The 443669-nt window shown below is 61.7% G+C and carries 451 protein-coding genes, 10 tRNA genes, 1 other RNA gene, 5 pseudogenes and 1 riboswitch (2 of these 468 only partly in view); of the genes and pseudogenes, 253 read left to right on the top strand and 214 right to left on the bottom strand.

Annotation, left to right across the window (positions count from 1 at the left end; genetic code table 11):
• Positions 1-1486 carry the 3' portion of an alpha/beta fold hydrolase gene (locus AC4GYV_RS07690; RefSeq protein WP_491100062.1) on the top strand. 344 nt of this gene lie to the left of the window's left edge, so 1486 of the gene's 1830 nt are visible here — the last part of the coding sequence; its start codon lies off the left edge, out of view; the stop codon is at positions 1484-1486.
• Positions 1487-1546: 60 nt separating this feature from the next.
• On the opposite strand, the gene AC4GYV_RS07685 is transcribed toward AC4GYV_RS07690, so the two are convergent.
• From AC4GYV_RS07685 to AC4GYV_RS07670, 4 genes are all read right to left on the bottom strand, one after another.
• Positions 1547-1738 carry a hypothetical protein gene (locus AC4GYV_RS07685; protein ID WP_491100061.1) on the bottom strand — a complete coding sequence of 64 codons (192 nt, stop codon included), beginning with the start codon at positions 1736-1738 and terminating at the stop codon, positions 1547-1549.
• 2 nt (positions 1739-1740) lie between these two features.
• Positions 1741-2577 carry a methyltransferase domain-containing protein gene (locus AC4GYV_RS07680; RefSeq protein WP_491100060.1) on the bottom strand — a complete coding sequence of 279 codons (837 nt, stop codon included), beginning with the start codon at positions 2575-2577 and terminating at the stop codon, positions 1741-1743.
• Positions 2578-2656: 79 nt separating this feature from the next.
• A complete protein-coding gene (locus AC4GYV_RS07675) occupies positions 2657-3217 on the bottom strand; it encodes an OsmC family protein (RefSeq protein ID WP_491100059.1) in 561 nt (186 codons plus the stop codon).
• A 26-nt stretch (positions 3218-3243) separates the two neighbouring features.
• Positions 3244-4149: a diiron oxygenase gene (locus AC4GYV_RS07670; RefSeq protein ID WP_491100058.1), complete on the bottom strand. Its 906-nt coding sequence runs from the start codon at positions 4147-4149 to the stop codon at positions 3244-3246.
• Between the two features lie 303 nt (positions 4150-4452).
• On the opposite strand from AC4GYV_RS07670, the pseudogene AC4GYV_RS07665 reads away from it, so the two are divergent.
• Positions 4453-7005, top strand: a pseudogene (locus tag AC4GYV_RS07665) (alpha/beta fold hydrolase); the annotation flags it as partial.
• Positions 7006-7026: 21 nt separating this feature from the next.
• Here the strand turns inward: AC4GYV_RS07665 and AC4GYV_RS07660 are convergent.
• Both AC4GYV_RS07660 and AC4GYV_RS07655 read right to left on the bottom strand, forming a co-directional pair.
• Positions 7027-8151, bottom strand: a complete 1125-nt coding sequence (locus tag AC4GYV_RS07660) for a phytanoyl-CoA dioxygenase family protein (RefSeq protein ID WP_491100057.1) — start codon at positions 8149-8151, stop codon at positions 7027-7029.
• A 60-nt stretch (positions 8152-8211) separates the two neighbouring features.
• Positions 8212-8871 carry a GcrA family cell cycle regulator gene (locus tag AC4GYV_RS07655; RefSeq protein ID WP_491100056.1) on the bottom strand — a complete coding sequence of 220 codons (660 nt, stop codon included), beginning with the start codon at positions 8869-8871 and terminating at the stop codon, positions 8212-8214.
• A 138-nt stretch (positions 8872-9009) separates the two neighbouring features.
• On the opposite strand from AC4GYV_RS07655, the gene AC4GYV_RS07650 reads away from it, so the two are divergent.
• From AC4GYV_RS07650 to queE, 8 genes are all read left to right on the top strand, one after another.
• Positions 9010-9804 (top strand): ABC transporter permease, encoded by a 795-nt coding sequence (locus tag AC4GYV_RS07650; RefSeq protein WP_491100407.1) that lies wholly within the window; start codon positions 9010-9012, stop codon positions 9802-9804.
• Between the two features lie 119 nt (positions 9805-9923).
• The gene (locus tag AC4GYV_RS07645) at positions 9924-10337 is read left to right on the top strand and encodes a hypothetical protein (RefSeq protein ID WP_491100055.1); all 414 of its coding nucleotides are present in this window, start codon (positions 9924-9926) and stop codon (positions 10335-10337) included.
• 176 nt (positions 10338-10513) lie between these two features.
• The gene (locus AC4GYV_RS07640) at positions 10514-11704 is read left to right on the top strand and encodes an aspartate aminotransferase family protein (protein ID WP_491100054.1); all 1191 of its coding nucleotides are present in this window, start codon (positions 10514-10516) and stop codon (positions 11702-11704) included.
• Positions 11705-11743: 39 nt separating this feature from the next.
• Positions 11744-12646: an Hsp33 family molecular chaperone HslO gene (hslO, locus tag AC4GYV_RS07635; RefSeq protein ID WP_491100053.1), complete on the top strand. Its 903-nt coding sequence runs from the start codon at positions 11744-11746 to the stop codon at positions 12644-12646.
• A gap of 51 nt (positions 12647-12697) precedes the next feature.
• Positions 12698-13114, top strand: coding sequence for a DUF3617 domain-containing protein (locus AC4GYV_RS07630; RefSeq protein WP_491100052.1), 417 nt, complete (start codon positions 12698-12700; stop codon positions 13112-13114).
• Positions 13115-13268: 154 nt separating this feature from the next.
• The gene (locus AC4GYV_RS07625) at positions 13269-13619 is read left to right on the top strand and encodes a DUF3147 family protein (RefSeq protein WP_491100051.1); all 351 of its coding nucleotides are present in this window, start codon (positions 13269-13271) and stop codon (positions 13617-13619) included.
• Positions 13616-14281: a 7-cyano-7-deazaguanine synthase QueC gene (queC, locus tag AC4GYV_RS07620; protein WP_491100050.1), complete on the top strand. Its 666-nt coding sequence runs from the start codon at positions 13616-13618 to the stop codon at positions 14279-14281. The genes AC4GYV_RS07625 and queC overlap by 4 nt, the downstream gene beginning before the upstream one ends.
• Positions 14278-14910, top strand: coding sequence for a 7-carboxy-7-deazaguanine synthase (gene queE, locus AC4GYV_RS07615; protein WP_491100049.1), 633 nt, complete (start codon positions 14278-14280; stop codon positions 14908-14910). Before queC ends, queE begins: the two co-directional genes overlap by 4 nt.
• 1 nt (position 14911) lies before the next feature.
• Here the strand turns inward: queE and AC4GYV_RS07610 are convergent, their stop codons facing one another.
• The 3 genes from AC4GYV_RS07610 to lipB form a co-directional block, all read right to left on the bottom strand.
• Positions 14912-15274, bottom strand: coding sequence for a hypothetical protein (locus AC4GYV_RS07610; protein ID WP_491100048.1), 363 nt, complete (start codon positions 15272-15274; stop codon positions 14912-14914).
• Between the two features lie 95 nt (positions 15275-15369).
• On the bottom strand, positions 15370-15645 hold the full coding sequence (locus AC4GYV_RS07605; RefSeq protein WP_491100047.1) for a hypothetical protein: 276 nt from the start codon (positions 15643-15645) through the stop codon (positions 15370-15372).
• Between the two features lie 85 nt (positions 15646-15730).
• On the bottom strand, positions 15731-16393 hold the full coding sequence (lipB, locus tag AC4GYV_RS07600; protein WP_491100046.1) for a lipoyl(octanoyl) transferase LipB: 663 nt from the start codon (positions 16391-16393) through the stop codon (positions 15731-15733).
• A 101-nt stretch (positions 16394-16494) separates the two neighbouring features.
• Here lipB and AC4GYV_RS07595 point away from each other — a divergent pair, with 101 nt between their 5' ends.
• Positions 16495-17316, top strand: coding sequence for a DUF7847 domain-containing protein (locus AC4GYV_RS07595; RefSeq protein ID WP_491100045.1), 822 nt, complete (start codon positions 16495-16497; stop codon positions 17314-17316).
• Here AC4GYV_RS07595 and AC4GYV_RS07590 read toward each other — a convergent pair.
• Positions 17262-17876 carry a GNAT family N-acetyltransferase gene (locus AC4GYV_RS07590; RefSeq protein ID WP_491100044.1) on the bottom strand — a complete coding sequence of 205 codons (615 nt, stop codon included), beginning with the start codon at positions 17874-17876 and terminating at the stop codon, positions 17262-17264. The two genes, AC4GYV_RS07595 and AC4GYV_RS07590, sit on opposite strands and share 55 nt — an antisense overlap.
• On the bottom strand, positions 17873-18715 hold the full coding sequence (gene hemF / locus AC4GYV_RS07585; RefSeq protein WP_491100043.1) for an oxygen-dependent coproporphyrinogen oxidase: 843 nt from the start codon (positions 18713-18715) through the stop codon (positions 17873-17875). The genes AC4GYV_RS07590 and hemF overlap by 4 nt, the downstream gene beginning before the upstream one ends.
• A gap of 140 nt (positions 18716-18855) precedes the next feature.
• On the opposite strand from hemF, the gene AC4GYV_RS07580 reads away from it, so the two are divergent.
• On the top strand, positions 18856-19275 hold the full coding sequence (locus AC4GYV_RS07580) for an EF-hand domain-containing protein (protein ID WP_491100042.1): 420 nt from the start codon (positions 18856-18858) through the stop codon (positions 19273-19275).
• Positions 19276-19281: 6 nt separating this feature from the next.
• Here AC4GYV_RS07580 and AC4GYV_RS07575 read toward each other — a convergent pair whose 3' ends face one another.
• Positions 19282-19497 carry a transcriptional regulator gene (locus AC4GYV_RS07575; protein WP_491100041.1) on the bottom strand — a complete coding sequence of 72 codons (216 nt, stop codon included), beginning with the start codon at positions 19495-19497 and terminating at the stop codon, positions 19282-19284.
• Positions 19498-19836, bottom strand: a complete 339-nt coding sequence (locus AC4GYV_RS07570) for a P-II family nitrogen regulator (protein WP_491100040.1) — start codon at positions 19834-19836, stop codon at positions 19498-19500.
• Between the two features lie 74 nt (positions 19837-19910).
• Between AC4GYV_RS07570 and AC4GYV_RS07565 the strand changes: the two genes are divergently transcribed.
• Complete coding sequence (locus AC4GYV_RS07565; RefSeq protein WP_491100039.1) at positions 19911-20657, top strand: phosphocholine cytidylyltransferase family protein; 747 nt, start codon at positions 19911-19913, stop codon at positions 20655-20657.
• Positions 20658-20661: 4 nt separating this feature from the next.
• Here AC4GYV_RS07565 and AC4GYV_RS07560 read toward each other — a convergent pair whose 3' ends face one another.
• The gene (locus AC4GYV_RS07560; protein WP_491100038.1) at positions 20662-21207 is read right to left on the bottom strand and encodes a lipid-binding SYLF domain-containing protein; all 546 of its coding nucleotides are present in this window, start codon (positions 21205-21207) and stop codon (positions 20662-20664) included.
• 89 nt (positions 21208-21296) lie between these two features.
• Positions 21297-21686, bottom strand: a complete 390-nt coding sequence (locus tag AC4GYV_RS07555; RefSeq protein WP_491100037.1) for an acyl-CoA thioesterase — start codon at positions 21684-21686, stop codon at positions 21297-21299.
• A 158-nt stretch (positions 21687-21844) separates the two neighbouring features.
• On the opposite strand from AC4GYV_RS07555, the gene AC4GYV_RS07550 reads away from it, so the two are divergent.
• Entirely contained in the window at positions 21845-22525 is a 681-nt protein-coding gene (locus AC4GYV_RS07550; RefSeq protein ID WP_491100036.1) for a hypothetical protein, read from the top strand.
• Here the strand turns inward: AC4GYV_RS07550 and map are convergent.
• Positions 22516-23346 (bottom strand): type I methionyl aminopeptidase, encoded by an 831-nt coding sequence (gene map, locus AC4GYV_RS07545; protein WP_491100035.1) that lies wholly within the window; start codon positions 23344-23346, stop codon positions 22516-22518. The two genes, AC4GYV_RS07550 and map, sit on opposite strands and share 10 nt — an antisense overlap.
• A 48-nt stretch (positions 23347-23394) precedes the next feature.
• On the opposite strand from map, the gene AC4GYV_RS07540 reads away from it, so the two are divergent.
• On the top strand, positions 23395-24156 hold the full coding sequence (locus AC4GYV_RS07540) for a competence/damage-inducible protein A (protein ID WP_491100034.1): 762 nt from the start codon (positions 23395-23397) through the stop codon (positions 24154-24156).
• On the opposite strand, the gene AC4GYV_RS07535 is transcribed toward AC4GYV_RS07540, so the two are convergent.
• The gene (locus AC4GYV_RS07535; protein WP_491100033.1) at positions 24056-26137 is read right to left on the bottom strand and encodes a TIR domain-containing protein; all 2082 of its coding nucleotides are present in this window, start codon (positions 26135-26137) and stop codon (positions 24056-24058) included. The genes AC4GYV_RS07540 and AC4GYV_RS07535 overlap by 101 nt on opposite strands.
• A gap of 123 nt (positions 26138-26260) precedes the next feature.
• Positions 26261-26334: transfer RNA gene (locus AC4GYV_RS07530), tRNA-Gly, on the bottom strand.
• 125 nt (positions 26335-26459) lie between these two features.
• On the opposite strand from AC4GYV_RS07530, the gene AC4GYV_RS07525 reads away from it, so the two are divergent.
• From AC4GYV_RS07525 to AC4GYV_RS07505, 5 genes are read left to right on the top strand one after another with little or no spacing between them, the layout of a single operon-like run.
• Positions 26460-26903: a MarR family winged helix-turn-helix transcriptional regulator gene (locus AC4GYV_RS07525; RefSeq protein WP_491100032.1), complete on the top strand. Its 444-nt coding sequence runs from the start codon at positions 26460-26462 to the stop codon at positions 26901-26903.
• Entirely contained in the window at positions 26900-27979 is a 1080-nt protein-coding gene (locus AC4GYV_RS07520) for an HlyD family secretion protein (RefSeq protein WP_491100031.1), read from the top strand. The genes AC4GYV_RS07525 and AC4GYV_RS07520 overlap by 4 nt, the downstream gene beginning before the upstream one ends.
• Before the next feature lie 7 nt (positions 27980-27986).
• Entirely contained in the window at positions 27987-29537 is a 1551-nt protein-coding gene (locus tag AC4GYV_RS07515) for a DHA2 family efflux MFS transporter permease subunit (protein WP_491100030.1), read from the top strand.
• A gap of 4 nt (positions 29538-29541) precedes the next feature.
• Positions 29542-29808 (top strand): DUF167 domain-containing protein, encoded by a 267-nt coding sequence (locus tag AC4GYV_RS07510; RefSeq protein WP_491100029.1) that lies wholly within the window; start codon positions 29542-29544, stop codon positions 29806-29808.
• 16 nt (positions 29809-29824) lie between these two features.
• Entirely contained in the window at positions 29825-30820 is a 996-nt protein-coding gene (locus AC4GYV_RS07505) for an aldo/keto reductase (protein ID WP_491100028.1), read from the top strand.
• On the opposite strand, the gene AC4GYV_RS07500 is transcribed toward AC4GYV_RS07505, so the two are convergent.
• From AC4GYV_RS07500 to AC4GYV_RS07485, 4 genes are all read right to left on the bottom strand, one after another.
• Positions 30817-31806, bottom strand: a complete 990-nt coding sequence (locus AC4GYV_RS07500; protein WP_491100027.1) for an alpha/beta hydrolase — start codon at positions 31804-31806, stop codon at positions 30817-30819. The genes AC4GYV_RS07505 and AC4GYV_RS07500 overlap by 4 nt on opposite strands.
• A 19-nt stretch (positions 31807-31825) precedes the next feature.
• Positions 31826-33100 (bottom strand): metal-dependent hydrolase family protein, encoded by a 1275-nt coding sequence (locus tag AC4GYV_RS07495; protein WP_491100026.1) that lies wholly within the window; start codon positions 33098-33100, stop codon positions 31826-31828.
• Positions 33101-33213: 113 nt separating this feature from the next.
• Complete coding sequence (locus AC4GYV_RS07490) at positions 33214-33954, bottom strand: ThuA domain-containing protein (protein ID WP_491100025.1); 741 nt, start codon at positions 33952-33954, stop codon at positions 33214-33216.
• Between the two features lie 45 nt (positions 33955-33999).
• Entirely contained in the window at positions 34000-34785 is a 786-nt protein-coding gene (locus AC4GYV_RS07485) for an SDR family NAD(P)-dependent oxidoreductase (RefSeq protein ID WP_491100024.1), read from the bottom strand.
• A 134-nt stretch (positions 34786-34919) separates the two neighbouring features.
• On the opposite strand from AC4GYV_RS07485, the gene AC4GYV_RS07480 reads away from it, so the two are divergent.
• Together AC4GYV_RS07480 and AC4GYV_RS07475 are read left to right on the top strand one after the other, a co-directional pair.
• On the top strand, positions 34920-35276 hold the full coding sequence (locus AC4GYV_RS07480; protein WP_491100023.1) for an ArsR/SmtB family transcription factor: 357 nt from the start codon (positions 34920-34922) through the stop codon (positions 35274-35276).
• Complete coding sequence (locus AC4GYV_RS07475) at positions 35257-35757, top strand: SRPBCC domain-containing protein (RefSeq protein ID WP_491100022.1); 501 nt, start codon at positions 35257-35259, stop codon at positions 35755-35757. The genes AC4GYV_RS07480 and AC4GYV_RS07475 overlap by 20 nt, the downstream gene beginning before the upstream one ends.
• A gap of 71 nt (positions 35758-35828) precedes the next feature.
• Here AC4GYV_RS07475 and rpsI read toward each other — a convergent pair whose 3' ends face one another.
• The 3 genes from rpsI to AC4GYV_RS07460 all read right to left on the bottom strand — a co-directional run bounded on the left by rpsI (position 35829) and on the right by AC4GYV_RS07460 (position 37531).
• Positions 35829-36365 carry a 30S ribosomal protein S9 gene (gene rpsI / locus AC4GYV_RS07470; protein ID WP_491100021.1) on the bottom strand — a complete coding sequence of 179 codons (537 nt, stop codon included), beginning with the start codon at positions 36363-36365 and terminating at the stop codon, positions 35829-35831.
• Complete coding sequence (gene rplM / locus AC4GYV_RS07465; RefSeq protein WP_491100020.1) at positions 36365-36844, bottom strand: 50S ribosomal protein L13; 480 nt, start codon at positions 36842-36844, stop codon at positions 36365-36367. The genes rpsI and rplM overlap by 1 nt, the downstream gene beginning before the upstream one ends.
• Positions 36845-37123: 279 nt before the next feature.
• Complete coding sequence (locus AC4GYV_RS07460; RefSeq protein WP_491100019.1) at positions 37124-37531, bottom strand: response regulator; 408 nt, start codon at positions 37529-37531, stop codon at positions 37124-37126.
• Between the two features lie 60 nt (positions 37532-37591).
• Between AC4GYV_RS07460 and AC4GYV_RS07455 the strand changes: the two genes are divergently transcribed.
• From AC4GYV_RS07455 to AC4GYV_RS07445, 3 genes are all read left to right on the top strand, one after another.
• A complete protein-coding gene (locus tag AC4GYV_RS07455; RefSeq protein WP_491100018.1) occupies positions 37592-38368 on the top strand; it encodes a Crp/Fnr family transcriptional regulator in 777 nt (258 codons plus the stop codon).
• Between the two features lie 127 nt (positions 38369-38495).
• A complete protein-coding gene (locus AC4GYV_RS07450) occupies positions 38496-40004 on the top strand; it encodes a sensor histidine kinase (RefSeq protein ID WP_491100017.1) in 1509 nt (502 codons plus the stop codon).
• Between the two features lie 147 nt (positions 40005-40151).
• Positions 40152-40436, top strand: a complete 285-nt coding sequence (locus AC4GYV_RS07445) for a hypothetical protein (RefSeq protein ID WP_491100016.1) — start codon at positions 40152-40154, stop codon at positions 40434-40436.
• A 7-nt stretch (positions 40437-40443) separates the two neighbouring features.
• Here AC4GYV_RS07445 and AC4GYV_RS07440 read toward each other — a convergent pair whose 3' ends face one another.
• Positions 40444-40893, bottom strand: a complete 450-nt coding sequence (locus AC4GYV_RS07440) for an NUDIX hydrolase (protein ID WP_491100015.1) — start codon at positions 40891-40893, stop codon at positions 40444-40446.
• A gap of 92 nt (positions 40894-40985) precedes the next feature.
• Here AC4GYV_RS07440 and AC4GYV_RS07435 point away from each other — a divergent pair, with 92 nt between their 5' ends.
• A complete protein-coding gene (locus tag AC4GYV_RS07435) occupies positions 40986-42410 on the top strand; it encodes a CYTH and CHAD domain-containing protein (protein WP_491100014.1) in 1425 nt (474 codons plus the stop codon).
• Here the strand turns inward: AC4GYV_RS07435 and AC4GYV_RS07430 are convergent.
• Positions 42407-42592 (bottom strand): hypothetical protein, encoded by a 186-nt coding sequence (locus AC4GYV_RS07430; RefSeq protein WP_491100013.1) that lies wholly within the window; start codon positions 42590-42592, stop codon positions 42407-42409. The two genes, AC4GYV_RS07435 and AC4GYV_RS07430, sit on opposite strands and share 4 nt — an antisense overlap.
• A gap of 175 nt (positions 42593-42767) precedes the next feature.
• On the opposite strand from AC4GYV_RS07430, the gene AC4GYV_RS07425 reads away from it, so the two are divergent.
• On the top strand, positions 42768-43487 hold the full coding sequence (locus AC4GYV_RS07425) for a Crp/Fnr family transcriptional regulator (protein ID WP_491100012.1): 720 nt from the start codon (positions 42768-42770) through the stop codon (positions 43485-43487).
• Here the strand turns inward: AC4GYV_RS07425 and cutA are convergent.
• Positions 43484-43798 carry a divalent-cation tolerance protein CutA gene (gene cutA / locus AC4GYV_RS07420; protein WP_491100011.1) on the bottom strand — a complete coding sequence of 105 codons (315 nt, stop codon included), beginning with the start codon at positions 43796-43798 and terminating at the stop codon, positions 43484-43486. The two genes, AC4GYV_RS07425 and cutA, sit on opposite strands and share 4 nt — an antisense overlap.
• Positions 43795-44856, bottom strand: coding sequence for a COX15/CtaA family protein (locus AC4GYV_RS07415; protein WP_491100010.1), 1062 nt, complete (start codon positions 44854-44856; stop codon positions 43795-43797). The genes cutA and AC4GYV_RS07415 overlap by 4 nt, the downstream gene beginning before the upstream one ends.
• A gap of 234 nt (positions 44857-45090) precedes the next feature.
• Here AC4GYV_RS07415 and AC4GYV_RS07410 point away from each other — a divergent pair, with 234 nt between their 5' ends.
• From AC4GYV_RS07410 to AC4GYV_RS07360, 11 genes are all read left to right on the top strand, one after another.
• The gene (locus tag AC4GYV_RS07410) at positions 45091-45456 is read left to right on the top strand and encodes a hypothetical protein (protein ID WP_491100009.1); all 366 of its coding nucleotides are present in this window, start codon (positions 45091-45093) and stop codon (positions 45454-45456) included.
• Between the two features lie 101 nt (positions 45457-45557).
• On the top strand, positions 45558-45935 hold the full coding sequence (locus tag AC4GYV_RS07405; RefSeq protein WP_491100008.1) for a MerC domain-containing protein: 378 nt from the start codon (positions 45558-45560) through the stop codon (positions 45933-45935).
• Between the two features lie 41 nt (positions 45936-45976).
• Complete coding sequence (locus AC4GYV_RS07400; protein ID WP_491100007.1) at positions 45977-46441, top strand: Fur family transcriptional regulator; 465 nt, start codon at positions 45977-45979, stop codon at positions 46439-46441.
• 107 nt (positions 46442-46548) lie between these two features.
• Positions 46549-48471, top strand: a complete 1923-nt coding sequence (dxs, locus tag AC4GYV_RS07395; protein WP_491100006.1) for a 1-deoxy-D-xylulose-5-phosphate synthase — start codon at positions 46549-46551, stop codon at positions 48469-48471.
• Positions 48472-48476: 5 nt separating this feature from the next.
• Positions 48477-49205, top strand: coding sequence for a TlyA family RNA methyltransferase (locus AC4GYV_RS07390; RefSeq protein WP_491100406.1), 729 nt, complete (start codon positions 48477-48479; stop codon positions 49203-49205).
• Positions 49198-49716: a TspO/MBR family protein gene (locus tag AC4GYV_RS07385; protein WP_491100005.1), complete on the top strand. Its 519-nt coding sequence runs from the start codon at positions 49198-49200 to the stop codon at positions 49714-49716. Before AC4GYV_RS07390 ends, AC4GYV_RS07385 begins: the two co-directional genes overlap by 8 nt.
• A 109-nt stretch (positions 49717-49825) precedes the next feature.
• The gene (locus AC4GYV_RS07380) at positions 49826-50137 is read left to right on the top strand and encodes an accessory factor UbiK family protein (protein WP_491100004.1); all 312 of its coding nucleotides are present in this window, start codon (positions 49826-49828) and stop codon (positions 50135-50137) included.
• Between the two features lie 2 nt (positions 50138-50139).
• Positions 50140-50649, top strand: coding sequence for a type III secretion system chaperone family protein (locus AC4GYV_RS07375; protein WP_491100405.1), 510 nt, complete (start codon positions 50140-50142; stop codon positions 50647-50649).
• The gene (locus tag AC4GYV_RS07370) at positions 50646-51485 is read left to right on the top strand and encodes a pyrroline-5-carboxylate reductase family protein (RefSeq protein ID WP_491100003.1); all 840 of its coding nucleotides are present in this window, start codon (positions 50646-50648) and stop codon (positions 51483-51485) included. The genes AC4GYV_RS07375 and AC4GYV_RS07370 overlap by 4 nt, the downstream gene beginning before the upstream one ends.
• Positions 51486-51510: 25 nt before the next feature.
• On the top strand, positions 51511-52620 hold the full coding sequence (locus tag AC4GYV_RS07365; RefSeq protein WP_491100002.1) for a branched-chain amino acid aminotransferase: 1110 nt from the start codon (positions 51511-51513) through the stop codon (positions 52618-52620).
• A gap of 96 nt (positions 52621-52716) precedes the next feature.
• A tRNA-Gln gene (locus AC4GYV_RS07360) sits at positions 52717-52791 on the top strand.
• 105 nt (positions 52792-52896) lie between these two features.
• On the opposite strand, the gene AC4GYV_RS07355 is transcribed toward AC4GYV_RS07360, so the two are convergent.
• The 3 genes from AC4GYV_RS07355 to AC4GYV_RS07345 all read right to left on the bottom strand — a co-directional run bounded on the left by AC4GYV_RS07355 (position 52897) and on the right by AC4GYV_RS07345 (position 55610).
• Positions 52897-53658 carry an outer membrane protein gene (locus AC4GYV_RS07355; RefSeq protein ID WP_491100001.1) on the bottom strand — a complete coding sequence of 254 codons (762 nt, stop codon included), beginning with the start codon at positions 53656-53658 and terminating at the stop codon, positions 52897-52899.
• A 191-nt stretch (positions 53659-53849) separates the two neighbouring features.
• A complete protein-coding gene (kdsA, locus tag AC4GYV_RS07350; protein ID WP_491100000.1) occupies positions 53850-54692 on the bottom strand; it encodes a 3-deoxy-8-phosphooctulonate synthase in 843 nt (280 codons plus the stop codon).
• A 144-nt stretch (positions 54693-54836) separates the two neighbouring features.
• Complete coding sequence (locus AC4GYV_RS07345) at positions 54837-55610, bottom strand: outer membrane protein (protein ID WP_491099999.1); 774 nt, start codon at positions 55608-55610, stop codon at positions 54837-54839.
• A 534-nt stretch (positions 55611-56144) separates the two neighbouring features.
• Here AC4GYV_RS07345 and AC4GYV_RS07340 point away from each other — a divergent pair.
• The 14 genes from AC4GYV_RS07340 to AC4GYV_RS07275 all read left to right on the top strand — a co-directional run bounded on the left by AC4GYV_RS07340 (position 56145) and on the right by AC4GYV_RS07275 (position 75002).
• On the top strand, positions 56145-57299 hold the full coding sequence (locus AC4GYV_RS07340) for a mannose-1-phosphate guanylyltransferase (protein WP_491099998.1): 1155 nt from the start codon (positions 56145-56147) through the stop codon (positions 57297-57299).
• 59 nt (positions 57300-57358) lie between these two features.
• The gene (locus AC4GYV_RS07335) at positions 57359-58501 is read left to right on the top strand and encodes a KpsE/RkpR family capsule polysaccharide export protein (RefSeq protein WP_491099997.1); all 1143 of its coding nucleotides are present in this window, start codon (positions 57359-57361) and stop codon (positions 58499-58501) included.
• Positions 58498-59307: an ABC transporter permease gene (locus tag AC4GYV_RS07330; protein ID WP_491099996.1), complete on the top strand. Its 810-nt coding sequence runs from the start codon at positions 58498-58500 to the stop codon at positions 59305-59307. The genes AC4GYV_RS07335 and AC4GYV_RS07330 overlap by 4 nt, the downstream gene beginning before the upstream one ends.
• Positions 59304-59966 carry an ABC transporter ATP-binding protein gene (locus tag AC4GYV_RS07325; RefSeq protein ID WP_491099995.1) on the top strand — a complete coding sequence of 221 codons (663 nt, stop codon included), beginning with the start codon at positions 59304-59306 and terminating at the stop codon, positions 59964-59966. Before AC4GYV_RS07330 ends, AC4GYV_RS07325 begins: the two co-directional genes overlap by 4 nt.
• Positions 59963-61246 (top strand): glycosyltransferase family 4 protein, encoded by a 1284-nt coding sequence (locus AC4GYV_RS07320; RefSeq protein WP_491099994.1) that lies wholly within the window; start codon positions 59963-59965, stop codon positions 61244-61246. The genes AC4GYV_RS07325 and AC4GYV_RS07320 overlap by 4 nt, the downstream gene beginning before the upstream one ends.
• Positions 61243-63345, top strand: a complete 2103-nt coding sequence (locus AC4GYV_RS07315; RefSeq protein ID WP_491099993.1) for an FkbM family methyltransferase — start codon at positions 61243-61245, stop codon at positions 63343-63345. Before AC4GYV_RS07320 ends, AC4GYV_RS07315 begins: the two co-directional genes overlap by 4 nt.
• Positions 63346-63360: 15 nt before the next feature.
• Positions 63361-66297, top strand: a complete 2937-nt coding sequence (locus tag AC4GYV_RS07310) for a glycosyltransferase (protein ID WP_491099992.1) — start codon at positions 63361-63363, stop codon at positions 66295-66297.
• Positions 66275-67348, top strand: coding sequence for a methyltransferase domain-containing protein (locus tag AC4GYV_RS07305; protein ID WP_491099991.1), 1074 nt, complete (start codon positions 66275-66277; stop codon positions 67346-67348). The genes AC4GYV_RS07310 and AC4GYV_RS07305 overlap by 23 nt, the downstream gene beginning before the upstream one ends.
• 65 nt (positions 67349-67413) lie before the next feature.
• Positions 67414-68664: a Wzt carbohydrate-binding domain-containing protein gene (locus AC4GYV_RS07300; protein ID WP_491099990.1), complete on the top strand. Its 1251-nt coding sequence runs from the start codon at positions 67414-67416 to the stop codon at positions 68662-68664.
• 125 nt (positions 68665-68789) lie between these two features.
• Entirely contained in the window at positions 68790-69824 is a 1035-nt protein-coding gene (gene gmd, locus AC4GYV_RS07295) for a GDP-mannose 4,6-dehydratase (RefSeq protein ID WP_491099989.1), read from the top strand.
• A 36-nt stretch (positions 69825-69860) separates the two neighbouring features.
• Positions 69861-70757, top strand: a complete 897-nt coding sequence (locus tag AC4GYV_RS07290) for a GDP-mannose 4,6-dehydratase (protein WP_491099988.1) — start codon at positions 69861-69863, stop codon at positions 70755-70757.
• The gene (locus tag AC4GYV_RS07285; protein WP_491099987.1) at positions 70758-71855 is read left to right on the top strand and encodes a glycosyltransferase family 4 protein; all 1098 of its coding nucleotides are present in this window, start codon (positions 70758-70760) and stop codon (positions 71853-71855) included.
• A gap of 319 nt (positions 71856-72174) precedes the next feature.
• The gene (locus AC4GYV_RS07280) at positions 72175-73674 is read left to right on the top strand and encodes a capsular polysaccharide export protein, LipB/KpsS family (protein WP_491099986.1); all 1500 of its coding nucleotides are present in this window, start codon (positions 72175-72177) and stop codon (positions 73672-73674) included.
• Complete coding sequence (locus tag AC4GYV_RS07275; protein WP_491099985.1) at positions 73671-75002, top strand: capsule polysaccharide biogenesis protein; 1332 nt, start codon at positions 73671-73673, stop codon at positions 75000-75002. Before AC4GYV_RS07280 ends, AC4GYV_RS07275 begins: the two co-directional genes overlap by 4 nt.
• On the opposite strand, the gene AC4GYV_RS07270 is transcribed toward AC4GYV_RS07275, so the two are convergent.
• Positions 74963-75871, bottom strand: a complete 909-nt coding sequence (locus tag AC4GYV_RS07270) for a glycosyltransferase family 4 protein (protein WP_491099984.1) — start codon at positions 75869-75871, stop codon at positions 74963-74965. The two genes, AC4GYV_RS07275 and AC4GYV_RS07270, sit on opposite strands and share 40 nt — an antisense overlap.
• Before the next feature lie 102 nt (positions 75872-75973).
• On the opposite strand from AC4GYV_RS07270, the gene AC4GYV_RS07265 reads away from it, so the two are divergent.
• Positions 75974-76126, top strand: coding sequence for a hypothetical protein (locus AC4GYV_RS07265; protein WP_491099983.1), 153 nt, complete (start codon positions 75974-75976; stop codon positions 76124-76126).
• Here AC4GYV_RS07265 and AC4GYV_RS07260 read toward each other — a convergent pair whose 3' ends face one another.
• A complete protein-coding gene (locus tag AC4GYV_RS07260) occupies positions 76127-77158 on the bottom strand; it encodes a polysaccharide biosynthesis/export family protein (RefSeq protein ID WP_491099982.1) in 1032 nt (343 codons plus the stop codon).
• A gap of 474 nt (positions 77159-77632) precedes the next feature.
• Here AC4GYV_RS07260 and AC4GYV_RS07255 point away from each other — a divergent pair, with 474 nt between their 5' ends.
• On the top strand, positions 77633-78976 hold the full coding sequence (locus tag AC4GYV_RS07255) for an FG-GAP repeat domain-containing protein (protein WP_491099981.1): 1344 nt from the start codon (positions 77633-77635) through the stop codon (positions 78974-78976).
• A gap of 151 nt (positions 78977-79127) precedes the next feature.
• Positions 79128-80204, top strand: coding sequence for a hypothetical protein (locus AC4GYV_RS07250; protein WP_491099980.1), 1077 nt, complete (start codon positions 79128-79130; stop codon positions 80202-80204).
• 6 nt (positions 80205-80210) lie between these two features.
• Here the strand turns inward: AC4GYV_RS07250 and AC4GYV_RS07245 are convergent, their stop codons facing one another.
• The 3 genes from AC4GYV_RS07245 to AC4GYV_RS07235 all read right to left on the bottom strand — a co-directional run bounded on the left by AC4GYV_RS07245 (position 80211) and on the right by AC4GYV_RS07235 (position 84009).
• Positions 80211-82784 carry an FG-GAP-like repeat-containing protein gene (locus tag AC4GYV_RS07245; RefSeq protein ID WP_491099979.1) on the bottom strand — a complete coding sequence of 858 codons (2574 nt, stop codon included), beginning with the start codon at positions 82782-82784 and terminating at the stop codon, positions 80211-80213.
• Between the two features lie 70 nt (positions 82785-82854).
• Complete coding sequence (locus AC4GYV_RS07240) at positions 82855-83166, bottom strand: hypothetical protein (RefSeq protein WP_491099978.1); 312 nt, start codon at positions 83164-83166, stop codon at positions 82855-82857.
• Positions 83167-83334: 168 nt separating this feature from the next.
• Positions 83335-84009, bottom strand: coding sequence for a queuosine precursor transporter (locus AC4GYV_RS07235; RefSeq protein ID WP_491099977.1), 675 nt, complete (start codon positions 84007-84009; stop codon positions 83335-83337).
• Between the two features lie 77 nt (positions 84010-84086).
• Between AC4GYV_RS07235 and AC4GYV_RS07230 the strand changes: the two genes are divergently transcribed.
• The 5 genes from AC4GYV_RS07230 to AC4GYV_RS07210 are packed head-to-tail and all read left to right on the top strand — an operon-like array spanning position 84087 to position 88441.
• Complete coding sequence (locus tag AC4GYV_RS07230) at positions 84087-85070, top strand: adenosine kinase (protein ID WP_491099976.1); 984 nt, start codon at positions 84087-84089, stop codon at positions 85068-85070.
• The gene (locus AC4GYV_RS07225) at positions 85070-85648 is read left to right on the top strand and encodes an LOG family protein (RefSeq protein ID WP_491099975.1); all 579 of its coding nucleotides are present in this window, start codon (positions 85070-85072) and stop codon (positions 85646-85648) included. Before AC4GYV_RS07230 ends, AC4GYV_RS07225 begins: the two co-directional genes overlap by 1 nt.
• A 28-nt stretch (positions 85649-85676) precedes the next feature.
• A complete protein-coding gene (locus tag AC4GYV_RS07220; RefSeq protein ID WP_491099974.1) occupies positions 85677-86921 on the top strand; it encodes a NupC/NupG family nucleoside CNT transporter in 1245 nt (414 codons plus the stop codon).
• A 17-nt stretch (positions 86922-86938) separates the two neighbouring features.
• The gene (locus AC4GYV_RS07215; protein ID WP_491099973.1) at positions 86939-87886 is read left to right on the top strand and encodes an isopenicillin N synthase family dioxygenase; all 948 of its coding nucleotides are present in this window, start codon (positions 86939-86941) and stop codon (positions 87884-87886) included.
• A gap of 39 nt (positions 87887-87925) precedes the next feature.
• Positions 87926-88441 (top strand): hemerythrin domain-containing protein, encoded by a 516-nt coding sequence (locus AC4GYV_RS07210; RefSeq protein WP_491099972.1) that lies wholly within the window; start codon positions 87926-87928, stop codon positions 88439-88441.
• Here AC4GYV_RS07210 and cdd read toward each other — a convergent pair.
• Entirely contained in the window at positions 88438-88860 is a 423-nt protein-coding gene (gene cdd, locus AC4GYV_RS07205; RefSeq protein ID WP_491099971.1) for a cytidine deaminase, read from the bottom strand. The two genes, AC4GYV_RS07210 and cdd, sit on opposite strands and share 4 nt — an antisense overlap.
• Before the next feature lie 64 nt (positions 88861-88924).
• Between cdd and AC4GYV_RS07200 the strand changes: the two genes are divergently transcribed.
• Entirely contained in the window at positions 88925-89764 is an 840-nt protein-coding gene (locus AC4GYV_RS07200) for a S1/P1 nuclease (RefSeq protein ID WP_491099970.1), read from the top strand.
• Here AC4GYV_RS07200 and AC4GYV_RS07195 read toward each other — a convergent pair.
• Positions 89761-91212 carry an AMP nucleosidase gene (locus tag AC4GYV_RS07195; protein WP_491099969.1) on the bottom strand — a complete coding sequence of 484 codons (1452 nt, stop codon included), beginning with the start codon at positions 91210-91212 and terminating at the stop codon, positions 89761-89763. The genes AC4GYV_RS07200 and AC4GYV_RS07195 overlap by 4 nt on opposite strands.
• Before the next feature lie 70 nt (positions 91213-91282).
• Between AC4GYV_RS07195 and AC4GYV_RS07190 the strand changes: the two genes are divergently transcribed.
• Positions 91283-91573 (top strand): YciI family protein, encoded by a 291-nt coding sequence (locus tag AC4GYV_RS07190; RefSeq protein ID WP_491099968.1) that lies wholly within the window; start codon positions 91283-91285, stop codon positions 91571-91573.
• 154 nt (positions 91574-91727) lie between these two features.
• Here the strand turns inward: AC4GYV_RS07190 and AC4GYV_RS07185 are convergent, their stop codons facing one another.
• Positions 91728-91988 (bottom strand): glutaredoxin domain-containing protein, encoded by a 261-nt coding sequence (locus AC4GYV_RS07185; protein ID WP_491099967.1) that lies wholly within the window; start codon positions 91986-91988, stop codon positions 91728-91730.
• A 132-nt stretch (positions 91989-92120) separates the two neighbouring features.
• Here AC4GYV_RS07185 and AC4GYV_RS07180 point away from each other — a divergent pair, with 132 nt between their 5' ends.
• Together AC4GYV_RS07180 and amaB are read left to right on the top strand one after the other, a co-directional pair.
• Positions 92121-93254: an aminotransferase gene (locus AC4GYV_RS07180; protein ID WP_491099966.1), complete on the top strand. Its 1134-nt coding sequence runs from the start codon at positions 92121-92123 to the stop codon at positions 93252-93254.
• Positions 93251-94714 carry an L-piperidine-6-carboxylate dehydrogenase gene (amaB, locus tag AC4GYV_RS07175; RefSeq protein WP_491099965.1) on the top strand — a complete coding sequence of 488 codons (1464 nt, stop codon included), beginning with the start codon at positions 93251-93253 and terminating at the stop codon, positions 94712-94714. Before AC4GYV_RS07180 ends, amaB begins: the two co-directional genes overlap by 4 nt.
• On the opposite strand, the gene AC4GYV_RS07170 is transcribed toward amaB, so the two are convergent.
• Together AC4GYV_RS07170 and AC4GYV_RS07165 are read right to left on the bottom strand one after the other, a co-directional pair.
• Entirely contained in the window at positions 94667-95527 is an 861-nt protein-coding gene (locus AC4GYV_RS07170) for an EAL domain-containing protein (RefSeq protein WP_491099964.1), read from the bottom strand. The two genes, amaB and AC4GYV_RS07170, sit on opposite strands and share 48 nt — an antisense overlap.
• On the bottom strand, positions 95524-95913 hold the full coding sequence (locus AC4GYV_RS07165; protein ID WP_491099963.1) for a response regulator: 390 nt from the start codon (positions 95911-95913) through the stop codon (positions 95524-95526). Before AC4GYV_RS07165 ends, AC4GYV_RS07170 begins: the two co-directional genes overlap by 4 nt.
• A 135-nt stretch (positions 95914-96048) precedes the next feature.
• Here AC4GYV_RS07165 and AC4GYV_RS07160 point away from each other — a divergent pair, with 135 nt between their 5' ends.
• Both AC4GYV_RS07160 and msrA read left to right on the top strand, forming a co-directional pair.
• Positions 96049-96756 carry a PilZ domain-containing protein gene (locus tag AC4GYV_RS07160; protein ID WP_491099962.1) on the top strand — a complete coding sequence of 236 codons (708 nt, stop codon included), beginning with the start codon at positions 96049-96051 and terminating at the stop codon, positions 96754-96756.
• Positions 96757-96798: 42 nt separating this feature from the next.
• On the top strand, positions 96799-97347 hold the full coding sequence (msrA, locus tag AC4GYV_RS07155; protein ID WP_491099961.1) for a peptide-methionine (S)-S-oxide reductase MsrA: 549 nt from the start codon (positions 96799-96801) through the stop codon (positions 97345-97347).
• On the opposite strand, the gene AC4GYV_RS07150 is transcribed toward msrA, so the two are convergent.
• From AC4GYV_RS07150 to AC4GYV_RS07140, 3 genes are read right to left on the bottom strand one after another with little or no spacing between them, the layout of a single operon-like run.
• Positions 97344-98249: an L-threonylcarbamoyladenylate synthase gene (locus tag AC4GYV_RS07150; protein WP_491099960.1), complete on the bottom strand. Its 906-nt coding sequence runs from the start codon at positions 98247-98249 to the stop codon at positions 97344-97346. The genes msrA and AC4GYV_RS07150 overlap by 4 nt on opposite strands.
• Positions 98250-98287: 38 nt before the next feature.
• A complete protein-coding gene (locus tag AC4GYV_RS07145) occupies positions 98288-98644 on the bottom strand; it encodes a GntR family transcriptional regulator (protein ID WP_491099959.1) in 357 nt (118 codons plus the stop codon).
• Positions 98645-98686: 42 nt separating this feature from the next.
• On the bottom strand, positions 98687-99274 hold the full coding sequence (locus tag AC4GYV_RS07140; RefSeq protein WP_491099958.1) for a nitroreductase family protein: 588 nt from the start codon (positions 99272-99274) through the stop codon (positions 98687-98689).
• Between the two features lie 112 nt (positions 99275-99386).
• Between AC4GYV_RS07140 and AC4GYV_RS07135 the strand changes: the two genes are divergently transcribed.
• From AC4GYV_RS07135 to folP, 6 genes and pseudogenes are all read left to right on the top strand, one after another.
• Complete coding sequence (locus AC4GYV_RS07135; protein WP_491099957.1) at positions 99387-101198, top strand: peptide MFS transporter; 1812 nt, start codon at positions 99387-99389, stop codon at positions 101196-101198.
• A gap of 48 nt (positions 101199-101246) precedes the next feature.
• Positions 101247-102584 (top strand): phosphoglucosamine mutase, encoded by a 1338-nt coding sequence (gene glmM / locus AC4GYV_RS07130; RefSeq protein ID WP_491099956.1) that lies wholly within the window; start codon positions 101247-101249, stop codon positions 102582-102584.
• 43 nt (positions 102585-102627) lie between these two features.
• Positions 102628-103851, top strand: a complete 1224-nt coding sequence (thiD, locus tag AC4GYV_RS07125; RefSeq protein ID WP_491099955.1) for a bifunctional hydroxymethylpyrimidine kinase/phosphomethylpyrimidine kinase — start codon at positions 102628-102630, stop codon at positions 103849-103851.
• A gap of 69 nt (positions 103852-103920) precedes the next feature.
• Positions 103921-104511, top strand: a pseudogene (rnhB, locus tag AC4GYV_RS07120) (ribonuclease HII); the annotation flags it as partial.
• A 236-nt stretch (positions 104512-104747) separates the two neighbouring features.
• The gene (locus AC4GYV_RS07115) at positions 104748-105881 is read left to right on the top strand and encodes a site-specific DNA-methyltransferase (RefSeq protein WP_491099954.1); all 1134 of its coding nucleotides are present in this window, start codon (positions 104748-104750) and stop codon (positions 105879-105881) included.
• 9 nt (positions 105882-105890) lie between these two features.
• Positions 105891-106961, top strand: coding sequence for a dihydropteroate synthase (folP, locus tag AC4GYV_RS07110; RefSeq protein WP_491099953.1), 1071 nt, complete (start codon positions 105891-105893; stop codon positions 106959-106961).
• Here folP and AC4GYV_RS07105 read toward each other — a convergent pair.
• On the bottom strand, positions 106958-108394 hold the full coding sequence (locus AC4GYV_RS07105; protein WP_491099952.1) for a sigma-54-dependent transcriptional regulator: 1437 nt from the start codon (positions 108392-108394) through the stop codon (positions 106958-106960). The genes folP and AC4GYV_RS07105 overlap by 4 nt on opposite strands.
• A gap of 138 nt (positions 108395-108532) precedes the next feature.
• Here AC4GYV_RS07105 and AC4GYV_RS07100 point away from each other — a divergent pair, with 138 nt between their 5' ends.
• Genes AC4GYV_RS07100 through AC4GYV_RS07090 form a run of 3 tightly spaced genes read left to right on the top strand, consistent with a single transcriptional unit; the run spans position 108533 to position 110956 of the window.
• The gene (locus AC4GYV_RS07100) at positions 108533-108688 is read left to right on the top strand and encodes a hypothetical protein (protein ID WP_491099951.1); all 156 of its coding nucleotides are present in this window, start codon (positions 108533-108535) and stop codon (positions 108686-108688) included.
• 10 nt (positions 108689-108698) lie between these two features.
• Complete coding sequence (locus AC4GYV_RS07095) at positions 108699-109829, top strand: Re/Si-specific NAD(P)(+) transhydrogenase subunit alpha (RefSeq protein ID WP_491099950.1); 1131 nt, start codon at positions 108699-108701, stop codon at positions 109827-109829.
• Between the two features lie 2 nt (positions 109830-109831).
• Positions 109832-110956, top strand: coding sequence for an NAD(P)/FAD-dependent oxidoreductase (locus tag AC4GYV_RS07090; RefSeq protein WP_491099949.1), 1125 nt, complete (start codon positions 109832-109834; stop codon positions 110954-110956).
• Here the strand turns inward: AC4GYV_RS07090 and AC4GYV_RS07085 are convergent.
• From AC4GYV_RS07085 to AC4GYV_RS07075, 3 genes are all read right to left on the bottom strand, one after another.
• Entirely contained in the window at positions 110921-111403 is a 483-nt protein-coding gene (locus AC4GYV_RS07085; RefSeq protein WP_491099948.1) for a YbaK/EbsC family protein, read from the bottom strand. The two genes, AC4GYV_RS07090 and AC4GYV_RS07085, sit on opposite strands and share 36 nt — an antisense overlap.
• Positions 111400-111819, bottom strand: a complete 420-nt coding sequence (locus tag AC4GYV_RS07080) for a secondary thiamine-phosphate synthase enzyme YjbQ (RefSeq protein ID WP_491099947.1) — start codon at positions 111817-111819, stop codon at positions 111400-111402. The genes AC4GYV_RS07085 and AC4GYV_RS07080 overlap by 4 nt, the downstream gene beginning before the upstream one ends.
• A 625-nt stretch (positions 111820-112444) precedes the next feature.
• Entirely contained in the window at positions 112445-114730 is a 2286-nt protein-coding gene (locus AC4GYV_RS07075; protein ID WP_491099946.1) for an EAL domain-containing protein, read from the bottom strand.
• 269 nt (positions 114731-114999) lie between these two features.
• Here AC4GYV_RS07075 and AC4GYV_RS07070 point away from each other — a divergent pair, with 269 nt between their 5' ends.
• The 17 genes from AC4GYV_RS07070 (at position 115000) to AC4GYV_RS06990 (ending at position 133823) form a co-directional block, all read left to right on the top strand.
• Positions 115000-115290 (top strand): NAD(P) transhydrogenase subunit alpha part 2, encoded by a 291-nt coding sequence (locus AC4GYV_RS07070; protein ID WP_491099945.1) that lies wholly within the window; start codon positions 115000-115002, stop codon positions 115288-115290.
• The gene (locus AC4GYV_RS07065) at positions 115283-116719 is read left to right on the top strand and encodes an NAD(P)(+) transhydrogenase (Re/Si-specific) subunit beta (RefSeq protein ID WP_491099944.1); all 1437 of its coding nucleotides are present in this window, start codon (positions 115283-115285) and stop codon (positions 116717-116719) included. Before AC4GYV_RS07070 ends, AC4GYV_RS07065 begins: the two co-directional genes overlap by 8 nt.
• A gap of 169 nt (positions 116720-116888) precedes the next feature.
• Positions 116889-117605 carry an aspartate/glutamate racemase family protein gene (locus AC4GYV_RS07060; protein WP_491099943.1) on the top strand — a complete coding sequence of 239 codons (717 nt, stop codon included), beginning with the start codon at positions 116889-116891 and terminating at the stop codon, positions 117603-117605.
• Positions 117606-117660: 55 nt separating this feature from the next.
• A complete protein-coding gene (locus tag AC4GYV_RS07055; protein WP_491099942.1) occupies positions 117661-119190 on the top strand; it encodes a hypothetical protein in 1530 nt (509 codons plus the stop codon).
• A gap of 38 nt (positions 119191-119228) precedes the next feature.
• Entirely contained in the window at positions 119229-121178 is a 1950-nt protein-coding gene (gene uvrC / locus AC4GYV_RS07050) for an excinuclease ABC subunit UvrC (protein WP_491099941.1), read from the top strand.
• Positions 121175-121912 (top strand): DNA repair protein RecO, encoded by a 738-nt coding sequence (recO, locus tag AC4GYV_RS07045; RefSeq protein ID WP_491099940.1) that lies wholly within the window; start codon positions 121175-121177, stop codon positions 121910-121912. Before uvrC ends, recO begins: the two co-directional genes overlap by 4 nt.
• Before the next feature lie 30 nt (positions 121913-121942).
• The gene (gene apaG / locus AC4GYV_RS07040; RefSeq protein ID WP_491100404.1) at positions 121943-122323 is read left to right on the top strand and encodes a Co2+/Mg2+ efflux protein ApaG; all 381 of its coding nucleotides are present in this window, start codon (positions 121943-121945) and stop codon (positions 122321-122323) included.
• A gap of 26 nt (positions 122324-122349) precedes the next feature.
• A complete protein-coding gene (locus AC4GYV_RS07035) occupies positions 122350-123120 on the top strand; it encodes a metallophosphoesterase family protein (RefSeq protein ID WP_491099939.1) in 771 nt (256 codons plus the stop codon).
• Between the two features lie 111 nt (positions 123121-123231).
• Positions 123232-123909, top strand: a complete 678-nt coding sequence (locus AC4GYV_RS07030; protein ID WP_491099938.1) for a polysaccharide biosynthesis/export family protein — start codon at positions 123232-123234, stop codon at positions 123907-123909.
• Positions 123910-123933: 24 nt separating this feature from the next.
• Positions 123934-126150 carry a GumC family protein gene (locus AC4GYV_RS07025; RefSeq protein WP_491099937.1) on the top strand — a complete coding sequence of 739 codons (2217 nt, stop codon included), beginning with the start codon at positions 123934-123936 and terminating at the stop codon, positions 126148-126150.
• A 28-nt stretch (positions 126151-126178) separates the two neighbouring features.
• On the top strand, positions 126179-127354 hold the full coding sequence (locus tag AC4GYV_RS07020; protein WP_491099936.1) for a tetratricopeptide repeat protein: 1176 nt from the start codon (positions 126179-126181) through the stop codon (positions 127352-127354).
• On the top strand, positions 127347-128708 hold the full coding sequence (locus AC4GYV_RS07015) for an O-antigen ligase family protein (protein WP_491099935.1): 1362 nt from the start codon (positions 127347-127349) through the stop codon (positions 128706-128708). The genes AC4GYV_RS07020 and AC4GYV_RS07015 overlap by 8 nt, the downstream gene beginning before the upstream one ends.
• Before the next feature lie 7 nt (positions 128709-128715).
• Positions 128716-129486, top strand: coding sequence for an NRDE family protein (locus AC4GYV_RS07010; RefSeq protein WP_491099934.1), 771 nt, complete (start codon positions 128716-128718; stop codon positions 129484-129486).
• 83 nt (positions 129487-129569) lie between these two features.
• Complete coding sequence (locus tag AC4GYV_RS07005; RefSeq protein WP_491099933.1) at positions 129570-131240, top strand: MFS transporter; 1671 nt, start codon at positions 129570-129572, stop codon at positions 131238-131240.
• A 212-nt stretch (positions 131241-131452) separates the two neighbouring features.
• Positions 131453-132445, top strand: coding sequence for an HlyD family secretion protein (locus tag AC4GYV_RS07000; protein ID WP_491099932.1), 993 nt, complete (start codon positions 131453-131455; stop codon positions 132443-132445).
• Positions 132446-132925, top strand: a complete 480-nt coding sequence (locus AC4GYV_RS06995; RefSeq protein ID WP_491099931.1) for a hypothetical protein — start codon at positions 132446-132448, stop codon at positions 132923-132925.
• A 202-nt stretch (positions 132926-133127) separates the two neighbouring features.
• Positions 133128-133823, top strand: coding sequence for a TorF family putative porin (locus AC4GYV_RS06990; protein WP_491099930.1), 696 nt, complete (start codon positions 133128-133130; stop codon positions 133821-133823).
• A 92-nt stretch (positions 133824-133915) separates the two neighbouring features.
• Here AC4GYV_RS06990 and AC4GYV_RS06985 read toward each other — a convergent pair whose 3' ends face one another.
• Complete coding sequence (locus tag AC4GYV_RS06985) at positions 133916-136273, bottom strand: FG-GAP-like repeat-containing protein (protein WP_491099929.1); 2358 nt, start codon at positions 136271-136273, stop codon at positions 133916-133918.
• Between the two features lie 167 nt (positions 136274-136440).
• On the opposite strand from AC4GYV_RS06985, the gene AC4GYV_RS06980 reads away from it, so the two are divergent.
• The 4 genes from AC4GYV_RS06980 (at position 136441) to AC4GYV_RS06965 (ending at position 142404) form a co-directional block, all read left to right on the top strand.
• Positions 136441-137499 carry a TIGR03032 family protein gene (locus AC4GYV_RS06980; protein ID WP_491099928.1) on the top strand — a complete coding sequence of 353 codons (1059 nt, stop codon included), beginning with the start codon at positions 136441-136443 and terminating at the stop codon, positions 137497-137499.
• Between the two features lie 338 nt (positions 137500-137837).
• On the top strand, positions 137838-139031 hold the full coding sequence (locus tag AC4GYV_RS06975) for a tyrosine-type recombinase/integrase (protein ID WP_491099927.1): 1194 nt from the start codon (positions 137838-137840) through the stop codon (positions 139029-139031).
• 106 nt (positions 139032-139137) lie between these two features.
• The gene (locus AC4GYV_RS06970; protein WP_491099926.1) at positions 139138-139317 is read left to right on the top strand and encodes a helix-turn-helix transcriptional regulator; all 180 of its coding nucleotides are present in this window, start codon (positions 139138-139140) and stop codon (positions 139315-139317) included.
• 870 nt (positions 139318-140187) lie between these two features.
• A complete protein-coding gene (locus tag AC4GYV_RS06965) occupies positions 140188-142404 on the top strand; it encodes a tetratricopeptide repeat protein (RefSeq protein WP_491099925.1) in 2217 nt (738 codons plus the stop codon).
• 977 nt (positions 142405-143381) lie between these two features.
• On the opposite strand, the gene AC4GYV_RS06960 is transcribed toward AC4GYV_RS06965, so the two are convergent.
• From AC4GYV_RS06960 to AC4GYV_RS06945, 4 genes are all read right to left on the bottom strand, one after another.
• Positions 143382-143639 carry a DUF2501 domain-containing protein gene (locus tag AC4GYV_RS06960; protein ID WP_491099924.1) on the bottom strand — a complete coding sequence of 86 codons (258 nt, stop codon included), beginning with the start codon at positions 143637-143639 and terminating at the stop codon, positions 143382-143384.
• A 130-nt stretch (positions 143640-143769) separates the two neighbouring features.
• Positions 143770-144639 carry an alpha/beta hydrolase gene (locus AC4GYV_RS06955; protein WP_491099923.1) on the bottom strand — a complete coding sequence of 290 codons (870 nt, stop codon included), beginning with the start codon at positions 144637-144639 and terminating at the stop codon, positions 143770-143772.
• Positions 144640-144816: 177 nt separating this feature from the next.
• Positions 144817-145041 carry a GDCCVxC domain-containing (seleno)protein gene (locus AC4GYV_RS06950; RefSeq protein WP_491099922.1) on the bottom strand — a complete coding sequence of 75 codons (225 nt, stop codon included), beginning with the start codon at positions 145039-145041 and terminating at the stop codon, positions 144817-144819.
• Positions 145042-145090: 49 nt separating this feature from the next.
• Positions 145091-145363: a DUF4242 domain-containing protein gene (locus AC4GYV_RS06945; RefSeq protein WP_491099921.1), complete on the bottom strand. Its 273-nt coding sequence runs from the start codon at positions 145361-145363 to the stop codon at positions 145091-145093.
• A 272-nt stretch (positions 145364-145635) separates the two neighbouring features.
• Here AC4GYV_RS06945 and AC4GYV_RS06940 point away from each other — a divergent pair, with 272 nt between their 5' ends.
• Entirely contained in the window at positions 145636-145974 is a 339-nt protein-coding gene (locus AC4GYV_RS06940; RefSeq protein WP_491099920.1) for a Rap1a/Tai family immunity protein, read from the top strand.
• A gap of 58 nt (positions 145975-146032) precedes the next feature.
• Here the strand turns inward: AC4GYV_RS06940 and AC4GYV_RS06935 are convergent, their stop codons facing one another.
• Positions 146033-146509 carry a hypothetical protein gene (locus AC4GYV_RS06935; protein WP_491099919.1) on the bottom strand — a complete coding sequence of 159 codons (477 nt, stop codon included), beginning with the start codon at positions 146507-146509 and terminating at the stop codon, positions 146033-146035.
• A gap of 158 nt (positions 146510-146667) precedes the next feature.
• Between AC4GYV_RS06935 and AC4GYV_RS06930 the strand changes: the two genes are divergently transcribed.
• Positions 146668-146910 (top strand): hypothetical protein, encoded by a 243-nt coding sequence (locus tag AC4GYV_RS06930; RefSeq protein ID WP_491099918.1) that lies wholly within the window; start codon positions 146668-146670, stop codon positions 146908-146910.
• 36 nt (positions 146911-146946) lie between these two features.
• Here AC4GYV_RS06930 and AC4GYV_RS06925 read toward each other — a convergent pair whose 3' ends face one another.
• Positions 146947-147090 (bottom strand): hypothetical protein, encoded by a 144-nt coding sequence (locus AC4GYV_RS06925; RefSeq protein ID WP_491099917.1) that lies wholly within the window; start codon positions 147088-147090, stop codon positions 146947-146949.
• A gap of 1039 nt (positions 147091-148129) precedes the next feature.
• Between AC4GYV_RS06925 and adhP the strand changes: the two genes are divergently transcribed.
• From adhP to AC4GYV_RS06910, 3 genes are read left to right on the top strand one after another with little or no spacing between them, the layout of a single operon-like run.
• Positions 148130-149161: an alcohol dehydrogenase AdhP gene (gene adhP / locus AC4GYV_RS06920; protein WP_491099916.1), complete on the top strand. Its 1032-nt coding sequence runs from the start codon at positions 148130-148132 to the stop codon at positions 149159-149161.
• A gap of 26 nt (positions 149162-149187) precedes the next feature.
• On the top strand, positions 149188-149925 hold the full coding sequence (locus AC4GYV_RS06915) for an LOG family protein (protein ID WP_491099915.1): 738 nt from the start codon (positions 149188-149190) through the stop codon (positions 149923-149925).
• On the top strand, positions 149922-150362 hold the full coding sequence (locus AC4GYV_RS06910) for a DUF2165 family protein (protein WP_491099914.1): 441 nt from the start codon (positions 149922-149924) through the stop codon (positions 150360-150362). The genes AC4GYV_RS06915 and AC4GYV_RS06910 overlap by 4 nt, the downstream gene beginning before the upstream one ends.
• 22 nt (positions 150363-150384) lie before the next feature.
• Here AC4GYV_RS06910 and AC4GYV_RS06905 read toward each other — a convergent pair whose 3' ends face one another.
• Positions 150385-151422, bottom strand: coding sequence for a potassium channel family protein (locus AC4GYV_RS06905; RefSeq protein ID WP_491099913.1), 1038 nt, complete (start codon positions 151420-151422; stop codon positions 150385-150387).
• A gap of 244 nt (positions 151423-151666) precedes the next feature.
• Between AC4GYV_RS06905 and AC4GYV_RS06900 the strand changes: the two genes are divergently transcribed.
• Positions 151667-151897, top strand: coding sequence for a hypothetical protein (locus tag AC4GYV_RS06900; protein ID WP_491099912.1), 231 nt, complete (start codon positions 151667-151669; stop codon positions 151895-151897).
• Between the two features lie 1327 nt (positions 151898-153224).
• Here AC4GYV_RS06900 and AC4GYV_RS06895 read toward each other — a convergent pair.
• Complete coding sequence (locus tag AC4GYV_RS06895; RefSeq protein WP_491099911.1) at positions 153225-153479, bottom strand: hypothetical protein; 255 nt, start codon at positions 153477-153479, stop codon at positions 153225-153227.
• Between the two features lie 174 nt (positions 153480-153653).
• Here AC4GYV_RS06895 and AC4GYV_RS06890 point away from each other — a divergent pair, with 174 nt between their 5' ends.
• From AC4GYV_RS06890 to AC4GYV_RS06875, 4 genes are all read left to right on the top strand, one after another.
• Positions 153654-153875: a hypothetical protein gene (locus AC4GYV_RS06890; RefSeq protein WP_491099910.1), complete on the top strand. Its 222-nt coding sequence runs from the start codon at positions 153654-153656 to the stop codon at positions 153873-153875.
• 387 nt (positions 153876-154262) lie between these two features.
• On the top strand, positions 154263-154703 hold the full coding sequence (locus tag AC4GYV_RS06885) for a hypothetical protein (protein WP_491099909.1): 441 nt from the start codon (positions 154263-154265) through the stop codon (positions 154701-154703).
• Positions 154704-154945: 242 nt separating this feature from the next.
• A complete protein-coding gene (locus tag AC4GYV_RS06880) occupies positions 154946-155179 on the top strand; it encodes a hypothetical protein (RefSeq protein WP_491099908.1) in 234 nt (77 codons plus the stop codon).
• Between the two features lie 21 nt (positions 155180-155200).
• Entirely contained in the window at positions 155201-155689 is a 489-nt protein-coding gene (locus AC4GYV_RS06875; protein ID WP_491099907.1) for a hypothetical protein, read from the top strand.
• A gap of 157 nt (positions 155690-155846) precedes the next feature.
• Here the strand turns inward: AC4GYV_RS06875 and AC4GYV_RS06870 are convergent, their stop codons facing one another.
• Positions 155847-156458, bottom strand: coding sequence for a cytochrome b (locus tag AC4GYV_RS06870; protein WP_491099906.1), 612 nt, complete (start codon positions 156456-156458; stop codon positions 155847-155849).
• Between the two features lie 119 nt (positions 156459-156577).
• On the bottom strand, positions 156578-157150 hold the full coding sequence (locus AC4GYV_RS06865) for a hypothetical protein (protein WP_491099905.1): 573 nt from the start codon (positions 157148-157150) through the stop codon (positions 156578-156580).
• A 235-nt stretch (positions 157151-157385) separates the two neighbouring features.
• Here AC4GYV_RS06865 and AC4GYV_RS06860 point away from each other — a divergent pair, with 235 nt between their 5' ends.
• Positions 157386-158855, top strand: a complete 1470-nt coding sequence (locus AC4GYV_RS06860) for a sensor histidine kinase (RefSeq protein ID WP_491099904.1) — start codon at positions 157386-157388, stop codon at positions 158853-158855.
• The gene (locus tag AC4GYV_RS06855) at positions 158855-159208 is read left to right on the top strand and encodes a response regulator (RefSeq protein ID WP_491099903.1); all 354 of its coding nucleotides are present in this window, start codon (positions 158855-158857) and stop codon (positions 159206-159208) included. The genes AC4GYV_RS06860 and AC4GYV_RS06855 overlap by 1 nt, the downstream gene beginning before the upstream one ends.
• A 139-nt stretch (positions 159209-159347) precedes the next feature.
• On the opposite strand, the gene AC4GYV_RS06850 is transcribed toward AC4GYV_RS06855, so the two are convergent.
• Together AC4GYV_RS06850 and AC4GYV_RS06845 are read right to left on the bottom strand one after the other, a co-directional pair.
• Positions 159348-160037, bottom strand: coding sequence for an alternative oxidase (locus tag AC4GYV_RS06850; protein WP_491099902.1), 690 nt, complete (start codon positions 160035-160037; stop codon positions 159348-159350).
• A 127-nt stretch (positions 160038-160164) separates the two neighbouring features.
• The gene (locus tag AC4GYV_RS06845) at positions 160165-160347 is read right to left on the bottom strand and encodes a hypothetical protein (protein WP_491099901.1); all 183 of its coding nucleotides are present in this window, start codon (positions 160345-160347) and stop codon (positions 160165-160167) included.
• Positions 160348-160457: 110 nt separating this feature from the next.
• On the opposite strand from AC4GYV_RS06845, the gene AC4GYV_RS06840 reads away from it, so the two are divergent.
• From AC4GYV_RS06840 to AC4GYV_RS06820, 5 genes are all read left to right on the top strand, one after another.
• A complete protein-coding gene (locus AC4GYV_RS06840) occupies positions 160458-161597 on the top strand; it encodes a PAS domain-containing sensor histidine kinase (RefSeq protein ID WP_491099900.1) in 1140 nt (379 codons plus the stop codon).
• Complete coding sequence (locus tag AC4GYV_RS06835; protein WP_491099899.1) at positions 161590-162210, top strand: response regulator transcription factor; 621 nt, start codon at positions 161590-161592, stop codon at positions 162208-162210. Before AC4GYV_RS06840 ends, AC4GYV_RS06835 begins: the two co-directional genes overlap by 8 nt.
• 85 nt (positions 162211-162295) lie before the next feature.
• Positions 162296-162718: a hypothetical protein gene (locus AC4GYV_RS06830; RefSeq protein ID WP_491099898.1), complete on the top strand. Its 423-nt coding sequence runs from the start codon at positions 162296-162298 to the stop codon at positions 162716-162718.
• 92 nt (positions 162719-162810) lie between these two features.
• Positions 162811-165225, top strand: a complete 2415-nt coding sequence (locus tag AC4GYV_RS06825; RefSeq protein ID WP_491099897.1) for a nitric-oxide reductase large subunit — start codon at positions 162811-162813, stop codon at positions 165223-165225.
• 60 nt (positions 165226-165285) lie between these two features.
• A complete protein-coding gene (locus tag AC4GYV_RS06820) occupies positions 165286-166470 on the top strand; it encodes an NnrS family protein (protein ID WP_491099896.1) in 1185 nt (394 codons plus the stop codon).
• 280 nt (positions 166471-166750) lie between these two features.
• Here AC4GYV_RS06820 and AC4GYV_RS06815 read toward each other — a convergent pair whose 3' ends face one another.
• Entirely contained in the window at positions 166751-167842 is a 1092-nt protein-coding gene (locus AC4GYV_RS06815; RefSeq protein ID WP_491099895.1) for a helix-turn-helix transcriptional regulator, read from the bottom strand.
• A gap of 56 nt (positions 167843-167898) precedes the next feature.
• On the opposite strand from AC4GYV_RS06815, the gene AC4GYV_RS06810 reads away from it, so the two are divergent.
• The gene (locus AC4GYV_RS06810) at positions 167899-168189 is read left to right on the top strand and encodes a hypothetical protein (protein ID WP_491099894.1); all 291 of its coding nucleotides are present in this window, start codon (positions 167899-167901) and stop codon (positions 168187-168189) included.
• Between the two features lie 783 nt (positions 168190-168972).
• On the opposite strand, the gene AC4GYV_RS06805 is transcribed toward AC4GYV_RS06810, so the two are convergent.
• The 12 genes and pseudogenes from AC4GYV_RS06805 to folK all read right to left on the bottom strand — a co-directional run bounded on the left by AC4GYV_RS06805 (position 168973) and on the right by folK (position 176328).
• Positions 168973-169608 carry a TMEM175 family protein gene (locus tag AC4GYV_RS06805; protein WP_491099893.1) on the bottom strand — a complete coding sequence of 212 codons (636 nt, stop codon included), beginning with the start codon at positions 169606-169608 and terminating at the stop codon, positions 168973-168975.
• A gap of 61 nt (positions 169609-169669) precedes the next feature.
• Positions 169670-170965: an epoxide hydrolase family protein gene (locus AC4GYV_RS06800; protein WP_491099892.1), complete on the bottom strand. Its 1296-nt coding sequence runs from the start codon at positions 170963-170965 to the stop codon at positions 169670-169672.
• 256 nt (positions 170966-171221) lie between these two features.
• Positions 171222-171395 carry a hypothetical protein gene (locus AC4GYV_RS06795; RefSeq protein WP_491099891.1) on the bottom strand — a complete coding sequence of 58 codons (174 nt, stop codon included), beginning with the start codon at positions 171393-171395 and terminating at the stop codon, positions 171222-171224.
• A complete protein-coding gene (locus tag AC4GYV_RS06790; protein ID WP_491099890.1) occupies positions 171392-171604 on the bottom strand; it encodes a hypothetical protein in 213 nt (70 codons plus the stop codon). Before AC4GYV_RS06790 ends, AC4GYV_RS06795 begins: the two co-directional genes overlap by 4 nt.
• Positions 171597-171731, bottom strand: coding sequence for a hypothetical protein (locus tag AC4GYV_RS06785; RefSeq protein WP_491099889.1), 135 nt, complete (start codon positions 171729-171731; stop codon positions 171597-171599). Before AC4GYV_RS06785 ends, AC4GYV_RS06790 begins: the two co-directional genes overlap by 8 nt.
• A 300-nt stretch (positions 171732-172031) precedes the next feature.
• Positions 172032-172136 (bottom strand): annotated as a pseudogene (locus AC4GYV_RS06780) (PEPxxWA-CTERM sorting domain-containing protein); the annotation flags it as partial.
• Positions 172137-172222: 86 nt separating this feature from the next.
• Entirely contained in the window at positions 172223-172762 is a 540-nt protein-coding gene (locus tag AC4GYV_RS06775; RefSeq protein ID WP_491099888.1) for a hypothetical protein, read from the bottom strand.
• Positions 172763-172913: 151 nt separating this feature from the next.
• Complete coding sequence (locus tag AC4GYV_RS06770; RefSeq protein WP_491099887.1) at positions 172914-173414, bottom strand: hypothetical protein; 501 nt, start codon at positions 173412-173414, stop codon at positions 172914-172916.
• Positions 173415-173596: 182 nt separating this feature from the next.
• Positions 173597-174274, bottom strand: coding sequence for a CHRD domain-containing protein (locus tag AC4GYV_RS06765; RefSeq protein WP_491099886.1), 678 nt, complete (start codon positions 174272-174274; stop codon positions 173597-173599).
• A 304-nt stretch (positions 174275-174578) separates the two neighbouring features.
• The gene (locus tag AC4GYV_RS06760) at positions 174579-175439 is read right to left on the bottom strand and encodes a PEPxxWA-CTERM sorting domain-containing protein (RefSeq protein WP_491099885.1); all 861 of its coding nucleotides are present in this window, start codon (positions 175437-175439) and stop codon (positions 174579-174581) included.
• A gap of 305 nt (positions 175440-175744) precedes the next feature.
• Positions 175745-175820: transfer RNA gene (locus tag AC4GYV_RS06755), tRNA-Lys, on the bottom strand.
• 16 nt (positions 175821-175836) lie between these two features.
• Entirely contained in the window at positions 175837-176328 is a 492-nt protein-coding gene (folK, locus tag AC4GYV_RS06750) for a 2-amino-4-hydroxy-6-hydroxymethyldihydropteridine diphosphokinase (protein WP_491099884.1), read from the bottom strand.
• A 220-nt stretch (positions 176329-176548) separates the two neighbouring features.
• Between folK and AC4GYV_RS06745 the strand changes: the two genes are divergently transcribed.
• From AC4GYV_RS06745 to AC4GYV_RS06730, 4 genes are all read left to right on the top strand, one after another.
• Complete coding sequence (locus tag AC4GYV_RS06745; protein WP_491099883.1) at positions 176549-178324, top strand: pyrroloquinoline quinone-dependent dehydrogenase; 1776 nt, start codon at positions 176549-176551, stop codon at positions 178322-178324.
• A gap of 54 nt (positions 178325-178378) precedes the next feature.
• The gene (locus AC4GYV_RS06740; RefSeq protein WP_491099882.1) at positions 178379-179782 is read left to right on the top strand and encodes a cytochrome ubiquinol oxidase subunit I; all 1404 of its coding nucleotides are present in this window, start codon (positions 178379-178381) and stop codon (positions 179780-179782) included.
• A gap of 5 nt (positions 179783-179787) precedes the next feature.
• The gene (gene cydB / locus AC4GYV_RS06735) at positions 179788-180789 is read left to right on the top strand and encodes a cytochrome d ubiquinol oxidase subunit II (protein ID WP_491099881.1); all 1002 of its coding nucleotides are present in this window, start codon (positions 179788-179790) and stop codon (positions 180787-180789) included.
• 71 nt (positions 180790-180860) lie between these two features.
• The gene (locus AC4GYV_RS06730; RefSeq protein WP_491099880.1) at positions 180861-181535 is read left to right on the top strand and encodes a uracil-DNA glycosylase; all 675 of its coding nucleotides are present in this window, start codon (positions 180861-180863) and stop codon (positions 181533-181535) included.
• Here the strand turns inward: AC4GYV_RS06730 and aguB are convergent.
• A complete protein-coding gene (aguB, locus tag AC4GYV_RS06725) occupies positions 181519-182370 on the bottom strand; it encodes an N-carbamoylputrescine amidase (protein ID WP_491099879.1) in 852 nt (283 codons plus the stop codon). The genes AC4GYV_RS06730 and aguB overlap by 17 nt on opposite strands.
• Positions 182367-183341: an agmatine deiminase family protein gene (locus AC4GYV_RS06720; RefSeq protein WP_491099878.1), complete on the bottom strand. Its 975-nt coding sequence runs from the start codon at positions 183339-183341 to the stop codon at positions 182367-182369. The genes aguB and AC4GYV_RS06720 overlap by 4 nt, the downstream gene beginning before the upstream one ends.
• Positions 183342-183452: 111 nt before the next feature.
• Here AC4GYV_RS06720 and AC4GYV_RS06715 point away from each other — a divergent pair, with 111 nt between their 5' ends.
• On the top strand, positions 183453-185441 hold the full coding sequence (locus AC4GYV_RS06715; RefSeq protein ID WP_491099877.1) for an alpha/beta hydrolase family protein: 1989 nt from the start codon (positions 183453-183455) through the stop codon (positions 185439-185441).
• Positions 185442-185495: 54 nt separating this feature from the next.
• Here AC4GYV_RS06715 and rpsD read toward each other — a convergent pair whose 3' ends face one another.
• The 5 genes from rpsD to rpiB all read right to left on the bottom strand — a co-directional run bounded on the left by rpsD (position 185496) and on the right by rpiB (position 189245).
• Positions 185496-186110 (bottom strand): 30S ribosomal protein S4, encoded by a 615-nt coding sequence (rpsD, locus tag AC4GYV_RS06710; RefSeq protein WP_491099876.1) that lies wholly within the window; start codon positions 186108-186110, stop codon positions 185496-185498.
• Between the two features lie 135 nt (positions 186111-186245).
• Positions 186246-186980: an RNA methyltransferase gene (locus tag AC4GYV_RS06705; protein ID WP_491099875.1), complete on the bottom strand. Its 735-nt coding sequence runs from the start codon at positions 186978-186980 to the stop codon at positions 186246-186248.
• Positions 186977-187456: a transcriptional regulator NrdR gene (gene nrdR, locus AC4GYV_RS06700; protein ID WP_491099874.1), complete on the bottom strand. Its 480-nt coding sequence runs from the start codon at positions 187454-187456 to the stop codon at positions 186977-186979. The genes AC4GYV_RS06705 and nrdR overlap by 4 nt, the downstream gene beginning before the upstream one ends.
• A 14-nt stretch (positions 187457-187470) precedes the next feature.
• Complete coding sequence (gene glyA / locus AC4GYV_RS06695) at positions 187471-188799, bottom strand: serine hydroxymethyltransferase (RefSeq protein WP_491099873.1); 1329 nt, start codon at positions 188797-188799, stop codon at positions 187471-187473.
• A complete protein-coding gene (rpiB, locus tag AC4GYV_RS06690; RefSeq protein ID WP_491099872.1) occupies positions 188799-189245 on the bottom strand; it encodes a ribose 5-phosphate isomerase B in 447 nt (148 codons plus the stop codon). Before rpiB ends, glyA begins: the two co-directional genes overlap by 1 nt.
• Before the next feature lie 99 nt (positions 189246-189344).
• On the opposite strand from rpiB, the gene AC4GYV_RS06685 reads away from it, so the two are divergent.
• The gene (locus AC4GYV_RS06685) at positions 189345-190880 is read left to right on the top strand and encodes a hypothetical protein (protein ID WP_491099871.1); all 1536 of its coding nucleotides are present in this window, start codon (positions 189345-189347) and stop codon (positions 190878-190880) included.
• A gap of 8 nt (positions 190881-190888) precedes the next feature.
• Here AC4GYV_RS06685 and hemA read toward each other — a convergent pair whose 3' ends face one another.
• The 3 genes from hemA to murI all read right to left on the bottom strand — a co-directional run bounded on the left by hemA (position 190889) and on the right by murI (position 194713).
• Positions 190889-192100 carry a 5-aminolevulinate synthase gene (gene hemA / locus AC4GYV_RS06680; RefSeq protein WP_491099870.1) on the bottom strand — a complete coding sequence of 404 codons (1212 nt, stop codon included), beginning with the start codon at positions 192098-192100 and terminating at the stop codon, positions 190889-190891.
• An 86-nt stretch (positions 192101-192186) separates the two neighbouring features.
• Complete coding sequence (locus AC4GYV_RS06675; protein ID WP_491099869.1) at positions 192187-193860, bottom strand: hypothetical protein; 1674 nt, start codon at positions 193858-193860, stop codon at positions 192187-192189.
• A gap of 58 nt (positions 193861-193918) precedes the next feature.
• A complete protein-coding gene (gene murI, locus AC4GYV_RS06670; RefSeq protein ID WP_491099868.1) occupies positions 193919-194713 on the bottom strand; it encodes a glutamate racemase in 795 nt (264 codons plus the stop codon).
• Positions 194714-194779: 66 nt separating this feature from the next.
• Here murI and plsY point away from each other — a divergent pair, with 66 nt between their 5' ends.
• On the top strand, positions 194780-195370 hold the full coding sequence (gene plsY / locus AC4GYV_RS06665) for a glycerol-3-phosphate 1-O-acyltransferase PlsY (protein WP_491099867.1): 591 nt from the start codon (positions 194780-194782) through the stop codon (positions 195368-195370).
• Positions 195367-196455, top strand: a complete 1089-nt coding sequence (dprA, locus tag AC4GYV_RS06660; protein WP_491099866.1) for a DNA-processing protein DprA — start codon at positions 195367-195369, stop codon at positions 196453-196455. The genes plsY and dprA overlap by 4 nt, the downstream gene beginning before the upstream one ends.
• Here dprA and AC4GYV_RS06655 read toward each other — a convergent pair.
• Positions 196439-196903 (bottom strand): hypothetical protein, encoded by a 465-nt coding sequence (locus AC4GYV_RS06655; RefSeq protein WP_491099865.1) that lies wholly within the window; start codon positions 196901-196903, stop codon positions 196439-196441. The two genes, dprA and AC4GYV_RS06655, sit on opposite strands and share 17 nt — an antisense overlap.
• Before the next feature lie 116 nt (positions 196904-197019).
• On the opposite strand from AC4GYV_RS06655, the gene topA reads away from it, so the two are divergent.
• From topA to AC4GYV_RS06640, 3 genes are read left to right on the top strand one after another with little or no spacing between them, the layout of a single operon-like run.
• Positions 197020-199494 (top strand): type I DNA topoisomerase, encoded by a 2475-nt coding sequence (topA, locus tag AC4GYV_RS06650; protein WP_491099864.1) that lies wholly within the window; start codon positions 197020-197022, stop codon positions 199492-199494.
• Entirely contained in the window at positions 199491-199928 is a 438-nt protein-coding gene (gene dut / locus AC4GYV_RS06645; protein ID WP_491099863.1) for a dUTP diphosphatase, read from the top strand. Before topA ends, dut begins: the two co-directional genes overlap by 4 nt.
• Positions 199925-200671 carry a HesA/MoeB/ThiF family protein gene (locus AC4GYV_RS06640; RefSeq protein ID WP_491099862.1) on the top strand — a complete coding sequence of 249 codons (747 nt, stop codon included), beginning with the start codon at positions 199925-199927 and terminating at the stop codon, positions 200669-200671. The genes dut and AC4GYV_RS06640 overlap by 4 nt, the downstream gene beginning before the upstream one ends.
• Here AC4GYV_RS06640 and coaBC read toward each other — a convergent pair.
• The 3 genes and pseudogenes from coaBC to AC4GYV_RS06625 form a co-directional block, all read right to left on the bottom strand.
• A pseudogene (coaBC, locus tag AC4GYV_RS06635) lies at positions 200663-201828 on the bottom strand (bifunctional phosphopantothenoylcysteine decarboxylase/phosphopantothenate--cysteine ligase CoaBC). The gene AC4GYV_RS06640 and the pseudogene coaBC sit on opposite strands and share 9 nt — an antisense overlap.
• Positions 201829-201832: 4 nt before the next feature.
• Entirely contained in the window at positions 201833-203365 is a 1533-nt protein-coding gene (gene ubiB, locus AC4GYV_RS06630) for a 2-polyprenylphenol 6-hydroxylase (RefSeq protein ID WP_491099861.1), read from the bottom strand.
• The gene (locus AC4GYV_RS06625) at positions 203362-204093 is read right to left on the bottom strand and encodes a class I SAM-dependent methyltransferase (RefSeq protein ID WP_491099860.1); all 732 of its coding nucleotides are present in this window, start codon (positions 204091-204093) and stop codon (positions 203362-203364) included. Before AC4GYV_RS06625 ends, ubiB begins: the two co-directional genes overlap by 4 nt.
• Before the next feature lie 49 nt (positions 204094-204142).
• On the opposite strand from AC4GYV_RS06625, the gene mutM reads away from it, so the two are divergent.
• The 3 genes from mutM to dnaA all read left to right on the top strand — a co-directional run bounded on the left by mutM (position 204143) and on the right by dnaA (position 207089).
• A complete protein-coding gene (gene mutM / locus AC4GYV_RS06620; protein ID WP_491099859.1) occupies positions 204143-204949 on the top strand; it encodes a bifunctional DNA-formamidopyrimidine glycosylase/DNA-(apurinic or apyrimidinic site) lyase in 807 nt (268 codons plus the stop codon).
• A 98-nt stretch (positions 204950-205047) separates the two neighbouring features.
• A complete protein-coding gene (gene rpsT, locus AC4GYV_RS06615) occupies positions 205048-205311 on the top strand; it encodes a 30S ribosomal protein S20 (protein WP_491099858.1) in 264 nt (87 codons plus the stop codon).
• Positions 205312-205694: 383 nt separating this feature from the next.
• Entirely contained in the window at positions 205695-207089 is a 1395-nt protein-coding gene (gene dnaA, locus AC4GYV_RS06610) for a chromosomal replication initiator protein DnaA (RefSeq protein WP_491099857.1), read from the top strand.
• 81 nt (positions 207090-207170) lie between these two features.
• Here the strand turns inward: dnaA and AC4GYV_RS06605 are convergent, their stop codons facing one another.
• From AC4GYV_RS06605 to secB, 4 genes are read right to left on the bottom strand one after another with little or no spacing between them, the layout of a single operon-like run.
• Positions 207171-207815 (bottom strand): exopolysaccharide biosynthesis protein, encoded by a 645-nt coding sequence (locus AC4GYV_RS06605; RefSeq protein WP_491099856.1) that lies wholly within the window; start codon positions 207813-207815, stop codon positions 207171-207173.
• A 2-nt stretch (positions 207816-207817) separates the two neighbouring features.
• Entirely contained in the window at positions 207818-208807 is a 990-nt protein-coding gene (gene trpS / locus AC4GYV_RS06600; protein WP_491100403.1) for a tryptophan--tRNA ligase, read from the bottom strand.
• A gap of 14 nt (positions 208808-208821) precedes the next feature.
• Positions 208822-210414 (bottom strand): murein biosynthesis integral membrane protein MurJ, encoded by a 1593-nt coding sequence (gene murJ / locus AC4GYV_RS06595; protein WP_491099855.1) that lies wholly within the window; start codon positions 210412-210414, stop codon positions 208822-208824.
• A gap of 30 nt (positions 210415-210444) precedes the next feature.
• Positions 210445-210972, bottom strand: a complete 528-nt coding sequence (gene secB / locus AC4GYV_RS06590) for a protein-export chaperone SecB (RefSeq protein ID WP_491099854.1) — start codon at positions 210970-210972, stop codon at positions 210445-210447.
• A gap of 181 nt (positions 210973-211153) precedes the next feature.
• Here secB and AC4GYV_RS06585 point away from each other — a divergent pair, with 181 nt between their 5' ends.
• From AC4GYV_RS06585 to AC4GYV_RS06570, 4 genes are all read left to right on the top strand, one after another.
• The gene (locus AC4GYV_RS06585) at positions 211154-211807 is read left to right on the top strand and encodes a Tim44/TimA family putative adaptor protein (RefSeq protein ID WP_491099853.1); all 654 of its coding nucleotides are present in this window, start codon (positions 211154-211156) and stop codon (positions 211805-211807) included.
• Positions 211804-212991, top strand: a complete 1188-nt coding sequence (gene mltA / locus AC4GYV_RS06580; protein ID WP_491099852.1) for a murein transglycosylase A — start codon at positions 211804-211806, stop codon at positions 212989-212991. The genes AC4GYV_RS06585 and mltA overlap by 4 nt, the downstream gene beginning before the upstream one ends.
• Before the next feature lie 256 nt (positions 212992-213247).
• Positions 213248-213505 (top strand): Smr/MutS family protein, encoded by a 258-nt coding sequence (locus AC4GYV_RS06575; protein ID WP_491100402.1) that lies wholly within the window; start codon positions 213248-213250, stop codon positions 213503-213505.
• A gap of 86 nt (positions 213506-213591) precedes the next feature.
• Positions 213592-215274, top strand: a complete 1683-nt coding sequence (locus AC4GYV_RS06570; protein WP_491099851.1) for a putative bifunctional diguanylate cyclase/phosphodiesterase — start codon at positions 213592-213594, stop codon at positions 215272-215274.
• A 9-nt stretch (positions 215275-215283) separates the two neighbouring features.
• On the opposite strand, the gene AC4GYV_RS06565 is transcribed toward AC4GYV_RS06570, so the two are convergent.
• The 4 genes from AC4GYV_RS06565 to AC4GYV_RS06550 are packed head-to-tail and all read right to left on the bottom strand — an operon-like array spanning position 215284 to position 218143.
• Positions 215284-215619 carry a DMT family protein gene (locus tag AC4GYV_RS06565; RefSeq protein WP_491099850.1) on the bottom strand — a complete coding sequence of 112 codons (336 nt, stop codon included), beginning with the start codon at positions 215617-215619 and terminating at the stop codon, positions 215284-215286.
• A gap of 30 nt (positions 215620-215649) precedes the next feature.
• Positions 215650-216780 (bottom strand): succinyl-diaminopimelate desuccinylase, encoded by a 1131-nt coding sequence (gene dapE, locus AC4GYV_RS06560; protein ID WP_491099849.1) that lies wholly within the window; start codon positions 216778-216780, stop codon positions 215650-215652.
• Complete coding sequence (locus AC4GYV_RS06555) at positions 216770-217027, bottom strand: hypothetical protein (protein WP_491099848.1); 258 nt, start codon at positions 217025-217027, stop codon at positions 216770-216772. The genes dapE and AC4GYV_RS06555 overlap by 11 nt, the downstream gene beginning before the upstream one ends.
• A 60-nt stretch (positions 217028-217087) precedes the next feature.
• Positions 217088-218143 (bottom strand): glycosyltransferase, encoded by a 1056-nt coding sequence (locus AC4GYV_RS06550; protein ID WP_491099847.1) that lies wholly within the window; start codon positions 218141-218143, stop codon positions 217088-217090.
• 51 nt (positions 218144-218194) lie between these two features.
• Here AC4GYV_RS06550 and AC4GYV_RS06545 point away from each other — a divergent pair, with 51 nt between their 5' ends.
• The 4 genes from AC4GYV_RS06545 to AC4GYV_RS06530 are packed head-to-tail and all read left to right on the top strand — an operon-like array spanning position 218195 to position 222849.
• Positions 218195-219310: an EpsG family protein gene (locus AC4GYV_RS06545; RefSeq protein WP_491099846.1), complete on the top strand. Its 1116-nt coding sequence runs from the start codon at positions 218195-218197 to the stop codon at positions 219308-219310.
• 13 nt (positions 219311-219323) lie between these two features.
• Entirely contained in the window at positions 219324-220274 is a 951-nt protein-coding gene (locus AC4GYV_RS06540; RefSeq protein ID WP_491099845.1) for a glycosyltransferase family 2 protein, read from the top strand.
• Between the two features lie 13 nt (positions 220275-220287).
• The gene (locus tag AC4GYV_RS06535; protein WP_491099844.1) at positions 220288-221385 is read left to right on the top strand and encodes an FkbM family methyltransferase; all 1098 of its coding nucleotides are present in this window, start codon (positions 220288-220290) and stop codon (positions 221383-221385) included.
• 45 nt (positions 221386-221430) lie between these two features.
• The gene (locus tag AC4GYV_RS06530) at positions 221431-222849 is read left to right on the top strand and encodes an MFS transporter (RefSeq protein WP_491099843.1); all 1419 of its coding nucleotides are present in this window, start codon (positions 221431-221433) and stop codon (positions 222847-222849) included.
• Here the strand turns inward: AC4GYV_RS06530 and AC4GYV_RS06525 are convergent.
• The 3 genes from AC4GYV_RS06525 to AC4GYV_RS06515 form a co-directional block, all read right to left on the bottom strand.
• On the bottom strand, positions 222846-224621 hold the full coding sequence (locus AC4GYV_RS06525; RefSeq protein ID WP_491100401.1) for a DUF885 domain-containing protein: 1776 nt from the start codon (positions 224619-224621) through the stop codon (positions 222846-222848). The two genes, AC4GYV_RS06530 and AC4GYV_RS06525, sit on opposite strands and share 4 nt — an antisense overlap.
• 79 nt (positions 224622-224700) lie before the next feature.
• Positions 224701-225153, bottom strand: coding sequence for an NfeD family protein (locus AC4GYV_RS06520; RefSeq protein ID WP_491099842.1), 453 nt, complete (start codon positions 225151-225153; stop codon positions 224701-224703).
• Positions 225153-226160: an SPFH domain-containing protein gene (locus AC4GYV_RS06515; RefSeq protein WP_491099841.1), complete on the bottom strand. Its 1008-nt coding sequence runs from the start codon at positions 226158-226160 to the stop codon at positions 225153-225155. The genes AC4GYV_RS06520 and AC4GYV_RS06515 overlap by 1 nt, the downstream gene beginning before the upstream one ends.
• Before the next feature lie 44 nt (positions 226161-226204).
• Here AC4GYV_RS06515 and AC4GYV_RS06510 point away from each other — a divergent pair, with 44 nt between their 5' ends.
• Genes AC4GYV_RS06510 through AC4GYV_RS06490 form a run of 5 tightly spaced genes read left to right on the top strand, consistent with a single transcriptional unit; the run spans position 226205 to position 231103 of the window.
• On the top strand, positions 226205-227038 hold the full coding sequence (locus AC4GYV_RS06510) for an HpcH/HpaI aldolase/citrate lyase family protein (protein ID WP_491099840.1): 834 nt from the start codon (positions 226205-226207) through the stop codon (positions 227036-227038).
• A gap of 21 nt (positions 227039-227059) precedes the next feature.
• Positions 227060-227878 carry a bestrophin-like domain gene (locus AC4GYV_RS06505; protein ID WP_491099839.1) on the top strand — a complete coding sequence of 273 codons (819 nt, stop codon included), beginning with the start codon at positions 227060-227062 and terminating at the stop codon, positions 227876-227878.
• A gap of 48 nt (positions 227879-227926) precedes the next feature.
• A complete protein-coding gene (gene guaB / locus AC4GYV_RS06500) occupies positions 227927-229399 on the top strand; it encodes an IMP dehydrogenase (RefSeq protein ID WP_491100400.1) in 1473 nt (490 codons plus the stop codon).
• A 3-nt stretch (positions 229400-229402) separates the two neighbouring features.
• Positions 229403-230578, top strand: coding sequence for an RsmB/NOP family class I SAM-dependent RNA methyltransferase (locus tag AC4GYV_RS06495; protein ID WP_491099838.1), 1176 nt, complete (start codon positions 229403-229405; stop codon positions 230576-230578).
• Positions 230579-230605: 27 nt separating this feature from the next.
• On the top strand, positions 230606-231103 hold the full coding sequence (locus AC4GYV_RS06490; RefSeq protein WP_491099837.1) for a tetratricopeptide repeat protein: 498 nt from the start codon (positions 230606-230608) through the stop codon (positions 231101-231103).
• Here AC4GYV_RS06490 and rsmA read toward each other — a convergent pair.
• From rsmA to AC4GYV_RS06470, 4 genes are all read right to left on the bottom strand, one after another.
• Positions 231100-231918 carry a 16S rRNA (adenine(1518)-N(6)/adenine(1519)-N(6))-dimethyltransferase RsmA gene (gene rsmA / locus AC4GYV_RS06485; protein ID WP_491099836.1) on the bottom strand — a complete coding sequence of 273 codons (819 nt, stop codon included), beginning with the start codon at positions 231916-231918 and terminating at the stop codon, positions 231100-231102. The two genes, AC4GYV_RS06490 and rsmA, sit on opposite strands and share 4 nt — an antisense overlap.
• Positions 231915-232919, bottom strand: coding sequence for a 4-hydroxythreonine-4-phosphate dehydrogenase PdxA (gene pdxA, locus AC4GYV_RS06480; RefSeq protein WP_491099835.1), 1005 nt, complete (start codon positions 232917-232919; stop codon positions 231915-231917). Before pdxA ends, rsmA begins: the two co-directional genes overlap by 4 nt.
• Before the next feature lie 27 nt (positions 232920-232946).
• On the bottom strand, positions 232947-234296 hold the full coding sequence (locus AC4GYV_RS06475) for a peptidylprolyl isomerase (protein WP_491099834.1): 1350 nt from the start codon (positions 234294-234296) through the stop codon (positions 232947-232949).
• 90 nt (positions 234297-234386) lie between these two features.
• Entirely contained in the window at positions 234387-236603 is a 2217-nt protein-coding gene (locus AC4GYV_RS06470; RefSeq protein WP_491099833.1) for an LPS-assembly protein LptD, read from the bottom strand.
• A 150-nt stretch (positions 236604-236753) separates the two neighbouring features.
• Here AC4GYV_RS06470 and AC4GYV_RS06465 point away from each other — a divergent pair, with 150 nt between their 5' ends.
• The 3 genes from AC4GYV_RS06465 (at position 236754) to ndk (ending at position 239175) form a co-directional block, all read left to right on the top strand.
• Positions 236754-238226 carry a leucyl aminopeptidase gene (locus AC4GYV_RS06465; RefSeq protein WP_491099832.1) on the top strand — a complete coding sequence of 491 codons (1473 nt, stop codon included), beginning with the start codon at positions 236754-236756 and terminating at the stop codon, positions 238224-238226.
• Between the two features lie 12 nt (positions 238227-238238).
• Entirely contained in the window at positions 238239-238676 is a 438-nt protein-coding gene (locus AC4GYV_RS06460; RefSeq protein ID WP_491099831.1) for a DNA polymerase III subunit chi, read from the top strand.
• Between the two features lie 76 nt (positions 238677-238752).
• Positions 238753-239175 (top strand): nucleoside-diphosphate kinase, encoded by a 423-nt coding sequence (ndk, locus tag AC4GYV_RS06455; protein WP_491099830.1) that lies wholly within the window; start codon positions 238753-238755, stop codon positions 239173-239175.
• Here ndk and AC4GYV_RS06450 read toward each other — a convergent pair.
• The 6 genes from AC4GYV_RS06450 to purM all read right to left on the bottom strand — a co-directional run bounded on the left by AC4GYV_RS06450 (position 239172) and on the right by purM (position 243574).
• A complete protein-coding gene (locus tag AC4GYV_RS06450; protein WP_491099829.1) occupies positions 239172-239603 on the bottom strand; it encodes a DUF6265 family protein in 432 nt (143 codons plus the stop codon). The genes ndk and AC4GYV_RS06450 overlap by 4 nt on opposite strands.
• 28 nt (positions 239604-239631) lie before the next feature.
• Entirely contained in the window at positions 239632-241005 is a 1374-nt protein-coding gene (gene cls / locus AC4GYV_RS06445) for a cardiolipin synthase (RefSeq protein ID WP_491100399.1), read from the bottom strand.
• Between the two features lie 71 nt (positions 241006-241076).
• Complete coding sequence (locus AC4GYV_RS06440; protein WP_491099828.1) at positions 241077-241580, bottom strand: hypothetical protein; 504 nt, start codon at positions 241578-241580, stop codon at positions 241077-241079.
• Positions 241577-241933 (bottom strand): MmcQ/YjbR family DNA-binding protein, encoded by a 357-nt coding sequence (locus AC4GYV_RS06435; RefSeq protein ID WP_491099827.1) that lies wholly within the window; start codon positions 241931-241933, stop codon positions 241577-241579. The genes AC4GYV_RS06440 and AC4GYV_RS06435 overlap by 4 nt, the downstream gene beginning before the upstream one ends.
• A complete protein-coding gene (gene purN, locus AC4GYV_RS06430) occupies positions 241930-242490 on the bottom strand; it encodes a phosphoribosylglycinamide formyltransferase (protein WP_491099826.1) in 561 nt (186 codons plus the stop codon). The genes AC4GYV_RS06435 and purN overlap by 4 nt, the downstream gene beginning before the upstream one ends.
• The gene (purM, locus tag AC4GYV_RS06425) at positions 242483-243574 is read right to left on the bottom strand and encodes a phosphoribosylformylglycinamidine cyclo-ligase (RefSeq protein ID WP_491099825.1); all 1092 of its coding nucleotides are present in this window, start codon (positions 243572-243574) and stop codon (positions 242483-242485) included. The genes purN and purM overlap by 8 nt, the downstream gene beginning before the upstream one ends.
• 65 nt (positions 243575-243639) lie before the next feature.
• On the opposite strand from purM, the gene AC4GYV_RS06420 reads away from it, so the two are divergent.
• Both AC4GYV_RS06420 and AC4GYV_RS06415 read left to right on the top strand, forming a co-directional pair.
• On the top strand, positions 243640-244953 hold the full coding sequence (locus tag AC4GYV_RS06420) for a heavy-metal-associated domain-containing protein (protein ID WP_491099824.1): 1314 nt from the start codon (positions 243640-243642) through the stop codon (positions 244951-244953).
• Positions 244953-245576 (top strand): P-loop NTPase family protein, encoded by a 624-nt coding sequence (locus AC4GYV_RS06415; protein ID WP_491099823.1) that lies wholly within the window; start codon positions 244953-244955, stop codon positions 245574-245576. The genes AC4GYV_RS06420 and AC4GYV_RS06415 overlap by 1 nt, the downstream gene beginning before the upstream one ends.
• On the opposite strand, the gene AC4GYV_RS06410 is transcribed toward AC4GYV_RS06415, so the two are convergent.
• Positions 245573-245848, bottom strand: coding sequence for an I78 family peptidase inhibitor (locus AC4GYV_RS06410; RefSeq protein ID WP_491099822.1), 276 nt, complete (start codon positions 245846-245848; stop codon positions 245573-245575). The two genes, AC4GYV_RS06415 and AC4GYV_RS06410, sit on opposite strands and share 4 nt — an antisense overlap.
• Positions 245841-247028: a ribonuclease D gene (gene rnd / locus AC4GYV_RS06405; RefSeq protein WP_491099821.1), complete on the bottom strand. Its 1188-nt coding sequence runs from the start codon at positions 247026-247028 to the stop codon at positions 245841-245843. The genes AC4GYV_RS06410 and rnd overlap by 8 nt, the downstream gene beginning before the upstream one ends.
• Before the next feature lie 109 nt (positions 247029-247137).
• Between rnd and aspS the strand changes: the two genes are divergently transcribed.
• Both aspS and AC4GYV_RS06395 read left to right on the top strand, forming a co-directional pair.
• Positions 247138-248913 carry an aspartate--tRNA ligase gene (aspS, locus tag AC4GYV_RS06400; RefSeq protein ID WP_491099820.1) on the top strand — a complete coding sequence of 592 codons (1776 nt, stop codon included), beginning with the start codon at positions 247138-247140 and terminating at the stop codon, positions 248911-248913.
• A gap of 31 nt (positions 248914-248944) precedes the next feature.
• A complete protein-coding gene (locus AC4GYV_RS06395; RefSeq protein ID WP_491099819.1) occupies positions 248945-249733 on the top strand; it encodes a polyphosphate kinase 2 family protein in 789 nt (262 codons plus the stop codon).
• Here AC4GYV_RS06395 and greB read toward each other — a convergent pair.
• Both greB and AC4GYV_RS06385 read right to left on the bottom strand, forming a co-directional pair.
• Positions 249730-250212: a transcription elongation factor GreB gene (gene greB, locus AC4GYV_RS06390; RefSeq protein WP_491099818.1), complete on the bottom strand. Its 483-nt coding sequence runs from the start codon at positions 250210-250212 to the stop codon at positions 249730-249732. The two genes, AC4GYV_RS06395 and greB, sit on opposite strands and share 4 nt — an antisense overlap.
• 11 nt (positions 250213-250223) lie before the next feature.
• A complete protein-coding gene (locus tag AC4GYV_RS06385) occupies positions 250224-252191 on the bottom strand; it encodes a lytic transglycosylase domain-containing protein (protein WP_491099817.1) in 1968 nt (655 codons plus the stop codon).
• Positions 252192-252272: 81 nt separating this feature from the next.
• On the opposite strand from AC4GYV_RS06385, the gene dapA reads away from it, so the two are divergent.
• From dapA to clpX, 7 genes are all read left to right on the top strand, one after another.
• Positions 252273-253148, top strand: coding sequence for a 4-hydroxy-tetrahydrodipicolinate synthase (dapA, locus tag AC4GYV_RS06380; RefSeq protein WP_491099816.1), 876 nt, complete (start codon positions 252273-252275; stop codon positions 253146-253148).
• A gap of 5 nt (positions 253149-253153) precedes the next feature.
• Entirely contained in the window at positions 253154-253636 is a 483-nt protein-coding gene (smpB, locus tag AC4GYV_RS06375) for an SsrA-binding protein SmpB (protein WP_491099815.1), read from the top strand.
• The gene (locus AC4GYV_RS06370; RefSeq protein ID WP_491099814.1) at positions 253629-254192 is read left to right on the top strand and encodes a DUF2062 domain-containing protein; all 564 of its coding nucleotides are present in this window, start codon (positions 253629-253631) and stop codon (positions 254190-254192) included. The genes smpB and AC4GYV_RS06370 overlap by 8 nt, the downstream gene beginning before the upstream one ends.
• Positions 254193-254241: 49 nt before the next feature.
• Positions 254242-256626, top strand: coding sequence for a hybrid sensor histidine kinase/response regulator (locus tag AC4GYV_RS06365; RefSeq protein WP_491099813.1), 2385 nt, complete (start codon positions 254242-254244; stop codon positions 256624-256626).
• Between the two features lie 57 nt (positions 256627-256683).
• Positions 256684-257040 carry a response regulator gene (locus AC4GYV_RS06360; protein ID WP_491099812.1) on the top strand — a complete coding sequence of 119 codons (357 nt, stop codon included), beginning with the start codon at positions 256684-256686 and terminating at the stop codon, positions 257038-257040.
• A gap of 25 nt (positions 257041-257065) precedes the next feature.
• Positions 257066-257809, top strand: a complete 744-nt coding sequence (locus AC4GYV_RS06355) for an alpha/beta hydrolase (RefSeq protein ID WP_491099811.1) — start codon at positions 257066-257068, stop codon at positions 257807-257809.
• Positions 257810-258013: 204 nt separating this feature from the next.
• Entirely contained in the window at positions 258014-259282 is a 1269-nt protein-coding gene (gene clpX / locus AC4GYV_RS06350) for an ATP-dependent Clp protease ATP-binding subunit ClpX (RefSeq protein ID WP_491099810.1), read from the top strand.
• A 144-nt stretch (positions 259283-259426) separates the two neighbouring features.
• Here the strand turns inward: clpX and AC4GYV_RS06345 are convergent, their stop codons facing one another.
• The gene (locus AC4GYV_RS06345) at positions 259427-260860 is read right to left on the bottom strand and encodes a L,D-transpeptidase family protein (RefSeq protein WP_491099809.1); all 1434 of its coding nucleotides are present in this window, start codon (positions 260858-260860) and stop codon (positions 259427-259429) included.
• A gap of 69 nt (positions 260861-260929) precedes the next feature.
• On the bottom strand, positions 260930-261142 hold the full coding sequence (locus AC4GYV_RS06340; protein WP_491099808.1) for a hypothetical protein: 213 nt from the start codon (positions 261140-261142) through the stop codon (positions 260930-260932).
• Positions 261143-261233: 91 nt separating this feature from the next.
• Between AC4GYV_RS06340 and lon the strand changes: the two genes are divergently transcribed.
• The 3 genes from lon (at position 261234) to AC4GYV_RS06325 (ending at position 264119) form a co-directional block, all read left to right on the top strand.
• Positions 261234-263633, top strand: coding sequence for an endopeptidase La (gene lon / locus AC4GYV_RS06335; protein ID WP_491099807.1), 2400 nt, complete (start codon positions 261234-261236; stop codon positions 263631-263633).
• Between the two features lie 83 nt (positions 263634-263716).
• On the top strand, positions 263717-263989 hold the full coding sequence (locus AC4GYV_RS06330) for an HU family DNA-binding protein (protein WP_249832029.1): 273 nt from the start codon (positions 263717-263719) through the stop codon (positions 263987-263989).
• Between the two features lie 55 nt (positions 263990-264044).
• Positions 264045-264119, top strand: a tRNA-Val gene (locus AC4GYV_RS06325).
• Positions 264120-264141: 22 nt separating this feature from the next.
• Here AC4GYV_RS06325 and AC4GYV_RS06320 read toward each other — a convergent pair.
• Positions 264142-264852 carry a Crp/Fnr family transcriptional regulator gene (locus tag AC4GYV_RS06320; RefSeq protein ID WP_491099806.1) on the bottom strand — a complete coding sequence of 237 codons (711 nt, stop codon included), beginning with the start codon at positions 264850-264852 and terminating at the stop codon, positions 264142-264144.
• An 82-nt stretch (positions 264853-264934) separates the two neighbouring features.
• The gene (locus AC4GYV_RS06315) at positions 264935-265363 is read right to left on the bottom strand and encodes an HIT family protein (protein ID WP_491099805.1); all 429 of its coding nucleotides are present in this window, start codon (positions 265361-265363) and stop codon (positions 264935-264937) included.
• An 86-nt stretch (positions 265364-265449) separates the two neighbouring features.
• Between AC4GYV_RS06315 and AC4GYV_RS06310 the strand changes: the two genes are divergently transcribed.
• The 9 genes from AC4GYV_RS06310 to AC4GYV_RS06270 all read left to right on the top strand — a co-directional run bounded on the left by AC4GYV_RS06310 (position 265450) and on the right by AC4GYV_RS06270 (position 271383).
• Positions 265450-265526: transfer RNA gene (locus AC4GYV_RS06310), tRNA-His, on the top strand.
• A 32-nt stretch (positions 265527-265558) separates the two neighbouring features.
• Positions 265559-266608 (top strand): Glu/Leu/Phe/Val family dehydrogenase, encoded by a 1050-nt coding sequence (locus AC4GYV_RS06305; RefSeq protein ID WP_491099804.1) that lies wholly within the window; start codon positions 265559-265561, stop codon positions 266606-266608.
• 11 nt (positions 266609-266619) lie between these two features.
• Positions 266620-267336 carry a heme ABC transporter permease CcmC gene (gene ccmC / locus AC4GYV_RS06300; protein WP_491099803.1) on the top strand — a complete coding sequence of 239 codons (717 nt, stop codon included), beginning with the start codon at positions 266620-266622 and terminating at the stop codon, positions 267334-267336.
• Positions 267333-267461, top strand: coding sequence for a hypothetical protein (locus tag AC4GYV_RS06295; protein ID WP_491099802.1), 129 nt, complete (start codon positions 267333-267335; stop codon positions 267459-267461). The genes ccmC and AC4GYV_RS06295 overlap by 4 nt, the downstream gene beginning before the upstream one ends.
• Positions 267458-267898 carry a cytochrome c maturation protein CcmE gene (gene ccmE, locus AC4GYV_RS06290; RefSeq protein ID WP_491099801.1) on the top strand — a complete coding sequence of 147 codons (441 nt, stop codon included), beginning with the start codon at positions 267458-267460 and terminating at the stop codon, positions 267896-267898. Before AC4GYV_RS06295 ends, ccmE begins: the two co-directional genes overlap by 4 nt.
• Positions 267895-269820 carry a heme lyase CcmF/NrfE family subunit gene (locus AC4GYV_RS06285; protein WP_491099800.1) on the top strand — a complete coding sequence of 642 codons (1926 nt, stop codon included), beginning with the start codon at positions 267895-267897 and terminating at the stop codon, positions 269818-269820. Before ccmE ends, AC4GYV_RS06285 begins: the two co-directional genes overlap by 4 nt.
• A complete protein-coding gene (locus AC4GYV_RS06280) occupies positions 269817-270344 on the top strand; it encodes a DsbE family thiol:disulfide interchange protein (RefSeq protein WP_491099799.1) in 528 nt (175 codons plus the stop codon). The genes AC4GYV_RS06285 and AC4GYV_RS06280 overlap by 4 nt, the downstream gene beginning before the upstream one ends.
• A gap of 14 nt (positions 270345-270358) precedes the next feature.
• On the top strand, positions 270359-270751 hold the full coding sequence (locus AC4GYV_RS06275) for a cytochrome c-type biogenesis protein (protein ID WP_491099798.1): 393 nt from the start codon (positions 270359-270361) through the stop codon (positions 270749-270751).
• On the top strand, positions 270751-271383 hold the full coding sequence (locus AC4GYV_RS06270; protein WP_491099797.1) for a tetratricopeptide repeat protein: 633 nt from the start codon (positions 270751-270753) through the stop codon (positions 271381-271383). Before AC4GYV_RS06275 ends, AC4GYV_RS06270 begins: the two co-directional genes overlap by 1 nt.
• Here the strand turns inward: AC4GYV_RS06270 and ald are convergent.
• The gene (ald, locus tag AC4GYV_RS06265; protein WP_491099796.1) at positions 271362-272468 is read right to left on the bottom strand and encodes an alanine dehydrogenase; all 1107 of its coding nucleotides are present in this window, start codon (positions 272466-272468) and stop codon (positions 271362-271364) included. The genes AC4GYV_RS06270 and ald overlap by 22 nt on opposite strands.
• Before the next feature lie 153 nt (positions 272469-272621).
• Here ald and AC4GYV_RS06260 point away from each other — a divergent pair, with 153 nt between their 5' ends.
• Genes AC4GYV_RS06260 through AC4GYV_RS06250 form a run of 3 tightly spaced genes read left to right on the top strand, consistent with a single transcriptional unit; the run spans position 272622 to position 275649 of the window.
• Positions 272622-274562 (top strand): potassium transporter Kup, encoded by a 1941-nt coding sequence (locus AC4GYV_RS06260; protein ID WP_491099795.1) that lies wholly within the window; start codon positions 272622-272624, stop codon positions 274560-274562.
• 32 nt (positions 274563-274594) lie between these two features.
• Positions 274595-275158, top strand: coding sequence for a PRC-barrel domain containing protein (locus AC4GYV_RS06255; RefSeq protein WP_491099794.1), 564 nt, complete (start codon positions 274595-274597; stop codon positions 275156-275158).
• Entirely contained in the window at positions 275143-275649 is a 507-nt protein-coding gene (locus tag AC4GYV_RS06250; RefSeq protein WP_491099793.1) for a 2'-5' RNA ligase family protein, read from the top strand. The genes AC4GYV_RS06255 and AC4GYV_RS06250 overlap by 16 nt, the downstream gene beginning before the upstream one ends.
• Here the strand turns inward: AC4GYV_RS06250 and AC4GYV_RS06245 are convergent.
• Positions 275646-276071 carry a DUF3775 domain-containing protein gene (locus AC4GYV_RS06245; RefSeq protein ID WP_491099792.1) on the bottom strand — a complete coding sequence of 142 codons (426 nt, stop codon included), beginning with the start codon at positions 276069-276071 and terminating at the stop codon, positions 275646-275648. The two genes, AC4GYV_RS06250 and AC4GYV_RS06245, sit on opposite strands and share 4 nt — an antisense overlap.
• 128 nt (positions 276072-276199) lie before the next feature.
• Between AC4GYV_RS06245 and AC4GYV_RS06240 the strand changes: the two genes are divergently transcribed.
• Positions 276200-276276, top strand: a tRNA-Met gene (locus tag AC4GYV_RS06240).
• Positions 276277-276549: 273 nt separating this feature from the next.
• Here AC4GYV_RS06240 and AC4GYV_RS06235 read toward each other — a convergent pair.
• From AC4GYV_RS06235 to AC4GYV_RS06220, 4 genes are all read right to left on the bottom strand, one after another.
• Positions 276550-276900 carry a hypothetical protein gene (locus AC4GYV_RS06235; protein ID WP_491099791.1) on the bottom strand — a complete coding sequence of 117 codons (351 nt, stop codon included), beginning with the start codon at positions 276898-276900 and terminating at the stop codon, positions 276550-276552.
• A gap of 97 nt (positions 276901-276997) precedes the next feature.
• The gene (gene metC, locus AC4GYV_RS06230) at positions 276998-278152 is read right to left on the bottom strand and encodes a cystathionine beta-lyase (RefSeq protein ID WP_491099790.1); all 1155 of its coding nucleotides are present in this window, start codon (positions 278150-278152) and stop codon (positions 276998-277000) included.
• A gap of 67 nt (positions 278153-278219) precedes the next feature.
• A complete protein-coding gene (locus tag AC4GYV_RS06225; RefSeq protein WP_491099789.1) occupies positions 278220-278507 on the bottom strand; it encodes a hypothetical protein in 288 nt (95 codons plus the stop codon).
• Between the two features lie 40 nt (positions 278508-278547).
• Entirely contained in the window at positions 278548-278778 is a 231-nt protein-coding gene (locus AC4GYV_RS06220) for a WGxxGxxG family protein (RefSeq protein WP_491099788.1), read from the bottom strand.
• A gap of 476 nt (positions 278779-279254) precedes the next feature.
• Here AC4GYV_RS06220 and proS point away from each other — a divergent pair, with 476 nt between their 5' ends.
• The 5 genes from proS to dnaE all read left to right on the top strand — a co-directional run bounded on the left by proS (position 279255) and on the right by dnaE (position 286931).
• Positions 279255-280580 carry a proline--tRNA ligase gene (proS, locus tag AC4GYV_RS06215; protein ID WP_491099787.1) on the top strand — a complete coding sequence of 442 codons (1326 nt, stop codon included), beginning with the start codon at positions 279255-279257 and terminating at the stop codon, positions 280578-280580.
• Positions 280577-281827 carry a lipoprotein-releasing ABC transporter permease subunit gene (locus AC4GYV_RS06210; RefSeq protein ID WP_491099786.1) on the top strand — a complete coding sequence of 417 codons (1251 nt, stop codon included), beginning with the start codon at positions 280577-280579 and terminating at the stop codon, positions 281825-281827. Before proS ends, AC4GYV_RS06210 begins: the two co-directional genes overlap by 4 nt.
• Entirely contained in the window at positions 281820-282494 is a 675-nt protein-coding gene (locus AC4GYV_RS06205) for an ABC transporter ATP-binding protein (protein WP_491099785.1), read from the top strand. The genes AC4GYV_RS06210 and AC4GYV_RS06205 overlap by 8 nt, the downstream gene beginning before the upstream one ends.
• On the top strand, positions 282494-283426 hold the full coding sequence (locus AC4GYV_RS06200; RefSeq protein WP_491099784.1) for a lysozyme inhibitor LprI family protein: 933 nt from the start codon (positions 282494-282496) through the stop codon (positions 283424-283426). Before AC4GYV_RS06205 ends, AC4GYV_RS06200 begins: the two co-directional genes overlap by 1 nt.
• 67 nt (positions 283427-283493) lie before the next feature.
• Positions 283494-286931 (top strand): DNA polymerase III subunit alpha, encoded by a 3438-nt coding sequence (gene dnaE, locus AC4GYV_RS06195; protein ID WP_491100398.1) that lies wholly within the window; start codon positions 283494-283496, stop codon positions 286929-286931.
• A 3-nt stretch (positions 286932-286934) separates the two neighbouring features.
• On the opposite strand, the gene AC4GYV_RS06190 is transcribed toward dnaE, so the two are convergent.
• Entirely contained in the window at positions 286935-287618 is a 684-nt protein-coding gene (locus tag AC4GYV_RS06190) for a hemerythrin domain-containing protein (protein ID WP_491099783.1), read from the bottom strand.
• A gap of 341 nt (positions 287619-287959) precedes the next feature.
• Positions 287960-288694, bottom strand: a pseudogene (gene mtgA / locus AC4GYV_RS06185) (monofunctional biosynthetic peptidoglycan transglycosylase); the annotation flags it as partial.
• Between the two features lie 80 nt (positions 288695-288774).
• On the opposite strand from mtgA, the gene alaS reads away from it, so the two are divergent.
• On the top strand, positions 288775-291432 hold the full coding sequence (alaS, locus tag AC4GYV_RS06180) for an alanine--tRNA ligase (RefSeq protein WP_491099782.1): 2658 nt from the start codon (positions 288775-288777) through the stop codon (positions 291430-291432).
• Between the two features lie 138 nt (positions 291433-291570).
• Here the strand turns inward: alaS and AC4GYV_RS06175 are convergent, their stop codons facing one another.
• On the bottom strand, positions 291571-293358 hold the full coding sequence (locus AC4GYV_RS06175) for a cation:proton antiporter domain-containing protein (protein WP_491099781.1): 1788 nt from the start codon (positions 293356-293358) through the stop codon (positions 291571-291573).
• A gap of 68 nt (positions 293359-293426) precedes the next feature.
• Between AC4GYV_RS06175 and AC4GYV_RS06170 the strand changes: the two genes are divergently transcribed.
• A complete protein-coding gene (locus AC4GYV_RS06170) occupies positions 293427-293633 on the top strand; it encodes a hypervirulence associated TUDOR domain-containing protein (RefSeq protein ID WP_491099780.1) in 207 nt (68 codons plus the stop codon).
• 31 nt (positions 293634-293664) lie between these two features.
• Positions 293665-294885 carry an FAD-dependent oxidoreductase gene (locus AC4GYV_RS06165; RefSeq protein WP_491099779.1) on the top strand — a complete coding sequence of 407 codons (1221 nt, stop codon included), beginning with the start codon at positions 293665-293667 and terminating at the stop codon, positions 294883-294885.
• Here the strand turns inward: AC4GYV_RS06165 and AC4GYV_RS06160 are convergent.
• A complete protein-coding gene (locus AC4GYV_RS06160; protein ID WP_491099778.1) occupies positions 294842-296086 on the bottom strand; it encodes an NADP-dependent isocitrate dehydrogenase in 1245 nt (414 codons plus the stop codon). The two genes, AC4GYV_RS06165 and AC4GYV_RS06160, sit on opposite strands and share 44 nt — an antisense overlap.
• Positions 296087-296191: 105 nt before the next feature.
• Here AC4GYV_RS06160 and AC4GYV_RS06155 point away from each other — a divergent pair, with 105 nt between their 5' ends.
• A complete protein-coding gene (locus tag AC4GYV_RS06155; protein WP_491099777.1) occupies positions 296192-296932 on the top strand; it encodes a phosphatidylserine decarboxylase in 741 nt (246 codons plus the stop codon).
• A 47-nt stretch (positions 296933-296979) separates the two neighbouring features.
• Entirely contained in the window at positions 296980-297714 is a 735-nt protein-coding gene (locus AC4GYV_RS06150) for a CDP-alcohol phosphatidyltransferase family protein (RefSeq protein WP_491100397.1), read from the top strand.
• Here AC4GYV_RS06150 and AC4GYV_RS06145 read toward each other — a convergent pair.
• A complete protein-coding gene (locus tag AC4GYV_RS06145) occupies positions 297686-297901 on the bottom strand; it encodes a hypothetical protein (protein ID WP_491099776.1) in 216 nt (71 codons plus the stop codon). The genes AC4GYV_RS06150 and AC4GYV_RS06145 overlap by 29 nt on opposite strands.
• Before the next feature lie 263 nt (positions 297902-298164).
• Between AC4GYV_RS06145 and rpsB the strand changes: the two genes are divergently transcribed.
• From rpsB to fabZ, 11 genes are all read left to right on the top strand, one after another.
• The gene (gene rpsB / locus AC4GYV_RS06140) at positions 298165-298920 is read left to right on the top strand and encodes a 30S ribosomal protein S2 (RefSeq protein ID WP_491099775.1); all 756 of its coding nucleotides are present in this window, start codon (positions 298165-298167) and stop codon (positions 298918-298920) included.
• Positions 298921-299010: 90 nt separating this feature from the next.
• Positions 299011-299955, top strand: coding sequence for a translation elongation factor Ts (tsf, locus tag AC4GYV_RS06135; RefSeq protein ID WP_491099774.1), 945 nt, complete (start codon positions 299011-299013; stop codon positions 299953-299955).
• Between the two features lie 94 nt (positions 299956-300049).
• Positions 300050-300772: a UMP kinase gene (pyrH, locus tag AC4GYV_RS06130; protein ID WP_491099773.1), complete on the top strand. Its 723-nt coding sequence runs from the start codon at positions 300050-300052 to the stop codon at positions 300770-300772.
• Between the two features lie 3 nt (positions 300773-300775).
• Positions 300776-301336, top strand: a complete 561-nt coding sequence (gene frr, locus AC4GYV_RS06125; RefSeq protein WP_491099772.1) for a ribosome recycling factor — start codon at positions 300776-300778, stop codon at positions 301334-301336.
• A gap of 32 nt (positions 301337-301368) precedes the next feature.
• Positions 301369-302085, top strand: a complete 717-nt coding sequence (uppS, locus tag AC4GYV_RS06120) for a polyprenyl diphosphate synthase (protein ID WP_491099771.1) — start codon at positions 301369-301371, stop codon at positions 302083-302085.
• A complete protein-coding gene (locus tag AC4GYV_RS06115) occupies positions 302082-302714 on the top strand; it encodes a phosphatidate cytidylyltransferase (RefSeq protein WP_491099770.1) in 633 nt (210 codons plus the stop codon). The genes uppS and AC4GYV_RS06115 overlap by 4 nt, the downstream gene beginning before the upstream one ends.
• On the top strand, positions 302711-303871 hold the full coding sequence (locus AC4GYV_RS06110; protein ID WP_491099769.1) for a 1-deoxy-D-xylulose-5-phosphate reductoisomerase: 1161 nt from the start codon (positions 302711-302713) through the stop codon (positions 303869-303871). The genes AC4GYV_RS06115 and AC4GYV_RS06110 overlap by 4 nt, the downstream gene beginning before the upstream one ends.
• The gene (locus tag AC4GYV_RS06105) at positions 303871-304995 is read left to right on the top strand and encodes a M50 family metallopeptidase (RefSeq protein ID WP_491099768.1); all 1125 of its coding nucleotides are present in this window, start codon (positions 303871-303873) and stop codon (positions 304993-304995) included. The genes AC4GYV_RS06110 and AC4GYV_RS06105 overlap by 1 nt, the downstream gene beginning before the upstream one ends.
• A gap of 126 nt (positions 304996-305121) precedes the next feature.
• Entirely contained in the window at positions 305122-307740 is a 2619-nt protein-coding gene (bamA, locus tag AC4GYV_RS06100) for an outer membrane protein assembly factor BamA (RefSeq protein ID WP_491099767.1), read from the top strand.
• Positions 307740-308321, top strand: a complete 582-nt coding sequence (locus tag AC4GYV_RS06095) for an OmpH/Skp family outer membrane protein (protein WP_491099766.1) — start codon at positions 307740-307742, stop codon at positions 308319-308321. Before bamA ends, AC4GYV_RS06095 begins: the two co-directional genes overlap by 1 nt.
• A 6-nt stretch (positions 308322-308327) precedes the next feature.
• Entirely contained in the window at positions 308328-308804 is a 477-nt protein-coding gene (gene fabZ / locus AC4GYV_RS06090) for a 3-hydroxyacyl-ACP dehydratase FabZ (RefSeq protein WP_491099765.1), read from the top strand.
• Here fabZ and AC4GYV_RS06085 read toward each other — a convergent pair.
• The 4 genes from AC4GYV_RS06085 to AC4GYV_RS06070 are packed head-to-tail and all read right to left on the bottom strand — an operon-like array spanning position 308770 to position 313019.
• Entirely contained in the window at positions 308770-309498 is a 729-nt protein-coding gene (locus AC4GYV_RS06085) for an ABC transporter ATP-binding protein (RefSeq protein WP_491099764.1), read from the bottom strand. The two genes, fabZ and AC4GYV_RS06085, sit on opposite strands and share 35 nt — an antisense overlap.
• Positions 309495-310454, bottom strand: coding sequence for a FecCD family ABC transporter permease (locus AC4GYV_RS06080; protein ID WP_491099763.1), 960 nt, complete (start codon positions 310452-310454; stop codon positions 309495-309497). Before AC4GYV_RS06080 ends, AC4GYV_RS06085 begins: the two co-directional genes overlap by 4 nt.
• Positions 310451-311206: an ABC transporter substrate-binding protein gene (locus AC4GYV_RS06075; protein ID WP_491099762.1), complete on the bottom strand. Its 756-nt coding sequence runs from the start codon at positions 311204-311206 to the stop codon at positions 310451-310453. Before AC4GYV_RS06075 ends, AC4GYV_RS06080 begins: the two co-directional genes overlap by 4 nt.
• Entirely contained in the window at positions 311175-313019 is a 1845-nt protein-coding gene (locus AC4GYV_RS06070; RefSeq protein WP_491099761.1) for a TonB-dependent receptor plug domain-containing protein, read from the bottom strand. Before AC4GYV_RS06070 ends, AC4GYV_RS06075 begins: the two co-directional genes overlap by 32 nt.
• A 73-nt stretch (positions 313020-313092) precedes the next feature.
• A riboswitch (cobalamin riboswitch) is annotated at positions 313093-313233 on the bottom strand.
• A gap of 106 nt (positions 313234-313339) precedes the next feature.
• On the opposite strand from AC4GYV_RS06070, the gene rpmE reads away from it, so the two are divergent.
• On the top strand, positions 313340-313570 hold the full coding sequence (gene rpmE, locus AC4GYV_RS06065) for a 50S ribosomal protein L31 (RefSeq protein WP_491099760.1): 231 nt from the start codon (positions 313340-313342) through the stop codon (positions 313568-313570).
• Positions 313571-313580: 10 nt separating this feature from the next.
• Positions 313581-314141: a GNAT family N-acetyltransferase gene (locus tag AC4GYV_RS06060; RefSeq protein WP_491099759.1), complete on the top strand. Its 561-nt coding sequence runs from the start codon at positions 313581-313583 to the stop codon at positions 314139-314141.
• Here the strand turns inward: AC4GYV_RS06060 and AC4GYV_RS06055 are convergent, their stop codons facing one another.
• From AC4GYV_RS06055 to AC4GYV_RS06020, 8 genes are all read right to left on the bottom strand, one after another.
• Positions 314142-316040: a DUF2207 domain-containing protein gene (locus tag AC4GYV_RS06055; RefSeq protein WP_491099758.1), complete on the bottom strand. Its 1899-nt coding sequence runs from the start codon at positions 316038-316040 to the stop codon at positions 314142-314144.
• Position 316041: 1 nt separating this feature from the next.
• Positions 316042-316614, bottom strand: coding sequence for a LemA family protein (locus AC4GYV_RS06050; protein ID WP_491099757.1), 573 nt, complete (start codon positions 316612-316614; stop codon positions 316042-316044).
• 53 nt (positions 316615-316667) lie between these two features.
• On the bottom strand, positions 316668-317858 hold the full coding sequence (locus tag AC4GYV_RS06045; protein ID WP_491099756.1) for an acyl-CoA dehydrogenase: 1191 nt from the start codon (positions 317856-317858) through the stop codon (positions 316668-316670).
• A gap of 79 nt (positions 317859-317937) precedes the next feature.
• The gene (locus AC4GYV_RS06040) at positions 317938-318132 is read right to left on the bottom strand and encodes a hypothetical protein (protein WP_491099755.1); all 195 of its coding nucleotides are present in this window, start codon (positions 318130-318132) and stop codon (positions 317938-317940) included.
• A 24-nt stretch (positions 318133-318156) separates the two neighbouring features.
• Complete coding sequence (locus AC4GYV_RS06035) at positions 318157-319122, bottom strand: hypothetical protein (RefSeq protein ID WP_491099754.1); 966 nt, start codon at positions 319120-319122, stop codon at positions 318157-318159.
• A 125-nt stretch (positions 319123-319247) separates the two neighbouring features.
• Positions 319248-321047, bottom strand: a complete 1800-nt coding sequence (locus tag AC4GYV_RS06030) for a M56 family metallopeptidase (protein WP_491099753.1) — start codon at positions 321045-321047, stop codon at positions 319248-319250.
• Positions 321047-321427 carry a BlaI/MecI/CopY family transcriptional regulator gene (locus AC4GYV_RS06025; protein ID WP_491099752.1) on the bottom strand — a complete coding sequence of 127 codons (381 nt, stop codon included), beginning with the start codon at positions 321425-321427 and terminating at the stop codon, positions 321047-321049. The genes AC4GYV_RS06030 and AC4GYV_RS06025 overlap by 1 nt, the downstream gene beginning before the upstream one ends.
• Positions 321428-321507: 80 nt before the next feature.
• A tRNA-Ser gene (locus tag AC4GYV_RS06020) sits at positions 321508-321597 on the bottom strand.
• 115 nt (positions 321598-321712) lie between these two features.
• On the opposite strand from AC4GYV_RS06020, the gene AC4GYV_RS06015 reads away from it, so the two are divergent.
• The 9 genes from AC4GYV_RS06015 to mazG all read left to right on the top strand — a co-directional run bounded on the left by AC4GYV_RS06015 (position 321713) and on the right by mazG (position 330110).
• Positions 321713-322795 carry a lytic murein transglycosylase gene (locus AC4GYV_RS06015; protein WP_491099751.1) on the top strand — a complete coding sequence of 361 codons (1083 nt, stop codon included), beginning with the start codon at positions 321713-321715 and terminating at the stop codon, positions 322793-322795.
• A gap of 42 nt (positions 322796-322837) precedes the next feature.
• Entirely contained in the window at positions 322838-324022 is a 1185-nt protein-coding gene (locus AC4GYV_RS06010; RefSeq protein WP_491099750.1) for a D-alanyl-D-alanine carboxypeptidase family protein, read from the top strand.
• Positions 324019-324645: a dTMP kinase gene (tmk, locus tag AC4GYV_RS06005; protein ID WP_491099749.1), complete on the top strand. Its 627-nt coding sequence runs from the start codon at positions 324019-324021 to the stop codon at positions 324643-324645. The genes AC4GYV_RS06010 and tmk overlap by 4 nt, the downstream gene beginning before the upstream one ends.
• Positions 324642-325622, top strand: coding sequence for a DNA polymerase III subunit delta' (locus AC4GYV_RS06000; RefSeq protein WP_491099748.1), 981 nt, complete (start codon positions 324642-324644; stop codon positions 325620-325622). Before tmk ends, AC4GYV_RS06000 begins: the two co-directional genes overlap by 4 nt.
• A gap of 28 nt (positions 325623-325650) precedes the next feature.
• Complete coding sequence (metG, locus tag AC4GYV_RS05995) at positions 325651-327162, top strand: methionine--tRNA ligase (RefSeq protein WP_491099747.1); 1512 nt, start codon at positions 325651-325653, stop codon at positions 327160-327162.
• Positions 327159-327944 (top strand): TatD family hydrolase, encoded by a 786-nt coding sequence (locus tag AC4GYV_RS05990; RefSeq protein WP_491099746.1) that lies wholly within the window; start codon positions 327159-327161, stop codon positions 327942-327944. The genes metG and AC4GYV_RS05990 overlap by 4 nt, the downstream gene beginning before the upstream one ends.
• A complete protein-coding gene (locus AC4GYV_RS05985) occupies positions 327934-328698 on the top strand; it encodes an MBL fold metallo-hydrolase (protein ID WP_491099745.1) in 765 nt (254 codons plus the stop codon). The genes AC4GYV_RS05990 and AC4GYV_RS05985 overlap by 11 nt, the downstream gene beginning before the upstream one ends.
• Positions 328695-329282, top strand: coding sequence for a retropepsin-like aspartic protease family protein (locus tag AC4GYV_RS05980; RefSeq protein ID WP_491099744.1), 588 nt, complete (start codon positions 328695-328697; stop codon positions 329280-329282). Before AC4GYV_RS05985 ends, AC4GYV_RS05980 begins: the two co-directional genes overlap by 4 nt.
• A gap of 75 nt (positions 329283-329357) precedes the next feature.
• Positions 329358-330110 (top strand): nucleoside triphosphate pyrophosphohydrolase, encoded by a 753-nt coding sequence (mazG, locus tag AC4GYV_RS05975; RefSeq protein ID WP_491099743.1) that lies wholly within the window; start codon positions 329358-329360, stop codon positions 330108-330110.
• On the opposite strand, the gene hflX is transcribed toward mazG, so the two are convergent.
• The 5 genes from hflX to dusB all read right to left on the bottom strand — a co-directional run bounded on the left by hflX (position 330089) and on the right by dusB (position 336585).
• Complete coding sequence (gene hflX, locus AC4GYV_RS05970; RefSeq protein WP_491100396.1) at positions 330089-331396, bottom strand: GTPase HflX; 1308 nt, start codon at positions 331394-331396, stop codon at positions 330089-330091. The genes mazG and hflX overlap by 22 nt on opposite strands.
• Positions 331393-331884, bottom strand: a complete 492-nt coding sequence (gene hfq / locus AC4GYV_RS05965; protein WP_491099742.1) for an RNA chaperone Hfq — start codon at positions 331882-331884, stop codon at positions 331393-331395. The genes hflX and hfq overlap by 4 nt, the downstream gene beginning before the upstream one ends.
• A 9-nt stretch (positions 331885-331893) precedes the next feature.
• Entirely contained in the window at positions 331894-333273 is a 1380-nt protein-coding gene (gene ntrX / locus AC4GYV_RS05960) for a nitrogen assimilation response regulator NtrX (protein ID WP_491099741.1), read from the bottom strand.
• The gene (locus tag AC4GYV_RS05955; RefSeq protein ID WP_491099740.1) at positions 333273-335498 is read right to left on the bottom strand and encodes a sensor histidine kinase NtrY-like; all 2226 of its coding nucleotides are present in this window, start codon (positions 335496-335498) and stop codon (positions 333273-333275) included. The genes ntrX and AC4GYV_RS05955 overlap by 1 nt, the downstream gene beginning before the upstream one ends.
• Positions 335499-335586: 88 nt before the next feature.
• Complete coding sequence (gene dusB / locus AC4GYV_RS05950) at positions 335587-336585, bottom strand: tRNA dihydrouridine synthase DusB (protein WP_491099739.1); 999 nt, start codon at positions 336583-336585, stop codon at positions 335587-335589.
• Positions 336586-336650: 65 nt separating this feature from the next.
• Between dusB and AC4GYV_RS05945 the strand changes: the two genes are divergently transcribed.
• The 3 genes from AC4GYV_RS05945 to AC4GYV_RS05935 are packed head-to-tail and all read left to right on the top strand — an operon-like array spanning position 336651 to position 338852.
• Positions 336651-337784, top strand: coding sequence for a bifunctional 2-C-methyl-D-erythritol 4-phosphate cytidylyltransferase/2-C-methyl-D-erythritol 2,4-cyclodiphosphate synthase (locus AC4GYV_RS05945; RefSeq protein ID WP_491099737.1), 1134 nt, complete (start codon positions 336651-336653; stop codon positions 337782-337784).
• Between the two features lie 35 nt (positions 337785-337819).
• Complete coding sequence (locus AC4GYV_RS05940; RefSeq protein WP_491099736.1) at positions 337820-338335, top strand: hypothetical protein; 516 nt, start codon at positions 337820-337822, stop codon at positions 338333-338335.
• Between the two features lie 13 nt (positions 338336-338348).
• On the top strand, positions 338349-338852 hold the full coding sequence (locus AC4GYV_RS05935) for a CinA family protein (protein ID WP_491099735.1): 504 nt from the start codon (positions 338349-338351) through the stop codon (positions 338850-338852).
• Here the strand turns inward: AC4GYV_RS05935 and AC4GYV_RS05930 are convergent.
• Together AC4GYV_RS05930 and lipA are read right to left on the bottom strand one after the other, a co-directional pair.
• On the bottom strand, positions 338813-339274 hold the full coding sequence (locus tag AC4GYV_RS05930; protein ID WP_491099734.1) for a type II toxin-antitoxin system RatA family toxin: 462 nt from the start codon (positions 339272-339274) through the stop codon (positions 338813-338815). The two genes, AC4GYV_RS05935 and AC4GYV_RS05930, sit on opposite strands and share 40 nt — an antisense overlap.
• Complete coding sequence (gene lipA, locus AC4GYV_RS05925) at positions 339261-340190, bottom strand: lipoyl synthase (RefSeq protein WP_491099733.1); 930 nt, start codon at positions 340188-340190, stop codon at positions 339261-339263. The genes AC4GYV_RS05930 and lipA overlap by 14 nt, the downstream gene beginning before the upstream one ends.
• A 65-nt stretch (positions 340191-340255) precedes the next feature.
• Here lipA and AC4GYV_RS05920 point away from each other — a divergent pair, with 65 nt between their 5' ends.
• Complete coding sequence (locus AC4GYV_RS05920) at positions 340256-340891, top strand: carbonic anhydrase (protein WP_491099732.1); 636 nt, start codon at positions 340256-340258, stop codon at positions 340889-340891.
• A 35-nt stretch (positions 340892-340926) separates the two neighbouring features.
• Here AC4GYV_RS05920 and AC4GYV_RS05915 read toward each other — a convergent pair whose 3' ends face one another.
• Both AC4GYV_RS05915 and AC4GYV_RS05910 read right to left on the bottom strand, forming a co-directional pair.
• Positions 340927-341235, bottom strand: coding sequence for a YMGG-like glycine zipper-containing protein (locus AC4GYV_RS05915; RefSeq protein ID WP_491099731.1), 309 nt, complete (start codon positions 341233-341235; stop codon positions 340927-340929).
• Between the two features lie 182 nt (positions 341236-341417).
• Positions 341418-341792, bottom strand: a complete 375-nt coding sequence (locus AC4GYV_RS05910) for a hypothetical protein (protein WP_491099730.1) — start codon at positions 341790-341792, stop codon at positions 341418-341420.
• A gap of 162 nt (positions 341793-341954) precedes the next feature.
• On the opposite strand from AC4GYV_RS05910, the gene AC4GYV_RS05905 reads away from it, so the two are divergent.
• Positions 341955-342680, top strand: coding sequence for an NYN domain-containing protein (locus AC4GYV_RS05905; RefSeq protein ID WP_491099729.1), 726 nt, complete (start codon positions 341955-341957; stop codon positions 342678-342680).
• A 9-nt stretch (positions 342681-342689) separates the two neighbouring features.
• Here the strand turns inward: AC4GYV_RS05905 and AC4GYV_RS05900 are convergent, their stop codons facing one another.
• The 6 genes from AC4GYV_RS05900 to ffs form a co-directional block, all read right to left on the bottom strand.
• A complete protein-coding gene (locus AC4GYV_RS05900; protein WP_491099728.1) occupies positions 342690-342977 on the bottom strand; it encodes a DUF1905 domain-containing protein in 288 nt (95 codons plus the stop codon).
• Positions 342974-343555, bottom strand: coding sequence for a YdeI/OmpD-associated family protein (locus AC4GYV_RS05895; RefSeq protein WP_491099727.1), 582 nt, complete (start codon positions 343553-343555; stop codon positions 342974-342976). The genes AC4GYV_RS05900 and AC4GYV_RS05895 overlap by 4 nt, the downstream gene beginning before the upstream one ends.
• Before the next feature lie 6 nt (positions 343556-343561).
• On the bottom strand, positions 343562-345241 hold the full coding sequence (ettA, locus tag AC4GYV_RS05890; protein WP_491099726.1) for an energy-dependent translational throttle protein EttA: 1680 nt from the start codon (positions 345239-345241) through the stop codon (positions 343562-343564).
• 117 nt (positions 345242-345358) lie between these two features.
• Positions 345359-345682: a YbaB/EbfC family nucleoid-associated protein gene (locus tag AC4GYV_RS05885; protein WP_491100395.1), complete on the bottom strand. Its 324-nt coding sequence runs from the start codon at positions 345680-345682 to the stop codon at positions 345359-345361.
• A 10-nt stretch (positions 345683-345692) separates the two neighbouring features.
• The gene (locus AC4GYV_RS05880; protein ID WP_491099725.1) at positions 345693-347321 is read right to left on the bottom strand and encodes a DNA polymerase III subunit gamma/tau; all 1629 of its coding nucleotides are present in this window, start codon (positions 347319-347321) and stop codon (positions 345693-345695) included.
• A 35-nt stretch (positions 347322-347356) separates the two neighbouring features.
• An RNA gene (ffs, locus tag AC4GYV_RS05875) (signal recognition particle sRNA small type) lies at positions 347357-347451 on the bottom strand.
• A gap of 76 nt (positions 347452-347527) precedes the next feature.
• Here ffs and AC4GYV_RS05870 point away from each other — a divergent pair.
• Both AC4GYV_RS05870 and AC4GYV_RS05865 read left to right on the top strand, forming a co-directional pair.
• On the top strand, positions 347528-348307 hold the full coding sequence (locus AC4GYV_RS05870; protein WP_491099724.1) for an EF-hand domain-containing protein: 780 nt from the start codon (positions 347528-347530) through the stop codon (positions 348305-348307).
• 82 nt (positions 348308-348389) lie between these two features.
• Positions 348390-349031, top strand: coding sequence for an EF-hand domain-containing protein (locus AC4GYV_RS05865; RefSeq protein WP_491099723.1), 642 nt, complete (start codon positions 348390-348392; stop codon positions 349029-349031).
• 4 nt (positions 349032-349035) lie between these two features.
• Here the strand turns inward: AC4GYV_RS05865 and AC4GYV_RS05860 are convergent, their stop codons facing one another.
• The 3 genes from AC4GYV_RS05860 to AC4GYV_RS05850 are packed head-to-tail and all read right to left on the bottom strand — an operon-like array spanning position 349036 to position 351604.
• Positions 349036-349371 (bottom strand): 2Fe-2S iron-sulfur cluster-binding protein, encoded by a 336-nt coding sequence (locus tag AC4GYV_RS05860; protein WP_491099722.1) that lies wholly within the window; start codon positions 349369-349371, stop codon positions 349036-349038.
• On the bottom strand, positions 349368-350498 hold the full coding sequence (locus tag AC4GYV_RS05855; RefSeq protein WP_491099721.1) for a cysteine desulfurase family protein: 1131 nt from the start codon (positions 350496-350498) through the stop codon (positions 349368-349370). Before AC4GYV_RS05855 ends, AC4GYV_RS05860 begins: the two co-directional genes overlap by 4 nt.
• Positions 350495-351604 (bottom strand): cysteine desulfurase family protein, encoded by a 1110-nt coding sequence (locus AC4GYV_RS05850; RefSeq protein ID WP_491099720.1) that lies wholly within the window; start codon positions 351602-351604, stop codon positions 350495-350497. The genes AC4GYV_RS05855 and AC4GYV_RS05850 overlap by 4 nt, the downstream gene beginning before the upstream one ends.
• 78 nt (positions 351605-351682) lie before the next feature.
• On the opposite strand from AC4GYV_RS05850, the gene AC4GYV_RS05845 reads away from it, so the two are divergent.
• The gene (locus tag AC4GYV_RS05845) at positions 351683-352366 is read left to right on the top strand and encodes an alpha/beta hydrolase (protein ID WP_491099719.1); all 684 of its coding nucleotides are present in this window, start codon (positions 351683-351685) and stop codon (positions 352364-352366) included.
• Here the strand turns inward: AC4GYV_RS05845 and AC4GYV_RS05840 are convergent.
• On the bottom strand, positions 352338-352505 hold the full coding sequence (locus AC4GYV_RS05840; RefSeq protein WP_491099718.1) for a hypothetical protein: 168 nt from the start codon (positions 352503-352505) through the stop codon (positions 352338-352340). The genes AC4GYV_RS05845 and AC4GYV_RS05840 overlap by 29 nt on opposite strands.
• 54 nt (positions 352506-352559) lie before the next feature.
• Between AC4GYV_RS05840 and AC4GYV_RS05835 the strand changes: the two genes are divergently transcribed.
• The gene (locus AC4GYV_RS05835; protein ID WP_491099717.1) at positions 352560-352814 is read left to right on the top strand and encodes a hypothetical protein; all 255 of its coding nucleotides are present in this window, start codon (positions 352560-352562) and stop codon (positions 352812-352814) included.
• Here the strand turns inward: AC4GYV_RS05835 and AC4GYV_RS05830 are convergent.
• On the bottom strand, positions 352811-353785 hold the full coding sequence (locus AC4GYV_RS05830; protein WP_491099716.1) for a threonine ammonia-lyase: 975 nt from the start codon (positions 353783-353785) through the stop codon (positions 352811-352813). The genes AC4GYV_RS05835 and AC4GYV_RS05830 overlap by 4 nt on opposite strands.
• A gap of 181 nt (positions 353786-353966) precedes the next feature.
• Here AC4GYV_RS05830 and AC4GYV_RS05825 point away from each other — a divergent pair, with 181 nt between their 5' ends.
• Together AC4GYV_RS05825 and AC4GYV_RS05820 are read left to right on the top strand one after the other, a co-directional pair.
• Positions 353967-355196: a type III PLP-dependent enzyme gene (locus AC4GYV_RS05825; RefSeq protein ID WP_491099715.1), complete on the top strand. Its 1230-nt coding sequence runs from the start codon at positions 353967-353969 to the stop codon at positions 355194-355196.
• Positions 355197-355330: 134 nt separating this feature from the next.
• Positions 355331-356413, top strand: a complete 1083-nt coding sequence (locus AC4GYV_RS05820) for a 1,9-bis(guanidino)-5-aza-nonane synthase (RefSeq protein ID WP_491099714.1) — start codon at positions 355331-355333, stop codon at positions 356411-356413.
• Between the two features lie 34 nt (positions 356414-356447).
• On the opposite strand, the gene AC4GYV_RS05815 is transcribed toward AC4GYV_RS05820, so the two are convergent.
• Entirely contained in the window at positions 356448-357236 is a 789-nt protein-coding gene (locus AC4GYV_RS05815) for an SDR family oxidoreductase (protein WP_491099713.1), read from the bottom strand.
• Between the two features lie 119 nt (positions 357237-357355).
• On the opposite strand from AC4GYV_RS05815, the gene AC4GYV_RS05810 reads away from it, so the two are divergent.
• The gene (locus AC4GYV_RS05810) at positions 357356-357793 is read left to right on the top strand and encodes an MAPEG family protein (RefSeq protein WP_491099712.1); all 438 of its coding nucleotides are present in this window, start codon (positions 357356-357358) and stop codon (positions 357791-357793) included.
• Here AC4GYV_RS05810 and AC4GYV_RS05805 read toward each other — a convergent pair.
• The 5 genes from AC4GYV_RS05805 to AC4GYV_RS05785 all read right to left on the bottom strand — a co-directional run bounded on the left by AC4GYV_RS05805 (position 357777) and on the right by AC4GYV_RS05785 (position 364440).
• The gene (locus AC4GYV_RS05805; RefSeq protein WP_491099711.1) at positions 357777-358952 is read right to left on the bottom strand and encodes a class I SAM-dependent RNA methyltransferase; all 1176 of its coding nucleotides are present in this window, start codon (positions 358950-358952) and stop codon (positions 357777-357779) included. The two genes, AC4GYV_RS05810 and AC4GYV_RS05805, sit on opposite strands and share 17 nt — an antisense overlap.
• On the bottom strand, positions 358949-360313 hold the full coding sequence (locus AC4GYV_RS05800) for an NAD(P)H-hydrate dehydratase (protein ID WP_491099710.1): 1365 nt from the start codon (positions 360311-360313) through the stop codon (positions 358949-358951). The genes AC4GYV_RS05805 and AC4GYV_RS05800 overlap by 4 nt, the downstream gene beginning before the upstream one ends.
• Positions 360314-360324: 11 nt before the next feature.
• Entirely contained in the window at positions 360325-361146 is an 822-nt protein-coding gene (locus AC4GYV_RS05795; RefSeq protein ID WP_491099709.1) for a 4-(cytidine 5'-diphospho)-2-C-methyl-D-erythritol kinase, read from the bottom strand.
• On the bottom strand, positions 361143-362726 hold the full coding sequence (locus AC4GYV_RS05790) for a tetratricopeptide repeat protein (protein ID WP_491099708.1): 1584 nt from the start codon (positions 362724-362726) through the stop codon (positions 361143-361145). The genes AC4GYV_RS05795 and AC4GYV_RS05790 overlap by 4 nt, the downstream gene beginning before the upstream one ends.
• Before the next feature lie 64 nt (positions 362727-362790).
• Positions 362791-364440, bottom strand: coding sequence for an electron transfer flavoprotein-ubiquinone oxidoreductase (locus AC4GYV_RS05785; protein WP_491099707.1), 1650 nt, complete (start codon positions 364438-364440; stop codon positions 362791-362793).
• 127 nt (positions 364441-364567) lie between these two features.
• Here AC4GYV_RS05785 and AC4GYV_RS05780 point away from each other — a divergent pair, with 127 nt between their 5' ends.
• From AC4GYV_RS05780 to AC4GYV_RS05760, 5 genes are all read left to right on the top strand, one after another.
• Positions 364568-365260 (top strand): uracil-DNA glycosylase family protein, encoded by a 693-nt coding sequence (locus AC4GYV_RS05780; RefSeq protein ID WP_491099706.1) that lies wholly within the window; start codon positions 364568-364570, stop codon positions 365258-365260.
• A gap of 155 nt (positions 365261-365415) precedes the next feature.
• Positions 365416-367104, top strand: coding sequence for a lytic transglycosylase domain-containing protein (locus AC4GYV_RS05775; protein WP_491099705.1), 1689 nt, complete (start codon positions 365416-365418; stop codon positions 367102-367104).
• Positions 367105-367147: 43 nt separating this feature from the next.
• Positions 367148-368218 carry a PA0069 family radical SAM protein gene (locus AC4GYV_RS05770; protein ID WP_491099704.1) on the top strand — a complete coding sequence of 357 codons (1071 nt, stop codon included), beginning with the start codon at positions 367148-367150 and terminating at the stop codon, positions 368216-368218.
• Between the two features lie 71 nt (positions 368219-368289).
• Complete coding sequence (locus AC4GYV_RS05765) at positions 368290-369681, top strand: M28 family peptidase (protein ID WP_491099703.1); 1392 nt, start codon at positions 368290-368292, stop codon at positions 369679-369681.
• A gap of 26 nt (positions 369682-369707) precedes the next feature.
• Positions 369708-369983: a hypothetical protein gene (locus tag AC4GYV_RS05760; protein ID WP_491099702.1), complete on the top strand. Its 276-nt coding sequence runs from the start codon at positions 369708-369710 to the stop codon at positions 369981-369983.
• Positions 369984-370032: 49 nt separating this feature from the next.
• On the opposite strand, the gene AC4GYV_RS05755 is transcribed toward AC4GYV_RS05760, so the two are convergent.
• Positions 370033-370109 (bottom strand) — tRNA-Pro (locus AC4GYV_RS05755).
• 287 nt (positions 370110-370396) lie between these two features.
• Here AC4GYV_RS05755 and AC4GYV_RS05750 point away from each other — a divergent pair.
• Positions 370397-370987, top strand: coding sequence for a hypothetical protein (locus tag AC4GYV_RS05750; RefSeq protein ID WP_491099701.1), 591 nt, complete (start codon positions 370397-370399; stop codon positions 370985-370987).
• A 31-nt stretch (positions 370988-371018) separates the two neighbouring features.
• Here AC4GYV_RS05750 and AC4GYV_RS05745 read toward each other — a convergent pair whose 3' ends face one another.
• From AC4GYV_RS05745 to AC4GYV_RS05730, 4 genes are all read right to left on the bottom strand, one after another.
• On the bottom strand, positions 371019-371336 hold the full coding sequence (locus AC4GYV_RS05745; RefSeq protein WP_491099700.1) for a hypothetical protein: 318 nt from the start codon (positions 371334-371336) through the stop codon (positions 371019-371021).
• Positions 371337-371415: 79 nt separating this feature from the next.
• Positions 371416-371490, bottom strand: a tRNA-Ile gene (locus AC4GYV_RS05740).
• Positions 371491-371529: 39 nt separating this feature from the next.
• Complete coding sequence (locus AC4GYV_RS05735) at positions 371530-373062, bottom strand: sensor histidine kinase (protein ID WP_491099699.1); 1533 nt, start codon at positions 373060-373062, stop codon at positions 371530-371532.
• Positions 373063-373225: 163 nt separating this feature from the next.
• Positions 373226-374476 (bottom strand): tetratricopeptide repeat protein, encoded by a 1251-nt coding sequence (locus AC4GYV_RS05730; RefSeq protein ID WP_491099698.1) that lies wholly within the window; start codon positions 374474-374476, stop codon positions 373226-373228.
• 237 nt (positions 374477-374713) lie between these two features.
• On the opposite strand from AC4GYV_RS05730, the gene gyrA reads away from it, so the two are divergent.
• Together gyrA and AC4GYV_RS05720 are read left to right on the top strand one after the other, a co-directional pair.
• On the top strand, positions 374714-377539 hold the full coding sequence (gene gyrA / locus AC4GYV_RS05725; protein ID WP_491099697.1) for a DNA gyrase subunit A: 2826 nt from the start codon (positions 374714-374716) through the stop codon (positions 377537-377539).
• 93 nt (positions 377540-377632) lie between these two features.
• Positions 377633-378100: a host attachment family protein gene (locus tag AC4GYV_RS05720; protein ID WP_491099696.1), complete on the top strand. Its 468-nt coding sequence runs from the start codon at positions 377633-377635 to the stop codon at positions 378098-378100.
• Positions 378101-378107: 7 nt separating this feature from the next.
• On the opposite strand, the gene AC4GYV_RS05715 is transcribed toward AC4GYV_RS05720, so the two are convergent.
• From AC4GYV_RS05715 to AC4GYV_RS05705, 3 genes are read right to left on the bottom strand one after another with little or no spacing between them, the layout of a single operon-like run.
• Complete coding sequence (locus AC4GYV_RS05715; RefSeq protein ID WP_491099695.1) at positions 378108-378539, bottom strand: DUF488 domain-containing protein; 432 nt, start codon at positions 378537-378539, stop codon at positions 378108-378110.
• A 5-nt stretch (positions 378540-378544) separates the two neighbouring features.
• A complete protein-coding gene (locus AC4GYV_RS05710; protein ID WP_491099694.1) occupies positions 378545-379399 on the bottom strand; it encodes a glycoside hydrolase family 16 protein in 855 nt (284 codons plus the stop codon).
• A 41-nt stretch (positions 379400-379440) separates the two neighbouring features.
• Complete coding sequence (locus AC4GYV_RS05705; protein ID WP_491099693.1) at positions 379441-379830, bottom strand: VOC family protein; 390 nt, start codon at positions 379828-379830, stop codon at positions 379441-379443.
• A 39-nt stretch (positions 379831-379869) separates the two neighbouring features.
• Between AC4GYV_RS05705 and trmFO the strand changes: the two genes are divergently transcribed.
• Positions 379870-381201: a methylenetetrahydrofolate--tRNA-(uracil(54)-C(5))-methyltransferase (FADH(2)-oxidizing) TrmFO gene (gene trmFO, locus AC4GYV_RS05700; protein WP_491099692.1), complete on the top strand. Its 1332-nt coding sequence runs from the start codon at positions 379870-379872 to the stop codon at positions 381199-381201.
• Here trmFO and AC4GYV_RS05695 read toward each other — a convergent pair.
• The 7 genes from AC4GYV_RS05695 to AC4GYV_RS05665 form a co-directional block, all read right to left on the bottom strand.
• Positions 381198-381611, bottom strand: coding sequence for a BLUF domain-containing protein (locus AC4GYV_RS05695; protein WP_491099691.1), 414 nt, complete (start codon positions 381609-381611; stop codon positions 381198-381200). The genes trmFO and AC4GYV_RS05695 overlap by 4 nt on opposite strands.
• Positions 381612-381714: 103 nt before the next feature.
• Positions 381715-382155: an EF-hand domain-containing protein gene (locus tag AC4GYV_RS05690; RefSeq protein ID WP_491099690.1), complete on the bottom strand. Its 441-nt coding sequence runs from the start codon at positions 382153-382155 to the stop codon at positions 381715-381717.
• A gap of 62 nt (positions 382156-382217) precedes the next feature.
• Positions 382218-382787: a hypothetical protein gene (locus AC4GYV_RS05685; RefSeq protein ID WP_491099689.1), complete on the bottom strand. Its 570-nt coding sequence runs from the start codon at positions 382785-382787 to the stop codon at positions 382218-382220.
• A gap of 82 nt (positions 382788-382869) precedes the next feature.
• Positions 382870-384297 carry a pyruvate dehydrogenase complex E1 component subunit beta gene (locus tag AC4GYV_RS05680; protein ID WP_491099688.1) on the bottom strand — a complete coding sequence of 476 codons (1428 nt, stop codon included), beginning with the start codon at positions 384295-384297 and terminating at the stop codon, positions 382870-382872.
• Complete coding sequence (gene pdhA, locus AC4GYV_RS05675) at positions 384297-385346, bottom strand: pyruvate dehydrogenase (acetyl-transferring) E1 component subunit alpha (RefSeq protein WP_491099687.1); 1050 nt, start codon at positions 385344-385346, stop codon at positions 384297-384299. The genes AC4GYV_RS05680 and pdhA overlap by 1 nt, the downstream gene beginning before the upstream one ends.
• A 61-nt stretch (positions 385347-385407) precedes the next feature.
• Positions 385408-386049 carry an SH3 domain-containing protein gene (locus tag AC4GYV_RS05670; protein WP_491099686.1) on the bottom strand — a complete coding sequence of 214 codons (642 nt, stop codon included), beginning with the start codon at positions 386047-386049 and terminating at the stop codon, positions 385408-385410.
• A gap of 3 nt (positions 386050-386052) precedes the next feature.
• On the bottom strand, positions 386053-386364 hold the full coding sequence (locus AC4GYV_RS05665) for an FtsB family cell division protein (protein WP_491099685.1): 312 nt from the start codon (positions 386362-386364) through the stop codon (positions 386053-386055).
• Between the two features lie 148 nt (positions 386365-386512).
• On the opposite strand from AC4GYV_RS05665, the gene AC4GYV_RS05660 reads away from it, so the two are divergent.
• A complete protein-coding gene (locus AC4GYV_RS05660; RefSeq protein WP_491099684.1) occupies positions 386513-387457 on the top strand; it encodes a hypothetical protein in 945 nt (314 codons plus the stop codon).
• Here the strand turns inward: AC4GYV_RS05660 and eno are convergent.
• Complete coding sequence (eno, locus tag AC4GYV_RS05655) at positions 387432-388724, bottom strand: phosphopyruvate hydratase (protein WP_491099683.1); 1293 nt, start codon at positions 388722-388724, stop codon at positions 387432-387434. The two genes, AC4GYV_RS05660 and eno, sit on opposite strands and share 26 nt — an antisense overlap.
• Before the next feature lie 142 nt (positions 388725-388866).
• On the opposite strand from eno, the gene AC4GYV_RS05650 reads away from it, so the two are divergent.
• Genes AC4GYV_RS05650 through AC4GYV_RS05630 form a run of 5 tightly spaced genes read left to right on the top strand, consistent with a single transcriptional unit; the run spans position 388867 to position 390792 of the window.
• Entirely contained in the window at positions 388867-389418 is a 552-nt protein-coding gene (locus AC4GYV_RS05650; protein ID WP_491099682.1) for a hypothetical protein, read from the top strand.
• Positions 389418-389762, top strand: coding sequence for a phage holin family protein (locus AC4GYV_RS05645; protein WP_491099681.1), 345 nt, complete (start codon positions 389418-389420; stop codon positions 389760-389762). Before AC4GYV_RS05650 ends, AC4GYV_RS05645 begins: the two co-directional genes overlap by 1 nt.
• On the top strand, positions 389759-390112 hold the full coding sequence (locus AC4GYV_RS05640) for a DUF3618 domain-containing protein (RefSeq protein ID WP_491099680.1): 354 nt from the start codon (positions 389759-389761) through the stop codon (positions 390110-390112). Before AC4GYV_RS05645 ends, AC4GYV_RS05640 begins: the two co-directional genes overlap by 4 nt.
• Complete coding sequence (locus AC4GYV_RS05635; RefSeq protein WP_491099679.1) at positions 390112-390516, top strand: hypothetical protein; 405 nt, start codon at positions 390112-390114, stop codon at positions 390514-390516. The genes AC4GYV_RS05640 and AC4GYV_RS05635 overlap by 1 nt, the downstream gene beginning before the upstream one ends.
• A 33-nt stretch (positions 390517-390549) precedes the next feature.
• Positions 390550-390792 carry a DUF4170 domain-containing protein gene (locus AC4GYV_RS05630; RefSeq protein ID WP_491099678.1) on the top strand — a complete coding sequence of 81 codons (243 nt, stop codon included), beginning with the start codon at positions 390550-390552 and terminating at the stop codon, positions 390790-390792.
• Here the strand turns inward: AC4GYV_RS05630 and AC4GYV_RS05625 are convergent.
• From AC4GYV_RS05625 to carA, 6 genes are all read right to left on the bottom strand, one after another.
• Positions 390789-391418, bottom strand: coding sequence for a rhomboid family intramembrane serine protease (locus AC4GYV_RS05625; protein ID WP_491099677.1), 630 nt, complete (start codon positions 391416-391418; stop codon positions 390789-390791). The genes AC4GYV_RS05630 and AC4GYV_RS05625 overlap by 4 nt on opposite strands.
• A gap of 8 nt (positions 391419-391426) precedes the next feature.
• Positions 391427-391906 carry a transcription elongation factor GreA gene (greA, locus tag AC4GYV_RS05620; protein WP_491099676.1) on the bottom strand — a complete coding sequence of 160 codons (480 nt, stop codon included), beginning with the start codon at positions 391904-391906 and terminating at the stop codon, positions 391427-391429.
• 83 nt (positions 391907-391989) lie between these two features.
• Positions 391990-395343, bottom strand: coding sequence for a carbamoyl-phosphate synthase large subunit (gene carB / locus AC4GYV_RS05615; protein ID WP_491099675.1), 3354 nt, complete (start codon positions 395341-395343; stop codon positions 391990-391992).
• On the bottom strand, positions 395343-395633 hold the full coding sequence (locus tag AC4GYV_RS05610; protein WP_491099674.1) for a hypothetical protein: 291 nt from the start codon (positions 395631-395633) through the stop codon (positions 395343-395345). The genes carB and AC4GYV_RS05610 overlap by 1 nt, the downstream gene beginning before the upstream one ends.
• 299 nt (positions 395634-395932) lie before the next feature.
• A complete protein-coding gene (locus tag AC4GYV_RS05605; protein WP_491099673.1) occupies positions 395933-396388 on the bottom strand; it encodes a hypothetical protein in 456 nt (151 codons plus the stop codon).
• A gap of 1 nt (position 396389) precedes the next feature.
• On the bottom strand, positions 396390-397568 hold the full coding sequence (carA, locus tag AC4GYV_RS05600; protein WP_491099672.1) for a glutamine-hydrolyzing carbamoyl-phosphate synthase small subunit: 1179 nt from the start codon (positions 397566-397568) through the stop codon (positions 396390-396392).
• Between the two features lie 140 nt (positions 397569-397708).
• On the opposite strand from carA, the gene AC4GYV_RS05595 reads away from it, so the two are divergent.
• Positions 397709-398161 carry a GatB/YqeY domain-containing protein gene (locus tag AC4GYV_RS05595; protein ID WP_491099671.1) on the top strand — a complete coding sequence of 151 codons (453 nt, stop codon included), beginning with the start codon at positions 397709-397711 and terminating at the stop codon, positions 398159-398161.
• 12 nt (positions 398162-398173) lie between these two features.
• Here AC4GYV_RS05595 and AC4GYV_RS05590 read toward each other — a convergent pair whose 3' ends face one another.
• Complete coding sequence (locus AC4GYV_RS05590; protein WP_491099670.1) at positions 398174-398662, bottom strand: YybH family protein; 489 nt, start codon at positions 398660-398662, stop codon at positions 398174-398176.
• 157 nt (positions 398663-398819) lie between these two features.
• On the bottom strand, positions 398820-399197 hold the full coding sequence (locus AC4GYV_RS05585) for a hypothetical protein (protein ID WP_491099669.1): 378 nt from the start codon (positions 399195-399197) through the stop codon (positions 398820-398822).
• Between the two features lie 223 nt (positions 399198-399420).
• Between AC4GYV_RS05585 and dnaG the strand changes: the two genes are divergently transcribed.
• Together dnaG and rpoD are read left to right on the top strand one after the other, a co-directional pair.
• Complete coding sequence (gene dnaG, locus AC4GYV_RS05580; RefSeq protein WP_491099668.1) at positions 399421-401265, top strand: DNA primase; 1845 nt, start codon at positions 399421-399423, stop codon at positions 401263-401265.
• A 13-nt stretch (positions 401266-401278) separates the two neighbouring features.
• Entirely contained in the window at positions 401279-403330 is a 2052-nt protein-coding gene (rpoD, locus tag AC4GYV_RS05575; RefSeq protein ID WP_491099667.1) for an RNA polymerase sigma factor RpoD, read from the top strand.
• A 31-nt stretch (positions 403331-403361) separates the two neighbouring features.
• On the opposite strand, the gene AC4GYV_RS05570 is transcribed toward rpoD, so the two are convergent.
• Positions 403362-403673 carry a GIY-YIG nuclease family protein gene (locus AC4GYV_RS05570; RefSeq protein WP_491099666.1) on the bottom strand — a complete coding sequence of 104 codons (312 nt, stop codon included), beginning with the start codon at positions 403671-403673 and terminating at the stop codon, positions 403362-403364.
• A gap of 175 nt (positions 403674-403848) precedes the next feature.
• On the opposite strand from AC4GYV_RS05570, the gene AC4GYV_RS05565 reads away from it, so the two are divergent.
• A complete protein-coding gene (locus tag AC4GYV_RS05565) occupies positions 403849-404433 on the top strand; it encodes a DUF2059 domain-containing protein (protein WP_491099665.1) in 585 nt (194 codons plus the stop codon).
• Positions 404434-404517: 84 nt separating this feature from the next.
• On the opposite strand, the gene AC4GYV_RS05560 is transcribed toward AC4GYV_RS05565, so the two are convergent.
• The 3 genes from AC4GYV_RS05560 to AC4GYV_RS05550 all read right to left on the bottom strand — a co-directional run bounded on the left by AC4GYV_RS05560 (position 404518) and on the right by AC4GYV_RS05550 (position 406963).
• Positions 404518-405492 (bottom strand): HAD family hydrolase, encoded by a 975-nt coding sequence (locus AC4GYV_RS05560; protein ID WP_491099664.1) that lies wholly within the window; start codon positions 405490-405492, stop codon positions 404518-404520.
• A gap of 19 nt (positions 405493-405511) precedes the next feature.
• On the bottom strand, positions 405512-406267 hold the full coding sequence (locus tag AC4GYV_RS05555) for a 2'-5' RNA ligase family protein (RefSeq protein ID WP_491099663.1): 756 nt from the start codon (positions 406265-406267) through the stop codon (positions 405512-405514).
• Between the two features lie 369 nt (positions 406268-406636).
• Positions 406637-406963: a nuclear transport factor 2 family protein gene (locus AC4GYV_RS05550; protein ID WP_491099662.1), complete on the bottom strand. Its 327-nt coding sequence runs from the start codon at positions 406961-406963 to the stop codon at positions 406637-406639.
• Between the two features lie 322 nt (positions 406964-407285).
• On the opposite strand from AC4GYV_RS05550, the gene AC4GYV_RS05545 reads away from it, so the two are divergent.
• The 6 genes from AC4GYV_RS05545 (at position 407286) to AC4GYV_RS05520 (ending at position 410278) form a co-directional block, all read left to right on the top strand.
• Positions 407286-407627, top strand: a complete 342-nt coding sequence (locus tag AC4GYV_RS05545; RefSeq protein ID WP_491099661.1) for an ArsR/SmtB family transcription factor — start codon at positions 407286-407288, stop codon at positions 407625-407627.
• A complete protein-coding gene (locus AC4GYV_RS05540) occupies positions 407624-408100 on the top strand; it encodes an ArsI/CadI family heavy metal resistance metalloenzyme (protein WP_491099660.1) in 477 nt (158 codons plus the stop codon). Before AC4GYV_RS05545 ends, AC4GYV_RS05540 begins: the two co-directional genes overlap by 4 nt.
• Complete coding sequence (locus tag AC4GYV_RS05535) at positions 408097-408603, top strand: arsenate reductase ArsC (RefSeq protein WP_491099659.1); 507 nt, start codon at positions 408097-408099, stop codon at positions 408601-408603. Before AC4GYV_RS05540 ends, AC4GYV_RS05535 begins: the two co-directional genes overlap by 4 nt.
• The gene (locus AC4GYV_RS05530) at positions 408593-409285 is read left to right on the top strand and encodes an aquaporin (protein ID WP_491100394.1); all 693 of its coding nucleotides are present in this window, start codon (positions 408593-408595) and stop codon (positions 409283-409285) included. Before AC4GYV_RS05535 ends, AC4GYV_RS05530 begins: the two co-directional genes overlap by 11 nt.
• A 120-nt stretch (positions 409286-409405) precedes the next feature.
• Positions 409406-409834 (top strand): hypothetical protein, encoded by a 429-nt coding sequence (locus AC4GYV_RS05525; RefSeq protein WP_491099658.1) that lies wholly within the window; start codon positions 409406-409408, stop codon positions 409832-409834.
• Between the two features lie 267 nt (positions 409835-410101).
• Positions 410102-410278 carry a hypothetical protein gene (locus AC4GYV_RS05520; RefSeq protein WP_491099657.1) on the top strand — a complete coding sequence of 59 codons (177 nt, stop codon included), beginning with the start codon at positions 410102-410104 and terminating at the stop codon, positions 410276-410278.
• 31 nt (positions 410279-410309) lie between these two features.
• On the opposite strand, the gene AC4GYV_RS05515 is transcribed toward AC4GYV_RS05520, so the two are convergent.
• Positions 410310-410915 (bottom strand): DUF4142 domain-containing protein, encoded by a 606-nt coding sequence (locus AC4GYV_RS05515; protein WP_491099656.1) that lies wholly within the window; start codon positions 410913-410915, stop codon positions 410310-410312.
• 114 nt (positions 410916-411029) lie between these two features.
• On the opposite strand from AC4GYV_RS05515, the gene AC4GYV_RS05510 reads away from it, so the two are divergent.
• The 3 genes from AC4GYV_RS05510 to AC4GYV_RS05500 all read left to right on the top strand — a co-directional run bounded on the left by AC4GYV_RS05510 (position 411030) and on the right by AC4GYV_RS05500 (position 412136).
• A complete protein-coding gene (locus AC4GYV_RS05510; RefSeq protein WP_491099655.1) occupies positions 411030-411440 on the top strand; it encodes a DUF3597 domain-containing protein in 411 nt (136 codons plus the stop codon).
• Between the two features lie 201 nt (positions 411441-411641).
• Positions 411642-411884, top strand: a complete 243-nt coding sequence (locus tag AC4GYV_RS05505) for a YgaP family membrane protein (RefSeq protein WP_491099654.1) — start codon at positions 411642-411644, stop codon at positions 411882-411884.
• A gap of 75 nt (positions 411885-411959) precedes the next feature.
• On the top strand, positions 411960-412136 hold the full coding sequence (locus tag AC4GYV_RS05500; RefSeq protein WP_491099653.1) for a hypothetical protein: 177 nt from the start codon (positions 411960-411962) through the stop codon (positions 412134-412136).
• Between the two features lie 7 nt (positions 412137-412143).
• On the opposite strand, the gene AC4GYV_RS05495 is transcribed toward AC4GYV_RS05500, so the two are convergent.
• The gene (locus AC4GYV_RS05495) at positions 412144-412665 is read right to left on the bottom strand and encodes a hypothetical protein (RefSeq protein ID WP_491099652.1); all 522 of its coding nucleotides are present in this window, start codon (positions 412663-412665) and stop codon (positions 412144-412146) included.
• 121 nt (positions 412666-412786) lie between these two features.
• Between AC4GYV_RS05495 and AC4GYV_RS05490 the strand changes: the two genes are divergently transcribed.
• Positions 412787-413413, top strand: coding sequence for a YidH family protein (locus AC4GYV_RS05490; protein ID WP_491099651.1), 627 nt, complete (start codon positions 412787-412789; stop codon positions 413411-413413).
• Here the strand turns inward: AC4GYV_RS05490 and AC4GYV_RS05485 are convergent, their stop codons facing one another.
• Together AC4GYV_RS05485 and AC4GYV_RS05480 are read right to left on the bottom strand one after the other, a co-directional pair.
• Positions 413414-413971: a hypothetical protein gene (locus tag AC4GYV_RS05485; RefSeq protein WP_491099650.1), complete on the bottom strand. Its 558-nt coding sequence runs from the start codon at positions 413969-413971 to the stop codon at positions 413414-413416. It abuts the gene before it with no gap.
• A 219-nt stretch (positions 413972-414190) separates the two neighbouring features.
• Entirely contained in the window at positions 414191-414712 is a 522-nt protein-coding gene (locus AC4GYV_RS05480; RefSeq protein ID WP_491099649.1) for a GNAT family N-acetyltransferase, read from the bottom strand.
• 123 nt (positions 414713-414835) lie between these two features.
• Between AC4GYV_RS05480 and AC4GYV_RS05475 the strand changes: the two genes are divergently transcribed.
• Positions 414836-415585, top strand: a complete 750-nt coding sequence (locus AC4GYV_RS05475; protein WP_491099648.1) for a hypothetical protein — start codon at positions 414836-414838, stop codon at positions 415583-415585.
• Here the strand turns inward: AC4GYV_RS05475 and msrB are convergent.
• Positions 415582-416073 carry a peptide-methionine (R)-S-oxide reductase MsrB gene (msrB, locus tag AC4GYV_RS05470; RefSeq protein WP_491099647.1) on the bottom strand — a complete coding sequence of 164 codons (492 nt, stop codon included), beginning with the start codon at positions 416071-416073 and terminating at the stop codon, positions 415582-415584. The two genes, AC4GYV_RS05475 and msrB, sit on opposite strands and share 4 nt — an antisense overlap.
• A 30-nt stretch (positions 416074-416103) precedes the next feature.
• A complete protein-coding gene (locus AC4GYV_RS05465) occupies positions 416104-416952 on the bottom strand; it encodes a trypsin-like peptidase domain-containing protein (RefSeq protein WP_491099646.1) in 849 nt (282 codons plus the stop codon).
• A gap of 50 nt (positions 416953-417002) precedes the next feature.
• Between AC4GYV_RS05465 and AC4GYV_RS05460 the strand changes: the two genes are divergently transcribed.
• Positions 417003-418202 (top strand): chymotrypsin family serine protease, encoded by a 1200-nt coding sequence (locus AC4GYV_RS05460; protein ID WP_491099645.1) that lies wholly within the window; start codon positions 417003-417005, stop codon positions 418200-418202.
• Between the two features lie 28 nt (positions 418203-418230).
• On the opposite strand, the gene panD is transcribed toward AC4GYV_RS05460, so the two are convergent.
• Positions 418231-418638 (bottom strand): aspartate 1-decarboxylase, encoded by a 408-nt coding sequence (panD, locus tag AC4GYV_RS05455; protein WP_491099644.1) that lies wholly within the window; start codon positions 418636-418638, stop codon positions 418231-418233.
• Positions 418639-418910: 272 nt separating this feature from the next.
• Here panD and AC4GYV_RS05450 point away from each other — a divergent pair, with 272 nt between their 5' ends.
• Positions 418911-419207 carry a PspC domain-containing protein gene (locus tag AC4GYV_RS05450; RefSeq protein ID WP_491099643.1) on the top strand — a complete coding sequence of 99 codons (297 nt, stop codon included), beginning with the start codon at positions 418911-418913 and terminating at the stop codon, positions 419205-419207.
• A gap of 5 nt (positions 419208-419212) precedes the next feature.
• Here AC4GYV_RS05450 and AC4GYV_RS05445 read toward each other — a convergent pair whose 3' ends face one another.
• From AC4GYV_RS05445 to AC4GYV_RS05425, 5 genes are all read right to left on the bottom strand, one after another.
• Entirely contained in the window at positions 419213-419884 is a 672-nt protein-coding gene (locus AC4GYV_RS05445; RefSeq protein WP_491099642.1) for a DUF6975 family protein, read from the bottom strand.
• A 131-nt stretch (positions 419885-420015) separates the two neighbouring features.
• Entirely contained in the window at positions 420016-421413 is a 1398-nt protein-coding gene (locus AC4GYV_RS05440; RefSeq protein WP_491099641.1) for a methyl-accepting chemotaxis protein, read from the bottom strand.
• An 80-nt stretch (positions 421414-421493) separates the two neighbouring features.
• On the bottom strand, positions 421494-422255 hold the full coding sequence (locus AC4GYV_RS05435) for a hypothetical protein (protein WP_491099640.1): 762 nt from the start codon (positions 422253-422255) through the stop codon (positions 421494-421496).
• Between the two features lie 113 nt (positions 422256-422368).
• Entirely contained in the window at positions 422369-423568 is a 1200-nt protein-coding gene (locus tag AC4GYV_RS05430; RefSeq protein WP_491099639.1) for an exo-beta-N-acetylmuramidase NamZ family protein, read from the bottom strand.
• Positions 423569-423577: 9 nt separating this feature from the next.
• Positions 423578-424114 (bottom strand): DOMON-like domain-containing protein, encoded by a 537-nt coding sequence (locus AC4GYV_RS05425; RefSeq protein ID WP_491099638.1) that lies wholly within the window; start codon positions 424112-424114, stop codon positions 423578-423580.
• A gap of 45 nt (positions 424115-424159) precedes the next feature.
• On the opposite strand from AC4GYV_RS05425, the gene AC4GYV_RS05420 reads away from it, so the two are divergent.
• Complete coding sequence (locus AC4GYV_RS05420) at positions 424160-425311, top strand: glycoside hydrolase family 5 protein (protein WP_491099637.1); 1152 nt, start codon at positions 424160-424162, stop codon at positions 425309-425311.
• Positions 425312-425350: 39 nt separating this feature from the next.
• Entirely contained in the window at positions 425351-426574 is a 1224-nt protein-coding gene (tyrS, locus tag AC4GYV_RS05415; protein ID WP_491099636.1) for a tyrosine--tRNA ligase, read from the top strand.
• Here the strand turns inward: tyrS and recG are convergent.
• Positions 426571-428631: an ATP-dependent DNA helicase RecG gene (gene recG / locus AC4GYV_RS05410; protein ID WP_491099635.1), complete on the bottom strand. Its 2061-nt coding sequence runs from the start codon at positions 428629-428631 to the stop codon at positions 426571-426573. The two genes, tyrS and recG, sit on opposite strands and share 4 nt — an antisense overlap.
• Positions 428632-428666: 35 nt before the next feature.
• Between recG and AC4GYV_RS05405 the strand changes: the two genes are divergently transcribed.
• Both AC4GYV_RS05405 and mfd read left to right on the top strand, forming a co-directional pair.
• Positions 428667-428963, top strand: a complete 297-nt coding sequence (locus AC4GYV_RS05405) for an FAD assembly factor SdhE (protein WP_491099634.1) — start codon at positions 428667-428669, stop codon at positions 428961-428963.
• Complete coding sequence (gene mfd, locus AC4GYV_RS05400) at positions 428960-432460, top strand: transcription-repair coupling factor (RefSeq protein WP_491099633.1); 3501 nt, start codon at positions 428960-428962, stop codon at positions 432458-432460. The genes AC4GYV_RS05405 and mfd overlap by 4 nt, the downstream gene beginning before the upstream one ends.
• On the opposite strand, the gene AC4GYV_RS05395 is transcribed toward mfd, so the two are convergent.
• Entirely contained in the window at positions 432457-433221 is a 765-nt protein-coding gene (locus AC4GYV_RS05395) for a class I SAM-dependent methyltransferase (protein WP_491099632.1), read from the bottom strand. The genes mfd and AC4GYV_RS05395 overlap by 4 nt on opposite strands.
• Before the next feature lie 69 nt (positions 433222-433290).
• Complete coding sequence (locus AC4GYV_RS05390) at positions 433291-434124, bottom strand: EAL domain-containing protein (RefSeq protein ID WP_491099631.1); 834 nt, start codon at positions 434122-434124, stop codon at positions 433291-433293.
• Between the two features lie 173 nt (positions 434125-434297).
• Here AC4GYV_RS05390 and AC4GYV_RS05385 point away from each other — a divergent pair, with 173 nt between their 5' ends.
• Positions 434298-435077: an NAD kinase gene (locus tag AC4GYV_RS05385; protein ID WP_491100393.1), complete on the top strand. Its 780-nt coding sequence runs from the start codon at positions 434298-434300 to the stop codon at positions 435075-435077.
• Between the two features lie 90 nt (positions 435078-435167).
• Positions 435168-435242 (top strand) — tRNA-Asn (locus AC4GYV_RS05380).
• A 9-nt stretch (positions 435243-435251) separates the two neighbouring features.
• Here AC4GYV_RS05380 and AC4GYV_RS05375 read toward each other — a convergent pair.
• The 4 genes from AC4GYV_RS05375 to secA form a co-directional block, all read right to left on the bottom strand.
• Positions 435252-436595, bottom strand: coding sequence for an HlyD family type I secretion periplasmic adaptor subunit (locus AC4GYV_RS05375; protein WP_491099630.1), 1344 nt, complete (start codon positions 436593-436595; stop codon positions 435252-435254).
• Positions 436592-438307, bottom strand: a complete 1716-nt coding sequence (locus AC4GYV_RS05370) for a type I secretion system permease/ATPase (protein ID WP_491099629.1) — start codon at positions 438305-438307, stop codon at positions 436592-436594. Before AC4GYV_RS05370 ends, AC4GYV_RS05375 begins: the two co-directional genes overlap by 4 nt.
• Positions 438308-438476: 169 nt before the next feature.
• Entirely contained in the window at positions 438477-441626 is a 3150-nt protein-coding gene (putA, locus tag AC4GYV_RS05365) for a bifunctional proline dehydrogenase/L-glutamate gamma-semialdehyde dehydrogenase PutA (protein WP_491099628.1), read from the bottom strand.
• Positions 441605-443669, bottom strand: the 3' portion of a protein-coding gene (gene secA, locus AC4GYV_RS05360; RefSeq protein WP_491099627.1) for a preprotein translocase subunit SecA. Its footprint extends 668 nt past the window's final position; 2065 of the gene's 2733 nt are visible here — the last part of the coding sequence; its start codon lies off the right edge, out of view; it ends in the stop codon at positions 441605-441607. The genes putA and secA overlap by 22 nt, the downstream gene beginning before the upstream one ends.

The following is a 443669-nucleotide window of genomic DNA, read 5'->3' as shown; positions in this document are numbered from 1 at the left end:
CACGGAAGGTCCCGAAGCAGAGTTCCTGTCGGGCTTTCTCGGCGTGGGGAATCCGGGGCATCCGGTCCTGGAAGCGCTGCCGCCACTGCTGATCATCGATGTTACGCAGGCTCAGGACGAGTGGCTCTACAGCACGATCAAGCTGCTGAAGGGCACGCGACAGGCGCCGGAGACGGTTGCTCAGGTCGCTGAGGAATCCTTCCATCATGCCGTGAAGTCATACGCAGCCGGACTGCGGTCGAGCGACGGAGGATGGCTTGCCGGATCCAAGGATCCCGCGATCAGCAAGGCGTTGAGCGTCATCCACGCCCGCTTCGCCGAAGAGCTCGACCTTGAGGTTCTCGCCCGGGAGTCGGGCGTTTCGCGAAGCGTGCTTGGCGAGCGGTTCGTGGAGCTGCTGGGCGAATCCCCGATGCGCTACTGCGCCAAGTGGCGGATGCGCATTGCCGCTAACATGCTACGCGATGGAGAGGACAGCAGCGCCAACGTAGCTTACGCCGTCGGCTTCAATAGCGAGGCGGCATTCAACCGCGCGTTCAAACGCGAATATGGCGTGCCTCCGATCACGTGGAAGCGACGCATCGCCGAGCGGACGAGCCCGGCGCGCGTTAGGCCATCGCAGGAGGAGGAGCCCGAAGCGAGGCTCGCCGGAGCGATGCGCCACGAGCGGACGGACACGTGCTTGTCGAAGGACGGAACGCGGATCGGCTTCTCCGAGATCGGCGACGGTCCGCTACTCCTGATGCCGGCGGTCTGGTACCATCGGGTGCCGGATGACTGGTCAAGCCCCGGCTGGAAGCATTGGATCATGGAGGTCCTCAGGACCCACCGGCTGGTGCGATCGGACATTCGCGGTTCAGGCCTGTCGGAGCGCAAGCCAACGCGCTGGACGTTCGATGCGCTCTATGAGGACTTCGAAGCCGTCGCGGATCAGTTCGGCAGCGAGCGGTTCGACATCCTCGGTTTTTCCCACTCGGCGAACATCGGCTTGGCTTATGCAGCGCGGCATCCCGAAAGGGTTGGCAAGATCGCGCTCGTGGGCGGTTACGCACGCGGATATATGGCTCGGGGGGATGAGACAGAGATCAAGCGCCGCGAGAGCCTGATCGAATTCGCGCGCAACTATCAGACCGGTGACGGCGGTGTGTTCGCGCAGATGCTGGGATCGCTCTACTGGCCGGGTGCTCGCAACGAGACCGTCGATTGGTTTGGCGAACGCCTGACCACGATCCTCGACCTCGACGAGTCCTTCATGGACGTCTTTCGAAACGCCGACGTCAGCCGGGATCTTCCGTCCGTTCGAGCCCAAACGCTTCTGATGCACAGCAAAGGCGATCGGATCATCGGTTTCGGCTGCTCGGAAGAAATCGCGAACGGCGTAGCGAATTCGAGGTTGGTGCCGCTCGAGAGCGACAATCACGTCATCATCGAAGGCGAAGCGGCCTGGCTGACGGCGAAGCAGGAGCTTCGGGCCTTTCTCGCTTGACGAAAAAGGCCCCGGAGGGCGTGCGTCTCCGAGGCCTTCCCCTTTATTATCGAAGACCCGCTACCAGAGCCGGTTTTCGGCAACCTCTATTCTGCCCGCCTCGATGACGAGGACGTTGGCAATCTCTTCCGCGGAATGTGCATTTCCGAGCGCAATCAGGAACTGCGGGTCGAACTCCTGCTGGAGCTTGGCGTCCTCGCCGCCGCTGACGATGCAAATCTTGGCGGTGTCTTTGATCGTCTGATGTTTCATTTTCAGGAATCCGTGGTGACAGTGACCTTCAGGAAGGTCGCCGGAATGTCGGTGTTCGGACCGCCGTAATTCTGGCTTTCGAACAAGGCCGTGAGCTCCGCAGCGAGCTCATCCGCCCGGCCATCTTTCTGGGCAGCATCGAACGCGTTCATGGCGGGACCGTAGTAGCGCCGGAATGCATGGAGCAGTTCTGATGGAGGACCTGGCCGGCGGAAATGCCAGCTGATGCGCTCGAACCGGAAATTGCCGGGCTCGATGCCGGCTTGTTCGAACCGCTCGCGCACAACCGCCTCATCTCCCCAGGTCATAGGGCTGACGAAACCGGCGGGAGGCGCGGGGGTATAGGCCGAACTGATCCTGAGAATCTGGGCGACAAGCGTAGGGTCGCCCGGGATCCAATTTCCCATAACGATGCGCCCGCCGGGCTTGGTCACGCGGACCATCTCCTTGGCGACGTCGTCGGGGCGCGGTGCGAACATCGCGCCGAATACGCTGACGACGAGGTCGAAGCTGTTGTCCGCCAGCTGCGACAGATCGGAAGCGTCGCCTTCCTCGAACCGCAGGTTGGCGAGACCGGCGGCCTGCGCTCTGGCGTTGCCCGCCGCGACCAGGTTGGCCGCGATGTCGACGCCGAGAACATCGGCTCCGCGCTCGGCCGCGGGCAGTGCAGTTGTACCGTCGCCGCAGCCAAGGTCGAGGACCTTGAGACCGGGCACAATGCCTAGGTTGGCGACGAACTCTTCGCCGCTCTCACGCATCGTTTCTGCAATGCGCGTGAAGTCGCCCTTTTCCCAAAGCGCTTTGTTCGGGTTGATCGTCTGGATGCCGAGGTCGGCCACTTTTCTGTCTCCTATGGGGGGTATCCCGGGCGCGGCTGCAGGGGATGGGGAGGGGGATGAGCGCGCCCGGGAAGAGGGTTCAGCCGACCTGAAGCGTTCCGTTCATGCGGATCGGACGGTTCAGGTTGAAGTAGTTCGGCGAGGTCTTCATCACCGTCTCGTGGATCTCCTCGAACTGCTCCGGAGTGCCATTGCCGGCGATGCTCACCTCATAATCGATGGCGTCGTATCCCGGGGGAACGCTGTCATCGAGGCCGAGGAAGCCGCGCAGGTCGAGGGTGCCCTTGGTGCGGATCTCGAGTTTGTCCAACTTGATGCCCTTCAGCGCCGCGCCAGCGACGTAGCCAACGGTCATGCAAGCATTCGCCGCAGCCATCAGCAGTTCCTGCGGATTAGGTGCCCCGTCGCTGCCCAACAGTTCAAACGGTTCGTCCGCGACGATCTTGTGGCTGCGGTCGACGCGCTCGCCACCGATTGTGTAGCCGTCAACGGTGGACTCGCTGCGGGTTTGGCCTTGCCACTTGGTCGTGACGTTGAAGCTGACGAGAGCTTTCGACTTGTCCTTCTGGATCTCCTCGACGACTTCGCCGAGTGCGTTGAGGTCAAGTCCGTTGACGTTGCTTTTGACTGTATCGAGCATTGTTGTTCTCCGTAGTTGAGTGAGTGTTAGGCAAAGAGCGGGGCTGCATCGGCGATGCGCTGTGCAGCCTGCGGTGAGAGGGTCTGGAGCGCCGCTTTGAAGCGCTCGTGGACCATGCCCGAGCCGACGTAGGTCCAGCGGGCAGCCTGGTGCTGCTGGGCGATGACATCTTCCCGATATTCGATCTTCCGACCGATCGCTCTTTCGAGCGCGTCGAGGTTGAAGCCGGCCTGCTGCTGCAGTCCCTGGTCGAGGAAGGCGCCGATCTCGAAGAACTCATCCAGAGCCTTCTGGATCTGATCCTCGCTGCGTCCTTCCGCGAGTGCTTCCACGATCAACGTGTCGAGCTTCGCGTGCTGCGCCTCTTCCATCCAGTGATGCTTCATCAGGCTCTTGAAGAGCGGATCGATGTCACCGTTGTCGCGGATGGAGCCGAGGTAGTGCTGCTGGGTCATCCACTCGATCATCAGGATCACGAGGCCCACCGCGAGCGGGTCGTGGCTGAGGATCTTCGCGCCAATGGCTTCGGACGGGCCGATCACCTGGCACTCGACGGGGAAGCCCCGAACGAATGCGGTGTGGAAGCGCTTGAACAAATGGATGTGCTTGGCTTCCTCGCCGGCGAAATTGATGATCGCACGGACGCGCCAGTCGTCACCGCGAAGAGCGGGCCGCGCATGATCGAACAGGAAGGGGAGAATGAACTCCTCGACCACGCCGAAAATGCTCAGATACTGATGCGCGCTGATCTGGTTCAGCGTGCGCTGCTCGAGCGGGCTAAGCTGCTCCAGCACCGCGGTACGCGAGAGGCTCTCGGGCATGAAGTTGCGCGAGAAGTCGAGTTCCTGGTCCGAACGCAGCACGTCGTCGAGCTGCCACTGGGCGCGCAAGGATGATGCCAGCGTCGCCTCATAGTTGAAGTCGTGATACATCTGTCGTCCCCTTTTGTTTCGTCGTTAGTTCTGAATCAGAAACGGTAGAAACGCTGCCGCCAATGCAGTCATGCTCGAAAGAGCAGTGAAGAACATGATGGCTGCGCCTCCAGATCGGAGTGCTTTCTGTTCGTCGCTCATTGACTCATTCCCTTTTTTATTCGGGCGAGTTCGTCCGCCGCCGGAATTTGATCTTCCAGCGTCTTTGTTCTCATCCCGAGTGGACGGTCAGCATCTAGTCGAACGGGCGATTTGCCAAAATGACTGGTCTGCCGGATAATTTGACCGAAACGCCGCATACGTATGCTGAGCCCGGGGCCAACGATGGACGTTCTCGACGAGATCCTGAGTTCACTTCGCCTCAGCGGAGGCGTCGTAGTCGACGGCGAGTTCAGCGGAGATTTCTGCGTCGCCGCTGAATTTACGCCGGGCCATTTCACGCCCTTCTTCGACGTTCCGGACAAGCTGATGAGCTACCATTACGTTCGCTCGGGCAAGTTGATTGTCGAAGTCGACGGAATGACTCCGGTGACTTTGGAAGCCGGATCTGTCGCCATTCTTCCGCGCAACGATCCTCATCGACTCGCCAACCGCATCGGCATTCCGCCGGCGGATGCGAACGACATCAGCCGCATCACGGCCGAAGGCGTCCACCGGGTTTCGACGGGCACCGACGGTCCGAAGGCGGAGGTGTGGTGCGGCTTCCTCGAGACAGCGAAGACCAGCGATCATCCACTACTGGATGCGCTGCCGCCCTTGCTGACCCTGAAGGTCGTCGGCGGCGAAGCGGAGTGGCTGGATAGCTCGATGCGCTTCCTTGCCGAGCAGCAACCGTCATCGGAGGTGGTCGCCAAGCTGGCCGAGTTGTTCGTCACCCAGGCAGTACGCGAATATGTCGACCACCTGCCGGCTGGAACTAGCGGTTGGCTGCGCGGCCTGACCGATCCCGCGGTCACCAAGGCACTCTCGATCATCCACACGCGCTACGCAGAGGATCTCGACGTAGAAGGACTCGCGCGCGAGGCGGGCGTGTCGCGCACGGTTCTGGGCGAGAAGTTTGCTGAGCTGATCGGCGAGCCGCCGATGCGCTATTGTGCGGGATGGCGGATGCGCGTCGCCGCGAACATGCTTCGCGACGGGAAGCAAACCACCGCGAACATCGCTTATTCGGTCGGTTTTAATAGTGAGGCTGCGTTCAATCGCGCCTTCAAGCGCGAATATGGCGTGCCGCCAGCGGCGTGGCGTCGTCGCGCCGAAGCCGAGGATCTGGCGCGCAGCAAGCCGAGAGAAGCGCTGCCAAAGCAGAAGGTGCGCTATTGCACGGCGAAGGACGGCACCCGCCTCGCTTATTCCGTGACCGGTGAGGGCCCGCCACTGGTGAAGACCGCCAATTGGCTCAACCATATCGAATATGACTGGGACAGCCCGTTGTGGCGGCATTGGATCCAGGAGTTCACCGAGGGCCGATCGCTGATCCGTTATGACGAACGCGGCAACGGATTGTCCGACTGGGACACGCCTGAGCTATCGCTCGATGCCTTCGTCGACGATCTGGAGTCCGTCACCGACTGCCTTGAACTGCAGCGCTTCGATCTGCTGGCGATCAGCCAGGGCGCTGCGGTCGCTGTGGCGTTTGCGGTGCGGCATCCCGAGCGCGTGCGGCGGCTCGTGATCATTAACGGCTATGCCGCGGGTTGGGCCACCCGTGCTGATCCGGCGGAGGTCGCTAAGCGAGAAGCGATGCTGACGCTGAGTGAGATCGGGTGGGGCGCCGACAATCCTGCTTACCGTCAGCTCTTCACCAATATCTACATCCCGGACGCCTCGTCGCAGCAGATGGGCTGGTTCAACGAGATGCAGCGCATGTCTGCCTCGCCCGAGAACGCCGTGCGGCTAATGCGAGTGCTGGCGAACATCGATGTTCGGGAACTGCTGCCGAAAGTGCGGACGCCTACGCTCATCTTTCATTCGCTGAATGATCAGGCGGTACCGTTTGCTCAAGGAGAGGAACTCTCGGCAGGCATCCCCGGTGCGACGTTCGTGCCGCTCGACAGCCTCGATCATATCTTGCTGGAGACCGAGCCGGCGTGGCAGCAATTTGTCGACAAGACCCACGCCTTCCTCGACCACGACATCACTGAGCTCGTTGCTGCCGTAGATGTGCCAGCCAAGCCTGTCGAAGCGGCTGATGACATCAGAACCTGCGAAGGTCCGGGCCAAACGAAGATCGCTTATGCAGTGAGCGGCTCCGGTTTCCCGCTGGTGAAGGCGCAGAACTGGATCACCAATCTTCAAACCGACCGGACGAACCCGACCTACCGGCATTGGATCGCGGAGGGTTCGCGGTCGAACGAGTTCATTCGATCCGACATGCGCGGTTTCGGTTTGTCGGAGCTCGAACCTGCGAAGTTCGATTTTAACTCGATGGTCGGCGACCTCGCAGCAGTGATCGACGATGCCGCAATCGAGCAGTGCGACTTGTTGGGCGTCGCCCATGGAGCGCCGATTGCGATTGCCTATGCCGCTCGTCATCCGGAGCGCGTTCGCAAGCTAGTGCTGGTCAACAGCTTCGCAGCGGGCTGGCGCGTTCGTGCCGATCCGGAGGAGATCGCGTGGCGCAACTCCTTGATGGAGCTGAATCAGCGGGAGTGGGCGTTCCGCCGCAGCCTGTTGGGCGAGATGTTCCTGACGCTCTATTTCCCAACAGCCGATACCGAGGTGATCGAATGGCACAACCGCCATTTCGATGAGCTGGGACCAGTGCCACGTCTGCTCGAGATGATCGAGCTCGCTGCAGATATTGACGTTCGGACTGACTTGGCCGGGATTAAGGCGCCGACCCTAGTCTGCCACGCCAAGCAGGACGGAAATGCGCCGCTACTGGCCGGGCGGGCGGTCGCCGACGGCATCAAGAACTCGCGGTTCGTCGAGCTCGAAAGCCCGAACCACATCATCCTCGGTAATGAGCCCGCCTGGCCCGCCTTGGTCCGGGAGATGCGGGCGTTCCTCGCTGCCGACTAGCGGCTCGAGCGGGCTGCACAGCCCGGCCTTGGTCCAATGCTGCTTTTTCCAGCCGAGGCGGTCTAGGCCGTCGATGGCTTTCGTCAGCCAAACTGCGCGCCGAATTGCCAAGGGTCCCCATGAGAGCGGGTCGAGTCCGGCCCACGGCAGGAACGGCGTTCGCCGGCTGAAGGCCCAGATTTCAGCCCTTAGCGCTGGCCCGTTCGAAGCTCCGCGCGCATGAAAACCGCAGGTGTCGATCACGATCAGCGTATTGGCAGGTACGCTAAATGAGGTGGGTTCCGGGAGCGAAAGTGCGGGAAGTTCTTCGGCGGTGATTCGCAAAGAGCCACGTTGCGAAAGCCGGTCGGCATTGCCGATATCCACGCTCTTGGCTTTCTCCCAGGCAAGCCGTTCGGCTGTGAGCAGGTGGGAACCGGCCACATAGTTCAGCGGGGCTTTGTCTGCCTCGACGTCGGTCAGGAAGAGCCACGCCTTCATCGAGGGATGGAAGGTGTCCGCATGGAGCTGGAGCTGCGGATCTGGTGGCGCTTCCCGCACGCCAGTCAGGATCGTCTGGGCGTAGTAGAGTGGTGCGCTGGTTGTCCCTGCAATGTAGGCAAGCAGGGACTTCCAGCGTTGATCGCCTAACAAGGCCTTGAGGCTCCGACTCCGGGCGTACAGATCAGGCCCCACAGCAACGCGGTGTGTGATCGCATCGCCTTGCTGTTGCTCTCTCGTCTCAAACTGGCCCGTGAGAAGGTCGTCTCGGAGGCGCGCAAACTCTGCTTCCGGAAGAAAGCTTGGGATTGCGACGAAGCCGTCGCGGTCGAATTGCTCGCGCCATTCGACCGGAACTTGGGCGGCCAAACGACGGCGCCTCGCCCACGCCAGCCGATGCGCCAGCTTCAGCCGGGCAACGTGCAGGCCCCGCCGGTTGAGACGGCGCGAGCCAAGAATCGGATTATCGACAAAACTCTTCGCGCCGGTGGCGAGCGCCAATACCCAGAACGGCGCTCTCCACCAACGCAACACCCCTGTACGCAAGCATCCCTCGGTGGATTAGCGGACGCGCGGACCCCCGAACGGAAGCGGCGGAGGCGGGCGGCGGTCGCGGCGCGGGAGCTGTGCCTGATAGGCGACGCCGCAGTGCGACACGCAATAAGGGAAGCCTGGGTTCGCTTGCTCACCACAGAAATGGAAGTCGGGCTCACCCGGGTGGCCGATCGGCCACTTGCAGATGCGGTCGTTGAGATCGAGCAGGCTCGTCTTGTCGGCGACCTCAGGGCTCGGCTTGGCGGGGACCAGGCGGCGCGGCGGTGCCGGCGGGATCGGCGCCTGCTGCTCACCGGGACCCTGGCGGATGAACCCGCCGGGACCGATCGAGCGGTACTGCATTTCCGGAGCGCTGCGCGACGGCGTCGTCGGCTGAGCCGTTGTCGGAGCTGCTGCGACCGGAGCGGCCGGAGCAGCCTTCGGCGCTTCCGCCTTGGGCGCAGCAGGCTTGGGCGCCGCAGTTGCTGGAGCCGCAGCCGGCTTCTTCGCTTCCTTTTCCTCGCCAGGCTTCACCGGAGACGGGCGCTGCTCGAGCCCGAGGCGGTGCGCCTTACCGATCACGGCGTTGCGGCTGACGCCGCCAAGTTCATCCGCAATCTGGCTGGCAGTGGCGCCGTTCGCCCACATCTTTTTCAGGCGGTCGATTCGCTCGTCGGTCCAGGACATTAAACTTCAGCTCCGCTTCAAATCCTTGAGTGGTTGCCTTGCCCAGCCGTGCGGCGGGCGATAGGCGCGTCACTCGTGAACGACACATCCCCAAATTCCCAGGCAACGCAATGGCTGCGCGGCGCACCGGGCGAGCCGATGCTGAAGGGCGTCAATTGGGGAGGCCTCAAGACCCTCTATATCAAGGAGGTACGCCGGTTCTTCAAGGTCCAGCTGCAGACGGTGTGGGCACCGGCAGTAACGACCTTGCTGTATCTGGCGATCTTCACCGTCGCACTGGGCCGTAGCGGGCGTACGGTAAGCGTCGCCCCCAACGTCGAAGTCCACTTCGCGACGTTCATCGCGCCTGGGCTAATTGTCATGGCGATGATGCAGAACGCCTTCGCCAATTCGAGCTTCTCGCTGCTCGTCGGCAAGATTCAGGGGAATATCGTCGATTATCTCATGCCGCCGCTTTCGACGGGAGAGCTGATGGCTGGCCTGGTCGGTGCCGCGGTGACCCGGGCCATCCTTGTTGGTTTCGCGGTTTGGCTTGCAATGCTGCTGTGGCCGGGTGTGTCGGTCGCTGTGCATCGGCCCGAGCTGGTCATCTGGTTCGGGCTGATGGGGTCGCTGCTCCTGGCGTTCCTTGGCCTCCTGACCTCATTGTGGGCGGACAAGTTCGACCACGCCGCGGCAGTCACGAATTTCGTGGTGACGCCGCTCTCACTTCTGTCCGGCACCTTTTACTCCGTCCACCAGCTCGCGCCGGCGTTCCAGAAGGTGAGCCACGCCAATCCCTTCTTCTACGTGATCTCAGGCTTCCGCGCCGGCTTCCTCGGGGTCAGCGATTCGCCGCTGTGGATCGGTGGAGTAGGACTCCTCATCCTGAACATCGTCCTCTGGGCGGTCTGTTATTCGCTCCTGAAAAGCGGGTGGAAAATCAAGAACTGATCCGTTTCAATGCTTTAACGAATTAAGCATTTTGAACGCCGGATAACATTCGCGTTCAGCATCTCCTCAAGGCGGATCGGGGAAAACCCCGACATCAAACGCTCATAGGGAGAGCCGATATGCGTAAGTTGATTCTATCTTTAGTCGCCGCCGGAACAGTAGTTGCCGCCGCGACGCCCGCCGCCGCTCAGTATTATGGCGGACCGGGATATGGCGCTCCTGGCTATGGCGATCGCTATGGCAACTACGGGCAGGCCCGCGCGCTCCAGGTTCGGATCGACGCCGTTGAGCGCCAGATCCGCATGCTCGATCGCCGCAATGTGGTCCGTGACGATCGCGCTGACCGCCTGCGCGGCGAGGCCAATGAAATCGAACGTCGCCTGCATCGCATGGGCCGCAACGGGCTGAACCCGCGCGAGGCCAACGAGATCAACGTTCGCATCGCTCGCCTCGAGCAGCGCGTCCAGTACGCGGTCGCGAACAGCAATCGCTACGGTTACGGTTACGGCAACGGTCGCGACCGCCGCTGGTAACGGAATGACATTGCCGGCGGCTCCTCCAAGCCCCTCAACCGCCGGTGTGTACAGGCGTCGCGGACCCCCGTCCGCGGCGCCTTTTTTCTGGTCCGGGGCTGGGCTTTGCCCTTTCAGGCGCCGCTGGCTATAGCGCCGAGCATCTCATCACTGCCGTAACGAGGAGCCTTCTTCCCATGGCTATCACGCCGCTTATGCCCGTTTACCCACGGTCGCCGGTACGCCCGGTGCGGGGCGAGGGGGTCTACCTCTACGGTGAGCAGGGTGAGCGGTATCTGGACTTCGCAGCGGGCATTGCGGTGAACCTGCTGGGCCACGGCCATCCTTATTTGACGCAGAAGCTCCAGGAGCAGGTCGCGACGCTGATGCACGTGTCGAACCTCTATGGATCGCCGCAGGGCGAAGCCTTCGCGCAGCGGCTCGTGGACCTGACCTTCGCCGACACGGTCTTCTTTACCAACTCGGGGGCCGAAGCCGTCGAGTGCGCAATCAAGACCGCCCGCCGCTATCATTTCGCCAAGGGCAACGCGCACAAGCACAACCTCATCACTTTTTCGAACGCCTTTCACGGCCGTACGATGGCGACGATCAGCGCTACGGATCAGGCGAAGCTGCGCGACGGCTTCGCGCCGCTACTGACCGGCTTCACGGTGGTCGAGTTCAACGACCTCGATGCGGCGCTAGCGGCGATCGACGAAAATACGGCGGGTTTCCTCCTGGAGCCGATCCAGGGCGAAGGCGGTATTCGTCCGGCGACGCAGGAATTTCTGTCGGGGCTTCGCGCAGCGTGCGACGAGCAAGACCTGATGCTGGTTTTCGACGAGGTTCAGTGCGGCGTAGCGCGCACGGGTACGCTTTATGCGTACGAACAATATGGCGTGACGCCGGATATCATGGCTTCGGCTAAGGGCATCGGCGGCGGATTCCCGCTGGGCGCCTGCCTGGCGACCGAGAAGGCTGCGGCGGGGATGGTGGTCGGCACGCATGGGTCGACCTACGGCGGCAACCCGCTTGCGATGGCGGCGGGGCAGGCGGTGTTCGATGTCGTCGCGAACGACGAGTTCCTCGCCGGTGTTCGCGCCAAGGGTGAGCGGCTTCGCGCCGCGCTGGAGCAGATGATTCCGAACCACGACCATCTGTTCGAGAGCGTGCGTGGCACCGGCCTGATGCTTGGCATCAAGATGAAGACGGACAGCCGCGCCTTCGTGACTTACCTGCGCTCGAAGGGCCTGCTGACCGTCAGCGCTGGCGATAATGTGATGCGCGTGCTGCCTCCCCTCACCATCGAGGAAGAACATATCCGCGAGTTCGTCGACACGCTGTCGGCGGCTTCCGCGGAATATGAGGTTCCGGCCGCCGCAGCCTAGACGGTTGAGGGAGCGCAACGCGCACCCTATCTTCCGTCCATGCCCACAACCGAGCTTAGTACAGACGTCGTCCTTGGCGTCGCCATCCCGTCTCGCAATGCGCGGGGGCGCATCGTCCGTCTCGGCCCCGTCGTCGATTCGATCCTTGCTGCCCACGAGTATCCGGCGGCGATCGAGAAGTTGCTTGCAGAGGCGCTGACGCTGACGGCGCTCCTCGGCTCGCTGCTTAAGGAGCCGCAGGGCCAGCTGACGCTGCAGGCGCAGACGGAGGGTGGCATCATCGACTTGCTCGTCTGCGATTATCTCGGCGGTGAGCTGCGCGGTTACGTGCGCCACGATCGAGAGAAAGCCGAGGCCGCGTCAGAGGCGCCCACGCTGCAGGAACTCTTTGGGAAGGGCTATCTGGCGATCACGTTCGATCAGCCGGCCGCCAACGAACGCTACCAGGGAATCGTGCCGCTGGAGGGCAAGAATCTTGCAGAAGCGGCACAGAGCTATTTCGCGCAGTCCGAGCAGATCCCCAGCCTCGTTCGGCTCGCGGTGGCAAAGCGCGATGGGCATTGGTTCACTGGAGGCCTGCTGCTCCAGCACCTGCCGGAAGGCGAGGAAGGGCGCGAGCGCCTGCATACCCGCCTCGATCATCCCGACTGGCCGCACATTGCGATCATCGGTGGATCGGTGAAGGTAGAGGAACTCACTGACCCACAGCTCCCGCTGGATGACCTGATCTGGCGTCTTTTCCACGAAGAGGATGAGGTCAGGACACTAGAGTCCGTGCGACTCAGCCGCGGTTGCCGTTGCGACCCCGACTACGTACGATCGGTCATCGCACGCTTTCCGGAGGACGAGCGAGCAGACATGATCGGAGACGATGGCTTGATCCGCGTGGATTGCGCCTTCTGCTCATCAAGCTTCGCAATTGAGCCCGATAAGATCGCGTAACCTTTCTTTTAATTTCGGACCGTTAACGAGCTCTGCTAAAAGGCGCGGATTATGGCTCGGTGGAAATTCCTGGCATTTGCGGGAGCGATGGTCGGCGGCGCGTCGATGCTGATCGCTGCCCAGCCTACGGGGCTCTCGCAGACCCAGGCCGGCCTGTGGGAAATCAGCGGCGCGCCGGGGGCGAAAGCGCCCGTTCGGCAGTGCGTCACCAACCTCGCGACCCTCGCGGAGTTCGAGCACCGCGGGAAGCCGTGCAAGCTCAGGATCATCAGCAACAGCGCTCGCTCGAGCCTGATGGAATATAGCTGCGGCTCGGCCGGATTTGGGCGGAGTCAGATGGACATGGTGACGCCCCGGTCTCTCCGAATTGAAACTCAGGGCATCTCGAACCAGGCGCCGTTCAACTATGTCCTGCAGGCACGTCGCGTCGGAGATTGCCCGGGCGCGGGCCCGGCTCCTGGCCATTAAGGCGACGTTTAACCATCTCATTGTAAAGAGGAGTCGTGCCGGATTCGGCACGCTTTCCTCCCAATCGGGCAGAGATGTCCGATACCTTGGGCCGCCCCTCTCCGGATGGGCGGCCCTTCTTTCATCTGGCAGTTCGACAGCCTAGATCGCCGCCATGTTCTATTTGTTCGTGAAAGCAGCACTGTCCGGCGCGATCGTCGCCGCTGTGTCCGAGGTAGCCCGGCGCTATCCGGGCTGGGGCGGGCTGCTCGCGTCCCTGCCGTTGACCTCGCTGCTGGCGATGATCTGGCTATGGCGGGATGTCCATGATCCCCAGCGCGTCGCAGAGCTGTCTTCGAGCACCTTCTGGTTCATCTTGCCTTCGCTGCCGATGTTCCTGGCGCTTCCGGCGCTGCTGCGGTCGGGCATCGGATTCTGGCCCAGCCTCGCGGCGAGCATCGTGGGCACGCTGGCCCTCTATACACTGTGGTTCTGGATGGCGCCTCGCCTGGGGATCAAGATTTGAAAAGCGCTGTCGTCCTTCTTTCGGGCGGTCTCGACTCGATGGTTTGCGCTGGCCTGGCGCGTGAAGCTGGCTTCACGGTGGTCGCACTCACGATCGATTATGGGCAGCGGCATCGTGTTGAGCTCGATGCGGCTCGAGCAGTGGCGTCGCGTCTTGCCGACAAGCATATCGTGCTCCCGCTCGATCTGCGCGCATTCGGCGGCTCAGCGCTGACCAGCGACATCGATGTCCCGAAAGATGGCGTGGGTGAGGGCATCCCAGTTACCTACGTTCCGGCCCGCAACACGATCTTCCTGAGCCTCGCTCTTGGGCTGGCGGAGGCCAGCAACGCGCGCGACATCTTCATCGGCGTCAACGCGCTCGACTATTCAGGCTACCCGGACTGCCGGCCCGAGTTCGTCGAGGAATTCCAGCGGCTCGCCAACGTCGCGACAAAGGCAGGCGTCGAGGGTGAGGGCTTCAATATCCATACGCCGCTGCTTCACCTCACTAAGGCCGACATTGCGCGCGAAGCCCAGCGGCTCGGACTGGATGCCGGGCTTAGCCACAGCTGCTACGATCCTGCGCCGGACGGCCGCGCTTGCGGTGAGTGCGACGCATGCCGGCTGCGCGCCAAAGGCTTTGCCGATGCGGGCCTCGAGGATCCGACGGTCTACGCATGACCTACGCCGTCAAGGAATGTTTCCTGACCCTCCAGGGCGAGGGCGTTCAGTCCGGTAGCCGCGCCGTGTTTCTGCGGTTTGCGGGCTGCAACTTGTGGTCTGGCCGCGAGCAGGATCGCGCGACGGCGGACTGCCGTTTCTGCGACACAGACTTCGTCGGCACTGATGGCGAGGGTGGGGGCAAGTTTCGCGGCGCGGACGACCTTGCTGGGCATGTCGAGAGGATGTGGGACGGAAGTGACGAGCACCGCCTGGTGGTGATTACCGGTGGAGAGCCGATGCTGCAGCTTGATGAGCGCCTAATCGACGCTCTGCACGCTCGCAGCTTCCGCGTTGCGGTGGAGAGTAACGGTACGCTGCAGGCAACACCCGGCATCGACTGGCTGTGTATCAGCCCGAAGGCCGGCACCAACGTCGTGCAACGCCAGGGAGACGAGCTAAAGCTGGTCTGGCCTCAGCCGGAAATCGAGCCTGCGGAGCTGGAAAGCTGGGCGTTCGACCATTTTCTCGTCCAACCAATGGACTGCGAGCAGCGCGAATCCGCCGTGCAGGCGGCGATACGATTGGCGATGGAGCGGCCTCGGTGGCGGCTCTCGCTCCAGTCGCACAAGCTGGTGGGGCTGCCCTAGGCTATTCGGTCCCGTTCGTGGTCGCGGCCGCGGGTGCTGAGGTGTTGGTCGTCGCCGGCGCCTGTGACCGTGGCTTGGATGACGCGGGGGCGGGCTTGGGGCGCGGCTTGGACGCCGTTGGCGCAGAAGCGTTGCCGCCCACCTCGTTGTCGAGCTCATTCGGCATCTCGGTGTAGTTCACATCGGCCGCCATGTTGGCGGCATCGCCGGTGACCGCGTCGATCGCCGTGACGTCGTTGGAGACGATGCTCTCCGCCGTCAGGTTCTCGTCGACGTTCGTGGTGTTGTCGTGCTGATCGTTATTGCGGCACGCGGCAAGCGACAGCGTAGTTGCGAGGGCGGCGGCGAGAAGAGACAGGCGCATTTGGAACTCCGGAATCGCTGCGGGCAAAAAAAAGAGGCTGCCGGAATAACCGGCAGCCTCTCCAAACGCCAACGCCTCCTTGCGGAGGCGTCGAATTACATCGCGTTGTTGGTCGTCGCAGCAGCGGCGCTGTTGGCGGCGTCCGCAGCGCTGTTCGCGGCAGTCGCAGCGCTGTTGGCGGCGTCAGCAGCGTTCATCGACATGTTCGCGTCGGTGGCGTTCATGTCAGTGGTAGCGTTGAGGTCGGTTGTCGCATTCATGTCCGTCGTGGCGAGGTTCTCGTCGACGTTCATGGTGTTGTTGGCGTTGTCCTTGCTGCTGCAAGCAGCAACCGCCAGGGCCGCACCAGCGACCAGGATAAGAGCACGCATTCAAGACTCCCTAATTATTGCGATCTGCGGGCGGGAAACCCGCTTCGCAAATCGCGCGGACAATAGTCTGAAGCGCTCGGCTTCATCAAGAGACTTTGCACGGGCGTTCCAAGCCATTGAGAAACGCAGAGAAATTGCGCTTCAAGGCGCCATCAACTCGCATCATGGGAATTTGTTTCCCAAGCGTTTCGAGGCTGGTGACGCCAAATTCGGCTATGCCGCAGGGAACGATGCCGCCGAAATGCGACAGCTCCGGCGACACGTTCAGCGCAAAACCGTGAAGTGTAACCCAGCGCTTTACGCGGACGCCAAGCGCACCAATTTTTGCCTCGCCGGGACCTTCTCCAACCCAGATTCCGATGCGCCCGGGAGCGCGGTGAGCGGACACATCGAACTCGGCCAACGTGTCGATCATCCAGCCTTCGAGCCGATTGACGAAACGGCGGATGTCCTTTCCGCGCTTTTCGAGGTCGATCATCACATAACCCACCCGCTGGCCCGGTCCATGATACGTGTACCGCCCCCCGCGCCCGGCGTCGTAGACGGGAAACGACATCGGATTGAACAGTTCGGCCGGATCCGCGCTGGTGCCCGCAGTGAACAAAGGCGGATGCTCGAGCAGCCACACGCACTCGCGCTCAGTGCCCTCGCGAATGGCGGCGGCTCGCGCCTCCATGAAGGCTAGTGCCTCTTCGTAAGGCACCGGCGCATCGCTTACCCGCCACTCGATGTCGTCGATGATTTCCATCTTACGGCTGCAGATGGCGTCGCAGTGCCGGGGGAGCAAGGACGATTGCGTGGGCGTTAGGACCCACGCATAACAGCTGCTCGTAGGGTAAAGGGGTTTAGATGCGCGGATTGTCGATTTCACGAGCATGGGACGAGACCAAGATGATCCTCGCTCGCGACGGCAAGCTGTACGTCAGCCTCGCACTCGCGCTCGTCGCATTTCCGACGTTGGTCTCGGGCATCGTCAACCCGCGTGGAGTGGAGCCCGGAACGACACCTTTGTGGGTCAGCATCGTGGCGCTGATCGCTTCGTTGGTGGCGCTCGCTGGGCAGCTTGCGCTCATTAAACTGGCGCTTGGGCCATCGATTACAGTTGCTAACGCGATCAATCACGGTCTTAGGCGTCTGCCGATTTACTTCCTGGCAGGCTTCCTGGTCGTCCTCGGCCTGTTCATCTTCGCCATCCCCTTCGCGATGGTCCTGACTGCGATGGGTGTTCAGATCACTAACGGCCGCTTGCCGGCGACGCCGCCGGTCTACTTGGCGGTGATCGTCTACGTCGTGGTCGTCATATTCGTCGGCGTGCGCATGGCCATGAGCGCTCCGGTGGCGAGTGCCGAGCAAGTGGGACCTATCGCAATCCTGAGGCGAAGTTGGGACCTGACCGCGGGCCACACCTGGAGGATTTTGGGCTTCCTCGCGCTATACTTCATCGGAGCGATGATACTGCTTTACGCTGTGAGCATGTCCGTTGGTGTTGCCGTTGGGCTCGCACTAGGGCCGATCGAGCCCATGTCCGTCAGTGCACTTGTGGTGGCGCTGGTTCATTCAATCCTCAACGCGGCCCTGACCGCGGTTCTCGCCGTGATGCTCGCCCGGATCTACGTTCAGCTTGCCGGTCGTGGCGAAACGGAATCAGGGCTCCCGATTACGGGGATCTGAGGTGCGCAATCGCGCGGCAGGACGCCTAGCAAACGCGGGTCGGGAAAGCGCTCGATCGCGCGCTTGAACGGAGTGAAGCCGGCGCGCCGATAAGCATTCAACGCTGCCGGATGGTCGAGCGAGCAGGTGTGGACGTGGACCCGCGTGATGCCCTCACGCCAGGCACGATGCAGCGCCTCCGCCAGCAACCAGCGTCCGTGACCGAGCCCAGACAGAGGGGGGATTAGCCCTATGAAGGCCAGTTCGCATTCGTGCGGCTCACGGAAGTCGAGCTCGAGTATGCCCACCTCGCGCTCGCCGTCATCCTGCACTGCGTACAGCTCGACCTTCGGGTGCTGGATGATCGATGCGAGGTGCGCATCATCCATGATCAGCCGCGAAAACCACAGCCAAGGCGCGCCGACGCGGCGGAATAGCCCGCGATAATGCTCGGGCTCGGGGACAGCGATGTGCTTCAGGGCTAGCGGTGAGTCCGGAACGGTCACGAACGGCCGCTCGCGGATTTCGAGGAAGGTGACGACTGCAGCGAGCTGGCCCTCGGCGACCGGATCGTAGCTCATTTCCACCTCGCGAGCGGTGGGAGGCTCATCAGGATGGCGTCGATATTGCCGCCGGTCTTGAGCCCGAACAATGTGCCCCGATCGTAGAGCAGGTTGAACTCGACATAGCGGCCCCGGAACTCGAGCAGCCGCTCCATATCTTCATCGGCGAAGCGCGTGTCCCGACGTTTGCGGACGATCTGAGGAAAGATGTCGAGGAACGCTTCGCCGACATCGCGCGTGAACGCGAAATGCGCGTCGAAATGACCTTCTAGATGGTCGTAGAAAATGCCGCCGACGCCGCGCGGGACATTGCGGTGAGGAATCCAGAAATATTCCTCAGCCCACTTCGAGAAGCGCGGATAGAAGGTCGGATCGTGGGCAGCACAGGCAGCGCGCAGGCGGGCGTGAAACGCTTCCGTGTCTTCCTTGTTCGGGATCGCCGGGTTGAGGTCGGCGCCGCCGCCGAACCACCTTTTTGTCGTCGTGAGGAAGCGCGTGTTCATATGAACTGCGGGCACATGTGGATTCGCCATGTGCGCGACAAGGCTGATGCCCGTGGCGAAGAAGCTGGGGTCTTCATCGGCGCCTGGAATGCTCTTGGCGAATTCCGGCGCGAATTGTCCGCCCACGGTTGAGACGTTGACCCCGACCTTTTCGAATACCTTGCCAGTCATCTGGCCGCGGACTCCGCCGCCGCCCGCCTCTCCGCTATGATCGGTCCGGTCCCAGGGCGTGTAGGTGAAGCTCGCGTCGGAGCCCGCCTCTCGCTCGATCTCCTCGAAGGCGTAGCAGACGCGGTCGCGAAGGGATTCGAACCAATTACGGGCGGCTTGCTGTTGGTCGTCGAGGGCCTGCATGGCCGCGTCATTGCGATCACAGGCGAGCCGACGCAACCCGCCGTATGACCTAGATTTAATCTGTGAATACAGCTGCGGTTAAGCGGTCGACCGCCAGTTCCGCGTCTCGCAGGGGCCACGAATTCGAGGATCAAGCAGGCATGAAGAAGTTGCTTGTCAGCGTCGCACTCGGCGCAACCGTCGTTTCAAGCCAGGCGTTCGCGCAAGATCGCGGCGGCTGGATGCAGGATATGACCCGCCAGCAGGCGCAGGCGATGGCCGAGAGCATGTTTCAGCGCTTCGATCTCAATCACGACGGCGTGGTGACGCGGCAAGAGGCCGATCAGGCAGCAGCACAGTTTGGCGGAGATCGCGCGCAAAGGATGGTCGACCGCGTGTTCGGTTCAGCGCAGTCGCTGACACTCCAGCAGTTCGAGTCTCAGCAGCTCGCGCGGTTCGACCGAGACGATATCAACCACGATGGCACCGTAACCGGCGCGGAGCGTCAGCAGGCTCGTGCGGCGCTGAAGGCCGAGCGCGCTGCTCAGGCTCCGCAGCAGCCGGCGCCTCCTAGCAGGTAAGCGGCGTCAGTAAACGCGGCGCTGCGCCGCGACGAGCATCCTCAACAGCATTGCGACGGGGCGGGGGACACCGACCTTGCCTTCGAGCCAGAGACTGACCGCTGAACGCGATACGCCGATAGCGGTGGCAAGGTCGTTCTGGGTCCGGTAGCCGAGGCTACGCATTGCGGAGCGCAGTTCGTCGGGCGACATCGAAGCCAGCATTTCGCGGGTATCGGTCATCTAGATCGCGTCGACTCCGCGGTCGCCGGTTCGGATCCGAATCGCTTGCTCCACATCGAGCACGAAGATCTTGCCGTCGCCGATGCGGCCGGTGCGGGCGGCGTTTTCAATGGCTTCGATGACATTGTCGGCGAGACTGTCCTCGACCACGACCTCGACCTTCACCTTGGGCAGGAAGTCGATGACATATTCGGCACCGCGGTAGAGCTCCGTATGGCCTTTCTGACGGCCGAAGCCCTTCACTTCGGTGACGGTTATGCCCGACACGCCGACGTCGTGGAGCGCGTCTTTGACGTCGTCCAGCTTGAACGGCTTGATGATCGCCTCGATTTTCTTCACGCGGCCCTCGCTAGCGGTTCTTCGGGCCTAATGCCCAATCGCCGCCGCATTTGGAAGGCAGGTGCGCGCCCAAGATGAAGGCAATCATTCTTTCTGCCGGCCAGGGATCCCGTCTCGGCCATCTGGTCGACGATCGCCCCAAGTGCCTGATCGACTTTAACGGACGCAGCCTGCTCGACCGTCAGCTCGATACGTTGGAGGCCAATGGCGTTCATGAAGCTGTCGTTGTCACGGGCTTCCACGATGAGCTGGTCCGGCAGGCGGTGGCTCGGCGTAGCGGTGGCCCGAATGTCCGAACGATCTTCAATCCCTTCTTCAAGGTCGCTGACAACACCGGCTCGCTCTTCATGGCTCGCGAGGAATTGATAAGCGATTGCCTCGTCTGGAACGGCGATACTTTGGTATCGCGGGGGTTGATGCGGCGGGTGGTTGGCAATGACCAATCCGGCATCTGCGTGACCATCGACCGCAAGGACTCGTACGACGACGACGACATGAAGGTCGTCGAAGAAGGAGGGAAGCTGAAGGCGATCGGCAAGCGGCTCGCGCTGGACACGGTCAACGCAGAGTCGATCGGCCTACTCGCATTCCGGTCGGGCGGAGCTGAGCAATTCCGCGAAGCGATCGAGCGGGCAATGCGCACGCCCGAGGGAACGACCATTTGGTACCTTCGTGTGATCAATCACATCGCCCAGGGCGCCGATGTCTGGACGCTGGACATCAAAGGCGAAGAGTGGGGTGAAGTCGACTTCCCGCAGGATGTAGAGGCCGCACGCGAGCTTACCGCCCGCTGGGATGAAAGGGACAAGGCCGCGGCCTGAGTCCTTATCTCCGGATCGGCGTGATCTTCGATCCTTCGAGACCCAGGCCCGCCATCAGCCCCTTTTGGCCGAAGGGGAAGGCGTAGACGTCGTTCGCGAGGGTCGTTGACGTCGTGCTCATCGCCGCACCTTTGTCGACCACCACCACGCTCGGTCCCGAACCGATCGCCCATCCATCGCTCTTCTTGAGATAGTTCAGCGCTTTGTCGTTCATGAAGAATAAGGCGTAGCTGAACGACTGCGCGCCGGCCTGTAGTCCGAAAGACCCGGCGCCAATCTTATAGTAGCCCACTGGCCTGCCGCGTTCGAAGAGGACGCCTTCTCCGCCTTGGCCCCCGATCACGAAACCGGCTTTCACGATCTTTGGAAACACGAGGATCGCTCGCGCGTCCCGGGAATAGCGGCGCGCGCGGTCCGACTTGGCATAGAGCTGACTCAGGGCCGCTTTGCCGCTGGCGTTCAACTCGGCAGCCGTTGCGGCGAAAGCCGCTTCTGAGAAACCCACAAGAATGAGGCTCAGTGCGATGAGCCAACCTCTAACCGTGTGCATCATCCCATCCCCTTCGAAGCTGTGCCTCGACGGAATGGCTGACGAGACCCGCTTCAACCATCAGGGATTCGACTGACGTTTGTCGACGCTCAGGCTTCGGGCGGGAGGAAGCGGCTGGCTATGTCTCGCGCCAGGCGGGCAGGGCGCTGGGTCACCGCATCGAGGCAGCACCAGCAGCTCCTGACCTCGCTCAGAACGTCCTGTCCGCGGCGCACAACTGTCGTAAAATATGCTCGGGCGCCATCGACCTTCTCGGCGATGACCTCAGCGACGACATTGTCGGTCAGGAAGGTCGGCTTGCGGTAGGAAATCTCATGCTTGAGCGCGACCCAGAGGTGGCGGGCGACGGCATCAGGTGGAGCGACGCTTCGCCAATAGTCGACTACCGCATCCTGCACCCATTTCAGGTACACGGCATTATTCACATGGCCCATGTGGTCGATGTCTGCCGGTTCGATCGCAACGGGGTGGCGGAACATGGCCTCGGATTTCTTTAGATAAAGCCAGTCGAGCCTCTCACTCGCTTACAGGTGTGTCAATAAGGCCTGATCAGGAATTTTGTTCCGATCCGGACCATGGCGTGTTAATATCATAATACGGTAATACGCGTCGCGCCTCTTAAGGCAGGAGAAAGCCAATGATGGTCGGCCTCTATCTGCTACTGAATTTAGCAGTGCTGTGGATTGTCGCGCGAGCATCCGCCGCGACCGGGTGGCGCCTCATCCTGATGCTGTTCCTGGCCGGCTTCGTCGTCGGCTCCGCCAACAACCTGCTGGAGGCGTTGTTCTTCCAGGTGCTCACCTTGCGGGAAGTTGTTGCCGCAGCCGTTCCCGCCTTCATCATCTTCGCTGTTCTGTCGCCGCTTGCCGTCCTGCTCGCCGGCAGAATCAAGGAAGGGGCCGAAGCGCCGATCGAGCCCGGAGGATTCACGCCTGTTAGCCTCCTCGCCGTCGTGATCGCTTACGAGCTGCTCTACTGGAGCGCAGGCTTGGTCGTATTCCCCTACGTCTCGCACTTCTATTCGGGTCATGCGCTCCCGCCGGGATATGCCGTGGCCGGCATGCAGGTGGTTCGCGGCTTGATCTTCGTCGGTGCGGTCTATCCGCTGCTCAAGAGCGGACTGCGGAGCGCGCCGCTGGTGCTTGCGTTGATCTACGCGATCATCGGCGGGATCGCTCCGCTGCTTCCGGAAAATCCGTACATGCCAGCCGACATTCGCTTCTACCACGGCATCGAAGTGACAGTCTCGAACACCCTTTTCGGTTTGGTCGTAGGCCTGCTGTTCAACCGCCGCAGAGCGATACCGGCTCAGGCGTAAGGAGGGCGGTCCAGCCCCTTGGGGCTCTTCGTGAAGATCTCGCAGCCATCGTCGGTGATGCCGATCGAATGCTCGAACTGCGCCGACAAAGAGCGGTCGCGGGTCACGGCGGTCCAGCCATCGTCGAGGACCTTCACGTCGGGGCGGCCGATGTTGATCATCGGCTCGACGGTGAAAATCATGCCCGGCTTGAGCTCTGGCCCAGTGCCGGGACGGCCAGCGTGAATGACTTCCGGGCTGTCGTGGAACAGGCGTCCAACGCCATGGCCGCAGAAGTCTCGGACCACGCTGTAGCGCTGGCCTTCAGCATGCCGCTGAATGGCATTGGCAATGTCGCCGAGATGATTGCCGGGCTTGGCTTGCTCTAGTCCGAGCATCAGGCATTCGTAGGTCACGTCGACCAGCTTGCGCGGTTTGATGCCGACGTCGCCGACCAGGTACATGCGGCTGGTGTCGCCATGCCAGCCGCCGACGATCGGCGTGACGTCGATGTTGACGATGTCGCCGTCCTTCAGCGCGCGATCGCCTGGAATGCCGTGGCAAACGACATGGTTCACCGAGATGCAGCAGCTTTTCGTGTAGCCGCGATAGCCGAGGGTCGCTGGAACACCTCCGCCTTCGAGCGTCATGCGATAGACGATCTCGTCCAGCTCCTGCGTCAAAACGCCGGGCACCACGTGCGGGGCGAGCGCATCTAGGATTTCCGCGGCAAGCCTTCCGGCACGGCGCATGCCCTCAAACGCTTCGGGGCCGTGCAGCTTAATGACGCCATTGCGGGCTTCGAGCCGGTCGTCCGGAGAGACGGTGATGTATTGAGTCATCGCGCCAAGATATGCATTCGGGCGCTCAAAGTCACCGGAGGCCGCGTGGTGGATGTATCAAAAACCTGGACTGCGGCTCTCGTGGTGATCGGCGACGAGATCCTGTCGGGGCGGACTCAGGACAAGAATGTCGCCCAAGTCGCCACTTGGCTGAACGAGCAAGGCATCCGATTGGCGGAGGTTCGGATCGTACCGGACGTAACGGAGCGCATCGCCGAGACGGTCAACGCGGTGCGTGGCCAACACGATTATGTGTTTACGACGGGCGGTATTGGCCCGACGCACGACGATATCACGGTGGACGCGATAGCCGTCGCGTTCGGCGTTCCCGTCATCGTTCATCCAAAGGCGCGCGCCATCCTCGAGGACTATTACCGCGACCGGCCAGGCGGACTGACCGACGCGCGCCTGCGCATGGCTCGAGTGCCGGAGGGTGCGGAACTGATCGAAAACCCGACTTCGGGTGCACCAGGCGTCCGGATTGAAAACGTCTTCATCCTGGCCGGTGTGCCCCACATTGCAGCGAGCATGCTCGAGGGCCTGACCGGTAGGCTGGAGGGCGGACGTCCCGTTTTATCGGTGACGATCGGCGCGCGAGCTCCCGAGAGCGATGTCGCCGATCTTCTTCGGGAGACCGAAGCGGCGCATCCGGGCGCCGCGATTGGCAGCTATCCCTTTTTCAAGGACGGTCGCTACGGCGCAAACTTCGTCATCCGTTCGGAGTTTGTGGAGGTGGCGCGGGAGACGGGGGAGGACTTGGCGGTGCGCCTTCGCGCTGCTGGCTTCGAACCGGTTGAAGGCGGGATTTAGCCGTTGCGGGGCTCGCGGTTGCTGCGATGCCCCGCGAGCAAGCGGAAAGATTCCCACGGGTGCAATAGTCGGGCCAGCGGCCGGTCGAGCGCCAAAAATCGGCGAGGCCGTAGCGCTGTATCAGCGCCGGGAAGCGGGGATCGTTGCGCATCGATTTCGTTTGCGGGAAGAATAGGAAGTTCGTGATCCCCGTCATCGGATATCCAGGCTTGAAACCCTGGGCGAGTCTGAATGCGCCGTCGGTGTCTCCGATAGAGGCCAGCATCTCGATGATGAATGGGATCACGATCGGATTGTTGGTCGGCAGCTTCGCCGCGATCTGTTTGGCTTTGTTGCGGTCCTCGGCGGTTCCCGAAATCAGCGCCTTTTCCACCGCCTGACGGAGCGCATCAGTGCTGACTGTGCCGGGTGGAACCGGCTTTTCGAGCAAACGCGCTTCGTTGATCTGACCGGCTTCCAGCAGGCACGTCCTGAGCGCCCAAGTCAGATTCGCATCGTCCGGAGAGACCGACAAGCGCTGCCGTAAATCGGCGATGACGGAGTCCGTCGCACCGCCGTCACAAGCGAGGGCCGAGCCGGCCGGCGTCCAATCGATCTGCAGGTCTGCTGCGGCGGCGCGCTGGGCGTAGATGGCCGCTTCCCTCATCCGTCCGGTTTCCGTGAGGAACATCGCGAGGAAGCCGTTGCTGTGAGGCCACTTCGGATTGACCGACACGGCCTTGCGCAGGAGCTCCTCACGCTGCGCCCATTGGGTGGGTGGAAGCGCCATCGCCCGCGCCAGCCATGCATCCGATGATTGCGGGTCCAACTCCAGAGCTCGCTTCGACTCTCGTTCGGATTCTGCACGGGCACTCGCGGCCTGATCCGGCGTCATGAGCGGCGCGAGATAGGCCGAGAATTTTGCAAGGTCCGAATGGGCGGGCGCGAAGTTTGGCGCCTTGCTGGTGATCAGCCGCAGATCGTCCAGCAACTCGAACGTAGACTTGGCATCCTGCGCATCGTCATGGTTCACGAAGAGGTCGCACACGCGAAGATAGCGCGAGAGCAACTCAGTGTCCGTGAGGCCGCCTGGGCCGAGGGCCCGATAGGCGCAGCTAATTACCCCGGCGACGGAGCGTGCGACCTGGTAGTTGAGTTGGGCTGGTTGATCCGACGGGCCGCTCGCCTGATAGCTCCAAAGGCTCGCATGCCGAATGCGATCGTCGAGATGCAGTCGCGCCAGGAGCGTTTTGCCGGAAGTCTCAATCGTGCCGTCCAGCGTGTAGCCGACACCCAGATTCTTGATTTGGCGGTCAGCATTGGCTCCTTCCAGGCTGTCACTGTCGCCTGCGCTGACCGATGGAATGTGGCTATCGTTCAGCGCCGTCCTGATCTGGTCCGTGAGGCCGTCCCCGATGGCCGAGCTGCCGCCAATGGCCTTGATGGGTTGGACGGCAACGCGGCTCGCCGCCTCGGCCGGTGAGCGGGTCCACCACCATCCCGCGGCGAGGAGGACCGCTAACAAGGCCAATCCGACGGCGATGGTCCTGGGCTGAACGCGGACGAGCTTGGCCGTTGCCGGACGAACACTTTCCGTCGGCTCAGAGGAGATCACCTCCCGCAGGGCGTCCCTGACACGCAGAAAGGAGAGGTCACGGACCGAGCCACTCCACCCGCTGAGATCGATGCCCTGCCTTTCTCCGAAGAAGAGTGGCGGCTCACAAGGTTCGAGGAAGACTTGGACGAGCCGGCCGCGGGTGCGGGCTACTCGGGCCTCGGAACGGACATTTTCGCTGGCAACCGAAGTGGGGGACCAGCCCACGACTACCGCCTCGGCGTCTGCGAGGGCCTTCTCGATCGTCTGCTCCCAGCTCGCGCCAGCCGGGATATCGTCATCCCACCAGACGTCGAATCCTGCACTGCGGAGCGCAGTCACGAGCTTAGTCACCCGTCTTTTGTCAGGTCTCGCGTAGGAAACGAAAACTTGAGGCAAGCCGGGCACCCGCTCGTTTCAGCTCCGGTTCCATTATCCGGAAAGGTGCGGGGGCGATAGGCGGGGGGAGAGGGTCGCCCCTTGCTTCGCTCGTGCGCTCCAAGGCCCGAACATCCTCCGGACGTTTGGCTTTGGAGCGGGTAGCGGGAATCGAACCCGCGCGTTCAGCTTGGGAAGCTGACAGGCTACCATTACATCATACCCGCCCAGCAGCCTTGAGTTAGGTCGCACGCTCACCCCCGTCAACGCGAGATGAAATGTTCGTCATGGGGGAACGTGCGCCCCGGATGAGCGTTGCATATAATAAGCATACTTACTATATCCGTCTCCAATGGAAACTATCCCGTTCGAAATCGGCGAAACAGCGCATGCGCTGCGCAAGGCCTTCGATCGCCTGGCCGTCGGCATGGGCGTGACCCGTGCGCAGTGGAAAGTGCTGTTCAAGCTGACACGGCAGCCGGGTCTCCGACAGGTCGAGCTCGCAGATATGCTCGATCTTGAACCCATCACGCTCTGCCGCATCGTGGATCGGCTGGAGGAAGGTGGCTTGGTCGAGCGCAGCCGCGATCCTGAGGATCGCCGCGCGTGGCGCCTTCACGTCACCGCAAAGGCGCAGCCGCTCATCGACAAACTTCAGGGCGTCGGCGCCGAGCTTGTCGACCATGCGTTTGCCGGGATCGACCCGGAAGAAATTGAAATCACCCGGAAAGTATTGGCCCGCGTGCGCGAAAACGCCGGCCGGACCGGGGCAGTCAACAGGGCGTCTAATCAATGAACAAGATGGCAACTGAACCCATGACCGGCTCCGCAGCGGCGCTTGAGGCTCCGGAAGCGGATCGCCCGCGGCGGAAGATTGCGGGCAAGTTCTCACTGAAGACGGTCATCATGCTGATCGTCCCGGCGATCCTGCTGCTCGGCGGCGCCTATTATTGGCTAACCAGTGGCGGCAGCGTGTCGACAGACGATGCTCAGGTGAAGCAGGATATCGTTTCGGTCAGCCCGCAGGTGAACGGTCAGGTTGTCGAGGTGCTCGTCCGTAATGGCGCGCGCGTGAAGCGCGGCGACCTGCTCTTCCGCATCGATCCGCAGCCCTATCGTGTCGCCCTGGAGAATGCCGAGGCGCAACTCGCGACCGCGAGGCTGCAGACGCAGGTGCTCCGCACCACGGCGGCGGGCACGAGCGGCGACATCACTGGCGCGCGGGCAAATCTCGCGATCAAGCAGAACGCGCTCGCACGCCAACAGGCGTTGCTGAAGCAGGGCTTCACCACGCGTAGCGACTATGAGGACGCGCTCAACGAAGTGCGCAGTGCGGAAACGCAGCTTGCGGACGCCCAGGCGCGTGCAGCCAATGCGCATGCGGCTGTCGCCCCCGGCGGCGACCAGCCCCAGATCGCTCAGGCGCAGGCGGCCGTCGACAAGGCGCGGCTTGACCTCGAGCGCACGGATGTGCGCGCCACAATGGATGGCGTAATCGAGAATGCGGACAAGCTGCAGGTCGGCACGATGGCTGTCGAGGGTGTCGGCATGGTCTCGCTCGTCCACAGTGCGAACGCATGGGTTGAGGCGAACTTCAAGGAGAAGGATCTCGCCCGCATGAGGCCCGGGCAGCATGCGACCATCAAGGTGGACGCTTATGGCGGCGAGAAGTTCGAAGGCCACGTGCAGAGCATCGGCGCGGGGACGGGCAGCGAGTTCTCACTGCTCCCGGCGCAGAATGCGAACGGCAACTGGGTCAAGGTGACGCAGCGGGTGCCGGTGCGGATCGCCTTTGATGGAACGCCTTCGCGGCCGATGATCGCGGGTCTGTCGGTGACGGCAACGGTCGATCTCGACAGCAAGAAGAAGTAATCCGCCGATGGCCGATAATTCGGCGTCCGTAGCAACGCATCCACTGCCATCGGGTGAGCGGCTCATCGTCACGATCGGCGTGATGATGGCAGTGCTGCTGCAGGTGCTGGACACGACGATCGCCAACGTCGCCCTGCCGCACATGCAGGCCGACCTCAGCGCGTCGCAGGATCAGATCAACTGGGTGCTGACGAGCTACATCGTCGCCTCGGCGATTGCGCTGCCGATCAGCGGCTGGCTCGCGGATCGCGTGGGTCGCAAGCGACTGCTGCTGATCTCGGTCGTCTGCTTCACGATCGCGTCGGTCCTGTGCGCAACGGCTACATCGCTGACCGAGATGGTCGTCTTCCGCGCTTTCCAGGGGATAAGCGGCGCGTTCATCGTTCCTCTCGCTCAGGCGACTCTGTTCGACATCAACCCGAAGGAAAAGCACGGACAGGCGATGGCTTTGTTCGGCGGCGGCGTGATGATCGGTCCGATCCTCGGACCGGTGCTCGGCGGATGGCTGACCGACAATTACAATTGGCGCTGGGTGTTCCTGGTGAACCTTCCGGTCGGCGTGCTCTGCACGCTGCTGATGATGCGCTACATGCCGAAGACGGAGACGCACCGGCGCCACTTCGATATGTTCGGATTCATCCTGCTGGCGGTCGCGCTAGCAGGGTTGCAGCTATTCCTCGATCGCGGCGAACAGGCAGATTGGCTATCGAGCTGGGAAATCCGGATCGAGCTCGGTCTGGCGATCGGCGCGTCCTGGATGTTCATCGTCCACATGGCGACGTCGAAGCACCCGCTGTTTGAGCGCGCGATGTTCACCGACCGCAACTTCGCCACGAGCCTTGTGTTCATGGCGGCTACGGGCGTGCTGCTGCTCGCAGGCCTCGCACTTCTCCCGCCCCTGTTGCAGAACATGTATGGCTATTCGGTGCTGCAGTCGGGATTCCTGACCGCACCCCGCGGTGTAGGCACGCTGATCTCTATGCTGATTGCGGGACGAGCGACCGGCAAGATCGATCCAAGACTCCTGGTCGGCCTCGGCGTCGTCCTCATGGGCACATCTCTCTTCATGATGACTGGCTTTGCCATCGAGCAGCCCGCGCGTCCGGTGATCGTCAGCGGCGTGGTGCAGGGACTTGGGCTCGGCCTGATCTTCGTTCCTCTGCAGACCCTCGCGTTCCAGACGCTTGCTCCGCGGATGAGGACGACCGGAGCGGCCTTGCTGAACCTGTCGCGAAACATCGGTGGTTCGATCGGCATCTCGGTCGTCAGCACGCAGCTCGTCCGGATGACTCAGGTCAGCCACGCCGATCTTGCCACGAGCATTACGCAGCAAACTATCCCGACGGCCGATCCGACGATCCTGCAGACCGCTATTCCGGTCGCGGGGCCAGCGGCGCTCGCTTACATCAACGCGATGATCAACAAGCAGGCGCTGTTCATCGCCTATCTGGACGACTTCAAGCTGATGATGATCGTCACCTTCGCCGTGCTCCCGCTTCTGCTCTTCATGAAAAAGGGCCAGCAGGTCGGTGGCGGCGGTCCTCCGATCATGGATTGATGAGTTGCTGCCGATCCGAGTGACGCCGCGTTCGGCGAAGCCCGGTATCGGCGGCTGGCGCATGGGCGCTGACGGTCGTCAGGAGCTCGAAGTCCGGGTCGCCGAAGCTCCAGCGGACGGCGTCGCGAACGAGGCGGTGATCAGGCTGCTTGCAAAGGCGCTTGGGATCAGCCGTTCCGAACTGTCGATCATCTCCGGCCAGACCGCTCGCCACAAGCGGATCGCGATCCCATTTGACATTGAAGAAGCGCGCCGGCGCCTCGGCGGCTGAAAAAGGGAGAATAGTCATGTTCCAGGTCGGCAAGCGGCGGCTCGGCCGCAACGGCCCCGAAGTATCTGCCATCGGGCTAGGATGCATGGGCATGAGCGAATTCTACGGCTCCGGTAGCGAGCAGGAATCGATCGCAACCATCCATCACGCACTCGATCGGGGCGTGAACTTCCTGGACACTGCCGACATGTACGGCGTCGGCAAGAATGAGGAGCTGGTCGGACGGGCGATCCGCGATCGCCGGGACGAGGTCTTCCTCGCGACGAAGTTCGGCAACGTCCGCGGGCCCAACGGCGAGTTTCTCGGCGTGAGGGGCGATCCCGAATATGTTCGCTCGGCTTGCGAGGCGAGCCTTAAGCGGCTCGGCGTCGATGTGATCGATCTCTATTATCAGCATCGCGTCGATCCGAACGTGCCGATCGAGGATACGGTCGGCGAGATGTCGCGCCTCCAGCAGGAGGGGAAGGTCCGTTACCTCGGACTCTCCGAAGCAGCGCCGCGGACGATCCGCGCGGCTTACGCGACCTCTCCGATCACCGCTGTACAGACCGAGCTGTCGCTGTGGAGCCGTGATGCGGAGGCGGAAGTGTTGCCGACGGTGCGTGAGCTCGGCATCGGCTTCGTGGCTTATTCGCCACTCGGGCGCGGGTTCCTGACGGGGCAGATCAAGTCGCCTGACGATTTCCCGGAGGACGACTTCCGCAGGTTCCATCCGCGCTTCACCGGCGAGAATTTCCAGAAGAACATCCAGCTGGTCCGCGAGGTCGAGGACATGGCGCGGGAGAAGGGCTGCACGACCGCGCAGCTTGCACTCGCGTGGGTCCTGGCGAAGGGTGACGATATCGTGCCGATCCCGGGCACCAAGCATGTGAAATATCTCGACGAAAATATCGGGGCACTCGAAGTGAAGCTAAGCGCGGAGGACCTCGCGCGGCTGGACGAGATCCTGCCGCCCGGCGCGGCCGCTGGCGACCGCTACCACGAGCGCGGGATGGCGGCTGTGAACCTCTAGCCGCCGTGCCTACGCAACCAGAGCGCGAACAGATCAGGCCAAAGAGCACCTGATTCATTCTTCGGAATGTGGAGCCCGAAACCGTGCTCCGCGTCCGAAAAAACATGAAGCTCAGCGGGAACGCCAGCGTTCCAGCAAGCCTCAGCCCAGCTGATGCTATGCCTCACTGGCACCAAGCCGTCCTTCGCTCCGTGCACGAGGAAGGTCGGGGGCGTGTCCTTGTCGACATGAAGCGCGGGCGAGCGCTTCTCCGCCATGCCCTGCGGTGGTGAGGCGCCGAGGAGGGTGTTCATCGAGGTGCTCGATTGCCCCGGGTTGATGAGAGTCGTCACCGGGTAAATGAGCGCGAGGTAGGCAGGGCGTGCAGAGAGTTTATCGGCGGCATCGACAGGTCGATAAACCTGCTCGGCGTGCGATACCGCGAGATCGCCTGCGAGATGCCCGCCTGCCGAGAAGCCTATTACGCCCAGCCGGGCCGGATCGATCCTGAACTCGCCGGCGCGGCTACGGATCAGTCGCATCGCACGTTGTGCGTCTGCTAACGGTACCAGCCATTTGTCGGCCCATCCTTCCCCAGGCAGCCGGTAGGTCAGGACAAAGACCGTGGTTCGCTCGGCGTTGAATCGCTCTGCCACATCGATGCCTTCGTTCTGCACCGACAGGAACTGGTAGCCCCCGCCGGGCAGCGAGAGGAGCGCGGAGCCGTCGGGCTTGGCGGCGCGGAAGACATGCACCTCAGGGAAGGGCACGCCCCGCACCCAGAGCTCGCGGTTGGGCGCCGGGTTGTTCATCGTCCAGTTGGGCTGGATCTTCTGCTTCGGCGCACCTGGTGGGGTCCCGGGCCACAAGGGAAAGCGCTCTTTCGGCGGCCAGAAGGGAGCCGCAGGATCTCCGGCAAAGGGCGTGGGACCTGATTGGGCCTGTGCTGTCGTGGCCGCCAGCGCAGCCACGCTTCCACCGATGAACGTCCTCCGTCCGATGTCCATGATTTCCCCTCTGTTACGACTACTGCCGAACGATCTGCCCGTTCTTCATGACGAACCGCACATGCTCGACCGCGGAGACATCGCGGGTCGGGTCCCCTTCGACAGCGACGAGATCGGCGAGCAATCCGGGCTTTACTTCACCGCGATCGCTCAGCCGCAGGATGCGCGCATTGCGCGAGGTCGCCGAGATCAGGACCTGCGGCGGTGACATTCCCGCGCGCTGCATCGCCTCCATCTCGAGATAGTTCTGGCCATGCGTGTAGACGCCGACATCGCCGCCCATGCAGATCGGCACGCCATCCTTCATCGCAAGCTGGAAAGAGCGGCGGTTCTCCTGAACGCTTTCGGGCGCAGGCTCCTGGCCGTTCCAATGCTCGAAGTAGCGGGCGTAGGCTTCAGACGCCGCAATGGTGGGGCAGAGCGCGATGCCCTTGGCAGCCATCGCCTTGAAGACGGCGTCCGTGCCATTGTACCCGTGCTCGATCGTGTCCGCGCCGGCGTGGATCGCACGCATCAGGCCTTCGGGCGTCGTGGAATGGACCGCCACCAGCCGGCCCGCGTCATGCGCGGCAGCGACACCGGCGTCGAGCTCAGCTTGGGACAGCGTGGTGCGGCTCGGCTCACCTTTGCCCCAGTGATAGTCGGCGTAGAACTTGATGATCGTGGCGCCGCCGGCGATCTGATCGCGGACTGCGCGGATCGTCTCGTCCACGCCGGCGACTTCCTGTGCACCCTGAGGGACTGCAACGCCCGGTTCGAAGCCCTTCGGGCCGTACGCCCCGCGTGCAACGATCGCTTTGGTCGAGACGAGCAGGCGAGGGCCGGGGACGATACCCTGGTCGATCGCTTGCTTGAGGCCGACGTCGGCGAAGCCCGCGCCTTCGGTGCCGAGGTCGCGCTCGGTCGTGAAACCAGCCTCCAGCGTCTTCCGGGCGTGGACGACTGCGCGCGCGGTTCGAAGCGCGAGCGGCTCGTGCAGAACCTGATCGTCCCACAGCGTCTCATTGTACGGATGCAGGAAGAGGTGCGAGTGTCCCTCGATCATACCTGGCATCAGAGTGGTGCCCGGAAGGTCGATGACCTTGGCGCCCGCGGGGGCGGTGACATTCGGACCGACGGCGGCAATCCGGTTGCCGTCGACGAGGACCGACCAACCGTCATGCGGGGCAGGGTTGACGCCGTCGAACACACGAGCGGGTCGGAGCAGGTAGGTTTCCGCACTCGCTGCGGAGGCTGGCGAGAGCGCCAGGAGGATCGCCCAGAGTGTACAGAAAGTCGCAAAAGTCGCACTCACACAAGTGCGAGGCTTTTCCTTCGAATGCTGGCGATTGCCACGGTGGTTCGGAATGAGATCCAGAAGCATTCGTGCTGTGGAACACAGAAACGGCGCCGTAGGAAAGGGGGCTTTCATCTTCCCTTCAGCACCCAATCGAGTCCGTTGGAGAGTTGCCGGACGAACCACGGGTCGGAATAGCTTTCCTTGGTGTGCCCCATCGCGGTGTAGAAGACGCGGCCGCCATCGACGGTCCGAGTCCAGGTCATGGGATTTGGATTGACGTCCTTCTCGCCGATCGACGTTGGATCGAGCGTTACCAACAGGCGCGACGTCGGATCGTAGTCGTCGAAATAATACCATTCGTCCACGCGGCTCTTGCCTGCACCCAGCCCGGCGGTGACTGAGCCCTGACCCGGCACTACGTGCACTTCGCCCTGCGGCGTGCCGCTAGGGTGACGGGCGAAGTGGCCGCCGATCATCTTGCCGTACCACGGCCAGTTGTAGTGCGAGTCCGCAGCGGCATGGATTGCGAGGATTCCACCGCCGTGGCGCAGGAAGTTCTGCAGTGCCTCGCGCCGGCTGCCTACCAGCCACTCGGATGCCGGGTTCTTCGGATCTGTCGTGCAGCTCAGAAGCACGATCGCGCGGAAGTGCTTGAGGCCGTCAGCCGTGAAGACGGACGGGTCTTCGCTCGTATGGACTTTCAGCCCGTCTTTCTTCGCGATTGCGCTGACGGCCTCGATGCCAGCTGGAATGGAGTCATGGCGATAGCCGGTCGTCCCGGAGTAGATCAGGATCGCTCCGTTGGGTTGTGCGACAGCCGCTGCTTCAAGTCCGAACGCGAGGATGATCAGCAGCAACAGGCGACGCATTCGCTCAGCCTAGATCAGGACTTCTCGCTCGGAAAGTGCGCGCGGTCAGCCCGCGACGTAACCGCCGTCGGCGACATAGATCCCGCCGTTGCAATAGGAAGCGGCATCGCTCGCAAGGAAGGCGATCAGCTCCGCGATCTCCTCATTCTTGCCGTAGCGCCGCATGGGAACGCGGCTGTTTATCATGTTCCGGAATGCCGCCGTGTCGCCGCCGCCGAGCTGGTCACCGAGCGATTGCATCATCCGGTTGTCGATGGGCCCAGGGGCGACCGCGTTCACCCGGATGTTCGAGGATGCGAGTTCCATGGCTGCGGTTTTCACCAGGCCGCAGACCGCATGCTTGCTCGCGACATAGGCCGCGGCTCCCGGGAAACCGATGATTCCTGCGATCGATGCGGTCGCCACGATCGCGCCGCCACCCTTCTTCATCGCAGGTACCGCGTGTTTAATCGCCAGCCAAACCCCCGTGACATTGACGCGCAGGACTTGCTCGAAGTCTTCAACGGACAGTTGATCGACAGGCCCGAGGACGCCTTCGGTCCCGGCATTCGCGATGAGGATGTCCAATTGTCCGAAGCGCTCGATGGCTGCTGCGACGACTCTCCCGGTGGCGGCTTCGTCGGCACAGTCTGCCGCTTTACTGGCGCAGCGCCCCGCATCGCCGAGTGCTGCTCGTATCTCGTCCAGCTTGGCGTCATCGCGGTCGGTGAGCATCACCTTCGCGCCGAGATCGAGGAAGAGCCGTGCCGTTGCCGCGCCGATACCGCCGGCCGCGCCGGTGACGATCGCAACTTTGCCGTCGAGGCGTTGCGCATTGGAGGGTTCTGGCATCGCCGCCTCCATCCCGTGATCTCTGACAATTTAGCATAGTCGACGAGGCACCAACAAAGCCCGGCCTGCCGGTAGCCAAGGGCCATTACGAAGCTCTTGCGCTCGGATCACAAACAATCTAAACACTGAACCACATGGTTCAGTATGCGAGTCCCACTCTGGATTTGTCGTTCGCCGCGATCTCGGACGTGACGCGGCGCGGCGTGCTGGAACAGCTCGCGCGCGCGGACGCCTCGATCACGAGCCTCGCCGAGAAGTTCCAGATGACGCTCACCGGCATGAAGAAGCACGTCGCCGTTCTTGAGCGCGCGGGGCTCGTCGTGACGGAGAAGGTCGGTCGGGTGAGGACATGCAGGCTTGGGCAACGCGACCTCGCAGCAGAGGCCCAATGGATCGAAGCGCACCGCAAGCTCTTCGAGGCGCGGTTCGACGCGCTCGATCAGGTCATTCTGAAGATGAAGGAGGAAGAAGATGGATCAGCAAGTGAGTAGCCATCCGGTGGCGCGGAACGCCACGTCGGTAGAGCGGAAGGGAGACCGCGAGCTGGTCGTTACCCGCACTTTCGATGCACCGCCAGGGATTGTCTTCAAGGTGTGGAGCGATCCGGACCTGTTCCGCATGTGGTGGGTGCCCAAGGGCGCGCCGATGGAGCTCTTGGCTTGCGACATGGATGTTCGCACCGGTGGAAAATACCGTCTCCAGTTCGCTGCCGGCGGACAGACGATGGAGTTTTTCGGCAAGTATCTCGACGTCGTGCCCGATGAGCGGATCGTCTGGACCAACGACGAAGGCGAGGAAGAGGGCGCCGTGACCACGGTCACCTTCCAGGACCAGGGCGGGAAGACGCTGCTGACCTTCCACGAGATCTATCCGACGGCGGAAGCGCTCGAGGAGGCGATGACCGGCTCCGCGGAAGGCCTGCCGATCCAGCTCGATCAGCTGGAAGAGCTGCTCTCGACTATCAGCGAGTAATTCAGTTCAAATACGAAAAGGGCGGCTGGGAATGTCCCAGCCGCCCTTCGCGTAATCCGTTGATCTGACGCTTAGCGCTTCGAGAACTGGAAGCTGCGGCGTGCCTTGGCGCGGCCGTACTTCTTACGCTCGACGACGCGCGGGTCGCGGGTCAGGAAGCCTGCCTGCTTCACCGCGGTGCGCAGCGCCGGCTCGAACCTGCTGAGTGCCTGAGCAATGCCGTGCTTGACCGCACCGGCCTGGCCCGAAAGGCCGCCGCCCTTGACGGTGGCTTCGACGTCATACTGACCTTCGCGGTCGGCAACGCCGAACGGCTGGTTGATGACGAGGCGCAGCGACGGGCGAGCGAAGTAAACTTCCTGCTCGCGGCCGTTGATGACGATCTTGCCCGAGCCCGGCTTCAGCCAGACGCGTGCAACGGCGTCCTTGCGGCGGCCGGTCGCGTAAGCGCGGCCATACTTGTCGAGCTGCTGCTCACGGAGCGGCGTGGCGTCCTGAGCCGGCGGCGGAGCGACAGGCGCTTCGGCAGCCGGAGCTTCCGGAGCGGGCGCAGCCGGGGCCGGAGTTGCGCCGAGCTGGTCGGCGATCGATTCACGAGTGTCGGACATTATGCGCCCACCTTGTTCTTGCGGTTCATCGACGCGACGTCGAGGACTTGCGGATCCTGGCCGCCGTGCGGATGCTCGGTGCCGTTGTAGAGGTGCAGTGCACGCATCTGGTCACGGCCGAGCGGGCCGCGCGGGATCATGCGCTCAACTGCCTTCTCCAGGACACGCTCCGGGAAGCGGCTGTCGAGCACCTTGCCCGCGGTGATCTCCTTCAAGCCGCCCGGATAGCCGGTGTGCTTGTAGTAGGTCTTCTGCTCCAGCTTGCGGCCGGTGAAGCGGACCTTGTCGGCGTTGATGACGACGACGTGGTCGCCGCAGTCGACGTGCGGCGTGAAGCTCGGCTTGTGCTTGCCGCGCAGGATGTTGGCGATGATCGTCGCGACGCGGCCGACAACGAGGCCGTCGGCGTCGATCAGGTGCCATTTCTTCTCGACCTCGGCCGGCTTGGCCGACTTGGTCGTCTTCATCAGCGCCCGCATGGCGTTGATCCTTTCGTTTTGAATGCGAAAGGCGCAGCCACAAGGCCGCGCCGTCGGATGCGCTATTTGCGGGTGAGGGCCGGAAAGTCAAGCAAATCCGGTATTTTGCCGACGGGTAAAATAATACCTCAGCACTGATCGGCTCGCCGGCGAAACGACTGGAACGGCGGCAGGGTGCCCATCGTTTCAGCAGCAAAACCAAACATGGGAGCGAGTTATGTATATCGGACTTGGCGGACTTCTCGTCCTGATCCTGATTCTCTGGCTTCTCGGAGTAATCTAACGTGCGTTGGACGGTTCAGTACGTCTGAGCCGTCCGACGATATCTACGATAAGTGACGGGTCGAACGGCTTTTCGACCCTCATTACCTCACGCAAATGTTCGGGGACGGCCGGGCTGCCGTATCCCGTTGCGATCGCGACTGGTATACGATTGTCCAGGAGGTGCTCGGCTATCGAAACCGCGCTCTCACCACGCAGATTGAGGTCGAGGATCGCGCAGTCGAAGCTTCGCGACTGTACCGCTTCTTCGGCCTTCGAAACGGAAGCGAGCGGCCCGATCACGGTTGCGCCTGCGCCGGTAAGCGCCCGATTCAGGTCGTCGGCGATGTAAAACTCGTCTTCGACCACGAGTACTCGCGTTCCGGTCAGAACCGTCTGATCCCGTTGGTTATTCTCGGTGGCCATGACCATGTTCATCCAGCCTCCCAGTCATGCGTCAAATAACATAAGTGAGGGTGAAGCGCGATGACGCTGCTTACGGTTCCACCTGCGTTTCAGTTCAGTCCGGGACTTGCGGTGGCGACCAAGCTTGATGCCTTCACGAAATTGTCGAGCGAAGATCGCGCCGCCCTCGCCAAGGTTGCCCAGAACACGCGCTTCGTCGATGCACGCCGGGACCTCATCGCAGAGGGCGACAAACCGCGATACGTGCATCTTGTGCTCGACGGCTGGGGTGCCCGTTACAAAAGTTTGCCCGACGGCAAGCGGCAGATCGTGAGCCTTTTCATCCCGGGCGATTTTTGTGATCTCAACATCTACATCCTCAAGCAGATGGACCACAGCATTGGAGCGATCACGCGGCTGAAGGTCGCGTTGATCTCTCCGGACGATATGAATGCGCTGACCGAGGGCCGCCCCAGGATCACGCAGGCCCTGTGGTGGCACGAGCTGGTAACAACGGCGATCCAGCGCGAGTGGACGCTCAACTTGGGGCAGAGAAGCGCCTATGAGCGACTCGGCCACCTTCTCGTGGAGCTCTACCTTCGACTCCGTACCGTAGGCAGGGCGAGGGAAGGACGTTGCGACTTCCCCCTGACCCAGAACGACCTCGCCGACGCAACTGGGCTGACAGCGGTGCACGTCAACCGCACCCTGCAGGAGCTACGCCGCGACGGCCTTATCGAGCTGGAACGCAAACAGCTGCACATTTTGGACCTCGAACGCCTGATGGACGTTTCGATGTTCAATACGAATTACCTGCATCTGGACCACGAAGGGCGACATCTCGACGCCAACGAATGAAGGCGCCTCTCCGAACGCATTCGAAAGGGGCAAGCCCGGCACGGCCGAACGCTCTGAGGCTGAGTCGGCTATCGAGGCTCTGCGCCAGCGCGGCGGGGTCTTCGTAGAGGCGGTACGTTCCACGCGCATGCCGATGGCGCTGACGGACCCGAACCTTCCAGGCAATCCGATCGTCTTCGCCAATGAGGCGTTCCTGAAGCTCTCCGGCTACAGCATGGACGACGTGCTGGGCCAAGAGCCGCACTTCATGAACGGCCGGAATACCGACCCGAAGGACAAGGCTCGCTTCTCCGAGGCTATTCGCAGCGACCAAGACGACATCATCGAGACGGTTCAGTACCGCAAGAATGGCACGCGCTTTGTCGCGACCGTGCTGATCAGTGCCTTCAAGGACGACGAGGGGCGTGTCCTGAACCACTTCATGTCGTGGCTCGATGTCACGCGGCGGGTCGACGCGGAGGATGAGCTGTCTGATGTCCGCGCGGCCGAGGCGGTGCTGAGCGATGACCTTCGAATCACCAAGATTCTCCATGATCTTGGCGCCCGCCTGGTCTCGGAAGACAATCTTCAGACGATCTATGAGGAGATATTGTCGGCGGCGATCGATATTACCCAGTCGAAGGCTGGAACGGTGCAGATGCTGGACCCCGCAACGGACGAGCTCGTGGTGATAGCCAAGCAGGGCTTTAGCCAAGAAGCCGAGGACTATTTCCGGCGAATCGATGCCCGGTCGAACACGTCCTGCGGGGCTGCCCTTCGGCTCGGCGAGCGTGCATATTTCAATTTCGACCCGGCGAGCACGGATGAGTCAGCCCGATTGCATGTACAGGACGGCATTCTTTCCGCGCAGTCGACACCCCTGATATCCCGGTCCGGCGAGCCGATCGGAATGGTCTCAACACATTGGGGCGAGTTGAACCACCGGGCTTCGGATCGTCAGTTGCGTTTCCTGGATCTACTTGCCCGGCAGGCTGCCGACCTGCTGGAGCACCGGGCGTACGTGGAAGCTCTCAGTGATAGTGAGCGGCACGCCAACACGTTGCTTGCCGAGCTGCAGCACCGGGTTCGTAATACGCTTGCAGTCGTTCGGTCGATCGCGCGGCGGACCGCCGAAACAACTGGCAGCTCGGAGGAGATGCTCTCCCACTTCCAGGGGCGGCTGGACGCTTTTTCCCGTGTTCAGGCGGCGGTGACCCGCAGCGCGGACGGCACCGTCGACCTCAAATCGCTGATCGAGGATGAGCTGATCGCGCATGCCACGCGCGAAGGCGACCAGGTACGCATCTTCGGTGATGACGTAGCTCTGCAGGCGAAAGCGGCCGAGCGGATCAGCCTTGCCGTTCACGAACTGGCAACGAACGCAGTGAAGCACGGCGCGCTGATAGACGGTACGGGCCGACTCGATATCCACTGGGCCAGGGAGGAGCTGCGCGGGTCGGAGTTCCTCAAGTTGAAATGGAGCGAGAGCGGGGTCGATCTCCAGAACACGAAGATCACGCGCGAGGGTTTCGGCATGGACCTGCTTCGGCGAACCCTGGCTTACGATCTTGATGCTGAGACGCGGCTGGAACTCCTGTCGGACGGCCTGAAGTTTGAGCTTCTGATGCCCATGAGGGCCTTGGCCGAGACCTCTTAGGCGCCCGAACCCGTTGGAGGGGCAGGCCGCCGCTGAACGCGACAATAAGGTTATATTCACGCGTTGCCCCTTATCTGGCTGCGCTTTAAAAGTGCTGCGTGTGGTGCTGCGGCACACGATTCCCCTTTGAATGGAGCTAGTTCGGCTGTGCCGAGACGCGTCAAAGATTTCATCGATATCAGCGAATATACTTCGCTCGACGACCTGATCCGTTACCTGGAGACGATCCGCGACAATCTGCCGGCGGACTGCGAGGCGGAAATGAAGATCCGCGGTGACGAGGTTTTCGGCAGGAGGCTGCAGATCACCTATTTCCGTGAGCAGACCGCCGACGAAGCGGAACTCGAGGCTAAATACGGCAGTCCGGAGAACGCCGAGATCGACGACCTGCAGCGGAAGCTCGACAAGGTACCGTTTTCCGCCCGGCGGTAGCGGCTAACTAGCTTTTTAGCTGCTTTCCGAACTGGACGATCAGCGCGCGAAGCTCGACGGAGTCGACCTTTGCCGCTGCCTCTTCGAGCTTGAACCATTTGCGCAGCCGCTCACCGCGCTCCGGCCAGTCCTTGAGCTCGCGCTCGACGGTCAGCGAATGGACGTGGATGTCCACTTCGACCGTTCCGAAAAGCAGGTGCTGCTTTGTGTGGCGGAAACGGCCGATGGGCTCCTGGTCGACCCTTCCCTTGATCCCTGCTTCCTCGAACGCCTCCTGAGCAGCCGCGTCGGCCAGTGACTTGCCTGCCATCGGCCAGCCCTTCGGGATCATCCAACGCCCTGACCGGCGCCCGGTGACGAGCAGCACCTCTGCCTTCTCATTCTTTTTCCCGCGCTTCAGCCGCCACGGCAAAGCACCGGTCTGGATGGCGACGGCTGTTTCTCCCGCGCGACTCATGGCGTGATCATATAGCCAGCGACTGATATTGGTGAGAAAGTTCATCTGACACTGATCGGGGAACGCGCGGGCATGGGACTTGTTCGCCTGATATGAGCCGCGAGATCGAACTGAAGCTGGAGGTCACGCCCGAGGCCATCGAGCATCTGCTGGATCAGCCTTGGGTCAAGCGCGCCGTCCGATCGTCCGAACGCCAGGTTTCCACCTATTACGATACATCGGACAACGAACTGCGGAGGCGCGGTTACACGTTGCGGGTACGATCGACGGGGCAGGGCTTCGTTCAGACCGTTAAATCGATGGGCGAGGGCGCGGGCCTCTTCGACCGCGGCGAGTGGGAATATCAGATCGACGGCCCTGGTCCTGATCCGGAAAAGCTTGCCCATACGCCGCTGGCGGGTCTCGATATTGCCTCCGTAGAGCCCGTTATCCGTTCGGACGTGGTGCGTACGGCATGCCGGCTGAAGCATGACGGTGCTGAGATCCAGCTCGACGTGGATCTCGGCAACATCTCGGCTGGCGGCAATGACGAACCCGTGTCGGAGGTCGAACTCGAACTGGTGTGTGGGGACGCGAAGGCGGTTGTCGACGCGGCCTGCCACGTGGCCCGGGACGTGCCGGTCAAGCTGGGAGTCATGACCAAGGCGGAGCGCGGCTTTGCGCTAGCCGATGGGCAGCTCCGCACAGTGACCAAGGCGGAGCCGGTTCGGATCGACCGCGAGATGACGGTCGCGCAAGCGTTCGAGGCGATCGTCCATGGCTGCCTTCGCCACTTCCGCCTGAACGAGGCGACGGTGATTGAGCGGCGGACGCCTGAAGCCCTGCACCAGGCGCGGGTGGCGATGCGCCGCCTGCGGGCAGGGCTCAGCCTGTTCAGGACGGCGATTACGGATGATGAGTTCCCGCGCATTCGTGGCGAACTTCGCTGGTTCACCGGCGAGCTAGGCGACGCGCGCAACCTCGACGTCTTCCTGCAGCGGGAGCTTCCCGACGATCAGCGGCGTGAGCTGAGCGAGAAGCGGGAGGAGGCATATGACCGGGTCATCGCGGCCATGGAATCGAAGCGTTTCCGTAAGCTGATGCTCGACCTCGTATCCTGGACTGCGTTGGGTCGCTGGCGGGAGAGCGCCAATGCCGTCATGCCCGTCGAGGCCTATGCCAGCCGCCGCATCGACCGGCTGTGGCACAAGATTAGGATGTCGGATCACATCCTGCGCATGGACGACCATGAGCGCCATGAGCTTCGCATCCTGATCAAGAAGCTGCGCTATGCGCTGGAATTCGTGCAGGGGCTCCATGCGCACGAGAGCATGCGTCAGAAGAAATTCGGCCGGGCGCTCGAGGACCTTCAGGAATCGCTTGGGTTGCTCAACGACGTGGCAGTTGGGCGCACGATGGTGACTGCCGATGCCTGGCCGATCCTTCCGGAAGAACCGAGCGAGGAGGAGATGGGGTTCCTAAGAGAGGCGGACCTGGCGCTTGAGCGGTTGCACAAGGTAGGGCCTTACTGGCGCTAGATCTGCGATTGGCTTGGGCGATAGCGCTCCACGAGCCGCTTCTTGTCCCACAGTTCGAAGCTTCCCGACTGGGCGCGAGTGCGCGCCTCGATGAGCGCATCGTCGTCGGACGATGCTTCGACCCATTCTGCGCCCGTGATCTTCCCCGCCCCATCGAGCCGGTACAGCCTATAGTTCGGCAACTTCAAACCCCCGCCTGAGGGCGCAGGATTAGCATGACGGTCGCGCAAACTGATTCACTTGAGTTACAGGGCCGGTGCGCTTTCCAGTTGTAATCGCAAGCTTTTTTGAAATGATACACAGGTGTAATCTAGGTTAAGCGCGATTTGGCCTTGAGCGTTGCAGAAGGCTTCGGAGATGATCAGCGTACATTTGAAGAAGTTGCGTAAACGTACCGAGATCAGTCCCGACGAAGAGCGGGCGATCCGTAATGTTGTCGCTGAAACTCGCCGCCTTGCCGCGGACCAGATCGTTATCCGGTCGGGCGAGGAACTCAATTCGAGCATGTTGCTCCTCGACGGCTGGATGGCCCGGAGCAAGGACCTGCCAAGCGGAGAGCGGCAGGTGACCGAGCTGCACATCGCGGGGGATTTCGCCGACCTTCATTCATTCGCGCTCAAGCGGCTGGATCATGACGTGGTTACGCTGACCGAGTGCAACGTCGCGATCGTGCCGCATGACCGGTTGCAGGAGCTGACGGAGCGATTTCCGCACCTAGGGCGTGTCTATTGGTTCTCGACCAACGTCGATGCCGCAATTCACCGCGAGCTCGCCCTTTCGCTCGGGCAGCGTTCGGCGATTTCGCGCATGGCTCACTTGTTTTGCGAGCTTTACGTGCGGCTCGACGTCGTCGGCCGGACGAGGGGCAATGCCTGCGAATTGCCGCTGACGCAGCGGGAGCTGGCGGAGTGCCTCGGACTCACGGTTGTCCACGCCAATCGGACGTTGCAGGAGCTTCGGCGGCGGGGGCTGGTGGAAGTGGAAGGCCGCCAGCTGACGATCGTCGATCGGCGCGGCCTTGAAGGCGTTGCGGAGTTCGACCCGGCCTATCTCTATCTCGAACGCCGCACTCTCTAGCCGACGTTATCCTCGACCCAGTCAGCGTAGCTGCCGAGGACCTTGTCGATGGGCCAGGTCACGACGCAGGGCACGTCATAGCTGTGCAGGCCGGCGATGCGGGTTATCAGCGCGTCGACGGTGACGTTTGCGGTCTTGAAGATTGCGGCCACTTCGTTGGCAGTCTCGACCGCGCCTTCCCAGCGGTAGATCGATCGGATTGGCCCAAGAATGTTGATGCAGGCGGCGAGCCGTTCCTCGATAACCGCCCTGCCGATGCGCTCGGCTTCCTCAGCGTTCGCGAAGACAGCGTAGACGGAGACGATGCTCACCGTTGGCGACCCAGTTCGTGCGCGCCCCAGACGGTTGCTGCGAGGAGTAGCGCGCCCGTCGCCTGGTGGAGCACGGCAAGCGAGATCGCGATGCTCGACAACACGGTCAGGATGCCAAGCAGGATCTGCGTTCCAAACGCCGAGTGGATTGCAATCGAGGCCGCACGAGCGCCCTTAGCCCTCTTAACCTTGCGGGCGAATAGCACGAGGACGGCAACGACGACCCAGGCCCACCAGCGGTGCATGAAGTGAAGCAGGTAAGGATCATGGGTGATCGCGAACGCCGCTCCGCTCGCCCAATCGATCCCTTCGGGCACAAATCGACCGTTCATGTCCGGCCAGGTGTTGGAAACATAGCCGGCGCGGAAGCCTGCCACCCAAGCGCCGAGTAGCAGCTGGATGCTGAGTACGCCGAGCGCGAGCGCACCCCAGCCGGTGAGACGCGCAGGTCGGGCATTCGGGTCAACGCTCAGGCGCCGCAAGTCGAGCGCAGTCCAGATCAGCGCCGCCATCAGGAAGAGAGCGAAGAGCAGGTGTGCGGAAAGTCGGTAGGGGCTGACTTCCGTTCGACCCTCAAGACCAGACATGACCATGAACCAGCCGACCGCTCCCTGTGCCCCACCGAGGACAAACAAAGCGGCTAGGCGCCAGCCAAAGCCTTTGGGGATTGCGCGCTTCCAAGCGAACCACACAACGGGCACGAAGAAGACGAGCCCGATCAAACGGCCGAGCAGCCGGTGCACCCACTCCCAGAAAAAGATCGACTTGAAGCCCGATAGGGTCATTCCCGCTGGCCCCGCGACCTCTCGATATTGTGGGGTCTGCTTGTAGAGCGCAAAAGCCTGCTCCCAATCCGCTTGGTTGAGCGGCGGGATTGCCCCGGTGATCGGCTTCCATTCGGTGATCGAGAGGCCGCTTTCCGTCAGTCGGGTGATGCCCCCGACGACGACCATGGCGAAAACCATCGCGGCGACGAGGAACAATAGGTTTGAGAGCGCGCGCGGCTGCGCTGAGTTGAGCGCGCGGTTGCGCGTTCCAGAATCGATCGCAGAGTCCATTGGAGGAAGGCTTATTCGCTCGTGCCGAGCCAAGGGGCAAGAGCATGCGAGCATGTTACATTGTATCTTGGACGATTTCGCGTTATCGAGTTGGCCGGTTGACCGATCGCGGAGGCCGATATGAAGAGGTTCTTACCAGCCGTTCTTTTGGTGGCCGCACTGGCTGTTACCCCTGCAGCAGGCGCACCTAACACATCTCCGCTGATTGGCCGGTGGGGACTTAAAGTGTCCCGCATGACCATTCCGGAAAACCAGCGGCCGAAAAGCGTGACCATCTCCTTCAGTGAGGCGGGAAATGCGCGTTGGACTACTGGCGTGGAAATCGTGGGCGGCGAGGGACAGATGTTGCGCGGTTCGTCCACGGTGCCCCTGGACGGTTCGCCGACATTGCTGACCACGACCATGCCGGAGGCGGACAAGATCGCCGCAATGTCTCCCGACCCGAATGTCCTTGTCATGATGATGATCAAAGATGGAAAGGTTCGTTCGACGCGAACCTACACGGTGGCACCGGACGGCAAGAGCATGTCGGAAACGGCGACATACTTAAGCGACGCCGTTCCAAGCATGATGATCCATCACTTCAGGCGGATCCCCTGAGCCGAGCGGCCGCTACGATGCGTCGAGTTGCATGACATCGCGACGCTTTCGACGGATGTTATGTTGTAACTTATTGGGCGGCACAGTATATCACCGCAGCCATGGCAATTTTTGCGACTGCAACGCGTCGGCTCGACCGGATCGCGGTGGGGCTTTCAGGGCTCTGCCTCGTGCATTGCGTGGCGACTGCCGTTCTTCTCGGGATGCTTGCCTCGGTCGGGGGCTTCCTGGGCAAGCCCATCATTCATGAAGTTGGTTTGACGCTCGCCATGATCCTGGGCGCCATCGCGCTGGGTCGAGGCGTGCGTAATCACGGCTTCTTCCTTCCGGTGGGCGTCGGGCTGACCGGGCTTTCGGTAATGGCTTATGCGCTGACGCTCCATGAGACGGCGTTCGAGCCCGTCTTCACCATGGCCGGCGTGATGATCCTAGCGCTGGGGCATCGGCTCAACATCATGGCTGGCGAGCACAGCTTCTGATTGCTTGCCCGCATCTCAAGGCGGGACTAACTTGAATGTTCATGGCCCGACACGACCATAAGCTGCACGAAGGCGAAGCGTTGAAGGACGCGGCGCGCGAGCGACTGACGCGCGAGGGCGAGCAGTGGACGGATATGCGCGCGGCCGTCTTCGACTCGCTTGCGAGCTTCGAAAGGCCCGCAAGTGCTTATGACATCGCAGAAGCGGTGTCGAAGGCGCAGGGCCGTCGCGTTGCCGCGAACAGCGTCTATCGAATCCTCGACCTGTTCGTGAATTCGAACCTGGCGCGCCGGGTGGAGAGCGCCAACGCCTACGTCGCCAATGCACATCCCGAGTGCCTGCATGACTGCATCTTTCTGATCTGCGACGAGTGCGGTCAGACCGTGCACATCGATGACGACAGCTTGACCGGCGGCGTTCGCCAGGCGGCGAAAAGCGCCGGGTTCAGCGCACCGCGGCCCGTCATCGAAGTTCGCGGCAAGTGCGGCGATTGCGAGGACCAATAGTCCAGTCGTGTGCGCCGTCTGGCTGTTGCTGAGCAATTCGTGAGGAATCGCTGAAATCGCTGCATGTTGGTGACATTCCAGCATGTTGCGGATAAGCCCGTTTCCGCATGAGTGACCGTCCCGAAACACCGCTGCTCGACACGGTTGAGTACCCCGCGGACCTTAGGAAGCTGAGCAAGGATCAGCTTCCGCAGCTTGCTGACGAGCTTCGTCAGGAGACCATTTCTGCCGTCTCAGTGACCGGCGGGCACCTCGGCGCCGGACTCGGCGTTGTCGAGCTTACCATTGCGGTCCACTATGTGTTCGACACTCCCAACGACAAATTGATCTGGGACGTCGGCCACCAGGCCTATCCGCACAAGATCGTCACCGGCCGCCGCGACCGTATCCGCACGCTTCGGCAAGGCGGGGGATTGAGCGGTTTCACCCGGCGTTCCGAGAGCGACTACGATCCGTTCGGCGCGGCGCACAGCTCCACCTCCATTTCGGCAGCTTTGGGCTTCGCGATTGCCAATAAGCTATCGGGCGATCCTGGCCGCGCTGTTGCAGTGATCGGCGACGGGGCACTTTCCGCAGGCATGGCCTACGAGGCCATGAACAATGCTGCGGCGGCTGGAAACCGGCTGATCGTGATCCTGAACGACAATGACATGTCGATCGCACCGCCGGTCGGGTCGCTCAGGAACTCGCTCGCGCGACTGGTATCTTCGGGGAAATATCTGGCGCCCCGCAAGCTGGCCCAGAAACTGGCGCGCGCGATGCCGGAGCCGTTGCACACGGCCGCTCGCAAGATGGAGGAATATGCCCGCGGCATGTTCACCGGCGGCACGCTCTTCGATGAACTCGGCTTCTACTATGTTGGGCCAATCGACGGGCATGACGTGCGTGCGCTGGTTGAGGTGCTCGAGAACGTCCGCGACGCGGAAATGGGGCCGATGCTGGTCCACGTCGTGACGCAGAAGGGCAAGGGCTACGCTCCGGCGGAGAACAGCGCCGACAAGTACCACGGCGTGGTGAAATTCGATGTGGTGTCGGGCGTGCAAGCCAAAGCGGCTCCGAGCGCCCCGGCTTACCAGAATGTATTTGGCCAGGCGCTCGCGAAGCTGGCGGAAACCGATCCAAAGATTTGCGCGATCACAGCGGCGATGCCCTCAGGTACCGGCGTCGACAAATTTGCTGCCGCGCACCCCGAGCGGGCGTTTGATGTCGGCATTGCCGAGCAACATGCGGTGACCTTCGCTGCCGGTCTGGCCGCTCAGGGCATGCGCCCGTTCGTCGCGATCTACTCGACGTTCCTGCAGCGCGCTTACGATCAGGTCGTGCACGATGTTGCGATCCAGAACCTGCCGGTGCGCTTCGCGATGGACCGCGCGGGCCTAGTTGGAGCAGATGGTGCGACCCACGCGGGCAGCTTCGACCTCGCTTATTTATGTACGTTGCCGAACTTCGTCGTCATGGCGCCGTCCGACGAGGCTGAGCTGGTGCATATGGTTTCTACTATGGCGCAGCATGACAACGGTCCGATCGCGGTGCGTTATCCGAGAGGCGAGGGGACCGGCGTTCCGCTTCCTGCTGAGCCGCGAGCGCTGGCGATCGGTAAGGGTCGGGTGGTCCGCGAAGGCAAGAAGGTGGCGATCCTGTCGCTCGGCACGCGATTGGCTGAGGCCGAGAAGGCTGCTGATCAACTCGACGCGATGGGCCTTTCGACCACCGTCGCGGACCTGCGCTTCGCGAAGCCGCTGGACAGTGAGCTGATCCGCCGGCTGCTGGCGACGCATGAGGTCGCTGTGACTGTCGAGGAAGCTGCAATTGGCGGTCTCGGCGCGCACGTCCTGACGCTGGCCAGCGACGAAGGTCTTGTCGACGCCGGCCTCAAGATCCGCACGATGCGTCTGCCGGATGCTTTCCAGGAACACGACAAGCCAGAAAAGCAGTATGATGAAGCACGCCTCAACGCGCCTCACATCGTCGAAACGGTGCTCAAGGCCTTGCGCGTGAACAGCGCTGGCGTCGAAGAGGTGCGCGCGTAGCCAAGATTCGGGCAGATCAGTTGCTGGTGAGCCGAGGCCTCGCTGAGAGCCGGACGCGCGCTCAGGCACTGATCATGGCTGGCGCGGTCTACTCGGGTGAGAAGAAGCTGGCGAAGGCTGGCGACATGCTTGCCGAGGACGCTCCATTAGAAGTGCGTGGCAAGGATCATCCGTGGGTTTCTCGCGGAGGCATCAAGCTCGATCATGGGCTGACGCACTTCGGCTTCGATGTGACGGGCGTTGTGGCCTTGGACGTCGGGAGCTCGACCGGCGGGTTCACTGACGTGTTGCTGTCGCGTGGGGCGGCGAAGGTCTATGCCGTGGACGTGGGCACCAACCAGCTCGCGTGGAAGCTGCGTCAGGATCCGCGGGTTGTGGTTCACGAGCAGACGAATGCGCGCAACTTGGACGACAGCATCGTCCCCGAATCAGTGGACATCCTCGTTTGCGATGCGAGCTTCATCTCGCTTGCGAAGGTGCTCGAAGCGCCGCTGAAGCTTGCGAGGGCCGGCGCAAAGCTGGTGGCGCTCATCAAGCCGCAATTCGAGGCGGGCAGGACTGAAGTTGGGAAGGGCGGCGTTGTCCGTGATCCAACTGTCCACGAGCGCGTTTGCGCTGAGGCAAAGGACTGGGTTCAAGGGCAAGGCTGGACTGTGATCGGCATCGTTCCGAGCCCGATTACGGGCCCTGAAGGCAATGTCGAATTCCTGCTGGGAGCGGAGAAAGATGGCTGAAGTTGCTGAAGAACGTCCGTGGAGCAGGATTGCGCTGATCACTTGCCCACTGATCCTGCTGCTCGGGTGGGCTAGCGGCTGGGTGTCGAACTCGGGCTATGGAAATGCCTGGTTCGACGGGCTGGAGAAGCCGTTCTTCATGCCTCCCGCCTGGGCCTTCCCGGTGGCATGGACGATCCTCTACCTCCTGTTGGGTGTGGCCGTGGCGATGATCCTGGCGCTGCCTCCGTCGCGGGAACGTAAGTCAGCGCTTGTCTTGTTCTTCGTCCAGTTAGCACTGAACCTGGCTTGGTCGCCGATCTTCTTCGGGCTCCACAACATTACGCTCGCCAAGTGGGTGATTTTCGTAATGACCGCACTCGCGGCCTTGGCAGCGGGGCGGTTCATGCGCCTGAGGAAGCCTGCTGGGCTTCTCCTCATTCCCTATCTCGCCTGGCTGGTGTTCGCGACGATGCTCAACTCGACCATCGAGTCCCTGAATCCTGGCGCTGGAGCATCGCTGTTCGGCTGAGTTCCCAGAAAATCTGGGGATAGTTCAGGCAGCTGGGGATAGGTTCCAGCCTCAGGGTGGCGGAACGAACCGCAAACTCCTATTTCCGCGGCGAAAGGGAGGAGTTCCTATGCAGTCCGAGAACAGGATGTTCGACGACTTCGTGAAGATGGTGAACGGCTTTGCCGGGACCATGGCTGGAATGGGCCGCGAGGCCGAATCCGGCGCACGTGAGAAGTTCAAGGAATGGATGGGCGGCACGGATTTCGTCGGTCGCGACGAGTTCGAGGCCGTCAAGGCCATGGCCGCTGCTGCTCGGGACGAGAATGAAGTCCTGAAGGCACGGATCGCGACGCTTGAGGCAAAGCTCGCGGGTCCTGTGACTGGGACGACCGGGGCCAAGCGCGGTGGCGGCAAGCCCAAAGCGAACCCTGGAGCGTGAATCTGAGCGAAGAAGAAATCCAGGACGAGCGCGACGACGGCGCGCCGATCGAGGTCCTCGAGCAATATTTCGAGGCTCGTGGCTGGGCGTGTGAGCGTACCGGCGACGGCGAGATCGTTGCATCGGCGACGGGAAGCTGGGCTCAGTACGAGCTTCGCGGCGTATGGCGCCCCGAAGACCAGGTCCTGCAATTCTTGGCCTTTCCCGACATCAAGGTGGGGCCGGACAAGAAGGCTGCGATCTATGAGGCGTTGAGCCTCATCAACGAGCAGCTTTGGCTGGGCCACTTCGAGATGTGGTCGGGATCGGGTCTCGTGCTCTTTCGCCATTCGACCATTCTAGACGCGCGCGAAGACGAGGGGCTGACGCTGGAGCAAGCTGAAGCGATTGCCGAAGCGGCTGTCGAGGAGTGCGAGCGCTTCTATCCTGTCTTCCAGTTCGTGCTGTGGGGCGGGAAGTCACCAGGCGAGGCAATCGCCGCAGCACTTATCGATACGCACGGAGAAGCATGATTACACGACCGACACTGCCGATGCCGACATGGTTTGTCGGCTGCGGGAACATGGGCGGAGCCATCGTTGATGGTTGGCGCTCCGCCGGGATCAACCTTTCGGAACTGGTGGTGATCCGCCCGAGCGGCACACCTGTGCCCGGCGCAAAGACTGTGCCGAACCTATCGAACGCGGGTCCGGCGCCGAAGCTCGTCGTGTTGGCGTTCAAGCCGCAGAAGCTGGACGAGATTGCGCCCGAGCTACGGCAGTATCTCAGCGCGAACACGATCGTCGTTTCGCTCCTTGCCGGCGTCAACGTCGCCAGCCTTCGTGAACGCTTCCCGGGCATTGCCGCAATCGTGCGGGCAATGCCGAACCTGCCGGTCGCAATCCGCCGCGGCGTGATTGCGCTGTATAGCGAAGATGCCGACGATCTCATGAAGCGACAGCTTGCAGAGATCTTTGCCCCTCTCGGTTTTGCGCCGTGGATGGCGGACGAGGCGAAGTTCGCCTCCGTGGGCGCGATCGCGGGTGCGGGGCCGGCCTATGTCGCGCGCTTCATTGCAGCCTTGACGACGGCGGGCGAGAAGCGCGGGCTCAGCACCGAGATTGCTTCCACCATCGCGCTCGAAACGGTGCTTGGAACTGCGTGGCTCGCCGCTACAAATAGCGAGGACATGAATTCGATCGCGCGTCGCGTCGCCAGTCCGGGCGGGACGACCGAGGCCGGTCTTGCGATCCTCGACCGCGACAATGTGCTCGAGCAATTGATCGGTGTTACGATCGAGGCAGCTGGACAGCGCTCGGAGGAGCTTGCGGAGGCTGCTCAGCTTGCCGAGGCGCCGCGCCTGCACTAGGCGCTGGCCCTGAAAGGGCCTGACCATGATCGGCGAAGTTTTCGAGGCAGAGAAAAAGGGTATCGCCTTCGAGCCCGCGTCGGAGCCTGTTCCGGTCGAAGAGCGCGCGCGCCTGCTGGTCGACCCGGGTTTCGGCCGCGTTTTCACCGATCACATGGCCATCATAGAATATGACGAGCGGAAGGGCTGGCACGACGCCCGCATCACGGCGCGTCACCCGTTCACGATGGATCCCGCGTCGCCTGTGTTGCACTACGCGCAGGAGATCTTCGAGGGGATGAAGGCGTACCGCCGGCCCAACGGTGGCGCCGCTCTCTTCCGCCCGGAAGCGAATGCGAGGCGGTTCGCGAAGTCGGCGATCCGCATGGCGATGCCGCCGCTACCGGAAGACATGTTTCTGGAGTCGGTCCGCGAGCTGGTTCGGGCCGATCGCGAGTGGATTCCGGACACCGAAGACGGATCGCTTTACCTGCGGCCGTTCATGATCGCCAACGGCTCGTTCCTCGGTATGAGGCCGTCCACGCAGTTCATCTATGCGGTAATCGCTTCTTCCGTCGGCTCCTACTTCAAGGGAAACGCGCCGACGGTCTCCCTCTGGGTGACGCGCGAATATGTCCGAGCCGCTCCGGGCGGGACAGGCGAGGCTAAGTGCGGCGGCAATTACGCCGCGAGCCTAATCGCCCAGGCGCAGGCAATCCGCGAAGGCTGCGACCAGGTGGTCTTCCTCGATGCGATCGAGCGCCGCTGGGTGGAAGAGCTCGGCGGCATGAATGTCTTCTTTGTGTTCGATGACGGCTCGATCCAGACTCCGCCTTTGGATGGCACCATCCTTCACGGCGTGACGCGCGATTCGTTGCTTCGCCTGGCTCGCGACATGGGGTTCGCCGTTCGCGAGGAGCCCTACTCGATCGATCAGTGGAAAGCAGATGCGGAAAGCGGACGCCTCAAGGAGGCTTTCGCGTGCGGGACCGCGGCCGTGGTGACGCCGATCGGCCGCGTCAAGGAGGTCGACGGCGAGTTCCTGATCGGCGGACAGCAGACTGGCCCGGTGACCCTTCGGTTGCGGTCGGCTTTGGTCGATATTCAACGCGGCGCTGCTCCAGATCCGTACGGCTGGGTTCAACAGGTCGACTGACCTCCCCGATCTTAGCCAGGCAGAGCAACTCGCCTCTTTCCAGAGCGGATCGGCTCGCTATAAGCGCCGCTTCCCCGCAAAAAGCGGACGGCCTGCTGGGGCGTCGCCAAGTGGTAAGGCACCGGTTTTTGGTACCGGCATTCGCAGGTTCGAATCCTGCCGCCCCAGCCAGTTTTCATAGCCAGAAAGGCCGTCGGGCCTCGGACCTTTGCGTCGATCAAAGAAAAAGGGGCCGGCCCGAAAGCCGACCCCTCAATTTGAACACGCTACTCGCGCTTAGCCGCGTTCACCGGTCGCCGGAGGCGGCGGAGGAGGCGGAGGCGGCGGGCAAGCGTCCGTCGCCGGGATCACGCTGCCATCCGGACACGTCTGCGTTGCAGGCGGCGGGGGCGGCGGAGGCGGGGGTGGCGGAGGCGGCGGAGCCGCTTCTACCGTGGGGCCGCCGAACAGGACGCCCAGGCCGAGCAGGCCGACCAGGCGATGCGTTCCGCCCAGGTCCTTGTCGTTCCGGTAGTCCGAATAACGGCCTTCCGCGCTTACGTAGAGGTTGGGGTTGAGCATCTGGTTGACGCCCAGGCCCCATTGCCAACCCTGCGTGTGGAAGGTCGTGTCGTAACCCGGTCCCGACGTCGGCGTCACGGTCGGCGTGAAACGCTTCCGCTGCTTGTTGTCGACGACACCGACCTTGCCGAAGACTAGCGTGTTGCCGAACTGATAACCAACGCGGACGGCACCGGTGTACTCGCCGCGCGACCAGCGCTCTGCGACGCCGGGCCCATCTTCTGTCGTGTTCTTGTTGTGCGAGCGCCAGAAGGTGGCTTCCGGTCCGATGATGAAACCGCCGCCAAGGTTGAAGTCGACGCCTAGAGCGCCGCCAAATGCGAGGCGGTTATGGCTATCGCCCTCGGAGTGGAAATTGTCGATACCGCTCTGAACTTCCGCGCGGAACCCGCGGATGCTTTGCGCGTCCGCCGATGTCGCGACGAGACATGTCGTCGCCGCGAGCACCGTAAGAACGCCCTTATGTAAACTCTTCATATTGACCCCTTTCATGAGAATTGCTTGTTTTCAGCAGTAAAAATTCTCTTAAACGAAGTTGTTCGTTTTCATTTCTAAACTAATGCCATGTATCCATACCAATCAGGTGTGCATCCCAAAAGGGGGGTGGACACCTCCGCCGTCAGGTGTTGCTAAGTTGTAACACACTGGAATTCCGGAAAGGTCTGAACTCAGCTAGTTCTGAAGGTGCCGAAGGACTTCACCAACCGGTCGATGGCGAGCATTTGCTCAAGGTAGGCGCGCAATGCAGACAATGGCAGTGCGCTAGGACCGTCACAGAGGGCTTGATCCGGATGCGGATGAGCTTCGACGAAAAGCCCTGCGATCCCTAATGCCATTCCGCAGCGCGCCAGAGCGGCCGCCTGCGCGCGCCGGCCGCCGGCGCTATCATCGCGTCCACCAGGTTGCTGCAGTGCGTGGGTTGCGTCGAACACCACGGGCGCCATGGATTTCATCAGGTCCATACCGAGCATGTCGACGACGAGATTGTTATAGCCGAAGCTGGAGCCGCGTTCGCAGAGTATGACGCGATCGTTACCTGCTTCGCGGCATTTGTTGATAATGTGGCGCATCTCCGCCGGCGCCAGGAATTGCGGCTTCTTCACGTTGATCGCAGCACCGGTTTGAGCGATCGCCACGACTAGATCCGTCTGCCGAGCGAGGAACGCCGGCAGTTGAAGGATGTCGGCTACCTGGGCCGCGGGTGCGGCCTGGCGCGGCTCATGCACGTCGGTCAGTATGGGGACGCCGAACTGCTCCTTTACCTCGGCTAGAACCTGCAGCCCTTCTTCGAGCCCGGGGCCGCGGAAGGAGTTTATGGATGAGCGGTTCGCCTTATCGAACGACGCCTTAAAGACGTAGGGAATACCAAGTTCGCGCGTTATCTCGACGAATGATCCGGCGACCTCCATCACCAGATCTTTGCTTTCGATCACATTCATTCCGCCGATCAGCACGAACGGCCGGTCGTTCGCAAAGCTAATGCCGCCGGCAAGTGAAACGCTTTCAGGCAATCCTTAAGTCCTGTTCAAGTTGAACGACGATGCGGTCTCGCGCTGCTGTCACCGGCCCAGTGGCACAAGGTCGGCGGATTGACTAGCCAACGAAAAAGGGCCGGCCCGAAAGCCGACCCTTTCCCGATTTACCCGACGCGTAGTTTAGCCGCGTTCACCACGCTCCACCGGCGGCGGAGGAGGAGGCGGAGGCGGCGGAGCCGGGCAATTGTCGGTCGCCGGGATCACAGAGCCGTCCGGGCACGTCTGCGTTGCAGGCGGTGGAGGCGGCGGCGGCGGGGGCGGCGGCGGCGGAGCGGCCGCAACCGTACCGAACTTGTAGCCCAATCCGACGAGGCCGACGAGGCGGTGCGTTCCGCCAAGGCCGTTCTTGTTCTTGTAGTCGGAGTAACGGCCCTCGAGGCTGGCATAGAAGCCGCCGCTGATCATCTGGTTGACGCCGAGGCCCCACTGCCAACCACTCGTCGTGAAGTGATCGTAGTAGTAGCCGGGAGCGGCCGAATCAAGGTTGCCAGTGATCGGGTCGATCGGCGTGAAGCGCTTACGCTGCTCGTTACGAACGTAGCCAACCTTACCGTAGATGAGAGTGCTCGGCGTCACATTCACACCGCCGCGGAGCGCGAGACCCCACTCCTGGAATGACTTGCGCGCTGCCAAGCCGCCGCCCTCGACGGTCTTGTTTTCATTCGGAGCCCACCAGTAAGTGACTTCCGGACCCAGTACGAATCCGCCCAAGTCGAAATCGACACCGGCGGCCCCACCGAATCCCACCTTAGTATGATGATTGCCCTCTGAGTTGAACTGGTCGACACCGACCTGCGCTTCTACTCGGGGCATCACTGCCTGCGCATTTGACTGCTGCGCAGCCACCATCGAACCCAGCGCTACCATCGTGAGCATACTTGTACGTAACAACATTTACATCCCCTTATTATATGACCGACGTTTCCCGGTTCTTGTTAATTCGTTAAATTCAACTAGACTCATTATCCGATAAACGTCGTTCGTTCGCCTGAGAACATCTATTCGGTTACCAACCCGTTACGATCGTTCCAAGTAGATGTACTCCCGAAGTGACTAAACAGTAGCAGCCAGACGCTAAAAGCTCCAAGGAGTTCCGCGAGTGCTACGCAATTCCTGCTATGTTGCGCCAGCGCAACATCTCTAGTGGCTTCGGATGTTCAATCAAACTGGTCTATGCCAGGGCTTGACTGAGCCTCTCAGTTCGGCAATTCGGAGCCTAACGCATTGGGAATTTAGAGACTTTACGCAAATTGTGTTAAGTCGGTGTAAATCGCCAATCTAATAGCCAATCTTTAATGGACACTCGGTGCTCTGCGGCGTGTCAGGTTTGGTACAGCTATGATGGGGCTTTGATGTCAGGCGGTGCCGGGTCACTGAAGATCTAGTCGAGTTTTTCGATAAGTGGGCTCGTACGAGTTGGGGTGGGGTATGGAGCTGAATCTTGGACGCGCCTCTTCGGCGCATGCGGAACTGACTTTTACTGAAATTGTTAGCGAAGATGCCGGCGGGCTAATGCCTGTTTCGCCGCAAAGGAAAATTGTTCCTGTAATTCTTAGTGGTGGTGGGGGTAGCCGCCTTTGGCCGCTGTCGACGAAAGAGACTCCAAAGCAGTTCTTGTCTTTGACGGGAAGCACGACGTTATTCGCAGACGCTTTAGATCGGGTTCGCGACCGCTCAACCTTCGCTGCTCCGATAGTGGTGACCAGCACCAACTACGGGGACCTGTGTCAGACGCACCTTAGCGACGCTGACGATGCCGCCAGACTCGTGCTTGAGTCATGCCCTCGGAATACGGCTCCGGCCATTTTGATGGCAGCAGCTGTAGCTCAAAAGGTTCACGGTGCCGGGGCCTTGATCCTCGTGATGCCTAGTGATCACGTAATCGAGGACGTTGATGCATTCCACCAGGCAGTGGAGACTGCCCGGATCGCTGCAAATAGCGGGTTGCTTGTGACCTTTGGTGTCAGCCCAACCAGTGCTGAGACGGGCTACGGTTACATCCAAGTTGGAGACGAAATTGCCGATGTTCCCGGATCCAAAAGAGTTGCGCGTTTCGTCGAGAAGCCGCCGCTCGATCTAGCCGAAGCAATGGTCGCTAGCGGTGACCATTTGTGGAATGCGGGTATCTTTCTTTTTCCGGTTGAGGCTCTGCTGGAGGAGGCTTCAGCCGCCTGCCCATCGATTGCAGAGGTCGCGCGTAAGGCAATTGAATCCGCGAAGGTCGACGGAATCCGCATTGTTGCGGATCCCGATGTGCTCGAAGCAAGCTCGGCCGAGTCCATCGACTACGCCATTCTCGAGGTTTCTTCTCGCGTCGCCGTGGTGCCAATGGCCCCAGGGTGGTCCGACGTGGGCTCTTGGGATGCCGTAGCGACAATCATTGGAAGCAACGAGCCGAACGGGCTGGTTACGGCAGTCGATTGCAACGACTGCTATATACGCAGTGACGAAATCGAGGTCGCTGCTCTGGGCTTGGAAGATCTTATCGTCGTTGCATCAGGCAAAAGGGTGTTGATTCTTCCGCGGGGGCGTTCGCAGGACGTCAAGAGGCTACTCGCCGCAATGGACTTGAGGATCGCTTAACCATAGTGCGGCAAAGGGGGGCGCCGCCTTTCACTGGTACGAAGGACAGCGCAATAAACGTGTATCAGGAATCGATTTCTAGATGGTCGGTCTCAGTGATGAGAGCGAGGACCAAGCTTCGCAGGATCAACTTCCTGTTCCTCCTAACCGTGGTCATCCCGACATTCCTCGCCTGCATCTATTTCGGGGTCATTGCGTCGGACGTATACGTGTCCGAATCGCGATTTGTCGTCCGAAGCCCAGACAAGCCAACGATGTCTGGCTTGGGGGTTTTACTCAAGTCAGCTGCCTTTTCTAACGCGGGCGACGAAATCTATACCGCCGACAACTATATTCAGTCGCGAGACGCATTGCGTGCTCTAAACCGCGGCGGCGCCGTCGCGCGTGCATACTCAAGCAACGGCGTCTCGATCTTCGATCGATTCAACCCGTTTGGAATCCACGGTTCCTTCGAGCATCTCTACGACTACTTCGAAAAGAAGGTGCGCGTCGACTACGACACGACCTCTTCGATCACCACGTTGACTGTCCGCGCGTACACGCCCGCTGACGCGCGTCTTTTCAACGAACAGCTGCTCGGCCTGGCTGAAGACACGGTGAATCGGCTTAATCGCCGGGGCAGGGCGGACGTCGTTCAACTGGCGGAGCAAGAGGTACAGAGTGCCCAGGAAGCCGAGAGCCGGGCGGCTTTATCCCTCGCTCAATTTCGGAATGCCAGCGGCGTTCTCGATCCTGAAAAACAAGCCGCCGTACAAATCCAGATGATTTCAAAGCTTCAGGATGAGTTGATCGGTTCTCGGATGCAGTTACTTCAGTTGAGCTCAATAGCTCCTGAAAACCCTCAAGTTCCGATTCTGAAAACGCGCGTGGCGGGTCTCAGCCGTGAGATAGACCGGCAGCTCGGAGTTGTTGCGGGGAACCGCCGCTCCCTTTCCGTGAGCGCCATTCGCTACACTCGGCTGCAACTCGAACGCGATTTTGCTGAAAAGCGCTTGGCGGCGGCATTAACCGCTTTGCAAGACGCTCGCGCGGAGGCACGTCGCAAGCAAGCTTATGTTGAGCGGATCGTACAGCCCAGCCTGCCGGATTATGCGCAAGAGCCGCGGCGGATTCGGGGTATATTCGCGACCTTCGTGCTCGGTCTTGTGGCTTGTGGAATTCTCACGATGCTGCTGGCTGGGGTGCGGGAGCATCACGGGTGACGCCATTCGAGCAACATAGCACGGGGGTCAGCCTGATTGACTCCTGGCGGGTCGAAAGACGCGTCCTCTGGGCGCTGGTTTTGCGTGAAATGATGACCCGCTACGGCCGTCACAATATCGGATTTCTATGGGTCTTCTTTGAACCCATGTTGTTTACGTTGGGCGTAACAGCCCTGTGGACGGCGACGAAGTCGTTCCATGGCTCAAACCTGCCCATCGTCGCCTTCGCCGTCACAGGTTATTCGAGCGTTCTGTTGTGGCGAAATATGCCAGCGCGATGCATCGGCGCGCTCACACCAAATCTCTCGTTGCTATACCATCGAAACGTTCGACCTTTGGACATTTACTTATCGCGCTTGTTGTTGGAAGCTTCGGGCGCGACGATGTCGTTCGTTTTTCTCACATTGTTCTTCAACTTCATTGGATGGCTCGACTTGCCAGAAGACGTTCTGGAAGTTGCACTGGCGTGGTGCATGATCGCGTGGTTTGGAATGGCTTTAGCTCTTTTCCTTGGGGCTCTTTCCGAAAGCTATGAGACGGTCGAGAAATTCTGGCACCCATCGGCCTATATTTTGTTTCCGCTTTCTGGCGCTGCGTTCCTGGTTGACGCTCTTCCGACGGCTGCTCAGCACTTCGTTCTGTTCCTTCCGATGGTTCACGGCGTGGAACTCCTGCGCGAGGGGTTCTTCGGATCCCGGATCGTTGCGCACTATGACATAGGCTACATGGCGCTCTGCAATACGGCGCTTACGGCGTTGGGGCTTGCCCAAGTTCGTAAAGTCGGTCGAGTTGTGGTGCCCGAATGATCAGGCTCAACGGCGTCAGCAAAGCCTATCCCACGCGGAGTGGACCTGTAAGCGTGCTTCGCGACGTCAACCTTGCTGTTCAGCGCGGCGAACGCGTTGGGATCCTGGGACGAAACGGGGCGGGCAAGTCGACGCTTATTCGGTTAGTCAGCGGCGCCGAACTGCCGATGAGTGGGACAGTCGAAAGGCACATGAGCGTATCGTGGCCTCTGGCATTTGGCGGCGCATTCCAAGGATCGCTCTCGGGCCTCGACAATCTTCGATTCATTTGTCGGATTTACGGGGTCGACCCAGCCGATAAGGTCGCTTTCGTTGAGGATTTTTCGGAACTCGGGCTCTACCTCCGGGAGCCCGTGAAATCATATTCTTCAGGAATGCGCGCGCGGCTCGCCTTTGCGATTTCAATGGTCATCGATTTCGACTGCTTCCTGATCGACGAAATCGTCGCTGTCGGAGACGCTCGTTTCCATGAAAAGTGCAGTCATGAACTGTTCGTCAAGCGCGGCGACAGGGCCATGATCATCGTCTCGCACCATGCATCCTACATTCGTGAGCACTGCACGCGGGCAGCCGTGTTGAAGGACGGCAGGCTTCACCATCATCGCGACCTCGACGAGGCGTTCGCTTTCTACCACGACGAGGCGGCGCTGGCCGCATGAAAAGGCGCCGCGCATTCGGAACTCAGCTGGAGAAAGCGGCGGGCGCGGGCGCCAGGCAGGCCTGGCTTTGGCGCCATGGGCGGGGCTTCGGCGGTCGAACGCCGCTCCAGTTGCCGCGCCTGCTCGTGGACGTGTCCACAATCATCCGGCATGATGCACAGACCGGCATCCAGCGAGTTGTTCGCGCGGTGTGGTCGGAGCTCAGCAGACGGAACGGCGAGGGGTTTGATCTCCGCGCAGTCTATGCCTCGAACTCGCACGGTTATTGCTACGCGCCGCAGGATTTCCTGACGCGCGATAAACCGGACCTTTCGCCGGAACCCGTCTCCGTGGCTCCCGGGGACAAGTTCCTTGGCCTCGACCTGTCGGCGCACTTGCTGCCAAAATATCGCCGGCAAATCAGAGCCTGGCGCGCGCACGGCGCGACGGTGCATCTTATTGTGTACGACCTGTTGCCGCTAAAGCGGCCGGCGTGGTTCACGGAATCGGCGGTCAGCAACTTCCGCAAATGGTTTTGCGTGCTCGCGGAAGAAGCCGACCAAGCCGTCTGCATTTCCGATCACGTGGCTGACCAACTCACTCGGCGGCTCGCGACCATCCGTGCAAGCCGCCGTCCGACGATCGGTCGGCTGCATATGGGCGCGGACATTGCAGCGTCTGTGCCTTCGACCGGCGTATGCGATGATGTCAAAGCCATCCTCGAGCATCTCCGCTTCCGGCCCGCGATCCTGACCGTCGGCACGATCGAGCCGCGAAAAGGCTATGAAACAGCGATCGCCGCCTTCGATCACCTGTGGCGCACACGGCCGACAAGCTCTCCCGACCTGGTCATGGTTGGAAAGCCCGGGTGGAAGACGGCGGAACTTCAAAGAACGATCCGGAGTCATGCGGAATTCGGGCGTCGCCTTCACTGGTTCGACAACATGAGCGACGAGGGCCTCTGCCTACTATACGACGCGTGCCGGGGCCTTCTCATGGCGTCGCGGGGAGAGGGATGGGGCCTTCCACTGATCGAGGCAGCCATCCATCGCCGCCATGTGCTTGCGCGGGACCTGCCGGTGTTTCGCGAGCACGACCTCCCTGGCGTTTCCTATTTCTCGGACGATTGTCCCGAGGCCCTTGGTGAGGGACTTCTCGAACTCGCGAATGTCGGACGAAATCCCGCTCCGGCGGTCGCGCTGCCGACTTGGTCCGATAGCGTCGACGGGCTTCTAAGAGTCATTGGGTTCGGTCGTGCTCAGCAAACAAGCGCTGAGCCCCCGCTGCGGATAGCGTCGTGAGCTTCGTGTCCTTCGCCCAGAATTTCGAAGACGTGGTGCTTTGGCGCGCGCTGCACGAAGTCGAGCGTGGCCGTTATCTCGACATCGGCGCGCAAGACCCCAATTTCGATTCCGTTAGCCTGGCCTTCTACAAAGCAGGCTGGCGCGGACTTCATGTCGAACCGACACCATTTTATGCCGCGCAGCTGCGCGAAGCCCGCCCGGATGAGACGGTCGTTGAAGCCGTCGTAACCGACGCTTCAGGTCCGTTCCCATTCTTTGAGATACCGCAAACGGGGATCTCGACGGGACGTTCCGACATTGCGGAACACCATTCCGAGCGGGGCTACTCCTCCCGCCAGATCTTCGTTCCGACGGTTCGCTTGGACAATCTGTTTGGGATCGCCGGCGGTGACCTTCACTGGATGAAGATCGACGTGGAGGGGATGGAAGCGGACGTGTTGCGCAGTTGGGGAGACTCAGCGGTGCGCCCATGGATCGTAGTGATCGAGGCCACCTTCCCGAGTACGCAAGAACAGACGCAACATCTCTGGATCGAAGAGGTTCTGAAGCGCGGCTACCAGCAGGTCCTGTTCGATGGGCTGAGCTGTTACTTCGTTCATGAGGATCATCAAGAACTTGCCGCGAGGTTCGCGGCTCCCGCGAATGTTTTCGACGGCTTCCGTGTTAGCCGACAACATTTTGCCGCCGAAGAATTGCGGAAGGAGATGGAGGGTGTCGAGCAGGAGCTGTCGGAAGAGCGGACGACCTCCGCGACAATCAAGGCCCAGCTCAACGAAATCACGCAGTCGCGGGATCTAGGCCAACAGGAGCAGAAGCGGACGCTCGAAGCCATGGCCGCGGCGGAACAGACGCACCGCGACCGGGAAGCGCAACTCTCGACCGAACTTGGCCACGCTCGCGATGAGCAGAAGCGGACGCTCGATGTCTTGACCGCGACGCAAACGGAGCATCGCAACCGCGAAGCACAGCTCGTAGCCGAACTCGGCCAGACTCGCGAAGCTTGGAATAGGGTGCAGCAAGAGCTCAAGCAGGCACTGGAACGGCGGATCGCAGCCGAGCAAGATTATCGAACGGCGCTCGCTGCCGAAGCTCACGAACGGCAGCTTGTCGAGAAGGCGCATGACGCCAGGCAGGAAGCGTTGCTCCAGAAACTTAGCGAGAAGGAAGCTGCGGCTGCGGCATCCAGTGCCGAAGTGGCCCGGCTCGAGCAATGGACCGTGGGGCTTCAGACGCGGCTGGATGAATCAACTGAAGAGTCCGGCGTGCTTTCAGCGCGGTTGGCGCAATCCGAACAGGCTGCTTGGGAACTGCGCTTCGAGATCGAGCGGCTCAAGACCACGATGGCTCATGCCCAGACATTGATCTGCCATGTCGCGGCGAGACCGACGAGCCGCTGGGTGCGGTTCGGTGAAGCACTCGGTTTTCGGCGCTCGCCTGACGCTGTGGGAGTACTCGCCAAACTTCTCGATCCTCACAAAAGCAGCGACAAGCCACCACAAACATTCACGGAAGCCGAAACGGCAGGAACCCCTTCGATCATGCAGTTACCAATGCCTACCAATGCCGGAAATCCGTACCTTCGAGCCGATTCCTTGCCGGAACTCCTGGCGTGGCACGATATGGACTTCGTCCGCTGTGCTTTCGTGACTATTCTCGGCCGACAGCCCGACGCGGGTGGCGAGGCCTACTACTTGAATCGGGTTCGTGCCGGTCACTCCAAGCTAGAGGTTCTGTGGCAATTGCGCAGATCGTCGGAAGGCCGGCTTCACGATCCGGGTATCGCGGGCCTGGATCGATCGCTAAAGCGCGCCGCGCTCGGTCGGAAGCCGATCATTGGCGATCTCGTGCGACTGTTCACGAAAACGGAAGCGGACGACATGGGTTCGCGTAGGTGGCGGAGCCTCTCGAACAGCATTGAATATCTTCGCGTGACGCAGGAGAGGCAGTTCGCGCTGTTGAACAGAAGATTGGAATCAGTTTCCACGTCTTCGCCATCGCATCAGCCGAAAGAGGAGCTATCGACCCGGGCGCGGCCTCCCGTGGCACTGTCAGAGCGGGCACGCGACATCTTCGCCGCCATGGCCGACGTCCGATAGACTAAATCAGACACCATGCGCATTCTGATCGATCTCCAAGGCGCCCAGACCACTGGCTCGCGCCATCGCGGCATCGGCCGTTATTCACTGTCACTTGCGGAAGGGATTATTCGCGAGCGGGAAGAGCATGACGTTCACGTTCTGCTGAACGGCGCTTTTCCGGAGTCCATTCCCGACATTCGCGCACGGCTGTCGGGGCTCCTGGGCGACGAATGTTTCCACATTTTCCACCCGATCGCGCCGACCCGACAGGCCGTCCGGGAAAATGCGGGACGTCGCCGCGCATCGGAGCTCATTCGCGAAGCGATCATTGCGAGTATCGATCCCGACGTGGTCCATCTTACCAGTCACTTCGAGGGCTATGGAGACAGCTTTGTCTCGAGCTTTCATGAGCTGCGATCGAACGCGATTCAGTCGGTCACGTTGTACGACCTGATCCCGCTCATCAATCAGGACACCTATCTCTCGCATCCGGTTCCGCGACGGTGGTACGAGGAGCGGCTGCTGCAGCTCCGCCGCGCCGACCTGTTGCTCGCAATTTCTGAATCGTCGGCGCTTGAAGCCATCGATCACCTGGGGTTTCCGGGAGACAGCGTGCTTAGCGTCGGTACCGCTGCCGACCCCCATTTCGTAGCGCGGAAGATATCCGAAGCCCGGTCAGCGGATCTTCGGGAAAAATACGGTCTATCAAGTCGCTTCGTCATGTACACGGGCGGCATCGATCATCGGAAGAATATCGAGCGACTGATTTCCGCGTTCGCGAATCTGAGTGCTTCTCGAATTGGCGTATCGCTCGCGATCGTTTGCTCTTGCAGCGACGACCATCGTGAAAGGCTGGAGCGCCTCACTGAGGAAGCGGGGCTCGACTCAAAAGATGTCGTCCTGACCGGGTTCGTACCGGAAGACGATCTTCTCGACCTCTACAACCTGTGCGAGCTGTTCGTTTTCCCGTCATGGCATGAAGGTTTCGGGCTGCCCGTGCTTGAGGCCATGCATTGTGGCGCGCCCGTTATTGCGAGCGACCGATCGAGCCTGCCGGAAGTCGTGGGCATGGAGGAAGCACTCTTCGACCCGTTCGACGAAAAGGCGATCAGCGAGAAGATCGAACTTGCGCTCACCAATAAAGCTTTCCGCTCGAAGCTGCTCAGCAATTCGCGGCGGCAAGCCAAGAAGTTTTCGTGGAAACTCACTGCGCAGAAGGCGATCGCAGCATTCGAGCGTGCTTATCAAGAAAGGCAGGTGACGCCGAAGCGAGCCACGAGGTCCGAAAGACCGAGGCTGGCTTACATCTCTCCCATCCCGCCTGCCAGGAGCGGCATCGCTGATTTTGGCGCCGAGCTGCTTCCCGAACTTAGTCGACACTATCAGATCGACCTGATCGTTCCGTCCACATCGCAAGTCGAGCAGACGGATGAAAAGCTGCGAAACGAATTTCGGGTTCGCGACTCTCTGTCGTTCCTCGACGACGCTGCGTCCTATGACCGGGTGCTCTACCATTTCGGCAACTCGGACCATCACGGCCATATGCTGGAGATGCTGAAGATCGCGCCGGGCGTGGTCGTTCTGCATGATTTCTACCTCAGCGGAATGCTCAATTGCCTTCAAAATGACTATCGGCTCGGGCCGATTTTCACGGAGGCGCTGTTCGAGTCACACGGCTTTCAGCCACTGATAGATCTGACCCGCGATCCGCGCTTCGAGCCGGTGATCTGGAATTATCCCGCGAACCGCCAGGTCGTTGAGCGCGCGCTGGGCGTCATCGTTCACTCCGAATATGCAAGACGGCTCGCCGCTGAATGGCTTGGCCGCGACTCGGAACGCTACTGGTCTGTCGTCCCGCTGCTGCGCGCGCGCGCTGCTTCGAGCGATCGGGCTGCCGCGCGGGAGAGGCTGGGGATCGCCGACGAGTTTCTCGTCTGCAGCTTCGGCGGTGTCGGCGAGACCAAGGACAGCGATCGGCTCATCGAAGCCTACCTCAACTCCAATGCCTTTCGCTCCGGTCGGTCGAGGCTCGTCATGGTCGGTGCAATGCCTCACAACGAATTTGGCGATCGCCTCGAAGAGCGGCTCGCAAAGGTCGAGCCGCGCTCGGCCATAGCCATAACTGGTTGGGTCAGCGGCGAAGATTATAAAAGCTATCTGCAAGCTGCGGACGCCGCCATACAATTACGGAGCATGAACCGGGGTGAGACATCGGCGGCGGCTCTGGATTGCCTGAACTACGGGATTCCGACCATCGCTAACGCAAACGGGTCACTTGCGGACTTGCCGGCAGATGCGGTGATTAAACTGGATGATCGGTATGAACAGGTGGAGTTGAGTCGCGCCATCGACCGACTTTTTCAGAACGAATTGGTGGCGGCCGGCTTGCGGACGAACGGACAGGCCTACGTCCAGCATCACCATAATCCACGCCACTGCGCAGATGAATATCGCCGCGCGATAGAGAACGCTTATGACAGTGCGGCCACGTCTCCGCTCGTAGTGGCAAAGGAGATTCGAGCAGCGGTCGACGATGTCGACACAGAAAACCTTGCCGAAGCAGCAAAGCTTCTCGAGCCGCTCTTTGCGCAGCGGACGTCCCGCCCGATCTACCTTGACATTGGTAGGGTCGAAGACAGCATCGGACCGGGCGCATTGGATGCGGCTATCCGGCAAGCTGCCCAGCCCCTTCTGGACTCAAGAAAACGCTTTGAAGTCGTGGCTGTGAAAGAAGGCGGCACTTATACGACGCGGCGCAAGGAGGCTTTGCGTGCCTTGGGCGTCAAGCAGTTTACGCTTTCGGAGCACTCGGGTCGCCTCAGCTCGCGGGACCGTGTGATGGTCCTTTCAGTTCGGCCTCCGGACGAGGGATTCCTGACGGAACTTTCGAATCTGTTCATCGAAGCTGACGTCGTGATTACCCAGAACGCGAGCAGTGAAGAGCCAAATGCAATTCCAGAATTTCAATGAGATGATACATGCCGAGCGAGGCAAGCTGCTCCGGCGGCTTCCCGCGGGCGCGAAGACCATCTGTTCGGCCGGCTGCGCCGGTCGCTGGTACTTCGACTGGATCGCCAGTGAGTACGGGCCCGTCGACCTGCACATCGGCGTAGAGCTTTACAGCAACAAGCCGGCGGACTTGCCGGACAACGTTCGTTGGATAGAAAATTCCGTATCGAACATGTTGGACGTCAAGTCAGGGTCGGTCGATTTGCTGATCTCCGGCCAGAATATCGAACATCTTTATTACGATGATCTCCTTGGCTTCCTTAACGAAGCAAATCGGGTTGTGAGGGACGGGGGCTATCTGTGCATCGACTCCCCGAACCGGATGGTCACGCAGGATCTGGGATACACCCAGCGTCAGCATGTGCTGGAGCTTTCGGTCCCCGAGGCAATCGAGCTGGTCGAGGCTGCGGGCTTTTCCATTATCGACGTGAACGGGATTTGGAACTGCACGGATGGTAACAAGCGCTTCAGCGATCCGTTCGAAGTTTCGGAGAACGCGGAGACACGCTGCAAATCTGCCGAGAACGACCCCCACTCGTCCTTCATCTGGTGGATCGTCGCTTCCAAGACTGGCCCCGTCCGGCCAGACTTGACCGCGGTTGTCGAAACGATCGTCGCTCGCTCCTTCAGGCCCTTTACCGCCTCCCGTTTCCGCAAGGGCATTGGCAGGATCGGGTCGATGGACGGAACGGAAACGATCATCGAAGTCGTCGACCACGAACACGGGAATGTCTTCCACGGACCCTACGTTCCACTTCGTGCGGGCCGCTATCGCGCGGAATTCGATGCCAAGTTTCTGTCTAGTGACGGTGCTCTGGCGTTCGATGTGACCGGGCTTTGCGGAGCTTCCAAGATCGGAGCTACGCGAATGGACGCGAACGGGAGTGGAGAGTGGTCAAAAGCTCAGATCGACTTCACGCTCGATGGTTATACCGAAGGCGTAGAGGCTAGGGCCTTCTCCCTTGGCGCCAATGCGCAGATTCGCTTCGGTGCGGAGATCATGCGCCTCTGAGTTCGGCCTGTCTCTTTGGACAAGACGGATGAAGGTTTTAAATTTTGGAGGCAATCGAAGGGAAAGTGATCAGAAAGCAGGGGGAGCCGTATAACGGTCGATTGATATTCGACCATTTTCCGAAGACGGCCGGACAAGCGATCAACAAATGGCTGACCGACGCGCTGGGTAGCGGGACGGTCAGTCCGAACCTGATCAGTACGCACCGCGATCTACTTTCTCGCGGCGGGACTTTTCCGGTTCTTACAGGACACATCTATTTCGCCGATGGGGAGGGCTTGGATCCTCGGTACTGTTACGCGACGATCCTTCGCGAGCCGGTTGACCGCACACTCTCCTCCGTCTTCTTCATTACGAAGAATCATGCGCGTGAAGACATGCCGGGTCTCTATGATCAGTGCGAGGCATTCATCACTTCGGAAGGCGAAGTGATCGGCCATGAACTCGGTCTATCGATCGTCAATCCGATGGTCACCCACTTTGCGCAAATCCTGGGCGAGCGTGGGCTGACTGGCGATGCATTGGTCGATCGGGCGTTCGAGGCCGTCGAAGCCTACGACTGCGTGGGTGTCTACGAGCGCTTGAATGAGTTCGTTACCTCGCTCGCCGCACTGATCGGAATACCCGCTCCGACGTCACTGACTCGAGTCAATGCTACTCATGCTCGGTCCGACGCAGCGCAGCTAAGCGAAAAATTTCGCGAAAGGCTGCTTTCGATCACGGATCTGGACCGCAAATTGTATGGACGAGTATCCAGTCTCATCGACGAGAGATCGGCGGCGAAACCGCCGCGACCACCCAAGAAGTCCCGTTGGAAGCATTATGTTCGCAAGGAGCCGCCGGCAAAGGAAAGCTCGTCCCTGACGTTGCATCGCGTTCGCATGCCGACGCGCGCACTCGTGAAGGTTGGCGCACTCATGCGGATTGAACTCGAGTTTGAGTTGCACGAACCGGTGGGCCGATTGGAGGCGGGCCTTCACATCTTTGACGATCAGAAGCGTTGGGCCTTTGGCGTGAACAACCTCCTCCTCAACCAACCGTTCGAAGACCTCTCGGCCGGTCGCCACCGTCTCGGGCTGACGCTGACCGCGGATCTTCCCGCGGGGAAATATACAATCGGCTTCTCGTTTGCAGATGTCACCGAACAGAATAAGCACGACCTCTTCTGGCAAGACGAGACGCTGCAGTTCGAGGTTTCTCCACCGCTCGGCTCCGTCGGTGTCGGTTATTCGCAATGCTACGCGCAGATGGCACTAGAACGGGATGAGGCGGTCGCTCCTGAATCTAAGATCGACGTCTCGCAGGTAGCCGCCTAGGCAAGCGATCGGTCTTTTCTCGTCTAATTGTCTGGGTTACGGCGTCGCCGGCTCGGAAGGAGCCGGACCGACTGGATGTTTGACGGTCTGGCCAGCCGCTCATCAGAGCATCACCTGGAGTAACGATGAAAACTGCGATTGTAACTGGCATTACCGGACAGGATGGCGCGTATCTGGCCGAACTGCTCCTTTCGAAGGGCTACAAGGTTTACGGAACTTATCGACGCTCAAGCTCGGTCAATTTCTGGCGCATCGAAGAACTGGGAATTCAGTCTCACGAGAACCTCGAACTGGTCGAATACGACCTGACCGATTTGGCGTCGTCCATCCGGCTGCTTCATCAGACTCGCCCCCACGAGGTCTACAACCTCGCAGCGCAGAGCTTTGTCGGCGTGTCATTCGACCAGCCGATCACTACGGCCGAAATCACAGGCGTGGGCGCTCTGAATCTGTTGGAAGCGATCCGCATCGTCGATCCGAATATCCGCTTCTATCAGGCCAGCACGTCCGAAATGTTCGGAAAGGTCCAGGCGGTGCCGCAGAATGAGGCGACGCCTTTCTACCCTCGCAGCCCGTACGGCGTCGCGAAGTTGTATGCCCACTGGATGACGATCAACTACCGTGAAAGCTATGGTATATTCGGAGCCAGCGGAATCCTGTTCAATCACGAGAGTCCCCTTCGTGCCCGCGAGTTCGTAACCCGCAAGATCACGGACGGCGTTGCGAAGATCAAACTTGGCAAGCTGGACTGCCTCGCCCTTGGTAATCTCGACGCCAAGCGCGACTGGGGTTTCGCGAAGGAATATGTCGAAGGCATGTGGCGGATGCTGCAGGCCGACGAGCCGGACACGTATGTACTGGCGACGAATCGCACGGAAACCGTTCGCGATTTCGTCAGCATGGCATTTCAAGCCGCTGGCATCGAGATTGAGTTTTCAGGCACGGAAGACAACGAAATTGCCCTCTGCAAGAAGAGCGGCAATTTGGTGGTGCGCGTCGACGAGCGCTTCTATCGTCCGGCCGAAGTTGATCTTTTGATCGGCGACCCCGCCAAGGCCCGCGAGAAGCTTGGCTGGAAGCCGACGACGACGTTGGAAGAACTATGCCGCATGATGGTGAAGGCGGACCTGCGCCGGAACAAGGATGGTTTTTCATTCTGACCGGGAGGGCGTCGGTATGAAGAGTAGGCGCCTCCGATGAAACGGACGCTGGTCACGGGCGTTGCGGGGTTCACCGGCCGATACGTAGCTAAGGCTCTGTCCGAACGTGGCCACGAAGTTCATGGTATTGTCCATGGACGTGAGGCAGACATTCCTGGCGTTGAGCGCACCTATGAGGCGGATCTTGTAGATCTGCCGACCATCGAGCGTGTCGTTAATGCGGTTCACCCCGACCACGTCGTTCATCTCGCCGGCATTGCATTCGTCGGCCACGCCAACGCGGAACAGATATATCGTTCGAATGTGATTGGAACGCGCCAACTGCTGGAGGCTCTCGTAGGCCTACCTAAAGCGCCTCAGTCCGTGCTTTTGGCGAGTAGTGCAAACGTCTACGGAAATGCTCAAGGAGGCGTGCTCGACGAGAGCACAAACTTTGCGCCGGCGAACGATTATGCTGCCAGCAAGGTAGCCATGGAATTCGTAGCGTCGCTCTATACGCCGCGCCTGCCGCTGATCATCGCTCGGCCGTTTAACTATACCGGTCGAGGCCAGAGTTCCCAATTCATCATTCCGAAGATCGTCGATCATGCGCGCGAGCGTGCGCCGCAGATCGAACTCGGCAATCTCGATGTCGCCCGCGACTTCTCGGACGTTCGGATGATCGCTGACAGCTACCGGAGATTGATCGAGGAGCCTGCCGCAATCGGTGAAACCTTCAACGTTTGCTCGGGTGAGGCTGTCACTCTCCAGCAGGTGCTAGATCTCGTCTCGGAACTTTCGGGACACCACATGGGCGTTCGAGTGAATCCTGCGTTCGTGCGCTCGAACGAAGTGCGAGTGTTACGAGGCTCGAACGCCAAGTTGCAAAGCGTGATCGGTCCCCTGGCGACGGTTCCCTTTGAAGAGACGTTGCTCTGGATGCTCACCGCCTAGATGCGTGTAACTTTATGCGTTGATGCGCTGCAGTCGCAGTTGAGTGGCATTGGACGATATACGTGGGAACTGTGCAAGGGGCTGCCCAGGCGCGACGACATCCAATCCTTGTATTTCTATTCGCGCGGATCGCTCATCGAGAAACCGTCAGCGCTACTTTCCGACACGAGCCCTCGCCGCAAGCATCGCCTGTTTCGCTGGATCGATAACCGGAAAGCCAAAGTGACACTCGGCTCGACTGTCGTTCACGGACCGAACTATTTCCTCCCAGCACAGGCCGATCAGGGCATCATCACCGTCCATGATCTGTCGGTCCTTCTTTATCCGGAGACCCATCCAGCCGAGCGAGTGAAAAGCTTCGAGCGACTCTTTGCCTCGTCGCTTGACCGCTCCGCTCACATCATCACCGACAGCCGGACCGTTCGCGACGAGTTGATCGAAATGTTTTCGGTCCCTGCTGAACGAGTTTCAGCCGTTCCCTTGGGCGTCGGGCCGAGCTTTCGTCAGCGCGACGATAGCGAAATCGAGACAAGCCTTCGCCAGTGGGAACTCGTCCCAGGTACTTATGGCCTTAGTGTAGCGGCTTTTGAGCCTCGCAAGCAGATCGCGGAACTTATAGCTGCGTGGCGCCGCCTGCCGGACAAGCTTCGGCAAGCGCATCCGTTAGTCCTCGCGGGAGTCTCTGGCTGGCGGAATGAGCAGTTGCATCACGAAATTATCAAGGCGCAAGCGGAAGGGTGGCTCAAGAATCTGGGATTCGTGCACGAGACGCAGTTGCCGGAACTTTACTCCGGCGCCCGGCTGTTCATCTATCCGTCAATCTATGAGGGGTTCGGTCTTCCGCCCGTCGAAGCGATGGCCAGTGGTACGCCAGTGATTGCCGCCAACCGTTCCTGCCTACCTGAGGTGTGCGGAGACGCCGCGCGTTACATCGATCCGGCCGACGGAGATGCGTTTACGTTGGCGATCGAGGAAGGCCTTTCCGACGAAAAATGGAGGTCCGAGATCAGACTGCGCGGCCTGAATCGCGCAAGCCTGTACACCTGGGATCGTTGCACCGCGGACACAGTGACCATTTATAAAAGATTCGGGGGCTAGATCGGCGGCTCCGCTGCCCGGAAGCTAGCGATGAACCTTGACTGGCCAGGCATGGTCGATAGACATTCTGTGGGCTCGATCGGGGGTGTAAGTGGACGGTCGCGCCGTCTCTATCGCGTTGTTGGAAAAGAATAATCCTGGAGGACTATCGATCTCTGGGGGTGTAAGCGCGCAACCCGCCGACAACCTTGTTCTGGGAGGTGCCGCGCCGCCAAGAGCACATGCTCCGTTCTTGAGAATTCCCCCGTTTCCGGGGGCGCGGATTCACTACTTTAGCCACGACTCCGGTCGACGACCGATTAGTCCGCAGCTGCTAGCAATGATCCGGCATTTAAAGGTCGGCGGCTCTTACTGGGGTGCGCAGCCCCAGCTTCCCGATCGTTACGTGCTTGTTCGTGGTCGGTCGTCTGTGACGACCACCCTGAAGTTGACCCAGCCGACAGTACTCTGGACAGACGTGCCCGCTCCGCTGGCGGACGCGGTGACACTGCGCGTTAACGGTCAGTGTGATCCGTGGCACATGCTCAAGGGCGCGAGCGTAGTCGTTACGGATAAGATCGACGAGCTGTGCCTGATCGCGGCGATCATGGGAGTCCCAGTTGAGGTGATGAGCCCCGCCAGCCGCGCGGGGACGCCTTACGTCGCCGACGTCCAATCGATGTTGGCTGATGCACTGGCTCAAGAGTTCCACAATCCGTTCACCGGCGAGCCGATGAGTGCCGAGGAAGCCATCGAGCTTTGCGCATTCTGGCGACGTTTGATCGACAGTAACCGCGACATTGCAGGTGGGTTGGGATTTGCGTTCTGGAAGCGAGATCATGTCGCGCCGCTCCTGTGGGGCGGGGCGGGTCCTTTCGCATTCCTGCGCCGGGCCCAGGATGCCAAATCCAGCAGCCCGGTAGCGGTTTGGCGAGCCAAGAGTCCGGTTGACGAGATCTCTCGGCTCGATGACCGTCAGATCCCGATCATCGAGGTGGAGGACGGATTCCTTCGTTCGCACGGACTCGGCGCCGACTGCGTACCCCCGCTGTCGATCACCGTAGATCGCCTCTGCGCGCATTTCGATCCGGCCCGCTCAAGCGAACTGGAGCTCCTTTTGCAGACGGGCGAATTCGATGATCAGTTGATCGCGAGGGGGCAGCATCTGCGGCGGCTGATCGTCAGGGCTGGCCTCGGCAAATATGATTGCGGGACGGGCGACGCTCTCAAACGCCCTGCCGGCAGGCGGCGGCACATTCTTGTTCCGGGTCAGGTCGAGGATGATCGCGCAGTTACGCGCGGTGGCTGTGGATTGACGTCAAACTTGGAACTGCTGGCCAGGGTGCGGGCTCGAGCACCTGACTCTTATATCATCTACAAGCCGCATCCGGACGTCGTTGCAGGTCATCGGCGAGGTGCGGTCGCGGAAACAGATTGCTTGTTGCATGCCGATGAAATCGTCAAAGGCGCAGGTATCTCGCGCGTCATCGAAATGGTTGACGAGGTTCACGTCAACACGTCGCTAGCGGGATTTGAAGCCTTGCTTCGCGAAAAACCAGTCACGACGTACGGCGTTCCTTTCTATGCAGGTTGGGGCCTCACAGACGACCTCGGGCCGGTGCCAAGTCGCCGGTCTGCGCGCCGATCGCTGGACGAACTCGTCGCGGCGGCTCTTCTTATCTATCCGCGGTATCTCGATCCCGTCACGGGCCTTCCGTGCCCCGCCGAAACAATCGTTGAACGACTGACAAGTGGCGCTCGCAACCGGTCTGGCATCCTTGTGCTGATGCGTAAATTACAAGGCCGGATAACACGCTCCCTAAGGGGCGTCTTGCGATGAATAAACCCGCGCACTTCCTCCTTCCTTCGGATGGCATCGCCGACGCTTACGAATTCAGGTCAACGCCGAGACCGACCGACGGGTCGACGCCTGAGTGTCGAACTTTTTTGTTTCTCCAAGGTCCGCCCGGGCCACTGTTCCGGCGTCTTGGCGAACGGATCGGAAAACTTGGCCACGCCGTTTATCGCATCAATCTGAACGGTGGCGACTTGCGTGACTGGCCGGATGCGGCCGTGAACTTTCGCGGACGTTTTTCGGAGTGGCCCGTCTTCTTCGATAAGTTCCTGCGCGAACATCGGATCACCGACATCGTCCTATTCGGAGATTGCCGCCCATATCACGTGTCCGCTCATGGGGTCGCGCGGATGCGGCAAGTAAGAACACACGTTCTTGAAGAAGGCTATCTTCGCCCGCACTGGATGACGCTTGAGCGCGAAGGAGTAAACGCTCGATCAAGTCTCAGGCGCGACCGGACCTGGATTCGCCAAGAGGCTCGGCGGCTTTCTTCCGAGCCTATCTTGCCGCCAGTTACGTCGAGCTTCCGGCGCCGCGCTCGCGACTCTTATTGGCACTATCATTGTGTCGTGACGGGCCTAATTCGCTTTCCCCACTACCGGTCGCATCGTGGGAATTTGATTATTCTCGAGGGCTTCGGCTGGTTATGGAAATTCCTCCGGGAGAAACGCGCGCGTCGTCGCGCTGAAGCGACGCTCCAGTCTGTTGCTGGGAAGCCATTATTCGTGCTTCCCTTACAGCTCTCCCGTGACTTTCAGATCCGCGCCCATTCTCCGTTCCCGGACATGCAAAGCGCGGCAAGCTATGTCGTGGAAAGTTTTGCCGCTCACGCGCCAACTGATGTGCACCTACTCCTCAAGGTGCATCCCTTGGATTGCAGCTTCTTCGATTGGAGTGGGTTTGCGGCGAAACATGCGCGCGCTCTTGGCCTCAAAGGCAGACTGCATTGTGTCGACGGAGGCGATCTCGACGGGATGCTCTCTGGGGCACGGGGTCTGGTTTGCGTGAATAGCACGTCGGCGACCCTGGCGCTTGCCAAGGATAAGCCTGTTTGCGCGATTGGGGAGGCGATTTACGACATGCCCGGCCTGACGCATCAGGGGCATCTCGATACGTTTTGGAGTCGCCCCACAAAGCCCGAACCCGGATTGTATCACGACTTTCGCCGAGTCCTTGTCGATCGGTGTCTTGTTCGCGGCGGCCTTGCCAGCGAATCCGCAGTCTCAACTTTGCTTGAGGGAATGGTCCAGAGGTTGTGCGCGTCCTCCATCGTTCAAAGCGTCGACATCCAAGAATCCACCGCGGCGAAGTGATCTGCCCAAGTAGGCGCGCCAAAGTTGGCGAGGCGCTGAAGCTGCTGTTTGCGGGCGAGGCTGTTCCGGTCGATGTAAGATAGGATAGTTCGTTCCCATTCTCGTACATCGAGAGGATCGACATAATCGGGGACGTCCCCCGCGATCTCGCGAAAAACCCGCAAGTCGCTGGCGATGACCGGCACGCCTGCGCCTAATGCTTCGACGAGGGGCAGGCCGTAACCTTCGACCAAGCTGGGGAAGAGCAATGCGCGGGCGCCTGCTAGATGCTCGGCAAGGGCTGTGTCGTCGCAGCGATTGATTTCAATCACTGCGGTTTTCAGTTCTTCGTTATTGTCGAGCAGTGCGAAGGTTTCCTGGCATTCCCACCCACGATGCCCGATGATCAACAGTCGGGGCGCGGTCGCTCCCATTCTTTCGATCAGCTTCGACCAGAGCTGAAGAAGCATCATATGATTCTTGCGCGCTTCGATGGTGCCGAGGATCACGAACGTTGCCGGCTGTAGATCCGGAATTTTCGAAGTGACCGGAAACGCATCGCTTCCAAGTTGGGCCGCGAGGGTCGGTGGCTCTGCATAACCATCCTGACGGGCGAAATCGGAAAGGTCGTCGAGCGTCGCTTCGCTATTGGCTATGACGCCACAGGCCGTGGTCAAGACCGTCCGCATCCGATCTCGGTGCTTTTCCTGCTCGCCGGGGCGGCAGAACTGAGAATGTGTGATCGGAATGAGGTCGTGGACGAAATAGACAGGACGGACCTTCGTGCGACGGAGCCAAATGCGAAGATTCTCATCGTTCAACCCAGTGTGACCGATGTTCAGATAGACGCGGCCTCGACCTTCGTCGCCTGCGCGCAGCGCAAAGCGCATCGCCAAAGCCGCAAATCTTCGACGAAAGGCATCTTCAGAAGACGAGAGCAAATTGAATAGGGCGACGGATGATTCTGGATCCAAAATCCGCCGGACCCGCCGGTGCTGCACGACAGCCTGTGCATTCGCGCCGAAATGATCGACGTACGCGAGACAGACCCGGTCGATGCCGGTTGGCTGACGCCCTACCCAGCGCCGCCAAATAAGACGCGTGGCATCGACCAGGTAAGGTGCACTGCCATCCAGCACGTCTGATCAGCGCGTGATGGTTCGCGCGGTCGCCACAGGCACAATCGACGAACTGATCAAGCCAAGAAAACGCTGCAGTTCCGAGGCTTTTGAGTTTGACACATACATGACGTCCCCATCGCGCATGCGAAAATGCTGTACCGCGAGATAGGTCCCGGGTTGCTTTAGATCCGCTTGATAAATTACCGGCACCCGCCCTTGGGCGTTTTTCTGTAATCCCTCAGCAAGTGGGCCAAGCAATGCCGGGTTTTCCCACCGGAACAGGAATACGCCTCTGGGATCCGCTCGCATATCTTGCAGACCACCCACCCGGCCAAGGGCCTGAGCGAGGGTTAGTCCAACGCCTTCGAAACGAATCTCGTCGTTCTTTCCCGCGGCACCGATCGCGGTGAAGCTGTATGGTTGGTAAAGGGCCGTGACGACGTCGTCAGTCTTCATGACTACGTTCTGGCCGGGTTGGGCTACCAGATCGCGCGCAGCCATGCGCTGAGCAATTCCTCCACGAGTGACCTCGATTGTCATTCGGTCGAGGGGTTCGCTGGTGCCGCCCGCTTCAGCAATCACATCGAGGAGTCGCTCGCCCTTTGGGGTGAGTGGAACACGCTTCGGGCTCCTGACGTCCCCAAGCACCGTAACATTGGCGGTCGCATTCTGACCGACACGTACCATTACCTGAGGGAGATGGGCGCGTCCCTGAAGCCGTCGCACGATCTCCTGTTCGATTTCGCGGAGGGTGCGACCGGCGGCAGGGATCCGACCCGCGAAGGGAATTTCGATTGTGCCGGACGGACCGACGAGAATACCCGGAAGCGTGTTGGGCCTGCTGGTCGCAATGTTCGATCCGATTCCCGTATCAATGGTGGCGGTGCCGAAGAGTGCGGCGGGGGCGGCTTCCCAAATGGTGACCTCGAGCGTGTCGCCGACCCCCACTGTCGTCCCGACAGGGACTGCGTTACCGATGCGGCCGGCAAAATCGCCTGGAAGTTCGGCTACATTAACCTGCTGCGCGAGATCGTCAGTGATCTCGACGATGCGCAATCCGCCGGCGGTTGCATTTGCACTCGCATGCTCGACCTGTGAGGTGGTGGGCCCCACGGCTGTGCAGCTGGCAAGCGCCGCAACGTGCAAAGCGATGAACAGTCGGCGAAACAGGGTGCCGGCAAGAGCCTCGCGACCGCCTTCGCGTGACAAGGCAGTGCATTCTAAGATGTTGAGCAAAACAGCTAATCCCGCCCGAAATTGGATGCTGTGGCCTTAGCTTTTGCATGTCCGAGCAACAAGTGATTGAAATGATCCGCGGCAGCTGCACTGGCCCTCGTGTCAGATTGTCCCTGTTCGGGACGCGAAACGCACTCGGACTGTGACATAAGTAGCGCAATTCGTTCAATTTTCTCTTACTGCTACTCAATGCGCGGATATTTTTCGGACCGACTCGGTTGGAGCAGCCAGCGGGCGAGCTTTCGCAAGCCAACGTCAGTCTAGGCCGGGGCCTTGTTTGGAAGGGTGTAATTGATGCCGACGATCACGCTTACTGAAAACAGCGACATTTTCATCGACAGTAACACGACCGACGACACCATTCTCGGGCTCGGCGGAAACGATTCCATCACCGGTGGCAGTGGCAACGATACGATCGACGGCGGGGCCGGGAACGATTTCCTTAGCGGTGGAGCGGGCTTGGACACGCTCATCGGCGGGATCGGAACGGATGTCTTTCGCGACACGATGGCCGGATTGAATGGCGATCACATTCAAGATTTCATGATCGGCGATCACATCCAGATCACGGACCTTGCAAATGCCTCCAGCATCGGCGTGACGGCGAACTCCATCACGTTCGGCAATAATCAGCAGGTCTTCATCGACAACCTCGGCCCAGGCAGGCTGTTGGTGACGGCAATGCAGGGTGGCGGATTCGACATTCGTCTTGCTCAGTCTGCGCATAACGATTTCAACGGCGACGGAATTAGCGACGTTTTGTGGCGCAGTGACGCCGGCAACGTGCAGGAATGGCTGGGCAAACCTGACGGCAGCTACATGTTCAACACGACGATGGGCGTGGTATCGATGCCGCTTACGCAGCACGTCGTGTCGATCCAGGACTTCAGCGGTGACGGCCGGGCCGATGTGCTGTGGCGCAACGACAGCGGGACGCTCAGCACTTGGGTCGGCCAGCAGAACGGCACTTTCGTGACGTCAGCCGCAACCTACCAGATGGCGACCAACTGGCATGTCGCGATCACAGGTGATTTTAACAGCGATGGACGCGGTGACATCATCTGGAAGAGCGACGCCGGCGGAGTTATCGAATGGCTTGGCAATGCCAACGGCAGCTTCACCTACAATTCCGCGGCCAACCGCTCGGTCACCGCGGGGTGGACGGCATCCGTGAACGGCGACTTCAACGGCGACGGTCACGACGACATCCTCTGGACCAATTCCACTTCGGGCGCGACGATGACTTGGCTCAGCCAGTCGGATGGTACGTTCACGACTGCATCCGCCACCTACACCATGCCGACCACGTGGCATGCGGTTGGAGCGGGCGACTTCAACGGCGACGGTCGGATGGACGCGCTGTGGCGTAACGATTCGACGGGCAGCACCATCGAATGGCTGGGCCAATCGAATGGCACCTTCGCGTTCAACTCGGCGGCCAATAGCAACCTCGATCCGACATGGCACGTCGCTGAGGTGGGCGACTTCAACGGGGACGGCCGCGACGACATCATGTGGCGCAATGACTCTGGATCGGCGACCGCATGGATCGGCCAACTTGACGGCAGCTTCTCTCATAGCTGGGCGAGCTATGCGATGCCGACCAATTGGCACCTTCAGGACCATATGTACTTCTAAGCGCTGTCGTGCCGAGGCAGCGCTCTCTGCCGGGTGAAGTCCCGCCTCGGACCTTTGTGATATGAGCAGCCTTGCTCGAACCTGCGCGTTGCTCGCGTGGCTCGTCCTGTTGGGTTGCTCGTTCGCGTCACCGACTTCTGCGCAGGTCTCGTTGGACGATTTGTGGGCAGGCAAGGCGCATTTGGCGCAGGTTGGCGAACTTAAGTTCGGCAACTCCGGACGCGGCGGCGCTGCCGAGTCCTCCAGCTGGTTCGCGGCACGCGGCGGGGTATGGTACGCGTTTAACAGGGTCACCGTGGGTCCCGCCTCGTCTGTCTGCCCACATAATCACACCCGCGTCGTCGTTCGGGAAAGCCGGGACAAAGGCAAAAGCTGGTCCTCCGCGGCGGTCGCTGTGGAACCTGGCACCAGCAGTCGCGGCGACGGCTGTGCCGTGCTCGACGGAAGCGCCTTCTACGACGCTCGCAACAACAGCTGGCACATGCTCACGCAATGTCTCGATCGCAACGAAATCGGCGGATGGGCGCTTTGCCATTACGCTCGAAAGGGTGATTCTCCCTTCGGCCCTTTCGCACCAGACCCGCTAAATCCGGTCGTTCACGGCGGGCAGCTATGGTCACATATCTGTGCAGGTGACGGCAAGGCCTGCTCGATTAGCGTGGTGGACGAGGGGACGCCCGACATCGTCTCCATCGAGAACGGTCTCTTTATTGTGACTTTCCACGGCTATGATCGGAAAAGCCGCCGCGGGTTCAGGGGCGTCGCTGGCACCAGCGATTTCCACACCTGGCACGTGTCCGGAGCGGGACTGCCAGACGATGCCACCCTCGGTCCGGATGACTGCCGGGCGCTGCTAGCCGGATGCGTCGGCGTAGGGGAGGCGGCGACGATCGCGTCCGGCACGCACCGGTACATGATTGCCGAGATGATGGACCGAGGCCTGATGTGCGTCCCCAACCAGCAATGGGTATTCGCGCTGTTTCGCTCCCCTCTGGGCGTGTGGCCGCGTTCCGGAGACGGCCAATGGACGCCGCTCCACGAGAGGGCCTTGCTCAGCAGAAGCTGGCCGGACACGAACACTCCGTGCGCACTGACCTACGCGCGCTGGCTTCTGGACGGAGCCGATACCTATCTCATCTACGAAGACTGGGAGCCCAATCATGCATTTCTGCACCGGCGACTGCTCAAGCTGGTCGCCGGTGCTGGAGACGTGGTCCGACTGAATTAGCCGGACTTAGAAGAACATGTGGTCCTGGAGATGCCAATTGTTCGGCATCGCGTAGCTTGCTCCGCTCGGCGAGAAGCTGCCGTCGAGCTGCCCGATCCAGGAGGTCGCGGAGCCGGAGTCGTTGCGCCACATGATGTCGTCACGCCCATCTCCATTGAAGTCGCCCACTTCAGCAACATGCCATGAAGGGTCTAGATTGCTGTTTGCTGCCGAGTTGAAGGCGAAGCTTCCGTTCGACTGGCCGAGCCATTCGATCGTGCCCCCGGTGCTGTCGTTCCGCCACAAGGCATCGACCAGGCCGTCGCCATTGAAGTCGCCGGTCCCGACAGCGTGCCAGGCGCTCGGCATTTGATATGTCGCAGCCGCATTGACGAAGGTCCCATTTGTCTGGCCGAGCCAGGTTATGGTCGCGCCGGAATCGTTGCTCCAGAGCACGTCGGCCCGTCCGTCCCCATTGAAGTCTCCACTTTCGACCGCGTGCCAGCCGCTCGTCACCGAACGATTCGCGAGTGAATTGGGGGTGAGGCTCCCGTCGGATTGACCGAGCCATTCGGCGATCGCCCCATTGTTGTCTTGCCAGAGCACGTCGGCCCGTCCGTCACCGTTGAAGTCACCGGCGATGGCGAAATGCGTGCTGGTGGCGACCTGATAGGTTGCGCTGGAGGTCGTAAAGCTGCCGTTGGCCTGAGCGATCCACTCGCTTACCGTTCCTGCATCGCTCCGCCATAGGACATCGCTACGTCCGTCGCCGTTGAAGTCGTCGGTCGCAACAATGTGCTGGCTGGTCGGCATTGATACGACACCAAGCGTCGCGTTGTACGAGTAGCTGCCGTTCCGGTTGCCGAGCCATTCCTGCATCGCGCCCGTGTCGCTTCGCCACAGCACGTCGCTGATGCCGTCCCCGTTGAAGTCATTGTTGACCTCGTGCGCGGTCCGCATGATCAGCCGAACGCCACCGCCCGCAGCCGCCGCGGCTGTGATCGGCAGGGTCGGCGCGGAGCCGAGCTTCAGCGAGTAGCTGCCATATGTGAGAGTGTTGCCCGATACGTTGAACGTGAAGTTCGTCAGGCTGGCGTCGCTGAATACGATCGAGTCGCCGACGCCGAAATCGCTTAGTGTGTCGCCGGCGAGACTCCCCATCGTGTCACGGAAGGTATCGTTGCCAGCCCCGCCCGTCAGGGTGTCGGCTCCCGAGCCTCCGTACAGGAAGTCGTCACCGCCGCCGCCGTTCAGCACGTCATTGCCGGCGCCGCCTTTGAGCGTATTGGCGACCGAGTTGCCGATGAGGGTGTCGTTGCCGGTTCCTCCGATCGCGTTCTCGATCACCGTCCCGCGCGATATCATGACATTGCCGACGGCCGAACCGATGTTCGAAAATGTCTCAGGATTCAGGTTGATCGTCTGGTTCTGGTTGAACCCCGAATAATCCAGCGTGTCGTTCCCGCCGCTGTCGAAGATCGTGTAGGCGGCGTCGTTAATGACGCTGGCGTTATACACACTGCTACCGGCGTTCGAATTGAACCCGTAAGTCGTGTCCCCGGGACGCGTGGTTGTCGGGACCCCATACAAGCGTTGAATGGCAACGATGTCAGCGTCCATCGGAGTTAGAGCGTAGGCGAAGCTGAACCCCTGGTTCCCGAAGTAGCTGTTATCCTGCTGGCTGAAATAGGACATGATCGATGTCGACCAGGCATCGTTCGCGAACAGCGCGTCGGACACGTAGTCGGCGGTGCCGTTGTAATCGCCGGCATGGCCCAGGCCGAGCGCGTGTCCAATTTCGTGGACATATGTCTGGAAGCTGTAGGTATCGAGCCCGGTGCCATAGCCTTGGGCTCCGCTTACCCAGGCGGTCGTGATCGTCACGTCAGACTTGGTGATGATGCCGTTCGACACGGATGAATCGGTGAAGGCCTGAAGCGCGTCGCCAGACGAGACCGTATCGTGGAACACGATCTGCCCGCCCGTGGTGACAGGAGTAAAGGTAATGCCAGTCACATCCGACCATTCGGCGAGGGCTGCCGTGGCAAGACTAACTTCCCCGGGACCCGTCAGCTCGGTGACGTTGTACGTAATCGTCCCGCCGGCTCTGACGTTGAAATGCCGAGCTGTGTCGCCGAACGCGCTCCAGTAGCCGTTTACAAGCTGATCGGCGATCGTGTCGTAGCTGGCGGACGGAGGCGCCGTGTAGGGCTGCACGGAAAGCGTGTAGGTCCCGGTATACTTGGTGGGGGGGTAATCCGGATTCCAATCGTCGGAGGTGGAGTCCCACGAACCGACGTCGATGTAATAGGTGCCGCTCGTCGTAGCAGTGAACACGATCTTCGAGACGTCGATCTGTCCGCCGCTATCGTCGTTGAACTTCAGAATTGAGCCGGTCGAGCTGCGCAGGCGCAGGTAGGTGTCGGGGACTGGGTCGACCGTTCCAACGCTTGACAAGGTGATCGCAACGGACTGGCCTGCTGTCAGGTTGATCCGGTACCAGTCGTGGTCCGGGATCGTCGCTGGATCCAGCACACCGTTCACAATTCCGCCGACGGAAATGCTTGCCGTGGTGCTCGTACTAGCAGGAATATCAGGCATTACTTACTCCCTCGAACTCACCGACATTCACGCGTACGGCGAGTTTCCCCACGGTCGTGGACCGCGACCCTTAAGACGGTTTCCGCTTCGCCACCTCGATCGCGAGCGACTGCGCAAAACGTTTTATCGAGTCAGGATTGAGATTGCGGTCCATCACGCTGAAGTGCTGCTTCGCGAGCGAAGTCCCACCACGATAAACTGTCGCGACCATCGCTGACTTCGACAGAACTTTAAGTTCGAGCTTGTCGTACGGAACTCCGGCAGCGTCGGCGGACAAGGCGCTTTCAAAGGTCGCGCAAACCGCGCTCGCATCCCCGGCTTCCTTTGGGAGGTTCGTACCGTCGATTATTTTGCAGCGTCCGGAATCCACCGGCGAGCTCATCGCGCACGCACTCGCCGCAGGCACGCAAGCAGCCGAGAAAGCAAGGGTCCATCCGAGATGAGTCCGACGCATGTCATGGGGGCTACCTCGCTAATGGTTAACGATAGCTGACGGATTCGAAGATTCTCCGCTATTCCAGCAGGTTACAACGGCAATTGAAAAATCGCGTCAGGCTTGCCGATCGAGGTTGCGCCCGAAGGCAACGAATGCATAGACCAGAGGCGGGACCAACACGGCGGAAAGCACTACTTTCGCGATCATCTGGCCCAGGATCAGTTCGCCGATCGGAAAGACGCCGTAGAAGGCGACGCAGATAAAGATGATCGTGTCGACGATCTGGCTCAGCACGCTTGCGACTGCGGCACGCAACCAAAGCAGGTTCGAACCCTCACTCGCCTTGAGGCGACTGAAGATCGTGACGTTCAAGAAGGTCGAGATCCCGTACGCCAGGATACCACCTAGCCAGATACGCGGGGTTCCTCCCATGATGGTCTCGAACGAGGAAAGCCGGGCCGGGTCCATCTGGGGTGAGGCGGGCAGCGCAAGTACGATGATGCTGAGCGCCAGCGACACCAGCAAAGGCACGAAACCGAACAGCACAAGCCGGTTCGCCGTCGAGCGGCCGTGAAGCTCCGCGACCGAACTCGACGTCACGACGAGCAGCAGAAAAGCGAAGATGCCGGCCTCAACTGCAAGCGGCCCAAGCGCCACCTGCTTGTTTCCGAGCACGCCGGCGATGCAGACCATGCCTCCGTAGAAGACGGAGAGTGCAAGGAGCGAACGCGGGTAGGTTGCCGCTGCGGCTTCGGATGTGCGGCCGGCGGCCTGAACTTCGGATGTCATGGGCGGAGACCTAAAGGCTTATCCCCGCAGCGCAATGGCGTTGACCGCTCGCGCTCGCGGCGGCTAGCGGCGCGCTCGTGATTCCATCCGGGTTAGACATTGTCGCGATCGGCGACGCGATCGTCGACGTGATCGCGACGTGCGACGATTCATTTCTTGAAGAGCATCGCCTGCCGAAGGGTTCGATGCAGCTTCTCTCGACGGCCGAAGCAGACGCCCTTTACGCGGCGATGGGCCCGGCGCGGGAGATCAGCGGCGGCTCTGCAGCGAACAGCATGGCGGGTGCCGCAGCGCTTGGGATGCGCGCCGGGTTCGTGGGCCAGGTCGCCAATGACCAGCTTGGCGCGATCTTCGCGCACGACATGCGATCGTTGGGCGTCCGGTTCGAGACCGAGCCGCTCGCCGTAGGGCCGCCTACCGGACGCTGCCTCATCCTTGTCACTCCCGATGCGCAGCGCACCATGAACACCTGTCCGGGTGCGAGCCACGAGCTGACGACCGATGCGCTCGACCCGGAGCTGATCCGATCAGCGACGATCACGTTCCTTGAGGGCTATTTATGGGGGCCCGAGCGACCGCGCGTCGCGATGCTCGATGCAGCACGTATCGCCCGTGAAGCGGGACGGACCGTGGCATTCACCCTTTCGGAGAGTCTTTGCATCGGCGATCGCCGAGAAGGGGTGCTGGGCATGATCAATTCAGGCCTGGTCGATATCCTTTTTGGCAACGAAGACGAAGTTCGGCACCTGACCGGGTGCGAGGGACTTCGCGAATGTCTCGACGCACTGGCTCCCAAGGTCGCGACTTTGGTCGTCACTCGAGGGGCGGCGGGCTCGATCGCAGTGCAGAATGGCGAGCGCGTGGAAATCGCCGCAGCGCCCGTTGAGCGGGTCATCGATACGACTGGGGCAGGGGACCTCTTCGCGGCAGGCTTCCTCGCCGGCCGTTGCAGGAACCGCGAGCTGAAAGCCTGTCTCGAAACAGGGGCGAGGGCGGCGGCGGAAGTGATCTCGCATTTCGGCGCGCGGCCGGAGCAGGATTTGAGAGAGTTGGTAGGCTAGTGAACAATGTGAAGCGTCTCGCCGTCTATTGCGGATCCGCGCCCGGCAACAAGCCGGTCTTCGCTGAAGCGACGCGCGTCACCGCGAAAGCAATGGTCAGCCGCGACGTCGACCTCGTTTACGGCGGCGGACGGCTCGGGCTGATGGGATTGATCGCCGACAGCGTGCTCGATCTTGGTGGCGAGGTATACGGCGTCATTCCTGCCGCTCTGATCGAACTCGAGGTTGCCCATGAGGGCGTGACCGAGCTCTACCGCGTCGAAACGATGCATGAGCGCAAGGCGAAGATGACCGAGCTTGCGGACGCATTCCTGGCGCTGCCGGGCGGTATCGGCACGCTCGACGAATTGTTCGAGGCGTGGAGCTGGAACGCTCTCGGCTATCACGCCAAGCCCTTTTGCCTGCTCAACGTCGAAGGCTTTTGGGACGGCATGATCGAGTTCATGGATCACGCGACGGCCAATGGCTTCTTGTCGAAGCAGCGCCGTGGCCAGCTTCTCGTCGCATCGACTCCCGATGAAGCATTGGAATTGCTGGACGAAGCGGTCGCAGCCGCTACGCAGGGCATGGTCTGGTAAGGCACCTCGGGGAGGGGACTAAGCGTACATGAATAGCAAGTTGCTCGGCGTCGCCGGGATCATCGTCATTCTCGGCATCGCCTTTGCGCTTTCGACCAACCGCAAGGCCATTCGCCTGCGGGTCGTCGGCTCGGCCTTTGCGCTGCAGGCGTTCATTGCATGGCTCGTTCTCTACACGAGTTGGGGAAGGGCAGGGATCGAGGGCCTCTCCGGCGGTGTCTCCGATCTTCTCGGCTATGCGAACAAGGGGACCGAGTTTCTGTTCGGCCCAAGTGAGTCCAATCCGCTGGCGCACACTTTCGCGATCGCCGCGCTGCCGGTGATCATCTTCTTCGCGAGCCTCGTTGCGATCCTCTATTATCTTGGGATCATGCAGCGGATCGTCCGCTGGGTCGGCGGCGCAATTGGCTGGGTCACCGGCATCAGTCGCGTCGAGGCGCTTTCCGCCGCCGCCAATATCTTCGTTGGTCAATCGGAATCGCCGCTCGCTGTTCGTCCGTATCTTGCGGCCCTTCCGCCGTCGCGGCTCTTCACCGTCATGTGCGTCGGCATGGCGGGTGTCGCTGGAACGATCCTCGCCGCCTATGCCAGCCTCCTCGGGCCGCAATATCTTCCCTACCTGCTCGCTGCCGCTTTCATGTCGGCGCCCGGCGGCATCCTCATGGCCAAGATGATCATGCCTGACGATCCCGCAGACACCGACGCGATCGAAGACGCCAAAGTCGATGTCGCGGAGACCTTCGAAGAAGGCGTTCAGCCGGCGAATATCATCATGGCGGCAGCGCAGGGCGCCCAGACCGGCGTGAAGCTGGCGGTCGCCGTCGGCGCGATGGTGCTCGCATTCGTCGCGCTGGTCGCACTAGCGAACGGTTTGCTCGGCGGCCTCGGCAACATGGTCGGGATTCCCGACCTCAGCTTCCAGCGATTGGTTGGCTACGTCTTCGCCCCGGTCATGTACCTGATCGGCGTGCCGTGGAACGAGGCGGGCACCGCCGGTGGACTGTTCGGCACCAAGCTTGTGCTCAACGAATTCGTCGCCTTCATCGACCTCGGCAAGATGGGCACCGCCGTTTTGTCCGACCGTAGTCGGGCGATCATCACCTTCGCGTTGTGCGGCTTCGCGAACTTCAGCTCGATCGCAATCCAGATGGCTGTGACTGGTGGATTGGCGCCCAATCAGCGACCGGTAATTGCCCGGCTCGGCATCCGGGCGCTGCTTGCCGGTTCCCTGGCGAATCTCATGTCCGCGGCGCTGGCGGGATTGCTGATTTAGCCTTAGAGGCCAGCGCCATGGCTACGATGACCGCCGACGAAATTGCATCTGTTTCACTGAATGATGCCGACCGCGATCCGGAAGCTTTTGCGCAAAAGCTGGGTCACAGCTTCGAGGGATACGGCTTCGCGATCATCGCCGACCACGGAATTCCGGACGAGCTGATCCATCGCGCCGAGGACAAGGCGAAGGCCTTCTTCGCGCTGCCCGAAGATGTGAAACGCAAATACCTGATCCCCGGCGGTGGCGGAGCTCGCGGTTACACGCCCTTCGGTATCGAGACAGCGAAGGGCCACAAGGCGCACGACCTCAAGGAATTCTGGCACGTCGGCCGCGATCTTCCGGAGGGCCACAAGTTCCGGGACCACATGCCCGACAATCTTTGGCCGTCGGAAGTGCCGAGCTTCAAGGACACGTTCCAGGAGCTGTTCGCGACGTTCGACCGCACGGGCGTCAAGATCCTCAAGGCCGTCGCACGTTACCTGAAGATCGACGAGAACTATTTCGAAGACGCGGTCCGCGACGGCAACTCAGTGCTCCGGGCTCTGCACTACCCGCCGCAACGTGAGCCGACCGGCGAGCATATTCGCGCGGGTGCGCACGAGGACATCAACGCGATCACTTTGCTCCTCGGAGCAGAGGAAGCGGGCCTCGAGCTGCTGACCCAGGACGGCCGCTGGATCCCGGTCTCACCCAAGGCGGGCGAATTGGTCATCAACATCGGCGACATGCTGCAGCGTCTCACTAACGGGCGGCTTCGCTCGACCTCGCACCGCGTGGTCAATCCGACGCCGGACCGCGCGAGCCACGCCCGCTATTCCATGCCCTTCTTCCTGCACTTCCGCTCGGACTTTCTGATCGAGGCGTTGCCGCAGACGGTGCCCGCCGGGGAGCAGCCGAAGTGGGCGCCGATCACCGCCAATGATTATCTCCAGGAGCGTTTGCGGGAGATCAAACTGGTCTGACTTGTGGCGTAAGTTCGGGTGCAATCGAGGAGGCATGGCATGGATATCACGCAGCTTATCGTCGACGATCACACAGAGCAGCGTCGCCTGTTCGCGCTCATCGAAGAATTGTCGCCGAGCGACACGGCTGCGTTGACAGCCGTCTGGACCCGCCTGCGCGTACTCCTCGACACGCATGCGCTGGCTGAAGAACGCTTCTTTTATCCCGAGCTGCTGAAAGTGGGCCGCGGTGCCGACGATGAAAGCCCGGCAGAAGAGACACGCGATACTATCAAGGACCACAACGAAATCCGCGACACGGCCACGAACGTCGATCACGAGCAGGTTGGCTCTGACGACTGGTTCAAGGCGGTCGCGGCCTGCAACAAAGCCAATAGCGATCACATGGGCGAGGAAGAGCGGCAGGGCCTCACCGACTTTCGCGAGCACATCAGCCTGGACGATCGCCACAAACTCGGCGTGCAGTTTCTCCAATTTGAGTCCGAGCATCTGACCGGCGACGGCGTGAAGCCGGTGGACCGCAACGTCGACGCTTACATTCTCGAAAACAGCTAGGCGGGCGGCTCCAGGTTCGCCGGGCCGAACCCGAAGGGCATCAGCTCGCCGATCCTATGGCGATCCATTGCTGAGCCGTCGCCGCTCGAGCATAGGATCTCAATGTCCCTGCCGCCGAGCTGGGCTGCTTCGAGGATCGCTTGGCGGCACCCACCGCAGGGCGTGCAGACAATGGGACCGGTCCCTCCCGTCACGGCTATGCGTGCGACGTTCTTGAGGCCGAACGCGTGCTGAGCCGCAGTGAGAGCGCTTTGCTCCGCGCAGATCCCTAACCGGTAGCAGGCATTTTCCATGTTGGCGCCGGTGACGACCATGCCGTCAACGGACTCTATTGCGCAGCCGACCTGGAAGCCGGAGTAGGGCGCGTAGGCCTTGCGTGCCGCGTCCCTTGCCAGCGTGACTAATTCTTCATCCGTCATACTCTTGTCCTTAAGCGGCTGCACGGGGCATGCGCTAGTCGTCCGAATCTCACGAGTATCTTCAATGAAGCCATGGTTGTTGGTTGCCGCTGCGGCGGCGTGTCTGCTTCCGACTCCTGCCCTTGCGTGGGGCAAGACCGGTCACCGCGTCGTGGCGGCCATCGCGGATACTCAATTGTCAGGTCTGGCGCGGGCGCACATCCGGGAAATCCTCGGCGGCGCCGAAAGCCTCGACGAGGCCGCCAACTGGCCCGACGAGATGCGCTCGGCCCCTGGCGAGTTTTGGCAGAAAACCGCGACGCCGTGGCATTATGTGACGCTGAATGGGATCATCTACGACCATGCGCCGAAGGAAGGCGACGCACTTGAGGCGCTCAACCATTATCGCGCCGTGCTGCTGGATCCGAAGGCAAGCCAGTCGGACAAGCAAACTGCGCTACGCTTCATCGTGCATCTAGTTGGCGACCTTCATCAGCCGCTTCATGTCGGTAAGTGCTGCGACAAGGGCGGCAATGATGTGAAGGTCACCTGGTTCGGCAAGCCGACGAACCTTCATGCAGTCTGGGATTCGCAGTTGGTGGATGAGGAGCAGCTGTCGTTCACCGAACTTACGGCCAAGCTCGTACGGCATACGAGCCCGCAGGATGTGATAGCCTGGTGGGACATCAACCCGCGCGATTGGATCAGCGAGAGCGGGGAGATCCGAGACACGCTTTATCCGGCAGCGGGGACCAAGCCGAAGAAGGGCGCGAAAGGCAAGGACGCCAAGGTGCCCGAGCTCTCGTACGGTTACGTGTACAAGTTCACGCCGGTGATGGAGCGCAGGTTGCAGCAGGGCGGAATTCGCCTTGCGGCTTACCTCAACGCCATCTTTGCGGAGCCCGCGGCACCGGCGGCGAACTAGCGCAGCGGCGGCTCGTCGAAGCTGCGCAGCTTGCGGCTATGCAGGTCGTCGCCTTCGCGCTGCAGCAGATTGAGCGTCTCGATCCCGATCCGTAGGTGCTGGCTGATCGCCCGCTCGTAGAAGGCGTTGGCCTGCCCCGGCAGCTTGAGCTCGCCATGAAGCGGCTTGTCCGAAACGCACAGCAAGGTCCCGTAGGGCACGCGGAACCGGTAGCCCTGCGCTGCGACCGTCGCCGATTCCATGTCGATCCCGACAGCCCGGCTTTGATTGAAGCGCAGCGCTGACGCGGCGTAGCGGAGCTCCCAGTTACGGTCGTCCGTGGTGACCACCGTGCCGGTGCGAAGGCGCTGCTTCACGCTATCCTCGTCCTCGCCCGTGATGGTGGTGGTCGCTTCGAAGAGCGCCTGCTGAACTTCCGCGATAGCCGGCAGCGGGACTTCGGGCGGGAGCACGTCGTCGAGCACGTGGTCGTCGCGCAGATAAGCGTGAGCAAGGACATAGTCGCCGATCTTCTGGCTGGGCCGGAGACCACCACAGTGGCCAATCATCAGCCATACGTGCGGACGAAGGACCGCAACGTGATCGCAGATCGTCTTCGCGTTGGAAGGACCCACGCCGATGTTGACGAGTGTGATCCCGGTGCCGCCTTCCGCCATTAGGTGATAGGCAGGCATTTGGTGGCGCCGCCACGGCCCTGCCGCGACCTGCGCTTCCGCGTCGACCAATTCGCCGCGCTCATAAACACCCCCCGGGACGGATAGAGAGGTGAATCGGCCGTCCTTGCGGCGCAGTTCATCTATCGCAACGCCAACGAATTCATCGACATAGCGAACGTAGTTGGTGAACAGCACGAAGTGCTGGAAGTGCTCGGCCGGCGTTCCTGTGTAGTGTTTCAGGCGAGCGAGGCTGAAGTCGGTCCGAGGCCCGTCGAACAAGGCAAGCGGCCGCGCCGCCTGGGGCATCACGTTCCAGACGCCGTCCACTATTTCGTCGCCGATATGGATCAGTTCGTTCGATGGGAAGAAGCGCGAAAGTTCGGCCGTGCTGATGTCGCCGACCTCAATCCCGCTGTTCTCGATCACGTAGGCGTATGGAATCTCGCTCGTCGAGCGTCCCACTGAAATGGTGACGTCATAGTCTCGATTCAGATGCTCGAGCTGGTCGACGAGATAGTCTCGAAACAGCTCGGGCCGAGCCACACTCGTCGCATAATCACCGGCCTGATTGAGCCGCGCGAAAGACCGTGAGACCTGCGGCCGCGACAGTGAGCCCGGATAGCTGATCCGAAGCTCCGGGTAGGCGAAGCAGCCTTTTGCGCGCTCGTCAGGATCCGGCGGCGTGCGGTCCCGTACGTAGTTGGACAAAGCGGCCCTCAGATTGGCCACCGACTCTTCGTAAATGGCGGCCAACTGATCGACGATGCCGCCCGTCTCGAATCCCTTGTTCATGATGTCGGGTTGGAGTGCTTGAACGTGCTATGCAAGCGGGGTCTCGGCTCGAGTCTAAGGCAGGTGGCCAATGCACTATCTCGTTGCAGGTATTTTCAAGGAGGGCGCTGAAGATCAGGCGATCAAGTTCCACGACGAGTTCAACGATCATCTGGGACAGGCGTCCGAGAACATCAACTTGTTCGGCCTGCTTCGGAACAAGGCGGGAAAGCGTGCCGGCTATCTCGCTATCATCGAGGCCGACGGTTTCGACCAGGCAGAGGCTTTCCTGACGCAGAGCCCGTTCTACGAGAACGACCTATACGACCGAGTGGAAGTCGCGGAATTCATACCGGAGGTCGGAAAGCTCGAAAAAGCGTGAGAATTCATCCGCTTCGGATAAATACTTAAGGCTACACTCGAGTGTAGCCTTAGCCCGGCGGCATGCGGCACAGATTGGGGGCATTTCCCTTGGTCGAGCGAGCGCTTGCCGAGCCTCTGGTCTCCGTTTCGCGAGCGCTGAACGGCTGAAGTCTTCAACTTTCGGCTTCTGCTTCCTCCAGGAAGCGCGCCAGTTCCTCGCTGCCGCCAATCCGCTCGCCGTCGACAAACACCTGTGGGGTAGTCGCGACGCCATGCTCGGCTTTGAAGGCCTCGACTTCCTCGCGTGAACGTAGCAGCCGATCGTCGAAGGGGAGGCCCGCATCTTCGAGCATGCGTTTCGCGAGCAGCCCGAAAGGACAGACGTGGTCCGGAAGCACCATCCGGTACAGAACGATCTCATGCTGCTTGGCCATAAACCTCTCGTAAGTTTCTGATTCATCCGGCGAATGCGCCAAGCGACGGAAAGTTGCTTCACCAGCGGCGGCGAAGGGCTATTGCGAGCCAAACAGCGTGCGGCGGGCCCTTTGAATCCACTTTACGAGCAGATGAAGACCAGTGTCTTCGAGCGCATGTCGTTGCTGGCGGCGAAACATGGCGCAGTGAATCTGGGCCAGGGCTTTCCGGATTTCGGGTGGCCGGATGAGATTCTCGACGTGGCTGCCCGGGCGTTGAAGGAAGGCTCGAACCAATATGCGCCGTCGCGGGGCCTGCCGGCTTTGCGAGAAGCTGTGGCCAACCATTATGGGCGTCATCAGCGCCTGGACCTCAGTCCCGAAAACATCTGCGTCACCAGCGGAGCTACCGAGGCACTTGGCGCCGCAATTCTTGCGACCGTCGAGCCGGGCGATGAGGTCGTGATTTTCACGCCCGCCTACGACAGCTACGCACCCATGATCCGCCGGGCAGGGGCGGTGCCGCGAGAAATTGCTTTGCGACCACCCAAATGGCGCATCGACGCTGAGCCATTGGAAGCTGCGATCACCTCGAAGACGCGCGCGATCATCCTCACCAATCCGCACAATCCTACCGGACGGCTGTTCGGCCGTGACGAGCTGGAGATCATCGCAAGGATCGCTCGTGAGCGTGATTTGGTCGTGATCAGCGATGAGGTCTGGGAGCATGTGCTTCTGGACGGTCAGCAGTTCACCTCGATCCTGTCGCTTCCGGGCATGGGTGAGCGTGCGATCAAGATCGGATCGGCCGGCAAAATCTTTTCACTGACGGGCTGGAAAGCCGGCTGGATGGTTGCAGCGCCGGAGCTCACCAGCCTTGTCGCGCGAGCTCATCAATTCCTGACATTCTCTACCCCGCCCAACCTTCAGGCGGCGGTCGCCTATGGCTTGACCGATGGAGACGCTTGGCTCGAGCCGATGCGGCGCCGGTTCACGCGATCGCGCGACCGCATGGCCGCAGGCCTTGGGGCAGCGGGTTACGAGGTGCTTGAGTCGGCGGGTACCTATTTCTTGTGCGTCGACCTAGGAGCATCCGGGATTGCGCTCGACGCTGAAAGCTTCGCAATCGCCGCCGTAGAGCGGGCCGGCTTAGCGGTCGTTCCATTATCCGCGTTCGCTGAGCAGGACCCGCCGCGCGACTTCGTGAGGCTGTGCTTCGGTAAGAAGGACGAAACCATCGACGCCGGCGTTGCCGCAATGGCCCGGGCAAGGGAGATGCTCTCATGACCCCAGCTGAAGAAGCCGAACAGATCTTCCACCTCGCAGGCATTTCGTCCGCAGGAAAGCTGGTGAGTTCCTCACCCATCGACGGAAAACCGATCGGCCGGGTTACACGAGGCGATCCCGAGCTGGCCTGCGAACGAGCGGCTGCGGCCTTCGAGGTGTGGAGGAACGTGCCGGCGCCACGTCGCGGAGAGCTGGTCCGCATCCTGGGCGACTGGCTTCGTGAAGCGAAGCCGGTGCTCGCGAAGCTGATCACGCTGGAGAGCGGCAAGATCCTCCAGGAAAGCCTGGGCGAAGTTCAGGAGATGATCGACATCTGCGACTATGCTGTCGGTCTATCTCGCCAGCTTTATGGCCTGACCATCGCAAGCGAACGCCCCAACCATCGCATGATGGAGCAATGGCATCCGCTCGGCCCTGTCCTCGTCATCAGTGCCTTCAACTTCCCTGTCGCGGTCTGGGCATGGAATGCGGCGCTCGCGCTGGTGTGCGGAAATCCGGTCATCTGGAAGCCGAGCGAGAAGACGCCGCTATGCGCCGAGGTTGTCATGGCGATTGTACGCCGAGCGCTGGATCGATTCGGACCGGTGCCTGAAGGCCTCATTCAGGTCGTCCAGGGCGAGCGGGATATTGGAGAAGCGCTGGTCGATGATCCTCGGATCGCACTAGTCTCGGCGACGGGCTCGACCGCAATGGGTCGCGAAGTCGCGCCCCGCGTCGCCAAGCGCTTCGGCAAAGTGCTGCTGGAGCTTGGTGGGAATAATGCGGCAATCGTCTGCCCTAGTGCCGACCTGGAGCTGGCTGCCCGAGCCATCTTGTTCTCGGCTGCCGGAACGGCGGGACAGCGCTGCACGACGCTGCGCCGGCTAATCGTTCACGAGAGCATCGCCGACGATTTCGTCGAGCGCCTCAAGGGGCTGTTCGAACAAGTCAAAGTCGGCGACCCGCGTCAGTCAGACACGTTGATCGGCCCTCTGATCGACGAGTCTGCGTTCGAGGCCATGAAGAAGGTGCTCGGAAACAAAATCGAGCGAGTCGAAGCAGTTGCCGGTGGTTTCTACGTCAGGCCGAAGATCGTCGAGGTGAAGGTGCAGAGCGGCAGCGTGCTCCAGGAGACCTTTGCTCCGATCCTTTACGTCATGCGTTACAGCAATCTCGAGGATGCGATCGCGCTCAACAACTCGGTCTCGCAAGGATTGTCGTCGTCAATCTTCACCACCGACCTGCGCGAAGCTGAGCTGTTCGTTTCGGCGCGCGGCTCTGACTGCGGCATCGCCAATGTGAATATCGGCCCGTCAGGTGCCGAGATCGGCGGCGCGTTCGGCGGTGAAAAGGAAACGGGCGGTGGTCGCGAAAGCGGTTCGGACTCGTGGCGCGCCTACATGCGGCGGCAGACCAACACCATCAATTACGGGTCAGATCTGCCACTCGCTCAGGGGATCCGCTTCGACGTCGCTCCATAAAGCGAGCTCCTCATGGCCGAGCATCGACGGCCACCGTCGCCGGAAATCGTCGCGCCAAGCTTTGAGCTTCGATGGCTCGAGAGGCTGCGAGATAAGATAGCCCTGCACCAGGTCGCAGCCGAGTTCGTGCACGACACGCAGCTGGTCGATCGTCTCAACGCCTTCGGCGGTAGCTGTCATTCCCAGGCCATGCGCGAGGTCGACGATGGTCTTAACGATCAGCCGCGCATCGCCGGATTGATCGACGTCCGCCACGAACGCCTTGTCGATCTTCACCTCGGTGAAGGGCAGCTGACGCAGCTGCATGAGGGAGGAATAGCCAGTCCCGAAGTCGTCGATGGCAAGGCCGATGCCCTTGATCCGAAATCGGGTCAGTGTGTCCATCAGCTTGACCAGCGGCTGCGTTGCACCCTCCGTAAGTTCGAGAACCAGTGAATCCGTCGGAACATCCAGCGCGCGGCACATCCGCTCCACGAGGTCAGGGAAGTCTAGGTGCTGCAGGCTCAGCGCCGAGATGTTGAAGGCGAGGTGCGTCTCCACTCCTTCTTCGCGCCATTCGAGCCACTGCTTGAGAATCGTCCGGAGACCCCAATGGGTCAGCTCGTCGATCAGTCCATGCTCTTCGGCGAGCGGGACGAAGCGCGACGGCTCAATCGGTCCAAGCTCGGGATCATCCCATCGGACGAGCGCCTCAACCCGGGTAAGGCTCCCCTCCCGCATGCCAACCTTGGGCTGGTAGACCATGTTCAGTCGCTGCTCTTCGAGAGCGCGCCTAAAACCGGCGAGCAATTGCGAGTTTGCCTTTCGGCTCATGTCACGAGCGTTGCGCGAAGCTTGCTTAAGACTTGCTCAAGAGCCTCGAGCCGCACCGGCTTTTCAACCGGACCCGCCATATTGAGTCCAAGCGCTTCTCCGAGGCGGAAGGCGGATTCGAGGACTCGGCGGTCAAAACCACTGACGATCAGGACGGGAGAGCGATAGCCCTGCTCGGCGAGGAAACGCAGGAGCTCGACTCCGTCCATTCCCGGCATGCCGAGATCAAGCGCGACCATGTCAGGCGGCTCGGAAATGAAAGTCTCACGAAATTGCTCATCATCGGACGTAATAACGGGCTCGAACCCGCATTCGCGAGACGCGTTCGCGAGAAAGTCGGCAAGTGCCGGCTCATCATCGATTAGCAGCAAGCGTGGCTGCGCCAAATCGATCTCCTCTCTCCCCACAAGGCGCGGTGCACGGCAACGGCACGCAAGGTCAAGCGGAAGAAACGCCTTTTTAACCGCACTGTCCATAAAGTCCCATTTTGGCGCGAATTAGAGCGTCCGGAGGCTTAACCAATGTTCTCATCGCTGATCCGTAGGAAGTCTGACGTCCGTCAGGATCCGGATAGCGAAATAGAATTCGATTCCACGACGGTCTCGCTGTCGACCGCCGTTCCGCGTCCCGTGGAGCGCCGTGGTGACGAGCGCATGTCGGCGATGCTTCGGGTTGCGAAGCTCACCGGTCCATCGGGCGCTCAGCAGCTCATCCGAGTGAAGAACCTCTCCGCAGGCGGCCTGATGGCCATTGTGCCCAACGTTCCGGAGGTCGGCGAGCAGATGCACGTCGAGTTGTCGTCGCAGAAGCTTCCGGCAACGGTCGTCTGGATTCGCGAAGACCTCGTCGGTCTGAAATTCGACCAGAACCTCGATCTTGGCGAGTTGCTGGCGGGTCGCAAGCCGCGCCACGGCTTCCGTCCTCGCCCCCCGCGTCTTGAGATTGCCTGCAAGGCATCTGTGCGCGTCGGCAAGCTTTATTACAGCGTCGACGTCCACGACATCTCGCTCGGCGGGATGAAGGTCGAGCCGATCGAGGAATATTGCGTCGGCAAGAAAGTGATAGTGGTCGTGGAGAGCCTGCGCCCGATTAAGGGCGAGGTTCGCTGGTATTCCGATCGCAAGGCCGGCATCGTCTTCGACAAACCACTCAATTTCGACGAGCTCAGCGAGTGGGTCGGCAAGCGGCTCGAGCTCGCAAGCCTCAAGGCGTCTTACAAAGCAAGCTAAGCAGCACTATTTCGGCCGCTCCAATCAGCAAGGAGCGAACGGATGGCTGATCAAGTCGCAGTCCTGGCAGGCGGATGCTTTTGGTGCACCGAAGCCGTCTTTCTCGATGTTGTCGGGGTGAAGTCGGTTGAGAGCGGGTACACTGGCGGTGCAGTCGCCAATCCGACCTACAAGCAGGTTTGCGGCGGAGATACCGGCCATGCGGAGGCGATTCGCGTCACCTTCGATCCCGAGCAGATCAGCTATGACGATTTGCTCGACATCTTCTTCGCTACGCATGACCCGACGCAGCTGAACCGCCAGGGCAACGACATCGGCACGCAGTATCGCTCCGCCATTTTCCCGCAGGACGAAGAGCAGGAGCGACAGGCCCGTGCGGCCATCGAGCGAGCTAATCAGGAGAATAACGGCCGTGTCGTCACGACAATCGAGCCGAAGAGCGAATGGTATCCGGCCGAAGATTACCACCAGGACTATTGGTCAGGTGAAGGACAGCGGAATCCCTACTGCATCGCGGTGATTCCGCCGAAGCTGCAGAAGCTTCGCAAGAGCTTCCAGGCTCGCACCAAGAGCGCGAGCGCTACCGCCTAAGCTGCGGCGCGTCGCAGGCGGTCGTTGATGGCCGCGCCCAAGCCTTGATCGGGGATCGGTGCGACCGCGATGCGCGGCTTCGCTGAAGCGTCAGCCTCGTGAAGCCGGTCGAACAAGCGAGCCGCTGCCTCGACGAGGTCGCCTGAAGGGCTGAGGTTCGCGTCTCCGCTTGCGCTACCAAAGCCGATCACGAACTCGTCGGCGTCTGCCGACGTCACATCGAGTCTCAGGGGCTTCGATGGTGCATAATGGCTCGCGAGCTGGCCTGGGGCTTCGATCTTCGCCTTGGAACTCGGTTCAGCATCTACTTCGATCGGCCCGGGCCGCAGCAATCGCAGCGGTCCACCCCCGGCTGCCACGATTGTCGACTCAATGCCTCGTTCGGTCGGCCCAGCATCGACGATAAACGGAATGCGACCTCCGAGACTCTTCAGCACATGCTCCGCGCGAGTGGGGCTGATGGAGCCGCTAGCGTTGGCTGACGGAGCGGCGAGGGGGCGACCGACGGCGCGGAGGAGGGCCTGCATCGCCGGATGAGCGGGGACGCGGATTCCAATGGTCGGCAGGCCGGCGGTTACGATGGACGCGATGTCCGAGCCTTCGCGGAGCGGCACGACCAGGGTCAGCGGGCCCGGCCAGTGCTCGTCCGCAAGCGTCCGCGCCTCGTTCGAGAATTCCCCGATGCGCTGCGCGGCTTCGAAGTCCGGCACGTGCACGATAAGCGGATTGAAGCTGGGACGTCCTTTTGCCTCGTAGATGCGTGCGACGGCTTGAGCATTCGTCGCATCTGCAGCGAGGCCGTAAACGGTCTCGGTGGCGACCGCGACAGGCTGGCCCGCAATGATCAGCTGCGCAGCATTGGCGATAACATGATCAGTGAAGGGGCAAACGTGCATCTCCATGCGGACGCCGCTAGAGGATTCCGGACTTGAGCGGAATATCAGGCGCGTTCGCGCTCGATCAGCTCGCCTGCGTCGATGCCGAGCCGCTTCATGCGCGCGCGAATCTCGGGCCATTCCTCCTTGAGGAAGCGATTGCGCTCGGAATCACGCAGGCGCCCACGGGCCCCGGGAGCGACGAACATCCCGACGCCGCGCTTCACGACGATCAGGCCCTCATCCTGGAAGCCTTGATAAGCCTTAGCCACAGTCAGGGGATTTGCCTGCTCCTCGGCGGCGAGCGCCCGGACCGACGGCAACGGATCACCATCGCCATATTTTCCGGCGAGGATCGCATCGGCGATCGTCTCACGGAGGCGAACGTAAACCGGCTTGTCGTGCTGAGTGCGGAGCGTCATGGTGTAATAATACAGCTAATCGCATTTATTACAATGAAAAAATCAGAGTTCCGGCGGCTGCCACGGCGTCCACACCTCTGACAGTTCCGGTCGTTGGCGCTCCTCCAGCTCCCGCGAAGGCTGCCCGATGAAGATGAACCCCGCGATCCGTTCACCCGATTCACAGAAGGCTTCGCGAATTCGATCCGAATAGGTGTACCAGCCGGTCACCCACCCGGCGACATAGCCCAGCGCATGGGCCGCGAGCAGCAGGTTCATACCAACGGCGCCGCAGGACAGCTGCTGCTCCCAAACTGGAATCTTGTGATTTTCGACGGGTGCCGAAACAAGGACGACGAGCTGCCCTGCATAGTGAGCGAACAGGTCGGCTGCCTCATGCTTCGCGATCGGCGCGCAATCGTCTTCATCGGCCAGCGCCTGCCGGAAAATCGCGCCGAGAACGTCGCGTTGGTCGTCGGATACCGTCACGAAACGCCATGGGTGGAGCTTGCCGTGATCTGGGACTCGAGCAGCCATGGTCAGGATGCGCTGCATCTCTTCGGCGGACGGGCCCGGCCCTACGAGTTCGCGCGGTTTCCCTGAGCGTCGGGTCTCCAGGAACGACAAGATGGATGAGCGGTCATTGAGCATTCATCAGGGCAGATAGAGAGCCGAGCGCAAGCCAACAATCCGCTTCACAAGCGGAATTTGCTCGTTACGGTCGCGCGCATCGGCGCGGGCTGCGCCAGGGGAGAGATACCGGATGGTCGATACGCCAGCCGTCGAAGAACCGTTTTCACCTGCTTCGGGAAAGACAAATCCAGCCGACAAAGGAACTTGGTTCGGGCATCCGCGCCAGCTTGCGCGCCTGTTCACCACGGAGATGTGGGAGCGGTTCGGCTACTACGGCATGCGTGCGCTGCTCACGCTGTACCTGACCAAGCACTTCCTGTTTTCGGACCAGCAGGCGACCGGCCTTTACGGCGGTTACACGGCACTCGTTTACCTGACGCCACTCGTCGGTGGCCTCCTTGCTGACCAATTCCTCGGGTCCAAGCGAGCGGTGAAGTTCGGCGCCATCATCATGGCGATCGGATACTTCACGCTGGCATTCGGTGGATCACCTGCCAAGCCTTACGCGACCATCGACGGTCAACGATACGAGGTCGTCGTCGACAATTTTGTCGACCGGCCGACAAGCGATCCGAACGAAACGCGCTACATTGTCGACCAGGGCAAGAAGCTTCAGATCCGTGGCAATGAGGACGGATCGATCTCGCTTCTCGACAACGGCGCCGAGGCAAAACGCCTCCCCAAAGGCTCAATGGAAGCTGGCGGCGAGCGCAATCCCCTAACCCTTGCGGTCATGCTGATTGCCCTGTCGCTCATCTCGGTCGGCAACGGCTTCTTCAAGCCCAACATCTCGACAATCGTCGGAACGCTCTACGACCAGGGTGACCGCCGCAGGGATAGCGGCTTCACAATCTTCTACATGGGCATCAACATGGGCTCGATCCTGGGTCAGCTGTTCTGTCCCTTGCTCGCAGATTTGTTCGGCTGGTGGGCCGGCCTGAGCCTCGCGGGCGTCGGCATGCTGATCAGCTATGCCCTGATCCAGTTCGATGGCGGGCGTCTCGCGGGATATGGTGAGCGACCGCAGAATGCGCCCAACAGGGACATTGCGATCTACATCGGCGCGCTGATCGCGGTGCCAGTTGTCGTGTTCCTCTTCAGCAACCTGATGAACGCCGCTCCGCCGGCGGAAGGCTCGGGCTTCCTCGGCTACATCATGTCGCTGCCGCTGATGGGCAAGCTGCTGTTCGGCACCTTCATCATCAGCGTGCCGGCTATTCTGATCTGGTCCTACACGAAGGGCAGCCGCACCGAAGCGCAGATGATGACAGCCGCAATGGTGCTGATCATCTTCAACGTCTTTTTCTGGACGCTGTTCGAGCAAGCGGGGTCGTCGCTGACGCTCTTCGCGGACCGCAATACCGACCGCAGCGTGTTCGGCCTGTTCACCATGTCGGCGCCGCAGACGCAGAACTTCAATCCGATCAGCATCGTCCTGTTCGCGCCGATCATGAGCATCCTCTGGACGCAGCTGGCAAAGCGCGGCCTTGAGCCGTCAATTCCGGTGAAGTTCTCCATCGCGCTGATTGGCGTGGGGCTTGGCTTCCTGTTCCTGGTGTTCGGTTCGACTTTCGCCGGACCGGGCAACAACTTCCAGGTTGGCCTGTGGTGGCTTGCCGGCCTCTACCTCATCCACTCGCTGGCCGAACTCTGCATCTCGCCGGTGGGCCTCAGCATGATTACCAAGCTGTCCATCGCTCGGGTGGTCGGCTTGATGATGGGCGTGTGGTTTCTGTCGATCTCCGTCGCGCAATATGTGGCAGGCGTTGTTGCGCAGTTCGCGAGTGTCGAGACGGTGGGCGGCCAGGTGACGAACCTGAAGGTGAGCCTGGAGACTTACACTTCGACATTCACCACCATCGCGTGGATCGCGATCGGTGCGGGCGTCGTGCTGTTCCTCCTGTCATGGCCGCTTCAGAAGTGGATGCACGGCGTCAAGTAAGACTGAGCCCGTAGCGCCCGATCGCCTAAACGCGCTAAAGCGTTCGCAATGACACGTAAATTCTTCGGAACCGATGGGATTCGCGGGACGACGAACCGCGACCCGATGACCGCGCAGATGGCGCTTGCGGTCGGCATGGCGGCCGGAGCGCACTTCCTTCGCGGCGATCACCGCCATCGCGTGGTGATCGGCAAGGATACGCGCCTCAGCGGCTACATGATGGAATCGGCGATGGTCGCTGGCTTCACCAGCGTCGGCATGGACGTCGTCTTGCTGGGCCCGATGCCGACGCCCGCGGTAGCGATGTTGACCCGGTCGATGCGGGCCGACCTCGGCGTGATGATCTCCGCCTCTCACAATCCGTTCGCCGACAACGGCATCAAGCTGTTCGGGCCCGACGGCTACAAGCTCTCCGACGAGGACGAGCATGCGATCGAACGGCGGCTCGAAGAAGGTCCGAAGCTCGCCAAATCAGAACTGATCGGGCGAGCCCGGCGCATCGATGACGCGCGCGGCCGATACATTCACTTCGCCAAGTCGACTTTCCCGGAGCACCTACGTCTGGACGGCCTAAAGGTCGTGATCGATTGCGCTAATGGAGCGGCTTATCATGTGGCGCCCGAGGCGCTGTGGGAGCTTGGTGCGGAAGTCGTTCCGCTCGGCGTCTCGCCAAACGGCCTCAATATCAACGACGGCGTCGGCTCGACTCATCCGCAGCTGCTGCAGGAGACCGTGGTCGCCAATGGAGCAGACATCGGCCTGGCGCTGGATGGTGATGCCGACCGGCTGATCGTGGTCGACGAGAAGGGCCAGATGGTCGACGGCGACCAGCTGATGGCGCTGATTGCACTCGGACTGAAGAGCCGCGGTGAGCTGAAGGGGGATGCCGTAGTTGCCACTGTCATGTCCAACCTCGGCCTTGAGCGGAAGCTCGGCGACGCTGGACTGAAGCTCCTGAGGACCGCCGTTGGGGACCGCTACGTGCTCGAGCAGATGCGGAAGACCGGCTGCAACATCGGCGGTGAGCAGTCCGGCCACATCATTCTCGCGGACCATTCGACGACGGGCGACGGCCTGGTTGCCGGACTCCAAGTGCTTGCAGCCCTCGTCGAAGCGAAGGCCCCCGCCAGCGAGCTGCTCCGGCAGTTCGAACCCCTGCCACAGCTTCTGAAGAACGTTCGGTTCAATGGTGGTGCCCCGCTCGAAGCAGACAGCGTGCGCAAACGGATCGCGGCCGCCGAGGCAGAGCTGGAAGGAAAGGGCCGTCTGGTCATTCGCAAATCCGGCACCGAGCCCCTGATACGCGTCATGGCCGAGGGTGACGATCCTGCGCTCGTCCAGCGCGTCGTCGACGACATTTGCGAGGCCGTGCAGTCGGCGGCGTGAACGCTTTGTTCGTATTTGTCCGCCAAACGACGTTTCCGTGCACATGGAAAATTTCGCTCCGGGGAGCGGATCGAAGGCGGCAAAGGTGACGAAGCCGGCCCGCGTCCTCATCATCGCCGGCTCGGACTCGGGCGGCGGCGCGGGCATTCAGGCGGACATCAAGACCGTCACGATGCTCGGCGGCCATGCTATGACCGCTGTGACGGCGATCACGGCCCAGAACACCACGGGCGTAAGCGCAGTCCACCCGGTGCCGACTGAGACGGTGCTTGCGCAGATCGACGCTGTAGTGGACGATATCGGCATCGATGCGGTGAAGATCGGCATGATCGGCAGCGCCTTCGCCGCACAACAAGTCGCAGGTCGTCTCGAGCGATTGAAAGCAGAGCAGCCGGGTCTGCCGATCGTCTTCGATCCGGTGATGGTCGCCACTAGCGGGGCTGCACTTGCTGATGACGCGACGATCGCCGCCTTCGGTCGTCTTATGGACGTGGCGACCATCGCCACCCCGAACTTGCCCGAACTCAAGCGGCTGACTTCCGAGGAGGATCCGGTGGCCGGCGCCTTGCACTTGGTTGGCGCTCATGGCTGCGCGGTGCTGATCAAGGGCGGTCACGAAGAGGGCGATGCACTCGCCGACGCCTTGATCGAAGAAGACAATATGACGAGCTGGCAGGGCCAGCGGATCGATACAACGAGCACGCATGGCACGGGCTGTACGCTTGCGAGCGCAATCGCCTTCTTCCTCGCCGACGGGTCGTCGCTATCCGACGCAGTGGCGCGGGCACGCGAGTTCGTTCGTGTGGCGCTCCATGATGCGCCTGGCTTGGGGGAGGGCTCTGGCCCAATCGGCCAGGCCCGTGTCCGTCTGGACGTCGGGACGGGGCCGCGGCTCAATCAGGTCACCGTTACTGGCACCAATTACCAGCGTTCGGTCGATTTCTATAAGAAGCTTGGCTTGAAGCAGATCGTCGACAATCCGCCCGATTATGCGCGGTTTGAGACTGCGGGCGGCGCAACCTTCTCGGTGCAGATCGACCCGGAAGAAAAGATCATCGCGACGACCGCAATCTATTTGGAGTGCGACGATCTCGACGACCGCGTCGAGCAATTGGCTCGCAGCGGGCTGGCGTTCGAGCACGGCCCGCGCAACCAGCCGTGGATGTGGCGCGAGGCCCGCCTGCGCGATCCCGACGGCAACATCATCTTCCTCTACAAGGCAGGCGAAGCGCGCCGCTTCCCGCCATGGCGCATGCAAGAAGACTGAAGTTTTCCACAAATTCAGTCGTCTGGCGGTCTAGACCGCGCGGTTTAGCGGGGTGCACAAGGCGACTCGATGCCTCGGCGGTGCTCCTTCAAGCTGGAACTCGAATTTCCGCAGCCACTCGCGGGCGTTGACGAGGCGGGGTGCGCGCCGTTGGCAGGCCCTGTCGTGGCCGCAGCCTGCATCCTGGACCGGGACAAATTTCCGCGCGGAATCGACGATTCCAAGAACCTGCCGCTCGAAAAGCGTGAGGCGCTTTACGGCAGGCTGGTGAAATGCGCCTCCTGGGGTGTCGGCATCGCGACGGTCGAAGAGATCGATCAGATCAACATCTATTGGGCGCGCATGCTCGCCATGACGCGCGCGGTTGAGGCACTCGGTCTCGAACCTGCCTGGGTATTGGTTGACGGGAACGCCTGCCCGAAATGGCAGCGACCATCGAAGGCGATCGTCGATGGGGACGCCAAGTGTCGGTCGATCGCAGCGGCATCGATCATCGCCAAGGTGACGCGCGACCGCATGATGGTGGAATATGCGCGCGAATATCCTGGCTACGGATGGGAGCGTAACCGGGGCTATCCGACGCCGGACCATCGCCGTGCTTTGCGCGAGTTGGGGGCGACGCCGCTCCACCGCCGCAGCTTCGGACTCGTTCGCGAAATCGTGACCGCTGCCGATCAGCCGGAGCTCGTGTTCGAACAAATCGGAGCCAGCGAGTCTTTCGAGTCACACCCACCACAGATTGAGTCCGCGCCCGAAGCTCTGACTCAACATATTGTGGAGCAGCCGCGTTCGGCCGCATAATTCTGGAACGTATCAGCGCGGGCGTTAACGCTTGATCGCTTGACGGCGAGTCCCGGCTGACTCACCCTTTTTGAGAAGAAGGGGGCCGTACGCATATGAACCTGATCGCCCGCATTGCGGAGGCGCCGACCTCCTATCGCCCGGCGCGCCCGGCGAAGCGCGAGCTTCCGATCGACCAGATCCTGGAAGGCGACTGCATCGCTCAGATGGCGCGTCTGCCGGACAAGAGCGTCGACATGATTTTCGCGGACCCGCCCTACAATTTGCAGCTGGGTGGAGATCTGTTCCGTCCCGAAGGCAGCCGTGTCGATGCGGTCGACGACGATTGGGACAAGTTCGACAGCCTCGCCGCCTATGACGATTTTACGCGCGAGTGGCTTGAGCAGGCTCGGCGGATCCTCAAGGATAACGGCACAATCTGGGTGATCGGCAGCTATCACAACATCTACCGCGTCGGCTCGCTGCTCCAGGACGCCGAGTTCTGGATCCTCAACGACATCGTCTGGCGCAAGTCGAACCCGATGCCGAACTTCCGCGGTACGCGCTTCACCAACGCGCATGAGACCTTGCTGTGGTGCGCCAAGGACGAGCGCGCGCGTTACACCTTTAATTACCGCGCAATGAAGGCGTTGAACGACGATCTTCAGATGCGATCTGATTGGCTGCTGCCGATTTGCAGCGGATCCGAGCGGGTGAAAGGGGACGACGGATCCAAGGCGCATCCGACGCAAAAGCCAGAGGCGTTGCTCTACCGAATCCTGCTTGCCTGCACGAAGCCTGGCGACGTGGTGCTTGACCCATTCTTCGGGACGGGAACGACGGGCGCGGTGGCTCGGCGGTTGGGACGCCGCTGGATCGGGATCGAGCGCGAACCTTCGTACATTAAGGTCGCGCGTGAGCGCATCACGTCCACACTGCCGCTCGACGAAAGCGCGATGCAGACGGTGCCGGATAAGCGCGAACAGCCGCGAGTGGCGTTTGGGGTGCTCGTGGAAAGCGGATTGGTTCCCGCGGGAACACGGATCATCGACGCCAAGCGCCGCTGGTCGGCAGAAGTTCGGGCCGACGGCTCCATCGCTTGCGAGGCGCATGCTGGTTCTATCCATAAGGTCGGCGCGGCTCTTCAGGGCGCGCCGTCGTGCAACGGCTGGACCTTCTGGCATGTCGAGAAGGGCAGCGGGCTCCAGCCGCTGGATGCCTTGCGCCAGCAGCATCTGTCCGCGCTATAGCGCGGCTGCATGCGCACGCTTCTTCGCCCCACCGGGTTCGTCGATTCTCCTTTTGGTCATGACGGAAAGGTCGCGCGGCTCGCCGGCGGCCTCAACTGGTTCTCGGCCGTCGAACTGCTGAGTGTTGAAGGCAACCGGCGCGTCCGGACTGAACTGGTGCCTGTCGAGGGTATCGAGAGCCGCTTCGACGATGACATGGCAGCGCAGTGGAAGGCGCTGACGGCCGCGCGCGCGCCCCTCCACCTCGGCGAGCGGACGATCCGTTTGGATCAGCCGCAAGTAATGGGAATCATCAACGCGACGCCCGATAGCTTCTCCGATGGCGGTCAATTCGCTGATGCCTCTGCAGCCGCTGAAGCCGGCACGGACATGTCGAGCCAGGGCGCTGCGATCATCGACGTCGGTGGAGAATCCACTCGACCTGGCGCGAAACCGGTCTGGGAAGGCGACGAAGTCGAACGCATAGCACCGATCATCCGCCAGCTTTCGCTGGGTGGCACTGCCGTCTCGGTCGACACGCGCAAGGCTGACGTCATGACGGCAGCGCTCGAAGCCGGCGCGCGGATGATCAACGACGTGTCCGCTCTGACTTACGACGCGCGATCGCCCGGGATTGTCGCGGCTTCATCCGTCCCCGTTGTTCTGATGCACCATCAGGGTGCCCCTGAGACGATGCAGGATGACCCGCGGTACGACGACGTTCTGATCGAAGTCTATGACTGGCTAGCGGAACGGGTCGCGGCCGCCGAACAGGCAGGCATTTCTCGCGATCGCATCCTGATCGACCCCGGCTTCGGCTTTGGGAAGAACGTCGGCCACAATCTCGAGATCATGAACGGCCTGGCGCTGTTCCATTCGCTGGGCTGTGCGTTGGTCGTGGGTGCGAGCCGCAAGCGCACGATCGGTGCGCTGTCGGCCGAAGCGGCCGCGGACAAGAGACTGGGGGGAAGTATCGCCTTCGCGTTGAAGGCCGTCGAGCAGGGCGCCCAGCTTCTGCGCGTGCACGACGTCTACGATACGGTGCAGGCGCTTCGTGTCTGGAGAGGCCTACGCGATCAGGCGCTGACCCCGCGCCTTTAGGCAGCGGTGTCGATTCCGAGGTCGCCGAGCTTGCGATAGAGCGTGGAGCGTCCGATCCCGAGACGCCGCGCGACTTCGGTCATGCGCCCGCGATAGTGACCGATGGCGAGGCGGATGATGTCCGCTTCGATTTCCTCGAGTGGGCGAAGATGGCCCTCGCTCGTGTAGAGCGTGACTGCGGGAGCACCGGCGATCGCTTCCTCACTGCGAGCTTCGCTGAGCGTCGGCGCGAAATCGGTGCGGCGAGCCGAGTAGCGCGACTGGATCGCGATGTGCGGGAAGTGCTCGGCGGTGAGCGATTGGCCGTCGCACTGTAAAGCTGCGCGGAAAAGCACGCTGGCGAGCTGCCGAACGTTTCCGGGCCAGCCGTAGCGGATCAATATTGCGAGGGCGTCGTTGCCGATCGACAGCGGGCGTAGCCCCGTTTGATCGGAGAGACGATTCAGGAAATGGCGCGCTAGTGACGGGATATCGCCGCTCCGTTCACGGAGCGGAGGCAGGGTGACAGTCGTGGAACCGATGCGTTCAGCGAGGCCCGGATGGAAATCCTCAGGCAGCGGATGGCTGCTCGTGGCGATGATGCGGACGTCGACCGACTGGCTTCCGTTGAGGCCCACCGGGCGAACCTCTCCGGTCGCGAGAACACGGTCCAGGCGTTCCTGCGTCTCCGCGGGAAGTGCGCCGATCTCGTCGAGAAGCAGCGTCCCCGTGTCCGCGAGCACAAGCTTGCCAGTCTTCGGGGTGAATGCGCCTGGGAAGGCGCCTTTCTCATGGCCGAACAGCTCGCTGTCGATAATGTTCGCCGCGATCGCCTTGCAGTCCAGCGACAGGAGCGGACCCTTGGCGCGAAGGCTCGCGGCGTGAATGGCGCGGGCGACGGTTTCCTTGCCGGTGCCCGGCTCACCGATGATCAGGATCGGCAGGCGGTTGCGGGCACCCTTGGCGGCCACGGCAAGCGCAGCGCGGAATTCGGGGGCCGCGCCCACGAGTTGCTCCAGTGCCAACTCGGGAGCGAGCTTCTCCGAGACGGGCGCAAGCTCACCGGCTGCCTTGCGGCGATCCGAATTCGCGGCGAGTGCCTCGAGCAGACGCTCTGGAGCCACAGGGCGAACGAGAAAGTCTGAAGCACCGGCACGCATGGCTTCGACTGCCACCGAGACAGTGTCGCCGTGCGAGAGCACGATAACCGGGAGCTTCTCGCGCTTCTGCCGAACAGCCTCGATCAGTTGAGGCCCTTTTTCGGCGTTCCAGGAACCGAGCAGCGCGGCGCGAATGTCACGCCCATGCTGGCCCTGAAGCAAGGCCGTTGCAGCCTCCTCGTCGGAAGCACCGACCACGCTCCAGCCGGCGCGCGCCGCGATCGCAGAGATCAAACGGCGTTCGTCGACATCAGTGTCGAGCAGCAACAGGCAACGTGTCGGTTCTTCGCGCATGGGTACCCTTCGCCCCGCAACCTATCGGCAAAGGGGTAAATGCGAGCTTAAGGCTTGGATGGGTTGTGTTCAGGTCTTGGGCAGGGCGCCCGGCGTTGTTATGGACGGTCTGAACGCCAATCCGAAAAAGGGGAATTCATGGCCCACGACGAAGAGCCGCTGCTGGCAAATCCACCCACACATGAGGTTGCGGTCCACGTCCGCGACTATGAGCGCTTCACCAAGCTGCTCAAATGGGGCGCGATCGTCTGCCTCATCATCGGTTTCATCGTTCTGCTGATTCTCGGCCGATAGTTCGCCCCGCATGAAGATCGCGGTTCTCAAGGAAGCGGCCGGGGAAACCCGCTGCGCCGCGATCCCCGAAACGGTGAAGAAGTTCGTCGCGCTCGGTGCCGAAGTCGTCGTTGAAAAAGGTGCGGGCGAGACCGCGTCTGTTCCCGATAGCGAGTTCGAAGCTGCGGGCGCGACAACCGCAGGTCGCGCCGATGTGCTGAAGGACGCCGGTATCATCCTCTGCGTGAGCGGTCCGGAGCCGGACACATTGAAGGGCGCCGAAAAGGGTGCGCTGCTAGTCGGAGGGCTCGACCCGTTGAGACGTTGCGCAGCCATCGACGCTTACGCTGCCGCCGGACTTGAAGCGCTGGCGATGGAGTGGATGCCGCGTATCACCAGGGCACAGTCGATGGATGTGCTTTCGTCGCAGTCGAACCTCGCCGGTTACAAAGCCGTGGTCGATGGCGCGGCGACGTACGGCCGCGCTTTCCCGATGATGATGACCGCAGCAGGTACCATCAGCCCTGCCAAGGTGTTCGTTATGGGTGTCGGCGTGGCGGGTCTCCAGGCTATCGCGACGGCCAGGCGCCTGGGGGCGCAGGTCAGCGCGACAGACGTTCGCTCGGCGACAAAGGAGCAGATCCAGTCGCTCGGCGCGAAGCCGATATTCGTTGAGAATGTCGCTGGCATCGAAGGCGAGGGTGCCGGCGGCTATGCGACGGAAATGTCTCCGGAATATCAAAAGGCGCAGGCCGAGCTGGTGTCTGGGCATATCGCCAAGCAGGACATCGTCATCACTACCGCGCTCATTCCAGGCAAGCCCGCGCCGCGGCTGATCAGCGATGCGCAGATTGCAACGATGCGTCCTGGGAGCGTGATAGTCGACATGGCGGCGGATGCCGGCGGCAACGTCGAAGGTACCGTAGCGGGAGAAAGCGTCACCAAGCACGGCGTGACGATCATCGGCGCTGCGAATCTGGCGAAGACGTTGGCGGCGGACTCGTCCGCTTTGTTTGCCCGCAACCTCTACAATTTCCTGAGTGCGTTCTGGGACAAGGAGCACGACCGGCCCGTGCTTCCGGACGACGATGAGATCGTGAAGGGCATTCGGCTCACGAAGGATGGCAGGGTCGTTAGCGAGCGGCTCGCGCCCGCCGCCTGAGCGTGGCGAACACAAGCGACATTCTCGTCATCGGCGGCGGCATCGCCGGACTTTCCGCGGCTGCGGAGTTGTCGAAAAGCGCCAGCGTGACCGTGCTCGAAGCGGAATCGCAGGTCGGATTTCACTCTTCGGGTCGAAGCGCGACGATGGTTCATTACGCGCTCGGCGATCGCCTCATCCGAGAACTGACGCACGCCAGCAGGCCCTTCTTCGATCAGCAGCCCGAGGGCTTCAGTGATGTACCGCTGGGCAAACAGATGCCGGTGCTTATTCACGGCCGCGAGGATGAGCGTGAAGCGCTGGATTCGCTGCTCACGGCGTTGACGCCCTTTGCGAAGCTCGATCGCCTGGACGCCCGGGGAGTGCATGAACTTTGCCCGCTGCTCAGGGATGACGCTTGTTGCGGCCTCGCCGATCCCGACGGCCTCCGCCTTGATCCGCACGCGCTGTTGCAAGGCAATCTCGGCGTGCTTCGAGCCAATCGTGGTGACCTGCGCACCGAATCCCGCGTCGCCTCGATCAGGCGCATGGGGGATAGCTGGGACGTCGGTGTTGAGAGCGGTGCGCATTATTCGGCTGCAACCCTCGTGAACGCCGCGGGATCGTGGGCCGATGAAGTAGCGGAGCTTGCAGGCGTGCAGCCCCTTGGTTTGCAACCCCTGCGCCGCACGATCATCACCTTCGACGCACCTCCAGGGAGCGATCTCGATCACCTGCCATTCGCGAAGACGGTACGGGACGAACTCTATTTCGCTCCTGAAAGCGGACGCCTGTTTGCTTCTCCGATGGACGAGGTCCCGAGTGCACCATGCGATGCACAGCCCGACGAGCTGGAGGTCGCGCTTGCTGCCCACCGCATGGAAGAGCGGACGAGGGTGAAGGTTGAGCGGATCCACAGCCGCTGGGCGGGTCTGAGGACCTTCACACGGGACAGGCATCCGGCCGCAGGGTTCGCAGCAGAATCCGAGGGTTTCTTTTGGCTGGCAGGGCAGGGCGGGTTCGGCCTTCAGACCTCTCCTGCAATGGCCCAGATCACCGCGGCGCTAGTCTTCAACGAATCCTGGCCAGTCGAGGGCGTGACGCCGGCCGAACTAAGCCCCGGGCGATTCCTCCGGCAGCCGGCATAGGTCGACCCAGCGTTCAGCAACCAGCTCGAAAAGCCTCTCGGTCGGCACCTCGACCGACGTGTTGAGCGAGCCGCCCGCAGGATAGACCACGTCGTAGTCCTGAAGGGAAACGTCCAGGTAGACGGGCAGGGGGGTTTTGAGGCCGAACGGGTTGACGCCTCCGACGGGATGGCCCGTGAGCTCAAGCGTCTCGTCCGCCGGCAGCATTCGCGGACGGGCGCTGAATTCATCCTTGCACTTGCGGTTGTCGAGCCGCGAGTCGCCGCGCGCGACCAGCAGGAACAAATGATCGCCTGCACGGACCGCCAGCGTCTTCGCGATGCGTCCCGGTTCGACGCCGAGTGCCTTTGCCGCAGTCTCGACCGTGGCCGTCGTGTCCTCGACCTCGATCAGGCGCAGATCGGGCGCTTTATCCTGAAGCCAGGCGCGAACGGACTCGAGGCTCATTCGCCGATCACGTGGAGTGCGATTTCACGCGCAGGAGTGGCTCGGCGGTGCTCGAACAAGAATATGCCTTGCCAGGTGCCGAGCAGCAGGCGACCGTCGCGGATGGGAATCGAGAGCTGAGTCTGGGTCAGCGCCGTCCGCAAATGAGCGGGCATATCGTCAGGTCCTTCATCGTCGTGCTCATAAGGGCCGCCTTCAGGTGCGAGGCGAGCAAAATATGCTTCGAGGTCGCGCCTCACGGCGGGCGCCGCATTCTCCTGGATGACCAAGGACGCGGAAGTATGGCGGCAGAAGAGAGTCAACAGTCCTTCCCGGATGCCGATGCCGTCGAGCCAATCGGTTACTTCGGAAGTGATTTCGCACAGGCCCGGGCGACTCGCGCGAATCGGGAGCGTGTGACTTTCCTGGCGAAGCATGACGATGGCTTAGCCAGCGCAAACCGCCTTCGCCAGCCGCGGTGATAGTTGCCAAAACGAAAACGCCCGCTCGGAAGCGGGCGTTTGGTAACTCTTTGATTTCGTAGGACCGATCAGGCCTAGCCGTTGGCTCCACCGCCACACCAGCCGCCGCCAAGCAGCCAGGTCCAAATCCCACGACGTGAATCGATCTTCTTCATTGCAATGCCCCTCTTCAGAGACTGTTGATCCGGCAATCGAGGAGCATATTAACCTTAATCGACATGGTTAGCAAACCGTTAACCTTTATTAACGATTAAGACTTCTTACCGCTTCCCTAAGTGATGAGCTCAAAACAAAAGCGCCCGCTGAAAAGCGGGCGCTTTCTTCATGCTTTTACCTGAACTTATTCAGGCGAAACTGGGTTAGCCGTTGGCGCCGCCGCCGGCCCAACCGCCGCCGAGGAGCCAAGTCCAGATGCCGCGACGCGGATCGATCTTCTTCATGTCCCAAACCCCTATTCTCAACTGCGATTCGACAGCAGAGACATATCAACCTTAATTCTTAAGGTTAGTAAATGGGTAACCATGTTTCTATTTCGGGCACAATTGTCCCGTGATGGGAAGTTCAGCGGTTTGAGGTTTAGTTAGGCGGCGCCGCGCTTGCGGTCGGCGGAGAGGCGCTTCGTCAGGCTCTCAAGGCTCATGGGCCGGCCGATGGCAAAGCCCTGCGCGATATCGCAGCCCATCTCGACAAGTATGTCGAGGATATCACGATGCTCGACGCCTTCGGCGACGACCTTGCGGCCGAGGGAGTGCGCAAGACCAATCGTCGATTGGACCATCAGGCGGTCGCTTCGATTATCGACCACGCCCTTCACGAAACTTTGGTCGATTTTGATCTCGTTGGCCGGAATCTTCTTTAGATAGTCCAGCGTCGACAGGCCGGTGCCGTAATCGTCGATCGCGATGTTGACGCCGAGATCTCGCAGCCGCGAGATCATGTCGAGGCCTTCGCCACCGGTCAGCGCCGCAGTCTCAGTCAGCTCGAGCGTCAGGCGATCGGGCTGCAGCCGATGACGCGCCAGGAGGGCCGACAGTCTCAGGGTGAAGCCCTTGTCCGTGAGAAGACGCGCCGAGAGATTCACGGCGATCTCGAAGTCGGTCCCACGCTTGTTGATTTGCGCGGCCGCGGCGACCGCCTGCTCGAGGACGAAGTCGGTGAGCTTGCCGATGCGGTTATTCTGTTCAGCCGCGGCAACGAACTCGGAGGCAGCGACCGGCCCCTTCTCGGGGTGAGTCCAGCGCGCCAGCGCTTCGGCGCCGACAATCCGCCGTGTGCTCAGCTCTAGCTTGGGCTGATAAGCGACCCACACTTCACCGCGGTCGATGGACTCGTCGAGCTGGCTGAGCATCGATAGCTTCCACGATGCATTCTCGAGGCTTTCGGGGTCGTGATACTTCCACTTGAGCCCATCGTGAGCGGCTTCTTCGGCGGCAACTAACGCGCTCGCGAGCCGGTTGGTGATCGACCGGCCGCTCCCGACTTCCACACCGAACGAAATGGAGAGGTCGATCGACATGCCGGCAATGCGGGCAGGGTTGCGGAAGAGTGCGTAAAGCGCCTCTAGGTGGTTGCCGAAAGGCTCCCGCGGTTCCGCGAACCACGCGAAAATGCCCGCGTCGCCCTGATAGAGCGTGCGGCCGGGCGATCCGACCGTCAGGCGAGCGACGATCTGCTCGACGAGTTGCTTCTCGCTCTGCGGTGGAAGCGTCGCCGCGATCTCCTCATAATTCAGGATGCGGGCGGCGATGAGTGCCTTCTCGCGACCCTGCCGGTTTCCTCGCAGCGCGTTGAGGTTAGGCAGGTTGGAAATCGGGTTGACGAGTCCGCGTGCTACGTAATGCCTCCACCCGAGCACGCTCATGATCGTCAAAATGACAAACAGCGCCGGTGTGATGTCGAGCGAGACGAGATAAGCTTCCGGGAGAGCTGGGCCGAAGAGAAACGCCACGGCGCCTACGACCAGAATGGCGGCCTGCTTCCTTCCATCACGGAGCGTCAGAGCCAGTCCGCTGATGACCAACGCTGCCAGGAAAAGCGGAACCCAACCCAGGAATGAGGGAGTGCCATTCCTGAGAGTTTCAGCCCCGATGATGTGGACATAAGCCCCGGCCATGCGTCCCGTGCCAGGCACGAAGAACTGATCGCCGATGTTTTCGCTGGCCGCGCCTACAACGACGTCCTTGCCTGCGATGAGGCGACGGTCGAACTTCTCATCGAGGACGGCGGCGGCCGAGACGCTCGGGATCGACTTCGGATCGACGGAATAGTCAGGAGCGAAGGTCGCGTTGGCCGGGCCCTGACGACCTGAAAGAATCGCGGAGAAGGAGGGGACCGTTTGATTACCGAGCTTCCCGGAATAGGGGATGCGAATGACGGCCTGCTGGAAATTATATACCCAGCTAATCGTGCCGAGGCCCTTCGCGGCGTCTGCCCAGGACGGTAGCGGCGTTCCTTCTTCGGTGCCGTCCCGCGGTCCTGACCGGGTCCGCGTCGCAAGAACCACCCGGCCTGAGCGCTTCAGGGCGTCAACCATTGCGCGATCATTGGCGCGGTCGGTGCTGCCGAAGAAGGCGACATCGAAAAGGATCCGCTTCGCGCCCGCCTGTGTCAGGCTGTCGATTAGCTCCGCATGGTAACGGCGGGGCCAGGGCCACCGACCGACCTTCCGAAGTGCTTCATCGTCGATTTTGACGAGCACGACCTGGCCGCTGGCCTTGTGCCAATGCAGGCTGTTTCGGGCCGTGCGTAGCGGATCCTCGGCAATCTCGCCCATGCCGATCAAGCCGAAGATCAACCCGGCAAAGGCCGTCCACATCAGCAGCTTCCACTGCTTGCGCGGCTCTCCGGTTTTACTCCGCTTCGACACTTGCCCGAGCTTCCTTCCAATAGGCCGCCCGTGCATGCGCGTGAAAAGGTTAGAAAATTGATAACCGAGTCACGATTAACAACGAAATCGGACAGTTTCAGACGAGAGCGATTCCATCTGTCCTACCGCCCTGCAAATGTGCAATGTCCAACGCATGAAGCGGGAAGGGCGGGGAACGAAACAACAATTCGACACTTCGCGTACGCACAGCCGCTGCACATCCCTGCCTCGGTGCGAAGATCAGTGAAGATTGGCTTGAAGGAGGCCTGATGGACTTCATTTCCATCCTGTTGATTTTCGTGCTGGCCTGTTTCGTGGGCTATTACGTCGTTTGGTCGGTTACACCGGCACTCCATACGCCGTTGATGAGCGTCACCAACGCGATCTCGTCTGTCATCGTGGTGGGCGCGCTGATTGCCTCAGCTGCGGCAGGAAGCGTGTCGTCGAAGTGGCTGGGCCTCGTTGCGGTTGCCTTGGCGAGCGTGAACATCTTCGGCGGCTTCGCCGTCACCCAGCGAATGCTCTCCATGTACAAGAAGAAGGAGCGCAAGGATGGCTGAGGCGGCACACGCGCAGTCCGCCTGGATCCTGCTTGCTTACCTTATTGCCGGTGTCTGCTTCATCCTCGCACTGAGAGGGCTTTCGAGCCCGGAGAGCAGCCGTCGTGGCAATTTCACCGGCATGGTGGGCATGGCCATCGCCATCGGCACCACGCTTTGGACCCATTCACTTGCATCCTTGCCTGCGATCGCGGGGGCGATTCTGATCGGTGGCGGAATCGGCTTGGTCACGGCTCGCAAGATCCAGATGACTGCGATGCCGCAACTGGTAGCGGCGTTCCACAGCCTCGTGGGAATGGCGGCGGTGCTGGTTGGCGCGGCGGCCTACCTGAACCCAGAAGCATTCGGAATCGGCGTTCGCCTTACTCCGATCGCGACGCCGTCGTTCATCAGCATCTTTCCGCAGAGCCGGATCGAGATGGGCCTCGGTGTCGCCATCGGTGCGATCACCTTCTCGGGATCGGTGATCGCGTTCCTGAAGCTCAACGGCAACATGTCGGGCAAGCCGATCCTGCTGCCAGGGCGGCACATCATCAACTTCGGTACCTTGGCCGCTATCCTCGGGCTGATCGCCTACTTCCTGCAGGACCAGTCCCCGTGGGTCTTCTTCACCATCATGGGGCTGAGCTTCGCCATCGGCTTCCTTTTGATCATCCCGATCGGCGGCGCGGACATGCCGGTCGTGATCTCGATGCTGAACAGTTATTCCGGCTGGGCCGCGGCTGCTATGGGCTTCACGCTGCACAACAGCGCGATGATCATCACCGGCGCGCTCGTCGGAAGCTCAGGCGCAATCCTCAGCTACATCATGTGCCGCGCGATGAATCGCAGCTTTCTCTCCGTCATTTCCGGAGGTTTTGGGGCGGTGGCGAGCAGCGGCGATGCGGCCGCCATCGATCGGCCCTACAAGCGCGGCTCGGCCGAAGACGCCGCATTCCTGATGAAGCAAGCGGAGCAGGTGATCATCGTGCCTGGCTACGGCATGGCGGTCGCCCAGGCGCAGCATGCTGTTCGCGAGATGGCCGACCTCCTCAAGAAGGAGGGCGTGAAGGTCAAATATGCGATCCACCCCGTGGCGGGCCGAATGCCCGGCCACATGAACGTCCTGCTGGCCGAGGCCAATGTGCCCTATGACGAGGTGTTCGAACTGGAGGACATCAACAGCGAGTTCGCCCAGACGGACGTCGCTTACGTCATCGGTGCGAACGACGTGACCAACCCTGCAGCGAAAAGCGACAAGAGCTCACCCATCTACGGCATGCCGGTGCTAGACGTAGAGAAGGCGCGCACTGTTCTGTTTGTGAAGCGGTCGATGGGTGGCGTCGGCTACGCCGGCATCGATAACGACCTCTTCTACCGGGACAACACGATGATGCTTCTCGGCGACGCGAAGAAGATGACGGAAGAGATCGTGAAGGCGCTGGGCTAGGCGCTCTTTTCAACAGGTCGTCGCAAGCGAGTTAAATTTGCGCTAAATCAGATATTTACGACTTGTCGCCCGAGCAAAGTTGCTGGACAATTCAGCCCGAGCCGATTCAATCGGCAGAAGTTGAATAGGGGCGCGGTTAAGTATTCGCGCGGACAGAAGGGGGCGCGGCTTGCGCAAGCTTGGGATCATTGGCGGGACGAGTTGGTCGTCCACAGCGCTCTATTACGAGCACATCAACCGGCTGGTGGCCCAGCGGCTTGGGGGGCTGAACAGCGCTTCTCTTGCGATTGAAAGCCTGAACCTCGCGCCGTTCGCCGAGATGGAACTCTCGGGCGACTGGGACGGAGTTGCGCGTGTATCGCTGGAAGCTGCGAAGCGTCTCGAGGCATCCGGCGCCGAGGCCGTAATCATCACCTCGAACACGGGCCACAAGGTCTTCGACGCGGTCGCAGCCAACATCCGCGTTCCCATGCTCCACATCGGCGATGCCACCGCAAACCAGCTTGTTGCGGACCGGCGGTCGCGCGTGGCTCTGCTTGGCACGCGCTTCACGATGACCGAGCCGCACGTGCGGAGCCGCTTGGAATCGCGCGGGGTTGAGCTGGTCTCGGTCGATCCGATGTGGATCAAGGAAGTCGACCGAATCATCTTCGAGGAACTCGCCGCCGGTCGCGTCGTCCGCGACAGCCAGCGCAAGCTCAAGACGCTGATCACTGAACTCGCCAAGCAGAAGGTGCAGGCCGTCGTTCTCGGCTGCACAGAGCTGGTCATGGCAGTCGACGTGCGGGCTAACGTCATTCCGGTCTACGACACGACGGCGATCCACGCTCGCGCTTGCGTCGAGTGGATGCTCGCCGAAGAGGAAGAGGCGAGGGCAGCCGCCTGATCTTGGCGAAAGCTGCCTGAGACTGATACGCTGCGCCCCGATAAGGGGGTGCTGCATGGGGAGAGTTGCAGGTTTCCTGAGCGCAGTGGCGCTCACCTTGCCCGTCGCCGCGATCAGCCAGGTTCCGGATCGCCCGCACGGCCAGATGCCGGTCGGCGACCAGCTCGGCGAGATCGATTTTCCGAACAGCGGCAACGCCGCGGCTCAGGCTCCATTTCTCCGCGGAGTGAAGCTGCTTCACAATTTCGAATATCCGCAGGCGGTGAAGAGCTTCCAGGAAGCCGAAGCCGCGGATCCGAACTTCGCGCTCGCTTACTGGGGCGAGGCAATGGCTCATAATTACACCTTGTGGGCCGAGCAGCATACTGATGAGGCGCGCGCGATCCTCGCGAAGCTGGGCCCCACGCCCGAAGCGCGAGCGGCCAAAGCCAAGACGCCGAAGGAGAAAGCTTGGCTCGCAGCTGTAGAAACCCTCTATGGGCCGGGCACGAAGTTCGAGCGGGACGTAGCCTATGCCGACAGAATGAATGTGCTCGCGAAAGATTATCCTGACGACGTCGAGGTTCAGGCCTTCGATGCGCTTGCAACCCTGGGCCGCTCACACGGAACTCGCAACGAGGCCAATTACCTGAAATCCGGGGCAATCTTAGAGAAGCAGTTCCCGACGCACCAGCATCACCCCGGCGTGGTTCATTACATGATCCATTCCTACGACGATCCCGCCCATGCGAAGCTCGGGCTCAAGGCGGCCGTGCTCTACGACAAGATCGCGCCGGAATCGCCGCATGCGCTCCACATGACGTCACACATTTTCCTGGCGCTCGGCATGTGGCCGGAAACGGTAGCGGCCAATCAACGCGCGATCGCTCTCGCGAACCAGAAGATGGCGGCGCATCACATGAGCATGGATTGCGGTCACGGCCCGATCTGGCTGGTTTATGCACAGTTCCAGGAGGGCAAGGATCCCGTCGAGGACATCGAGCGCTGCCGGAAGACCGCGCTCGATCCGGCGAAGCTTGCCAAGGACAAGACCATCATCGGTGGCGAGGAAGACGATGTCGGTTCGCTTGCCGACATGGTTGTTCGTCGCGGTGTCGAGGCGGGCAAGTGGGAAAAGCCTACCACCTTGCCACCCGGCCATCACGAATATGCGAGATTCGTTTTCGCCAACGGCCGAGTGCTCGCGTCGCGCAATGATCCAAAGGCTGCCGCTGAGGCAGCCGCCGAAATGCGAGCGTCACGCAATGCGATCGCCGGTGCACTGCCTAAGGAGCTTCCGGACGAAGACCAGCTGCTCCCTTGGATCGACCGGGCGGTCGCGCAGGGTGACGCCATCATTCTGCTTGCTGGAGGTCAGCGCGACAACGGGTTGAAGGCCCTTCGGGCTGCGGCGGAAGCAGAAGAAGCGCTCCCGGTCGTCTTCGGTCCACCGCTCATGCAAAAGCTGAGCTGGGAGATGCTGGGCGACGAGCTTCTGGCGTCCGGCGACAAGAGCGGCGCAGCGGCTGCTTACCGTAAGGCGCTCGCGATGGCGCCGGGCCGGAGACTCTCGACGTTGGGATTGGCCAAGGCGGAGGCTCACTAGCTCTCGCAAGGCGGCTACGGAGCCACTAAGTCGGTCATATGGACCGAACCCCGGCCGACCGTCCGCATCATCCCCGAGCCGCCGAGCGCTTCAATGAAGAGCAGGCGACCTATGCCGTGCGTGGGTCGGACCAGCCGGACTTGGACAAGGGCGTAGCGGCCATCCGAGAAGTCCTGAAGACGCTGCCTGTGCGGCCTGGCGTCTATCGCATGCAAGATGCGCGCGGCGACGTGCTCTACGTCGGCAAGGCGCGGAGCTTGAAGAACCGCGTCACCAATTACACCCAAGTCGCGAAGCTGCCGAAGCGCCTTCAGCGGATGGTCGCGCAGACCCGCTCGATGACCATTGTCACTACGCGGACAGAGGCGGAGGCGCTGCTGCTGGAAGCGCAGCTCATCAAGCGCTTCCGACCCCCGTACAACGTCCTTCTCCGCGACGATAAGAGCTTCCCGTTCATCCTGTTACGTGAGGATCATGACTTTCCCCGCGTGCAGAAGCATCGCGGCGCAAGGCGGATCAAAGGGCAATATTATGGGCCCTTCGCCAGCGCGGGATCCGTCACTCGGACGCTTAATGCCCTTCAGAAGCTCTTCCTTCTAAGAAGCTGTTCCGACAGCTTTTTCGAAAATCGATCTCGGCCTTGCCTACTTTACCAGATCAAGCGCTGTTCGGCGCCCTGTGTGGGACGGATCAGCGAGGAAGATTATGATGAGCTGGTCGATGAAGCGAAGGAGTTTCTGAGCGGCAAGTCGACGGGTGTGCAGGCGCGCCTGAGCAAGCAGATGGCGATTGCAGCGGAGAAGCAGGATTATGAGCTTGCCGCCGTCTACCGCGACCGGCTTCGCGCCCTGACCTACATTCAGGGAAGCCAAACAGTGCATGCTGAGGGCCTCGGCGATGCCGACGTGTTCGCGCTCGCCTGCAAGGCCGGGACGATGTCGATCCAGGCCTTTTTCATCCGTGGAGGGCAGAATTGGGGTCACCGTGCCTTCTTCCCGGCGCATACGAGCGAAGTCCCGGAAGTCGAGGTTTTCTCTAGCTTTCTCGTTCAGTTCTACGAGGATGTGCCGCCGCCCCGGCGCATTTTGGTCGATCGCGATCTGCCGGACCAAGCGCTGCTTGAAGAGGCGCTGTCAGAGCGGGCCGAACGCAAGGTCGTCATCGAGCGTCCGCATCGTGGCGCACGTCGTAAGCTGCTCGAGCAGGCGCAGCGCAATGCGGAAGAGGCCCTCGACCGACGGCTGGCGGAAACCACTACGCAGGGGAAGATTCTGCGTGAGCTGGCCGACACCTTTGAATTGCCAGACGTGCCCAAGCGTATCGAAGTCTACGACAACAGCCACATCATGGGCACGAACGCGACGGGTGCCATGATCGTCGCCGGGCCGGAAGGATTCCGGAAGAACAGCTACCGCAAGTTCAACATCAAGCGGAAGGAGACGCAGCCGGGCGACGACTTTGCGATGATGCGGGAAGTGCTCGAGCGCCGCTTTGCCCGTCTCGAGAAAGAAGATCCTGACCGTGCGAGCGGCGAGTGGCCAGACCTGATCCTGATCGACGGTGGTAAAGGCCAGCTGTCCTCGGTCTGCGAAGTCATGGAAGATGCCGGCGTGCACGACGTGCCCGTGGTCGGCGTCGCGAAGGGCCCGCACCACGGACGAGAGGGCCGCGAGGTTTTCCATCTTCCAGGTGGACGCGAAATCACGCTGCCGCCGAATTCGGCTTTGCTCTTCTATTTGCAGCGCCTTCGGGACGAGGCTCATCGCTTTGCCATCGGCACGCATCGGGCCAAGCGCGCCAAGAGCCTGACGACGTCGACGCTGGACGAGGTTCCCGGCATCGGTCCGAACCGCAAGCGCGCCTTGCTCATGCATTTCGGCACGGCGAGAGCGGTGAAGGGCGCAGCGCTGGAAGACCTCGAAAAGGCCCCTGGCATTAGCAAGGCGATGGCGCGCCAGCTCTACGATTATTTTCACCCCCGCGGATGAGGATCGAGACGAAGGCCATCGTCTGTGCCCTGCGGAGTCACGGTGAACACGGTGCGGTGGTCCGCCTGATGACGCCGGACGATGGGCTTCAGGCGGCTTATATCCGGGGCGCTCGCGGCCGAAGGATGCGCCCGGTGCTGATCGCCGGGAATGTGGTTGAGACTCAGCTATCCGCGCGGACGGAAACGCAGTTGCCCCAGGCTACGGTCGAGCTCGCTCACAGCCGCGGCCCACTGCTATCCGAACCGCTTCCGGCTGCGGCCATCGAATGGGTGGCTGCGCTTACAGCAACGGCGCTGCCGGAAGGCCAACCTTACCCCAGACTCTATTCCGCTCTGGAAGGCTTGCTCCACGCGATTGAAGCTGCACCGTCGGCGAGCGGGTGGGGCGCAGCACTCGTGCGTTACGAGCTGCTCCTTCTGGCTGAATTGGGTTTCGGCCTTGATCTCGATCGCTGCGCGGTGACTGGCGGCAACGATAATCTCGTCGCGGTCAGTCCGAAGTCGGGCCGCGCCGTAAGCGCTGCCGAAGCGGAACCTTATCACGGCAGGTTGCTCCCGCTTCCAGGGTTCGTGCGTGAAGGCGGCCGCGCAAGCTGGAGCGAAATTGCCGAGGGGCTCGAGCTGACCGGCCATTTCCTTTTGCGCGACGTTCTGACGGATCGCTCACGGTCCATCGCAGAAGCGCGCAGGCGTCTCGTCGACCGGTTGCGCCGCGCCGGTGGTCTCGCTTAGGCTGTATCCGTGACCGTCGACGCTTTGGCCATGCTTTTTCCCAATGTCGCAGTGACCCGCGGGATCGCGGTGCGCGTCGCCGTTAGTTTTCTTGCTGAGCAGTCTGACCCGTCGTCAAACCGCTGGTTCTGGTCCTATCATGTGCGGATCGAGAATGGCTCGGATCGCGCGGTGCAACTCCTCTCGCGAAGCTGGAGCATCGTTGACGGACGCGGAGCCGTCCATGAGGTTGTGGGCGAGGGGGTGGTCGGCGAAATGCCATTGATCGCTCCTGGCGCGAGTTTCGATTACGTCTCCGGCTGTCCCTTGGACACGCCCTCCGGGTCGATGAGCGGAAGCTATCGCATGGTCGACGAAGATGGTTCGGCGTTCGACGTCGCCATCCCGCGTTTCCAACTTCTTGGCGCTTGATAGGATTCGCGCCTATCCGGTGATTGGTGACGAAACTCGGTCTCAAACGCAGCCGGGAGGCTTGGCCGAAAGGCCCAAAAGGCTATCGCGCCTATGTCGTCGGTGACGTTCACGGCCGACTCGATCTGCTTGAGCAATTGCTCGCCCGCATTGCCTGGGAACGGGCACAACGACCGCCGCGCAAGACACTGCTGGTCTTCTTGGGAGATTTGATCGATCGCGGGCCCGACAGCGCGCAAGTAATCGAACGCCTGCGAACCTATCGGCCAGAAGGCGTTAAAACGGTCCACCTCCTCGGCAATCATGAAGAAGTATTGCTGCGGCTACTCGGGGGCGACCTTTCGCTGCTGCAGAGCTGGCTGCAATTCGGTGGCGCTCAATGTCTTAAAAGCTACGGCGTCGATCTTCGCCAGATCCAGGGCGACAGCGACGTAGCCCTAGCTACTCTGCGTCGTGCTGTTCCTTCGAAGCATGTCGAGTTCCTGAAGAGCTTCGTCGATACCTGCCGGTTCGGCGATTACCTCTTCGTCCATGCGGGAATCCGCCCTGGGGTGCCATTGGAAGATCAGGTGCAGTCGGATCTTCGCTGGATCCGTGAGCCGTTCCTGCTCGATGACACCGACCATGGCTGCGTCGTTGTGCATGGTCACACGATCAGTCTGGAGGTTGAAGAGCGGTCGAATCGCATTGGCATCGATACCGGCGCCTATCGGTCCGGCTTGCTGACGGCGCTGGCGATCGAAGGCGGCGAGCACTGGTACGTGGACACCGGCCCCGCCCATTCGACGTCGCATTGAATTGATCGATTTAGGCGACTAACCCTGTCCGCAAGGAACCTAACTTGGCTGCCAAAAACAGCGGCTATCTTGCGGGGAACGTTCGTGTTTGGTGATCTAGTCACACGTAAAGTGCGTTCCGGCGTCTTGCTAGCTGCAATTGTCCTTCTAGCCGCCTGTTCCGACAGTCGTGGCGGCCCCATTCCCTACGATCAGCCCTTTGCGGCGCCCGACACGCAGGCGGTCGTCGCCCTCGAGTCCAATTACAAAATCCTTCCGATGGATAAGCTCGCTATCAAGGTCTTCAAATCCGAGGACCTCTCCGGCGATTATGATGTGGACCTTGCGGGGCACATCTCGTTGCCGCTGATCGGCGAGGTAGAAGCCGCTAACCTGACGACCGCGGAGCTCGACCAGAAGCTGACCGATAAGCTCGGTGCGAAGTATCTGGAACATCCCGACGTTAGCGTTGCGATTAAGCAATCGGCGGGTCGTGTCGTCACCGTTGACGGCGCGGTGAAGGACTCCGGCTCGTTCCCCGTGCTTGGCAATCTTTCGCTGATGCAGGCGGTGGCGCTCGCAAAGGGTACTAGCGATGACGCCAATCCCCATCGGGTGGCTATCTTCCGCACCATCAACGGGAAGCGCCAGGCCGCTGCATTCGACCTTGTGTCGATCAGGCGAGGGGAAGCGCAAGATCCGCGGGTCTATCCGGGCGATATCGTGGTGGTTGACGGGTCGTCGGTGAAGGCGATGGAGAAGCGTCTCCTGCAGACGATACCGCTGCTCGCTATCTTCGGGCCGATCTGAGATGCATAAACGGGGCGACCAATTATGAACAACAGCCTGGCTGTCCCGAACGATGGGTCCTGGCCCGTCGCGCCATATGGCCAACCTGCCCCGCCGGTAGCGGGGAACCGTACTTACTCGGCTAGCAGCATCCTGGATTTCCCAACGCTGCTGAAGATCATCCAGCACTGGCGTTGGCTGGTGCTGGGAGCAGTCGGTGCCGGTTTGATCGGCGCGATCCTGATCACGCTGCTTACAACGCCCATCTACCGCTCCTGGGTGACACTGGAAGCAAACCCGCCGAGCTTCGCCGTTAGCGAGTCACAGTCTCGGGAACGGGACGACGCAACCGCGAACACCTACGATTTTGTCGCGACGCAGGTCGGGCTTCTGTCGAGCAAGAGCGTTGCGGAGCGCACCGCGCAGGAACTGAACCTTGCCAACAATCCGGCCATTGTCGCGCAGACGGGAGACGCCTCCCAGCGCTTGCGCAGCGCCGCTGGCGCCGTTTCCGCCGGGCTGCATGTGATTACTCCGCAGGAAGGCCAACTGATCAAGTTCAGCTTTGACTCGACGTCGCCGCAACTGTCGGCGCTGGTCGCGAACGGTATCGCCGACAGCTTCATCAATACTGCCCTCCAACGCCGCTACGAAGCATCAGCCTACGCGCGAAACTTCCTGGAGCGGCAAATCGCCAAGACCCGCGGCGACCTTGAGCGATCCGAGCGTGCGCTCGTGGGCTACGCGCAAGCGCAAGGCATCATCAACACTGGGTCCACCCCAGACGGTAAGGCGCCGGCAGGCGATACGAATTCGCTTCAGGGCGAGTCTCTTGTCACGCTGAACAAGGCGCTTGCCGACGCGACCGCACGGCGCGTGGCTGCGGAAGGCGCCTATCGCCAGGCGCTAGCAACCGGCCCAACCAGCGACGTCACCGCGAGTACCCAGACGCTCCGCCAGCAGAAGGCGACCCTGGAAGCTGAGTATCAACAGAAGCGTCAGTTCATGAAACCTGAGCATCCGGAGATGCTTAGCCTTCGCTCCCAGATTGACGAGCTGGATCGGCAAATCTCGGCAGCGGCTGCGCAGATGTCGTCGGGCCGCAATAACTCGCTTCTCGCGGAATTCCGCGCTGCGGCTCAGGCGGAGAGGGCGCTTCAGGCGCGCGTGGCCGGACTGAAAGGCGCTGTCCTCAATCTCCGCGGCCGGAGCATCCAGTACAACATCCTGCAACGCGAGGTGGACACCAACCGCAGCCTCTACGACGCGCTACTGCAGCGCTACAAAGAGATTGGCGTCGCGGGTGGCGTGGGAACCGCTCCAGTGTCGATCGTCGATCGGGCGGATACGCCGATGCTGCCTTACAAGCCTAACCTTATGCTCAACCTCCTGTTCGGGTTGGGCGCAGGCTTGCTGGCAGGCGTGGCGGGAGCGGTTGGGCTCGAGTTCCTGACCGATACCATCAAAACGCGCGACGATGTGCGGAAGAAGCTCGGCATCCCATGCCTTGGCGCCGTTCCAAAGACGGCGGCTCGCGAAGCGTTTGTGGACGATCTGAAGAACCCGACTTCGGCTGTCTCGGAGGCCTATTCGGCGATTGTTGCCGCCTTGCGGTTCAGCACCGAGGCGGGAATGCCGAAGGTGTTGCTGCTCACCAGCACGCAGTCTGCCGAGGGCAAATCGTCCAGCGCACTCGCGCTCGCCCAGAATTTTGCGCGGCGCGAGAAGTCTGTGCTTCTGATCGACGCGGACCTGCGTAAGCCGGCCTTCAAAGGCGCGACGGATCATGTTGGGCTCAGCAAGCTGCTTACCACGGACGATTCCATCCGCGCTCACATCCTCGACACCCAGCATGCCAACCTGCGGCTCCTGCCGAGCGGACCGGTTCCGCCAAATCCTGCGGACCTTCTCGCTACGGGGCGGATCCGGAAGATCATTGCGGAAGCTGAAGAGCAGTTCGACCTCATCATCGTCGATGGTCCGCCGGCCCTCGGACTCGCCGATGCACCATTGCTCGCAGCTGCCGCGGGCAACGTGCTCTTTGTGGTCGAAAGCGGAACCACGCGGACTCGGGCGGGCATCGAGGCTCTCAATCGACTTGAAGCAACCGGTGCACACATCCTTGGAGCAGCGCTGACGAAGGCGTCGGCGGAAGAGGGTTACGGCTATGGCCGCTACGGTTACGGATACGCTTACGGCCAGCGCTCTGTGGACAAGAAGCGGACCGAAATCCTAATGATCCCTCAGGGGACCGAAAGCTGAAGTCACTTCCAGCGGCACGAACTTGACCATGGGGCGGGGGCTCCTCGTGATCGCGGCCGCACTGCTGCTCGCGGTTCAGGTCGTCAGGAACGCGGCCGTGGCTGCTCTTGCGGAGCGGTCTCCGGACCAGGCGGCGCGCGTCTGGCGCAACCATCCCGATTCCGAAATTGCGCTCGGGATGACCCAAATCGGGCGAGCTGCACGGGATCGACGAGCCGTATCCAACTCGGTCTTCGCCTTGATCAACGATGCATCGTTGAAAGCCCCCTTGGCACCCGAGCCATTCCTCGTACGCGGCGTGCAAGCGCAGATGTCCGGCAAGGTCGAACTGTCGGTCCAAGCCTTCCTCGCGGCAGAGCAGAGGGATCCACGCTCACTTCCAGCACGCTTCTTCCTGGCAGAGCATTATTTTCATGCGGGGGACTCTCGAGAAGGTCTTCAGCAAGCCGCCGCGCTTGCGCGGCTCGCGCCAGGCGGCGTTGCAAGCGCTGCTCCGTATGTTGCCGCGTACGCAAAGGACCGGCGGAACTGGCCGCAGCTGCGCGAAGTCCTGGCTGAGAATTCCGATCTCGGTTTCGCGACGTTGGGGGAGATGGCTCATGATGCTGGAAATGCTGACGCGGTGATGGCGCTCGACGACCAGGAGCACCGCGCGCCAACGGCCGCGTGGGTTCCGACCATGCTGAACAGTCTGGTTCAGGCTGGCCAATATGCAAAGGCGCGCGCGCTCTGGTCGGAGATTTCAGGCGCCCACCTGACGCGCGGGCAGACCGTTTATGATGCTACTTTCGCGGATACGAAAGCGCCGCCGCCCTTCAATTGGGAGCTGATGTCATCCGCTGTGGGTCTGGCGGAACGTCAGTCCGGCGGCCGGTTGCATGTCATCTTCTACGGCCAGCAGGACGGGCAACTCGCCCGGCAGTTGCTCGTGCTTCAACCCGGTCAATACCGCATGATGGCGGCCGTGTCGGGAAGTCCCGGACGAGCCCGCTCGCTGACCTGGTCTCTGCGTTGCGACCGTGCGCAGTCGCCCTTCACGGCGATCTCGCTCGATGTGTTGGCAAAGCGCCCCTGGACTTTCACGGTGCCCGCTGACTGCGGCGCGCAGTGGCTGGAGCTTTCAGGCGTATCTTCCGAAATCCCGCAGCAATCGGATTTCACCATTTCTGCGATGAAGGTGATTGCGGAGCAGCCCAATGGCTAACCGCGCGCGCCAAGCTATCGCCCCTCTCTATCTGTTCCTCTGCCTCGTTCTGGGCGGGAGCGCTCAGGGCATCTGGGCAAACATGGTCCTCCAACTGCTTGCCGTTGCCATCCTGGCCTGGGCGGCCGTTGCACGTGGGGACGAACAAGTGCCGCCCCCGGCAAGGCAGTTGTTGCTGCTGGCAGCCGTGAGCGTCGCCCTTGTTGCCGTTCAAATGCTTCCATTACCGCCAGCAATCTGGGAGCATCTGGGGGGTCGCGAGCGGCTTGCACAAGGCTATCAAATCCTCGGTCTTGGGACGCCTTGGTTGTCGCTCTCGCTCACGCCGTACAGGACGTTCGATTCGTTAATGGGCCTGCTCCCGCCTTTAGCATTGTTCTGCGCAATCGTCCGGCTGAGCGCTTACCGCCCAAGCTGGCTAGTCGGCGCGCTTCTCTCCGGAACGGTTGCAGGCATTCTGTTAGGAGTGCTGCAAGTTTCGAGCGCCGGGCCAAATGGCACTGCCTGGTATATGTATCCGGAATCGAGCTTTGGCATCGCCTCAGGCTTCTTCGCGAATGGCAATCACATGGGGACGCTGCTCGTCACGACGCTTCCATTCCTCGCAGCCCTTTACGTGTCGGCCCGTGGACCCAGCAGGCAACGCAACTCCGCATTGCTCGTGCTCGTCGCAGGCGCTGCGCTCGTCATTTTCGTTGGCATCCTGCTCAATCGCTCGCTTGCCGCTTATGGACTTACCTTACCGGTGCTCGCGGCAAGCGCCCTGATCCTGATCGGTCCGAAGAGTAAATGGCGCCGATTGACGGCCGTCATTGCGGGCCTGCTCCTCGCCGGTGCCGTCGTTGCCTTGGCAACTAGCTCGATCCGTGGCTCGGCGTTCAGGTCGGACGCGGCGACGTCCGTTCAAACCCGACAGGAGATGCTGACGACGACCGCCGAGGCATTACGGGACTTCATGCCGTGGGGTTCCGGCCTTGGCTCCTTCCAGAGCGTCTATCAGCTTTATGAAGACCCGACCCGCGTCACGAGCACGTACGTTGTCCACGCGCACAACGATTATATCGAGCTCGCTCTTGAACTGGGCGTCGCTGGCGTTGTGCTGATCGCGCTTTTCCTCGCATGGTGGTTGCGGGCGAGCTGGCGCGCATGGCTGTCGGAAGGTGGCCCTTATGCTCGGGCGGCTTCGATCGCTTCCGCCGCCATACTGGTGCACAGCCTGGTCGATTTCCCACTCCGCACGGCGGCTATCGCATCGGTCTTTGCGATGTGCCTGGCGCTTCTGTCCGAGCAGCGCGCACCCCCGGTTCGGACCAAATCCGACCTATGGCCTACACGCCATGTTGTTGTGAGATGATTGGAAGATGTGCGTTCTTGCATTCGCATGGCGTGCGCATCCGAAATGGCCGATGGTCGTCGCGGGCAATCGCGATGAATTGCACGCCCGCCCCGCAGCGCCGCTGACTCGCTGGGCGGAGCCAAATCACCTGATCGCCGGCCGTGACCTGCAATCGGGCGGCACATGGCTCGGCGTTTCCGAAGAGGGGCGTTTCGCCGTGGTCACCAACCTACGCGGCTTCGGTCCGCCGGAGCCCGGCCGTGCTTCGCGCGGACAACTCGTGACCGACCTGTTGTCTGGTGAGGGACGCTACTCCGATCTCGAGGGGGCCGACGTCTCTGACTTCAACCCGTTCAATCTGATTGTTGCGGATCGCCAGGAAGCACACTTCCTTACCAACCGCCCGAAAGACGTTCGCAGCCTTCTCGCGCCCGGAATCTACGGCCTATCCAATGGCGCGCTCGATGAGCCCTGGCCGAAGACGATGCGGCTGAAGGAGATCCTTCTAGAGTGGATCGTGGGCTCGACCGGAGACCTCGAGGTGCTCCTCGATGGGCTTCACGAAGAGAGACTGCCCGCCGTCGGGATCAGTTCTGCGCTGCCTTCCGACGTGCCGGAGGAGCCTACGCAATCGGCAATCTTCATTCGAAATCCGGTTTACGGAACGCGATGCAGCACACTCGTGGTTGTGGACGATCAAGGCCAAGGCATCATTATCGAGCGCCGCTTCGACTCTCGCGGACTGGACGTTGGCAAGACCAGCCTGAGCTTCTCTTGGGCTTCATCGACGCCGTAGCAAGCGGTTTGGGACGATGTTAAGACGATGAGGCCGATCGGCCTGTTCAAGCGTCAGCAGCCCCCTGTGAATGGGCAGTGCGCATGACCCTGGCTTACCAATTCAAGCCGCATGAACGGCCGATCATACCCGGTTCGCCGTTCAATCCGGAGCACCCAACAGCGCGGATGTGGGCCTATGGCGCGATCGGTGCGCTTGCGGGGCTGACAGGCGGGCTTGGGAACGCGCTGGTCACCGCGAACATATCCTATTTCCAGGGAACCCTCGGCCTAACCGCGGAAGAGGCCGCGTGGATTCCGGCGGCATATGCCACCACCTACATTTGCTCGAACCTCGTGCTCGTGAAGTTCAGGCAGCAGTTCGGGCTTCAGCTCTTCCTGAAGCTCGTTCTCGTCGGCTACATCCTAACGACGCTCATGCACCTGTTCATCCACGACTTCTGGTCGGCGATGCTGGTGCGCGCGGTGAGCGGGCTCGCCGCGGCCGGCTTGTCGACCTTGGGCGTGCTGACTTGGTTCCAGGCCATGCCCGCTCCGAAGCGCATCCACGGTGTGATGATTGGCGTCAGCGTTCCGCAACTGGCAACACCACTGGCGCGTGTGATCGCCCCTTCGTTGCTGCTGTGGGGCGACTGGCGCATGGCTTACATATTCGAACTTGGACTGGCGCTACTCACCCTTGCCGCAGTGCTGGCGCTTCCTCTGCCGCCGAGCGAACGCGACAAGGTCTTCGAGCGAACCGATTTCGTCACCATCGCTCTGATGGTCCCGGGTGTTGGTCTGCTCTGTTCCGTCCTCGCACTCGGGCGGACAGAGTGGTGGTTTGCGAAATCCTGGCTTGGCTGGGCGCTCATCGGTGCGATCATCCTGATCGGGGCGGCCGTCGCGATTGAGCATCGGCGAAAGATGCCGCTGCTGATGACTCGCTTCCTAGGTCAGCGGCCGATCATGCGGATCGTCGCGGTCGCGTTTTGCGTCAGGGTCGTCCTTTCCGAGCAGACCTATGCATCGGTCGGGCTACTGTCGGCACTAGGTTATGGCACGGAGCAGTTCCGCACCCTGTACATCATTGTCACGTTAGCATCTCTGGCAGGACTGCTCGCAGCCATCTTCCTGACCCGACCGCAGAGTCCGGCACGGCCAATCCAGATCGCCTGCTTGCTGATTGCGATTGCTGCCTTCGTAGACTCGCGAGCCACCAATCTCACCGGGCCTGCCAATGTCTACGTCACCCAGGCGATCGTCGGCTTTGCTGGCCTACTGTTCGTGGGTCCCGCGATGATCATCGGGCTCTCACGAACGCTTCTGCAAGGTCCGCAATATTTCATAAGCTGGCTCGTCGTTTTCCTCGCGTCGCAGAATCTGGGCGGCCTCGTAGGCTCGGCACTGTTCGGAACGTTTCAGATACTGCGGGAGAAGTTCCACTCGAACATCCTGGTGCAGCAGATAATATTGAGCGACCCCACCGATGCAGGTCGGATATCCGGAAGTGCCCAGCAGGTCAGCGGGGTCATCCTAGATCCGGTTCTCCGCAATGCCGAAGGTGCTGCGCTGCTGAGCCAGCGCGTAACGCGGGAAGCCAACATACTGGCGTTCAATGATGTGTTTCTCGTCATTGGCCTTTGCGCACTGCTCTTGTTCGTCTGGGGCGTCGCGATCGAGCTCAAGATGCGACGGGAGGGGGAGGTTTCCCCGATTGTGCGGTTTGCGCAAGCTGCGATGGCTCAGCTGGCCGTGCTCAAGAAGGAAGGATGAGCTTAATTATGAAGTCGGCTGACACGTCCGAGCTCCCTCCAGCGACGCACTCGACGGCACGAGCATCCGAGCCGGCCCCTATTGCTCCAGCTCCAGAGCCTGAGGTCGCGAGCCCCGCGGTTGAAGCAAGCCCCGAAACAGTTGAGGTGGCACCCTCGCGCTGGAGTCCTCCGCGTAGGTCGGCCTTCGCCACGACCCTTATCCTTCTGCTCGTGCTCAGCGCCATCGGGGCCATTGCATACGCCTGGCGCCTACCGCCGTTCGGCGGGCGCTATGAACAGACCGACGATGCTTACGTGCGAGGGCAGACCACCGTCATCAGCCCGCAGGTATCAGGCTATGTCTCTCAAGTCCCCGTAAAGGACTTTCAGGACGTAAAGGCCGGTGAGGTGCTCGTCCGCATCGAGGACAGCATTTACAGCGCCAAGGTGGCGCAGGCGAAAGCGAATGTGCTTACTCAAATCTCGAACCTGAAGAATTCCGATCAAGCCCAGCGATCGAAGGAAGTTAGTACGCTTGCCCAGGACGCCGGGATTGCGACCGCCCAGGCGCAACTGGCGCGCGCACAGGCAGATTGGAACCGCCTTGAAACCTTGGTGAAGAATGGCTGGGCGACCCGAGCGGAGGAAGATCAACTGCGCGCGTCGCTGCTCGCTGCTCGGGCACAACTCGATCAGGCGAACGCAGCACGACAGATCGGAACACAAGACGTCCGCACGGTGATCGTCGGTCGGTCAGGACTCAACGCTAATGTCGAAGCCGCCAGAGCCCAGGTCCGGTTGGCTGAAGTCGATCTTGGCCATACGGTTATACGGGCGCCGCTCGCGGGTCAGTTGAGCGAGGTTTCAGTGCGCCAGGGCCAATATGTCACAGCCGGTACGCAGCTCATGTATCTCGTGCCCAGGACGTTCTGGGTCACCGCCAATTACAAGGAAGCGCAGACCCACAATATGCGCGTCGGCGACGAAGCGAGCTTCACCGTCGATGCCCTAGGAAGCCAGCGGCTGAAAGGCCATGTCGAAAGCCTGGCTCCTGCGGCGGGTTCGGAGTTCGCAGTGCTCCGGCCGGACAATGCGACTGGAAACTTTGTGAAGGTGGCCCAGCGCATCGCCGTCCGAATACGGATTGATCCGGACCAACCGCTAGCGGCGCGGCTTCGTCCCGGCATGTCGGTAGTCGCTCGAATCAGGACGGATAATCGCTAGATGGACGCAACGCTCGCAGCACTTCTCGGCGCAACGATCGGCGGAATTCTGTCCGTCTTCGCATCGTGGATCGCGCAACGCGTTCAATCCAGGTCCCAATGGATCGTCCAGGAAATCAAACAGAGGCAGAACCTCTATAGCGATTTCATTCAAGGGAGCGCGCGTTGCTATGCTGATGCCTTGCAGGAAAACGATCCGGATCCCGGAAGGATCGCGTCCCTATACGGCGAGATCGGACAGATGCGCCTTCACTCGTCTGAACAGGTCGTCAGGGAGGCTCGCGTGATCGCTCATGCAATCTTGAAGGCCTATCGAGAGTCCAATCGAAGCAAGGATGAGATCAGGGACTTGCTTGAAAATGACTCGGTAGATCTCTTCTCCAGGTTTGGTGACGCATGTCGGGCTGAACTGGCGAGCCTGAGCCCTATCAAGCTAGCCCAGATGGGGCGTTCCATGTCGGACTTGGTTCGACCTAGCTAAGAATCATCCACCCACTCACAGACTCTCAGTCGCAGACGGAGCACGTCATCCATCGGCGGATTGTGACGAAGAGTTTGGAAATACGATTTCTTGCCATCGCGCCTGCGATGAGAAAAGTTGCAGCGGTGTCCCTAATGCATGTGCCGGGGGAGCGGGTCAGGTTCGACAACGGCTGATCTCTATACGCTTTGGGCGCCGTGACGTGCGTGGGGTGTTCACCGCGCTTGCAATTCTGCTCGGCTGCGTGGTCGCCGAACCGGCCGCAGCTCAGGTGGGCGGATCGGTTGCGATAGACTCGGATTATCGGCTGCGCGGCTATTCATTGACTGGCGACAATCCGGCCATGTCCGTTCAACTGACTTACGATCATCAATCGGGCCTGTACTTTGACCTTTCTGCGTTGACCGAGCTCGGCGAAGATATCCGTTTCCTAGGGGTTGTCGGCAACGTTGGGTATGCTAGGCGTGTGAGCAATAACGCCACGCTCGACGCAGGCGTGCTCAGGTCGCAAATCCGGTCCGCGGGAAAGGGCTACCGCAATTTCAAATACACGGAGATCTACGCGGGTGCCTATGTCGGCCGCGTCGCCGGCAGGATCTATTACTCGCCGGACTATCGTTACCCTGGACAGTCGACGCTTTACGGAGAAATCGAGACAGGGTTCGAACCGGCGGCGAACTGGCGCATCAGCGGTCATGTCGGGATGCTCGTCTACCTAAATTCACCTTCGGTCTACGATGCAGGCGCCACGCATCGCGACTGGCGAGTCAGCGTGTCGCGGGAATCCCGGAACCTGGAAATTCATGCAGCTCTCTCGGGCGGTGGCCCCAGTCGATACGAGGGCTATCGCGTACACAAGGGCACGGCACTAACGGCAGGGGCCAGCTTGAGCTTTTGAACTATTGGTCGCGACCGACCGAACCTTTTTTCCACATGACGGATGCAGGACTTACTGTGGCCTCACCCCAGTCAGTATGAGTAGATGAGGGCTCAAGCTAATATGTCGGTCGGAGATTGCACGTGCCAGTTTGTCGGCATGGAGTAGGCCGTTCCGCTGGGATCGAAGCTGCCATCCGCTTGGCCAAGCCAACCGGTCACCGTGCCCGAATCGCTCCGTAAGAGTATGTCGCCGCGGTGGTCGCCGTCGAAATCGCCCGTCTGGGCGACGTGCCAGCTGGCCCCTAGATTAGTGGTTGCGGCAGCGTTGAAGGCGAATCCGCCATTGGCTTGACCAAGCCATTCAATGAGACCGCCGGCATCGCTGCGCCATAGAATGTCCCCGCGCTGATCGCCGTTGAAGTCGCCGGCGCCGGCCACGGTCCAATTACCGGGCATATGATAGCTCGCCGTCGCGTTGACGAAGCTGCCGTCAGCCTGTCCGAGCCCGGTCATGGTCTCGCCCGAATTCTTCGTCCACAGAATGTCGTCGCGCCCATCGCCGTTGAAGTCGCCGGTTGCGGAGGCGGCCCAGCCGGTTGCGAGTTGAGCGTTCGCTGCCGCGTTGAAGGCGAATTGGCCGTTCGACTGGCCGAGCCATTCGATGACCGAGCCGGTGTCATTGCGCCAAATGAGGTCGGAGCGGCCGTCACCGTTGAAATCGCCGGTGATCGCCACGTTCCAACTAGTGGGCATCTGATAGGTCGCTGGCGAGGTCGCGAAGGTGTGGTTCGAGCGGGCGATCCATTCGCTCATCATTCCCGTGTCGCTGCGCAACAGGACGTCGGCTCGGGAGTCACCGTTGAAGTCTCCGGTACCGACGATGTGCTGGCTCGCCGGGACCTGGACGACGCGCAGCGCCGAATTGAAAGCGAAAGAGCCGTTGCGCCCTGCTATCCAGTCCTGCAGCGCGCCGCTGTCGCTTCGCCACAGGATGTCGCTGTGGCCATCGCCGCTGAAGTCGCTGGCCACGTGATGCACCGGTCCGGTCCCGTAGACGGCGTAGACCGCACCCGAGGAACTGCCGCCGCCATCCGCATTTGGAGCCCCGATCAAAATGTCATTGCGGCCGTCGCCATTGATGTCCCCGGCTGAGGACACGGTCGACCCCGCGTGGTCGCCGGCTGCACCGCCCTGGAGGATAAAGCCGGCGGAATCGGCAAGTTGCGTCAGATCGACGGTGCCGAAGCTGCCGGCATGACCGTAGATCACATAGGCCAGACCAGTGATAAGGTCTCCGCCGACATTGTAGGCGTTCGGAGCGCCAACGATGATGTCGTCGAATCCGTCGCCGTTGATGTCGCCGGCCGCCGAAACTGCTCCCCCGTTGGAAGATCCAGGGAGACCCCCTTCGATCTTGAATCCGGCGGCCGGGTTGAGATTGGCGAGATCGACATCGGCGAAGCCGCCGCCATGGCCGAATATGACATAGGCAGCGCCTGCCCCGTTCCCGTCCTTCGTCGCGCCGAGAACGATGTCTGCGAAGCCGTCGCCGTTGACGTCGCCCGCGGCAGAGGCCTTCAAGGTGGCTCCCCCGTAGGCATAGTTGCCGTTGATGACGAACCCGTCGGACGCAGGGAGATTACTCAAGTCGATGTCAGGAAGGCCGCTCTGCTTTCCGAAGATGACATAAGCGTGGGGCGTCGAGCCGTAATGATAGTAGCCGCTGGTTTCCGCCGTGATGATGATGTCGCCGAAACCGTCACCGTTGATATCCCCGACGGACGCGACGCTTTCACCGATGTGGAACAGCTCGGTGTTGCCGGTGACCGTGGCCTGAGCGTGTCCCGAGCCGGGAGGAGCACCGAAGACCACGTAGGCCGCTCCGGCGCCACCGCGATCGTACTGCGAGCCAAGGATGATGTCTCCGAAGCCGTCGCCGTTGATGTCGCCGGCGGAAGCGACGCTGCCGGTATATCCCGTCCCGATACCGCTCAAGGTAGTAAAACCGTCATTCGGAGAAAGGTGCGTCAGGTCGATCCCGGTGGGCTTCGCGGCACGGCCAAAGATGACGTATGCGGCAAGGTTGAACCCATAACCAAGCATGCCGTGTGCGGCCGAGCCGACGACGATATCGTCGAAGCCGTCACCATTGACGTCTCCGGCGGCGGCGACGCTTAGTCCGGCGTTGGCCTCTGACCGCTCGGGGGCGAGTCTAAAACCTTGCGAGGTCTGCAGATTGTCCAAATCGATGGCGGGCAATCCACCGACCTGCCCGTAGATGAGATATGCGGCTCCAGAATTTGCGTCCCCGCTGTCGTTGCCGGGCGCGCCGATGATGAAATCGTCGATACCATCGCCGTTGAAATCCCCTGCTCTGGAGACGCTGACGCCCGCGTCGTCGCCGGCCGCGGCGCCTCGCGCAATGAATCCGCTAGAGCCCAAGGCTCCCAAGTCGACCACTGTGGACATGCGAATTGTCCTTGAAGTGGAATTTAGACTCGCTGACTCCGGGGGTGCGCGAATTATTAGCATTTTGTGCAGCCGATTGCGAATCAACTTGGGCATGTACAGGGGTTGACTCGGCACGCCCGCGGCTACCTTCTATGGCGTTTCAAACGGGTCTTGAGGCGCGGAGCGTGACCCCAAAAGAGCAGCCCGACGAGAAATTTGCGCTTACTTGTTCGCGGAACTTTGGCGAATGGCTGGCTGAGTCAGGCAACGCCATCGCTTTCACGACTTACCAGGCGGGCAAGACTTTCCTTCTCGGCTCTAGCACCAACGGACGGATTTCGGTTTTCGAGCGGACTTTCGCGCGTAGTATGGGCCTTGCTGTCAGCGAAGACGGACAGACGCTCGCGCTTGGCACCCAATATCACATCCAGCGGTTCGATAACGTCATGGCGCGGGGGCACGCGAGCTCCGAGGGATATGACGCGGTTTATGCGCCTCATGCGGCTTGGGTCACCGGCGATCTCGACACCCACGATGTCGCGTTCGGCGTTGACCAGCGACCACTGTTCGTCAACACGCTCTTCTCCTGCATAGCATCAGTAAGCGACGGCCACAGCTTCCGCCCTGTCTGGAAACCGGCGTTCATTTCGCGTCTTGCAGCGGAAGACCGCTGTCACTTGAACGGGTTGGCCGTTGAAGCGGGCGAGCCGCGCTTTGCGACGGCAGTATCGCGCTCCGATGTCGCGGATGGCTGGCGTGATCGGCGCGCCGACGGCGGAGTCGTAATCGACATATGTACGAACGAGATCGTGATCGCCGGGCTTTCGATGCCTCATTCTCCCCGGCTGCACGAAGGCCGCCTGTGGCTGCTTAACTCGGGTCGCGGGGAACTGGGTTTTATCGATCTCGCGACCGGCAAATTCGAAGCCGTTGCATTTTGCCCCGGCTATGCGCGTGGGCTCGCATTTTCGAAACGTCAGGCCGTGATCGGGCTATCTCTCCCGCGGGAGAACCGCACCTTTTCAGGTCTGCCCCTGGAGGAGGCCCTTAGCGCCCGAGACACTGACGCACGGTGCGGGCTCGCCGTGATTGATCTCGACCGAGGCGATATCCTCGCGTGGGTGCGGATCGAGGGCGTGGTACGCGAACTATACGATGTCGCCGTGCTACCTAGCGTCCGGCGGCCATCGCTCATTGGTTTCAAAAGCGATGAAGTTCGGTTCTTGATCTCGATCGACGGATGAGGGTCGCTGCTGGCGACGACATCGAGGTCGAAGACTTGTACGGACGGAGCCCAGGCATTCTGGAATGCGATCCGTGAACTTCGCCTTTTCCGTTTCGGGACAGAGCGGCACGGTTGAATTTAACCAAGTTATTGAAAAGCTGGTGAGCCCAGCTGGATTCGAACCAGCGACCTACTGATTAAAAGAAATTTCCTGCGGATTTTCTCGGATTTCCTTGGATTGGAAAGCCTTGCATTTCTCAGGTTTTTGACGCTTCCATGATCCCACTAGGTCCTAGGGTATCCAATCCCACGCGTTACCTAAGGTATCGTAAGCAGGACCCGCTGAGGGAGGATCAGATGGTCGGCAACTTGGGGCTCACCGATGCCAAGATCAGGGGTTTGAAGGCGCCAGAGAGAGGTCAGGCGGAATATGCCGACACCCTCGTCCCTGGATTGAGACTCCGCGTCGGATCCAGTGGGGCGAAGACCTTCATACTGCGTAAGCGAGTAGGGGGCCGCGCCCGCAACTTGACCCTCAACCGGTATCACGAACGTCGGTTCACGCTTGCCGACGCCCGCAAGAAGGCGCGGGCCCTGATCAGCGATATCGAAGCCGGTGCCGAACCAAGTCCGGCGACCGCCCGGCGAACGAGCGACGCAACTGTCGGAACGGTCAAGGCGCTTTTTGAGGACTACAAGAAGGCAAAGGCCAGCTTGCGCAGTATCCGAGAGGTAAAGCGCATCTTCGAGAAGTACGTACTTCCCGAGATTGGGGGGCGTCTCGCTGATAGCATCACTCGGGCGGACGTTACGCGCTTAATCGATGGGATCTCAGCGCAGACGATGGCGCGAGCCGTGGGGGCGCAGCTCAGTGCCTTTTACTCCTGGGCCATGCCCAGGCTCGACCGGCTTGAATCAAATCCGTGTCGAGACGCATGGAAGCCACCCAAGCCTGCCGCCCGCGATCGAGTTCTCTCGGATGAGGAGATCAAGGCGGTGTGGAAGGCGGTAGCCGACGAGCCGCTCCCGTTCGGGGCTGGCATAAGACTCTTGCTACTCACGCTGCAGCGGCGAGACGAAGTTTTTAGTGCCGATGTTTCCGAGTTCGATTTGGATAAGTCCATTTGGACCATCCCGGCTTCAAGAGCGAAGAACGGCGTCGTACACATAGTGCCACTGTCCGCGCCGGCATTGGCCGAGATCAAGCAGATCGCCGGTAAGCGCAAGAATGGAAGGCTTTTTCCGGCACGGGGCAACTCGAAGAATAGCGCGAGTGGTTTGTCTAAGCCGTGGGAAAGGGTTCGTGCCGCGGTCACCAAGGAGCTTAATCGGCCAATCGAGCGGTTCACGATGCACGATCTTCGTCGAACGGGAGCAACCGGATTGCAGCGGTTGGGTGTGCGGCTCGAGGTCACTGAGGCAGTCCTCAATCACGTGAGCGGTACCCGAGGCGGTATTGTCGGCGTTTACCAGCGGCATCATTTCACTGACGAGAAGCGAGTTGCCCTGGAGAAGTGGGCAGCCGAGCTTGAGCGCGTGCTTAATACCTAAATATCAAGTGCAAAGTTTTCACTTAAGTGAAAACTTGCCTCGCGCAATGCAGGAAAGATGTGTGTAGTTACGAGGTCGTCCAAAGAACACCGAGGGCGGCTTGTAGATGTCAAAATTGCTTCGTCTTTCTTCCGTGAAGGACCTTACGGGACTCTCGCGGTCTGCGATCTATGCGGCACCTGATTTTCCGAGGCCGGTAAAAATCGGCCCTCGATCGGTTGCGTGGGTCGAAGAAGAAGTTGGTGCGTGGATCACCTCTCGCATCGCGGCTCGCGAGGTTTCATGAGCTATCGAGGACACCAAAGGCTTCCGCAGCGGCGACCGCTATGCAGGGCCTTGTTCCCGCGATGGATGAGCGACTGCTGCGAGACTGGATCAGGAATTTACGGTCGCGCCGGCGAACTCTATGACAGCTGGCGCCGCTACGCAAAGCAGCGCTCTCAGGAGCCAGGCTCAACAGCGGAGTTCGCCCGGCTGATGGAGGCGAAAGGATACTGGTGCGATCGAATTCCACCGGTCGAACGCGCGTGGGTTAGGTGGGGGATCCGCCTGCGGTAACTGATCCTTCCAGTTTTGGAAGGGTGTGGAAGGGTTGTTGGAAGGAAGAAACCGCGGATTTCTGCCGGGTTGGAAGGGTCGGAAGGGTTTGCCCGATGTTTTCCGTACGCGCGTATAATGTACACAGCGCTAATCTATTTCTTGCGCGCGTAACAACTCTTACAGAAATCCTTCCAATCCTTCCAAATGATGGAAGGGAAGAATAAAATTAAGCTAAGACAAAGGCTTACCAGCCAAAAAAATCGGAAGGGTTGCAAATCCATCCTTCCACGCCCTTCCAACCCTTCCGACCTCCCCTTCCAGCAATCCTAAATAGGTTCACGGCTGGCGCGCCAGACGGAGCCGACAGACTAATGGGGGGGTGGGTAAATCTCAGCTCGAGTTGGATCCAACACCGGCGCAGCAGTTGTGAATTTTTCGGCGCGATATTCGAAGATATATTTTTTTTGCGACCTACGGGGCTGTCGAACTAGCGCGTGGATAACCTCAGCGAAAAGACCGGCCTCCAGATCCTTCATTCCTAGGGACTCCGAAACCGGCGAAATTCGGTTACGAACGCAGCATGCTTCGATTAATAACACTCGTCATTGTGTTCGCCTTGGCGGGGACGGTGACAACAGGAGCATGTGCCGCACCACTGGGTCAGCTTGAGCGGGAACGCTTGGTTGATGACATCGTCGCGCAACGCGATGCGGGCTTCGTTCAGGAACGGAAGCTCGCCGACGATCGAGAATTCGCCCGGATGCGCGAAGGTGAGGCGGAGATCCATGCCCTAAGCATCAAGCAACGCGACCTAGAACTTCAGTTATCCGCGTCAAAGGCTGACAGACGAGCGCTCGAGCGGCAATATAGTGAAGTTAAGGCGGAGCTCGACAGTGCGCGCCGGAACTTCGCGGCCCTGGTGACGCAATTCGCCGCACGGGACGCGCAATGGGCGATTGAGCGTGAGGCGTTCCGTGCGGAGGCGGCGGGACTGATCGCACAAGCGACGCCTGCAAAGCTGGAGGCATTAAGACGGTTTGCTGATGGCGATCGGGTTGGCGCCTGGCCAATCATTGAAGAACTTACCAAGGCCGGCGTTAAAGCCCAACAACAGGCTGCTAACATTCGCGCGGCTCCGCCCATCCGTCAGGCAGCTGAGCTTCGCGCGATTATGTACGCAAATGGCGAAGTGGGCGCGGGTGAAGTCCTTAAATTATGGATCTGGGCGGCCTCGTTGGATCCCGGCGATTTCAACACGCAGATTCAAATAAGGCGGCTTGCGGAACTCCAGGGTGATCAAAAGCTCGCTATGACAGCTGCCACGGCGGCCTACGAACTCGCCAAAACATCGCTGCAGAAATCAATGGCTGCAGTCGATCTGGGTGATGTCCTTAGAGCGCAGGGCAGAAGCGAAGAATCCCTCCAAAAATACCGTGAGGCGCTCTTGATCAACCGCGAGATGGCCAAATCCGGCAGCCCGGACGATCGATACAACGTGTCTGTATCCCTGAAGAAGGTCGGGGAGGCACTGTTGAGAGACGGAGAGACCGACGAAGCGTTGAAATACTATCGTGATGCGTTAAGCGTTTCGTCGGCGCTTGCATCCGAATTTCCAGACTCGCCGAGCGTCCAGCGCGATCTCTCAGTAACCTTGAGGGTGTTGACGGCAGGGTTGCTCGAGGCTGGGGACCGGACAGCGGCCCTTCAGTATGCTCAACGGCTGCTTGAGCTAGATAGGAAACTGAGCGCCAAGGGCGGACAAAGCGCTGTCGCGCGACGAGACTTGCCGATGTCGATCGCGCTTGTCGCGCAGTTGAAGGAGGGTGCCGAGGCACTCGCACTATTCGAGCAAGCGTTATCGGTCTTCCGCAAATATTCAGAAGCTGATCCCAATAGCGCTATCGCTCAACGAGATGTCGCGGTTGTTCTTGAGAATATAGGGCATTTCCAGCTTGAGAACGGCGCGGCAGACAAAGCGATCTCCGCGTTTGAACAGGCCTTAGCGATCGATCGGAAGCTCGCGCTCCAAGATCCGATCAATGCTGCAGCCAAGAAGGACCTGTTCGTCGGCCTCATGAATCTAGGTCAGGCGTTACTCAACACTCCTGAGCCAGCGCGCGCCGGGCCATATCTGACACAGGCTGTGGCCATTCTTCAGGATATGATCCGCACACGGGTTCTAAATTATGCCCAGCGGCGAGAAATCGCGGCAGACTTGAGAGGCGTTGGTGACCTCGCCGGTGGTCGGCTTGAACTCGACATTTCCATTAGTCTCCTTCGGGAGGCGGTGGCTCTCGATAGAGCGGACTCGGCAGTCAGCAACACGAAGCCCGGATCCGAGTCGGAGTTTAGCGTGTCGCTTGTTCTGCTCGGCAAGGCGCTACTCATGTCGGGCCGTGAGGGCGACGGACTTGCTGCGTTGCGCGAGGCGGTAAGTTATGATCGAGCACGCCTTGCGGAGAGCCCCAAGGACAAATCAGCTGCAAGGGACGCGTTCAGGGCGACGTATGCCGTGGCGGAAGCGCTGAAAACCGCGGGCAACTTCAAGGAAGCCTTGGTACCAGCTTTGGAGGCGCTGACGATTAGTCAGCAGCTGCTTGCGAATGATCTGTCGGCGGAGAACCTTGGTTACGAGGCGGTTGCATCAAGCATGGCTGGCGAACTCAACGACCGTCTCGGCAGGTCGAAGGAGGCGGTGCCTTATTTCGAGAACGCCCTCGCCGATGTCCGGCAGCTCGCGATTAAGGAGCCGAATAATCCGTATGTGCAGGATTTGCCTCAAATCGAGAATCAGCTCCGACAAACCAGGGTGAAAGCGGGGCTAGCGCCATGAACCTGATACGGATGGGAAAGGTTCGCTATCGGCTCTTTCGCAGGCAGTGGAACTCAAAAGAAGGTTCGGCTCGGCGGAGACTGCGTCGCCGTTTCGGCCTAATCAAATGGCTGCTCGCTGGAATTGCCGCCCCATTCCTCTTTGCCTTCGCATTTCCCGATCGTGCTGCTCACGCCTGTGAGCTCACGGGCTCGACCCTAATAACTGATACTTGCGGTTCGATTGGAGTGCCGGGCGTTCCAACGCGAGCCGAAAGATTGGCATGGGAACAAGACTCCAAGCGAAGCTGTGAAGGCCTTGAAGACTATCTCAGCGCCTTCCCGAACGGGGTCTATGCGGCCGAGGCCAAAGCCAGTTTGGGCGCCGAGACGGAACGACAAGTCGACGGCTGGACGGCAAAGGCGCGAAAACTTCAAGGCTTCGTCGGCATGTCGGAGCGACCGTTTGCTAGCGAAGGAGAAGCGAGGCGGGACGCAGTCGCGCGCGGGAAGGAGGATGCGACGCGCAATACATGTCGACCTCCGGTCGATTACGAACGCTTCCTTAAAGTTGGTCAATTTACCGGCCAAGCTAACTGCAGGTCGCTCGATCGGGGCTACTTTTGCACCTTCAGCTATGAGGTCCAATGCCTCATGGAGGCGCGCAAGATCGAGCGGATCTGCAGATAACGGCACGTTGTGATTTTGGTTCGGCGGCGCAACACGATGCTAAGCCGGCGTCAGCGCTCAGATTGACGAGCATCTATGCGGTGCGAACTGCTACCTTAGGTTGCAGCTCGTAGCCGCTACACCACTCAAATCATGCGAATTCACCGCTTGGACCGGATGATTTCCAATCAGTGAGGGGCAGGGGACCTTTCGAGGCGCAGCCCGTATGTCTGAAATGCGCCCTTAGCGGCCGCTCGCCCGGCGCACCTGAACACCCCGAAAGCGGGCGATCGTGCAACTGCGGGCCCGACCCTTTTCGGACTCTTTCCGTCAGGGTTGGTGAATGAACGCCTTCGCTCGTTGAACGACCAAGTTGCAGGCTTGCGATTGTTGATCGGCGGGAGCCCGTGAAATCGAGAAATTCTTCCCGCCGTCTCCGAGAATCTGACCGCTCGTCCCAACGATATAGTCAACCGATGTCTGGTCGGTGTGTGTCACGGTCTTGGCCAACAGGACGGCGCTGTCTCCGCTGATGAGATCGCTCTCCCTGCAATATCTCAGGATGCCGGCGGCATTCGCGGCGCTCATCTTCGAAACACTAGGGAGCGAGGATGTCGAGGTTTGTCCAATGGCAGACTGGGGCCAGGCAGCGACTGACACGAAGCCAAAGAGCGGCAAGATTACCCAAGTCAAAGCCACCTCCATCCGTAGCCTAGACTCATTGATTGGTATTTTGTTGGGGTGTGCCAACGCCGATGAATCCTTCGTCCGCGAGCCAGTCGGCGAGTCGGTCCGGCCAGTGGATGATCGAAATTCGGTCTGACTCATCCAGATTGAACGCGTGCCCTGCGCCCGCATACATGTGCAGTTCTGCAGGACGCCTCGCTGTGCGCAATTGTTCATACAGGGCCACGGCCGGCGCCGCGCAGCACTCATCGAGGGAGCCTGCGATAATGAACGCGGGCGGAGCGTGCGCAACGTCATTCGCCGGTATGCCGAGCGCTCCTGGAAATACCAGAACCTGAAAGTCCGGCCGGTCATTCAACCGATCAACGTTATCCATCGGCGCTGTTAGCTTGATGGCGGAGTTGTCTGCGACCAACGCGACAAGCTCGCCTCCGGCCGAAAAGCCCATGATGCCGACGCGTTTCGGATCGACGCCATATTCCGAGGCATGAGCTCGAACCCATCGAATCGACCGCCGGACATCGGATACCTCGTCATCAAGCGTCGTCGTTGATCCTTCGTCCTGGGCAAGCCGATACTTGAGGACGAAGACCGTTAGCCCATAGCGATTGAGCGCTCGACCGACATTCGCTCCTTCGGATGTCCACACGATCAGTTTGTGGCCACCGCCAGGTACAACGATGACAGCAGTGCCGTTTGGTACGCTCGGCCGAAAGATTGTCAGGGATGGGTTGTGGACGTTGCGGACCCAATAGTCCTGCGCGATCTCGGCCTCTGCGCGCCTGGCTTCTGAACCCGGCGCACCCTTGGGCCAAAGACTGACCACGACCGGCTTTTGCGGAATGTACTGGGCGACTGCTGTGCCACTCGGGATGACGATGACTGACGCAGCCAGACCCAAGGAGGCACAAAAGGAGATGACCCAAGAGCGTCCCAGCGGACTTTTCCTTGTTTGACGACTGTAGCGCACGTCGATGCTAGCGCTCACACCGCAGGAATCCATCAGCAAATGCGGCCAGCGAGGTAGTTAAGGCCAATGTCTTGCTGCCACCTATTGCGGACGTACCGGAGATCACGATCAGCAGCAGTTCCCGGGAGCGGCAGCTTTCCAAGCCTCTTGTACGGGCGGGCAGGGAACGTCTCCGTAGGAACAGAAAACGCAGCAATCGCCTGCCAGCGGGCGCAAGATCGATCCACAGTGCCTGCAATCGTAGAAGAACTGGCATGCGTTGCTGGGCATAGTGTCGGTCGAGACGCACCCACAGTCCGGGCAGGTGATGGTCGAGGAGAATGAGATGCTCATTCCGCCTGTCGCGATCCCGCCGGCATCTGACTCTGACGCAAAAGTGGTCTCACTGGAGCGAGTCAGGCGAGATTGTCGCTCGCACTTCGGAGATTTTGTGGACGGGCAGCGTCGAACCACGCGCATATTCGCGGATCATCGTCTCGCTCGGAGCACGGTAGACGCAATAGAGAGTGTCATCCGTGGCAAAACTTTGCAGCCACTGGATATCGGGAAACTGCTCGCGGATCACCGCCAAGCCCATCTTCGAAGTTTCCTTGAGATCGTCGAGGTCGAGCTGCGCGACGCCGGGCAAGATGCGCTCGATCAGGAAGTCCGGCATGGGAAACTTATACCGCCTGGGGCGGACCGCTGCCAGTGCGCGTGTTCCGACCAAAAGCGAAAAGGGCGATCCTGCGGCTAACGAGATCGCCCTTCTCTGCATGCCTCGCGTCGGGAAACGGAAGGCAGCGCGGGTAACCACCTTGCGCGGTTTTCGTTCCTAGTGCCGTCCGAAGTGATGATTTCGTCGCGATGCCCGCTCTCGCCCATTGCTGACAATCGCCAGGCTTTCGGGCTACGCGACTGAGAGCAACGGCGAGGTGGAGCGGAATTATGCGCACACTGCTTATCGCGGCACTGCTGGTTTCGGCTGTCCCGGGGACTGCGAAAGCTCAGGCACAGCTCAATACTGAAACGGGCCATGGCCTCCTGGATATTTGCTCCGCCACCGATGCGTCTGGACGCGAATGGATGTGCTACGGATACATCCTGGGGATCGCGGCAATGCTGAGCGACATGGGCAGTGTGTGCTTCCCGGCTGGCACGACGCACGCTCAAATAAGAGACGCCGTCGTGAGGGGACTGCAAGCGCACCCGGAGGAACAGAGCCAGCGCCCCGAGATCCTAATCACTAGCTATCTGAGTGCAGCGTACCCATGCCGCCAGAGTTAGCGAAGTGACGCGGTCGCAGATGTCCGCTTTCCAACCGTCCTGGACATTGCCGACCCGGTCAGTTGTCCATCGTTTGAGGCTGCACGATGATCGGCTTCTTCAGCGCCTTAGACCAGCCGGCGACGGCATAGCCACGCTCTTGCAGACAACCTGTCAAAGCCGCTTTGATCGCGTGCTCCTTTTTGGCCCGCTTCATCCTGGACATTCCCCAAGCTCCGCCGACAATTGCGAACGGCAGCAAGACGATCGTGGCGCTCGCGGCCGCGAGCCCGGCATAGCCGCCAGCGGTCGCCGCTGCCCCGCCAATGGCCGCGGTCGTTGCGCCCGCAGCAGCACCCGCCGCACCGGACCCACGCTTGCCAGCTGAATCCAGCTTGCCGTCGACAAGAAGCTTTCGACACTCTGCAACTGCGACGTCGAATTCTGATGGGCTCGCGGCTGGCGCCGCAAGCGTGGGTGTAAATTCGCGCGGACGGGACGAACAACCCTCGCAAAGTAGGCTCGCGGCAAGCGCCGTTCCGATAACAACGCGCATCTCGCATCTCCCCCTCGGGAAATGGTCTAATGAGCACTGTCAGAAGTCAACTGCTCTACGTAACAACAGCATGTCGAACGTCCGCTCCCGACCCCACCCATTGCGACACCCCAAGGGCAGCCAGCCGTGCTATATTGCGCATGAGCATGGAGGCGCGCATGTCCGGCATTCTCGACAAGTTCTACGTTGAACATGGCATTCGGGGTGCGAGGGTAATGGCCCGCTCACTCCAACTCACTGCGACCTGCAATTCAGACGCGGAAATCGATGCAAGCATTGGAATGCTGAAGGACGACCTGGATGCCTGCGCGAGAGAGATGAAGCGCCTGCTCAAGGTCAACAATAGCGGATCGATGTTCGAGGGTTGGTCGCCGGTCAACGATGACGTGGTCAAGGCCTGACGTCCGCTCATGACCCATTGCGGACATTACCCGTAGTTACAGAACGCAGGAATCGCCGTTCCATGCACCGCCACTGTCGAGGCACTTATCTTGTGCCACGATCGGCGAGAGTGTGAACAAGGCGAACATCGTCAGAACTCCCAAGACGAGTCCAAGGATCAGGCGCCGCGACGTTTTCATTTAGTGAGCGTCTACGAAACTGAGAACGACCGCAACGAGCCCAAGGCCAATCATGTCCAACTTTTAAGAACGGACGCACTTTCCTTAAGAATGGCGAATGGACGGGCGGCAAGCGTCACCTACTGTCATCGACGAAGCTTGCTCTGCCAGACCCCATGTTTGAAGGAGCGGGTTTCCGGCTCGGCGTCCGGAGCCCCCGGCGTCGAGCCGTCGCTACCGAGAGGTGTTGCAGCGAAAGCGGACGTGCATCAGTCCACGTCTTTGGGCTCCGGGATGTCCGGTACAAGCCGACGCATGGCGTCATCGGGCTTGTCGTTCGACCTGGTGGGCACGCGAGTTTTCGAGATGCGTCGAAGTTGGTCGAGTGCTGCTCTCTTCGCCATTGACGGGTGTGTCCAGTGCGGCTGCTGACAATTAACGGCTCGACGCCGGAGCGACCCAACGCCGAGCCGGGGGCTATGAGTGGAACATGCCCCGGGCGGACACTAGTCGTGATCGTGACCGCAACGTTGTGCGATCCCGTCACGAATTTTGCGGTTCGCGTCACGCGGGCTCTCCACCGAAATGTTGGGAGCTAACGGCTCGGCGTCCAGGGAGATTTTGACCGTCCGCCGAGCCGGAGACACGAATGTGGGCATGTCCCGCTGCCGGCTATCCGAGAACGAAAGCATCAGTTTTATTGATCACGACGGAGTCTTGCTCGCGAGCGACATTTCGCGACTGATCCGTACGTAAAATGTGCGAGACGGGTGGAAAGCGGACCGCAGGCATCTCGCGGGGCGGATCGGCAAACCGCTCGATCAGAGCCGCCTTTTTGCACCGATCGAGTCGACCGATGATCGCGAAACACCGGAAACGCGATTATCGTCTTTCACCTTTGCAGGCGTTGAGAAGGACATAAGTGCGTTTGTCGCTCCTCAGCCGAGGGCGACGTGTCCTCGAGTCTGTGAAGGCGTCCGGGTTTGGCCCGATGGCAATTCGCCCAACCAAAATGCACTGCACCGCGTCGCTATGACCCCGGGTCAATGGGAGCAGGGCTATGGCAAAGACCATGAGGGCCGCGGTTGTCCGCGAGTTCGACCAGCCCTTAGTCATCGAAGAGGTACCCGTCCCTGAGCCAGGGCCTGGAATGGTCCAGGTGGCAGTCCGAGCTTCCGGAGTATGCCACACGGATCTTCATGCTGCTCACGGTGATTGGCCGGTCAAGCCCACCCCACCGTTCATTCCTGGACATGAGGGCGTCGGCTTCGTGTCTGCGGTTGGGCAAGGAGTTCGACATTTAAAGGAAGGCGATCGCGTCGGCGTCCCTTGGCTACACACGGCTTGCGGTCACTGCACCCATTGCTTGGGCGGTTGGGAAACGCTGTGCGAGAGCCAGCTGAACACTGGTTATTCGGTCAACGGCGGCTTCGCCGAATATGTGCTCGCAGACCCGGACTTCGTCGGGCACCTGCCTTCCAACATCGGCTTCGTCGAAATCGCACCCATCCTGTGCGCTGGAGTGACTGTGTACAAAGGACTGAAGGTTACGGAAGCAAAGCCTGGCGATTGGGTCGTCGTATCTGGGATTGGCGGCCTCGGCCACATGGCCGTCCAATATGCCAAAGCGATGGGCATGAACGTTGCAGCCGTAGACGTTGATGATACGAAATTGGAATTGGCCCGAAGCCTCGGCGCTGCCGTTACTGTCAATGCCACCGACGGCGATCCAGCGGGTTCGATCAAACGCGAGACCGGAGGCGGAGCTCGAGGTGTCCTCGTAACGGCTGTTAGTCCGACTGCCTTCGAGCAAGCACTCGGGATGGTCGCGCGTGGCGGAACCGTTTCACTGGTGGGGCTTCCACCGGGCGACTTTCCGCTGCCAATCTTCAACATAGTTCTGAACGGCATCACAGTCCGCGGATCGATCGTTGGCACACGGCTGGATCTTCAAGAGTCCTTGGACTTCGCTCGCGATGGTAAGGTTGCTGCGACGGTGTCTACCGCGAAGCTGGAGGACATTAACTCTGTCTTCGACAAGATGGAAAAGGGCCACATCGAGGGCCGCATAGTTCTGGATTTGATGGCCTAGTGTCGGAAGGACCCGGAGAGGGAATCGTGAGGCTGTCGGACGAAGAAACGGTCCGGCACATCCTGATCGACGCGCTGTTTTCCCTGTGGTCGACCGCGAACAACCTGAGCCGCATCCGCCCGACCAGGAAGGATCGATATCGCGTTACGGTCTTTGGATCAGCCCGCACCGAGGACGAACACTGGGTTTATGAGGAAGTCGAGCGGATGTGCGCCGCGTTGGCATCACTCGGGTGCGACGTGGTCACGGGGGGCGGGCCAGGACTGATGGAGGCGGCAAACCGAGGCGTCGCGCTGGGAGACCCAGCTAGCGAAGCCCAAAACATCGGCATTCGTGTGCAGTTGCCGTTCGAACAATCGGCCAACCCCTTCGTCCAAGAGGTATTCAGCCACGGCACCTTCTTCACCCGGCTCCACCAATTCGTTCTGATGTCCGATGCCTATGTCGTCGTTCCGGGCGGCATCGGCACGTTGCTCGAAACGACGATGATCTGGCAGTTGGTGCAAGTCCGCCAACTGGATACGCCACTCATTTTGGTAGGGCCGATGTGGCGCGGTCTCATCGATTGGGCGCGTTCGCAGATGCTTCGTCCTGGGTTCGAGCTCGCGGGTTCTGCTGATTTAGACATCCCTGTCTGCGTCGACACAACCGACGAAGTCTTTGTTGTCATTCGGCAGCACCACCGCGAATGGAAGAAGCGCCTCGATGACGCCAATTCAGTCGAACCGGAAATTGAGCCACTTACGACCGGGTCCGGCGATTGAGAGTCTTCAAGAGCCTGCTCGTGTCGCTAATCGGCCTAACGGCGTTGATGTATGCGTTACAAAATCTCGGAGAGATCAGCGAAATGCGTCAGCACATCGACGCTGCCCAATCCGTTGCGATTTCCCCCGCCTTGAGTTGGATCGCCTTCGCGCTGATTACGCTCTGCCAGCTAGTGATCGCCGCCGTGGCATTTATGGGTGCTTGGGAATTGTTCGCTGCGAGGAACGGTTCGTCCGAGCAGTTTAAAGAAGCGAAGACAACTGCGGTTTGGGCAGGTGGATTGTCGCTCCTTTCGTGGTTCGCCTTGGCATTGATGGTTGGGGGCGGACTGTTCCAATGGGGCACTGATAATGGAGAGGCTGCGCTGACGAAGGCGTTCGCGCTAGGCACGACCTCGGCACTGACTATTCTCTTCGTCTGGGGGACTACCGACTGAGGGCGGCATTCGGAATGGGAAACTAAACGGGTAGAGTCCCTCCCGATGTTTCGCCGGTGGGCACGACTTCTATGATTCGATCGTTCGCCTGAATGCGAGGCGGGCCTGGGTCCCATGGAGAAAGGATTTCCGTCCCGCGATAGAGACGAACCGCTCTTCCGTCGCAGACATCCCGCAACGATTGGCCTACCTCATCGGCGGTAGCTTCGCGTTCTCGGAGCCTCACCTCGCCTCGCGTGGTGGCTAGATCTCGGAGATAGTCGGCAAGATGCTCGCCGTAGCTGCTTGCGGCCAAGAGAAGTCCCGTAAAACTCACCGGATTGACCACGACGTTTGCCCCCGCTTGGTGAGCTAGGTCCTCGTTGTCGGCATTTCGTACAGAGACGGCGATCCGCACATCCGGTGCCAATTGCCGAGCCGTCAGTACCGTCAGGATCGACGTGTCATCGCGGCCGCAACTTACGATCAAGCTGCCGGCGCGCTCGATATGAACAGCCCTTTGCACTTCGTCACGTGTAGCATCACCTCGTATTGTGGCGACGCCTGCTCGCTTTGCGACTTCGATCGCTTCCGAATCCGCATCTATGACGACGATCGCGCCCAATTCCGTGCCGGCGGCGAGCAACTCTGCCATCGCATTCTGCCCACTGCGCCCAAACCCGGCGAGGACGATGTGATTGCGTAATGTGTGTTGGATTCTTTTCATGCGCCAGTTCTCCCAGCTGCGCTTGAGCAGAAACTCGGCTGCGGTTCCGAGGAAGATGAGCCATAGGAAAACCCGAATCGGTGTGATCAGGAAGGCGTCGATCAGCCTTGCGCGTTCGCTGATTGGGACGATGTCGCCATAGCCAACCGTCGTCACTGTGATCATGGTGAAATAGATCACGTCCGCGAACGAGAGATGACCATCAGTGTTGTCCCGCAGACCGCCGCGGTCGAACCATAACAGCGCAAATGCGACGACGAGCAACACAATTGCGATGGCAACGCGTACTGCGAGACCATGCCAGGCGCGCAATGACCGCCGTTGCAGCGGCTGAAGTTCCGGCCGTCGAAACATCAGCTCAAAAATCGCACAGGTCGGGTTAGAACGCGAGGCGCCGACTGCGTCGGCGGTTCGTAGGCTCCAATGTCTGCTTTCAACTGAAACGGAATGTGCGGTGGCGTCGCGGGGCAACTTTGTGCCTTAGGTAGCTGTCCAGATTCCTCCCGATTTTCTGAAGGCCCGATGAATCGATATCAGCGCTAGCGTCGGTAGACGATCGTCTGTTGCTTCTGCGTGAGAACAGTCAGGAGCCCTGACGATGACCGCATTGCACGCTCCAGAAATCCCAGAGCGTTCCTCCTACCGAGAGCTACAAATCATATTCAGCTCAAGAGACGGATGTGTCTGGGCAAGCTGGCCAAATGGCGTTGCGGTGAATTTGGGCGGTCACCACGTGGTGACAGAAATGATGCGAGACTTTCTTGCCCAAGACGCGCTCGGCGAACGCCTAGAAGCGGCACACAACTCCGGAGAAGAGACAACCATCTGAAACTAGGGCGAATCCCCGCCAATTATCAGTATCGATGTTCAGTTACTTGGGTCTGACGTCGGCGTATCTCCGAAGAGTGCACCGAGCCCGTGGCTCCGGTGTGCGTGGGCGGCTCGGCCTTGCCCCTGGGCCGGGCCGCTTGATCTGCCAGCGACGTCAAAAACAAGACGTTGGACGGGCATCAACTAACGTCTGCTTTCCACGAACGGCAGGTTGGAGAGATTGGAGCGACCAGGTGTGGAGGATGCCTGACCGCTCCGATCGGATTGAGTTGCCATCCATCAAATCAAGAAGCCGCACGATGGTGTTGTCTCCCAAAACGAACTCTACAGTCTCTGCTTCGGGCGCGATTTTATCGTCCCAGAGGTTGTTATCATTTAAGCTGTTTCGGACGATGAGGCGCTTGCAGAGGCTCGCACCAGAGGGTCATTCACCAATCCCGAGGTCTGGCGAGGTCATCCGCTCGTTGGCGTGATCCCCCCAGAATGAATCGATAGGAATTGATGGGGAACGGGAGGCGGTGTTACGTTACCCCACACGTTGGGGGGTCGCGAAATGGCAGAATACCGCCGTGCTGTAGCGCAGGGTGAAAACAGTGGTCTCTGGCACAACCACGAAGAGTGTAAGGGCTACCCAACCCGCAACTTTGCAATCCGGATTAGCACGCCCAACGACGATCAGCTTTGCTCACGTTGTGCCACGCTAAAAACGGGGGGTTCCGTTACGGACTAGGTGTTCTTCGGTGGGCGTCGCGCCCACTCGCAGGCTCAGGTCTTATACGGGTTTTTAGGAGGCTGATTGGCTCTATCTTTTGACCGTTGCGCGTCAGCCCTGCTGGCCGCGTAGCAGGTGACTGGAGCGGGCCGGCCTTGGACGAGTTCGGACCGCTTCAGTTGCCACGCACCGCATCTGAATCGCGCTAGTTGTCGCTGCTGGGCAAGGCTCTGCGTCAATGAGTAAACATGGATGCGTTCTGTCGAATACCCGGTAGCGGAGCACGTCCACGCTCGTGTCTCCGGCTCGGGGAACGGTCCAAAGTTCCCCCCGACGCCGAGCCGTTAGCCTAACGTCTGCCGAATGTCGGTCAGGATCGCCTGCAGCTCATCAAGGGTCTCAGAGGCGGCGCTTTGACGCAGCTCGGCGAGACGGGCTTCGACATGGGTTAGCAGCGTGAGAGCCTCAGCCCTCTCCGCCTGCAAGTGGTGCAGGGGAAAATTGGGTCGGTCGGTCGGGCCAACGCAAACCCCTTTCAATGGTCCCTTCAGCAGGGGCAGTGGTTCGACCCATACTCCAAACCTGTGTCTGCATCCTAAATTTCCGCCATGGTTCAGCGCGGCTGCTGCTTCTCACTGCGGACGCACTGGTCGCCCGTCATGGCCTCGCAGCTAGGGTTGAGCGGTGAAGGCTGTCCGGGCTGCGCGTTCGCCTTCAGGGAGTCGGCAAGGTTCTTATGGGGCGCACCCTCCGGCAAGCTGTCCCACGGGTTCGATGAGGTCGTCCGTGGCGGCGGGTCGGCTTGCGGAGGCGGATCGTCGGTCGTTGGCTCCGCTACCTGCAAGGCCAAAGCTAGCAGAAGCAACATGGCGTCACTCCCATCGGTGATGGGGCATGCACCGCGCAGTTTCGAACGCGAGACACACCTCGCCACCAAGCTAAGTTGTTGATCTATCCCGGCAATCCGAATGATCCCTTATTGTGATCAGCAATAAACCCGATGTTCGCCGTGCTGCTACCGAGCGAACCCGTGCAGCGGAGTATGCGAACGAAATCTTTCGCTCCGGCACCGAGCCATGCACCCCAGACGCCGGAGCTGCACACCTACACGTTGCTGATCATCGATGAGGAAGTAGCTTCGCCTTGGGTGATACTCATCGAAGCTGCGGATGATCCGGACGCGGTGATGCTCGCTCGAACACACCATCCTCTCAGGCGTCGAGAGCTTTGGCTACGACACCGTTTGGTGGCCGAGTTCGACTAGGGCGCGCCGGGGGATGGTTGAACATTCGCAGGATGGCGAAGCGGACACCGGAGTCGGACGTTCGGACCTTAGGTCTCATTTGGGTGGAAAGCGGACATAAGCCCACGCCTTGAAGACTCCTGGGCGGGGCTCAGTAATCCACTCGGTATGCCGCTGCCGCCAGCGGCACCCCAGCCCCGGACAGCGTTATCCCGCAATTGCGGACATTCATGCGGTCCCTTTGGGGGTATCCCCGAATTGCGCGCATTCCTGGTCGCGAAGATGTAGCCGTCCGGGCCCGCGCGGCCCAGACGCGGGCAGAAAGGCAGGTGCCCGGTGGCAACTCGTCTATTTCACAGCAGCGCCCTTGTCTTTGCTGGCCTGCTAGTTGCCTTGCCCAACCCATCAATGGCGCAACGCTACGGCGGACACGGCGGAGGCTGGCACGGCGGTGGGTGGCATGGCAGTGGGTGGCATGGCAGTGGGTGGCATGGTGCAGCCCCTTACGGCTACGCACATGGCTACAGGGGTGGGTACGGCTACGGCGCTTATCGCCCCTACTACGGCTATCGACCCTACTACGGATATGGTGGCTACCACCCCTATTACGGTGGGTACTACGGTTACCCGTATTACGCGGCCTTGGGGGTCTTACTTGGTTCGGTTTTCGCCCCGCCGCCCGTTTACGCCTATCCTGTGGCCCTTCCGCCGCCACCACCATCGGCGCCGGCGCCAGCGACGCAACAGTGCCCGGACGGCTCAACGGTACGGGTAGGAAGCTATTGCCCGTCGCCGCCTCAAGCGTCACCCGCACCCCAGCCCATGCCAGAACGGGTTCCGCGTGGCTGACGACACGGTGAACCCGGCCAGCAGCTTACGGCATCACCCGCGAACGCTGTCCAGGCGTGTCGCAATAATGAAAGACCCGGGCAAACGTTAATGCCCGCTTTGGGTAGAAAGCGGACACTTCCTCATGAACTTTGATTGCTCCGTGCACGGAGCAACGACTTGACTCGGTCCGGACGGCAATTGCCGGCGGGCCCGAGTCACGAAATGTCAAAAATCGGTCGCGTTAGCGAAAGGTGGCATGAATGCTGGATGCCACACTGCTGAAGAGATGCGGCTCATCGACTTACCTTTCGTCGGAAATCGCTCAATTCCGCGAGGGCGCGCGAATGGAGTTTGATTGGGATGTCGACCAACTAGCTAATGTTCGAGAGAGTCCCTCGCGTCGTCGCTTCATTTTCGCGCTTAAACTTGTCAGCATGATCGCATTGTTGATCGGCGCAGGGTTCCTCGTTCACCTTGGCTCGACGCTGATGTGACGGACTTGCCAGGAGAATGAATTGCGCCTGAAGATACTGGTGTCGGCTGCAATCGTGGCTGCGTTCCCCGGGGGCTCCTACGCTGCGCCAATTCAGGTCGAGCAGGGCCTGAGCTTTCTTGTTGGCGAATGGACGATACCCGGCTTCGAGGGCCGCTATCGGGACAGCTGCACTTGGTTTGAAGATCACGCCTTCGTCGTCTGCGACACCATGGACGGGAGGCGCGGCAAACCTCAGCGGCATGTCGCAGCGATTGGCTGGTCCACCGCGCGTGGCAACTATACCTACTTAGGCTACGGACAGGACGGTTCCAGCCGCGTGCAGGATTGCTTCGCCAACCCGCAAAAGGGCCTTACCTGTCTAGACGAGAGCCGCGGGAGCGACGGACTGACGCAGTTGCGGACCTATATCTGGCCGACAGCAACGGGTCTTGGGCTCCGGCAGGAGCGTTCGGTCAACGGCAGTCCGTGGAGTGACGTCGGCCAGGTGCAATACGTTCCAAAGAAGTGAAAGAAGCTCGGTCGCATCGGAACTAGAGATCCCCAATTGGCCGCTAGCGGACCGTCCGCTTATGTCCGCTTTCGACCCATTGCGGACATCAATCGAGGCGAGCCGCTACCGGATCAGCACTTCAGAGCACTCTCACCACTCAACTTCGTGACTGAACCTAGTCACGGCCTTGGCCGATCGTCACCGGCTCATGATGAGGCGAGTTGAACGGAGGCATCCGCGCGGATCCGCGCCAGCGGTTGATAAACTGATGCTTCAGCGCTGCCGCGACGTGAAGGAGGATTAGTGCCACGAGAAGGAAGGCGGCGATCTCGTGCACACCGCCTGCAAGCTCACCCGTTTCCTTGCTGACGCCGGGGATCACCGGCACCTCGATGCCGCCCAATAACGGTGTCGTCGGACTGGTCGCAAACCCCGATACCGCAACGAAACCTACGATCGGCATTGCGATCAGCAGCGCGTAGAACAGACGATGATTCCAGACGGCCGCAACGCGTTCCCAAGCTGGCAGCTCGGGCGGAAATGGTGGAGGCGGATTCTTCAAGCGATAGGAGAGCCGCGCCAATGCGGCGACGAAGATCACGACCCCGATCGTCTTATGCCATATGAAGATGTTGTCACGGCTTGGTCCGTCTTCGGACAAACCAAAGCGGAAGCCGAGATAAGCCTGCAACAGCACCAGCGCGACCGTAATCCAGTGCAACGCGACCGCCGTATTCGAATAGCGTAGCACCGCTTCCTGCGGCGCTGTGTCGGGAACGCTCGTCATAGCCTTTCCCTCCTCTCGGGTAGGGAAAACGCAGAGGATCGGCCGCCGGTTTCCGCGGGACTTTGTTCGTGCGGCTAGCGTCCGCTTTCCACCCAAAGCGGACCTAAAACATGATGGGTCTACGATCCTCCGCGACTACTTGTTACCCGAGCATTTCGCGCGCCGCAGTTCTGCGCGACCGACAGAATGTTGAAGAGAGCATCGACTGGTGCAGTGCCGAAGTCGATGCAGATCCAAGTCTCATCCACCGTCACGCTATGGATAAAACCGCTCAGTTCCTCCGGCCTGAACGTTGCAGGATCAGTCGGAGGCATCCACCGATTGAACCACCAGCTCACGAGCTTCCCGGTAAACGCCCCGTCGTGGTCCAGTCGTACATCGTCCCACCACAAATCCTCGAATTTGACGCCGAGGTTCGGCGTATTGAGTGAGAAAGTGGGTAACTTATCGGCCCGCTTGCGAGGCACTAGATCGAGCCATTCCGTCATCGGATCGCCAAAGCTGATATCCGGAACGTAAGTCTTACCGAACAGATTGGATTCCGGCCTCTCGATCCGCCGATCCACGTGAGCGTCGGATCTCTTCGCACGGTGAAGCGCGACCATGTCGTCATACTGTTCGATATAGTCGTCGCGGACTGACTTGATCGCTTCACGCACATTCATGGTGATGCGCCATTGAACGGCACGCATTGATGGATCGCTAACGCCTCCTTTGGGTGGAAGGCGGACATTGCATGCATGGGAGCACGGCGCTGACACTCATACTGCACAATACCCGTCATCAAGCGAGCACGTGACCGACCCCGATACCTGGCCAGCACTGATCCGCATTAATTCACCTTCGCAACGACGTTTGACTCGGTGTGCTTAGCTACCCATTCTAAGTGTTCGCCGTGGCCTTCGCCCGGGTCGCGACGGAGTTCCTATGATTGCGCTGCAATCCGTTGATTATGAATCTCTCTTCGGAGCCTCCCCCAATCCGTACGTCCTGATGGACGCAGACCTTACCATCGTCACAATGAACGACGCGTACCTGACGACGACGATGCGCCAGCGGGGGGATTTGGTTGGGCGGCTAATGTTTGACGCCTTTCCAAGCGATCCCGAGTCCGAGAGTCACCGTTTACTTCGAAGCTCGCTCGAGAGGGTTCTGCAGACCGCCGAGCGCGACGAGATCGCGCTGATTCGCTACGATATCGAGCTGCCAGCTGGGGAATATGAGGAGCGGTATTGGAGTGCGACCCACGTGCCGCTGCTCATTGAAGGCAAGGTCGCTTACATCCTCCAGCACACGGTCGACGTAACCGAGCTACATAGCCTCCGAAAGCTAGCGGCTAAGACGGGTCTCCATGCCCGTGAGGAGACCGGCCTCTTCCAACGGGCGAATGCAGTGCAGGAGGCCAACCAGAGCCTCGCGGAGGAAACCCACCGACTACGCACGATGTTCGAACAAGCACCGGGTTTCGTCGCGGTGCTCAGTGGTCCCGATTTGCGCTTCCGCCTCGCCAATGCCGCATATCGCCGGCTGGTCGGCGGACGCGAAGTTATTGGGAAGCCGCTCGCCGAAGCCTTGCCCGAAGTCGTGGACCAGGGCTTTCCTGCACTGCTGGAGAAGGTACGGACGAGCGGCGAGCCCTTCATCGGCCGGGGCGCGCTCGTGCAGTTAGAGGCGGAAGGCTGCGGACCGCTCGAGGACCGGTATTTGGATTTCATCTATCAGCCGATTAGCACCAGCGAAGGCAACGGCGTGTTCGTCCAGGGCTACGACGTTACTGACCAGCGCCGAGCAGAAGAGCACCAACAGCTTTTGATCCATGAGCTCAATCATCGGGTGAAGAATACGTTGTCGATCGTGCAGGCGCTGGCCATGCAGTCATTCAACGACCGCGCAGATCCATCGGGCGCCCGCCAGACGTTCGACGCGCGCCTGAATGCTTTGTCCGCCGCGCACAACTTGCTGACGACGCAGAATTGGGAACGAGCAGGGCTGCTCGAGATTATCAAATCGTCAGTCTCGGCGACCGCAGGAGCGAATGCCAATCGCGTGTCGATCCGTGGCCCGGACATCCTTATTGCGCCACAGACCGCAGTTTCACTCGCCATGGCGATCCATGAGTTGTGCACCAACGCGATCAAATACGGTGCGTTGTCCAATGACACAGGCACGGTTGATGTTCACTGGACCGCGGGTGTCGCTCATTGCGGTGAAGTGGACCTCGACATCGACTGGAGTGAGCGCGGTGGGCCGGCGGTAGTGCCGCGGTCACACCGAGGGTTCGGCACCCGCCTTATCGAACGTGGGCTTTCAGCGGAGCTTCGTAGTACGGTCTCGCTGGAATTCCGACCAAGCGGCGTTCATTGTACCATTCGAGCCAAGCTACCGGCAGTCGCCTAATGAGCTTTTGCGGAGCGCTGGTTCTTATTTTGGAAGACGAGCCCATCATAGCGCTCGCGCTGGAGGATTTACTCATCGGCGAAGGCGCGTCGGTGCGCCATGCGTCGCGAATTGGGGAAGCACTCGAGGTTCTTCTCGCTGAGAATGTTGACTCGGCCATACTCGACGTGAACGTGCATGGGATGCTCAGCTATCCAGTGGCGGAATTGCTCTCTGAACGGCGAATCCCGTTCATCTTTGCGACCGGCTATGGCGACCGGGCGCACCCGCAGCAGTTCGCTGACATCCCGACCATAGCCAAACCTTATAGTGTTGAAGACCTGCGAAGGGCCTTCTCGCGGGTCATGGCCTAGCTCGTCCCGATTCATCTACAGCCAAGATCGAGGCCATCTCCCCAATGAAAGTCTGACCGCGTGCAACCGTCCGCAATGGGTCGAAAGCGGAAATAAAGAGGGCCGCCGAAGCGACCCTCTCAATTGTCATAATCCCTGTTTAGGCAGCCTGCTTCCACTGGGGCTGCAATTCGTTGTGCGACGGGCATTCGGCGATTGAACCCTGCGGCAGTCCGGCGAGCTCGTTGGCGAAGCCGTGGTTCACGTCGCGATGGTGGGCTTCGTCGGCTCGGACGACCAGTACCACGTCGCGCAGCGTCGCATCGTCCGGCAGTCCCCAATACCGCTTCGCGATTTCTGGCGCAGGCACATTCTCGGAGCGGCCCTCATCGATCTCCGAAAGGTAGTGTGTATAACTGATCACCGCCTCTTCCTCGAAATAGCCGACAACGCGATGCGCGGTTTTCGAGTTGATGAGATAGAGCGCGAAAAAGAAGCAATAGAACACCCACTGTGCGCCGATGATTACGGCGCGCTCGAAGAACGTCGGCTTGCTGATTTCGATGAAGGTCATCAGGTGCATGCGCTCATTTTCCGCCTCGTCCATTAGGGTGCGGATCCAGCCTCGGTCGTCGCAGATACGGCGCAGGCAATGGAGATGGTTGATGGTCGCTCCGACCATGCCTGGAACAGCTGCGACGGTTTCGAGAACCACCGCGCGGTGTCCGTAGCGCTCCGCGAAGAAAGTGTCGGCACACCAGCGCAAAGCCCTCGTGAACCCGAACGCAACGCGGTCCGACAACCCTTTGGGCTGATGATGGACGGAAAGGTCGATGAAGGGCGCAATCATTTCGAACTAACTCCTCGCTGCAAACGGCTGGTCCGCCGTTGAAGGGGGAATTAGCTGTGCCGCTGATCCCTGCGAAATACGCATTGTCGCGTACGTAGATCTGCGTAACCAAAGATGTAGGCGACGGTCAGCGGCCAGGATCAGTGTCGGGCTGCTCCACCGCATTGCTGATCGCCGTATCAATGACGCGAAGCGAGCGCTTGCGGCCTTCAGCTTCCACCCTGCGGCGATAACGCGTCAGGCGCCGCACGAGATCGCGGCCTGCCTCATCGGCCTTGTCTTTCGGGATAGGCAGGTCGAACTTTTTCATAGTGGCCGCAATTTAGCGACTGGTCCGATGTCTTTGGATAGGTATGTTTCCGAACTGGTGGGTCGCTCATGAAACTGCCTTTGGCGCCGGTCATTGCTATGAGACGTTCCATGGACCAGCCGACTTCTGAACTGAGCCTGGAAGCTGAGGCCCACCTGCGGTCCATCCTCGCGACCGTACCCGACGCGATGGTCGTTATCGATGAAGTGGGCACGATCCTTTCCTTCAGCGCGGCTGCCGAGAACATGTTCGGCTACGCTGAAGCCGAAGTTGTCGGACAGAACGTTAGGATGCTGATGCCGTCGCCCGATCGGGAGCGCCACGATCAGTATCTCGTTAATTACCTGGCGACTGGCAAACGCAAGATCATCGGCATCGGCCGAGTGACCACGGCGCTTCATCGCGAAGGGAACACCTTTCCGATTGAGCTTTCGGTCGGCGAAGCGTGGCTGGGCGAACGCCGGATTTTTACTGGGTTCATCCGCGATCTTACCGAACGGCAGCAAACGCTGCTGAGGCTTCAGGACTTGCAATCCGAGCTGGCGCACGTTGGTCGGGTAAGCGAAATGGGAACGCTCGCGTCATCGCTCGCGCATGAGCTCAATCAGCCGCTCACGGCAGTGGCGACCTACTGCGAGAGCGCACGCGATCTCCTTGACCATGGACCGGATCGCGGAACGCTCGAGATGGTGAAGGAGGCACTGGACGAGGCAGCGCAGCAAGCCATCCGTGCCGGCCAGATCGTTCGTCGCTTGCGAGACTTCTTGAGCACTGGCGAAACGGAACGTCACGTCGAGAGCCTGCAACGCCTCATCAATGAGGCAAATGCACTCGCGCTTGTGGGCTCCCGGGAACATGGCATCGACGTGCAGCTGGATCTCGACCCTGCTGCCGACGAGGTGCTCGTCGATCGCATTCAAATCCAGCAGGTGCTCGTGAACCTCATCCGCAACGCGATTGATGCGATGATGGAGAGCGAAGCACGCTGCCTCACCTTACGCACTAGGCGAGATGGAGCGACACTGGTGGAGATTGTCGTCGACGACACTGGCTCAGGTATAACCGACACGATTGCGCCGCAACTTTTTCAGCCTTTCGTGACCTCAAAAGATAGCGGGATGGGGATCGGCCTGTCGATCTGCCGGACCATCGTCGAGGCGCACGGCGGTCGTATTTGGTTCGAACCGGGAGCGAAGGGCGGCACTGCATTCCACTTTACCGTTCCAAGCGGAGACCGAACACATGAGTAGTGAAGAGCTGCGCCTAGTTCATGTCGTAGACGATGACGAGGCGATCCGTCGTTCGGTCAGCTTCGCACTGAAGACCTCCGGCTTTCGGGTACGCGTCTACGAAAGCGGCAGCGAGCTTCTGAAAACCGTTTCGGATGATCTTGAGGCTGGATGCATCTTACTCGACATCCGGATGCCGGGAATGGACGGGCTCGAAGTGCAAGAAGCATTGAAGAGCAAAGGCGTCACTCTGCCGGTAGTAATAATGACGGGCCACGGTGACGTTGGGCTCGCAGTGAGGGCCATGAAGGCGGGAGCGATCGATTTCATCGAAAAGCCGTTCCAGAAGGCTGTGCTGCTCTCTGCGATCGAGCAAGGCATAAGCCGGCTAAAACAGTCATCGATTAACGTTCGCGATGCGAATGATGCGGCAATTAAGCTCCAGCTTCTAAGCCCGAGGGAGCGCGAGGTTCTAGCTGGACTTGCCAAGGGTCTACCGAACAAATCGATCGCTTACGATTTGGGAATCAGCGCCCGCACCGTCGAAATTCACCGCGCCAACATGATGGGCAAGCTTGGCGTGAAGAGCCTTTCGGAAGCACTTCGCATCGCTTTCGCTGTTGAGGACGAATAGGGCGACTATGGATCATTACGTATAGAGCAAAGCGCCGCTGGCGGGCCATCGAAGCTGCACCAACGCGAAACGATGGAGTCGGATGATGAGCGATCGCCTAACCCGGGAACAGCTGATTGCCCGCAACGAAGTGGTAGCCGCACCACAGCGTGCATGCCGGGATCAGAGCTTCGAGCTTCCGACGGGCATTTACATTGCAATGGCATTGATGTTCGCCGGCTTCGTTGCCGTGCTCGGTCTCGGCTTTCGAGGTGGTCACATGAGCGTCGTCTACGGCGTGATCTTCGCCTTTATCGGGGCGTTCTTCGCCGTCCCGGCGCTGTTTCCCCGGATGGTACCCAAAGAGAGCCGTAAGAAGGCGCTCAGCTGGTTTGCGTTTGGGCATCGCGGCATCGCGACTGCAACAGGACGCACAACTGCTCGCGACGCGACAATCCTCGTGCTTCTGTTGCCGTTCCTAATACTCTGCTTCGGGATCTCCGTAGCTGCGATCGCTGCGATGATCTGAGCAACTTGGCGAAAGGCATCATCCAATTGCTGATCTGACTCAAATTAGGTTAAGAACAACACGCTGTCGCGTGACAACTACGGGGGCCGAAAATGGCAACTCGCGCGGACAAATCAGAGCGTTTTGAATCAACGGCCGATCCAATTGGCAACGTCCTGAAATGGATATTGCTCGCGGTGGCGATCACCTGCTTTGGCCTACTTGGTTGGGCTACGGTCCTGACCTACGAGCAAGCCCCACCACACCCGAGAGTCTTCACCGATCGCTCGGGCAATGTGATCATGTCCGCCGAGGACATCATCGCGGGGAAGGGCGGCTTCCAGAAAGCCGACCTCATGGATTACGGCAGCATCTACGGCATGGGGTCCTATTTCGGTGAGGATTATACTGCCTCAACCTTGGTCCGGCTCGGAGTGCTCACTAAGCAGAGCCTCGCTAAAACTTCCGCGACGCCACCAGGCACAGCTGCGCCAGCCAATGCTTCACTTGCTGCAACCGGACCTGAGGGGAGCCCTCCGGAGCCGACCACGGCACCAGCAGCGTCGCCCGCTGATGCGGTAGCCAATGCGGCCGCCACGGCGACCATGCAAAAGCAGCTTCAGGGAATCGACCTGACTCAGCCGAACGTCATATTACCCGACGCGGTCGCGCAAGCAGTGCGGCAAGTACAGGCGGAACTCACGACCAAATTGAATACGAGCAATCTCTCCGCGGGCTGGGTTCCGGCTAGGAGTCTCGATCCCACGCTGCGCAAGCAAACCGCCGACTTCATCATCTATTCCGCAATCACCACCGTCGCTCGTCGACCGGACCACCCGAACGTTTCCTGGACTGAAAACTGGCCATACGAGCCGTCTGTCGGCAATACGCCCACCACCAACACCTTCCAGTGGACCTGGATCAGCTTCTGCTTCACCTTTTTTGCGATGGGGTTCGTGCTTTGGCTCTATCGAGCCTATCTCGAACACCCCGACGACGCGGCGAGAGAAACCGGCCTTGCGATCTATAGGGCATTGACGCCCAGCCAGGTTAAAACGGGCAAATACTTCGTTGTGGTCGCACTAGTGTTCCTGGCATCCCAGGGCGCGGGCGCTATCATGGCTCATTCCTATTACGACCGCGCGACTTTCTACGGCGTCCAACTCAACTACATCCTGCCGTTCAACTTTCTCAGGAGCTTTCACATCCAGGCGCCGATCATCTGGATCGGCCTGGGCTGGATTGCGAGTGGCCTTTTCATCGCGCCAGCTATTGCGGGTGGACGCGAGGCTAAAGGCCAAGGGTTCCTGGTCGACCTGCTCTTCTGGGTGTCGCTGTTCGTTGTAACCGCCGCGCTTGTCGGCAATTACCTTGGTATCCAGGGCGTGATCGATCGAGGCTGGTTCTGGTTCGGTAATCAGGGCCTTTCGTACATCCAGCTCGGACGCTTCTGGCAGATCCTGTTCTTCGTTGCGCTGCTTAGCTGGAGCGGGCTCATGTTTCGCGCACTCTGGCCGTCGAAGGATGTCTTGGTCGAAGCCACGCGACAATTCTGGACCGGCAAGATCCGCCTTGAACATTTGATTTGGGCCGCCACCATCAACGTCGCGGTCCTGTACGTCTTCGGTATGATTCCACTGACCGGAGTAGGGCATTCTTTCACCCTGACAGATTTTTGGCGTTGGTGGGTCGTCCACCTTTGGGTGGAGCAGTCGTTCGAGTTCTTCGCAGTGGCGATGAGCGCATATTTGCTGATGTCACTCGGGCTAGTGTCTCGAAAGCTTGCAGAGCGATCCGTCTACCTTGAGCTGATCCTGATCTTCCTCGGCGGTGTGCTTGGCACAGGACATCATCTTTATTGGGCGGGAGGTCCGAGCATGTGGGTTCCGCTCGGGTCCATGTTCTCGTTCATCGAAGTGTTGCCGCTCGTGCTGCTCATTCTCGAGGCGATTACACAGCACCGTCTCATTAAGGGTGCGGGTGCGACGTTCGATTATGGTCTCGCATATCTCTACATCCTTGGCTCGGCCTTCTGGAATTTCGTCGGAGCCGGCGTTTTCGGTGGTGGCACGCTCAACGCTCCGCTCGTCAATTATTACGAGCACGGGACCTTCCTGACGCTCAATCACGCTCACACCTCGCTGTTCGGTGCATTCGGGCTGCTTGCACTTGGCCTGATTTATTTCTGCCTGCGTTACCGCGCCGGACCTCACGCGGACTTCAATGAAGCGCCAGGGCGCATAGCATTCTGGTGCTACAATGCTGGCCTCGCGATGTGGATCTTTCTCCACTTCTTCCCGATCGGCTGGCCGCAGCTCAACGCGGTTTCTGAGCATGGCCTCGCGTGGGCGCGCAGCCAAACATTCTATGACCAGACTCGCTTCTGGCAGTGGATGCGTCTCCCGGGCGATGTCGTCTTCTCCGCTGGAGCACTGATCATGGGATGGGACTTCCTAATGAAGCTCGGCAAACCTCGGGGACAGAGGGCGGACTCAACCAGCCGCGCAGCCCCCGTTCCTGCGGAGTAAATGCAGGCTGGAGTTACGGTGACGGGCCCTGAGAGACGAAAGGTTACCCGGGGGGAGCAGATGCTTGCCCTGCGCAAGAGGCGGATGGCGGCGGCACCTCCGTTCCTCCGGGGTGGCTTTCGGCCGTTCTTTTTCGGCGCAGCGCTCTGGGCAGTGATTGCGATCGTACTCTGGCTTGCCGAGCTGTCTGGCAAGCTCAGTCTTCCCACCGGATTCAACCCCGTCGCCTGGCATCGTCATGAGATGCTCTTTGGGTTTGTAGGTGCGGCGGTTGCAGGCTTTCTCCTCACGGCCATACCAAACTGGACTGGAAGACTTCCTATCGCGGGGACGCCGCTCCTTTCGTTGTTCGGCTTGTGGGCGGCGGCGCGCGTGGCGGTTCTCTTTTCGCTTGCCATCGGACTATGGCCGGCAGCGATCTTCGACATCGGCCTTTTCGCGTCACTGGCGCTGCTCGCCGCAAGGGAGGTCATCGCCAGCAAGAACCGAAATGTTCCCATCGTAGCGCTTGTGCTGATGTTCGGTGTTGCTGACGCGGCCGACTATTTGGAGGTCAATGGTACCCTTTCCGGCGGCGTTGGATGGCGCGGCGCAATTGCCCTCGTGATCATCATGATCTCGCTGATCGGGGGCCGCATCATCCCGTCGTTCACGCGGAACTGGATGATGAAGAAGCGCCTGACGACTTTGCCCACACAGCCCCAGAGCCTCGATTTGCTCATCATCGCATCGACGGCTGCGGCAATGCTCTTCTGGATCACATTCCCAAATGACCATCTCACAGGATGGGTGCTCATTCTCGCGGCGGCCGGACAGGCGATCCGTCTCTCACGTTGGGGAGGCGTGCGCGCGTATGGAGATCCGTTGGTCTTAGTGCTTCACCTTGGCTACGTCTGGATCCCCGTCGGACTTTTGCTGCTCGGCCTTGGCTTTGCGGGCCTCGACATCCCGGAGAGTGCTGGAGTCCATGCTCTAACTGCCGGTGCAATGACGACGATGATCCTCGCGGTGATGACTCGTGCCAGTCTCGGCCACACGGCGCGCGAGCTAAAAGCGTCGCCGCTGACCGTTGCTGGATACGGTTGCGTTACCGTTGGGGCCGGACTGCGGGTCGCAGCCTCTATTCGGCTGGGCACCTACGCCGCAATGCTCGATAGCGCTGGTTTGTTATGGGGCGCCGCGCTCCTGCTGTTCCTCATCGTTTACACGCCAATTCTTTGGCGACCTCGGGTTGGCGAACAATGATGCGTTTGCGCGGGAAACCTAGCTCGTTTCGAACTTGAGGAATGTCTAACGTCAGCTTGGGTTGAAAGCAGACGTAAGCAGACAGGCCGCTAGCGGCCAAATGCTGTCGCTTCGCGAGTGGGAGTTTTGCGGGATCAGCGGTTCGACAGGTCGCCCCCGCTGTCGAACCGCCTACCTTCCGATGCGTAGCACCAGGCTGGGCAGTGTCGTCACCCAAACGGGTGATGCAGACTTAATCGCGTGCAACTCGGCTTACTCAAAGGCCGCGAACGGGATCGAATTACCGCGATCGCGGCCGAGTGTCACACCAAACGAGACACGAGCAGCGAAAGCTCAGATTGGCGATTGGTGGAGGTTTTCGAAAGCACCCGCTTGAGTGTGAGCGAACGGTCTCGCGAGATACATTGTACCTGCGCGCAATCTCTGACGGAGTAAGCCCCTCGGCCACGGCCCGCGCTACGCGAGCCTCGGCTGGTGTAAGGTCGAACAGAGCTGAAATGATGTTCGCATCCGGCAGCAGGTCGTTTCGTGCTCGCGAGATTACAGCGAAAATCGCAACGTCGCTGAACAGTTGCAGCGCATCGCGCGCCGCCGGCACGAGATTGAGAATTGCGCGACCGACTTTGCGCTCATCGCGCAACGGGATGGAGATCCCCGGGCCCTGTCTCGCGATGTTCTCGATAGCGTTGGCTAAGCGAGCGTCAGCGCTCGCATCATTCAGTTTCAACCGAGCCGGGCTGTCATGGATTAGCGAACCGAGGTGGCCCTGAAACTCACTGCTGGCCGCACGGAGTCGTCCATTCGCGTCGAGTAAGCCGATAGCACTTCCAACGGCGTTGAAGGCTTCCAGCAGGCTGTTTTGGCGCGCGGTCTCAACCTCGCTACTCAGCACTGCGGCCCGACACAGGTGAGGGCGCAGCCGATCGAGGAACGTGGTCGCGTCTCGGGAATGCTGATGGCTGGCAAAGCCCTCGATTGCGATCACCATCGCATCATCTCGCCCGCCTTGGATCAATGTGGCCGCCCCGGCCGAACAGCCGCGTGGGTTGAGGAACTCGGCATACATCGGCAGGGTTCTGAGCTCGTCGTTCGTGTGCAAGTCGCTATCAGTGAGAAACCCTGCATGATCTGCGCGCTGGAGAAGCCTCGAGACACGAGTGTTGTGCTCGTTCCAGCCCGCTCGGTCGAACTCGGCGGTGATCTCGGCGACGTCGGGTGATGATTGAAGGGTCAGCTGGCTGGCAGTGCTGCGGATTAGGTTGCCGCCCATTGCGCCCAATGCTTTCGAGATGCTCTGGAGCGCTTGCGGCCATTTCTGCGGGAAGGCGCCCGCTTCATAGATATCGCCGATGATCTCGTCCGTACTCGACAAGTGCGCCCCCACAGTCGTCCTTGATTGACGACTAGAGGTGAAGAAATTTCTGGCGAATGCAATTGTTTATCACCCGTTTGGGGCATGCGCTGACGGCACTCGTCGACGATAGGACAATCGACTCTGACAATCCATGTCCGCTGGCGGCTCACCGCTGGGTCAGCATTGATCGGGTTCAGTTACGCGGAGGCCACATGCGCCAGGAAACATTTGCCAGTGAAGCGGACAAATGCCGGAGCTTGGCACCTCGATATTCGGGTCGTCCTGAACAGCGGCTGCTCATCAATCTCGCTGCGGCCTTCGAGGAGCTCGCGCGGAAAGAGAATGGCGAACGTGGATTTAGCTAAAGGCTCTGAGTCCAGCAGCCGCGATTATTGAGACGAGCGATAGATACGAAAAGGGCAGCCTAGCTCCCACTACTAGGCCGCCCGTCTCACTTCCTCGCGACGAACAGGGGGGGCATTCATCGCTGGGGGTTACAGTCCCACACCGAGCATGGCGGGAGGTCGTGTTTGGTTATCGAGGTTACGCAACTCCAATGGAGCCCGCCCCCTCGGTGGGCGACAGCAAGGCGGGCGGGCTCACTCCACTCATCAGTGGGGGGTCGTCAATATCGCAGCTCAGGGTTAACCCTCAGTTTCGTGGAACCATCTTTTGTAACTTGAGTTACTAACCTTGTGCCGCCGCGTTTGCCCCGCTTTCGGCACACGAGCAGGGTGGGCGGTCAGGGCCTCCAGACCGCCCGCTTCCTAAGTAGCGGCTCTTGTCTCGAAAGCGTGTCGCGCAACTGTGGAACCGTCAGAACCGTACTTCCGCGAGCGAGCACGGACGGAGAGGTCGGTTGCAGGCGAAGCTCGCTCGGCCGAAAGTCGAAAGGTTCATCTCGAGCTGGCGTTTCGATATGTGAAAGCCGCAGAGGCGTTGTACGTCAGTACCCGCACAGAAACTATTGACGCGCCTTATCGTGAACCGAGCACCGAGCGGAGCAAAGGAGATCTGGGGCCGGCTCTCAGAAGTGCTTTTCCGCTGCCCGCCTCGGGCGAGTTCTCAGATCTGTTGAAAGTCATTGGTTAGGTACGGGAGCTAGCGGGCCGACGCGAATAATGTCCGCAATGGGTGGAAAGCTGACGTTAGCGATTGGATGGTTCGCTTTCGGCCCGAACGACCGGCAGGAAGAACAACGCCGGAAGAATGATGAGCAGTGCCCAGCTCAGCCTGACGTTGACGAATGCCAGCGGAATAGCTGCCGCATATGATCCAATCGCAATCCAGACTCTTCGGAACACGCGACGATGCAGCGCCCGGTGAAGCTCATTGGCACTCATTCGTGAGGCATGACGCCTAAGCAACGTCAGCGAGCCAGTGCACATCATTACGACAAAGGCATAAGCAGCAGTCGCCCTCGGCGAGGTCGGATGCAGACCGAAGAAGCGGGCCACGATCGGCACCATGGTGACCCAGAAGAGCACATGATTATTGAGCCATAGCGTAGCCCGGTTTCCGCTCGACAACGTGGAAACAAGATAATGATGGTTAGCCCACAAAATTCCGACAACGACAAAGGTCAGCACATAGATTGCGAGCAAGGTCGCGAATTGCTGGAAGGCCACTGCATCGTTGGCGAAGGCCAGACTGTCCGGAACGCGGACTTCAAGCACTATGATCGTGACAGCAACCGCGAACACGCCGTCCGAAAACCCCTCAATCCGTCGGCTGCTTGGCTGAAGTTCGAGCTGGTGCAGGTCAGTTTCGGATTTGCTGCTCACTTCATTTCTGCGGCAGCCTGGCGGCCCGGGTTTGCCCAAGCCGCCGTACCTCGACTGTCCTTCACCGCAGCGACCTAAAGCCCGCGCGGACCTCTTCTGAGAAGAGTTGCGGCTGTTCCCAAGCAGGGAAGTGTCCACCCTTCTCCGGCCGATTGTAATGAATCAGCCTCGGATAAGCCCTCTCTACCCAGGTCCGCGGCGCTTGACAGACCTCGTCAGGGAAGGCGCTGAACGCGACCGGGATGGCAACGTCCTTGGGCGCAAAGAACGCGAACTTGTTTTCCCAATAGATGCGCCCCGATGAGACCGCCGTGTTGGTCAGCCAGTAGAGCGTGACGTTGTCGAGGATGTCGTCCCGAGTGAGTCCCTCGCTCTGGCCATCGAAGACCCGCGCGATGAGTGCGTAGCTGCGCGCATCGTGGTCGAGGAGCCACGCCGCAAGCCCGATTGGGGAATCGCCCATTCCGTACAGCGTCTGTGGGCGGCTCGACATCTCTTGGGCGTAGGAGACCCCGTGCTTGTAGAAGAACTCCAGCTGGTCGCACGCGCGGCGTTCGTCAGCGGAGAGATCGGCGGGAAGCGGTTTGCCGCTTTGGATCGCCCCATCGATCTCCGGCGGGACCGTGAAAGGCCAGTTGAGGTGGATGCCGAGCAGTCCCGGAGGCGCCTGGGTCCCCATCACATCCGTGACCATCGCGCCCCAATCGCCGCCCTGTGCAACAAAGCTCGCGTATCCGAGGCGCTCCATGAGCACAGCCCAGGCGCGGGCGATGCGATCGGGACCCCAGCCTAAGTCGGTTGGGGACCCTGAGAAGCCGTAGCCCGGTAGCGACGGGATCACGACATCGAACGCGTCCGCGTCGGTTCCGCCGTGAGAGGTCGGATCGGTCAGCGGCTCGATGATCTTCAGCTGTTCGACTATCGATCCGGGCCAGCCGTGCGAGACGATCACCGGCATTGCGTTCGGATGCTTCGACTTCACATGGATGAAGTGGATGTCCACGCCATCGATGTTGGTGATGAAGTTCGGGTAGGCATTGATCTTCGCTTGCACCTTTCGCCAGTCGTGGTGGTTCAACCAATAATCGGCGAGCTTCTGGAGCGTCGCGAGCTGGACGCCTTGGGAAGCGTCATCGACCAGCTCTCGGCTGGGCCATCGCGTGGCCGCGATCCGCCGCTTCAGGTCAGCGAGATCTTCCTCCGAAGCACGGAAGCTGAATGGACGGATCGCTGGGTCGGTGGCCGACTGGCCTAGGATGATCGTATCTTTGGTCTCGGTTCCTGGCGGTGGAACCGGAACGGGTTGTGTCGGCGCAAGGGTATCAGCACCGCCGTCTGGCGATGTGGTTTCAGCCATGTTGGTGTCTCCTGGTCGGGGGTCGGAGAGACGCTTACGGCACGCGGAAACAAGGCCGTGAAGAATGCTGGTGAGCAACCGAGCGGGCGGCCCGCCCGGCGCTGTGCGCCTAAGGCATCGAGTCGGTCAATGGACCTTTGTCCTGTGTCAGCTTTGGGTCGAAAGCGGACATAAGCGGACCGTCCGCTAGCGGCCAAAAGCAGACAACAAACTGTCGGTAGTCGCGCGTCGGACAGACAGATTCGAGCTCGGGGCTTTAGAAGGTCAGGCTACCCGATCGAATAAGGAGCGCCGTTACCAAGAAGCTGCTGCACGACAGCGCCCAGGGGCTGGCCGCGATCCGCTTTAATCGAGCACAGACTGTGATCTTGCTGCCGGCCTGCGGATGACCATCTCGCTTGAGCTTCGACGTCGAGAAGAGCTGCATCATGCGAATAACTGGTGCGGAAAGAGCAGCTGATAGCCCGTGGTTATGATTGCAAAGGTCAGCAGGGTCGTGATCGCCATGATACCATAGACTTTGGCGGGCAGCCGATCGGGATTGCTCCTCGCGGCGGAGGGTGCACTTGCCTGTCCCATCAGCAGGCCGGCGAGCATATCCGTCGGCACGTCGACTTCCCTTTGGGTCACTCTATCCATGGATGACTCGCGCGGTCTCGAGCGTGCTCGCCTGCGCGGGGCCAACCGTCGCGCCTACAGTCAAAGCGCTCATCGTAAGCGCTGCCGAGATGGCGATGATGGAGCGTTTCACCGAAGATCCGAACATGTTCATGGTCCCTTTTCTTTGCGGTCCGCCTATCGCGGCCCTGCTCAAGTCTATTCACGGACCATGCCAACCACAGGAAACTGCCATTTTTGGCTCCGCGGCGCGTCGGGGCGTGCTTGGTCACACCAAGGTTTGGTAGGTTATGCCAATCCCAAACCTCTTGGCGCGGTCGCGGTCGACATCTCGTCCGCGGTTAGGACCGCTTTCGACCCATTCTTGCCATTTGAGAGGGCAATCGTCGCCTATTGCAGTCGCATCAGGTCTCCTGCCGCCCGAAGGTATTTTCGTGCGGAGATAGGCTTAGGCGAGGGCGAAAGCTGAACGCCGCCGGTGGCGCATGGAGATGCCAATTAGGCCGAAACCCACCAGCATCATGGCCCAAGTGGAAGACTCAGGCACCGCGCCGTTATCTGACGCGGTTGCCAGTCCCGCCACGTTGCCGCCTATTCCCGTTTCGAATGGGAGAATGTCGAGGGTACCCCCAGTGTCGGTCAGCAGCGAGGCGAGGTCCGGAAAGGTATAGAGGCTGAGCTGGCCGAATTGATCGCCGGACTCGAAAGCGAGGCGAGGTCCGGAAAGGTATAGAGGCTGAGCTGGCCGAATTGATCGCCGGACTCGAACAGGATGCGAGGCACGCCATTGTCGATGTCAAACCCGCCCACGTCGTACCCTATGCCGGTACTGAATGGGAGAATGTCGAGGGTACCCCCAGTGTCGGTCAGCAGCGAGGCGAGGTCCGGAAAGGTATAGAGGCTGAGCTGGCCGAATTGATCGCCGGACTCGAACAGGATGCGAGGCACGCCATTGTCGATGTCAAACCCACCAACGTCGTATCCAATGCCGGTGTTGAACGGCAATAACGTCGCCGTGCCGCCGGTGTCGGTCAGCATCGAGTTCACGTCCGGGTAGGACAGCAAAGAAAGTTGACCGAACTGATCGCCTGACTCGAACATGACGTACACTTGCCCGCTGGCAGGCATGGCCATCCACATGGCCAGGACGGCAGCAAGTGCACGCACGAGACGACCCATGATGCAAACCTCTCAGATTAAAAATCTGTTAACATTTCTCGCTGGGAGGGGTCAATGTTGAGCGTCCTAGACCAGAAGCCGCGACGACCAGCCAGTCAGTGTAGAGTCAGCTTTCCACACAAAGCGGACGTTACGGATTTCGGCACTAGTCTCAGCTGGTGCCGCGATTGTCTATGATCGGGTCCGCTGGCGGTCCGCTGTCGAAGTTCAGCTGGTAATTCAGAGTGACGGCGTCCCCCTGGTTTAGATCGTAGAAGATGAGTTGCTTCCCGTTCTTGGTGACAATTGGACCAAGGACCTGGGTCGAATTGATGCCTGACTGCGGGCTGGATTTCGATCCCACCCAGACGTCTAGCCCGCCCGGATCCTTGAACCTCGCATTGGTTGGACCCTGGATGTCCACTGTGAACTGCGTAGGCCCAACGTCCAAATCGACAGAAGTATGGAAGTCGGCCGGCTTCTTCTCACCGCCACCGGGCAGCTTCACTCTCCACCCATCCGTCGCATTCTTCCAAACGAGGTGAATCTGCTGTTCTGGTCCCGGCTTGTGTGGATTGCCGTCGCCAAGCCCCGGCTTGCGGTGACCGCATCCGGCAAGGATCAGCGTAACGGCGCAGACTGTCGCAAACCCTTTCACGGTAACGCGATTCATCTACTTTCTCCCCCAGTTCATCCTCGTGAGACCGGCTCGCGTTTCAAGCGAGCCTCCCGTCACCGATGCGCAGCCTTGAGCAACGATAACCCACTCGATTGAGACGATGGCTGAGCGTCTGCGCATCGGAGGAACGTCGATACGTTGGAGCAATGAGAGTAGGCCGCGTTTCGACAGCATCGTCAGCTGACGAGCGTGCGGCGCACAGATTTCCCGACGATGTTTTGACGCCGCAGAGCCAACCCGATGGCTGTGAATCCCATCAACAGCATCCCCCAGGTCGCCGGTTCGGGGACGGGCGGAGGTGCTAAAATCTGCCCGCGAATTTCGCCCCCGCCGAACTGCACGGTGTGAAAGTTGATATAGGTCAAGCCGGCGAGGATGTTCTGGACTTGCAAAGTTAGGTTGGTGCCGTTGTTTCCCTCGGGCGCGTCCCAAATTGACGAAAAGGTCCCTCCTACGCCTGTAGCGAACGGGGTTACGACCAGCTGATCAGGATTGATGTCGTTATCCGGGCTTCCATAGAAGCCCCAGATGACGGGCCCATTGGATCCCGGCGCCGCGGGACCGTGGATATGAGCTACCGTCAAATTGTCATTCGGGTCCGCGGTCTGAGCGCCGGTTACATCAATGTTGAAAATCGTAGCTGTGAAACTCAATTGCGTCATTGCACTGTTGAGGACGAAAGTCGCCGTTCCGTACGATGCTGGCCGTGGATCTCCGGTCGAAGTCGTGGGGATCACAAGCGGACCGTTCTGGTCATTCGTTAGGTTCGCCGTGAGTGTGGTCTGCGAAGCTGCGGGATTGGACAAAGCAAGAAGTGCAATCGCTGCCGCTGGTGCCAGGTTCAGTGCCCTCATTGTGAGTCTCCTGCCCTCGTTGAATCTCTCACCCCCGGAACGGACTCACAGCGATCTTATCGCGAGCCGCTACTCGAATTAACAGCATCTTAACGAACCGCTCATCGGGGTAGAAGTTCCACAAATGCGACAGTGCTTTTGCGAGCGTGCGGGCTATATCTTGCTCCGGCACCACGTGCGGTCGCCCAATTTCACCGGGCGCAACGATGTCGCGCTAACGAAATCCGCCTCCACGTCGACTAGAGCGCAGATTTGCATCCGGCTTAATAGTTCGCTTCGGATCGAAAGGCGACGTCGCGAACACCTAGCGGGCGGAGCTTTTCATTTGGAAGGGGCGCCGGTTTCTACCTCGCCTCAGAGCAAAGCCCGTAACGCCGAAAGCAACCAGCATGAGCATCCAAGTTGCCGGTTCCGGGACGCCAGACCCATCCAGGCTAAATGCCGCATTGAAGGGACCCTGATGCGTGATGTCGGCCCCAACTCTGAGCCAATCCGGGGCGAGATCACCATCACGTATCCAAGTCTGAAGATCGTCAGGTGCCCCCAAAAGGCGAGGTGCAGACAGCCAAAGGAAATTACCGCTGGCAAGTTGGACCTGCGGTACGAAGAAGTAATGACCCGCGAGCAAATCGACGGGCGTCAGGAAACTGAACGTGAATTGTGTCTCCTGCCCTTCGACCGGGCCTTCGCCACCCGTGAACTGATTTGGAACAGGGTTGATTCCGTTGACGACGCTATTCAGCGCCGTGAAGTCCGGATTGATCGTCGATACCGCGAACGAGAGGTCCCCTGAGGTCGCGTCTCTGGTTACGAATGCGACGTCGGAGGGCGAATTGGTTCGCGTCGGAACTTGCCCCGATTCTGGAACGGTCGAGTCTAACGGAAAGACTCGGTAAATCTCTACGACGACGTTCTGGATGTTCGACGCATTCGTGTTAGCCGGAAGCAATCCGGTGAAGGATCCTCCGCTCAGAATGGTTTCCTGAGAGAGCAGGAAATCGTCCGCCGTTTCGATCTCAACGACTGGCCCAGACACCGAAGCGGTGGCGATTAGGCCATCGGGGCTGCCAGTGGTGAAGTGGAAATCGTCCCCACATGCCGGCGAAGAACCCGCCAAGCAGGCGGCAGATGCAAACAGCGCGAAGCCCAACCGGAAATGCAGCATTCCGTGTCTCCTCGGTGTGCCGATCGAGTTAACACGGATTGCATACAACAATTGGCCATCGTGGGCGAGGGGTTAGCGGGGCAGCGAGTTAATGCCCCGGTCGAAACGTCTGCTTTGGGTCGAAAACGGAAATAAGCGGTCGGTCCGCTAGCCGCCAATTCCTTCCGCTCCGATCGACAACGAATGTCCATGATCGTGCAGGCGGATCGAATCATCGCAGGCGAAAATAATTGGTGCGATACCTAAGACATTACCTATTGGCTTGGGCGCACAATTGCTAAAGGTATCTAAGCCATTGAGAACGCTGGTGAGCCCAGCTGGATTCGAACCAGCGACCTACTGATTAAAAGTCAGTTGCTCTACCGACTGAGCTATGGGCCCGACCAGCCCGGCCCCGTTACCTGCGAGGGCGGCGGTGGGCAAGGCGCTGTGCGAGATGATGAGCTGTCAGGTTGCCGCGGATGCGCCAGCCCGGTGCGATGGCCGCTAGCGGCTGAAGAACGAAGCTGCGCTTGTCGAGATGCGGGTGAGGAACGGTCAGCTTCCTCGAGCTGAACTGCCCGCCGCTCCATAGGACGAGATCGAGATCTAGCACACGCGGCCCCCAGCGTTTCCCTGGGCGCCTTCCGAATTCGCGTTCGAGTTGCTTGAGCCGGCAAAGCATTTCCGACGGATCGAGATCGCTTTCGACCAGCGCGACGCTGTTGCCGAAGTCGCGACCCGCGCCGCCGTGCGCCGGGTTGAGAACGATCGGTGCGGCGTCGAACAATCCAAAATCCTCATCGAGCCGGGCAATCGCGGCCTCGACCACAGCGGCAGGACGGCCAAATCGGCCATGGGGCCGGTTCGAGCCTATCGCGACGGCGTACAGGTGGGTCCCGTGGTTCACGCCTGCTCGCCTAGGCAATGCTCGTGCCCTTCGCCACCCCGACCAAGCCCTCCGTCCGGAACAGCCGTAAAACCAAATCCGGGTTTTCACTCATGGAACTGCAGTAAGAAGAAATGAAGAAGGCCGGAAATTCTCGGCCTGAAGCCCGTAAGCGTCTCTTCGCCTTCGCCGCCGGCCCGACCGATTGCCGATCTCGCCACTGTCGCAAGGTAGGACGCACATGAAACATCCGTATCTCGTCACCACAGCGGCGGTCGTCGGTGTGGTGGGTATTGCTGTTGCCGCGTGGGTAGGCACTCACTTTCTTCAGACAGAGTTGTTCGCGGGACGGGTGTTGAACGACTGGAAGGCGAGGGGAGCGCCGGCCGGGGAACTCGTCACCCAGATGAACCCCGCGTGGAAGCCCGCAGCACTGGTCCAGCCGGCCAGCGCTCCAATGCTGCCCGCAATGCAGGGCGATTGGGGCAGCTACAACAAGACAGTGACGTCCGAGCGTTTCTCCGACCTGGCGGAGATCAACACCGGAAATGTCGCTCGCATGAAGGTACTCTGCACCTACGACACGAAGAGCCGCACAAGCTTCCAGCCAGGCTTGATCATGGTCAATGGCGCCCTGATCGGGACTACCTATTTCGACACGTTCTCTATCGATCCGGCCACGTGCAAAGAGAATTGGCGAGTGCATGAGAATGTGCCGCCGAGCTTGCTCAATAACAACCGCGGCGTCGCGTACGAAACCGGGCGCCTCTTCCGCGGGGCGGCCGACGGCAAGGTCCATGCCTATGATGAAAAGACGGGCAAGGCCTTGTGGGAAACGCAGATCGCCGATCCGAAGAAGGCCGAGGTTCTTCCGGCGGCACCGATCGCCTGGAACGGCCTGATTTTCCAGGGTGTGGCCGGCGGCGACTTCAAAGGCGTCAAGGGGCGCGTGTACGCGCTCGACGCCGCGACGGGGAAGATCGTTTGGGAATTCTACCTGATCCCCAAGCAGCCCGGGGATCCAACACGCGGCCCACAGGGTCCGTCTCCGCTCGATACGTCGACATGGCATAATCCTCCGGGAATCCCGATCAGCGGCGGCGGCAACTGGACCTCGACCAGCCTGGATCCGGCGACCGGCGAGTTATTCGTGCCTGTCGGCAATCCAGCGCCCGATTTCGCCCTTGGCCTGCGCGACGGGGACAATTTCTATACCGGGTCCATTGTGGTGCTCGATGCGCGCACTGGCGCTTACAAGCATCATTTCCCGCTTGCCCCCAGAGACTTCCATGACTGGGACGCCTCAAATCCTCCGGCTCTGATCCATACTGCCGGGGGCAAGGACCTGATGGTTGTCTCGCCCAAGGACGGTCATCTCTACGGCTTCGATCGAGGCTCAAACCAGCTTCTGTATCGCACACCCGTGACGAAGATCGAGAATGTCGAGCAGCCGTTCGCGGTGGGTAAAGCCGTCCACTTCTGCCCGGGTGGCGCAGGCGGAAGCGAGTGGAACGGCGCAGGTTACGACCCACGAACGAACCTGGTCGTCGTTGGTACGGTCCAATGGTGCGACACGGTCCAGCTCGCAAGCGACAAGAAGATCACCGACGTCAAGGACGCTGCGGTGTGGACGGGCAACGACATGTTGAACCCGGCAAACTTGTTCGGACGGTTCGCGCGAGCGGATGGCCATTGGGCCGGGTGGGTGCATGGAGTTGATGCCGATACCGGCGTTTGGAAGTGGCGGGTGCGGTCCAACTATCCCGTCCTCTCCGGTATTACTCCTACAGCCGGAGGCCTCGTTTTTTTCGGAGACGTAGGCGGCAACTTCTATGCACTCGACGCCAGCACTGGCCAGAAGCTCTGGGGCCAAAAGGTCGGGGGTGCAATCGGAGGCGGCGTAATCACCTACACCGCTGGAGGTGCCCAGAAGGTTGCCGTCGCGGCTGGCCTCACCTCCGCCGCCTGGCCGGTGAAATCTGAGACGGCCAAGGTCATCGTTCTCGGCCTGCGATGATTGTCATGATCGTAAGCGTGAACCACCGCGCCGCACGAGGTCAGGAGATCTAACATGGCCTTCGATCCTGTCTTCCTGTCGCGCATCCAGTTCGGCTTCCTGATCACCTTTCACATCATCTTCCCGGCCTTCACCATCGGGTTAGCGGCGTGGCTGGCGATGATCGAGGGCGCGCGGCTCGTCACCGGCAAGGAGATTTACCGCCGCGTCTTCGACTTCTGGCTGAAGGTCTTCGCGCTGTCCTTCGGCATGGGCGTGGTAACGGGTATCGTAATGGCTTTCCAGTTCGGCACGAACTGGGGAGTCCTCGCGGAGAAGACCGGGCCGATCCAGGGGCCGCTGCTGGGCTACGAGGCTTTCACCGCCTTCATGCTCGAAGCCACGTTCTTCGGCGTGCTACTGCTCGGGCGGGACCGGGTCCGGCCTGGTATATATTTCCTGGCCTGTTGCATGGTCTCGCTCGGGACCCTTTTCTCGTCCTTCTGGATCCTCGCCAACAACAGCTGGATGCAGGTTCCGGTCGGGCACCACGTCGTCAACGGCAGGATCGAGCCGGCGAATTGGCAGCACATCGTGCTGGGGCCGGTGATGATGGTCCGCTGGCCCCACATGCTGCTCGCCGCGCTTCTGACGACGTCGATGTGCGTCGCCGCTGCCGGCGCCTGGTACACGTTGCGGAACAACCATCGCGATGAAGCGCGGGTCATGCTGAACTGGGGCCTGGCGGCTGCTGCGTTGCTGATCCCGGTGCAGCTGCTTTTCGGTCACCTGACTGGCGAATATGTGCTCAAGCACCAGCCCGCGAAGTTCGCGGCGATTGAGGCGCGTTGGCACAACGAGCAGCCGGCATCCGAAACGCTCATCGCATGGCCGGATGAGAAGCAGGAACGAAACCTCTACTCAATCTCCATCCCGAAGCTCGGGAGCTTCATCGCATCCGGCAACTTCACCGCCGCTGAAACCGGCCTCGAAAGCTTTCCCAAAGAAGATCGGCCACCCGTGGTCATCCCGTTCTGGGGCTTCCGAATCATGGTTGGCATGGGGCTGCTGATGCTTGCAGTGTCCTGGTTCGGCAACTTGCTGCGTTTGCTAGGACGCCTGGAAAGCACGCGCTGGTTCCTCTGGATCACGTTCCTGTCGTTTCCGACAGGCTTCATTGCGATCCTTTGCGGCTGGTACACTGCAGAGGTCGGACGGCAACCGTGGGTCGTCTACGGACTGCTGAGAACGAAGGACGCGGTAACGCCGTCACTCCAGACCCATGATGTGCTGTTTTCGCTGCTTGGGTCGGCAGCGGTTTACTCGATCTTCGTCGGCTTCGGGACTTACTACATCTACAAGCTGCTGCGGCGTGGGCCAGGAACTCATGCCGAGGCCATCACGAACGCCACCCCCAGCCGTCCGCTGGCTTTTGCCGACACCGAGGCCACCGCGACCGGCAGCCAGGCGAAAGGATGACAGCCATGGACGCCAGTACTCTCGCGCACTTCTGGGCCGCCGTCATTGCCGCAGCTGTCGTCCTTTACGTGATGCTGGACGGCTTCGACATCGGCGTCGGTATCCTGTTCGGCCTCACGAGTGATGAGCATCGGCGCACCCATATGATGAATACCATCGCGCCCTTCTGGGATGGTAACGAGACCTGGCTCGTTGTCATCGCCGCAAGTCTTTTCGCGGCCTTTCCGGCGGTCTACGCAGTTCTCCTGGGTGCTTTCTATATCCCCGTGGTCTTGCTGCTTTTCGGATTGATCTTCCGCGGCATCGCTTTCGAATTCCGCTATCGTAGCGGACCAATGCGTCCGTTCTGGGATGCGGGGTTTTTCCTCGGCTCGGTTGCCATCGCTTTTGTGCAGGGGGCCGCGGCCGGGGCGTTGATCCGGGGCATTCCCGTGAACGGCATGCAATATGCTGGTGGGTCTTTTCTGTGGCTTCATCCCTTCCCGATTCTCACTGGGGCGGGCCTAGTCGCCGGTTATGCATTGCTCGGGTGCGGCTGGCTCATCTTCAAGACGACGGAAGGTCCCCTACGCGACTGGGCTTATTCTCGCGTGCCGGTGTTCGTCTTTGGGCTTCTGCTGTTGCTCGTCCTAGCCATCATCGCGGCACTGACGATCGATCCCGGCGATATCACCAAAGGAATTGCCAGGCTGCATGACTGGGGCTTGATCTTCCCGCTCATCAGCGTCGCCGCATTGATCGGCGCTGTGGTCGGCGCGAGGTCCAGGCGCGACGGCATGCCGTTCTTCATGATGCTCCTGTTCTTGGTTTCGCTGCTGTGCACGATCGGCATCATGATCTGGCCGTTCCTTGTACCCTACCAGCTGACGATTGCGGACACGGCCTCGCCTGACAGTTCGCTCCGCTTCTTCTCGATCGCCGGCTTCATCGCGCTGCCGCTGATCCTGGCTTATACCGTTGGGGTTTACTGGATTTTCCGGGGCAAGGTCGGTCACGAAGATCAGTAACCTAGCAGTTCCGGGGAATCCATTCGATCCCGGCATTGCTTCCGCCATCACCGCTCGCCTAGGTCATGCGGATGCGCGTTGCTACGCCAGCCGAGATCTCACCCTTGCCGGAGGCCGAAGCGCCGCGCGACTGTCCGCTTTGCCCTCGATTGGTGGCGTTCAGAGAACAATGCCGTGTGGAGTTTCCGAATTGGTGGAATGCGCCGGTGCCCGCGTTCGGCGATCGCAATGCTTGGCTAGCGATCGTCGGCCTTGCGCCTGGTAAGCATGGCGCTAACCGGACGGGCCGACCTTTCACCGGCGATTATGCGGGAGAGCTGCTCTACGCGACGCTGCTCAAATTCGGCTTAGCCGAGGGAGTCTATGAAGCCGATCCAGGCGACGGACTGCGTCTCAACGGCGCTATCGTTTTGAACGCGGTCAAATGCCTGCCTCCAGCGAACAAGCCGGAGCCACGCGAGATCGCTACGTGCAGAAGCTATTTCGAAGTCGCCCTGAGCGCGCTGCCGAAGGCTCAGGTTGTGATCGCGTTGGGCCAGATTGCTCACGTCGCGGCGGCCCGAGCGTTAAGCCTCAAACCCGCTGCAACCAGGTTCGGTCATGGCGCGGAGGCCCACGCGCCCGACGGCCGCATCCTGCTTTCGAGCTATCACTGCTCCCGATACAACCAGAATACTGGACGGCTCGACGCTGCGATGTTCGAAAGCGTTTTCGAGCGTGCGTTAGAGCTTAAATGTCCTCGGTAAGCCGCCCGTAAAGCTCCGGCCGACGGTCGCGGAAGAAGCCGAAGGCAGCCCGGTGCCTCTTGGCCTGATCGAGATCGAGCGTCGCGACGAGGACACCGGTTTCCTCTGCGCCGAATTCCGCGAGCATGTCGCCCCGCTCGTCGCAGATGAAGCTGTGGCCGTAGAAGCGCTGGCCGTCCTCAGTGCCGATGCGGTTGGCCGCAACCACTGGGACGACGTTCGACACAGCATGGCCGACCATTGCGCGACGCCAAAGGCGCGATGTGTCGAGGTCCGGGTCATGCGGCTCGGAGCCGATAGCCGTGGGGTAGAATAGAATCTGAGCGCCCATCAGCATCATCGCGCGCGCGGTCTCGGGATACCATTGGTCCCAGCAGACACCGACGCCTAGCGTCGAACGGTGCGGGCCTTCCCACACCTTGAATCCGGTGTTGCCGGGGCGGAAGTAGAATTTCTCCTCGTAGCCCGGTCCGTCGGGGATGTGGCTTTTGCGATAGACGCCGGCGACCTTTCCGTCCGGACCGATCATGGCGAGCGAATTGTAATGGTGCGGCCCATCGAGTTCGAAGAAGCTGGTGGGAATCCAGATCTTTAGCTCATTGGCGAGCTGCTGCATCGCCAGGACGGAGGGGTGCTCCGACGTCGGTCGCGCATTGGCAAAAAGCCCTTCATCCTCGACGCGGCAGAAGTAGGGACCTTCGAAGAGTTCCGGCGGCAGGACTACTTCCGCGCCTTTGCTCGCGGCTTCACGCACGAGTTCGCCGACCGCGCTGATGTTCGCGTCGATGTCATCGGTGAAGGCGAGCTGCAGCGCAGCGACGGTAAGCTTGCTCATTCGGGGACCTGTTGAGAAATGCAGTGGAAGCTGCCGCCTCCGGTCAGGATGTGGTCGGCCCGCAGTCCGATTGCAACGCGGTCGGGGAACAGCGCCTGAACGACGCCCACTGCCGCCTCGTCGTTGGCCGCGCCATATTGCGGCACGACCACCGCTGCATTGCCAATATAAAAGTTCATGTAGCTTGCCGGAATGATGTCTCCGTCCTCGCTCAGCACCCGGCCAGGGGAGGGGAGGTTCACGACGTCGAGCTTCGCCGTGCGGAGCCGCATTGCGGCATCGCGGTAGACAGCCTCGTTGGGATCGTCCTTGGCTGGCGTTGGGATGGCCACGCGCCCCGGCGCTACGAAGCGCGCAAGGTTGTCGACGTGCCCGTCGGTATGATCGTTCAACAGCCCGGAGCCGAGCCAGACGATACGCTCGAAGCCGAGATCAGCGACAAGCCGCGCCTCAACCTCATCGCGGGTCAACGTGTTGCGGTTTGGGTTAAGCAGGCACTGCTCGGTCGTCACGACAGTGCCTGATCCGTCACCATCGATCGCGCCCCCTTCGAGCACCCAATCAGCTTTCGCAAATGGTAATGACGCTGCGCGTGCCAGGCGCTCACCGATGTCCTGATCGCCTTCCAGGTCGTACTTGCCGCCCCAGCCGTTGAATCCGAAGCCCTGTGCCCGACGCTCCTTGCCGGAGCCGAGAACGGTCGGCCCGGTGTCGCGCAGCCAAATGTCACCGAAACTTTCGACAATGACCTGGGCGAAAGGCGCAAGCCTGCGGGCGCTTTCGGCGGCACCATCATGAGCGGCGACAAGCCGGACGGTCTCGCCCGTGCCGTCAGCGTGAATGGCTTCGGCAAAAGCGGCTACCTCGCGCTCGGCCTCTTTGAGATCGCCAAGCCAGAGCTCCGGATCGCTTGGGAAGCCGATCCACACAGCCTCGTGCGGCGCCCATTCGGGTAGTGGAGGTGAAGTCATGACGGCGCCCGCTAACAGCCCGAGTGAGAAGCGCCAAGTGAGCCTCTTGTGTCGCAAGAATATTGTGCGAAATTCTGCACGTCTCGGGGAACGAGTTGGGGGAGTAAATTCTTGAAAAGTAAGTTGTTCGGTGGCGCGGCTGCAGTCGCGTTGTTGGCAAGTGCGTCTTCAGCAGCCGCGCAGGCGGCGCATTCGATCGCGGAAGATGCGAAAGCATTCGGGACGCGGGAGCTGCTGAGGCAGGTGGATATCAGTCCGAGCGGCAAAAAGGTCGTAATGCTTGCATCCGGAGACGGTGCGGTGGTTACAGCCAACGTCGTCGATGTGACCACATCGAAGGTGACCCGGCTTATCGATAGCGATGGAAAGCAGGTAAAACTCTATTCCTGCGGCTTTGCCGGGGACGAGCATGTGGTTTGCCGATACGGGGGGCTGGACCACGTGGGTAGCGATATCGTCGGCTTTTCGCGGATGTTCGTGGTGAATGCCGACGGGAAGAATCTCCGTCAGCTAGGCCAGCGCGAAAGCGACCGTGCAGCAGGCCTTCTGCAGAGAGACGCCGACGTCATCGACTGGATGACGGCATCGGAAGGCAAACTCCTCATGCAGCGCCAGTATGTGCCCGAAGTCGGAACCACGGGCCATCTGATGAGCAGGACCAAGGAGGGCCTTGGAGTCGATCTTCTCGACACGGAAAGCGGGAAGTTCAGCTCGGTGGAGCCCCCAAGGTCCGGAGCAGACGAATATATAACGGACGGTCGTGGCAACGTTCGGCTCGTGTCCTTCGCCGATTACAATTCCATGACCGGGATGATCAGTGGTCTGAGTACCTATAAGTATCGGCTACCGGGCCGGAGAGATTGGGTCGATCTCGGCCAATTCGATGGAGTGTCGCGTCAGGGCATCCAGCCACTTGCGATTGACGCAGAGCGCAACGCGTTGTTCGCACTGCAGCGAATGAACGGGCGCGATGCTCTCGTGCAGATCGCGCTCGACGGTAGTAAAGCTCAGACGCTAATCGCGAAGAACGATCGGGTCGACATCGACAATGTCGTACGGATCGGCCGTGGACAGCGAGTCATCGGATACACCTTTGCCGACCAGCGGCGCGAGGTCGTCTATTTCGACACCGAGTTCGAAAAGCTTCACAACTCACTGGAAGCTGCGCTCAAAGGATCAAGCATCGATTTCGAAGGAGCCAGCAGCGACGGACAGCAGCTGCTGATCCTCGCTTCGGCGGACAACAACCCAGGGAACTTCTACATCTACTCGCGTCCGACGCACTCCCTGCTGGAGGTTGGACCAATCCGGCCTGAGCTCGAAGGTAGGAAGCTCGCCACGATGCAGCCGATCGAGCTCCCGGCAGCAGATGGAGTGATGGTTCCTGCGTATTTGACGCTGCCACCGGGAAGTGACGGCAAGAACCTACCCGCCGTCGTCCTTCCACACGGTGGGCCGAGTGCCCGCGACGAGTGGGGATTCGACTGGATGGTTCAGTTCCTCGCTGCACGCGGTTATGCGGTGATCCAGCCTGAGTTTCGGGGGTCCGACGGTTATGGCGATGCGTGGCTGAACAAGAACGGCTTTCAGAACTGGCGAACGTCGATCGGCGACGTGACAGCGGCCGCCAAATACCTTGTGGCAAAGGGAATTGCCGACCCCAACCGGCTAGCTATCATGGGCTGGTCGTATGGTGGATATGCCGCATTGCAGTCCGCCGCTACTGAGCCGAACCTTTACAAGGCGGCTGTCGCAATTGCGCCTTTGACCGACTTTGGGATGGCCGAGCGGGAGGCGGAAGGGTTCACCAATGCCGACATCGTGAAGCGGATCATCGGCAAAGGCCCGCACCTCGTCGACGGTTCACCGCTTCAACAGGCCAGCCGGATTAAGGTACCTGTTCTGCTGGTCCACGGCGACATGGATGCGAACGTCAGCATCCACGAGAGTGAGGCGATGTTGGGCGCGCTGAGAAAAGGCGGCACTCCAGTCGATATGCTGACCTTCGAAGGCCTGGATCACCAACTCGACGACAGCACTGCTCGCATCGGGATGCTGACCAAAGCGGGCGAGCTTCTCGATCGGACCATCGGCCACTGAAAACAAAAAGGGCGGCCGTGAAGGCCGCCCTCGTTGTCCGAGCTGATCGATCGATCAGCGCGAGTAGAACTCGATCACGAGGTTCGGTTCCATGCGGACGGGGTACGGGACCTCGTCGAGCTTCGGCACGCGGGTGAAGCTCACCTTCGTGTTGCCGTCCGGAGCGACGTAATCGGGCACATCGCGCTCGGCGAGGCTCTGGGCTTCGATGACGAGCGCCATTTCCTGCGCCTTGGGGCCCAGCTCGATGATGTCACCGACATCGACGCGGCGGCTAGCGATGTTGCACTTCACGCCGTTGACGCGAATGTGGCCGTGGCTGACCAGCTGACGGGCCGCCCAGATCGTCGGCGCGAACTTCGCGCGATAGACAACCATGTCGAGACGGCGCTCGAGCAGGCCGATGAGGTTCTGCGACGCGTCGCCCTTCATGCGGCTGGCGTCGATATACTGCTTCTTGAACTGCTTCTCGGTGATGTCGCCGTAATAGCCCTTCAGCTTCTGCTTGGCGCGGAGCTGAATACCATAGTCGCTGAGCTTGCCCTTGCGGCGCTGGCCGTGCTGACCGGGGCCGTATTCGCGGCGGTTCACCGGGCTCTTAGGACGTCCGAAGACGTTCTCGCCCATGCGGCGGTCGAGCTTATATTTGGCGCTGGTGCGCTTCGTCACGTGTCATTCTCCAATTCGCTTCTTACAGGTGCCCGGGACCGCACCGCCAAGCCTTGGCGCTTGGCGCGATCACCGCTTCACCGGGCATGCGGGATCAATTGCGAGCGGCGCACCTAGAGGCGGGAAGCCGTAAGGTCAAGTTTTCGGCCGGTTTCGCGCCGGTCCGACGAGAGCGCGGATGATGCCGCGAACCGCCTTCACCTCGCGTGAGGACCAGCCGGTCTTAGTGAAGATGGTGCGGATCGTGTTCTTGGTGGCCTGGGTGCGCGACGGCGGATGGTAGTAGCCTTTGACGTCCAGTTCCTCGTCGAGCTGAGCAATGAGCCCGTCGAGCTCGCCATGCGGAGCAGGTTCTTCCAGCTCCTTGGCGGTCGGCTGAGCCAGCTCGCTTCGCTTCGACCATTCGTAGGCCAGCAGGATCACGGCCTGCGCCAGATTCAGCGACCCGAACCCCGGATTGATGGGGACGGTGACGATCGCGTTGGCGAGCGCGACATCTTCCGTTTCGAGACCCGAGCGCTCTGGGCCGAACAGAATGGCGCTCCGCTCGCCGGACGCGGCGATCCGATCGGCCAGTTCCTGTGGGCCAATCACCGGCATAACGAGGTCGCGACGCCTGACCGTAGAGGCAAAGACCGACGAGCAGTCCGCAATGGCGTCTTGCACGGTGTCGAAGACTTGAGCCTGCTCAAGCACCACGTCGGCACCGCTGGCCGATGGGCCGGCGTCAGGGTTCGGCCAGCCGTCGCGAGGCGCGACTAGCCGCATTTCGGTCAGGCCGAAGTTGAGCATCGCCCGAGCCGCCTTGCCGATATTCTGACCAAGCTGCGGACGGACGAGTACGATGACCGGCTTGTTGGTGCTGGTCACAGCAACTTGTCGTGGCCTGGGGGCGTGGCCTCTTTCTCGACGCGCTCTGCAATCTCAGCGAAGTCGCCGGGATCGCTGAAGTCCTTATAAATGCTCGCGAACCGGATGTAGGCGACGTGGTCCAGCGACTTGAGGCCGGCCATGACCGCTTCGCCGATCTTAGCCGTCTTCACCTCATCGCCGAGCGTTTCCATCTGGCGCTGGATGCCGCTGACCAGCCGGTCGATCTTTGTGGGATCGATGTCGCGCTTGCGGCAGGCGTGGCCGATGGCGCGTGCGAGCTTGTCCCGGTCGAAGGGTTCGCGCTTGCCGTCTTTCTTGACGACCGTGAGGTCGCGGAGCTGAACTCGCTCGAAGGTAGTGAAGCGCGCGCCGCACGCCTCGCATTGGCGGCGGCGCCGGATCGCAGCCCCATCCTCGCTGGGGCGGCTGTCCTTCACCTGACTGTCTTCGTGCGCGCAGAAGGGGCAGCGCATGCGTTAAGCGAACCTCATCCCGGATAGATGGGGAAGCGCGCGCAAAGTTCACGCACGCGCTCATTCACGCCGCGCTCGACGTCACCATTGTTCTCGAGCCCGTTCGACTTCAGGCCGTCAAGCACATCGGCGACCATGTCGGCGATATCGCGGAACTCGGCCTCGCCGAAGCCGCGGGTCGTTCCCGCAGGTGATCCGACGCGGATGCCGCTGGTCTGGACGGGCGGAAGCGGATCGAAGGGTACGCCGTTCTTGTTGCAGGTGATGCCCGCACGCTCGAGGCTCTCGTCGGCATCCTTGCCGGTCAGGCCAAGCGGACGAAGGTCGACCAACGCGAGGTGCGTATCCGTGCCGCCAGCGACGAGGTCGGCACCACGCTCCTTTAGGCGGTTGGCAAGCGTCTGGGCGTTGGCAATGACTGCCTTGGCGTAGGTCTTGAACTCGGGCTGTAGGGCCTCGCCGAAGGCTACTGCCTTGGCCGCGATGACGTGCATCAGCGGACCGCCCTGAAGGCCTGGGAAGACTGCCGAATTGATCTTCTTCGCGATCGCTTCGTCATCGGTCAGGACCATACCTCCACGCGGGCCGCGCAGCGTCTTGTGGGTCGTTGTCGTGACGACATCCGCGATTCCGAACGGCGTGGGATGCTCGCCTGCCGCCACCAACCCGGCGAAGTGAGCCATGTCGACCATGAGAAGCGCACCGACTTCGTCGCAGATCGCGCGGAAGCGTTTAAAGTCGAAATGGCGTGGATAGGCCGATCCGCCCGCAATGATCATCTTCGGCCGATGCTCTTTCGCGAGGCGCTCGACTTCGTCGAAGTCGACGAGATGATCGTCCTGACGAACACCATACTGGATCGCCTTGAACCATTTGCCCGACTGAGCGGGCGGTGCGCCATGCGTCAGATGCCCACCTGCAGCGAGGCTGAGACCCATGATCGTGTCGCCCGGCTTGAGAAGCGCCATCATCACAGCGCCATTGGCCTGAGCGCCGGAGTGCGGCTGGACGTTGGCGAACTGGCAGCCGAACAGCTTCTTCGCACGCTCAATGGCAAGCGTCTCGACCGTGTCTGACGGCGCGCAGCCCTGATAGTAGCGACGGCCCGGGTAGCCCTCGGCGTACTTGTTGGTGAGGACCGACCCCTGCGCCTCGAGCACCGCCTTGCTGACGATATTCTCAGACGCAATGAGCTCGATCTGCGTTTGCTCGCGCAGAAGCTCTGCACGGATGCCGTCCTCAACCGCGCTGTCCTTCTCGGACAGGCCGCTAGTGAAGAACCCTTGCGGTACCCGATAGTTCTCTGACGTCTGGTTCGGTTCGAGGTCGGCGGCGGTGGCCATCAATCGCTGTCCTGCAGTTCCTTGGAGAGTAAATCGACGCGGCGTTGGTGACGCCCGCCGGCGAATTCGGTGTCGAGGAAGGCGGCGACGCAAGCCTTGGCCATGTCGCTGCCAACGAGCCGCGCGCCAAGCGCGATCACGTTGGCGTCGTTATGCTCGCGGGCGAGCTGCGCCGAAAGCGGGTCGTCGACCCTGGCGCAGCGGCACTCGAGGTTGCGGTTCACCGCGATCGAGATGCCGATCCCGGATCCGCAGACGGCGATTCCGCGCTCAGCATTGCCCAAGGCAACTTCCATCGCGAGCTTCGCGCCATATTCCGGATAATCGACGCTTTCCGGACCGTTCGTCCCGAGATCGGTGATCTCGTGACCTTGTTCCGAGAGCCAACGGGCAAGCTCGTCCTTCAGTACATAACCGGCATGATCGGCGGCGAGTGCAATGCGCATGAGACCTTCCTAGCCGCCATCCCGGCGCCGCGCCACCGCCCTTCCGCTTGCCATGTTCGAAGGGCCGTTTACGCTGCGTTCAATCGGAGGGGTATGCGCATGATTCGAAGGGCTTTTCTTGCGGCGGGCGCCGCTGTGTCCGTGATGACCGCCGTGCCGGCACACGCCGGCTATGTTGAGGCGAGCAGCCGGCATTTCGTCGTGATCGGCGATATGTCTCCACAGGAAGCAAGCGGTTGGGCAGGCCAGCTGGAGCGTCTCGATCGCGTTCTGAGGGTCGTTACCAACACGCCGGAGGCAGAGAGCACGCCTTCCTCGCGAGTCACGGTCTTCGTCGTTCCGTCGATGGCCAGCGTGCAGAAGCTTGCGAAGAACTCCAGCGTCGGGGGCTTCTACAACGGTACCGCCCAGAGCTTCATCGCTGTTGTTCCCCGCAGCACGGGCGTCGATTCGTGGCAGTTCACTCCCAGGCAGGTGCTGTTCCACGAATATACGCACCACATCCTGCTCAGCAGCACCGATACCAGCTACCCGGACTGGATCACGGAAGGCTTCGCTGAGTTTTTTGGGACCGCGAAGTTCGATTCGAACGGCGACATGATCCTGGGGGAGCTGCCCGTCGATCGCGGCTATGCTCTCGGCGACCCCAACCAAATGAGTGCCAAAGAGCTGTTCACAGCCAGCGAAGGCGTGAACGACGACATCGAGGTTGCCCATCTGTATTCGCGCGGTTGGGCGATGATCCACATGCTCATGCTCAAAAAGGATCGCGCGGGTCAGCTCACGACGTACCTACAGCAAATCGCCCGAGGCGCCGATCCGGTGACCGCAGGTAAGACCGCCTTCGGTGACCTCAACAGGCTCGATGGTGAGATCGACGCCTACGTGCGATCCCGTCGCTTTCAGTCTCTGCGCGTTGCCGCCGAGAAGATGCCTGTCGGCGCTATCACTGTTCGCAATCTTCGCCCTTGTGAGTCCCAGATCATGCCTGCGCGCCTGCGATCCGCAGTGGGTGTGGACTCGAAGGCTGCACCCCTCGTCGCTGCTGACGCCGAGAGGGTCGCGGCCGCAGGATGCGAAAAGGATCCCTTCGTTCAGCGCACGCTTGCTGAAGCGGAATATGACGCGAAGAACAACGATGCTTCGATGGCTGCCGCCGATCGCACGCTGGCGCTCGAGCCGGGCAATGTGATGGCGATGGTCTACAAGGGCCGTGTCTATGCTCGGAAGAAGGATTGGGCCAATGCCCGGGCCTGGTTCATCAAGGCCAATCGCCAGGACCCAAACTACGCGCTTCCGCTCGTTCTCTATTACGACAGCTTCACGCATTCGGGGCAGAAGCCGACGCCGGCCGCCACCCAGGGCTTGTATCGTGCCATCGTCCTCGTTCCCCAGGATAGCAGCGTCCGGCTCCGCGTCGCCCGCGCGCTAATTGCCGAGGGTGAACTGAAGCGCGCCCGAACTCTGCTGGCACCGGTTGCGAGCGGCGGCGACGGCAAGACCAACAAGGATGCTCAGCAGGTCATTGCGTTGATCGATCAAGGCAAGGACGTGGCCACCGTCTTGGCGCAAGCCGACAAGGCTAAGTGGAACGCGCTGGGCGACGACTTCGAGCCCGAGGAAAAGGGGAGTTGAAGGCCTAATCAGGCGGCGAGGCGAATTTCCTCGCGGCTCCAGATCTCGACGAGCGCTGCGGTGAGTTCGTCCATCATCTCAGCCGTATGGTTCGGGCCCGGCGTGAAGCGCAGGCGCTCAGTGCCGCGCGGTACTGTCGGGAAATTGATCGGCTGAACGTAGAGTCCGTACTCGGCAAGCAGGATATCGCTGATCCGCTTGGCCTTCACCGGGCATCCGACGAGCAGCGGAACGATATGCGTGACGCTCGGCATCGCAGGGAGGCCGGCAGCGGTGAACTTCGCCTTCAGCATCGCCGCCGATTCCTGTTGAGCGCGGCGTTCTCCCGACGATTCCTTGAGGTGACGAACGCTCGCCAGCGCACCCGCAACTAAGACCGGCGACAGCGACGTCGTGAAGATGAAGCCGGGCGCATAGCTGCGGATGCAGTCGATGATCATTTGGTCGGCCGTGATGTAGCCGCCCATGACTCCGAACGCCTTGCCAAGCGTCCCCTCGATGATCGTCAGTCGCTCAGCAACGCCGTCGCGCTCGGAAATCCCGCCGCCATGCTCCCCGTACATGCCGACCGCATGGACCTCATCGAGATAGGTAAGGGCATTATACTTGTCGGCGAGGTCGCAGATCGCAGCGATGGGGGCTATGTCGCCGTCCATCGAATAGACGCTTTCAAATGCGATCAGCTTGGGAGCCTCGGCATCTTCGGCCGCGAGTAACTCTTCGAGATGCTCTAGATCGTTGTGGCGGAAGACGCGCTTGGCGCAACCACTGTTCTTGATGCCAGCGATCATCGATGCGTGGTTGAGCTCGTCAGAGAAAATCACGCAGCCCGGAAGGAGCTTGCCCAAGGTCGATAGTGCGGCTTCGTTCGAGACGTAGCCGGAGGTGAAGAGGAGCGCGCCTTCCTTGCCGTGAAGGCTCGCCAACTCGGCTTCAAGTTCCGTGTGATAATGGGTGTTGCCGCTAATGTTGCGGGTGCCGCCAGATCCGGCGCCAACCTCATGCAGCGCCTTTTCCATCGCGCTGACGACAGCGGGATGCTGTCCCATCGATAGATAGTCGTTCGAGCACCAGACCCTGATCGGCTTCGGGCCGTTGCCGCCGAAGCAATGCGCGTTCGGGAACTCACCTTTGGTGCGCAGGATATCGATGAACACGCGATACCGGCCTTCTTCATGAAGGCGATCGATCGCGGACTTGAAGATGCGGTTATAATCCACTGGCGAGCTCTCTTGCGCGCCCTTTAACCGCGACACTGAGGGAAGGCCATTGCGAATGACTCGCAAATAAGCGCTCGGAGTTCCCTTCAACGTGCACGAGCTGGAACCAGCCTCCATGGCGCAGCCCGACGGGCGTCCAGGCGGCACAAGCCGGTCAAATGGTGCCTGTTTGCATAGGCTTCTGCTCTAGCATCGTAGTCGGGAGCAAAGGGATCACCGAAGGCCCAGTCCGGCGGGTTGAAAGTCGAGAAGCCGTTGATCGTCGGTACTCTCCACAGCTCCGCAAGAAGCATTCCGTCCACGTTATGTGGATAAAGCATCTGCCACATCGGCCCTCGATACGTCGGCTCGCCGAGCCGCGCGGCGACCACGTAGAAGCTAAGGCAAGCCGGTGGGGGTGGAGGGACTGCCTCAAAGGCGGCGAGGGTCGCTCGGCGCGGCAGCCTCGCATTGTTCACGGCATTCAGCTGTTCGAAGACCAGCAGTAGCGCAAGCGCGCCCACGACCCAGGGCGTTCGCTCGACCAAGCCCGCAACGCGGTCGCGGTTCGCTAGCAAGATCATCAAAATCAGGGGCAGCAACAGGAAGAGTTGATAGCGAAGCACTACCCGCAGACCGGTGGCCCCCGGTACAACCGCATGGACGACGCTCCAGGCCGAACTCCCGCCGAGCTGCATGGCGAGGAGCCAACTGACGAGCACCGCCAGTGCGAATGCGCGGATGATCGTTGGTTGCCTCTGACCTACGGCACGATAGGCAGAAATCAACGCGATCAGCAGAAGAAGGAGCGGAAAGCCGGTCTCGTGTTCGCCGTTGTACGAAGTCTCTTCGGCAGTGATCGCGAGACCAGGCGGCCGCATCGCCCTTATCAGCCATCCCCATGCCAGGTTTTGAGGGCCGACATTGATCAGATCGCTGGGAAGAATCAGGAAGCGCTGGACCTCGCGATAGTGTTGGCCCCCGGTCTCATGGACTTTCGGCGCATACAGGAAGAGGAACGGCGCCACGGCCAGCGCAAAGGCGGCAATGAAGACCGCTAGCGTGACGCCATGTGCTCGCAACATCCGACCTGGGCTCGGCCGCTCGAGTAATGCCCAGATGACGGCGAAGACGAGCGCGAACCACAAGGTGAACCAGGCCATGTAGTAGGCAGTCAGCAACCAGGCTCCCAGCAAGCCGGCCAGCGCGACAGCGAAAAGTCGTGCTCGGTTCTTCGCTCCGGCGATTTCGGCCCGACCACACTCGACCGCCAAAATGATCGCCACTGGCAAAAGTGAGATAGTGTTGAGCTGAGCATGCTCGGCCTGCACGAACATGCCGTTGGAGATCGTGAAGATCAGGGCCGCGAGGCTCGCAATGCCAGCGCGGAACCTGAGCGTACGACGGACAAGCCACCAGGTCGCGGCGAAACCCAAGGCTTTCCAGGTCGAGGCGGTCATAGTGTCGGCGAGCAACGGATCGGAGACGATCCGCCAGCCGCTGTAGAGCACCCCCGACAGCAAGTAGCCGTCATTGTATCCGAGAGCGTCTGGATAGGGATGGAAGTATAGCGTGCGATTCCAGGCTTCGACGCCTGACAGCACGTTCCGCCAATGCTCTTGGATCGAGATCGCGATGAGCGCGTCGCCGCGGTCGCCAAAGCCGCGGTCGAACCCGCTCCGGATTGGCTCGCGAAGGACAATCAGCATGGCGGCGATGAAGCTGGCGACAGTCGCGAGCCAGCTGTCGGCCCAGCTCCGGCGTTCACCCCCTCCACCCATATCGCTTTCCTGCCGCGCTACTGCTTACGCCACAAGTGCGAGTGCGATCGGCCGCCGCTCAAAGCGTCTCGATGTCGCCGATGCCGAAGTTGGCCAAGGCCGACGGTGATGGCGTTCGACTCGCGCCTGTGAAGATCATTAGCCCGTCTTGTGGATGCAGCGGCCAAGGCTGCTCGCGGGTCAGGTACGCGATGCGCCGCGCAATGCCTGGACCTCCGTCGACGTATGTGACTTCGGGGAAGGACTCCTGGAGCTCGTTCTCGAGCAGGGGGAAGTGGGTGCAGGCAAGCACAACGGTGTCGATTGGGCTGCCGTTTGCCGCATCGAACATCGGTTGGGCCGCGGCTTTCACTGCCTCAAGGCTTACGTCCTCGCCGGCGAGCTTCGCCTCGGCCAGCTCAACCAGTTCGGGCGAGCCGTGGCGGATGATCGTGCAATCGGAGGCGAACTTTGCTGCGAGGTCGTCGACGTAAGGCTGCCGAACGGTTGCTTGCGTGCCGAGAACGCCGATCACCCGCGTTTTCGAAATCTCGGCGGCGGGTTTGATTGCAGGAACGGTGCCTACCACCGGCAAGTCGAGCGCGGAGCGCACATGTTCGAGCGCAATCGTGGACGCAGTGTTGCAGGCAATTACCGCTAGCCGTGGCTTGAAGCGCTCGACCAATCGTCCCAACAAGGCCGGAACGCGGCTCGCGATCTCTGCTTCGCTCCGCTTGCCGTAAGGAAAACCGGCGCTGTCGGCGGCGTAAACGATCGGCGCATTCGGGAGCAGCGCTCGCGTCGGACCGAGCACCGACAAGCCGCCGACGCCGGAATCGAAGAAGAGGATAGGGGCATTCGCGTCCACCGCCACTCTGTGGCGTGGAGAATTGAGGCGGGCAAGTTGCGCCGTTGCGGCACTTTGCTACTCAACCGGCCGATGACCCGTGAGACGCTCCTTGCTTTGGCGCTTGGCTACCTGCTCGGGTCCATTCCGTTCGGGCTGGTTCTCACGCGCCTTGCCGGCAAGGGCGATGTGCGGAAGATCGGTTCAGGAAACATCGGCGCAACCAATGTGCTGCGAACCGGAAGCAAATCGCTTGCCGCCCTGACCCTGATTTTGGACTGCCTGAAAGCGACCGCGGCGGTTCTTCTCGCGCAGCGGCTCCTCGGCGCGGAGACGGGCTCAATAGCGGGCGCTGCAGCGATGATCGGTCACCTTTATCCCGTCTGGCTGAAGTTCAAAGGTGGGAAAGGGGTCGCGACCTTCCTTGGAGTCCTAATCCCGCTTCTGCCGATGGCGGCGCTTGCTTACGCCTTGGTCTGGATTGCCCTGCTGCTGACGATCCGAATCTCGTCAGTGTCTGGGATGGGGGCGGCGCTCAGCGCTCCGCTTTCAGCTTACTTACTTCACTCATCGCTCTTCCCAATGCTGCTCGGTTTCGCGGTGCTCGTCCTCTGGAAGCATCGAGAGAACATCCTTCGACTGAAGGCTGGGACCGAGCCACGCATTGGGAGAGCAAAGACTTGAATGATGATTTAGTCGATCGGCTTCGGCTGGTCAGGTCGCCGGGCATCGGACCCGTTACTTTTCGACAATTGATGCGCCGTTTCGGAAGCGCGGCTGCAGCGATCGACGCTGTGCCTGATTTGGCACGGCGAGGCGGCGGCAGAGCTCCGCGCCTCTTCGAACGTGGCGAGGCCGAGCGTGAAATCGCGCGCGTTGACAAGCTCGGCGCTCGATACCTCACGCTGGGAAAGGGTCTGTATCCTAACCTCCTCGCCGAGTTGGAGGACGCGCCGCCGCTGCTGGTTGCGAAGGGCAACCTCCAGCTGCTCGACCGAACTGCTGTGGCGATTGTTGGCGCCCGCAACGCGTCAGCGGCGGCCTGCCGCTTTGCGCGCGGACTAGCTCATGATCTTGGCCAGCAGGATCTCGTCGTCGTTTCCGGCCTTGCCCGAGGCGTCGACAGCGCCGCGCATGACGGTGCTCTCGAGAGCGGGACGATCGGCGTCATCGCCGGCGGGATCGACATCTTCTACCCGCCCGAAAATGAACAGCGGCAGCGCGCCATGTACGAGCGCGGTCTCGTGCTTGCTGAGATGCCCCCGGGCACCGAACCGAGGGCGAGACACTTCCCCTACCGCAATCGCATCATCGCAGGGATCAGCGCTGGCACGGTCGTGGTCGAGGCCGCGCCGCGGTCCGGATCGCTGATCACTGCCCGGCTTGCGGCGGAGGCCGGGCGCGAGGTCATGGCCGTACCGGGCTCGCCGCTCGATTCGCGAGCGCAGGGCTGCAACCAGCTCATCCGCGATGGCGCGACGCTGATCCAGAACGCTCGCGATGTCGTCGACGAGATTCGACCTATTGAGGCCCGAGTTCATTCGGGCGTGACTCACTACCAGCAAGAGCCGCAGCTGGTGAATGGAGACGACGAAATAGTCGGCGTGGTCGAAGAGCTGCTGGGTCCTTCGCCGGTGCCGGTCGATGAGATTATCCGGCTCTCGGGCGCTTCCTCAGGCGCAGTGCAGATGGCCTTGCTGGAGCTGGACCTCGCGGGGCGGCTCGATCGTCACGCCGGCAACAAGGTGAGCCTTAGCGGGTCAGCTTGACGGCTGCGAGATACTTCTCCGCCCAGGCGACATCTGCAGCAGTGGGGACCCTCCGGAACGCGACCTGGGAGACGTGCATGTCTGCTGCTCCAGGCATCGCCTTGAGGAAGAATGTTTCAGGCTTCCTAGTCTTCGGATTGAGTGGACAATCCACCCGGACCTGCAGGCTGGAGCCAATATTCCGGCGATAGGCCACGCTCGCTCCGGGGCAGGCAGCGGTCAGTCCGCTGAGCACGCTCTGGACGTAGCCGTTGGCGTCGGTGCGCTGCGCAACGCCGGCGAAGCGTTGCGTCGTCAGCATCCGCGTCCAATTGTCGACATTCTCGCTGCTCGGCACCTGCTCGACGATGGAGCTGCCGTTCTTGGTGAACTGATATCCGATGGCGAATCCGGGTGCCGGGGGCTGGGAAAGAGTTTCGGCAGCGAGGATCATCAGGATCAGCAGCATGGGACACCCATGTTCGACTGGCGCTAACTCTACTCTCGAACCGACAACGTCAACGCCTCCCGCTTGACGAGGCGAATCCGCAGTCCCCACCTTACGCGTATGCGTGAGGGGAAATTATGAAGCTGGTCGTCGTCGAATCGCCGGCCAAGGCAAAGACCATCGAGAAGTATCTCGGGAGCGGGCACCGTGTGCTCGCGTCCTTCGGACACGTGCGCGACCTTCCGCCGAAGGACGGATCGGTCGATCCGGAGCATGGCTTCGACATGCAGTGGCAGGTCTCGCCGGACCGCTCGAAGCAGCTGAAAGCGATCGCCGATGAGGCGAAGAAGGCCGATACGCTGATTCTCGCCACCGATCCGGATCGTGAGGGCGAGGCGATCAGCTGGCATGTTCAGGAGGTGCTGCGCCAGAAGAAGGCACTTCCCAAGGACGTCCAGCGTGTAACCTTCAACGCGATCACCAACTCGGCGGTGACCGAGGCGATGCAGAAGCCGCGCGGCCTCGATGAAGATCTCATCGATGCTTACAAGGCGCGCCGGGCGCTCGACTATCTCGTGGGCTTCACGCTTTCGCCGATCCTGTGGCGCAAGCTTCCGGGCGCAAAGTCAGCCGGCCGCGTTCAGTCGGTTGCCCTCCGCTTGATCGTTGACCGCGAGCGAGAGATCGAGGTCTTCAAGCCGCAGGAATATTGGTCGATTACGGCCACGTTTGCGAAGGACGGGCAGGCTTTCACGGCGCGACTCGCGCAGCTCGACGGCAAGAAGATCGAGCGCCTCACCATCGGGAGCAAGGGTGACGCCGACGCCGCGAAAGCCGTGGTGGAAGCGGGGCACTTCACTGTCTCGTCCACCGAGACCAAGCCGTTCGCAAAGAATCCGCCGCCGCCGTTCACCACGTCGACACTGCAGCAGGAGGCCGCGCGGAAGCTGGGCTTCTCGGCGAGCCACACGATGCGCGTGGCGCAAGGGCTCTATGAGGATGGGCTGATCACCTACATGCGTACGGATGGCGTCGACATGGCGCCGGAGGCGGTCAGCGCTGCGCGACGGGCGATCACGAGCCGCTACGATGCCGGTTACGTGCCGGATCGGCCGCGGCAGTATCAAAGCAAGATCAAGAACGCGCAGGAAGCGCATGAGGCGATCCGACCGACGGACTTCGACCGATCGCGAGCGGCATCCGGCGATTACGCCCGGCTTTACGAGCTGATCTACAATCGCGCACTTGCAAGCCAGATGGCGTCGGCGCGGCTTGAGCGAACGACGGTAGAGCTGAGCGATGGACCGGGGCGCGCGGTGCTTCGCGCGACGGGTCAGGTCGTTCTCTTCCCCGGCTATCTGGCGCTTTACGAAGAAGGCCGCGACGAGAAGGCGGACGACGAGGAAAGCGCGCGCATGCCGCCGCTTGCCCGCGGCGATGTGCCTGCCAAGACAGGTGTGGAAGCAACGCAATCATTCACTCAGCCGCCACCACGTTATTCCGAAGCTAGCCTGGTGAAGCGGCTGGAAGAGCTGGGGATCGGCCGCCCGTCGACTTATGCCGCGACGCTTCAGACGCTGAAGGACCGCGAATATGTTCGGGTGGAGAAGAACCGCTTCATTCCAGAGGAGAGCGGGCGTCTGGTAACGGCGTTCCTGGAGCGCTTCTTCGAACGATACGTCAGCTACGACTACACGGCCGAACTCGAGGAAGAGCTCGACGACGTGTCGGGCGGTCGCCTCGATTGGCAGAAGCTGCTCGACGCCTTCTGGCGCGACTTCAAGCCGAAGGCCGGCGAGGTCATGGACCAGAAGCCGTCCGACATCACGGCTGCGATCGATGAATATCTTGCCCCGTGGCTCTATCCGCCTCGGGCGGACGGTTCTGATCCTCGGGTATGCCCGCAGTGCGGGAACGGCCGGCTGTCGCTTCGAGGCGGACGGTTTGGTGCCTTCGTGGCCTGCTCGAACTATCCCGACTGCCGCTACACGCAGAAGTTCGGTCAGCCAGGGGGCGAGCAATCTAGCGAGGGCCCGCAGGACCTTGGCAACGATATCCAGCTAAAGAGCGGTCGCTTCGGGCCTTATGTCGAGCGCGGCGACAAGCGCGCTTCGATCCCGAAGGATGTGCCGCTCGCAGATGTCGACACTGAGGTGGCGGAACGCCTGCTTTCTCTCCCTCGCGAGATCGGCGCACACCCGGAAACCGGCAAGCCGATTACCGCGTCCATCGGACGGTACGGTCCCTATCTCGCGCACGACGGCAAGTATGCGAAGCTCGGATCGACCGCCGAGGTCTTCGAGACGGGAATGAACGCGGCCGTCGCGAAGCTTGCTGACGCTGCGTCCGGCGCTGGTCGCCAACGCGGCGCATCGCGCGAGCCGATTGCGGTACTCGGCGCTCACGCAGCGAGTGGCGGTGAGATCAAGGTGATGGAGGGCCGCTACGGGCCATATGTGACCGACGGCACAACCAACGCCACCTTGCCGAAAGGCGCCGACCCCAAGGCCGTGACACTGGAAGAAGCGGTGAAGCTCATCGATGAGCGCGCGGCGAAGGGGCCAGCCAAGAAAAAAGGCGGCCGCAAGCCCGCACGGAAGAAAGCGAAATGATCGATATCCAGCTGCAATGGTTAGCGCATGGGAATGGTTTGCCCGCGCCAAGTTACGCAACCGATGGCGCCGCTGGGCTAGACGTGGTCGCCGCAGAGGATGTGACGCTGGCGCCGGGTCAGCGTCACGCGGTCGCGACTGGTTTCGCGATCGCCATCCCCGAAGGCTACGAGGTGCAGGTGCGCCCACGCTCAGGCCTTGCGCTCAAGCACGGCATTACCTGCCTCAACACGCCCGGCACCATTGACCACGACTATCGTGGCGAGGTGAAGGTGATCCTAGCCAACCTCGGTGCCGAGCCTTTTGACGTACGCCGGGGTGAACGGATCGCTCAACTCGTACCGGCACCGGTGCAAAAGGCGGCATTTCGCGAGGTCGCGGAGCTTAGTGAGACCAGCCGGGGCGCCGGGGGCTTTGGCTCCACCGGACGGTGACTCTCTCCGACGAAGAACTCCAGCGCTACGCTCGTCACATCGTTCTGCCCCAAGTGGGCGGGGTAGGGCAGCGCAAGCTCAAGGCTGCCAGCGTTGCGGTGATCGGGGCGGGCGGGATCGGTAGCGCCGTGATTCCGGCGCTTGCGGGCGCCGGTGTCGGACAGATCACGATCATCGACGACGATGTCGTCGACGTCGCCAACCTCCATCGTCAACCGCTCTTTCGTGAGCGCGATATCGGTTATTCGAAGGCGGATCTTGCGCTTCAGTTCGTTCATCGGCTCAATCGGCACATCAATGCGACGCCCGTCCTGACTCGGATCGTGGCAGGTAACGCGCCCCAGATGCTGGGTGGGCACGACTTGATCATCGATGGCAGCGACAATTTTGCGACGCGACTTGCGGTCAGCGATGCCTGCGTGAATCTGGGCCTCCCCCTGCTTTCGGCAGCCGCTGTGCAATTCCAGGGGCAGGTAGGCCTTTTCCGGTCGAAACCCTGCTATCGGTGCTTCGTCGGCGACGCCTTCGACAGTGACGACTGCGACAATTGCGCGGAGCTTGGCGTGCTTGGTGCGCTCACCGGCACCGCCGGCAATTTCGCGGGACTTCTTGCGATCAATTTCTTGGTTGGCGTCGGGCCCGACCCGGTTGGCAAGCTTCACCTTTTCGATGGCGAGAAGTTGAGCTGGCGGGAAATCAAAATCCCGGCGGACCCGCGCTGCCGAACTTGCGGCTCAGCTTAGCTCTTCGGCAATGCGCGCAATCAGCTGACGCGCCACCTCTTCCTTGCTCGCTTCCGGCCAGTCTTCGACGCCTTGGCCGGTAATGAGGTGGACCCGATTCCGATGGCCCCCCATCACATCGCCGGAGACGTCGTTCGCGACGATCCAGTCGGCCCGTTTGGAGTGTCGCTTGCTCACCGCGTGGTCGACGACATGATCGGTCTCGGCCGCAAAGCCGACGAGCAGGCGAGGGCGGGCTGCGCTCGACCCGAGCTCCGCGAGGATATCGCGCGTCGGAACGAACTTCAGCTGCGGCGGGCCCGAACCCTTCTTGAGCTTCGTCGGCGAAGGCTCCACGCGCCAGTCGGCTACCGCTGCAACGAGGATCGCCCCGTCCGCAGGCAATGACGTCATGACGGCATTGGCCATCTGCTCGGCGGTTTCGACATCCACGCGATCCACGCCTGGCGGGGTCTCCAACGATACTGGACCGGCTACCAACGTCACGCGAGCCCCGGCTTCAGCGGCAGCCGCAGCGATCGCGAAGCCTTGTCGCCCTGACGAGCGATTGGCGATTACCCGCACCGGATCGATCGGTTCGTGCGTCGGACCCGCAGTGACAAGAATGTGCTTGCCGGCGAGCGTCACGCGAGAAGGTCGGACAGCTGATCCAGGATTTCTTGCGGCTCAGGCAGGCGACCGGGGCCAAATTCCCCGCACGCCATCTCGCCTTCCGCAGGATCGATGACGCGCACGCCATCCGCCTTTAGTTGAGCGACATTGCGCCCGGTCGCGGCATGCTGCCACATCCGAACGTTCATCGCGGGAGCGACCACAACTGGCTTGTCCGTCGCAAGCAACAGAGTGGTGGCGAGATCGTCGGCAATTCCGGCGGCCATCTTCGCGAGAAGGTCGGCCGTTGCGGGGCAGACCAAGACGAAATCCGCCGAGCGGCTGAGCTGGATATGACCGATCTCGACCTCGTCCTTCAGCTCCCAAAGCGAGTTGTGAACCTCGCTCTCTGCCAACGTCCCGAGGCTCATCGCGGTCACAAAATGCTCTCCGCCCTTCGTGAGCACCGGCGTGACCGAATGACCTGCCTTCTTGAGCAAGCGAACGAGTTCTAGCGACTTGTATGCGGCAATCCCGCCGCCGACGATGAGAAGTACGCGCGCCATCTCGCTAGCGTAGCACAAACAGCAGGAGAGCGCCGACCACTGCGCCGAGCAGCCCCGTGGCGACATAACCCCACCAAGTACGGTGCTCGATGACGGCGATATCCGGCAGAGGCGGAGCGGGCGGCGCCGCGCCGCGTGGCGGGTAATATTGGTCGAGGCGGTCGATTAGGTCGGGGATCTTCTTCACGGCGCGAACGGCGTCGATGATCCGGTCCGCGTAATAAGCTTCCGGTCCAAGCTCAGACCGGATCCATTCCTTCAAGAATGGCTCGGACGTCTCCCACATGTTGATGTCCGGATCGAGCGCCGTGGCAACGCCTTCTTCCATCACCATCGATTTCTGAAGCAGCAGCAAGTGCGGCTGCGTCTGCATGTCGAAGTCGCGGGTGATCGTGAACAAGGTCTCGAGCATGCGGCCGACAGAGATTTCCTTCACTGGTAAACCGCGGATCGGTTCGCCCGCTGCACGCAGCGCCGTGGCAAATTCCTCGACGCTGTGATGCGGTGGAACGTATTGCGCCTCGAAATGGATTTCGGCCACGCGGCGATAGTTGCCGGTGATGAGGCCGTAGAGAATCTCGGCAAGCCAGACACGCGCACGGCGGTCGATCCGCCCCATAATCCCGAAGTCGATCGCGGCGATGCGGCCGTCTTCGAGCGCGAACAGATTCCCGTGATGAAGGTCGGCATGGAAGAAGCCGTCGACCACGGCCTGGCGAAGAAATGCTCGCACCAGCGTCGCAGCGAGCTTGCTGCAATCCTGGCCAGCCTCGATCAGCGCCTCTCGGTCGTTGAGCTTGATCCCGTCCAGCCATTCCATTGTGAGGACGCGCCGCGCAGTTCGCCGCCAATCAATGTCCGGAACATAATAGCCGGGCTCGGCCACCATGTTCTCGCGGAGTTCGGAAGCTGAGGCGGCCTCGCGCTGAAGATCGAGCTCGCGCGCGGTCCACTGCCGGAAGTGCGCAACGACGAGCCGTGGACGCAGGCGCTGAGCCTCACCGCCGTAGCGCTCAACGTGCGCTGCGGCCCATTCGTAGGTCTCGATCGCCTTCGAGAGTTCCTCTTCGATCCCTGGGCGAAGTACCTTCACCGCGACTTCGCGACCGTCGGTGGTGACGGCGCGGTGCACCTGCGCGATCGACGCAGCGCCAACGGGGCGCTCCTCGAACTCGGAATAGAGCGTTTCGAGCGGAGCTCCGAACGATTGCTCGATTGTTTGCTTGATCAGGTGAAACGGGGCTGGGGGCAGATCATCCTGGAGTTGGGAGAGGTTCTCCGCCGCACGCTCGCCGACTAAGTCGGGCCGCGTGGACAAAGCCTGGCCGAGCTTGATTGCCGCAGGACCAATCGCGACCAGCGCCGACGCATATTCAGGCGTCGGCGGTATGCGCGCGCCGAAGCGGGCGATACGCGCGAGCCGGCGCACCGGTGGTGGCGTCATCGGATCCTGCTCGATGCCGCGCAGGGCGCCGTGGCGGGCAAGCGTGCGACCCCATTTCAGAAGCCGCCACAGGTGAGCTACGCTTGAGGTCAAATCTTCCAGCCTGAATGGATGGTCACGAGGCCGCCGAGCATCGGCTCCGCATTGGCGCGAACGAAGCCGGCGTCGGCGACCATCCGCTTGAACGCTTGAGGGCGCGGAAAGCGGCGAATGCTTTCGACGAGATAGCGATAGCTCTCTTCGTCGTTCGCGACTGCCTTGCCGATCCGTGGGATGACGTTCGATGCGAAAGCTTCATAGAGATTCGAGAAGCCGGGCCAGTCGCTGGAGGAGAATTCCATGCAATAGAAGCGGCCACCGCGCTTTAGCACGCGATGCGCTTCCTCCAGGGCCGAGGGGATGTCGGTGACGTTCCGAATGCCGAAGACGATCGTGTAGGCGTCGAACCTCGAGTCAGGGAAGCTGAGCTTCTCTGCATTTTCAACTTTCCAGGCCAGGCCTGTGAGGCCCCGCTGCTTCGCTCGTTCTTCACCGACAGCGAGCATGTCGGCATTGATGTCCGAGACGGTGACGCGAGCACCTCGCCGAACCATGCGGAAGGCGATGTCTCCGGTGCCGCCCGCCATATCGAGGATCTCTTCGCCAGCGCGTGGCTTCACCCGGGCTACGAAGCGATCTTTCCAAAGCCTGTGCATGCCGCCCGACATTAGGTCGTTCATGATGTCGTAGCGGCGGGCGACTGAGCTGAAGACTGCTCCGACGCGCCGCGTCTTCTCTTCTGGGCTTACGAGCTCGTCGCCGAAATTGACCTTGTCCGTCATGGGGCTGGGGCTCTAGCGGGCTTGTCGCTGCTCCGCCATATCGCTGCCGATGCCTGAGCTTCCCGAAGTCGAAACTACTGTTCGCGGTCTGGAGCGTGTCCTGGAGGGAAGGCGGATCGTATCGGTCGAAGCGCGGCGGCCAGACCTGCGCCGGGCGCTTCCCGTTGATTTAGGCCAGCGGCTTACCGGATCGCGAGTGACCAGCCTTCGTCGCCGAGCGAAATATGGCCTCATCGACACGGACCGGGGCGACACACTCGTCTTTCATCTCGGCATGTCGGGGCGATGGCGAGTTGATCCGACGGAAGTCGAGAAGCACGACCATTTCATCATTGAGACAGACGAGGGCCGGCGGGTCGCACTCAATGATCCACGGCGCTTCGGGTCGCTCGACCTGGTACGCACCGACGAGCTCGCAGAATGGCCGCCGTTCAAGGCGCTTGGACCAGAGCCGCTCGACCTCGACGCACGTGAACTGAAGAAGAAGCTCGACGGGCGAACCGCCGCCATCAAGCTCTTGTTGCTCGACCAGCGGATCGTGGCCGGTCTTGGCAATATCTACGTTTGCGAGGCACTCTATCGGGCCGGGATACATCCGGGGCGTGCGGGCGGGTCGGTTTCGCTCGAGCGGTTGAAAAAGCTGGTGCCCGCTATTCACGACGTGCTTGCTGAAGCGATCGAGGCTGGCGGGTCCACGCTGCGGGATTTCTCGAGCCCGGACGGTGAGCTGGGCTACTTCTCCAAGTCCTTTGCAGTCTATGATCGCGAAGGACTGCCATGCGGGCGCGGCGGTACTGTCAAAAGAATCGTCCAGGGTGGTCGATCGACCTTCTATTGTCCGCAGTGCCAGCACTGATCAGGGCGTTGACCTAAGAGGCACTTGCCGCTAGGGGAGCGCCACTTCCGGTGCGAGCCTCTGGGCCGCGCCTTTTTTCATTGAGCTAGAGGAACACAATGGCGAATACGCCGCAGGCCAAGAAGCGCATCCGTCGCAACGCGAAGCGCACCGTGATCAACCATTCGCGAATCAGCCGTATCCGGACCTTCATCAAGCAGGTCGAGTCGGCGCTTGCGAGCGGGAAGAAGGCGGACGCGGCCGAAGCTCTGAAGAAGGTTCAGCCGGAGCTGGCCCGTGGCGTTTCGCGCGGTGTGATCCACAAGAATACGGCAGCGCGGAAAATTTCCCGCCTTTCCAAGAGGGTTGCCGCGCTGGGCTAAGCAGCCTGCCCAAACGGGCCGCCAAACTGACCTGATCGAGCCGCCGGGAAACCGGCGGCTCGTTTCGTTTTAGGACCGTCAAAAAAATGCAGTAATTCCCGCGATTCGCGGGAGCGTTAAATTCTTAGTAATCATAAAAACGTCGGTTTTCCGCCATTTCCGCCAAGTTTCGGCCCATTTCCTATGTCAAGTAGCTTTATTTCACTTGTGTGAAAAAACGGCTCTTGCAAGCCGAGCGGTACGGTTTCAGAAACAACCTTCCGAGCGCGGATCCGCGCCGGCGTAAGAGAGAAAAGAAGCCTAGGACGCGCGACTCGCATCACGCGTGAAAGGACCCTTTTGTCTTGTGTTTTGGGGGTGGAAGCAGAGGGAGGCGCGGGCCAGTGCAAGGCGCAGGGGCGAATACGTCTGTCGATCAATCGGGGGGAACAGTCACCGCACCGCTCGACGCAGCTTGGGAATCGATCCGTTCGGGACTTCGCCGGGATCTTGGTGCACGGACGTTTGATGGCTGGTTGAAGCCGGCTGAGCTTGGAACGTTTGAGCCGGACAGCGGCACACTCGATCTTGTGCTGCCGAGCCAGTTCATGGCCGATTGGGTCCGCTCGCATTTCGGTGAGCGTCTGACTCTTGCATGGAAGACGGTTTTGCCGGTCGTCCGCGACGTTCGCCTGATCGCTGCTGCCGACGCGCCCCGTCCGGCTCCGCTGCTGATTCTCGAGGAAACGCCGCCCCCGTCGGAGCGCGATCCCAATGCGCCGAACTTCGACCCGCGCTATCGCTTCGAAACGTTCATCGTCGGCAAGGCGAACGAGGTGGCTGCGACCGCGGCGCGCACGCTCGCCACGTCGAAGACGGTCGGCTTCAATCCGCTGTTCATCCATGGCGGCACGGGACGAGGCAAGACTCACTTGCTGCACGCGATCGGCCACACCTTTCTTCAGCACAACCGCGGCGCTCGCGTGGTGTCGATGTCGGCCGAGAAGTTCATGGTCGAGTTCATTCGCGCGCTGAAGGAAAATGACACGATCGGTTTCAAGCAGCGTCTGCGGAACGCCGACCTGCTGCTGATCGACGACGTTCAATTCATCGCCGGCAAGGATTCCACGCAGGAGGAATTCTTCCACACGATGAATGAGATCATCACCGCGGGTCGGCGACTGGTGATCACGTCCGATCGCGCGCCTCAGGACCTCGACGGCATTGCGCCGCGCATCCTATCGCGTCTGTCCTGGGGCCTCGTCGCCGACATCAACTCGGCGGATTATGAGCTTCGCTTCAACATCATCGTGGCCAAGCTCGAGGCTCTGCCGGGCGTCGATATGCCGCGCCCGGTGATCGATTTCCTCGCTCGCCGCGTGACCTCTTCGATCCGTGAACTGGAGGGAGCGCTCAACCGCATCGGTGCTTATGCGATGATGACGGGTCGCGAGATCGACGTCGCCTTTGTCGAGGAAGTGCTCGCCAACGTCCTCCGCGCCAACCAGCGGCGGATTTCGATCGACGAGATCCAGACGCAGGTCGCGGAGCACTACCGCATTCGCAAAGCCGAGATGACCTCCGCGCGCCGTGCCCGCGAAGTAGCTCGTCCGCGGCAGGTCGCCATGTATTTGTCGAAGCAGCTGACGCCTAAGTCGCTGCCGGACATCGGACGCCGTTTCGGCGGCCGCGATCACACGACGGTGATCCATGCGGTCCGGCAAATCGAGAAGCTGCGCGCCAGTGACGCTGAGCTGGATGCCGACATTCGATTGCTGACCAGGCAGCTCGAAGGCTAGCCCCAACTAGTCCGAAAGCCGCTTAGAAGGGCTCGCCGAGTTGATCGGCGGGCCCTTTTGATTTGCATGCGTGGTCGAAGGTTAGTGGCTGAACCAGGCTGCAATATATTCGAGCGCGAGTACGCCCGAGCCGATGACCAGCACATCAATGAGAACGCTGAGGACCGCCGCGACCGCAGCGGCGATGACGAGGGCGCCGTCGCGGTAGATTAAGGCGAGACCGAAGAGCACGATCACCCCCGCTGGCGCGATGTGGAAGAGCGGGATGGGAATGGCTGCCAGTAGCGCGAGCAGGAAGCAGACAAGGCCGATGAACCGCGTAGCTGTCGCGCCCGTGAGGCTCGCCATTCGCGGCTTGAAGATGCGCTCGATGCGAAGCTCGAACCACTCCATCTTGGAAATGAGCCGCTCGAGCTCCGACTTCTTCACGCCGCGCCGGTCGATACGGGCCGGGAACCACGGCCGCGAGCGACCGAATATCATTTGAGCGGAAACGATCAGGAGTGGAATTGCGAAGAAAGTGCTCGTCCCCGGGGGAAGAGGCAGGACATTAATCGCACCGAAGATCAGAAGCAGCGCTCCCCAGGCTCTTCCGTGAAGCTTCGCGGTCAGCTCGGAGAAAGACAGCGGGTCAGATACCGTCTCTTCGATAATCTGCGTTAGCCGCTGCGAGAGCGGCAACGGATTAGGCGAGGGAGAAGTGCTCTCCGGCGAAACGTCCGCCACGCTCAAAGGCCAACGGCGCGATACGCGGAGGCGAGAACGGGGGCTCCAAGCTGGCGGGCGCGCTCGGCGCCTGCACCGAGGATACGGTCAAGCTCCGCAGGATCCTTGCGGAATTCGTCGAGACGGGTCCGAAGCGGCGACAGCATTGCGATCAGGGCGTCCGCCAACGCCGGTTTGAATGCGCCGAAGCCTTGGCCGGCGAATTGCTGGAGCACCTGCTCGACACTCTGACCGGTCACCTCGGCATAAATTCCGACGAGGTTCCGCGCCTCAGGGCGCCCGTCCAGATCCGCGGGGTCGCTTGGAAGCGGTTCAGGGTCGGTCTTCGCCTTCCGGATCTTCTGGGCGATCACGTCATCGCTATCGATGAGGTTGATCCGGCTTTGGTCGGATGGATCCGTCTTGGACATCTTAGAATTCCCGTCGCGCAGGCTCATGACCCGCGCTGCGGTGCCGCCGCCGATGAAGGGCTCGGGGGGCACGAACAGATCGACATCGAAATCCGTGTTGAACTTCAGCGCGATGTCGCGCGTGAGCTCGATGTGCTGCTTCTGGTCCTCGCCGACCGGAACGTGCGTGGCCCGATACAGAAGAATGTCAGCCGCCTGCAGCACCGGATAGGTGAACAGGCCGACAGATGCGCCTTCCTTGTTCTTACCGGCCTTGTCCTTCCACTGCGTCATCCGATTGAGCCAGCCCATCCGCGCGGTTCCCTGAAGAATCCAGGCGAGTTCCGCGTGGGCGGGCACGGCACTCTGGCGGAAGAGGGTAACCTTGGCGGGGTCGATGCCGCTGGCGATCAGTGCGGCAGCCATTTCGCGGATGCTTGCGGAGAGCTTTGCCGGATCCACGTCGACAGTGAGTGCGTGAAGGTCGGCAAGGAAGATCAGGCACTCGACCTCATCCTGCATGCGCACCCAGCGAAGGATGGCGCCAAGCAGGTTGCCGAGGTGGAGGTCGCCGGTAGGCTGGATGCCCGACACGACGCGCATTTCTTGCTTGTCACTCACGCTTCACGCGTCCTTCGTTTCATCAGAATTTTCACATCGTCGAGCACGAACGCGCCGGTCAAGAAGCAGGCGACGGCGTAGACTGCCACTCCAGCGCCGACGAGTACGGTCAGGCCCAAGCCGCGATGAAGGATCGACCCAGTCAAATAGGGATCGATCGCTGGTGCCAGCCAGAAGAGGACCGCTCCCATGATAAGCGATGCGGCAGCGAGGCGAGGAACGCGGCGTCGAAGCTGCCGGTCGGTCTCGAAATGGCTCCGCTTCTTCAGCGTGTGATAAAGCATCCAGACGTTCACGGTCGACGCGACTGCCGTGGCGAGGGGTGGACCGACGTGACCGTAGCCGTATCGGCCGAGGATCGGGATCAGGATTAGGTTGAGAACCAAGTTCACGCCGACCGACTGGACGGCGTAGCGGACGGGGGTCTTGGTATCGTGCCGGGCGTAGTATCCGGGCGTTAGCACCTTCACGAGCACGTAGGACGGAAGGCCGAGCGAGAAGGCCGAGAGCGCCCAGCTGCACCGGGCACTATCGATCGCGGTAAAGTGGCCATGCTGGAACAATCCGCGAATGATGGGCTCAGAAGCGAAGACGAACGCGACCGTCGCTGGCAGGGTCAGGAACAAGGCGAGCTCGACGCCGCGATTTTGCGTGTCCATCGCCTCCGCGTCGCGCTTCTGGCTGAGCTGCCGCGAAACGGTTGGGAGCAGGATGGTACCAAGACCGATGCCGATCAGACCAAGTGGAAGCTGGTTTAGCCGATCGGCATAGTAGATGTACGAAATAGAACCCGGATCGAGCAGGCCGCCCGCCAGCGCGGTAGAGACGGCGAGATTGACCTGAACCGCGCCCGCGCCGAGCGCAGCGGGCAAGATCAGCTTCAGCAGTTCGCGGAGATCATCGTTGATCCTGGGGCGACGGATAGCGAGGCTTACGCCGACTTTCTTGCAGGCAAGCATCAGCCAGGCGAGCTGCAGCGCGCCGCCCACGGTGACGGAGATCGCTTGCGCTCGCGCCGTCTCGTAGGCGGCGTCGGGCCCGCTGCCATGGAAGAACCACAAGGCTACGATCATCGAGATGTTGAGGAGGATCGGTGCCGCCGCGTTGACCCAGAATTTGTGTAGCGAGTTCAGAATCCCGCCGAGTAGCGAAGCGAGGCTGATCAGCATCAGATAGGGGATCGTGATCCGCGACAGCGTCACCGCGAATGAGAACTGCTCCGGGGTCGGGTTTCTGAAGCCGCCAGACAGCCCCCAGGTGATCGGCCACGCCGCGATCAGCATCACGATCGTGAACAGCAGCAGTACGGGCAGCAGGATTGCCAAAGTCTGCTCGGCGAAGCGCAGGCCCGCGTTGATGTCGTCCGCCTCCCCGACCTTTCGATTGAACATCGGAATGAAGGCGGCGGAGAAGGCGCCTTCGGCGAACAACGCCCGGAACATGTTAGGCAAGCGGAAGGCGACGAAGAAGGCGTCGGACGCAAAGCTCGCGCCGACGTAGCTCGCCTGTAGCGTGTCACGGACGAGCGCGAGAACCCGGCTGACGAGGGTTAGCCCGCCGACGGAACCCAGCGACCGGGTGAGGTTCATGCCCTCAATGCCGCGGAGAAGCGGGGGGCGTCAGGCCTGGCCGGACTCGCCGCCGGCAGCGCCGCCGATGAAGCCCGGCTGCTCGCCGCCGCCCTGCGCCTGAACCTGCGACATATAGGCCGAGGTGAAATCGATCGGATCGAGCAGCAGGGGCGGGAAGCCGCTGTTGCTGACCGCGTCTGCGACAATTTGCCGAGCGAACGGGAAGAGAAGACGCGGGGCCTCGATGAGCAGGAACGGCTGGAGCGCCTCCTCAGGGATATTCCGGAGGCCGAAAAGGCCGGCGTAGCTGAGGTCGACAACGAAATGGACGCCGTTGTCAGAGCGTGCCGTCACGTCGATCTTGAGAGCAACCTCGTGAACGTCGTCGGCCGCGGCCTGGACGTTGATGTTGAACTGAACTTCGAGATTCGGCTGGACCTGCCACTGGTAAACCTGCGGCGCGCTCGGATTCTCGACGGAAAGATCCTTGGTATATTGGGCAAGAATGCTGACCTGCGGCGCGTCGCCCATGTCCCCCGCGCCATTGCCCGCGCTCGTCGCGTCCTGATCCGCCATTTTACTGATGTCCTTGCGAAAGAATGTAGTGAATTGGGAGCCGCGAAGGCCGCGGCGCGTTGCCGCAGGCGACTAGCAGTCGTGAATATGAGGCGCAATGGCAGCCTCATGCGTTGGTCGGTGTTGGAATCTTTACCCGTCCGGCACTATGTTGGAGTTTCGTTACAAGTAGGATGCAAGCTTGACCGTCATCGTAATCCTCGCGCTGGTTGCTTTGTTTGTGGGGCTTCGCCTCTACAGCGTGCTCGGTGAGCGCACGGGTCATGAGCAGCAGCCGATCCTGAAACCGGCGGATCCCGACGCCCGAGTCGAACCGCGCGCGCATCAGCCCGCGCCAACTCCGGTCACCCCGGCAGAAGCTGGAGACATGGCGTTCGTGCCTACCGCCGGCCCAGGCGTCCGCGCGGTCCTCGCCGCCGATCCCAGTTTCGATGTCGCCCGCTTCCTCGAAGGCGCCAAGGCCGCTTACCGCCTAATCCTGGAATCCTTCTGGAAGGGCGATGTGGATACGCTTCGCCCGCACGTTGACGACCACGTCGCAGAGACTTTCGCGGACGCCATCGAACAGCGGAAAGCGGATGGCTTGACTCTCGACAACCGGCTCGTTGCGATCGACCAGGCCGTCATCTCCGAAGCTTCGGCTGAGCGTGGCGTTGCGATCCTCACGGTTCGGTTCGAGGCAGATATCGCTGCCGTAACGCGCAATTCCGAGGGTCAAGTCGTTGCCGGCTCGCTAAGCGACGCGATCCAGACTCGCGACCTTTGGACCTTCCGTCGCGATTTGAGTTCGCGCGACCCGAACTGGGTGCTGATCGAGACCGACGAGGAAGAGTGAGGTTCTTCGCAAGAGCGTTCGCGCTCGCTTCGTTCGCCCTGATCGCCGCCTGCGCCAAGACAGTCCAGGTCACGCCGACGACTCCACCGCCGCCAACGGTTACTCCGCCGCCGCCAGTCACGCCGCCGGCGCCTCCGCCGCCCGCTAATGCCCGGGCTGCTGGCGTGGCGCTTGTTCAGCCGCCCGCCACCCTCGATGAGGTGTCGGCCGCTCGGGCGCTACAGGCGTTTCGGATCAGCTGCCCGGCACTGCAGCGCCGGCAGGACAAGTCACTGTTAGCTTCTGGTACCGACTGGGCAAGCGTTTGCGCTGAAGCCTCGACGGTCCAGCCTGGCGGTGCCGCAGCTTTCTTCCGCGACCGCTTCGATTGGGTTCGGGTAGGCGAGGGCAAGGCGTTCGCTACAGGCTATTACATCCCCGAGACCGCCGGATCGCGAACGCCCGCGCAGGGTTACGCTGTGCCGGTCTACCGCACGCCGCCCGACCTGACCCGCTGCACAAGGCCCGATGGGACGACCGGTCGTGGCCGCGTCGATGAAACGGGCACGTGTGTGCCGTACTTCAGCCGCCCTGAGATCGAGGACGGCGCGCTGGCCAATAAGGGACTCGAGATCGCTTGGGCTGCGGACCCGGTGGAACTCTTCTTCATTGAGATTCAAGGTTCGGGCGAGCTGCGGCTTCCGGACGGAAGCGTGATGCGGATCGGTTACGATAACCAGAACGGGCGCGACTATGTCGCGATCGGCCGCCAGCTTCGGGAGCGCGGAATTCTGCCTCCGGGCGGCGCGAACATGCAGGCGATCAAGGACTGGATCCGTGCAAACCCGGATCAGGGCCGCGAGCTGATGCGCGAGAACCTGTCCTACATCTTCTTCAAGGAGCTGTTGGGTCCACCGCTTGGGTCGCTCGGCCTTCCGATTACGCCCCACGGAACGGTTGCTGCCGACCCCAGCTTCATCCCGTTGGGCGCGCCGCTGTTCCTCACCAACATGGATCGACCGGAGACGAACGGCTTTTGGGTCGCACAGGACGTCGGCGGTGCGATCAAGGGTCCCAATCGCTTCGACACTTACTGGGGTGGCGGCCCGCAAGCGACCGCGACTGCCGGCGGCATGTCCGCTTCGGGCCAGGCGCTGATCCTTCTGCCGAAAGGCACGGCGGCGCGTGCGGCAACTCAGCCCTGAAGAAGCGGAGCTCTGGGCGCGCGTAACAGCGACCATTGCGCCCCTCTCTCGCGAGAAAACAGCACCAAAGCCCGTCGAAGACCCGAAGCCTCAGCCGAACCCGGCTAAGCCACCAATTTCCAAACCCCTTTTACGTCGCGTTGAGAAGGTGACACCGGCGCCGCGGCGAACTCTCAACGGCACACTCGACGGGAGTTGGGACAAGAAGTTGCGTTCAGGAACGGTCGAGCCCGACAGGGTGCTCGATCTCCACGGCATGACGCTCGATCGTGCCTGGGAAGCGATCGACGTTAACCTCGAACGTGCGATCCAGCGTGGTGAACGATTGGTCTTGCTGATCACCGGTCATCATCGGCCTGGAGAACCTTCCGTTCAGCGCGGAAAGATCCGTGCTGCCGTTCACGATTGGCTCGCTGCATCGCGTCATGCGCCTCAGATCGCGGCCGTCCGGGGCGCGAGCAGGCGCCATGGCGGCGGGGGCAGCCTCTATATCGTTTTGAGACGATATTCTTAGCTGCCTTGCTGACCTTTTCTTAACCGATCTTCTTTAACGCGGGTGTGACTGACGGGCATTGCCGTCGACGGGGCGCACCACGACCGATGAAAGAAGGCACGGCCCAGAAAGTTAGCAACGCGGTTCTGTCGTGCACCGCGGGCTTTGCGTCTTTCGCATTTTCCCTGGCCGCGCTCCTATACCTGAAGGAGCTGGACCAGAAGGTGGTGGCGGCGCTTGCAGCCGGCGTTTTCTGCTTGCTGATCAGCTACATCGCGTCCGAACGTCCCAATAGCGAGAGCGCTCGCGCCCTGGCGGCATTGAGCGACCGCCTTCTCGCAGTGGAAGATGGCGATCTGGTTTCGCCAGCCCCGCCGTCCGTCAGGCATTCCATGCCCAAGCTCGCGGCGGCGGTAGACTCGCTTTTCGCAGAGGTTCGGGCATCGATCGAGAACGCACATGCTCTGGGCATGTACGACCCGGTCACGTCGCTGCCGAACCGGCTTCACTTCCGATCTGAGGCGGACAAGCTTCTCAACGAAGCGCCCGAGGGTGCGCGTTCGGCAATGCTCTTCGTCGACCTCGACCGCTTCAAGCTGGTGAACGATAGCCTCGGTCACGCCCGTGGCGACCAGCTTCTGATCATGGTTGCGAACCGGCTCCGTGTGGTCGTGAACGCCGAGTTCACGGGCAACGTCCGAACACGTCCGCTGCTCGCACGCCTCGCGGGTGACGAGTTCACGATGTTCTTCCCGGAGATCACATCTTCGGATGAGATCGAGCGTATCGCGCGTCGCGTAGTTGTGGCGATCTCGGAGCCGTTCGAGCTTTGCGCTCATAGCGTTGATATTGGCGCGTCCATCGGTGTTGCAATCTGCCCGGACCATGGAGGGAGCATCGAGGCGCTGATGCGAGCGGCAGACATCGCCATGTATCGGGCGAAGTCGCGCGGGGGCGGCCAGCATTGCCTGTTCGATGCGAAGCTCGCGTCAGAACATCAGGAAAAGGTCGACACCGAGAAGGCGCTCACCGAGGCGGTGCAGCGCGGCGACTTCATCCTCGCTTACCAGCCGCAAATGAGCCTGGTGACGGGGGAGATCTGCGGCGCCGAAGCCTTGCTCCGGTGGAATCATCCCAAAGAGGGCATGCGTCAGCCGGGTACTTTCATCCCGATAGCCGAGAAGACGGGCGTGATCTCCGAGATCGGTGACTGGGTCGTGGGCGAGGTTGCGTCCGTGCTAGGCAACTGGAAGCGCACCGGTTTCGATGGCCGTCTATCCTTCAACATCAGTCCGCGGCAGGTCGACCGGGCGGACTTTTTCAGCAGACTGCGTCACGTATTCCAGGACGCCGAAGTACCGCTGTCGATGATCGAGCTCGAATTCACCGAGAGCGCGGCAATGGAGGTGAGCGAATCGGTGCTGACCGAAATCCGGTCGCTCCGCGATGACGGCGTCCGCATCGCGATCGACGATTTCGGTACAGGTTATTCGAATATCGCGCGACTTCGCTCGATGCCACTCGATCGCGTGAAGCTCGACCCGTCCTTGATCGCCGACATCGATACGTCGGAGAAGGCCCGGGTCATCATCCAGGCTGTGATCCAACTGATCAAAGGCGTCGGCGCCGAAGTGGTCGCAGAGGCGGTAGAGACCGTAGCCCAGGCGGACATCTTACGCGCCATGGGCTGCGACACGGTCCAGGGCTTCGTCTTCGCTGCGCCGATGTTCGAGGAAGAATTTCTTGCTTGGATCGGCAACGCGAACCGCGGAGCGCGCTCGGTCGCCTAAATCGATCCGTCAGGTCCGGCCGACGAACATGAAGGCCGCTGCTCCTACGATGCAGGCGAAGGCGCCCAGATAGCGCCACCCGATCGGCTCTTTCAGGAACAAGGTCGCGAACACACCGAACACGGTGAGCGTGATGATTTCCTGCGTGATCTTGAGCTGACCGCCGGTGAAGCCATGCTGATAGCCAATCCTGTTGGCGGGCACGGCGAAGCAATATTCAAAGAAGGCGATACTCCAGCCGACCAGAATCGCCGTCAAAATCGTCCATTTCGGAAAGCGTAGCTGACCATACCAGGCGAAGGTCATGAAGATGTTGGAGATGGTCAGAAGGGCTACGGTGATCATCTGAGTTCCTGACTTCGGATAGACGTTGGCTCAGGCCAGCACTTTTCGAACGATGCGCTCGTAAATGCGGGAGAGCGCATGGATATCCTTGACGGCCGCGCACTCGCCGACCTTGTGCATGGTCGCATTCGGAAGTCCAAAGTCGACCACGGGGCACAGCTGGATCAGGAAGCGTCCGTCCGAAGTGCCGCCACTCGTCGATAGATCGGTGTTGATGCCCGTTTCTTCCTCGATCGATTCCACGATCACGTCGTAAAGCTGCCCCGGGGGCGTCAGGAAAGCCTCGCCGGAAATTCGCGCCCGGACCTTGCTGCCGGGCGCCTCTCGCTCGGCAATCTCTTCCACCATGCGCACAAGATCCGTTCCGCGCTGGAGATTGTTGAAGCGGATGTTGAGTTGAGCAGTAGCCGACCCGGGTATGACGTTGCTCGCGTCCGTAGGCGTGGAGATGGCTGTGAACTCGAGGTTCGAAGGCGGGAACACATCTGTCCCGTCATCGAGATGCACAGCGTCGAGCGCCGCGATGATGCGTGCGAGATCGGGGATCGGGTTGGTGGCGCGGTGAGGGTAGGCGACATGGCCCTGAACGCCGGGCACGTCGATCCACATGTTTACCGAGCCGCGGCGGCCGATCTTCACCGTGTCACCGAGAAGGTCGACCGACGTCGGTTCCCCGATCAGGATCATGTCTGGTCGGATCTGCCGCTCGTTCAGCCAGTCTATGATGCGAGGCGTGCCGTAAGTCGCGTATCCTTCCTCATCGCCCGTGATCAGAAGTGAGACGGTGCCGTTCGAAGGAAGGGATCGTGAGACGGCTGCGACGAAGGCCGCGATCGCACTTTTCATGTCGTTGGCGCCACGCCCGATCAGGAGCCCGTTTTCGATACGCGCCTCAAAAGGGTCTGCGGCCCAGCCTTCGCCTGCCGGAACGACGTCGAGATGACCGGCGAAGCCGAAGTGAGGCGATCCCTCGCCGCGGATTGCGACCATGTTCTCGGTCGGCCCGTCGGGAGCTTCACCCATCACCCAGCGATGAATCTCGAATCCAAGGGGTCTCAGCGCACTCTCAAGGACGTCGAAGACTTCGCCGCTTGCGGGGGTGACACTAGGGCAGCGGATCAGCTCTGCCGCAAGCTCAACGGGATCGATCTCAGATGGCATCGGCGAGCCCTAGCAAGGCTCCGAACTCTGGCAAGGCGTCTATGGCCGCACCGCAACTAGGTTCGATGGCGCGGGCCTTAGCGAAACACCGGAAGATCGCTTCGACGTCCGGTTCGTAGGGCACGCCCGCATAAAGGTGTCTGGCCCAGTAGGGATCAAAGGCAGGGAAGGTGATGGACTGACCGGTGGGCAGGCGGACCGTGGCGGTGCGCCGGGAAAGAGAAGTCTTCGAAACATAGCGAAGCAAGGTTGGCGCCCCCCGCAGTCCCAACTTCTCGAAGGAGCGGGTCGGGGGTAGCGGCCGGGTTCATTGTTCCAGCAACTCCTCCCACTGCCGCCCAACTACGTCCGGCGCAAAGCGGGTGCGTATAGAGGCGGAAAGCGCCTGTCGGAGAGCCTGATCATCGGCTTCTGTCGCGAAGCGAACCAGCTTCCTGCTGAGCGCTTCCACGTCGCCAATGGGCACCAAATGATCAGGAAAGCTTTCGAGGATGTATGATGGCCCATCGCTCTCGTAAGCGATTGGTATGACTCCCTCCGACATCGCTTCGGCGAGCACAAGCGAGAAGCTCTCCAGTTTCGAGGAGACGATGAGCAGGAATGCGCGATCATACCAATCGGACAAATCCGCAGAGTCGACGATAGATACGCGCTTAAGGCTCAGGCTTTCGATTAGCGCCGTCAGCCGCTGAGTTTCACTGCCGGAGCCTATGATGACGAGCGACCAACCTTGGTCTTCGAGGTTCGAATTTGCGAACGCTAGGATAGCTTGGTCAAATTGCTTCAGCGGTTCGAGGTGCCCCACTGCGAGGATCAGCTTTTCTCGCTCTCTCGGTCTCTCGGCGTCGGCCACTCTGACCGGGTTCGGGATTAGACGAACGTTCCGAAGGTAGCCGCGGTAGTGGTCCAGATCTCGCTTGTTGAGCGTGACGACTTGATAAGCCAACGGATAGGTCAGTCGCCGCAGAAAGCGGATGACGGGTTTGTGAAAATGCCACGAGCTGTGCTCGACGAGCACGACCTTCGAGCCAGAGAACAGGAAGGCCAGCGTCACAAGGATGTTGTCCTGCGTCCACGAGCTGATCACCACATCAGGTCGTGTTCGACGCAGGTTAAGCAATAAACCGAAATAGCCTGCGAGCGACTTTCGTCCCCCTGATCTCACAAGAACGTCGTCTGGAAATTCATAGCTGGAAGCTTGGTTGCTGCGGGCGTTGACGACCGTCACCTCCGCCGAGAAGCGGCTTCGGAACAGCACCGCCAAATCGCGGATAACCTTGTTGACCCCGCCGCCGGTGGACAGGTCCGTGGCCACAAAGAGAATGCGGGGTCCGGCGCCGCCGCGACTATGAGGTGGGTTCATGCGCTCACTTCAACAGTTGCTGTAAGCACAAATGCAGGCCAATCCATCATCGTGATCGTTTATTGGCTGATTTTCGCGACCTTTGCCTTGGGAGCGATTTCATATGCCTCGACGGTCTCCCGGCTAGGCATGTTGCCTGTAAGCGGCCCGATGGCGGTCGCAGTATCTCGGCGGTCGGTCATCCTATCTGCGACCGCGTTGGCGCTCATCCTGCTGATTGGCCTTCGCTATCGGGTGGGCGGCGACTGGGCGAATTATCTCGACATTTATCGCCGTCTGGCACCTCAGGACCTGATTCCCGCACTGATCGGTTCGCAGCAAGAGGCCGGCTACACCTTCGTGAATTGGCTCGCGGCGCGGCTCGGTGCCGGGGTGTGGCTAGTCAATCTCATCTGCGCGGTGCCGTTCACCTACGGGTTGCTCCGGCTCTCGCGCCAGCAGCCCAACCCCTGGCTCGCAATGCTAGTCGCGACGCCGTTTCTGATCATCGTCGTAGGCATGGGATACACCCGCCAGGCAGCGGCAATGGGGTGCCTGATGATCGGCCTGACTACGCTTATCGACAAGCGTCCACCGATCCGCTTCATCCTCTGGACTCTGCTGGGCGCATTGTTCCACCGCACCGTGCTTGTGTTCATACCGGTCATGTTCGTGGCGGGGATGAAGAATAAGTTTCTCTCCTACCTTCTGATCCTCGTTACTCTTGTCCTCGGCTATTACACGGTGCTGCCCAGCGCCATTGATCGCTACGCTCCCGGTTATCTGCGCGAACAGTATAGCGCCGCGGGCGCTGGGATACGCGTCCTGATGGACGTTGTTCCCGCCTTGATCGTCCTTTTGAGCAAGAACAAGTTCTACTGGTCGCCCGAGGAGAAGGCGGTCTGGCGGACCTACGCGATCCTCTGCGTCGTCGCCGGAGCGGCATTGCCGTTCATCCACTCATCAGTGGTGATCGACCGCCTCGCCATCTACCTCATCCCGATGCAGATCTTCGTCTATTCCCGGATCGGCTATTGCTTTGGGCTGATACGTAGAGGCTGGCTGCCCTGGACGACGGCGGTGATCGTCTACTCCGCGGCCGTTCTCTTCGTCTGGTTGAACTATGCGGTGAATGCGGGATCCTGGATCCCCTATCAAAACTACCTCTCCGCGCCCGATCGCATTTGAGTCGAGCGATCGCATGTTCGACATCGTCATGGCCTTGTACAACAAGGAGAAGTTCGTCGAAGCGACGATCGATTCCGTCATTGGCCAAACCTTCGAAAATTGGCGGCTGTTCGTCGTCGACGATGGCTCGGCCGATCGAAGCGTGGATTTGGTCCAGCGCTACAAGGATCCGCGGATCAAGCTGATCGAGCAACGCAATCAGGGACCGGGCCCGGCTCGCAACACCGGCGTCCACGCAGGAAACGCGGATTGGGTGGCATTTCTCGATAGCGACGATGTCTGGAACGCCGATCATCTCCAAGAGCTGGACGCACTTCGGAGAGCCTTTCCAAAAGCGTCTGTGCTTGGATGCAGCTTTCGGCGGTTCGACGGCGAGGCTCAGGCCTCCGTGCGTTCGAAGGATGGCGGAAGGCGATTGGTCCGCTACTTCGCAGAATGCGCGGCTGGAAAGGAGCTTTTCTTCACGAGCAGCGTCTGCGTCCGGCGTTCCGCGATTGAAGAAGTAGGATGCTTCAAATCGCTGCCGGGAAACGAGGATGTCGAATTGTGGGCGCGGCTGGCGCTGCACGGCCCAGTGGCATGTTCATCCCGTCCGACGGTGAACTACCGTGTGGCGACGGGCGGGATCAGTGACGGTCAGCTGGGGACCTTTTCGAAGCCGAGGCGGCGCGAAGACCTGTCCTCGGCCATTCCGACCTTGGAGGGTGCTTTGCCCAGCATCGCCGATCTCAGCCTGCGCGAAGATGTCGTGGCCTACATGGACTCCCGTATCGGTGTTCGGCTGGTTGCCGCGGTTCTGGAGGGCGACATTTCATATGCTCGTGAATTGCTGGCGCACTATCGCGGCAAGCCGAGGGGGAAAGCGCGTACCGCCGCGACGATTGCCCGCTTGCCGGCGCCGGTTGCTCGACTGATCATGCGGACGCGCCTAACCGTAAAGCGTTTGCTGCCCTCTCGCAGCTAGTGCCGGAGGATCGATGTCCCTGCGTTCCCTAGTCCGTGGGCCGGTGCAATTCGCTGCAACGGTAGTGATTCCGGTACTTGCCTCGGGCGGTTCGGGTGCACCGAGACGACTGCGCAAGGGCATCATGGCCGCGAGGTCGGATAGTCGTGAGCCCAAGGTGGACACCTGGCGGTTCCCGACCGGTGAAATGCCTGGCTACTCGCCAGCGAACACTGCACGCGTCTTGTACCGAACGCGCGTCCTGAGAGGCGATATAAACAAGGCGTTCGAGCTGCTCGCTGACGAGCGGTCGCGCGAAATCCTGACCGCCCTCATGAAATTCAGGGCGCTTGGTCCACACCATGTCGAGCTACCGGTGGGCGCCGACCGCATGCTTCGATATTATGATGAGGCCGCGCGGTTGAGGATCGGGGAGGCGGCCGAGCCGTTCTTCTATCCCTACGAAATGTCGCTTTTCGACGTGGACGGCGTCCGCCTCGAATGCTGGTTGGGAAACGTTGTCGCGAGCTTCTTCGAACGCCAATATTTCTTTGAGCGCGGTGGCGTTTCCATTCAGCCGGAGGCGGGCGATACCGTGATCGATGCCGGCGCCTGCTTTGGTGACACCGCACTGTCCTTCGCCAAAGCGGTCGGAGAGCAGGGGAGTGTTCACTCTTTCGAACCGATGCCCCGCCAAAAGGAAGTCTTCGAACGCAACCTTGCGCACAACCCGGAGATGGCCAAGCGCATTGAGGTTCATCCCTATGCGGTGTTCGATGAGTCCGGGAAGGTGCTGAACTTCGCAGACGCTGGCGTCGCCGCGCGTGCCTCGGGTTCCGGCGGAATTGCGGTCCAATCGATCGCGATCGACGATTTCGTGGAGACGCAACAGATCAAGCCAGACTTCATCAAGATGGACATCGAGGGCGCGGAATCGGCGGCCATCGAAGGAGCGCGCCGGACAGTGCAAGAGATCCGCCCGAAGCTCGGGATCTCAATCTACCACTCAGTCGAGGACCTGTTCGGGATCATTCAGCAGATCCACGAGATCGAACCGGCGTACGAATTCTACATCGACCATCACACAGTGCATTCCGAAGAGACGGTTCTATACGCCCGCGTATCGGCCTAGGGCGTTGCCGTTGGAACGTTGCCCAGCCTCGATCTTTTTGCCCCAGTGAACGTCGCACAGACGCATAATCCCCCGCAGCAGCACGAAGACGGACTGCCCAAGCCAAGGCGATACTGGTCGGCCGCTGCCATCTGGCTTGCGCTCGCCATGGCAGTGCTGGACGGCGCAATCGCCAACGTGGCTCTGCCTACGATCGCGGGAGATCTTGGCGCGTCGCCCGCGACGTCGATCTGGATCGTCAATGCGTACCAGCTGACCATCACCATCCTGCTGCTGCCACTTGCGGCATTAGGTGATCGGCTGGGCTATCGGAAGATTTACATCCCGGGATTGGTGTTGTTCACCCTCGGCTCTGTCGCCTGCGCGATGGCCCACAGCCTCGGAGGGCTGATCGCGGCGCGTGTGTTCCAGGGGATGGGGGCCGCCTGCATCATGAGCATGAATGCAGCGCTGGTTCGCGCTACTTATCCGGCGAAGTTGCTTGGCCGCGGCATCGGCTACAATGCCTTGGTTTTATCCATGTCCGCGGCCGCGGGACCTACGTTTGCGGCGATCATCCTCAGTGTCGGCAAGTGGCCGTGGCTGTTCCTGATCAACTTGCCGATCGGCCTGGCCGCTGTGATCGTCGGGCTCAGAGCCCTCCCGACCGTCAAAGGACATGGGCACCCGTTCGACTGGCTGGCTGCGGTCCTCAGCGCCGCGATGATGGGCTGCACGGTCTTTGGCGCCGAGACATTCGCGCGTGAGACATCGCTGTTCGGTGTTGGATTGATCGTGGCCGGGATCGCCGCGGGAGCGGTATTGGTGCATCGTGAATGGGGCGACCCGGCGCCGCTCTTCCCCGTGGATCTCCTGAAGATCCGCATCTTCGGAATGTCGATCGCAACATCAACGGTCTCGTTCGCGGCGCAGATGTTGGCGTTCGTCACGCTGCCATTCCTGTTTCAGTCCGTAATGGGGCGAAGCGCTTTCGAGACTGGCTTGCTGATGACTCCTTGGCCCTTGGCGCTCGGCGTCGTGGCCCCGATCGCTGGCCGCCTTGCCGACAAGGTCAGGGCAGGGCTGATAGGTGGCATCGGACTCGGAATATTCGCACTTGGTCTGTTCGCCCTATCGGCGATGGGCTCGCATCCGAGAACCGTTGATATCGCGTGGCGGATGGGCCTGTGCGGGATCGGTTTCGGCCTGTTCCAGTCGCCGAACAATAGGACCATTGTCGGGTCGGCTCCGCGTCATCGTTCCGGTGCCGCGGGCGGAATGCTCGCCACGGCGAGGCTCCTTGGCCAGACGACGGGCGCCGTCGCAGTCGGAGTGGTATTCCACCTCGCCGGCGTGCACGCTGGCCCACAGCTGCTCGCCGCGGCGGGTATTGCCGCCCTGATCGCGGCGGGGCTCAGCTTATTGCGCCTGCGCTCTCCGCGGACTGCGCACCGGCCGGAAGCCGGCTCCACAATCTTGGATTAAGCGGCGTTCGTCCGAGCGATGTACTCGTCCACGTTCTTGGCGAGCACATCCATCGGCACATTGCCGCCAAGCACCACCGCATCGTCGAATGCACGCAGGTCGTACTCGCTGCCGAGGTCCCTCTTCGCCTTGTCGCGCAGGCGGTTGATGGTGCTGTGCCCGACCTTGTAGCCGCAGGCCTGCCCGGGCCAGCTGCAGTAGCGATCGACCTCCGAAGCGACTTCCAGCGGGTTGGAGCCGTTCACTTCCACGAAGAAGTTCACGCCCTGTTGGCGAGTCCAGCGCTTTGCATGCAGGCCGCTGTCGACCACCAGCCGGCAGCAGCGGAAGGCGATCGACTGGAGATAGCCCAAGCGGCCAGCCGGAAAGTCGTCATAGACCCCGAGCTCATCGACCAACTGCTCGGCGTAAAGAGCCCACCCCTCGGAGTAAGCGTTGAACGCCAGTTGGGTCCGAATGAGCGGCATTTTGTTCGCATATTCGCCCTGCCAAACGTGACCCGGGATCGCTTCGTGGGAAGCGAGGTCCGGCAGGCTGTACTTGCTGTGCAGGTCAGTCGTGCGGAGATTGATCCAGAACTTGCCCGGGATCTTGCCGTCGATCGAGCCGGCACCACCATAAGCAGCAGGCGCGCCGGGCTCTTCCTCTGGTGGCATGCGCTTCACTTCGAGGTGGCCCGGAACAAGCGTGTTAAAGGCTCGCGGAAGAATGGCTCGGTTTTTCGCGAGGCGTTCCTGGATGTAGGCCATGATCTCGGCGCGGCCCGTGTCGCCTTCACTGAACTGGTAGCGAGGGTCTTTGGCGAGCGCTTGCATGCGCTGGCCCACGGAGCCTTGCGAATAGCCCAGGCTCTTTAGGATTGGATCCATCCGTCCCTGCAGCTCCTTGAGCTGATCGAGGCCCATCTGGTGAACTTCGTCGGGCGTCAGGTTCGTGGTGGTGGAAGCCTTCAGGGCCCAGCGATAATATTCATCCCCATGCGGCCGCGACCACATGCCAGGCGTGTCGGTCGCGAGAGCCCGTTGAGCCTTTAGTTCGACGATCTGCCGCTGCAGCGCCGGGTAGACCTGCTTGGTCACGATCGCACGCGATCGGACTTCCCAGTTACCATCGATCTTTTTCTCGCGAGCTCGCCGGACGAGCGAATCCACGATGCTCCCGCCCTCGGAGGCATTCTTCGCAGAAAGGCTCAATTGATCGATGGCTTTGTCCAGCAGGAAGGAAGGCGGGACGAGACCCTTTGCTCGAGCATCACGGATTCGCTCCAACTCACCGTCGAGCTGAGCGGGATATTGCGAAAGCCGGCTGAGATAGGCTTCCGCATCGGCGCGCTTTTCGATGGTGTGATCAGTATCGAGGAATTTCGGCGTGTCGATGTAAGCGCCGACGTTCTGGATCACGACGTAGGGCGTGTTGCGCCAGCCTCCGACTGCAACATCGCCGTAGGGTAGGGCGAAACCTTCAAGCGCAGTGGTGTAGGCGCTTTTCACAACCTCCAAACTGGTTCGTGTCGTGAACGGGAGGTTCGAGGTGTCGATGGCTTCTGCCTTGGCCAGGTCGCTCTTCAGGGTCGCAGCGATGCGTTGCTGACCCGCGGGCGAACGATCGCCCAGCTTGTAGCGAAGGACTAGGCGCCCGCCTTCGTCCACTCCGAGCGAAGTCGCGCCTTCCGGGTAGATGGCGAGCAGGTCGCTGCCGATAGACTGAAGGAGAGCATTGGCTTCGGCCTCTGACGCGGGCTTTGCCCACACGGGACTGGCCTTCCCAAGCATCGGAGCAACTGTAGCGGCTGCCAGGGCGCCGACCGCTTCTCGGCGCGAGAACTCAAACGTGGGCAAAAATGGACTCCGATTATGCGGGCGGAAGCACGCGTTCCGCCTCGACCTTCAGGCAATTGCCGTCCACTCCGGTGATGCGGACACGCTCTCCGGCGGCCGCTGGCCCGCCTCGCGCGCTCCATTCTCCATCGCCGAGACGGACGCGGCCCTGATGCTCGTCGACATCGGAGACGACCGTCACCACCTTTCCGACGAGGCGCAGCGCGGGATCGTTCAGCCGCGCATCGGAGCTGGTCGGGTGGTTCGCGTAGAAGCGCCGCCCGATCATGACGGCAAGCAGGGCGTAGAGTGCAAAGAGTGCGAGTTGCGCGACCGTGCCGAGACCGAACAAGACGGTGAACAGGCCCGCGGCGATCGCGGCCGCCCCAATGAAGATGAGGAAGAATCCCGGCGCGATGACTTCGGCGATCAGCAGGATGACCCCGCCGATCAGCCAGAGCCAGCCAGGCTCCAGATTGTCCAGCATCAGCCTTCTATTCTCGGAGTACCAGGCACACTCACCGGCGCCGTGCCGCGTGTTGCGACATTAGGCTTCGCACGAGGCGGCGAAGGGGGCTTGGGTGCTCCGTCGCCGAGCACTTCGCGCGCAAGCTCGCCGATCCCGCCCAGCGTGCCGATCAGCTGCGTGGCTTCGACCGGGAAGAGGATCGTCTTTGCATTCGGTGAGTGGGCGAATGCGGCGACAGCTTCGACATATTTCTGCGCGACGAAGTAGTTGATGGCCTGAGCACTTCCGGCTTCGATCGCATCGCTGACCGCCTTCGTCGCCGTTGCTTCTGCTTGCGCGGCGCGCTCGCGTGCCTCCGCTTCGCGGAAGGCAGCTTCCCGAGCACCTTCGGCCTCAAGGATCGCGGACTGCTTCTCGCCTTCGGCGCGGAGGATGGCCGACTGGCGAGAGCCCTCTGCTTCCAGGATGACGGCGCGCTTTTCGCGCTCGGCCTTCATCTGCCGCGTCATGGCGTTGACGATATCCTGAGGCGGGCGGATGTCGCGAAGCTCGACGCGCGTGATCTTCACACCCCAGTTCTCAGTCGCGTTGTCGACGACGGCCAGCAGGCGTGTGTTGATCTCGTCGCGCTTTGAAAGGGTCTCATCGAGGTCCATCGAGCCCATGACTGTTCGAAGGTTTGTCGTCGAAAGAGCCATGATGGCGGTGTAGAGGTCGCTGACCTCGTAGGCGGCCTTGGCCGCGTCCAGGACCTGAAAAAAGACGACGCCGTCCACGGCGACCATCGCGTTGTCCTTGGTGATGATTTCCTGACCCGGGATATCAAGGACCTGCTCCATCATGTTGATCTTGCGGCCAACTCGGTAGAAGAACGGCGTCACATAATTGAACCCCGGTTCGGCAACTCGGACGAAACGGCCGAAATGTTCGATGGTATAGCGGTAGCCTTGGCGGACGATTTTCACGCCCATGATCACGAATAGAAGCGCAAGAACCGCGATCGCTGTCATGAAAGTGGTGAGCATTACTCTTCCCCGACCTCCCTTTTCCGGGGCATGATGCGTCGGCCATGGCTCTTTCGGAAGCGAAAAAAGACAAAGCTATCGACCTGTTCGCCATACGGTCGTTGCTGTTCCTTCCCGCATCGAACCCGCGCGCGATTGCGAAGGCGCGTAACGCGGGAGCGGATCTGGTCATTCTTGACCTCGAAGATGCGGTGAAACCAGCGGACAAGCGCGACGCGCGAAAAGCCGCGGTGGAAGCGATTGCTTCGGAATGGACGATGCCAGTGGCGATCCGGATCAACGGCGTCGGCACAGAGTGGCACTCTCTGGACCTGGATGCCGTCGCAGGATCGAATGCCGATTATGTGGTCATCCCGCGAGCGATCTCCGCTCACCTCGTTCATGGGGTTGCCGAGGCAGCGGCCAAACCGGCGCTTGCGATGATCGAAACTGCCGCTGGGGTGCTCGCCGCCGCAAAGATCGCGGATACGGCAGCCGGGTTGATCGCTGGTACCAACGATCTTCGCTCAGACCTTCGCCTCCCGCTCGATGCGTCGCGAGAGCCGATTTCCACCGCGCTCCAGATGATCGTCCTCTCCGCCCGGGCGGCGGGGGTGGCGGCGTTCGATGGCGTGTTTAACGGGCTCGACGATCCGGAAGGCTTTGCGAGAGAGGCCGAAGAGGGGCGCAGGCTTGGGTTCGACGGCAAGAGCCTGATCCATCCGAACCAGATTGAGCTATGTCACCGAGCGTTCGCTCCAAGCCCAGCTGAGTTGGACCGTGCCCGGCAGCTCGTCGAGGCTTTCAATGGCGGTGCCGAGCGGTTCGGTGATGAGATGATCGAGCGCATGCACGTCGAGGCAGCACATCGCGTTCTGGAGCGCGGCTCCGGAGTTTAGCATTCGCATCGGGAGTGGGGGATGATCCGTTTTTTCTATAACCTGCCCATCTGGATCTCGATCGTCCTGATCCTTCTGATGGCCCTAGTTATCGGCCTCGCGAGCAGCTTCGGCGTCAGGAAGGTTTTCCGGCTTCACCCTCGGGAACATGAGACTGAAACGGCGCTGAGCCTGATGCAGGTCGTGGCAGCGTATATCGGCATCCTAATCGCATTTGCGGGCGTGAAAGTGTGGCAGGATTTTGCTGACGCCGAGAACGCCGTCCACCGTGAAGCAGCCGCGTCGGCCCAGCTTTATCGCAATCTTGCGACATATGGGAACGAAACGCTGGCTGCTCGCCAGGACTTGCGAGCCTATATATCGAGCATTGTGAAGGACGAATGGCCGCTTCTCGCGAAAGGGGAGGCCAGCCAGTCGACCGACGTGGCGCTATTCAAGCTTTTCAACGCCATTGGCACGATCCACCCCCAGGATGACCGCGACAGTACGATCTATCAGGAGTCATATACGAACCTGAATGACCTCGTGGCTCTGAGGCGAGACCGGTTGATCCACAGCGAATCTCAGATGCCGATGATCCTGTGGGTGGTCGGCCTGGTCGGCTCAGTCCTGATCGTGGCTTACACTGCAACCTTTCCGGTCACTCGAACGAATACGATGATGATCGCCGGCATCTCCCTCGCGCTTGGCTTGGTGTTTCTCTTCATCCTTGCTGTGGACCGTCCCTTCATGGGTAGGTTCAGCGTCAGCAGCACCGAGCTTGCCGACTTGTCGCTGAAGTTCGATCAGCTGGATCAGTTAAGTGCTGCTGCTCAGCACGTACCGGCGCACAGTCCTTGAGAATCAGGCGGCCCTTGGCGAATCGCTTCTAAGTTGGCATGGGCCGATATGGCCCAACTCCCCGAATTCGCTGAGATCCCGCTCGGACTGACGTTCGACGACGTCCTCCTCCAACCGCTCGAATCTTCCGTCCTACCCAGTGGAGCGGATACGCGCACGCAACTGACGCGTGAGATTCCGCTCAACATTCCAGTCCTTTCCTCGGCGATGGACACCGTCACCGAAGCAGACATGGCAATCGCGCTGGCGCAGCTCGGCGGGATCGGCGTGCTCCACCGCAACCTGACGATCGAGGAGCAGGCTGCTGCGGTCCGCCAGGTGAAGCGCTTTGAGAGCGGCATGGTGGTCAATCCGATCACCATGACGCCCGACCAGACGCTGGCCGAAGCGTTGGACCTGATGAAGGCGAACCGCATCAGCGGCATTCCGATCGTCGACAAGGGCGGGAAGCTATGTGGCATCCTGACGAACCGCGACGTGCGTTTTGCAGAAAGCCCCCGTCAGCCGGTAAGCGAGTTGATGACCCACGAAAATCTCGCGACCGTCGGGCTCGGCACCAGCGAGGATGTGGCGCGCCGCATTCTTCACGAAAGGCGGATTGAGAAACTCCTGGTCGTCGACGACCGTGATCACCTCGTCGGTTTGATCACGGTGAAGGATATCGAAAAGGCCGTCGCTACGCCTAACGCGACCAAGGACGCCGAAGGCCGCCTTCGGGTCGCCGCCGCAACGACGGTCGGTGACGCCGGCTTCGCTCGGTCCGAGGCATTGATCGAAGCGGGCTGCGACTGCATCGTCATCGACACTGCGCATGGTCACAATATCGACGTTGCCCGTGCCGTTGAGCGGGTGAAAACGCTATCCAATTCCGCGCAGGTCGTAGCGGGCAACATCGCAACCGCGGATGCGGCAAAGGCGCTGGTCGACGCAGGCGCGGATGCAATCAAAGTCGGAATCGGCCCGGGCTCGATTTGCACCACGCGCGTCATAGCAGGCGTGGGCGTTCCGCAGCTCACGGCGATCATGGAAGCCACGCGCGGAGCCAATGGCATTCCAGTGATCGCCGACGGCGGCATCCGCACCAGCGGCGACATGGCGAAGGCGCTCGCCGCCGGAGCTTCCACGGTGATGGTTGGATCGCTTCTCGCCGGCACCGAAGAAGCGCCAGGCGAGACGTTCCTTTACCAGGGCCGCTCCTACAAATCTTACCGCGGCATGGGCTCGGTCGGCGCGATGGCCCGGGGGTCGGCTGACCGCTACTTCCAGCAGGACATCAAGGATCATCTGAAGCTCGTGCCCGAGGGCATTGAGGGGCAAGTGCCTTACAAGGGCCCTGTGCGCGAGATCATCCACCAAATGGTTGGCGGCGTGAAGGCGGCGATGGGCTACACCGGCTCGATCACGATCGCTGAGCTTCAGAAGCGCGCGCGGTTCGTGCGGATCACCAATGCCGGTCTCTCCGAGAGCCACGTTCACGACGTGACGATCACGCGCGAGGCGCCGAACTATCCGACGCGCTAAGCCATGACTCCGGCCGCACGCCTCCAGGCGGCGATCGAGGTTCTCGAAGAGGTCATCGCATCTGCGCGCGCCGATGGTCCGCCAGCGGATACGATCGTCACGCGCTACTTCAAGCAGCGGCGTTATGCCGGCTCGAAAGACCGACGCGCCGTGAGGGAGCTGGTGTTTAGAGCGATCCGGCGTTCCGCGGAACGCCCCGAGAGCGGAAGGGCGGCGGTCCTCGGCTTGGTCGGTGATGCCCCCGAGTTGGCCGGGCTCTTCGGTGAGCCCCGCGGGCCTGAGCCTCGTCGGGACAGCGAAACCGCCGCTCAGCAATCCTTCGTGCCGAAGTGGCTGGAGCCTGAACTCTCGCCATTGGTCACGTCAGAAGAATGGCCAGCGCTTCTCGAACGCGCTCCGCTCGATCTTCGGGTAAATGTGGCACGCGCCTCACGCGACATCGTGTTTCGCGATTTCGAAGATGCTGAGCCTACGCCGCTCAGTCCCTGGGGCATCCGTCTGCCTTCCGACAGCAAGGTGGATGAGACTGAGGCGTATGTTTCGGGCTTGGTGGAAATTCAGGACGAGGGCAGCCAGCTCATCGCGCTGGCTTGCGCGCCATCGGACGGAGAGAGCATTATCGACCTCTGCGCCGGTGCAGGCGGCAAGTCGCTTACCCTCGCTTCGGCAGCACCCGGCTCCCGCATTCTCGCGAGCGACAGCAATCGATTACGACTTTCGATGCTTCCGGAGCGTGCGGCCCGGGCCGGCGCGGTGATCGAAACGCGTCTCCTCAATCCGCCACGGGAGCTGCAAGAGCTCGAGGACTGGCGAGCTAAGGCTGATGTGGTGCTCGTCGATGCGCCTTGCTCCGGCAGCGGAACGTGGCGGCGAAACCCCGAAGGCCGGTGGCGGCTTACCCCGGAGCGGCTCGATCGCGTCGTCGCGTTGCAGCAGCGGCTTCTCGAGATTGGTGCCGAGCTGGTCCGCCCGGGTGGTCACCTGATCTACGCCGTCTGCTCGCTTCTGTCCCGTGAAGGGGCAGGGCAGATTGGCCGCTTCCTTGAGAGCCATTCATCGTGGATTAGTGAGGACGCGGCCATTGCCGGTGGACGTGCCGACGGGGCGGGTCGATTATTGACACCCGGTCATGACGGCACCGATGGCTTTTTCGTCGCACGGCTCGGCCGTCCGTGCTAGTTCGCGTACGGAAAGTTGGAGAAGTTGATGCGCTCTTTGTCCCGTCTCTTGCTCGCCGGTTTTGCGGGCGCAGCGCTCGCCTCGCCCGTCATGAGCCAGCGAGCGGATGATCAAATCCAACCAAAGTCAGTCGAGCTTCAGCGTCAAGGCAAGGCCCTGATGAGTGCCGGCAAGCTGGAAGATGCCGAGGATATGCTTGAGACGGCGTTGGCCGTGGACCCGCGCAACCGCTGGGCGTTCGTCGACCTGGCGCGCGTGGCTGAGAAGCAGCACCTCTACGGCAAAGCCATTCGCATGACGAACAAGGCGCTGCTGCTCGAACCGAACGATCCCGATGCGATCGCGGTCCAAGGCGAGGCGATGGTCGAAATGGGCGCTACCGCCCGCGCTCAGGCGAACTTGCAGAAGCTTCAGGGCATTTGCGGTGCCAAAGGCTGCCCGCAGATCGCGCAGCTGACGACGGCCATCAGCCGCGGACCGACGGTTGCGTCGGCCAAAGCACCGGAAGTCACCAAGAAGAACTAGCTCAGGGCTCTCGCGAGCTCGATAAATTCTTCGACGCTGAGCGTTTCCGCCCGACGTTTAAGGTCGATTCCCAGCGATGCGGCTGCTTCGCTGGCACCCGGGAAGTTCTTGAGGCTTGAACGGAGCATCTTTCGGCGCTGTCCGAACGCGGCCTCAGTTAGCCGCTCCATCACCTTAGCATTCACGCCTTCGGGCGCCTTGCCGGGCACGATGTGCACAACGGCTGAAGTGACCTTTGGCGGCGGGACGAAGGCCGAGCGGTTGACGCTCATTGCGATCCGGGCCTCTGATCGCCATTGCGCGGCGACCGAGAGACGGCCGTAGGCATCGCTGTTGGGTTGAGCGACGATCCGTGTGGCAACCTCCTTCTGAAACATCAAGGTGAGCGATCGCCACCATGGGGGCCAGGGTCCGCCGAGCCACTTCAGGAGCAGGGCCGTTCCGACGTTGTAGGGCAGGTTGGCAACGACGTGGGCGCCATCGCCGACGATCTTGGGCTCATCAATCTTGAGGGCGTCCGCTTCAAGAATTTCCAGCTGACCGGCGAATTTCTGTTGCAGCTCATTGAGGGCGGGAATGCAGCGGCGATCGCGTTCAACCGCGACGACCGAAGCTCCTGCATCGAGCAAGGCGTGGGTCAGTCCGCCGGGACCTGGCCCAACTTCATAGACTCTTTGTCCCTCTAGCGACCCGGGAATAGCAGCGATCCGTGCAAGCAGCTGTCGATCGAGGATGAAGTTCTGGCCGAGCGACTTGCTCGCGCTGAGGCCGTGCCTCGCGATGACGTCGCGAAGGGGCTCGGAAGTCCCGCTCAAACTGTTTCCGCGCGCAGCAGCGCCGATTCCGCGGCCAGGCGGATTGCCGCCGCCATCGGCCGCGCGTCCGCGCGATCCTGGCCCGCAATATCGAACGCTGTGCCATGGTCGGGGGCGGTGCGGACAATGGGGAGACCCAGGGTCACGTTCACGGCGTCTTCGAAGTGGAGCGCCTTGATCGGGATGAGCGCCTGATCGTGGTACATGCAGAGAGCGGCGTCATACTTCGCTCTTGCTCGTGCGTGGAACATCGTGTCGGCGGGGTGGGGGCCGGTCACTCTCCAGCCTTCGGCAGCCAGGGCAGCGATGGCGGGCTCGATCAGTTCGATTTCTTCCCGTCCGAGGTTGCCGCCTTCGCCTGCATGCGGGTTGAGGCTAGCCACTGCGAGACGAGGTTCTGCGATACCGAAGTTGCGTTGGAGGCCGCGAAGGGTCGCGCGACCGCGAGATTCGATGAGCGAGGTCGTCAGATGATCGGGAACATTGCGGACCGGCACATGCGTGGTCACCGGCACTGTTCTTAACGTCGGTCCCGCCAGCATCATGACGACGTTGCCGGGCGAAACGCCGCAGCGCTCAGCGACGAATTCGGTTTGTCCTGGATGCTGGAAGCCGATGGAGTATAGCTGTTCCTTCGACACCGGGCCGGTGACGACGCCCGACGCCGAGCCTGAACGGGCGAGCCCCACGGCAAGCTCCAGCGCATCGAGCGAGCAATGCGCCCCTGCGACGCTTGGATGGCGAGGCGTGTCGCCTTCGGTGACCGGAATCTGGATCAGCGGCAGCGCATAATCGAATGCGTCGTCCGCCTGGCGTGGATCGTCGACGATCTCGAGCGGCCCATCCCAGATCGCGCCGACTGAGCGCGCATCGCCGATCGCAACGAACGGCGGCAACCCGAACTCGGCGCGATGGTCCCAGCATTTGGCGATGACTTCCGGCCCGATCCCGGCGGGATCGCCCAGTGAAATCGCCAGCGGTGTCAGAGGAGCGCGAGCCACGGCGGCGCCCCTAGCGCGAACGACCGATTAGCGGAACTCGATGATGGCATCGCGGCGAAGGTCGCGAAGGTACCGCCGAGAACGGCTGTTCACCCGCTCCTCGTTCAGCTGGTTGTAGACGTCATCATAGCTCGGCGCGCTCGGATCGACCTCGTCGCGGCCGCAGATGACGAGGGTACGTACGCCTTCGTCCAGGGAGCCGAAAGGCTGCGTTGCCTGGCCCACCTGCATCGACACCATCATCTGCTGAAGCGCATTCGGAAGGTCGCGCATCTTGACGCTGTCCTGCTGGACGATCTCGGCGTGGAACTCCGCCGCGAGCTTGTCCGCGCCGCCGCAGCCGCCAACATTCCGCGCTGCCTCGGCGAACCGAGCAACCATCGGCTCGGCCTGCTGACGGGTGGTACCCTTGGGGAAGTTGATCGAAATCTGCTTAAGGCTAAGCACTGCGTCGCGCGGGTCACGGGTCAGGATCTTGCGCGTGTCCTGAACCGCGAGGATCGAAACGCCGCCCGAGTTCGGAATGGGATTGCTGACGGTTCCTGGGGCCATCTGCCGAAGTGTCTCGGCGAGAGGTGCCGGGAGCTGCTCAGGGCGAATCCAGCCAAGGTCGCCACCCACTGCAGCGGTCGACGATTCCGAATATTGCCGGGCATAGCCCTGGAACGAACCGCCGTTCCTGAGTTGCTCCAGGATCTTGTTGGCCGCGGCCATTTTCTGGGCCTGGGTATCCGGCGTGAACGAAAGGAAAATCTCGCCGACGCGATATTCCTGAGTGCCCTTGGAGGCGTTCATCTTGTCCAGGACGGCCTTAACCTCGTCGTCACCGACGACGATGCTGCTTTCGATCTTGGCACGCTGAAGTCGTTGCCAGGCGATCTCGCCCTGGATCTGCTTGCGGAGAGAGCGGATCGAGGAGCCGTTGGACGCCAGATAGTTGGTCATCTGCGCCGGCGTCATCTTCACGCCTTGGGCAACTCGTTCGACGGTGCGGTCGATCTCAGACTCTTTTACGTCGATCTTCTCGGTAGCCGCCGCCTGGATCTCCAGATTTTCGTCGATCAGGTTCCGAAGCACCTGCTGACGCACGTTATCGAGCTCTTCAGGCGGGATCTTGCCGCCATTTGCGATCGAAAGGAGGCCCATGCGCTGGTCGACGTCGGTCTGGGTGATAACGTCGCCGTTCACGATCGCCGTCGCCTTGATGACGTTCGGGATTGGCGCCCCGAACACCTGCGGATTCTCAGGAAGCTTGAGCGATTGGGCAGAACTTGGAGCATTCTGAGCCGGCTGCTGTTGCCGCTGCTGCGCGATCGCGGAGGTGCCCGCAACGACCGCGACCGTCGCGGCCAAGAGCCATACGCGCGTTGAATTCAAGCCAAACACTCCTGCCACGATGCGATTTTCCCTTGATCCCCAGCCCATTAGTACGGGCTGCCCTGTGAGCCAGGCCCGCTGAACGCAGCCTTAGCGGTTAAGGCCTTTAAAAGCCAAGTGAAGGCTTATGGAACTGCCCTTTTTGAACGCGCCTACCTGCTGATAGTCGCGGCGCCACATGACGCCGATGGATAGGCACTCGTCCTCATATTGGATGCCGAGGCGGGACCGAACCGGCTGCCAGCCATCCGCAAGCGAGAGCGGGTCCTCACTTTTGTCGGTGAGATCCACAACATATGCGCCGAAGACAGACCAGTACCGTTGGAAGAGCACTCGGCCGGCGACCCGCAACTCTTCCCTGTCACGCAGATCTTCGACGGTAGGATCAATGTCGCGGTTCAGCTTGAGGTAGCCGATTTGGGCGTAGGTCTGCTGGGTGCCGACGGTGAGATCCAGCTCGTTCCTGCGAACTGCGAAGTTGGATTTGTCGAACCTGTAGCGGCTCGTGAACTCTAGCAAAGTTCCATAGCGAATGCTGGTTCGCCCGACGATGTCCGAAACGGCGTCGTTGAGGCCGGTTCCCTCCGGGTAGACGTTGAGGTCCTTACGAAATCGAACGCTTTGCCCGATCGTGCTGTTGATCGTCAGGTTGGGCCGGTCGAGGGACCAGTCGAGCCCATATGTGATACGCGAGGAATCTTCCCACCGATCGTAACCGTTAAAGCGATTCAGCGCGAAGAGGTTGCTGTCCTCAAGGTCGACCGAACGCGAATCCTCGTTCGGAATATCCATGTTCTGTGTGGGAGGGGTGAGCACTAGCTGCACCCGAGGAGTTAGCCGCTGAATGCCTCCGAACAAGGATCCGACAAACGGCCATTGCACATCCGCAGCAAGCGCACCGATGGCGCGCGCGTGCCAGCCGTCCGTCCCGCGGTAGATCGGCACCAAGGTGCTGTCCGCATCGTTCGTGTGATAGAGATCGCCGCGGGCATAAGCCGTGAAAGTGACCTGCTGCCCCCAAGGCGTCAGACGCCTCAAATCCCATTGCGCTCTGGCAAAAGCGCGCTGCGTGTCCTGGCCCTCGATACGAAGGATATCCAGGCTGTTGCCCTGGATTTCGAGCGTCCCTCCAAGGATGTCGGTCTCGCGAAAGCGGGCGTCGATCGCCGGCAGCGCGATCGGGATGCGGCTTTGCTTGTCCTGGGCTTGAAGACCCTGGAACGCCCAGCCAGCAATCGTGATGTAGGAATCGGCGTCGATCCGCTCGACATTGATGACGCTACGTAGCCACTCGTCGTTGCTGATGTCGTAACGCCGCGTGACGGTCTTGTCGGAGGCGGCGCGGATGGAGGTGGTGACGCTCCACAGCGGATCCAGCTGGAACTTTCCGTTGGTCTCGAAATAGCCGCGCAGTGCTTTTTTCGTCGGCGCGAATTCATCGACCTTGTCGATGGTGCCATAAGTGAGAAAGCCGCCGATCTTGAAGGCGCCAAGCTCGTTCAGCTCACGATACTCGACGCCGATCGCCGGCAGCACGCCAGTATAGACGTGTGGCGTAACCGTCAGGTCGCGGTTCGCAGCGATCTGCCAATGGTAGGGAACAGCGAGCTCAAAGCCCTTCTTGCTCGAGATGCTGAAGTCGGGAGCGAGCCATCCCGAGCCTCCATTGTCTCCGGTCGTGACCTTGAAAACCGGGAGCAGGGGGAGCGTGATTCCGAAAAGCTGTAAGCGGCCGCCATAGAAACGGATCTGCTCAGTCGTGGGGTCTTGGACCACGCGTGCCGCGGTGATCGACCAGCTCGGGCGCTTCGGGCATCCGCTGTCCGCGGTGACTGGGCAGGGCGAATAGATCGCGCTCTCCAGCGTGGTCACACCGTTCGCGCGGCTACCCTTTTTCGCCGCGATGCGCCCGCCGTTCGCGAGAACGACGAGCAGGTTGTCGACCGCGGCATCACGCATCTCGTTGGTGAGCAGCGCGTCTTCCCCGACCAGCTTGTCGCCCTCCGGCGTGACGACGACGACATTGCCCTTGGCACGAACCTGGTCGGTCTTGCGGTCCCAGACGATTTGGTCTGCTGCGAGATAATTGCCTTCTCGCTTCAGGCGGACCTCACCTTGTGCGGTGACGACCTCGGTGTCGCTATCGTAGACGACTTGGTCAGCGGTGAAGTTGACGGTCTCATCCGCGGTCGGCTGAGCGGTCAATGCGACCGGGCGCGCCACATGCGGCGTGGTCTGCGCCGCCGACGGAGCCGATACGGACGCGAGGATAGGAAGCGCCGACCACCAGACAAATCTCGTCCGCAACGCTGCCCTGTCCCGCTCGTTTAAATCCCAGACCTCACTGCCTATCGCACCTGACAGGCGCGGCGACAATCGCCTGAGGCGTGGCTTTGCCAACACACCTCCAGCATCCTAAAGGGCAGCAAAACGTCGCCTTTCCAGGGATTGTCACACATGAAGATTAGTTTTGCCGACCGCCGGCCCGACGGGGATTATGCGCTGGTTCTACCCGTCGCGGGGAAGGACCGTTCGATCCTGGCTTCGCTTGGGGCCGCGCAGTCGACGGTGGCGGGTGCGCTCGATCGTCAACGGTTCGAAGGCGAGCCGGCGAGCGCTGCAGAGCAGTTCGTCGACGACGCAGGTACCCTGCGCCGTGTGCTTGTGGTCGGAACGGGTGGCGGCGGCACGCCGAATGACGCTGCCGAGAAGCTGGGTGGCACGGCGGTTGCAAAGTTGCTGACCTCCGGTGAGCGGAAAGCCGTGATCGACCTCAGCGGCCTCGGCTTCGATGCCGACGCGGCTGCGCGCGTGGGACTTGCCGCGGCGCTGCGCGCGTGGCGCTACGATCGTTATCGGACCACGCTGAAGGACAAACAGAAGCCGACGTTGGACGAAGTCGTTATCGTCGGCGGCGGGGACGGCGCCGGTCAGCGTTACGAGCAGCGTTGGGCTCCGGTCTATGAAGGCGTCTCGCTGACCCGCGAACTGGTCACCGAGCCGGCGAACATCATCTACCCCGAGACTTTCGTGGAACGCGTCCGCGCTTCGCTCGAAGGGACGGGCGTCGAGATCGAGGTGCTCGATCGCGCGGCCATGGAAAAGCTCGGCATGGGCGCGCTCCTGGGCGTCGCCCAAGGCTCCATTCGCGAAGGACGCATGCTGATCCTCAAGTGGAACGGTGGCGGTCAGGGCGGCCAGCCGATAGCCTTCGTCGGCAAAGGCGTGACGTTCGACACCGGCGGTATCTCGATCAAGCCCGCCGCCGGCATGGAAGCCATGAAGTGGGACATGGGCGGTGCCGGTGCCGTCGTCGGTGCGATGAAGGCGATTGCGGCCCGTAAGGCGAAGGCGAACATCGTCGGCATCTGCGGTCTTGTCGAGAACATGCCATCGGGTGCGGCGCAGCGTCCAGGCGACGTCGTCACGACTATGTCGGGCCAGACCGTTGAGGTCATCAACACAGACGCCGAAGGCCGCCTCGTCCTAGCTGACGCGATCACCTACGTTCAGCGCAACTACAAGCCTTCGACGATCATCGACCTCGCGACCCTCACTGGAGCGATCTTGATCAGCCTCGGCAATGAATATGCGGGCCTTTTCTCCAACAATGACGAACTTTCGACCGAGCTTGTGACCGCCGGCGAAGAATCGGGCGATCGTCTATGGCGTATGCCGATCGGTGAGTCGTTCGACCGACTGATCGATTCCCCCATCGCCGACATGAAGAATGTCGGCCCACGCGAGGGCGGCTCAATTACCGCGGCACAGTTTATCCAGCGCTTCATCGAGAACGGAGTCCGCTGGGCGCATATCGACATGGCCGGGAAGGCGTGGGCGGATAAGCCGAGCAACACCTACGACAAGGGTGCAACCGGGTTCGGGGTTAGATTGCTGGACGAATATGTCGCGGAAGTGCTCGAGCGCTAATCGAGCGCGGCCGTGCAGGTCGATTTCTATCAGCTGGCTGGTAGTCCACCCGAACAGGTGATCGCGAGCATTGCTGAGAAGGTACTTGCGGGCGATGGGCGCTTACTGATCGTCGCTGAGGAAGAGCCGTTCCTTGCTCGGCTCGACCGCATGCTCTGGGACCTGGGCCCTACGAGTTTCCTGCCGCATGCGCTTGCGGGAGGAAGTGACGACGCTCGGCAGCCGGTCCTGCTCTCTACCAGTCCGGACGCTCCGAATAATGCCCGCAACATGCTGATCGCCGATGGCCAGTGGAGGGACGCGGCGTTGACCTACGACCGCAGCTTCTACCTGTTCGATGCAGCGACGCTCGAGGGTGCAAGGCTTGCCTGGAAGCTGCTGGCGGGCAGGGACGGTGTGGAGCGTCGATATTGGACCCAGGTCGACGGCCGCTGGAAGCAGCAAGCCTAAGGGTTGCGATGATGCCGCCTCGCGGCTAGGCGGCGCACCAAATCCACCACACTCAACCACAGGAGACCGCCCGGTCATGGCCGCGACGCGCACCTTTTCGATTATCAAGCCCGATGCAACCCGCCGCAACCTGACGGGCGCCGTCACCAAGATGCTGGAGGAGGCCGGACTTCGCGTCGTCGCTTCCAAGCGCATCCACATGACCCGCGATCAGGCCGAAGGCTTCTACGCCGTCCACAAGGAACGGCCCTTCTTCAACGACCTCTGCACGTTCATGACGTCAGGCCCGGTCGTCGTTCAGGTTCTCGAGGGTGAGAATGCCGTCACGCGCAATCGTGAAGTGATGGGTGCTACCAATCCCGAGCAGGCCGCAGAGGGCACGATCCGCAAGACCTATGCGGAATCCATCGAAGCCAATTCGGTTCACGGATCGGACAGCGACGAGAACGCGAAGATCGAGATCGACTACTTCTTCAAGCCTGAAGAAATCGTCGGCTAACGATTTTCGCGGTCGTAGGTCCAGCGCACGGGCTTGCTGCCGTCGATGCGCGAAATTTCCGCTTCGAGCCGATTGCCCTTCAGCTCATATCGAATGCGCTGGGGGTAATCGTGCTCGGCATTCGTGAACTCGACAGCGGTAGCTGAGACCGACTTCGCCTTGAACGGCACGGCGGGACGGCCGCCCGGCGATGCCATGAGCGTGACCGATCCGTCTGGGTTCTGAACCACGCGCAGCTGCTCCCAGGACTTGAGCGTTGCGCCGTTACCCTCGCGTGACGCGCCGAGCATCAGGCCCGCCTTTGGCTCCATCCAGCATTCCTGGGTCCAGTGGTTACCTTCCGTGACGTGCCAACAGCCTGTCATGAATGCCGGAAGTGTTGTCGCTTCCGCCGAGGCTGCGGCGAGCAAGAGTGTGAGCAGAGGCATCATGAGATCTCCTGCCAATGCACAAACCTTACAATACGGGGCTCATCGTCGCGAGCAGGTTCTGCCAGAGCCGCTTTGCGACACCGTAGTTCGCGACCTCTTCCGCGGTGACGGGGTCGGAGTCGGCCAGATATTCGGCTTGCCGATCCCGCACGGCAGCAGCGAAGGCGCGGTCGGCGAACAGGATATTGTTCTCGAAATTGAGTTCGAAGCTCCGGCGGTCGAGATTGGCGCTGCCGACCAGGGCAACTGCGCGATCGACGACCATGGTTTTGGCGTGGAGCAACCCTCGCCGATACTCATAGACCTCGATGCCAGCCTTCAACATGTCGTCGTAGTAGCTTCGGCAGGTCGCTCCGACGACGCGGCTGTCGCATCGCTTCGGGAAGGTCATGATCGTTTTCACGCCCCGCCGTGCGGCTGAGGTCAGCGCAAACAGCAATTGCTCGTCTGGGACGAAATAGGGCGTGGTCACCACCAATTCGCTACGGGCGGCGTGGATCAGCTCCGAGAAGCAGGCGGGCATGGCATCGAAGCTGAGTGTCGGACCTGTACCGATCACCTGCGCGATGATGGTGCCTTTTGTACGTTGAGGTGCGGATGCATCGGACAGCAGGCCGCTGATGTCTTCTCCGCCTTCAGCCAGCCAATCCGAAACGAACAGGAACTGGCAGTGCTGGGCGACAGGACCTTCCCACCGGGTCATGATGTCGACCCAAGGCGCGTAGTGCGGCTTAATGCGGAACTCGGGATCGGCCATATTCTGGCTTCCGCACCAGGCTATACGGTTGTCGACGACCATCAGCTTCCGGTGATTCCGAAGGTCGACGCGGCCCCGGATCAGCGTCCAGAGCGGATTACCAACGGGCAAGGCGACCCGCACGTGACATCCGGCATCGCGCATTTCGCTCCAGGCCGATGATCGAATGAGTAGCCGCGAGCCGAGCGCGTCTGCGAGCACCCGAACGTCGACGCCACGACCAGCAGCCCGGACGCAGGCGTCCTTGATCTTCAGTCCATTGTGATCGCCGAGCCAGATGTACGTGCAGATGTGAACGTGCCGCTCCGCAGCGTCGATATCGACGACCATCTCATCAATCGCGACATTGCTGTCGGCGGCGACGCGGGCGCTGTTTCCGCTCGTTGGGTTGAGGTGATTGATGCTTCGAGCGAGTGCGAAAGGCGCTTCCTGCGGGCTGGCCTCAAGCTGATCTAGGCAGGACTCGTCGCCTCGGGGACGGGGCAGCTGGGCGTCGATGTCGCTGCCTCGCGACCTCCGCCGGCCGCTAATCCTCACCTCGCCGAGCATCAGATAGGCGAGCATTCCCAGGATCGGCAGGGCGATGATTACGATGATCCACGCGAGCCGCGAGGCTGGTTCGCGGTGCGGACGAGTTAACACGCGAAACAAAAACCCCGCCTCGACCAAGATCAGAAGGATCTCGGCCCAGCTCGAGAGGTGCAGGGAAAGTGTCAGCCTCTGCTCAATCCGGTCAGGTGGAGCGAGCGCCCGCCGAACAGGCCGCCGCCCTCCCATCTGTAGCGAAGCACGTAATTTCCGCCGCCGTGCCGATCCTTGCCCATTTCGACGTAGCGCGCGTCAATCCGAACCGGAACGCTGTGAGTGACGTCCTTAGGCTCCTTCTCACGACCTTTCAGTGCGCTTTCGACGTCGCTTGCGGCGAGCGATCCGTCGCTGCCCACCTCGATTGGAGGTGAGCCCTTGATCGTGACCGTGAGCGACTGAAGGGCGTGGCTTGATTCGACCGGCGAGATCGTAAGCTGACGACCATCGCTGCCGGCATTGCCGCGCAGGGTCAGCGGGATAGACTGGCGTTGCTCAACGATCCTCGTGGTCTTGTCTTCGTTGCTGCTCTTCCATGCGATCCACACGCCGACGGCCGAGACGATCAGCGCGGCGAGCGCGATGAGCTCTCCGAGGTTGATCAGGCGGCGCCGGGTCTGTTGATCGGTCATCGACCGCCAGCTTCCAGCAAGCGGCGCGGAGCCGCAAGCTCCCAGCTCTCGGCGATGCGATCCTCGACGTGGGCCCAATCGACCTTGTCGCCGGCGAGATTGATGGAGACCCAACTCGGCAGATACGCCGGCTTCGAATAGGTGTCGGGGTCAGCCTCGAGCAGCATTGCCTGTTCGTCGAGGCTGCTGACCCTGACGCAAACCACTGTCTTGCCGTCGCCGTGATGATTGTTGCGGAACTGCGCGAACTGCTTGCCTGCGACGAAGAAGGTGGGCTGCCCGTGCGAAACTCTCTCTTCAGTTTCCGGAAGCTCCAGCGCAGCGGCGCGGACTCGGTCGAGGATCTCGCTCATCGCTGCACGAACTCGCTGAGGATCTTTGGGTATAGCTCATGTTCCGCGGCGAGCACGCGCTGCTCAAGGCTCATCGCGGTATCTCCAGCTTCGATGGGTACTTCGGCCTGGCCGAGAACTTCGCCCGCATCCAGCTCCTCAGTGACGATATGAACGGAGCAGCCGCTGATGGCGTCCCCGGCTTCGATCGCCCGCGCATGGGTATCGAGGCCGCGATAGTTGGGGAGGAGGGATGGGTGGATATTCACGATGCGACCTGCCCAATGGTTCACGAACCAAGGGGATAGAATGCGCATGAAGCCAGCCAGAGCAACAGTCCCTACGTCATGTTCTTCCAGTGCGGCGCTGAGGATTCGATCGAACGCTTCCTTGCCGACGCCTTTGCTTTCCTCAGCCCAGGTTCGAAGTCCCCAATTCCTCGCCCATGCGAGGCCCGCCGCATCAGGCTTGTTCGACGCGATCAGCGCGACCTCATAATTTGCCGCCTTCTCAACGAGCGATCGCATGTTGCTGCCTCGCCCGGAGATCACGATGCCTACACGCTTCGGGTCACGCATTGTGCGTCGTGGACCAATCCTCGGCTGAATTCCATGTCCCGGCGGTCCCGCTGACGGTGCAGCCGCGCGGTCCAGCCTCGACCCGGCCGATCTCGAAGACCGTTTCGCCGGCGCTTTCAAGACGCCTCGTGACGTTACTTACAAGGTCGGCGTCGACGATCACGGCCATTCCGATCCCGCAGTTGAACGTGCGGGCCATCTCCGCGGGAGCGATTCGGCCACCCTCCTGAAGAAGCGAGAAGATGGCGGGCAGCTCCCAGCGACGAGCATCTACGAAGGCATGGCAGTTCTTCGGCAGAACCCTCGGAATATTCTCGAGAAGTCCTCCGCCGGTGATGTGCGCCAAACCCTTGATTTGCCGTTCCTGCACTAGGGGAAGCAGCGCGCGGACATAGATCCGCGTGGGCTCCAGCAACGCGTCGCCGAGTTGCTGTCCGCCTACAGCGGGCAAGCTCTCTGCGAGATTCCAGCCCTCCTGCTCGATGATCCGGCGCACCAGCGAGAAGCCGTTGCTGTGAACGCCTGAACTGGCGAGACCGAGAATGACGTCACCGGGGGCAATCTCCGCTCCGGTCAGAACCCGATCACGTTGGACCGCCCCAACACAGAAACCGGCGAGGTCATAGTCGCCTTCGCTATACATGCCCGGCATTTCCGCCGTTTCGCCGCCGATCAGCGCGCAGCCGGCGATACGGCAGCCTTCGGCAATCGACGCGACAACTTCCGCGGCCACTTTGTTGTCGAGCTTCCCGGTTGCGTAATAGTCGAGGAAAAAAAGTGGCTCAGCACCCTGGACGACCAGGTCATTCGCACACATTGCGACGAGGTCGATGCCGACGCCATCGTGGCGGCCCACATCGATAGCCAGCTTCAACTTGGTCCCGACGCCGTCATTGGCAGCGACCAACAGCGGATCAGAGTAGCCGGCGGCCTTCAGATCGAAGACGCCGCCGAATCCGCCGAGTTCGGCATCGGCACCCGGGCGGGCAGTCGAGCGGGCGAGCGGGCCGATGTTTTTCACCAGCGCATTTCCGGCCTCAATGGAGACGCCGGCATCGGCATAAGTGAGGGGCTTCTGGCTCATTGTTGACGGGCCGTAGAGACAAGCCGCTTGGATTTCCACGCCGTTGTCGCCAAAAGACGCGGCGAATGTTCCGCCGTCGCTTCGTCGCCCCCTTCATGTTGCTGCTTGCCGCCGTAGGAATCTCCGGCGTCATTTACGCGCAGCTCGAGAGCTCGGACCGTGGAATCCTGCCGATCGACAGTTCGGGAACGCTGGAGATCACGGGCATTCAGGTCGATGTGGGCGGCACGGACGCACAATCCGCGCGGTTCGCCGGCTGGCGACTCGCGCAGCGGCAGGGCTTCAAGGCGCTGTGGGCGAAAATGCACAACGCCCCGATCAACCAGGCGCCCAACCTGCCTGACGGGACGCTCGATCAGATCGTCAGCTCCATCAACGTAGAGCATGAGCAGATCGGGCCGAACCGGTACATCGCCACTCTCGGCGTGTTGTTCGACCGCGCGCGAGCAGCCGAATTTCTTGGCGTCGAGGGAGGCGAAGTTCAGCGCTCCGTTCCCATGCTCCTCATTCCAGTGCTGGTTTCGGGCGGCACGGCGACGACTGTCGAGCTGAAGAACGCCTGGCAGCGAGCTTGGGCGCAGTTCCGCACGTCGCAAAGCCCGATCGACTACGTCCGGGTGAGTGGCCTCGGTGCCGACCCCTTGATCGTCAACGCGGCCCAAACGAACCGCCCCGGTCGAGGATGGTGGCGCAACATCATCGATTCTTACGGTGCGGCCGATATCCTGGTCGCCGAGGTTCAGCTTCAGCGACTTTATCCGGGTGGTCCGGCCAGGGCCCGATTCATTGCCCGGCATGGACCGGACAATCAGATCGTCGGCGGCTTCACGCTGACCGCTGCGAACAGCGACCAAATCCCGGCGATGATGGCGCAAGGCGTTCAGCGCATGGACCAGGTCTTCGCTCAGGCCTTGACTGCCGGCGCGCTGTCGCGCGACCCGTCGCTGAACCAGCCAGCGCCTCCGCCGCTACCCGAGTTGCCGGTCGAAAAGCCCATAGTCCGAGCCCCGGTGAACAATGCCTTCCAGGTACAGGTCACCGGGCCCGACGTGACCGTCTACAATTTTGCCATGGCGCACCTGCGGACCCTGGCAGGCATCGTCTCGGCAACGCCGCAACAGATCAATCCGAAGGGCACGAGCTACATACTCGTATCCTACGCTGGAGGCATTGAGCAGCTCGCGTCTTCGTTGCGTGCTCGTGGGTGGATCGTCGAAACTGCGGGAACGGTGGTGAAAATCCGCTCTTCGTCGGACAAGCCACCGGCGCTCCCGCCACCACCTACAGCAGCGGCGCCCCCGCATCCTGCCGCAACTACGCCAACTCAACCGGCTACGCAGGCGCAGCCGCTGGCGAATCAAACGACGGCACCACCCTGATGAAGCAGGGGCCGGACCAGATCGCGCTTCCGCTCGACTGGCCCCAGACCGAGGGCGACGCGCGCTTCATCGTTTCCGCGGCCAACGAGGCGGCCTTCGACCATTTCCGCAAGTGGAGCATCTGGCCGGTCAAGGCGACAATCCTGACTGGGCCGCGCCGGTCGGGACGAACGTTGCTGGCCCGCAGCTTCGTTGAGCGAGTCGGAGGGCGACTGTTCGACGATGCGCAGCAGCGGAACGAGGAGGAGCTGTTCCACGCCTGGAACCAGGCTCAGGACACCGGACGGCCGCTGGTAATGATCGCGGATGAGGTCCCGCCTGCCTGGGCGCCGAAGCTTCCAGACCTCAAGACTCGACTTGCCGTCACGCCGGTGATTCGGATCGAGCACCCGGACGATGCGCTGTTCGCTGCTCTGATCCAGCTTCTATTTGCCGATCGCGGCCTGCACATTCCGGCTGAGGCGCTGCGGTTCATGACCGATCGGCTTCACCGCGATTATTGGACAGCCGAGCGGGCCGTCGAGGCGGTCGATCGATTCGCGATTTCGGAACGGGCTCGACTGAGCCTGCCGACGATTCGCCGGGCGCTGATGGAGGCAAGGATGATCGGCGAGGCGGCTTAGCCGCAGTCGATCTTCGCGACTTTGCCATCCTGCGTGAGAGTCACGGTCACCCGGTCCTCGCGAAAATCCATCGTCAGAGCGGAATTGGGCCATGCCCACCGAAGCGTTCTCGAATGCGTAGCCTTCATGATGGCAGCTCCGGTCTCGCTGTTTCCAGGCTGTCCGATGAAGGCCGCGGCGTCGGCGTTGCTGCACTTGGCGGCGACTTGCTCGGCTGGAGTGGTCGCGCACGCGGCGAGCAGGGCAGGGGCCAGCAGCACGAGCTTACGCATCGACCGTCTCCTCTTTCGCAACGCGGCTCATCTTGAGCTTGCCGTTTTCGATCGCAAAGGCGAGCCGCCCCTCTACCAGATCGAGAGCGTCTCTGCCGAACTGCTCGAACCGCCAGCCATTCAGGATGTTGAGGTTCTTGCGAACGCCTGCTGCAAGCGCCTCAAGGTCGTCTGAGCGCGCGATCAGCCTTGCGGCGACACCTGTCTCCTTGGCGCGAATCTTCAATAGGAGCTTGAGCAAGTCACTGACGAGCGCCGCGTCCTTGGTAAGCCCAGGCCGCTTCGGTTCGCGATCGGGCAGTTCCCCTTGGTCCATCGGTTTGGCGGCTTCGATGGCGGCGATCAGGCGAGCGCCGATATCATTTGTCTTCCAGCCGGCAGACAAACCGCGGATCCGTCCTAGATCGTCCTGCGCCTTCGGCGGATGGAGCACGATCTCGTTTAGCGTATCATCCTTGATGATCCGGCCGCGCGGCAGGTTTTTCGAACGAGCTTCTGTTTCCCGCCAGGCTGCGACTGCTTTCAGGCGTCCAAGGACCGCAGGGTTGCGGCTCGGCAGTTTCAGGCGCTTCCAAGCGTCCTCTGGCGGAAAAGCGAAGCTTGAGGCGTCGGCGAGTCGCTCCATTTCCTCATCGAGCCACGCTCCGCGACCGGTCTTCTTCAGCTTTTCGACCATGCGCGGGAAAACCGTCGCGAGGTGAGTCACGTCGGCGATCGCATAGTCGATCTGCCTTTTGTCGAGCGGGCGACGGCTCCAGTCGGTGAATCGCGCACCCTTGTCCAAGCTGTGCCCGAGTAGGCTCTCGATCAGGTTCGAATAGCCGATCTGCTCGCCATGCCCGAGTGCCATGGCGGCAATCTGCGTGTCGAACAGCGGATGGGGTACCTTGCCGGTGAGATTGTGGATAATCTCCAGATCCTGACCACCAGCGTGGAAGACCTTGAGGACCTCCTCGTTCGCAACGAACAGGTCGAGCAGAGGCTTGAGATCAATGCCCTCGGCCTTTGGGTCGATTGCCGCTGCTTCTTCGGTACTCGCGACCTGGATCAGGCAGAGGTCCGGCCAATAGGTATTTTCGCGCATGAACTCGGTGTCCACGGCGACGAATGGCTGGGCGGAGAGGCGGTCGACGAGAGCTTTGAGGTCGTCGGTCTTGGTAATCAGAGGATGGATACGCATGAGTCTGGCGCGGCTTTAGCGGCGGCCTCGCGGGTTGACAAAAATGTTTCAGCCCTTGAAGCGCGGCGCGCCTTTTTCACCGCATTTCCGCTTAGCGAGCCAACTGATCATGCACGCCTATCGCACTCATACCTGCGGCCAGCTCCGCGCTTCCGATGTCGGACAGACCGTCCGCCTGTCCGGCTGGATCCACCGCAAGCGCGATCATGGCCATCTGCTCTTCGTCGATTTGCGCGATCAATATGGCCTGACTCAGATCGTCGTCGATACTGATTCGCCAGCGTTCAAGGTGCTCGATCGTCTTCGGGTGGAGTCGGTGGTCACGATCGAAGGCGATGTCGTCGCTCGCTCGCCTGAGACGGTGAACCCCAATCTCGCCACGGGCGAGATCGAAGTCCGCGCACGTGAGGTGACGGTCCAGTCGACGGCCGCCGAGCTGCCGATGCCTGTCGCAGGTGAGCAGGATTATCCCGAGGAGATTCGGTTGAAGTACCGCTACCTCGACCTTCGTCGCGAGCAGGTCCACGCGAACATCATGCTGCGCTCGGCGGTGATCGCCTCGATCCGCCGCCGGATGATCGAACAGGGCTTTACCGAATTTCAGACGCCGATCCTGACCGCGAGCTCGCCTGAGGGCGCCCGCGATTATCTGGTCCCTAGTCGAGTTCACCCGGGAAAGTTCTACGCGCTTCCGCAGGCGCCGCAGATGTTCAAGCAGCTGCTGATGGTCGCGGGGTTCGATCGCTATTTCCAGATCGCACCCTGCTTCCGTGACGAAGACGCACGCGCCGATCGCTCGCCGGGCGAGTTCTACCAACTGGATTTCGAGATGAGCTTCGTCACGCAGGACGACGTGTTCAACGCCATCGAGCCGGTGCTTTCGGGCGTGTTCCAGGAATTCGCCAATGGTCGGACGGTGACGGGCGCAGGCGAATATCCTCGCATCCCCTATAAGGAAGCGCTGCTAAAATACGGAACTGACAAGCCTGACCTGCGCAACCCGCTGCTCATCACCGACGTGTCTGAGCATTTCAGAGGCTCGGGCTTCGGTCTGTTTGCGGGGCTAGTGGAGAAAGGCGCAGTTGTACGTGCCGTTCCAGCGCCGGGCACGGCTGAGAAGAGCCGCAAGTTCTTCGACGACATGAACGAGTGGGCGCGCAGCGAGGGTTTTGCCGGTCTCGGTTACGCCACACGCAAAGGCGGCGAATGGGGGGGGCCGATCGCCAAGAACCACGGCGAAGACGGTATGAACCGCATTGCCGAGGCGATGGGTCTCGGTCCCGATGACGGCATCTTCTTCGCCGCCGGCAAGGAAGAGGATGCGGCCAAGCTCGCTGGCCTTGCTCGCACGCGTGTAGGCGAGCAACTCGATCTCATCGAGCAGGGCTCGTTCCGCTTCTGCTGGATCGTCGACTTCCCGATGTTCGAGTTTAACGAAGAGCAGCAGAAGATCGACTTCAGCCATAATCCGTTCTCGATGCCGCAGGGCGGAATGGAAGCGCTGGAGCAGAAGGATCCGCTCGATATCCTCGCCTGGCAGTACGATATCGTCTGCAACGGCGTGGAGCTGAGCTCCGGCGCGATCCGGAATCACCGCCCGGACATCATGTACAAAGCGTTTGAAATCGCCGGCTATTCGAAGGAGGAAGTCGACACGAACTTCGCCGGCATGATCAATGCGTTCAAGTTTGGCGCTCCGCCGCACGGCGGTTCTGCACCCGGCATCGACCGCATCGTGATGCTACTCGCCGACGAGCCGAACATCCGTGAAGTCATCGTCTTCCCGATGAACCAGAGGGCGGAAGACCTGATGATGAATGCCCCGGCCGAAGTCATGCCGAAGCAGCTCAAGGAGCTCCACATCCGGGTCGTGCTTCCGGACTGAGGTCCCGGGGCGGGACAAAATCTGTGGATAAGTGAGAAGACGCTGGTCGCGCGGCGCGGCGGGCGCCGGTAGCTTTGCGTTCGTGCCCGAATGGCTAACCGAATGTGAGGGGCTCGACCCGGATTCGCCGCATGGCGCGATCGAGACGCTGCGCGAGCATCTGCGCGAGCTTCAGCTGCCGCAGATCGTTTACGGTCGTCGAGCAATCATCTTGTTTGAGGGGCCGGATGGGGCCGGGAAGAAGCATGCCCTGCGTCAGCTCGCGGCGGCTTTCGATCCCTGTCATTACAACGTTCATTCAATCGGTTACGACCGGCGCTTGGCATCAGAAGGTCACTGGCTAGCTCGCTTCTGGCGCGCGTTGCCTGGTTCGGGCGATACGGCAATCTTCTTTCGCAGCTGGTATCGGCGCGTTCTGGATGATCGCATTCTCGGGCGTACGGACGATGCCGCGCTGACTCGCGCATTCGACGAGATCAACGAGTTCGAGGCGCAGCAGCGAGACTACGGAACGTTGATCGTGAAGCTCTACTTCGACGTCCCTGCCGACGTGCAGGAACAGAGGTTGAATGCGCGGGCAGCCGACCCTTGGCACCGCGTAATTCGTGGCGAAGAGGGCGTCCGAGTGAGCGATCCAGCTTACGCCCGCGCGTTCGACGAACTGAAGCTGCATACGGATACCCGCTGGTCGCCGTGGCAGATCATCGACGGCAGCGATGAAGAAGAGGGTGCAGTCGCGGCTCTCGGTGCAATTGCCGCCGCTTGGCAGAAGGCCATGCCTTCCGAGCCGCCGCAGCTGATCCCGTCCCGCGCTGCCTAAGGGTAGCGGATCGCGATCACTTCGTAGCTCTTCTCACCGGCGGGTAGGCGAACGATCCGCTCATCACCCACTCGAGCGCCAATCAGCGCGCGCGCCAAAGGCGCGCTCCAGCCGATCCTTCCAGCAGATGCGTCGGTTTCGTCGTCGCCGACAATGGTCAGCTCCCTGCGATTGTCGTCTTCGTCAGCGAGTTCGACCGTCGCTCCGAAGCGTATCTGGTCACGAGCTTGCTGTTGCGCGGGATCGACGACCTTGGCTTGCTTCATGACCTTGGCGAGGAACGCCAAGCGCCGATCGATCTCGCGCAGACGCTTCTTGCCGTAGAGGTAGTCGGCATTCTCGGAACGATCGCCAAGCGATGCCGCCCAGGACACGACCTCTACAATCTTTGGGCGCTCAAGCCCGAACAGCTCATCATATTCGCTGCGAATCCGCGCGAAGCCTTCAGGCGTGATGTAGCGAGGCGGGGAATCGGGCATGTCGCCGCTTATCAACCCGGACGGCTTTTCCCCAGATAGCGGGACACGTGCATTGCGGTCTGCTGGGAGCCGCTGCCGCTGCGCATCGAATCATAAACCACGCTGTTTTCGATCACCCGCTGCACATAGGCCTTGGTCTCACTGTACGGGATCGCCTCGATCCACTTCAGCACGTCGACCTGCCCGCGCGGATCCCCATAGGCATTGATCCACTTGCGGACGTTGCCAGCGCCGGCATTGTAGCTGGCCACGGCGAGCGGAACGTTGCCATCCCAAGTATTCAGCATGCGGCGGAAGTAAGCTGAGCCCAGCATAACGTTGTAGTTCGGATCGCTGATCAGGCGGTAACTGTCGAAGCCGACCCCCATCTTGCCGGCCTGTTCGCGAGCCGTGCCGACCATCAGCTGCATCATCCCGCGGGCGCCGGCGTGGCTAACTGCATACGGATCGTAGGAGCTTTCCTGCCGCGCGATGCCGTGCGCCAGCGACCAAAGGTCCGGCGAGAGCGAGTTGCCGAGCGTCGGATAGGCTTGGCGGACGTAGAACATCGAGCCCTTCACCCGAGCCATGCGGGCGGTCCACACCGCGAGGTCGGGGCGGCGGATCTGCTCGCCAAGCTCAATTGCGAGGTTGCGCTCGGAATCGTTGTCCAGCGACTGGGCAAGGGCTTTGACGAACAAAGCCTGCTCATTCGAGCGCCCCTGCTGGCCGAGAATTCGAACAGCCTGAACAAGCGTCCGATTGTTGAATTGCGCGCGCAGGGCGGCCGTCGTCACATATTGCGGCACGGCCTGGGCAGGGGCCTGCACGCTACGTCCGAGCCGCTCGAGCGCCAATTGACCGTAGAACAGCTCCGGGTAAGCAGCGGCTTGCTGGAAATAACTGTTTGCCCCGGCGAACTTGCCCGCCGCCAACGAGGCGCGTCCTGCCCAATAGCTGCCCTTGGTCTGAACCTGCAGGGACTTACCGGCTCTGGCATAGCGATCGAACATCGACACCGCGTTGCCGGGCTGGTTCATCCGATCGAGCGCGACGCTCCCAGCAAGCCATGCCAGACTCGTATAATTGTCTCGTATATCCAGCGATTGATCGCTGACATTCGCACCAACTGGGAGGATGTCATCGAGCTGGGACGCGATCCGGTAGGCGGTCAGCCACTGCCGATCCTGAGCGGCATCGTTCGCGAGGATCAGCTGCATGTCGTAGAAGCGATCCGGATCCGCGGGCCGATAGGTGAAATTGTGAGGACGGGCGAAGAGGTCGCGCGCCGCGCTGTCATAACCGTTCGCGCGAAGGTAGCGCGCCCGATCCATCATCAGCCCGGCGTCTCGCGTCACGTTTGCGATCACGGCCCGGTAGCGAGCCTCCGCGTCCGGAGCGTTGGACTGCATTGCGACGCGAGCCGAAAACGCGGCTTGCCGGTCGAGGCTCGCTGTGCTGACGAACCGCGCCGCATCACTCGGCCGCTTGGCAAAGAGCAACGCGTCGGTCCGCGCATCCTGGTCGGCACGCGTGAAGCTGCCGCCGTAGCGGGCCCAGATATTCTGCTCATCGTAGGCGCCGAGATCGCCCGACGCCCATGCGTTGCGAGCGGCGGCCAGCGCTTCGACGGATCGGCCGCTCGTCGCATAAGCGTCGGTCAATCGCGCCCAACCGTTGCCGGTCTCTGGCTTATCATACTGGAAGAAGGCGATAACGGTCGTGGCATTCTCACCAGGGCGCATCGCGTTTTCCGCCCACAGCCGCATCTTGTTTTCGTCGGGCCAATCGCGGTTCGGGACCAGGAAGCGGGCATAATCAGCAAAGCTGTAGCCGCTGCTCTGGCGCAGCCGGCGCCAGTCGTTGAGTGAAGAACCTACCGTCGCCGTCGAAGCGTAAACCGGTGTCGCAGCCCTGGGCGCGGCATATTGCGCCGAGCTCGATGGAGCCAATGCCAACAGGACGGGCAGAATTACAGCAGCGCGCCACATGCTGGACATCTTGCAGTCCCCCTCCTTATCAGGCCGTGAATAACGCTCAGCCAGAATCCCCCAAGAACGCTGTCAAAGGAAGGTAAGTTCATGTTTTTCGGGTCGATCCCGGCGCTTGTGACTCCCTTTTCAAACGGCCGTGTCGCGGAAGACACATTCCGCGCTTTCGTCGAGTGGCAGATTGCGGAGGGAAGCAATGCACTAGTTCCCTGCGGGACAACGGGTGAAAGCGCCACGCTGAGCCGCGACGAGCATCGCGAGGTCATTGCTACTGCGGTTCAAGTTTCGAGCGGACGGGTGCCTGTGATTGCCGGATGCGGCAGCTACTCGACGGAGGCAGCGATCGAGATGGTGCGTGCGGCTGCCGACGTGGGTGCTGACGCTGCCTTGGTGGTCGTGCCCTATTACAACAAGCCTAGCCAGGCGGGCCTTGCTGCTCATTTCACCACCATCGCCGAGGCGTCACCGCTGCCAATCGTCGTCTACAACGTACCCTCACGGACGGTCGCGGACATCTCGGTCGAAACCCTGAAAGCGGTGGCGGAGCACCCGAGGATTGTCGCAATTAAGGACGCGACGGGGAACCTCGCTCGGGTGACGGCTCAGCGGCTCGCGTGCGGGGAAGACTTTTGCCAGCTCTCCGGCAACGATGACATGGCCCTCGGCTTCAATTCCATGGGCGGCGTGGGCTGCATCTCCGTGACTGCAAATGTCGCGCCACGCCTTTGCTCCGATTTCCAGAAGGCGATGCGCGAAGGGCGTTGGAACGAGGCGCTGAAGCTTCAGGACCAGCTTTATCCACTGCACGCCGCGCTTTTCACGGACTCTTCCCCTGGACCGACCAAATATGCGCTGACCCGGGTCAGAAATGACTTCCCGGCCGATCTGCGCTTGCCGCTCGTCGAGGCTTCGGATGCATCGAAACGTGCGGTGGAAGCTGCATTGGAGCATGCAGGTCTTATCTAAGCCCCATGGCCAAGCCGCTCCCGCAACCGTTCGACAAGCAGAAAGTCGTCGCCGAGAACCGGCGCGCGCGCTTCGACTATTTCGTCGAGGATCGGTACGAGGCTGGCATTCAATTGGCCGGTACGGAAGTGAAATCCCTTCGCTTCGGCGAGGGATCGATCGCAGAGAGCTATGCCACCCTCGAGGGCGAAGAAGTCTGGCTGATCAACAGCCATATTCCTGAGTACAGTCACGGCAATCGCCTCAACCACGAACCGCGGCGTCCGCGGAAGCTGCTGCTGAAGCAACGCGAGATCTCACGGCTGCAGGGTGCCGTGCAGCGTCAGGGGCTGACGCTCGTCCCACTTTCAATCTATTTTAACGCCAGTGGCCGAGCCAAGGTCGAACTGGCACTCGCCCGCGGCAAGAAGGCGCATGACAAGCGAGATACAATCAAGGAACGCGACTGGAAGCGGGAGCAGCAGCGGTTGCTGAGGCGCAATGCCTGATCAGGGCACGCCCGCTCGCTTCCATTGGCTGACCCGTCACGTTCCGCGGCGCGAGACGATCCACGAACATCGCCTGCTTCGGCCGTTCGCGCCGTGGCTGGGCGATCCCGCTCTGTGGCGGATGACCCGCAGGTCGGTTCCGCGCGGTGTGGCCCTCGGGCTCTTTATCGGCGTGATCATCCCCTTCATGCACACGGTGATCGCGGCGCTTTTCGCGATCCCGTTCCGAGCGAACATTGCGATTGCAGCGCTCGTGACGCTCGTGATCAATCCACTGACCATCCCGCCGCTCTACTATGCAGCCTATCGAATTGGCTCGTGGGAGCTTCATTACGACTCAACCATCGTGGACCCGGCGTCGGCCGCGCGTTTCTCCAGTGAGCTCAGCCGTCTCCTGTTTTGGATCCATCATGCTTCGGGGCCGATTGCGCTCGGAATACTTTCAATCGCGGCGGCTGCTGCGGTTGTAGGCTATTTCGGCGCATCGCTGGGATGGCGTTCTTGGCTCAAGGCTCGCCGGCGTCAGCGCAGGACCGCCCGAATTCACGCTGACTAAGACGCCATCTGGCGGGATGGCGAACAGCTGATAGGATGCGTCTCGTCGCATGTTGTACCAAGAGCTGCCCACGATAGAGGAGACCCGCCTGCACGGGTGGGCACGCTGGTTCGTCCCGGCTGTAATCGCCGGCGCCGGACTGACTGCGTCGGTCCTCCTCTTGGTGCTCGGCCAGCTCTGGTTCGCAGCGGCTGCGATATTCGCTGGATTGGCGACCGCAGCCTTTGTTTTTGTCCGGGAAACGCCGGGACCCGCGCCGCTCGAGACCTTGGTGGTCGGGCCGGACTATTCGCTAGTCGGTTCGGCCCTGGCCTTGAGCCGCGAGCCCACTGCGCTGACCTCAGACGAGGGTTCGCTGCTCATCGTGAATCCCGCCTACCGAGAGCGGTTCGGAGCAACGACTCCTCCGCTCGAACTCGGAGCCGATGAGCAGGCGGAGCAGGGACTGCACCTAGCCAAGTCGATGGCTTCGCGTGATGGGGCGGGGTGCGTCGCTGGGGTCACCACCATAGCCGGTCCGACGCCCGTCGAGGTCGAGCGAGTAGGAGGACGAGCGGATCTGCTGCTTTGGCGTTTCCCCGATCCTACGCCTGTCGATCCGCTGACCGGCGCCGTGCGCAACATCCAGGGGCCGACGGGCGACCGTCTCACCGGCGCCGGGGTGATGGCTGCCGTGGTGGACGGCAAAGGCCGGCTGCTGGCCGCGAACCGCCTTTTCCAGGAGCGTGCGCTCCGGTCGGACCAAATTCGCGGCACCGTGGCCTTCGGCGAACTCGTCGATGTCGGCGAGGATCATCGGATGCGGCTTATCACCGATGGCGAGGCCGGGCCGCCACTTCGTGCGGTACATGTTCCTGCCGACGCGGATGGCCACGGCGGTGAAGGGACCTTTCTGCTGTTCGATGAGGCCGAGGCATCGGGGGGCGGCCAAGGATCGAATCTCCAGGCCTTGCTCGACGTGCTTCCGATTGGCCTGGCCCTCGTTGATCGCGACGGCCGCTTCCTGACGATGAATGAGGCGTTCCGGCGCGCTGCAGGAGTCTCCGGGTCTACGCTCCCGGTTTATCCGGGCGATCTTGTCGTAAAGGAAGACAAGGCCGCTGTGGCGGACGCCATCCGTCGCAACGCTCGTGGTCCCGCTATGACAGGCGACTTGGCCGTGCGTCTCGCACGCCAATCTGGCGAACCGGTCGCACTCACTATCGCGGGGTTGAGGGGTCTAGGCGACGCGGCCGTCCTCCTGCTCCTGAAGGACAATAGCGAGGAAGCGAAGCTCAAGCGGCAGGTTGCGCAAGCCACCAAGATGCAGGTCGTCGGCCAGCTAGCCGGTGGCGTCGCGCACGACTTCAACAACATCTTGACCGCGATCATCGGCCACTGCGACCTAATGCTGATGCGCCACACGCCGGGCGACAGCGATTACGACGATATCCAGCAGATCAAATCGAACTCGAACCGTGCGGCAGGTCTGACGCGGCAACTGCTCGCCTTTTCCCGTCAGCAGACCCTTCGGCCGCAGGTCCTTCAGATCCCCGACGTCGTGTCAGAGGTTTCGCACCTTCTTAAGCGGCTGCTTGGTGAGACTGTCGAGCTGGTCGTGAAGCACGGCCGTAATCTTGGAGCGGTTCGCGCGGATCCTGGTCAGCTCGAACAGGTCATCGTCAATCTGGCGGTGAATGCCCGTGACGCCATGCAGTCGAAGGGTGGGGGGACCCTCACCATCCAGACCTATTCGGTCAAGGCCGACCAGGTCGCGGAGCTCGGTTCCGACATCTTGCCGATCGCCGACTATAGCGCGCTCTCGGTCACGGACACCGGCCACGGCATCCCTCCGAGCGTTCTCGGAAAGATCTTCGAGCCGTTCTTCACCACCAAGGAGGTGGGCAAGGGCACAGGTCTCGGTCTCTCAACTGTCTACGGCATTGTGAAACAGTCGGGCGGCTTCATCTTCGCGGACTCACGCGTGGATGAGGGAACACGCTTCGTCATCTACCTACCCGTCCATCGGGAGGAAGTTGTTGCGACGAAGTCGCGAAAGGTCGAAAAGACCAAGGCGAATGAGCTTTGGGGCAGCGGAACGGTGCTCTTGGTGGAAGATGAGCCAATGGTCCGTAGCGTCGCCGAACGCTCTCTCACTCGTCACGGCTATGAGGTCATCACCGCCGACAACGGTGAAGAGGCTTTGGAAATACTCAATCGTGGCGAACCAATCGATTTGTTGATTAGCGACGTCGTGATGCCCGGCATGGATGGGCCCGCGATGGTACGCGAAGCCCGCAAAACACGCCCTGAGCTGAAGGTGCTCTTCATGTCCGGCTACGCGGAGGAGCAACTCAGAAAATCGATTGACATCGAAAACGTCAATTTCCTGCCCAAACCCTTCTCGGTCACCGAACTGGCAGAAGCCGCCCGGAACGCCGCTGGAGCCAAATGACACGATGGTGAATAAGCGCTTTGCGGTTTTCCGCAGTGCAGATTATGCCCCACGCATATGACCAGTGCGCGTTCGATCCTGATCGTCGAAGACGAACCTCTCATCGCAATGATGTTGGAGGACTTCCTCGATTCCCTCGGTCACAAGGTGCAGGGCACCTGTGACACCGTGCAATGCGCGCTCGAGGAAGTTGAAAAGGGCGGTTTCGACCTCGCCATCCTCGACGTGAACTTAAAAGGGGAGAATGTGTGGCCGGTCGCGACCAAGTTGCGCGAAAAGAACGTCCCCTTCGTCATTGCGACCGGCGGTCACGTCGATCCGCCGCCGCCCGAGTTCAACGATGCACCGGTGATCGAGAAGCCGTACACGGTCGATCGCGTCACGCCAGCCATCGAGGCCGCGCTGGAAGCTTAATCTCGAGTTCGCGGTTCTGACCGCGATGTTCGGATTTCAAACTCACCTTATCTTTCCGACGCACGCGGTGGCGGATGCAGGCCCGTTGCCGGCCGGTGCGGAAAAGCTGTCCCTCTCAACGCCGGACGGAGCCAAGCTTGCCGGTGTCTACATCCCGGCGGAGCATCGGGGTGCGGAACCGACATTGATCCTCGGCTTCGGTGGCAATGCCTGGAATGGGCAGGACGTCGCCGAATATCTTCACGACCTTTATCCGCATGCCGACATCGTCGCCTTTCACTATCGCGGCTATCGACCGTCGACCGGGGAACCATCCTCTGACGCGCTGATCTGCGATGCACCCCTGGTCTATGATCTGGCTGTAGAACGGGTGAAGCCGCGGCGGATCGTCGCCGTGGGCTTCAGCATTGGGAGCGGCGTGGCCGCATGCCTGGCGGAGAAGAGGCATCTCGATGGGCTTATCCTCGTCACCCCGTTCGATTCCCTGAAGGCGGTCGCCCAGTCGATGTACCCGTGGCTGCCGATTGGCCCCATCTTCGAGCACGAGATCGATGCTGCAGGCTCACTTGCGAAGGCAGAAGTGCCCGTTGCGATCGTGGCCGCGCAGCGCGACGAGATCGTTCCGACCAAGCGTACGGACGCGCTTCGAAAGGACTTGCGTCACCTCGTGTTCGACCAAACGATCCGTGGTGCAGGCCACAACGACATTTACGCGCGCTCAGATTTCCAGGAAGCCATGCACGAAGCGCTAGCCGCATTGGGGGCCTAGGCCGAAGTTGGGACAGAAGATGGTTACTTTGATCCCGACGGGGCCTTGCGAGGAACTGACCCCCCATCCATATTGTTGAGTTCAAAGGCGCAATTTTCCGGGCCGGGGCGGCGTTAACGAACCTGCAGAGTTGATTGTGCCACAAACTGGGGTAGCATGCCCCTTTAGAGGACGGCCGCTGGCGGCCGATTTGCAAGGACGGGAATGACCAAGCTTTCAGGCGGCGGCGACGGCAAGAGCACCCTCTACTGCTCCTTCTGCGGCAAGTCGCAGCACGAGGTCCGCAAGCTCATCGCAGGGCCGACAGTTTTCATCTGCGATGAGTGCGTCGAACTCTGCAACGACATCATCCGCGAAGAGTCGAAGTCGGCGCTGGTCAAGACGCGCGACGGCGTTCCGACGCCCTCGGAGATCTGCAAGGTCCTTGACGATTATGTGATCGGCCAGGACCGGGCTAAGCGTGTACTCTCGGTCGCGGTGCACAACCATTATAAGCGGCTCAACCACGGCTCCAAGGCGGGCAATGAGGTTGAGCTTGCCAAATCGAACATCCTCCTGATCGGCCCGACGGGTTGCGGCAAGACTCTGCTCGCGCAGACGCTGGCCCGAATCCTCGATGTGCCGTTCACCATGGCCGATGCGACGACGCTGACCGAAGCGGGGTACGTTGGCGAAGATGTCGAGAACATCATCCTGAAGCTGCTCCAGGCCTCTGACTATAATGTCGAGAAGGCGCAGCGCGGCATCGTCTACATCGACGAAATCGACAAGATCAGCCGCAAGTCGGACAATCCGTCCATCACGCGCGACGTGTCGGGCGAGGGCGTCCAGCAGGCGCTGCTCAAGCTCATGGAAGGCACGACCGCTTCGGTCCCGCCGCAGGGTGGTCGCAAGCATCCGCAGCAAGAATTCTTACAAGTCGACACGACGAACATCCTGTTCATCTGTGGCGGTGCGTTTGCGGGTCTTGAGAAGATCATTGCGGACCGCTTGCAAGGCAAGTCGATCGGTTTCGGCGCCCATGTGGCAGCTCCGGACGAGCGCAAGACCGGTCAGGTACTCAAGAATTGTGAGCCTGAGGACTTGCTCAAGTTCGGCCTGATCCCCGAGTTCATCGGACGTCTGCCGGTGATTGCGACGCTCGAGGATCTCGACGAGGCTGCCTTGGTCAAGATCCTGGTCGAGCCCAAGAACGCGCTGGTTAAGCAATATGCCAAGCTCTTCGACATGGAAGAGGTTGAGCTGGAGTTCACCGACGATGCTCTCCATTCGGTTGCGAAGAAAGCGATCGAGCGGAAGACGGGCGCTCGGGGCCTAAGGTCGATCCTAGAAGGCATCCTGCTCGACACGATGTTCGACCTGCCTTCAATGGATGGCGTCGACGAGGTGCACATCGACAAGGACGTCGTCGAAGGCCGCAAAGAGCCGGTCCGCGTCTATGCCGCCAAGGATAAGGCGGACGACGCCGCCTAAACGGGCGTCCTCAGAAAATTCCGGGAATGAAGGCGGGGACCTCGCGCGCGTAACGCGCGTGGTCTTCGCCGAACTGCGCCCGAAGTAGCTTTTTTCCTGTACGCCGACGCATGGTGATGATCAGCTGCCTCAACACAGCCGGACCTATTGCCCGCCGCGCACCGCCGCCATCAGCTGCGAACCGTAGCGCTCCATCAAATGCGCGTCCCGGCCGTAGTGATCCTCAAGGAATTGCACGCCATCGGCCGTGGGCTGCACCGTCAGATACGTCATGTAGACCGGCACCGGTTGCGGCAGGTTGACCTCTTTCTCGACCTTCGGATCGTCGCCCTGCGGGATGTGTCCATCGAACAGGAAGCGGGCGACGCGTTTGTAGTCCTCAAGGCGCACACAGCCGTTGCTAAACCACAGCTCATTTTTGGTGAAGTGATCGCGCTCCGGCGAATCGTGCAAATAGATGCCGAAAAAGTTCGGCAGCATGAATTTCATCGCGCCCATCGAGTTGGCGGGGCTGGGGAGACGGCGAAGGCTCACGTCGACGCGACCATCGACGACACCTTGCCAATCCACGTCACGCGGATCGATCTCCTTGGCGTCCTGTCCGTAGCTAGTAAGGACCTGATACTCTCGGTCAGTCAGATAGCTGATGCCCTGGGTGACGACGCGCGGACCGATGAGGTTCCTCACCAGCTCGGGCGGAACGTTCCAATAGGGGTTCACGCTCGCGTATCTGATGTAGGCGGCCATCATCGGCGTCGCCGTTTCGGCCTTGCCCACGACGACCTTCATGCTGTCGACCTTGCGGCCGTTTTCCCAAAGCGAAAGGCGCGCAGATCCCGCATCCACCACGAGGTATTTCGATTGTTCTTGCGGCGCAGGGAGGCGCTTCGCGCGCTCCATGTTGATGATGATCAGCTGTTCATAATAAGCCGGACCACGGTTCAACGCTTCGACCGTGCCGGCACCGGCGATGCCGTCGGCCTTGATCGCGTGAACCGACTGAAACTCCTTCACTCGCGCAGCGACTGATGCGTCGAACTTATCGCCAGCCGGAAGGCCGAGGCGCTGGCGAAGCGCCGATACGCGCTCGCCGGTGGAACCTGTCTTCAGTGCAGGTCCAGCTGGGATCTGCACGTCGGGAAGATTGCCCCAATTCTGTTGATACCGCACCAGCCCACGGCGCAGGTCCGTGTAAATCGGATTGACCGGCATGAAGAGGTCGACCGGAGCGCCGCTCCATGCCGCGGAAGTCATGCTGGCGAAGGGGCCCTGATCCTGAACGGCATGAGGCACGAGTTCCTGATCGATATAGATCATATCGACGCCCTGCTCGATGGCAGGGGGCAGATCGACTGGCTCAAGAGCGGCGGATCTATCGCTACGGGCCGCGGGCGATTGCCACGACTGAGTTACGGTTGCTTGCGGCACTTGCGGCCGCATCATCCATGGCTCCGCTACAGGCGCGCGCGGGGGAGGTGGCGGCGGCACGGGGCCGGGCACAGGCCAATTGCCTCCATATTGCGCGAACGCGTTGGCAGGCAGGCTCAGAGCACTGAGGGCGATCAAGGCATGGCGCATAGTCACGCCGCTTAAGATACGCAGGAAAACTGAACCGTTACAGAATCTTCCGGGCAATTCTGCCGCGATTCATTCACCTTCTAGCGGAAGTGTGTCCCTTTCACCTCGCTTTGCCCCAAGTTTTTCAGCGGCTTGCTCGATTTCTTCATCGGTCGGCGCCTCGGGAAGCTCTTCACCGGGCGCCAGCGCTTCGTCCGGAATGCCCGGGCCGGTGCCTGCGATCGTTTCGTTGAGAGGCCGGTCGTTTGGGCCCGTGCTGATCTTTTCTCTGTCGTCTGCCATGTCGCGTCTCCTCAAGTTTAGAGCGAGCGATTCATGTGGATTGTTCCGCCCCTTTGTTGCGTGAGGGAGGGGGTCCGCCCATATACCAGCAATGACTCGATCTCTTCCCATTCTTCCGCTTCGCGACATTGTGGTTTTCCCGCACCGGATCGTTCCTCTCTTCGTAGGACGTGAAAAGTCGGTTGCGGCGCTGGAAGCAGCCATGGCGACGGACAAAGAGCTGTTTCTCGTCGCGCAGCTGGATCCGGGTGAGGACGATCCTGATCGCGACGCGATGTACGACCTGGGGGTCATCGCGACTGCGATGCAGCTGCTAAAACTTCCGGACGGAACCGTCCGCGTGCTGGTCGAGGGCGTGAAGCGTGCTCGTCTTGTCAATCTAGAGACCCGCGAAGGCTATGTGGCGGCGGAAGTCGAAGAGGTTGACGAGGAGGATTCCGCCGGACCTGAGGCTCAGGCCCTCATGCGGTCGGTCATCGAGCAGTTCGAGAATTACGCGAAGCTCAACAAACGACTTCCCGCCGAGACGGGAATCCAGCTTGGAGAGATCGAGGATCCGTCAGCGCTGGCGGACGCGGTTGCTTCCAACCTTTCGATCAAGGTTGCGGACAAGCAGGCCCTTCTGGGCGAGCTCAATCCCTCGCGCCGGCTCGAGATGGTTTTCGCCTTCATGGAGGGCGAGCTCGGCGTACTTCAGGTCGAGAAGAAGATCCGCAGCCGCGTGAAGCGGCAGATGGAGAAGACGCAGCGCGAATATTATCTGAACGAGCAGCTCAAGGCGATCCAGCGCGAGCTGGGCAATGAGAGCGAAGAGGGCGGCGACGAGCTGCAGGAACTCGCCGAGAAAATCCGCAAGACGCGCCTTTCCAAGGAAGCGCGTACACGCGCGAATGCCGAGCTGAAGAAGCTGCGCGCAATGGCGCCAATGTCTGCGGAAGCAACAGTCGCCCGCAACTATCTCGACGTCCTGCTTGGCCTGCCATGGGGGAAGAAGTCGAAGCTTAAGAAGGACATCGCGGAGGCGCAGAACGTCCTCGATGAGGACCATTACGGCCTCGACAAGGTCAAGGAACGGATCGTCGAATATCTGGCAGTCCAGGCACGGACCAACAAGCTGAAGGGGCCGATCCTATGCTTGGTAGGGCCTCCGGGCGTGGGCAAGACCTCGCTCGGCCGCTCGATCGCACGTGCGACCGGACGTGAGTTCGTGCGTCAGTCGCTCGGCGGCGTCCGCGACGAGGCCGAGATCCGCGGTCACCGCAGGACCTACATCGGTTCGCTGCCCGGTAAGATCATTTCGAACATCAAGAAGGCGGGGACATCGAACCCGCTCTTCCTGCTGGATGAGATCGATAAGCTTGGGCAGGACTTCCGTGGCGATCCCTCATCGGCCTTGCTTGAGGTCTTGGACCCGGAACAGAACAACAAGTTCCAGGACCATTATCTCGAGCTCGATTACGACCTCAGCGACGTGATGTTCGTCACCACGGCGAACTCTCTCGACATGCCGCAGCCGTTGCTCGACCGCATGGAGATCATTCGCCTTGAAGGCTACACCGAGGACGAGAAGGTCCAGATTGCCAAGCGCCACCTCATCCCGAAGCAGATGGATGCGCACGGCCTGAAGGCCGACGAGCTTGTCTTCACGGACGAGGCGCTTCGCGTTGTCATTCGGCATTACACGCGCGAAGCGGGCGTTCGGACGCTCGAACGGGAGCTGGCCAAGGTTGCACGCAAGTCGCTTCGTCAGATCCTCGAGAGCAAGGCCGCGAAGGTCGAGCTGACGCCGGACAACGTCGATGAGTTCCTCGGCGTACGCAAATTCCGTTATGGAATGGGCGAGGAAGAGGACCAGATCGGAGCGGTCACCGGTCTCGCCTGGACTGAAGTCGGCGGCGAGTTGCTTACGATCGAAGCAGTTACGGTACCGGGCAAGGGCCAGATCAAGACCACCGGCAAGCTCGGTGAGGTGATGCAGGAGTCGATTCAGGCTGCGATGAGCTTCGTGAAGGCTCGGGCGCCGGCCTATGGCGTGAAACCTTCGATCTTCGCTCGCAAGGACATCCACGTGCACTTGCCGGAAGGCGCGGTGCCGAAGGATGGTCCGTCCGCCGGCATCGGCATGGTCACAGCGATGATCTCGACTCTGAGCGGTGTCGCTGTTCGTCGCGACGTTGCGATGACCGGTGAGGTCACGCTTCGTGGACGCGTCCTCCCGATAGGTGGTCTGAAGGAGAAGCTCCTCGCGGCACTTCGCGGGGGGATCGGCACTGTTCTCATTCCGGCTGAGAATGAAAAGGATCTCGCCGAAATCCCCTCGTCGGTGAAGGAAGGACTGGACATCGTTCCGGTTTCGCACGTCGACGAAGTGCTCGCACGTGCCTTGGTCGAACCTCTGCAGCCCATCGAGTGGACCGACGACGACGAGCATGCTGCGGAGCCGCCAGTGTCCACAACTGGTGCAGAGTCCGGAGTCACCGTCCGTCACTAGCCTTTGACTCGGACGGTGAGTCTTGCCTTAACTTGGCTACTCATGTGCGCGAGTCTTGCAGCCGTGAGGGGAGAGCTGGGCCGATGAACAAGCAGGAATTGATTGGCCACGTCGCGGATCGTGCTGGCTTGAACCGCAACGATGCGATGCGGGCAGTCGAAACGATGCTCGAAGTCATCACCTCGACGCTCAAGCGCGGTGATGAAGTCAGGCTTGTCGGTTTTGGCAATTTCTCGGTGACCCGCCGCAAGGCATCGACCGGGCGCAACCCGCGCACCGGCGAACCGATGCAGATCAAGGCGAGCTCGCAGCCTAAATTCAGGCCGGGCAAGGTCCTCAAGGACGCCGTTCAGTAACAAGCTGGACAGCCGCGGCTGCGGCACTATATCCGCGCAACTCCCGCGGGATAGCGGGCGCGTAGCTCAGCGGTAGAGCACACCCTTCACACGGGTGGGGTCACAGGTTCAATCCCTGTCGCGCCCACCACGCCTCGCCGGGGGCGTGGACTTCAGACTTCGAGATAGCTCGGTTGAAAACTCGCCACGCGGCGCATCTCGTCCCAATCGTTGAATACGATCTCGCGGCCTTTGCGGCGGATCAGGCCCTGGCGTTCCATGTCGGCCAGCACGCGATTGACGTTCACCGAAGTTTGCCCGGTGATCTCCGCGATCTGCTGCTGGGTAAACGGATTGACCATCTTGCCGTCATCGACGTGCATCCGAACGGCAGTCTCGCACAACAAATGAGCAACGCGAGCCGTCGAGTCTCGGCGTCCGCAATTGACCAGCCATTCGTAGCTGATCGCCTCGTTCCGCTGGATCAGCCGGCGGAAGAAGCGCTGCATCTCCGGGTGAGCGTCAAGGATCGGATCGAAGTCTTCGTCCTTGCCGACCAGCACTTCGCTGCGGACGATTGCCTGAAGCCCGTATTCCGCTACGCCGTCTCTGGGAAGGATGCCTTCGCCTGGAAATCGCAGTGCGACGATCTGGCGACGGCCTGAGTTATCCGTCTTGAACTTCGAGAGAATTCCGGAGCGAACGAACATTACTTCGTTGCGCGCGATACCGGGCTCCCGAAACGGACGGCGCGGCTCGACCACCACCGCACGGTGAGGCATTTGAGCCAGTAGATCAGCCTGCTCTTCCGGAAGCCCCGCAGAGATCAAGGTCTCTCGGAGCGATACGCCCGGCCTAGTAGACTGAGAGCGGCGAGTCGCCATTTCTCAAATCTCCGTGCCGCGGGGCGGCTTCCCGACGCCTGCGCAGGCGAGGCACTTATAACATATGCTATAGCATCCGGCGTTACTTAAATTGCGCCCGCAGCTCTGTGGTCAAATGGGCGATTTGTGACGCATCCAGGTGCACTGCACTCGCGAGTTGGGGCGGACCCGGCCAACCCGCGTCAGCAAACTCGATGCCGTTCCAATCGCGCTCTTCGGAGTAGCGGGGAATCACGTGAAAGTGGACGTTCGGGTCCACCATCATCAGCATCAGATAGTTGATGCGCTCGTAGCGGCTGAAATTCGCGAGCACTTTTTCGATCGCAACTACTGCGTCAGCCTGTTCTGCGAACGCCTCACGTGGGAGTTGGTGGTAAGCAGTGGCATCGCTCTTGGCTGCCAGAACTAGCGACCCCAGTGTGACCTGCGCTGGCCTCAATAGGATCAGCCAGTGATCAAATTCCCGCAACAATGTCGCGGGATAGCCGAATTTCTCGATGGTTGGATTCATCGCAGCCGTCGCTCACCTTGCGTTCCACCGCAGCGCCCCTTAAGTGGCCCGCGCGGCGAAGGGAACCGCTCCCAAGACGCAACGTGGCGATCGTAGCTCAGCTGGTTAGAGCATCGGTTTGTGGTACCGAGGGTCGGGGGTTCAAGTCCCCTCGATCGCCCCATTCACCTTCTTGAACCGGACATCACAGAAACGATGACTACGCCTTGGGGCTTGCCCGATTTCGACGCGCACGAAGAAGTGCATTTCGTGGATGACGAGAAGTGCGGGCTGAAGGCAATCATCGCCGTTCACTCGACGCACCTTGGCCCGGCGGGAGGCGGGGCTCGTTTCTGGCATTATGCGAAGGACGAGGAGGCGCTGGTCGATGCGCTGCGCCTGTCCCGCGGCATGAGCTATAAGAATGCGATGGCCGGGTTGCCGCTCGGCGGCGGCAAGTCGGTTATCCTCGCTGACGCCAATCGCACCAAGACGCCCGACATGCTCCACGCATTCGGCAAGGCGGTCGACCGGCTCGGCGGCAATTACGTCACGGCCGAAGACGTCGGCATCAACGTTGCCGACATGGTCGAGATTGCGCGCTCGACGAAGTTCGTCGCTGGACTTCCCAATTCCGTAGGCGACGTTGGCGGTGATCCGGGACCTCACACGTCGCTTGGCGTGTTTCTCGGCATCAAGGCAGCGGTGAAGCGCGCGCTCGGCAAGGACAGCCTTAACGGTCTCCACATTGCAATGCAGGGCGCCGGCAGCGTCGCCACTGGTGTCGCGCTGCACGCTTGTGCCGAAGGTGCGAAGCTCACCATCGCCGACGTCGATCAGGCGAAGGCCCAAAAGCTTGCTTCAGCGACAAACGGGACCGTGGTTTCACCCGAAGAGATCCTCGGATTGGAGGCGGACGTCGTCAGCCCCAACGCTCTCGGCGCGATTCTTACCGAACAGTCGATCGCTGCTCTTAAGACCCCGATCGTTGCGGGCGGCGCGAACAACCAGCTCGCAACGCCACAGGATGGGCCGCGACTTCACCAGCGCGGCATCCTTTATGCGCCGGACTACGTCATTAACGCCGGTGGCATCATCAACGTCTGCACCGAATATCTTGGCGACGGCGATGCGAGCCTTGTGCGCCAGCGAATCGAGGGCATTCCGGTGCGGCTGGAGCAGGTCTGGGCCGAGAGCGCGAGCAGCGGTCGCGATCCTGCCTCCGTTGCCGATGCTATGGCGCAGCGCCTGATCGGAAGGGCATAAGCGGGAGCGCAATGCACGCGCTCGCCAACCCCACGCGCTTCCTGCGCTTCGCTCGTCCGGCGACGACTTGGTTGCTGCTGGTGGGACTCGCCTTGGCGATCTCCGGAATAGCCGGGGGGCTGACGCTTACGCCGCCCGACTACCTTCAGGGTGAGACGGTTCGCATCCTTTACGTACATGTTCCTGCGGCCTGGCTCGGAATGGCGGGCTGGTTCGGCATTGCCGCTGCATCGGTGAGCCAGCTGGTTTGGCGCCACCCGCTGGCCGCCGTCGCCGGACGCGCAGTTGCGCCGGCAGGCGCTACCTTTGCCGCGATCTGCCTGATGACCGGTTCCATCTGGGGCCGTCCGACATGGGGCACGTGGTGGGAATGGGACGGGCGTTTGACGTCGATGCTCGTGCTCTTCTTCCTCTATCTTGGCTACATCGCGTTGGCCTCTGCGGAGCGCGAGCGTGGAGGCGAGGGGCGCATCGCCGCGATCTATGGGCTTGTCGGCGCGATCAATCTGCCAATCATCCACTATTCTGTGTTGTGGTGGCGCACGCTGCATCAGGGGCAGAGCGTCGGCCTCAGCGGCTCGACCATCGACAACAGCCTCTTGTGGCCTTTGCCGCTGACGATGATCGGTTTCACCTGTCTGTTCGGAGCGGCCGTGTTGATGCGCATTCGTGCCGAACTCGCTGAGCTCAAGGTCGAGGCGCGCATGCGCCGGATGGGTGCTGAATGAACCCCTGGCCATTCGTCATTGCTGCCTATGCCATCGCTATCTTGCTGACCTTGGCATTGTTGTTGTGGGCCTATGCTTCGATGCGCCGGGCCGAAGCTGCGGCTGACGCGCTCAAAAGACGATGAAGCCGAAGAACCAGCGGCTCGTCCTTGTCGTGGCCGCAATTATTGCCGTTTTGATCGCCGTGCTCCTCGCGATGTGGGGACTTCGGGGTCAGGCGTCTTATTTCTACACGCCTGCGGACATTGCTGCCGGCAAAGCGGTCCAGGGTCAGGCACTGCGGCTCGGCGGGATGGTCGAACGCGGGTCGATCCAGCACCAGCCCGATGGGGTGACTATCCGCTTCATCGTGACTGACGGGCAGGCGAAGACTCCGGTCATCTATCGCGGCATCGTGCCCGATCTCTTCCGCGAGGGAAGCGGCGCCGTGGCCGAGGGGCGCTTGGACAACGGCACGTTCGTTGCCGACACTATCCTGGCGAAGCACGACGAGCGTTACATGCCGCCCGAACTTGGCAATCTTGCAGCTGAACACAAAGCCGGGAAGACGCTGAAGCAGTGATCGCCGAAACGGGTCTTGCTGCATTGTGGTTGGCTACTGGGCTGGCGGCGCTGCAGCTTGTGCTCATGGTGATCGCACTGCGCACGCCCGTCGAAGTAGGACGCGCGATCCGAGCGGTCGCGGTCGTGCAGGGCGCCTTGACGCTTATCGGCTTCGTCGCCTTGCTCGTGGTGTTCGCGCGCACGGATTTGTCCGTCGCGCTTGTCTTCGAGAACAGCCACAGCGCGAAGCCCTTCATCTACAAGGTCGCCGGCGCGTGGGGGAACCACGAAGGTTCCATGCTGCTGTGGGTGACTGTGCTGGCAGTGGCCGGCGCTTTCTTCGCACTACTGTCGCGGCGGACGAGTGAGCGCACGCTTGTCGCGGCACTTGGTGCGCAGGCTACGCTGGCCCTTGGGTTCTATGCATTCCTGCTGGTTGCATCGAATCCATTCGCTAGGCTCTCGCCAGCGCCGCCGGAGGGCAGGGGATTGAACCCGCTACTCCAGGACCCTGGCCTCGCGTTTCATCCGCCCACACTCTACTTCGGCTACGTCGGTCTCTCGATCGCCTTCAGCTTGGCAGTTGGCGCTCTACTCACCGGCGAAGTGGACTCAAAGCTTGCGCGCGCCATGCGGCCTTGGGTCCTGGGTGCCTGGGTCTTGCTGACGCTCGGCATCACAGCGGGCAGCTACTGGGCCTATTACGAGCTTGGCTGGGGCGGTTACTGGTTCTGGGATCCCGTCGAGAACGCATCCCTGATGCCTTGGCTCGCGGCGACTGCACTTCTCCATTCGGTCAACGTCCTCGCGGCGCGCGGGGCGCTCAAGGCATGGACGATGATGCTCGCGGTCATCGCATTCTCCATGTCGATGGTCGGTACATTTCTTGTGCGCTCCGGAATCCTGACATCCGTCCACGCCTTCGCGATCGATCCGGAGCGCGGGACGTTCCTGCTCGTGCTCCTAGCGATCTACGTCGGTGCGGCGTTCACGCTTTTCGCTGTGCGCGGAGCCACACTGAAGGAGGGCGCGCCGTTCGAGCTGGTGAGCCGCGAAACGGGGCTCGTGATCAACAATCTCATCCTCAGCGTGATCTTGGGGATCGTGTTCCTTGGGACGCTGTATCCGTTGTTCGTCGAAGCGGTCAGCGGTGAGAAGCTTTCGGTAGGCGCGCCCTATTTCAATGCTGTCGCCGGGCCACTCGCGCTGATCCTCGCGGTGCTAGTGGGGATTGGGCCACTGTTGAGCTGGCGGCGCGAGCGGCGGCCCTTCCTCAAGCAACTCAAGATTCCCATGCTGCTGGGCGTCACCGCGCTGGTCATCACCATCATCATTTCACCATCCATGCACATCTTGCCGAGGTTGGGGCTGGGGGTTGCAGCCTATTTGGCTGCCGCAAGCATCCTGCCGCTCGTTCGACGCAATCCTCTCCGTGCACCGCTCGCGACATGGGGTATGGTGGTCGCGCATCTCGGCATAGCGGTCGCGCTCACAGGCATGGCAATGAACGCGGCCTTCACGAGCGAACGGCTTGCCGTGATCAAGCAGGGCGAGACGCTGACGGTCGGACCTTGGACGGTTCTGCTCGATAACGTCACGCCTACCGCTGGTCCCAATTGGACGGCGATCGAGGGTGAACTCAAGGCCAGCAGAGGCGGCGGTATCGAGATGCTGAAGCCGCAGACGCGCTACTTCTCGGATCCGCCGATGGAGACGAACGAGGCGGCCATCAAGACGTTCTGGAATGGCCAGCTCTATACGGTTCTCGGAAAAGCTGATCCGTCCGGTGGCTGGCAGGTGCGATTGTGGTGGAAGCCGTTCGTCACGCTCATCTGGGCGGGCGGAGTTCTCATCGCGCTTGGCGGAGCCATCGCCTTGCTGGGTCGCGTTTGGCGTCGGCGGAGGCCTGAGACCGAATGGCGGAAGGCGCGCTACGTATGAGCCGCGCCATTCGCTTCGCGCCGCTTGCGCTGCTGCTTGTCGTGATCGTCGCTCTTGTATGGCGCCTAGCGACGCCGTCAGACACGAACGTTTCCTCGAAGCTTGAGGGCAAGCCTGTCCCGATGTTCACGCTGCCGCCGGGCGTACCGGACAAGGCATCGCTGAGCACTTCGAATCTTGCGACCGGCAAGCCGCGCCTCGTGAACATCTTCGCCAGCTGGTGCGTGCCCTGCGTCAGCGAAGTGAAGGTCCTTCAGGAATTGAAGCGCAGGGGCGTCCAGATCGACGGGATCGCCATTCGTGATCGCCCCGAGGACATTGCGACCTTTCTCACCAAGAACGGCGATCCCTATGAGCGCATTGGAAGCGACGAACGCAGCCAGGTTCAGATCGCGCTCGGCTCCTCGGGTGTTCCCGAAAGCTTCATTGTCGATGGCGCGGGGATCATCCGGTATCAGCACATCGGAGCAATCGAAGAATCCGACGTGTCGACGATCCTGAAAAGATTGGAGCAGGCGCGTTGAGGCGTCTTTTGCTCATGTTCTCGCTCCTGATCGCGCAGCCAGTTTTGGCTGACAGCAATCTGCCGCCCGCGTACTGGGCCAACCGTCAGCTTCCCGACCCCAAGCAGGAAGCAAAGGCGCAGGCGCTAATGGAAGAGCTGCGGTGCCTCGTCTGCCAGGGCCAGTCCATTTCAGATTCCGACGCCGAGCTCGCGGGCGACATGCGCGATCTCGTGCGGCGGCGCATTGCCGCTGGAGAACAGCCCTCCGCAATCCGCTCCTGGCTCGTGCAGCGTTACGGCAGTTGGATCAGTTACAAGCCAACCGCGGAGCCTGCGGCGTGGCCACTGTGGCTCGCCCCGCTCGCGCTCTTGCTGGTGGGTGCCTTCCTGATCCGGCGACGGATCAAGACGAAGGCGAGCGGCTGATGGGCTGGCTCGTCCTCCTGCTTCTGATCGCGTTTAGCTTCGGCGTCGCTTGGCTTCTCAGGGTTCGTGGCGGCTTCCTTACAGCAGTTGGCGCAGCGTTGATGTTCGGAGCAGCGGGCTATGCCTTGCAGGGCATTCCTGACCTGGCGGGCTCACCAGCCGAGGGAAGCGAGAATCGCGAGGTCATCCCACTAACCGACGCGCGGCACGCCTTTTTTGGCAACTTCACCCCAGCCGAAAGCTGGCTCCGGCTTTCTGAAGCCCTCGCGCGCGGTGGGAACACCGCTGACTCCGTCAACATTCTTCAGAACGCGGTCCGCCGTTATCCAGGAGATCCGCAACTGTGGATCGGCCTTGGTAACGCGCTGGTGGATCACGCACACGGACTGACCCCGGCAGCGGAGCTCGCGTACAAGCGAGCCGCCGAGCTGGTGCCCGGCCACCCTGCGGCGCCCTTCTTTTACGGGCTCGCTATGGCGCGATCAGGCGACCGGGACGGCGCCGTCGCGCTGTGGAAGCAGATATTGGAGAATGCTCCGGAGAAAGCGGATTGGCGTCCGCTTGTGGAGCAAGGGGTAGCGGCGCTCAGCAAGCCGAGCGCCGCTCCGCATCAGCCGCCAACCGGCTCGTAAGGCAGGTCGAGCGCTTCAGCGACCGCCTGATGGCGGATCTTGCCGTCGGACACGTTGAGCCCTTCAGCCAGGTTCGGGTCTTGCTTCATCGCTTCGGTGGCGCCCAGATTCGCAATCTTGATAGCGAAGGGCAGGGTCGCATTGTTCAGCGCGAACGCGCTGGTACGCGCCACCGCGCCCGGCATGTTCGCAACGCAGTAGTGAATGATGCCGTCCACCTCGTAGACCGGATCGGCATGCGTGGTCGCATGTGATGTCTCGAAGCAGCCGCCCTGGTCGATGGCGATATCGACGAGAACCGAGCCGCGCTTCATCGTCTTCAGCATGTCGCGGGTGACTAGCTTCGGAGCGGCCGCGCCCGGCACCAGGACCGCGCCGATGACCAGCTCCGCTTCCTTCACCGCGTTCGCGATGGCTGCGCGCGACGCATAGGCCGTCTTGATCTGGCTCGAGAAGAACATGTCGAGCTCGGCCAGGCGGTCGTTGTTGATGTCGTAGATGGTGACGTCGGCACGCATGCCGGTCGCCATCTGCGCGGCATTCACGCCGGCGACACCGCCGCCAAGGATCGCCACCTTTGCAGGAGACACGCCGGGAACGCCACCCAGGAGCACACCGCGGCCGCCCTGTTCCTTCTCGAGGTAGTGAGCGCCGACCTGCACGGACATGCGACCAGCGACTTCGCTCATCGGCTTCAGAAGCGGCAGCGAGCCGTTACGTCCCGTCACCGTCTCATAAGCAATGCAGGTCGAGCCCGACTTCATGAGGCCAAGCGCCTGTTCCTTGTCGGCCGCGAGGTGGAGATAGGTGAAAAGGATGTGCCGCGGTTCCAGCATCGCGATTTCCTGCGGCTGCGGTTCCTTGACCTTCACGATCATGTCGGCGGCCTTGAACACCGACGCGGCGTCCGGAAGAATCTTTGCGCCCGCCTTCTCATAGGCGGCATCGGGACAGTTGATCCCATTGCCGGCGCTGGTCTCAACCACCACTTCATGGCCATGAGCCACCAGTTCCGCCACGGATGCCGGTGTCAGTCCGACACGGTATTCGTGAACCTTGATCTCTTTGGGCACCCCGATGCGCATTTAATCGTTCGCTCCGCTAATGATGTTTGCGCGGGCCTATAGACGGGCTTTTCGGCCATGTCCCCACCGATTGCAGCGCCGTAACGGCAGTGCTACCGCCGCGACGGCCGTACAGGGGCGGGGCCGCAGTCTGTCTGATTTGAACACCAGAGCATGAATATCACCGCAACTGGAGCGGCCGAAGCCGAGGCCCCACAGGACGTCTCGCACGGCCATGCCCATGGCCCGCTGTACAAGCTCGCCATCGGTGCGGTCGGTATCGTCTTCGGCGATATTGGTACGTCGCCGATCTACTCCTTCCGTGAAACGTTCGCCGGCCACCACCCGCTGAGTCCGGACGAGTTCCACATTCACGCCGTTCTCTCGATGATTTTCTGGTCGATGATGATCGTCGTGACGTTGAAGTACGTCTTCATCATCATGCGGGCGGACAACAAGGGCGAGGGCGGAAGCCTCGCACTCCTAGCCCTGATCAACCGGACCATCGGCGGGAAGAAGAAATGGGCGACTGGCATCGTGATGCTCGGCGTCTTTGCGACGGCCTTGTTCTACGGCGACAGCATGATCACGCCTGCCGTCACCGTGCTGTCGGCAGTTGAAGGTCTGACGACCGTCCACCAGGGCATGGAACCATTCGTTATTCCTGGGGCGATCGCCATCCTCGTCGGGCTGTTCGCCATCCAGGCTCGGGGCACCGCTCGCGTAGGCGCAATGTTCGGGCCGGTGATGCTGGTCTATTTCGGCGCGCTATCGGTCCTGGGCGTACTGCACATCATGGACAAGCCGAGCGTGATCTTGGCGATGTTCAACCCGCTCAACGCTGCCGCCTTCTTCGCCGAGGAGCCGATCCGGGCCTTCCTCGCAATGGGCTCAGTGGTTCTCGCTCTGACCGGCGCAGAAGCTCTTTATGCAGACATGGGCCATTTCGGACGCCGTCCCATCAAGGTCGCCTGGCTTTATTTCGTCCTTCCGGCACTTCTGCTGAATTACCTAGGGCAGGGCGCCATGCTGCTGTCGATGCCGCCGGAACAGGTGGCGACGACCGTCAAGGATCCTTTCTTCTATCTTGCCTCAGAGCAGTTCCGGCTCCCGCTCGTTATTCTAGCCACCCTAGCGTCGATCATTGCCAGCCAGGCAGTGATCTCGGGCGCGTTCTCGGTCACCCAGCAGGCGATCCAGCTGGGGTTCGTTCCACGTCTTCGTATCACGCACACCAGTGAGAGCGCCGCGGGACAGATCTACATCCCCGTCGTGAACTGGGCGCTGATGGTGATGGTGCTTCTGCTCGTGCTCACCTTCCGCACTTCCTCGAACCTCGCGGCGGCCTATGGAATCGCGGTCACCGGTGCGATGTTGATCGACACCGTGCTGATCGCGGTGGTGCTGATCACGATGTGGAAGTGGAATCGGATCTTGAGCGGTGCGCTCATCATCCTCTTCTTCACCGTGGACCTCGGCTACTTCAGCTCGAACCTGACGAAGATCCCGGCGGGTGGCTGGTTCCCGCTGCTGGTCGGAGCGATTGCGTTCACCTTCCTCACCACGTGGGCGAAGGGCCGGCAGCTGATGATCAACCGCATGAACGAAGCCAGCTTGCCGATGGAGATCTTCATTAAGTCTGCAGCGCCGAGCGCGGCCCGCGTGCCCGGCACGGCGGTCTTCATGACCAGCTCGGCCAGTGGCGTACCGCATGCTCTCCTGCACAATCTCAAGCACAACAAAGTGCTGCACGAGCGTGTGATCCTGCTCACGGTCAGGATTGAGGACGTGCCGTACGTCGTGTCCGAAAAGCGCGTCGAGCAGCGCGATTATGGCTCCGGCTTCTTCCGCGTGGTCCTTCGCTACGGCTTCATGGAGGAGATCGATGTTCCTGCGGCGCTTGCCCAGCTGAAAGGCTGCGGTCCGCAGTGCAAGATGATGGACACCAGCTTCTTCCTCGCTCGCCAGACGCTGCTCGCATCTTCGCGGCCGGGAATGGCGATCTGGCGCGAGAAACTGTTCGCCTGGATGCTGCGTAACGCGGAAAGCGCGATGGAATTCTTCAAGCTTCCGACTAATCGCGTCGTCGAGCTCGGAAGCCAGGTCGAAATCTGAACCTTCTCAATGGCACGCGCATTGGCGCTGCCATGGCTGATACGATTTCCTGGATTGCTACGATCGCGACGATTGTCGCTGCCTCGATGACGGCTGCGAACCTGGGCTCGCGAATAACGGGCTACGGCTTTGCAGTCTTTCTCGTCGGCTCTCTTAGCTGGCTCGCGACCGGTATCCTGACGCATCAGGCCGCGCTGACTTGGACCAACGTCGTCCTCACGATGCTCAACATCTTCGGCATTTGGAGCTGGCTGGGCCGGCAAACGAAAGTGGAGCAGGGTGCCCGCGCCGCATCGGAAGCGAGTGAGACGACGCCTGGCGAGACGCTGTTCCCGATCTCCTTGCTGTCCCGAGCGCCCGTCAAGAGTGCCGACACCGAACTTGGTCGCTGCATCGACGCTATGGCCGGCTGCTCGAGTGGAGGTCTTGCCTACATCGTCGTCTCCAAAGGAGGCGTCGCGGGAGTAGGCGAGACCCTGCGCCGATTGCCATGGAGTGCAGCGTGCGTAGAGGGCGAGTCTGTGACCGTAAGAATGAGCTCGGCCCAATTCGATGGCCTTGAGGAGTTGCCGCGGGACCAATGGCCGGCGCGCTGATCGTCACGGCGGAGATCGCACCGAGGGATCATGCGTGGCTGGATCAGCTGCGCCGGACTTACTACCCGGCGGAGCGCAATCAGTTGCCCGCGCACCTCACCATGTTTCATGCTTTGCCTCCGTCGGTCGAAAGCGAGGCCCGGTCGAGCCTCAAGCGCTTTGGCTCGGAGCACTCCCCACGCGCTTCGATCGCGGCTCTCATGAATTTGGTAGGCGGGGTGGCATTTCGCGTCGTCTCAGAAGACCTAGATCGTATCCGACGGGAACTTGCCACCGACTTTCACGGCCTCCTGAGTGCTCAGGATTCGGGTGGCTGGCGACCGCACATCACAATTCAGAACAAAGTGCCGGCCGCCGAAGCGCGGAAACTGTTGGAGCAGCTTGAAAGGGATTTCAGGCCACGTCCGTTGGGAATCTCCGGATTAGGCCTGCACCGCTATGTGAGGGGTCCTTGGGAAAGTCTTGCGAGCTATTCCTTCCGCGGGGCTTAGCTCATCTCCCCGATGCCATTGCAGCTTAGATCGAAGGCAGCCAGCCCCGATTCGAGAACTGACGCCAGCATCGGCTGCTCCATCAGCTCCTCGATGGCACCATCGATGCCGTCACTGACCAAAGCCTGCGCTTCTTCCATCGCTTCGTCCCAATCAGCGGCGTCGTAGGTGCCCTGACCGACCCAGCAAAACGCGATCACTTCGGCGAGCTGATCTTCGCCTAGGTCCTCGAAAACGGCGTGTAGTTCCTCTTCCACGCTCGTGTTGATGTCGTCCTCAAGGACGCTGAGAGCACCTTCCTGCTCGTCATCGACATTGTCCGGATCTTCGTCCCGGTCATAGTCGCTGGCGGTCTGGGCTTCATATTCCCGCGCGCGAAGGATGATCCGGCAGAGCGTTTCGAGTGGTGTCAGCGGGTCCATGTAAGCCTCGTTTCGTTGTCGGCTTAACGACAGCAACAGTAACCGGTTCCTCGCGTTGACCGCTCCGACGTGCGCACCTATATGCCGCGCCTCCAGCGCCCGCCAGCCGGGCGCTCATCATGCCTTGGGGCGGAGTAGCTCAGCTGGTTAGAGCAGCGGAATCATAATCCGCGTGTCGGGGGTTCAAGTCCCTCCTCCGCTACCAATGCATTTCACCAAAGAATATTTCGTCCATGCCCCGCTGCTAACGCTCTCTTAGGATCGCCCTGCCTAGCGTTCCGCAGGGACGTGGGGGATCGCGTGATGAGCCGGCTGTTCGTGGTGTTGCTTGCATTGTCGGCAGTCGGCTGCCGCGATTCGTCTGAAGAGCCTTCGGGTCCGTCGGTCACAGTGAAGTTGCCGCCGCCGCGGCCATACACCCCGCATCCCGCATTTTCTTTTGGAGCGACGCCCCGCGTGGAGCGCTAGACGCGCAAAATCAGACCGGGCTGTTGCGGCGATGGAAGTCTAGGTGCCCGCTACTATGGCGGGTCGCTAGGTAGATCATGGTCGCGGCAGTCAGGACCCAAAAAGCGATGACCGGCGTCGGAACACCTCCGACCGTGTAGTCATCACCGGGAGGCGGAGCATCGGAGGCCGGAGCGGGCTGTGCTGCTGCATCCCCCAGTCCGACCGTCCCGCTCGTGTTGAGCATGCTCAGGGCAAGCCAACCTGAAGGGGCGGCCTGAGTGGCGGGTGCCGGAGACGGAGCGGCGGCAGCTGCGGTCGAAGTCGCCAGAATAGCGGCCGACCCGGCCGCGAACACGGTCTTAAGCAATCTGCTCCGCATGCGAATCACTCCCTGACGGGAACATCTTACCTGCGAATGAGGCCCGATTGCGACCCATTAGCGACGTGAAAAGAACACGCCCTATCCTTTAGGCGCTTCAATCCGGAAGTGCAGCAAAGCCGCTGGAAAGATCGTCGATCAGATCATCTGGGTCTTCGAGGCCTATGTGTAAGCGTACCAAATTCTTCGCCGGTGGCTTGGATGCAGTGCGATAGGGATGAACCGGAATCGCGAGGCTCTCGTAACCGCCCCAGCTGAATCCGATGCCGAATAGCTCGAGATGATCCACGAACGCCGCGGCATCTCCATCAAGCTCGAAAGCAAACAAGCCGGACGAGCCCTTGAAGTCGCGCTTCCATAGATCGTGTCCTGGGCAGTCGGGCAGGGCAGGGTGAAGGACGACGCCGACCCGCGGCTGCTGGCGAAGCCACTCCGCAATCTTCAAAGCGGCTGCCTCATGCTGCCTAAGCCGCATGCCCATCGTGCGTAAACCGCGAGACGCCAGCCACGCGTCGTCTGGCGATAAAGCGTGACCCATCTCCCAAGAAATCCGCTGTAGTCGTGCGAAGTGCTGTTTTGTCGCTGTCGCGGTCCCGACCATCACGTCGGCATGGCCGCCGACATATTTGGTTGCGGCAAGAATGCTGATGTCAACGCCCGCGGCAATCGCCTGAAAGAACAAAGGAGTTGCCCAGGTATTGTCGATCAGCGTCACGATCCCGCGCTCTTTAGCTATCGAGCAGATTGCAGGAACGTCCTGAATCTCCATCGTATGCGACCCAGGGCTTTCCAGCAGGATCGCTTTTGTTTTCTCGCCGATAAGGTCTGCGATCCCGCCGCCGACCAGCGGATCGAAGTAGCGAGTCATCACATTGAACCGTTTGAGGACCGTGTCGCAGAATTTCCGCGTGGGACCATAGACGCTGTCAGTGACGAGCAGCTCATCCCCAGCCGACAGAACGCTGAGCAGCGAAGCCGTGATTGCGGCCAACCCCGACGAATAAAGCGCCGTACCTTCGGCGCCGGGCTCTAGCTCCGTCAGCGCTTCCGACAGAGCCCAATGCGTAGCGGTTCCCTGGAGACCATATCGGTATTCGCCAAGCCTTGGATGACTGTCCTTGAGTTCGGAGGCTCGATCAAAAAGAATCGTCGAAGCACGCTCGACAGGCGGATTGACGAGCCGTCGGCGCCATTCCTTCCGCCTCCCGGCTTCGACCAAAACCGTTGCCTGACGCTTCTTGCTCTCGCTCATTCGTTCACTCCGGAGTGCGCCGCCTATATGGCAGGGCACTCACTGAAGCGAAACGACGGCAAGCGGATCAGCTTGTGGCTTTTCTGACGCCGAACAACCCGAGCAGACCAAGCAAGCCAAGCACGCCCCAGGGGAAGCCTCGCTTGGCTGGGGGAGCGGGGGCGGCATCGGCGCCAGCGAGATCGTTCGCAGGTGCAGCGGCTTGGGTGTCCGTAGCGGCCACGGGTACCGTCGCGTTATCCGCAGGCGCCGCCACGGCATTTGCGTCGACGGTGTTGGTTGCGGCGGCATTTGCAGGCGGTGCGGCATTATCCTGAGCGAACGCCGGTGCGGCAGCGACCAATGCCCCTGCCATTATTAGAGAGATTGAAAGCCGCATCGGCTCGTCTCCTCGCTTAATCGATTGAAGCTGGGTGGTAGCTGTCGTCCTCATGCTGAGGCAGCAGACCGATCAGGCCGATCAAGCCCAGCAGTCCAACCAGGTTCCAGATGAGGTCTCCCTTGCCTCCTTGGTCGGCAAGGCGATCCTGGGTCTCGGTTGGAAGACCACCACGCTGGGTTTGGGCCGAAGCCGGTCCGATGACTGCGGTCATGAAGAGCAGCGCGAGTATCATCCGCCAACGCATTGGCATCCTCCTTCGCTGGTCAAATCGCTTGGCGTGTCCTGGTAGGCTTGGCCAAGGGCTGGGTTTTTACATCAAAGAGGGCAAGCACACAAAGCAATCGGGCGAACTGGTCCGACTGTTGGTCGTCGATTCGCGGCCGTTCGTAATCAGCAAACCGATCGCGACTGTTGAACCGATTGCGGGATGAGAGGCACTCAAATGCAAACGCCCGGATCGACCAGCGATCCGGGCGCCCTGCGTGACGATTGCTCGTCAGCCCCCTTGGCCTTCATCACAGCGCGCTTCCCCAGTCGCTGCAGCTGCGACCCGAACTCAGACCGAAGGGTCAATGCGTTCGGTTGAATGGCTGGGTAGGCTCGCCTGCATCCCGTGTCATCGTGAGAATCGCTCGCAGTTGCTTTTGCGAGCCTCCTGTGTCGGCCACGCCACAGCAGCCGTAGTTGCCAGCGTAGCGCCCGCATCTTAGAGCCGCGCGCATGCGCTGGTCCCGAGCATTCCTCCCCGTACTCCGGGAAAGTCCATCCGACGCCCAGATCGTCAGCCATAAGCTGATGCTTCGCGCCGGCCTCGTCCGTCAGACTGCTGCCGGCATCTATGCCTGGCTGCCGCTGGGCTATCGTGTCCTCAAGAGGATCGAGCAGATCGTCCGCGAGGAGCAGGACCGGTCGGGCGCCATCGAAATGCTCATGCCGACGCTTCAATCGGCGGATCTTTGGCGCGAAAGCGGCCGCTATGACGCTTACGGACCGGAGATGCTCCGCATCCAGGACCGGCACGAGCGCGAGATCCTCTACGGACCCACCAACGAGGAAATGATCACGGCGATCTTCCGCGATGAGGCCAAGAGCTACCGTGACCTGCCGCGTACGCTCTACCACATCCAGTGGAAGTTCCGGGACGAGGTCAGGCCCCGCTTCGGCGTGATGCGCGGCCGCGAGTTCCTGATGAAGGATGCTTACAGCTTCGACCTCGACGAGAAGGGCGCTCGGCTATCATATTACACGCAGATGCTGGCCTATCTGCGCACGTTCCAGCGGATGGGCATCCAGGCCGTTCCGATGAAGGCCGCGTCGGGGCCGATCGGCGGTGACCTGAGCCACGAGTTCATCGTCCTGGCGCCCACGGGTGAGAGCGAAGTCTTTTACGACGCGGCGTTCGAGGAGATCGACTGGCATCAGTCCGACATCGACTATGGCGACGAGCGCGATCTGCATCGCCTGTTCGGCCAGGTGAGCTCAACCTACGCCGCGACTGACGAGACGCACGACGAAAAGCTCTGGAGCAAGGTCAAAGAGGATAAGCGCCGGACCGGCCGCGGCATCGAGGTCGGCCACATCTTCTATTTCGGCGACAAATATTCCGCGGCGATGGGGCTGAAAGTCTCGGGCCACGACGGCCATCCGGTCACACCGCTCATGGGTAGTTACGGCATTGGTGTGTCGCGCCTGGTAGCGGCGATCATCGAAGCGAGCCACGATGAGGCGGGGATCATCTGGCCGGAAGCCGTGGCGCCGTGGCGCGTCGGTCTCGTCACCATGCGCGCCGACGACCAGAAGAGCAGGGAGGCTGCAGAGTCGCTCTACGGCCATCTCCTGGGCGCCGGCGTGGATACACTTTACGACGACCGCGACGAGCGCGGTGGAGCCAAGTTGGCTTCAATGGACCTCATCGGCTTGCCTTGGCAGCTGATCGTCGGTCCGCGCGGGATCGCAACCGGCGTCGTCGAGCTTAAAAAGCGCTCAACAGGGGAACGTCACGAGCTGAGCATCGAATCGGCGACTGCTCGGTTGATAGGCGCATGATCCTAAACCGCGCCGAGCGCATGCTCGTTCGCCGCTACCTTCTCCCCGGGAAGGGTGAAGGCTTTATCTTCCTCGTCGCCTCGATCAGCCTGATCGCGGTGGCGCTCGGCGTCGCGGCCCTCATCATCGTCATGAGCGTGATGAATGGCTTTCGCGCAGAGCTGTTCGACAAGATCGTCGGCTTGAACGGCCATGCAGTTGTTCAGGGTTACGACGGGCGCTTGAGCGACTGGCAGCGAATCGCGGTTGCGGCCAAGCAAACGCCCGGGGTGACGTCCGCAGTTCCGCTAATCGAGCAGCCCTTGATGGGCACCGCAAATGGTCGCTTCGAAGGTGTGATCGTCCGCGGGATGCGGATTGAGGATTTGCGGTCGAACCGCACGCTGAACGCTCACATCGTTGCTGGCGACATTCGCTCGGTGACTCCCGGCAGCGGCAAGATCGCCATTGGCTCCAGGCTTGCAGAAACGCTCGGCCTGTACCCGGGCGGTCAAATCACCCTTTGGAATCCCGAGGGGCGCTCGACGGTGATGGGGACGGTTCCGCGGGAAGTCACCTACACGGTTGGCGCGATCTTCGAGATCGGCGTTTACGACTACGACAAATCGTTCGTCATCCTGCCGATGAAAGATGCGCAGGAGCTTCTTCTTCTCGGCGATCAAGTGGGGATGATCGAGGTTCAGACGACCAATCCGGATCAGGTTCAGGAGATCTTAGCTCCGCTGCGGAAGCTCGTTCAGGGCAAGGCGATGATCACCGACTGGCGACAGCTGAACTCGGCCTTGTTCCAGGCGCTGGAGGTCGAGCGGGTCGCGATGTTCGTGGTCCTTTCGCTGATCGTACTCGTTGCCGTGTTCAACATTCTCTCCTCGCTGATCATGCTCGTTCGGGCGAAGACGCGCGACATTGCGATCCTTCGGACCATGGGCGCCAGCCGGCGGGGTATGATGAAGGTGTTCGTGACCGTTGGCGTGACCATCGGCTCACTCGGTATTATCCTCGGCATCATCCTTGGCGCCGTATTCCTCTATTTCCGCCAGGGCGTGGTCAACGTCATCCAGGCCGTCACAGGCCAGAACCTTTGGGACCCGTCGATCCGGTTCCTGACGGACCTGCCGTCCAAGCCAGATCCGTTCGAGGTCACGGCCATCATCTTGATTGCGCTCATCCTGTCTTTCCTCGCGACGCTCTATCCGGCTTACAAGGCCGCGAGCACGGATCCCGTACAGGTGCTCCGCTATGAGTGAGCCCGTCCTCGCGACGCGAGATCTCAAGCGTAAGTTCACGCAAGGCGACGTCACCATCGAGGTGCTGCGCGGTGTGAACTTCGAGGTTGCCCCCGGCGAGATTGTTGCGTTGCTGGGTCCGTCAGGATCGGGCAAGTCGACGTTGCTGCAAGCCGTCGGGCTGCTGGAGGGCGGCTTCGAAGGTTCGATCCGCTTGGCGGGCCAAGAAGCTTCTACTCTCGATGATGAAGGTCGGACGCGACTTCGTCGAGAGCTTCTCGGTTTCGTCTATCAATTCCATCACCTGCTTCCCGAGTTCAACGCTCGCGAAAATGTCATCCTGCCGCAGCTGGTGCAGGGCGCGGAGCCGGCTGCTGCTCAGCATCGTGCGGATCAGCTTCTCGGGGCGCTGGGATTGGGCGCACGGCTCGATCACCGGCCTTCCAAGCTTTCGGGTGGTGAGCAGCAGCGTGTCGCGGTTGCTCGTGCGCTGGCCAATAAGCCCCCGCTCGTTCTGGCGGACGAGCCTACCGGCAATCTGGATGAGCATACTGCGGACATCGTGTTCGCTGAGTTTCTGAACCTCGTCCGCGGCGAGGGTAGTGCGGCTCTAGTCGCCACGCACAACGAGCGGATTGCGGCCAAGATGGATCGCGTCGTCCGTCTTCACGAGGGTAAGCTGGAATAATGGAGCCGAAGCAGTCCGGGAACGTTCACCGGCCGATGCGGCGGCTCAATCCCACCGTACTCGCGCTGCTTGCCGGCGTCGTCATTCTCCTGATCCTGGTGGCATACTTCGCAAGCACTCGGAATCCTGAGCAGGATAAGCTGAAGGATTCTCAGGTGTCGCAGTCGAAAGCTAGCGTGCCCGAGAAACGATGCGCGAGTCAGTCGACTTACGACCTCATTAAGCGTGAGCTCTTCCGCCGCGCCGGTCAGCTGCGCGGAAGCGACCAATCCGCTTACGACAAGCTCGCTGCGTATGCCGTGGTCCGAATGGATAACCCAGTCCTCGAAAGTGAGAATGACGAGACGGGCGCCGCCAATTGCTCAGGGTCGTTGTCGCTGGATCTTCCGCCCGGCGTCGCCGTGGTCGGTGGCCGGCGCACACTTTCCGCCGACGTCGACTACACTGTGCAGCCCGCCGCGGATGGCAGTGGAATGGTGCTGCTGTTCCGGAATGCCGACTCGATCATTACCCCGCTTGCGACGTTGACGCGCGCTGCTCAGCCGGCGCCGGCGGAAGCGCCAGAGGCCGGCAACGAGGTCGCTACGGAAGAAGCTACTCCAGCGGCGCCAGAGGCACCTGTAGCGCCATCAGCCCCGCAGCCCACGGCTGCTCGACCAAGCTTTGATTGTAGCAGTGCGCGCACACGAGGTGAGATCGCCGTCTGCTCGAACGCGGGTCTCGCCGCGCTCGATCGCAACATGACTGCGCAGTACGCCCGGGCGCTGGCGGGCGCGTCGCCTGAGCAGCAAGCGCTTCTTCGGAGGACGCGCGATCGTTTCCTTGGCTATCGCGATCGCTGTCCTGACAACCGCTGTATCGGCGACGCCTACGTCGGTCGCATGCGGGAGATCCGGGACATCATGGAAGACCGCTGGCAGGCGCCGCGATAATACGTGGATAAGTGCCGCCGACTCACTTTGCAGTCGGTCGCCGCAATCCCATAGTTAGTGCGTGAGTCTGCCCTACGTTCCGCTGCGCGTATTTTCCTCCTTCACGATGCTCGAAGGCGCGATGGAGCCGAAGACCATCGCTGAACGCGCTGCCAAGCTTGGTTTTCCCGCGGCTGCAATTACCGACCGGAACGGTCTTTATGGCGTCATGCCTTTCAGCGAAGCCTGTTTCGCGAAAGGCGTGCAGCCGATCATCGGCACGATGCTCGGGGTCGCGCGACCACCCGAACTGGGCGGGGGCGAAAAGATCGATTGGCTCGTGCTGCTTGCGCAGGACGACCAGGGCTATGCGAATCTCTGCAAGCTGGTTTCGGCGGCGCACCTCGACCGACCGGTGGAGCAGGACCCCCATGTCGAGCTGACGCAACTCGAAGGACAAAGCGACGGATTGCTTGCGCTCACCGCTGGAACGGAGGGGGCGCTCGCTCGGCTTCTTTCGGAAGGTCAGTCGATCCAGGCTGAGGCCTATCTGGATCGGCTCCAGGCCCTGTTCCCCGATCGTCTCTATATCGAGCTCAGCCGTCGTAATGACGGCATCGAGGAAGCATCTGAAGATGCGCTGATCGACCTTGCCTACGCACGTGATCTTCCGCTGGTCGCAACCAACCCAGCAGCTTACGCGGACCCCACCTTCCATGCAGCGCATGACGCAATGCTGTGCATCGCGAATAGCGCGTACGTTGAAAGCGCAGACCGCGTCACATCGTCGGCCGACGCTTGGCTGAAGGACGCGACGGCGATGGGCGAGTTGTTCGCCGATCTGCCGGAAGCACTGGCGAACACGGCCGTTATTGCGCAGCGCTGCGCTGTCGCGGCGCCGAAGCGCAGGCCAATCCTTCCGCGCCTTGGTGAGGACGAAGATGAGCAATTGCGGAAGGACGCGCATGCCGGCCTGGATGCCCGCTTGGCGGGCCGGCCCACGGAGGACCGCGAAGCCTATCTCGAGCGTCTCGACTATGAGCTCGAGATCATCACCGGCATGGGGTTTGCGGGCTACTTCCTGATCGTCGCCGACTTCATCAAGTGGGCGAAGGCGAACGATATCCCGGTGGGTCCGGGCCGCGGCTCGGGGGCAGGCTCCGTCGTCGCCTGGGCACTGACGATCACCGATCTCGACCCGATCGCGCTCAACCTACTCTTCGAGCGCTTCCTCAATCCCGAGCGCGTGTCGATGCCCGACTTCGACATCGATTTCTGCGAAACGCATCGCGACAAGGTGATCTCGTACGTTCAGCGGAAATACGGCCGCGACAAGGTGGCGCAGATCATTACCTTCGGCCGCCTGAAGGCGCGCGCGGTGCTGAAGGACACAGGGCGTGTGCTCCAGATGAGCTACGGCCACGTCGATCGGCTCGCCAAGCTCATCCCGAACCATCCCACCGATCCCTGGACCCTGGAGAGATCGCTCAACGGCGTCCCGGAAGTCGCCGCGGAGTACAAGGACCCCGACGTCCGACGTCTCTTCGATTTGGCGATGAAGCTGGAAGGCCTGCCACGTCACGCTTCGACCCACGCCGCGGGCGTTGTGATCGGTGATCGCCCTCTCGACGAGTTGGTCCCGCTCTATCGCGATCCGCGGTCGGACATGCCCGTCACCCAGTTCGACATGAAGTATGTCGAGGCGGCAGGGTTGGTGAAGTTCGACTTCCTTGGCCTCAAGACCCTGTCGGTCCTGAAGGAAGGCCAGCGGCTGCTCGCCGAGCAAGGCGTCCACGTCGATTTCAGCGCGCTGCCGTGGGACGATCCCGCGATCTACGAACTGCTTCAGCGCGGTGATACGGTCGGCGTGTTCCAGCTGGAATCCGAGGGCATGCGGCGCACGCTGTCAGCTGTTCGCCCAACGAACTTCGGCGACATCATCGCGCTCGTGGCGCTCTATCGCCCCGGCCCGATGGACAACATTCCGCTCTTCGGCGACCGCAAGAACGGCCGCGCGCAGATCGAATATCCGCATCCATTGCTCGAAGGCATCCTCGCCGAGACTTACGGGATCTTCGTCTACCAGGAACAGGTGATGCAGGCGGCGCAGATCCTCGCCGGCTACTCACTCGGCGGCGCCGACCTTCTGCGCCGCGCCATGGGTAAGAAGATCAAGTCCGAGATGGATGCGCAGCGCGCGACCTTCGTCGAGGGCTGCGCGACCCACAACAACATCCCGGCGGCCAAGGCCAACGAGCTGTTCGACTTGATCGACAAGTTCGCGGGTTACGGCTTCAACAAGAGCCACGCCGCCGCATACGCGCTCGTCGCTTATCAAACAGCGTGGCTGAAGGCTCATCACCGGGCTGAATTCTATGCGGCGTCGATGAGCTTCGACATGGCGCTCACCGACAAGCTCGGCATCTTCGTCGAGGATATGCGGCGCGGCGAGGTTGAGTGCCTTCCACCCGACATCAATGCCAGTCACCCCTTCTTCACCGTCGAAAGCGGCGCGGTGCGTTACGCATTGGGCGCGCTAAAGGGTGTCGGGGAGAAAGCGATGGAATCGCTGGTCGAAGAGCGTGAGCGGGGCGGCCCGTTCATAACGCTCGAAGACCTGGCTTCGCGCATCGATCCGAGGCTGCTCAATCGCCGGCAGCTGGAAAGCCTTGCTGGGGCCGGCGCATTCGACTCGATCAAGCCGGAACGAGCTGCAGTCTTCGCTGGCGCCGAGACGATCCTTGCCCATGCCGCAAGTGCCCACGATCAGCGTACGAGCGGGCAGGCCGGCCTATTCGGTGCGAACAGTGCTGAAGCGGCGCCGATCCGCTTGCCGCGCGAAGCTTCATGGACGCTCGCTCAACGCATGGCCGCGGAGCGCGATGCCTTTGGTTTCTATTTCTCGGCTCATCCGGTCGATGCTGCCAAGCACCTGCTGGCGGCGCACAAGGTGAAGACCTTCGCCGATCTCGCTGAGATGAGGATCGCAGAGGGCGAACGCATTGGTGCCACCATGGCCGGACTCGCGGAGGAGGCACGCTGGCGGACGTCAGCCAAGGGCCGCCGCTATGTGATGGCGACGCTGAGCGACAGATCGGGTCAGTTCGTGGCTACAGCCTTCGACGACGAAGCGACAGCAGCGCTCGAAGCAGCAGCCAAGGCCGGACAATGTGGGTTGCTAAGTGTTGAGTTGGACCGCCGCGCCGGAGACGAGACGCCACGCGTCACGATCAAGCGCTTCCAGCCTTTGAGCGATCTGGCCAAGCGGACTCGGCTGCAGATGACGGTCCGCGTGCCCGACGCTCACGCGGTGGCCCAGTTGGTTCGCGAGCTGGCTGAAGCTCGTGGCTCCAATGGAATGGTGCGGTTCGTCGTCCCCATTGCGGGGGACCGAGAAGCCGCACTGATTGCTGGCCGCGATTTTGCGCTCGACGGTGAGTTGGCGTCTCGCATCGAGCGCATAACAGGCGAGGGGAGCGTCGACCTCTCCGTACAGGAGCCGCCGAAGCTCGCCCTCGTCGGTTAGGCGCTAAGCCATCCAAAAGCCGTCGCGGTTCACAAGGCTCGTGACCTTGGCATTCTGTTCTTCAGTCAGGCTATTCTTGAACGCCGGGAAGACATCTTCCTCTTCCATATGCGCGTGGCGCGACACGAGATCGCGGAACTCGCGAACCTTTTCGAGCCAGGTCGGCGAGTCGGGGCCCGCCTTGTTGAGCTCATAAATGTAGGTCTTGATGTAGCCGTGCTCGCCTTCGAGTTGGTCGGCAGTCACCGCCTCATTGGCTTCGCGGAGCGCCGGATAAACGACCATCTCCTCCTGGTGAGCATGCTTGTCGAGCGCGTGGGTAAGCTTCATCAGGAGCATCTTGCGCTTGAACGTCTGGGTCTGGTCGGTCGCTAGCATCTTGTCGAAAATCGCCAGCGCCATGTCATGTTCAGTGGCGAGGATCTCATCCCAATCGCCGACGCTTGCTTCCATGCCCTGCATGATCGCCTTGCGCCCGAAATTGGCGGCGAAGCCGATTGCGACACCGGCGAGTGCCGCGCCAAGCATTGGGCCTGCGCTGTCGCCCCACGAAAAGGCGCTCCGGTCCTGCCTGCTGCTGGTGCCGCTATCGCTGGAGGCGCGGCTTTCACTCGAACGGTTGCGGCCGGATCCGCTGCGGCCTGAAGTGCTGCGATTGGATGTGCGAGTCTGCGTACGCGTTGCCATTTAACTCCTCCTTGGCTGGATTTTGCCGTTCAACGGTCGGGGGAGAGGCGCCGTTCCGCTCGTGAAGCGAGTTCACGAACAGTTCGGCGCATTGGCTAAACGCCGTTGGCTGACTCCGGCGGCTGCTCCGTAGGCGGAGTTGTCTCAGGTAAGTTTTCGGTCGGCGTCGGTGACGGCTCTGGTGCGACTAGCGGCTCGGTCGATGTCTCCGGCAACTCGCGCACGGCGTTCTCGACGGGCGGCAGTGCCTTGGGGCTTTCATATTCTTCGCCCGGAAGCGGCCGTGGCTTCTTGCTGACCGGCGGCGGTGCCTTGTTCACCGGCGCACTGGTGCCCTTATAGACGCACGCGTCGAGGCCGTCGCGGGCAACGATCGGGATGCGCGCCGCAATTGTATTTCCATAGCGCCGGGTGAAGCCCTTGGGCGCAGTCGCACCGCGCTTCTTCGGAAGTGGCAGGACCGCCGCGATGCGCGCAGCCTCTGTGGGGCTCATCGCACTGGCGTCGTGGCCGAAGTAGCGCTCAGACCCGGCGTTGACGCCGTAGGTGCCGATGCCAGTCTCCGCGAGGTTCAGATAAACCTCCATGATGCGCTGCTTGCCCCAGAGATGCTCGATGAGGAACGTGAACCAGGCCTCGACTCCCTTACGCGCATAGCCGCCGCCGTTCCACAGAAAGGCGTTCTTCGCGGTCTGCTGGCTGATCGTGGAACCGCCGCGTATCCGGCCGCCTGACGCATTCCTTTTCATTGCATCTTCAAGAGCTTCAATGTCGAATCCGCTATGCGAGCAGAACTTGCTGTCCTCCGCGGCAATCGATGCGCGGACCATGTCCCGGTCGATCTGCCCGATCGGCATCCAGTCGCGCGTCGCGCCTCGGCCGGCGATGACGTCACCGAGCATGGTGACCGTGATCGGCGGGTTCACGAAGCGATAGGCGAGCACCCAGAGCACCGAAATGATGAGAAAGGCGAGGATGAGCTTGAGGATCCAGCCAATGATCCTTCCGAGGATCGACCCAGACCGCTGCTTCTTGCGCTTGTACTTCGGTATGCTCGACTTGGGTCGCTTCGCCATCAGAGGCGACTAGCGGGAAGGGCAGCAAGCTGCCAAGTCCTCTCCTTGCCGCACTGCAGCGCAGCATTTACATCGCCCCCATGACATCGACGAACGACATCCGCCGCGGCTTCCTCGACTTTTTCGAGAAGAATGGGCACGCGCGGGTGCCGTCCGCGCCGCTCGTGCCCCAGAATGACCCGACCCTGATGTTTGTGAATGCCGGAATGGTGCCGTTCAAGAACGTCTTCACCGGTCTGGAGACGCGGCCCTATTCGACGGCGACGAGCTCCCAGAAATGCGTTCGCGCCGGCGGCAAGCACAATGACCTCGATAATGTCGGTTACACGTCCCGGCACCATACCTTCTTCGAAATGCTGGGGAATTTCTCGTTCGGTGATTATTTCAAGGATCGCGCCATCGAGCTTGCCTGGAACCTGATCACCAAGGAATGGGGTCTCAGCCCTGATCGGCTGACGGCGACGGTCTACCACACTGACGATGAGGCCTTCGACCTATGGAAGAAGATCTCGGGCTTGCCCGAAAGCCGGATCATCCGCATCCCGACGAAGGATAACTTTTGGGCGATGGGCGACGATGGTCCCTGTGGCCCATGTTCCGAGATCTTCTACGACCACGGCGACCATATCCCCGGCGGACCTCCGGGTAGCCCGGATGAAGACGGCGACCGCTTCGTCGAGATCTGGAACCTCGTCTTCATGCAGTACGAGCAGGCTGCAGGTGAGATCGTGTCCGAGCTGCCGAAGAAGAGCATCGACACCGGAATGGGCCTCGAGCGCATCGCCGCGGTGCTTCAGGGCGTACACGACAATTACGACACCGACACCTTCAAGGCGCTGATCCACGCCAGCGAGGAGCTGACGCGGACGAAGGCTGAAGGCGAGCAGCAGGCCAGTCACCGCGTCATCGCCGACCACCTGCGCGCGTCGGGCTTCCTGGTCGCTGACGGGGTGCTGCCGGCGAACGAGGGCAGGGGCTATGTCCTCCGCCGCATCATGCGCCGAGCGATGCGCCACGCGCACCTGCTCGGGTCGAAGGAGCCGCTGATGTACCGGCTCGTGCCGGCGCTCGTCGCTGAGATGGGCGCGGCATATCCGGAACTGGTTCGTGCGCAGCCCCTGATCGAAGCGACGCTCCAGCAGGAAGAGACTCGTTTCCGTCAGACTCTGGCGACCGGCCTTAAATTGCTCGACGAAGCGACGACGGACCTCGCTCAAGGCGGGACGCTGTCAGGTGAGACAGCGTTCAAGCTCTACGACACGTACGGCTTCCCATATGATCTGACGGAGGACGCCCTCCGTTCGCGCGGTTTGCAGGTCGATCGGGCGGGTTTCGATGCCGCCATGGCCGAGCAGAAAGCCAAGGCTCGTGCGGCCTGGAAGGGCTCAGGTGCCAAGGCTAGCGAAGACGTGTGGTTCGACTTGGTCGAAGAGCATGGGCCGACCGAGTTCACCGGCTATTCCGGCGATGAAGGCGAAGGGGTTGTTCTCGCCATCGTCAATGACGGTGAGCGCGTCGAGAACGCCGAGGTCGGACAGACGGTCGAGATCGTCGTTAACCAGACACCATTCTACGGTGAAAGCGGTGGCCAGATCGGCGACACTGGAAAATTGTCTACGCTCAAGGGTTTCGCCGGCGAGGTTGAGGACACGTCGAAGCCGTTAGGCAAGCTGCACGTGCTGCGGACGAAGGTCGTAGCTGGTGAACTGTCTGTGGGCGAGACGGTTCATCAGAAGGTGGACAGCGAACGCCGCGATCGCGTCCGGGCAAACCACAGCGCGACGCACCTGCTGCATGCGGCGCTGCGCCGCCATCTCGGCACGCATGTGACGCAAAAGGGCAGCTTGGTCGCACCGGATTATTTCCGTTTCGACTTCTCACATCCGAAGGCGCTGACGCGCGAGGAGATCGAGGCCGTGGAGGCAGAGGTAAACGCGCAAATCCGCTCGAATGAGGCGGTGACGACGCGCCTGATGACCCCGGATGAGGCCATGTCCGCAGGTGCCATGGCCTTATTCGGCGAGAAGTATGGCGATGAGGTCCGCGTTCTATCGATGGGCCGTCTGACGGAGGCCGATTACTCGGTCGAGCTGTGCGGAGGAACGCACGTCCGCGCGCTTGGCGATATCCAATTGCTCAAGATCATCAGCGAGAGCGCTGTGTCCGCAGGCGTCCGCCGCATCGAAGCGCTGACGGGCGAAGCCGCCCGCCAGTGGCTCAATGAGCGTGACGCCAAGCTTCGCGAAGCGGCCGCAACCCTCAAGAGCGCGCCAGATGAAGTGCCCGCCCGCATTGTCTCGCTGGTCGAGGATCGGCGCCGCTTGGAACGCGAGCTGGCCGATGCGAAGAGAGCGTTGGCGATGGGAGGCGGTGCCTCGAAAGCGGAGGCTCCTGGGCCGGAAGATGTGAACGGCCACAAATTCCTCGGCCAGGTCGTGGAAGGGCTGGATCCTAAGAGCTTACGGTCCACGGTTGATACGATGAAGCAGCGCGTCGGGTCCGGCATCGCGGCCTTGATCGCCGTGAACGAAGGCCGCGCGAGCGTGGCCGTCGGCGTGACCGACGACCTCGCTTCGCAGGTCAGCGCAGTGGAGCTGGTGAAAGCCGCGGTAGCCACGCTTGGCGGACAGGGCGGCGGTGGGCGGCCCGATATGGCACAGGGCGGTGGTCCAGACGGCTCAAAAGCCAATGAGGCGCTCGAGGCGGTCAAAGATGCGCTGGAGAAGGTTGCGGCCTAATCATCTTGGTAACTGGGCCGTACCGACGAAAGTTAAGACCGTGTCGTCACATGACGTTTGGCCGGATCGCGTCTCAGGAATTTCCAGTGCTCAACGTTCGGTGACACGTCAGCGAGATGGCGGCCTGGATGGTAACAGTCAGCCGATAGCCGTCCGGTCGCGAACTCGCCGGCGGCCGAGCGTTGGGACCTCGTCTAGCTCGGCTTCCGTCATGATTTGGGCCCGGAGCTCCGACCTTTTCTCGTGAATGCTCGCGATGACCGGGCCCATTGCAACCCCGAGATCGACAAGCGCCGCCTCTGAAAGCTGCAACGACGCTTCCAGTGTCTCGGGAACAGCATCCGTCACGCCTGCCTTGTAGAGTTCAGCGGCGTGCGCAGTGTCGCGAGCGCGGGCGATGATCGGCAGGTCGGGGAATACGGCGCGGAGTTGGCGGGTGAGGCGCCGAACGAGCACGGGATTGTCCATCGTCAGGATGAATGCGCTTGGTTCGCGCTCCTTGACCTTATCGATGAGCTCGGGGTGGGCGACGTCGCCGAAGAGAACGTCGTATCCTTCCTTCTTGGCCGCACTGACGGCATCCACATCGGCATCGACTGCGAGATAGTCCTTGTTGTGCGCGTCAAGCATGTCGGCAACCAGCCGTCCGACCCGTCCGAAGCCCAGGATGATGACCTGTCCAACTGCAGCAGTTTGTACGGCCTGATCGATCTCGCCCGCGGATTCTTGTTTACCCATCTCGCGTCCCGCGAGCCGTCCCAATTTCGCAAGCATGGGCGTCACTGTCAGGCCGAGGGCCGTGACGATTTGCCAAAAGGCTGCCGTTTCCGGCGCAATGACTCGGGCCGCGACAGCGGACGAAAGCACGATCAACGTCGTCTCGGACGGAGAGGCCATCAATACGCCGGTCTCGGCCGCGACACTGCCCTTTGCGCCGTTGAGCCGCAGAAAGAGGGCCGTGATCGAGGCCTTGATCGCCAGCACCGCCAGAAGCGCGATCAGGATCTGCCTCCAGTTCGCAACGACAACCTCCAGGTCGATGCTCATTCCGACGGTGATCAGGAAGATGCCAAGACCGAGTCCACGGAACGGGGCAGTCATAACCTCGACCTCACCGCGATACTCAGTCTCGGCGATGACGATTCCGGCGATGAGCGCCCCGAGGATCGGGGAGAAGCCGATGCTGCTGGTGACTAGGCTCGCGACAATCACGATGAGCAAGCAGGCCGCGAGGAACATCTCGGGGCTCTTGGTCCGCGCGGCCTGAGCAAAGAGCTGCGGCAGCAACAGGCGGCCTGCGAGCAGCATCGCGACGGCGACTACCCCGCCAATCAGCAGAGTCTGGAGAAGGGACCCTACGCCGACGTCCGCGGAGTGAGGCGCCATAGCGCCTAGTGCGAATACGATCGGCACCAGCGCCACGTCTTCGAACAACAGCATGGCTAGAGAGGACCGACCTACCGGGCTGTGCGTCCCGACGAGAGGCAACACGATAGCGGTGGACGAGAGCGCCAAGGCTAGGCCAAGCCCGACCGCGGCGGCGGTGCTGTGCCCGGTGAAGTAGAGGACCGCAGCAATCGCGGCGGCACTGCAGAGAAGCTCAGCTGCGCCTACGCCAAACAACAGCCGCCGCATGCTCCACAGCCGGCGGAACGAAAGCTCCAAGCCGATTGAGAAGAGCAAGAGAACGATTCCGAGCTCCGCGAAGGGCTCGATCGAATGCGCGTTGGAAATGGTGATGTAATGAAGCCAGGGATGGGTCTTCGTGAGCTCGCCAAGACCGTTGGGGCCGACCAGCACGCCGATCAGGATAAAACCGATGAGAGGGCTGATCCGGATGCGCGCGAAGGCCGGGATCACGATCCCCGCGGCGCCTAGGATGATGAGAGCGTCTTCGAAGCCTGATGTACTGAATTCACCTTCCATACGGCCTTTAGAGCAGGTGAGGCGACTAGTGTCACCGCCGATGCGTTCAGCCGATCACGGAGGAACGCATGCCAAAGGAATTGAAGTCAGGCGATCGCGTAAGCTGGAACGCTCACGGCGGCGAGGCTCACGGGAAAGTCGTTCGCAAGGTGACGAAGCCAATGACCATCAAGGGCCACGAGGTCGCCGCATCGAAGGACAATCCAGAATATCTCGTTGAGACCGAGGACGGGAAGCAAGCCGCGCACAAAGCAGAAGCGCTACGCAAGGGTTGACGGCTGTTTCACGCCTCTGCGACATGACGCCATGGCGTCAGAGACGCACGAGGCCGAATACGATCTGATCGTTGTCGGCGGCGGCCCTGCCGGGATGATGGCCGGCCTGCTTTTCGCTCGCGCGGGCTGTCAGGTTCTAGTGCTTGAGAAGCACGCCGACTTCTTCCGAGATTTCCGTGGCGACACCGTGCACCCGTCGACGATGGAGATTCTCGATCAGCTCGGGATGCTCCAGCGCTTCCTGAAGCGGCCGCACAATCCCGTGAACTCGGCCGAACTGCGCATGGCGGGTCGCGAGTGGACGATCGGCGATTTATCTCATCTCAAGACGCCGGCCCCGTTCATCGCGATGATGCCGCAGTGGGACTTCCTCGATTTTCTTCGCGAGGAAGCAAGGGCGTTTCCAGCCTTTCATCTGGAAATGAGTGAGCCCGTCACAGACTTCGTCGAAGAAAGCGGTCGGGTTGTTGGCGTGCGGCTCGAGGACGGTCGCGAGCTGCGGTCCAAGCTGACGATTGCGGCTGACGGGCGCGCCTCAATCGTTCGCGGCATGCTTCCGCTCGAGGATCTTGGCGCACCGATGGACGTCTTCTGGTTCCGAATTGCCAAGCACAAAGACGGTAAGGCTGGCCTCCGCGGCAACGTCGAGCGAGGTCGCCTGCTCGTGATGATCGATCGCGGCGACTACTGGCAGTGCGCCTTCCTGATCCCGAAGGGCGCCGCCGAAGCGTATCAAGCGCGCGGCATTGAAGCGATCCGCGAGGAAGTGGCGGCGGCAGCGCCTCCGGGTCTAGACCTGAGTGAACTCGACGAGACCACGGATCTCCACCTGCTCACGGTAAAGCTCGACCGCCTGACTCGCTGGTACAAGCCAGGCCTGCTCGCCATCGGCGATGCTGCGCACGCGATGTCGCCGATCGGTGGGATCGGCATCAATCTCGCGATCCAGGACGCCGTCGCTTCTGCCAACATCCTCGCTGGCGCCCTCGCGCGCGGCAACGATGTGAATCCGCTTCTGGGGAAGGTACAAGAACGGAGGATGTTCCCGACCCGCGTAATCCAAGGGGCGCAGAAATTCGCTCAGGACCGGGTGATCGGCCGGTTGCTCCAGCCGGGCGCCCCGATACGCGAGGCGCCCCTGATCGTCCGGCTGTTCGACCGCTACCCGGTGCTTCGCCGCATTCCAGGCCGATTCATCGGCCTTGGCGTCAGGCGCGAGCGGGTTCTGTCGCCAGCTGCTCGTCAGCCATAGCGGCTTCGAGGTTCTTCACGATGGCCTCGAAGAACTGCTCGGTAGTCATCCACGCCTGCTCCGGCCCGACGAGGATCGCCAGATCCTTGGTCATCTGCCCGCCCTCGACCGTTTCAACGCAGACGCGCTCGAGCGTCTCGGCGAAGCGGGTGACTTCCGGCGTCCCATCGAACTTACCGCGATACTTGAGGCCTCCGGTCCAGGCGAAGATCGAGGCGATCGGGTTGGTCGAGGTCGCCTTGCCCTGCTGATGCATGCGATAATGGCGGGTGACGGTGCCGTGTGCAGCTTCCGCTTCGACGGTCTTCCCGTCCGGCGTCATCAGTACCGAGGTCATGAGGCCGAGAGAACCGAAGCCCTGTGCGACCTGGTCCGACTGGACGTCGCCATCGTAATTTTTGCAGGCCCAGACGAACTTGCCGCTCCACTTCAGCGCGGAAGCCACCATGTCGTCGATCAGGCGATGCTGATATTCGATGCCAGCAGCTTGGAACTTCGCCTTGTATTCGCTGTCATAAATTTCCTGGAAGATGTCCTTGAACCGGCCGTCATAGGCCTTGAGGATCGTGTTCTTCGTGGAGAGATAGAGCGGCCAGCCGCGGTTGAGGCTGTAATTGAAGCAGGCATGGGCGAAGTCGCGTATCGACGCGTCGAGATTATACATGCCCATCGCAACGCCGGAGCCGGGGAAGTCGAACACGTCGAACTCTAGCTCCTGACCATCATTGCCGACCCACTTCATCGTGAGCTTCCCCGGACCGGGCACCCGGAAGTCGGTCGCACGATACTGGTCACCGAAAGCGTGACGGCCCACAACGATCGGATCGGTCCAACCCGGAATGAGGCGCGGGACGTTCGAGATCACAATCGGCTCGCGGAAGATGCAGCCGCCAAGGATGTTGCGGATCGTGCCGTTTGGCGACTTCCACATCTTTTTGAGGTGGAACTCCTCGACGCGCGCTTCGTCAGGCGTGATCGTGGCGCACTTCACGCCAACGCCATGTTCCTTGATCGCATTGGCGGCATCGATCGTGACCTGGTCATCGGTGGCGTCGCGGTTCTCGATGGAAAGATCGTAGTAGAGAAGGTCTACGTCGAGGTAGGGCAGGATCAGCCGCTCGCGAATCCACTGCCAAATGATCCGCGTCATCTCGTCGCCGTCTAGTTCGACGACAGGGTTCTTCACCTTGATCTTGGCCATGTCTTTTCCTGCGATTTTGAGATTTGGCGGGGCATTAGGATGCGTGCACAGGCTGCGCAACCGCGGCGTTGTGCCTAAGGCTGTGCGCCACTAAGGCATGCGTCCATGCCAGCGCTCGACAAGAACGAAACGCCACTGCCGACGACCACCGTAAAGTGGCGGGCTCCTTCCATCCACCCTGAGGGCCGCAAATATGCGGTCGCCGCCGGTGCGGTCACCTTGTTCGCATTTTTACTGCACTGGAGCTTCCTCGGGTGGCTGCTTGTCGGCATGACGATCTGGGTTGCGGCTTTCTTCCGCGATCCGATCCGAACGACGCCGCGCAGCGACAAGATGATCATCGCGCCGGCGGACGGTCTGATCACAATGATCACCAAGGTTCCGCCGCCGCCGGAGCTCCGCGGCCCTGAAGGCTTGGCCGATGCGGAATACACTCGGGTCTCGATTTTCATGAGTGTGTTCGATGTTCACATCAATCGCGCGCCAATCGCAGGAACGATCAAGCGGATCGTCTACGTCCCGGGCAAATTCATCAACGCCGACCTCGACAAGGCCAGCGAGGACAATGAGCGGCAATATTTCATGGTTGAAGGTGCCGATGGACTGAAGATCGGCTTCACGCAGATCGCTGGTCTCGTGGCACGCCGTATCCTCGCTTTCGTTCGAGAGGGTGACACGGTTGAAGCTGGGCAGAGGGTCGGTCTCATCCGGTTCGGCAGCCGCGTGGACGTGTTTTTGCCTGCGGGAATCGCGGCTCGCGTAATCCTTGGTCAGCGTGCGATCGCGGGTGAAACCATCCTCGGCATCGTCGGCCTCGACATTCCGGTGACCGGCATCAGCCAGTGATCGATCAACGCGACGACTTAGGACCGCGCGGAATCCCGTTCCGTGCGATGATCCCCAACGCGATCACCGCGCTCGCGCTGTGCATGGGACTGACGGGCGTGCGTTTCGCAATGACGGCATCCCCCGCTCAGACTGAGCATTGGCAATTGGCACTCGCATGTGTTGTCGGCGCAGGCATCCTTGACGGTATGGACGGTCGAATAGCCCGATTACTTCGTGCTCAAAGCAAGTTCGGGGCTGAGCTTGACTCACTGTCTGACAATATCGCCTTTGGGACAGCGCCAGCGCTTATACTGTTTTTGTGGTCTCTCGAGTCCGCGCCGAAGTTTGGTTGGACAGCGGCCCTAGCGCTAGCCGTTTGTTGTGCTCTCCGTCTCGCGCGCTTCAACTCCCGACTGGATGCGGGGGAGCAGCCCCACAAATCAGCGGGTTTCAATACTGGCGTCCCGGCGCCAGCTGGCGCTGGTCTCGCTTTTGTGCCGATCTTCCTATGGCTGGTTACCGACAGCGAGTGGTTCAGAGCATGGTATGTGGTCATGCCTTGGACGCTGTTTATTGCTGCGCTGATGATCTCAAGCCTTCCGACCTACAGCTGGTCGTCAATTCGCATCCGCCGGGATTGGCGCCTCTTCACCCTTGCCGGAATAGCTGTCCTCGGCGCTGCTCTTGTAACGGCGCCTTGGTATACCTTGCTCGCAGTTGCTCTGGTGTACTTGCTGACAATCCCTATGGGCCTGGCGAGCTACGCGCGGGTCAAGCGGCGGCGCGCAGCCGCGCGGTAGCCCGCATCGGCTTCTGCACGCGCAAGCGCAGTCTCATTCGAGCGGGTGCGACCATTGGTTGATGCGCTGGCTTGCCCTTGAGGGCGGCGGCGATCTTTGCGCCGCTCTCCTCAAGAACCGCGGCACCGACGACCAAGAGCATCCACAAAGTGGCGAGGAAGGCGAGGGTACCTAAAGCAGCAATCATTGCATCGATCCCTTCTTGGAGCGCCTAACCGAACTGGACACGATTTGTTCCAATTTGAGCCGGAACGCTCGGGTGAGGCGATCTAATGTTCTATATATGTTCTCATCTGTCAAGCGCTCCAGGTCACCCATCGCCAAGCCCTTGAAAGCTCAGGCCTGTTCCGCTAACTGGCGCGCCATCCCACAGGCGGAGCTTACATACCGGTGCTGGCCGTAAGGTCGGTCATTCGGCTCCGCTGAGGCAGAACCGGAAGGAGAAAGACTATGGCGGCCACGGTCGTCACCATGCAGCAATTGCTCGAAGCCGGAGCGCACTTCGGCCACCAAACCCATCGCTGGAACCCCAAGATGAAGCCGTACATTTTCGGCGATCGCAATGGGGTGCACATCATCGACCTGTCGCAGACGGTTCCCTTGTTCTCGCGCGCGCTCGACTTCGTTCAGCAGACCGTTGCCCGTGGCGGCAAGGTGCTGTTCGTCGGCACCAAGCGCCAGGCGCAGGACGCGATCGCCGAATCCGCTCAGGCGAGCGGTCAGCATTTCGTCAATCACCGCTGGCTCGGCGGCATGCTGACCAACTGGAAGACGATTTCCAACTCGATCAAGCGCCTCAAGACGCTTGAGGAGCAGCTATCGGGCGACACCGCCGGCCTCACCAAGAAGGAAGTCCTCCAGCTCACCCGCGAGCGCGACAAGCTCGAGAAGAGCCTCGGCGGCATCCGCGACATGGGCGGTCTTCCGGACATCATGTTCGTGGTTGATACGAACAAGGAAGAGCTGGCAATCAAGGAAGCCAACGTGCTCGGCATTCCAGTCGTCGCGATCCTCGATTCGAACAGCGACCCGAGCGGTATCGCTTTTCCGGTCCCGGGCAACGACGACGCCAGCCGTGCGATCCGCCTCTACACCGACGCTGTTGCTCAGGCGGTGACCGAAGGTCGCACCGGCAACGCTGCAGCCCGTGGCCAGGACATCGGTTCGATGGCTGAGCCGCCGGTCGAAGCGGCTCTGGAAGCTTAATCGGTGCTCCTGCGAAGGCGGGAGCACAGTACCTATATTCAAATCTGACTGACCCCTGCCTCTGCGGGGGCACGAGGAAGGAAAGAGAAAATGGCTGAGATCACGGCCGCGACTGTGAAGGAACTGCGCGAGCGCACCAGCGCCGGCATGATGGACTGCAAGAAGGCGCTCGCCGAAACCAATGGCGACATGGAAGCCGCGATCGATTGGCTGCGTGCCAAGGGTCTGTCGGCTGCTGCCAAAAAGGCGGGCCGCACTGCGTCCGAAGGCCTCGTCGGCGTTGCCGTCGAAGGCAACCGTGGCGCGGTTGTCGAGGTGAACTCGGAGACCGACTTCGTCGCCAAGAACGAGATCTTCCAGGACTTCGTTCGCAATGTCGCCAAGCTCGCGCTCGAGAATGGCACCGACATCGAGGCGCTCGGCACTGCTCAATATCCGGGTGGCGGTACCGTCACCGAGACGCTGACGAACAACATCGCGAAGATTGGTGAGAATCAGTCGCTGCGCCGTGCGGCGATCCTGGAAGTCGGACAGGGCGCGATTGTGCCTTACGTCCACAATCAAGTCGTGCCAGGCCTCGGCAAGATCGGCGTCCTCGTGGCGCTGGAGAGCGATGCGTCGGCCGACGTGTTGACCCAGCTGGGCAAGCAGATCGCGATGCATGTCGCCGCCGCGCACCCGCTGGCGCTGAATGCCGAGGACCTCGACGCGGAGCTGGTCGAGCGCGAGCGTTCGATCGCGATGGAAAAGGCCAAGGAAAGCGGCAAGCCGCAGAACATCATCGAGAAGATGGTGGAAGGCGGCCTCGCCAAGTTCCGCAAGGAAAGCGCCCTGACGTCGCAGCTGTTCGTGATGGACGGCAAGACCCCGGTCGCCGAAGTCGTTTCCGCTGCCGCCAAGGACGCCGGAACGGGCATCACGTTGAAGGGCTTCGTGCGCTTCCAGCTCGGCGAGGGCATCGAGAAGAAGCAGGAAGACTTCGCTGCGGAAGTCGCTGCCGCTGCCGGTACCAGCAAGGCTGAACCGGTCGCCTAAAAGCTGACCAACTGCTGCTTGGCAGTTGGCAACAGGGCGGCTGCGCCATAAAGGCGTGGCCGCCCTTGTTACATCTTGAGGACACCAGCGCCGAATGAACCGCCCTCGCTTCAACCGAATCCTGCTGAAACTTTCGGGCGAGGCATTGATGGGCCAGGGCCAGTTCGGGATCGACCCCGCTGCAGTCGCCGGACAGGCCGAGGAAATTGCCGCTGCGAAGGCGAAAGGTCACGAGCTTTGCCTTGTGGTGGGTGGCGGCAACATCTTCCGTGGGATGGCGGCAGCAGCGAAGGGTTTCGACCGCGCTACAGCCGATTACATGGGAATGCTGGCAACGGTGATGAACGCGCTGGCGCTCCAGAACGCACTGGAGAAGGTCGGCGTGGACACCCGTGTCCTCTCAGCGATCCCGATGGCCAGCGTTTCCGAGCCGTACATTCGCCGCCGCGCGCTGCGTCACCTGGAAAAGGGGCGCATCGTCATTTTCGCCGCGGGCACCGGCAATCCCTACTTCACGACCGACACGGCGGCAGCCTTGCGTGCTGCAGAGATGAGCTGCGACGCCTTGTTCAAGGGCACGAGCGTCGACGGCATTTACACTGCCGATCCGAAGAAGGTCGCGACCGCCGAGCGATATGACTCGGTGACCTTCAGCAAGGTTCTGAGCGACGACCTCAAAGTGATGGACGCGGCTGCGGTTGCGCTCTGCCGCGACAACAATATTCCGATCGTAGTCTTCAACGTCCGTCAGCCCGGCAACCTTGCCGAAGTGCTGGCAGGCAGCGGGACGGCCACGATCGTCAGAAACGGAGAATAAGACATGGCCACGACCGTCGATACGGGTGATCTCAAACGTCGCATGCACGGCGCTGTCGAAGCGCTGAAGCATGACCTTGGCGGCCTTCGCACCGGGCGTGCATCGGTTGCCTTGCTCGACCCTGTCCAGGTGGAAGTTTATGGCTCCAACATGCCGCTGAACCAGGTAGCCACTGTTTCGACGCCCGAAGCACGTATGCTGTCCGTACAAGTGTGGGATCGTTCGAACGTCGGACCCGTCGAAAAGGCGATCCGCTCGGCAGGGCTTGGCCTCAATCCCATTACGGACGGTCAGATGATCCGGCTTCCCATCCCGGAGCTGACCGAGGAGCGCCGCAAGGAGCTTGCCAAGCTCGTCGGCCAATATGCCGAGAAGGCGCGTGTCGCTGTGCGCAACGTCCGCCGCGACGGCATGGATCATCTCAAGCAGGATGAGAAGAAGCACGAGATCAGCGAGGATGAGCGCAAGCGCCTCGAGACCGAAGTGCAGAAGCTGACCGATGACACGATCAAGGAGATCGACGAAGCGTCGGCCGCCAAGGAGAAGGAAATCCTCGGTAAGTGAGTTCGGTCGTTCCGGCTGAGGGGGCTGGAAGCTTGGCAAAGACAGACGGCAAGTCCGTGCCGCGGCACGTCGCCATCATCATGGACGGCAATGGCCGCTGGGCGCAGCAGCGCGGGCTCCCGCGGGCTGCCGGACATCGCGCGGGCGCCGAAGCCGTCCGGCGGGCCTTGCAGGCTGCAGCCGACCAGGGCGTAGAAGTCCTCACGATCTACGCTTTCTCTTCGGAGAACTGGCGGCGCAGCGATGAGGAAATCTCCGACCTCACCGCCTTGATGCGTTTCTATCTCGAGCGGGAACTGAAGACGCTCGAGAAAGAGCGGGTCAGGCTCAAGCTCATTGGAGACTATTCAGCCTTCGGCCCCGAATTGGTCGAGCGGCTGGAGCGTGCGGTCGAGCGAACGGCGAACAACACCCGTCTGACTTTGGTGATCGCGCTCAATTACGGATCGCGGGCCGAGATTGCTGCGGCAGCCAGAAAGCTTGGGGCACAGGTCGCTTCGGGCGAAATCCAGGCCGGCGAAATCGACGAACAAAGCATTGCTGCCGAACTCCAGACGCATGATCTGCCTGAACTCGATCTCTTGATCCGCACATCCGGTGAAGTGCGACTGTCCAACTTCCTGCTTTGGCAAGCGGCTTATGCCGAGCTGCTGTTCCTCGACGTGCTTTGGCCCGATTTCAACGAAACAGCTTTCGCTCATGCTCTCGATCGCTTCGCAGCGCGCCAGCGCCGGTTCGGCGGCCGATGAACGAGTTGGTGGTCCGCACGCTGACCGGCGTCGTGCTCATTGCGATTGCGCTCGTTGCGGCAGTGCAGGGCGGCGACATTTTTGCCTACTTCGTCGCCTCGATTGCCACGCTGATGTTTTACGAGTGGACCCGGCTCGTGCGGGGGTGGGGCGCGGGCTGGTATCTCTCGGGGTTCGCTTATGCCGTGCTTCCGGCAGCCGCTTTGCTGTGGATCCGTGAACGTGATGCGCACGGTCTCGAGCTCCTGTTGTGGACCTTCCTGGTAACCTGGTCGACGGACATCGGCGCGTATTTCGCAGGTCGGAAGTTCGGCCGCCGCAAGCTGGCGCCTTCCATTAGCCCCAACAAAACAGTCGAGGGCCTCGTTGGCGGCATTGTTGCTTCCACCCTGATTGGAGGCGCGTGGGTTTTGGCGACGGGCTTGGGACTTCCTTTGCTCGCTTTAGCTCCGATCTTCGCAGTCGCGGCTCAAGGCGGTGATTTGTTCGAGAGCGGTCTGAAGCGCCGAGCCGGAGTGAAAGACTCGGGGAATTGGCTTCCGGGGCACGGAGGCGCGCTCGACCGCCTGGACGGATTAGCGCCGGTGGCTGTGCTTACGGCGATGGCGCAGCTACTAGGGCTCACGTGAGGCGGAAAATTGCGATCCTTGGGGCGACCGGGTCCATTGGAAAGTCGACGCTCGACCTGGTTGAACGATCGCCGGAGCGGTTCGATGTCGTCGCCGTTACGGCTGCAACCAACGCGGAAGCCCTAGCCGATATCGCCCGGCGCACCGGCGCGAAGCTGGCCGTCATTGCGGACGAGAGCCGTGGCGAGGTGCTCCAGGAATTGCTTGTTGGATCCGGTTGCAGGGCGCTGTCCGGAGCGGACGCACTGCTCCAGGCCGCCCTGAGTGACGCCGACTTGGTCATTGCCGCGATCGTTGGTTGCGCCGGGTTGCGGCCGGTCATGGCCGCCGTCGAGGCCGGCAAGACTGTCGCCCTGGCAAACAAGGAAGCACTGGTTACCGCCGGCGATCTGATGACTGATGCAGCTGCCCGAAATGGGGCCACTCTGTTGCCGGTCGACAGCGAGCATAATGCAATATTCCAGTGCCTTGCGGGTAGCCGCAGCGAAGACGTCTCAAAGATTATATTGACCGCTAGCGGCGGGCCGTTCCGAACTGCCTCAGCTGAGACGATCAACGCGGCCACGCCGGCTCAGGCCGTTGCGCATCCCAACTGGTCGATGGGGGCGAAAATCTCGGTCGACTCGGCCACCTTGATGAATAAGGGGCTGGAGCTGATCGAGGCCCACTATCTCTTCGGCCTGCCCTCGGAGCGCATCGAAATCATCATCCACCCGCAGTCGGTCATTCATTCGATGGTCGAGTTCGTGGACGGGTCCTTGCTGTCGCAACTCGGAAGCCCCGACATGCGCATTCCCATCGCTTACGCGCTCGCATGGCCCGAAAGGCTTGAGACGCCGGCCCAGCGGCTCGATCTTGCCGCAATAGGGCGCCTAGATTTCGAGCAACCGGACACGAACCGCTTCCCGGCATTGCGCCTGGCTCGCCAAGCGCTGGAACAAGGCGGAGCAGCCCCTATCGTGCTCAATGCGGCCAACGAAGTAGCCGTGGCTAGCTTCCTTGAAGGCGCAATTCGGTTCATGGACATCCCGAAGATGGTCGAACGGGCGCTGCACGAGGCGGATTTCGTCTATCCCTGCTCAATCGGCGATGTGCTTGAGATCGACCGAAGCGTCCGATCACGGGTGGATTCGGCCATGAAAGCGAGTTGCCACTGATGAGTTCGCAGCCGCCACTCTGGCTGGTCCTGATTGCCTTTGTCTGTGCGCTGGGTCCGCTCGTCTTCTTCCACGAGCTTGGGCATTATCTCGTCGCTCGGATGTTCCGCATCCCCGCCGAGGTCTTCTCGATCGGCTTCGGCCGCGAGATCGTCGGCTGGACCGATAAGCGAGGAACACGCTGGAAGGTCGGATGGCTGCCGCTAGGCGGGTACGTTCGCTTCGTTGGTGATATGAGCCCGGCGAGCAATCCAGGGGCCCTTGAGGAAATCCCGCCCGAACTGCGCGACCGCGCCTTCCAGCTTCGGCCTGTGTGGCAGCGCTTCCTTGTCGTCCTTGCCGGACCGGTCGCAAATTTTGTGCTCGCGATCGTTATCTTTACCGCATTCTTCACGCTCATCGGAGCGCCGCTGACGAGCATCGTGGGCAAGGTGACCCAGGATTCGCCCGCTTCGAGAGCCGGAATTCAACCCGGCGACCGGATCGTTTCTTTGGCCGGCCGTCCAACGCCTACCTTTGGCGACTTGATCAACGCTACGGCAGTCCGTCCGGGTGAAACGGTGATCGTTGTCGTCGAAAGGGCGGGCAAGACCACGAATCTCAAGGTCAAGCTCGACACCGAGGACGAGACCTTCAAAACCACAAGCGGCGAGAAAGTGACGCGCGGCGTCCTTGGGATCGTCGCAAGTGAGAGCCAGCTTCAGCCACTTCCGTTCGCCAAGGCGCTTCCGTTCGCCATCAATCAGACGTACCGGATGACGACATCGATCGTCGACGCGGTCGGTCAGATGATCCGTGGCTACATCTCACCGAAGCAAATTGGCGGCCCGATATCCATCGCGAAAGTAGCCGGGGACGTCGCATCCCTAGGGCCGCTGCAGTTCATTCAGCTACTTGCGCTGCTCTCAATTAATCTGGGATTCATCAACCTCTTGCCAGTCCCGATGCTGGATGGAGGCCACCTATTTTTCTATGTCGTTGAGGCCGTCAGGCGCCGCCCTGTCAGCGTCGCAGCACTGGATTGGGCATTTCGCGGGGGGCTCGCGGTCATTCTTGCCTTGTTGCTGTTCGCTACGGGCAACGATCTTGGGCTCTGGAATCAGCTTGAGCGCTTGATTGGCTAGCATGGTTGGGGCAGGGCAGTAACCGGGGCTTGGCGGCAAAGCGCGCCGCGCACCTTTCGCACAAAAAGGCGGGGACGAGTGATTTCAGGGTCGAAGCTTATTAGCCGCCGCACGGGCGCACTGTTCATGGTTGGAACCATCCTTGGTGGATCGGCCGCGCCTTTGTTTGCGCAGGACGCGCCAACTCCAGCCCAACCGGCGCCCCAGCAGACGCCCGCGCAAGCGCCGGCCGCAACGCCCGTGGTCCCGCAAGCTGCTCCCGTGACGCAACGGACGATTCGCTCGATCGCGGTGCGCGGCAATCAGCGTCTCGAGCCGGAAACGATCCGCGCTTACGCGAACCTGTCGCCAGGCCTGCCTTATACGACGGAGACGCTCGACCAGGCGCTGAAGGATCTTTACGCGACCCAGCTCTTTGCGGATGTCACCATCACGGGTGGCGAGACCGGCGACCTGGTTATTGCGGTTCGCGAGAACCCCGTGATCAACCGCATCATCCTTGAGGGCAACAAGAAGCTCAAGGACGACAAGATCCTTCCCGAGATCAAGCTGTCCCCCCGCCAGATCTTCACGCGATCGGCGGCACGGTCGGACGTCGATCGCATCCTTGAGCTTTACCGTCGCCAGGGTCGCTTTGCTGCTCGGGTCGAACCGAAGATCGTCCAGCTCGACCAGAACCGCGTCGACGTTATCTTCGAGATTTATGAAGGCGACCTGGCGAAGGTTCGCGCCATCAACATCATCGGCAACGAGAAGTTTGGCGACGCCCGTCTCCGCAAGGAGATGTATACGCGCCAGGCCGGCGGTCCCCTCGGCTTCCTGAAATCCAACGACACATACGATCCGGACCGTCTCGCGGCCGACCAGCAGAAGCTCCGCGCTTTCTACCTCACGCAGGGCTACGCCGACTTCCGCGTTGTCTCCGCGCTCGCGGAACTGACGCCCGACCGTCGCGACTTCGTCATCACCTACGTCGTCGAGGAAGGTCCTCGCTACAAGTTCGGCACGATCGATGCGAAGAGCGCGCTTCCCGATCTGCCGGCAGCGAAGATCAAGGACGTCGTAAAGCTTCACTCAGGCGACTGGTTCAACGCCAAGCAGGTCGAGGATGCCATGACCAACCTCAACGAGGTTGCGGGCAATCTCGGTTATGCGTTCGCCGACATCAATCCGACCTACAATCGCGATGCCGACAAGCGGGTGATGAACCTCGTCATCAACGTCGAGGACATGCCGCGCGTCTACGTTGAGCGCATCGACATCACTGGCAACACCTCGACCCGCGACAAGGTGATCCGCCGCGAGTTCCGCGTGAACGAGGGTGACGCTTTCAACGCGCAGAAGGTGAAGCGCAGCCAGGACCGCCTTCAGAGCCTCGGCTTCTTCCAGGAGAAGCTGGAGATCAAGCAGACCGAAGGTTCGTCGCCGGACCGCGTCGTGCTTGGCGTGAATGTCGAAGAGAAGCCGACCGGCCAGCTGTCCGTTTCCGGCGGTTACTCGAGCCTCGAACGCTTTGTCGTTCAGCTCGCGGTCTCGCAGAACAACTTCATGGGCAAGGGCCAGCAGGTCGATGCCTCGGTCAACTATTCCCAGTATTCGAAGTCGATCCAGCTTGGCTTCATGGACCCATACTTCATGGACAAGCCGATCCTGTTCGGCGGGTCGATCTATCGGCAGGACTACAACAGCTTCAACTACGTCGGGAATGAGCGGAACACGACGTACAAGCAGCTGACGACGGGTGGGGGCCTGCGCATGGGCTTCCCGATCACGGAATATTGGAGCTTCGGCGGCCGCTACACGCTCAGCCAGGACAAGGTCTCGCTCGACAAGAGCTTCTACAGCGTCAACGCTCAAGGCGAGCTCGTCTGCGATCCGCTAAAGGCGGGCCGGTATCTATGCGACGAATTGGGTAAGCGCCTTACGTCCCTAGTTGGCTTCTCAACCTTGTACGACGACACCGACGGTATTCGACCGACACACGGACAGCAGCTTTCCTTCTCGGAGGACTTCGCGGGCCTTGGCGGTAACGTCCATTACCTTCGGACACGCGTGAACGGCACGAAGTACTTCGGTTTCGGCGCACGGTGGGTTTTCTCGACGCACGCTGAGGGCGGATATATCCAGGCTCTCACCGGCTCGCCGGGACCCGGCCAAGATCCGGTTCGACTTACCGACCGTTTCTTCGGACCCGATCTTCGCGGTTTTGACATCCGCGGAATTGGCCCGCGCGTCTTGCGTGAGAATTACGACTTGGCGGGAAATCTCGTCGTTTCGCAGGGCAACAATAAGGTCGTCGATGCTCTCGGCGGCAGGGCCTATTACATGGGTCGGTTGGAGCTTGAATTCCCGACGAACTCGACCCTGCGCAGCGTTGGTATGAGACCTTCCGCGTTCATCGACGTCGGTTCGCAGTTCGGGCTGACTAAGCCGGAGCTCACCGACATCGGCATCATTTGTACTCCGGCCAATGGCGTTTCAGGCGGCCAGATCTTCCTGCCACCTGGGTCGCAGTGCCCCGGCAACGGATCTGCTGGCCAAATTCCGGACGACGACTACCTCCGCACTCCGGGCTTCAAGGAATTCTATCTCGGCGATTCGCCGAAGCCGCGCCTCTCGATCGGCATCGGTGTTAATTGGACTTCACCGTTCGGTCCGCTGCGGCTCGATATTGCCAAGGCGATTCTGAAACAAAAGGGCGACGAAACCAAATTGTTCAGCTTCAACGTAGGAACTGCATTCTAATGAAGACCTTGCTCGTTACCGCCGCTCTTGCGGCTACTGCTCTTTCGACCTCGGCCGTCGCGCAGTCTCGCGCGGACATCCTCATCGTGGACTCCGACCGCATCCTGACGGATTGCACCGCCTGCAAGGCAGCCAACTCGCAGCTGCAGCAGCGCCAGAGCACGCTGCGTAGCCGTGCTCAGACCCTGCAGACGCAGCTTCAGACCGAGGGGAAGCCGATCCAGGCGTCGATCGACGCGCTGAATGGCAAGGATCCGGACGCGGCGCTGCAGCAGAAGATCAGCGCGTTCGAGACGAAGCAGAAGAACGCACAGACGGAGCTCGCCAGCTCGCAGCAGACACTCCAGTCCACGCTGACGCATGTTCAGCAGCAGATCGGCACGAAGCTCGTCGCTGTGGTCGAGCAAGTCCGTGCTCGCCGCGGTGCCTCGGTCGTGATGGCCAAGAACAGCACGATCGCCAACGACGGTGCCGTGGACGTCACCACCGAAGTTCTCACAGCGCTTAACCAGCAGCTGCCGTCGGTCTCCGTGACGCCGATGCCCCAGCAGCAGTCGTCGCAGCAGCCGCAGGGCCGCTAAGCGCACATGAACGATCAGCCGGTCAGCGCCGCCGCCACTCAGCTCGATATCAGGCGAGTGATGGCGGCGCTGCCGCATCGCTATCCAATGTTGCTGGTCGACCGGGTCGAGGAGCTTCTTCCCGACCAATCGATTAGCGCGATCAAAGCGGTGACGATCAACGAGCCCTTCTTTCAGGGCCACTTTCCGGGCCGCCCGATCATGCCCGGTGTGCTGATCGTCGAGGCTCTCGCTCAGGCTGCCGGCGTGCTCGCCGTTGAATCACTCGGTCTCGCGAATTCGGGGAAGCTCGTCTACTTCATGGCGATCGACGGTGCGAAATTCCGCCAGCCGGTCGAACCCGGCGTCCTCCTCCAGCTCCACGTCGAATTCGTTCAGAAGCGGGCGACGGTCTGCAAGTTCATCGGTCGCGCCAGCGTGGAGGGCAAGCTTGCGGCTGAGGCGAGCTTCACCGCGATGATTGCGGATCCGCCTTCCGCCTGACCCTCCATCCGGGGCCATTCCGCTCGATGCGGAATGCATCGGCCAATTGTCCGCTCCGCAGCATTTCGTCGGGGGATAGGTCCGCTTTAAATTTGCCCTCTGACATGAGCAAAGCTCTGTCGAACGACGTTACACGATCAATGTCGTGCACTGCGACCAGGATAGCGGTTCCGGAAGCAGACGTCCCGCGCAGAATCTGAAGGAGCCTAAGAACCCAATAGGGATCCAGGTTAGACAAGGGCTCATCGAGGAGCAGCAATTTCGGCTGCGGAGCAAGCGCGCGCGCAAGTAGAACCCGGGCTCTTTCTCCGGTGGAGAGTTGGTCGACGTGGCGGTTTGCTAGTGGTTCGAGCTCAAGCAGTCCGATCAGATCGTCGACGCGCTCGGGTTCAGGTTTTGGCAGCCCGAGAGCGATCACGTCTCGCGCTGAAATGGGCCAAACCAGGTCCCGTGATGCGGGCAGGAATGTCGCGAAATAAGGCCGTCGGTTCGGGCCAAGCGTTTGCAGATTCTCGCCAGCAATTCGCACTTCGCCAGCAGTCCGCTCGATATCGATGAGCGCCCGCAGCAGGCTCGTCTTGCCTCCGCCATTCGGCCCTATGAGTGCGACCAGCTCCCCGGTTTTGAGGAGCAGGTCGGTGGGGAGCAGCCGGCCTTCGACGGAAACCCCCCGGGCTTCGAGCAGTGACGTCATGCCGCCACCCGGCGTCGCATGCTGACCACGATCCAGATGAAGAGGGGCGCGCCGACCACTGTCGTGAGAACTCCAACGGGAATCGTCCTGCCCGGCGGTCCGAAACGCACCGCCAGGTCGGCAATGAGAAGGATGATGCTCCCGATCAACGCTGCAGGAACTAACGCCTGGCCGGGATGACCGCGCGTCAGGCGGCGGGCAACGTAAGGGGCGATCAAGCCGACGAAACCGACGGCTCCGCACACGGATACGCATGCACCTACTGCAAGCGAGGACAAGACGATAACCTCGAGAGCCAAGCGATCGGGCCGGTACCCCAACGACCCTGCAACGTCTTCGCCCAGCGCCAGCAAGTCGAGTGGACGCGCGCGCGTGGCTAGAAGAGCGCAGCAGATCGTTGCTGGAATGAGCGCAACTGCGGCCTGCGGCAGGCTGCGATCCACGAAGCTACCCATCAGCCACTCGAAGCTGTCATAGAATGCGAACGGGGAAGGGGCGAGCGCCAGTAGGAGGCTCGTCGCGGCACCCGCGGCGAGCGCGACTGCCAGGCCGGCAAGCAGCAGCACGCTGGGATCAGAACGCTTGCCAGCCAGCGCTACCACGATCGCGAGGGCGAGGAGGGCGCCGACGGCCGCTGCTGCGGCAAGGGAGAGGGGGCCGGTCAGTCCAAGCCAATAGGAAGCGAATACCGCTCCGAGCGCTGCTCCGCTGCTGCTGCCCGTGATATCCGGCGAGGCGAGCGGATTGGCGAACAAGGCCTGCAGGGCAGCGCCGGTCATTCCCAGCACGGCGCCATAGCCCAAAGCCAGAAGGGTTCGTGGCAGGCGGATTTCTGTCAGAAGCAACCAGAAGGTGTCCCGCGAAGTCTGCTGGAGCGCGGCAAGCGGACTCCACGGCACCAGCAGGTGCAATAATGCAACGAGCAGCAAGAGAGCGCCCAGAAGCCATCGGCTCATTGGGACAACTTCCGCAATCTCTCGATTTCGCCCACCATGAGCGGACCTACGCATGTCCATGGACGCCCGTCAGTCACGACGTGCCGGCTGTTCGCGCCACGCACGATCGGATTGTCCAGCCAACGCGTTCCGCCGGACATCTGTCCTGATCGATAGTCACTACGGACCAGTACGTTAGGAGGTTTTGTTAGGAGAACTTCGAGGCTGGCGCGACCATCCGACAGGGGACGCTGCTGGAGCCCCGCCAAACGCAGCCACTGCGCTGCCAGAGATTCCGGTGCGAGGGTGTCGCCATGCCCCGAAATCCAGATCGCGTCTCTGGCATTTGCAGGCGTACTTCTGCGCAGTTGCTCGATCTTCGACACCCACAGATCAGCCCGCCTCGGGTCCCCCAGTGCTGTGGCAATTGTCCTGAGGTTCCGCTGCACATCATCCAGGCTCATGGCGTAGGGCAGGTCGATAGACAGAATGTGCAGCCGGTTAGCCAGGAGTGCGGTTGCCCGGCCACCGCCTCCCATCGTCAGCAGCAACGTTGGCCTTAGCGCTATGACATCCTCGATCGAGCCGCGGTTGCCCTTGTAAGCGCGCGCCTTGCGCCACAGCGGGGACTCGAGCGGCTCTTGCGACAAGTAGCTGACACTGACGATCTGCTCCGGCTTTGCCAGCAGGAGCAGATATTCGTCGGTGCACAGATTGAGCGAAGCTACACGCGCCGCCGCGCTAGCGCCTAGAAGAAAGACGGATGCCGGCATAGAGGCTCCTTCCTTCGGTTCGGTAGCCGTATACGTCTTCATATTGAGCATCGAACGCGTTGGCTGCGCGAGCAAAAACTTCGATGCCCGGCCGGACCGCGTAGGCGATGCGGGCTCCAGCCAACCAGTAAGAGCCTAGTTGAACGACATCGAACGGTGGAGAGTCACGGCTATCGAGATGCCTTCCCTGGTAGGCGATCGATGCCCCGTAGGTCACTTTCCCGATTGTCCCGTCGACCGCGATCGACCCACTGTTCTTCGGTCGGCGCAGTTCCTTGACCTGTCCGAATCCTAGCTCGGGCTGCGTGGCATGCAGGTAAGAATAGTTAGCCGATAACCGCAGCTTGTCGGCGAGTTGCCACCCCAGCTCGGCTTCGACGCCCGAGCGATGACTCACGCCCTCGCCGTTCTCGGTGCTTGAGGCGAATGTGTCCGAATCGTACGTATTGACGATCTCATCGTAGAGCCTCTGCCGATAGCCCGTCAGGGCTGCATCGAAGACGCCTTTTCGATAGCGCAGCGACACCTCGAAGCCACGAGAGCTTTCCGGCTTAAGGCCCGGATTTCCCACAAAACTTCCCGGGAAGAAGCCGTACAGGTCGAAGAATGTAGGCTGTGCAATCCCCTCAGAGTAGGAGCCTGCGACGGCGAAGCCGCCGCCGAGCTTGGTCAAAAGGGAAACACGGACGGTAGTAGCGTCCTGGAAGTCGCTGAAGAAGTCGCGTCGAACCGCAACATCGCCCGTGATCCGAGAAGTCTCGCCGCGCCATTCCGCCGTGATCGACTGATGATTGCGCGATTGGTTCTGGTCCGTCGCGCCGAAGTAGATGACGTCGCGAGCCTTGAACGTCTCATGCTCTGCCTCGCCGGCGAGGATGAAGACGTTTCGCAAAGCGCCCAAGGTGAAGCGATGTTCGACTTGCGCGTCGATCGTCCGACGGGTTCCCGAAGTCCGGTTGATCTGGAAGTCGGCTAGATAGTTCCGGTTGGTAGATCCAAGGGCCGCAGCACTCACACGACCGAACCAGGAGGAAGCGTCGTCACCGTACTGGGCCCAGGCACGGCCTGCAGTCAGTCGGTTCCGAGTGTTATCCAGCGTGTCCATGTGCTGAAACGGAGGGTCGAGGTTGAAGCCGTCAAACTGGCTGCGCGCGTCGATGGTAAAGGCCGCAGCTCCGAGTTCGACATTCGAGCCGACGTTCAGCGTACCGCGAATCCGGGCCGCGAGGTTGCGATAGCCGTCTTTGTCGCCCCCGCCACCGAAGCTATCGATGCCGGTCGCGCGCTGCCAACCTGCAGCCCCTGCGATGCTCCCGCGCTGGGAGGAAATCGCTGTTGACCCGGCAGCCCGCGCGAAGCCCGCCGAACCGGCTTCGCCCGAGCCGATGCTTCCATTGCTGTTCGGAAGCCCGTTGACGGCGACGACGCCGCCAATGGCGTCCGAGCCCCACACGGCTGATTGCGGCCCGCGCACAACTTCGATGCGGGACACGATGTCGGCGTTCAGCAGGTCGAAGCGTGGCTGGTCGCCCGTTGCAGGATCATTCGTCTTTATCCCGTCGATGAAGAGCAGGGTGTGATTGGCCTCGGCGCCTCGGATCCGGACATCGGTTAGCGACCCGGCAGGCCCGGAGCTGGATACCGCAGTGGAGGGAACGAGGCGCAGCAGCGAGAGGGCGAGGGGTTCGTCGAGCCTTTCGATCCGCGTGGTATCGATGATGGTGACGCTGGCGGGCGTGTCTGCCTCGAGCTCCGGTGCTCGTGATGCGGTGATGACGATTTCGTTGGTATCGATCGGTGGCGGTACGGGCATTTATTCCTCCTGTTGACGAACGTGTCGTCACAAGAGGGCGCGCCCTCCGTTCCGTGGCTGGTCCCGGCCGGGAAACGAACGACGGAGCAGGGCAAGTGTCTGACTCGATAGGCGCGAACGCCTGTCCTACAGTTGCGGGCACAGCGCCGGATTCGGACCGGCTTCCTCTTTCGCCGGCAGCCTTGGCCGCCGGACCCTGTTCCTGATCGCGTCGCTAGGTCCTGTCCTGAAACCTTGTCAAGCGAGCCCCCGTCAGCTAGGGCCGCGCGACACTTGCTGCCGCTGGTCGGAAACCAGCAGCTAACCCAAGGAAATCTAAGATGAAGTCCGGTATCCACCCCGATTATCACATGATCAACGTCGAGATGACCGACGGCACCACGTTCCAGGTTCGTTCGACCTGGGGCAAGGAAGGTGACACGCTGCACCTCGACATCGATCCGAAGGTTCATCCGGCTTGGACCGGGGCCAACACCCGCCTCGTCCAGGAAGGCGGCCAGGTTGCGCGCTTCAACAAGCGCTTCGGCGGACTGTCGCTCGGCAAGAAGTAAGCCGAGACCGGTGCGCGAACCGTTTCGCGACCCGAATTCCGAAAACTCACGGGCTCCGCGACTGGAGACCGAACGGCTGGTCCTGCGCCACGTGGAGCCGGAGGATCTCGGCTATTTCACCGAGATCCATGGTGACCCCGAGGTGTCTCGCTATGTTGGCGGACCGATCGGTCATGAGGATGCTTGGCGACGAGCAATGACCGGTGCTGGTTTTTGGGGAGTGCTCGGCATTGGTCTGTGGGCGGTCGAGCGCAAGTCCGATGGCCGCACGGTCGGGCATGTGGGCTATTTCGACTTCCAGCGCGACATCGAGCCGTCGATTGCTGGCGAGCCCGAAATGGGCTGGATCGTTCGCGGCGATGCGCAAGGGCAGGGCTATGCCACTGAGGCCTGCCGAGCCGCACTCGACTGGTTCGACGCCAGGTTTCAGCCGAGATCGATCCCCGCGATCATCAGCCTTGAGAACACGCCATCCATTCGGCTTGCCGAGCGGCTAGGCTTCGAACGTCAGCCGAACGCCTTTTACCGGAACGAGGACATGGCGTTCTTCCGGCGACCGCCGCGAGGCTGACTACCAGCCGCCGCCACCGCCTCCACCACCGCCGCCGCCCGAGAATCCACCGCCGCCCGAGCCACTGCTCGAGCCCGGCGCGGTCGAAGCCGAGCTAATCGTGCTCGCAAGCGAGGACCCAACGCTCTGAGCGAACCGGCCTGGATCGCCCCATGGGCTTGTGGTCCCGGAATACCAAGTGAAGCCTTGGTGACCCTGCGCAGCGGCGGCCGCCAGCACACCCGCGAATCGGTCAGCCCACCTGTTCTCGACGCCGAGCGCGATGGCATACGGGAGGTATCTTTCGAAGAGTTCAGGTGTGTCCTTCGGCGGGTTCATGCGGTCGAGCCGCTCGCCCTCCGTGATCGACAGATATTGTTTGAAGCCCGCGATATGATCCAGGACTGCCCGGCCTTCCTTCGTCGGAGCGGCCATCCACCAGAAGGCGGAGATGACGACGGGCAGGGCTACCAGCGGCAGAAGCAGTGGCAGCCACCATCCACTGGAGATCGCCTGGAAGAAGATCGGCATGCCGAGAATGAAGGCGCCAATGATGGCCACGACACCTAGCGCTGAGACTACCCATTTCCCGGTCGGGGACTCATGGTAAGCGAGCCAAAGCAGCGCAGCGGTCAGGAGCACTCCCACGACCAGCCCGATCTCCAAGATCGCCGCGCCGTAGGTCGCCGCGGCGATTGCAGCACAGACTGTCCAGAAGGCCGCGACGAAGATGAGCAGCCCAGCACCGGCCCAGCCGTAGTTCCGCTTGAACAGCTTGCCGTCGTATCGTTCCTTGAGAACGTCGGACAATTCTTCCTTCGCAGAGGAAAATTTCTCGTGGTTCTCCTGCTCCATCAGGAGCGACTCGCCCGGCCTGCACAGCTCATTGATGGCGGCGCCTTCTTCGGGCGAGAGGGGCTGCGCGCTTGTCGTGCGGGTCAGACGCAGCTTCTTGCCGGAGAACCAGCCGCCATCCTCCTCGGTTAGCTTCACGTGCCCCCGTACACCCATGTCGACCAAGGCGGCTGCGAACGCCCGATTGCCCGCACTCATCTGCACGACGTAGCGCATGCCCGCCGGCGTCAGGTCGTCGGGCGGCGAGAAGATCGGGACGACGGTACCGGCTCGTGGGTTCCTGCCAGCGCGCTGCCAAGCGATGAAATAGAAGATCCCAATCCCCAGAAGGCTCAGGACGCTCACTGCAGGGGGCCCATAATCGGAAAGCCAGTTGGCTACGCGGCTTCTGGAATTTTGAGCAGCGATGACGCCCTTGGGGAAAGCTACGGCTACGGTGAGGCCCTCATAGGCGTCTAGCGGCTGCGTCGTTCGGAAGAGGATCTCGCCCGGCTTCTCCTCGACCACTTGGGCATTGTTCGCGGTCGATCCTTGCCTGCCGGTGTACACCGATCGCTGACCGAAATTTGCAGCGACGGGGAGACGAATTTGTGCTTCGGCAACGTCGATCGGAAAGATCCACCCGTTGCCGGTCGCGTTCCAATACAGCTCGTCATAGTCTGCAAAGCGGCCGATCTGCCGCGTCGTTCGAAATCGCAGCACGTAGCGATGTTCGCCGACGTCCACGAGACTATCCGGACTGCCGACCTTGATCCTCACACCACCATACACGGTCTCGGTCGAGGCAGGCACCGGCATGCCGTCGAGGGTCGCGCCTTCGAAAGTGAATCCCACCCGGACCTGAGCTCCATGAGGGCCAGCGTAACGTGTGGGGAAATCCCGGTAAATGCCGTGATTTATCCGATCGTGCTCAGCCCGGACGTCGATGGTTTCGGTGACTTCGAGCGATGAATCCTTCTGGATCTGGACGTCACTCAAGTAGCGGAGGATGCGCTCATCCGCGCTGGCCGCAGATGATCCGCCGAGCAGCAGGAGGCCGGCAAGCGCCCGCCAAAAGGTCTGCACTTCAGGCGGCCGTCCGCGGGAAGGATACCTTGGGAGCGCTTTGGATCGCCGGATCGTCGTCCTGATAGAAGGGCTCCTCGGTGAACCCGAGCGGCCGGGCGATCACGACTGGCGGAAAGCTCTGAATCGTCGAGTTCAGATCGCGGACGGTCGCATTGTAATAACGCCGCGCGCTCTGAAGCTCGCCTTCGATGTTGGCGAGTTGATCCTGCAGCTGGAGGAAGTTCGTGTTCGCCTTCAGCTCAGGATAGGCCTCGGCCACCGCAAGGAGGCGGCCAAGCAAGCCCGTCATCTGGGCGTCAGCCTGAGCGGTTGCTTCGACGCTTCCGGCGTTCACAGTCGCGGCACGGGCCTTCGAAACCTGCTCGAAGACTTCCCGCTCGTGTGTCGCGTAGCCCTGGACCGTCTCGACCAGGTTCGGGATGAGGTCCGCGCGGCGGCGCAACTGCACCGTGATGCCGCTGAACCCTTCCTTCACCAGCGCCCGCAAGCGAACGAGTTTGTTGTAGATGCCGATGACGTAAAGCAGCAGCAGAAAGACTACTGCCAGAATGATCCAGCCAGCGATGCCCATGCGACCCCCGGAGTTTAATCTGGGGCAAACATAGGGAGGTTTACGGTTGTTCGCTAGAAGGCCGACAGTCCCGTAATCGCACGCCCGATGATGAGGGCGTGGACGTCGTGCGTGCCCTCATAGGTGTTCACCGTCTCGAGGTTCGCCGCGTGCCGCATCACCTGGAATTCGGCAGAAATGCCGTTGCCGCCATGCATGTCGCGGGCGATGCGCGCGATCTCCAGCGCCTTGCCGCAATTGTTGCGCTTGACGAGGCTGATCGTCTCCGGGATCAGCTCGCCCGCTTCGAGCCGGCGGCCGACGCGGAGCGACGCCTGGAGCCCCAGCGTGATCTCCGTCGCCATGTTGGCGAGCTTGAGCTGAACGATCTGGTTGGAGGCGAGCGGGCGGCCGAACTGCTTCCGGTCGAGCGTGTACTGCCGTGCCGCTGCGTAGCAGGCTTCGGCGGCACCCATCGAGCCCCAGCTGATCCCGTAGCGGGCGCGATTGAGGCAACCGAACGGCCCCTTGAGGCCTTCGACGTTCGGAAGGAGCGCTTCTTCGGGGACCTCGACTCCGTCCATGACGATCTCGCCGGTGATCGAGGCGCGAAGCGACAGCTTCTCCTTGATCTTCGGCGCCGAGAGTCCGGCCATGCCCTTTTCGAGCACGAAGCCGCGGATCTTGCCGTCATGGGCGTCCGACTTCGCCCAAACGACGAATACGTCGGCGATGGGCGAGTTGGTGATCCACATCTTGGTTCCGGAGAGAACGTAGCCGCCTTGGACCTTCTGTGCCCGCGTGCGCATGCCTCCCGGGTCGGAACCCGCGTCGGGCTCGGTCAGGCCGAAGCAGCCGACCCATTCGCCGGTCGCAAGCTTCGGCAAATATTTCTGGCGCTGTTCTTCCGAGCCGTACGCGAAGATGGGATACATCACGAGGCTCGACTGAACGGACATTGCTGACCGGTAGCCGCTGTCGACACGCTCCACGGCGCGGGCGATCAGGCCGTAGCTGACATAGCCAAGGCCCGCGCCCCCATATTCGTGTGGAATGGTCGCGCCGAGGAGTCCAAGCTCGCCGAACTCGCTCATGATCTCCCGATCGAACCGCTCTTCCAGATAGGCGGAGGTCACGCGGGGAAGGAGCTTTTCCTGGGCGTAGCCTTCAGCGGTATCGCGCACGAGGCGCTCTTCATCACTCAGCTGGTGGTTGAGATCGAAGGGATCGGCCCAGTCGAACGGAAGAATGGCAGGCTCGCCCACGGCGTTGCGGCTCCGAAACTGTGAAGGAAGTGCGCGTCCTTAGCGGGGGCGCCGGAGCCGCGCCACCCCCGCTTTGAGGTCACAGCTGAATGGTCACGAATGCGAACAGTCGAGGCGACGGGACAGTCGCCCAGGGCTGAAGGCTTCCGCGGTCGCCGCCAGGAGCAACGCGCTGAATCGACGATGCCCACTCTGCCGGACTGGCGGTGGCGGTCGAAGAGATCGCGATGAAGGCGAAGAAGATCGAAGCGATGATGATCAGGAAGCGGTTCATGTCACTCTCCTTGTGATCTCGGGGTCAGCGTTTGATGTTGTCGATTCCGGCGACCTTCAGCTGCACGAGCTGTTCGGTAGTGCGCGGATTAAGGCCGTGAGCGCGAAGCGAGCTGACGAAGTCAGGCGTCACGTTGAGCGCCTTGAGCTCTACGAGGTCGTCGACCGGCAGGTTCGCAAAGCCGATACGGGCGAAGCCGCCGATGAAATCGGGATCGATGTCCAGCGCGGCAAGCTGCACGAGCTGATCTGCGCTCAGGTTGCGGTATCCAGCTCTCGAGAGCGAAGCGATCATTTCAGGATCGACGCCGACCGCCTTGAGCTCGACGACCTGCTCGGCCGGAAGATTGCGATATCCGGCGCGGGCGAGGGCATCGATGAACTCGGGGGAGATGTTTAGTGCTGCGAACTGGGTGAGTTCATCCAGGGACTTGGGCGTATATCCGCGGGTCGCCAGAGCGGCGATGTAACTCCGCTGCACGCCGACTGCCGAAAGTTCGGTCAGCTTCTCAATGTTGGGCCGCGGGAAGCGATACTCAGCCAAGGCTGAGACCAAGTCGCGGGTCGCGCCGGTGATGGTCAGTGCGTAGGCGTCGTCGTAGGACGGACGGCCGATGCCGCGTGACGTCAGGAAATTCGCGAAGTCCGGGTCCTGCGTGAAGGTGCATTGGCCGCTGGCAATCGAATTGCCTCCATTGCCCGCGCAATCGATGCGGCCAGCATCTTTGACGTAGGCAAAGCGAATCGGGTGCTGCCCCGGCTGGCGCAGCGCTGCGACATCGAGGCCGGCAAGCTGCGTTGTCGAGAAGGAGCGCGACATCGTGCCGCGGTCCGCCGTGTCGCCGCGCTTGAGCGTGAACTGCACTTCGGGTTGGTCGCCGTTCGCTTGCAGGGTGAAGGCCATCGGCCGACCGGAGCTCGCCATGCAGGCGCTTGAGACGCCGATCGCCGTGACAACGAGCGCGGCGAGTAATGCAACAGGACGGTTCATCTACATTCTCCTTCACGGGTTCGTCGGGCAAAGCTCGACCGTTCGCCTCTGGGGGGCGTTCATTTCACTTCATTCGCTTCGGATTTGAGGGCGGCTGCTAAGCCGAGAGGTCAGTCTTCATCGGCTCAACCTCCTGGCGGACGCGGTGGGTTGGGTGGCGTCGGCGGCGTTGTCGCCTTCAGCTCAATGAAATCGTCGAGATCGCCGTCGTATCCTGCGGCTCTCTGTCGCCGGATGTAGTCTCCAGTCAGACGAAGAGCGCGGGCTTGAGTTAGCTCATCAGCGTCCAGATTGTTGAAGCCAGCGGCGGCGAGGTCCCGAACATATTCCGGTGTGACGCCGACAGCCTTGAGCTGAATGAAGTCGTCTTCGTCGGCGTCACGAAGCTTCGGCGCCGCGGCGCGAAGAGCTGCCATGTACTGAGGATTCACGCCGAGCGCCCTCAACTGGACTGCTTGCTCGATCGCGTCATCCTTATCCTTGCCCTTGTGGGCGTGGTCGGGACCGAAGCCGGGGATGTCGTCGTCCGCGTCGGCATAAGAGATCGCGGTCGCACCGTTCGGGGCGCGGGCAACGACCTTGCGGCGGCCCTGCGCATCGACGGGGTAAACCGTGACGGTTGCGCCGTTCTGGCTGCGAGCAACGGTGACGCCGTTGGAGCTGCGGACGCTTGAACCGCTCGGGCTGATCGTTTCGAAGTCGCCTGGATTCGGGCCGATCTGGACCGACGGCCTTACCGCCGCGACCGCACCCTGGACCGATGCTGCAACGCCTTCCCCAATGATGCTCGGAAGATCGGTAGGCACGTTGTTGTCCGGGTAATATTCGGATGACGCGGGCAAGTGGGCGCCCGCCTGCTTGCTCGCCGTGGCTACTTTGGCGTTCGTAGCTGCGCCCTTCGGCGTCAGCGTGATCGCAGCTAGTGGAGCGGCAATGGCGACTGCGCCGACGAATACGCCTGCGGCGAAGGAGCGGGCGGCTGGACCGCGTACGGAAGCTCCATCGAGGACCCGGGCAACGCGGCGGGCAAGCGAGCTGCGTGACGGCGCGACGCCGTGGGCACCGAGCAGCAGGCCTGGGCATTCGTGACGCGCAACGCCGACCAGCAGCTCAGCATAGTCCGTGTCGGGAATGTCGGCTGCGAGCACCGCATCGTCGGCCGCTTCTTCACGCAGCTGGTGCGCTTCGCGAGCGAGCATCCAGACAAACGGGTTGAACCAGAAGAGGGCGGTGGCAACGCGGGCCAACAGAAGCTTGATCCAGTCCATCCGGGCAACGTGAGCCAGCTCGTGGGCGATGATCGCTTCTGCCTCACCCTGCGCTTCAACCGCACGATTGTTGAGCAAGATGACGGGACGCATCAGGCCCCAGCTGATTGGCGAAGCGAGCTCGTCGCTCGTCAGCAGAGCGGTGCCATGCTTGAACCCCATGCGACGCTGGGCGCGGGCGAGGGCGCTCAGCCAATGACCATCGACCAGCACTTCGGCCCGTGCACGGAGCGCAATCAGGCGCCCAAGGGCAAGGAGGGTGATGAAAAGCAGGATTGCGGCAGGGACTGCATAGATCGCGGTGGCGGCGGCGATGGTGCCGAGCGATGAGCGCTGTGCAGGCTCTGCAACAGGTGCCTCAGGCTTCGCCGGTGTCGCGATCTTGCTTGTCTTGTCTGCATCGGGAGACGGGCGAACCGGCGCAGCAGTCGCGGGAAGCGTCTGAACTGAAGGCGCCTGGCCCAGCAGAGCAGGAGCTTCAATCCTCCAGCTCGGGAGCACGAGCGGCGCCACTGCAAGCAGAACGAGCGCAACGAGGCCGATATGCGCGACCCACGACCGTTCTGCGGCCGAACGGCGCTTCATCATTGCCAGCAGCGCCAGCGTCGATCCTGCAATGAGCAGCGACTTCAGCGCGATCCCGAGGAGAATGAGCATTACTGGCCCCCTTTTGCTTTCCGGGCGCGGGCAATCATTTGTTCGAGCTCGCTGAGCTCATCGTCCTTGAGACGATCCGACATGCCGAGCAGCGCGCTGGCCGCGTGAGCTGGCGAGCCGTTGAAGAAGACGCGGACGATCTCGCTGAGCGCCGACTTCTTGGCAACGCTGTCCGACACGGCCGGAGCATAAAGGAACCCGCGATCCGATTCGCTGCGGGTCACGTAACCCTTGTCTTCGAGCCTCTTCAGCATGGCTCGCACTGCCGATCCGCTGAGTTGGTCGGGCAACGCTTCGCAGATATCGTTCACGAGCAGCGGACCGCGCTCATAAAGGATATCCACGATCTGGCGTTCACGCGGCGGAAGCTTGCTGAGCATTCGTAGTCTCTCCAATGCGCAGCCGATTCGCCGCGCTACTTTTGTAGAGTGCTACATTTGTAGCGTGAATGCAAGTGCCTTGGCGGAGAGAGTGGGATTCGAACCCACGGTAGGCTTGCACCTACGGCGGTTTTCAAGACCGCTGCCTTAAACCACTCGGCCATCTCTCCTCAGGGCGATTGCCTATCGCGTGTCGGGACGGGACGTGCAAGGCATGCGGTGAACCTAGCTGGCGGGATTCTTGTTTGTTGTCATCCTAGCCTCGGTCGTAATGAGGAGCGTGTTTTGGGCGGGTTGAGCAGCTGGTTTTTGATTGGGGCGTCGGTCGCGTCCATCGGTGCTGCGTCAACGCAAAGCAATTCGGCTCAGTACGCCCAGAGCTACACTTATGGGCAGCCGGCTTACGCTCAGCCGTCGAGCCCCTGGCAGACTTACAAAATGTATCTGGCAGGGCGTGCTCGCAGCGCGGGCGTTCGCGAGGCAACCATCCAGCAAGTTATTCCGGATCTCGATTTCATCCAGCGTGTAGTCGATCTGGATCGCGCGCAGCAGCCGACGGGGGCCAGCGGCTATTATTTACCGTCATTCGGACCTTATCTCGAGCGGCACATCACGACATCCCTCATCAACCGGGGGCAGGCGCGTTACTCATCTCATTGGTCGAATCTCTCTCGGATCCAGTCGCGCTTCGGCGTCGATCCGTCCGTCATTATTGCCATCTATGGCAAGGAAACGAGCTACGGTTCGGTGACCGGTGGCTTCGACCTGCTCGATGCGCTTGCGTCGCTTGCCTACGAGGGAAGGCGGCGGACGATGTTCGAAAACGAATTCATCGCGGCCTTGCGGCTGATGGACCAAGGCGTGAGCCGCCGGCAGTTGAAAGGCAGCTATGCGGGGGCGACAGGCTACCCGCAATTCATGCCGACGGTCGCGCTCCGGCTTCGCTCCGACGGCGACGGGGACGGCTATGCCGATATATGGCGCAGCGAAGATGACGCCTTCGCATCCATCGCCAATTATCTGCGCGACGCTGGCTGGAAGCCGAACCTCCCGTGGGGTGTACCGGCGCGAGTTCCTTCGACTCTCAATCGTGCCGCTATTCGCTCAACGCTCAACCCGCCACGGTGTCCGGCGGTCTACCGCCGTCACAGCCGCTGGCTAACAGTGGCGCAGTGGCGAGGGCTCGGCGTCGTCTCCACGGGTCGGGCGCTCCCGGAAACGGAGCTGGTGACGCTGATGGATACGCCGGGCGCTTACGCCGACGGCTATCTGCTCACGACCAACTATCGCGCGATCCTCGATTATAATTGCTCAAACTTTTACGCGATGGGCGTTGGCCTGCTGGCGAATGCGATAGCTGCACGATAGACAGGGATTCTCTCCAGCCAGCCGAGGGATTCCCGTTCTACAATGCGTAAGAATATTCTCACCGTCGCAGCCGCCTCAACCCTGCTTGCGACAGCCGCACCCGCGGCCGCGCCTCAATTCGAAACAGAGGCGAAAGTCGCTTATTTGATCGACCTCTCATCGGGTGCCGTCCTCTACGCGAAGAACGCCGACGTCCGGATGCCGCCGGCCTCCATGGCGAAGATGATGACGACAGACGTCGCCTTCGAGCTCATCGACAGCGGTCAGCTGCCGCTCAACAAGATGTGCACGGTCCGGCCTGAGACCTGGCAAAAGTGGCACGGCCCTCAGGCCGGATCCACCATGTTCCTGAGCCCCAACGAGCAGGTGAGCGTCGAGAATTTGCTCAAAGGCATCGTGACCCTGTCGGGCAATGACGCGTCGGTAGTTCTGGCCGAGTGCATCGCCGGCACCGAGCAGGCCTTCACCGACCAGATGAACGCGCTGGCAAAGAAGATCGGCCTGACGAACAGCCACTTCGGAACTGCTAATGGCTGGCCGGACAATGGGGTGACCTATGTAACGGCACGGGACCTTGCGACGCTGGCACGCTACGAGATTGAGAACCATTACAAGCTCTACAAGGAGTTCTACTCGCTGCCGAGCTTCACCTGGGGCAAGACGCTCGGATCAAACGCGGACATCACCCAGGCGAACCGCAACCCGATCCTGGGCGTCGTGCCCGGTGCGGACGGACTGAAGACCGGACACACCGATGAAGCGGGCTACGGCTTCACGGGATCGGCCGAGCAGAACGGGCGGCGCCTGATCGAGGTGGTTGCGGGCCTCCCCAGCTGGAATGCGCGGGTCAACGAATCCAAGCGGCTGATGGAGTGGGGCTTCGGTGCCTGGCAGGCAAAGCCATTGTTCCAGTCCGGCGCAAAGGTTGGGACGGCCAAGGTTCAGCTTGGCAGTTCGAGCGAAGTATCCCTGGTCGCGCCGCGCAACTTGGCCGTCACGGTGCCTGCCGGCCTCCTTTCGGGCGGCGGCGCGACGAAGATGAAGGTGCGCTACGACGGTCCGATCGCGGCTCCTATCAAGAAGGGGCAGCACATCGCCGACCTAGTGATCACCACCGGAGATACGCCCCCGCAGGTCGTGCCGCTGGTAGCGGGCGAGGATGTCGGCAAGGCCGGCTTCTTTGCGCGCATCTGGATCGGGCTTAAGCAACTCATCGGAATGGCGTGACGGCGCGGGGGCGCTTCATCAGCCTCGAAGGCGGGGAAGGGGTCGGCAAATCCACGCAGGTGAAGGCGCTAGCTTCAGCGCTGGAGCAACGCGGGATCTCGACGGTGATTACGCGTGAACCCGGCGGAAGCGCCGGTGCCGAAGCCATCCGCGAGCTTCTCCTGCAGGGGGATGAGTCCCGCTGGGGAGCGGAGGCCGAGGCGCTCCTCTTTGCTGCAGCACGCGCCGACCATGTGCAGAAGACTATTCGCCCTGCGCTAGAGGGCGGCCAGTGGGTGCTGTCGGACCGCTCCGTGGACAGCTCGCTGGCTTACCAAGGTGGTGCGGGCGGCTTAGGAATCGAGAACGTTCGGGCGATCAACGCCTTCGGCATCGGTGACGGCTTCCCCGACCGGACGCTCATTCTGACCCTGGACGAAGGTCATGAGAGGGCACTGCAGCGCGATCAGGACGAATCTGATCGCATCGGCGGCCGCCCGCGCGAATATCACTACAAGGTCGAGACCGCCTTCCGCCTCATTGCAGCGGAGGAGCCCGATCGCGTGCGCCTGATCGACGCCTCCGGCAGTCCGGAGGAAGTGACGAAGCGTCTGCTGGACGCCATCGAGGACCTCCTGCCGTGATCATTGGTCAAGATCGCGCTGTCGAACAGTTTGCGAGCGCCTGGGCGTCTCGAAAGCTGCACCATGCCTGGCTGCTCGCGGGGCCCAAGGGCGTCGGCAAGGCGAGCTTCGCCGCTGCCGCCGCGCGTCGCGTGCTGGCGGATGCGGCAGGCCCACCCTTCAACGTACCCGGGATCGAAACTCCAGCGGATCATCCGACCGTCAAACTGATCGAAGCGGGCAGCCATCCGGACATGCGCTGGTTGCAGCGCCTCGTGAACGAGAAGACCGGCAATCTGGCGCGCAATATCAGCGTCGATCAGGTGCGCGGCCTAGGCGAGTTCATGTCTCTGACGCCAGCCTTCTCACCATGGCGTGTGGCCGTTTTCGACAGCATGGATGACCTCGAACCGTCCGCTGCCAACGCGCTGCTCAAAATGCTCGAGGAACCGCCGGCAAACACGTTGTTCTTTCTGGTGAGCCACGCGCCGGGCCGGCTGCTTCCGACGATAAGGTCGCGCTGTCGTAGGCTGGATTTTCAGGCGCTCGACGATGCCGCCATGACGTCAATCCTGGAAGCTGAGGCGCCCAGCCTGAAGGCTACAGATCGCGATCGTATTATATCGATGTCATTTGGGTCGGCGGGGCGGGCACTGGCTTTCGCCGAACTTGATCTCGCTAAGCTCGAAGACGCCGCGCTCACAATCATTCGGCAGGGTGATCCGACGAATGCCCGACGATCAGAGCTGGCATCGGAGCTGGGCAAGAAAGCGTCGGCGGAACGCTATGCTGCTTTCCTTGAACTCGCTCCATCACTGATCGCTCGTGAGGCCCGCTCCGCGGAAGGCAGCCGTCTGGAACGTGCGCTGGACGCCTATGCCAGGGCGCGCGAAATTTCGGCACTGGCACCGCGCCTCTCGCTCGATCCCGCGGCGACCGTTTTTCAGATCGGCGGCATTCTCGCAGAAGTTGCTGGCCCGGCTTCCTTGAAGCGCTAGGCGGCGCCCGCTAGGGCTCGGCACGAATATGTCCGATCCCTTCTACATCACAACCGCCATCAGCTACCCGAACGGCCCGCCGCACATTGGGCACGCCTATGAGGCGATTGCTGCCGACGCGATGGCGCGTTTCCAGCGGAGCCAAGGGCGTGACGTGCGCTTCCAGACGGGTACTGACGAACATGGGCTGAAGATGGCTCAGGCTGCGCGCGGCCAAGGCGTTGAGCCACGTGATTTTGCCGACAAGATGTCACGCCTTTTCCAAGACATGTGCGACACTCTTAACGTTTCGTACGACCGGTTCATTCGCACGTCCGAGCCGGATCATTATCGCGCGAGCCAGGCAATCTGGAGAGCGATGGAGGAGAGGGGAGACCTCTATCTCGGCCGCTATGAAGGTTGGTACTCGGTTCGCGACGAAGCCTATTACGACGAGGGTGAGATCACTGAAGGCGAGGGCGGCGAAAAGCTCTCGCCCCAAGGTACTCCCGTCGAGTGGACCGTAGAGGAGAGCTGGTTCTTCAGGCTCTCGAAGTATCAGCAGAAGCTGCTCGATCTTTATGCGGCCAATCCGGACTTCATTCGTCCGGAGAGCCGCCGCAACGAGGTGGTCCGCTTCGTCGAAGGCGGATTGTCCGACCTCTCGATCTCCCGCACCAGCTTCGATTGGGGCGTTCCGGTGCCCGGCAGCGACGGCCACGTCATGTATGTCTGGCTCGACGCGCTAACCAACTACATCACGGGCCTCGGCTATCCTGACGATACTGAGCTGTGGCGCGGCTTCTGGCCAGCGAACGTGCATCTTATCGGCAAGGACGTCGTCCGTTTTCACGCCGTCTACTGGCCTGCGTTCCTGATGAGCGCTGGTATCGCGCTGCCGAAGCAGGTCTATGGTCACGGCTTCCTGCTCAGCCGCGGTGAGAAGATGTCGAAGAGCGTCGGCAACGTCGTCGACCCGATGGTTCTGGCCGATCGTTTTGGAGTCGATGCGCTACGTTACTTCCTGCTGCGCGAAGTCACGTTTGGGCAGGACGGCAGTTATAGCGCGGAAGCAATCGTAAACCGCGCTAATGCGGAACTGGCCAACAGCTTCGGCAATCTCGCCCAACGTACCTTGTCCATGATCTTCAAGAACTTGGACGGTATTCTTCCTGCGCCGGGTGAGGCAGCAGAGGATGAGGACCTGCTCACGCTCGTAAAGCAGATCACCAAGAAGGAAATGGTCGAGCAGTTCGACCGCTTTGGCTTCTCGTTCGCGATCGATGCCTGGATGAAGGCCGTGTTTGCCTGCAACTCCTATGTCGACGCCCAGGCACCCTGGACGCTTCGCAAGACGGACCCAGATCGGATGGCGGCCGTGCTTGGGACGCTCGTCGCTGCCGTCCGCGAGCTCGCCCAGGCGATCGCGCCCGTGATTCCTGAGTCAGCGGATAAGCTCCTCACTCTGCTCGAAGCTGGTGAGGTCGGTGCGCCGATTGCTCAGCCGACGCCTCTCTTCCCCCGCCTCGAGCTTTCGGAGGACGAGGAGGCGGCGGCATGAGGCTGATCGATAGCCATTGCCACCTCAACTATGAGGGATTGGTCGAGCGCCAGGACGAAGTGCTCGACGATGCCCGCGAGCGCGGCGTGAAAGGCTTCCTGAACATTTCCACGCGCCAGCGGGAGTGGGCTGACGTCATTTCCGTTGCCGAACGTCATTCCGACGTCTGGGCAAGTGTTGGGGTGCACCCGCATGAAGCCGATGCGCATCCCGATCTCGGCGCTACGGCGCTGGCCCACGCGACCGACCATCCGCGGGTCGTCGCCATCGGTGAGTGCGGGCTCGATTATTATTACGACAAGTCCGACCGCGACGCGCAGCGCGAGCGCTTCCAAGCGCATATCGAGGCCGCCCGGCAGACCGGATTGCCATTGATTGTCCACACGCGCGACGCGGAGGAGGATACGGCCGAGATTCTGACCGCCGCAGTGAAGCAGGGCGGCGTCCGCGGTGTGCTGCATTGCTTTACGGGTTCGGCCGATCTTGCTCGCAAGGCGCTGGATCTCGGGTTCTTCATCTCGTTGTCGGGCATCGTCACGTTCAAGAATGCCGCCGACCTTCAGGAAACGGCGCGATGGCTGCCGTCAGACCAGATGCTGGTGGAAACCGATGCGCCGTTCCTGGCTCCCGTTCCGCACCGGGGACAGCAATGTGAGCCGGCGTTCGTCGCCGATACAGCTGCGTTTGTGGCTGATCTGAGAGGCGAAACGTCCGACGCATTAGGCGAAGCCACCAGCGCCAACTTCTTCAAGCTTTTCAACAAGGCAGCGGGTGAAGCTTAGGATCCTCGGCTGCGGGACCTCGACGGGGGTTCCGAAGATCGGGAACGATTGGGGCCACTGCGATCCAGCAGAATCGCGGAATGCTCGCTCACGCTCATCGCTCCTGGTGGAGAGTGGTGAAGAGAGGCTCCTCGTCGATTGCGGCCCCGACCTGCGGCGGCAGCTACTCGATGCGTCGGTAGGCCAACTGGATGCCGTCATCGTGACCCATGCACACGGCGACCATTGTCATGGTATCGATGAGCTCAGGCCCGTGTCGCAGGCGATCGGTACGCCAGTGCCGCTTTACGCTAGGCCTGAGGTGCTCGCGGAGCTTCGCCTTCGGTTCGCTTACGCCTTCGCCCAATCCGAATTCTATCGTCCCATCGTCGAGGCTCGGGAGATTGGAGACGGACTGCGTCTTGGCGAGGCGCGGCTCCGCGTCGTTGATCAGCCCCACGGCGGTCCTAGTGCGCTGGGATTGCGCTTCGACGCAGGCGAACGGTCGGCTGCCTATGCCGTCGACTTCAATGACTTAACCGACGATATGGCCGCTCTTTATGAGGGCTTGGACGTATGGATCGCCGACTGCCTCACACGTAGTCCGCATCCTACGCACATGAACCTCGACAAGCTTCTTGCGATGGCGCGTGAATTGCGGGTTGGACAATTGTATCTGACGCATATGGGCAATGGTCTCGACTACCGGACTCTTGTTGCTGAGCTGCCGGACTGGGCCGCGCCCGCTCATGACGGGCTGGAGATTGTCCTGTGAGCAACAGCCTGATGCTTGGTGGTCTTTATCTGCTGATGGCGATCATGCTGATTGCTGGATCACTCATCTCGCGTCGCGAGCCGCTCGGGAAAATGCTCAAGATGGCGCTGGCCTGGGTGGTGATCTTCGGCGCGGGGTTCGTGCTTTTCACGTTTCGGGACAATTTCAGCATGCTCGGTCAGCGATTGAAAGCCGAGGCGGTTGGCACACCCGTGCAGGACGGCAAGGAAACTCGCATTCCCATGGCTATCGACGGCCATTTCTGGGTCGATGCCAAGGTGAATGGAAAGGACGTGAAGTTCCTCGTCGACAGCGGCGCGACGATGACGACGATCGACCGGGAGACCGCTGCCAAGGCCGGCGTGCCTGTGACTGGAGCCAAGGATCAATTCGTTCGAACCGGGAACGGGATCATCCGCGTATCGAGTGGCCGTGCCGACAAAATCCAGGTGGGCGAGATCGTTCGAAACAACGTCGGCATACAAGTCGCGGACAACGACGATCTGAACGTGCTTGGCATGAATTACCTGTCGACCCTCAGCCGCTGGAGCGTTGAGGGGCGATGGCTGGTTCTCGTCTCCTGATGTTGGCACTACTTTACATAATGCATATTATCATACTTTCGGATCGACACATTGGAATGTGCGAAAAGGTCCCTCATGCCGCTTGAGCGTTTGCGCGAGATCATGCGCCGTCTTCGTGATCCGGTAAGCGGCTGCGAATGGGACACGGTGCAGACTTTCTCGACGATCGCGCCTTACACCATCGAGGAAGCATACGAGGTCGCGGACGCCATCGCCCGTGACGACATGGATGCCTTGGCCGACGAGCTTGGCGATCTCCAACTCCAGGTCGTCTTCCATTCGCAGATGGCCGAGGAAGCTGGTCAGTTCACGCTCGAAGACGTCCTCGAGCGCATCTCCGACAAGATGGAACGCAGGCACCCGCACATCTTCGGCGATGCTGAACATGGCGGCCATCATCTCTGGGAAAAGATCAAAGCGGACGAGCGAGCGGCCAAGCCGGACAAAAGCGCGCTTGCTGGCGTCGCCTTGGCTCTCCCCGCGCTCGAGCGTGCCGCGAAGTTGCAGCGGCGCGCAGCCCGCGTAGGCTTCGATTGGCCTGATGTGTCCGGACCACGGGCAAAGATTGACGAAGAGCTCGCTGAGCTAGAAGCCGAGACGGAACACCCGCGAATGCTTGAGGAGCTTGGTGATCTCCTCTTCGCTGTCGTGAACCTCGCACGGCATCTCAACATTGAGCCGGAAGCCGCTTTGCGCGAAGCCAATCGCAAGTTTGAGCAGCGGTTTCGCGCGATCGAGCATACGCCCGGCTTTTCCCACATGTCGCTGGAGGAAAAAGAAGAGCTTTGGGTAGCTGCTAAAGCCGCTCAGGCCGACTCGAGCGCCTGAAAGCGCGCCCAATTATCGGGCGACAACCGCACCGAAAGTTCCATCTCGTCGTGATCGATCTTTTGGTCGAGCACTTCGCCCCGTGAGTGCAGCCAGGCGATCTTGCTTCCCTCGGTCGCGGGCACCCGGATCGTATGGACCTGCTCGCCAGACCTCAGGCATTCGGCCATGCGCTCGCGAAGCGCATCGAGACCTTCACCGGTCACGGCCGAGATCGGAACCACATCCTCGCGTCGCTTCGACTCCTCGATGAGCCGCTCGCGTTCCTCCGGATGGAGGAGGTCGATCTTATTCCAGGCCTCGATCCGCGGCGGAGCCCCCTCCTCGGCCAGTCCAAGCGACTTCAGGACGTCGTCGACGTCCTCGCGCTGGGCCTCCCTGTCGGGATGCGCCATGTTGCGGACGTGGACGAGCAGGTCGGCCGAAGCGACCTCTTCGAGGGTGGCTCGGAAAGCAGCGATCAGCTCTGTCGGCAGGTCGGAGACGAACCCGACCGTGTCGGACAGGATCACCTTATCGAAACCCGGCAGCCGAATGTCGCGCATCGTAGGATCGAGCGTCGCGAACAGCAGGTTTTCCGCAAATACGCCTTCGCCAGTCAGGCGATTGAAGAGCGTCGACTTCCCCGCGTTCGTGTAACCGACGAGCGCGATCACCGGCCAAGGCGCACGCTGCCGACGATCGCGGTGAAGCGAACGCGTACGTTTTACCTGGTCCAGCTCACGCCGAATCTTTGCCATGCGGTCGCGGATCAAACGGCGGTCGGCCTCGATCTGCGTTTCGCCCGGACCGCCGAGAAACCCGAAGCCGCCTCGCTGGCGCTCAAGGTGGGTCCAGCTGCGCACCAGGCGGCCTGCCTGATAGTCGAGATGGGCAAGTTCCACTTGCAAACGACCTTCGGCCGTGGCCGCGCGCTCACCAAAAATCTCCAGAATGAGCCCGGTGCGATCGATCACCTTGGTGCCGGCCTCGGTCTCCAGGTTCTTCTGCTGAATCGGCGTCAGCGCCGCATCGACGATCAGCAGGCCCGCATTCTGCTCCTTCGCAATCTCGGCGATCTCTTCGACCTGGCCCTTCCCTAGCAAGGTCGCGGGCCGCATTGTGCGGACACGAAAGGCCTTGGCCGCGACGACATCGATGCCGATCGCCTCCGCTAGCCCCTCAGCTTCCTCCAAACGCGCGTCAGCGGACCGGCGCGAACCTTCGCGCGGCAGTTCTGGGACCGCGATGATGGCATGTTCGCCGCGGGCAACCTCGGTTTCGCCGTGGCCGTCGTACTCGTTCAGGACTCGCTCTCCTCACCATCGCTGCCAGGCTGGTCCAGGTTGAGCGGATGCGCAGGCTGAAGCGTCGACAGCGCGTGCTTGTATACGAGCTGGATCTGCCCGCCACGCTCAAGCACCACACTGAACTGATCGAACCCGGTGACCGTACCTTGAAGCATCACGCCATTGACGAGGAAGAGGGTCATTCGTTCCGCGTCGCGTGCCGCCGCGGCCAGGAACACGTCTTGAAGCGCGGCCTTGGCACCCTGCTCTCCAGCTGTTGTCGGAACGAAGTCTGCGGGCGGCTCGGACGGCATGATAGTCGAAATGCTGTGTTTGTAGACAAGCTGCGAAGTCCCATCGCGGCGAAGCAATAGGGAAAAGGCATCGAACCAGGTGATCACTCCCTGCAGCTTGACGCCTTTGACGAGGAAGATCGTGACCGGGAGCTTGGCTCGACGGACGCTGTTCAGGAAATGATCCTGCAGGCTCAGCGAACGTGCAGCCATGACGCCTCCTTATTCTTCCTCATCCCTCTTATCACCGATGCCCAAAGCCTTGAGTTTCCGGTGCAAAGCCGAACGTTCCATGCCGATGAACGAGGCGGTCCGGGAGATGTTGCCCGAGAAGCGGCGGATCTGGATTTTGAGATACTCACGCTCAAAGGACTCGCGCGCTTCCCGAAGTGGGCTTCCCATGATCACCATGGTCGTCGCGGAACCGCCCATGCCGCTCTGGTTGTCCAGAATGTCTGGCGGCAGCAGGTCTACATCGATGGACTGGCGGTCACCTGGAGCAAGGATGACAGTCCGCTCAATGATATTGCGCAGCTGACGGATGTTGCCCGGCCAATCATGCGCTTGAAGCGCGGCCATGGCTTCTTCCGAAATACGCATCGGTGGCATGCGGCGCTCCGCTGCGAAGCGCGCAAGGAAGTGGCTCACAAGCTCCGGAATATCTTCGCGGCGTTCGCGCAGCGGCGGCAGGCGCACAGGAACGACGTTGAGCCGGTAGAAGAGGTCTTCCCGGAAGCGTCCCGCGGAAATCTCATCCTGCAGGTTACGGGACGAGGCCGAGAGCACACGGACGTCGACTTTCACCGGACGCTGACCACCAACGCGATGATAGCTCTGATCAGTCAGGACGCGCAGGATCTTGGCTTGGGTCGTCGCAGGCATGTCCGCGATTTCATCCAGGAACAAAGTCCCGCCATGGGCATGCTCCAGGAGGCCGGGGCGCATGACCCCGTCCGTTTCGGAGCCGAACAATTCTTCTTCCACTCGCTCCGGGCTCATCATCGCGGCGCTGAGGACGATGAATGGCGCCTTCGCACGCGGGCTCCACTGGTGGATCATCCGTGCTGCGATTTCTTTCCCGACGCCCGGCGGGCCAGAGATCAGGACGCGGCTGCCGGTGGGAGCGACGCGCTTCAGGGTAGCGCGCACGGTGTTGATCGCTACCGAGCTTCCGTGAAGCTGGTCCTCGTGACCGACCTGCTGTCGCAAGGTTTCGTTCTCGCGACGCAGGCGCTCGGTCTCGGTTGCGCGGTCGACGAGATAGATCAGCCGCTCGGCCTCGAAGGGCTTCTCGATAAAGTCGATGGCCCCTTCCCTCACCGCGGCGACGGCCGTGTCGAGATTGCCGTGACCCGAGATCATCAGCACCGGGATTGTGGAATCGCGGCGTTTGATTTCCTGAAGCAGCTGGAGCCCATCGAGCCGCGATCCCTGCAACCATACATCAAGCAGCACCATCGAAGGCCTGCGGTCTTCCAGCGCTTCCAGCGTCGCATTGCTGTCTGCGGCAGTGCGGACCTCATAGCCTTCATCTTCGAGCACGCCGCTAACGAGCTCGCGGATGTCGGCTTCGTCGTCCACCACCAATACTTCAAGCGCCATCAGGCTTCCTCGCCATCTTCATTTTGTTCGTTTGATTCAGTTTCTTCGCCACCGAGCGCAGCGAGCTTCGCTGTGTCGAACGCGATCCGCACGTGCGTTCCGCCGCCCGGCCGGTCGAGGAATGCGATCTCGCCCATATGTTCCTCGACGATCTTCTTCACGATTGCGAGCCCAAGGCCAGTACCGCGGACGCGCGTCGTCATGTACGGCTCGGTCAGGCGCTCTCGGTCTTCAGGCAGACCAATACCCGTATCAAGCACGTCAATGACGAGGTGAGCATCCTCCTCGTGCAGCTTCAGCTCGACCCGATCCCCGGCAAGGCTATGCTCACCACGAGCCTTTCGTCCTTCGATAGCTTCAACGCCATTCTTCACAACATTTGTGAGCGCCTGAGAAAGTTGCCGTCGGTCGCAAACCATGCGGAACTCACCTTCCGGCGGGCTCAACACGAAGCTGATCCCGGGGTGTGCCACTTCGTGCAGGAAGAGTGCTTGCCGCGCGATTTCATGCACATTCTCATCGCGGAAGATGGGCTTCGGCATCCGCGCGAAGTTGGAGAATTCATCGACCATCCGCCGAAGGTCGCCGACCTGGCGAACGATCGTGCCAGTCAGACGCTCGAAGGTCTCCTGATCTGAGGAGATCTCCTGACCAAAGCGGCGTTGCAAGCGCTCGGCCGCAAGCTGGATCGGCGTGAGCGGGTTCTTGATCTCATGCGCAATGCGGCGAGCGATGTCTGACCAGGCAGCGCGGCGCTGATCGCTCAGCTGGTCCGTGATGTCGTCGAAGGTGAGCACCGAACCGTCCTGATAGCGCACGCGCTTAACCGCGAGCGTTCGCTGCCCGCTGTCTGCGACGATCATTACGTTCGCGTCCGACTTCTCCCCCCGCATGAACTCGTCGAGGTCCGGCGCGACGGAGGCGAGAGTCTTTCCTTCAAGCTCTTCCTGACTCTTTTGAAGGAGCGTCTCAGCAGACCGGTTTACGAGCAGCAGCCGCCGCGATGTGTCGAGCGCGATCACGCCAGCGGTAACGCTCGACATAACTGCCTCCATGAAGGCGCGGCGGGCATCCAGCTGCGTGTTGGCCGTCCGAAGAGCGCCTGTCTGTTCGTCCAGACGTCCCGCCATGCGATTGAACGCACTGGCGAGTATTTGGATTTCGTCCTCCGTATCAGCGACCGGCACCCTGGCGGAGAAGTCACCTTCCTCGATCCGTCCTGCCGCCCCGACGAGCTCGCCCACAGGTCGGACTAGACGGTCAGCAATCTTAAGCGCCGTAAAGATCGAGACGCCAACGATAATCAGCGCGCCTAGAAGCAAAGCGGCGTTGAAGCGCAACTGGTTCACGCGCGAACGAGCAAGGAGGGTGTGATAGTCCTCCAAAACCGCATTTGCCTGCCTGATCTGCTGTCTAAACTGCGGATCGAACACGCGCGCCGCATAGAGGTAGGTGTCCGGGCCGAAGTCTAACCTAGTCACTGCGCCAATACGGTCGGCCGACTTGATCGACACGACCTGCTCCTTCGCGAGCGCCGTCAGCGCCGAGGTCGGGATGTCTCGGGTCAGGGGCCGGTCATAAGGATCGACCAGAGCGATCGTCCGGATTTGCTTGTCTTTGCCAAAGGTGAAGATGATCGCTTCTGAGAGATTGCGGTTCAGCACCTGATTCCGCGCGAAAGCCTCTTGGAATCGCGGATCTTCCAGCGTCGTCATGCGAAGATAAGTGGCCAAGTCGTTGCTGGCGGTGACGGTCTCGTTGGAGACTCGATCCACCTCACGTTGATAGCTCGCACTTGCCACTTGGACGGTGCTCTCGAGCATGCTTCGCGCGCGATTTGAGGACCAAAAATTCAGGCCGCTCTGAAAGAGTAAGGACGCGAAGATAGCGACCAGGACCGTTGGGACCGCGGCGATTAGAGTGAACAACGCGACGAGGCGGATGTGAAGCTGGCCGCTGCCCAAGCCACCCTGCTCTGCTCGTCTGACTGCCAACTTGCGCGCGTACAGCGCCATCAGCCCGATCGCCGGCAGAAGAATGGCGATTAGGAGAAGCGCGATCAGAGGCGGTGAAAGCAGTGTTCCTGGTTCCGCGCCACGCTTCAGAAGCCAAACGCTCGCGCCGACCATCGCAACCAGAAAAAGGGCCAGTAGCACGCTAACGCGGTCGTAAAAGCGGCCGCTCGCCCGCTCCCGTTGAAGCCAGCTTTCCCGTCTCGATATCACCGGCGATTCGGCTGCACGCGCATCCATTCGCTCCGGACCTAGCATGGCCGTTGCATGAAAAACACAGTTGTGACGCGATGAATGGGAGTCAGGCGGCGGTTCGTTTCAGCCAAGGCGAATAAAAGTCCCGCAGCACACGGATAACGACTGCGGGATCATCCTGCTGGTTCGCCTTGTTGCGAAGCTCAGCCGAGCCCGGAAGGCCCTTTGTGTACCAACCGATATGCTTGCGGGCGAGGTTCACGCCCGTGTGCGTGCCGTACAGCTGCAGCATGTCTTCATATTGCTCGAGCATCGCGTCGAGCTGCTCATCCAAGCTCGGATCGGGCCGGTGCCCTCCCCCCGTCAGCTCAGACATCACCTGGCCGACGAGCCACGGTCGCCCATAAGCCCCGCGGCCGATCATCACCCCGTCAGCACCCGACTGACGAAGCGCCTCGCGTGAATCTTCGATCGAGCAAATGTCACCGTTGACGATGACCGGAACCGATACCGCTTCCTTCACGCGCCGCACGAAGCTCCAGTCCGCCTCGCCTTTGTACATCTGGCAGCGGGTGCGGCCGTGGATGGTGATCATCTGAACGCCCAGATCCTCGGCGATGCGCGCGAGCTCCGGTGCATTCAGGTTCTCGTGGTTCCAGCCCATGCGGGTCTTGAGCGTCACCGGAACCTTCACCGCCTTGACCGTGGCTTCAATGAGCCGAGCCGCCAGCGGCAAGTCTCGCATCAGCGCCGACCCCGCCTCCCCGTTCACGACCTTCTTCACGGGGCAGCCCATGTTGATGTCGATGATCGCTGCGCCGCGCTGCTCGTTGAGCTTGGCGGCCTCGGCCATGATATGCGGCTCGCAGCCGGCGAGTTGCACCGAGACCGGCTCCTCCGCCGGATCCCACATCGCCTTCTGCAATGACTGACGCGTCTCGCGGACCATCGCCTGACTCGCGATCATCTCACTTACGGTGAGACCTGCCCCATAGCGCTTCACGATGCGCCGGAACGGCAGGTCGGTGACAGCCGTCATCGGCGCCAGAATCACCGGCGCGTCGATCCTCACGGGACCGATCGAGATGGGCTTCAGCTCACTCATGGGTCTGGCGCAGATAGTGGAGAAGCCCTTGGCGGACAAGGCAAGCGGTCCTAAGCGGCGCGCCCATGACACTAACCGCCCTCATTGTTGCAGCTGGCAAAGGCGAGCGCCTGGGCGGCGGCGTGCCAAAGCAATATCGCGCGCTAGGCGGAAAGCCGGTTCTGCGCTGGGCGGTGGAGTCCCTTATTGGTCATCCCGCCGTGCGATCCACGCGGGTGGTGATTGGGCAAGGACAGCGGGAAGCCGCGGCTTCCGCGCTGGAGGGGCTGGACGTAGGTCACCTTATCGAAGGCGGAGCGGAGCGATCGGATTCCGTTAAGGCTGGCCTAGCTGCGATCGAAGGCGATGCCGTGCTAGTCCATGACGCCGCGCGGCCTTTTTGCCCTGCAGCAGTCATCGACAGGCTCGTTGCCCAACTCGAGTTCTTCGAGGGCGCAGCGCCGGTCCTTCCAGTCGGAGATACGCTTGCTCGCTCTTCTGGCCAGTTGGGCGAAGCAGTAGACCGCGAAGGAATGGTCCGGGTCCAAACCCCGCAGGCCTTTCAACTGGACGCCTTGCGCCGTGCCTACGGCCTTTGGTCAGGAGGTCCGCCGACCGATGAAACGACCGTCCTTCGTGCTGCCGGAATGAAAGTCGCCACCGTCGAAGGCGATGTATCGCTCGAAAAGCTCACCACGCCGGGAGACTTCCAGCGTGCTGAGCAGTGGCTCGCGGGACGTTTGTCGCCGCGAACCGGCATAGGTTTTGACGTTCATGGCTTTGCCGGAGACGGACCGATCATGCTTGGAGGCATCGCAATCCCCCATTCACGAGGGCTTGCCGGACACAGTGACGCGGACGTCGTCCTCCATGCGATCACCGATGCACTCCTCGGCACGGCAGGGTTAGGAGACATCGGTGAGCACTTCCCGCCCTCCGATCCGCAGTGGAAAGGCGCTTCGTCCGATCGCTTTCTCAGCCATGCCGCTGATCTGCTTCGTGCGCGGGGCGCGATCATCGACCATGTTGACTGCACGATCATCTCCGAGGAACCGAAAATCGGGCCGCATCGGTCGGCAATGCGGGTCCGGATCGCCGAGATCCTCGGTCTCGTCATCGATCAGGTCAGCATCAAGGCGACGACGTCTGAAGGGCTTGGTTTCACAGGCCGTCGCGAAGGCATCGCAGCTCAGGCGGTTGCGAGCGTCCGCCTGCCCTGAGCAGGGCCAGGTCGCCGAGGGCAAATGGGGGAAGTATGGGTAGATCTTTCCGAGCGGGTGCAATTCTGTCGCTGATTGGCTTGTCGGCTTCGGCCGGCGCGCAGGCGCCATCCGCTTGCCTGACGGAGACCGAAGCACGCGCGTTGTTCACTTACTCCATCCCCGCCGCGCTCGAGGGTGTTTCGAAGAGCTGTCAGGCGGCACTTCCGCCGACAGCGTTCCTGCGTACAAGGTCGACGGAGACCATTTCACGCTTTCAGGCTGCCGCGACGGGCAGTTGGCCCGCGGCCAGGGCTGCCTTCATGAAGATCGCCGGATCGGATAAAGATTCGAAGATGTTGGAAGGAATGCCGGACAAGGCGCTGGAACCGTTCGTTGCGGCCGCGTTTTCAAGCGTCGTGGCGAATGACGTCAAACCTGCGGACTGTCCGAAGATAGATCGCTTCGTCGCCGCATTGGCGCCGCTACCTCCAGCCTCCGTCGCGGAACTAATCACTGCGCTCGTTGGCTTGGCAGGCGGGAAGGAGACTGACGATTTCAAGCTCTGCTGAAATCGCGACCCCGGTGGCCGACCATCTGCTTCCGCAGAAGCTGGTCGACCTCGCCCAAAAGGTCGTCGAAGCGAACCGCGCCGCAGGACGCCGGATCGCGGTGGCGGAAAGCTGCACTGGCGGTCTCGTGAGCGCAGCCCTAACCGAGATCCCCGGCTCCTCGGACGTTTTCGAAGCTGGCTACGTAACCTATTCCAATGCAGCCAAAATTGCCCAGCTAAAGGTTAGCGAAGAAGTGGTCGAGACCTTCGGCGCGGTCAGCGTGGCAACCGCTTGGGCGATGGCTCGGGGCGCGCTTGCAGCTTCGGATGCCGATGCCGCTGTCGCGATTACCGGAATTGCTGGTCCCGGCGGAGGAACAGCTCAGAAGCCGGTTGGAACGGTCGTTTTTGCGCTGGCCGAACGGAATGCCGACCCCGCCAAGATCGTCGCCGATCAGAAGTTCTTCGAGGAAAAGAGCCGCTCGGGGGTCCGCCTTCAGGCGGCGCTCTGCGCGCTTGAGCTATTGATGCCGTAGAGTGCAGCCGCGCGCTGCTCGAAAGCCGCCGTCATGCGGCGAAGAGCGCGGTCGAACATGGAACCCGCCAACGTCTCGAACAAACGGGACTTGAAGGCAAAGTCGACGGAAAAATGGACGTTGGTGCCGCCGTCGTCGGCACGATCGAACTTCCACTCGTTGTGCAGGAACTTCAGTGGGCCTTCGACATAGTCGACGCAAATCCGCGTCGGCCGTTCCTTATGAACGCGGCTGGTGAACCGTTCCTTGAAGGCATTGAAGCCCACTACAAGGTCCGCAATCGTTTCCATCTCGCTTGATGAGCGAACCCGGACCGCCACAACCCAAGGCAAGAATTCGTCGTAGCGCTCAACGTCGGAAACGAGGTCGAACAGCTGCTCCGGCGTATAGGGAAGATGCCGCGTCTCGCTATGCCGCGGCATTGGCCCCTTCCCTCGCGAGTTGCGCCGAACGGGCTTCCTGCATTTTCCGGAAGTCGTCCCCGGCGTGATAGCTCGACCGCGTAAGCGGCGAGGCCGCGACGAGCAGGAAACCCTTGGCGCGGGCAATCGCCGCATATGCGTCGAACGACTGCGGCGTCACGAACTCTTCGACCTTGGCGTGCCTTGGAGTTGGCTGCAGGTATTGGCCCATCGTCAGGAAATCGACGCCGGCTGAACGCATGTCGTCCATGACCTGGTGAACCTCGAGGCGCTGTTCACCGAGGCCAACCATGACGCCTGACTTGGTGAAGATTTGAGGCGCCTTGCGCTTCACACTTTCGAGCAGGCGGAGCGACGCATAGTAACGCGCGCCTGGCCGGATCGTCGGATAAAGCCGCGGGACCGTCTCCAGATTGTGGTTGTAGACGTCCGGGCCAGCTTCGACGATCGCGTCGACCGCGGCCTCGCTCTTGTTGCGGAAGTCGGGCGTCAGAATCTCGATGGTGGTACTGGGCGTGTTCCGGCGCAGCGCCTGGATCACTTTCACGAACTGCGAAGCGCCACCATCCGGCAAGTCGTCGCGGTCGACTGACGTCACGACGATATGCTCGAGACCCAATTCGGCGGCCGCCGTCGCAACGTGCTCTGGCTCAAGCGGATCGACTGCGCGCGGCATGCCGGTTTTCACGTTGCAGAAGGCGCAGGCCCGCGTGCAGGTGTCACCCAGGATCATCACGGTCGCGTGCTTCTTGGTCCAGCACTCGCCGATATTTGGGCAGGCCGCTTCTTCGCAGACTGTCGCAAGGTTGAGGTCGCGCATCAGCTTGCGCGTCGCATGATAACCTTCGCTGACAGGCGCCTTGACCCGGATCCAGTCGGGCTTGCGCTGCTTCGGCACATTCGCAGGGGCGTTCATGGCGTGCCAGATAGCGACTGCTTGCAGCGCTTGCCACCCCTGCCGCCGAGGGCTAGCCGCGAGCCATGCCGTACCTCAATCAACTGATCGAAGGCTATCGTCGTTTCAGGGAGAATGACTGGGCCCACGAACGTGAACGCTGGTCCGAACTTGCGGAGGGCCAAAGCCCTCAAGTGATGATCCTGTCCTGTGCCGACAGCCGCGTGGAACCGGCGCAAATCTTCGACGCGCGCCCCGGCGAGATGTTCGTCGTTCGCAACATTGCTGCGCTTGCACCGCCTTATGAGACGACGGCCGGTTACCACGGCGTGTCCGCTGCCCTCGAGTTTGCCGTCACTCAGCTCAACGTCGGCGAGATCCTCGTGATGGGACACGGTATGTGCGGCGGCTGCTCAGCCTCGCTCACCGGCCAGTTCGACGATTCCCGTCCGGGGCAAGGCCAGTTCATCGCCGATTGGGTGCACATGTTGGACCGCGCTCGAGACCGGGTGCGCGCGCGCCACACAGAACTGGATCGGGAGGCCTTTCTCGATATGGAGCAGGAGGCGGTGAAGGTCAGTCTAGCCAACCTCCGCACGTTTCCGTGGATCGCGGAGCGAGAGCGCACGGGCCAACTCAAGCTCCACGGAGCCCACTTCTCGATCGCCGAGGGCCGCTTGTACGTGCTCGACGAGGCGGAAGGTCGCTTCCACCCCGCCTAGCCGGCAAGCTCGAGAACGTGCTCTAAGCGTCTGACTTAGCAGCGAACGTTGTAATTATAGTGCGGTTGCCCGTTGCTATCGACGTAATAGCAATAGCCGCGGGTATCGCGATAATATTGGCGTCCGCCGATGACCGCACCGATCGTACCGCCGAGCACTCCGCCAACAACGGCGCCAGCACCGGTGCCGATGCCCGGAAGAACCGAGCCAGCAACTGCTCCGACGCCCGCGCCGATTACGGCCCCGGCGCCCGCCGTTGCGACTTGGTGATCCTGCTCCGGCGTCGCGCACCCACTTAGAGCAAGGCTGCTAGCCGCAGCGGCACATATGAACAGGCGTTTCATTCGATCGTCCTCCACTCTGTTCCCGCGACCTCAGTGCGCCAAAGGCTGTTTCGTTCCGCAAAGGTTCGAGCCGTCGGTGCGGGCCATCGCGGAAAAGGAACGCCCTGAATCAAAATGGACGAGGCGAAATTACTCCCGCCTCGTCCATACGCATCCGAAAGGATGATAGCTAAGTCGCTGAACTAGCAGCGAACGTCGTAGCTATAGTGCGGCTGACCGTACTGGTCGACGTAATAGCAATAGCCGCGGGTATCCCGGTAATATTGACGGCCGTTGATGACGCCGCCGAGGACGCCGCCAAGGATTGCGCCGGCAACCGCACCGCCAACTGGGCTGACGCCCGGAAGTACTGCGCCAGCGACCGCGCCGCCAACCGCACCGACCGCAGCGCCGGTCGCGATGCGACGGCCCTGGCTGTCGTACGTGTAGCCTTGGTTGTAAGGCTGATTGTAGCCATTGTTGTAGTACGGGTCGTACCCGTACTGGTTCGGATAAGTTGCGCAGCCGGCTGCGGCCAAGCTGCCAGCGGCGATTACCGCAAGTCCGATCTTCCTCATCATCCCATCCCTTCTCAACTCGCCCCACCTGTGCCCTCAACAGTGCGCGAGAGTGCGTTTCGTTCCCGCAATCATCTGTACTGTTCATGTACCGGACATTGTCGCACGCCAGACGGTGGCCATTCCGCGATGCTGCGCTACACAGCGAAAAAAGGACTCGGAATGCGAGAGCGTAGCGTCGAACAGGAACCCAACGTCGCCCTGCTGATTGACGCGGATAACGCCTCCCCGGACCACCTCGATGAGGTACTGCTTGTCCTGGGCGAGCTCGGGACCATCAACATCCGCCGCGCCTACGGCAACTGGGCCAAGGCAAGCCTCAAAGGATGGGGCAATCTGACGGGCACCCACTCGATCGTTCCGATGCAGCAATTCGACGTGGTGAAGGGCAAGAGCGCCACTGACATGCGCATGACCATCGACGCGATGGACCTGCTCTACCGTGGCAATGTCGACGCCTTCGGGATCATGTCGTCGGACAGCGACTTCCTTCCCCTGGCCCAGCGCATTCGTGAGGACGGGCTGGACGTCTACGGTTTCGGGACCACCAAGACGCCCCTCTCTTTCCAGCAGGCCTGCACCCGCTTCTTCGACGTTGGGGCGCTGGCGCTCGAGGATGAGGAGCTTGAACAGCCCACTGCGGGCAAGGGTCAACGCCCGGTCGATCCCGAGCTGCTCCAGGTGCTTGGCTCCGCCTACAAGGCATCGAAGCGCGACGAGGAAGGCTACACCCCCCTTTCCGAGCTTGGCCAACGCGCCAAGGCGGTATCGAGCTTCGCCGCGCGCAACTACGGCTTCACGCGATTGTCCGAGCTCATCAAGGCGGTACCAAATTTCGAGGTAAAGAGCGGTGACGACGGCCGCTTGCTGGTCAAGCGCTTACGATGAGGCGAGGAATCAGAGGAGGTCCAAGCCAACTTGGACCTCGTCCCCCACCGCAATGTCAGCTTTGCGTCTGACATCCTTCTTCACAGGAAGGATGTAGCCGCCGCTCTTCATCGGGAAGACAGAAGTGCGCCAGGTGACGTCATTGATAGTCGCCTCGACCTTCACAGAGCCGAAGCCGCGACGGTCCAGCAAGCTGTGCCCCTTGATCTCGCCCGACTGTTCCGGCGGGACCGAGATGAAGTGCCAACTCCCGCCCTCCCCGGACCACAACCATAGCGGACCGGTGACGATAATCATGACTTCTTCTGCCAATCATATTGAGGAAGCCGTCGGCCTTCGGAGCTGACCGCGATCAATTCGCCCAGACGTTTGGCCCGGGTTTCCGGCTTCTTCGCGCTCGTGATCCAGTGCAGCGCTGACCTGCGATAGCTTGCCGGGCGCACTTCCCAGTCCGACCAGGCGGCCTTGTCCTCGCGGAATAGCTTTTCCTCGTCCGGAGTCAGTTCCTTCAGCACATTTTCATAGGCGTAAACGCCGCTCTTGTGCTTGTTCTCTTCGTAGGCGCGTACGCCTTCGGCGCTCATCAGGCCGGCGGACTTGAGCGCCTCGAAGCGCTCGACATTCACCTTGCTCCAGATGCTGCCCTTCCGACGCGGCGTGAAACGGATGGTGTAGGCCTCGTCACCCAGCGATTTCCGCAGGCCGTCGATCCAGCCAAAGCAAAGCGCCTGGTCCCGAGCCTGCGGCCAATCGATCGAGGGCTTTCCACTGCCCTTCTTCCAGAAGCCGACGAGAAGCTCTGGTGCGCTTTCGTGATTAGCTTCGAGCCAGCGGCGGAACTCGGCTTCGCTTGAGAAGAAAACCGGTTCCGCCACGGGATGTTACCGGGTCAGCTTGCGATAGCTCGTGCGGTGAGGTCGCGTCGCTTCCTCGCCCAGGCGGCGGATCTTGTCTTCCTCATAGGCCTGGAAGTTGCCCTCGAACCATTCGACGTGGCTGTCGCCCTCGAACGCAAGGATGTGCGTCGCCAAGCGATCAAGGAAGAAGCGGTCGTGGCTGATGACCACCGCGCAGCCCGCAAAATTCTCGATAGCCTCTTCCAGCGCACCCAGCGTCTCGACGTCGAGATCGTTGGTCGGCTCATCGAGCAGCAGCACGTTGCCGCCGCGCTTCAGCATCTTGGCGATGTTGACGCGGTTGCGTTCACCGCCTGACAGCTTGCCGACGTTCTTCTGCTGGTCCTGACCCTTGAAGTTGAAGGCGCCAACGTAGGCTCTCGTCGACTGGTCATGGCCGTTGACCTTCATGTAATCGAGCCCGTCGGAGATCTCCTCCCAGACGTTCTTCGAATTATCGAGATGGTCGCGGCTCTGATCGACGTAGCCGAGATGCACCGTCGGGCCGATGTCCACCGTACCCGAATCCGGCTTTTCCTGCCCGGTGATGATCTTGAACAGGGTAGACTTACCCGCGCCGTTAGGGCCGATGACGCCGACGATGCCGCCAGGCGGAAGGTTGAAGCTCAAGCCATCGAATAGCAGCTTGTCGCCATAAGCCTTTGAAATGTTTTCGACCTCGATGACCTTGCCGCCGAGGCGCTCAGGCACCTGGATGAGGATCTCGGCCTTGCCGGGGACGTGCTTTTCCTGCGCAGCCACCAGCTGGTCGAACTTCGCGATACGCGCTTTCGACTTGGTCTGACGGCCCTTCGGACCCTGCCGGATCCACTCCAGCTCGTCCTTGATCGCCTTCTGACGACCGGACTCCTCGCGCTCTTCCTGTTCGAGGCGCTTGGCCTTCTTCTCTAGATAGGTCGAGTAATTGCCTTCGTACGGGAAGTATTTTCCGCGATCGAGCTCGAGGATCCAGCTCACCACATTGTCGAGGAAGTAGCGGTCGTGGGTGATCATCAGCACCGCGCCCGGATATTCCTTGAGATGCGCTTCCAGCCACTGGACGCTCTCGGCGTCGAGGTGGTTGGTCGGCTCGTCCAGCAGCAGGATCGACGGCTTCTGGATCAGCAGGCGGGTGAGCGCGATACGGCGCTTCTCACCGCCCGACAGGCTCTCCACGGACCAGTCCGACGGCGGGCAGCGCAGTGCCTCCATGGCGACCTCGAGCTGGTTGTCGAGCGTCCAGCCATCGACCGCGTCGATCTTCGCCTGGAGCTCGCCCATCTCCTCCATCAGTGCGTCGAAGTCAGTGTCGTCCTTCGGATCACCCATCTCAGCCGAGATGGCGTTGAAACGATCGACCATGTCCGCCACGTCACGCGCGCCGTCCTTGACGTTCTCGAGAACCGTCTTGTTCGGATCGAGCTGCGGCTCCTGCGGCAGATAGCCGACAGTGACGTTCTCGCCCGGCCAAGCCTCGCCCTGAAAGTCGCGGTCGATGCCGGCCATGATCTTCATGAGCGTCGACTTGCCGGCGCCATTCGGGCCGACGATGCCGATCTTGGCGCCGTGATAGAACTGCAGGTTGATGTGGTTCAGCACCGGCTTCTGCGCGCCGGGGAAGGACTTGGTCATGTCCTTCATCACATAAGCATATTGGGCGGCCATGGGGTCGCGTCGATCCTATTCGTCGAAAGTGGAGAGTTGGCAGCCAGTTAGTGAACGGCGCGCACTTTTTCTAGTCGCGGTGGACCACTGCAACCACAGCTACGTCTGAGAAGAAGACTAGAAGGGCAGCTTGAATCCTGGGGGAAGAGGAAGGCTGGTCTGCATCTTCTCCATTTCTCCTGCCGCTGCCGTGTCGGCCTTGCCGCGCGCATCGTTGATGGCGGCCGCGATCAGGTCCTCTGCCATCGTCTTCTCGAACGGCTGAAGCAGGCTCTCGTCGAGATCCACACCGAGGATCCGGCCCTTCGCCGTCGCCCGGATCTTCACCAGGCCGCCGCCGGCGACGCCTTCAACCTCGATCTTATCGAGATTGTCCTGCGCTTTCTGCAGCTCGTTCTGCGCGTTCTGCGCCATTTTCATGATTTCGTCGAAGTCGGGCATCTCGGGCATTTCAGGCGCCTTTGGTTGAAAAGGATTCTAGCTCAGCATCCGGGAACGCATCCATGACGGCCCGGACATTGGGATCGGCCAGCACATCGGCGCGAACGCGCTCCTCCGCAATCTTTTCCTGATCGAGGAGCGATGGCTCCCCTGATTCATCCGACAGCGTGATCTTCCAGATCGTGCCGGTCGCCGCCTTCAGGGCCATGGCCACGTCTCGCGACCAGTCGGGACCCAGGGGGCGGAGCGGCTTCACGACGAGCTCCGGCGGATCATATCGCACGAGGCCCACCTGATCATGCAACTGGAGAGCGATTTGAAGCTTTCCGGAGTTCTCCAGCATCTTGATCAAGGCCGGAAAGTCGCTGGGGAGTTGCGCGACGGCACCATTACCCTTGGTTGCAGGCGCCGCCGCCGGGCTTGCGACGGCACCCTCGCTGCTCAACCTCTGAAGGAGGGTTGCAGGGTCGGGCATTTCGGCTGCGTGAATCAGCCGAAGCAGGGCCATCTCTGCAGCTTCACGCGGATCTGGAGCGATTTCCACGTCCTGCAGTCCCTTCAGCAGCATCTGCCACAGGCGGTGGATCGTGCCCCAGGAGAGCTGCTGCGCCATTGCCGCCGCACTGTCGCGCTCTTCAGCCGATTGCAGCGCATCCGCCTGCGCTCCAGCCTTGGCGCGCGTTGCTGCATGCAGGCTTTCCATTAGTCCCCGAAGCAGCTGCGTGAGATCGATTCCGAGCTCATGCGCCTCATCAAGTTCGGCTAGCGCCGCAGGAGCATCGCCCGAAAGAACGAGCTGCAACAGGCGGCGAATGCGTCCACGGTCGGCGAGGCCCAACATGTCGCGGACCTGCTCGACGGTCACCGTCCCCGCCCCGTGCGCGATCGCCTGATCGAGTATCGATAGCCCGTCGCGCGCCGAGCCCTCGGCTGCCTTGGCAATCATGCCCAAAGCTTCAGGATCAACCTCGACACCCTCAGACTTTGAAACCTCGGCAAAATGCGCGGCGAGTTTCTCGGCCGGAATGCGCCTCAGGTCGAACCGCTGGCACCGCGACAGCACCGTCACCGGTACCTTGTTCACTTCCGTCGTCGCGAAAAGGAACTTCACGTGCTCAGGCGGCTCCTCAAGCGTTTTGAGCAAAGCGTTGAAAGCGCTCTTGGAAAGCATGTGAACTTCATCGATGATGTAGATCTTGTAGCGCGCGCTGACCGAAGCATAGCGCACCGCGTCAATGATCTCGCGAACATCATCGATGCCGGTGTGCGAAGCGGCGTCCATCTCAATGACGTCGATGTGTCGGCCCTCAGAGATCGCGCGGCAAGGTTCGCAGACGTTGCATGGATCGATGGTCGGGCCGCCCTGCCCGTCCGGACCGATGCAGTTCAGCCCCTTGGCAATCAGACGGGCAGTAGAGGTCTTCCCGACTCCGCGAACGCCCGTCAGCAAGAAGGCATGAGCAATCCGCCCGCGAGCAATCGCGTTGGCGAGGGTCTTCACCATCGCGTCCTGTCCGATCAGCTCAGAGAAGGTTTGCGGGCGATATTTGCGCGCTAGGACGCGGTAAGGCGATGCGCCGGAAGAAGGCTGCTGCTCAGGTAGATCGAGCCCAAGGCCCGGCGATTCGAGGTCGTCCATCAACAATGGTTTAGGAGGTGAGGCTCGTCATTGCGAGCGGTGGAAGCCGACGACCCGGCGCGAAATCGTTGTGGCTGCTTCCTTCCGGACCTGACCAGGTTGGCGACAACGCCGTCCGCCGACTTCCGGCGGCGCATATGGGGTAAGCGCAGGCCTCACGCAAGTTCATGTTGGCCTTCATCGACCGTTCACTCGGCGGGGTGGACGTGGCACTAACCGCAGAGGTGACCTGCATGCTGCTATCCGCCCTCATCCTGTCTCTTCTCGCCGCAAGTGGCCAGGTCGACCCGCCTCCCGCTGTTTCGAACTCGCGGCCGATTGTCGTCACGGGACGAGGCGGCGTGCCCTTCATCGCACCGATGGGCCAGGCCATCCGTGCCCGCTCACCCAACGAAGACACCCTCGCGCGCTGGTTCGCCGAGGTGGATAGCAATCACGATGGCTATTTGACGCCGGCTGAACTTCAGGCGGACGCGGTTCGCTACTTCGAGGCGCTCGATACCAATCACGACGGTCAAATCGACCCCGACGAACTCGTCCGCTACGAGTGGCAGGTCGCCCCCGAAATTCAGGTGAATTCGCGCCTGAGAAAAGCGCGAGCCCCTGGCGAGCAGGCGAAGGCAGATGAAGACGACAAGGCGGCGAAGCGTCAGCGTCCAGGTGAGGACGACAACGGGAGCGACCGTTCGACGCGCGGCATGGGTTATTCGGAGCAGGGCCTGCAAGGGGCGGCACGATATGGGCTGCTCAACCTGCCCGAGCCTGTTGCTGCGGCCGATCTCGACCTGAACCGGGCGATCTCGCTGCAGGAGTTCAAGCAGGCGGCGCTGGATCGGTTCCAGCTTCTCGATACCAACCATCAAGGCCGGATCAGCCTGCAGGACCTCGAAGCTATTCGGGCAGCCGCCCTAAATGATCGGAAATCGAAACGCCGTGGCGAACAGGCCGACACCAGGGTTGGCGTACCGCTGCCGCCCGGCAACTAATCAAAGAATTCATCTGACGTGGCTTGTGTTTAGGCGATCTTTCGCGACAAGCGACGGACATAACAGAACACCAGGAATGCCGATGTCACTTCCCATCCTCCTCTTCGCGCTTGCCGCGGCCGGTCAAGCCGCACCTCCGCCGCAAGGCCCGCCATCGCAGCGACTGATGGGCAGGAGTTTCATCAGTCCAATGGGTGAACCGTTCCGCTTGGGAACGACGAGCGACGAAGGGCTTGCTGCCTGGTTCCGGCAGGCGGACGCCAATCACGACGGTTTCGTGACCTCGGACGAGATGAAGGCCGATGCAAAGCGCTTCTTCCTGACGCTCGACACGAACCACGACGGCGAGATCGATCCTGAGGAAATCAACCGTTACGAAAACGAAGTTGCCCCCGAAGTGCGTAGCGGCCGGTCATGGGGCGGCGTGACAGGCTCGGATCGGGTCAATGACGAGGCCACGGGCGGCGGCGGGCTTGGCTTGCTATCGATCCCGGAGCCCGTCGCGGCGGCGGACAGCAACTTCAATCGCGGCGTGTCGGAGATGGAGTTCGAACAAGCGGCCGCCAAAAGGTTTCGACTGCTCGATACCAGCGGAACGGGTCGGCTGACCTTGCCCGCTCTCCAGGCGCAACGTGAAGCCGTGCGGTCCTTTGCGCGCAAGCCGCTGCCGAAGAAGCCCTCCTCCGACGACTCGTCATCGTCGTCGACCCAGTCGCAGCAGTGAGCGCCTAGCGCTTCATCCAATTGGTCGCGCCGGACGGGATCCGGACATCGAGGCTCTCGAGGTCGTCCGTCAGGATGATCTGGCACGCGAGCCTCGACGTCCGCGCGGCATGTGACGCGAGGTCGAGCAGATCCTCTTCCTCTTCGGTTGCCGGCGGAAGCTTCTTGAAGTCGTCGGCGTCCACAATGACGTGGCAAGTAGAGCAGGCCATTACGCCTTCGCACGCACCTTCGAGCGGCTCGCGCGCTGCCCAGGCAACATCGAGCAGCCTCTGCCCGGGCTCTGCTTCCACTTCCTTGTCGAGAGTTCCGTCGGCTCGGAAAAAACGCACTAGTGTCACGCCAGCAGCCGCTCCTGGGATTTGGCCGACGCAGCGATCTGGCCGCAGGCTTCGACCAGCTCTTGTTGGGTCGTGTAGCGTCCGAAGCCGAGCCGTATCGACGATCGAGCCTCACGATAATCCAGGCCAAGGGCACGAAGTACATGGCTTGGGCGACCCGACCCGCTGGCGCAGGCCGATCCTAGAGAGAAGGCGATCTCGCGCAGGTCGGCCAGCAAACGAGCCGCGTCCACCCCATCCCGCCGGATGTTGAGATTGCCGAAATAGCGATGCGCCGTGCTCCCGTTAATCGTCCAACCCGGCCCAAGTGCATGCAGGGCTGCAGCCCACAGCCGATGGGCATGATCGTAATCGCGCTCGCATCGTTCGAAGGCTAACTTGGCGGCTGCGCCAAATCCGACGCAGAGCTGCGGCGACAATGTTCCCGAACGCATCCCTCGCTCTTGCCCGCCACCGTGAATGAAAGCTGCCGGTTCGGCACCCTTGCGCATCCAGAGCGCGCCAATCGCCTTGGGCCCATGAATTTTGTGTGCCGATACTGCAACCAGGTCCGGACCTTCGGGGATGGTGAGACGCCCGAGACCTTGAACCGCGTCGCACAGCATCACCGCCCCGGCATGGTGGGCCATCTGCGCAATCTCCGAGATGGGCTGAAGCACGCCGATCTCGTTGTTCACCAGCATTGCCGCCACGATGAGAACGCGGTCGTCGAGCTCCCGTTCGAGAATGTCGAGGTCGAGGATCCCATCGCTCCCGACCGGAAGCACAGTGAGATCCATCCCCAACGCTGAAAGCCACTCACAGGTATCCAGCACCGCCGCATGCTCGGTCGCGATGGTGATGATGCGGTTGCGTTTGCCGCTCCCCTTCTCGATCGCCCGCGAGATCGTGCCTTTAAGCGCCCAGTTCAGCGCCTCGGTCGCGGAGCCTGTGAAAGCTACGCTTCCTCCCTTGAGCCGAATGGCTTGCTCGACCTGCTTGCGCGCGACCTCGATGGCGGCTGCAGCTTCTCGGCCCCAGCGCGAAGGCGAATGCGGGTTCGCGAACTTCTCAGCGACCCAAGGCTCCATCGCCGCCGCAACCTCGGGAGCGACGGGCGTTGTCGCCTGATAGTCGAGGTAGATCATGCAACGGCCTTGTTGGCCCTCTCCCCGATACGGCGCCACTCGGCGGTGAATCTTTCAACATCGGCCTCGCTCGTATGTGGACCGAAGCTTACGCGAATGAAGCTGGATGCAATGTCGGCGGGTATGCCCATCGCCGCGAGAACGTCACTCGATTTCATCTTCCCTGAGGAGCAGGCGCTTCCTGCCGAGACTGCGATGCCAGCCAGATCGAGCTGGACGAGCAATGAGGCGCTGGAGCCGCCCGGCATAGAGATCGAACCGATGGTCGGAATGCGGGGCGCAGCCTCACCGATCACGACGCCTCCACCTGCCTTCACTGCATCTTCCAGACGTAAGCGAAGCTTTGCCAGCCGATCCATCTCGTACGGCCGCGCAGATAACGCCGCCGCGAAACCCAGCGCCGCGGGCACGTCCTGGGTGCCACGCCTATAGCCCTTCTCCTGGCCACCGACCGCCTCCAGTGAGCCGAGGTCCTTGACCAGGAGGACGCCAATCCCCGGAGGGCCACCGAGCTTATGCGCACAGGCCGCCACGAAATCCGCGTCGGGCAGCGGCATCTTGCCGGCGCTCTGGGCACAGTCGGAAAGCAGGAGCGACCCCGCGTTACGAATCTTCTCTGCGATCCGGTCCAGCGGCTGGATCACGCCGGTCTCGTTGTTGACCTGCTGGATAGCAACGAGCGCGGGCCCTTCCGACAGGAGCTTATCCAGCGCGTCCTCATCGATGAGACCGTTCGGGTGCACTGGAATGACCTTCGAGGCCGGTCCCATCGTGTGGGGCACGATCGCATGTTCAGTCGCACCATGGGCCCGACCCCGGATCCGAGCTCGTTTCGCAACGATCTCGATCGCTTCACTGGCGCCGCTGGTGAGAATGACGTCATGCCGCCATTCCAAGACCTCGGCGATGGTCGAGCGCGCTTCTTCGAGCAGCGCTCGCGCTGCCCGGCCCTCGGCATGTGGTGAGCTGGGATTGGCCCACTTCTCGAATGCTCGGGCAACGGCGGCCCTTGCCTCGGAAAGAACTGGCGTCGTTGCCGCATGATCGAGGTAGATGCGCTCTGGACTGCTCAAAACCTGTGGTTTCCTGCCGATTTGCCACTTCAAGAGCGGCCCCTATATAGGAGCCAACGCCGCGACGCACCCGCGTCGAGCGGCCATTTGTCGTATGCGAGCTTTGCATTCATGCCTGAAGTAATTTTCCCCGGTCCCGAGGGTCGCCTCGAAGGACGCTTTCATCCCGGTACGCGGCCGCGCGCACCTGTCGCGCTGATCCTGCATTCGCACCCGCAGGCAGGCGGGTCGATGAACAACAAGATCGTCCAGCTGCTCTACCAAACCTTCGTGAAGCGCGGCTTCGCCACGTTGCGGTTCAACTTCCGCGGCGTGGGCAAGAGCCAGGGCGTATTCGACAACGGCATTGGCGAGCTGTCAGATGCCGCCTCTGCCCTCGACTGGGTCCAGTCGATCCATCCGGAAGCGGAGACCACGTGGGTTGCGGGCGTCAGCTTCGGTGCTTGGATCGGAATGCAGCTGCTGATGCGCCGTCCGGAGATCCGCGGCTTCATCTCGATCGCTCCGCCGGCGAACATGTACGACTTCAGCTTCCTCGCCCCCTGCCCCTCTTCGGGCATCATCATCCAGGGTGAGGCGGACGAGGTCGTCACGCCGAGCGCCGTCCAGAAGCTCGTCGACAAGCTTCGGACGCAGCGTCACATCACGATCCATCACGACACGATCCCCGGCGCGAACCATTTCTTCGCGAACGAGCTCGACCTGCTGATGAAGTCGACCGACGACTATCTCGACATGCGGCTGGCCACGGACCCGATCAAGCCGCTTACACCGTCAAGATCATCACGTTCATAACCACGACTAGGGCCGCGATGACCATGAGGGCGCCGCGGCCCCTCGTTTGACGATCGAACATCAGCTTCACGCCGCCTGCGCCAAGCAGGAAAGCGGCGACCATGGCGCCGGCCATCACGACGGATGAAAAATTCTGCATTCCGGATGTTCCGTTTCATCAACATTTAACCAAGATCGCCGCACAGTCGGAGTTATGCCGAACTCCGAGCAGCAAGTGCGCCTCGATGAGGCCTTCGAACGGATCGAAGAAACGATCCTTCCGTGCATCGCAATGATGCTGGAAACGCTGATCGATGCATCCGAATCCGTCGCGGAGAACGAGCGGCGCTTTCTGGCGGCTGAGCTCAAGACGCTTGCTGCCGAGCTAGAAGAACTGACCCAGGCGGTGGAGCGGTCCAGCCCGGTCCACCTCGAACCCGGCGAGTTCAAGACACGCAGCGTCGCCTAGGTAGAGCGGCCAACGATCCGCGCGTGAAGCGCCGGATCGACATTTCCGCCCGAAAGCACGACGACGGTGTCGCCGCGCGGCTCCAGCTTGCGCACCAGCAACGCAGCGAGAGCAGCCGCGCCGCCGGGCTCGACCACGAGCTGGTGACGCTCCCAAGCGAAACGCATCGCTTCTTCGGCTTCCGCGTCGCTGACCCACAAGGGCTTGGCCTGCCGCTCCTGAAGGATAGCAAAGGTGATCGGCGAGACTCGCGGCGTCTGAAGCGCATCCAGGATCGTCCTGGGCGCGTCCGTGCTGACAGGCAGGATTTCTCCAGCTTCCAGCGAATGTTTCATGTCGTCCCAGCCTTCGGGCTCCACGATCACGATCTCCGCCTCCGGAACTGCCAAGGCGATCCCGGAAGCCAAGCCTCCGCCGCCACATGGCACCACAATGCGCGCCGGAGCCCTTCCGAGCTGCGCAACGATCTCCCGGCCTGCAGTGCCTTGCCCCGCCACGATCGCGGGATCGTCGAAACTCGGCACGACAATCGCGCCAGTCTCCTCGGAGATGCGGGCGGCAATCGCCTCGCGGCTCTCGGTACGGCGGTCGTAGAAGATGATCTCCGCGCCTTCCGCTCGCGTGCCGTCCACCTTCACCTGAGGCGCGTCGGACGGCATCACGATCACTGCGCGCATGCCGAGCCGTTTGGCGGCGATCGCAACGCCGCGGGCGTGATTGCCCGAGGAGAAAGCCACGACGCCGCGCTTCCGCTCGTCATCGGACAATTGCAGCAGGCGATTGGTCGCGCCCCTCAGCTTGAAGGCACCACCCGTCTGCAGGCATTCGCACTTCAACCAAATCCGAGTGCCATTTACCTCGCTTTCGATCAGCGGCGTCCGTTCTACCGAGCCGTGAATTCGCTCGTCCGCTGCGACAACATCGTCGCGGGTCACAATTGCCGTTCGTTCCAAGTTGTTGATGTTGTTCACGTTTCGATCAGCCGTTGCAATTTGATGACAAAAGTTCCCGGAATTGCCGTTTCCGGGTCCAAAAAATCTTTACAGGGGGGACCCCCCTACATATATCGCGCCCCCGCTGCCCCATGGGACTTCCAACCGCAAGGCAGCTTTTCGTCAACGTTTGCCAACTGGCATTTGGAGGTCCCTTGAGTTGCACAAGCATCATCGCGCGCTGGGGCTAGCGTCCACCCCGAACGGCACTCGTACGGGTGCCGACATCGCCAAGATGCGGCCGGTTCAGCCGGTCACGTTGCTGCGTCCGCATGCCGCGCGTCGCGCCGCCCGCTTCTTCGTTGAGAAGTTCCCGGGCCGCTCGCTCTATGCGGTGAAGGCGAACCCGTCGCCGGATCTGCTGCGCGTCCTCTGGGAAGCGGGCATCACTCACTATGACGTGGCCTCCATCTCCGAGGTCCGGCTCGTGCGTGAGACGCTTCCTGACGCGATGCTGTGTTTCATGCATCCGGTGAAGGCCGAGGAGGCCATCGCCGAGGCGTATTTCGCGCACGGCGTCCGCACCTTCAGCCTCGATACGATCGAAGAGCTGGAAAAGATCGTACGGGCGACGGCGACTGATGGTGAGGCTGCAACCGACCTAAATCTGCTCGTCCGCATCCGCGTCAGCTCGGACCATGCGAAGCTCAGCCTTGCATCCAAGTTCGGCGCCGACCCGCGTGACGTCAGTGATCTGCTGTTCGCCGCCCGACAGGCAGCCGATGCGCTCGGTATCTGCTTCCACGTCGGCAGCCAGGCGATGACGCCTGCCGCCTACGCCGAAGCCATGGCGCGCGTTCGCGATGCGATTGTCGAGGCTGCGGTCACCGTCGATATCGTCGATGTGGGCGGAGGCTTCCCATCGTCCTATCCGGGCATGGAGCCGCCTGCCCTGGAGACCTATTTCTCGGTCATTCACCAGGCCTTCGAGGCGCTGCCGATCAGCTACTCGGCCGAGCTATGGTGTGAGCCGGGTCGTGCCCTGTGCGCCGAATATGCGAGCATTCTCGTTCGCGTAGAGAAGCGCCGCGGCGACGAGCTGTACATCAATGATGGCGCCTACGGCGCTCTGTTCGACGCTGCGCACATCGGCTGGCGCTACCCGGTCCGCCTTCTGCGCGAGCCGGAATCGCACGTTCGCCCGATGGAGTTCAGCTTCTACGGTCCCACCTGCGACGATCTGGATCGCATGGCCGGCCCGTTCGAGCTGCCGGGCGACGTCAATGTCGGCGACTATATCGAGGTCGGCATGCTCGGCGCCTACGGCTGCGCGATGCGCACCCAGTTCAACGGCTTCGGCGCCGTTGAGAGCGAGATCGTCAACGACGAGCCGATGGCGAGCCTCTACGGAGCGGCAGAGCCTCAGCGCTCGAACGTCGTCAAGCTGTAACTGTTTCTCCCCTTCCGCTCCGGTGGAAGGGGAGCTAACCGCAACGCGGTTTTCGGGGTGAGGCTGTCCCCCGCGAGTAAATGACATGCCCTTTTTCGACGCTGCTCGTTTGAGCGGCACCAATGGAGCATGAGATGGAAACGGATACGCTGAACAAGGTTCAGGACGCCGACCGCATCAACGACACGCGGAAGGCCGAGCTGCTTTCGACGCCGATCGAGCACATCGACATCACGAAGTTCGATGCGCGCCCGATCATCGATTCGATGGGGAAGATGAGCTTCACCAGCCGCGACCTGTCGCGAGCTACCGGCATCTACAACACGATGCTTGAGGACAAGGACTGCTCGATCATCCTGGTGATCGCGGGCTCGACCTCGGCTGGCGGCTGCATGGACCTCTACGCAGAGCTCGTGAAGTCCAACATGGTGGACGCGATCGTCGCCACGGGCGCTTCGATCGTGGACATGGATTTCTTCGAAGCGCTTGGCCACAAGCACTACCAAGCCAATGAAATCCCTGACGATGATACGCTTCGGTCGCTCTACATCGACCGCATCTACGACACGTACATCGATGAGCAGCAACTTCAGGATTGCGACTTCACGATCGGCAAGATCGCAGACAGCCTGGAGCCGCGCGCCTACTCGAGCCGCGCCTTTATTCGCGAGATGGGCAAGTGGCTGAGCGAGGGCAATGCCAAGAAGCAGGGCAGCCTGGTCCAGCTCGCCTATGAGCATGACGTGCCGATCTTCTGCCCGGCGTTCGTCGACAGCTCAGCCGGCTTCGGCCTCGTGAAGCATCAAGTCGACGCAATGAAGCGCGGCGGCCACTACATGGTGCTTGATGCCATCGCGGACTTCCGCGAGCTGACCGACATCAAGATCAAAGCTGGCACCACCGGCCTGCTGATGATCGGCGGCGGCGTGCCGAAGAACTTCACGCAGGACACCGTCGTCTGTGCCGAGATCCTCGGCCACGATGATGTCGAGGTTCACAAGTATGCCGTGCAGATCACGGTCGCCGACGTTCGCGACGGCGCCTGTTCCTCCTCGACGCTTCAGGAGGCCGCGAGCTGGGGCAAAGTCTCGACGGCGATGGAGCAGATGGTGTTCGCCGAGGCGACCAGCGTCCTCCCGCTCCTGGCCAGCGACGCCTGGCATCGCGGCGCGTGGCGCAACCGCGAGAAGCGCCGTTTCGCCAAGCTGTTCGACTGAAATATGAGTGGCGCCGGGGCGACCGGCGCCACTTTCATTCCACAGACGCGGGCTGCGGCTGAGCTGCGCGGGCGCGCGCCGCCGATTCATTGAGCTGGTTGAGCGTTGCGTTGAAGCGCCCTTCTGCTTCCGCATTCCGCAGGAACTTCACCCGGTCCACCAAAATCTCTTCTGGCGTCGGCTGTTGCGAGAAAATGCGCATCACCTCGTCCGCAAACTCATTGAGAGGCTGGTATCCGGGCCGCGTCGACTGGCCAGGCGTCAGGTCGGTCTGAACCCCAGGCGGCACTAGCTCGATCACTTCTACACTGCCCTTCAGCGCCTCGCGCAGGGCCACCGTGTAGGAATGCACCGCCGCTTTCGTTGCCGAATAAGTCGGAGTCGCCACCAACGGCACAAAGGCGAGGCCTGACGTCACATTGACGATCGCCGCGTCTCGCTGGCGTTCGAGATGCTCGACGAAAGCATTGGTAAGCCGGATCGGCCCCAGAAGATTTGTTGTGATCGTCGCCTCGGCGTCAGCGAGGTCACGGCGCTTGTCGAGCGCTTCGAAGCGCATGATTCCGGCATTGTTGATTAGGACGTTGAGTTGCGGAAAGCGGTCGATCACGTCTTTCGCGAAGCGTTCGATGTCATCCGCTTTCTCCACGTCGAGCGGCATCGCGATAATATTGGGACGCCCTTCTGCGGCTTTCTGAAGAGCCTCCATCCGGCGTCCCGCGATGATCACAACATTGCCCTGATCGTGGAAGCGGTGCGCGAGCGCTTTGCCAATGCCCGAGCCGCCGCCGGTAAGAAGGATGGTGTTGCCGCTACTTTTCATGATGGTCCCTTTCTGCGGCGACTTAGATAGGTATCGTCATGCGACTGAGAAGCGTCGCTCATCATCTTGTGTAGCTCAGTGGAGCGTGTGATGTTTCCCGCCTTAGGGGAGGAACTCACATGCATCCAAGTCCATTGCTCGGACCTATCGTCGCGCTGGTCGCGTGGACGATCGTGGTGTTCCTCTGGATGTACGCGACCCGCTTCACTGCAATGAAGAAGGCCGGCATCAGCCTCAAGGGACGCGTCGGCACTCGGGGCAACGCGCTGGAAGGCGCCATCCCCGACCAGGCGAACTGGAAAGCGCACAATTACAATCACTTGATGGAACAACCGACGATCTTTTATGCGATCGTCGTTGCGCTGATCCTGATGGGCTTCGACTCCGCGATCAACGTTTACCTGGCTTGGGGCTACGTCGGCCTGCGCATCGTCCACAGCCTCATCCAGGCGACCTTGAACGTCGTCACCTACCGCTTCATCGTCTTCACACTCGCGACGCTTTGCCTCATCGGCCTAACGTTGCACGCTGCCCTATTCCTCATTCACCACGGGTGAAGCAGGCCGCCAGCTCAACGTGCGTCGACCAGCGGAATTGTCCGACCGGCCTAATCCAGACCAGCCTGTAGCCGCAATCGACTAGCATCTTGGCGTCTCGGGCGAAGGTCGCAGGGTTGCAGCTCACGTAAGCGATACGAGCTACGCGTGAGTTGGCGAGCAATGACACTTGTTCAGCTGCGCCCGCGCGGGGCGGGTCGAGGATCACAGCGTCGAAGCGGCCCAGCTCATCGCTTGCAAGCGGCCGCCGATATAGGTCTCGATGTTCGACAGCCGTGGCTGGAGCCGCGCGCTTCAGTGCCGCAGCCGCATCCCGCGAAGCTTCCGCCGCATAGGCGGCTCCAGTTCCAAGCGCGAAGGTCCCGAGACCAGCGAATAGATCAGCGATACGCGCTGAGCCTGAAATCGCCTCGCGCACTGCTTCCACCAGTGCGCGTTCGCCATCCTCTGTGGCTTGCAGGAATCCACCTGTCGGGAAGGCCACGGCCCGACCCGACAAAGTGACGGTCGCCGGCTGAGGTTCGAAGAATGCCTCAGGTCCCAATCCTTGATCAATGCTCAGCCGTCCGAGCGCGTTCGCGTTCGCGAATGACGTCAAAGCTTCAATCGCGTCCAATCCATCCGGTTCGACGCCCTTAATCAGGACGTCAGGGCCTTGGTCCACAAGCGTTAACTGGACCTCTGCGGACTGGCGCGGTCGAAGCAGTGCCCCAAGCAGTTGGCGCAGCGGCGCGACCAAGGCAAACAGTTCCGGCCTCAGGATGTGGCACTCGCGCATGTCCACGATCCGGTTGGACTTCTCGGCATTGAAGCCCAGCAGCACCGCATTCCCGACTCTCAATGCCCGGAGAGCGGCGCGCCTGCGGCTCCTCGGTGGCGAAAGGTGCGGTTCGCGGATCTGGGTCTCGAGATCATGCTGTGCCAGAGCAGTCTGGACGCGCGACACTAGATAGCGGCGATAGGTTTCATCGTCCGCATGCTGCAACTGGCACCCGCCGCATTCGGGGAAGTGGTGGCACGGTGGGTCCTGATGATGCGGACCTGGCGCGAGCACCCCATCATTGAGCAGGGCATCGCCCGGCACCCCGAACGGCACGTGGCGACCGCTCTCGGTCACACCGTCACCGCGCGCCGCAATCCGAACGACCAGATCGGTCATTCGATCGAAGCGATCGCCTGAGGAATGGCGGCGGCTAGATCGTCCGCGATCATACCTGGGCCCGCAATCTCGGCAGCGCGGCCGTGCAACCAGACTGCTGCGCAAGCGGCTTCGAACGGCGGCAGTCCCCGAGCGCGCATGGCCGCGATGATCCCCGAGAGGACGTCGCCGGTCCCCGCCGTTGCGAGCCAGGCTGGCGCAGGCGGCGCGAACCCCAGCCTTCCGTCGGGCGAGGCGACGAGTGTATCCGGGCCCTTGTAGACGACGACCGCTCCGCTTTTCTGGGCCGCCTCGATCGCCCGATCCGGCTTCGACCCGTGGATCGATCCAAACAACCGCCGGAACTCGCCCTCATGCGGCGTGATAATCGCGTCCTGCCCCTGCAGCCGTTCATAGTCGCCGAGATGCGTAATCCCGTCGGCATCGATGACCTTCGGCGCACGTGACGTCAGCGCCAGCGTCAGCACCTGTGGGATATCACCCATGCCTGGCCCGACGAGCAGGCAGTCGATGCGCTCGTCGTTCACCCTTGCGGTGTCAGTCTGGACGATTGCCGACGGGAGTCCCTCGATCGGTCGCGACGTGCTGACCCGCACATAGCCCGCGCCCGATCGTGCCGCCGACGTCGCGGCAAGTGCGATCGCACCCGGCATCTGCCCCGCGAGTAGATGTACCAGGCCGCGCGTATATTTGTTCGCAGCTGGCTCGAGCGTCGGCAGCAGCGGAACACCGATCTCTCGCCATTGGTTGTCGGCTTCGATCCCGATATCCACCAGAACCACGCGCCCGCACCTGTGCATCGCTGGATCGAGCCGGTGCGCGGGCTTCAGCGCACCGAATGTCACGGTCAAATCGTACGCATGAAGAGGGTTCAGCATTGCCCCGGTGTCGGTCTCGACGCCACTTGGCAGATCGCACGCGACCGCGACCACCGCTTCATGTGCGAGTTCTGAAAGCAGCAGGCTGGTCTGGTCATCCAGACCGCGCGACAGTCCGGTGCCGAATAATCCGTCGATGACGAGCGGAGCGCCCTTGGTGTCCTGAGAAAGCGGCTCCACCTCGCCAGCCCATTGGCCTCGCGCCCATTGAGCCGCCGGACTCTTCGGCTCGGAGAGCGCGGCCACCCTCACCTGCACGCCGCGCTCCGCCAGATGCCGCGCGGCGACATAGCCATCGCCTCCATTGTTCCCCGGGCCGCAGAGAATGAGGCTCGGGAGGGGCCCGGCGAACCGGTACACGGCCTCGGCGAGCCCGGCCCCTGCCCGCTCCATCAGCGTCTCGACGCTGGTCCCGCCATTGATCACGGCCTGCTCGGCAGCACGCATGCGTTCGGCAGTCAGGATCGGACGCGGGTGGGTCATCGCCCGCGCGTCTAACGCAAGTAGGTCGCCAGACGCCACCACTCGCGGGGCACGGCCGCTGCGGCTTGGTCCCTGGCTTCGTCGGACTCGAACAAAGCAAAGCAGGTCGCGCCCGACCCCGACATGCGAACTGAGTCCGTACCGGGTTGGACGCCCAACCAGGCGAGCACGGTCTCGACTTGCGGCACGAGGCCCCTGGCGGGCGCCTCAAGGTCGTTCCGCCCGCCTCGCCAGTCCTCTAGCGGTCCGCGATCTACGCCGTCCCAGGCGGAAAAGACGTCTCCCGTAGAAAGCGCCACGCGAGGATTCACCAGCAGCACGGGCTTCCCAGAGAGATCCGACAGATCGAGTGGCGTCAGAACGTCACCTGCTCCCTCGCCCCTCACGGGCAAGCTCAGGAGGCACGCCGGTACATCACTTCCGAGCTTGGGCGCGACCGATGCCGCGTAAGACGGATCGATCCGCCACAATGACGTCAAAAGGCGCAATGTCGCGGCCCCATCGGCCGAGCCTCCGCCGATGCCCGATGCGACCGGCAAGTTCTTTTCGAGGGTGATCGCAGCGCCGTTAGCTACGCCCGCTGCCTCAGCGAGCGTCCGAGCAGCCTTCACGACGAGATTGTCATCGTCATTGCCCAGTTCTTCCGCGAACGGGCCCGTGATACTCAGGCTCAACTCGTCGGCAGGTTCAGCGCTCAGCCGATCGCCGTCCGTGCAAAAAGCGAAGACCGTCTCGATCGCGTGCCGACCGTCGGGCAGTTTTCCCCGGACGTGCAGCGCTAGGTTCAGCTTAGCCGGCGCTATGTCTCGCGCCGCAAGCTCGTCTGACGTCAAGGCGCGGCGTTGGCCGGCGTGAGGCCGGAGTTCAGCTTCGCTTTTACCCTCGCAGCAACCTCGTCGTCGGCGGTCACCAAAGCCGCGCTCCAAGCAAAGCGGGCCTCAAAGCGGCGTCCCGATTGGAACAGAGCATCACCCAGATGCTCCTGGATGTCGGACTGGTCCGGATCTTTCTCGGCCGCGCGCTGAAGCGTCGCGATGGCCTCGGAGAACTTACCGCGCTTGAACTGCGCCCAACCCAGCGAGTCTGTGATCGAGGCGTCGTCGGGCGCCAGCTCGCTCGCTTTGCGGATCATCGCCTCGGCTGCGTCGATGTCTTCGTGATGCTCAAGCTTCGCATAGCCCAGGAAATTGAGCAGCAAGGGTTGGTCCGGACCGAGCGCGAGGCCCTGTTGCAGTGCGGCCTTGGTTTCCGGCCAGCGTCCGGCCTCTTCATAGGCATTCGCCTGCGCCAGCAGGAGCGGCCAGAGCTGCGAATTCAGGCTCTGCTGCTTGGCCATGGCGATCGCGCGCCCGTAGATCGCCGCCGCATCATCATAGCGCTTCATCGCCTCGTAAACGTCGCCCAGACGCGTCAGGTCATTGATGCTCGCGTTAGGGTTGTTCGCGGCCGCAGATGCAATCGCAAAGGCCTCGTTGAAACGCTTGTTGTCACTCAGGATTTTGACTTCAACGTCCTGCGCCTGGGTGGCGAGGCTGTTGTCCTTCGGAACCGTGTGAAGCAGCGCAAGCGCCTCAGTGGACCGCCCCTGATTGTCGAGCAGCAGGGCCAGCAACAACGTCGCGCCGATGTTCTGCGGGTTCGCATAACGCGCAACCTGAGCCATTGCGATCGGCGCCGCGGCCCGCTGCATGCGCGCAATATCTCCCGCGAATGCCGTCAGCGCCTCGCTCAAGGCCGCAGCGCCCGTGTCGATCGACTGCCCACTGCGCTTGCCGGCGAGGACTCGCTGCCGCGCTGCCGCGGCATCCGAACCCATCCCGTCGACCATAACCAAAGCTCGATCGCGGTCACCGGCAGCAAGGAAACCGTCGGCGAGCGCCAGTCTCAACCGGTTCTCGCGCGCACCCGCTGAACCGACTGCGCGCCTTGCATAAGGTTCAGCATCGGCCGCGCGCTTGAACTTCAGCAGGATCAGCGCCTCTTCCTCGGAACGGAGCGGCGCAAGGATGCTGTTGTTCGGGATTTGCTCGATCGTCGCGATGGCCCGATTTGCATCGCCGCGCTCAGCCGCGTCCCACGCAGTTAGCAGTGGCGAAAGAAAAGTAAGGTCCGGACTGTCGCTGCCAGCCTGAAGCCAGCCTAGTGCCTGGGTGGCCTGACGCTGCTTCACCGCCTCGGCCACCAGCAGGAGGCGTGCGTCGGTCGGCAACTTTGCTGCGGGCACCTTCCTCGCGATGGTGAGCGCAAGGTCCATCTGCCCCGCACCCATCGCTTCGATGAGTGCCTTGCGCGCGAGATCGACCTGGTCAGGCTGCGTCTCGGCGATATTCGCGAGCAGGACTGCCGAACGAGCATGATCGCCGTTCATCGCAGCAGCCCGTGCTTCCAGATACGTCCGCGCCGGGTCGGTCACGACCGAAGCGCTCGCCTGCCCTGACGTAAGTGCGATAGCCGCGATGCCGGCTCCGCCGAGCCATTTACATGTTCGGGTAATTGGGGCCTCCGCCGCCTTCGGGTGTGACCCAGTTGATGTTCTGGGTCGGATCCTTGATGTCGCACGTCTTGCAGTGAACGCAATTCTGCGCGTTGATCTGAAGCCTCGGTTCACCCTCTTCGGCTCCCACAAATTCGTAAACACCTGCCGGACAATAGCGCTGTTCCGGGCCGGCATATACCGGCAGATTGATCGCCGTCGGTATGTCCGCGTCCTTGAGCGTCAGATGAACCGGCTGGTCTTCTTCATGATTGGTGTTCGAAATGAATACCGAAGAGAGCCGATCGAACGTCAGCACGCCGTCGGGCTTTGGATAGTCGATCGGCTTGGCCTGCTCCTTGCGCTTCAGGCTGGCATTGTCGGGACGAAGCTTCAGCGTCCACGGCAGGTGCAGACCGAGATAGCCGAGCCACATGTCCAGACCGGCGTAGAGCGTCCCGAGCTTGCCGCCCCAATGCGCTACCGCGGGCTGGGCGTTGCGGACGATCTTCAATTCCTTGACGATCCAGCTCTTGTGCAGCGCGGCGGGATACGCGTCGAGCACATCGCCTGAGCGATCCGCGGCGATCGCCTCGAACGCGGCCTCCGCCGCCAGCATCGCTGATTTCATCGCCGTATGCGTGCCCTTGATGCGGGGCACGTTCACGAAACCCGCGGAGCAACCGATCAAAGCACCGCCAGGGAAGACCAGCTTCGGGATTGCCTGATATCCGCCCTCGTTGATGGCTCGCGCTCCATAGGAAACGCGGCGGCCCCCTTCGATTTCAGCGCGGATCGCCGGATGAGTCTTCCAGCGCTGCATCTCCTCGAACGGCGAGGTGTACGGGTTGGCGTAGTTGAGCGACAGCACGAAGCCGAGCGCGACCTGGTTGTTCTCCTGGTGGTAGAGGAAACCCCCACCCCAAGCGTCATTAAGGGGCCAGCCCTGCGTGTGGATCACTCGTCCCGGTTTATGCTTCTCCGGAGGAACGTCCCATAATTCCTTGATACCAAGTCCGAAAACCTGCGGTCCGCTTTCCTCGCGGAGCTTGAACAGTTCGGTCAGGCGCTTGGTCAAATGTCCGCGAGCGCCTTCGGCGAAAAAGACGTAGCGCGCGTGCAGCTCAATGCCCGGCTGGTAGTCCGCGCGATGACTCCCGTCCCGCGCAATGCCCATGTCACCCGTGGCGACGCCCTTCACCGATCCGTCTTCGTTGTAGAGGATCTCGGCCGCGGGGAAGCCCGGGAAGATCTCGACGCCCAGCTCTTCGGCCTGTCCCGCAAGCCAGCGGCAGAGATTGCCCAGGCTCAGCGTGTACGTACCCTTGTTGTGCATGAAGGGCGGCGTCAGCCACTCCGGGAATGCAAACTTGCCGCTTTCCGAGAGCACCCAATGGTGGTTCTCGGTCACCGGGACCGCGAGCGGCGCGCCTTTGTCCTTCCAGTCCGGGATCAATTCGTTGAGCGCCTTGGGATCGATCACCGCACCCGAAAGGATGTGCGCGCCGATCTCACTCCCCTTCTCAAGAATGCAGACCGAAAGTTCGCGGCCGGCCTCGTTGGCAAGCTGCTTCAATCGGATGGCAGCACTGAGCCCCGCCGGTCCTCCACCGACGATGACTACGTCATATTGCATGGATTCGCGTTCGCTCATCCGCTCCTCTTGATCTCCGCCTCGCTACGCGTCTCGTCGCGCTGTCCACACAATTCGACTCAATCGCACTGCCAATTCCTTGACCATACAGTCAATGGCGGGCGAATAACGCTTTGTGGGCGGGGACATGGAAACGATCGGCATTGCCGAGGCGCGCAGCGCCCTTGCGTGGTGGCTGGAGGCTGGCGTTGACGTCGCCATCCAGGAAGATGCCCGCAACTGGCTGATGCCTGCGCCTGCAAAGGCGAAGATCTCTCCGGCGACCGATGCCCCCGCACCAGAGCCTGAACCCAACCACGAAACGCTTGAGCAGTTTCGCGAGTGGCTGGCGAAGGCGCCGAAGCTGCCGATGGCCAGCACCGCCGCGCGGCGCGTTCTCCCGCATGGAATCGAAAGCGCCGAGATCATGCTCCTCGCCGAAGCGCCCGAGGATGCGACCGCTCCGCTCAGCGGCGAAGCTTGGGATCTCGCGAAGCGCATGATCGCCGCGATCCGCATCAACCCGGACGACGCGTACAGCGCGTCTCTTTCCTGCTTCCACGCTCCCGGGGCGCGGATGAATCCTGCGGACCGTGAGGCCTGTGCAAAGATTGCGCGGCAGCACATCGCCCTCGCCAAGCCCAAGCGGCTCCTGCTCCTCGGTGACGGTCCCTGCCTTGCTCTCCTTGGCAAACGCCTTGTCGAGGCGCGCGGACATGCTCACAAAATCGAGGGAGTGCGCACTGTCGCTACCTTCCACCCGCGCCATTTGGTTAACCGCCCCTTAGACAAGTCCTTGGCATGGAAGGACTTACTGCTCTTGATGGAGGACGAATCTTGAAGGCTGGAGTGCTCGCGTTCGGAGCGTTGATTTGGGCCGCGCCAGCGTTCGCGCAGGCTTCAGACCCGTTGGCGCCTTTACCAAACAAGCCCACCGTCCCGCCGGCTATTCAGCCCTCGGTTTCGACCATGCCTAGATACCAGGCTCCGGCTGTGATGCTGCCAACCACGCAGCCTGCACAGCAGGCTCCGAGCTATACCCCTGCGCCTGGACTGACGCCGACTCAGCCCGCGCCTGCGCCCAGCTACACGGTTGCAGTCCCGAAGGACTGGCGCGGCGTATTCGATGCAATCGACGCCGGCAATTGGGCCTCCGCTCGTGCGGGCATCGCTGCACTGCCGCCGAGCATTCTCACACCAGTCGCCAAGGCTGAGCTGTACACGGCCAAGGGCTCCCCAGTGGTCGACGCGGGCTCGCTGCAGGCGCTCCTCGCTCAGGCGCCGGAGCTTCCACAAGCAGACCAGCTCGCGGTTATGGCTTACCGGCGTGGCGTCACGACGCCGCTGCTGACGGTGCCGGAGCGAACAACGATCAATCTCGGTTCCGCTCCCGTCCGTTACAAAACACGTCCCGTCACAGGTGAGCCTTACGCCGACCAGCTCCGCTCGATCCTCGACCCGCTGATCAAGACGAACGATGCCGCGGGTGCCGAGGCGCAGCTGCTGACCTACGCGCCTTCCCTTTCGGTAGATGCCCGCGCCGAAGCAGGTCAGCGCGTGGCATTTGTCTATTACGTTCTCGGTCTCGACATGGACGCACGCCGCGTCGCCGACACGTGGCGGCAGGGCTCAACGAGCGAATGGGCTGGCCAAGCGGCATGGGTCTCCGGCCTCGCCTCCTGGCGGCTCGGAGACTGTCAGGCTGCATCGAGTGCCTTCAGCCAGGCCGCGGCGTACGCACAACAGCGTGAGCTTCGTGCCGGCGCGCTCTATTGGAATGCCCGGTCGGAGCAGGCCTGCGGCCGTCCCCGTTCCGTCTCACCGCTGCTCAAGGCGGCCGCCGCGACGCCCGAAAGTTTCTACGGCTTCGTCGCTCGCGAAACCCTCGGCATGGACACCAAGCTGCCGCAGGATCCGAACGTCGGATACGACCCGCCGATCGCCCAGCTTCCCAACGTCCAACGTGCGATGGAGTTGGTGAAAATCGGTGAGCCTTCACTCGCCGAGGAAATGCTTCGCCACCAGGCGAAGATCGGCAACCCGAACGAGCACCATGCCTTGATTCAGTTGGCAAAGCAGCTTGATCTACCTGCTGCGCAGCTTTGGCTCGCCAACAACGGTCAGCCTGGCGCCCGTGCTGATGCCGCCGACCGCTATCCGAATCCGCGCTGGACGCCGCTCAATGGATGGCGCGTCGATCCCGCGCTCGCCTTCGGTCACATCGTGCAGGAATCCGCCTTCCGCCGTACTGCGGTCAGCACCGCTGGCGCGGTTGGCCTGATGCAGGTCCTTCCGGTGACGGCCCAGCTCGTCTCCCGCAATCGCGGCGTGCCTTACTACAACGGCTCCCTAACGGACCCTCGCTACAATCTCGAATACGGCCAAAGCTTCATCGAGATGATGCGCGGCAGCTCCGGAACGGCGGGCCAGCTTCCGCGCGTAATCGCTTCCTATAATGCCGGTCCGCTTCCGGTGGCCCGCTGGGCGGGGATCAACGACAAGGGCGACCCGCTCCTGTGGATCGAGTCCATCCCTTATTGGGAGACCCGCTACTACGTCCCGGCGGTGCTCAGGAACATGTGGGTTTACCAGGGTCTCAATAACGAAGGGCAGCCCACGCTGAAGGCGATTGCCGAGCATCGTTGGCCGACGTTCCCGATGAGCATGACGCGACTCAGTCACTAATATCGTTCTTGTTATGTTCTCGTCTGCGGCGTAGGATTTGCCTATGCCAGTCGAGTCGAGCCATGGCCGCGGGGCGACCCGCAATCCCACCCCCACGCGCTTCAATCTTCAGGAGCGCGTCGACGAAGGCGAATGGCTCGATCAGGTCGAAACTCTAGACGGCGTTCCGAAGCGTCGGACGACCGTCACGATCGAGCGACCAAAGTCGATCCTGACCCGCAACAGTTCGCCGGACATCGGCTTCGATCGCTCGGTGAATGCCTACCGCGGTTGCGAGCATGGTTGCATCTACTGCTTCGCACGGCCGACCCACGCCTATCACGACCTCTCGCCCGGCGTGGATTTCGAATCCCGCTTGTTCGTGAAGCCTGACGCTGCGCAGCTCCTGCACGCGGCGCTATCGCGCCCCGGCTACGAGTGCCGGCCCATTGCCCTGGGCACCAACACCGACCCGTATCAGCCGATCGAGGAGCGGTGGCGTGTGACGCGTTCGGTCGTCGAGCTACTCGTCGAAACCCGGCACCCCTTCACGATCACCACCAAGTCCGACCGGGTCCTCCGCGACATCGATCTGCTCAAGGAAGCTGCGGACCTGCGCTTGGCCTCGGTCGCCATTTCGGTGACGTCACTCGACCCCAGGATCGCCCGCACCCTTGAGCCGCGCGCACCGCAGCCGAGGAAGCGGTTGGCGGCAGTGAAGGCGCTAAACGAGGCAGGCGTGCCCTGCTACGTCGCGATTGCTCCGGTCGTGCCGCAGATCACCGATCACGAGCTTGAACATATCGTGGAGGCCGCCGTCGACGCGGGCGCTCCCGGCGGCTTCTATCTTCCCGTCCGATTGCCGCATGAGGTCGCACCTCTGTTTCGGGCATGGCTCGAGGAACATTTTCCGGATCGCGCGTCCAAGGTGATGGCAACGATCCAGTCCCTCCGCGGCGGCCGCGACAACGACCCGAATTTCTTTAGCCGAATGCGAGGCCAAGGTCCGTGGGCGGACCTGCTCAAGACCCGCTTCGAAAAAGCGTCCCATAAATATGGCCTTCGCCAGGCCAAGTTCCCGCTGCGCACCGATCTCTTCGTACCGCCGGAGGGCGCGCAGATGCGGCTGCTTTAATCGATCAAGGTGCGAATTTAATCGACCGCGGATGGTGACTCTGGCGCGTCGCGTGTCCTACGCAACAGTCCATGAAATCATATCTCATCGCAGGACTTCTCCTCGCCACCGCCACTTCAGCACTCGCTCAGCAGCAGCCGTCGCTGTTGCCGCAGGTCGACCCGAAGGTCGCTGCTCTCCGCGATGGGGCGCTCAAAGACGATTACGCCTGGGACATTACCGAAGGTCTGACGACCGAGGTCGGACAGCGTCTCGCCGGCAGCGCGGCCGAGGCCCGCGCCCGCAACTGGGCCGTCGCCAAGCTCCGGTCGCTGGGCTTCTCAAACGTGCGTATCGAGACGTTCGACCTTCCGACCTGGAGCCGCGGCCCCGAAGGCGTAGAGATCCTATCGCCCTTCTCACAGAAGCTGATGATCAACGCGCTCGGAAACAGCGCTTCGACTCCGCCCGAGGGTATCACCGCTCAGGTGATCGGCTTCGACAGCCTCGCCGACCTTCAGGCGGCGCCGGACGCGGCTGTACGCGGCAAGATCGTCTTCGTCTCGCATGCCATGCCGCGCACAATGGACGGCTCGGGCTACGGCTATTTCGGCGGCCCTCGTCGACAGGGCCCGACCATCGCCAGCAAGAAGGGGGCGGCCGCGATCGTCATCCGCTCGATCGGCACCGACTACCACCGCAATCCTCACACGGGCGTGATGACCTTCGCCGACGGCGCCAAGCCGATCCCGGCAGGTGCGCTGCCCCTCCCCGACGCCGAGCAGCTCCAGCGCATCCTGAAGCGCGGCAAGCCTGTCACGATGCATCTGACACTCGTCTCACACGCGGGCCAGGGCCAGTCCGGCAACGTCATCGCCGAAGTCCCCGGGCGTGACCCAAGCCTGCCGCCGATTCTTGTCGGCGGTCACCTCGACAGTTGGGATCAGGGCACGGGCGCTATCGACGACGCATCTGGCGTCGCCATCGCAACTGCCGCTGCCAAGCGCATCATGGACGCAGGCCACCCGCTCCGTACGATCCGCGTCGTCTGGTTCGGCTCCGAAGAACCCGGCCTCTTCGGCGGCATTGCATACCAGAAGGCGCACGGCGCCGAACCGCACTACGCGCTTGCTGAGAGCGACTTCGGCGCAGGCCGCATCTGGCGGGTCAACAGCAAGCTCGGCAAGGATCGCGAGGCCGAGGCTCGCACACTTCAGGCCGCGCTCGCGCCGCTCGGCATCGTTCCAGGCAAGCTCGACGACGCCGACGGATCTGACATCGAGCCAATGCTCAACGCCGGAGCTCCCGGTGTAGGCCTGAGCCAGGACGGCACGCATTATTTCGACGTGCACCACACGCCTGACGACACTCTCGACAAAATCGATCCGGAAGAGCTTCGGCAGAATGTCGCCGCCTGGACAGCGATGCTTGCCGTTCTCTCGGGCGGAATCGAGCCGGGACCGAAACAGCCCAAGCGGCGTTGAGCGTCCGAAACAAAGGGAGGAACCCAATGCGAATCCTGCTTGCAATCCCGCTCCTGCTGCTCGGCGCCTGCCAGGTCAGCAAGGACGATGCGAACGGCACGACCAGTGTGACCTACAACAGCGACGTCGCCGAAAATGCCGCTGCTGATGTCGGGAACACAGCGCAGAACATCGCCGCAGACATCGGTAACGACGTCCAAAAGACCGGCGACAAGCTTCAGAACAAGATCGGCAATTCGGACGTGGACGTGAACGTTAACACGAACGTGCACACGGACAATACGACCGAGAACAAGCACTAAGTGGAAAAAGCGAAGCCCCGGTATGCTGACGTGCCGGGGCTTTCGTTGATGGTCGGGGAGACAGGATTCGAACCTGCGACCCTCTGCTCCCAAAGCAGATGCGCTACCAGACTGCGCTACTCCCCGACGCGGCGCCGCCTAACAGGCTTTTGAAGGCTCGCGCAATCACCCGATCGTCTGAGCAGCTCAAAGCGACCTAAAATACTCAGAAATCCCGATGGCGAGCGGTCCGAGCGCGCATATCCTGATCCTGCGAGGAAATCGCATCCTTGCACTCGCTCACCCCAGAGCATGGCCCGGCTGATCCCCTCCGCCGGGCCACTTGCTTCAAGGTGACCGCAAGCATGACGCAGCCGAGGCGGCGAGGAAATGGTACAAGGGATGACCGACATCAGTGTGCGGGGGAAAGAGTGATGGACGACAAGGGACTCTGGAGCGACCGCGAAAAGGCGATGGAGGCCAATTACTTCCGTCAGCAGGACGCGAAACTGATCGAAAGACTGCGCGAAGGGGGCAAATTCGATGCCACCGCTCAGGCCGTCCGCGACAAGCTAAAGGTCGACAATCCTGAGCTACTGGAGCGAGTGCGCGCCCTCGGCATCACCGCAGACTCGGCTGGCGCTTTCTTGCTTGCACCTACAGTCCAGGTCGCTTGGGGTGGCGATACGGTCACCAGAGAAGAACGAGAAACAGTCCTCCGCATCGCTCGCGAACAGGGCATCGAAGATGGGACACCTGGCCAAGCGGCCCTGCTTCAGTGGATGGAAGTCCGTCCCGATGACGAGTTTTTCGAAACGGCGATCGAAGTCATCAAATACGGCCTCGCCGTCCTTCCGCGCTACGAGCAGGAAGAGCGCATCAAGCAGATCATAGATGCGTGCCACGACGTGGCGAAGGCCTCCGGAAGCAAGATATCGTGGGTCCTGGGCTTGTTCGACGGGATCACCAGCTCAGAGGCCTCGGAGCTCGATCGGATTACGAAAGCTCTTCGCCGATCCAGTTGAAACAATCGAAACTAGCCCGCGTGTGAGTCAATCAATGTAATGTCGAACTGGCTGGCCGATGCGTCCGTGCCTCGGCTTCTTGGCCGAGTGAGCGTCGTTCTGAATAAAGGTCCGCAAGCTCGAGGTAACGGACCAACTCCTCGAGCTGCCGCTGCAGAAGCATACGCCACCTTGAGCTAATCTGCGGCGACAGCAATGCGTCGGAAGTTTCGCGAATGGCGAACAGGACCGTCTGACGGAACGAAACAACGTGCTCGTCCCAGAAGGCGTTGTGATCGAAGTCGCCCTGCGCGAGCAGCCGCAACCCCGTCTCCAGTTCCTCCATGCTCAATAGTCTGACCACCGCCATCCGGCGGGCCTACGACTGAAGTAGGCTCGCGCCTATCAAGGCAATACCCGATGCCGAGGCGTGCCGCGGTCGACGTGATTGGTGGGCCCGGCAGGATTCGAACCCGCAACCTAGCCGTTATGAGCGGCCGGCTCTACCGTTGAGCTACAGGCCCTCCCCGGTTCGGATTCGATAGCGAGACGAGCGTTGCGAGTCACGCTCTGGGCACGAGCAGCGCGAGCGACGTCGGTGACGCCACGAGATCACCTCCGGCGATACGCGCAAGGCCTCGCACGAGCCGGAGCGTGAAGCCTGCCGACAAACCGCCTTGATCATCGCCGACGCCTTCGAACAGCAAGGCATCGGGCAGGTTTCGCAAGGAAGCGGGGCGTGAGATCACGATGCGGCAGATGGACTCGCCTTGCTCTACCGAGATCCGCAGATGCTCGCCCATGTCCGCCGCCTCGATCATGGCACTTCCGAAGCGCACGATGAGGCGATCGGCGATCTCCGGCTCGATCGCCCCTACGCAGTCGGTCGCCGGGCCGGAAAGCTCAAGTTCGACATCTCGAACCGCGGCGACCTCCGTGAGATCGTCTTCGGCTCCATGGATAACCTGCGCAAGATCGGCGCGACGCGATCCGCCCTGAGCAGAATGGGCCTTCGCCGCGAAATCCAAGTCGTCGATCGCACCAAGTAGAAGCCGCGCCTGACCGACGATCTCACCTGCCCGCTCACGATAGCGATGATCGGCCGGACCCAGATATTGGCCTTGAATGATCTCGGCAAATCCGATGATCGCATTGAGCGGAGTCTTGATCTCGTGGACCAGTTCCCGAAGCGAGTCCGGGTCCGCGAGCATGTCTGCGCTGCTTTCACGGCGCTGTGGCGGTTGAGCGGAATCGCGCTGCGCGATGCCCCGATATCCTGCGAAACGTCCGTCGGTCGGGTCGAATGCGGGCAGGCCGCTGATCTTCCAGGCGCCACCGAGAAGCCCCTCGCCCGCGACCGTCATTTCAGCATCGCGAAAGGGCGCGCGCCGGGCAAAGGCTCGCACGACCTCTTCGTCGACTCGATCGCTGTCCGTTTCCTGTACTCGAGCAATCGAGCGGCCGATCAGAGCGCCGCGCGGCGCACCTTCCACCCAAGCGATTTCACCGCTGGGCCCGCATTCCCATCGAAACATCGATGGTGCTTCCGCGGGCACGGCAACGGCGGCGGACCGCTGCGCCTCGCGACTGCGGCGCCGGCGTTCGATCCTGGCAACCACGTCGCTGAGCGAAGAACTGGGACGATGCGGCGGCGCCGGAGCTGTGGCCTCTTCGCTGATCTGAGCCGGGGGCTCCGCCAACGGAGCGCTCGATGCAACTTCCGAATGCAAAGCCTCGATGAACTGCCGCGTCTCATCATCCGAGAGATTGAGCAAAGCGCGCCACTGCTTCGCATCCAGTGTGGCTGCCGCGAGCACTGGCGCCGACACTGAAAGGCGATCCGAAACGAGATACTCGAGCAAGCCGAACGGAACCGGCCTCCCGGCAATCGCGCGAGCGGCCGCCGCCCTCAGGGTTTCGTCGATGTCGGAGGCGTCGGCGCGAATCGTCTCGAGAGCCTGCGTCACCACCGGGCTGTCGCTCTCAGGGCCCGCGCGTGCGACGAGGTCCACCAGCTGACGCCACCTCACGGCGGCATCGTGCCGGTCGCCCGCGGGCTGGCTCAATACGGTCAGCAGACGATCGTCGAAACGCACCTCAACCCGAATCCTTCAGACGCAATGGTCATAGGCTCTACGCGACGGTTTACGATGCGCTAAGAAGGACTCGGTTAACCATCCCGAAACGGGACGGGCGGTACAAACGAAAAGAGGCGGCAGGAACTATCCTGCCGCCTCAACTTGGATCTTCGAGGTGGCGCTAGCTCCCTGCGTAGACCAGCCAGAGCTTGGCCAGATCGGCGAGTTCGCCATTCACGGCCTTCAATGCCGTCGCGGCTCCAGCCTTGTCGCCGGACCGCGCGAGCGCTTCGCCGAGCCGCAGGTTGCTGAGGTTCGCATCCGCGCCCTTCGAAAGCGCCTCGCGATAGAGCGCCGCGGCCTTCGCGTAATTGCCGGCAGCGTAATAGCGATCGCCGACGCGCAGATATGCAGTCGGAATGTTTGCCGCTTTCTCTGCCGCAGCCAGATCGGCATCGGTCGGCACCTTGCCCTTCGCAGCCGTAAGAACGGATGCAATTGTCTTGTTGCTTGCGGTCACCTTGCCGGACGCAATGCCCGCGTCGGCCGCAGCCTTGGCCTCACCCCAGTAGCCGGAGTCCGCGGCCTTGCCCGAGTAGATTTCGTAATCCGACGCAGTCTGCATCGAGTTGGTCACGGTCGCGAGCCGGAAGATGTCGATGAGGTACGGCGTGTTGCCGAGATGCTCGTTGCGATACATCGCGATGACGTCGTGCCAGCTCGTCGCGCTCGGATAAGCGGCGACCCACTCGCGGGCCAGCTCCATCGCAGCCGGCGACTTGCCCTGGTACGCAATCGCGACCGCGTTCTTGTACAACGCTTCTTCCGGCTTCTTGCCCGAAGCGGCGCTCGCCTTGATGAGCTGCTGGAGGGACGCGAGGGCTTCGGTCGACTTGCCCTGAGCTGAGCGAATTTGAGCAATGTTCATCAGTGCATCGGTGTTGCTCGGATCGAGCTGCACCTGCTTCTGAAAAGCGGCTACGGCCTGATCATATTGCTTGGCGTTGTAGTAGCTGCCGCCCAGACCACTGTAGAGGTTGGCAACATCCTTGGCCGGCATCAGTCCAGACGCTGCAAGCGCGTCCGTCGCCGCGGCCTGGCTGGCCAGATCGTTCGATTTGCTAGCGGCTTTCAGCTGATTGATCGCGATCCAGTAGCGATCTTCCTTCGTGCTCGCGACCGCATTGGCGGCTGCAAGCTTCGCAGGAATGTTGGCGGTGTCGTTGGCATTTACCGCCGTCTGCAAGTCCACAATAGCCTTGCGCGCCTTGGCCGAGGGCTGCGGTTGATTTGAAGGCGCTGCCGCCTGCGACTGCGGATCTGATTTCGGCGCCTGCTGGCCCCCGCCTGCCGGCGAAGAATATTGAGCAAGAGCGGGCGATGCTGCGGCAACGAGCGCCAGTGCCATGGCCGTTGATACGAGGGTTTTCATGACGAGACCTCCTGGTCTGATCGGGATGGGGATGAAATTGCGGGTCGCCCTTACAGCTAGGCGAAGGGTGGGCCAAGTGCCGCCCAAATCGTGAACCCCCATTGAACCAGCTCTCGCGCGTACGCGTACGCACGCGCGCGGGGTGGTTTTCAGGCCAACCATGCACTAGGTAGGAAATCGGGGGGGCGGGATCATTCTCGCGTCCCTCGCGTGTATCCTTAACGACAGGACCTTTTCTTGGCCACTCAGCCGCCGGTCGACGACCGCAACGACAGCACTCCGCCTCCCCCGGGCGACAACGACATCGCGCCGATCTCCATCGTCGACGAAATGAAGACCAGCTACCTCGATTACGCGATGAGCGTGATCGTGAGCCGCGCGCTGCCTGACGTGCGCGACGGCCTGAAACCGGTCCATCGCCGCATTCTCTACTCGGCCAGCGAAAACGGCTTTTTCTACAACCGGCCCTATCGCAAGTCGGCGCGCATCGTCGGCGACGTCATTGGTAAATATCACCCGCACGGCGACAGTGCGATTTACGACGCGCTCGCGCGAATGACGCAGAGCTGGTCGATGCGGGTTCCGCTGATCGACGGCCAGGGCAACTTCGGCTCGATGGACCCCGATCCGCCAGCGGCCATGCGGTACACCGAAGCGCGTCTTGCCAAGGTCACGGGCTTCCTTCTCGGCGATCTCGACAAGGACACCGTCAACTTCCAGCCGAATTATGATGCGAGCGAGCAGGAGCCGCAGGTCCTCCCTGCCCGCTTCCCTAACATTCTCGTCAACGGCGCTGGCGGAATCGCCGTGGGCATGGCGACCAACATCCCGCCGCACAACTTGGGCGAGGTCCTCGCCGCCTGCCGCGCATACATGGACGATCCCGCGATCAGCTCCGAAGGGCTGATGGAGCATGTGAAGGGACCCGACTTCCCGACGGGCGGATTGATCCTCGGACAGTCTGGAATCCGCAGCGCCTACACTACTGGCCGGGGATCGATCCTCCAGCGTTCGCGCTACAAAATCGAGGAAGGCCGCGGCGACCGTCGTTCGATCGTCCTCACCGAGATTCCCTACCAGGTCGGCAAGAACGGCTTGGTCGAAAAGATCGCCGAAGCGGCCAAGGACAAGCGGATCGAGGGTGTTTCGGACATCCGCGACGAATCCAACCGCGAGGGCGTCCGAATCGTCATCGATCTGAAGCGGGACGCCACGCCGGAAGTGGTCCTCAACCAGCTCTGGCGGCACACGCCGGCCCAGTCGAGCTTCCCGGCCAACATGCTCGCGATCCGCGGCGGCCGTCCGGAAACGCTGACGCTCCGCGACATCATCGAGAGCTTCGTCCGCTTCCGGGAAGAAGTGATCACCCGCCGCTCGAAGTTCGAGCTGCTCAAGGCCCGCGAGCGCGCCCACATCTTGCTTGGCCTGGTCGTCGCGGTCACCAACCTCGACGAGGTCGTGAAGCTGATCCGCGGATCTGCCAGCCCTGCCGACGCTCGCGAGAAACTGCTCGCGCGCCAATGGCCTGGTGCGGAGATCCGCCCCTACATCGCGCTCGTCGAAGCCGTGGAGCCGCAGGGCAAGTCTGAGACCTATCAGCTTTCCGACGCGCAGGTCCGCGCGATCCTCGAGCTACGCCTTCACCGCCTCACGGCCCTCGGTCGTGACGAGATCGGCAATGAGCTGCAGGGCCTCGCGCAATCCATCGGCGAGCTGCTCGAGATCCTCGCCAATCGCGTGCGTCTCTACGAGGTCATGCGCGAGGAATTCGACGAGGTAGAACGCGAATTCGCCACCCCGCGCGTCAGCGAGCTCGCCCCCGCTGCCGACGGCATCGAAGACGAAGACCTGATCGAGCGCGAAGACATGGTCATCACCGTGACCATGGGCGGCTATATCAAGCGCACGCCGCTTGCTCTGTTCCGCGAGCAGAAGCGCGGCGGCAAGGGCCGCGCCGGCATGGCGACCAAGGAAGAGGATGCGGTTACCAACCTGTTCGTGACCTCAACGCACAACCCGGTGCTGTTCTTCTCCAATCTCGGCCGTGTCTATCGGATGAAGGTGTGGAAGCTGCCCGAGGGCGGCCCGAACACCAAAGGGCGCCCGATGGTCAACATCCTCCCGCTCGCGAACGGGGAGACGATCTCGACGGTGCTTCCGCTGCCTGAGGACGAGACGGAATGGGGCGGCCTGCACATCATGTTCGCGACGGCGCACGGCACGGTGCGGCGCAACAGCATGGCCGCCTTCACCAACATCCCGACTGCCGGCAAGATCGCGATGCGGTTCGGCACTGGCGCCGTCGAAGGCTCAGAGACGGACGAAGGCGACGATCAGGGAGATCCGACCGATCGCCTGATCGGCGTCGAATTGCTGATGGAAGGCGACGACGTCCTCCTCGCGACCCGCCACGGCAAGGCGATCCGCTTCATGGCGACCGACGTGCGCGAATTCCAATCGCGTACATCGATGGGCGTTCGTGGCATCCGGCTCGCTCCCGGCGACGAGGTCATCTCCATGTCGATCCTTCACCGGGTCGGCACCAGCCAGGAAGAGCGCGAGGCCTATCTCCGTTTCGCACCGTGGAAGGGCGAGAAGGAAGGCGAGTGCTCGCTCTCGGCAGAGCGCATCGGCGAACTGGCGGAGAAGGAGCAGTTCATCCTCACCGTAACCGAAAACGGGTACGGCAAGCGCTCCTCGGCCTACGAATATCGCCGCACCAATCGCGGCGGTCAGGGCATTACCAACATCGACACGTCGCCGCGCAACGGCTGCGTCGTTGCCAGCTTCCCCGCCCTTCAGGGCGAGCAGCTGATGCTAGTCACTGACCAGGGCAAGATGATCCGCACGACCGTGGGAGATATCCGGATTGCCGGGCGCAACACGATGGGTGTTACGATCTTCCGCGTCGCTGAAAACGAGCATGTCGTGAGCGTCGCGAAGATCGAGGAGAGCGAAGAGCAAGAGATCGAGCTCGAAGGCGGCGAAGAGATCGCGCCGGTAGACGATGCGATCATCGGCGAAAGTGAGCTTGAGAAACCCGCCGATCCGGAGCAGGAGTAAAACAGGTCCGGCGCGGACTAACTGCGACGAACAGTGGAAACCGGGCGGGGCCGGGTCGCGTTCTCCTTAGCCTTAGTTTGAGGAGTACCTTCTATGCCCCTTCCCCATAATGCGCTGGTCCTTGTCGCCGATGGTCGCAAGACGCTCTTCTTCCGCAATCACGGTGACGAAAATCAAATCGACCTGCGTACCGAGGCGCATGACGCGCGCTACGAACGCAAGGATCGGGAGATCAAAACCGACGCGCCGGGGACGACCAAGCAAAGCTTCGGCTTTGGCCGGTCGACGTACGAAGAGCCTGACTTCCAGCAGCAGGAAGAGGATCGCTGGATCAAGGACGCGGCTGACGAACTGAAAGCACGCGTCCTCCGCAACGACTTCGAAGCTCTTGCGATCGTTGCGCCGCCCAAGGCACTCGGCGTCCTCAAGAAAAGCCTGCACAAGGAAGTCGAACGCCGGATCATCTGCACCGTGAACAAGGAAATGAGCGGGCGTCCGATCCCCGACATCGAGGCGCTGCTCAACGGTCACACGCAGCCGGAGGAACTACCCGCCGTCTGAGTCAGCCTCACGCGTATAGGTGAACGACCTCGGCATCGGCGGCAACCGCGTCCAGCAATAGCGTCCTGTGACAAAGCGCAGGTTCGCGCTCCATGCAGAGAAGCGCCGAGGGCTTTTCTGCAGCGAGCTCGAGCATCTGCGCGGACTGTGCCATGGCTTCGGGCAGTTCTAGCTGGCCTGCATAGATGCGCTCCAACTCAGCATGACGCCCCGCCCTGGCTGCCGTTCGCCCCTCAGACGGAGTGCCGAGCGCTTTGAGGTGGATGTATTCGATGCCCGCTTCCTCCAGCGCCAGCCGGAGCGGCGTCTTCGAAAAGCCTGGCCGCCGCGACAACGGCAAGGCGCGAACGTCGATCACGCGCTTCACGCCGGCCTGCGTCAACGCGTCCAGGAATTCCGGTACCGTGGTGCCTTCATATCCGATGGTGAAGATCCGCATTCGACTCACTTCGCTGCAGGTGCCGGTGCTGCCTCCGGCATTTCCCAGACGCGCACATAGTCCACTTCCATCCGCTGCGGCAGCGCGGCGTCGTCGATGCCCTTAGCCCCCGCCCAATCACCGCCCATGGCGAGATTGAGGATTAGATAAAAGGGCGCGTTGAACGGCCACGCGCCCAGCCCGCCCGGCTGATCATTCTTCACTCGCATATAGGCATGGTCATCCACGCCGATGGTGATTGCGTCGGTCGTCCAGCCAAGCTGATAGCGGTGGAATGCAGTGCAAGCGGTCGGGACGGGCATCTCCGCGCCGCGCCCGGTTTGCTGAGCATGGTTGAACAGCTTCGTGTGCAGCGTCGCATGCGCAACATTCGGCTGCGATCCGACCTGCTCGAGCACGTCGATCTCGCCACCTTCAGGCCACGGCGCCGACCCCTGAGGCATTAGCCAGAACGCCGGCCACGAACCTTTCGAACAGGGCAGCTTGGCGGACATTTCGACGAAGCCGGTGTTGAACGCGACCTTATCCTTGGTCTGGATCTTGGCCGAGCTGTACTTCTGCTTCCCCCAGTCCGGGAACTTGCGGATCGCTTCGGGATCCTTGCGCAGCTCGATGATCAACTTACCGCCTTCCAGGCGCAAATTCTCAGGCCGGTTCGCGGCGTAATATTGCAGCTCCTTGTTGTACCAGCCTTCCTTGTTTCGCGAGGTGTCGTAGCTCCACTTGGACAGGTCGAGCGACTTGTCATCGAACTCGTCAGACCAGAGCAAGGTCCCGCTATGCGCCGGCATGGGCTCGCTGATCGAATAGTTGTTGGCGGAAAGGCTTTGCGCGGCCGCGGCCAGAAGAATCGATAGCATGGCGGCGACGATGCACGACGTTCGCCTTTGAAGCTACTGCATCAGGACTTCGCGTAGCAGACAGCCTCAATGTTTGCGCCATCCGGATCATAGACGAACGCCGCATAATAGTCGGGCCCATAGTTTGGACGTGGCCCAGGCCTACCGTTGTCCTTGCCGCCCGCCTTCATGGCTGCTTCGTAGAACCGATCGACTTGTTCGCGGCGGTCCGCACGGAAGGCGACGTGAGTCCCCTCGCCAGGCCGTTCGCCGTCCGCAATCCAGAAGATCTTCTCCCCGCGCACGCCGAAACCCAGCGCCGTGCTTCCGTCGCCCGTTTGGTCGGGCCCGACCTCCATGTTCACCGACATGCCCAGCGCGCCGAGCGCCGCTTCATAGAACTTCCGCGAACGATCGATGTCCGAAACGGCAATGCCCATATGATCGATCATCTTGGCGCTCCTGATGTTGGGGGCTAGGGACAACGCCCCATGGCTTTTGACGTTCACATCATCGGCGGCGGCCTCGCCGGGTCCGAAGCGGCGTGGCAGCTGGCTGAGGCAGGACTGCGGGTACGCCTTTCCGAAATGCGCGGTGGCGGTGACTCCACGCCTGCACACGAAACCGATCGTCTTGCGGAAATGGTCTGCTCGAACAGCTTCCGTTCGGACGATGCCGAGAACAACGCCGTCGGCCTGCTTCACCAGGAGATGCGCGACCTTGGTTCCCTCATCATGCGGTCGGCCGACAAGCATCGTGTGCCGGCGGGATCTGCGCTCGCGGTCGACCGCCAAGCCTTCGCAGCGGAGGTCACGGCAGCGGTCCAGGGCCATTCAAACGTCACCGTCGTCCGCGAGCGGATCGACGCCCTGCCCAATCATCCAACCATTATCGCTACTGGGCCGCTGACCGGGTCGAAGCTCGCCGAGGCCATCGCGGCGGAAACGGGCGAAGGCGCGCTTGCCTTCTTCGACGCTATCGCGCCCATCGTCCATCGCGACAGCATCGACATGGATATCTGCTGGATGGCCGCTCGCTGGGACAAGGGCGGCAAGGACTACATCAACTGCCCACTCGACAAAGACCAGTACGAGGCTTTCATCCAGGCCCTGCGTGACGGCGAGAAGACCGAGTTCAAGGAGTGGGAGAAGGACACGCCTTACTTCGAAGGCTGCATGCCGATCGAAGTGATGGCGGATCGGGGCGTGGAAACGCTGCGCTTCGGCCCGATGAAGGGTGTCGGCTTGGACAATCCCCGCACCGGGCGCTGGCCCTACGCCGTCGTTCAACTTCGGCAGGACAATGCGCTTGGCACGCTATGGAACATGGTCGGCTTCCAAACCAAGCTGAAACACGGCGAGCAGGCCCGGATCTTCCGCACCATCCCCGGCCTCGAAAACGCAGAATTCGCCAGGCTAGGCGGCATCCACCGTAACAGTTTTATCAATTCACCCAGACTGTTGGACCACGGACTTCGCTTGCAGTCGAAGCCGAACATCCGTTTTGCGGGCCAGATCACCGGCTGCGAGGGCTATGTCGAAAGCGCTGCGGTCGGCCTGATGGTGGCGCGCTTCACGGCGGCAGAGCTGAAGGACGAGAAGCTCGCGCCTCCACCGCCCGAAACTGCACTGGGTGCGTTGCTAGGCCACATTACCGGCGGCGCGGACGCGGAGACGTTCCAGCCCATGAACGTCAACTTCGGCCTCATGCCTCCGCTTGAGGGTCGCTCCAAGAAAGCCGATCGCAAGAAGGCCTATACCAATCGAGCCCGCTCTGCCTTTGCGGACTGGCTTGCGCCGACGCCCGTCACCGAACCGGCCTAAAACTCCATCCGGGAAATCAGCTCGGTCATCCGGAACAATCGGAGGCGGATCTCCTCCGGCACCGTATCGGGCAGCCGCTCCGCGATCTCGTCCCGAGCTTCGAACACACCGGGCTTCACGCGCAGCAAATCCATCGGTTGGTCCGGGAAGCTGCGCGCCTCAATCGTGTGCTGATCCCTGACTTCCAGGCCGCTGTGGCGCGGATCGCTACGTAACCGGATCAGAAGCTCATCGACGCTGGCATGCGATCCTTCGACGATCTGCAGGAAATGCGTGCCGTTGAAGATCAGCAGCCCGGTGATTCCGCTCGCACCGTTCCGCTGAAGAGCGCTTCTTCGAATATCGTCTAAATCGGCTTCTTGGAGGTCGTGACGCGCAAGACTGGTGTACGTCAGGGAAGTGAGGTCCATCAGCGCCCCCGATAGGGTCAAAATGGACACTCACAAGCCCGTAACGTCGGATTGAAGACTCGGTTAACCAAACTGTCCCGAGTCAGGACAAATCCCCTCTAAGTCAGCAAGCGCAGCGCTGCTTTTTCGGAGGCGGAGGCGCGGTCGTCGCGTACTCGGCCGGGGTCAGCCAGCCGTCGTGATTCGCGTCCGCCCCCTGGAACTTGCCGATGGTCTTTCCGGCCCATTCCTCGAAGGTCAGCGATCCGTTGCCGTTGGCGTCGAGTTTCGCAAACGCCTTCCTGCGCGGAGCGAATAGTTCCTCTCCTTCGATCTTGCCGTCCTTGTTCTTATCCGCCCGGCTGAACCTTTTCTCTTCGCGCGACTTGGGCGTGGCTTCCGGCGCTTGGAGTGGCTGGGAAGCATTGAAGAGCGAAGCCGTGGCAGTGCGTGCCGCTGGAGCTTTGGGTAATTGGGGATTTTCGGCAGCCCTCGACTGCCAGACGAAAAACGCGCCGGTCAAAAGCAGAAAACAGGCCGCAGCCCCGGCGAGAAAGCGCGCCACTAGGCACCTCCAAAATACAGGGAGATTCGGCGCGGTTCATGTCCAATGCGGAACCAACGCTGTCAACCGTGCGGAATCGTCCCTCGCAAGCGATGTGCCATCGCGACACCGACGCGCCCAAGACGCCCGCCCGGACGCAGATCGTAAGCCGCCAATGCAGCCAGCACGGTCAAAGGCCTGACCTCACGCGGTTCCCTGCTCGGAACCTCCCGGATCGCCTCTCGCGCAACACCGCAAAGATAATGCCGCGAGTCCGCATCGCTGCAGTGAGTAGCGCCGTCGACGAGAGACCAGAGCGCGCCCGCAGCCTCTGCGTCTTCGGAACGCCCGCCGAGCAGCCGGGCGCCGATGCCGAAGAGAGTCCGGCCCCGCAGCGTCAGACCTTCGACGGCAGGAGCGCTCCAGGGGAATGGCTCCAGCAACGGAAGCCATGCGTCTTCCAGCTTCGACAGCTCGAGACCCGCGATCCCACGTTCGACCAACTGATGTTTGATCGCCCGCAACCGTGGCTCGCCAGCAGGCGGGTCGCCATGATCAAGCTCTTCGAGCCGTTCGCGCCACCAAGCCATGCGGATCGCACCCAAACGAGGGTCGGACGTGGTCGCGACCAAGTCGGCGAATGCCAGATCCAAATTCCAGAGCGTTGCGAAAGCTGGCCTGACATTCGACGGCGTGGCTTCCAGCGCCGTCAGCCGGTCAGGATCTAGCCGTCGATCAGCGATAGCAGACGGCCTTCACCGCCTCCACGACCTCGGACGCCTTGATCAGGGCCATCTTCTCGAGGTTCGCAGCGTAAGGCAGCGGCACGTCGACGTCGGTCACGCGCATCACCGGCGCATCGAGATCGTCGAACCCTTCGGTCATCGCGATTGCGATGATCTCCGAGCTGATCGAGCAGACCGGCCAGCCTTCCTCGACGACCACCATGCGGTTGGTGCGCTTGAGGCTCTCCAGAACCGTGGCCTTGTCGAGCGGGCGCAGCGTGCGCAGGTCGATGACCTCGGCATTGACGCCCTGCCCCATCAGCTCCTGCGCGGCCTCCAGCGCAACGCCAACGCCGATTGAGTAGCTGACGATGGTCACATCCTTGCCCGGACGAACGATGCGCGCCTTGCCGATCGGCAGGACGTAATCGTCCATCTGCGGAACGTCGAAATGCTGTCCATAAAGAAGCTCATTCTCCAGGAAGACCACCGGGTCCTCGCTCCGGATGGCCGCCTTTAGCAAGCCCTTCGCATCGGCCGCGCTGTACGGGCAGATGACGATCAGGCCGGGCACATGCGCATACCAGCTGCCGTAATTCTGGCTGTGCTGCGCGGCGACGCGCGCTGCCGCGCCGTTCGGACCGCGGAACACGATCGGACAACGCATCTGGCCGCCGGACATGTAATTGGTCTTCGCGGCCGAGTTGATGATGTGATCGATAGCCTGCATCGCGAAGTTGAAGGTCATGAACTCGACGATTGGGCGAAGTCCGCCCATGGCCGCGCCTGCGCCGAGCCCCGCGAAGCCATATTCGGTGATCGGCGTATCGACGACACGCTTGGCGCCGAACTCCTGCAGCAGGCCTTGCGTGACCTTGTAGGCGCCCTGGTACTCGGCGACTTCCTCACCCATCACGAAGACGCGCTCGTCGCGGCGCATCTCCTCCGCCATCGCGTCGCGGAGCGCCTCACGCACCGTGACGGGTACCAACGGCGTGCCTTCCGGCACTTCCGGCTCGTCCCGCGTCGCTTCCACATCGGCGACGAGGTCGCGAGCAGCCGTGTCGAACACGTGCGGCGTCGGCGTCGCTTCCGTCTGCTGCGAGGCAGGAACAGGAATGTCCTCGGCGGTTTGCTTCGGCTCAGCCGCTGCCGGCGTAGCAGCAGCAGCCGGAGAAGCATCGCTCACCTGCTCGCCATCGCCCGCCAGGATCGCGATCGGCTCACCGACCTTCACGCCATCCGTGCCTTCGGGCACGAGGATCTTGGCAATCTTGCCTTCGTCGACGGCCTCGAACTCCATCGTCGCCTTGTCGGTCTCGATCTCAGCCAGGATGTCGCCCGATTTGACGTCATCGCCTTCCTTGACCAGCCATTTGGCGAGCGTCCCCTCTTCCATCGTCGGGGACAGCGCAGGCATTTTCAGCTCGACCGGCATCAGTAGCTCTCCACCAGAACGTCCGTGTAGAGCTCGGACGGCGCCGGCTCGGGCGCTTCTTCAGCAAACTTGGCAGCTTCGACCACGATATCTTTGATTTCCTTGTCGATCGCTTTGAGCTCTTCTTCTTTCACGCCGAGCTTCTGCAGCTCCTGCTCGGCGTGGGTGATCGGGTCACGGTTCTCGCGCACCTCCTGCACTTCCTCGCGCGTGCGGTACTTGGCCGGATCGGACATCGAATGGCCGCGATAACGATAGGTCAGGAACTCGACGATGATCGGCCCCTTCCCGCTGCGGGTCCACTCGAGCGCCACGTCGGCCGCGCCGCGGACCGCTAGCACGTCCATGCCGTCGACCTGCAAGCCCGGAATGCGGTGCGCCTGGCCGCGCCGGAAGAGCTCCGGCTCAGCCGATGAGCGCTGGATCGACGTGCCCATCGCATATCTGTTGTTCTCGACGGCGAAGATCACCGGCAGGTCCCAGAGCTTGGCCATGTTGAAGGCCTCGTAGACCTGGCCCTGGTTCACCGCCCCGTCCCCAAGATAGGTCAGGCAGACGCCGCCATCCTCCGAATATTTGTGTTTGAAGGCCAGACCGGTCCCCAGCGGCACCTGGGCGCCGACAATGCCGTGGCCGCCGTAGAAGCCGTGATCGACACTGAACATGTGCATCGACCCGCCCTTGCCCTTCGAGATGCCTGCCGCTCGCCCCGTCAGCTCCGCCATGATCACCTTCGGGTCGATGCCATAGGCCAGCATGTGCCCGTGATCGCGATAGCCCGTGATGACGCTGTCCTTGCCGACAGTCATCGCGGACTGCAGTCCAACCGCGACCGCTTCCTGCCCGATGTACAGGTGGCAGAAGCCGCCGATCAGGCCGAGGCCGTAGAGCTGTCCCGCCCGCTCCTCGAAGCGGCGGATCAGCAGCATCTCGCGGTAGAGCTGCAGCAGCTCTTCCTTCGACGCATTGTAACGTTGCGGTTGTGCCGGGCGCTCGATCTGGGGCTCGGCTGCAGTTGTAACGGGGGCTTTCTTCGCGGGACGCGCCACGACGACCTCTCTCCTCTAAGCGGGCGGGTCTATAGGAGCGACCTGCCGCGGGAAGCAATGGTCAGTCGCCAGCCACTAGCGCCGCGATCATCCATTTCCCGTCGCGCTTCTCCAAAATCATCCGATAATAAGCTGGATTGTAGAGTTCGTCCGCGGACAGCCAGCCCTCCCGGCCGTCCTGCAATCGCACCTTCGTCTGCTTTGCATTGCTCTGGTCGACGGCCTTCACGACGTCCCAGGCGAGGGTGGCCTTTGTCGCGCTCGCCAGAGCGGGGCCGCTGCGCAGCTTCGCGCCGGGGGAAACCACCACGAATTTGTCGAACAGGTCCTCGGCCTCATCTGGATCGAACTGCATCGTCAGCGACGGGATGACGTAATTGCCATCGGACTCGGCACAACCGAGCTTCAGCATCTTCGTAAGCAGGGGCCACAACTCACTCGTGGCAGGCGCGTTCAGTCCCCAGGTCTCGGCAAAGGCCTTCGGGCCGCTCTCTCCTCCGAAGTTCACCAGCACATCAGGCGCCAGCATGGCGACCAGCGCCTTGCCGTCTCTCTTGGCGACCGCCTGCTCCAGTCGAGCGCGGAGCGCAGCAACGGCCGGCACGGACTTGCACTCGTCGAAGGGCGGAAGTTTAGCCGGAAGCGCCTCAGCGGAAGAAGGAGACGCCAGCAAAGCGGCGATGCAGAGGGCGAAGACCCTCATCGCTCAGTCGAGCGGAATGATCACCTCGTCGGGACGCACGAGGCCCAAGTCCTTGCGAACCAGCTCATCCGCCATGTCGGGATCGGCCTTGCGCGGATCGAGCAAAGCGGAGCGGTGCCGCATCTGCGCGCGCTGCGTCTCGAGCTGCGCCAGCTCAGCTTTGCGCTCCTGAAGCGCGCGGTGATAGCCGCCCCAAGCCAGGATGCCGTTCGGCCCGGCGATCGCGTGACCGGCGAAGGTGCCGACGACGATCAGCGCCAGCGCCGGCATTGCCGCACGCCTGATCAGCTGAAATATCGGTTTCTTCCCCCGCATGACGTCATCAGGAGAATCACGAAGGACTCGTCAAAGCAAGTGAAAAGAATGATTTGGTGGATATTGCGGGGATAAACTTGTGGATCGGGCGGTATCCGATTGCTTCGAAGGGACGTTCCGATTGCTTGCAAGGCTCGCTTTACTGCTGGTGACCGTCACCTCGGCCAGTCCTGCATCGGCCGATCCCGCCGATCTCAAGGACTTCGGCCTCGTCTGCTTTTGCACGTCGAAAGTCGCAACGCCGCACCGCCTCGTCAACACGGGAAATAACGGCCGCATCCTCCTGCTGGCTCGCAATGGCGTCACGAAGTCGCAAATCACCGCTGCTGGTGAGACAGTGTCGGATCGCCAGCTTCAGGAGCTTCGCGACTGGGGCCTGCTCAGAGCGGAGAACGGCCGCGTCATCACATCCTTCCCAATCCTCGGATCGAACGAGATGACCGCACTGCGCGCTCGCCTCGAGCCCATTGGCGCACAGCTGAGCCGGAAAATCACCCCTGACCTCAAAGTGGTAGAAGCCGAACTTGGGAGACGCGGCCAATCCCAATCCGCCGAAGCTGTGCTCTTTGCCTACATCCTCGACGGGCTGACCTGGCGCGCGCTCGACACAGCTCATGCCTTGCCGTCTCAGGAGATCGACGCCGCCCATCCTTATTGGAACGGGACCTTCTGGGCGGTTTACCCCAAGCAGGACAATATGCCGGGGACCAACTCTCAGCTCACCGGCAATCGTGAACTCCGAATGATGTGGACGCCTCCGGTCCTTTCATGGTTCGATCGAGTGAAGGACGGACCCGTCTCCAACGCAGTTCTCGTCCGTGAGACGTCAGCAGACCCGATCTACATCCACGGGCAGCGGGTCGGCCAGGCCATCGCTACCGCTGTTACGGCCGCCAGGCTGGATGACGTCATCGCGTCAGCCGACCCGAAGCAGCGCATCCTCATCGCTACGCATGAGCTGATCTGGATGCTTCTTGATCGCGCCAATCGCGACCTCGGCATTAAGCCCCCGACGGTGCTAAAGACCGGAGCGCGATCCCTCGGCGAGGTCACGCCCTTGATCGTGATCAGCGAGCGGCCCGGTAAGCCTTGAGCGCCGCCCGTCCCGGATAGCGTGCGGATTCGCCTAGCTCTTCTTCGATCCGCAGCAGTTGGTTGTACTTCGCCGTCCGGTCCGATCGTGCGAGGCTGCCGGTCTTGATCTGGCCGCAGCTCAGCGCGACCGCGAGGTCGGCAATCGTCGAATCCTCGGTCTCGCCCGAACGGTGCGACATCACCGCCGTGTACGCGTTGGTCTGCGCCAGGCGCACCGCCTGGATCGTCTCGGTCAGCGTGCCGATCTGGTTGACCTTGATCAGGATCGAATTGGCGATCCCATCGTCGATGCCCTTCTGCAGGCGCTCGACATTGGTCACGAACAGATCATCGCCGACGAGCTGGACGCGGTCACCCAGACGCTCAGTCAACGCCTTCCATCCTTGCCAATCATCCTCGGCCATCCCGTCCTCAATCGAGGCAATCGGATAGTTGGCCGCCAGATCTGCAAGGAAATCGGCATTCTCTGCCGAGGACAGGGTCTTCCCCTCGCCAGTCATGCGATAGGCGCCGTCTTTGAAATATTCGCTTGCGGCGCAGTCGAGCGCCAGCAGGACGTCCTCGCCGAGCTTGTAGCCGGCAGCGCTCACCGCTTTCTCGATGTAATCCAGCCCTTCGCGCGCCGAATTCACCGCCGGCGCAAATCCGCCTTCATCGCCGACCGATGTCGAAAGCCCCGCCTGGTGCAGCGCACTCTTCAGCGCGTGGAAGATCTCGGCCCCGCAACGGAGTGCTTCAGCAAAGTTCGGCGCGCCGACGGGCATCACCATGAATTCCTGGAAGTCGATGCCATTGTCAGCATGAACACCGCCGTTGAGGATGTTCATCATCGGCACCGGCAGCAGGTTGGAATCGACCCCACCGACATAGCGATAAAGCGGAAGCCCGATCGCATCCGCTGTAGCCCGCGCGGTCGCCAGACTCACGCCCAGGATCGCATTGGCGCCGAGCCGTCCCTTATTCTCCGTCCCATCGAGCGCGAGCATCGCCGCGTCGATCTCCGCCTGGTCTTCGGCGTCGAGGCCGATCACCTCGTCCGCAATCTCGCCATTGACGGCGTCGACCGCCTTGCCAACGCCCTTCCCACCCCAGCGGCTCTTGTCGCCGTCGCGAAGCTCGACCGCCTCGTGTGCCCCGGTCGAAGCGCCCGAAGGCACCGCCGCGCGGCCCAGGCTTCCGTCTTCGAGCGTGACGTCGACTTCGATGGTCGGATTTCCGCGGCTGTCGAGGATCTGGCGGGCGTGAACGTCGACGATCAGGGTCATGGCCTTCTTTCTTGCGGAAACGTAATGATATTGGTGGATGGTTGGGCGTATAAGCGCGGCGGCTGAGCGTGCAACTTTCCGCGCCGAACGCCGGAACGAAGGCTGCTCGCCCCGGGTTCAGGGCAGCGAAGGAGAACTGGCCATGAGTGACGACAGGACTGCTGCTTTGCCCGACGGAACGGACACGGTGATCGAAGGTGCCGCAAACACCGACACCACGGGCGGGACTGCCACCACGGAGGATAACGCATTGGTAGCGCAACCAGATTCAACGTCGAGCGGCAGCCGTAGTGGCGGCTCGGATCGCGGTCTTGCCGATCGCTTCCGCGAAGGCCGGGAGCAATTCGCAAGCCAGGCCGGCGAACGCACCCGCGGCCTCGTGACCCACGGTCTTGAGCGGACCAGCGAGGCGCTTGCCAATGTCGCCAAGGCTGTTGGCGACACTGCGCCCGGCATCGAAGAGCGGCTCGGCTCTGAGTACGGCGACTATGCTCGCCGCGCAGCCGGAGCGATCGAGAATGCCGCCAATTCGATTGCTGCCAAGGATCCGGACGAGCTGATCGAGGACACACGGACCTTCGTCCGCAACTCGCCGGGCATTGCGCTCGCGGGCGCCGCGGTCGTCGGGTTTGTCGTTGCTCGACTGCTCAAGACGGGCCTTGCACCCGACAACGGCGAAGCCGACGACGCCTGATGCTCAAGCCTGTCGACCCCGGACCCGAGCCGGCTGAACGCCCGATCGGTGAGCTCGTCCACGAGCTCATCGAGGACGGCAAAGCCTACGCCCGTGCCGAGGTCGGCCTGCTTAAGGCCATCGCCACCGCCAAGGGCAAGGCGCTCATCTTGCCGGCGATCCTGTTCGGAATCGCATTCATCCTCTCGCTCGCCGGCGTCACGGCGCTTGCGGTCGGGGTGGTAATTGCGCTGTCGAAGTTCATCGGGCCACTGGCCGCCGGCTTCATCGGGCTGCTGATCTTCGCCGCCATCGCCGGTCTTCTAGGCTGGTACGGAGCGCAACGCTTGAGCCGTGACCTATGACGGATTCGCCCCAGGTTGCAGCGGCCCGGATCGAGGTCGAGCGCTCGCGCGCCCGGGTGATGGCAACCGCGCAGGAGCTTCAGGAGCGCCTGAGCCCCAAGGTCCTCGCCAAGAACACTTGGCAGGGCGCTAAGGAAAAGGGCGCGGACCTGGCCGAGGATGCAGTCGACGCGGTCCGCACACGGCCGCTCGCAGCGACAGGGATCGTAGCCGCGCTGACGATGTTTCTAGCCAGGGAGCCGCTGATCGATCTCGCGAAGAATCTCGTCGGCGGCGCGAAGGACAAACGTAAGGCGCGCAGGGCCCGCAAGAAGCCGGCGCAGAAAACGGAAGATACGGAGGTAGTGTGATGAGTGACGACCGTACCAGCCAGACCGAAGCCACGTCGGGCCGGGCAGGAAGCCGCCAGCGTGCGATCGAAGCCTATGAAGGCGCGCGCGACCAGGTGACCGGAACGCTGAGCGAAGCGCCCCTCATCGCTCTTGCCGGCGGGATCGCCGCCGGTGCGCTGATCGCCGCCCTACTTCCCCGAACTCAAGCCGAGACCAAGGCTATCCGTCCGACGGCTCGCCGTGTGAAGCAGAGCGCTAAGGCCGCGTTCGAAGCCGCCCGCGAAACTGGCACCGATCGCCTCAATGAGCTTGGCATCAATCGCCAGAAGGGTGAGGAAACGATCCGTTCGCTCCTGCAGGGCGTCACTGACGCGGCAAAGGCGTCAGGCCAGGCTGCATACGACGCCGCCCGCAAAGGCTGACGCAGGCGCGCAAATCCTGCTAGCGGGGCCGGCATGAGCAAGCTTCACCTCGTGTTCGGAGGCCGGGTCAAGGACCCGCAAGGCCTCGACTTCGATCTCAACACCGTCGACGTCGTCGGTATCTACGACAACTATGCCGACGCCGAAGACGCCTGGCGCGGAGCGGCACAGCGGACCGTCGACGATGCCGAGATGCGCTACGTCGTCGTCCACCTGCATCGCCTCCTCGAACCGGAAGGCGAAGGGATCAAGCGGCCGAAGCAGTCTGCGGGCTAAGCTTTACGGTAATGCCAGAGCAACAGTGGGCGCTGTAGCAGCAGGCCCGCGGCGAAGCCGCCGATGTGCGCCGGGGTTGCGAGCAGGTAGCCCTGCCCGCCTGCGAGCCAGCCCATCATCATCTGCAGGATGATCCAGGCGACCATCAGCCACACGACGTTGATTGTCCGGTTGAGGCCAGCATGGTTGGTGAATGGCTTCGGCCGTCCAAAGCTAAGCGCGAAAGCGCCGATCACCGCGCTGATCGCGCCGCTCGCCCCGACCATCGGGACGACGGATAGCGGGCTCGATACCCATTGAAGCAGCGCCGACGTGTATGCGCCCACCAGATACAGGATGATCAGGATTGTGCGTCCCAGCACTCGCTCCACCTGCGTCCCGCACCAGACGAAGATCAGCAGGTTGAAGGCAAGGTGCAGCAATCCGCCATGCACCAAAGTCGCCGAGAAGGGCGTCAGGAAAGCCGGAATGGAGCCTGGAACAGAGACGACCCCGCTGAACTTGGCCGGGATGAAGCCAAGCATGATCGCAACCCGGTCCGAAAAACCGGTGATTGCGGCCAGCAGCCAGGCAAGCGCCGTTACAGCGCTGATCGCAACCGTTGCAGTGCGTGGGATCCGATCCATCGTCTGGATCAGACGAATTCGATTTTCTTGATCTCGTAGTAGCGGTCGCCGGACGGGGTCGAGACCTCGACCTCCTCCCCGACCGTGCGGCCGATCAGGGCGCGGCCAAGCGGCGAATTGTAGCTGATGCGGCCTTGGTTGGCGTCAGCTTCGACCTGGCCGACAAGCTGGTACTTCACTTTCTTATCGTCCTCGTCGAGCAGGCTGACGGTCGCGCCGAACACGACCTTGTCGCCGGACAGCGTCGTCGGATCGATGACCATCGCGCGGCTGAGGCGGTCCTCGAGATCGGCAATCGTCGCCTCGATCTGGCCCTGGCGCTCCTTGGCAGCGTGATATTCCGCATTCTCGCTGAGGTCGCCATGGGCACGCGCTTCCTCGATCGCTTCCACAATCGCAGGGCGCTCTTCGACCTTCAGCCGCCGCAGATCGTCGGTCAGCTTGCGGTATCCCTCGGCCAGCATCGGCACCTTTTCGGCACTCGCCATTTTACAAAACCCTTTTCAATGCTCTGCTCAGACGCGCTGCGATAAGCGCGCTGATCCAATGCAGAATGTCGGTGGAAGCTCTTCTAGGCGGCGGAATAATAGGATTGGAGCGACGCGACTTCAAGCGCGTGCCCCCTGACCGCCTCGATAGCGTGTGCCGCCGCGAGACTTGCCGCCGCAGTCGTGAAGTACGGCACCTTCCGCTGCAGCGCCGTCGCACGGATCGAATGACTGTCCTTCAGCGACTGCCAGCCCTCGGTGGTGTTGAAGACCAAAGCTACGTCTCCATCGAGCAGACGGTCGACGATGTGCGGCCGCCCCTGAGCGACCTTGTTCACCTTCTCGACCGGTACGCCCTTGGACGCGAGATGATCTGCCGTTCCGCCCGTCGCGATGATCTTGAAACCGAGTTCGACCATCTTCTGCGCGGCGGGAACGATATTGTCCTTGTCCGCATCCTTGACCGAGATGAAGGCCGTCCCTCCCTGCGGCAGGATCATGCCGGCGCCGAGCAAGGCTTTGGCGAACGCGATGTCGAAATCTCTATCAATTCCCATGACTTCGCCGGTGCTCTTCATTTCCGGTCCGAGAACAGGATCGGTCCCCGGGAACCGAGCGAACGGGAAGACGGATTCCTTCACCGCGATGTAGCTTTCGATCCGCCGGATTTCGCCCAACTTGCTCAGCGGCTCTCCAGCCATGACAAGCGCAGCCATTTTCGCGACAGGCGTTCCAATCGCCTTCGCGACAAACGGAACGGTCCGCGAGGCGCGCGGATTCACCTCGATCAGGTAGACCTCGCCATCCTTCACTGCGAACTGGACGTTCATCAGACCTTTGACCTTGAGCGCCAGAGCTAGCTCTCGTGCCTGCCGCTCGATCTCGCGGACGATATCGGCACCCAAGCTATAGGGCGGAATGGAACAGGCGCTGTCGCCCGAGTGCACGCCCGCTTCCTCGATATGCTGGAGCACGCCGCAGACCACGACGTCAGTCCCGTCGCAGATGGCGTCGACGTCAACCTCGATCGCGTCGCGGAGGTACCGGTCAATCAGGACCGGCGCCGATCCCGACACCTGCACCGCGGTCGCTATGTAGTGATCCAGCTGCTGGGGCCCGTCGACGATCTCCATGCCGCGTCCGCCAAGGACGTAAGAGGGCCGCAGAAGCACCGGATATCCGATCCGCTCCGCCACGCGCAGCGCCTCGTCCCGGCTGCGCGCAATGCCGTTGGCAGGCTGCTTGAGGTTCAACTTCTGGACCAAAGTCGCGAACCGCTCGCGGTCCTCCGCCAGGTCGATGCTGTCCGGCGAAGTCCCAAGAATCGGCACGCCTGCGGCCTGTAGCTCAGCGGCCAGCTTCAGCGGCGTCTGCCCACCCAACTGGACGATGACGCCCAGGAGCTCGCCCTTCTCCTGCTCGCGACGCACGATCTCGAGCACGTCCTCTGACGTCAGCGGTTCGAAATAAAGCCGATCAGAAGTGTCCGGGTCGGTCGACACGGTCTCCGGATTGCAGTTGACCATGATGGTCTCGAAGCCCGCACCCTTCTGCTCACCCCGGTCGCGGCCAAGCGCGAAAGCAGCATGGCAGCAGCAATAGTCGAACTCGATTCCCTGCCCGATCCGGTTCGGGCCGCCGCCCAGGATCATGATCTTGCGCCGGTCGCTGACCTTCGCCTCGTCCTCCGGCTCGCCGAACAGTGGCGCCTCATAGGTCGAATAGAGATAGGGCGTGGTGGCGTCGAACTCGGCGGCGCAGCTGTCGATGCGCTTGAACACCGGTCGTACGCCCAGCTTCACCCGGTGAGCACGTGCCTCAGCCTCGGTGATCCCGCCCGTCATTGCCTTGATCGCGGTGTGCACGACGCCTCCGCCCGCAGCGACAGCCTCGCTCATTCCGCGCTCGACATGCGCCGATCGAAGCGCCAGCTGAGCCAACCGCGCATCCGAAAATCCCATCCCCTTGAGCCGCCGCATGCCGCGCGCATCGCTCGGCAGGCCATTGGCGCGGACTTGCTCTTCCGCGCGAACGATTTCCTCCAGGCGCCGGAGGAACCACGGATCGAAGCCCGCAATGTCGTTGATCCGCTCGACGGTGAATCCTTGACGCAACGCCTCAGCGGCAACCAGCAGCCGATCCGGTGTAGCTCGTGCCAACAGCGTCTCGATCGCCGTGGGGTCCGCACCTTCAAGCTCCCGCACCCGGTCCAGCCCGCAAAGCCCAACCTCAAGGCCGCGCAACGCCTTCTGCAGGCTCTCCGCGAAGTTACGGCCGACCGCCATCACCTCGCCCACCGACTTCATCGCGGTCGACAGCAGGGGCTCGGCGCCCTTGAACTTCTCGAACGCGAAGCGCGGCACCTTGGTCACGACATAGTCGATGGTCGGCTCGAAGCTGGCCGGAGTCGCGCCGCCCGTGATGTCATTCGCGATCTCGTCGAGCGTGTATCCGACAGCCAGGCGAGCAGCGACCTTAGCGATCGGGAAGCCCGTTGCCTTCGAAGCCAGCGCCGATGAACGCGAGACGCGCGGATTCATCTCGATCACGACCATCCGGCCATTCTTCGGATTGACTGCGAACTGAACGTTGGAACCGCCTGTTTCAACGCCGATTTCCCGGAGCACAGCAATCGAAGCCGAGCGCATCCGCTGATATTCCTTGTCGGTCAGCGTGAGCGCCGGCGCGACCGTGATCGAGTCACCTGTATGCACGCCCATCGGGTCGATGTTCTCGATCGAGCAGATGATGATGGCATTGTCCGCACGGTCGCGGACCACCTCCATCTCATATTCCTTCCAACCGACGAGGCTCTCGTCGATCAGCACTTCGGTCGTCGGGGATGCCTCCAGGCCCGTCCGGACGAAATGCTCATATTCGTCGCGGTTGTACGCGATGCCGCCGCCGGTGCCGCCGAGCGTGAAACTCGGCCGGATGACCGCCGGAAGACCGACATTCTCCAGCGCGACCGCAGCTTCCTCCATCGTATGGACGATGGCCGAGCGCGGACTCTCGAGGCCGATCTTGTCCATCGCATCGCGGAACTTCTGCCGGTCCTCGGCCTTCTCGATCGCCTGCGCGTTCGCCCCGATCAGCTCGATCCCGAGCCTATCCAGCGTCCCGTCCTTGTAGAGCCCGAGCGCCGTATTGAGGCCCGTCTGGCCCCCCATGGTCGGGAGCACGGCATCAGGCCGCTCCTTCTCCAAGATCTTGGCCACGATCGCGGGCGTGATCGGCTCGATATAGGTGGAGTCCGCCAGCTCCGGGTCGGTCATGATCGTCGCCGGGTTCGAATTCACGACGATGACGCGATAGCCCTCCGCTTTCAGCGCCTTGACCGCCTGGCTGCCCGAATAGTCGAACTCGGCCGCCTGGCCGATGACGATCGGCCCCGCGCCGATGATCAGGATGGAGGAGATGTCGGTGCGCTTGGGCATCAGCTCTTCGGACTTTCGGCAGGTTGTTCGTTGACGGCGTTGATGACGACGAGCGTCAGATGATTGCGGCGCGCCCACTGATAGACGCAGTGGCGCTGCTCCGGCTTCGGCGCGACGCGATAGAGAAACAGCAGGCGCTTTTCCTCCGCCTCCTGAACCACTTCGCCGTAGGTCAGGCCGCAGCCCAGCGCGACTTCGTTGAGCTGGTCAGTCGTGTGCAGCTGGGCCGTCGCGCAGCCTGCGAGCGCAGCGACTAATCCTAACAGCGTGTAAGTGCGGATCAGGCGCATCTACTGCTCGTTCCCGGGAAATTGTTCATTACCAACGAACCCGAGCTTGAGTGCGGATTTGCCCTTTAGAATTTCCGCAAGCGCACAGTTTACAGCCTTGTAGTCCGCTGTGGGCTCCGGCTGCATCGTGACCTGTTCGTCGCCAAGCAACTTCAAAGTGTTCCGTGGTAAGCCGCACCTGTCCGCGATGCTATCGAGCTTAGCCTGATTTTGCTGTCGAAGGGTCACGGGCGGCTTCGACGGAGCTTGGCACGCTCCAAAAAGACCCAGCGCGGCGAATGTAGCTCCGAGCCGAGCCCTCATTTCGCCCCCGGGAACATCGACGCGACGCTCAAATTCGCGACCGCAGGCGCCGTGACATTGCAGCTCTTCGCCGCGCCCTTCACAACATAAGCGACCTGCTTCTCGACCTTGCTTCGGAGGTAGCGGCCGGGTGTCTTGCTGGTCTCGATTTCGCTGAACGCGACCGGAGCGCAGTTGCGGAAGCCCGCCATCACCCGCACCCAGCCTTTGCTGTGCTCCACGCTGAGGACGAGATCGCCGGACGTGAACCCAGCCTCGCACTGGTCCACCGTGCACGGGTCGGAGCCTGACCACAGCTGCCGCGCATAATGCCACTGCCCGGGGGGCAGCTGGAACAGATCGTCGGGCCGATAGACTGTCGGCGCCTTGCTGGCGTCGATGGCTTCGATGTGCTGCGCGAACACAGGCGCCGCGATCAGCGCAGCGGACAGAAGAATATAACGAAGATGCATCTCACACCTCCTTCGTGATCGAGTTCACGAATTTCTCGAACAGATAGAAACTGTCCTGAGGACCCGGGGAGGCCTCCGGGTGATACTGCACGCTGAACGCGGGGCGGTCAGTCAGTTCAATTCCGCAATTGCTGCCGTCGAACAGCGACACGTGCGTCTCGCGCACGTTATCGGGGAGCCCTTCTCGCTCGACCGCAAACCCGTGGTTCATGGATGTGATTTCGACCTGCCCGTCCGCGAGCCGCTTCACAGGATGGTTGGCGCCGCGATGCCCCTGGAACATCTTGCTCGTCTGCCCGCCGACCGCGAGCGCGAGCATCTGGTGGCCGAGGCAAATGCCGAAGAGCGGCTTCTTGGTCTCCAGCATCTGCCGGATAACTGGCACCGCATATGCGCCCGTCGCCGCGGGATCGCCCGGCCCATTCGACAGGAAGAAACCGTCCGGCTCGTGCGCCATGATCTCGTCGAACGTCGCCGTCGCGGGGACGACCGTCACCCGCGCACCAGCCTCGACTAGGTTGCGGAAGATATTGCGCTTGTTCCCGTAATCGACGGCAACGACATGCGGCCGGTTTTCGTCCTGCGGCCCGAGCTCGTAGCCCTGCCCCCAATTCCACTTGCCGCCCGTCCACCGCTCGACCTGAAGCCGGCTGACGTCCTTGGCCAGGTCCATGCCTTCGAGACCCGGCCATTCCGCCGCCAGGTTCTGAAGCTTCTCCAGGTCGAACTTTCCGTCCGCATGATGTGCAATGGCAATCGTCGGTGGTCCTTCCGCGCGCACCAGCCTGGTCAGCGCGCGGGTGTCGACGCCGGCAATGCCGATGCGGTCCCACTTCGCCATCCACTCGGCAAAGCCCTGGTTCGCGCGATAGTTGCTCGGCTCGGTAACGACTTCGCGCACCAGCGCGCCGAGCGCATGCGCCTCGCCAGCTTCGACGTCCTCGTCGTTCGCGCCGACGTTGCCGATGTGCGGGAAGGTGAAGGCGATGACCTGCTTCGCGTAGGAAGGATCGGTCATCACTTCCTGGTAGCCAGTCATCGACGTGTTGAAACAAAGCTCACCGACAGCTTCACCTTCGGCGCCGAACCCCTGGCCCCAGATCACGCGCCCATCGGCGAACACTATGACTCCCGTCGCGCCCTCAGGAGGGGACGCGTGCAGGGGTCGTACGTCGGCCATGGGCGGTGGAGCCTTCCGTCTAGGGTTTCCAGCGATGTCGCTAAGGCATTGCCGCTATGCGCATTAACCCTCCGGGTCAACGTCTGGTCAGGCACGAAATGCGCCGCTAGGGCTGGTCGTTTCCCGATAGAGACGAGACGATGATCCGCGACGACATCAAAGCTGCGACCATTGCCGCGATGAAAGGCGGCGACAAGGAGACCACTTCGACGCTTCGCCTGGTGCAGGCGGCGATCAAGAATCGCGACATCGAAGCGCGCACCGGCGGCGCGCCTGCGGACGACAATGCGCTCGTCACCGAAGTCCTTCAGAAGATGATCAAGCAGCGCCGCGAATCGGCGGAGGTGTACCGCAAGGGAAACCGCGAGGACCGCGCCGCCGCTGAAGAGGCTGAGATCACAGTCATTGAGCGCTTCCTGCCCCAGCAGCTCAGCGACGATGAGGCACAGGCGAAAATTCGCGAAATCATCGCCGAGACTGGCGCCTCCTCGATGAAGGACATGGGACGAGTCATGGCGCTGGTGAAAGAGCGCCTCGGCCCGTCCATCGAGCCGGCACGCGCCAGCGCACTGGTTAAAGCAACGCTGGCCTAAGATCGCCGAGGTTCAGGCCCCCTTTGGCACTGGCGAGCAATGCTCGTTCACGATGAGCCAATTGCCAGCCTGATCCTTTTGGAACACGTCGGTGCAGCGAACGCTGGAGTTGTTGGCCGGCGTCGTGGTGCTGGTCATGTCCCAGGTTCCGCTCATCACGAAGACGTCCGGCGACAGGATCTGGATCTTGCGTTCCACCTCCTTCGCGCCGTCAAGCTTGAACGAGACGAACGTGTCCTGGCGCTTGTCGAACTCTGCGCGGTCCCTGTTCAATGTCGGCTCGGCATAGTCGTAGGCTAGGACCGATGGCGCATAGAGCGCCTTCACTTTCGCCGCGTCCGTCGACTTCCATGCGTCAATCGTTGAGTCGGCGACTTTCGCGGCATCGGCGTCTGAAAGGGTCGCCTGCGAACTTGCAGTCTCGTTCGAGGCTTCGGGTTTGTTGCAGGCCGTAGCAGCGACGGTGAGAAGGACCATTGCGGTCATCGGCACGAACTTCATGATCATGCTCCTGTAAGGCTCGGAGGAACGCAGACAGGCTGAAGGCGCCGACCGTATAGCGGATTTCGTTTCTCTTCCGAAAGGAAATCACCCAGCGCAAGGCATGAAAAAGGCCCCGCCGCACAATGCGGCGGAGCCGAATAAGCTTTACTGACGACTATCTGGCCGCGGCGGCCGGCGTCCCGGCGCTTCCGGCCCCTGCGAGCCCGGTGAAGCCTTCCATGACGAGCTCATACAGCATGATCGCCAACGCCGTGGCGAGCGCGCCTGCCGCACCCATCTGGAGATTGCCGGCGACGGCCGTAAGCTGGGCACCGATTGCCGGGATGGTTCCGAGCGCGGTTCCGACGATCGGCAATGCAATCACGAGCGCCGCGAGCAAGACCATCCGCTCTCTCGGTACGGCCAGGCCAGCAACGAGGCCGAGCACGACAAGAACCAACGGCACATTCATCATGCTGAGCGCAACAAATCCGGCCACAATCGCAAGTATGATGTAGCAAGCGCGGGCAAGCCCGCCGATCTTCTTCAGCATAGTTCCCTCCCCTTGGTGGCTCCGCTCAGCGATCTGCCGCCGCTGTGTGCCGGAACGCGTAGAGATTAACCCTATTTGCTTCGTTTCGTGCATGGAATGAATCGAGCTAAATCAAACCCTTGCCGGCTTTCGTCGCCAACAACGCGATTCGCCACCTGTGGATAACTCGCCCCCGCGCGCTTGCGGGCCCGTGAGTCGCAGTGCAACACACTGACTTCCTTAGATGACGCTGTCGCCTGCCTTCCTCGACGAGCTTCGCGCTCGAACGGTCCTGTCGGCTGTCATCGCGCCGTCGGTGAAGCTGATCCGCGCGGGCCGAGAATGGAAGGCCTGCTGCCCCTTCCATAACGAGAAGACGCCAAGCTTCACGGTCAACGACGACAAGGGTTTCTATCACTGCTTCGGCTGCGGCGCGCACGGCGACGCGATCCGCTTCCTGACCGACAATCGTGGCATGCAGTTCATGGACGCGGTGAAGGAGCTCTCGGCCAAGGCCGGCCTCGAAGTCCCCGCGCCTGATCCTCAGGCCCGCGAACGCGCCGAACGCACATCGACCCTTACCGACGTGATGGGTGAAGTCGCCAAATGGTACGCCGAGCAGCTGCAGGGCATCGGCGGCGCGGACGCTCGTGAGTATCTGAAGCGCCGCGGCATCGATCAGCAGACCGTTGTGCGGTTCGGAATGGGTCTGGCACCCGACAGCCGGACGGCCCTGAAGCGCGCCCTATCGCACATCGAGGAATCGAAACTCGTAGATACCGGCATGCTCATCAGGCCAGAGGAGTCGGGCAAGGAAACCTACGATCGCTTCCGCGGCCGCCTGATGATCCCGATCCGCGACCCTCGCGGTCGCGTCATCGGCTTCGGCGGACGCATCCTTGGCGAGGGCGAGCCGAAGTACCTCAACTCCCCTGACACGCCCCTCTTCGACAAGGGGCGGACGCTCTACAACATCGACCGCGCCAGCCCCGCGAGCCGCTCCGCCATGCGCCTGATCGTCGTCGAGGGCTACATGGACGTGATCGCCCTCGACCGTGCCGGCATTTCCGAAGCGGTTGCGCCGAACGGCACCGCAGTCACAGAGGCGCAGCTCGAGCGCATGTGGCGGCTCGATCCGTCGCCGATCATGTGCTTCGACGGCGACAGCGCTGGCCGCAAGGCCGCGATCCGCGCGGCACTGCGCGCCCTGCCCCACATCACACCCGAGCGCACGCTGCGCTTCATCGAGCTTCCGGCGGGCCAGGACCCGGATGACGTCATCCGCAACGGCGGCCGCGAGGCAATGGAAGAGCTTCTCGCCAATCCGGAGCCGCTCGACGCCCGCCTCTGGCGCCACGAGCTGGAGGCGGAGCCGCTCAACACGCCCGAAGCCTGGGCCGGCCTCAAGCAGCGCCTCATCACCCACGCCTCCACCATCGGCCATGCAGACCTCAGCCGCATCTATCGCGAGGACTGGCTCAACCGCTTCTACGAGCTACGCCGCCCGCAGCAGGCGCAGGGTCAGCAGCGCCCCGCCTTCACCCCGCGCCGCGGCACCTTCAAGAACGGCCGCTTCGTCCCGCCGACGCCGCCCGTCGGCGGCGAAGCCCGCGCCATTGCCTCAAGCGGGATTGACGCACCGACGGCCCGCGCGCTCATCCTCGGTTTCGCCAATTTTCCGGAGGAATTGCCCGCCCATTGCGAGCAGCTCGCCTCCCTCCCCATCTCGGACAAAGGCACCGCGCAGATCCGCGACGAGCTGGTCAACGCGGCCTTCTCCGGCGCCGCGCTTGATCAGGGCGCCCTTCACACCATATTGGGCAACGATGGAGCAACGGGCGGTAAAGGCCCACGCGCCATGGGCTTTTCCTTCACCCGACGCGACAGCGACCCGGACCGCGCCCGAAGCGATCTGGCTGCAGCGGTAGAGATCATCTCCGCGGCGGAGGAAGTCGAGAAGGCCCTTGTAAGTGCAACGGAACGGCTGATGCAGGACACCACTGAGGAAGCCTTTGAAGAACAGCAGCGCCTGAAGCAGGCGCAACAGGAACTCAAGCAGAGGCTGGCAGAACTTGCCGGCACTGACTAAGCGGCGGAACAACATGGCGAAAAACGAAGCAACAGAAGTCGAAACGGCGGAAGCGGGCGATGCCCCCCTGCTCGACCTCAACGACGCGTCGATCAAGAAGCTGATCGCCCGTGCCAAGAAGCGCGGCATCATCACCGTCGACGAGCTGAACGAGGCCCTGCCCTCCGACCAAATGTCCCCCGACCAGATCGAGGACGTCATGTCCGCGCTCAACGAAATGGGCGTGCAGGTCGTCGAGAGCGCTGAGGACAGCGAGGACGACGACGAGGACAAGGACAGCGACAGCGGCACCGAGGACGAGGTCGATCCGCTTGACGACGGCGGCCCCCGCCCGGCTGCTGCGACCAAGAAGGAACCGACCGACCGCACCGACGACCCGGTCCGCATGTACCTGCGGGAGATGGGCGCCGTTGAGCTCCTGTCGCGTGAGGGCGAGATCGCCATCGCCAAGCGCATCGAGGCCGGCCGCGACACCATGATCTGGGGCCTCTGCGAAAGCCCGATCACCTTCAACGCCATCATCGGCTGGTCCAACGCCCTCAACGAAGGCCGCATGCAGCTGCGCGAGATCATCGATCTCGAAGCCATGCTGTCCAAGGGCCCGACTGCCGAGCAGCTGACCGAGGCCGAGGAAGGCGGCGAAGGCGCCGAGGGCGAGATCAGCGAGAAGAACGCCGGCCCGACCATCAAGGAAGAGGAAGAGGTCGAGGACGAGCCCGAAGAGAAGTCCGACGACGACGAGGATATGGTCGAGCGCCGTGCCCGTCCGCAGGAATCGGGTGACGACGACGAGGACAACACGCTCTCCCTCGCGCAGATGGAAGAGACGCTGAAGCCCGCCGCGCTCGAAAAGTTCGCGGAGATCACGTCGATCTTCAAGAAGTTCTCCAAGGTCCAGGGCAGCCGCATGGACGCGCTCCAGGCCGGCCAGGATTTCCCCGCCGCCGAGGAGAAGAAGTACCAGAAGCTCCGCGAGGACCTCACCGCGCAGGTGGAGAGCGTCCAATTCCACGGCAGCAAGATCGAGTATCTCGTCGAGCAGCTCTACAGCTACAACCGCCGCCTGACCGCGCTTGGCGGTCAGATGCTGCGGCTTGCCGAGCGTCACCGCGTGCCGCGCAAGGCGTTCCTCGAAAGCTACATGGGCCGTGAGCTCGACGAGAATTGGCTGAGGGACGTCGCCAAGCTCGACAAGAAGTGGGCCGCCTTCGCCGCGGCGGAAGCCGACACGGTCGAGCGCATCCGCAACGAGATCAGCACCATCGCGCAGGGCACCGGCACCTCGCTCGGTGAATTCCGCCGCATCGTCAACCAGGTGCAGAAGGCGGAGCGCGAAGCCCGCATCGCGAAGAAGGAAATGGTCGAAGCGAACCTTCGCCTCGTCATCTCCATCGCCAAGAAATACACCAACCGCGGCCTGCAGTTCCTGGACCTCATCCAGGAAGGCAATATCGGCCTGATGAAGGCGGTCGATAAGTTCGAGTACCGCCGCGGCTACAAGTTCAGCACCTATGCGACCTGGTGGATCCGGCAGGCGATCACCCGCTCGATCGCCGACCAGGCGCGCACCATCCGCATCCCGGTGCACATGATCGAAACGATCAACAAGCTGGTCCGGACCGGCCGCCAGTTCCTGCACGAAACCGGCCGCGAAGCGACTCCGGAGGAGCTTGCCGAGCGCCTCTCCATGCCGCTCGAAAAGGTCCGCAAGGTCCTCAAGATCGCCAAGGAGCCGATCAGCCTCGAAACGCCGATCGGCGACGAGGAAGACAGCCACCTCGGCGACTTCATCGAGGACAAGAATGCGGTCATCCCGGTCGACGCCGCGATCCAATCCAACCTCAAGGAAACGGTGACGCGAGTCCTCGCCTCACTCACCCCCCGCGAAGAGCGCGTGCTCCGCATGCGCTTCGGCATCGGCATGAACACCGATCACACGCTGGAAGAGGTCGGGCAGCAGTTCAGCGTCACCCGCGAGCGTATTCGTCAGATTGAGGCGAAGGCGCTGCGCAAGCTGAAGCATCCGTCGCGTAGCCGGAAGATGAGGTCGTTCTTAGACCAGTGACGTCATCCCTGCCTCGAGCCGGGATCCGCCTTCACGTCACCGCCAACGGCTCGAACCCAAGATCCACCGCGAGATCCCGCCAGGTCGGGTTCTCGGCGTGGATCAGTTCGTACTTCCACTCCCGCGGCCAGCGCTTGATCCTTTTCTCGCGAACGATCGCGGCATCCATGGTTTCGTGGACTTCAAACCAAACGAGCCGCTTGATCCCGTAGCGCTTGGTAAACCCCTCGGCGACGCCCTCCCGGTGCTGCCAGATCCGCCCAGACAGGTCGGAAGTGACACCCGTGTACAGCGTGCTGTGAGACGCCCGAGCGAGGATGTAGACGCAAGGCTGCCGATCCATGCGGCTATCAAGAACAAGGCGGATGCCGGAGCAAGTCCGGCATGACGCACCGTGTCGCCAACCGTCACCCCGGACTTGATCCGGGGTCCGCCTCCTTACAGTGGGCACCGACTTGATCCCGCCCCCACTCCCTCTACCATCCCCCTCGCTCGGACGAGTGTGAGAGGGGTTGCACATGAAGAAGTTTCTCAGCCCACTAGCAGGCGCGTGCGTCGTCGCGCTCGCATCCACGGCCGCATCGGCCCAGGCGCCGGATCAGGCGAAGCTCGCAGAGGCCCGCGCGATCATCGAGATCGCCTCGCCGCCCGCCGAGCGCCAGGCGACGATCGAAAAGCTGATGCAGCGGATGATCGCGCCCGTCGTCCAGAACATCAAGATGGACGAGGTCAAGGATCCCGGCCTCAAGGCCCTGTTCAAGGGCTTCATCACCCAGACCTTCGACATCCAGCGTCCGGTCATGGCCAGGTTCATGCCCGCGATGTTCGACGCGATGGCCGTCGCCTACACCCACGAATTCACCCTCGCCGAGCTGAAGGACGTTCATGCCTTTGCGCTGACCCCGGCAGGCCGCCATTTTCTGTCGAAGTCCCCGGCGGTTGCCGCCGATCCGGCAGTGCTGAAGGTGATAGGCGAAATGACCGCGGCGACGCAGGAGCAAATGAAGCCGGTCATTGCCGACTTCAAGACGAAGCTGACAGCCTACCTCCAGGCGCACCCCGAAGCGGCAGAGCAGATCAAGGCGCAATACGGGGGCAAGTAGGCGAGCCGCCGAGCGCAGCGAAGCCGGCGTAGAGTCTGCTTTCGACCCATTGCGGACATTAGCTCCACCGTCAAAATCAACACTTCAGGCGAGGATGCGACTGGGCTGTACCTTGATCTCAATGGTCTGCTCGGACTGATCCGCCGAAACAAAGACGGTGCGCCAATCATTGCGCATGCTGGTCACGACGATCCCATATTCGTCGGCCTTGTCGAGCGCCTCGGACAAGGGGCTGAGCTTGAAATCGCGGTCGTAAGCAAATTCGCGCTCGGCGTCGTCGTGATGCAACAGCAACGCCAGACGCGGCCCTTCACCGGTCTTCACGAAACGCAACATAGCTAGGTCGCCGTCCGAGTTTCCAAAGGCCAGGATCGGACGCTTGCCGATATGCAGCTGGATGTTCTGCGGCTTGGCCTCGCGATCGTCGAAGCTGTCGAGCTCCGCTTCCTTGACCAACACGCCGCGCTCGTCCTCGACGTCGAATCGCAGCTTGACGCTGGATCCGATGACTTGCTCCGGCGGAATACCGTAGGCTCGCTCAGCAAATGAGCGCACGAAGTCCATTCCGCCGCCAGTGACGATGTACGTCTTGAACCCGTTCTTGCGCAGATATTCGAGCAACTCGATCTGCGGTTGGTACGTCAGACTATCGAAAGTCCTTCCGAGCTTCGGATGCTTCGCGGCTTTCAACCATGAAGTTGCGAGCAGTTCGAAGGTATCGGTCGTCATGCCCGCATGGGTCGCGAAAGCGACTTCGAAGACGCCCTGCTTTCCCAGACTCTGGATGGTCGGAAGGTCATGCTCCAGGAACGCCTTGAAGGGCTGCCGGTCCCGCATGGTCGGGTCCTTTTCCGCGAGCTCGGCGAGCCGGTGCAAGGCAAAGAAGACCTGGGTCTGAAGAGGCTGCTCGGACCAGAGCGTGCCGTCATTGTCGAAGGTCGCTATGCGCTCGGCTGGGGGGACATAATCCGGCCCTCCTTCTGCAGTCACTCGCTCGACGAAATCGACGATCGCACGCTTGGCTGGCCCATCGGACCAGGATGGGAGGACGTTTGCCATAAGCCCGGCTCGCTTTCGCTTATTGTTGCTGGGGCGTCGTCGATACAGTGGCTGAAGCAGCCGTCGCCGGCGTCCAGGTCCACAGGCGCGTCCGTGCAGTCCCGAAATTGCCGAGATGATAGATCGAAACGCTTGCAGGGCTGAACGTCACTGGCGCGAGAGGTTCGGCTTCGATCTTCTTCAGCACGTCCATCGTCGCCATCCCGGTCGTGATGTGCGGCAGGTAATTGTCGCCGGATTCTTTCGGCACGAATTCCTTGACGTAGGTGATCGTCGGCAAGTTGATCGTTTGGCCCGGGTCCTGAACGAACGCGTTCGCGTCCCCGCTCGCGGCCGTGTAGGGTGCCAAAGCCTCGGCAACCGAATGCTGCAACGCGCGCAGCTGGGGAGTCGGTTGCACCAGCAGGAAGAGCAGGCCGATGTCGCCCATTCCGGGTTGCGCTGGCATGCCGAGGGAAGCGGCCGAAACCGCATGCAGGCGAAGAGTCTGGAGCTTCAGCGAGCGCGGGTCCTGTTTCGCGAGCACGCCAGCCACAGCCGCTTCGATTGCACCGAGATCATTGGCGTGGACGTAGCGCTGCATCATGGTGATGTGCGGCGCGTGGGTGTCGCCAAGCGCAAAGCTCGCCGGGAAAGCTGCCCGCACCTTGCCGTTCACGCCGGTGGCCGCAGCGATCGCTGCGGCGTCGGGATCGAGCAGCACATCGATCGCGATAATGTCCGTCTGGCCGGTTGACGCCTTAGGAGTAGCTTCTGCAACGTCGCCGATTGTCATAAGGAGGGCTCCCAAAATGGCTGCCCCGCAGAATGCAGAAACCTTCAGCATGTAGGGCGCCCCTAACCGAAACGCTGGGGCATTTAGGTTAGGCATGGAAGTGGCGATATCGGTGGAAACGTGGGCGCCAGTCTCGGCATGAGTCCGGAGGCGGAAGGGCACGCAGCCTGAAAGGCTAACGTCCGCTTTCCACCCAAATGCGACATTAGAGACTTCGGTCAAAACTCGCTTCCGAGCCCACCCAAGCCGTCACGGGAGTAAATCCCGTGACGTCAGTCCTGTCCGCTTCGCGGCAGGCTGGCCGGCTTTCGCGCACTCTTCGACGTAAGTTCGTCTTTGCTCCGCAAAGCCGCTCTTACGCTCGGGCGCTCAACCGATCCTCAATTCGCTGATCTGGTCGCCATCCAGCACGAAGCGGAAGTCCAGTTCGATCGGGCTGCCCGGGAAGGTGCCCGACACGCCGGTCGTCACCACCGTGGCTCCGCCCTCCTCCCGCGCGGCGCGAGGCGTTTGCACCATCTGGTATTGGCGGAACGTCTCTTCGGCCCAGCCGCGGATCGCTTCGCGGCCGTGATGGTCCTGGCGCTCGTCGTGAACCCTCGCGTCGTCCTTGAACAATGCGGCGAGCGCGTGCGCATCATGGGCGTTGCTGGCCTCGAAGTAGGTGGAGATTGGCGGTGCAAGGCTGATCGGCATGGAAACCCTTTCCTGCTGGTCGCGTGGGAGATGGCTCCGCCCGATGTCCGCCGCAAGGTCGAATTCCCTGTCCTACAGCGACCAACCTGTGGTCCAAGAACGCCCATGACCGAACGCACCCAACCTCCCGTCTTTAGCCATTGGGGTGGACTGCACTTTCGCCCGCGTACGCACTACGACTTTTGTCGTCACTGCGAAGTTAAGTGAAGATCGGGCGCGGGCCGTGAGTGAAAACTCGGGTCATTTCGAGAAGTCTCGAATAGTCCTTGACGCCACGCCTCCGTTCTGAGATTTCGAGTCCCATCGAAATGAGGAATCTCTGATGCGGGCAGGTTCGGCTATCGAGGCACTCGGCGCGCTGGCGCAGGAACATCGCCTCGCCCTCTTCCGCCTGCTGGTGCAGGCCGGTGACAAGGGTATGGCGGCGGGCGCGATCGCCGATGCGCTGGGCGTTCCCAACAGCTCCTTGTCCTTTCACCTGGCGCAGCTCCGGAATGCCGGGCTGATCCTGCAGGAACGGCAGCACCGCTCGCTCATCTACCGCGCCAACTATCCGGCGATGAACGCCCTAGTCGATTACCTCATGGAAAATTGCTGCGCCGGTGCCGACTGCGGAACCGCGACGGCCTGCGAAGCCCCTGCCCAGGAAAGGAAGTCTGCATGAAGCGTCTGCACGTCCATGTCGGGGTTCAGGACCTCGACCAGTCGGTCCGGTTCTACTCGACGCTGTTCGCCGCAGAACCCACCGTCCTCAAGGACGATTACGCCAAGTGGATGCTCGAGGATCCGCGGGTCAATTTCGCCATTTCTAGCGGCAACCACGCCGCCAACGGCATCGAACATCTCGGCATCCAGGTCGAAAGCACGGAAGAGCTGAGCGAGGTTTACGGCCGCCTCAAGGCCGCCGACGCGCCAGTGCTCGAAGAGGGTGCGACGACCTGCTGCTATGCCAAGAGCGAGAAGTCGTGGATCGCCGATCCTGACGGCGTGGTGTGGGAGGCGTTCCACACCAATGGCGAAGCGACGGTCTATGGCGACAGTCCCACGCTGACCGCTCTGTCGGCGAATGCGTCCCAAGGCGCCTGCTGCACCCCCGCCATGCCGCAACCAAAGCAAGCGTCGAGCTGCTGCCAATGAGCGGCCGGGTCTACAACGTCCTGTTCCTCTGCACCGGGAACAGCGCACGATCGATCCTCGCCGAAGCGATCCTCAACAAGGATGGCGCCGGCCGCTTCCGCGCCTTCTCGGCTGGAAGCCATCCGAAGGGCGAAGTCCATCCCGGCGCGCTGCGGCTGCTGAAGCAGCTCGGGTATCCGACCGAAGGCTATCGGTCGAAAAGCTGGGACGAGTTCGCCGCTGAGGGCGCGCCGCCGCTCGATTTCGTCTTCACCGTTTGCGACAATGCGGCCGGCGAGATGTGCCCGATCTGGCCGGGCCAGCCCATGACCGCCCACTGGGGGATCGAGGATCCTGCGGCCGCTTCGGATTCGAAGCAGGACCGCGCATTCCGCGAGGCATATTTCGCCCTGCAGCGGCGGATCGGTCTGTTCCTATCGCTGCCGATCGAGAGCATCGACGACCTCAGCCTGCAGACGCGGTTAAGGGAGATTGGACGAACCGGCGACCAGGATGCCGCCTGACGCGCCGCCTCCCCTAGCCCGCCGCGTAGTTGCGGAAGGGCTCGGTGCTTTCTTCCTTTTCGCCTGCGTCATCGGCTCAGGGATCATGGCCTCGCGGCTGGCGGGCGGGAATGATGCGATCGCCTTGCTTGGCAACACGCTCGCGACCGGCGCGATGCTGTTCGTGCTGATTGCCATGCTCGGGCCGATCTCGGGCGCCCACATGAACCCCGCCGTCAGCCTCGTTGCCGCCTTCCGCCGGGAGCTTAGCTGGGGCGACGCCGCCGCCTATATCGCTGCGCAATTCGCCTTCGGCATCCTCGGCGCCTGGGCCGCGCACCTGATGTTCGGGCTTCCGACGCTGGAGCTGTCGGTGAAGGCGCGAACCGGCCTCGGCCAGTGGACCGGCGAGTTCATCGCCACCTTCGGGCTGATCCTGACGATCCTCGGCACTCTCCGCTTTCGCCGCGACTGGGTCCCCGCAACCGTCGCCCTCTACATCACCGCCGCTTACTGGTTCACCTCGTCCACCAGCTTCGCCAACCCGGCGATCACCGTCGCCCGGAGCATCACCAACACCTTCGCGGGCATCGCGCCGCGCGACGTGCCCCTGTTCATCGTCGCGCAGCTGCTCGGTGCCGCAGCCGCAGCACTCACCGCACGGTGGCTGTTCGACGAGGATCATGCGCTCCCGGGCGCCTGATTGACTCTACTGCTGTTCGGGAGCACCTGCCGCGCCCGGCGCGATGGGGGCCCTTTCGGGAGATCGCGCCACATTTGAATCCCTGGTGAGCGTCCACGCACAACCGAAGGGGCTTTAAGCATGAAACAGGTGATGAAACTCGCCACCGCGGCGGCGCTCGGCGCCATCGTGTCGGGCACGATCGTCCACGCGCAGGCTGGAACGGCGGAACCGCCGAAGGCCAGGATCGCGCTCTACCGGGCTGCTCCGGGCCAGCAGATTGCGCTGCTTCGCTGGCTCGCCCAGCAGGACCGGATCTCGCAGTCCGTCGGCCTCGCTCCATCCAAGCTCTACGCCCACACCGACGGCGACAGCTGGGATTATCTGGCGATCGATCCGGTGACGACGCCGGCGCAGGACGCGGCGGTCGATGCGGCTGCGAAGAAGGCCGGCCTAGCCGCCGGTCCCGCCGCCTCAATCGAGTTCCGCAAATATGTCTCCACCCACACCGACACCTTCGCGATCGGGCCGGTCACGCCCGCGCAATATCTCGCGATGGCCGGGCAGTAACCCGCGTTCAGGCTCCGGGAGTGGCGGGCTTCGTGTTAGGCTCGGCCACACCCGGAAGCCCGCGCTTCTTTCCGCGGCGGCGAAAGTCTTCGATCTGCCGCCACAGGTTCAATGTCTTTGTGTCCATATCGGCAGCGCAACGTCGGCTCGCCGACTCTAGTTCCGATCCTGCCGGCGCAGGACGCGCTCGTCACTGTGAAGATAAGTGAAGATTGAACAGCAGGCGGCTGGCCGCCTGGTCCTTTTTCTTTTATATCCAGACACTTGATGGCGCCGACACCGAACAGTCCCGACAGCCGCCGCAACCGCATCGGCTGCTTCGCCATCCTCGGCATCCTGGCGCTATTCGTCGCGCTCTATCTGCTCGTAAGCTTCCACGCGAAGCCGGGCAACAACGTCGCCGAGAACATCCAGACGGTGCCCGCAGCGCCTGCCCGGAAATAGGCAGGCGCTGTCCTGCAGCGGCCTTGGGCTGCTACTTCAGGCCCTGCGCCATGTTGAGGTGCGCCGTCACGGTCGGGATCAGCCCGGTGGCAAAGGCCTTGAGCGCCGCATTGTCGCCCGACGTCGAGTAGTTCTTCAGCACGTCGAGCGTCTTGGTGTGGGCGTCGACCTGGGCTTGCTTGTAGGCCGTGTCGAACGCCGCGCCATTCTGGCCCTTGAGGCTGTCAAGCATCGCCTGCTGCTCGGCCGTCAACGTGTCGTCCGGCGTGATCGGCGGGTTCATGCCGCTCACCGTGCTCTTCAGCTTCGCCGTCGAAGCGGTGTGAGCGGTGATCATCTGCTGAGCGAACTTCTTCACCGCCGCCGAGCTGGCCTGCGACGCCGCCAACTTGGAGCTTTCGATCTCGAACTTATCGCTTGCTGCTGCAGCGTTGACGAAGCCCTGGGCCGTGAGCGGCGACGGAGCGACGGCGGCCGCATTCGTTTCCGCCATGTTCGTTTCGCCCATGTTGCCCATGGCACCGTTGTCGGTGACGTTGAGGTCGGTCGCCCCGGTGTTGTTGGCGTTGTCATGCTTGGCGCAAGCGCCCAACGCGAGCACCGCACCCGATACGAAAATCACTAGCCTGTTGTTCATCACACTCTCCTCGCGGGCGGCAAAACGAGCGTGCAGCGCGGGCGTTCCTACCGTTACGGAGGGACCCGAGGCCCACGAGCTTCGTTCAACCAGCCAACAACTGGAGGAAACGGCGTGAGCATATTCGGCAACATCATGAACAAGATCTTCCACCACGGCTCGGCGAACCAGGGTCAGGCGCAGTCGCAAGCTCCGGCGCCTGCTGGTGCCGCTCCCGCCGCACCGCAAGCAGCGCCTAGCGCTCCCGCCGCCCCTGCCCAGCCGCAGAATGTCGACGTCGGTGCAGTGCTCAGCGAAATGGCCGCGGCGAAGGGCGGCGGCGGCAATTATCAGACGTCGATCGTCGACCTGCTGAAGCTGCTCGACCTCGATTCAAGCCTCAACGCCCGCAAGGAGCTCGCCAACGAGCTCAACGTCCATGTCGGCGCCGACGGCAGCGCCGAGGAGAACATCGCGCTTCACAAGGCGGTGATGCAGAAGCTGGCCGAAAACGGCGGTGTGGTTCCGGACAGCCTCCGCAACTAGCGCCCGCTTGCCTACAGACTTCCCGGTGTGCTCCAAGCTCGGTCGCAGTCCGGCGGGCTCGGCTCTCCCGCGCGCGCGTGGAGGAGCGAACTTAGCGAAGTTCCGGGTCGGCAGTTGGCGATTTCATGGTCATCGCGCCTTGGTTTCCGTAAATTATAGTCTAGAAGCCGACATACGAGGCTAACAACGGGGTTAGGCAACATGGCCAGGAATGTCGGACCGGAAGATCGTGTCGTTCGTATCGTCGTCGCGCTTGGGCTTGGGCTTCTCGTCTACCTCGACGTCGTGCCTGGCCAGATTGCCCGCATCATTGTCGGCGTGCTCGCGGTCTATCTGCTGCTGAGCGGCATCCTCGCGCGCTGCATTCTGTACAAGGCGATCGACGTCGACACGTCGATCCAGGAGCAGCCCTACTCCACCACGGACGACCGGGCCGGATTGTAATCTTTCCTCCACCCGCTGTTTGGGTGGACGGCCTTATCCCTCAAGGCTCCTTCGAAGCCGAAGAGGGAGGAAGCCATGAAAAAGTTCGTGTTCGCACTGACCGCGCTGAGCCTGCTAGCCAGCTCGGCCCCGTCCTTCGCTGCGTCCCAATGCCGCGACAAGAGTGGCAAATTCGTGAAGTGTCCGCAGGCAAAGGCCAAGGCAGCTCCTTGCCGTGACGCCAAGGGGCACTACACCAAGTGCACCAAGTAAGGCGGGCCTAGCCGAACTCTGATTCACCTGCTTCGCGTCTCGGCGCGATCCAGGTGATCAGGTCCCACTCGTTGCGGATCGCCGACAGCAATATGGCAGTAAGCACTGCAGCGAGACCGTAATGCGCCCACGGCAGGCTCTGCCATAAGGCGAACGCTACGGCGCAGAAGACCAAGTAGAGCACGGTCGGGATCACTCCGTAGAACCAAATGTCGGTCCAGTGCACCTCGGTGCGCAGCCGCCAGATGCCGATGGTCGAAGCGATACCCCTCGCCAGGCCCCATAGCGCGACGATGCCGACGATCGCCGAAAAAAGATTGCGGCTGATGTGCGGCACCAAAGCCGCCGCGCTGACCACCAGCACGAAGCTTACCTCCAGCACGATCGGCCCCATGTAGAGCTTCGATCCAGTCAGGACGCTCGACCGCGACCGGTCCTGCATGAGGCTGATGACGACGAAGATGAGGCCGATCAGCACCGCCGCCGCGGAGCCGATCAGCAGAAAGAACTCGCCCCAATGCTCAAACATCGCTCGCGTCTCCTACGGCCAGCGTAACAAGAGTAACCGAGCAAGCAACAACCGGGGTTTACCCGCATGGCTGCGCCACTGCCGGCACGTGAAAATCAGCCGAGCTCGTGAAGGAATTCCGATGGCGAACGATGCTGCAGCCCAAAAACGGCCAGAGCGCGAGAAGAATGCGCCCCTGCCTGCCATTCCGAACCCTGATCCGACCAATGCCGACGCGGCGTCGGTGGAATATTCGCACTATCGGACGGGCCTGTCGCACCATCGGACCCAACTTTCCGAGCACCGCACCGACCTTTCTGAATATCGAACCGATCTGTCCGGGAATCGCACTGAGCTGTCGATGCGGCGGACAGGAATGTCGATCCAACGGACCCGGATGAGCGCAGACCGCACCCTGATGTCGGTAATCCGCACGTCACTTTCACTGATCGGCTTCGGATTCACGATCTACGAAGCATTCAGGAAAGCGTTTGAAGCAGGCGCGATTCACAGTGCCCGTTCGCCGCGCAATTTCGGATTGTCGCTGATCATTCTCGGGATGATCCTGCTCGTCGGCGGGATCCTCCGGCACATTCAATTCGCGCTGGAGCTTCGTGCCAGGAGGGGTCAGCTGGTCCATGACGAGCTGATCCATGGCGAAAGCGCCTATCCGGTCTCGATGACTTTGGTCACCGCAATCCTGTTGCTCCTGATCGGGTTGATTGCGGCAATCAGCATACTGACAGGTGTCAGCCTGTTCGGCTTCTGATCATCGGAAGAGACCCACGAACTCCAGCGCAACGAATGCGCCCAGGCCGATACGTTGCGCGGTACGGTTCGCAAGTGGAATCAAGACCAGAGGCATGATCAGCCTCACCGCCAGCCAGACCTCTCGCCAGCCATAGTCATGTGACTGGTCGAGGAAAATCTTCGAAATCGCCATGGCCAACGGGGGAATGAATAGGATCGACAGGATCAGCTTCCGGTGCCTGAGGTAGTGACCCTCCAGGGAGTTCTCAGCCTGTTTTTCCTCCCCGGGAAACATCGCCCGGCTGATGAACACATAGGGCATGGCGACAGCTGAAGCCGCGACCATCTGCCACCCGTTCACCTCCACGACGTGCCGGACGTGCCACATCGTCAGCCAGACGTTCATGCCGCCGAGCATGACGATGGCGCACAGAAGAGGTGGGCACGCTCCAACTTCGATTTTCTCGCAATTCCGCCACATGTCGGCAAAGCCGATTGCGACATTGGCGACGGCGATTCCAAGCAGCAGCCCGTAAAACGTGAACAGATAGTCGAACGGGGTCATGCCACTGCCCATTTAAGAACCTTAGCGCAGCGTTCGCGGCACGCGAAACCTAGTTGTTATGCTTACCTTTCAGGCAACCATGATCCTTGGGATGGGATTAAACCCTGCCCGGTAAACAGTTCCGAGCAGCGCAGCCTTGGACTGAAGCGAGCTCGGGCGGCGCTGCTGAGACCAGAGTACGGAAGCCCTGCCTATCCTCGATCCCAAACCCAGGCAGGGCTTCTTCCTCTCTCAGCTTTTCGCCGAAATGGTCAGCTCTCGCTGCATGTAGACCGAATCGAGCCAACGCTCCTTCTTCCAGCCTACGGCCCGCAGCCGACCGGCCTCCGCGAACCCGCATCCGGCGTGCAGCTTGATCGAAGCGGGCTCCGCTCCACCGATGACGGCAACCATCGTCCGGAAGCCGGAAGCCGCTGACCGCTCCAGCAGCGCCTGAAGCAACGTCCTGCCGATTCCCCGGCCCATCCAATCGGCGTGAACGTAAATGCTGTTCTCACAAGTGAAACGGTAAGCTTCACGATCGCGGAACTGGGTTGCGTAGGCGTAGCCAATTACCACCCCGTCCCGCTCCGCGACCAGGAACGGCCAATTGGCGTCGAGCACACCAAGGATCTTCGCCTTCATGAACTCCGGCGGCGGCGGATCAATGTCATAGGATGCGGTGCCGTTCAGCACATGATGCGCGTAGATCTCGGCGATCGCCTCAGCGTCGCTCACATGCGCCTCGCGGATCAGCACTTCGGTCTTCAGCACGAATGCGTGGGTGCAGCCGACGAATTGCCTGCGCAAGGTGAGAATCGCACGCGACTTTCACTTACGGTTCACGTCAACGGCCGCTAGAGTCAGCCGGACGCGACGCACCGACGATACGGATCCTTGTCCACCTACCGCCTCTCCGCGCCTTACGAACGCACCCCGATTCGACGCCGGCTCTCCGGTCTCGGGATGGCGCTTGCCATCAATATCGGGCTGCTGCTGATCCTGATGACGCTTGGGATTCTTCCAACCCCCGGACAGAAGCCCATGCGGGGAACAGTGGTCGATCTCCTTCCCGAGAGCCGCAACTCTTCTTCGCAGCAAACCGAGAAGACGCAGACTCATCGCCAGCAAAAAGTCGAGCAAAACAAGCCGGTTCCGAAGCCGCCGCCGATCATCTTGCCGACGAAGCCGACGCTTTCCACTCCCCCCGCGCCCCCTCAGAAGAGCCAATCGTGGGTGGAGATGAGCAAGGACGATCTGGCTGCTGCGGACATCTCGAAGCTGGGGTCGGCTGGAACGGGACATGCCGGCGACAGTGAGGTTGTTGGTCGCGGGCCAAACGGCGAGACCATGTACGCGGCCGAATGGGCTCGTGAGCCCACCAATGCTGAGCTTGGGGGCTATCTGCCCAAGAACGCTCCCGACGGATACGGCCTCATCGCCTGCAAGACGATCCCCGGTAATCGGGTCGACGATTGCATTGCGCTCGGCCAGTCACCGCTCGGCTCACACCTGGCCGGCGCCGTCCTCAATGCGGCCTGGCAGTTCCGCGTCAGGCCACCGCGTAAAGACGGAAGACCGCTGATCGGCTCCTGGGTTCGAATCCGGATCGATTACACCGGTTTTGGCCGCTCGGACTCCAACTAAGCGGCGGGCTCACCCTCGGGCGCTCCCCTGCCCAGCTTGTCCGGCAGTGGCTCACCCTCAGGCGTGAATGCCAGACTTACCGAGTTGATGCAGTAGCGCTGGCCGGTCGGCGGGGGGCCGTCATCGAAGACGTGGCCCTGGTGGGAGCCACAGCGCGTGCATACGATCTCGGTGCGCACCATGCCGTAGCTGGTGTCACGGATGTACTTCAAATGACCTTCCGCGAACGGCTGAGTAAAGCTCGGCCAACCCGTTCCGCTCTCGAACTTGGTACCCCCGTGGAACAGCGGGAGGCCGCAGAGCCGGCACGTGAAGACGCCGGGGCGTTTCTCGTTAAGGAAGATGCCGCAGAAAGGCGCCTCGGTCCCATGCTCGAGCAGGACGTGGCGCTCTTCGTCGTTTAGGTCGGCAACCAGTGCGTCGAACTGCTCCTTGGTCGGGGGCGTCAGATCAAATTGCGCTTGGGTTACAGCGGCGTCCTGCGGCATCGCGTTCTCCTTCGCCGCTGCCGTTACTCCTTATTGAGCAGGGTCGCGAGCACTCTCTGCCTGGGCCATGATCTGCTTCACCACCGTGGATGGAATGGCAAAACCAATGCCGATGTTGCCCGCAGTCATTTGACTTTGGCTGGGGCTGAACAGCGCCGAGTTGATGCCTACCAACTCGCCTTTCAGATTAATGAGCGCCCCGCCCGAATTGCCGGGATTGATCGGCGCGTCCGTCTGGATGAAGCGGCGCGTATCGCCCTGCCCGAGACCGCGATCGGTCGCGCTGATAATCCCGCTCGTGACCGTCTGGCCGAGGCCAAACGGATTACCGATCGCGACCACATAATCGCCGACCTGCAGCTTGGAGCTATCGCCGAGCGGCAGCGAAGGCAGGTTGCGCGCACGAATCCGGAGCACCGCGAGGTCGACGTTGGGTGCCGCGCCGACCAGCTCAGCCGGGAAGTGACGGCCGTCCTTCAGCCCGATCTCCACCGCGCGAGCATTCTGGATCACGTGAAAGTTCGTAATTACGAACCCGCGCCCGGCATCGAGAATTACGCCGGAGCCGGCGCTAACCGTCGGTTCGAGCGCCTGGTCGGGAATTCCGACATACTGACGGTAGAATGGATCGCGCAGCAGCGGGTTCTGCTCCGCCGGCGACGGCTGGAGCGTTGCGATGTTCACGACGGCGGGCGCCGTCTTCCGAACCAGTGGTGCAAGGCTTTGCGTCGGAGCGCCGGACAGAACGCGCGGCTCCGGCTCAGTTCCGCCGATCGGGATCCAGCGCGCGATAATCCCTCCGAGCACCGCGGCCAGAACGAGCAGCAGTATCAGCAACTGTACCGGGACTTTTGTGGTCGTATCGCGTCGATCAGCCATGCGGTTCACATAGCAGCAAAGTCTCGCCTGTTCTCGTGCTAGGCTCGGCCATGATCGGAATCAGAGCACTAGTCGCCGTCGTCCTGCTGAGTTTGGCTTCGGCCACTGCTGCTGCTGCGCAGGTCCTGACGCAGGACGAAGCTCTTGCGAACGATGCCGCGCAATATGCGGCTCATTACGGCGTATCAGGTGACGAGGCGTTTCGTCGGTTGAAGGCGCAGCAAGCTTCTGTCGCGGCGACCGACAGCATTGCCCAGGAGTTCGCCGGGCGACTTGCCGGTATTTCGATCGAACACACGCCCGAATATCGCGTCGTGGTCCTGCTGACGGGCGATGCGCCGGTAGCGGATAGGACGGCCGCAGGCGTGCCGATCACCTTCCGGACTGGCGCCAAGGCCACGCGAGCGCAGGCAATCCTGGCCCTACGCCAACACCTGATCGACCTTCGCTCCGAGCTGCCCGGTGCCCAAGGCGCCGGTTACGACCAGAGAAGCGGTGAAGTGGTTCTTCTTGTGAAGCCAGAAGATGCGGAGCGCTTTGGGGTGGGGGCCATCAAGGCTCGCGCCGAGCAGCTCGGCGGCGTTCCCGTGCGGGTCGTGATCAACAAGCTGATCGAGCAGAATATGAGCGTCGCGGGCGGTGAGCGGGTCGAAGGACTCAACACCCAAACCGGGCGGCGCAATGTGTGCACGTCCGGGTTCGTCGTGACCGATGGTAGCCGGACCGGCATCGCGACAGCAGCGCATTGCCCGAACGAGCTGACCTACGTCGATGCGGATGGACCAAGCGTTCCCCTGCCCTTCGTTGACCAGTTCGGTACCGGCTACCAGGACGTCCAGATCAATCTCAGTCCTGAGGCGAATGCGCCGCTTTTCTATGCTGATCGAGGCGCTGACTCGCTGAGGCGGCTGACCACCTGGCGGAATCGGGACAGCACGCGAGCTGGCGACTTCGTTTGCCACTTCGGCCAAAGCTCTGGCTACAGCTGCGCCGAGGTTCTTCTGACGGACTACGCGCCGCCGGGCGCGCTTTGCGGCGGGCCGTGCACCCCGACCTGGATCACGGTCAGCGGACCGAACTGCATCTCGGGCGACAGCGGCGGACCCGTGTTCAGCGGCAGCGTCGCCTTCGGTATCGCCAAGGGCGTCAACCGCACATCGGACGGCCGCTGCAACTTCTATTATTACATGTCGACGGATTATCTGCCGCCGCCGTGGCGGCTGATGGTGGCGGCTGATGGTGGCGGCTGATGGTGCCGGCTGATGGTGCCGGCGGACGTTACTCCGCCGCGATAAGGTCGCCGCGCTTCTGATTAGAGCCCGGCACCGGCTCGGCGGCGTCGTTGCCGAGCTTCACGATGCGGTTTTGCTCGTCCACGTGGACGACGCGCGGCTCAAGTGCCCGAGCTTCGGCGTCGCTCAGCACGGCGTAGGACATGATGATCACAAGATCGCCGGGGTGGACGAGATGTGCGGCGGCACCGTTGATGCCGATCACACCGCTGCCCCGCTCGCCGGGAATGACATAGGTCTCGATCCGGGCGCCATTGGTGATGTCGACGATCGCCACCTGCTCGCCTTCGAGCAGGTCGGCTGCCTCCATCAGCGCCGCATCCAGCGTGACCGAACCGACATAATCGAGATCAGCCTGCGTCACCGTGGCGCGGTGGATTTTCGACTTCATCATGATCCGCATCATTCTTGGGACCCAGCTCCTGAACGCTCCTAATCGGCGCGCCTCTATAAGATTTGCATCCGTTCGTCGAATATCAATGTTGCGCCGCAGCATCGCACTTGCAGCACAAGGTGAAAATTCCCAACTCTTCGGCGGCGGGATTGGCGCAATTCACAAACCTGGCGCATCTCGTCACATGCAAGCCATTGGAAACAATTGATTTCCGGTTTTGGCACGGCTCTTGCTCTGTACCCAGCACAAGCTTTGTCGAGGAGTTTAGGAAAATGTCAGCGCAGGAAAATCAGGTCGCACTTCCGCTTCGGGCCCACACCATTTTGGGCGTCTGCGAAGCGATCGGCGAGGATTTCGGGTTCAACCCGGTGTTCCTGCGCGTCCTGTTCGCAGCGTCGGTCCTGTGGAGCCCGGTTTATGCCATTGGCGCGTATTTCGCGCTGGGCGCCGTAGTGCTCGGTTCGCGCCTGCTCTTCCCGAAAGACCGTTCGTCGGCTTCGACTGAGGTCGAGCAGAATGTCGTCATCGAGAACAGCGCCGAGGAGCAGAAGCTTCCGCTGGCGGCCTGACGGCCTCAGTAGATATTGCGGGCGGCCGCTCGGGCTTCGAGAAGGTCGAACAGTGCGCGGTGCTGGAGCAGCAGCTGCTCACCGCCGAACGCCAGGGCACGCTCGCTCGCGGGCGTGTCCGAGGCGCGGTGGATCACCTCAATGATCGAGGATTCATCCGGCAGCGAGGGCGCCGGGCATTCGAGGCCGACGCGAGCTGCCGCACGGTCGAGCAGCCGGCGGATTGGCCACCAGTCGCCCACAAGGCTCGTAGCCGCACCGAGCGAGCAGCCTTTGCGCTCCGACGTAGCAAGCGTCTCAAGCGCGTGGCGTGCGGCAGCCAGGCTGGTCTCCGTCTCCGCGGCGCCAGGCGTGCTGGGCAGCGGGCCAACAGCGGAAGTCAGGCGAACGACGTACAGACGCTCGCGTTCGAAAGCTTCGGCGGCCCGATCGAGCCAGGTCTTGGCGTCGCCACTCGTAGTGCGCTGAAGCGCGAGTTCGATCAGTCCGGGGTAGCGGCCGTGAAGGCTGCAGAGCAGATGCACCGCGTCCGCGAGGTCGCTGGCCGCGTAGGGGCCCGTCGCTTCCAACAAGGCATTGAGATGCGAATGGCGCGCGCAGCCTTCGCCCGCGACGCGAGCTAGCTGTGCTTCGGCAACGCTGACCGGCTGTAAACTGACCGACCGGTTGATCGCCATTCCATTCCCCTCGTTCGTTTAGGCCACGCAGCGGCCTAATCGGGATGGTCCTAACTCAACGGCGTAAAGACGAAGTTTATGGACCCGTAAGGATTCGAAAAGAGCTCGTCCCGAGGTGGGACGAAACGGGATCAATCGTCCCGGTAAGCGAGCTCGAAATTACCCCAGCGGCGGCCTTTGACCCACAGCGGGACGAAGACATTTTTCACCGGAATGAATTTGTCGCCGAGTTCCATCCGGTAAGTCGCGAGAGTCGCGGGCCGGTCGCTCGCAAGCGCCATGCGTGTCGTGTCGTCGATCAGGATGCGCCGGTTGCGGCAATGCTCGTCGTTCCAGACGGGGTCCGGACCTTGCGGATGGCTGCGCTTGCTGAGGTGTGTCGGCAAATAGCCGTTCATGTCGCCGATTGCGCAGCCGATGATGCGGCCGTCCGAACCCTCGCTCCGGTCGAGGATTGGGCGCACATATTTGTCCGCGACGTCGTTGAAACGAACGCGATACTGGACCGGGTTCGATCCTTCGATCAGCTGATAGTCCCGGTCGAACACGTCTTCGAGCGTGCATTCGCCCGCATCGATCGCTTGCTCGACCAGCGCCTGGATCTGGCCGCAGGCCTCCTGCGCCTTCAGAATGAACGGCGTGTCGTCGATCTCTGCGCCTGAATTGGCGAGCGTGTCGAGCATGGTGTTCGACAGCATCTCGAGATGAGCGAGACGCTTCTGAGCCGTGAGAAGCTCGCTACCGTTCGCGCGAGCGTCTCCGGCGAACTCAGTGAGGCCGGCCTTCACGCGGTCGACGCTGGTCTGGATCATGCTGGTCGAATGGGCGATGCCCTCGGTCTGGCGGTCAACCATTCCGACGATCTCGCTGACCTCACGAACCGTGTCGCTGATCGTGCTGAATCCCGACTGCGCGGCGCGGCTGCGCTCTACACCAGTCTTGATCTCAGTCGTGACCGCCCCGGCCTCACGGGTCAGCTCTCCAATGGTTGAGGCGATCTGGCTGGTTGCCGCGCGCGTATCGTGCGCAAGCTTCTTCACCTCTGCCGCGACGACCGCAAAGCTGCGGCCGGCGTCCCCTGCCCTCGCCGCTTCGATGGTCGCATTGAGCGCGAGCATGTTGGTCTTGCGGGCGATCGTCTCGATGGTCGACGAAACTGTCTGGACCTGGCTCATAGCGGTCGCAAAGCCCGCCATCCGTTCGCCGAGCTGCACGATCAGGTCAGTCAGCCCCTTGAAGCCGTCGATGGTCCCTTCGATCGCTTCACGGCCCGCATCCAGCTTAGCCTTCGCCTGCTCTGAGAGAAGCCGTGCTTCGTCGGTGGAATCCGAAACGCGAGCCTGGTCACCCAGCAACCGGGTCGTCACTTCCTCGAGCTGGTCCAGCATCTTGAGATGCTCGCTGATGCGCTCGCCGACTCCTTTGACGTAGCCAGCGACGTCGCTGCACTCCATCGACAAGGAACCGCAATCGCGCGCAACGGCGCGGATCGCGTTTTCAGTGACTTCCTCGATCCCCTGAGTGGCCATCGACCGCCCCGCTCCCGAAACTATTCGAAAGCGGCATACGGAGAAGCTCCTACTTCTTCGTTAACCAACGATCCCCGAGGCTATTTCGATCGCCCGTCCAGGCGGATCGCGTTGCTCAAGCGGCCGCGCTCCTTAACGGCGTCTTCAGTCCCCTTCGATTTGTAGAGCGTCTGCAAGTAAATGATGTCGGACCTGGTCAACTCCGGCTCTCGCGGCGATCCCGGTTCGAACAGGTTGAGTATGCTGCGCACCCCTTTGTTCTTCGGAGGTATCGTGCGAGCCAGGCCGCGCATGGCCGCATAGTCGGCTAGCTGTGCAAGCGTGATTCCGAGGGCCGCCGACTGATCGATGACGATCACGGAGACTTCGATCTGCGCCCTGGTCGGCATATTGATGATCGACTTGGTCATCACCCGCATCATGTACGCATCACCATAGTCGGGCGTCGCAGTGCTGATCCCGTCTTCATTTCGGATACTGGTCACCGACCACGCTCGGACGGGCGACGTTTGGTTGATGATGTGCCGGACGTCCGTCAGGCTGACTCCGAGAAACCAATCGGGGTCCTTGCGGCGGAGGTCCTTCACGAACTGCTGCCCGTTCTTGTCCACCACCAAGACGAGATTCGCGAGGCAGCTAGGATTGGGATCGACCTCCGCGCCGACCCCCTTCGCCGTCTCGATGATCCGATCGCGCACAACGCGGGCGGCGTTCGGCTCGATGCCAACGATCACCGGACATAAAGGGTCGTGATAGCGAGGGACCTGGGAGTAGGTCCGCTGTGTCACATCACGTACGAAATCCTGAGCGTCTTTCGCAGCTGGACGGCCCGGACTCGTCACGATGATTTCGTTTGGGGACGAAGGGGCTGTCGCCTGAAAAGCCGCGGCGAGAAACAGGAGGAAGTGCATCAGCTACCGCTAGTTGAAAGTGCTCGGCCGGAACAGCGCGTCGATCAGTAAATCAGATACTTACGCCGGTCTTCGTCCCATGCCCTCTCATCGGGAATGGTCAGCGCGTCGAGATCGTTTGGACGAGCATTCGAGTCGTCGACCCATTCGCGGAGCAGGGTTGAGCCGTTGATGACATCGATCGCGAGCTTGTCGAATTCATATTCGTACGCGAAATCGCGCCACAGATCGTAGTCCGGGTACAGGTTGCGGATCGCCTTGAATGCGAGTGACTGAAGCCGCCACGGCCTGAACGCCTCGTGGTCGTAAAACGGACCTTCGGCGTGAATGAAGACGCCGTGGCAGAGTTCTCCGACATGCTTATGAAAAGTCGGCTGAAAATAGATGTCGCGAAGCTTGCAGCCTGCAAGCCATTGCGGAGCGACGCGCTCCATCTCGCCAAGGACATTCTTGGGCTGGATGTCCGGAGCACCGAACAACTCCAGAGCCCGGGTGGTGCCCCTGCCCTCGCTCAGCGTCGCGCCTTCGAGCATCACGGTGCCCGCATAAGCGCGCGCCATGTTGAGGTTGGCCGCGTTGGGGCTCGGGTTGATCCACACACGGTCCGCCGGCCAACCGAAACCTGGAGCTTCGTTCGGTTGCCAGCCCTCCATCTCGATCACGCGGTAATCAACGTCGAGGTCGAAGTGGTCGATGAACCATTTGCCGAGTTCGCCGAGGGTCAATCCATGGCGCATTGGCATCGGACCGGCGCCAACGAAGCTCTCCCAACCAGGGCGGAGGGTGAGCCCCTCGACCGGACGACCCGCTGGATTCGGACGATCGAGCACCCACACGCTCTTTCCGTGCTCCGCGGCCGCTTCGAGCACATAGAGGAGCGTCGTCACGTAGGTGTAGATGCGGCAGCCCAGATCCTGAAGGTCGATCAGGATGGTATCGAACGTTCCCATCGACTGACGGGTCGGCCGCCGAACCTCCCCGTAGAGGCTGAAGACGGGCACGCCATAGGTCGGATCAGTGTAGTCCGGCGACTCCATCATATTGTCCTGGAGGTCGCCGCGGACGCCGTGCTGCGGGCCGAACACGGCCGAGACGTTCAATCCGCTCGCGAACAGCGCATCGAGGCTGTGGGTCAGGTCCTTCGTGACCGAAGCAGGGTGGGCCAGGAGAGCAACGCGCTTGCCTTCGAGCGGGCGGCGAAGCTCAGGGTCGGCGAGCAGGCGATCGATACCGAATAGGGTCATGGACGCTGATTAGGGCAGGTGCGCAGCGAAGCAACCGGGCGCGTGGAAATCCGGCTTCTCGCGGGGATGTGCGAGCGCCCAATAAGACTTGGTACCGTCAATCTCCTCGAGCACCGCGGAGATTCCGAGTTCCCAGTTCGTGTCGGCTGGGATCGCGATCGTCGCGCCCACGGCCCACCAGGTGAAGTTGTCTTCCATCCGGATGTATGGCTCGGTGTCCGTTTCGGCAGGCGTCATGCCTTCACGATAATCGGTGAAATCATAGGCTGCCCACTGACCGGAGGGGGCAAAATTCCATTCGCGATAACCGGTCTCGCCGAGCGGCCGAAGGAATGCCTCGAAACAGGTCGTCTTCCACAGCTCGTCGGCGCGCGAGGGCTCCTCCACGTGGGGAATGACGAAGCGATCGGCGGGCGCCCCTACTCCGAACCAGATGTTCGTGGTCGCCACAGCTGCGAGCGAAGCTGCATGGTCGATCGTCGCCCAGACCTTGAGATCGCGAACACCGGGCGGCGTCATTGGATGAGATACCAGGTTGAGATGCACGGGCTGACCGTAGCAGGCCCTTCCGGATCACGCTAAGCCCCAATCATGGGGGCCTTCAATTCACATTCAGTCGTAAGATTGTTGCTAGCGGCGTTCCTGCTCATTGCAGGCGAGCATTGCTCGGCCGCATTCGCGCAATCGCCAACGTCCGTTTCAGCGGCCGACCTCGACGCATGGGATGCCGCGAAGGCAATGGGCACAGGCGTGAACATCGGCAACACGCTCGAGAATACCGCAGCTTGGGAAACGGGCTGGGGCAACCCTCCCATCACCAAAGCCTTCGTCGATCACTTAGCTGCACTCGGCTTTAAGACAGTCCGGGTCCCCGTGGCTTGGGATACGTACGCGAAGGACCGCCGCATCGACCGAGCCAAGCTCGAACGCGTTGGACAGGTCGTCGACTGGGTGACGTCGGCCGGCATGTTCTGCGTGATCAACATCCATTGGGATGGCGGATGGATCGATTCAGACGACAAGAAGAGGTTCGCGAAGACTTATCACACCTTTAGCCCCGAGGCCGAACAGAGGTTCAAGAGCTACTGGAACCAGATCGCGACATATCTTCACGATCGTGACGAGCGCCTGATCTTCGAGAGCCTCAACGAAGAATCCAATTTCGATGGCGCCGGCTCAAGCGCCTATGCAACCTTGGGACGCGTCAACCAGCTCTTCGTCGATACGGTTCGTGGCACCGGAGGGAAGAACGGCAAACGCCTGCTGATCATCGCCGGATACACGACGGACATCGAGAAGACCGCGACCGACAAATTCGTCCTTCCTCGCGACACGATCCCTCACAAGCTCCTTCTTTCCGTCCATTATTATACGCCGTGGCCCTTTGCCGGCATGACCAAGGACGAAAGCTGGGGGAAGATGCGCTTGACGTGGGGTACGCCGGAGGACCTCGCGGAGCTCAGGCGGAACTTCGAAAAGATGGCTGCTTACTCGCAGCAGAAGGATATTCCGGTCTTCGTCGGGGAGTTCGGGGCAGCGAAATCGAAGGACCCGCGGTCTCGTGCGAAATGGATGCTGGCCGTAGCGCTCACCGCCCAATCCAGGGACATGGTCCCGGTCCTGTGGGACACTGGCCAGGATATCGGCCGCAGCCCTCCGTTCACCGTCAGCCCTGAACTCTCGTTCGTCCTGACGGAGCTTCAGACCTTCAGCGAGAAGAACGGTGTGTCCACGGCTGAGTGAGCTTGTTGCACCCGCGTCCGCAATGCTAGCCGGGCGGCGATGACGACTTACCGCTCTTCCCTTCTGCGCCTGCTCGACGAGCGGGGCTACATCCACCAGGTCACCGACGCCGCAGCACTGGACGCGCTTGCGGAGAAGCAGGTGGTGCCCGGCTATATCGGCTTCGACGCGACGGCTCCGAGTCTGCATGTAGGCAGCCTGGTCCAAATCATGCTGCTGCGCCGGATGCAGCAGGCTGGCCACAAGCCGATCGTGCTGATGGGTGGCGGCACAACCAAGGTCGGCGACCCATCCGGCAAGGACGAGAGCCGCAAGCTGCTCACGACCGAGGAGATCGACGCCAATATCGCCGGCATTCGCCGAGTCTTCGAGCGGTTCCTGACCTTTGGCGATGGTCCGACAGACGCCATCGTGGTCAACAATGCAGATTGGCTCGACACCCTCGAGTACATCCCCTTCCTGCGCGAGGTCGGGAAGCATTTCACGATCAACCGGATGCTGACCTTCGACAGCGTGCGCCTGCGCCTCGATCGTGAGCAGCCGCTGACCTTCCTAGAATTCAACTACATGATCCTGCAGGCTTACGACTTCCTCGAGCTTTCGCGCCGGGTCGGGTGCCGGCTGCAACTCGGCGGGTCGGATCAGTGGGGCAATATCGTCAACGGCATCGAGGTTTCGCGCCGGATCGATGGCACCGAGGTGTTCGGCGTTACGAGCCCGCTCATCACCACCGCCGACGGCGCGAAGATGGGCAAGACCGCGGCGGGTGCCGTGTGGCTGAACGCCGAGCTGCTGAGCCCGTACGATTATTGGCAGTTCTGGCGAAACACGTCCGACGCGGACGTCGGCCGTTTCCTGCGCCTGTTCACGGACTTGCCGCTGGATGAGATCGCACGGCTCGAGAACTTGCCCGGTGCGGAGATCAACCAGGCCAAGGTAGTGCTGGCTACCGAGGCGACTTCGTTGCTTCACGGTCGCGAAGCTGGCCTGGCCGCCGAGCAGACGGCCCGCGAGACCTTCGAAGGTGGCGGTGCGGGCGCGGATCTTCCGACGCTCGATACGGGTGGGAGCATCGGCCTTCTCGCCGCGCTCACTGGTTTGGGTTTCTGTGCTTCGAACGGAGAGGCAAAGCGGAAGATCGCAGAAGGTGCGATCAGGATTGACGATCAGGTCGTGAGCGATCCGTCGCTAACGCTGGAGGTCGGGAGCAATCCGGTGAAAGTCAGCCTTGGCAAGAAGAAGCACGGGCTGCTCGTCGCCTAACCGCTTCTGATCAAATCCACCGCCTGATCACGTTCGAACAGGTAGAGGCAGATGCGCGCGGCCTGACCCCTCGGGCCGGACAAGCCGCCGTCGCGGTCGAGCAGGAGCTGGGCGTCACTCTGCGCGATTGGCGCAAGCGTCTGAACATCCTCAGGCGTGGCGACGCGAAACGCTTCTTCGCCTGACTGGCGCGTGCCGAGAATTTCCCCCGGACCTCGCAAGCGCAAATCTTCCTCTGCGATCCGGAAGCCGTCGTTGGTTTCGCGCATCAGCGCGAGGCGGGCACGCCCGACATCGGTGAGGTTCTGGTGCCGGATCAGCAAGCAGGTGCTCTTGCCGGTTCCGCGACCCACCCGGCCCCGCAGCTGGTGGAGCTGGGCCAATCCGAAACGTTCGGCACCTTCGACGATCATCAGCGTCGCGTTCGGGACGTTGACGCCAACTTCGATAACCGTAGTCGCGACAAGCACCGCCAGTTCGCCAGAGGCGAAGCGCGCCATGACCGCGTCCTTGTCCGGCCCCTTCATGCGACCGTGGACGAGACCGACCTTGTCGTCGCCAAAGCGCTGGCGGAGGATGCGGGCACGATCTTCGGCGGCCGCTGCGTCGGTCTTCTCGCTCTCCTCAACTAGCGGACAGACCCAATAGGCCTGCCCGCCGCTCGCGACGTGACGGCCGAGGCCATCGACCACATCCGACAGCTTCTCGTCACTGATCACGCGCGTTTCGACCGGCGTTCGCCCGGGCGGCATCTCGTCGATGCGGCTGACATCCATCTCGCCATATTGAGTGAGCGTTAGCGTTCGAGGGATTGGCGTTGCGGTCATCACCAGCAGGTGCGGCGGGTGCTCAGCCTTGGACGACAAAAGAAGCCTCTGCGAAACGCCGAAGCGATGCTGCTCGTCTACCACCGCCAACCCCAGCTTCTTGTAGGCGACCTTTTCCTGGAAGATCGCATGGGTGCCGATGAGGATGTCGATCGAACCGTCCGCTAGACCCATGAGCACGCTGTCGCGGGCACGTCCCTTTTCACGGCCGGTCAGGATCGCGACCCGAACTCCAATGCTGTCGAGCTGAGCGAGAAGCGTCGCATGATGCTGGCGCGCCAGGATCTCGGTCGGGGCCAGCAGTGCAGCCTGCGCCCCGGATTCGACGGCTGCAAGCATTGCCAGCACGGCGACGAGCGTCTTGCCCGAGCCGACATCGCCCTGAAGCAGCCGAAGCATCGGCGCGGACTGCGCCATATCGCCATGAATTTCGCCAACCACACGGCGCTGCGCGCCTGTTAGCTCGTATTCGAGTTTGAGCTTGGCGATCAGGGAACCCGTACCCGGCAATGGAACGGTCCGATGCCGGCGCTGCGACTGGCGAAGCAGCAGGAGCGCGAGCTGGTTTGCAAAAGTCTCGTCATAGGCCAGGCGCTTGCGCGCAGCCTCCGTGCCAGGCTCGCGATGGATAAGCGCCAGGGATGGAAGCCAGCCTGTCCAGGCTTCCCGGGATGCAAGGCTCGGCTCGATCCATTCCGGTAGCTCAGGCGCGCGCTCGAGCGCCTCTCGCGCCAACTCACCCATGCGGCGATTGGTCAGGCCTTCGGTGAGCGGATAGACTGGCTCGCGGATCGCGGGCGCCGGCCCCTTCCCTGGCTCTGCGACTTCAGGATGGATGATCTGCCACTCGTCGCCATAAGCTTCGAGCTTGCCCGAGACCATGCGCGTTTCGCCCATCGGCAATGTGCGCTTCGCCCAGCCGGGATTGTTGAAATAGATAAGGCTGATCGTGTTGCCCGCGGGGTCAGAAGCGAAAATCCGCGTCGGGCCGCGTCCCGATCGGTTCTCCCGCGTCTGAAATGGGGTCAGCTCCAGAATCACGTTGCGGCCGAGCAGGCTCTGGTCGGCAGCCGGCGCCCTTACTCGCTCGATCGCGCCGGTCGGCAGATGGTAGAGAACGTCTACGACGCGCGCGAGATCGAGCCGCTTCATCAGCTTGGCGACCTGCGGTCCGACGCCCCTCAGCACCTCGACCTCGGCGAACAATGGATTGAGGATCTCGGGCCGCATCAACAGTGGATTGCCGCGTCGCTTCGATCCTCGCAATGACGAACAAACATCACTACATGGACAACATGCTTTCAGATGAGGAATTGAAGCGCCTGCGCTGGCGCGCGCACCATCGCGGCACGCGTGAAGCCGACATGCTGGTCGGCGGCTTTTTCGATGCGCATCACGCGTCGTGGAGCGCCGAACAGCGCGCACTGTTCGAGGAGATGCTCGAGGAGCAGGATGTCGACATCATGGCCTGGGCGCACGGAACCGCCGAGGCACCGGAGCGCTTCGAAGGTCCGATGATCGAGGCGCTGAAGAAGCTCGACTATATCCGGATTGCGCGATGAGCGAGCCTCTGCAGCGCGTCCTGCGCGCCGATCAGCCGCTGATCCTCGCCGGCGTCCCCCAAGGCTTCCTGCCCTGGCTTGCCGCCGATCTTGCGCGCGCTGCGCATGGGACGGGCAAGGGCGGCCGTGCGGTCATCATCGCCGCCGACGAAGCGGCCATGCGTGCGCTGGCCGATACGGTCCCGCTGTTCGCGCCCGAAGTCGAAGTGCTGACGCTACCTGGTTGGGACTGCCTGCCCTACGACCGCGCATCTCCGGCGCTGCGCACGATGGCAGAGCGTCTTGCGACGCTCAATGCGCTGCAGGCCAAGCGCGAGAAGCCGCAGCTGCTCGTTGCAACTGCAAGCGGGGCGACCCTGCGGACGCTTACGCCCTTCCGCATCCGCCAGCTCACACGCAGGATCGCCGAGGGGGAGCGGATTGAGCGGGAGACGCTCGTCAAGCAGCTGAACGCGCTTGGCTACCAGCGCACGGACACCGTTGCCGAACATGGCGAATATGCCGTGCGCGGGTCGCTGATCGACGTTTTTCCTGCAGGCGCGACGCAGGCCTTGCGGCTCGACTTCTTCGGCGACGAAATTGATAGCCTTCGCCGGTTCGACCCGGCGGACCAGCGCTCGACCGACAAGGCGGACGCGTTCACGCTCATGCCTGCTTCCGAAGCGCTGCTGGACGAAGACAGCATCAAGCGCTTCCGTTCCCGCTATCGCGAGAAGTTCGGCGCAACCTCGACGCAGGACCCGCTTTACCAGGCGCTGTCCGAAGGACGACGCATGGCGGGCATGGAGCACTGGCTCCCGCTGCTCGAAGACAAGCTTTCGACGCTGTTCGATCATTTGGGCGAAGACGACATCATCGTCCGCGACGCGGCTGCGGATCAGGCCACCGATAGCCGGCGCGAAGCGATCGAGGATTATTACAACAACCGCGTGCGAGCGATGGAAACCGCGCCGGGCAGTTATCGGCCGCTGGAACCACAGAGCCTCTACGTCCTGAACGGCGATTGGCAGCAGATCGTTGAAGACCGTGCGATCCACCGGACGTCGCCGTTCGCCGAACCCGAATCGAAGACCACGATCGACTTTGGCGTGTTGCCGGCCCGCGACTTCGCGCCCGAGCGGACACAGCAGGCGAATGTCTACGAGGCGGTTGCCGATCATGTCGGCAAGCTTCGGAGGAGCAGCCACAAGGTCGTGCTGGCGAGCTACACGCGCGGCGCTCGCGAGCGTCTCGCGGGGCTGCTCGAAGACCATGGCCTGAAGGCGCAGAAGCTCGCCGATACCTGGCAGGAAGCGCTCGGCAGCAAGACTCAGCCAGCGCTCCTCGTCCTCCCGCTCGAGCACGGGTTCACCACGCCAGACGTAGCGGTGCTCACCGAGCAGGACATGCTCGGCGACCGCCTCGTGCGGCGGCGCAAGAACCGCAAGGCCTCGGATGCCTTCCTGCAGGAGCTGGCGACGCTCTCACCCGGCGATCTCGTCGTCCACGCGGACCACGGCATCGGGCGGTACGAGGGCCTGACGCAAATTCCAGTCAGCAAGGTTCCCCACGACTGCGTTGCGCTGGAATATGCGCGTGGCGACAAGCTCTACGTGCCGGTCGAGAATATCGAACTGCTCTCGCGCTATGGCAGCGAAAGCGAGGGCGTAACGCTCGACAGTCTCGGCGGCGAAGCGTGGCAGCGCCGCAAGGCGCGGATGAAGGAGCGGATCCGCGAGATTGCGGGCGAGCTCATCAAGACTGCCGCGATGCGCGCAACGCGTCCAGGAGTCGTGGCCGCGCCCGACGCCAGCTATCCGCAATTCGTCGACCGATTCCCGTACGAAGAGACCGACGATCAGGATCGCGCGATCGAGGAAGTTCTCGGCGATCTCGAAGCAGGCAAACCCATGGATCGCCTGGTCTGCGGCGATGTGGGCTTCGGCAAGACCGAGGTCGCGCTGAGAGCTGCATTCGTCATGGCAATGTCAGGCAAGCAGGTGGCGCTGATCGGCCCCACCACCCTTCTGGCGAGGCAGCACTATAAGAATTTCGTCGATCGGCTGCAGGGCTTTCCGATCAATGTGGGCCGGCTGTCACGGCTCGTGCCTGCGGCAGAAGCAAAGAAGACGAAGGAAGGGCTCGCTGACGGGACGGTCGATATCGTCGTCGGCACCCATGCGTTGCTAGCCAAGGGCATTGAGTTCAAGCGGCTCGGCCTGGTGATCGTCGACGAGGAGCAGCATTTCGGAGTCGCGCACAAGGAACGGCTCAAGGCACTCAAGGCCGACGTCCACGTGCTCACGCTGACAGCGACGCCAATCCCGCGCACGCTGCAGATGGCGATGTCGGGCCTACGCGATCTTAGCGTGATCCAGACGCCCCCCGTCGATCGCTTGGCGGTGCGCACGTACGTGACACCGTTCGATGGCGTCGTGCTTCGCGAAGCACTGCTCCGCGAGCATTATCGCGGCGGGCAGAGCTTCTTCGTCGTGCCGCGCATCAGCGACCTTCCCGACATCGAGGAATGGCTGCGCGAGCAGGTGCCTGAGGTGAAGTTCGTCACCGCGCACGGCCAAATGAGCCCGAGCCAGGTTGAGGAGCGGATGAGCGCTTTCTATGACCGCAAGTACGACGTGCTGCTCTCGACCACGATCGTGGAGAGCGGGCTCGATATTCCGAACGCCAATACGCTCGTCGTTCACCGTTCGGATCGGTTCGGCCTTGCCCAGCTGTATCAGCTGCGCGGTCGCGTCGGCCGGTCGAAGACCCGCGCCTATGCCTATCTGACGATGCCGGAGAACCGGTCGATCACGGAGGCAGCGCAGAAGCGCCTGCAAGTTCTCTCTGAGCTCGACAATCTCGGCGCAGGGTTCCAGCTCGCCAGCCACGACCTGGATATTCGCGGCGCAGGCAATCTGCTAGGCGACGAGCAATCGGGCCACATCAAGGAAGTGGGTTTCGAGCTTTACCAGTCGATGCTCGAGGACGCGATCGTCGAACTCAAAGCCGGTGGGGTCCAACGGACCGAAGAATTCACGCCGCAGATCAGCGTCGATGCGCCGATCATGATCCCGGAAGCTTACGTGCCGGATCTCGACTTGCGCATGGGTCTCTATCGTCGTCTGGGCGAGCTTGAGGATCGCCCGGCCATCGACGCCTTCGCCGCCGAGATGATCGATCGATTCGGCGCGCTGCCCGAGGAAACGGCCAACTTGATGAAGATCGTCGAGGTGAAGCTGAACCTCAAGCAGGCAATGGTCGCGAAGCTGGACATGGGACCGAAGGGCGCTGTCGTGACGTTCGCGGACAGTGGCTTCCCGGACCTCCGCGGGCTGCTCGACTATATCGATCGGCTGAAGGGCAGCGCGAAGCTGCGTCCCGATAGCAAGATGGTCGTCAGCCGGGATTGGCCGACGCCGGATGCGCGCCTCAATGGCGCTTTGCAGCTCTCGCGCGGCCTCGCGCGCGTCGCTGCGGCGGGGGAAAGTGCGAAGAAGGAGCTGGAGCCCGCCTAAAGCGGCTTCACGAACTTGTAGGCGAACTGGCTGGTATTGCCGCGGATCGACTTGTCGAAGACAGGTATGTCGAGGGGGTCAGCCGGATTGTTCAGCGCTTTGCTCTCCCCGGCGAACTTGAAGCCCGCCGCTTCAACGATCTGACGCACGGTTGCCGGATCGACCCGGTGGAGCGTGTCGGTGTCCTGCAAGCCCCTCCCAGGCTTCGCCATGTGATCGATGATCAGGAAGGTGCCGCCTGGCTTCAGCGCCTTGAACGCATCCTTCGCGAGCATCGAAGGATCGCCCTTGCCCATGAACTCGTCAGGATAATCGTGGAAGTTCTGCGAAGTCCAAATGACGTCGAGCGGCTCGGGAGCAGTCAGGGTGGTCGTCGGCTCGATCTCAGTGACGATGTTGCCGTAATATTTGTCGGCCGAAAGCTGCCGCAGCGTGGCGACATTGCCCATGGCCGTCCGCGCATAGGCTTGCGGCCACACCGCATAGACCTTGCCTTGTGGGCCGACGATCTTGCTGAAGATGCGGGTCCAGTAGCCAGTGCCCGGAATGAGGTCCAAGACCTTGTCGCCCGGTTTCACCTCCGCGAACGCGATGAGCGGTCCGGGCTTGCGGCGCGCATCCGCGGCATCGCGCTGATCCTTGCGCGCTGGATCCGCCAGTGCGGCATCAAGCGCGGCTTGGGAAAACTGCCGCACAGGCTCCGCTTTGTGGCAACCCGCCAGAAGCACCGCCGCGGCGACAGCAAATGTGATCGGTCTCACGCCCACCTCCATCGGGAAGGGAGCAAATCATAGGAGTGACGCGATGGGGCGAACTTTTCGACGGACAGCCTAGGCGGCTTCGACCTGCGCAGCGGCAACGAAACGCGTCAGCTCTTCGAGCGTGAGCGCACCGGCCCCGATGAAACCCTGGTAATAGTCGCAGCCCCACTCCGCGAGCAGCATCAGCTGGCCGGTGCTTTCGACACCTTCGACCACGACCTGCAGTCCGAGATCCCGCGCGAGGCGGATCATCGCCTTTACAACGATGCGATCCTGCGACTTGCCGACGATGTGCGTGATCAGGCCGCGGTCGATCTTGAGCATGTCGAGCGGCAGCGAGATCAGATAGGCCAAGCTGCAATAGCCAGTGCCGAAATCGTCCACCGCGATGGTGACGCCAGCTTCACGGAGCCGCGTGAGCCGCTCGCTGACGGCGGGCTGATCGACAAGCAAGGCGCTTTCGGTGATTTCGACGTTCACGCGATTGGGATCGATCCCGGCGCTCTCGATCTCGTCGAGCAGCCACTGGTCGAACGCCTCGCGCGCGAGGTCCTGCGGCAGCAGGTTGATCGAGATCTTCAGGTTTTTGAGCGGTCCTTCCCAAACAGCGGCGCAGCGCAGGGCTTTCCGCTGGATCAGACGCGAAAGCCGCTCTTCCAATCCGGCTGCCGTGGCTCTTGCGAACAGCACTTCGGCCGACGGCACGATAGCGGATCGGGCCAGTGCTTCGGCTCCGATGATCCGTCCCGTTCGCGGGTCGATCAGCGGCTGATAGAGAACCTCGATCTGCTCGTGCGCGATTGCAGCTTCCAGGAGCGGGTCGCGGACGGGAATGGCGGGCGTCGAAGTCGCCCCATCCGACGCCCGCCTGCCCCACTCGAAAATCGTTTCCAAACCCGACATGCAACCGGCGTTAACGATTGACCGAAGTGCGAGGAACTGCGTCTTCCGACCCCGACCCGAAACGGTACAGTGACGCAGGCGTGCTCACACCTTATGTTCGGAGCGCAGCAGAAGCGGCCGAGGAGCAGCGAGTGAACGCGGACGTGCCCCAACGACAGGACCGATCTGAACGAATGGACCTGCGCGCACTCGGCATTGGCCTTTTGTCCTCGCACACCGACGTGGCGTCGGCTGCCGAGACCATGCTTCGCCAGCGATACGACTTCGCGCCCGCGGAGGAGGCAGAAACGCTAGTCGCGCTGGGCGGCGACGGGTTCATGCTGCACACGTTGCACTCGATGCTGGACGCAGGCTCGCCGCGCCCGGTCTTCGGCATGAACCGCGGCACCGTGGGCTTTCTGATGAACGATTGGCGGATCGATTGCCTGCCGGAGCGGCTCGCGGGGGCGAAGCCGATCCGCGTCGCGCCGCTTGAAATGAAGGTGACGACGGTGTCCGGGCAGACCTTCGTCCACTCGGCAATCAACGAGGTCTCGCTGCTTCGCGAGACGAGGCAGACTGCGAAGATCGAAGTCTCGGTCAACGGCCGCGTGGCGTTGCCGGAGCTCGCCTGCGACGGCGTTCTTGTGGCGACCCCCGCGGGATCGACCGCCTACAATCTTTCGGCACATGGTCCGATCCTGCCGCTTCAGGCCAAGATGCTCGCCCTGACGCCGATCAGCCCGTTCCGGCCACGGCGATGGTCAGGCGCGATTCTGCCCGACGATACGGCTGTGTGCCTCAAGGTGCTGGAGGCCGAGAACCGGCCGGTTTCCGCCGTTGCCGATCAGGTCGAGGTTCGTGACGTTTCACGCGTCGAGATCCGGTTGGACAAGGAACGGTCGCTCACCTTGCTGTTCGATCCCGAGCATGCGCTCGACGAACGCATCGCCATGGAGCAGTTCGCGACGTAAAAATCTGTCCCCGTTGGTGAAGAAGGTCGCTTGAACACTTGCCTTTAAGGACCGTCGCGCTATCTAGCCCGCGCTGCCCTTAGGGGCTGCTCCCCGGTAGCTCAGCGGTAGAGCATCCGACTGTTAATCGGACGGCCGCCTGTTCGAATCAGGCCCGGGGAGCCATTTTCCCTCTTATTCTTCGTGGCCGGACCGCCAGAGCGCGCCGGTCAGCGGCTCCAGCAGATACTGCAGCGCAGTCCGCTTGCGCACGGTCAGCACCGCTTCGACCGGCAGGCCGGGGCGCAGCTCGCCATTGCCGAGCACCGAACGGACGCGATTCAGCTCGGCTTCCGGGACCACGATTTCCGTGCGGAAGTAGGTGCGGCCGGACTTCTCGTCGGTGAAGCTGTCGGCAGAGACGGTGCGCACCGTGCCCGTGAAGAGCGGCAGCTCGCGGTTGTGCACGCTGAGAAAACGCACCTGGGCCTTTTGTCCCGGGTATGCGTCGTCGGCGTCCGTCGGATTGAGCTGGGCCTGAATGACCAGCTCCCGGCCATCGGGAACGATGTCCATCAGCTTCTGGCCTGCTCCCACCACGCCCCCGATGGTGAACACCTGCAGACCTACGACCTGGCCGGTGGCGGGCGCGCGTACGAGCGAATGCTGCAGCTGCTCGCGGGTTGCCACCAGCTTCGGCAGGACCTCGGAAATCTTGCTCTGCGTGTCCTTCAGATCGGATTCAATCTGCTCGAGGCGGTCGCGGCCGACGCTCAGCGATTGCATCTTGGTTTCGCCGATGCCCTCGCCGGCGCGTGCATATTCCGCAGTCATCTGGGCTTCCTGGCCCTTGAGATCCGCCTGTGCGCGCTCAAGCTGGCGAACGCGGTTCATGGATGCGAAGCCCTTCGCAGCGACGCTTTTCAGGCCGTCCAGCTCTTCGGCAATTAGCCGCTGCTGTTCGACCAGGGCCTCGCGCTGTTTCACATAGCCTCCCTGCTGTTGGACAAGCTGGGAAGCCCGCTGGCCGAGCACGGATTGCTGCGCCGACATCGCGCCGGATCGAGCCCGCATTTCGGAGCGCTGGAGAGCCATCACCTGATTGGCGATCTCACGGTCTTCCGGACTGAGGCTCGCGAATTCGACAGGGGTAGCGAAATCGCGCTGGCCCACGCGTTCCGCCATCAGGCGCGCGCGCTGGGCAATCAGAGTCAGATAATCGCTGGTGAGGGCCCGCTCGGACGCCTTCAGCTCTGGCGCGGACAGCTCGATAAGCACTTCGCCCGCCTTCACGTGCTGGCCTTCGCGGACGTGGATGGAGTTCACCATGCCCCCGTCCTTGTGCTGGACCGTCTGACGATTGCCGGAAACGGCTATTTGACCCGCCGCGTGCACCCCGGCGTCCAGGGGAACGAACGCCGCCCACCCCAGGAACAGGATGAAAAAGGCGCCTGCGATGGCTGCTCCCAAGCGAATCTCGCGGGTGGGATTGCCCGCTTCGCTGTGAACGGGCGAGGCGAGGACGAGCGCTTCGCTCATGCGGCATTCTCCGAACTCTTCGGCCCGGTCAGTCGGGCAACAACTTCAGCGGCGGGGCCGATCATGCGCGGCTTGCCATCTTCCAGGACGAGCAGGCGGTCTGCGGTCTGCAGGACGCCGCGGCGATGGGCGATGACGATCACCGTCGCTCCGCGCTTCCGGGCCTTTGCAATGGCCGCAATCAACGACTGCTCGCCATCCTGGTCGAGGAAGGCATTGGGCTCATCGAGCACGAGCACCTTCGGATCTCCGTACAGTGCGCGTGCGAGCGCAACGCGCTGCGACTGACCGGCGGATAGCCCAGCGCCCATCAGGCCGAGCTCGGTATCGTACCCCTTCGGCAGCTGAAGGATGAGCTCGTGAATGCCGGCTTCTTTCGCTGCGGCGACGACGGCCTCGTCGATCGTCTTGGTTTCCTCCGCGGTCGTACCCTTCTGGAATCGCGCGATATTCTCTTTGATCGAGCCTTCGAACAGGGACGGTTCCTGCGGCATGTAGCCGAGATACGGTCCAAGCTCGTCCTGATCCCAGTCGGTCAGACGAGCGCCGTCTATGCGCACCGTTCCGATCGTCGGCTGGAGTGCGCCGACGAGGATCTTGCCGAGCGTCGTCTTGCCGGATCCGCTGGGGCCGATGATGCCCAGGATCTGGCCTGGATCTGCGCGCAGGGTGACGCCGACGAGTATCGGCTTTCCTTCGCGAGCACGCATTCCGACTTCTTCGACCGTAAGTACGCCCTCGGGAGCAGGCAGCGTCGTGTAGATGCGCTGCTCCTCCAGGTTCTCGAAAGCCCGAGCCAGTCGCTTCACTGCGGCGTGCGCCGAGGTCAGCGGCGACCAGGCGCCGATGATGCTTTCCACCGGCTGCAGCGCCCGGCTGAGAAGCACCGAAGAGGCGATAATCGCGCCCGAGGAGATATCGCCGGCGATTGCCAGCAATGCGCCCACGCCCAACGCAATCGACTGAATGAACAGTCGGAAGAAGCGGCTTGAGGCCGTAAGCTTTGCGCCAGCAAACTGAGCATTCAGCATGTTGGAAAGGGCAATTCGGCGATGAGCGAGCTGGCGATCAACCATCGCGCCGGTCATCCCGAGGCCCTTCACGGTCGTGCCATGGGTCGCAGCAGCCTGCTGGCTGTTGTGCGCGGACGCCATTGCCGCCGTCGCAATCTCCATCTTCTTCTGGGTCGCGCGTTGGTTGAGCCAGGCCAGGCTCACCAGCAGCACCATCGCGAAGATCGCCAGGATGCCGATCCAGAAGTGAAGCATGAATGCGACGATCAGGAAGACGGGCGTCCAGGGAAGGTCGAAGATAGCCGCAATGGCAGGCGTCGCCATTGCGGTACGGACCGAATCGAAGTCGCGCATCGCCTGGCCGGCGGCACCCGAATCCGTCGCCATCATCTGCTTGAGAATACGCGGCGCAATCAGGGCATCGACGCGCTGGCTAGCGCGGATCAGAAGACGGTTGCGGACCATGTCCAGCGCAGACAGCGTCATCAGCGCCAGCGCGAGTGCCAGCGTCACGAACAGCAAAGTCGTCTTGCCCGCGGTCGGGACCACACGGTCGTAGACCTGCAACATGTACAGCGTCGGCGCGAGATAGAGGATGTTAATCAACAGGCTGAAGATCGCAGCCGCAACGAAGTGCTGGCGGCAATCGGCCAGTGCATCGGAAAGCACCTTCGGCAATTCCAGTCCGGCGATCCTCAATTACGCTCTCCTGCCGCACGGCAGTGCGGCGCGCGCACAAGATCCATCACCTGCATGAACTCCCCTAACGCAGATGCGGCTCCCCTCTGGCCGCGAACTGCTCACCCAAACCGCCATTTCTGTATCAGAATCAAGGGTTAGTAAAGAATCGTCCCTTGCTGGGACGTGACTAACCTTCGAGGGCCGCCATTAGGGAGGCGTTACCGCCCGCCGCGGTCGTATCGATGCACGTGACACGTTCTGTAGCAAATCGAGCGACATAGTGCGGTCCGCCGGCCTTCGGGCCTGTGCCGCTGAGGCCTTCACCTCCGAACGGCTGACTCTCGACGACGGCACCGATTTGGTTGCGGTTGACGTAGAAATTGCCCACCCGCGCATGCTCTTCGACATAGTCGCGCACGGTGTCGATGCGGCTCTGCAGGCCGAGGGTCAGGCCATAGCCCGTCTCGTTGATGGCATCGACCACCTTGTCGAGCTTATCGCCAGGATAGCGAATCACATGAAGCAGCGGCCCGAAGTTCTCACGATTCAAGTCGCTTAGCGCTTTAATCTCATACAATGCCGGAGCGACGAAACTGCCGTGAGCGGCCTCGTTCGGAAGCGGGAGCCGGCAAATGCGTTTCGCATTCTTTTCGAGCCAATCGAGGTGTCGATCCAGCGCCGCCTTAGCGTCCTCATCGATTACTGGACCAACATCGGTCTTCAGGTCGCTCGGATCCCCCACGGTCAGCGCTTTCATCGCACCTGAGATCATCGCAATCATGCTGTCCGCGACATCCTCCTGAACGAAGACAACGCGGCAGGCCGAGCAACGCTGCCCGGCGCTTTGGAAGGCCGACGAAATGACGTCGCGGGTGACCTGCTCGGGCAGTGCGGAACTGTCGACGATCATGGCATTCTGGCCACCCGTCTCGGCGATGAAGGGGATGATCGGCCCGCCGCGCTCGGCCAGCGTGCGGTTGATGAGGCGCGCCGTCTCGGTCGAGCCCGTGAAAGCGACACCCGCCAGCAGCGCATGAGACGTCAGCGCCGCTCCAACGCGACCATCGCCGGGAGCGAGCTGGACGACATCCTTCGGGAACCCGGCGCGGTGCATCAGCTCCACGGCCAATGCGCCGATCAGCGGTGTCTGCTCCGCGGGCTTCGCGATCCCGGTGTTTCCTGCCGCAAGCGCCGCAGCGACTGGCCCCGTGAAGATGGCGAGCGGGAAATTCCAGGGGCTGATGCAGGCAAATACGCCGCGTCCATGGAGGCGAAGCTCATTCTGCTCGCCGGTGGGACCAGGTAGCGGCATCGGCCGTGTGAACTGACGCCGCGCCTCCGACGCGTAGAAACGAAGGAAATCGACGGCTTCCCGGACTTCCAGCACTGCATCAGGAAGCGTCTTTCCTGCCTCGCGAATGCAGAGAGAATAGAATTCCTCGCGATGCTGTTCGTAGAGGTCAGCAGTGCGATCCAGCAGCCTCGCTCTGGCTTCGCCGCCAAGCGCGTCCCAGGCGACTTGGGCCGCATGGCCTGCGCGCACCATGCGATCGACTTCGTCTGCGGTTGCTTCGAAGACGGTTCCGACTTCGGCTCGGCGATCGTGAGGGGACGTAACCGTCCTCGCCTTTCCCTTCCCGATCGTCGGCTTCGCAGTCCAACTGCGACCGTCCAATACCTTCAGTCGCTCAAGGATGGGCTCGCGCACCAGCGGATCGGATAGATCGAGCCCGGCGCTGTTGTGCCGGTCGGCCCCGAAAACGTCGCGTGGCAGAATGATCTTCGGGTTTCGATAGGGCTTGAGCGACTGAAGCTCAGCCACCGGGTCCCGAACGAGTTCATCCAGAGAGACCTGCTCGTCGGCTATCCGATTGACGAAGCTCGAGTTGGCACCGTTTTCGAGGAGACGCCGCACCAGATAGGCCAGCAGCTCCTTGTGACTGCCAACGGGCGCATAGATGCGGACCGGCGTCTGTTCGTCGCCAATGTGCCGCTCGAGCTCCGCCAGCTCCTCATAGAGCTCTTCGCCCATCCCATGCAGCCGCTGGAACTCGAACTCACGCCCGGCGGCGAGGGCCTTTACCTGGCCGATCGTGTTCGCGTTGTGCGTGGCGAATGCCGGGTAGATGACGTCACTGGCGTCCAGCAGCTTCTTCGCGCAGGCAAGATAGGAGACGTCGGTCGCAACCTTGCGTGTAAACACGGGATAATCAGGAAGGCCGCCGACCTGCGCCGCCTTGATCTCCGTATCCCAGTAAGCGCCCTTCACAAGGCGGACCATGAGCTTGCGGCCATGAGAACGGGCCGTCTCGATCACCCAGTCGCACAGCGGCGCCGCACGCTTCTGATAGGCCTGGATGGCAATTCCGAAGCCGCTCCAGCCATTGGCGAAAAGCTCGTCGTCGGCAAGCAATGCCTCGAACGCATCAAGCTGAAGCTGTAGCCGGTCGGCTTCCTCTGCATCGATCGTGAAATGGACGTCGGCTTTCGACGCGGACAGCGCCAGCTCGCGAAGCACCGGCAAAACCGCTGCGACGGCCTGGGCCTGATGCGTGAATTCATAGCGCGGATGCAGCGCCGTCAGCTTGACGGAGATTCCAGGCGACCGGCGGAAACCGTCCTTCGCCTCTTTCGCGATCCGTGCCAGCGCTTTCCGGTAGGCGTCGGCGTAGCGTTCTGCGTCATCGTAGGTCTTCGCCGCCTCGCCCAACATATCGAAGCTGTGGCTAAGACCCTGCTTCCGCTCAGGCGCAGCTCGCTTCAGGGCTTCGTCAATGTCGCGGCCAAACACGAAGTTACGACCGAGGATCTTCATCGCCTCGCGGACTGCCGTACGGACCACGGGCTCGCCCAACCGTCCAACCGCCCTGCCCAGTGCCGCTTTCCAATTGTCCGACCGGTCCTGCGCATTCTCCAGCACCTTGCCGGTGAGGAGCAGCGAGAAGGTCGCGGCATTGACGAATGAGGAGTCCGATTGCCCCAGCTTGTCCGACCAGTCCGGCCCCGACAGCTTGTCGGCAATCAGCTCGTCCGCGGTGTGCGCATCCGGAATACGGAGCAAAGCCTCGGCAAGGCACATCATGGCGATGCCTTCGTCCGAGCCGAGGTCATAGGCCTGCAGAAACGCGTCTACGCCTGAGGGCTTATGCGCCCGTACGCCCTTGACGAGTGCGCGCGCCGTCGCAGTCGCCTCAGCCAAGGTATCTGGCGCAAGGCGCGCCTGCTCGAGGCGCTCCGCTACGACGTGTTCCTCGTCAGGCCGATAGGCGCGCCTGAGCGCAATACGATCGATGGGGCCCACCGGCTTGGCCCGCGTTACGCGAGCTGCCCGTGGCAATGCTTGTACTTCCGCCCGGAACCGCACGGGCAAGGAGCATTACGGCTGAGTGGCGCTTCGACCACTTCACCCTGCACGTCGCCCTGCGGAAGGGGCGGCTGCGGGATGTTCAGCGGCGGAAGGTTCGACAGAACCGTGCCGGTAGCCGCGTCGATATCGGCGGTATTGTCGTCGCCCGAGAACGGATCGAGGTGCTGCGTGATGAAGTCGGGCAGCACCGGCGGAGGCGCCTGCTCGAGCTGCACCTGCGCCCGCATCAGCACGCGCGTTACTTCCTCACGAATCGACACCAGTAGACGCTCGAACAGCAGAAATGCTTCCTGCTTATATTCGTCGATCGGCTTCTTTTGGGCGTAACTGCGAAGGTGGATGACCTGGCGAAGCGCATCGAGTGTCGCGAGGTGCTCCTTCCAGTGATGGTCGAGCGTCTGAATCAAGATCTGCTTCTCGACATCATTCCAGCGATCGGGCTCAACGCTCTCAAGCTTTGACGCCATGGCGTCGTCGGAAAGCTTCTGGATCCGCTCGACGATCATCTCCTGCTCGACAGCATCCTCTTCGAGCCATGCTTCGATCGGCGGCTGAAGTCCGAAGACCACGTCGACACTTTCCTTGAGCGCTGCGACGTCCCACTGCTCGGGATAGGTGCCCGGTGGGCAGGTCACATTCACGATGGCCGCAGCCGTTTCCGCGCGCATGTCAGCGATCGTCTCGCTGACGCTTTCCGCATCCATGATGTCTGCGCGCTGCTCGTAGATGACCTTGCGCTGGTCGTTCATCACGTCGTCGAATTCGACGACCTGCTTGCGGATGTCGTAGTTGCGGGCCTCGACCTTGCGCTGGGCAGTTTCGATCGCCTTGGAAATCCAAGGGCTGACGATCGCTTCGCCATCCTCAAGGTTCTTGTTCATCAGGCGCGCGAACATCGTCTGCGGTCCGAAAATACGCAGGAGATCGTCGTCGAGGCTGAGATAGAATTTCGACAGGCCCGGGTCGCCCTGTCGTCCCGAACGGCCACGAAGCTGGTTGTCGATGCGCCGGCTCTCGTGGCGCTCGGTGCCGAGGACGTAAAGACCACCCGAAGCGAGCACGACTTCCTTCTCGGCCGCGACCTCGCGCCGAATGCGCTCGATTTCCTTCTCGCGCTCCGGACCCTCAGGAACGTCGCGGAGCTCGTCCTCGATGCGGAACTCGACGTTGCCGCCGAGCTGAATGTCGGTGCCGCGGCCCGCCATGTTGGTGGCGATCGTCACTGCGCCGGGACGTCCGGCCTGGGCAACGATATGAGCTTCCTGCTCGTGGAAGCGCGCGTTCAGCACCGAGTGCTTGACCCCGGCCTTGTTGAAGAATTCCGATAGCATCTCGGACTTTTCGATCGAGATCGTGCCGACCAGGACTGGCTGGCCCGCCTGCTGCTTCTCCTGGATTTCCTTGGTGATGGCCGCAAACTTCTCGGGCATCGTCTTGTAGAATTCGTCATCCTCGTCGCGCCGCTGGACGGGCACGTTGGTCGGGATGGCGACGACGTTCATCTTGTAAATGTCGAAGAATTCCGGCGCTTCGGTCATCGCCGTGCCGGTCATGCCCGAAAGCTTCGGATACATGCGGAAATAGTTCTGGAAGGTGATCGAGGCGAGCGTCTGGTTCTCAGGCTCGATGTTGACGCCTTCTTTGGCTTCGACCGCCTGGTGCAGACCGTCGGACCAGCGGCGGCCCTCCATCATGCGGCCGGTGAACTCGTCGATGATGACGACCTGACCGTCCTTCACGATGTAGTCGATGTCCTTCTTGAACATCACATTGGCCTTGAGGGCCTGGTTCAAGTGGTGGACGACCTGCGTGTTGGCGATGTCGTAGAGGTTGCGGCCCTCGATCAGGCCACCTTCCTCAAGCAGGCGCTCCGCCTTTTCGGTGCCTTCCTCGGTAAGGACGACGCTCTTCTGCTTCTCGTCCTTTTCATAGTCAGACGGCTGGAAGGTTTTCACCAGCTTGTCGACCGCGATGTAGAGATCAGACTTGTCGTCGGTCGGGCCGGAGATGATC

It is taken from the genome of Sphingomonas sp. SP4, assembly GCF_058313375.1.
This window is presented reverse-complemented; position numbering and strand designations above follow the sequence as displayed.

What these genes read in the sequence shown, in the direction of transcription:
- lipA (WP_491099733.1), bottom strand. Translation starts at nt 340,190, where the DNA reads ATGAACGCCCCTGCGAATGTGCCGAAGCAGCGCAAGCCCGACTGGATC.
- AC4GYV_RS06280 (WP_491099799.1), top strand. Translation starts at nt 269,817, where the DNA reads ATGAGCCGCGCCATTCGCTTCGCGCCGCTTGCGCTGCTGCTTGTCGTG.
- AC4GYV_RS07195 (WP_491099969.1), bottom strand. Translation starts at nt 91,212, where the DNA reads ATGAACAAGGGATTCGAGACGGGCGGCATCGTCGATCAGTTGGCCGCC.
- ndk (WP_491099830.1), top strand. Translation starts at nt 238,753, where the DNA reads ATGGCCGCGACGCGCACCTTTTCGATTATCAAGCCCGATGCAACCCGC.
- AC4GYV_RS07610 (WP_491100048.1), bottom strand. Translation starts at nt 15,274, where the DNA reads ATGCGCCTGTCTCTTCTCGCCGCCGCCCTCGCAACTACGCTGTCGCTT.
- AC4GYV_RS05485 (WP_491099650.1), bottom strand. Translation starts at nt 413,971, where the DNA reads ATGGGCAGTGGCATGACCCCGTTCGACTATCTGTTCACGTTTTACGGG.
- AC4GYV_RS07520 (WP_491100031.1), top strand. Translation starts at nt 26,900, where the DNA reads ATGAACAAGATGGCAACTGAACCCATGACCGGCTCCGCAGCGGCGCTT.
- AC4GYV_RS05720 (WP_491099696.1), top strand. Translation starts at nt 377,633, where the DNA reads ATGCCCCTTCCCCATAATGCGCTGGTCCTTGTCGCCGATGGTCGCAAG.
- dut (WP_491099863.1), top strand. Translation starts at nt 199,491, where the DNA reads ATGATCGATATCCAGCTGCAATGGTTAGCGCATGGGAATGGTTTGCCC.
- eno (WP_491099683.1), bottom strand. Translation starts at nt 388,724, where the DNA reads ATGACCCTGATCGTCGACGTTCACGCCCGCCAGATCCTCGACAGCCGC.
- AC4GYV_RS07400 (WP_491100007.1), top strand. Translation starts at nt 45,977, where the DNA reads ATGGCCCGACACGACCATAAGCTGCACGAAGGCGAAGCGTTGAAGGAC.
- AC4GYV_RS06420 (WP_491099824.1), top strand. Translation starts at nt 243,640, where the DNA reads ATGTTCCGCCGTCGCTTCGTCGCCCCCTTCATGTTGCTGCTTGCCGCC.
- AC4GYV_RS05865 (WP_491099723.1), top strand. Translation starts at nt 348,390, where the DNA reads ATGTCACTTCCCATCCTCCTCTTCGCGCTTGCCGCGGCCGGTCAAGCC.
- tyrS (WP_491099636.1), top strand. Translation starts at nt 425,351, where the DNA reads ATGACGACTTACCGCTCTTCCCTTCTGCGCCTGCTCGACGAGCGGGGC.
- AC4GYV_RS05375 (WP_491099630.1), bottom strand. Translation starts at nt 436,595, where the DNA reads ATGAGCGAAGCGCTCGTCCTCGCCTCGCCCGTTCACAGCGAAGCGGGC.
- AC4GYV_RS07365 (WP_491100002.1), top strand. Translation starts at nt 51,511, where the DNA reads ATGATCGGCGAAGTTTTCGAGGCAGAGAAAAAGGGTATCGCCTTCGAG.
- AC4GYV_RS05910 (WP_491099730.1), bottom strand. Translation starts at nt 341,792, where the DNA reads ATGAGGAAGATCGGACTTGCGGTAATCGCCGCTGGCAGCTTGGCCGCA.
- AC4GYV_RS05705 (WP_491099693.1), bottom strand. Translation starts at nt 379,830, where the DNA reads ATGATCGATCATATGGGCATTGCCGTTTCGGACATCGATCGTTCGCGG.
- recG (WP_491099635.1), bottom strand. Translation starts at nt 428,631, where the DNA reads ATGCGGCCCGAGATCCTCAATCCATTGTTCGCCGAGGTCGAGGTGCTG.
- rpmE (WP_491099760.1), top strand. Translation starts at nt 313,340, where the DNA reads ATGAAGTCCGGTATCCACCCCGATTATCACATGATCAACGTCGAGATG.
- aspS (WP_491099820.1), top strand. Translation starts at nt 247,138, where the DNA reads ATGCACGCCTATCGCACTCATACCTGCGGCCAGCTCCGCGCTTCCGAT.
- AC4GYV_RS07550 (WP_491100036.1), top strand. Translation starts at nt 21,845, where the DNA reads ATGATGGTCGGCCTCTATCTGCTACTGAATTTAGCAGTGCTGTGGATT.
- AC4GYV_RS05465 (WP_491099646.1), bottom strand. Translation starts at nt 416,952, where the DNA reads ATGGCTGATCGACGCGATACGACCACAAAAGTCCCGGTACAGTTGCTG.
- AC4GYV_RS07135 (WP_491099957.1), top strand. Translation starts at nt 99,387, where the DNA reads ATGGTCGATACGCCAGCCGTCGAAGAACCGTTTTCACCTGCTTCGGGA.
- msrB (WP_491099647.1), bottom strand. Translation starts at nt 416,073, where the DNA reads ATGCCGCAGGACGCCGCTGTAACCCAAGCGCAATTTGATCTGACGCCC.
- AC4GYV_RS07100 (WP_491099951.1), top strand. Translation starts at nt 108,533, where the DNA reads ATGGCCCACGACGAAGAGCCGCTGCTGGCAAATCCACCCACACATGAG.
- AC4GYV_RS06865 (WP_491099905.1), bottom strand. Translation starts at nt 157,150, where the DNA reads ATGCGTGCCGTTCAATGGCGCATCACCATGAATGTGCGTGAAGCGATC.
- AC4GYV_RS07355 (WP_491100001.1), bottom strand. Translation starts at nt 53,658, where the DNA reads ATGAAGAGTTTACATAAGGGCGTTCTTACGGTGCTCGCGGCGACGACA.
- AC4GYV_RS06770 (WP_491099887.1), bottom strand. Translation starts at nt 173,414, where the DNA reads ATGAATCGCGTTACCGTGAAAGGGTTTGCGACAGTCTGCGCCGTTACG.
- AC4GYV_RS06870 (WP_491099906.1), bottom strand. Translation starts at nt 156,458, where the DNA reads ATGACGAGCGTTCCCGACACAGCGCCGCAGGAAGCGGTGCTACGCTAT.
- AC4GYV_RS07070 (WP_491099945.1), top strand. Translation starts at nt 115,000, where the DNA reads ATGGACTTCATTTCCATCCTGTTGATTTTCGTGCTGGCCTGTTTCGTG.
- secB (WP_491099854.1), bottom strand. Translation starts at nt 210,972, where the DNA reads ATGGCGGATCAGGACGCGACGAGCGCGGGCAATGGCGCGGGGGACATG.
- AC4GYV_RS06800 (WP_491099892.1), bottom strand. Translation starts at nt 170,965, where the DNA reads ATGGCTGAAACCACATCGCCAGACGGCGGTGCTGATACCCTTGCGCCG.
- AC4GYV_RS07245 (WP_491099979.1), bottom strand. Translation starts at nt 82,784, where the DNA reads ATGCCTGATATTCCTGCTAGTACGAGCACCACGGCAAGCATTTCCGTC.
- AC4GYV_RS05595 (WP_491099671.1), top strand. Translation starts at nt 397,709, where the DNA reads ATGATCCGCGACGACATCAAAGCTGCGACCATTGCCGCGATGAAAGGC.
- AC4GYV_RS07145 (WP_491099959.1), bottom strand. Translation starts at nt 98,644, where the DNA reads ATGACGCTCCGCACTCAGCACGACAAGCCGGTTTACGTTCGCCTCCGT.
- AC4GYV_RS06575 (WP_491100402.1), top strand. Translation starts at nt 213,248, where the DNA reads ATGACGCTCGATCGTGCCTGGGAAGCGATCGACGTTAACCTCGAACGT.
- AC4GYV_RS06900 (WP_491099912.1), top strand. Translation starts at nt 151,667, where the DNA reads ATGACCGCATTGCACGCTCCAGAAATCCCAGAGCGTTCCTCCTACCGA.
- AC4GYV_RS06985 (WP_491099929.1), bottom strand. Translation starts at nt 136,273, where the DNA reads ATGTCCACAGTGGTCGACTTGGGAGCCTTGGGCTCTAGCGGATTCATT.
- lon (WP_491099807.1), top strand. Translation starts at nt 261,234, where the DNA reads ATGACTCGATCTCTTCCCATTCTTCCGCTTCGCGACATTGTGGTTTTC.
- greB (WP_491099818.1), bottom strand. Translation starts at nt 250,212, where the DNA reads ATGCCCGATTCCCCGCCTCGCTACATCACGCCTGAAGGCTTCGCGCGG.
- AC4GYV_RS05520 (WP_491099657.1), top strand. Translation starts at nt 410,102, where the DNA reads ATGGCGCCGACACCGAACAGTCCCGACAGCCGCCGCAACCGCATCGGC.
- AC4GYV_RS07625 (WP_491100051.1), top strand. Translation starts at nt 13,269, where the DNA reads ATGTTCTATTTGTTCGTGAAAGCAGCACTGTCCGGCGCGATCGTCGCC.
- AC4GYV_RS06160 (WP_491099778.1), bottom strand. Translation starts at nt 296,086, where the DNA reads ATGGCCAAGATCAAGGTGAAGAACCCTGTCGTCGAACTAGACGGCGAC.
- AC4GYV_RS06940 (WP_491099920.1), top strand. Translation starts at nt 145,636, where the DNA reads ATGCGCACACTGCTTATCGCGGCACTGCTGGTTTCGGCTGTCCCGGGG.
- AC4GYV_RS07385 (WP_491100005.1), top strand. Translation starts at nt 49,198, where the DNA reads ATGGCTGAAGTTGCTGAAGAACGTCCGTGGAGCAGGATTGCGCTGATC.
- mfd (WP_491099633.1), top strand. Translation starts at nt 428,960, where the DNA reads ATGAGCGAGCCTCTGCAGCGCGTCCTGCGCGCCGATCAGCCGCTGATC.
- map (WP_491100035.1), bottom strand. Translation starts at nt 23,346, where the DNA reads ATGACTCAATACATCACCGTCTCTCCGGACGACCGGCTCGAAGCCCGC.
- AC4GYV_RS06810 (WP_491099894.1), top strand. Translation starts at nt 167,899, where the DNA reads ATGCAATTGTTTATCACCCGTTTGGGGCATGCGCTGACGGCACTCGTC.
- AC4GYV_RS07015 (WP_491099935.1), top strand. Translation starts at nt 127,347, where the DNA reads ATGGCTAACCGCGCGCGCCAAGCTATCGCCCCTCTCTATCTGTTCCTC.
- recO (WP_491099940.1), top strand. Translation starts at nt 121,175, where the DNA reads ATGAGGATCGAGACGAAGGCCATCGTCTGTGCCCTGCGGAGTCACGGT.
- AC4GYV_RS07345 (WP_491099999.1), bottom strand. Translation starts at nt 55,610, where the DNA reads ATGTTGTTACGTACAAGTATGCTCACGATGGTAGCGCTGGGTTCGATG.
- purN (WP_491099826.1), bottom strand. Translation starts at nt 242,490, where the DNA reads ATGCGTGACCCGAAGCGTGTAGGCATCGTGATCTCCGGGCGAGGCAGC.
- AC4GYV_RS06255 (WP_491099794.1), top strand. Translation starts at nt 274,595, where the DNA reads ATGGCTGATACGATTTCCTGGATTGCTACGATCGCGACGATTGTCGCT.
- AC4GYV_RS06775 (WP_491099888.1), bottom strand. Translation starts at nt 172,762, where the DNA reads ATGGGTCGTCTCGTGCGTGCACTTGCTGCCGTCCTGGCCATGTGGATG.
- AC4GYV_RS06035 (WP_491099754.1), bottom strand. Translation starts at nt 319,122, where the DNA reads ATGAACCGTCCTGTTGCATTACTCGCCGCGCTCGTTGTCACGGCGATC.
- AC4GYV_RS07605 (WP_491100047.1), bottom strand. Translation starts at nt 15,645, where the DNA reads ATGCGTGCTCTTATCCTGGTCGCTGGTGCGGCCCTGGCGGTTGCTGCT.
- AC4GYV_RS05900 (WP_491099728.1), bottom strand. Translation starts at nt 342,977, where the DNA reads ATGATTATCGTCACCGGTCCGCTATGGTTGTGGTCCGGGGAGGGCGGG.
- guaB (WP_491100400.1), top strand. Translation starts at nt 227,927, where the DNA reads ATGGCCCAACTCCCCGAATTCGCTGAGATCCCGCTCGGACTGACGTTC.
- AC4GYV_RS05805 (WP_491099711.1), bottom strand. Translation starts at nt 358,952, where the DNA reads ATGACCGATCTGGTCGTTCGGATTGCGGCGCGCGGTGACGGTGTGACC.
- AC4GYV_RS07055 (WP_491099942.1), top strand. Translation starts at nt 117,661, where the DNA reads ATGGGGAGAGTTGCAGGTTTCCTGAGCGCAGTGGCGCTCACCTTGCCC.
- AC4GYV_RS05430 (WP_491099639.1), bottom strand. Translation starts at nt 423,568, where the DNA reads ATGACCCTATTCGGTATCGATCGCCTGCTCGCCGACCCTGAGCTTCGC.
- AC4GYV_RS07255 (WP_491099981.1), top strand. Translation starts at nt 77,633, where the DNA reads ATGCCGACGATCACGCTTACTGAAAACAGCGACATTTTCATCGACAGT.
- tsf (WP_491099774.1), top strand. Translation starts at nt 299,011, where the DNA reads ATGGCTGAGATCACGGCCGCGACTGTGAAGGAACTGCGCGAGCGCACC.
- AC4GYV_RS06820 (WP_491099896.1), top strand. Translation starts at nt 165,286, where the DNA reads ATGCTTGCCCTGCGCAAGAGGCGGATGGCGGCGGCACCTCCGTTCCTC.
- AC4GYV_RS06535 (WP_491099844.1), top strand. Translation starts at nt 220,288, where the DNA reads ATGTCCCTGCGTTCCCTAGTCCGTGGGCCGGTGCAATTCGCTGCAACG.
- AC4GYV_RS07200 (WP_491099970.1), top strand. Translation starts at nt 88,925, where the DNA reads ATGAAGCCATGGTTGTTGGTTGCCGCTGCGGCGGCGTGTCTGCTTCCG.
- AC4GYV_RS05555 (WP_491099663.1), bottom strand. Translation starts at nt 406,267, where the DNA reads ATGACAATCGGCGACGTTGCAGAAGCTACTCCTAAGGCGTCAACCGGC.
- rplM (WP_491100020.1), bottom strand. Translation starts at nt 36,844, where the DNA reads ATGCGGGCGCTGATGAAGACGACCAAGTCGGCCAAGCCGGCCGAGGTC.
- nrdR (WP_491099874.1), bottom strand. Translation starts at nt 187,456, where the DNA reads ATGCGCTGCCCCTTCTGCGCGCACGAAGACAGTCAGGTGAAGGACAGC.
- AC4GYV_RS06730 (WP_491099880.1), top strand. Translation starts at nt 180,861, where the DNA reads ATGCGCGTTGCTACGCCAGCCGAGATCTCACCCTTGCCGGAGGCCGAA.
- panD (WP_491099644.1), bottom strand. Translation starts at nt 418,638, where the DNA reads ATGATGAAGTCGAAAATCCACCGCGCCACGGTGACGCAGGCTGATCTC.
- AC4GYV_RS05845 (WP_491099719.1), top strand. Translation starts at nt 351,683, where the DNA reads ATGCCTGAAGTAATTTTCCCCGGTCCCGAGGGTCGCCTCGAAGGACGC.
- AC4GYV_RS06905 (WP_491099913.1), bottom strand. Translation starts at nt 151,422, where the DNA reads ATGTTTCGACGGCCGGAACTTCAGCCGCTGCAACGGCGGTCATTGCGC.
- AC4GYV_RS06465 (WP_491099832.1), top strand. Translation starts at nt 236,754, where the DNA reads ATGAAGATTAGTTTTGCCGACCGCCGGCCCGACGGGGATTATGCGCTG.
- AC4GYV_RS05390 (WP_491099631.1), bottom strand. Translation starts at nt 434,124, where the DNA reads ATGTCGGGTTTGGAAACGATTTTCGAGTGGGGCAGGCGGGCGTCGGAT.
- AC4GYV_RS06890 (WP_491099910.1), top strand. Translation starts at nt 153,654, where the DNA reads ATGCGAACGAAATCTTTCGCTCCGGCACCGAGCCATGCACCCCAGACG.
- AC4GYV_RS06385 (WP_491099817.1), bottom strand. Translation starts at nt 252,191, where the DNA reads ATGTCCAGCATGTGGCGCGCTGCTGTAATTCTGCCCGTCCTGTTGGCA.
- AC4GYV_RS06260 (WP_491099795.1), top strand. Translation starts at nt 272,622, where the DNA reads ATGAATATCACCGCAACTGGAGCGGCCGAAGCCGAGGCCCCACAGGAC.
- AC4GYV_RS05500 (WP_491099653.1), top strand. Translation starts at nt 411,960, where the DNA reads ATGAAAAAGTTCGTGTTCGCACTGACCGCGCTGAGCCTGCTAGCCAGC.
- AC4GYV_RS07115 (WP_491099954.1), top strand. Translation starts at nt 104,748, where the DNA reads ATGAACCTGATCGCCCGCATTGCGGAGGCGCCGACCTCCTATCGCCCG.
- AC4GYV_RS07380 (WP_491100004.1), top strand. Translation starts at nt 49,826, where the DNA reads ATGCAGTCCGAGAACAGGATGTTCGACGACTTCGTGAAGATGGTGAAC.
- AC4GYV_RS05750 (WP_491099701.1), top strand. Translation starts at nt 370,397, where the DNA reads ATGGACGACAAGGGACTCTGGAGCGACCGCGAAAAGGCGATGGAGGCC.
- AC4GYV_RS05590 (WP_491099670.1), bottom strand. Translation starts at nt 398,662, where the DNA reads ATGAAGTTCGTGCCGATGACCGCAATGGTCCTTCTCACCGTCGCTGCT.
- AC4GYV_RS05945 (WP_491099737.1), top strand. Translation starts at nt 336,651, where the DNA reads ATGACACTAACCGCCCTCATTGTTGCAGCTGGCAAAGGCGAGCGCCTG.
- AC4GYV_RS06025 (WP_491099752.1), bottom strand. Translation starts at nt 321,427, where the DNA reads ATGCTCAGCAAGCTTCCGCCGCGTGAACGCCAGATCGTGGATATCCTT.
- AC4GYV_RS06970 (WP_491099926.1), top strand. Translation starts at nt 139,138, where the DNA reads ATGTCAAAATTGCTTCGTCTTTCTTCCGTGAAGGACCTTACGGGACTC.
- AC4GYV_RS05645 (WP_491099681.1), top strand. Translation starts at nt 389,418, where the DNA reads ATGCTCAAGCCTGTCGACCCCGGACCCGAGCCGGCTGAACGCCCGATC.
- AC4GYV_RS07425 (WP_491100012.1), top strand. Translation starts at nt 42,768, where the DNA reads ATGATCAGCGTACATTTGAAGAAGTTGCGTAAACGTACCGAGATCAGT.
- purM (WP_491099825.1), bottom strand. Translation starts at nt 243,574, where the DNA reads ATGAGCCAGAAGCCCCTCACTTATGCCGATGCCGGCGTCTCCATTGAG.
- ccmC (WP_491099803.1), top strand. Translation starts at nt 266,620, where the DNA reads ATGCACGCGCTCGCCAACCCCACGCGCTTCCTGCGCTTCGCTCGTCCG.
- metG (WP_491099747.1), top strand. Translation starts at nt 325,651, where the DNA reads ATGTCCGATCCCTTCTACATCACAACCGCCATCAGCTACCCGAACGGC.
- AC4GYV_RS06105 (WP_491099768.1), top strand. Translation starts at nt 303,871, where the DNA reads ATGAGTTCGCAGCCGCCACTCTGGCTGGTCCTGATTGCCTTTGTCTGT.
- AC4GYV_RS06760 (WP_491099885.1), bottom strand. Translation starts at nt 175,439, where the DNA reads ATGCTGCATTTCCGGTTGGGCTTCGCGCTGTTTGCATCTGCCGCCTGC.
- AC4GYV_RS05775 (WP_491099705.1), top strand. Translation starts at nt 365,416, where the DNA reads ATGCTGCCAACCACGCAGCCTGCACAGCAGGCTCCGAGCTATACCCCT.
- AC4GYV_RS07190 (WP_491099968.1), top strand. Translation starts at nt 91,283, where the DNA reads ATGCACTATCTCGTTGCAGGTATTTTCAAGGAGGGCGCTGAAGATCAG.
- AC4GYV_RS07480 (WP_491100023.1), top strand. Translation starts at nt 34,920, where the DNA reads ATGGTTCAGTATGCGAGTCCCACTCTGGATTTGTCGTTCGCCGCGATC.
- AC4GYV_RS05840 (WP_491099718.1), bottom strand. Translation starts at nt 352,505, where the DNA reads ATGCAGAATTTTTCATCCGTCGTGATGGCCGGCGCCATGGTCGCCGCT.
- AC4GYV_RS06945 (WP_491099921.1), bottom strand. Translation starts at nt 145,363, where the DNA reads ATGCCGGACTTCCTGATCGAGCGCATCTTGCCCGGCGTCGCGCAGCTC.
- AC4GYV_RS07140 (WP_491099958.1), bottom strand. Translation starts at nt 99,274, where the DNA reads ATGCTCAATGACCGCTCATCCATCTTGTCGTTCCTGGAGACCCGACGC.
- AC4GYV_RS06655 (WP_491099865.1), bottom strand. Translation starts at nt 196,903, where the DNA reads ATGCTGCTGATCCTGATGATCCTCGCTGCCGAAACTCTTTCCCAGCCC.
- adhP (WP_491099916.1), top strand. Translation starts at nt 148,130, where the DNA reads ATGGCAAAGACCATGAGGGCCGCGGTTGTCCGCGAGTTCGACCAGCCC.
- AC4GYV_RS07160 (WP_491099962.1), top strand. Translation starts at nt 96,049, where the DNA reads ATGTTCTCATCGCTGATCCGTAGGAAGTCTGACGTCCGTCAGGATCCG.
- AC4GYV_RS06360 (WP_491099812.1), top strand. Translation starts at nt 256,684, where the DNA reads ATGACCAGTGCGCGTTCGATCCTGATCGTCGAAGACGAACCTCTCATC.
- AC4GYV_RS07405 (WP_491100008.1), top strand. Translation starts at nt 45,558, where the DNA reads ATGGCAATTTTTGCGACTGCAACGCGTCGGCTCGACCGGATCGCGGTG.
- queE (WP_491100049.1), top strand. Translation starts at nt 14,278, where the DNA reads ATGACCTACGCCGTCAAGGAATGTTTCCTGACCCTCCAGGGCGAGGGC.
- AC4GYV_RS07285 (WP_491099987.1), top strand. Translation starts at nt 70,758, where the DNA reads ATGCGTGTAACTTTATGCGTTGATGCGCTGCAGTCGCAGTTGAGTGGC.
- AC4GYV_RS05715 (WP_491099695.1), bottom strand. Translation starts at nt 378,539, where the DNA reads ATGCGGATCTTCACCATCGGATATGAAGGCACCACGGTACCGGAATTC.
- AC4GYV_RS05990 (WP_491099746.1), top strand. Translation starts at nt 327,159, where the DNA reads ATGAGGCTGATCGATAGCCATTGCCACCTCAACTATGAGGGATTGGTC.
- AC4GYV_RS05530 (WP_491100394.1), top strand. Translation starts at nt 408,593, where the DNA reads ATGCCGCCTGACGCGCCGCCTCCCCTAGCCCGCCGCGTAGTTGCGGAA.
- carB (WP_491099675.1), bottom strand. Translation starts at nt 395,343, where the DNA reads ATGCCCAAGCGCACCGACATCTCCTCCATCCTGATCATCGGCGCGGGG.
- AC4GYV_RS06510 (WP_491099840.1), top strand. Translation starts at nt 226,205, where the DNA reads ATGGCTCTTTCGGAAGCGAAAAAAGACAAAGCTATCGACCTGTTCGCC.
- AC4GYV_RS05885 (WP_491100395.1), bottom strand. Translation starts at nt 345,682, where the DNA reads ATGCCCGACTTCGACGAAATCATGAAAATGGCGCAGAACGCGCAGAAC.
- AC4GYV_RS07305 (WP_491099991.1), top strand. Translation starts at nt 66,275, where the DNA reads ATGCAATTCCAGAATTTCAATGAGATGATACATGCCGAGCGAGGCAAG.
- AC4GYV_RS05940 (WP_491099736.1), top strand. Translation starts at nt 337,820, where the DNA reads ATGGGTAGATCTTTCCGAGCGGGTGCAATTCTGTCGCTGATTGGCTTG.
- AC4GYV_RS07415 (WP_491100010.1), bottom strand. Translation starts at nt 44,856, where the DNA reads ATGGACTCTGCGATCGATTCTGGAACGCGCAACCGCGCGCTCAACTCA.
- AC4GYV_RS06625 (WP_491099860.1), bottom strand. Translation starts at nt 204,093, where the DNA reads ATGACGGACAAGGTCAATTTCGGCGACGAGCTCGTAAGCCCAGAAGAG.
- AC4GYV_RS07560 (WP_491100038.1), bottom strand. Translation starts at nt 21,207, where the DNA reads ATGCACACGGTTAGAGGTTGGCTCATCGCACTGAGCCTCATTCTTGTG.
- AC4GYV_RS05915 (WP_491099731.1), bottom strand. Translation starts at nt 341,235, where the DNA reads ATGAAACGCCTGTTCATATGTGCCGCTGCGGCTAGCAGCCTTGCTCTA.
- AC4GYV_RS05905 (WP_491099729.1), top strand. Translation starts at nt 341,955, where the DNA reads ATGCGAGAGCGTAGCGTCGAACAGGAACCCAACGTCGCCCTGCTGATT.
- AC4GYV_RS06895 (WP_491099911.1), bottom strand. Translation starts at nt 153,479, where the DNA reads ATGTTGCTTCTGCTAGCTTTGGCCTTGCAGGTAGCGGAGCCAACGACC.
- hemF (WP_491100043.1), bottom strand. Translation starts at nt 18,715, where the DNA reads ATGCAGGCCCTCGACGACCAACAGCAAGCCGCCCGTAATTGGTTCGAA.
- AC4GYV_RS07505 (WP_491100028.1), top strand. Translation starts at nt 29,825, where the DNA reads ATGTTCCAGGTCGGCAAGCGGCGGCTCGGCCGCAACGGCCCCGAAGTA.
- murJ (WP_491099855.1), bottom strand. Translation starts at nt 210,414, where the DNA reads ATGAACCTCACCCGGTCGCTGGGTTCCGTCGGCGGGCTAACCCTCGTC.
- AC4GYV_RS07280 (WP_491099986.1), top strand. Translation starts at nt 72,175, where the DNA reads ATGATCCGGCATTTAAAGGTCGGCGGCTCTTACTGGGGTGCGCAGCCC.
- AC4GYV_RS07575 (WP_491100041.1), bottom strand. Translation starts at nt 19,497, where the DNA reads ATGACCGATACCCGCGAAATGCTGGCTTCGATGTCGCCCGACGAACTG.
- glmM (WP_491099956.1), top strand. Translation starts at nt 101,247, where the DNA reads ATGACACGTAAATTCTTCGGAACCGATGGGATTCGCGGGACGACGAAC.
- AC4GYV_RS05450 (WP_491099643.1), top strand. Translation starts at nt 418,911, where the DNA reads ATGTCAGCGCAGGAAAATCAGGTCGCACTTCCGCTTCGGGCCCACACC.
- dapA (WP_491099816.1), top strand. Translation starts at nt 252,273, where the DNA reads ATGTTTTTCGGGTCGATCCCGGCGCTTGTGACTCCCTTTTCAAACGGC.
- AC4GYV_RS07170 (WP_491099964.1), bottom strand. Translation starts at nt 95,527, where the DNA reads ATGAGCCGAAAGGCAAACTCGCAATTGCTCGCCGGTTTTAGGCGCGCT.
- rpiB (WP_491099872.1), bottom strand. Translation starts at nt 189,245, where the DNA reads ATGCGCATTGCACTCGCCGCCGATCATGCCGGTTATGTACTGAAGGAC.
- metC (WP_491099790.1), bottom strand. Translation starts at nt 278,152, where the DNA reads ATGAGCGAGAGCAAGAAGCGTCAGGCAACGGTTTTGGTCGAAGCCGGG.
- rpsI (WP_491100021.1), bottom strand. Translation starts at nt 36,365, where the DNA reads ATGTCCGACACTCGTGAATCGATCGCCGACCAGCTCGGCGCAACTCCG.
- AC4GYV_RS06210 (WP_491099786.1), top strand. Translation starts at nt 280,577, where the DNA reads ATGATCCTAAACCGCGCCGAGCGCATGCTCGTTCGCCGCTACCTTCTC.
- AC4GYV_RS06745 (WP_491099883.1), top strand. Translation starts at nt 176,549, where the DNA reads ATGAAACATCCGTATCTCGTCACCACAGCGGCGGTCGTCGGTGTGGTG.
- AC4GYV_RS06070 (WP_491099761.1), bottom strand. Translation starts at nt 313,019, where the DNA reads ATGCCCGTACCGCCACCGATCGATACCAACGAAATCGTCATCACCGCA.
- AC4GYV_RS05565 (WP_491099665.1), top strand. Translation starts at nt 403,849, where the DNA reads ATGAAGAAGTTTCTCAGCCCACTAGCAGGCGCGTGCGTCGTCGCGCTC.
- AC4GYV_RS06570 (WP_491099851.1), top strand. Translation starts at nt 213,592, where the DNA reads ATGAAAGAAGGCACGGCCCAGAAAGTTAGCAACGCGGTTCTGTCGTGC.
- AC4GYV_RS06155 (WP_491099777.1), top strand. Translation starts at nt 296,192, where the DNA reads ATGCCAGCGCTCGACAAGAACGAAACGCCACTGCCGACGACCACCGTA.
- folP (WP_491099953.1), top strand. Translation starts at nt 105,891, where the DNA reads ATGCGCACGCTTCTTCGCCCCACCGGGTTCGTCGATTCTCCTTTTGGT.
- AC4GYV_RS05445 (WP_491099642.1), bottom strand. Translation starts at nt 419,884, where the DNA reads ATGGCGATCAACCGGTCGGTCAGTTTACAGCCGGTCAGCGTTGCCGAA.
- AC4GYV_RS05610 (WP_491099674.1), bottom strand. Translation starts at nt 395,633, where the DNA reads ATGCGCCTGATCCGCACTTACACGCTGTTAGGATTAGTCGCTGCGCTC.
- AC4GYV_RS07555 (WP_491100037.1), bottom strand. Translation starts at nt 21,686, where the DNA reads ATGTTCCGCCACCCCGTTGCGATCGAACCGGCAGACATCGACCACATG.
- AC4GYV_RS06540 (WP_491099845.1), top strand. Translation starts at nt 219,324, where the DNA reads ATGTTCGACATCGTCATGGCCTTGTACAACAAGGAGAAGTTCGTCGAA.
- AC4GYV_RS06345 (WP_491099809.1), bottom strand. Translation starts at nt 260,860, where the DNA reads ATGCGCCATGCCTTGATCGCCCTCAGTGCTCTGAGCCTGCCTGCCAAC.
- AC4GYV_RS06440 (WP_491099828.1), bottom strand. Translation starts at nt 241,580, where the DNA reads ATGACCGATCAACAGACCCGGCGCCGCCTGATCAACCTCGGAGAGCTC.
- AC4GYV_RS07515 (WP_491100030.1), top strand. Translation starts at nt 27,987, where the DNA reads ATGGCCGATAATTCGGCGTCCGTAGCAACGCATCCACTGCCATCGGGT.
- AC4GYV_RS06840 (WP_491099900.1), top strand. Translation starts at nt 160,458, where the DNA reads ATGGACCAGCCGACTTCTGAACTGAGCCTGGAAGCTGAGGCCCACCTG.
- AC4GYV_RS06095 (WP_491099766.1), top strand. Translation starts at nt 307,740, where the DNA reads ATGAAGACCTTGCTCGTTACCGCCGCTCTTGCGGCTACTGCTCTTTCG.
- AC4GYV_RS06505 (WP_491099839.1), top strand. Translation starts at nt 227,060, where the DNA reads ATGATCCGTTTTTTCTATAACCTGCCCATCTGGATCTCGATCGTCCTG.
- AC4GYV_RS06740 (WP_491099882.1), top strand. Translation starts at nt 178,379, where the DNA reads ATGGCCTTCGATCCTGTCTTCCTGTCGCGCATCCAGTTCGGCTTCCTG.
- carA (WP_491099672.1), bottom strand. Translation starts at nt 397,568, where the DNA reads ATGGCCGACGTACGACCCCTGCACGCGTCCCCTCCTGAGGGCGCGACG.
- AC4GYV_RS05495 (WP_491099652.1), bottom strand. Translation starts at nt 412,665, where the DNA reads ATGTTTGAGCATTGGGGCGAGTTCTTTCTGCTGATCGGCTCCGCGGCG.
- AC4GYV_RS06935 (WP_491099919.1), bottom strand. Translation starts at nt 146,509, where the DNA reads ATGCGCGTTGTTATCGGAACGGCGCTTGCCGCGAGCCTACTTTGCGAG.
- AC4GYV_RS06830 (WP_491099898.1), top strand. Translation starts at nt 162,296, where the DNA reads ATGAGCGATCGCCTAACCCGGGAACAGCTGATTGCCCGCAACGAAGTG.
- lipB (WP_491100046.1), bottom strand. Translation starts at nt 16,393, where the DNA reads ATGGAAATCATCGACGACATCGAGTGGCGGGTAAGCGATGCGCCGGTG.
- AC4GYV_RS06340 (WP_491099808.1), bottom strand. Translation starts at nt 261,142, where the DNA reads ATGGCAGACGACAGAGAAAAGATCAGCACGGGCCCAAACGACCGGCCT.
- AC4GYV_RS06330 (WP_249832029.1), top strand. Translation starts at nt 263,717, where the DNA reads ATGAACAAGCAGGAATTGATTGGCCACGTCGCGGATCGTGCTGGCTTG.
- dxs (WP_491100006.1), top strand. Translation starts at nt 46,549, where the DNA reads ATGAGTGACCGTCCCGAAACACCGCTGCTCGACACGGTTGAGTACCCC.
- AC4GYV_RS07220 (WP_491099974.1), top strand. Translation starts at nt 85,677, where the DNA reads ATGAATAGCAAGTTGCTCGGCGTCGCCGGGATCATCGTCATTCTCGGC.
- AC4GYV_RS07490 (WP_491100025.1), bottom strand. Translation starts at nt 33,954, where the DNA reads ATGCGTCGCCTGTTGCTGCTGATCATCCTCGCGTTCGGACTTGAAGCA.
- AC4GYV_RS06150 (WP_491100397.1), top strand. Translation starts at nt 296,980, where the DNA reads ATGATCCCCAACGCGATCACCGCGCTCGCGCTGTGCATGGGACTGACG.
- AC4GYV_RS05585 (WP_491099669.1), bottom strand. Translation starts at nt 399,197, where the DNA reads ATGCTGAAGAAGATCGGCGGGCTTGCCCGCGCTTGCTACATCATACTT.
- AC4GYV_RS06520 (WP_491099842.1), bottom strand. Translation starts at nt 225,153, where the DNA reads ATGCTGGACAATCTGGAGCCTGGCTGGCTCTGGCTGATCGGCGGGGTC.
- AC4GYV_RS06785 (WP_491099889.1), bottom strand. Translation starts at nt 171,731, where the DNA reads ATGTTCGGATCTTCGGTGAAACGCTCCATCATCGCCATCTCGGCAGCG.
- rpsT (WP_491099858.1), top strand. Translation starts at nt 205,048, where the DNA reads ATGGCGAATACGCCGCAGGCCAAGAAGCGCATCCGTCGCAACGCGAAG.
- AC4GYV_RS05545 (WP_491099661.1), top strand. Translation starts at nt 407,286, where the DNA reads ATGCGGGCAGGTTCGGCTATCGAGGCACTCGGCGCGCTGGCGCAGGAA.
- AC4GYV_RS05730 (WP_491099698.1), bottom strand. Translation starts at nt 374,476, where the DNA reads ATGAAAACCCTCGTATCAACGGCCATGGCACTGGCGCTCGTTGCCGCA.
- AC4GYV_RS05515 (WP_491099656.1), bottom strand. Translation starts at nt 410,915, where the DNA reads ATGAACAACAGGCTAGTGATTTTCGTATCGGGTGCGGTGCTCGCGTTG.
- AC4GYV_RS07215 (WP_491099973.1), top strand. Translation starts at nt 86,939, where the DNA reads ATGGCTACGATGACCGCCGACGAAATTGCATCTGTTTCACTGAATGAT.
- AC4GYV_RS06085 (WP_491099764.1), bottom strand. Translation starts at nt 309,498, where the DNA reads ATGACGTCACTGCTCGAAGCCCGGGGGGTTTCCGTCGAAGGCCGGCTG.
- AC4GYV_RS06205 (WP_491099785.1), top strand. Translation starts at nt 281,820, where the DNA reads ATGAGTGAGCCCGTCCTCGCGACGCGAGATCTCAAGCGTAAGTTCACG.
- AC4GYV_RS05540 (WP_491099660.1), top strand. Translation starts at nt 407,624, where the DNA reads ATGAAGCGTCTGCACGTCCATGTCGGGGTTCAGGACCTCGACCAGTCG.
- AC4GYV_RS07010 (WP_491099934.1), top strand. Translation starts at nt 128,716, where the DNA reads ATGTGCGTTCTTGCATTCGCATGGCGTGCGCATCCGAAATGGCCGATG.
- AC4GYV_RS07645 (WP_491100055.1), top strand. Translation starts at nt 9,924, where the DNA reads ATGCGTAAGTTGATTCTATCTTTAGTCGCCGCCGGAACAGTAGTTGCC.
- clpX (WP_491099810.1), top strand. Translation starts at nt 258,014, where the DNA reads ATGACCAAGCTTTCAGGCGGCGGCGACGGCAAGAGCACCCTCTACTGC.
- AC4GYV_RS06675 (WP_491099869.1), bottom strand. Translation starts at nt 193,860, where the DNA reads ATGGGTGGAGGGGGTGAACGCCGGAGCTGGGCCGACAGCTGGCTCGCG.
- AC4GYV_RS05385 (WP_491100393.1), top strand. Translation starts at nt 434,298, where the DNA reads ATGGACCTGCGCGCACTCGGCATTGGCCTTTTGTCCTCGCACACCGAC.
- AC4GYV_RS05810 (WP_491099712.1), top strand. Translation starts at nt 357,356, where the DNA reads ATGCATCCAAGTCCATTGCTCGGACCTATCGTCGCGCTGGTCGCGTGG.
- AC4GYV_RS07150 (WP_491099960.1), bottom strand. Translation starts at nt 98,249, where the DNA reads ATGGAGATGCACGTTTGCCCCTTCACTGATCATGTTATCGCCAATGCT.
- AC4GYV_RS06305 (WP_491099804.1), top strand. Translation starts at nt 265,559, where the DNA reads ATGACTACGCCTTGGGGCTTGCCCGATTTCGACGCGCACGAAGAAGTG.
- alaS (WP_491099782.1), top strand. Translation starts at nt 288,775, where the DNA reads ATGACATCGACGAACGACATCCGCCGCGGCTTCCTCGACTTTTTCGAG.
- AC4GYV_RS05680 (WP_491099688.1), bottom strand. Translation starts at nt 384,297, where the DNA reads ATGCCGGTCGAGCTGAAAATGCCTGCGCTGTCCCCGACGATGGAAGAG.
- AC4GYV_RS06950 (WP_491099922.1), bottom strand. Translation starts at nt 145,041, where the DNA reads ATGAGCATCTCATTCTCCTCGACCATCACCTGCCCGGACTGTGGGTGC.
- AC4GYV_RS06365 (WP_491099813.1), top strand. Translation starts at nt 254,242, where the DNA reads ATGTTGTACCAAGAGCTGCCCACGATAGAGGAGACCCGCCTGCACGGG.
- AC4GYV_RS07475 (WP_491100022.1), top strand. Translation starts at nt 35,257, where the DNA reads ATGGATCAGCAAGTGAGTAGCCATCCGGTGGCGCGGAACGCCACGTCG.
- AC4GYV_RS07085 (WP_491099948.1), bottom strand. Translation starts at nt 111,403, where the DNA reads ATGAGCCTCGAGTCCGTTCGCGCCTGGCTTCAGGATAAAGCGCCCGAT.
- AC4GYV_RS06080 (WP_491099763.1), bottom strand. Translation starts at nt 310,454, where the DNA reads ATGAGCCGATGGCTTCTGGGCGCTCTCTTGCTGCTCGTTGCATTATTG.
- AC4GYV_RS06415 (WP_491099823.1), top strand. Translation starts at nt 244,953, where the DNA reads ATGAAGCAGGGGCCGGACCAGATCGCGCTTCCGCTCGACTGGCCCCAG.
- AC4GYV_RS06525 (WP_491100401.1), bottom strand. Translation starts at nt 224,621, where the DNA reads ATGCTTGGGAAGGCCAGTCCCGTGTGGGCAAAGCCCGCGTCAGAGGCC.
- proS (WP_491099787.1), top strand. Translation starts at nt 279,255, where the DNA reads ATGCGCTGGTCCCGAGCATTCCTCCCCGTACTCCGGGAAAGTCCATCC.
- AC4GYV_RS07065 (WP_491099944.1), top strand. Translation starts at nt 115,283, where the DNA reads ATGGCTGAGGCGGCACACGCGCAGTCCGCCTGGATCCTGCTTGCTTAC.
- AC4GYV_RS06165 (WP_491099779.1), top strand. Translation starts at nt 293,665, where the DNA reads ATGGCGTCAGAGACGCACGAGGCCGAATACGATCTGATCGTTGTCGGC.
- AC4GYV_RS07410 (WP_491100009.1), top strand. Translation starts at nt 45,091, where the DNA reads ATGACCATTCCGGAAAACCAGCGGCCGAAAAGCGTGACCATCTCCTTC.
- mutM (WP_491099859.1), top strand. Translation starts at nt 204,143, where the DNA reads ATGCCTGAGCTTCCCGAAGTCGAAACTACTGTTCGCGGTCTGGAGCGT.
- AC4GYV_RS06175 (WP_491099781.1), bottom strand. Translation starts at nt 293,358, where the DNA reads ATGGAAGGTGAATTCAGTACATCAGGCTTCGAAGACGCTCTCATCATC.
- AC4GYV_RS05525 (WP_491099658.1), top strand. Translation starts at nt 409,406, where the DNA reads ATGAAACAGGTGATGAAACTCGCCACCGCGGCGGCGCTCGGCGCCATC.
- AC4GYV_RS07340 (WP_491099998.1), top strand. Translation starts at nt 56,145, where the DNA reads ATGGAGCTGAATCTTGGACGCGCCTCTTCGGCGCATGCGGAACTGACT.
- topA (WP_491099864.1), top strand. Translation starts at nt 197,020, where the DNA reads ATGAAGCTGGTCGTCGTCGAATCGCCGGCCAAGGCAAAGACCATCGAG.
- AC4GYV_RS07685 (WP_491100061.1), bottom strand. Translation starts at nt 1,738, where the DNA reads ATGAAACATCAGACGATCAAAGACACCGCCAAGATTTGCATCGTCAGC.
- AC4GYV_RS07020 (WP_491099936.1), top strand. Translation starts at nt 126,179, where the DNA reads ATGGGGCGGGGGCTCCTCGTGATCGCGGCCGCACTGCTGCTCGCGGTT.
- AC4GYV_RS05930 (WP_491099734.1), bottom strand. Translation starts at nt 339,274, where the DNA reads ATGCCGCGGCATAGCGAGACGCGGCATCTTCCCTATACGCCGGAGCAG.
- AC4GYV_RS06200 (WP_491099784.1), top strand. Translation starts at nt 282,494, where the DNA reads ATGGAGCCGAAGCAGTCCGGGAACGTTCACCGGCCGATGCGGCGGCTC.
- AC4GYV_RS05815 (WP_491099713.1), bottom strand. Translation starts at nt 357,236, where the DNA reads ATGAAAAGTAGCGGCAACACCATCCTTCTTACCGGCGGCGGCTCGGGC.
- AC4GYV_RS06115 (WP_491099770.1), top strand. Translation starts at nt 302,082, where the DNA reads ATGAACGAGTTGGTGGTCCGCACGCTGACCGGCGTCGTGCTCATTGCG.
- hslO (WP_491100053.1), top strand. Translation starts at nt 11,744, where the DNA reads ATGCCCACAACCGAGCTTAGTACAGACGTCGTCCTTGGCGTCGCCATC.
- AC4GYV_RS07460 (WP_491100019.1), bottom strand. Translation starts at nt 37,531, where the DNA reads ATGGCCACCGAGAATAACCAACGGGATCAGACGGTTCTGACCGGAACG.
- AC4GYV_RS06220 (WP_491099788.1), bottom strand. Translation starts at nt 278,778, where the DNA reads ATGCGTTGGCGGATGATACTCGCGCTGCTCTTCATGACCGCAGTCATC.
- AC4GYV_RS05420 (WP_491099637.1), top strand. Translation starts at nt 424,160, where the DNA reads ATGGGGGCCTTCAATTCACATTCAGTCGTAAGATTGTTGCTAGCGGCG.
- AC4GYV_RS06795 (WP_491099891.1), bottom strand. Translation starts at nt 171,395, where the DNA reads ATGATGCAGCTCTTCTCGACGTCGAAGCTCAAGCGAGATGGTCATCCG.
- gmd (WP_491099989.1), top strand. Translation starts at nt 68,790, where the DNA reads ATGAAAACTGCGATTGTAACTGGCATTACCGGACAGGATGGCGCGTAT.
- hfq (WP_491099742.1), bottom strand. Translation starts at nt 331,884, where the DNA reads ATGGCTGCACGTTCGCTGAGCCTGCAGGATCATTTCCTGAACAGCGTC.
- AC4GYV_RS07005 (WP_491099933.1), top strand. Translation starts at nt 129,570, where the DNA reads ATGACCCTGGCTTACCAATTCAAGCCGCATGAACGGCCGATCATACCC.
- AC4GYV_RS06925 (WP_491099917.1), bottom strand. Translation starts at nt 147,090, where the DNA reads ATGAAAACGTCGCGGCGCCTGATCCTTGGACTCGTCTTGGGAGTTCTG.
- AC4GYV_RS07675 (WP_491100059.1), bottom strand. Translation starts at nt 3,217, where the DNA reads ATGCTCGATACAGTCAAAAGCAACGTCAACGGACTTGACCTCAACGCA.
- AC4GYV_RS05835 (WP_491099717.1), top strand. Translation starts at nt 352,560, where the DNA reads ATGCCGAACTCCGAGCAGCAAGTGCGCCTCGATGAGGCCTTCGAACGG.
- mazG (WP_491099743.1), top strand. Translation starts at nt 329,358, where the DNA reads ATGCCGCTTGAGCGTTTGCGCGAGATCATGCGCCGTCTTCGTGATCCG.
- AC4GYV_RS05780 (WP_491099706.1), top strand. Translation starts at nt 364,568, where the DNA reads ATGGAAACGATCGGCATTGCCGAGGCGCGCAGCGCCCTTGCGTGGTGG.
- AC4GYV_RS05710 (WP_491099694.1), bottom strand. Translation starts at nt 379,399, where the DNA reads ATGCTATCGATTCTTCTGGCCGCGGCCGCGCAAAGCCTTTCCGCCAAC.
- dusB (WP_491099739.1), bottom strand. Translation starts at nt 336,585, where the DNA reads ATGAGTGAGCTGAAGCCCATCTCGATCGGTCCCGTGAGGATCGACGCG.
- AC4GYV_RS06370 (WP_491099814.1), top strand. Translation starts at nt 253,629, where the DNA reads ATGCCTGATCAGGGCACGCCCGCTCGCTTCCATTGGCTGACCCGTCAC.
- AC4GYV_RS05570 (WP_491099666.1), bottom strand. Translation starts at nt 403,673, where the DNA reads ATGGATCGGCAGCCTTGCGTCTACATCCTCGCTCGGGCGTCTCACAGC.
- AC4GYV_RS06355 (WP_491099811.1), top strand. Translation starts at nt 257,066, where the DNA reads ATGTTCGGATTTCAAACTCACCTTATCTTTCCGACGCACGCGGTGGCG.
- AC4GYV_RS07440 (WP_491100015.1), bottom strand. Translation starts at nt 40,893, where the DNA reads ATGAGTCGCGCGGGAGAAACAGCCGTCGCCATCCAGACCGGTGCTTTG.
- AC4GYV_RS05855 (WP_491099721.1), bottom strand. Translation starts at nt 350,498, where the DNA reads ATGATCTACCTCGACTATCAGGCGACAACGCCCGTCGCTCCCGAGGTT.
- msrA (WP_491099961.1), top strand. Translation starts at nt 96,799, where the DNA reads ATGGCTGATCAAGTCGCAGTCCTGGCAGGCGGATGCTTTTGGTGCACC.
- AC4GYV_RS05625 (WP_491099677.1), bottom strand. Translation starts at nt 391,418, where the DNA reads ATGGATCGGATCCCACGCACTGCAACGGTTGCGATCAGCGCTGTAACG.
- AC4GYV_RS07525 (WP_491100032.1), top strand. Translation starts at nt 26,460, where the DNA reads ATGGAAACTATCCCGTTCGAAATCGGCGAAACAGCGCATGCGCTGCGC.
- AC4GYV_RS06960 (WP_491099924.1), bottom strand. Translation starts at nt 143,639, where the DNA reads ATGAGCGCCGCGAATGCCGCCGGCATCCTGAGATATTGCAGGGAGAGC.
- AC4GYV_RS06315 (WP_491099805.1), bottom strand. Translation starts at nt 265,363, where the DNA reads ATGAATCCAACCATCGAGAAATTCGGCTATCCCGCGACATTGTTGCGG.
- AC4GYV_RS05880 (WP_491099725.1), bottom strand. Translation starts at nt 347,321, where the DNA reads ATGGACGACCTCGAATCGCCGGGCCTTGGGCTCGATCTACCTGAGCAG.
- trmFO (WP_491099692.1), top strand. Translation starts at nt 379,870, where the DNA reads ATGGCTTTTGACGTTCACATCATCGGCGGCGGCCTCGCCGGGTCCGAA.
- glyA (WP_491099873.1), bottom strand. Translation starts at nt 188,799, where the DNA reads ATGGCCACCGCCGCCGACCTCGAACCGAACCAGACGTCAGAGAACTAT.
- AC4GYV_RS05670 (WP_491099686.1), bottom strand. Translation starts at nt 386,049, where the DNA reads ATGAGGGTCTTCGCCCTCTGCATCGCCGCTTTGCTGGCGTCTCCTTCT.
- apaG (WP_491100404.1), top strand. Translation starts at nt 121,943, where the DNA reads ATGCTTTTTCCCAATGTCGCAGTGACCCGCGGGATCGCGGTGCGCGTC.
- AC4GYV_RS06825 (WP_491099897.1), top strand. Translation starts at nt 162,811, where the DNA reads ATGGCAACTCGCGCGGACAAATCAGAGCGTTTTGAATCAACGGCCGAT.
- AC4GYV_RS07580 (WP_491100042.1), top strand. Translation starts at nt 18,856, where the DNA reads ATGAAGAAGTTGCTTGTCAGCGTCGCACTCGGCGCAACCGTCGTTTCA.
- AC4GYV_RS05505 (WP_491099654.1), top strand. Translation starts at nt 411,642, where the DNA reads ATGGCCAGGAATGTCGGACCGGAAGATCGTGTCGTTCGTATCGTCGTC.
- AC4GYV_RS05405 (WP_491099634.1), top strand. Translation starts at nt 428,667, where the DNA reads ATGACGAACAAACATCACTACATGGACAACATGCTTTCAGATGAGGAA.
- AC4GYV_RS06270 (WP_491099797.1), top strand. Translation starts at nt 270,751, where the DNA reads ATGGGCTGGCTCGTCCTCCTGCTTCTGATCGCGTTTAGCTTCGGCGTC.
- AC4GYV_RS05770 (WP_491099704.1), top strand. Translation starts at nt 367,148, where the DNA reads ATGCCAGTCGAGTCGAGCCATGGCCGCGGGGCGACCCGCAATCCCACC.
- AC4GYV_RS07370 (WP_491100003.1), top strand. Translation starts at nt 50,646, where the DNA reads ATGATTACACGACCGACACTGCCGATGCCGACATGGTTTGTCGGCTGC.
- AC4GYV_RS06490 (WP_491099837.1), top strand. Translation starts at nt 230,606, where the DNA reads ATGCGCTCTTTGTCCCGTCTCTTGCTCGCCGGTTTTGCGGGCGCAGCG.
- AC4GYV_RS06235 (WP_491099791.1), bottom strand. Translation starts at nt 276,900, where the DNA reads ATGCGGAGCAGATTGCTTAAGACCGTGTTCGCGGCCGGGTCGGCCGCT.
- AC4GYV_RS07565 (WP_491100039.1), top strand. Translation starts at nt 19,911, where the DNA reads ATGAAGGCAATCATTCTTTCTGCCGGCCAGGGATCCCGTCTCGGCCAT.
- AC4GYV_RS07590 (WP_491100044.1), bottom strand. Translation starts at nt 17,876, where the DNA reads ATGAGCTACGATCCGGTCGCCGAGGGCCAGCTCGCTGCAGTCGTCACC.
- AC4GYV_RS05640 (WP_491099680.1), top strand. Translation starts at nt 389,759, where the DNA reads ATGACGGATTCGCCCCAGGTTGCAGCGGCCCGGATCGAGGTCGAGCGC.
- AC4GYV_RS06450 (WP_491099829.1), bottom strand. Translation starts at nt 239,603, where the DNA reads ATGCCTCTGCTCACACTCTTGCTCGCCGCAGCCTCGGCGGAAGCGACA.
- AC4GYV_RS06685 (WP_491099871.1), top strand. Translation starts at nt 189,345, where the DNA reads ATGATTCGAAGGGCTTTTCTTGCGGCGGGCGCCGCTGTGTCCGTGATG.
- AC4GYV_RS07240 (WP_491099978.1), bottom strand. Translation starts at nt 83,166, where the DNA reads ATGAGCTCGCCGGTGGATTCCGGACGCTGCAAAATAATCGACGGTACG.
- dapE (WP_491099849.1), bottom strand. Translation starts at nt 216,780, where the DNA reads ATGCCATCTGAGATCGATCCCGTTGAGCTTGCGGCAGAGCTGATCCGC.
- AC4GYV_RS06435 (WP_491099827.1), bottom strand. Translation starts at nt 241,933, where the DNA reads ATGAGCGAGATCCTCGACCGAGTCCGCGCCGCTGCGCTGGAGCTTCCG.
- AC4GYV_RS05460 (WP_491099645.1), top strand. Translation starts at nt 417,003, where the DNA reads ATGATCGGAATCAGAGCACTAGTCGCCGTCGTCCTGCTGAGTTTGGCT.
- thiD (WP_491099955.1), top strand. Translation starts at nt 102,628, where the DNA reads ATGGAAAATTTCGCTCCGGGGAGCGGATCGAAGGCGGCAAAGGTGACG.
- AC4GYV_RS05745 (WP_491099700.1), bottom strand. Translation starts at nt 371,336, where the DNA reads ATGGCGGTGGTCAGACTATTGAGCATGGAGGAACTGGAGACGGGGTTG.
- AC4GYV_RS07655 (WP_491100056.1), bottom strand. Translation starts at nt 8,871, where the DNA reads ATGTCCTGGACCGACGAGCGAATCGACCGCCTGAAAAAGATGTGGGCG.
- ccmE (WP_491099801.1), top strand. Translation starts at nt 267,458, where the DNA reads ATGAAGCCGAAGAACCAGCGGCTCGTCCTTGTCGTGGCCGCAATTATT.
- AC4GYV_RS06765 (WP_491099886.1), bottom strand. Translation starts at nt 174,274, where the DNA reads ATGAGGGCACTGAACCTGGCACCAGCGGCAGCGATTGCACTTCTTGCT.
- AC4GYV_RS07320 (WP_491099994.1), top strand. Translation starts at nt 59,963, where the DNA reads ATGAAAAGGCGCCGCGCATTCGGAACTCAGCTGGAGAAAGCGGCGGGC.
- AC4GYV_RS06930 (WP_491099918.1), top strand. Translation starts at nt 146,668, where the DNA reads ATGTCCGGCATTCTCGACAAGTTCTACGTTGAACATGGCATTCGGGGT.
- AC4GYV_RS05665 (WP_491099685.1), bottom strand. Translation starts at nt 386,364, where the DNA reads ATGCGGGGGAAGAAACCGATATTTCAGCTGATCAGGCGTGCGGCAATG.
- AC4GYV_RS06170 (WP_491099780.1), top strand. Translation starts at nt 293,427, where the DNA reads ATGCCAAAGGAATTGAAGTCAGGCGATCGCGTAAGCTGGAACGCTCAC.
- AC4GYV_RS07435 (WP_491100014.1), top strand. Translation starts at nt 40,986, where the DNA reads ATGAGCCGCGAGATCGAACTGAAGCTGGAGGTCACGCCCGAGGCCATC.
- plsY (WP_491099867.1), top strand. Translation starts at nt 194,780, where the DNA reads ATGACCCGTGAGACGCTCCTTGCTTTGGCGCTTGGCTACCTGCTCGGG.
- AC4GYV_RS06050 (WP_491099757.1), bottom strand. Translation starts at nt 316,614, where the DNA reads ATGGGCATCGCTGGCTGGATCATTCTGGCAGTAGTCTTTCTGCTGCTG.
- amaB (WP_491099965.1), top strand. Translation starts at nt 93,251, where the DNA reads ATGACCCCAGCTGAAGAAGCCGAACAGATCTTCCACCTCGCAGGCATT.
- smpB (WP_491099815.1), top strand. Translation starts at nt 253,154, where the DNA reads ATGGCCAAGCCGCTCCCGCAACCGTTCGACAAGCAGAAAGTCGTCGCC.
- rpsB (WP_491099775.1), top strand. Translation starts at nt 298,165, where the DNA reads ATGGCGGCCACGGTCGTCACCATGCAGCAATTGCTCGAAGCCGGAGCG.
- AC4GYV_RS06975 (WP_491099927.1), top strand. Translation starts at nt 137,838, where the DNA reads ATGGTCGGCAACTTGGGGCTCACCGATGCCAAGATCAGGGGTTTGAAG.
- AC4GYV_RS06030 (WP_491099753.1), bottom strand. Translation starts at nt 321,047, where the DNA reads ATGCTCATTCTCCTCGGGATCGCGCTGAAGTCGCTGCTCATTGCAGGA.
- AC4GYV_RS06860 (WP_491099904.1), top strand. Translation starts at nt 157,386, where the DNA reads ATGATTGCGCTGCAATCCGTTGATTATGAATCTCTCTTCGGAGCCTCC.
- AC4GYV_RS07485 (WP_491100024.1), bottom strand. Translation starts at nt 34,785, where the DNA reads ATGCCAGAACCCTCCAATGCGCAACGCCTCGACGGCAAAGTTGCGATC.
- AC4GYV_RS05800 (WP_491099710.1), bottom strand. Translation starts at nt 360,313, where the DNA reads ATGACCCACCCGCGTCCGATCCTGACTGCCGAACGCATGCGTGCTGCC.
- AC4GYV_RS06320 (WP_491099806.1), bottom strand. Translation starts at nt 264,852, where the DNA reads ATGGCGACTCGCCGCTCTCAGTCTACTAGGCCGGGCGTATCGCTCCGA.
- AC4GYV_RS07670 (WP_491100058.1), bottom strand. Translation starts at nt 4,149, where the DNA reads ATGTATCACGACTTCAACTATGAGGCGACGCTGGCATCATCCTTGCGC.
- AC4GYV_RS05560 (WP_491099664.1), bottom strand. Translation starts at nt 405,492, where the DNA reads ATGGCAAACGTCCTCCCATCCTGGTCCGATGGGCCAGCCAAGCGTGCG.
- AC4GYV_RS06835 (WP_491099899.1), top strand. Translation starts at nt 161,590, where the DNA reads ATGAGTAGTGAAGAGCTGCGCCTAGTTCATGTCGTAGACGATGACGAG.
- cydB (WP_491099881.1), top strand. Translation starts at nt 179,788, where the DNA reads ATGGACGCCAGTACTCTCGCGCACTTCTGGGCCGCCGTCATTGCCGCA.
- AC4GYV_RS06995 (WP_491099931.1), top strand. Translation starts at nt 132,446, where the DNA reads ATGGACGCAACGCTCGCAGCACTTCTCGGCGCAACGATCGGCGGAATT.
- AC4GYV_RS05440 (WP_491099641.1), bottom strand. Translation starts at nt 421,413, where the DNA reads ATGGCCACTCAGGGGATCGAGGAAGTCACTGAAAACGCGATCCGCGCC.
- AC4GYV_RS05765 (WP_491099703.1), top strand. Translation starts at nt 368,290, where the DNA reads ATGAAATCATATCTCATCGCAGGACTTCTCCTCGCCACCGCCACTTCA.
- AC4GYV_RS05535 (WP_491099659.1), top strand. Translation starts at nt 408,097, where the DNA reads ATGAGCGGCCGGGTCTACAACGTCCTGTTCCTCTGCACCGGGAACAGC.
- AC4GYV_RS06250 (WP_491099793.1), top strand. Translation starts at nt 275,143, where the DNA reads ATGGCCGGCGCGCTGATCGTCACGGCGGAGATCGCACCGAGGGATCAT.
- ntrX (WP_491099741.1), bottom strand. Translation starts at nt 333,273, where the DNA reads ATGGCGCTTGAAGTATTGGTGGTGGACGACGAAGCCGACATCCGCGAG.
- AC4GYV_RS07455 (WP_491100018.1), top strand. Translation starts at nt 37,592, where the DNA reads ATGACGCTGCTTACGGTTCCACCTGCGTTTCAGTTCAGTCCGGGACTT.
- AC4GYV_RS07630 (WP_491100052.1), top strand. Translation starts at nt 12,698, where the DNA reads ATGGCTCGGTGGAAATTCCTGGCATTTGCGGGAGCGATGGTCGGCGGC.
- AC4GYV_RS07080 (WP_491099947.1), bottom strand. Translation starts at nt 111,819, where the DNA reads ATGCTTCGCCAGGAAAGTCACACGCTCCCGATTCGCGCGAGTCGCCCG.
- AC4GYV_RS06145 (WP_491099776.1), bottom strand. Translation starts at nt 297,901, where the DNA reads ATGATTGCTGCTTTAGGTACCCTCGCCTTCCTCGCCACTTTGTGGATG.
- AC4GYV_RS07290 (WP_491099988.1), top strand. Translation starts at nt 69,861, where the DNA reads ATGAAACGGACGCTGGTCACGGGCGTTGCGGGGTTCACCGGCCGATAC.
- AC4GYV_RS07275 (WP_491099985.1), top strand. Translation starts at nt 73,671, where the DNA reads ATGAATAAACCCGCGCACTTCCTCCTTCCTTCGGATGGCATCGCCGAC.
- AC4GYV_RS06790 (WP_491099890.1), bottom strand. Translation starts at nt 171,604, where the DNA reads ATGGATAGAGTGACCCAAAGGGAAGTCGACGTGCCGACGGATATGCTC.
- AC4GYV_RS07325 (WP_491099995.1), top strand. Translation starts at nt 59,304, where the DNA reads ATGATCAGGCTCAACGGCGTCAGCAAAGCCTATCCCACGCGGAGTGGA.
- AC4GYV_RS05630 (WP_491099678.1), top strand. Translation starts at nt 390,550, where the DNA reads ATGAGCAAGCTTCACCTCGTGTTCGGAGGCCGGGTCAAGGACCCGCAA.
- AC4GYV_RS06880 (WP_491099908.1), top strand. Translation starts at nt 154,946, where the DNA reads ATGCTGGATGCCACACTGCTGAAGAGATGCGGCTCATCGACTTACCTT.
- AC4GYV_RS06295 (WP_491099802.1), top strand. Translation starts at nt 267,333, where the DNA reads ATGAACCCCTGGCCATTCGTCATTGCTGCCTATGCCATCGCTATCTTG.
- AC4GYV_RS07095 (WP_491099950.1), top strand. Translation starts at nt 108,699, where the DNA reads ATGAAGATCGCGGTTCTCAAGGAAGCGGCCGGGGAAACCCGCTGCGCC.
- AC4GYV_RS07105 (WP_491099952.1), bottom strand. Translation starts at nt 108,394, where the DNA reads ATGCGCGAAGAACCGACACGTTGCCTGTTGCTGCTCGACACTGATGTC.
- AC4GYV_RS07650 (WP_491100407.1), top strand. Translation starts at nt 9,010, where the DNA reads ATGCTGAAGGGCGTCAATTGGGGAGGCCTCAAGACCCTCTATATCAAG.
- cdd (WP_491099971.1), bottom strand. Translation starts at nt 88,860, where the DNA reads ATGACGGATGAAGAATTAGTCACGCTGGCAAGGGACGCGGCACGCAAG.
- AC4GYV_RS06225 (WP_491099789.1), bottom strand. Translation starts at nt 278,507, where the DNA reads ATGGCAGGGGCATTGGTCGCTGCCGCACCGGCGTTCGCTCAGGATAAT.
- AC4GYV_RS07210 (WP_491099972.1), top strand. Translation starts at nt 87,926, where the DNA reads ATGGATATCACGCAGCTTATCGTCGACGATCACACAGAGCAGCGTCGC.
- trpS (WP_491100403.1), bottom strand. Translation starts at nt 208,807, where the DNA reads ATGCGCGTCGTGTCGGGCATCCAGCCTACCGGCGACCTCCACCTCGGC.
- AC4GYV_RS07185 (WP_491099967.1), bottom strand. Translation starts at nt 91,988, where the DNA reads ATGGCCAAGCAGCATGAGATCGTTCTGTACCGGATGGTGCTTCCGGAC.
- AC4GYV_RS06275 (WP_491099798.1), top strand. Translation starts at nt 270,359, where the DNA reads ATGTTCTCGCTCCTGATCGCGCAGCCAGTTTTGGCTGACAGCAATCTG.
- AC4GYV_RS06075 (WP_491099762.1), bottom strand. Translation starts at nt 311,206, where the DNA reads ATGCCGGCATCCGTCTTTCTTCTAGGCGCTAGCGCGGCGGCGCGTGTA.
- AC4GYV_RS06850 (WP_491099902.1), bottom strand. Translation starts at nt 160,037, where the DNA reads ATGATTGCGCCCTTCATCGACCTTTCCGTCCATCATCAGCCCAAAGGG.
- AC4GYV_RS06550 (WP_491099847.1), bottom strand. Translation starts at nt 218,143, where the DNA reads ATGAACCCACCTCATAGTCGCGGCGGCGCCGGACCCCGCATTCTCTTT.
- AC4GYV_RS07180 (WP_491099966.1), top strand. Translation starts at nt 92,121, where the DNA reads ATGAAGACCAGTGTCTTCGAGCGCATGTCGTTGCTGGCGGCGAAACAT.
- AC4GYV_RS05820 (WP_491099714.1), top strand. Translation starts at nt 355,331, where the DNA reads ATGGAAACGGATACGCTGAACAAGGTTCAGGACGCCGACCGCATCAAC.
- AC4GYV_RS06565 (WP_491099850.1), bottom strand. Translation starts at nt 215,619, where the DNA reads ATGATCACCGTAGCCCTTCTGACCATCTCCAACATCTTCATGACCTTC.
- greA (WP_491099676.1), bottom strand. Translation starts at nt 391,906, where the DNA reads ATGGCGAGTGCCGAAAAGGTGCCGATGCTGGCCGAGGGATACCGCAAG.
- AC4GYV_RS07270 (WP_491099984.1), bottom strand. Translation starts at nt 75,871, where the DNA reads ATGCGCTTTGCGCTGCGCGCAGGCGACGAAGGTCGAGGCCGCGTCTAT.
- AC4GYV_RS05490 (WP_491099651.1), top strand. Translation starts at nt 412,787, where the DNA reads ATGGCGAACGATGCTGCAGCCCAAAAACGGCCAGAGCGCGAGAAGAAT.
- dnaG (WP_491099668.1), top strand. Translation starts at nt 399,421, where the DNA reads ATGACGCTGTCGCCTGCCTTCCTCGACGAGCTTCGCGCTCGAACGGTC.
- AC4GYV_RS06855 (WP_491099903.1), top strand. Translation starts at nt 158,855, where the DNA reads ATGAGCTTTTGCGGAGCGCTGGTTCTTATTTTGGAAGACGAGCCCATC.
- aguB (WP_491099879.1), bottom strand. Translation starts at nt 182,370, where the DNA reads ATGAGCAAGCTTACCGTCGCTGCGCTGCAGCTCGCCTTCACCGATGAC.
- AC4GYV_RS06515 (WP_491099841.1), bottom strand. Translation starts at nt 226,160, where the DNA reads ATGCTCACCACTTTCATGACAGCGATCGCGGTTCTTGCGCTTCTATTC.
- AC4GYV_RS06040 (WP_491099755.1), bottom strand. Translation starts at nt 318,132, where the DNA reads ATGAACCGCTTCCTGATCATCATCGCTTCGATCTTCTTCGCCTTCATC.
- rpoD (WP_491099667.1), top strand. Translation starts at nt 401,279, where the DNA reads ATGGCGAAAAACGAAGCAACAGAAGTCGAAACGGCGGAAGCGGGCGAT.
- bamA (WP_491099767.1), top strand. Translation starts at nt 305,122, where the DNA reads ATGGTTGGAACCATCCTTGGTGGATCGGCCGCGCCTTTGTTTGCGCAG.
- frr (WP_491099772.1), top strand. Translation starts at nt 300,776, where the DNA reads ATGGCCACGACCGTCGATACGGGTGATCTCAAACGTCGCATGCACGGC.
- AC4GYV_RS06885 (WP_491099909.1), top strand. Translation starts at nt 154,263, where the DNA reads ATGGCGCAACGCTACGGCGGACACGGCGGAGGCTGGCACGGCGGTGGG.
- uvrC (WP_491099941.1), top strand. Translation starts at nt 119,229, where the DNA reads ATGGACCGAACCCCGGCCGACCGTCCGCATCATCCCCGAGCCGCCGAG.
- AC4GYV_RS05785 (WP_491099707.1), bottom strand. Translation starts at nt 364,440, where the DNA reads ATGAGCGAACGCGAATCCATGCAATATGACGTAGTCATCGTCGGTGGA.
- AC4GYV_RS06410 (WP_491099822.1), bottom strand. Translation starts at nt 245,848, where the DNA reads ATGCGTAAGCTCGTGCTGCTGGCCCCTGCCCTGCTCGCCGCGTGCGCG.
- AC4GYV_RS06010 (WP_491099750.1), top strand. Translation starts at nt 322,838, where the DNA reads ATGCGTAAGAATATTCTCACCGTCGCAGCCGCCTCAACCCTGCTTGCG.
- ald (WP_491099796.1), bottom strand. Translation starts at nt 272,468, where the DNA reads ATGCGCATCGGGGTGCCCAAAGAGATCAAGGTTCACGAATACCGTGTC.
- AC4GYV_RS06495 (WP_491099838.1), top strand. Translation starts at nt 229,403, where the DNA reads ATGACTCCGGCCGCACGCCTCCAGGCGGCGATCGAGGTTCTCGAAGAG.
- pyrH (WP_491099773.1), top strand. Translation starts at nt 300,050, where the DNA reads ATGAACCGCCCTCGCTTCAACCGAATCCTGCTGAAACTTTCGGGCGAG.
- AC4GYV_RS06720 (WP_491099878.1), bottom strand. Translation starts at nt 183,341, where the DNA reads ATGACTTCACCTCCACTACCCGAATGGGCGCCGCACGAGGCTGTGTGG.
- AC4GYV_RS07025 (WP_491099937.1), top strand. Translation starts at nt 123,934, where the DNA reads ATGAACAACAGCCTGGCTGTCCCGAACGATGGGTCCTGGCCCGTCGCG.
- AC4GYV_RS07235 (WP_491099977.1), bottom strand. Translation starts at nt 84,009, where the DNA reads ATGACATCCGAAGTTCAGGCCGCCGGCCGCACATCCGAAGCCGCAGCG.
- fabZ (WP_491099765.1), top strand. Translation starts at nt 308,328, where the DNA reads ATGAACGATCAGCCGGTCAGCGCCGCCGCCACTCAGCTCGATATCAGG.
- rnd (WP_491099821.1), bottom strand. Translation starts at nt 247,028, where the DNA reads ATGCGTATCCATCCTCTGATTACCAAGACCGACGACCTCAAAGCTCTC.
- ettA (WP_491099726.1), bottom strand. Translation starts at nt 345,241, where the DNA reads ATGGCCGCCCAATATGCTTATGTGATGAAGGACATGACCAAGTCCTTC.
- AC4GYV_RS05635 (WP_491099679.1), top strand. Translation starts at nt 390,112, where the DNA reads ATGAGTGACGACCGTACCAGCCAGACCGAAGCCACGTCGGGCCGGGCA.
- AC4GYV_RS07640 (WP_491100054.1), top strand. Translation starts at nt 10,514, where the DNA reads ATGGCTATCACGCCGCTTATGCCCGTTTACCCACGGTCGCCGGTACGC.
- AC4GYV_RS05920 (WP_491099732.1), top strand. Translation starts at nt 340,256, where the DNA reads ATGCCGTACCTCAATCAACTGATCGAAGGCTATCGTCGTTTCAGGGAG.
- AC4GYV_RS05695 (WP_491099691.1), bottom strand. Translation starts at nt 381,611, where the DNA reads ATGGACCTCACTTCCCTGACGTACACCAGTCTTGCGCGTCACGACCTC.
- AC4GYV_RS07595 (WP_491100045.1), top strand. Translation starts at nt 16,495, where the DNA reads ATGCGCGGATTGTCGATTTCACGAGCATGGGACGAGACCAAGATGATC.
- AC4GYV_RS05650 (WP_491099682.1), top strand. Translation starts at nt 388,867, where the DNA reads ATGAGTGACGACAGGACTGCTGCTTTGCCCGACGGAACGGACACGGTG.
- AC4GYV_RS07500 (WP_491100027.1), bottom strand. Translation starts at nt 31,806, where the DNA reads ATGGACATCGGACGGAGGACGTTCATCGGTGGAAGCGTGGCTGCGCTG.
- AC4GYV_RS05605 (WP_491099673.1), bottom strand. Translation starts at nt 396,388, where the DNA reads ATGCATCTTCGTTATATTCTTCTGTCCGCTGCGCTGATCGCGGCGCCT.
- AC4GYV_RS05550 (WP_491099662.1), bottom strand. Translation starts at nt 406,963, where the DNA reads ATGCCGATCAGCCTTGCACCGCCAATCTCCACCTACTTCGAGGCCAGC.
- AC4GYV_RS07450 (WP_491100017.1), top strand. Translation starts at nt 38,496, where the DNA reads ATGCCGATGGCGCTGACGGACCCGAACCTTCCAGGCAATCCGATCGTC.
- AC4GYV_RS05760 (WP_491099702.1), top strand. Translation starts at nt 369,708, where the DNA reads ATGCGAATCCTGCTTGCAATCCCGCTCCTGCTGCTCGGCGCCTGCCAG.
- AC4GYV_RS06845 (WP_491099901.1), bottom strand. Translation starts at nt 160,347, where the DNA reads ATGAAAAAGTTCGACCTGCCTATCCCGAAAGACAAGGCCGATGAGGCA.
- AC4GYV_RS06245 (WP_491099792.1), bottom strand. Translation starts at nt 276,071, where the DNA reads ATGGACCCGCTGACACCACTCGAAACGCTCTGCCGGATCATCCTTCGC.
- AC4GYV_RS06190 (WP_491099783.1), bottom strand. Translation starts at nt 287,618, where the DNA reads ATGGCAACGCGTACGCAGACTCGCACATCCAATCGCAGCACTTCAGGC.
- AC4GYV_RS07310 (WP_491099992.1), top strand. Translation starts at nt 63,361, where the DNA reads ATGCGCATTCTGATCGATCTCCAAGGCGCCCAGACCACTGGCTCGCGC.